Origin of the sequence: Streptomyces sp. LN549, from assembly GCF_043203805.1 — a bacterium.
Taxonomy (GTDB): Bacteria; Actinomycetota; Actinomycetes; order Streptomycetales; family Streptomycetaceae; genus Streptomyces.
Map to the genome: position 1 here is coordinate 3038204 of NZ_JAZHRI010000002.1, position 336797 is coordinate 3375000.

284 protein-coding genes, 6 tRNA genes, 2 rRNA genes, 1 other RNA gene, 6 pseudogenes and 2 riboswitches (1 of these 301 cut by a window edge) are annotated in these 336797 nt (G+C 70.4%); of the genes and pseudogenes, 129 read left to right on the forward strand and 170 right to left on the reverse strand.

Translation table 11 applies throughout. The annotated features are described in order from the left end of the window. The 3 genes from SH922_RS13560 to SH922_RS13570 form a co-directional block, all read right to left on the reverse strand. Positions 1–81 carry the 5' end (the start) of a citrate synthase gene (locus SH922_RS13560; RefSeq protein WP_136325360.1) on the reverse strand. 1218 nt of this gene lie to the left of the window's left edge, so the window shows 81 of its 1299 coding nt (coding positions 1–81); its start codon is at positions 79–81; the stop codon falls past the left edge of the window. A gap of 129 nt (positions 82–210) precedes the next feature. Further along, a complete protein-coding gene (locus SH922_RS13565; protein WP_393058215.1) occupies positions 211–2553 on the reverse strand; it encodes an ATP-dependent RecD-like DNA helicase in 2343 nt (780 codons plus the stop codon). A gap of 92 nt (positions 2554–2645) precedes the next feature. Beyond that, complete coding sequence (locus SH922_RS13570) at positions 2646–3296, reverse strand: NAD(P)-dependent oxidoreductase (protein ID WP_393058216.1); 651 nt, start codon at positions 3294–3296, stop codon at positions 2646–2648. A 126-nt stretch (positions 3297–3422) separates the two neighbouring features. Between SH922_RS13570 and SH922_RS13575 the strand changes: the two genes are divergently transcribed. Then, positions 3423–3800, forward strand: a complete 378-nt coding sequence (locus tag SH922_RS13575) for a winged helix-turn-helix transcriptional regulator (RefSeq protein WP_393063556.1) — start codon at positions 3423–3425, stop codon at positions 3798–3800. 13 nt (positions 3801–3813) lie between these two features. On the opposite strand, the gene SH922_RS13580 is transcribed toward SH922_RS13575, so the two are convergent. Next, positions 3814–5013, reverse strand: a complete 1200-nt coding sequence (locus SH922_RS13580) for an alpha/beta hydrolase family protein (RefSeq protein WP_393058217.1) — start codon at positions 5011–5013, stop codon at positions 3814–3816. A gap of 241 nt (positions 5014–5254) precedes the next feature. On the opposite strand from SH922_RS13580, the gene SH922_RS13585 reads away from it, so the two are divergent. Beyond that, positions 5255–5998, forward strand: coding sequence for a class I SAM-dependent methyltransferase (locus SH922_RS13585; protein ID WP_393058218.1), 744 nt, complete (start codon positions 5255–5257; stop codon positions 5996–5998). Between the two features lie 11 nt (positions 5999–6009). Here SH922_RS13585 and SH922_RS13590 read toward each other — a convergent pair whose 3' ends face one another. The 4 genes from SH922_RS13590 to SH922_RS13605 all read right to left on the reverse strand — a co-directional run bounded on the left by SH922_RS13590 (position 6010) and on the right by SH922_RS13605 (position 9524). Next, positions 6010–6165: a VOC family protein gene (locus SH922_RS13590; protein ID WP_393058219.1), complete on the reverse strand. Its 156-nt coding sequence runs from the start codon at positions 6163–6165 to the stop codon at positions 6010–6012. Positions 6166–6350: 185 nt separating this feature from the next. After that, positions 6351–7193 carry a sugar phosphate isomerase/epimerase family protein gene (locus SH922_RS13595; RefSeq protein WP_393058220.1) on the reverse strand — a complete coding sequence of 281 codons (843 nt, stop codon included), beginning with the start codon at positions 7191–7193 and terminating at the stop codon, positions 6351–6353. After that, positions 7190–8335, reverse strand: a complete 1146-nt coding sequence (locus tag SH922_RS13600) for a dihydrodipicolinate synthase family protein (RefSeq protein ID WP_393058221.1) — start codon at positions 8333–8335, stop codon at positions 7190–7192. The genes SH922_RS13595 and SH922_RS13600 overlap by 4 nt, the downstream gene beginning before the upstream one ends. Before the next feature lie 37 nt (positions 8336–8372). After that, complete coding sequence (locus tag SH922_RS13605) at positions 8373–9524, reverse strand: Gfo/Idh/MocA family protein (RefSeq protein ID WP_393058222.1); 1152 nt, start codon at positions 9522–9524, stop codon at positions 8373–8375. Between the two features lie 150 nt (positions 9525–9674). On the opposite strand from SH922_RS13605, the gene SH922_RS13610 reads away from it, so the two are divergent. Both SH922_RS13610 and SH922_RS13615 read left to right on the forward strand, forming a co-directional pair. Further along, a complete protein-coding gene (locus tag SH922_RS13610) occupies positions 9675–10739 on the forward strand; it encodes a LacI family DNA-binding transcriptional regulator (RefSeq protein WP_393058223.1) in 1065 nt (354 codons plus the stop codon). Between the two features lie 81 nt (positions 10740–10820). Continuing rightward, entirely contained in the window at positions 10821–11609 is a 789-nt protein-coding gene (locus SH922_RS13615) for a sugar phosphate isomerase/epimerase family protein (RefSeq protein WP_393058224.1), read from the forward strand. Here the strand turns inward: SH922_RS13615 and SH922_RS13620 are convergent. Next, entirely contained in the window at positions 11606–12514 is a 909-nt protein-coding gene (locus SH922_RS13620) for an EamA family transporter (RefSeq protein WP_393058225.1), read from the reverse strand. The genes SH922_RS13615 and SH922_RS13620 overlap by 4 nt on opposite strands. A 100-nt stretch (positions 12515–12614) precedes the next feature. Here SH922_RS13620 and SH922_RS13625 point away from each other — a divergent pair, with 100 nt between their 5' ends. Next, entirely contained in the window at positions 12615–13526 is a 912-nt protein-coding gene (locus SH922_RS13625; RefSeq protein WP_393058226.1) for a LysR substrate-binding domain-containing protein, read from the forward strand. A gap of 12 nt (positions 13527–13538) precedes the next feature. Here SH922_RS13625 and SH922_RS13630 read toward each other — a convergent pair whose 3' ends face one another. Next, complete coding sequence (locus SH922_RS13630) at positions 13539–14666, reverse strand: hypothetical protein (protein WP_393058227.1); 1128 nt, start codon at positions 14664–14666, stop codon at positions 13539–13541. Between the two features lie 206 nt (positions 14667–14872). Here SH922_RS13630 and SH922_RS13635 point away from each other — a divergent pair, with 206 nt between their 5' ends. Next, a complete protein-coding gene (locus SH922_RS13635; protein ID WP_393058228.1) occupies positions 14873–16723 on the forward strand; it encodes a glycoside hydrolase family 3 protein in 1851 nt (616 codons plus the stop codon). A gap of 56 nt (positions 16724–16779) precedes the next feature. Here SH922_RS13635 and SH922_RS13640 read toward each other — a convergent pair whose 3' ends face one another. Both SH922_RS13640 and SH922_RS13645 read right to left on the reverse strand, forming a co-directional pair. Next, positions 16780–18255 (reverse strand): S28 family serine protease, encoded by a 1476-nt coding sequence (locus SH922_RS13640; RefSeq protein ID WP_393058229.1) that lies wholly within the window; start codon positions 18253–18255, stop codon positions 16780–16782. A 98-nt stretch (positions 18256–18353) separates the two neighbouring features. After that, the gene (locus SH922_RS13645; RefSeq protein ID WP_393058230.1) at positions 18354–18770 is read right to left on the reverse strand and encodes a hypothetical protein; all 417 of its coding nucleotides are present in this window, start codon (positions 18768–18770) and stop codon (positions 18354–18356) included. 185 nt (positions 18771–18955) lie between these two features. Between SH922_RS13645 and SH922_RS13650 the strand changes: the two genes are divergently transcribed. Beyond that, complete coding sequence (locus SH922_RS13650; RefSeq protein WP_393058231.1) at positions 18956–19450, forward strand: hypothetical protein; 495 nt, start codon at positions 18956–18958, stop codon at positions 19448–19450. Positions 19451–19477: 27 nt separating this feature from the next. On the opposite strand, the gene SH922_RS13655 is transcribed toward SH922_RS13650, so the two are convergent. Together SH922_RS13655 and SH922_RS13660 are read right to left on the reverse strand one after the other, a co-directional pair. Then, a complete protein-coding gene (locus SH922_RS13655) occupies positions 19478–23218 on the reverse strand; it encodes an ABC transporter ATP-binding protein (RefSeq protein ID WP_393058232.1) in 3741 nt (1246 codons plus the stop codon). Positions 23219–23366: 148 nt separating this feature from the next. Further along, a complete protein-coding gene (locus SH922_RS13660) occupies positions 23367–24824 on the reverse strand; it encodes an MFS transporter (RefSeq protein ID WP_393058233.1) in 1458 nt (485 codons plus the stop codon). Between the two features lie 179 nt (positions 24825–25003). Here SH922_RS13660 and SH922_RS13665 point away from each other — a divergent pair, with 179 nt between their 5' ends. After that, positions 25004–25675 carry a TetR/AcrR family transcriptional regulator gene (locus SH922_RS13665; RefSeq protein WP_393063557.1) on the forward strand — a complete coding sequence of 224 codons (672 nt, stop codon included), beginning with the start codon at positions 25004–25006 and terminating at the stop codon, positions 25673–25675. Positions 25676–25856: 181 nt separating this feature from the next. Here the strand turns inward: SH922_RS13665 and SH922_RS13670 are convergent, their stop codons facing one another. Next, positions 25857–27542, reverse strand: a complete 1686-nt coding sequence (locus SH922_RS13670; protein ID WP_393058234.1) for a thiamine pyrophosphate-binding protein — start codon at positions 27540–27542, stop codon at positions 25857–25859. Next, positions 27539–28507 (reverse strand): agmatinase, encoded by a 969-nt coding sequence (speB, locus tag SH922_RS13675; protein ID WP_393058235.1) that lies wholly within the window; start codon positions 28505–28507, stop codon positions 27539–27541. Before speB ends, SH922_RS13670 begins: the two co-directional genes overlap by 4 nt. Positions 28508–28682: 175 nt before the next feature. On the opposite strand from speB, the gene SH922_RS13680 reads away from it, so the two are divergent. Both SH922_RS13680 and SH922_RS13685 read left to right on the forward strand, forming a co-directional pair. Then, entirely contained in the window at positions 28683–30158 is a 1476-nt protein-coding gene (locus tag SH922_RS13680; RefSeq protein WP_393058236.1) for a PucR family transcriptional regulator, read from the forward strand. 74 nt (positions 30159–30232) lie between these two features. Next, a complete protein-coding gene (locus tag SH922_RS13685; protein ID WP_393058237.1) occupies positions 30233–31192 on the forward strand; it encodes an SDR family NAD(P)-dependent oxidoreductase in 960 nt (319 codons plus the stop codon). 378 nt (positions 31193–31570) lie between these two features. Here SH922_RS13685 and SH922_RS13690 read toward each other — a convergent pair whose 3' ends face one another. The 3 genes from SH922_RS13690 to SH922_RS13700 all read right to left on the reverse strand — a co-directional run bounded on the left by SH922_RS13690 (position 31571) and on the right by SH922_RS13700 (position 34374). Further along, positions 31571–31987 carry a hypothetical protein gene (locus SH922_RS13690; protein ID WP_393058238.1) on the reverse strand — a complete coding sequence of 139 codons (417 nt, stop codon included), beginning with the start codon at positions 31985–31987 and terminating at the stop codon, positions 31571–31573. Positions 31988–32235: 248 nt separating this feature from the next. Continuing rightward, positions 32236–33750 (reverse strand): MDR family MFS transporter, encoded by a 1515-nt coding sequence (locus tag SH922_RS13695; protein ID WP_393058239.1) that lies wholly within the window; start codon positions 33748–33750, stop codon positions 32236–32238. Between the two features lie 27 nt (positions 33751–33777). Then, a complete protein-coding gene (locus SH922_RS13700; protein WP_393058240.1) occupies positions 33778–34374 on the reverse strand; it encodes an NADPH-dependent FMN reductase in 597 nt (198 codons plus the stop codon). Between the two features lie 152 nt (positions 34375–34526). Here SH922_RS13700 and SH922_RS13705 point away from each other — a divergent pair, with 152 nt between their 5' ends. From SH922_RS13705 to SH922_RS13720, 4 genes are all read left to right on the forward strand, one after another. Next, positions 34527–35288: a TetR/AcrR family transcriptional regulator gene (locus SH922_RS13705; RefSeq protein WP_393058241.1), complete on the forward strand. Its 762-nt coding sequence runs from the start codon at positions 34527–34529 to the stop codon at positions 35286–35288. 200 nt (positions 35289–35488) lie between these two features. Further along, the gene (locus SH922_RS13710) at positions 35489–36646 is read left to right on the forward strand and encodes an acyl-CoA dehydrogenase family protein (RefSeq protein ID WP_393058242.1); all 1158 of its coding nucleotides are present in this window, start codon (positions 35489–35491) and stop codon (positions 36644–36646) included. Between the two features lie 18 nt (positions 36647–36664). After that, positions 36665–37552 (forward strand): acyl-CoA thioesterase, encoded by an 888-nt coding sequence (locus SH922_RS13715; protein ID WP_393058243.1) that lies wholly within the window; start codon positions 36665–36667, stop codon positions 37550–37552. Positions 37553–37590: 38 nt separating this feature from the next. Beyond that, positions 37591–38637, forward strand: coding sequence for a cation diffusion facilitator family transporter (locus SH922_RS13720; protein WP_393058244.1), 1047 nt, complete (start codon positions 37591–37593; stop codon positions 38635–38637). On the opposite strand, the gene SH922_RS13725 is transcribed toward SH922_RS13720, so the two are convergent. Beyond that, positions 38634–39806, reverse strand: coding sequence for an epoxide hydrolase family protein (locus SH922_RS13725; protein WP_393058245.1), 1173 nt, complete (start codon positions 39804–39806; stop codon positions 38634–38636). The two genes, SH922_RS13720 and SH922_RS13725, sit on opposite strands and share 4 nt — an antisense overlap. A 63-nt stretch (positions 39807–39869) precedes the next feature. Here SH922_RS13725 and SH922_RS13730 point away from each other — a divergent pair, with 63 nt between their 5' ends. Next, on the forward strand, positions 39870–40844 hold the full coding sequence (locus SH922_RS13730) for a helix-turn-helix transcriptional regulator (RefSeq protein ID WP_393058246.1): 975 nt from the start codon (positions 39870–39872) through the stop codon (positions 40842–40844). Between the two features lie 16 nt (positions 40845–40860). On the opposite strand, the gene SH922_RS13735 is transcribed toward SH922_RS13730, so the two are convergent. Then, a complete protein-coding gene (locus SH922_RS13735) occupies positions 40861–41640 on the reverse strand; it encodes a phosphatase (protein ID WP_393058247.1) in 780 nt (259 codons plus the stop codon). Positions 41641–41814: 174 nt separating this feature from the next. Between SH922_RS13735 and SH922_RS13740 the strand changes: the two are divergent. After that, positions 41815–42126 (forward strand): annotated as a pseudogene (locus SH922_RS13740) (acyltransferase); the annotation flags it as partial. 14 nt (positions 42127–42140) lie between these two features. Here SH922_RS13740 and SH922_RS13745 read toward each other — a convergent pair. Beyond that, on the reverse strand, positions 42141–42764 hold the full coding sequence (locus SH922_RS13745; protein ID WP_393058248.1) for a TetR/AcrR family transcriptional regulator: 624 nt from the start codon (positions 42762–42764) through the stop codon (positions 42141–42143). 94 nt (positions 42765–42858) lie between these two features. Here SH922_RS13745 and SH922_RS13750 point away from each other — a divergent pair, with 94 nt between their 5' ends. From SH922_RS13750 to SH922_RS13765, 4 genes are read left to right on the forward strand one after another with little or no spacing between them, the layout of a single operon-like run. Then, positions 42859–44466: a carboxyl transferase domain-containing protein gene (locus SH922_RS13750; protein WP_393058249.1), complete on the forward strand. Its 1608-nt coding sequence runs from the start codon at positions 42859–42861 to the stop codon at positions 44464–44466. Between the two features lie 13 nt (positions 44467–44479). Continuing rightward, positions 44480–46570, forward strand: a complete 2091-nt coding sequence (locus SH922_RS13755; RefSeq protein ID WP_393063558.1) for a biotin carboxylase N-terminal domain-containing protein — start codon at positions 44480–44482, stop codon at positions 46568–46570. Beyond that, a complete protein-coding gene (locus tag SH922_RS13760; protein ID WP_393058250.1) occupies positions 46567–47526 on the forward strand; it encodes a hydroxymethylglutaryl-CoA lyase in 960 nt (319 codons plus the stop codon). The genes SH922_RS13755 and SH922_RS13760 overlap by 4 nt, the downstream gene beginning before the upstream one ends. A gap of 7 nt (positions 47527–47533) precedes the next feature. Next, complete coding sequence (locus tag SH922_RS13765; protein WP_393058251.1) at positions 47534–48700, forward strand: acyl-CoA dehydrogenase family protein; 1167 nt, start codon at positions 47534–47536, stop codon at positions 48698–48700. A 66-nt stretch (positions 48701–48766) separates the two neighbouring features. Here the strand turns inward: SH922_RS13765 and SH922_RS13770 are convergent, their stop codons facing one another. Next, positions 48767–48967 (reverse strand): hypothetical protein, encoded by a 201-nt coding sequence (locus tag SH922_RS13770; protein WP_393058252.1) that lies wholly within the window; start codon positions 48965–48967, stop codon positions 48767–48769. 246 nt (positions 48968–49213) lie between these two features. Here SH922_RS13770 and SH922_RS13775 point away from each other — a divergent pair, with 246 nt between their 5' ends. Further along, entirely contained in the window at positions 49214–49882 is a 669-nt protein-coding gene (locus SH922_RS13775) for a YdcF family protein (RefSeq protein WP_393058253.1), read from the forward strand. A 111-nt stretch (positions 49883–49993) separates the two neighbouring features. On the opposite strand, the gene SH922_RS13780 is transcribed toward SH922_RS13775, so the two are convergent. Continuing rightward, complete coding sequence (locus tag SH922_RS13780) at positions 49994–50722, reverse strand: MerR family transcriptional regulator (protein WP_393058254.1); 729 nt, start codon at positions 50720–50722, stop codon at positions 49994–49996. A 62-nt stretch (positions 50723–50784) separates the two neighbouring features. On the opposite strand from SH922_RS13780, the gene SH922_RS13785 reads away from it, so the two are divergent. From SH922_RS13785 to SH922_RS13810, 6 genes are all read left to right on the forward strand, one after another. Next, the gene (locus tag SH922_RS13785) at positions 50785–51246 is read left to right on the forward strand and encodes a DUF6194 family protein (protein ID WP_393058255.1); all 462 of its coding nucleotides are present in this window, start codon (positions 50785–50787) and stop codon (positions 51244–51246) included. 55 nt (positions 51247–51301) lie between these two features. Beyond that, positions 51302–51865, forward strand: a complete 564-nt coding sequence (locus SH922_RS13790; RefSeq protein ID WP_393058256.1) for a histidine phosphatase family protein — start codon at positions 51302–51304, stop codon at positions 51863–51865. A 111-nt stretch (positions 51866–51976) separates the two neighbouring features. Next, positions 51977–52618 (forward strand): GNAT family N-acetyltransferase, encoded by a 642-nt coding sequence (locus tag SH922_RS13795; RefSeq protein ID WP_393058257.1) that lies wholly within the window; start codon positions 51977–51979, stop codon positions 52616–52618. Next, positions 52615–52974 carry a hypothetical protein gene (locus SH922_RS13800; protein WP_393058258.1) on the forward strand — a complete coding sequence of 120 codons (360 nt, stop codon included), beginning with the start codon at positions 52615–52617 and terminating at the stop codon, positions 52972–52974. The genes SH922_RS13795 and SH922_RS13800 overlap by 4 nt, the downstream gene beginning before the upstream one ends. Positions 52975–53080: 106 nt before the next feature. After that, complete coding sequence (locus SH922_RS13805; RefSeq protein WP_393058259.1) at positions 53081–54112, forward strand: ABC transporter substrate-binding protein; 1032 nt, start codon at positions 53081–53083, stop codon at positions 54110–54112. Positions 54113–54114: 2 nt separating this feature from the next. Beyond that, positions 54115–54975, forward strand: coding sequence for a siderophore-interacting protein (locus tag SH922_RS13810; protein ID WP_393058260.1), 861 nt, complete (start codon positions 54115–54117; stop codon positions 54973–54975). A 92-nt stretch (positions 54976–55067) separates the two neighbouring features. Here SH922_RS13810 and SH922_RS13815 read toward each other — a convergent pair whose 3' ends face one another. After that, positions 55068–56756 (reverse strand): beta-N-acetylhexosaminidase, encoded by a 1689-nt coding sequence (locus tag SH922_RS13815; protein ID WP_393058261.1) that lies wholly within the window; start codon positions 56754–56756, stop codon positions 55068–55070. Between the two features lie 308 nt (positions 56757–57064). Between SH922_RS13815 and SH922_RS13820 the strand changes: the two genes are divergently transcribed. Together SH922_RS13820 and glmS are read left to right on the forward strand one after the other, a co-directional pair. Continuing rightward, on the forward strand, positions 57065–57340 hold the full coding sequence (locus tag SH922_RS13820; RefSeq protein WP_136325395.1) for a hypothetical protein: 276 nt from the start codon (positions 57065–57067) through the stop codon (positions 57338–57340). Positions 57341–57432: 92 nt separating this feature from the next. Beyond that, the gene (gene glmS / locus SH922_RS13825) at positions 57433–59262 is read left to right on the forward strand and encodes a glutamine--fructose-6-phosphate transaminase (isomerizing) (protein ID WP_393058262.1); all 1830 of its coding nucleotides are present in this window, start codon (positions 57433–57435) and stop codon (positions 59260–59262) included. A 112-nt stretch (positions 59263–59374) separates the two neighbouring features. On the opposite strand, the gene SH922_RS13830 is transcribed toward glmS, so the two are convergent. After that, positions 59375–59947 carry an acetate uptake transporter gene (locus tag SH922_RS13830; RefSeq protein WP_393058263.1) on the reverse strand — a complete coding sequence of 191 codons (573 nt, stop codon included), beginning with the start codon at positions 59945–59947 and terminating at the stop codon, positions 59375–59377. A gap of 388 nt (positions 59948–60335) precedes the next feature. Continuing rightward, complete coding sequence (locus SH922_RS13835) at positions 60336–60857, reverse strand: universal stress protein (RefSeq protein ID WP_326736299.1); 522 nt, start codon at positions 60855–60857, stop codon at positions 60336–60338. Between the two features lie 364 nt (positions 60858–61221). Between SH922_RS13835 and SH922_RS13840 the strand changes: the two genes are divergently transcribed. The 4 genes from SH922_RS13840 to SH922_RS13855 all read left to right on the forward strand — a co-directional run bounded on the left by SH922_RS13840 (position 61222) and on the right by SH922_RS13855 (position 63930). After that, the gene (locus SH922_RS13840) at positions 61222–61503 is read left to right on the forward strand and encodes a hypothetical protein (protein WP_393058264.1); all 282 of its coding nucleotides are present in this window, start codon (positions 61222–61224) and stop codon (positions 61501–61503) included. A 391-nt stretch (positions 61504–61894) separates the two neighbouring features. Beyond that, the gene (locus SH922_RS13845; protein ID WP_393058265.1) at positions 61895–63118 is read left to right on the forward strand and encodes a helix-turn-helix domain-containing protein; all 1224 of its coding nucleotides are present in this window, start codon (positions 61895–61897) and stop codon (positions 63116–63118) included. Between the two features lie 10 nt (positions 63119–63128). Then, on the forward strand, positions 63129–63731 hold the full coding sequence (gene orn / locus SH922_RS13850; RefSeq protein ID WP_393058266.1) for an oligoribonuclease: 603 nt from the start codon (positions 63129–63131) through the stop codon (positions 63729–63731). 126 nt (positions 63732–63857) lie between these two features. Beyond that, positions 63858–63930: transfer RNA gene (locus SH922_RS13855), tRNA-His, on the forward strand. Positions 63931–64143: 213 nt separating this feature from the next. On the opposite strand, the gene SH922_RS13860 is transcribed toward SH922_RS13855, so the two are convergent. After that, on the reverse strand, positions 64144–64926 hold the full coding sequence (locus tag SH922_RS13860; protein WP_393058267.1) for an MBL fold metallo-hydrolase: 783 nt from the start codon (positions 64924–64926) through the stop codon (positions 64144–64146). A gap of 209 nt (positions 64927–65135) precedes the next feature. Between SH922_RS13860 and SH922_RS13865 the strand changes: the two genes are divergently transcribed. Then, entirely contained in the window at positions 65136–65372 is a 237-nt protein-coding gene (locus SH922_RS13865; RefSeq protein WP_393058268.1) for a hypothetical protein, read from the forward strand. Positions 65373–65450: 78 nt separating this feature from the next. Then, complete coding sequence (locus tag SH922_RS13870; RefSeq protein ID WP_393058269.1) at positions 65451–65765, forward strand: ATP-binding cassette domain-containing protein; 315 nt, start codon at positions 65451–65453, stop codon at positions 65763–65765. A gap of 43 nt (positions 65766–65808) precedes the next feature. On the opposite strand, the gene SH922_RS13875 is transcribed toward SH922_RS13870, so the two are convergent. The 6 genes from SH922_RS13875 to SH922_RS13900 form a co-directional block, all read right to left on the reverse strand. Then, positions 65809–66840: a LacI family DNA-binding transcriptional regulator gene (locus SH922_RS13875; protein ID WP_393058270.1), complete on the reverse strand. Its 1032-nt coding sequence runs from the start codon at positions 66838–66840 to the stop codon at positions 65809–65811. Positions 66841–67111: 271 nt separating this feature from the next. After that, entirely contained in the window at positions 67112–68572 is a 1461-nt protein-coding gene (locus tag SH922_RS13880) for a GH1 family beta-glucosidase (RefSeq protein WP_393058271.1), read from the reverse strand. A gap of 126 nt (positions 68573–68698) precedes the next feature. After that, the gene (locus SH922_RS13885) at positions 68699–69619 is read right to left on the reverse strand and encodes a carbohydrate ABC transporter permease (protein ID WP_393058272.1); all 921 of its coding nucleotides are present in this window, start codon (positions 69617–69619) and stop codon (positions 68699–68701) included. Positions 69620–69634: 15 nt separating this feature from the next. After that, complete coding sequence (locus SH922_RS13890) at positions 69635–70624, reverse strand: carbohydrate ABC transporter permease (RefSeq protein ID WP_393058273.1); 990 nt, start codon at positions 70622–70624, stop codon at positions 69635–69637. A 229-nt stretch (positions 70625–70853) separates the two neighbouring features. Further along, complete coding sequence (locus SH922_RS13895) at positions 70854–72182, reverse strand: extracellular solute-binding protein (protein ID WP_393058274.1); 1329 nt, start codon at positions 72180–72182, stop codon at positions 70854–70856. Between the two features lie 784 nt (positions 72183–72966). Beyond that, a complete protein-coding gene (locus SH922_RS13900) occupies positions 72967–73659 on the reverse strand; it encodes a FadR/GntR family transcriptional regulator (protein ID WP_393058275.1) in 693 nt (230 codons plus the stop codon). Between the two features lie 175 nt (positions 73660–73834). On the opposite strand from SH922_RS13900, the gene SH922_RS13905 reads away from it, so the two are divergent. After that, on the forward strand, positions 73835–75625 hold the full coding sequence (locus SH922_RS13905; protein WP_393058276.1) for a 2-isopropylmalate synthase: 1791 nt from the start codon (positions 73835–73837) through the stop codon (positions 75623–75625). A 94-nt stretch (positions 75626–75719) separates the two neighbouring features. Here the strand turns inward: SH922_RS13905 and SH922_RS13910 are convergent, their stop codons facing one another. The 3 genes from SH922_RS13910 to SH922_RS13920 form a co-directional block, all read right to left on the reverse strand. Then, on the reverse strand, positions 75720–77210 hold the full coding sequence (locus tag SH922_RS13910) for a cellulose binding domain-containing protein (protein ID WP_393058277.1): 1491 nt from the start codon (positions 77208–77210) through the stop codon (positions 75720–75722). Positions 77211–77339: 129 nt separating this feature from the next. Next, positions 77340–78788 carry a sensor histidine kinase gene (locus SH922_RS13915; RefSeq protein ID WP_393058278.1) on the reverse strand — a complete coding sequence of 483 codons (1449 nt, stop codon included), beginning with the start codon at positions 78786–78788 and terminating at the stop codon, positions 77340–77342. Then, entirely contained in the window at positions 78785–79495 is a 711-nt protein-coding gene (locus tag SH922_RS13920; protein WP_393058279.1) for a response regulator transcription factor, read from the reverse strand. Before SH922_RS13920 ends, SH922_RS13915 begins: the two co-directional genes overlap by 4 nt. Positions 79496–79584: 89 nt before the next feature. Here SH922_RS13920 and SH922_RS13925 point away from each other — a divergent pair, with 89 nt between their 5' ends. Beyond that, positions 79585–80130, forward strand: coding sequence for a hypothetical protein (locus SH922_RS13925; protein ID WP_393058280.1), 546 nt, complete (start codon positions 79585–79587; stop codon positions 80128–80130). A gap of 17 nt (positions 80131–80147) precedes the next feature. Here the strand turns inward: SH922_RS13925 and SH922_RS13930 are convergent, their stop codons facing one another. Together SH922_RS13930 and SH922_RS13935 are read right to left on the reverse strand one after the other, a co-directional pair. Then, positions 80148–81074, reverse strand: a complete 927-nt coding sequence (locus SH922_RS13930) for a spermidine synthase (RefSeq protein ID WP_393058281.1) — start codon at positions 81072–81074, stop codon at positions 80148–80150. 137 nt (positions 81075–81211) lie between these two features. Beyond that, the gene (locus SH922_RS13935; RefSeq protein WP_393063559.1) at positions 81212–81667 is read right to left on the reverse strand and encodes a hypothetical protein; all 456 of its coding nucleotides are present in this window, start codon (positions 81665–81667) and stop codon (positions 81212–81214) included. Between the two features lie 256 nt (positions 81668–81923). Between SH922_RS13935 and SH922_RS13940 the strand changes: the two genes are divergently transcribed. After that, entirely contained in the window at positions 81924–83288 is a 1365-nt protein-coding gene (locus tag SH922_RS13940; RefSeq protein WP_393058282.1) for a tetratricopeptide repeat protein, read from the forward strand. A gap of 308 nt (positions 83289–83596) precedes the next feature. Here the strand turns inward: SH922_RS13940 and SH922_RS13945 are convergent, their stop codons facing one another. Beyond that, positions 83597–84193, reverse strand: coding sequence for a histidine phosphatase family protein (locus tag SH922_RS13945; protein WP_393058283.1), 597 nt, complete (start codon positions 84191–84193; stop codon positions 83597–83599). A 312-nt stretch (positions 84194–84505) separates the two neighbouring features. Here SH922_RS13945 and SH922_RS13950 point away from each other — a divergent pair, with 312 nt between their 5' ends. From SH922_RS13950 to SH922_RS13980, 7 genes are all read left to right on the forward strand, one after another. Beyond that, the gene (locus tag SH922_RS13950; protein ID WP_393058284.1) at positions 84506–85477 is read left to right on the forward strand and encodes a phosphatase PAP2 family protein; all 972 of its coding nucleotides are present in this window, start codon (positions 84506–84508) and stop codon (positions 85475–85477) included. Next, the gene (locus SH922_RS13955; RefSeq protein ID WP_393058285.1) at positions 85383–86549 is read left to right on the forward strand and encodes a hypothetical protein; all 1167 of its coding nucleotides are present in this window, start codon (positions 85383–85385) and stop codon (positions 86547–86549) included. Before SH922_RS13950 ends, SH922_RS13955 begins: the two co-directional genes overlap by 95 nt. Next, positions 86540–88147, forward strand: coding sequence for a hypothetical protein (locus SH922_RS13960; RefSeq protein ID WP_393058286.1), 1608 nt, complete (start codon positions 86540–86542; stop codon positions 88145–88147). Before SH922_RS13955 ends, SH922_RS13960 begins: the two co-directional genes overlap by 10 nt. After that, complete coding sequence (locus SH922_RS13965; protein ID WP_393058287.1) at positions 88144–89478, forward strand: AAA domain-containing protein; 1335 nt, start codon at positions 88144–88146, stop codon at positions 89476–89478. The genes SH922_RS13960 and SH922_RS13965 overlap by 4 nt, the downstream gene beginning before the upstream one ends. A gap of 141 nt (positions 89479–89619) precedes the next feature. Then, positions 89620–89961 carry a hypothetical protein gene (locus SH922_RS13970; RefSeq protein WP_393058288.1) on the forward strand — a complete coding sequence of 114 codons (342 nt, stop codon included), beginning with the start codon at positions 89620–89622 and terminating at the stop codon, positions 89959–89961. Between the two features lie 194 nt (positions 89962–90155). After that, positions 90156–90875 carry a hypothetical protein gene (locus tag SH922_RS13975; protein WP_393058289.1) on the forward strand — a complete coding sequence of 240 codons (720 nt, stop codon included), beginning with the start codon at positions 90156–90158 and terminating at the stop codon, positions 90873–90875. Next, positions 90866–90939, forward strand: a tRNA-Lys gene (locus SH922_RS13980). Before SH922_RS13975 ends, SH922_RS13980 begins: the two co-directional genes overlap by 10 nt. Positions 90940–91023: 84 nt before the next feature. Here the strand turns inward: SH922_RS13980 and SH922_RS13985 are convergent. Continuing rightward, entirely contained in the window at positions 91024–92238 is a 1215-nt protein-coding gene (locus SH922_RS13985; protein WP_393058290.1) for a M6 family metalloprotease domain-containing protein, read from the reverse strand. A 418-nt stretch (positions 92239–92656) separates the two neighbouring features. Between SH922_RS13985 and SH922_RS13990 the strand changes: the two genes are divergently transcribed. Beyond that, positions 92657–94522 carry a putative bifunctional diguanylate cyclase/phosphodiesterase gene (locus SH922_RS13990; protein ID WP_393058291.1) on the forward strand — a complete coding sequence of 622 codons (1866 nt, stop codon included), beginning with the start codon at positions 92657–92659 and terminating at the stop codon, positions 94520–94522. Between the two features lie 50 nt (positions 94523–94572). Here SH922_RS13990 and SH922_RS13995 read toward each other — a convergent pair. From SH922_RS13995 to SH922_RS14005, 3 genes and pseudogenes are all read right to left on the reverse strand, one after another. Further along, positions 94573–95382 (reverse strand): annotated as a pseudogene (locus SH922_RS13995) (LysR family transcriptional regulator); the annotation flags it as partial. Positions 95383–95394: 12 nt separating this feature from the next. Then, a complete protein-coding gene (locus SH922_RS14000; protein WP_393058292.1) occupies positions 95395–96492 on the reverse strand; it encodes an LLM class flavin-dependent oxidoreductase in 1098 nt (365 codons plus the stop codon). Positions 96493–96584: 92 nt separating this feature from the next. Continuing rightward, positions 96585–97364, reverse strand: a complete 780-nt coding sequence (locus SH922_RS14005; protein ID WP_393058293.1) for a decarboxylase — start codon at positions 97362–97364, stop codon at positions 96585–96587. A 229-nt stretch (positions 97365–97593) separates the two neighbouring features. On the opposite strand from SH922_RS14005, the gene SH922_RS14010 reads away from it, so the two are divergent. From SH922_RS14010 to SH922_RS14035, 6 genes are all read left to right on the forward strand, one after another. After that, complete coding sequence (locus SH922_RS14010; protein WP_393058294.1) at positions 97594–98553, forward strand: D-2-hydroxyacid dehydrogenase; 960 nt, start codon at positions 97594–97596, stop codon at positions 98551–98553. Between the two features lie 256 nt (positions 98554–98809). Then, entirely contained in the window at positions 98810–99712 is a 903-nt protein-coding gene (gene ehuB, locus SH922_RS14015) for an ectoine/hydroxyectoine ABC transporter substrate-binding protein EhuB (protein ID WP_393058295.1), read from the forward strand. Between the two features lie 19 nt (positions 99713–99731). Further along, entirely contained in the window at positions 99732–100466 is a 735-nt protein-coding gene (ehuC, locus tag SH922_RS14020) for an ectoine/hydroxyectoine ABC transporter permease subunit EhuC (protein WP_393058296.1), read from the forward strand. Continuing rightward, on the forward strand, positions 100463–101107 hold the full coding sequence (gene ehuD, locus SH922_RS14025) for an ectoine/hydroxyectoine ABC transporter permease subunit EhuD (RefSeq protein ID WP_393058297.1): 645 nt from the start codon (positions 100463–100465) through the stop codon (positions 101105–101107). Before ehuC ends, ehuD begins: the two co-directional genes overlap by 4 nt. Beyond that, positions 101097–101948, forward strand: a complete 852-nt coding sequence (gene ehuA, locus SH922_RS14030; protein WP_393058298.1) for an ectoine/hydroxyectoine ABC transporter ATP-binding protein EhuA — start codon at positions 101097–101099, stop codon at positions 101946–101948. Before ehuD ends, ehuA begins: the two co-directional genes overlap by 11 nt. Positions 101949–102114: 166 nt before the next feature. Beyond that, the gene (locus SH922_RS14035) at positions 102115–102873 is read left to right on the forward strand and encodes an IclR family transcriptional regulator (RefSeq protein WP_393058299.1); all 759 of its coding nucleotides are present in this window, start codon (positions 102115–102117) and stop codon (positions 102871–102873) included. Positions 102874–102916: 43 nt separating this feature from the next. Here SH922_RS14035 and SH922_RS14040 read toward each other — a convergent pair whose 3' ends face one another. Next, positions 102917–103435 (reverse strand): hypothetical protein, encoded by a 519-nt coding sequence (locus tag SH922_RS14040; protein WP_393058300.1) that lies wholly within the window; start codon positions 103433–103435, stop codon positions 102917–102919. Positions 103436–103678: 243 nt separating this feature from the next. On the opposite strand from SH922_RS14040, the gene SH922_RS14045 reads away from it, so the two are divergent. Beyond that, positions 103679–103752: transfer RNA gene (locus SH922_RS14045), tRNA-Lys, on the forward strand. Positions 103753–103882: 130 nt separating this feature from the next. Next, entirely contained in the window at positions 103883–105385 is a 1503-nt protein-coding gene (locus SH922_RS14050; RefSeq protein ID WP_393058301.1) for an MFS transporter, read from the forward strand. On the opposite strand, the gene SH922_RS14055 is transcribed toward SH922_RS14050, so the two are convergent. The 4 genes from SH922_RS14055 to SH922_RS14070 all read right to left on the reverse strand — a co-directional run bounded on the left by SH922_RS14055 (position 105365) and on the right by SH922_RS14070 (position 111540). Next, positions 105365–107041 (reverse strand): AMP-binding protein, encoded by a 1677-nt coding sequence (locus tag SH922_RS14055; protein ID WP_393058302.1) that lies wholly within the window; start codon positions 107039–107041, stop codon positions 105365–105367. The genes SH922_RS14050 and SH922_RS14055 overlap by 21 nt on opposite strands. 26 nt (positions 107042–107067) lie before the next feature. Then, positions 107068–107658 (reverse strand): lytic polysaccharide monooxygenase, encoded by a 591-nt coding sequence (locus SH922_RS14060; protein WP_393058303.1) that lies wholly within the window; start codon positions 107656–107658, stop codon positions 107068–107070. 158 nt (positions 107659–107816) lie between these two features. Then, positions 107817–110147, reverse strand: a complete 2331-nt coding sequence (locus SH922_RS14065) for an SPFH domain-containing protein (protein ID WP_393058304.1) — start codon at positions 110145–110147, stop codon at positions 107817–107819. Positions 110148–110172: 25 nt separating this feature from the next. Then, positions 110173–111540 (reverse strand): peptidoglycan-binding protein, encoded by a 1368-nt coding sequence (locus SH922_RS14070; RefSeq protein WP_393058305.1) that lies wholly within the window; start codon positions 111538–111540, stop codon positions 110173–110175. A 183-nt stretch (positions 111541–111723) separates the two neighbouring features. On the opposite strand from SH922_RS14070, the gene SH922_RS14075 reads away from it, so the two are divergent. The 3 genes from SH922_RS14075 to SH922_RS14085 all read left to right on the forward strand — a co-directional run bounded on the left by SH922_RS14075 (position 111724) and on the right by SH922_RS14085 (position 116190). Then, positions 111724–111797, forward strand: a tRNA-Lys gene (locus SH922_RS14075). A 548-nt stretch (positions 111798–112345) separates the two neighbouring features. After that, the gene (locus SH922_RS14080; protein ID WP_393058306.1) at positions 112346–114259 is read left to right on the forward strand and encodes a glycosyltransferase; all 1914 of its coding nucleotides are present in this window, start codon (positions 112346–112348) and stop codon (positions 114257–114259) included. Next, positions 114256–116190 carry a galactose oxidase-like domain-containing protein gene (locus SH922_RS14085; protein ID WP_393058307.1) on the forward strand — a complete coding sequence of 645 codons (1935 nt, stop codon included), beginning with the start codon at positions 114256–114258 and terminating at the stop codon, positions 116188–116190. Before SH922_RS14080 ends, SH922_RS14085 begins: the two co-directional genes overlap by 4 nt. A gap of 45 nt (positions 116191–116235) precedes the next feature. Here the strand turns inward: SH922_RS14085 and SH922_RS14090 are convergent, their stop codons facing one another. The 7 genes and pseudogenes from SH922_RS14090 to SH922_RS14120 all read right to left on the reverse strand — a co-directional run bounded on the left by SH922_RS14090 (position 116236) and on the right by SH922_RS14120 (position 122741). Next, complete coding sequence (locus tag SH922_RS14090; RefSeq protein ID WP_393063560.1) at positions 116236–117276, reverse strand: glycoside hydrolase family 6 protein; 1041 nt, start codon at positions 117274–117276, stop codon at positions 116236–116238. Positions 117277–117629: 353 nt separating this feature from the next. Then, positions 117630–118385: a class F sortase gene (locus SH922_RS14095; RefSeq protein ID WP_393058308.1), complete on the reverse strand. Its 756-nt coding sequence runs from the start codon at positions 118383–118385 to the stop codon at positions 117630–117632. A gap of 1 nt (position 118386) precedes the next feature. Beyond that, positions 118387–118947, reverse strand: a complete 561-nt coding sequence (locus SH922_RS14100; RefSeq protein ID WP_393058309.1) for a hypothetical protein — start codon at positions 118945–118947, stop codon at positions 118387–118389. A 124-nt stretch (positions 118948–119071) separates the two neighbouring features. After that, positions 119072–119860: an HAD-IIA family hydrolase gene (locus SH922_RS14105; RefSeq protein ID WP_393058310.1), complete on the reverse strand. Its 789-nt coding sequence runs from the start codon at positions 119858–119860 to the stop codon at positions 119072–119074. A gap of 148 nt (positions 119861–120008) precedes the next feature. Continuing rightward, positions 120009–120098: pseudogene (locus SH922_RS14110) on the reverse strand (GntR family transcriptional regulator); the annotation flags it as partial. A gap of 108 nt (positions 120099–120206) precedes the next feature. Then, complete coding sequence (locus tag SH922_RS14115; protein ID WP_393058311.1) at positions 120207–121418, reverse strand: hypothetical protein; 1212 nt, start codon at positions 121416–121418, stop codon at positions 120207–120209. A 159-nt stretch (positions 121419–121577) separates the two neighbouring features. Beyond that, complete coding sequence (locus SH922_RS14120; protein WP_393058312.1) at positions 121578–122741, reverse strand: ROK family protein; 1164 nt, start codon at positions 122739–122741, stop codon at positions 121578–121580. Positions 122742–122797: 56 nt separating this feature from the next. Between SH922_RS14120 and SH922_RS14125 the strand changes: the two genes are divergently transcribed. The 3 genes and pseudogenes from SH922_RS14125 to SH922_RS14135 all read left to right on the forward strand — a co-directional run. Then, positions 122798–123955, forward strand: coding sequence for a Gfo/Idh/MocA family oxidoreductase (locus SH922_RS14125; RefSeq protein ID WP_393058313.1), 1158 nt, complete (start codon positions 122798–122800; stop codon positions 123953–123955). Continuing rightward, a complete protein-coding gene (locus SH922_RS14130; RefSeq protein ID WP_393058314.1) occupies positions 123952–124431 on the forward strand; it encodes a heme-degrading domain-containing protein in 480 nt (159 codons plus the stop codon). The genes SH922_RS14125 and SH922_RS14130 overlap by 4 nt, the downstream gene beginning before the upstream one ends. A gap of 78 nt (positions 124432–124509) precedes the next feature. Then, a pseudogene (locus SH922_RS14135) lies at positions 124510–124786 on the forward strand (site-specific integrase); the annotation flags it as partial. Here SH922_RS14135 and SH922_RS14140 read toward each other — a convergent pair. Next, a complete protein-coding gene (locus SH922_RS14140) occupies positions 124744–125562 on the reverse strand; it encodes a MerR family transcriptional regulator (protein ID WP_393058315.1) in 819 nt (272 codons plus the stop codon). The pseudogene SH922_RS14135 and the gene SH922_RS14140 sit on opposite strands and share 43 nt — an antisense overlap. 296 nt (positions 125563–125858) lie before the next feature. Here SH922_RS14140 and SH922_RS14145 point away from each other — a divergent pair, with 296 nt between their 5' ends. Beyond that, complete coding sequence (locus SH922_RS14145; protein ID WP_393058316.1) at positions 125859–127088, forward strand: serine hydrolase domain-containing protein; 1230 nt, start codon at positions 125859–125861, stop codon at positions 127086–127088. 310 nt (positions 127089–127398) lie between these two features. On the opposite strand, the gene SH922_RS14150 is transcribed toward SH922_RS14145, so the two are convergent. The 4 genes from SH922_RS14150 to SH922_RS14165 all read right to left on the reverse strand — a co-directional run bounded on the left by SH922_RS14150 (position 127399) and on the right by SH922_RS14165 (position 130230). Then, complete coding sequence (locus SH922_RS14150) at positions 127399–128259, reverse strand: fumarylacetoacetate hydrolase family protein (RefSeq protein ID WP_393058317.1); 861 nt, start codon at positions 128257–128259, stop codon at positions 127399–127401. A 136-nt stretch (positions 128260–128395) separates the two neighbouring features. Continuing rightward, positions 128396–129166, reverse strand: a complete 771-nt coding sequence (locus tag SH922_RS14155; RefSeq protein WP_393058318.1) for a YidC/Oxa1 family membrane protein insertase — start codon at positions 129164–129166, stop codon at positions 128396–128398. A gap of 132 nt (positions 129167–129298) precedes the next feature. Then, the gene (locus tag SH922_RS14160; RefSeq protein ID WP_393058319.1) at positions 129299–129637 is read right to left on the reverse strand and encodes a DUF6412 domain-containing protein; all 339 of its coding nucleotides are present in this window, start codon (positions 129635–129637) and stop codon (positions 129299–129301) included. A gap of 62 nt (positions 129638–129699) precedes the next feature. Beyond that, a complete protein-coding gene (locus SH922_RS14165) occupies positions 129700–130230 on the reverse strand; it encodes a winged helix-turn-helix transcriptional regulator (protein ID WP_393058320.1) in 531 nt (176 codons plus the stop codon). A 165-nt stretch (positions 130231–130395) separates the two neighbouring features. Between SH922_RS14165 and SH922_RS14170 the strand changes: the two genes are divergently transcribed. Then, complete coding sequence (locus tag SH922_RS14170; protein ID WP_393058321.1) at positions 130396–131796, forward strand: MFS transporter; 1401 nt, start codon at positions 130396–130398, stop codon at positions 131794–131796. Positions 131797–131806: 10 nt separating this feature from the next. Here the strand turns inward: SH922_RS14170 and SH922_RS14175 are convergent. From SH922_RS14175 to SH922_RS14185, 3 genes and pseudogenes are all read right to left on the reverse strand, one after another. Beyond that, a pseudogene (locus tag SH922_RS14175) lies at positions 131807–133313 on the reverse strand (sodium:solute symporter). After that, positions 133310–133468 (reverse strand): DUF3311 domain-containing protein, encoded by a 159-nt coding sequence (locus tag SH922_RS14180; RefSeq protein ID WP_356321379.1) that lies wholly within the window; start codon positions 133466–133468, stop codon positions 133310–133312. The pseudogene SH922_RS14175 and the gene SH922_RS14180 overlap by 4 nt, the downstream one beginning before the upstream one ends. A 63-nt stretch (positions 133469–133531) precedes the next feature. Beyond that, complete coding sequence (locus SH922_RS14185; RefSeq protein WP_393063561.1) at positions 133532–134329, reverse strand: class E sortase; 798 nt, start codon at positions 134327–134329, stop codon at positions 133532–133534. A gap of 99 nt (positions 134330–134428) precedes the next feature. Here SH922_RS14185 and SH922_RS14190 point away from each other — a divergent pair, with 99 nt between their 5' ends. Both SH922_RS14190 and SH922_RS14195 read left to right on the forward strand, forming a co-directional pair. Continuing rightward, the gene (locus SH922_RS14190; protein WP_393058322.1) at positions 134429–135430 is read left to right on the forward strand and encodes an SEC-C metal-binding domain-containing protein; all 1002 of its coding nucleotides are present in this window, start codon (positions 134429–134431) and stop codon (positions 135428–135430) included. A gap of 251 nt (positions 135431–135681) precedes the next feature. Further along, a complete protein-coding gene (locus SH922_RS14195; RefSeq protein WP_393063562.1) occupies positions 135682–136338 on the forward strand; it encodes a hypothetical protein in 657 nt (218 codons plus the stop codon). Positions 136339–136444: 106 nt separating this feature from the next. On the opposite strand, the gene SH922_RS14200 is transcribed toward SH922_RS14195, so the two are convergent. Further along, complete coding sequence (locus SH922_RS14200) at positions 136445–136984, reverse strand: hypothetical protein (RefSeq protein ID WP_393058323.1); 540 nt, start codon at positions 136982–136984, stop codon at positions 136445–136447. A gap of 200 nt (positions 136985–137184) precedes the next feature. Here SH922_RS14200 and SH922_RS14205 point away from each other — a divergent pair, with 200 nt between their 5' ends. From SH922_RS14205 to SH922_RS14215, 3 genes are all read left to right on the forward strand, one after another. After that, complete coding sequence (locus SH922_RS14205) at positions 137185–137694, forward strand: GNAT family N-acetyltransferase (protein WP_393058324.1); 510 nt, start codon at positions 137185–137187, stop codon at positions 137692–137694. An 88-nt stretch (positions 137695–137782) separates the two neighbouring features. Next, positions 137783–138658 (forward strand): fructosamine kinase family protein, encoded by an 876-nt coding sequence (locus SH922_RS14210; protein ID WP_393058325.1) that lies wholly within the window; start codon positions 137783–137785, stop codon positions 138656–138658. 89 nt (positions 138659–138747) lie between these two features. Next, positions 138748–141894: a DUF3427 domain-containing protein gene (locus SH922_RS14215; RefSeq protein ID WP_393058326.1), complete on the forward strand. Its 3147-nt coding sequence runs from the start codon at positions 138748–138750 to the stop codon at positions 141892–141894. Between the two features lie 8 nt (positions 141895–141902). On the opposite strand, the gene SH922_RS14220 is transcribed toward SH922_RS14215, so the two are convergent. From SH922_RS14220 to SH922_RS14230, 3 genes are all read right to left on the reverse strand, one after another. Next, a complete protein-coding gene (locus SH922_RS14220) occupies positions 141903–142826 on the reverse strand; it encodes a YDG/SRA domain-containing protein (RefSeq protein WP_393058327.1) in 924 nt (307 codons plus the stop codon). A 157-nt stretch (positions 142827–142983) separates the two neighbouring features. Then, entirely contained in the window at positions 142984–144561 is a 1578-nt protein-coding gene (locus SH922_RS14225; protein ID WP_393058328.1) for a serine/threonine-protein kinase, read from the reverse strand. A gap of 207 nt (positions 144562–144768) precedes the next feature. Further along, positions 144769–145500, reverse strand: coding sequence for a DUF5919 domain-containing protein (locus tag SH922_RS14230; RefSeq protein ID WP_393058329.1), 732 nt, complete (start codon positions 145498–145500; stop codon positions 144769–144771). Between the two features lie 2025 nt (positions 145501–147525). Between SH922_RS14230 and SH922_RS14235 the strand changes: the two genes are divergently transcribed. From SH922_RS14235 to SH922_RS14250, 4 genes are all read left to right on the forward strand, one after another. Continuing rightward, a complete protein-coding gene (locus tag SH922_RS14235; protein WP_393058330.1) occupies positions 147526–147963 on the forward strand; it encodes a hypothetical protein in 438 nt (145 codons plus the stop codon). A 104-nt stretch (positions 147964–148067) separates the two neighbouring features. Further along, positions 148068–148337, forward strand: a complete 270-nt coding sequence (locus tag SH922_RS14240) for a hypothetical protein (protein ID WP_393063563.1) — start codon at positions 148068–148070, stop codon at positions 148335–148337. Beyond that, complete coding sequence (locus SH922_RS14245; RefSeq protein ID WP_393058331.1) at positions 148330–148953, forward strand: DUF6879 family protein; 624 nt, start codon at positions 148330–148332, stop codon at positions 148951–148953. Before SH922_RS14240 ends, SH922_RS14245 begins: the two co-directional genes overlap by 8 nt. 230 nt (positions 148954–149183) lie before the next feature. Further along, the gene (locus SH922_RS14250) at positions 149184–149888 is read left to right on the forward strand and encodes a methionyl-tRNA formyltransferase (RefSeq protein ID WP_393058332.1); all 705 of its coding nucleotides are present in this window, start codon (positions 149184–149186) and stop codon (positions 149886–149888) included. Positions 149889–149910: 22 nt separating this feature from the next. On the opposite strand, the gene SH922_RS14255 is transcribed toward SH922_RS14250, so the two are convergent. Next, on the reverse strand, positions 149911–152067 hold the full coding sequence (locus SH922_RS14255) for a tetratricopeptide repeat protein (protein WP_393058333.1): 2157 nt from the start codon (positions 152065–152067) through the stop codon (positions 149911–149913). After that, complete coding sequence (locus SH922_RS14260; protein WP_393058334.1) at positions 152064–152474, reverse strand: hypothetical protein; 411 nt, start codon at positions 152472–152474, stop codon at positions 152064–152066. Before SH922_RS14260 ends, SH922_RS14255 begins: the two co-directional genes overlap by 4 nt. A gap of 264 nt (positions 152475–152738) precedes the next feature. Between SH922_RS14260 and SH922_RS14265 the strand changes: the two genes are divergently transcribed. From SH922_RS14265 to SH922_RS14280, 4 genes are all read left to right on the forward strand, one after another. Next, positions 152739–152975, forward strand: coding sequence for a hypothetical protein (locus SH922_RS14265; protein ID WP_393058335.1), 237 nt, complete (start codon positions 152739–152741; stop codon positions 152973–152975). Between the two features lie 557 nt (positions 152976–153532). After that, on the forward strand, positions 153533–154153 hold the full coding sequence (locus SH922_RS14270; RefSeq protein WP_393058336.1) for a hypothetical protein: 621 nt from the start codon (positions 153533–153535) through the stop codon (positions 154151–154153). Positions 154154–154199: 46 nt separating this feature from the next. Beyond that, a riboswitch (guanidine-III (ykkC-III) riboswitch) is annotated at positions 154200–154266 on the forward strand. Positions 154267–154277: 11 nt separating this feature from the next. Continuing rightward, complete coding sequence (locus SH922_RS14275) at positions 154278–155168, forward strand: MBL fold metallo-hydrolase (protein ID WP_393058337.1); 891 nt, start codon at positions 154278–154280, stop codon at positions 155166–155168. 91 nt (positions 155169–155259) lie between these two features. Beyond that, positions 155260–155823: a DinB family protein gene (locus tag SH922_RS14280; RefSeq protein ID WP_393058338.1), complete on the forward strand. Its 564-nt coding sequence runs from the start codon at positions 155260–155262 to the stop codon at positions 155821–155823. Positions 155824–156004: 181 nt separating this feature from the next. Here the strand turns inward: SH922_RS14280 and SH922_RS14285 are convergent, their stop codons facing one another. The 3 genes from SH922_RS14285 to SH922_RS14295 form a co-directional block, all read right to left on the reverse strand. Beyond that, positions 156005–157333, reverse strand: a complete 1329-nt coding sequence (locus tag SH922_RS14285) for a hypothetical protein (protein ID WP_393058339.1) — start codon at positions 157331–157333, stop codon at positions 156005–156007. Positions 157334–157560: 227 nt separating this feature from the next. Then, positions 157561–157935, reverse strand: a complete 375-nt coding sequence (locus SH922_RS14290; RefSeq protein WP_393058340.1) for a hypothetical protein — start codon at positions 157933–157935, stop codon at positions 157561–157563. Between the two features lie 324 nt (positions 157936–158259). Then, positions 158260–158499, reverse strand: coding sequence for a hypothetical protein (locus tag SH922_RS14295; RefSeq protein WP_393058341.1), 240 nt, complete (start codon positions 158497–158499; stop codon positions 158260–158262). Positions 158500–158560: 61 nt separating this feature from the next. Between SH922_RS14295 and SH922_RS14300 the strand changes: the two genes are divergently transcribed. Next, on the forward strand, positions 158561–158974 hold the full coding sequence (locus SH922_RS14300; RefSeq protein ID WP_393058342.1) for a hypothetical protein: 414 nt from the start codon (positions 158561–158563) through the stop codon (positions 158972–158974). A gap of 428 nt (positions 158975–159402) precedes the next feature. Here SH922_RS14300 and SH922_RS14305 read toward each other — a convergent pair whose 3' ends face one another. The 8 genes from SH922_RS14305 to SH922_RS14340 all read right to left on the reverse strand — a co-directional run bounded on the left by SH922_RS14305 (position 159403) and on the right by SH922_RS14340 (position 166712). Then, on the reverse strand, positions 159403–159597 hold the full coding sequence (locus tag SH922_RS14305) for a hypothetical protein (protein ID WP_393058343.1): 195 nt from the start codon (positions 159595–159597) through the stop codon (positions 159403–159405). A gap of 130 nt (positions 159598–159727) precedes the next feature. Then, the gene (locus tag SH922_RS14310; protein WP_393063564.1) at positions 159728–160366 is read right to left on the reverse strand and encodes an HAD family hydrolase; all 639 of its coding nucleotides are present in this window, start codon (positions 160364–160366) and stop codon (positions 159728–159730) included. 37 nt (positions 160367–160403) lie between these two features. Further along, a complete protein-coding gene (locus SH922_RS14315; protein ID WP_393058344.1) occupies positions 160404–161525 on the reverse strand; it encodes a tetratricopeptide repeat protein in 1122 nt (373 codons plus the stop codon). After that, positions 161522–162787, reverse strand: a complete 1266-nt coding sequence (locus SH922_RS14320; protein ID WP_393058345.1) for an ATP-binding protein — start codon at positions 162785–162787, stop codon at positions 161522–161524. Before SH922_RS14320 ends, SH922_RS14315 begins: the two co-directional genes overlap by 4 nt. A gap of 138 nt (positions 162788–162925) precedes the next feature. Continuing rightward, positions 162926–163894: a MerR family transcriptional regulator gene (locus SH922_RS14325; RefSeq protein WP_393058346.1), complete on the reverse strand. Its 969-nt coding sequence runs from the start codon at positions 163892–163894 to the stop codon at positions 162926–162928. A gap of 203 nt (positions 163895–164097) precedes the next feature. Continuing rightward, positions 164098–164856 carry a MerR family transcriptional regulator gene (locus SH922_RS14330; protein ID WP_393058347.1) on the reverse strand — a complete coding sequence of 253 codons (759 nt, stop codon included), beginning with the start codon at positions 164854–164856 and terminating at the stop codon, positions 164098–164100. Between the two features lie 553 nt (positions 164857–165409). Next, a complete protein-coding gene (locus tag SH922_RS14335; RefSeq protein WP_393058348.1) occupies positions 165410–165598 on the reverse strand; it encodes a hypothetical protein in 189 nt (62 codons plus the stop codon). Positions 165599–165857: 259 nt separating this feature from the next. Beyond that, positions 165858–166712 (reverse strand): hypothetical protein, encoded by an 855-nt coding sequence (locus SH922_RS14340; RefSeq protein ID WP_393058349.1) that lies wholly within the window; start codon positions 166710–166712, stop codon positions 165858–165860. Positions 166713–166988: 276 nt separating this feature from the next. Between SH922_RS14340 and SH922_RS14345 the strand changes: the two genes are divergently transcribed. Beyond that, positions 166989–167594, forward strand: coding sequence for an SMI1/KNR4 family protein (locus tag SH922_RS14345; RefSeq protein WP_393058350.1), 606 nt, complete (start codon positions 166989–166991; stop codon positions 167592–167594). A gap of 18 nt (positions 167595–167612) precedes the next feature. Here the strand turns inward: SH922_RS14345 and SH922_RS14350 are convergent, their stop codons facing one another. Beyond that, on the reverse strand, positions 167613–168095 hold the full coding sequence (locus SH922_RS14350) for a winged helix-turn-helix transcriptional regulator (RefSeq protein ID WP_393058351.1): 483 nt from the start codon (positions 168093–168095) through the stop codon (positions 167613–167615). Positions 168096–168364: 269 nt separating this feature from the next. Here SH922_RS14350 and SH922_RS14355 point away from each other — a divergent pair, with 269 nt between their 5' ends. Continuing rightward, positions 168365–170035, forward strand: coding sequence for a cellulase family glycosylhydrolase (locus SH922_RS14355; RefSeq protein WP_393058352.1), 1671 nt, complete (start codon positions 168365–168367; stop codon positions 170033–170035). 302 nt (positions 170036–170337) lie between these two features. Here SH922_RS14355 and SH922_RS14360 read toward each other — a convergent pair whose 3' ends face one another. After that, positions 170338–170952, reverse strand: coding sequence for a dihydrofolate reductase family protein (locus SH922_RS14360; protein WP_393058353.1), 615 nt, complete (start codon positions 170950–170952; stop codon positions 170338–170340). A 547-nt stretch (positions 170953–171499) separates the two neighbouring features. Between SH922_RS14360 and SH922_RS14365 the strand changes: the two genes are divergently transcribed. Continuing rightward, complete coding sequence (locus SH922_RS14365) at positions 171500–173359, forward strand: protein kinase (protein ID WP_393063565.1); 1860 nt, start codon at positions 171500–171502, stop codon at positions 173357–173359. A 57-nt stretch (positions 173360–173416) separates the two neighbouring features. Here the strand turns inward: SH922_RS14365 and SH922_RS14370 are convergent, their stop codons facing one another. Next, on the reverse strand, positions 173417–174406 hold the full coding sequence (locus SH922_RS14370) for an acetamidase/formamidase family protein (RefSeq protein WP_393058354.1): 990 nt from the start codon (positions 174404–174406) through the stop codon (positions 173417–173419). Positions 174407–174518: 112 nt separating this feature from the next. On the opposite strand from SH922_RS14370, the gene SH922_RS14375 reads away from it, so the two are divergent. Continuing rightward, positions 174519–175001: a GNAT family N-acetyltransferase gene (locus tag SH922_RS14375; RefSeq protein WP_393058355.1), complete on the forward strand. Its 483-nt coding sequence runs from the start codon at positions 174519–174521 to the stop codon at positions 174999–175001. A gap of 102 nt (positions 175002–175103) precedes the next feature. Next, entirely contained in the window at positions 175104–175643 is a 540-nt protein-coding gene (locus SH922_RS14380) for an NADPH-dependent FMN reductase (protein ID WP_393058356.1), read from the forward strand. Between the two features lie 43 nt (positions 175644–175686). On the opposite strand, the gene SH922_RS14385 is transcribed toward SH922_RS14380, so the two are convergent. The 3 genes from SH922_RS14385 to SH922_RS14395 form a co-directional block, all read right to left on the reverse strand. After that, positions 175687–176253: a hypothetical protein gene (locus SH922_RS14385; RefSeq protein WP_393058357.1), complete on the reverse strand. Its 567-nt coding sequence runs from the start codon at positions 176251–176253 to the stop codon at positions 175687–175689. A 62-nt stretch (positions 176254–176315) separates the two neighbouring features. Beyond that, positions 176316–176894: a TetR family transcriptional regulator gene (locus SH922_RS14390; protein WP_393058358.1), complete on the reverse strand. Its 579-nt coding sequence runs from the start codon at positions 176892–176894 to the stop codon at positions 176316–176318. Further along, the gene (locus tag SH922_RS14395; RefSeq protein ID WP_393058359.1) at positions 176891–178402 is read right to left on the reverse strand and encodes an MFS transporter; all 1512 of its coding nucleotides are present in this window, start codon (positions 178400–178402) and stop codon (positions 176891–176893) included. Before SH922_RS14395 ends, SH922_RS14390 begins: the two co-directional genes overlap by 4 nt. Before the next feature lie 171 nt (positions 178403–178573). Here SH922_RS14395 and SH922_RS14400 point away from each other — a divergent pair, with 171 nt between their 5' ends. Continuing rightward, positions 178574–178876 (forward strand): hypothetical protein, encoded by a 303-nt coding sequence (locus SH922_RS14400; protein WP_393058360.1) that lies wholly within the window; start codon positions 178574–178576, stop codon positions 178874–178876. A gap of 238 nt (positions 178877–179114) precedes the next feature. Here SH922_RS14400 and SH922_RS14405 read toward each other — a convergent pair whose 3' ends face one another. Beyond that, positions 179115–180491 (reverse strand): DUF445 domain-containing protein, encoded by a 1377-nt coding sequence (locus tag SH922_RS14405; protein ID WP_393058361.1) that lies wholly within the window; start codon positions 180489–180491, stop codon positions 179115–179117. Positions 180492–180638: 147 nt separating this feature from the next. Here SH922_RS14405 and SH922_RS14410 point away from each other — a divergent pair, with 147 nt between their 5' ends. Beyond that, the gene (locus SH922_RS14410) at positions 180639–181886 is read left to right on the forward strand and encodes an SGNH/GDSL hydrolase family protein (protein WP_393058362.1); all 1248 of its coding nucleotides are present in this window, start codon (positions 180639–180641) and stop codon (positions 181884–181886) included. A gap of 73 nt (positions 181887–181959) precedes the next feature. Here SH922_RS14410 and SH922_RS14415 read toward each other — a convergent pair whose 3' ends face one another. Genes SH922_RS14415 through SH922_RS14430 form a run of 4 tightly spaced genes read right to left on the reverse strand, consistent with a single transcriptional unit; the run spans position 181960 to position 185385 of the window. Continuing rightward, on the reverse strand, positions 181960–182643 hold the full coding sequence (locus SH922_RS14415; protein ID WP_393063566.1) for a DUF1707 domain-containing protein: 684 nt from the start codon (positions 182641–182643) through the stop codon (positions 181960–181962). Positions 182644–182703: 60 nt separating this feature from the next. Then, positions 182704–183684, reverse strand: coding sequence for an ATP-binding cassette domain-containing protein (locus SH922_RS14420; protein ID WP_393058363.1), 981 nt, complete (start codon positions 183682–183684; stop codon positions 182704–182706). Positions 183685–183713: 29 nt separating this feature from the next. Then, positions 183714–184592, reverse strand: a complete 879-nt coding sequence (locus SH922_RS14425; RefSeq protein WP_393058364.1) for an ABC transporter permease — start codon at positions 184590–184592, stop codon at positions 183714–183716. Next, positions 184585–185385, reverse strand: a complete 801-nt coding sequence (locus SH922_RS14430; protein WP_393058365.1) for an ABC transporter permease — start codon at positions 185383–185385, stop codon at positions 184585–184587. The genes SH922_RS14425 and SH922_RS14430 overlap by 8 nt, the downstream gene beginning before the upstream one ends. A gap of 171 nt (positions 185386–185556) precedes the next feature. Here SH922_RS14430 and SH922_RS14435 point away from each other — a divergent pair, with 171 nt between their 5' ends. Further along, positions 185557–188007 carry a transglycosylase domain-containing protein gene (locus SH922_RS14435; protein WP_393058366.1) on the forward strand — a complete coding sequence of 817 codons (2451 nt, stop codon included), beginning with the start codon at positions 185557–185559 and terminating at the stop codon, positions 188005–188007. Here the strand turns inward: SH922_RS14435 and SH922_RS14440 are convergent. The 3 genes from SH922_RS14440 to SH922_RS14450 all read right to left on the reverse strand — a co-directional run bounded on the left by SH922_RS14440 (position 188001) and on the right by SH922_RS14450 (position 189188). Further along, the gene (locus tag SH922_RS14440) at positions 188001–188321 is read right to left on the reverse strand and encodes a DMT family transporter (protein WP_393058367.1); all 321 of its coding nucleotides are present in this window, start codon (positions 188319–188321) and stop codon (positions 188001–188003) included. The two genes, SH922_RS14435 and SH922_RS14440, sit on opposite strands and share 7 nt — an antisense overlap. Positions 188322–188360: 39 nt before the next feature. Then, positions 188361–188426: riboswitch (guanidine-III (ykkC-III) riboswitch) on the reverse strand. A 56-nt stretch (positions 188427–188482) separates the two neighbouring features. Beyond that, positions 188483–188821: a co-chaperone GroES gene (locus SH922_RS14445; RefSeq protein ID WP_266779271.1), complete on the reverse strand. Its 339-nt coding sequence runs from the start codon at positions 188819–188821 to the stop codon at positions 188483–188485. A 46-nt stretch (positions 188822–188867) separates the two neighbouring features. Further along, positions 188868–189188: a DUF3618 domain-containing protein gene (locus SH922_RS14450; RefSeq protein ID WP_393058368.1), complete on the reverse strand. Its 321-nt coding sequence runs from the start codon at positions 189186–189188 to the stop codon at positions 188868–188870. A 127-nt stretch (positions 189189–189315) separates the two neighbouring features. On the opposite strand from SH922_RS14450, the gene bcp reads away from it, so the two are divergent. The 4 genes from bcp (at position 189316) to SH922_RS14470 (ending at position 192449) form a co-directional block, all read left to right on the forward strand. Continuing rightward, positions 189316–189783, forward strand: coding sequence for a thioredoxin-dependent thiol peroxidase (gene bcp, locus SH922_RS14455; protein ID WP_393058369.1), 468 nt, complete (start codon positions 189316–189318; stop codon positions 189781–189783). Between the two features lie 153 nt (positions 189784–189936). After that, positions 189937–191433, forward strand: a complete 1497-nt coding sequence (gene proP, locus SH922_RS14460) for a glycine betaine/L-proline transporter ProP (RefSeq protein ID WP_393058370.1) — start codon at positions 189937–189939, stop codon at positions 191431–191433. 281 nt (positions 191434–191714) lie between these two features. Continuing rightward, positions 191715–192212, forward strand: coding sequence for an HNH endonuclease (locus tag SH922_RS14465; RefSeq protein ID WP_393058371.1), 498 nt, complete (start codon positions 191715–191717; stop codon positions 192210–192212). A gap of 153 nt (positions 192213–192365) precedes the next feature. Continuing rightward, a tRNA-Leu gene (locus tag SH922_RS14470) sits at positions 192366–192449 on the forward strand. A gap of 63 nt (positions 192450–192512) precedes the next feature. Here the strand turns inward: SH922_RS14470 and rdgB are convergent. The 4 genes from rdgB to SH922_RS14490 form a co-directional block, all read right to left on the reverse strand. Beyond that, positions 192513–193115, reverse strand: a complete 603-nt coding sequence (rdgB, locus tag SH922_RS14475; protein WP_393058372.1) for an RdgB/HAM1 family non-canonical purine NTP pyrophosphatase — start codon at positions 193113–193115, stop codon at positions 192513–192515. 32 nt (positions 193116–193147) lie between these two features. Then, entirely contained in the window at positions 193148–193543 is a 396-nt protein-coding gene (locus tag SH922_RS14480) for a hypothetical protein (RefSeq protein WP_393058373.1), read from the reverse strand. 99 nt (positions 193544–193642) lie between these two features. After that, entirely contained in the window at positions 193643–194380 is a 738-nt protein-coding gene (gene rph, locus SH922_RS14485) for a ribonuclease PH (RefSeq protein ID WP_393058374.1), read from the reverse strand. Between the two features lie 132 nt (positions 194381–194512). Beyond that, complete coding sequence (locus SH922_RS14490; RefSeq protein ID WP_018517946.1) at positions 194513–194746, reverse strand: glucose PTS transporter subunit EIIB; 234 nt, start codon at positions 194744–194746, stop codon at positions 194513–194515. Positions 194747–194968: 222 nt separating this feature from the next. On the opposite strand from SH922_RS14490, the gene SH922_RS14495 reads away from it, so the two are divergent. Then, positions 194969–196279, forward strand: coding sequence for a PTS transporter subunit EIIC (locus SH922_RS14495; RefSeq protein ID WP_393058375.1), 1311 nt, complete (start codon positions 194969–194971; stop codon positions 196277–196279). Positions 196280–196544: 265 nt separating this feature from the next. Continuing rightward, positions 196545–197807 (forward strand): PTS transporter subunit EIIC, encoded by a 1263-nt coding sequence (locus SH922_RS14500; RefSeq protein WP_393058376.1) that lies wholly within the window; start codon positions 196545–196547, stop codon positions 197805–197807. A gap of 93 nt (positions 197808–197900) precedes the next feature. On the opposite strand, the gene SH922_RS14505 is transcribed toward SH922_RS14500, so the two are convergent. The 8 genes from SH922_RS14505 to clpS all read right to left on the reverse strand — a co-directional run bounded on the left by SH922_RS14505 (position 197901) and on the right by clpS (position 203816). Beyond that, the gene (locus SH922_RS14505; protein WP_393058377.1) at positions 197901–198653 is read right to left on the reverse strand and encodes an MBL fold metallo-hydrolase; all 753 of its coding nucleotides are present in this window, start codon (positions 198651–198653) and stop codon (positions 197901–197903) included. Between the two features lie 271 nt (positions 198654–198924). Then, positions 198925–199875 (reverse strand): PLP-dependent cysteine synthase family protein, encoded by a 951-nt coding sequence (locus SH922_RS14510; protein ID WP_385278539.1) that lies wholly within the window; start codon positions 199873–199875, stop codon positions 198925–198927. Continuing rightward, positions 199875–200153, reverse strand: coding sequence for a MoaD/ThiS family protein (locus tag SH922_RS14515; RefSeq protein WP_326736416.1), 279 nt, complete (start codon positions 200151–200153; stop codon positions 199875–199877). The genes SH922_RS14510 and SH922_RS14515 overlap by 1 nt, the downstream gene beginning before the upstream one ends. A gap of 123 nt (positions 200154–200276) precedes the next feature. Further along, the gene (locus SH922_RS14520; RefSeq protein WP_261991849.1) at positions 200277–200402 is read right to left on the reverse strand and encodes a putative leader peptide; all 126 of its coding nucleotides are present in this window, start codon (positions 200400–200402) and stop codon (positions 200277–200279) included. 133 nt (positions 200403–200535) lie between these two features. After that, positions 200536–200967 carry a Mov34/MPN/PAD-1 family protein gene (locus SH922_RS14525; RefSeq protein WP_393058378.1) on the reverse strand — a complete coding sequence of 144 codons (432 nt, stop codon included), beginning with the start codon at positions 200965–200967 and terminating at the stop codon, positions 200536–200538. 94 nt (positions 200968–201061) lie between these two features. After that, entirely contained in the window at positions 201062–202501 is a 1440-nt protein-coding gene (locus SH922_RS14530; protein WP_393058379.1) for an amino acid permease, read from the reverse strand. Positions 202502–202819: 318 nt separating this feature from the next. Beyond that, complete coding sequence (locus SH922_RS14535; RefSeq protein WP_393058380.1) at positions 202820–203452, reverse strand: DUF2017 domain-containing protein; 633 nt, start codon at positions 203450–203452, stop codon at positions 202820–202822. A gap of 58 nt (positions 203453–203510) precedes the next feature. Next, positions 203511–203816 carry an ATP-dependent Clp protease adapter ClpS gene (clpS, locus tag SH922_RS14540; RefSeq protein WP_018555894.1) on the reverse strand — a complete coding sequence of 102 codons (306 nt, stop codon included), beginning with the start codon at positions 203814–203816 and terminating at the stop codon, positions 203511–203513. A 111-nt stretch (positions 203817–203927) separates the two neighbouring features. Here clpS and SH922_RS14545 point away from each other — a divergent pair, with 111 nt between their 5' ends. Both SH922_RS14545 and SH922_RS14550 read left to right on the forward strand, forming a co-directional pair. Then, complete coding sequence (locus SH922_RS14545; RefSeq protein WP_393058381.1) at positions 203928–205256, forward strand: nicotinate phosphoribosyltransferase; 1329 nt, start codon at positions 203928–203930, stop codon at positions 205254–205256. Between the two features lie 186 nt (positions 205257–205442). After that, on the forward strand, positions 205443–206027 hold the full coding sequence (locus SH922_RS14550) for an isochorismatase family protein (protein WP_393058382.1): 585 nt from the start codon (positions 205443–205445) through the stop codon (positions 206025–206027). Between the two features lie 24 nt (positions 206028–206051). Here the strand turns inward: SH922_RS14550 and SH922_RS14555 are convergent, their stop codons facing one another. Beyond that, positions 206052–206384 (reverse strand): hypothetical protein, encoded by a 333-nt coding sequence (locus tag SH922_RS14555; protein WP_326736422.1) that lies wholly within the window; start codon positions 206382–206384, stop codon positions 206052–206054. A 124-nt stretch (positions 206385–206508) separates the two neighbouring features. Then, positions 206509–208908 (reverse strand): immune inhibitor A domain-containing protein, encoded by a 2400-nt coding sequence (locus tag SH922_RS14560; RefSeq protein ID WP_393058383.1) that lies wholly within the window; start codon positions 208906–208908, stop codon positions 206509–206511. A gap of 370 nt (positions 208909–209278) precedes the next feature. Between SH922_RS14560 and SH922_RS14565 the strand changes: the two genes are divergently transcribed. Then, the gene (locus tag SH922_RS14565; protein WP_393058384.1) at positions 209279–209620 is read left to right on the forward strand and encodes a hypothetical protein; all 342 of its coding nucleotides are present in this window, start codon (positions 209279–209281) and stop codon (positions 209618–209620) included. Between the two features lie 42 nt (positions 209621–209662). Here the strand turns inward: SH922_RS14565 and SH922_RS14570 are convergent, their stop codons facing one another. Both SH922_RS14570 and SH922_RS14575 read right to left on the reverse strand, forming a co-directional pair. Then, entirely contained in the window at positions 209663–210325 is a 663-nt protein-coding gene (locus SH922_RS14570) for an RDD family protein (RefSeq protein WP_393058385.1), read from the reverse strand. Positions 210326–210461: 136 nt separating this feature from the next. Beyond that, positions 210462–211997 carry an RDD family protein gene (locus tag SH922_RS14575; protein ID WP_393058386.1) on the reverse strand — a complete coding sequence of 512 codons (1536 nt, stop codon included), beginning with the start codon at positions 211995–211997 and terminating at the stop codon, positions 210462–210464. 268 nt (positions 211998–212265) lie between these two features. Between SH922_RS14575 and SH922_RS14580 the strand changes: the two genes are divergently transcribed. Beyond that, positions 212266–212742, forward strand: a complete 477-nt coding sequence (locus tag SH922_RS14580; RefSeq protein WP_393058387.1) for an SsgA family sporulation/cell division regulator — start codon at positions 212266–212268, stop codon at positions 212740–212742. 25 nt (positions 212743–212767) lie between these two features. Here the strand turns inward: SH922_RS14580 and SH922_RS14585 are convergent, their stop codons facing one another. Then, a complete protein-coding gene (locus tag SH922_RS14585) occupies positions 212768–214135 on the reverse strand; it encodes an FAD-binding oxidoreductase (RefSeq protein ID WP_393058388.1) in 1368 nt (455 codons plus the stop codon). Positions 214136–214232: 97 nt separating this feature from the next. Here SH922_RS14585 and SH922_RS14590 point away from each other — a divergent pair, with 97 nt between their 5' ends. After that, positions 214233–215987 (forward strand): tetratricopeptide repeat protein, encoded by a 1755-nt coding sequence (locus tag SH922_RS14590; RefSeq protein ID WP_393058389.1) that lies wholly within the window; start codon positions 214233–214235, stop codon positions 215985–215987. 87 nt (positions 215988–216074) lie between these two features. Here the strand turns inward: SH922_RS14590 and hppD are convergent, their stop codons facing one another. Further along, positions 216075–217220: a 4-hydroxyphenylpyruvate dioxygenase gene (gene hppD, locus SH922_RS14595; RefSeq protein WP_393058390.1), complete on the reverse strand. Its 1146-nt coding sequence runs from the start codon at positions 217218–217220 to the stop codon at positions 216075–216077. 134 nt (positions 217221–217354) lie between these two features. Here hppD and SH922_RS14600 point away from each other — a divergent pair, with 134 nt between their 5' ends. The 7 genes from SH922_RS14600 (at position 217355) to SH922_RS14630 (ending at position 222530) form a co-directional block, all read left to right on the forward strand. Next, entirely contained in the window at positions 217355–217828 is a 474-nt protein-coding gene (locus SH922_RS14600) for an Lrp/AsnC family transcriptional regulator (protein ID WP_250969527.1), read from the forward strand. 15 nt (positions 217829–217843) lie between these two features. Continuing rightward, a complete protein-coding gene (locus SH922_RS14605) occupies positions 217844–218491 on the forward strand; it encodes an ABC transporter permease (RefSeq protein WP_393058391.1) in 648 nt (215 codons plus the stop codon). Continuing rightward, complete coding sequence (locus SH922_RS14610; protein WP_393058392.1) at positions 218484–219746, forward strand: ABC transporter ATP-binding protein; 1263 nt, start codon at positions 218484–218486, stop codon at positions 219744–219746. Before SH922_RS14605 ends, SH922_RS14610 begins: the two co-directional genes overlap by 8 nt. Continuing rightward, positions 219743–220627 (forward strand): ABC transporter permease, encoded by an 885-nt coding sequence (locus SH922_RS14615; protein ID WP_393058393.1) that lies wholly within the window; start codon positions 219743–219745, stop codon positions 220625–220627. The genes SH922_RS14610 and SH922_RS14615 overlap by 4 nt, the downstream gene beginning before the upstream one ends. 11 nt (positions 220628–220638) lie before the next feature. Next, positions 220639–221604 carry a glycine betaine ABC transporter substrate-binding protein gene (locus tag SH922_RS14620; RefSeq protein ID WP_393058394.1) on the forward strand — a complete coding sequence of 322 codons (966 nt, stop codon included), beginning with the start codon at positions 220639–220641 and terminating at the stop codon, positions 221602–221604. Between the two features lie 101 nt (positions 221605–221705). Beyond that, positions 221706–222314: an ArsR/SmtB family transcription factor gene (locus SH922_RS14625; RefSeq protein WP_393058395.1), complete on the forward strand. Its 609-nt coding sequence runs from the start codon at positions 221706–221708 to the stop codon at positions 222312–222314. A 15-nt stretch (positions 222315–222329) separates the two neighbouring features. After that, on the forward strand, positions 222330–222530 hold the full coding sequence (locus tag SH922_RS14630; protein ID WP_393058396.1) for a hypothetical protein: 201 nt from the start codon (positions 222330–222332) through the stop codon (positions 222528–222530). 36 nt (positions 222531–222566) lie between these two features. Here the strand turns inward: SH922_RS14630 and SH922_RS14635 are convergent, their stop codons facing one another. From SH922_RS14635 to SH922_RS14650, 4 genes are all read right to left on the reverse strand, one after another. Next, positions 222567–223355: a PDZ domain-containing protein gene (locus SH922_RS14635; RefSeq protein WP_393058397.1), complete on the reverse strand. Its 789-nt coding sequence runs from the start codon at positions 223353–223355 to the stop codon at positions 222567–222569. 593 nt (positions 223356–223948) lie between these two features. Beyond that, complete coding sequence (locus SH922_RS14640; RefSeq protein ID WP_266779352.1) at positions 223949–224590, reverse strand: IclR family transcriptional regulator; 642 nt, start codon at positions 224588–224590, stop codon at positions 223949–223951. Positions 224591–224926: 336 nt separating this feature from the next. Next, positions 224927–226939 (reverse strand): hypothetical protein, encoded by a 2013-nt coding sequence (locus tag SH922_RS14645; protein WP_393058398.1) that lies wholly within the window; start codon positions 226937–226939, stop codon positions 224927–224929. 150 nt (positions 226940–227089) lie between these two features. Further along, positions 227090–228709, reverse strand: coding sequence for a WxL domain-containing protein (locus tag SH922_RS14650; protein ID WP_393058399.1), 1620 nt, complete (start codon positions 228707–228709; stop codon positions 227090–227092). A gap of 292 nt (positions 228710–229001) precedes the next feature. Here SH922_RS14650 and SH922_RS14655 point away from each other — a divergent pair, with 292 nt between their 5' ends. Continuing rightward, entirely contained in the window at positions 229002–229553 is a 552-nt protein-coding gene (locus SH922_RS14655; protein ID WP_393058401.1) for a hypothetical protein, read from the forward strand. Between the two features lie 78 nt (positions 229554–229631). On the opposite strand, the gene SH922_RS14660 is transcribed toward SH922_RS14655, so the two are convergent. The 3 genes from SH922_RS14660 to SH922_RS14670 all read right to left on the reverse strand — a co-directional run bounded on the left by SH922_RS14660 (position 229632) and on the right by SH922_RS14670 (position 233239). Next, on the reverse strand, positions 229632–231413 hold the full coding sequence (locus SH922_RS14660) for a DEAD/DEAH box helicase (protein ID WP_327710927.1): 1782 nt from the start codon (positions 231411–231413) through the stop codon (positions 229632–229634). A gap of 87 nt (positions 231414–231500) precedes the next feature. Next, positions 231501–231725, reverse strand: a complete 225-nt coding sequence (locus SH922_RS14665) for a hypothetical protein (RefSeq protein ID WP_393058402.1) — start codon at positions 231723–231725, stop codon at positions 231501–231503. Positions 231726–231757: 32 nt separating this feature from the next. After that, on the reverse strand, positions 231758–233239 hold the full coding sequence (locus tag SH922_RS14670) for an MFS transporter (RefSeq protein WP_393058403.1): 1482 nt from the start codon (positions 233237–233239) through the stop codon (positions 231758–231760). A 197-nt stretch (positions 233240–233436) separates the two neighbouring features. Here SH922_RS14670 and SH922_RS14675 point away from each other — a divergent pair. The 4 genes and pseudogenes from SH922_RS14675 to SH922_RS14690 form a co-directional block, all read left to right on the forward strand. Beyond that, positions 233437–233508 (forward strand) — tRNA-Cys (locus tag SH922_RS14675). A 409-nt stretch (positions 233509–233917) separates the two neighbouring features. Beyond that, a complete protein-coding gene (locus SH922_RS14680) occupies positions 233918–234817 on the forward strand; it encodes a serine/threonine protein kinase (protein WP_393058404.1) in 900 nt (299 codons plus the stop codon). A gap of 3 nt (positions 234818–234820) precedes the next feature. Beyond that, positions 234821–237046: a PQQ-binding-like beta-propeller repeat protein gene (locus SH922_RS14685; RefSeq protein ID WP_393058405.1), complete on the forward strand. Its 2226-nt coding sequence runs from the start codon at positions 234821–234823 to the stop codon at positions 237044–237046. Positions 237047–237101: 55 nt separating this feature from the next. Next, positions 237102–238094: pseudogene (locus SH922_RS14690) on the forward strand (serine/threonine-protein kinase); the annotation flags it as partial. Here SH922_RS14690 and SH922_RS14695 read toward each other — a convergent pair. The 10 genes from SH922_RS14695 to SH922_RS14740 all read right to left on the reverse strand — a co-directional run bounded on the left by SH922_RS14695 (position 238093) and on the right by SH922_RS14740 (position 250484). Then, positions 238093–239316, reverse strand: coding sequence for a S8 family serine peptidase (locus SH922_RS14695; protein WP_393058406.1), 1224 nt, complete (start codon positions 239314–239316; stop codon positions 238093–238095). The pseudogene SH922_RS14690 and the gene SH922_RS14695 overlap by 2 nt on opposite strands. A 185-nt stretch (positions 239317–239501) precedes the next feature. Next, positions 239502–241847: a xanthine dehydrogenase family protein molybdopterin-binding subunit gene (locus tag SH922_RS14700; RefSeq protein WP_393058407.1), complete on the reverse strand. Its 2346-nt coding sequence runs from the start codon at positions 241845–241847 to the stop codon at positions 239502–239504. Further along, on the reverse strand, positions 241844–243385 hold the full coding sequence (locus SH922_RS14705; protein WP_393058408.1) for a 2Fe-2S iron-sulfur cluster-binding protein: 1542 nt from the start codon (positions 243383–243385) through the stop codon (positions 241844–241846). Before SH922_RS14705 ends, SH922_RS14700 begins: the two co-directional genes overlap by 4 nt. After that, complete coding sequence (locus SH922_RS14710) at positions 243382–244278, reverse strand: FAD binding domain-containing protein (RefSeq protein ID WP_393058409.1); 897 nt, start codon at positions 244276–244278, stop codon at positions 243382–243384. The genes SH922_RS14705 and SH922_RS14710 overlap by 4 nt, the downstream gene beginning before the upstream one ends. Positions 244279–244599: 321 nt before the next feature. Further along, positions 244600–246234: a beta-N-acetylhexosaminidase gene (locus tag SH922_RS14715; RefSeq protein WP_393058410.1), complete on the reverse strand. Its 1635-nt coding sequence runs from the start codon at positions 246232–246234 to the stop codon at positions 244600–244602. A 4-nt stretch (positions 246235–246238) separates the two neighbouring features. Further along, positions 246239–247087 carry a carbohydrate ABC transporter permease gene (locus SH922_RS14720; RefSeq protein WP_393058411.1) on the reverse strand — a complete coding sequence of 283 codons (849 nt, stop codon included), beginning with the start codon at positions 247085–247087 and terminating at the stop codon, positions 246239–246241. Then, entirely contained in the window at positions 247084–248061 is a 978-nt protein-coding gene (locus tag SH922_RS14725; protein WP_393058412.1) for a carbohydrate ABC transporter permease, read from the reverse strand. Before SH922_RS14725 ends, SH922_RS14720 begins: the two co-directional genes overlap by 4 nt. A gap of 2 nt (positions 248062–248063) precedes the next feature. Beyond that, positions 248064–249371, reverse strand: coding sequence for an extracellular solute-binding protein (locus tag SH922_RS14730; RefSeq protein WP_393058413.1), 1308 nt, complete (start codon positions 249369–249371; stop codon positions 248064–248066). Positions 249372–249600: 229 nt separating this feature from the next. Then, complete coding sequence (locus SH922_RS14735; protein ID WP_148018922.1) at positions 249601–249894, reverse strand: DUF3039 domain-containing protein; 294 nt, start codon at positions 249892–249894, stop codon at positions 249601–249603. A gap of 29 nt (positions 249895–249923) precedes the next feature. Beyond that, the gene (locus SH922_RS14740) at positions 249924–250484 is read right to left on the reverse strand and encodes a YqgE/AlgH family protein (RefSeq protein ID WP_326736457.1); all 561 of its coding nucleotides are present in this window, start codon (positions 250482–250484) and stop codon (positions 249924–249926) included. Between the two features lie 275 nt (positions 250485–250759). On the opposite strand from SH922_RS14740, the gene murA reads away from it, so the two are divergent. Then, positions 250760–252100, forward strand: coding sequence for a UDP-N-acetylglucosamine 1-carboxyvinyltransferase (gene murA / locus SH922_RS14745; RefSeq protein ID WP_030922987.1), 1341 nt, complete (start codon positions 250760–250762; stop codon positions 252098–252100). A gap of 129 nt (positions 252101–252229) precedes the next feature. On the opposite strand, the gene SH922_RS14750 is transcribed toward murA, so the two are convergent. From SH922_RS14750 to SH922_RS14775, 6 genes are all read right to left on the reverse strand, one after another. Next, complete coding sequence (locus SH922_RS14750; RefSeq protein ID WP_003968811.1) at positions 252230–252511, reverse strand: HU family DNA-binding protein; 282 nt, start codon at positions 252509–252511, stop codon at positions 252230–252232. A 365-nt stretch (positions 252512–252876) separates the two neighbouring features. Further along, complete coding sequence (locus SH922_RS14755) at positions 252877–254310, reverse strand: NAD-dependent malic enzyme (protein WP_393058415.1); 1434 nt, start codon at positions 254308–254310, stop codon at positions 252877–252879. Between the two features lie 450 nt (positions 254311–254760). Next, the gene (locus SH922_RS14760; RefSeq protein ID WP_393058416.1) at positions 254761–257139 is read right to left on the reverse strand and encodes a HelD family protein; all 2379 of its coding nucleotides are present in this window, start codon (positions 257137–257139) and stop codon (positions 254761–254763) included. A gap of 129 nt (positions 257140–257268) precedes the next feature. Next, positions 257269–258120, reverse strand: a complete 852-nt coding sequence (locus tag SH922_RS14765; protein ID WP_393058417.1) for an anti-sigma factor family protein — start codon at positions 258118–258120, stop codon at positions 257269–257271. Continuing rightward, positions 258117–258704, reverse strand: coding sequence for a sigma-70 family RNA polymerase sigma factor (locus SH922_RS14770; RefSeq protein ID WP_352126801.1), 588 nt, complete (start codon positions 258702–258704; stop codon positions 258117–258119). Before SH922_RS14770 ends, SH922_RS14765 begins: the two co-directional genes overlap by 4 nt. Positions 258705–258792: 88 nt before the next feature. Further along, positions 258793–259437: a CGNR zinc finger domain-containing protein gene (locus SH922_RS14775; RefSeq protein ID WP_393063567.1), complete on the reverse strand. Its 645-nt coding sequence runs from the start codon at positions 259435–259437 to the stop codon at positions 258793–258795. 113 nt (positions 259438–259550) lie between these two features. On the opposite strand from SH922_RS14775, the gene SH922_RS14780 reads away from it, so the two are divergent. Next, positions 259551–260105: a GNAT family N-acetyltransferase gene (locus SH922_RS14780; protein WP_393058419.1), complete on the forward strand. Its 555-nt coding sequence runs from the start codon at positions 259551–259553 to the stop codon at positions 260103–260105. A 12-nt stretch (positions 260106–260117) separates the two neighbouring features. On the opposite strand, the gene SH922_RS14785 is transcribed toward SH922_RS14780, so the two are convergent. The 11 genes from SH922_RS14785 to ftsE all read right to left on the reverse strand — a co-directional run bounded on the left by SH922_RS14785 (position 260118) and on the right by ftsE (position 272122). Then, the gene (locus SH922_RS14785; RefSeq protein WP_393058421.1) at positions 260118–260702 is read right to left on the reverse strand and encodes a GNAT family N-acetyltransferase; all 585 of its coding nucleotides are present in this window, start codon (positions 260700–260702) and stop codon (positions 260118–260120) included. A 51-nt stretch (positions 260703–260753) separates the two neighbouring features. Beyond that, the gene (locus SH922_RS14790; RefSeq protein WP_393058423.1) at positions 260754–261896 is read right to left on the reverse strand and encodes a uroporphyrinogen-III synthase; all 1143 of its coding nucleotides are present in this window, start codon (positions 261894–261896) and stop codon (positions 260754–260756) included. Positions 261897–262078: 182 nt separating this feature from the next. After that, entirely contained in the window at positions 262079–263410 is a 1332-nt protein-coding gene (locus SH922_RS14795; protein WP_393058425.1) for a nitrate/nitrite transporter, read from the reverse strand. Positions 263411–263553: 143 nt separating this feature from the next. Then, positions 263554–264792 carry an acyltransferase gene (locus tag SH922_RS14800; protein ID WP_393063568.1) on the reverse strand — a complete coding sequence of 413 codons (1239 nt, stop codon included), beginning with the start codon at positions 264790–264792 and terminating at the stop codon, positions 263554–263556. Positions 264793–264971: 179 nt separating this feature from the next. Then, on the reverse strand, positions 264972–267101 hold the full coding sequence (locus tag SH922_RS14805) for a glycosyltransferase (RefSeq protein WP_393063569.1): 2130 nt from the start codon (positions 267099–267101) through the stop codon (positions 264972–264974). A 66-nt stretch (positions 267102–267167) separates the two neighbouring features. After that, entirely contained in the window at positions 267168–267854 is a 687-nt protein-coding gene (locus SH922_RS14810) for a hypothetical protein (RefSeq protein WP_393058427.1), read from the reverse strand. A gap of 365 nt (positions 267855–268219) precedes the next feature. Next, positions 268220–268607, reverse strand: a transfer-messenger RNA (tmRNA) gene (gene ssrA, locus SH922_RS14815). A 120-nt stretch (positions 268608–268727) separates the two neighbouring features. Next, positions 268728–269216, reverse strand: a complete 489-nt coding sequence (gene smpB, locus SH922_RS14820) for an SsrA-binding protein SmpB (RefSeq protein WP_219569826.1) — start codon at positions 269214–269216, stop codon at positions 268728–268730. A gap of 18 nt (positions 269217–269234) precedes the next feature. Continuing rightward, entirely contained in the window at positions 269235–270422 is a 1188-nt protein-coding gene (locus tag SH922_RS14825) for a S41 family peptidase (RefSeq protein ID WP_393058429.1), read from the reverse strand. Between the two features lie 68 nt (positions 270423–270490). Beyond that, complete coding sequence (gene ftsX, locus SH922_RS14830) at positions 270491–271351, reverse strand: permease-like cell division protein FtsX (protein WP_393058432.1); 861 nt, start codon at positions 271349–271351, stop codon at positions 270491–270493. A gap of 81 nt (positions 271352–271432) precedes the next feature. After that, the gene (ftsE, locus tag SH922_RS14835; protein ID WP_024489199.1) at positions 271433–272122 is read right to left on the reverse strand and encodes a cell division ATP-binding protein FtsE; all 690 of its coding nucleotides are present in this window, start codon (positions 272120–272122) and stop codon (positions 271433–271435) included. A 280-nt stretch (positions 272123–272402) separates the two neighbouring features. Between ftsE and SH922_RS14840 the strand changes: the two genes are divergently transcribed. Continuing rightward, complete coding sequence (locus tag SH922_RS14840) at positions 272403–272603, forward strand: hypothetical protein (RefSeq protein ID WP_350996701.1); 201 nt, start codon at positions 272403–272405, stop codon at positions 272601–272603. Between the two features lie 154 nt (positions 272604–272757). On the opposite strand, the gene SH922_RS14845 is transcribed toward SH922_RS14840, so the two are convergent. Next, positions 272758–273681, reverse strand: coding sequence for a hypothetical protein (locus SH922_RS14845; RefSeq protein WP_393058433.1), 924 nt, complete (start codon positions 273679–273681; stop codon positions 272758–272760). Between the two features lie 412 nt (positions 273682–274093). On the opposite strand from SH922_RS14845, the gene SH922_RS14850 reads away from it, so the two are divergent. Beyond that, positions 274094–275443, forward strand: coding sequence for a histidine-type phosphatase (locus SH922_RS14850; protein WP_393058434.1), 1350 nt, complete (start codon positions 274094–274096; stop codon positions 275441–275443). A gap of 80 nt (positions 275444–275523) precedes the next feature. Here the strand turns inward: SH922_RS14850 and prfB are convergent, their stop codons facing one another. After that, on the reverse strand, positions 275524–276630 hold the full coding sequence (gene prfB, locus SH922_RS14855) for a peptide chain release factor 2 (RefSeq protein WP_393058435.1): 1107 nt from the start codon (positions 276628–276630) through the stop codon (positions 275524–275526). A 309-nt stretch (positions 276631–276939) separates the two neighbouring features. Then, entirely contained in the window at positions 276940–279723 is a 2784-nt protein-coding gene (locus tag SH922_RS14860; protein WP_393058436.1) for a hypothetical protein, read from the reverse strand. On the opposite strand from SH922_RS14860, the gene SH922_RS14865 reads away from it, so the two are divergent. Further along, positions 279686–281101, forward strand: a complete 1416-nt coding sequence (locus SH922_RS14865; RefSeq protein ID WP_393058437.1) for a polymorphic toxin-type HINT domain-containing protein — start codon at positions 279686–279688, stop codon at positions 281099–281101. The genes SH922_RS14860 and SH922_RS14865 overlap by 38 nt on opposite strands. A 21-nt stretch (positions 281102–281122) precedes the next feature. Next, positions 281123–281428, forward strand: coding sequence for an Imm53 family immunity protein (locus SH922_RS14870; protein WP_393058438.1), 306 nt, complete (start codon positions 281123–281125; stop codon positions 281426–281428). A 519-nt stretch (positions 281429–281947) separates the two neighbouring features. On the opposite strand, the gene SH922_RS14875 is transcribed toward SH922_RS14870, so the two are convergent. Together SH922_RS14875 and SH922_RS14880 are read right to left on the reverse strand one after the other, a co-directional pair. Continuing rightward, positions 281948–283201: a serine/threonine-protein kinase gene (locus SH922_RS14875; RefSeq protein WP_393058439.1), complete on the reverse strand. Its 1254-nt coding sequence runs from the start codon at positions 283199–283201 to the stop codon at positions 281948–281950. 194 nt (positions 283202–283395) lie between these two features. Then, positions 283396–285078 (reverse strand): protein kinase, encoded by a 1683-nt coding sequence (locus SH922_RS14880; RefSeq protein ID WP_393058440.1) that lies wholly within the window; start codon positions 285076–285078, stop codon positions 283396–283398. A 552-nt stretch (positions 285079–285630) separates the two neighbouring features. On the opposite strand from SH922_RS14880, the gene SH922_RS14885 reads away from it, so the two are divergent. The 5 genes from SH922_RS14885 (at position 285631) to SH922_RS14905 (ending at position 295759) form a co-directional block, all read left to right on the forward strand. Beyond that, positions 285631–289371, forward strand: a complete 3741-nt coding sequence (locus SH922_RS14885) for an FHA domain-containing protein (RefSeq protein ID WP_393058441.1) — start codon at positions 285631–285633, stop codon at positions 289369–289371. Between the two features lie 270 nt (positions 289372–289641). Beyond that, entirely contained in the window at positions 289642–291012 is a 1371-nt protein-coding gene (locus SH922_RS14890; RefSeq protein ID WP_393058442.1) for an ABC transporter substrate-binding protein, read from the forward strand. Positions 291013–291016: 4 nt separating this feature from the next. Continuing rightward, entirely contained in the window at positions 291017–292441 is a 1425-nt protein-coding gene (locus SH922_RS14895; protein WP_393058443.1) for a carbohydrate ABC transporter permease, read from the forward strand. Continuing rightward, positions 292438–293361: a carbohydrate ABC transporter permease gene (locus SH922_RS14900; protein ID WP_393058444.1), complete on the forward strand. Its 924-nt coding sequence runs from the start codon at positions 292438–292440 to the stop codon at positions 293359–293361. The genes SH922_RS14895 and SH922_RS14900 overlap by 4 nt, the downstream gene beginning before the upstream one ends. A 229-nt stretch (positions 293362–293590) precedes the next feature. Beyond that, on the forward strand, positions 293591–295759 hold the full coding sequence (locus SH922_RS14905; RefSeq protein ID WP_393058445.1) for a CDP-glycerol glycerophosphotransferase family protein: 2169 nt from the start codon (positions 293591–293593) through the stop codon (positions 295757–295759). Positions 295760–295824: 65 nt separating this feature from the next. On the opposite strand, the gene SH922_RS14910 is transcribed toward SH922_RS14905, so the two are convergent. The 5 genes from SH922_RS14910 to SH922_RS14930 all read right to left on the reverse strand — a co-directional run bounded on the left by SH922_RS14910 (position 295825) and on the right by SH922_RS14930 (position 303674). Beyond that, the gene (locus SH922_RS14910; RefSeq protein ID WP_326736488.1) at positions 295825–296199 is read right to left on the reverse strand and encodes a hypothetical protein; all 375 of its coding nucleotides are present in this window, start codon (positions 296197–296199) and stop codon (positions 295825–295827) included. Between the two features lie 70 nt (positions 296200–296269). Continuing rightward, positions 296270–297784 carry a methyltransferase domain-containing protein gene (locus tag SH922_RS14915; protein ID WP_393058446.1) on the reverse strand — a complete coding sequence of 505 codons (1515 nt, stop codon included), beginning with the start codon at positions 297782–297784 and terminating at the stop codon, positions 296270–296272. Between the two features lie 81 nt (positions 297785–297865). Beyond that, a complete protein-coding gene (locus SH922_RS14920; RefSeq protein WP_393063570.1) occupies positions 297866–299095 on the reverse strand; it encodes a glycosyltransferase family 39 protein in 1230 nt (409 codons plus the stop codon). 245 nt (positions 299096–299340) lie between these two features. Beyond that, positions 299341–302916, reverse strand: coding sequence for a CDP-glycerol glycerophosphotransferase family protein (locus tag SH922_RS14925; RefSeq protein WP_393058447.1), 3576 nt, complete (start codon positions 302914–302916; stop codon positions 299341–299343). Between the two features lie 152 nt (positions 302917–303068). Further along, positions 303069–303674, reverse strand: a complete 606-nt coding sequence (locus SH922_RS14930) for a TetR/AcrR family transcriptional regulator (RefSeq protein WP_393058448.1) — start codon at positions 303672–303674, stop codon at positions 303069–303071. Between the two features lie 138 nt (positions 303675–303812). On the opposite strand from SH922_RS14930, the gene SH922_RS14935 reads away from it, so the two are divergent. Together SH922_RS14935 and SH922_RS14940 are read left to right on the forward strand one after the other, a co-directional pair. Continuing rightward, the gene (locus tag SH922_RS14935) at positions 303813–304751 is read left to right on the forward strand and encodes an ABC transporter permease (protein WP_393058449.1); all 939 of its coding nucleotides are present in this window, start codon (positions 303813–303815) and stop codon (positions 304749–304751) included. Further along, the gene (locus SH922_RS14940) at positions 304744–305523 is read left to right on the forward strand and encodes an ABC transporter ATP-binding protein (RefSeq protein WP_393058450.1); all 780 of its coding nucleotides are present in this window, start codon (positions 304744–304746) and stop codon (positions 305521–305523) included. The genes SH922_RS14935 and SH922_RS14940 overlap by 8 nt, the downstream gene beginning before the upstream one ends. Positions 305524–305657: 134 nt before the next feature. On the opposite strand, the gene SH922_RS14945 is transcribed toward SH922_RS14940, so the two are convergent. Further along, complete coding sequence (locus SH922_RS14945; RefSeq protein ID WP_393058451.1) at positions 305658–310691, reverse strand: NAD-glutamate dehydrogenase; 5034 nt, start codon at positions 310689–310691, stop codon at positions 305658–305660. Between the two features lie 397 nt (positions 310692–311088). On the opposite strand from SH922_RS14945, the gene SH922_RS14950 reads away from it, so the two are divergent. Next, on the forward strand, positions 311089–311655 hold the full coding sequence (locus SH922_RS14950; RefSeq protein ID WP_393058452.1) for a DJ-1/PfpI family protein: 567 nt from the start codon (positions 311089–311091) through the stop codon (positions 311653–311655). Between the two features lie 62 nt (positions 311656–311717). On the opposite strand, the gene SH922_RS14955 is transcribed toward SH922_RS14950, so the two are convergent. Beyond that, on the reverse strand, positions 311718–312389 hold the full coding sequence (locus SH922_RS14955) for an HAD family hydrolase (protein ID WP_393058453.1): 672 nt from the start codon (positions 312387–312389) through the stop codon (positions 311718–311720). 78 nt (positions 312390–312467) lie between these two features. Next, complete coding sequence (locus tag SH922_RS14960; protein WP_393058454.1) at positions 312468–312974, reverse strand: DUF6912 family protein; 507 nt, start codon at positions 312972–312974, stop codon at positions 312468–312470. Positions 312975–313261: 287 nt separating this feature from the next. On the opposite strand from SH922_RS14960, the gene SH922_RS14965 reads away from it, so the two are divergent. After that, a complete protein-coding gene (locus tag SH922_RS14965) occupies positions 313262–313681 on the forward strand; it encodes an Rv3235 family protein (protein WP_393058455.1) in 420 nt (139 codons plus the stop codon). Between the two features lie 330 nt (positions 313682–314011). On the opposite strand, the gene secA is transcribed toward SH922_RS14965, so the two are convergent. Next, on the reverse strand, positions 314012–316828 hold the full coding sequence (gene secA, locus SH922_RS14970) for a preprotein translocase subunit SecA (protein WP_393058456.1): 2817 nt from the start codon (positions 316826–316828) through the stop codon (positions 314012–314014). 240 nt (positions 316829–317068) lie between these two features. Here secA and SH922_RS14975 point away from each other — a divergent pair, with 240 nt between their 5' ends. Together SH922_RS14975 and SH922_RS14980 are read left to right on the forward strand one after the other, a co-directional pair. Continuing rightward, positions 317069–317656: a GNAT family N-acetyltransferase gene (locus SH922_RS14975; RefSeq protein WP_393058457.1), complete on the forward strand. Its 588-nt coding sequence runs from the start codon at positions 317069–317071 to the stop codon at positions 317654–317656. 49 nt (positions 317657–317705) lie between these two features. Then, positions 317706–318881, forward strand: coding sequence for a winged helix-turn-helix domain-containing protein (locus tag SH922_RS14980; protein WP_393058458.1), 1176 nt, complete (start codon positions 317706–317708; stop codon positions 318879–318881). A gap of 34 nt (positions 318882–318915) precedes the next feature. Here SH922_RS14980 and SH922_RS14985 read toward each other — a convergent pair whose 3' ends face one another. From SH922_RS14985 to mtnA, 7 genes are all read right to left on the reverse strand, one after another. Beyond that, positions 318916–319671, reverse strand: a complete 756-nt coding sequence (locus SH922_RS14985; RefSeq protein WP_393058459.1) for a response regulator — start codon at positions 319669–319671, stop codon at positions 318916–318918. A 186-nt stretch (positions 319672–319857) separates the two neighbouring features. After that, positions 319858–320547 (reverse strand): ribosome hibernation-promoting factor, HPF/YfiA family, encoded by a 690-nt coding sequence (gene hpf, locus SH922_RS14990; RefSeq protein ID WP_393058460.1) that lies wholly within the window; start codon positions 320545–320547, stop codon positions 319858–319860. A gap of 321 nt (positions 320548–320868) precedes the next feature. Continuing rightward, positions 320869–321597: a ComF family protein gene (locus SH922_RS14995; RefSeq protein ID WP_393058461.1), complete on the reverse strand. Its 729-nt coding sequence runs from the start codon at positions 321595–321597 to the stop codon at positions 320869–320871. A gap of 97 nt (positions 321598–321694) precedes the next feature. Then, positions 321695–323467: an LpqB family beta-propeller domain-containing protein gene (locus SH922_RS15000; protein WP_393063571.1), complete on the reverse strand. Its 1773-nt coding sequence runs from the start codon at positions 323465–323467 to the stop codon at positions 321695–321697. Between the two features lie 85 nt (positions 323468–323552). Beyond that, complete coding sequence (gene mtrB, locus SH922_RS15005; protein WP_393058462.1) at positions 323553–325577, reverse strand: MtrAB system histidine kinase MtrB; 2025 nt, start codon at positions 325575–325577, stop codon at positions 323553–323555. A 1-nt stretch (position 325578) separates the two neighbouring features. Further along, positions 325579–326268: a two-component system response regulator MtrA gene (gene mtrA / locus SH922_RS15010; RefSeq protein WP_187740742.1), complete on the reverse strand. Its 690-nt coding sequence runs from the start codon at positions 326266–326268 to the stop codon at positions 325579–325581. A 4-nt stretch (positions 326269–326272) separates the two neighbouring features. Beyond that, a complete protein-coding gene (mtnA, locus tag SH922_RS15015; protein WP_393058463.1) occupies positions 326273–327418 on the reverse strand; it encodes an S-methyl-5-thioribose-1-phosphate isomerase in 1146 nt (381 codons plus the stop codon). A gap of 140 nt (positions 327419–327558) precedes the next feature. On the opposite strand from mtnA, the gene SH922_RS15020 reads away from it, so the two are divergent. The 5 genes from SH922_RS15020 to SH922_RS15040 are packed head-to-tail and all read left to right on the forward strand — an operon-like array spanning position 327559 to position 333027. Continuing rightward, positions 327559–328761, forward strand: coding sequence for a glycerophosphoryl diester phosphodiesterase membrane domain-containing protein (locus SH922_RS15020; RefSeq protein ID WP_393058464.1), 1203 nt, complete (start codon positions 327559–327561; stop codon positions 328759–328761). A 4-nt stretch (positions 328762–328765) separates the two neighbouring features. After that, positions 328766–329461 (forward strand): DUF4129 domain-containing protein, encoded by a 696-nt coding sequence (locus SH922_RS15025; RefSeq protein WP_393058465.1) that lies wholly within the window; start codon positions 328766–328768, stop codon positions 329459–329461. Beyond that, positions 329458–330699 carry a DUF4350 domain-containing protein gene (locus tag SH922_RS15030; RefSeq protein ID WP_393058466.1) on the forward strand — a complete coding sequence of 414 codons (1242 nt, stop codon included), beginning with the start codon at positions 329458–329460 and terminating at the stop codon, positions 330697–330699. Before SH922_RS15025 ends, SH922_RS15030 begins: the two co-directional genes overlap by 4 nt. Then, positions 330696–331706: an AAA family ATPase gene (locus SH922_RS15035; protein WP_393058467.1), complete on the forward strand. Its 1011-nt coding sequence runs from the start codon at positions 330696–330698 to the stop codon at positions 331704–331706. Before SH922_RS15030 ends, SH922_RS15035 begins: the two co-directional genes overlap by 4 nt. 10 nt (positions 331707–331716) lie before the next feature. Continuing rightward, complete coding sequence (locus SH922_RS15040; RefSeq protein WP_393063572.1) at positions 331717–333027, forward strand: DUF58 domain-containing protein; 1311 nt, start codon at positions 331717–331719, stop codon at positions 333025–333027. Positions 333028–333186: 159 nt separating this feature from the next. Here SH922_RS15040 and rrf read toward each other — a convergent pair. After that, positions 333187–333303, reverse strand: a 5S ribosomal RNA gene (rrf, locus tag SH922_RS15045). Positions 333304–333382: 79 nt separating this feature from the next. Beyond that, positions 333383–336507: ribosomal RNA gene (locus SH922_RS15050) — 23S ribosomal RNA — on the reverse strand. Between the last annotated feature and the right edge of the window lie 290 nt (positions 336508–336797).

Here is a 336797-nt window from a genome sequence, read left to right on the forward strand (position 1 = left end):
GACGGTGCTGTCGATCACCGGGTAGGTGTACTCGCCATCGCCGTACCGCAGTACTACAGCGTTGTTGGTGTGCTCGCTCACGTCATCCCTCACCGACGTAGTGCCTCTTCTTCGAGGTTCCCTGACTGTCTCCACCCTCCCCCATTTGGCTCAGGAGAGTGCACTCGGGGTCGTCCATTGGACCTACTCGCGGCACTGAGTGCCGCGAACTTATTCATCCTGCCCCCTTGACTGCGGTTGCGGAAGACCTGCGTGATGTTTCCCACCGATTTGATCGATCATTTTTTCCGAGGATCCTCCTTCGATGCCTCCGCGCAGCCGGTAATCCAGCGCCGTACAGCGTCTGCCTGCGGAAACCGTGCGGACCGCCTGGCCGATCGCCTGCCGGGAGCCGACCAGCACGACGAGCTTCTTGGCCCTCGTCACGGCCGTGTACAGCAGGTTTCGCTGGAGCATCATCCAGGCGCTCTTCGTCACGGGGATGACGACGGCCGGGTACTCGCTGCCCTGGGAGCGATGGATCGTCATGGCGTACGCGTGGGACAGCTCGTCGAGCTCGTCGAAGTCGTAACTGATCTCCTCGTCCTCGTCCGTGAGCACGCTCAGCTTCTGTTCGTCCAGGTCAAGGGCAGTGACGACGCCGACGGTCCCGTTGAAGACGCCGTTCTCCCCCTTGTCGTAGTTGTTGCGGATCTGGGTGACCTTGTCGCCGACGCGGAACACCCGGCCGCCGAACCGCTTCTCGGGCAGATCGGGGCGGCCCGGGGTGATGGCCTGCTGGAGCAGCCCGTTGAGATGGCCGGCCCCGGCCGGGCCGCGGTGCATGGGGGCGAGCACCTGCACGTCCCGGCGCGGGTTCAGTCCGAACTTGGCCGGGATGCGACGGGCCGCCACATCCACCGCGAGCACTCCGGCGTCCTCCGTCTCGTCCTCCACGAAGAGGAAGAAGTCGCTGAGTCCCTGGGTGAGGGGCGGTATGCCGGAGTTGATCCGGTGGGCGTTGGTGACGACGCCGGACTGCTGGGCCTGACGGAAGATGGTGGTCAGCCGGACGGCCGGGACGGGGCTGCCGTCGGCGAGCAGATCCCGCAGCACCTCCCCCGCGCCGACGGAGGGCAGCTGGTCCACGTCGCCGACGAGCAGCAGATGGGCACCTGGTGCCACGGCCTTGACCAGCTTGTTGGCGAGCAGCAGATCGAGCATGGACGCCTCGTCGACGACGACGAGATCGGCGTCCAGCGGACGGTCCCGGTCGTACGCCGCGTCGCCGCCCGGCTTCAGTTCGAGCAGCCGGTGCACGGTGGAGGCCTCGGCCCCGGTCAGCTCGGAGAGCCGCTTCGCCGCCCGCCCGGTGGGCGCGGCCAGCACCACTTTCGCCTTCTTCGCACGGGCCAGCTCCACGATCGACCGGACGGTGAACGACTTCCCGCAGCCGGGTCCCCCGGTCAGCACGGCCACCTTCCGGCTGAGCGCGAGCCGCACGGCGGCCTCCTGCTCGGGCGCCAGCGTCGCGCCGGTACGTCCCGCGAGCCACTTCAGCGCCTTGTCCCAGTCCACGTCGCCGAAGGCGGGCATCCGCTCCTCCGGCGTCCGCAACAGACGCCGCACCTGCGCGGCCAGGGCGATCTCCGCCCGGTGGAAGGGCACCAGATACACGGCCGTGATCGGCTCACCGCCCTCGGGCGAGGGCACCTTCTCCCGTACGACACCCTCCGGCTCCGCGGCGAGTTCGGCCAGGCACTCGATGACCAGCCCGGTGTCGACCTGGAGGAGCTTGACCGCGTCCGCGATGAGCCGCTCCTCGGGCAGGAAGCAGTGCCCCTGATCGCTGGACTGCGACAACGCGTACTGCAGTCCGGCCTTGACCCGCTCCGGGCTGTCGTGCGGGATACCGACGGCCTGGGCGATCCGGTCCGCGGTGAGGAAGCCGATGCCCCAGACGTCGGCGGCCAGCCGGTAGGGCTGGTTCTTCACGACGGAGATCGACGCGTCCTCGTACTTCTTGTAGATACGGACGGCGATGGAGGTCGAGACGCCGACGCTCTGGAGGAAGATCATGACCTCCTTGATCGCCTTCTGCTCCTCCCACGCGGCGGCGATCATCTTCGTCCGCTTCGGCCCGAGCCCGGGGACCTCGACCAGGCGCTTCGGCTGCTGCTCGATGATGTCGAGGGTGTCCACGCCGAAGTGCGTGGTGATCCGGTCGGCCATGACCGGACCGATCCCCTTGATCAGCCCGGAGCCGAGGTAGCGGCGGATGCCCTGGATGGTGGCGGGGAGGATCGTCGTGTAGTTCTCGACCGTGAACTGCTTGCCGTACTGCGAGTGGGAACTCCACCGCCCCTCCATCCGCAGCGACTCACCGGGCTGCGCCCCGAGCAGCGAACCGACGACGGTGAGCAGGTCGTTGCTCCCCCGGCCGGTGTCGACGCGCGCGACCGTGTACCCGTTCTCCTCGTTGGCGTACGTGATGCGCTCGAGTACGCCTTCCAGTACGGCCATGTTCGGCGTGGACGATGTCGTGGAGGACGTCGTGGAGGACCTGGTGGACATGGTCGTGACGGTACCGGGCGGGGCTGACATCGCGAGGGCCACACCTGAGGAGGCGCATCGGGACGAGCCCCCGGGGCCAGAGGCCGGTGCGGTCAGCCTGCCACCGCGGTGAGCGAGCGGTGGTGCTTCGGGGTCTCGATCTCGTCGATCAGGGCGACCGCCAGATCCGCGTACGAGAAGACCGGGGCACCGTCGGCCATCACCTGCTCGCCGCCCGTCCGGTACCGGCCCGTCCGCGGGGCCTCGTCGTCCAGCATCACGGGTGGCGGGGCGATGACGAGCCAGTCGATGTCCGTCTCGGCGGCTCGGAGCGCGTCCAGTTCAGCCGCGTGCCCGAGCGAGAAGGCCCGTGCCTCTTCCGGGAAGCCGGGAGCGTCGTGGACGGCCACGCCCGGCTCGGTCTCCAGCACGGACCCGATCCCGATGAGGACCAGGCGCCCGACCCCGGCACGGGCCAGGCCGTCCAGCAGGGCGTGGGCGGCCCTCACGTAGAACTCGTCCGAAGGCATGTCCAGCCGGCCGGCGGCGCTGATCACCGCGTCATGTCCGGCGGCGACCTCCGCGACGCTGTCCGCCCGGGTGACGTCGCCGACGACCACCCTCACGCGGTCACCGGCCAGATCCCCGTACTTGGCCGGGTCCCGGACGACCGCGGTGACCTGATGGCCGCGCGCGGCCGCCTCGGCGACGGCGCGCCGGCCGGCGCGGCCGCCCGCCCCGAAGACGACGATTCTGCTGCTCATGAGGGCCCCTTCGACAAGGGCCGACGGATCGCCGGCCGGTGCCTCGGAAGCTAGCTCCGCACCCCATGGTTTCCGCAACGATAGTTACGTACGCTCGCCAGGGTGAGCCAACCACTTGATCCCGAAATGTTCACCGGCTGCTCCCACGTCACCTCGCCGTTCCGGATCGGCGGCAAATGGACACCGAAGATCATCAGGTGCCTGGAGGCCGGCCCCCGGCGCTTCTCCGAACTGGAGGTCCCGCTGCGCGGCATCACGCCCAAGGTGCTGACCGAGACGCTGCGGTCGATGGAGCGGGACGGCCTGGTCACCCGTACCGTCGGTGGCGGCATCCCGCCCCGGGTGGACTACGAACTGAGCGCCCTCGGACGCACGTTGCTCGCCCCGATGGCCGCCTGCTGCGCGTGGGCGGCGGAGCATCTGCCGGAGTTGCGGGATGCGCGGGAGGCGTACGAGGGGGACCTCGTCCCCGCGCCCCCGCCGGAGGGAGCCGCCACGCGCTGAACGGGCGGCAGTGCTAATGCAGGGGCCCGCGTCCCGGCTGCTGAAGTGCGACCTCGGGATACGCGGCAGCGGGGCCGTCCAGGAGTGGCTGCGACATGCCTCGCAGGTGAAGGTCGAAGAAGGCTGACACGTAGTCGCGGGTTATGCGCCACCCGCGTTCTCCGGAGAGCGGTACGGCGGGGTCCGACAGGCCCAACTGCCCAGCCAGATACGGCAGATCCGTGAAGGAGAAGTGTTCGGCACCGTCAACGGTCAGCCAGCGCTTCCAGCCGTTCAGGTGGTTCCACGCCTTGGACCAGTCGGTCGTGGGGTTCCCGGGGCTGTGGGTGGACGCGGCGCCGATCATCATGAACGGGCGCCCGCCGAGGCCTGTCGCGGCAGGCTGCAGAAAGAAGTCACCGTCCAGGTCGGCCCCCGCCCGCACGCGACGGTCGGCGGCCATGGTCGCCGCCGCAGCCGCGCCCCCGATGGAATGCCCGCCGATTCCGATCCGGCTCGGATCGATCACCCGGGACAGCGCTCCGGACCCTTGGCCGTGGGTCAACTCACTGATGACGAAGGACATGTCCTTGGCCCGGACGCGCACTGCGGCGGCCTGTTCCTCCCGCGTCCCGACCTGTTCACAGGCCACACAGGTCAGCATCCGACCCCCCGGAAAGGCAGTCCCGACGGATTCGTACGCGTGGTCCACCAAGGCGACGACGTAGCCGCGACTCGCGAGATCGTCCGCGATCGAGGTGAGTGTGGACCGCGGCATCGAGAACCCCGGGGAGAGCAGCACCATGGGGAATCGTCCTGGCGCCGGGCGAGTGCCCAGTTGAGCGTGGGTACGTGCTCCGGCAACCGTTGCGTGGGGCACGACGCCGCCGAGTCCCCTCGCCTCCAGGAGGAGCTGTGCCTCCTCGTCGGTCATGTACGCCGCCGGTGGCCCGCTCGCCGAGCGTGCGGGGTAGGAGACCGTCACCATCAGCTCCCGGTTGCCGGCCGTCGGCACCCACGGGTCGGTGCGGCTCCGGTCGGTCAAGTGCAGGGTGCGGCGGCCCACGGGGTACGGACCGGTGAGCGGCGGCAGTTCCAACCCGCTGCTGTAGGCGACTCGGGGTGCGATCTCCACGGGGCCGACGGGGGCGGCCGACGCGGCACCCGAAAGCGGCACGGACAGGGCCAGGGTGAGCAGAGTGGCCACGGCGGCTCTGCGACGTCTGGGGTTCATGCAGTCGAATCTAGGTTCCGGTTCTCCACAACACGTCCAGCTCCAGGACCAGTTGGCAGTACCCCCGTCGATGGATCCCGTCAGACTCAGGCATCACACAAATGGGGGCGACTCCCCCTTGGGCGCCCCCGCCCCCGTCCCCGTCCGCGTCCCCCGCCCCCATCCGCGTCCGCGTCCGCAAGGCTCTCGCCGGTCCCGAAACCGGTGGTGCCCATGTCCGGGTCCGCATATCTTCGGCCTCATGGCTGACGAGTGCTACGGAGACCCACGGCTTGCCGCGCTCTACGACCCGCTGGACCCGGACCGCAGTGATCTCGACGCCTACCTCCGGATCGCCGAGGAGTTCGGGGCGCGTCGCGTGCTGGACATCGGCTGCGGGACGGGTGTGTTCGCGTTGCTGCTGGCCGGGCGTGGGTTCGAGGTCGTCGGAGTCGATCCCGCCCGTGCCTCCGTCGACGTGGCTCGGGCCAAACCAGGCGGCGGACGGGTCCGGTGGGTCGACGGGGACGCTGCTGCCGCTCTGCCGCTCCAGGTCGATCTCGCGGCCATGACGGCGAACGTGGCTCAGGCCATCGCCGACCCTGAGGCATGGCGGACGACTCTCCGGTCGGCGTACGAAGCCCTGCGGCCCGGTGGCCACCTGGTGTTCGAGACCCGCGTCCCGGCCAGGCGCGCCTGGGAGGAGTGGACCCGTGAGGCCTCGTACAAGGTGACGGAGGTCCCGGGGGTCGGAACGGTCGAGAGCTGGTTCGAGGTCGTCGAGGTGAACGGACCGCTGGTGACGTTCCGCGAGACCTGCGCGTTGACGGCGGACGGGCAGGTGCTCACGTCGGATTCGACGTTGCGGTTCCGCGAGCGGCAGGAGGTCGAGACGGACCTGACCGCACAGGGATTCACGGTGGAGGACGTACGCGACGCACCTGACAGGCCGGGCAGGGAGTTCGTCTTCGTCGCGCGGCGCCCATGGCCGGCGGAAGAAGGCTGAGCGGGCGCTCCCTACGTGTCGTCTCGGCCCAGGCAGAAGGGGTGGCCGGCCGGGTCGGAGAGTACCCGGACGTCTTCCTGCGGCTGGGACTCCGCCACGGCGGCTCCCAGGGCCACTGCTTCGGCGACCGCCGAGTCCAGGTCGCCGGCGGCGGGCTCGCACGGCAACAGCGAAACGGGGCCCGGTCTCTCGACCGGACCCCACTCGCTTTCCCCCTCGGTCAGGGCTTCCCAATCCCCCCGGATCCCTCCCCGGAAGCGTCCGACAACAGATATGACCCGGCAGGGTGCTCAAGGGTTGTACGCCTTGGCAATCTTTCTGCCCGGGAGGCCGCAGCGGCCGATCCACGGGTTCAGCAGGCGTGCTCCAGGTAGCGGGCCGCGACCTCGGCCAGGACCTCGGCGCCGTCGCGTGCCCACAGGGCCTCGTTGAAGATCTCCACCTCGATGGGGCCGTCGAAGCCGGTGGCCTCCACCGCCGTGCGGAAGGCGCGGAAGTCCACGCTGCCGTCGCCCAGCTGGCCGCGGCCCAGCAGGACGCCGGCCGGGAGCGGGGTGATCCAGTCGGCCAGCTGGAACGAGTGGATCCGGCCGCCCGCGCCCGCGCGGGCGATCTGGGCGGGGGCCTGGTCGTCCCACCAGAGGTGGTACGTGTCGACGACCACGCCGACCTGCTCGGCCGGGAAGCGTTCCGCGATGTCGAGGGCCTGGGACAGGGTGGAGACGACGCAGCGGTCCGAGGCGAACATCGGGTGCAGTGGCTCGATGGCCAGGCGTACGCCGCGTTCGGCCGCGTAGGGGGCCAGTTCGGCCAGCGCGTCGGCGATGCGTTCGCGGGCGCCGTACAGGTCCTTGCTGCCCTCCGGAAGGCCGCCGGAGACCAGGACCAGGGTGTCCGTGGACAGGCCCGCCGCCTCGTCGAGCGCCGCGCGGTTGTCGTCCAGGGCGCGGGCCCGCCCGGCCGGGTCGAGGGCGGTGAAGAAGCCGCCGCGGCAGAGGCTGGTGACGGACAGGCCCGCGTCGGAGAGGAGACGGGCCGTGGCCTCGACGCCGTACTCCTGGACGGGGGCCCGCCACAGGCCGACCTTGCCGATGCCCGCCTTCGCGCAGCCCTCCGCGAGCTCGGGCAGCGACCACTGCTTGATGGTCTCCTGGTTGATGGAGAGCCGGGAGAGGTCGGGATGGGTCTCGGTCATCGGGCGCCTCCGTGCACGGTGAGCAGGGCGCGCATCCGGGATTCGGCCAGCTCCGGGTCGGGGAACAGGCCCAGTCGGTCGGCCAGTTCGTAAGCCTTCGCCAGATGCGGCAGGGAGCGGGCCGACTGGAGTCCGCCCACCATCGTGAAGTGGTCCTGGTGCCCGGCCAGCCAGGCGAGGAATACCACGCCCGTCTTGTAGAAGCGGGTCGGCGTCCGGAAGAGGTGGCGGGACAACTCGACGGTCGGGTCGAGGAGTTCGCGGAAGCCCTTCGTGTCGCCGGTGTCCAGGACCCGCACCGCGTGCGCGGCCAGCGGGCCGAGCGGGTCGAAGATGCCGAGCAGTGCGTGGCTGAAGCCGCGGTCGTCGCCGGCGATCAGTTCGGGGTAGTTGAAGTCGTCCCCGGTGTAGCAGCGCACCCCGCCCGGGAGGCGGCGGCGGACGTCGATCTCGCGCTCCGCGTCGAGGAGGGAGATCTTGATGCCGTCGACCTTGTCGGGGTGTTCCGCGATGACCTGGAGGAAGGTCTCGGTGGCCGCGTCCAGGTCGGTGGAGCCCCAGTAGCCGTCCAGCGCCGGGTCGAACATCGGGCCGAGCCAGTGCAGGACGACCGGTTCGGTGGCCTGGCGCAGGAGGTGTGCGTACGTCTCCAGGTAGTCCTGCGGGCTCTTCGCCGCGGCGGCGAGCGCGCGGGAGGCCATCAGGATCGCCTGGGCGCCGCTCTCCTCGACGAGGGCGAGCTGCTCCTCGTAGGCGGAGCGCACCTCGGCGAGCGTGGCCGGTCCGGCGGGGAGCTGGTCGGTGCCGACGCCGCAGGCGATGGCACCGCCGACGGTCTTGGCCTCGGCCGCCGAACGGCGGATCAGCTCGGCCGCGCCGGCCCAGTCCAGGCCCATGCCGCGCTGGGCGGTGTCCATGGCCTCGGCGACGCCCAGGCCGTGCGACCAGAGGTGGCGGCGGAAGGCGAGGGTGGCGTCCCAGTCGACGGCGGCCGGTGAGTCGGGGCTGATGTCGGCGTACGGGTCGGCGACGACATGGGCGGCGGAGAAGACCGTACGGGAGGCCAGGGGCGCGCCGCCCGGGGCGAGGTCGAGCGGGGTGGTGCGGGGCTCGTACGGGCCCTGCGGGAGGTGGATGGTCACGAGATCAACTCCGGTGCGCCCTGCGGGAGGTGGATGGTCACAGGGTCAGCTCCGGGACGTCGTAACGGCGGCCCTCGGCGGAGGACTTGAGGCCGAGCTCGGCGAGCTGGACGCCGCGGGCGCCGGCCATCAGGTCCCAGGTGTAGGGCTCGTCGAGCACGATGTGGCGGAGGAACAGCTCCCACTGGGCCTTGAAGCCGTTGTCGAAGACCGCGTTGTCGGGGACTTCCTGCCACTGGTCGCGGAAGGACTCGGTGACCGGGAGGTCGGGGTTCCAGACCGGCTTGGGGGTGGCCGAGCGGTGCTGGACGCGGCAGTTGCGCAGGCCCGCGACGGCGGAGCCGTGGGTGCCGTCGACCTGGAACTCGACGAGTTCGTCGCGGTTGACGCGGACCGTCCAGGAGGAGTTGATCTGGGCGACGGCGCCGCTCTCCAGCTGGAAGATGCCGTACGCGGCGTCGTCCGCGGTCGCGGCGTACGGCTTGCCGTGCTCGTCCCAGCGCTCGGGGATGTGCGTCTGGACGTGCGCCTGGACGGTGGTGACCCGGCCGAACAGCTCGTGGAGCACGTACTCCCAGTGCGGGAACATGTCGACGACGATGCCACCGCCGTCCTCCGCGCGGTAGTTCCAGGAGGGGCGCTGGGCCTCCTGCCAGTCGCCCTCGAAGACCCAGTAGCCGAACTCGCCGCGCACGGAGAGGATCTCGCCGAAGAAGCCGCCGTCGATGAGGCGCTTCAGCTTCAGCAGGCCGGGCAGGAAGATCTTGTCCTGGACGACGCCGTGCTTGATGCCGGCGTCCCGGGCGAGGCGGGCCAGGTCGAGGGCGCCCTCGACGTCGGTGGCGGTGGGCTTCTCGGTGTAGATGTGCTTGCCCGCCGCGACGGCCTTCTTGATCGCCTCGACGCGGGCCGAGGTGACCTGGGCGTCGAAGTAGATGTCGATGGTGTCGTCGGCGAGGACGGCGTCGAGGTCGGTCGACCACTCGGTCAGGCCGTGGCGCTCGGCGAGTTCCTCCAGCGCGTGGGCGCGGCGGCCGACGAGGACCGGTTCGGGCCACAGCACGTCGCCGTTGCCGAGGTCGAGGCCGCCCTGCTCGCGGATCGCGAGGACCGAGCGCACCAGGTGCTGCCGGTATCCCATGCGACCCGTGACGCCGTTCATGGCGATGCGCACTGTCCTGCGTGTCACGAAAGTTCCTCCATACAGCCGTAGCAAGCGCTTTCTATGCGGTATGACGCTAGCCTGCCGACAGCGGCCTGGACAAGAGGGGGCACGCTGATTGGTTTGGTCCACTCCTGGTTTGGTCCAATCCCCCTCATCACTCCTCGGAGGAATGCGATGACAGTCACCCTGGCGGACGTGGCGGCTCGCGCCCGGGTGTCCCCGGCCACCGTCTCCCGCGTGCTGAACGGCAACTACCCGGTGGCTGCGTCCACCCGGGAGCGGGTCCTGCGTGCGGTGGACGACCTGGACTACGTGCTCAACGGGCCCGCGAGTTCGCTCGCGGCGGCCACGTCCGACCTGATCGGGATCCTGGTCAACGACATCGCCGACCCGTTCTTCGGGATCATGGCGGGCGCGGCCCAGACGGAGATCGGCGGTCCGGGCGACGGATCGGGCCGGGCGGGCGGCGAGAAGCTCGCGATCGTCTGCAACACCGGCGGCACCCCGGAACGCGAACTCACCTACCTGACCCTGCTCCAGCGCCAGCGCGCCGCCGCGGTCGTCCTCACCGGCGGCGCGGTCGAGGACCCGGCCCACCAGGCCGCGATGTCCGCGAAGCTGGCGAAACTCGCGGACGCGGGGACCCGGGTGGTGCTGTGCGGGCGGCCCCCGCTGCCGGACAACGCCTCCGTGGTGGCCGCACTGGCCTTCGACAACCGGGGCGGGGGCCGGCGCCTCACCGAGCATCTCCTCTCGCTGGGCCACCGCGACATCGGCTACGTCGCGGGCCCCGTCGAACGCACCACGACCCGCCACCGGCTGGAGGGCCACCGCGACGCGATGAAGGCCGTGGGGCTCGTCGGCGACGAGGAGCGGCTCACCGTGCACGGCTCCTACGACCGCAGGTCCGGCTACGACGCCACGCTCGAACTCCTGCGCCGCGAACCGGAGATCACGGCCGTCGTCGCGGCGAACGACACCGTCGCCCTGGGCGCAGCAGCGGCGATCCGCGACCGCGGGCTGCGCATCCCCGAGGACATCTCGGTGGCGGGCTTCGACGACCTGCCGTTCTCGGTGGACGTGGTCCCGGCCCTGACGACCGTACGGCTGCCGCTCGTCGAGGCGGGGGCCCGGGCGGGCCGGCTGGCGACCGGCAAGGAGGCCCCGCCGCCGGGCGGCATCGCGACGATCGCCGCGGAGCTGATGGTCCGCGGGTCAACGGCGGCGCCCCGGGGGTGAGTCATCCCGGGACCGGGGTACGCGCCGGATGTGCCCCGGTCCGTACGGTGAGGGGCACGTACCGACGGAAGGGACACGCACGTGAAGCTCGCTTTCTCCACTCTCGGGGTGCCGGGACTGCCGGTATCCGACGTCGTCCGGCTGGCCGCCGAGCACGGCTACCAGGGGGTGGAGCTGCGCGCCCACCTCGAGGAGCCGGTGCATCCCGGGCTCTCGAAGGCCGAACGGGCCGATGTGGCCGATGAGTTCAAGCGGGGCGGGGTCGAGATCCTGACCGTGGCCGGCTATGTACGGGCCGCCGCCGCGGGAGACGACCAGCCGGTGCTGGACGAGCTCGCCGGCCTGATCGAGCTGGCCCATGACCTGGGCGCGCACCATGTCCGGGTCTTCCCGGGCGGCGGCGACCAGGACCCGGCCGTGGCCGACGCGACCGCCGCGCGCCGGCTGGCCGCCGCCGCCCCGTACGCCGCCGACATGGGCGTACGCGTCCTGCTGGAGACCCACGACTCGCACCGCGCGGGGGCCGATGTGGCCCGGGTGGCCGGCACGGTGGGGCACGGGAGCATCGGCGCGTTGTGGGACATCATGCACACCTGGCTGGCGGGCGAGGAGCCGGTGGCGAGCCATGCGGTGCTGGCCCCGCACCTCGGGTACGTACAGGTGAAGGACATCGCCTCGGCCGAGGACACCACGCCGGTGGCCCTGGGGGCGGGGGTGCTGCCGCTGCGGGCATGCCTGGACACGCTGGACGCGGACAGCTGGGTCTGCTGGGAGTACGAGAAGCGCTGGCACCCGCAGGCCGCGGAGCTGCCCGGACTGCTGAGCGCGGGGCGCGAGCACCTGCTGCGGCTGGGTGCGCCGAAGAGTTAGAGCGGCACGGGGGCCGGCTCCGGTGTCTCCGGAGCCGCGGCCCGGGTCCGCCGCGCCCCCGCGAGCGAGGTCAGGGCCACCCCGCCGACCAGCAGCGCCGCCGCACACCACCGCAGCGGGCTCACCGACTCGCCGAGCAGCAGCGCGGCCGACGACATCCCGAAGACCGGCACGAGCAGGGTGAACGGGGCCACGGACGAGGCCTGGTAGCGGCTCAGCAGGAAGCCCCAGGCCCCGAAGCCGAAGATCGTGACGATCCAGGCGACGTAGAGGATGATTCCGGCGCCGCTCCAGTCGAGCGCGGCGAGCGCGTCCCGGTCGCGGTCCCAGCCCTCGAAGAGCAGGGAGAGGCCGAGCAGCGGCAGGACGGGCACGGTCGAGACCCAGACCATGAAGTTGAGTGAGTCGGGCGGGGCGGCCCTGCGGGTCAGGACGTTCGACACACCCCAGCAGGCCGCCGCGGCGATCACCAGGACGAACGCGAGCACGGGCCCGCTCGCCCCCTCGTCGACGGCCGCCACCCCGATACCGGCGAGGGCCACCACCATCCCCAGCACCCGCACTCGCCCCGGCCGTTCACCCAGCACGAGCGCCGCGAGGATCGCGGTGAAGACCGCCTGCACCTGAAGGACCAGGGAGGAGAGTCCGGCACCCATGCCCCGGTCCATGCCGATGAAGAGCAAGCCGAACTTGGCCACGCCAAGCGCCAGCCCCACCCCCACGATCCACTTCCACGCGACCTTCGGCCGGCCGACGAAGAAGACCGCGGGCAGCGCCGCGACCAGGAAGCGCAGGGCGGAGAAGAGCAGCGGGGGGAAGTGGTCGAGCCCGAGCTCGATGACGACGAAGTTGACGCCCCAGAGGGCGGCCACCAGGACGGCCAGGGCGATGTGGAGAGGACGCATGCACCGAGGATCGCGTGCGCGGACCATGTAGCACCAGCGCGGATTTCTTCATGGTGGAATTGAGTATCACTAATGATTCCCGAGGATCCCGGAGGCTCCGGTGCTCGATCTCGCCCGGCTGCGCGCGCTGCACGCCATCTCCGTCCACGGCTCCGTCGCGGGCGCCGCCGCCGCGCTCGGCTACACCCCGTCGGCGGTCTCGCAGCAGATCACCAAGCTGGAGCGGGAGACCCGCACGACCCTGCTGGAGCGCCGCGGCCGCGGGGTCGCACTGACCGAGGAGGCGGTACATCTGGCCTCCGCCGCCCAGGAGTTGCTGGCGATCGTGGAGCGCGCCGAGACCTCGCTGGAGGAGCGCCGGGGGCTGCCGACGGGGCGGCTGTCGATCGGCGCGTTCGCCTCGGCGGCGCGCGGGCTGCTGCCCGGGGTGCTGGCGGAGCTGGACCGTGAGCACCCGAAGCTCGACGTGCGGCTGACCGAGGTCGACCCGCACCTCTCGGTGGACCTGGTGGCCAAGGGCGTGATCGACCTGGCCGTCGCGCACGACTGGGACATCGCCCCGCTGCCCGCTCCGGAGGGCGTGGCGCAGGCGGTGATCGGGGACGACCGGTGCGACCTGCTGGTGCCCGCGGGCCACCGGCTGGCGGGCAGCCGGGACGGGGTGCGGCGCGAGGAGCTGGCGAAGGAGCGGTGGATCTGCCAGCCGCCTGGGACGGTCTGCCACGACTGGCTCGTACGGACGCTGCGCACGGCGGGGTACGAGCCGGACATCCGCCACCAGGCCGAGGAGAACCACACCCAACTCGCCCTGCTCGCCGCAGGTCTCGGAGTGGCGATGATCCCCCGACTGGGCCGCGGACCGCTGCCGGAGGGGGTGGTGGCGGTGCGGATCGATCCCGTACCGGTGCGGCGGCTGTACGCGCTGTGGCGTACGGAGGCGGCGCGCCGTCCGGCGATCACGGCGGCCGTCTCGGCACTTCAGGCGCACGGGGCGGGTGTGGGGCTGCACTGAGGACTGTCCCGCTCAGATCGCGCCCGACTCCCTGAGACGAACCAGCGCGGCCGCGCTGCGCGGGTCGCTGTCCGTGCAGAGGTCCAGGAAGCGCTCGGCGTCCTCGGCGGCGAATCCGCGGAGCACGTACTGCTCCGCAAGGTCCACGGCCCACGGAGCGAGGTCGGTCGGCTCCCGCCTCGCTTCGCAGAGCCAAGAGAACATCCAGCCGGCGAGCCATGCGCCGATTCGGATGGCCCACCGCTCGGCAGAGCCCTCACCATCGGACTCCAGGCCCATGAGTTCAGCCTCACGGCGCACTTCGGCCATGCGCTCCCGGGTGACATTCCGCGGATACGGCATGAGTTCCCGCAACAGGGTCCTCACGTCGATCCAGTCGGGCCTCTCCTCCTCGTCCTCGTCCCCCACTCCCGTCATCTCGGGCGGTGGCTCGGGTACAGCCGGCCGCCGGGCCGGGAGAAGCGCTTCCAGGGCAGCACGGACAGCGGCGGCGTTCTCCGGATTGCACGCGATCACACCCGGCGCATCAGTACCGGCTTTCCAGGCATCGGCCAGGTTGCGTACCGCCGGAGGCAGCAGTGGTGTCTCGCCCCCCTGGGGCTGTCGGCCCAGCGCACTGTGGCGCGGCCTGCGCAGCATCATGAGCCATTCGCGGACAACCTGCCGGTCGGCACGGTCCACCGTGTCATCGACCACGAGACGCAGCAGTGCCGCCTCACCGTGCGGCGCGCCCAGCCCGTACAACAAGCGCACCCCGGCGAACGCGTACAGGTTCATCCGCACCCAACGCTCAGCCAGCGCGGCAGCCGAGGCGGGTTCTCGCAGCCCGGTCTCCTTCAGCCTCCCGCCCAGGGAATCCAGCAGATGCTGCACTGCGGACATCCAGCGTTCCCGCTCACGCCCCTGCGCGAAGAGACGTTCCTGCTCCTGAGTGAGCGGCGCGTGCGGTTCGGGGACCTCCGTGCGCTGGTACTGCTCCCACAGATCGTCCGCCCAGTGGGCCGGTCTGATGCGCAGCACACACTCTTCGGCCTCTGCACGCTCGTACAACTCCCACAGCTCGTCCGTCCATTCGGCCGGCGGTGGCTCGTACGCGTCGAGCACTGCCGCCAAGGCCTTCAGATCCGACTGTTCGTCCATCGCGGGCCCCCTCGCGCAACCTCGGACACTCCCCCGAGGTCGGGTTCGCAGTTCAGGGTGCCACCGCTCGGCACGCCCCCGACACCTCCGGACGCGCTCAAATCGGTCCGCACCCTTGACCGGAAGTTATTTTCTGGATATCCGTGATCCTTGGCAGTTTCTTTCACCACCCCTCGTCACCACCTAGTACGGCCGAAGGAGCTCACGTGCACGACCGCACCTCCAGACGCACCCTCCTCACCGCCACCGCAGCCACCGCTGTCGCGGCGGCTGCGGGCATGGCAGTCGCCCCCGGCGCCGTCGCCGCCCAGAAGCCCGCAAGCAGCAGCCACACCTCCGCCGCCACCACACAGCGGCTGAAGCGGCTCATCTCCCGGATGAGCCTGGAGGAGAAGGTCGGCCAGCTCTTCGTCATGCGGGTCTACGGGCACTCCGCGACCGAGCCCGACCAGGCGGACATCGACGCCAACCTCGCCGAGATCGGGGTGCGCACCGCCGCCGAGATGATCGCCAAGTACCACGTGGGCGGCATCATCTACTTCGCGTGGGCGCACAACACCCGTGACCCGCACCAGATCGCCGATCTCTCCAACGGCATCCAGCGGGCCGGCCTGGCGGGCGCCAATCGCCTGCCGCTCCTCATCTCCACCGACCAGGAGCACGGCATCGTGTGCCGGGTCGGCGAGCCCGCCACGCTGATGCCGGGCGCGATGGCGCTGGGCGCGGGCGGTTCGCGCTCCGACGCGCGACGGGCCGGGCAGATCGCGGGCGCCGAACTGGCCGCGATCGGCATCCGGCAGAACTACGCCCCGGACGCGGACGTCAACGTCAACCCGGCCAACCCGGTGATCGGCGTCCGTTCCTTCGGCTCCGACCCGCAGTCCGTGGCCGGGATGGTCGCCGCCCAGGTGAAGGGGTACCAGAGCGCCGGGATCGCGTCCACGGCCAAGCACTTCCCGGGCCATGGCGACACCAGCACCGACAGCCACACCGGCCTGCCGGTGATCAGCCACACCCGCGAGCAGTGGGCCGAGCTGGACGAGCCGCCGTTCCGGGCGGCGATCGCCGCGGGCATCGACTCGATCATGACGGCGCACATCGTGGTGCCCGCGCTCGACCCGGCCGAGGACCCGGCGACGCTGTCCAAGCCGATCCTCACCGGGATCCTGCGCGAGGAGCTCGGCTACGACGGCGTCGTGGTCACCGACTCCCTCGGCATGGAGGGCGTACGGACGAAGTACGGCGACGAGCGGGTGCCGGTGCTGGCCCTCCAGGCGGGCGTCGACCAGTTGCTCAACCCGCCCAGCCTGGACGTCTCCTGGAACGCCCTCCTGGCGGCCGTGAAGAGCGGCGAGGTCAGCGAGGCCCGCCTCGACGAATCGATCCTGCGCATCCTGCGGCTGAAGACGAAGCTGGGTCTGTTCGACGACCCGTTCGTCAGCCACCAGGGTGTGGACCGTACCGTCGGCACCCGGTCGCACCTCGCCACCGCCGACCGGATCGCGGAGCACACCACCACGCTGCTGGCCAACGACGGTGCGCTGCTGCCGCTGTCGCGCCGCTCGCACAAGAACCTGCTGGTGGTGGGCGCCGATCCGGCCTCACCGTCCGGTACGACGGGGCCGCCGACCACCACCCTGGCCGGAGAGTTCAACGAGCTGGGGTACACGGCGACCGCCCTGTCCACCGGCACCACGCCGACGCGGGCGAACATCGACGCGGCGGTGGCGGCCGCGCAGGGCAAGGACGCGGTGATCGTGGGGACGTACAACGTCACGGCGACGAGTTCACAGCGGACCCTGGTGAGCGAGCTGGCGGCGACCGGCGTCCCGGTGATCACGGTCGCGATCCGCAACCCGTACGACATCGCCCGGCTGGCCGGGACCGGATACGCGGCGAGCCTGGCCTCGTACTCCTGGACCGACGTCGAACTGCGGGCGGCGGCCCGGGTGATCGCGGGCCGGGCAGAGCCGGAGGGGAGGCTCCCGGTGCCGGTGCAGCGCGCGGACGACCCCTCGCAGGTGCTGTACCCGGTGGGCTACGGGCTGACGTACTAGACGGTTCCCGCGCCGGCGGCGGCCCATGAACGGGCCGCCGCCGGCGCGGGGCGCCGTTACGGGCGCCTGGTGCCGAGCCGGTGCTCGGTCGTCAGGTCCTTCTTGTCGAGCCGCGCGTCGAACTTCGCGAGCGGCTTGGCCTTCGCCGGGTCGGCCTGGACGGCGGCCGGGGCGACGCCCGCCCAGCGCAGGATGGCGGCGGTGGCGGTGGCGTTCTCCGCCGAGGCCAGACCGGCGACGTTCGAACCGTGGTTGCCGCCGGGCACCGTGAAGACATAGCTGTCACGGGCGCCCGCACCGAGCCGGAAGCGCTCGGCGCCCCACGGGTCGTTCTGCCCGTACACGTACAGCATGTGGCTGGCGTGGTGCTTCACCCAGGTGTCGACGTCGCGCATCACCGAGGGCTGGAACTTCATCGGGATGGAGCTCGGCACGAAGTTGCGCGGCGGCTGGTAGCCGTAACGGCTGAGCCCGCCGAGCCAGGGCTGCTTGATGTCGGGCGACCCGAGCTGGGTGCCGGCCTGGTAGTAGTACGGCGTGTAGTTCGCCAGGCCCTGGTCCGCGTAGGCGGAGAAGCCGGAGATCGAGTCGATCGAGTCCCAGATCGCCTGGTCGGTCGCGCTCTCGGCGTCGGCCGGGATGGTGTCGCAGTCGGCGAGCAGGCTGTACTGCCAGTACGCCCAGATGTAGTCCATGACGACGGCCTCGTAGGCCTTGTCGAGGCTGCCGACGGTGGTGAAGGTGTAGCCGTTGTCGGCGGCGTACTGCTCGTACTTCTTCTCCAGCGGCTCCCGGCGGACCAGCGCCTCGCGCTGCACGCCCTCCAGCTTGTCGCGGCACTCCTTGGTGCCGACGGTGGCGAAGAACCGGTCGTACGCCGAGTCCTCCTTGTTGACCACGTCGTTGGGAGCGACGTACGCGACGACGCCGTCCATGTCCTTCGGGTAGAAGCGCTCGAAGTAGGTCGCGGTCATACCGCCCTTGGAACCGCCGGTGGTCAGCCAGTTCTTGGAGTAGATCCCCTTCAGCGCGGTGAAGACCCGGTGCTGGTCACTGGCCGCCTGCCAGATGTCGAGCTTGGACCAGTCGGCGGGCGACGGGCGCGACGGGGTGAAGAACCGGTACTCCAGCGAGACCTGGTTGCCGTCGATGATGCGGGTCGGCTCCGAGCGGCTGGGGTTGGTGGAGACGTTGTAGCCGCTGGTGAAGAACACCGTCGGGCGGGAGGTGTCCTTGTGCAGCAGGGTGATGCGCTGCTGGAACGTTCCCTTGGACGGGTGCCGGTGGTCGACCGGCTGCGTGTAGTTGAGTACGAAGTAGCGGTATCCCGCGTACGGCTTCTCCTCGATGAGACTCATTCCCGGGATGGCCAGGATGCGGTCCTTGATGTCCGTGCTCGTGCCACTGTCACTGACGGCGGAACGGACCGCGGCCGGCTCTGCGGCGGTGGCCGCCCCGGCCGAGGCACCCGTCGCACTCACTGTGCCGATGAGCACCGCCAGCGACAGGAACCCTCTGAGCGCCTTACGCATTCACCCTCCCCATGATTCACAACAGACGTCGTGAACCTAGCGGGGCGATACCCGTACCACCAGCCCCTGTTGCCCGGGCATGTGCTCGTGTCACCCGGTCAGCACAGGATCCAGCCCGTCGTCCCGGTCTTCCCCGCGATCGTGCCCGAGGCCCGGACGCAGCGGTTCAGCGCGTGGACGGTCACCGGTCCGGCCTGCTGGGTGAAGGAGCCGCTGTCGACGACGGGCCGGCCGCCGCGGGGCTGGACCTGTACGGACATCCGGCGGCGCTTGCCGGGCTTGGCCGCGACGGCGGTGGCGCAGACGTAGGCGCGGGTCCGGTAGACGCGCAGCTCTCCCGTCGCGAACTTCACCGTCTTCGCGGGCCGTCCGGCACAGACCGAGGCGGCATCGGCACTGCTCGCCTCCACGCCGCCGACGACGAGCCCGAGGGCGGTCGCCAGAGCAAGGGCGAGCAGGCGGAACGGGACCCCGCGTACCGAGCGCCCGCCATGTCCTTCAGTCCCTGTGGTCACCAGCAACCCCATCACCTCATCGAACGCCCGCGCCCCTATCCGACACCTGGACGCGCACACGTGTACGTGCGTACGACGCGGGAGGCCATCCGGAGGTTGCACCCGGCGCGGTCCGCATTCCGCGCAGCCGGATCGGCACACGATGGGCCCAACAGGACAGAGCCGCACGAAAGGCAGGAACCGCTATGACCCCACTCCGCACCGCCGGGCGCCCCCGTGGCCGGCGCGTCATCGGCCGCACGCTGCTCGCCGCCGCCCTCCTGACCGCGGTGGCCGCCGTCCCGGCCGCCGCCGTCACTCGGGGCGCACCGACCGCGGCGACGGCCCGCAGCGCACTCGCGGCCCCGGCGTACCAGCAGGTCGCCGACTTCTACGGCGCGTACATCGACGCGGTCGCCACCGAGGGCGGCGGCGGACTGGCCACCTCGCTGCGGGACTTCTACCTGACGTCCGGCCTGCGCGCCGAGCTGCGCGACTGGGAGGCGGCCAACCACGCCGATGGTGTGCTGCGCGCCCAGAACACCCCGGCGGCCTTCCGGGTCACCGCGGGCGACAGCGGCGCCGGCCACACCTGGTCGACGGTCCGGCTCACCTGGGGGTCGGCGACCGACCCCACGTACACGTATCTGAAGGTGCAGTCGGACCTGACGACCGGAAAGATCTCCGGCATCCGCGAGTAGCACCGAACCCGCCGCAGGGCCTGCGGTTCACACTCCCGCGGGCTCGTCCTCCCCTATGAAGGTGCGCCACAGCACGGCGTAGTGCCCGTCCCGGGCGAGGAGTTCGTCGTGGGTGCCGTCCTCGACGACCCGGCCGTGGTCCATCACCACGACCCGGTCGGCGCGGGCGGCGGTGGTGAGGCGGTGGGCGACGACGAGGGTGGTGCGCCGGCCCGCGAGGCGGTCGGTCGCCTGGTTGACCAGGGCCTCGCTGGCGAGGTCCAGGGACGCGGTGGCCTCGTCGAGCAGCAGGATGTCGGGGTCGACGAGCTCGGCGCGGGCGAGCGCGATCAGCTGGCGCTGGCCGGCCGAGAGGTTGCGGCCCCGTTCGGCGACCTCGTGGAGGTAGCCGCCGTCCAGGGTGGCGATCATGTCGTGCGCGCCGACCGCCCTGGCTGCCGCCTCCACCTCGGCGTCGGTGGCCTCCGGCCGCCCGTACGCGATGGCGTCACGCACCGTACCGGCGAAGAGGTACGCCTCCTGCGGTACGACCCCGAGCCGGTGCCGGTACGCGGTGAGGCCGAGGTCGCGCAGATCGGTGCCGTCCGCGGTGACCCGGCCGCCCGTCGGGTCGTAGAACCGGGCGACGAGCTTGACGAGGGTGGACTTGCCCGCGCCGGTCTCGCCGACGAACGCGACCGTCTGCCCGGCCGGGATGTGCAGGTCGATTCCGGTGAGCGCGGCCTCCTCGCCGCCGTACGCGAAGGACACGTCCTCGAACGCGATCTCGCCGCGCAACGACAGCACGTCCAGCGGTTCGTCCCGGTCGTTGGTGGACGTCGGCTCCTGGAGGAGTTCCTGGATGCGGCCGAGGGAGACGGTGGCCTGCTGGTAGCCGTCGAAGACCTGCGAGAGCTGCTGCACGGGCGCGAAGAACAGGTCGATGTAGAGCAGGTAGGCGACCAGCGCACCGGTGGTGAGCGTGCCGTTGTCGACCCGGCCCGCGCCGACGATCAGTACGGCGGCGGCGGCCACCGCCGACAGCAGCTGCACGAACGGGAAGTACACGGAGATCAGCCACTGGCCGCGGACCCGGGCCTCGCGGTAGTGGTCGCTGCGCGCGGCGAACCGGGCGGCGCCGTCCCGCTCGCGGCGGAAGGCCTGCACGATGCGGAGGCCGGAGACGGACTCCTGGAGGTCGGCGTTGACGACGCTGATGCGCTCACGGGCCAGCTCGTACGCCTTGACGCTCTTGCGGCGGAAGAAGAACGTGCCGACGACGAGGACCGGCAGCGTCGCGAAGACGACCAGGGCCAGCTCCACGTCGAGGACCAGCAGCGCGACCATGATGCCGAAGAACGTGACGACGGAGACGAACGCCGTGACCAGACCGGTCTGGAGGAACGTGGACAGGGCGTCCACGTCGGTCGTCATCCGGGTCATGATCCGGCCGGTCAGTTCGCGCTCGTAGTAGTCCAGGCCGAGGCGCTGGAGCTGCGCGAAGATCTTCAGCCGCAGCGAGTAGAGCACCCGCTCGCCGGTGCGGCCCGTCATCCGGGTCTCGCCGACCTGGGCCGCCCACTGCACGAGCACGACGAGGAGGCCGAACGCGGAGGCGGTCCAGACCGCGCCGAGCGCCAGCTGGGTGACTCCCTCGTCGATGCCGTTCCTGATCAGCACCGGCAGCAGCAGTCCCGCCCCGGCGTCCACGGCCACCAGCGCCAGGCTCACCAGCAGCGGCAGTCCGAAGCCACGCAGCAGCCGGCGGAGTCCGTAGGACTTCTCCGCGTGCACGGCGCGGGCCTCGTCGACATCCGGGGTGTCGGTCGCCGGGGGCAGGGCCTCGACCTGGGCGAGGAGCTCGGGGGTGGCGGGTGTGCCGGCCGCGTCGGTCTCGCGCTCCTCCTCCTTGCGGACCCACAGCTCGGGGGTGATGCCGCGCTCGGCGTCGTATTCCGCGTCGATCTCCTCCTGGAGTGCGCGGTCCCCGGCCCGGTCGGTGGCGGCGCCCCTGGGCAGATGGCCGGGCGAGGTGCCGCCCAGCTCGTCCGGGTCGGTGAGCAGGCGCCGGTAGAGCGCGGAGCGGCGCTCCAGCTCCTCGTGGGTGCCGATGTCGGCGAGCCGTCCGTCCTCCAGGACGGCGATCCGGTCCGCGAGGTTGAGCGTGGAGCGGCGGTGGGCTATCAGCAGGGTCGTGCGGCCGGCCATGACCTGCCGCAGCGCCTCGTGGATCTCGTGCTCGACGCGGGCGTCGACGGCTGAGGTGGCGTCGTCGAGGAGGAGCAGCCGGGGGTCGGTGAGGATGGCGCGGGCGAGTGCGACGCGCTGGCGCTGGCCGCCGGAGAGGGTGAGCCCGTGCTCGCCGACCTTGGTGTCGTAGCCGGCGGGGAGCTCGGCGATGAACCGGTCGGCCTGGGCGGAGCGGGCGGCCTGCTCGATCTGTTCGTCGGTGGCGCCGGGGAGTCCGTAGGCGATGTTGGCGCGGATGGTGTCGGAGAACAGGAAGCTGTCCTCCGGTACGAGTCCGATGGCGGCCCGCAGCGAGTCGAGGGTCAGTTCGCGCACGTCGTGTCCGCCGACGAGGACGGCGCCGTGCGTCACGTCGTAGAACCGGGGCAGCAGCAGCGAGACGGTGGACTTGCCGCTGCCGGACGCGCCGACGACGGCGACGGTCTCGCCGGGCTCGATGGTCAGCGAGAAGCCGTCGAGGACGGGGCGGTCCTCGTCATAGCCGAAGCGCACGTCGTCGAACTCGACGCTGGCCGGGGCGTCGGCGGGGAGCTCCTTGGTGCCGTCCTGCAGGGACGGCTCGGTGTCGATCAGTTCCAGTACGCGCTCCACACCGGCGCGGGCCTGCTGGCCCACGGTGAGGACCATGGCGAGCATCCGGACGGGGCCGACGAGCTGGGCGAGGTAGGTGGAGAACGCGACGAACGTACCGAGGGTGATCTCGCCGCGGGTGGCGAGCCAGCCGCCGAGGGCCAGCATCGCGACCTGGCCGAGCGCGGGGACGGCCTGGAGGGCGGGGGTGTAACGGGAGTTCAGCCGGATGGTGCGCAGCCGGCCGGCGAAGAGTCGGCGCCCGACCTCGCGCAGCTTGCCGGTCTCCTGTTCCTCCTGCCCGAAGCCCTTGACGACGCGGACGCCGGAGACGGCCCCGTCGACGACTCCGGCGACGGCCGCGGCCTGCGACTGGGCGTACCAGGTGGCAGGGAAGAGGCGGGTGCGGGAGCGGCGGGCGATGAACCAGAGGGCGGGGGCGACGGCGACGGCGACGAGGGTCAGCAGCGGCGAGAGCCACGCCATGATCACCAGGGAGATGAGGAAGAGCAGGATGTTCCCGATGGTCATCGGGAGCATGAACAGCAGCCCCTGGATCAGCTGGAGGTCGCTGGTGGCGCGGCCGACGACCTGCCCGGTGGAGAGCTCGTCCTGGCGCCTGCCGTCGAGGCGGGTGATCGTCCCGTACATCTCGGTCCGCAGGTCGTGCTGGACGTCGAGGGCGAGCCGGCCGCCGTAGTAGCGGCGGATGTAGGTGGAGACGTACACGAGCGCGGCCGCGACGATCAGCAGTCCGGTCCAGACGGCCAGGGACCGGGTGTGACCGACGACCACGTCGTCGATGATCACCTTGGTGACCAGCGGGACGAGGGCCATCACCGCCATGCCGCCGAGCGACGAGCCGAGCGCCAGCAGCACGTTGCGCCGGTAGCGCCAGGCGTAACCGCACAGCCTCCGTGCCCAGCCGCCCGGCTGCCCGCCGCTCCCTTGCTCCCCTGCGTCCGACACCCGGTGCCTCCCGATCTTCCTGCTCCGACGCAAGGCACCAACGCGGGGTGCTGCGGATTTCATCCCTCCGCAACAAATACGGGACCTTGGGCGTAGGTCCCCGGCCCCATGCGGGCGCGACGGGGCGGCGCGCGGCGGTCCGGACGTCTCAGTGGGGTTCCTCGGCGACGCGGGAGTCGGTGAGGGTGAGTGCACCGCCGGCCGCGATCAGGCCGACGACGACGGCCAGCACCGCGTAGGTGATCCGCTCGCCGTGGAAGAACGAGGCCACCAGGGCGTCGCTCCAGGTGCCCGCGGGCAGCTGCGTCGTGACCAGCGCGGCGATCAGGGTGCCGACCACGGCGGTGCCGATGCTGCTTCCGACCTCCTGGGCGGTGTCGTTGAGCGCCGTGCCGATCGACGTGCGGTTGGACGGCATCGCGTCGACGAGCGCGATGGCGCAGATCGTCATGACGGTGCGCAGCCCGATCGTCATCACGACCATGCAGACCGCGATGACGCCGTACCCGTGGTCGACCCCCCAGGACAGTCCGGCCAGGGAGCCGGCCAGGCAGGCCGCGCCGACCAGGCAGGCGATGCGGTGGCCGAACCGTGCCGCGAGCCATTCGGACAGGGGGGTCGCGGCGATCATGGTCACGATGAGCGGCAGGTTCGCCAGACCGGCCCGTACGGGGCTCCACCCGTAGGCGTACTGGAAGTGGAGGATCAGGCCGAACATCACGGCGGCCATCGCGATCGCCGTGCCGATCTGCGCGATGGCGGCGCCGCGGACGGTGCCGTCGGAGAAGAGGCGGAGGTCCAGCATGGGCGATGCGCTGCGGCGCTCGTGCCACACGAACGCGATCCCGGCGGCAAGGGCGCCGAGGAGCGAGGCGAGGGTGGTCCCGGAGAGCCAGCCGTGCTCGACGCCACTGGTCAGCGAGTAGCAGGCGAGGCCTATGGTGGCGACGCTCAGGGCGGCGCCCGGCAGGTCGAGCTTGTCGCGGGTCAGGTCCTGCGGCCGGTCGGCCGGGACGCCGCGCCGGACGCCGATGGCCGCGATCAGGGCGATCGGGGCGTTGACGAGCAGGAGCCACTGCCACCGCACGTGGGCCAGGGCGGTGCCGCCGAGCAGTGGGCCGAGGACGAAGCCGGACATGCCGACGATGATCATCAGGGTCATGGCGCGCATCCGCAGCGCCTTGTCGTCGAACAGCCGGAAGACCAGCGAGTTGGTGATGGGGGCCATCGCCGCCGCGGCGATGCCGAGGCCGGCCCGCAGGGTGATGAGCTCCCCCGCGGTGGAGACCGCGGCGACGCCCAGGCTCAACAGGCCGAACACCGCCAGGCCGACCAGCAGCACGCGCCGGCGCCCGAGCCGGTCGGCCATCGATCCCGCCGTCAGCAGCAGGCCGCCGAACGTCAGCGAGTACGCGCCGGTGACCCACTGCAGCGCGGTCGTGCCGCCGCCGAGGTCCCGGCCGATCGTGGGCAGCGCGATCGAGAGCAGCGTGTTGTCGACCATCTCGACGAAGAAGGCCAGACAGAGCGCGGCCAGGGGTATCCATGCGGCGCGCAGGGACGGATAGGTGCGTGGCGCGGTGGGCGCGGTGGCAGTGGTGGTCATGGCGGGCCTCCTTTCGGAACGCCGCCGACTATCGAACGACGTTCTACAATGGAACGTGGTTCGACCATAGAACGTGGTTCGATAAATATGCAAGCTGTGATTGGATGGGCTCCATGACAGGCCCGCGACCACGACCCGCCGATCGCCCTTCCCGGGGACGTCAGCGTGGGTCGCACTCGATCGAGGCCGTACTCACCGCGGCCGTGGCCCTGCTCGACGAAGCGGGCGCACCGGCGCTGACTCTCCGCGCCCTCGCGGCCCGGCTCGGCACCGGCGTCGGCAGCATCTACTGGTACGTCTCGGGCAAGGACGATCTGCTCGACCGCGCCATCGACCACGTGCTCGGCGGGGTGCTGGCCGCAGTCGAGGGGCAGGAGGACAGCGGCGACCCGATCGACGACCTGCGCGTGATGGCCGTCACCCTGTTCGACGCGGTCGTGGACCGGCCGTGGCTGGGTGCGCACTTCATGCGCAACATCGACGTCGAGGGCAACGCGTTGCGGCTCTACGAGGAGCTGGGGCAGCGGACGCTCCGACTCGACCTCACGCCGCGGCAGCGGTTCCACGCCGTGACGGCGATCGTGGGTGTCGTGGTCGCCAACGCCGCCGACCTGGGGCAGGAGCCGCCCCAGGAGGTGGTCGACGGCCTCGTGGACCGCGACGAGTTCCTCGGCCGCTACGCCGCGACATGGCGTGCGCTCGACGCCGGGAGCTATCCGTTCGTGCACGACATCGTCGACGAGTTCGACGGGCACGACGACAAGGAGCAGTTCCTCGCCGTGCTGGAGCTGACCCTGACGGGCCTCCGCCTTCAGGCCGAGGCGGGCCGTCGTCTTCGGGCCGGGTCCTGATACCGGGACGACCGTCCCGGTCCGGAACCGGGCTCCTTGAGCGCGGCGGTGACGTCCTTCGACAGCCGGCCGGCGAGTCCGGCCCCGGCGCACCCTCCGGAGTCGACCCGTGGACGGCCGGAAAGCCGTACGCAAGAGTGCCCGGGCCCTGAGGGTCCCGGGCACTTCCGCGAGACGGCCCTTAGAGGTGCGTCGGCTCGAACATCCGCAGCAGTGCCGGGAGCACGACGACCGAGGGGCCGGGCGCGGCGAGGGACTTGGCCAGGTCGTCGGCGAGCGTCTCGGGGCTCGTACGGACCGCGGGTACGCCGAAGGACTCGGCGAGGGCGACGAAGTCCGGGCGGGACAGTTCCGTCGCGCTGGTCTCGCCGAAGGCGTCGGTCATGTATTCGCGCAGGATGCCGTAGCCGCCGTCGTCGACGATCAGCCAGGTGACCGGGAGGTCGTACTGGCGGGCGGTGGCGAGTTCCGCGATCGAGTACATCGCGCCGCCGTCGCCGGAGACCGCGAGGACCGGCTTCGTCACGTCGGCGGCGGCCGCGCCGATGGCCGCAGGGAAGGCGTAGCCGAGGCCGCCGGAGCCCTGGGCGGAGTGCATGGTGTTGGGGTGGCGGGCGTCGAAGGCGGCCCAGGCCCAGTAGGCGAGGATCGTCATGTCCCAGAAGCTGGGGGACGTGTCGGGCAGGGCGGCCCGGATCCCGGCGACGAGGTGCTGTTCCAGGGTCAGTTCCTGGGCGGCGATCCGGTCCCGTACCCGGCCGAGCACCGCTGTGACGCGCTCGGCGGCGGCCGGGTCCTCGCGCGGGGTGACCGCTTCGAGGAGGTCGGAGAGGGCGTCGCGGGCATCGGCGTGGATGCCGAGGGCCGGGTGGTTGGACTCCAGCTTCCCGGCATCGGCCTCGATCTGCACGACCCGGCCACGCGGGGCGAACGTGTAGTAGTTCGAGGAGAGCTCGCCCAGGCCGGAGCCGACGACGAGCAGGACGTCGGCGTCCTCCAGGAAGTCCGTCGTGTGCCGGTCCTCGATCCAGGACTGGAGCGAGAGCGGGTGCTCCCACGGGAAGGCGCCCTTGCCGCCGTAGGTGGTGACGACCGGCGCGCTGACCTTCTCCGCGAGGGCGCGCAGCTTGCCGGACGCGTCGGAGCGCACGACTCCGCCGCCTGCGATGATCGCCGGACGCTCCGCGTTCGACAGCAGGTGGGCCGCGACCGCGATGAGCTCGGGGCGGGCGTGCACCTCGCGCGGTGTGGCGTCCATCGCCGTGACGACGGGCAGCGTCGTTTCGGCGATGAGCACGTCCTGCGGGATCTCGATCCAGACCGGGCCGTGCGGGGCCGTGAGCGCGGACTCCCAGGCGGCGGCGATCGCGGACGGGATCTGCGAGGCGGTACGGACGGTGTGGACCGACTTCACGATGTCGCGGAACGACGCCTTCTGGTCGCGCAGCTCGTGCAGGTAGCCGTGGCGGCCGCCGCCCAGGCCCGCGGTCGGGATCTGACTGGAGATCGCCAGCACGGGGGCGGACGCGGCCGCCGCCTCCTGGAGGGCGGCGAGCGAGGTGAGCGCGCCGGGGCCTGTGGACAGGAGGAGCGGGGCGACCTCGCCGGTGATGCGCCCGTAGGCGTCGGCGGCGAAGCCCGCGTTGTTCTCGACGCGCAGGCCTACGTACGTGAGGGACGAGCGGCGCAGCGCGTCGAACATGCCCAGGGCGTGCTGCCCGGGCAGGCCGAAGACGGTGGTCGCGCCGAGGCCCTGGAGGGTCTCGACGACGAGGTCGCCGCCGTTGCGTCCGGTCGGGGGGCTCAGGGCGGCGGCGATCTGCCCGGGGGTGAGCTCGGGCCGCTCGTCGTGGTGGTCGTGGCTCACTTCTGGCGGGCCTCCGCGATCTGCCGGGTCATGATCGTCGTCAGCTCGTACGCGGTGTGCGAGGCGGCGACGGAGGTGATCTCGGCGTGATCGTACGCGGGGGCGACCTCGACCAGGTCGGCGGAGACCAGGTTGCAGGAGGACAGCCCGCGCACGATCTCCAGCAGCTCGCGGGAGGTGAGGCCGCCGGCCTCGGGGGTGCCGGTGCCGGGGGCGTGTGCCGGGTCCAGCACGTCGATGTCGATGGAGATGTAGAGCGGCCGGTCGCCGATGCGCTGACGCAGCTGGTCGGCGATCTCGTCGACACCACGCCGCATCACGTCGGCGGAGGTGACGATGCCGAAGCCCATCTTGGCGTCGTCGGTGAGGTCCTGCTTGCCGTACAGCGGGCCGCGGGTGCCGACGTGGGAGAGCGCGGAGGTGTCGAGGATGCCTTCCTCGACGGCCCGGCGGAACGGGGTGCCGTGGGTGTACTCGGCGCCGAAGTAGGTGTCCCACGTGTCGAGGTGTGCGTCGAAGTGGAGGAGTGCGACGGGTCCGTGCTTCTTGGCGACGGAGCGCAGCAGCGGCAGCGCGATGGTGTGGTCGCCGCCGAGCGTCATCAGCCGGGCGCCGGTGCCGAGGAGATCGTCGGCCGCGGCCTCGATCGTCTCGACGGCCTCGTTGATGTTGAAGGGGTTGGCGGCGATGTCCCCGGCGTCGGCGACCTGCGCGAGGGCGAACGGCGAGGCGTCCTGTGCCGGGTTGTACGGGCGGAGCAGCCGCGAGGCCTCCCGGATCGCGTTGCCGCCGAAGCGGGCGCCGGGCCGGTAGGAGACACCCGAGTCGAAGGGCACACCGACGACGGCGACGTCCGTCGTCCCGACCTCGTCGAGGCGGGGCAGCCGGGCGAACGTCGCGGGCCCGGCGTACCGCGGGACGCGGGAGGAGTCGACGGGGCCGCGCGGCGCTTCGTTGCTGCTCATGAGGTGGGGGCCTTTCCTTCGGTTCCTTCGGTGACGCGCTGTTTCGAGTGTGCCGGATCCCTCGCAACGGCACGGAAACAGGCATACGGGTCCGCTGACGACGCTAGGCGGCGGGGCGGCAACCCTGAAGTGTATGTTTCATCCATTCTTGCCTCGCCGAACGGATGAAACATCCATGCCCCACGCCCCCGCGGGACCGCCCACCCCGCCCGACGCCCCCGCGGGACCGCCCACCCCGCCCGTTCCGCTGGCCGGGCTGCTGGCCCTGGAGGAGCTCGGGCTGCGCAGGATCGCGGGGCCGGCCGATGCCGAGCTGCTGTGGGTGCACACCTCGGAGATGGCGGACCCGTACCCGTATCTCCTCGGCGGTGAGCTGCTGCTGAGCGCCGGGGTGCTGCTCACGGACCCGGACACCTATGTGGCCCGGCTGGTGGAGGCGGGGGCGGCGGCGCTCGGTTTCGGGGTGCGGCCGGTGCACGACACGGTGCCACCGGAGCTGGTGGCGGCGTGCGACCGCCATGGGCTGCCGCTGGTGGAGGTGCCGCCCGGGACCCCGTTCACCGCGATCGCGCGGGCGGTCTGGGCGCTGATGGCCGAGGCCCGCCACCGTGAGCTGCGCCGGGTGACCCGTGCCCAGCAGGCGCTGGCGACGGCGGCGGCCCGCCCGGACCCGGTTCCCGCGGTGCTGCACCAGCTGGCGGTCCGGCTGTCGGGGCGGGCCGCCCTGCTGACGGCCGAGGGCGAGGAGCTCCACGCGGCGGGCCGGCCGCCGTCCCCGCAGGTGCGGGCGGCGCTGGCCAGGCTCTCCCGGGTGGTCGCCCCGTCCGTCCGCCCCGCCCCCGCATCGGCCACCGACACCGCGGGCGCCGCCCACCTGTCGGCGTACGCGCTGGGCGGCGGGCAGGGACTCGCCCTGACCCTGGCGACGGACCACCGCGAGCCGGGCGACCACACCATCGCCGGGGTCGCGGTCGTCCTGCTCTCCCTGCTGGCCGCCCCACACCAGGGCGCCGACGAGGCCGGCCGCTCGGCGGCACTGGTCCGGCTGCTCCTGGGCGCGGACCCGGCGGACGTCGCGCCGCTGCTGGGCGGCGACGGGCGGTGGACGGTGGTGCACGCGCGCCGCAGCGGCGGCGAAGCGGTGGACCCGCTCGCGGCGGGCGCACTCGGCGCCGCCCTGGGCTCGGCGCTCGTGGACGCGGGCCGGGGCGCCGAGGCGGTACGGGTCCTGGTCCCCGGCGGTGACCGGATCACCCAGCAGCCGGGCTGGACGCTCGGTGCCTCGGCCCCCGCCCCGGCCGACGCCCTGGACGCCGCCGACACCCAGGCAGCGCGGGCACTCGGCCGGGCGGAGGCGACCCGCACCCCGCTGGCCGTGGACACGCCGGTCACCGGTCTCGCCGCCCTGCTCCCGCCCGGCCCGGCGGCCGCTCACGCCCGTGCTCTCCTCGCCCCGCTCACCGCGCCGCTCGCCGAGACCCTGCGCTGCTGGCTCTCCCTGCACGGCAGCTGGGACCGTACGGCGGTGGCCCTGTCCGTCCACCGCAACACCGTCCGTCAACGCATCGCGCGGTGCGCGGTGTTGCTGGGCGTGGACCTGGACGACATGGACGTACGTACGGAGTTGTGGCTCGCCCTTCGGCAGGAGTGAGCCGCGGCCCGCGCGGCCGCTGGCCGCCAACCGCCCTTGACTTAGAGTGCGTTCCAGCATCTAGCGTCCCCCTCATGACGACACCTCAGCACAAGATCGGATCGGGCTTCGGCGCCCGCAGCACCGCGGAAGACGTCCTGAGCGGGATCGATCTGTCCGGCAGCACCGCGATCGTCACCGGTGGTTACTCGGGGCTCGGCCTGGAGGCAACCCGTGCACTGGCGGCTGCCGGAGCCCGCGTCGTCGTCCCCGCCCGGCGACGGGCGGTCGCTCAGGAGGCGGTCGAGGGCATCGACGGCGTGGAGACCGACGACCTCGACCTGGCCGACCTCGACAGCGTCCGCGGTTTCGCCGAGCGGTTCCTGGCCTCCGGGCGCGACATCGACATCGTGATCAACAACGCCGGGATCATGGCCTGCCCCGAGACACGGGTCGGCCCGGGGTGGGAGGCACAGTTCGCCATTAACCACCTCGGTCACTACGCGCTGATCAACCACCTCTGGCCGGCGATCGCCCGCGGTGGCGCGCGCGTGGTCGCCGTGTCCTCCGGTGCCCACGGCATGGGGATGCGCTGGGACGACGTGCACTTCGAGCGCGGCTACGACAGATGGGCGGCGTACGGGCAGGCGAAGGCGGCCAACGTACTGTTCGCCGTACACCTCGACGCACTCGGCCGCGACGCCGGAGTCCGGGCCTTCGCCGTGCATCCGGGCAGCATCCTCACCCCGCTCCAACGCCACCTCGCGAAGGCGGACATGGTCGACGCGGGCTGGATCGACGAGAACGGCACCCCGACCGATCCCACCTTCAAGACGCCCGGCCAGGGCGCGGCAACGCAGGTCTGGGCGGCGGCCTCTCCCCAACTGGCGGGCATGGGCGGCGTGTACTGCGAGGACTGCGACATCGCCGAGCCGGCCGCCGATGGAACGGAAGGCGGCGTGCACGCCCACTCGACCGACCCCGAACAGGCCGCCCGGCTTTGGGCGTTGTCGGCCGACCTCACGGGCGTCGACGCTTTCGCGGCGGCCCGCTGAGGGCTGCCCTGCTGCGGATGACCGCGCCGCACACGGTCCTGGCGGCCCGGTCACCGACCGGGCCGCCGTCAGGTCAGGCTCAGCACTCGGTGGGGTCCGGAGACCCGGTGGGCCCGTCGGGCCGGCCGCGAGACGTATCCCGCGCCGCCTCCGGGGACGCAGCTCTGCTCAGGGCAGCGCCGAAGGAGTACGGACACTGCACGCTGAGCCGGCGGCCTCTTTGAGCCATTCCTGTTCCGCTTCCCGTTCCGTTTCAGATTCCGCTTCCCGGGACGGCACAACGAGCAGCCGCCACCCGCTACGACGAGGAGCCCGCCCCCGCAGTGAATCCTGCGGCGACGGACTCCCCGGCGAACGGTCAGGCGGAGATGCCGTGGATCAGCACTGAGCGCTCAACGGCAGGTTGCCGCGCTTGTCGCCCGTGAAGTAGATGCCACTGGAGTAGCCCCACTTCTCGGCGGCGTAGTTGTACACCTTGATCCAGATGTTGTGCGTGACGCCCTCGGCGGTCACGGTGTCGCCGTAGGTCCAGCACAGCGCCGCGTGGTTACCCGTCCCCAGGGTCCCGATCAGGGACGATGCCGTGTGCGGACCCGTGCGATGGTTGACTCTCGCCCACACGTTGACCGTGTAGGACGCCGCCGTGGCCGACGGCGCCGCAACTGCCGCCGCCCGGCTCGTACTCACGGCCGTGTCCCCCGACGGCTGCGGAGCCGCGGTCGCGGTCCCCGCAGTCGCCGTCAGCGCCCCGGCCAGCAGCGCTCCGCCCACGATCAGGGCGCGCGGACGTGTCATGACCTTCTTCATGTGATCCCCCGTTGAAGATGCCTGTCCCGCCTCGGGCGGGACCTGTGTGGCCGCCGGTTTCCGTGGCCACCTGACACCAACAGCTTGCGTACCGAGCGGCCGGCTGCCCAGCCCATATGGCCGGATGGACCGATTCCTCCCGGCCGTACGGCTGAATCGCCACCCTTGCCGTATCGGGCACGCGACGCTATCGGATCCCCCTGCGCACGGCCGGGCGGGCGGATCCCCCGGCCTCGTCACTCCCTCCGAAGCGGGACCTCCCGCATCAGCCAGGCCGCCAGGAAGATCACGGCCCCGAGCAGCGCGGCGCCGAGCAGCACCCCGTGCAGGCCCTCGGTGACCGCTGTCCGTACCGCGTCCCGGACCTCGTCCGGCATCCCGCGCACCGCCTCGGGCGTCCAGGCCGTACCGCCTTCGGGCATACCGGCCGAGTGGACCCGGCTCGTGTACACGGCGCCGAGCACCGCGATGCCCAGCGAACTCCCGATCGTGCGGACGAGGGTGGCGGTTCCCGTGGCGGCGCCCATGTCGCGCGGCGTCGCGCTGTTGATGGTGACGAGCAGCGTGCTCTGCATCAGCAGGCCCATGCCTGCGCCCAGCACGAGAGTCAGTGCGGAGGTCGCCGCCGTGGGAGTCGTGGTGCCGGTCGTCAGCAGCGCAAGCGCGCCCACGACCGTCAGTGCACCGCCGAGGATGGGATAGGGGCGGTAGCGGCCGCCGTTGGCGAGGAGCCGCCCGATCAGGAGTTGCGCGCCGAACATCCCCGCCATCAGCGGGAGCAGCAGCATGCCACTGGCCGTCGAGGACGCGCCGCGGACGAACTGCATGTACTGCGGCAGGTAGGCGGACGCCCCGAGCATGGCGGCGCCCGCCAGGAACGTGAGCACCTGGGCGACCGTGAAGTTGCGGTCGGCGAACAGCCGGGGCGGGATGATCGGTTCGGCGGCACGCCGCTCGACCCGGGCGAACCAGGCCAGGGCGACGGCGCCGGTCACGCCTAGGCCGATGATCTGCGGTGACGACCAGGCGTACGTCGTACCGCCCCAGCTGCCCAGCAGGGTGAGGGCCAGGATGGCGGCGCAGAGCAGGCCGGCCCCCGCGTAGTCGATCTGCGCCTTGACCCGCTCGGTGTGCAGGCGCAGGCGCAGCCCGACGACGAGCAGGGCGAGCGCGCCGATCGGGACGTTGACGTAGAAGACCCAGCGCCAGTTCAGCTGGTCGGTGAGGAGGCCGCCGAGCAGCGGCCCGCCGACCAGCGCGACCGGCATCATGGCCCCGATCATCGCCTGCGAGCGGCCCGCCTGGGAGGGCGGCAGCATGACACCGATGATGGAGATCGCGCCGACCATGAGGCCGCCCGCGCCGAGTCCCTGCACGGCCCGGAAGGCGATGAGCTGGCCCATGTCCTGGGCGAGCCCGGAGAGTACGGAGCCCGCGAGGAACACCGTGATCGACCAGATGAAGCTGCCCTTGCGCCCGTACAGGTCGCCGAGCTTGCCCCAGATGGGAGTGGAGAGGGAGGCGGTCAGCAGATAGGCGGTCACCACCCAGGACAGGTGGTCGAGGCCTCCCAGGTCGCCGACGATCGTGGGCAGGGCGGTGCCGACGATCGTGCCGTCGAGCAGGCCGAGCATCAGACCGAGGAGGAGGCCGAACAGGACGAGTTTCGACGGGCCTCCGCTCTCGTCGGCGGGTGGCTCGGTGGCCTCAGGTCCTTGCCGGTCGTGCGTGTCGCTCGTGTGCTGGCTCATGGTCGCCCCGTATCCGGTGATGAGTCGTCAGGCCGCGTACGGGGCTGCGGCCCTGGCGTCCCGCAGCGCGTGCGCCCACCAGGCCAGCTGGTCCAGCAGCGCCTTGGCCGCCGCGTCGACCTGGGCGTCGTCGACGGTGCCGTCCGTACCGAACAGTCCGTAGGCGTTGTGGAAGCTGACCGTGTTGCGGATGGTCGTGGCGTTCAGCTCGGCCATGACGACGCGGAGCTGTTCCACGGCGCGCAGGCCGCCGGAGAGGCCGCCGTAGGAGACGAAGGCGATCGGCTTGGCGTGCCACTGCTCGTTGTGCCAGTCGATGGCGTTCTTCAGCGACGCGGGAAAGCTGTGGTTGTACTCCGGTGTGACGAAGACGAACGCGTCGGCTGCCGCGAGGCGCGGTGACACCAGGGCGAGGGCCTCCTCCGTACCCGGCGCCGGCGGCTGCCCGAACGCGGGCAGGACGGTGGGCAGCGGGGTCTCGGCGAGGTCCACGACATCCGTCGTCATGTCGTCGCGCTGGGACAGGTGTCCCTTCAGCCACTGGATGACGACGGGAGCGAAGCGGCCCTCGCGGGTGCTGCCGACGACGACGGCGACGCGGAGATGCGGGCGGGTGCTGGTCATGGGTCCCCCTGGAAGCAATGAATGAGGAAGCGGCGATCGGAAGCAGTGGATGTGTACTGCGTATCCCGTGGCGTACAACGTACACGTCCATGTGTACGTCGTCTACTGACGGATACGCTGTACGCTGACCGCCTATCGAGAGGAGCCCGTCCATGGCCGGCCAGAAGAAGGACAGCGGCAAGGACGGCCGGACGGGCAGCAGGACGGGGCCGGACACGTCCCTCTGGCAACGCCTGGAGCAGCCGGCGGCCGCACCCCGCGCCTCGCTCACCCTGGAGCGGATCGGGGCCGTCGCCGTGGAGATCGCCGACGCGGAGGGCTTCGCCGCCGTCACCATGCGCAGGCTCGCCACGGAACTGGGCGTCGCCCCCATGGCCGCCTACCGTCACGTCTCCGGCAAGGACGACCTGTGGGCGCTGATGGCCGAGCGGGTGGCCACGGAGATGCGGATCCCCGACGAGGTGACCCAGTGGCGCGAGGTGCTGCGCACGTTCGGGCTGCTGACCCGGGACACGATGCTGCGGCACCCGTGGGTGGGGCAGCTGCCCACCCATCTCTTCGTGCTCACGCCCGGCCGGCTGGCCATCGCCGAACGGCAGCTGGCGGCGCTCGACGGACTCGGCCTCGACGAGGACGCGATGATGGTCGCGTTCCGAACGGTCAGCGCCTTCGCGCACGGTGCGGGTCAGTCGGAGGTGGCCCTGCGGGAGTGGACGGAGTCGGCGGGCTGGTCGTCCGGCGACGAGACCCGGCTGGGCCTGGCGCCGCAGATGATGTACCTGATGGACACCGGCCGCTATCCCACGTACAAGCGCTACGGGCTGCGGGCCACCCGCAAGGACGACGCGACCTGGGCGTTCGAGACGGGCCTGGACTGCGTGCTGGACGGGATCGCCGCCCGGTTCGGCATCTGAGGGGGCCGGCGCCAGGGACCGGGGAGGGGCGGTCGGCACCCTCCCCTTCGGCGTGCTCAGCATCACCTTCGGCGTGCTCAGCATCACCTTCGGCGTGCTCAGCATCACCCTGGACAGCTTCGGTGACCGCCGGGTAACTTTTAACCAAGGCTGAGCAAGCGCTTAGCCAAGCCCAGCGAAGCCGACCAGGGAGGCACCCCGTGCGCCGTACGGTATTCAACGAGGACCACGAGGCGTTCCGGGAGACCATCCGCGCCTTCATCGCGGCCGAGGTCGTGCCCGTGTACGACGACTGGTTCGCGGCCGGCCAGGCCCCGCGCGACTTCTACCTGAAGCTCGGCGAGCTGGGTGTCTTCGGCATCACGGTGGACGAGGAGTACGACGGCGCGGGCATCGACTCGCACAAGTACGAAGCCGTCATATACGAGGAGACCGCCCGCGCGGGTGTGTCCTTCGGCGGCTCCGGCGTGCACACGCTGCTCGGCCTGCCCTACATCAAGATGCTCGCCACCGACGAGCAGAAGAAGCGCTGGCTGCCGAAGTTCACCACCGGCGAGGAGATGTGGGCCCTCGCGATGACCGAGCCGGGCACCGGTTCCGACGTCGCGGGCATGAAGACCACCGCCAAGCTCTCCGAGGACGGCACGCACTACGTCCTCAACGGCTCCAAGACCTTCATCACCGGCGGCGTGCACGCCGACCGTGTGATCGTCTGCGCCCGTACCTCCGCCCCGCGCGAGGACGACCGCCGCTTCGGCATCTCCCTCTTCGCCGTCGACACCAAGTCCGCGGGCTACTCGATCGGCCGCAAGCTCGACAAGCTGGGCCTGCGGGTCTCCGACACCGCCGAGCTGGCGTTCGTCGACGTCAAGGTCCCGGTCGAGGACCTGCTCGGCGAGGAGAACAAGGGCTTCGGCTACCTCGGCACCAACCTGGCCTCCGAGCGCTGGGGCATCGCCTTCGGTGCGTACGCGCAGGCCGCGGCCGCCGTCCGCTTCGCCAAGGAGTACGTGCAGGACCGCACGGTCTTCGGCAAGACCGTCGCCTCGTTCCAGAACACCAAGTTCGAACTGGCCGCCTGCCAGGCCGAGGTGGACGCGGCCCAGGCCGTCGCCGACCGCGCGCTGGAGGCGCTGGACGCCGGTGAGCTGACCGCCGCCGAGGCCGCCTCCGCGAAGCTGTTCTGCACCGAGGTCGCGCACCGCGTGATCGACCGCTGCCTCCAGCTGCACGGCGGCTACGGCTTCATGAACGAGTACCCGATCGCCCGCCTGTACGCGGACAACCGGGTCAACCGCATCTACGGCGGCACCAGCGAGGTCATGAAGTCGATCATCGCCAAGTCCATGGGCCTGTAGAGCGGCTACGTTCCTTCCATGAACGCAGCACCAGACCCACTGCTCGACCTGCTCGATCTGCTCGACCTGGAGCAGATCGAGCAGGACATCTTCCGGGGCACCAGCCGATCAGCGATCGTGCCCCGTGTCTTCGGCGGACAGGTCGCGGCCCAGGCGCTCGTCGCCGCGGGCCGGACCGTCCCCGCGGACCGGCCCGCCCACTCCCTGCACGCGTACTTCCTGCGGGCCGGGGACCCGGGCGCGCCGATCGTCTACAGCGTCGACCGCATCCGGGACGGCCGTTCCTTCACCACCCGGCGGGTCGTCGCCGTCCAGCACGGGCAGCCGATCTTCCACCTCTCGGCGTCCTTCCAGACGTACGAGGAAGGGCTGGAGCACCAGGCCGGCATGCCGGCCGCGCCCGACCCCGAGACACTGCCCACGGCCGCCGAGATGCTGCCGCGGTACGCGGACCGGTTCAGCAGCCCCGATGTCGTGGACCGGCTGATCGAGGCACGGTCCGCTGTCGACCTGCGGTACGTGGACGCCCCGCCGTTCGGCACCGTCGGCGAACCGCGCGAGCCCCGCTCCCAGGTGTGGTTCCGCACCAACGGCAAGCTGGCGGACGACCCGCTGCTCCACGTCTGCATGGCGACGTACGTCTCCGACATGACGCTGCTCGACTCGGTGCTCCTCGCCCACGGGCGCGGCGGCTGGGCGGTCGGCGACGTGGTGGGGGCGAGCCTGGACCACGCGATGTGGTTCCACCGGCCGTTCCGGGCCGACGAATGGCTGCTGTACGACCAGGAGTCACCGTCCGCGTCCGGCGGGCGCGGGCTCGGCCAGGCCCGTATCTACACCCAGGACGGCCGGCTGGCGATCACCGTCATCCAGGAGGGCGTCGTCCGGGTCCCGCGCGGGGACTGAACGGGCCGCACCCCGCCGATTCCGACATACTCCCCACCATGAGCGACGTGAAAGCCGATGCGGCTGATGGTGGGGAGTCCGGTGAGGGGTCCGGGGCGGCGAGCGGTGGCGAGTCCACCTTCACCGTCATCGTCGCGGCCGTCGCCAACCTCGGCATCGCCGTGGCGAAGGCCGTCGCGGGGCTGATCAGCGGATCGAGCGCGATGCTCTCCGAGGCGGCCCACTCGGTCGCCGACACCGTCACCGAGGTGCTGCTGCTCACCGCGCTCAAGCGCAGCGAGAAGCCCGCCGACGAGGAACACCCGCTGGGCTACGGCCCCGAGCGGTACATCTGGGCGATGCTGGCCTCCGTCGCCACGTTCGTCGGCGGCGCAGTCTTCTCCGTCTACGACGGCATCCACACCCTGGTCGCGGGCGAGGAGCTCGGCGACCCTCTCGTCTCGTACATCGTGCTCGCCGTGGCCTTCCTGCTGGAGGGCTACTCCCTGCGCACCGGGCTGCGGCAGGTGCGCGGCGAGGCCGGCCGGCTGGGGACTCCCGCCAAGCGCTACTTCCGGCTCACCCCCGACACCGCGGTCAAGGCCGTCGTGATGGAGGACTCCGCGGCGCTGGTGGGTCTGCTGCTGGCCGCGGGCGGGCTGCTCGGGGGCCAGCTGTCGGGCTCCGGCGTCTGGGACGGGGTCGCGTCGATCCTGATCGGTGCGCTGCTCGTGTACGTGGCCTGGGTGCTCGGCCGGTCCAACGCCCAGCTGCTGATCGGACGGCCGGTTCCGCAGTCGATGCGGGCGGGGGTGCGCGAGGAGCTGCTCTCGGTGCCGCACATCATCGACGTACTGGAACTGACCACACTCATCCAGGGGCCGACCGAGATCCTGATCGCCGCGAAGGTCGACTTCCGGGACGTGGCCAGTGCCGAGCAGGTCGAGTGGGCCTGCGAGGAGGCGGAGCAGCAGCTGCGGGAGCGGTATCCGTCGATCCGGCGGGTGTACCTGGACCCGACGCCGGGTCTGGAGCAGCGGCGCCGGGCCCGGGCCGCCTGGGGAAGTCCGGCGGCCGGGCCCGGCGAGGGTTCCCCCGGGGTCTAACGAAGGCCGGCGAAGAACGCGCGGACGTCCTCGGTCAGCAGCTCGGGCTGTTCCAGCGAGAGGAAGTTGCCGCCGCGGTCGAACTCGGTCCAGCGCACGACGTGGTGGTCGCGCTCGGCGAACCGGCGGATCGCGACGTCGGCCGGCAGGGCGACCGCCACGGCGGTCGGGACGGTGCCGCGGTCCTTCGGCGCCCACGCGGACGGGTCGTGGGCCATCTCGTAGTAGAGGTGCGCGGACGAGCCCGCCGTACCGGTGAACCAGTACACGCTGATGTTGGTCAGCAGGTGGTCGCGGCCGATGGCGTCCTCGGGGAGCTCGCTCGCCGGGTCGGTCCACTCCTTGAACTTCTCGGTGATCCAGGCCAGCTGCCCCACCGGGGAGTCGTGCAGGCCGAAGGCGAGGGTCTCGGGGCGGGTCGACTGGATGGCGTTGAAGCCCATCTTGTCGTCGCGGAAGTCCTGCAGGCGCTCCAGCCGGGTCTGCTCGGACTCCGTGAGGCCGGCGAAGTCCGCCGGGTCGTCCGAGGGGAAGGTGACCAGGCCGTTCACGTGGATGCCGGTGACGGCGTCGGGGGCGAGGCGGCCCATCTCCGCGGCGATCCAGGCGCCGCCGCCGTTGCCCTGCACGCCGTAGTGCGCGTAGCCGAGCCGGTCCATGAGGGTGGTGAACGCCGCGGCGATGCGGCCGGTGTTCCAGCCGGTGGAGGTGAGCGGGCCGGAGAAGCCGACGCCGGGGGTCGAGGTGACGATGACGTCGAAGTCGCGTGAGAGCGGTTCGATGACGTCGGTGAACTGGACGAACGAGCCGGGCCAGTCGTGGATCAGCAGCAGCGCGGGGGCGTCGGCCTTCGCCGAGCGGACCTGGGCGAAGTGGATGTCCTGGCCGTCGATCTCGGTGAGGAACTGCGGGAACTCGTTCAGCCGGGCCTCGGCCGCGCGCCAGTCGAATCCGTCGGCCCAGTACGCGGCCAGGTCCTTCAGGTAGTCGGCGGGCACGCCCCGCGTCCAGCCCTCGACGCCCGGCAGGCCGGTGTTCCAGCGGGTGCGGGCGAGGCGGTGACGCAGGTCGTCGACGTCGGCCTGGGGGATCTCGATCCGGAAGGGGCGGATCTCCGTGGCGGCTGCGTTGTGGGCGGTGCGGGCTGCGGTGGCGCTGCTGTTCTCCATGGACAGAACTCTAGGATGGCATCAGGAAAGGTTCGTTCCTAATGAAGGAGCAGTGTTCGGACCATGCTGGAAACCTCCGCACGCCTGCTCAGACTGCTGTCCCTGCTCCAGTCGCCGCGCGAGTGGCCGGGCACCGAACTCGCCGAACGGCTGGGGGTGAGCGGCCGCACCGTGCGCAACGACATCGAGCGGCTGCGCACCCTCGGCTACCCGGTGGACGCCACCCGGGGATCGGCCGGCGGCTACCGGCTGGCCGCCGGGGCGGCGATGCCGCCGCTGCTGCTGGAGGACGACGAGGCGGTCGCGGTGACGATCGCCGTGCACACGGTCGCGCGGAGCGCGATGCCGGGCATGGAGGAGACCTCGCTCCAGGCGCTGGCCAAGCTGGAGCAGGTGCTGCCGTCGCGGCTGCGCCGCCGGGTGCGGGCGCTGCAGCAGTACACCGTGCCGGTGCCCGCCGACCGGGCCGATCCGGGCATCGACACCGAGCTCCTGATGACGCTGACATCGGCCTGCCGGGACCGCGAACGCCTCCGGCTGGACTACCGGGACCATGCCGGGACGCCGACCCGCCGGCTGGTCGAACCCCAGCGCGTCGTCAACTGGGGGCGCCGCTGGTATCTCGTCGCGTGGGACGTGGACCGCGACGACTGGCGGATGTTCCGGGTGGACCGGATCACGCCGCGCACGCCGTCGGGCCCGCGCTTCGCGCCGCGCGAGGACCCGGAGGGGGACGCCGCCGCCTATGTGGCGGGCAAGGCGTCGGCGGCGGCCTGGCGCCACCGGGCGCGGGTCACGGTGCACGCGCCGGCGGCAGCCGTACTGGAGCGGATCAACCCGGCGGTGGGCGTGGTGGAGGCCGTCGACGAGCACACCTGCGTGCTGGCCACGGGGGCGGACTCGCTGGACAGCCTCGCCGTCCACCTCGGGATGCTCGGTCACGACTTCACCGTGACGGAGCCCGCCGAGCTGGTGGACCACCTGCGCGAACTCGCCGCGCGGTACGCCCGTGCCACCCCCGCGCCTCCCGGGCCCTGAGCCGCCCGCCGCCCCCTCAGAGCAGTCCGGCCGCGTCCAGCAGGTACTCGGTCATCGGGTCGTAGAACCGCGGGTCCAGCACATGGTCGTCCAGCGGGACGGCCACCTGGAGGGTGCCCTCGGACTCCCCCAGGAAGAGTGCCGGGTCGTTGCAGTCCGCGTATCCGATGGCGTCCAGTCCGCGTTGTGCCGCGCACCCGGCCCAGCCGTGGTCGGCGACGACCAGGTCCGGCATGGGGCGCCCCTCCCGCTCCAGGCCGTCCAGGATCGCCGCCATGGGGGCCGGGGAGTGGGTGTGCCAGAGGGTCGCGCCGCGCTCCTGCACGGCGACGTCCGCGAACTGGAAGACCATGCCCTCGTCCGCCGTCAGCCCGCCCGGGATCCGCATGATCTCGCAGCCGGCCGCCCGCAGCGCCGCCGCCGTCTGCCGGTGCACGTCCAGCAGCCCGCCCGGGTGGCCGGTGGCGAACAGCACCCGCTCGGACCCGTCGGCCGCCTTGCGCAGCCGGGCCGCGGCCCGCTCCAGGGCGTCGACGGTGAGCTCGGGATCGATCGTGTCCTGCCCGAAGCGGTGCTCCGGGTCGTCGCTCACCCCGCACCGCTCCGCCATGACCGCCAGGACGTCCTGCTCATCCCGCCACCGGTCGCCGAGTTCGAGTCCCAGCCAGAAGTGGCGGTCGCCGTTGGCCAGCTTGCGGTAGTGGGAGAGGTTGTTGTCCCGTGGGGTCGCGACATCTCCCGCGATGCGGGTGCGGACGAGATGTTCGACGAGGGCGGAGCGGCTGGGTATCGGCATGAACCCATTGTGCCGTGGGATGTGCGCCGTGTGCCGGTCGTATTGAGCGGTGGGCGGTCCGGGCCGTCCGGCGCCGGACCGGTGGTTCCATGAGCGCGGCAGCCGGCCCGGCGGGGCCCCGATCCGGACCTGCCGCGAGACCCCGTCGGAAGTTGGGCGCCCGTTCACCCCCGCCCCCGGCAGGAGTGCTCCGGCTGCCGCGGCGCGTTCCACTCGTACGCCGTGGAGCTCGACACCGCACCCGGCGCCGAGGAGCTGCGCTGGTATCTGGACGGCCGGGTGTACCACCGGGTGAGGGCGTCCGCCATGGACGCGGCCACCTGGGACCGGGCACTGAAGAAGGGCCAGTTCCTGATCCTGAACGTGGCGATGGGCGGCGCGCTGCCGTCGGCCGACGGTGCCACCGCGGGCCCCGCCACCGAGGCCGGTCACCCGATGCGGGTGGCCCGGGTCACCGTGTCGGCCCGGGAGGCGGCCGGCTCCTGACCGGGGGCGCTCGCTCAGGCCTCTTCCCGGGCCCCTGCCGCGGCGAAGGCACCCCGCGCCAGCCGGTGCAGCAGCGCCGCCGTGTCCGTACGGTCGGGCAGGGCCCCGGGGCGGCCGAGGTGCGGGGTGGAGTTCAGCAGGCCGAAGACGGCGTGGACCGCCGCGCGGGCCTCGTGCTCGGGGAGCGCCGGGTAGAGGTCGCGGACGACGGCCACCCACACCTCGACGTACTCGCGCTGGAGCCTGCGCACCCGCTTGCGGTCGGTGTCCCGCAGGCGGTCCAGCTCGCGGTCGTGCAGGGTGATCAGAGGGCGGTCGTCGAGCGCGAAGTCGATGTGACCCTCGATGAGCGCGTCCAGGAGCGCCTCGGGGGAACCGTCGCCGGAGGCGTCCTCGGAGACCCGCTGCTGCCCGCCGGCCAGCAGCCGCTCGCTGATGCCGACGAGCAGCTCGGCGAGCATCGCATCCTTGCCGGGAAAGTGCCGGTAGAGGCCGGGGCCGCTGATGCCGACGGCGGCGCCTATCTCGTCGACGCCGACGCCGTGGAAGCCGCGCTCGGCAAAGAGGCGGGCAGCCTCCTTGAGGATCTGCTCGCGGCGGGTGGGGGCCGCGATGCGGGCGGCGGCATGGGTGCTCATGAGCAACCATTCTAGACAGAGGGGTTAGCGGTCGTTAACCTGAAGGTGTTAACGACCATTAACCACTGCGTTACGGGCAAGGGGGCTCGACAGGATGCAGCAGGCACCGGTGCTGGCGAGCGCGGCCGATCCCGCCTCGGAGGCCTGGCAGGCCAACGAGGCGGCGCATCACGCGCTCACCGACGAGCTGCGCAAGCGGCTCGCCACGGCCAGGCTCGGCGGAGGTGAGAAGGCCCGCGCCCGGCATGTGGCACGCGGAAAGCTGCTGCCCCGGGAGCGGGTGGACACCCTGCTCGATGCGGGCTCGCCCTTCCTGGAGCTGGCCCCGCTGGCGGCCGAGGGGCTCTACGGGGGCGCCGCACCGGCCGCCGGGGTGATCGCCGGGATCGGCCGGGTCAGCGGCCGGGAGTGCGTGATCGTCGCCAACGACGCGACCGTCAAGGGCGGCACGTACTACCCGATGACCGTGAAGAAGCACCTGCGGGCCCAGGAGGTGGCCCTGGAGAACCGACTGCCTTGTCTGTACCTGGTGGACTCGGGCGGCGCCTTCCTGCCGATGCAGGACGAGGTGTTCCCGGACCGCGAGCACTTCGGGCGGATCTTCTACAACCAGGCCCGGATGTCCGGGGCCGGCATCCCGCAGATCGCTGCGGTGCTGGGGTCCTGCACGGCCGGGGGCGCGTACGTCCCCGCGATGAGCGACGAGGCCGTGATCGTCCGCAACCAGGGCACCATCTTCCTGGGCGGGCCGCCGCTGGTGAAGGCCGCGACCGGCGAGGTCGTGACCGCCGAGGAGCTGGGCGGCGGCGAGGTCCACTCCCGTACGTCGGGGGTCACCGACCATCTCGCGGAGGACGACGCGCACGCGCTGCGGATCGTGCGCAACATCGTGGCCACCCTGCCGGACCGGGGCGCGCTGCCGTGGTCCGTGCAGCAGGCCGACGAGCCGAAGGTGGATCCCGCCGGTCTGTACGGCGCCGTCCCGGTCGACTCGCGCACCCCGTACGACGTACGGGAGGTGATCGCCCGGGTCGTCGACGGCTCGCGCTTCGCCGAGTTCAAGGCGGAGTACGGGACGACGCTGATCACCGGCTTCGCGCACATCCACGGCCATCCGGTCGGCATCGTCGCGAACAACGGCATCCTGTTCTCCGAGTCCGCCCAGAAGGGCGCGCACTTCATCGAGCTGTGCGACCAGCGCGGCATTCCGCTGGTCTTCCTGCAGAACATCTCGGGCTTCATGGTCGGCCGCGACTACGAGGCGGGCGGCATCGCCAAGCACGGCGCCAAGATGGTCACCGCCGTCGCCTGCACGCGCGTACCGAAGCTGACCGTGGTGGTCGGCGGTTCCTACGGCGCGGGCAACTACTCGATGTGCGGCCGGGCCTACTCGCCCCGCTTCCTGTGGATGTGGCCCAACGCGAAGATCTCCGTCATGGGCGGCGAGCAGGCCGCGTCCGTCCTCGCCACGGTCAAGCGCGACCAGCTCGGCGACGACTGGAGCGCCGAGGACGAGGAGTCCTTCAAGGCCCCGATCCGCGAGCAGTACGAGACCCAGGGCAACGCGTACTACGCCACCGCCCGGCTCTGGGACGACGGCGTGATCGACCCGATGGAGACCCGGCAGGTGCTGGGGCTCGCCCTGACCGCGTGCGCCAACGCCCCCTTGGGCGATGCCGGCTTCGGCGTCTTCCGGATGTGAGGAACTGATGACGATGTTCGACACGGTTCTCGTCGCCAACCGCGGCGAGATCGCGGTCCGGGTCATCCGGACCCTGCGCGAGCTGGGGGTGCGCTCCGTCGCCGTCTTCAGCGACGCGGACGCGGACGCCCGGCATGTACGGGAAGCCGATACGGCGGTACGGATCGGACCCGCGCCGGCCGCAGAGAGTTATCTGAGCGCGGACCGGCTGCTGGAGGCGGCCCGCCGCACGGGCGCGCAGGCCGTGCACCCGGGCTACGGCTTCCTCGCCGAGAACGCGGGCTTCGCACGGGCGTGCGCGGACGCCGGGCTGGTCTTCATCGGGCCGCCCGCCGCCGCCATCTCGCTGATGGGCGACAAGATCCGGGCCAAGGAGACGGTCGCCACGGCCGGCGTCCCGGTGGTGCCCGGCTCCACGGGCAGCGAGCTGACCGACGGCCAACTGGCGGAGGCCGCCCATGAGATCGGTATGCCGGTCCTGCTGAAGCCCTCCGCGGGCGGCGGCGGCAAGGGTATGCGCCTGGTCCGCGACGCGGCGCTGCTCGGGGACGAGATCGCCGCCGCCCGGCGCGAGGCGCGTGCCTCGTTCGGCGACGACACCCTGCTCGTGGAGCGGTGGATCGACCGGCCGCGCCACATCGAGATCCAGGTACTGGCTGACGGCCACGGCAACGTGGTGCATCTGGGCGAGCGCGAGTGCTCGCTCCAGCGCCGCCACCAGAAGATCATCGAGGAGGCGCCGTCCGTACTCCTCGACGAGAAGACGCGCGCGGCGATGGGCGAGGCGGCCGTCCAGGCGGCCCGCTCCTGCGGGTACGTGGGCGCGGGCACGGTGGAGTTCATCGTCCCGGGCAACGACCCGGCCTCGTACTACTTCATGGAGATGAACACCCGCCTCCAGGTCGAGCACCCGGTGACCGAGCTGATCACCGGCCTCGACCTGGTGGAGTGGCAGCTACGGGTCGCGGCAGGTGAGCAACTCCCCTACGGGCAGGACGACATCACGCTCACCGGGCATGCGGTCGAGGCCCGGATCTGCGCCGAGGACCCGGCCCGCGGCTTTCTGCCCTCGGGCGGCGCCGTGCTGGCCCTGCACGAGCCGCAGGGCGGCGGAGTGCGGACGGACTCGGGGCTCGCCCAGGGCGGCGAGGTCGGCAGCCTGTACGACCCGATGCTGTCGAAGGTGATCGCGTACGGCCCCGACCGGGCCACGGCGCTGCGCCGGCTGCGGGCGGCGCTCGCGGACACGGTCGTCCTCGGCGTCCCCACCAACGCGGGCTTCCTGCGCCGGCTGCTCGGCCACCCGGCCGTGGTGGCGGGCGAGCTGGACACCGGCCTGGTGGAGCGCGAGGTGGACGCCCTGGTCCCGGACGGGGTCCCGGAGGAGGTGTACGCGGCCGCGGCGCTGCTGCGGCAGCACTCCCCCGCCGACACCCGGACCGCAGCCACCGGAGCCTGGGCCGACCCCTTCTCGGCCGGTGACGGCTGGCGCCTCGGCGGCACCCCGGCGCGCACGGTGCGGCACTTCCGGATCCCCGGCCACGACCCGGTCCAGGTCGGCCTGCGGCCGTGCGGCGCGGATGTAGAGCTGACCTTCGGCCACGTCGGTGAGGGCGCGCAGCCGCCGGCCCCCGAATCGGGCACCTGCGGTCCGCTGGGCCCGCTGCCCGGCAGCGCGGAGACGGCCAGGACCCTGTCGGCCGACGGGGGCCGGATCACGCTCGAACTCGCCGGTGTCACCCACACGTTCGCGTACGCCGCCTCCCCGGAAGGCCACTGGCTGGGCCGGGACGGCGACACCTGGCACGTCCGGGACCACGACCCGGTGGAGGCGTCGCTGTCCGGCGCAGCCCGCTCCGGGGCGGACACGCTCGCCGCGCCGATGCCCGGGACCGTGACCGTGGTGAAGGTGGCCGTCGGGGACGAGGTCGCGGCGGGGCAGAGCCTCCTCGTCGTGGAGGCGATGAAGATGGAGCACGTCATCTCCGCCCCGCACGCCGGCACCGTGACCGAGCTCGATGTGACCGCCGGGACCACGGTGGCCATGGACCAGGTACTGGCCGTGGTCGTCCCCGTGGCCTCCACCACCGGGGAGACAGCATGACGGCCACCGACCGCACCCTGCCGATGACCGTGGCCGCACCGGACCTGCCCGCCCGGGTCCGTATCCACGAGGTCGGCGCCCGTGACGGGCTGCAGAACGAGAAGGCGGTCGTGCCGACCGAGGTGAAGGCGGAGTTCATCCGCCGGCTCGCGGTCGCCGGCCTGACCACGATCGAGGCGACGAGCTTCGTCCACCCCAAGTGGGTGCCTCAACTGGCGGACGCGGAACAGCTGTTCCCGATGCTCGGCGACATGGGGGACGTGGGCGACGTGGCGTTGCCGGTCCTCGTGCCGAACGAGCGGGGGCTCGACCGGGCGCTGGCACTCGGGGCGCGCCGGATCGCCGTCTTCGGCTCGGCGACGGAGACGTTCGCGGCCCGCAACCTCAACCGCACGATCGACGAGTCGCTCGCCATGTTCGAGCCCGTCGTCGCCCGCGCCAAGGCGGACAAGGTGCATGTGCGCGGCTATCTGTCGATGTGCTTCGGCGACCCTTGGGAGGGCCAGGTCCCCGTCCACCAGGTCGTCCGGGTCGCGAAGGCGCTGATGGACCTCGGCTGCGACGAGCTCTCGCTCGGCGACACGATCGGGGTCGCGACGCCCGGCCACGTACAGACCCTGCTGTCCCAGCTGAACGAGGAAGGCGTGCACACCGACACGATCGGGGTGCACTTCCACGACACGTACGGACAGGCGCTGTCCAACACCCTCGCCGCGCTCCAGCACGGCGTCTCCACCGTGGACGCCTCCGCGGGCGGCCTCGGCGGCTGCCCGTACGCGAAGAGCGCGACCGGAAATCTCGCCACCGAGGATCTCGTGTGGATGCTCGACGGCCTCGGCATCGAGACCGGGGTCGACCTCGACGAGCTCACCGCCACGAGCGTGTGGCTCGCCGGACATCTGGGCCGACCGAGCCCGTCCCGTACCGTCCGCGCCCTCTCCCACAAGGAGCAGTGATTTCCCGATGTCCCTGGACCACCGGCTGACCGCCGAGCACGAGGAACTGCGACGCACCGTCGAGGAGTTCGCCCACGACGTGGTCGCGCCGAAGATCGGCGACTTCTACGAACGCCACGAGTTCCCGTACGAGATCGTGCGCGAGATGGGACGGATGGGCCTGTTCGGGCTGCCGTTCCCGGAGGAGTACGGCGGGATGGGCGGCGACTACCTCGCCCTCGGTATCGCCCTGGAGGAGCTGGCCCGGGTCGACTCGTCGGTCGCGATCACCCTGGAGGCCGGGGTCTCACTCGGTGCGATGCCGGTGTTCCGCTTCGGTACGGAGGAGCAGAAGCGGCAGTGGCTGCCGAAGCTCTGCTCGGGCGAGGCGCTCGGCGCGTTCGGCCTGACGGAGCCGGACGGTGGTTCGGACGCGGGCGGCACCCGGACGACGGCGGTGCGCGACGAGGCGACCGGCGAGTGGGTGATCAACGGCTCCAAGTGCTTCATCACCAACTCCGGCACGGACATCACCGAGTTGGTGACGGTCACGGCGGTGACCGGTCGCAAGGAGAACGGCGCCCCGCGCATCTCCGCGATCATCGTCCCGTCCGGCACCCCCGGCTTCACGGTCGCCGCCCCGTACTCCAAGGTCGGCTGGAACGCCTCGGACACCCGGGAGCTCTCCTTCTCCGACGTCCGCGTCCCGCTGGAGAACCTGCTGGGCGAGGAGGGCCGCGGCTACGCGCAGTTCCTGCGGATCCTGGACGAGGGCCGGATCGCCATCTCGGCACTGTCGACGGGCCTCGCGCAGGGCTGTGTGGACGAGTCGGTGAAGTACGCCGCCGAGCGCCACGCGTTCGGGAAGCCGATCGGCGCCAACCAGGCGATCCAGTTCAAGATCGCGGACATGGAGATGCGGGCCCACATGGCCCGGATCGGCTGGCGGGACGCGGCATCTCGGCTGCTGGCGGGTGAGCCGTTCAAGAAGGAGGCGGCGATCGCCAAGCTGTACTCCTCGACCGTGGCGGTGGACAACGCCCGCGAGGCGACTCAGATCCACGGCGGCTACGGCTTCATGAACGAGTACCCGGTGGCCCGGATGTGGCGCGACTCCAAGATCCTGGAGATCGGCGAGGGCACGAGCGAGGTGCAGCGGATGCTGATCGCGCGGGAGCTGGGGCTGCCGGCCTGACGGGCTGCGGCGTGCGGGTGGGGCGGGTCCGGGCGCCGGATCCGCCCCACCTGATGCCGCGACCGGTCACCGGGCCAGGCCCTTGTGCTGCTGCTTCCACAGCTCGGTGATCGCCCGCAACTGCCGACGCTCGTACGCCGTGCCGGGCCGCACGGCTGCCGACCGGCTCTGCCAAGTGACACCGGTGGGACGCGACAACGTGACCATCTGGCCGCCGAATGCGTCAACGACGCCGACCATGTCGTGGGCTCGATCGAAGACGACCATCCCGATCCGAATGACCGGAGGACCCGACCGCACCCTCACGCCTCACTCTCCGGAACCATGTAATCGGGGCACAGAGAGTGCCCGCACTCACACGGCGGCCAGCGAAGCGCCGCACCGGGCACGAGGTCGGCGCCCTCCGCCTCGGGGTCGCCCTTCGCCGCGTGGCTTCCGGGCGCGGCCACAACCGCGACGATGGTCGTACGACTTCGAGGTTCCGGACTCGGCTCGTGGCGAAGGAGATCCACGATGATCTCCGACCAGTCGCGGCGGGACGCCCAACTCCTCTGGGACCACCACCTGATGCACCATGACCCGCGCCCCTGCTCGGTGGCGATCGGTCTCGGAAGCCATGACCTCGGGGTCGCCGACGCGGCCGTGAGTCTCTACCGGCGGGGTATGGCTCCCCTCATCGTCTTCACCGGTGCCACCAGCCGCACCACCCTGGCACGCATGCCCCGCGGTGAGGCCGTGCACTATCGGGAGCGGGCACTCGAACTCGGCGTACCCGACAGTGCCGTGCTCACGGAACCGCGCGCTCGCAACACGGGCGAGAACATCCGCTTCTCCCGGGCGCTGCTCGAAGAGGCCGGTGTCGAGGTCTCGTCCGTCCTGCTGATCAGCAAGCCGTACGAAGAACGACGCGCCCACGCCACGGCGCGCAAGCTGTGGCCGGGGGTCGAGTTCGTGAGCGCGTCGGACCCGAGCACGTTCGAGGAGTACCTGGCCTCCCTCCAGGACGACCGCATGGTCATCGACATGCTGGTCGGCGCGTTGCAGCGCCTGATGATCTATCCAGCTCAGGGCTTCCTCGTCGGCGACCCGGTACCCGATGAGGAGACGGCTGCCTACGAGCGCCTGTGTCGAGCGGGCTTCACGAGCCGGCTCCTGGCGGGCGAAGCAGGCACCGCCCGTTGAGGCATCACCACTCCCCGCCTGAGGCACGGTTCCTAGGACGCTCGTCACACGATGGACCAAGACGTGTGGACGGTGCCCATGAATGACCCGACACGCTGCAGTGACCGCTGATCATCCGTCGTGAGCCGCCGCGCTGCCCAGGACGGCACCGAGTGCGACGGTGGCATCGAAGAGGGCCCGGGAGCGGAGAGCGATGTTCGCGTCCCGCGCCGCCAGTGCTGCCCGGACGTCTTCTGGCCGGTGCCCCTGCCGCAGGACCGGCATGAGGGTCCGGAGGGGGTCGATGCGGTATCCGGCTCCGCGTAGCTGATGGACGATCCGGGCGTCCCTGACCTGGGCCGGTGAGTAGCGTCGGGTGCCCCGCGGCGGGACCCGGTCGGGCACGACGAGCCCCTCGGCGTCCCAGTGCCGCAACGTCGAGGGGCGCACGCCGAGCGCGGCGGCGAGTCCGGAGACGCTCATCACGTCCGAGGGGCGAGCGTCTTCGACGGACTCGGCGGAAATCGCCTCGGCCGCCTCCTGGGCGAGCGCGAGGTCCGTACGTTCCCGGTCGAGCCGGGCGTGCGCCGCGTCGAGACGGGCGAGCACCTCCGGGAGCGGACCCCGGTGGGCGGCCCGCAGCGTCCGCTTGGCCTCGACCGGTCCCACCCCGCCCGCGAGGGCCCGGTAGGCGAGCGCGGAGTGCAGGTGGACCTCCCGGTAGACCCGGTAGCCGGCGGCGGTACGCGTCGCAACCGGCAGCACGCCGTCGCGTTCGAGGTTGCGCACCTGCTGGACCGAGCAGCCGGCACGCCTCGCGACATCGACGGTGCGCATGGCCGACGATTTGAGAGTGGACACCCGTTCTCCCTTGCCAATCGGCCCCAGGTCTCCACATGCACCTTAATGAAACGCTTGAGGACATGACCATCGACCAGATCATCGCTTTCATGCAGGACCTCGACGGAGTCCAGGTCCTCAGGCCGGAACCCGGCGACGGCTCGCCCGGGATCAGCTGGGGGGACACCTTCTTCTCCTACTCCCCCGACGCTGCCGCGCCGACAACGGCTCAGCCGTTCGCGACGATCGTGACGAAGAACTACCCGGGCGACGAGAGCTCCCGTCTGGACCGCCCGGACACGTTCCGCGTCAACATCGCCGCCGGCCGGGAAGCCTTCACCGATCGGACCGGCCACGCGCCGAACGAACCGGCCCTAGACGACGCCCCCGACACCACCGATGCTGTGAGGGCGCACCCCGTCTACGGCTCCGCCGGCTGGCTCGCGGTGGTGAATCCGGGCCCGCGGGCGGAAGAAGTCACCTACGAGCTGCTCCGCGGCGCGTACGACCTCGCGCGGGCGCGTCATGAGCGACGTACCGGGTGACGGCAGGGCGCTCTCGCCCGCGCGACCACACGACGGCAGATGTCCAGGAGCCTTGATGACAGTTGAGATCGTCTACGAGACCCACTCCACCACCACGGACAACGAGGCCGGCATCGCCACCGGCTGGCTCCCGGGGGAACTCTCGGACCTGGGCCGCCGCCAGGCCCGTGAACTGGGCGAACGCCGGCCGGGCGACGGCTTCGCGGCCGTGTTCACCTCCGACCTGCGCCGGGCCGTCCAGACTGCCCGGACCGCGTACCCCGGCGGCCGGCCCCCGATCCACCAGGACGTCCGGCTGCGTGAGTGCGACTACGGCGACCTCAACGGAACCCCTCGCCCCCACATCGCCGCCCACCGCCTCCAGCACATCGACGTGCCCTTTCCCGGCGGCCAGAGCTACCGCCAAGTCGTCGCGGCCACCCACGCCTTCCTCCACGACCTGGCCACCGGCTGGGACGGCGGCAGAATCCTGGTGATCGCCCACTCGGCCAACCAATGGGCACTGGAACACCTGCTCACGGGAACGCCGTTGGAGTACCTTCTCCAGGCACCGCCCGCCTGGCGTCCGGGCCGGCAGTACGAGCTGCCCGGTGACTGGCCGCCTGCCGCAGCCGGGTGACCTCGCCCGCGCGTCCACGCCTCCACGACGCAGCCCCGCCCGTGGCGGCCGGGCTCGGGCCGCTGCGCAATTCGTTCGACAGCGGCCGCCCGCTCCCGGCAGAGTCCATCCATGAAGCCGCAGCACTGGCCCCTGTACGGGCTCCGCATCCGCACCCCCCGCCTGGAACTCCGCCTCCCGGACCTGGAGTTGCTGGACGAGCTGGCCTCGGTCGCCGCCGACGGGGTGCACGCCCCGGATGCCATGCCCTTCACCGTCCCCTGGACCGACTGCCCGCCCGCCGAGCGCGGCCGGGCAGTGTTCCAGCATGTGTTGAGCAGCATCGCCAACTGGTCGGTGCGGGACTGGTCGTTGAGCCTCGCTGTCCTGCACGAGGGCAGGGTCGTGGGACGGCAGGACCTGATGGCGGAGAACTTCGCGGTGACCGGGGAGGTCATGACCGGCTCCTGGCTGGGGCTCGCACACCAGGGCCGGGGCATCGGCACCGAGATGCGGGCCGCCGCCCTGCATCTCGCCTTCGCAGGTCTCGGCGCGGGTACGGCCGTCTCGGCCGCGATGACGGACAACCCGCGCTCGCTGGGCGTCTCGCGGCGGCTCGGCTATCTCCCGGACGGACTGACGGTCGCGGCGCTGCGGGGCGAACGGGTCACGCTCCAGCGGCTGCGCCTGGAGCGCGCGCGATGGGAGGAACACCGCTCGGTCGAGGTCACGGTCGAGGGGCTCGACAGCTGCCGGGCGATGTTCGGCGGATGACCCTGCTGGTGCACACCTACGTACGCGGCCGGAGCGGCGAGGACCACTTCCTGGACGATCCCGACCACGGACTGACCCTCTCCGGCTTCGAGAGCAGCCGGACCAAGCTGTGGGGCTCGCAGCCGGTGCGCGACCTCGGGGCCCGGTTCCTCCCGCAGTTGGCCACCGCCAACCTCTGCGTGGATCCGGAGGACATCCCGGCCTTCCTTGCCGAGTGCGAGCTGCTGCGCGGGCACATCGCGGCGCTCGCCGCGCACAGCGGCTATTTCGACGACTACGTGGCGGCGCGGCTGGCCAACATCACGGCGGCCGCCGTGCGCGCCCGGGATGTGGACGGCGGCGTCATCGTCTGGTGAACGGGGGTGGGGCCGTCGGCCGACTGGACAGGACCTGAGGTTAGGCTAACCTTCCCTCGAACTTGTCACCGGCCGGTCTCCGGCTCGTACGAAAGCGGATTCCGTCATGCGCACTGCCCGAGTGTCCCGTCCCACCCGCCGCGGCCTGCTGGCCATGGGCGGCGCCGTTGGTCTGGGCGCCGTGCTGGCGGCCTGTGGTGACAGTGACTCGAAGGACTCCGGTTCCACCGCCGCCAAGGGCGCCGACGCCGGGCCGTGGAGCTTCAAGGACGACCGCGGGCAGACCGCCGAGGCCAAGTCCGTCCCGAAGAACATCGTCGCCTTCACCGGTGTCGCCGCCGCGCTCCACGACTACGGCGTCGAGGTCAAGGCCGTCTTCGGCCCGACGAAGACCACGGACGGCAAGGCCGACGTGCAGGCCGGCGACCTGGACATCAGCAAGGTCGAGATCCTCGGCAACGTCTGGGGCGAGTTCAACGTCGAGAAGTTCGCGGCCCTCGGCCCGGACCTGCTGGTCACCGCGATGTGGGAGAAGGACGCCCTCTGGTACGTGCCGGACGCGTCCAAGGACAAGATCCTGAAGCTCGCCCCGAGCGTCGCTCTGTGGGCCGCCCAGACCACGATCCCCAAGGCGATCCAGCGCCACGAGGACCTCGCAGCCTCGCTCGGCGCCGACGTCAGGACCAAGACGGTCACCGACGCCAAGGCTCGCTTCGAGAAGGCCGCGGCCCGGCTGCGCGCCGCCGCGAAGTCCAAGCCGAACCTCAAGGTCATGATCGGCTCGGCCAGCCAGGACCTCTTCTACGTCTCGCTCGCCAAGACGTCCGCCGACACCCTGTACTTCCAGGAGCTGGGCGTGAAGTTCGTCGAGCCGAAGGTGAACGCGGCAGGCTTCTTCGAGGAGCTGAGCTGGGAGAACGTCGACAAGTACGAGGCCGACATCATCATGATGGACAACCGGTCCTCGGCCCTCCAGCCCGGCGCCCTGACCTCCAAGCCCACCTGGACGCAGCTGCCCGCCGTCAAGGCCGGCCAGGTCATCCCGCGCACCACCGAGCCGATCTACAGCTACGACAAGTGCGCGCCGATCCTCGAAGACCTCGCGAAGGCCATCGAGGACGCCAAGAAGACCGCCTGACCATGAAGACCGCCGCCGCGCCTCCCGCCGATCCCTTCCGGCTCTTCGGTCTGACCGTCCTGCGCACCAGGCGGCTGGGTCCGTCCATGCTCCGGATCACGTTCGGCGGAGCGGGGCTCGAAGGGTTCGCCTCCGGGGGCCGCGATCAGAGCCTGTCGCTGTTCCTTCCGCACCCCGGACAGCCGGAACCAGTCGTTCCGGTCGATATCGAGGGCAACTGGTTCGCCCCCTGGCGTGCACTTCCGGCCGAGGTACGGGCCGTGCTGCGCTCGTACACGGTCCGCGCGCAGCGTCGTACCGCCGGCGGTTCGGCCACCGAGATCGACATCGATTTCGCGCTCCACGAGGACGGCGGTCCGGCCTGCCGCTGGGCCGCCGCGGCCTCCCCCGGCGACGTCCTCAAGGCGCTCGGACCGGCCGTCGAGGACAACACGGCGGTCCGTTTCCGTCCGCCCGAGGACACCGACTGGGTGCTGATCTGGGCCGACGAGACGGCACTGCCGGCCGCGACGGCCGCCCTGGAGTGGCTGCCGGCCCGGCTGCGGGCCCGGGTCTGGTTCGAGGTCCCGCACTCCGGGGACCGCCAGACGGTCGACACCTCGGCCGACGCCCGGATCAGCTGGCTGGTGCGGGACGAGGACGCGCCGGACGCCGCGGAGGCCGTGCGCGCGGCGGAACTGCCCGAGGGGATCCCGTACGTCTGGATCGCGGGCGAGGCGTCGAAGGTGCGCGCGCTGCGGCGGCACCTGGTGCGGGAGCGCGGCTTCGACCGCAAGCGGGTGACGTTCGTGGGCTACTGGCGTCGCGGCCTGAGCGAGGAGCAGTTGCGGGAGGAAGCGGAGGCCGCTTCCTCGGGCGACTGAGCCCGTCCGGCGGAACCGAGCCTCGCCGGCGGAACCGAGTCCATCCGGCGGCCGAGGACATCACGCCCCCGGCTGCCGGACGAACCCACGGCTCACCCCGCCGCAGCGGGCTCCGCCGGCCACGGCACCTGGGGCGAGCGGTAGTAGTCGATCCCCAGCGCGGTGAACCGCGGCCCGAGCGCCGCCAGCCGCAGCTTGTACGTGTCCCAGTCGTGCGTCTCGGCCGGGGACCAGCCGAGCTCCGCCGCGCCGGGCAGCCTCGGGAACGCCATCACGTCGATGTCGTCGCTGTCGGTCAGCGTCTCCGCCCAGATCGGCGCCTCGACGCCGAGCACCGCGTCCGCCGGGGTGTCGGCGAGATACGTCGCCGGGTTCCAGTCGTAACTGCGCTGCACCTCGACCAGACCCGCCCACTTCAGGCCCAGTTCGGTCTGGTCGTTGTACTTCATGTCGAGGTACACCCGGTCCGCCGGCGACAGCACCAGCCTGGTGCCGTTCTTCGCCGCGTCCGCCACCTGCTGCCGGTCCGCGGCGCTCGTCTTGTCGTAGCCCCAGTACTGGGCGACCGCGCCCTCGACCGGCGCGGCCCCGGTGAGCTGGTGCCAGCCCATCACGGTCTTGCCGTACTTCCCGACGACGGCCTGCGCCTTCTCCATGATCTTGGCGTAGTCCTCGTGGCTGGTGGAGTGCGCCTCGTCACCGCCGATGTGGATGTACCTGCCGGGCGTCAGTTCGGCCACTTCACGGATGACGTCGTCGATGAACCGGTACGTGACGTCCTTGGCCGCGCACAGCGAGCTGAACCCGACCTGGGTCCCGGTGTAGAGCGGCGGCGCGACGCCGTCGCAGTTCAGCTCCGCGTACGAGGCGAGGGCGGAGTTGGTGTGGCCGGGCATGTCGATCTCCGGCACCACCTCCAGATAGCGGGAGGCCGCGTAGCGCACGATCTCCTTGTACTGGCTCTTGGTGTAGTGACCGCCGGGTCCGCCGCCGACCTCCGTCGAACCGCCGTACGCGGCCAGCCGCGGCCAGGAGTCGACGGCGATGCGCCAGCCCTGGTCGTCGGAGAGGTGCAGGTGGAACGTGTTCATCTTGTACAGCGCGATCTGGTCGATGTAGCGCTTGACCTCGGCGACCGAGAAGAAGTGGCGCGAGACGTCGAGCATCGCGCCCCGGTAGGCATAGCGCGGCGTGTCGGTGATGCTGCCGCCCGAGACCTTCCACGGCCCCTTCTGGCGGCTGTCGCGCTCCACCTGGGCCGGCAGCAGCTGACGCAGCGTCTGGACGCCGTGGAAGAGCCCTGCGGGCTTGCGGGCGGTGATGGTGACGGCGCCCCGCCCTGCGGTCAGGGTGTAGCCCTCGGCGCCCAGCGCGCTGTCGTGGGAGCCGAGCAGGAGCCGGATGCCGTCGGAGCCGGACCGTTCGGTGACCGGCAGGGAGTATCCGGTGGAGGGGCGCAGCACGCCCGCCAGGTATTCGCCGATCTTCCGGACCTCGCCGGACGAGCCGTCGACCCGGATCCTGGTGGCGCCGGTGATGGAGTACGGGGATCCGCCCGGTCTCACCGAGGCGGGGGCGGGTACGACCTGGCCCAGTGGGCGTGGCTCGGACGCGGCCGGGCCGCCGCTCGCCGCGGACGCCGTGGGGGCCACGCAAGCGGTGGAGATACCGGCCGCCGTGACGAGAAGCAGCGAGCCGAGAAGACGGGGTAGAGCACGGGGAAGAGCACTGCGCTGCGCCGTGTGCAGTCTCACAAGCCGGGTCCCTTTCTGCTGGTCCATACCTGGATCTCCTGACCATTCGAACCGTCACCATGCGTACCGCGTGCCTCACGGATGGTCAAGGTGTAGACCACTTCCCCGCATTGACCGCGCCTGAACGTGGCCGAGCCGTCATGGGCATCTGGCCGAATCGGCCCCACCTCCCCCGCGCCCCTCGGCGCCCGACGACCCCGGAGGGTGCCGCGCATGTCGGCACCGGCGTGCCGAAATCATCCAGAAAACCAAAATGGAGCACCGATCGACTGGATCCCTGCCCGATATCGGGCAGGATTGTTGCGCCGGAGCCTCTTCCGCCGCAATATCGACGAGTGCTCGAACGCCGCTCGTCGTACGACGACCTCATTGACCACCTGGTGCGCAGCACCGCGCTCCCGCGCGGCGAGGCGGCCCGGGTGATCCTCGACGTGCTCGCCTACTTCGACGAGACGACCGACGCCTTCGTCCGCCGGCGCCACCGTGAACTGCAGTCCGGCGGCCTGGTCAACACGGAGATCTTCGAACGGATCTCGGCCGAGCTGCCGCACCGGGCGGTCGCGCCGCCGGAGCTCTCGCTCCGCCAGCTGCGCCGCATCGTCTACGGCTGAGGCCGGCCCGCGGCCGGGCACCCACTCACCTGTTTGTACCTGTATGTCCTTACTCGTTTGCATCTGTACGTCGATGGAGAGGCAGAGACCCTATGTGCGGAATCGTCGGCTATATCGGAAAGCGTGATGTGGCCCCGCTGCTGCTGGAGGGTCTGCAGCGGCTGGAGTACCGGGGTTACGACTCCGCGGGCATCGTCATCACCGGGAAGCCGGCGGCCGGCAAGCCCGCCGCGCTGAAGGTGGTCAAGGCCAAGGGCCGGGTCCGCGAGCTGGAGGCCCGCGTACCCAAGCGCTTCACCGGCACCACCGGCATCGCCCACACCCGCTGGGCCACCCACGGCGCCCCGAGCGACGAGAACGCCCACCCCCACCTGGACGCCGACACCAAGGTCGCCGTCGTCCACAACGGCATCATCGACAACGCCTCCGAGCTCCGCGCGAAGCTCGTCGCCGACGGCATCGTCTTCCTCTCCGAGACCGACACCGAGGTGCTGGTCCACCTGATCGCCCGCTCGCAGGCGGACACCCTGGAGGAGAAGGTCCGCGAGGCGCTGAAGTCCGTCGAGGGCACGTACGGCATCGCCGTCCTGCACGCCGACTTCAACGACCGCATCGTCGTCGCCCGCAACGGCTCCCCGGTCGTGCTCGGCATCGGCGAGAAGGAGATGTTCGTCGCCTCCGACGTCGCGGCCCTGGTCGCGCACACCCGCCAGATCGTCACCCTGGACGACGGCGAGATGGCCACCCTCAAGGCCGACGACTTCCGCACGTACACCACCGAGGGCTCGACCACGACGGCCACGCCCACCACGGTGGAGTGGGAGGCCGAGTCGTACGACATGGGCGGCCACGACACGTACATGCACAAGGAGATCTCCGAGCAGGCCGACGCCGTGGACCGCGTACTGCGGGGCCGCATCGACGACCGCTTCTCCACCGTGCACCTGGGCGGCCTGAACCTGGACGCCCGCGAGGCCCGCGGGGTCCGCCGGATCAAGATCCTGGGCTGCGGCACCTCGTACCACGCGGGCATGATCGGCGCCGGCCTCATCGAGGAGCTGGCCCGCATCCCCGCGGACGCCGAGCCCGCGTCCGAGTTCCGCTACCGCAACCCGGTCGTGGACCCCGACACCCTCTACGTCGCCGTCTCCCAGTCCGGCGAGACGTACGACGTGCTGGCCGCCGTCCAGGAACTCAAGCGCAAGGGCGCCCGTGTCCTCGGCGTCGTGAACGTCGTCGGCTCGGCGATCGCCCGCGAGGCCGACGGCGGCATGTACGTCCACGCGGGACCCGAGGTCTGCGTCGTCTCCACCAAGTGCTTCACCAACACCGTGGTCGCCTTCGCGCTGCTCGCCCTGCACCTGGGCCGCATCCGCGACCTGTCGGTCTCCGACGGCAAGCGGATCATCGAGGGGCTGCGCAGGCTCCCCGAGCAGATCGGTCAGATCCTCGAGTCGGAGGACGAGATCAAGAAGCTGGCCGAGGAGTACGCGGGCGCGCAGTCGATGATGTTCATCGGCCGTGTCCGGGGCTACCCCGTCGCGCTGGAGGCCTCTCTGAAGCTCAAGGAGATCTCGTACATCCACGCCGAGGCCTATCCCGCCTCGGAGCTGAAGCACGGCCCGCTCGCGCTCATCGAGCCGGCGCTCCCCACGGTCGCGATCGTCCCGGACGACGACCTGCTGGAGAAGAACCGCGCGGCCCTGGAGGAGATCAAGGCCCGCAGCGGCCGCATCCTGGCCGTGGCCCACCGCGAGCAGGAGAAGGCCGACCACACGATCCTCGTCCCGAAGAACGAGAACGAGCTGGACCCCATCCTGATGGGCATCCCGCTCCAGCTCTTCGCGTACCACACGGCACTGGCCATGGGCCGGGACATCGACAAGCCGCGCAACCTGGCGAAGTCCGTCACCGTCGAGTAGTCACGCCGCCACGGACGCCGAGAGCGGCCCCGCACCCACTTCTGTCGTGGGTACGGGGCCGCTCTCCCGTGCGGGCCGGTGCCGCCCCCGGACCGGCCCGCGGGCCGCTGCCTCAGCCGGTGGCCGTCACTCCTCGGCCGGCAGCACGCTTCGGCACCGCCGTCGGCCAGTGGGCCAGCGCGGCCGTCGCTCCGTACCAGGCGGCGAGACCGGCGACAGCGGCGACCCAGCCGCCTGCCTTGCCCAGGAAGCCGCTGTCCGCGAACTGCCCGACGCCCAGCAGCAGAAGCCCCACGAACAGCAGTCCGTACGTCCCCTGGCCGAGCAGACCGCGACCGGACGCCCCGAGCGTCAGCGTGAGCGCGAACAGGGCCCAGAGCAGCAGGAACAGCCCTGCCGCATGGTCCGAGACGCGGGCGTCGGCACCGGTGCCCCAGGTGAACCAGAAGGCGCCCAGCCCGGCGAAGGCGGTGCCGGTGAAGCCGTTGCCGCCGCGGAACTCCAGGAGTCCGGCGACGAACAGGGCGATACCGCCGACATACAGCGCGAGCGAGACGGCATCGGCCGCCGTCACCCCGTCCACGGCCCCGGTGTGACCGATCCCGAATGCCAACAGTGTGAGTCCCAGGGCGAGTTGGCCGAGGGTGGAGGTGCTGGTGTTTCCCGCAGAGACGTCATTGTCCACGGCGGGCTCCCTTCACATGCAATCGTGCTGTTTCCAGTGGCGTTTATGTACCCTTCACAAACGCACAATCCACCTCTACGGACCGGTAGCTTCGCCTTTTCCGCTGTTTCCGTAGTCGAGTTGACGCCATGCCCGCTCGGCCGCGACGGAAAGAGACCGGCCGTTGGCCGAAGTCGATCACCCCCCGCGCGGAACCGATCCGGAGCAGACCGCGGGCAGCGTCAGCAGCGATGCGGCGGTGGGGATACCAGCTCACAGGGGCGCCGGGGCGGCTACAGGCGCAGGGGGCACGGGGTACGAGGGCGGCTACCGGAGCGGGCCGCTATCGGAGCAAGCGGCTGCCGGAGCGGGCGACTACCGGAGCGGGCGACTACCGTTCAACGAACAACTACGGGATGACGACGACCGGGCGCTGCGCCCGGCGCGCCAGCCGGCCCGCCACCGAGCCGAAGATCCGGCCGACGATCCCGTGTGTGGAGCCCACGACGATCGCATCGGCCGAGTACTCCCGGCCGACCTCCTCCAGCTCGTGGCAGATGTCCCCGCCGCGCTCGACGAGCACCCACGGCACCTCGGAGAGGTAGTCCGCGCAGGCGAGCTCCAGGCCGAGGACCTCGGTGCGGTGATCGGGGACGTCCACGAAGACGGGCGGCTCGCAGCCCGCCCACACGGTGGTCGGCAGCCGGTTGGCGACATGGACGATGATCAGGCCGGAGCCCGTCCGCCGGGCCATGCCGATGGCGTACGCGAGGGCCCGCTCACTGGAGGTCGAGCCGTCGAAACCGACGACGACACCGTGCCGGAAGGCAGGATCGCAGGAGTGACATGCTTCTTCGGCCGCCTGCTGGTCCGACCGGGGGTCGGCTACCTGCTTGCGGTCCGCGGGTTCGGGGATTTCGTGACCGGCCATCGGTGTCTCGGCGAAGAGAGTCCTCGTGAGGAGAGCGACGTGGAGAAGGTGCGTCAGCGGGCGGTGTAGTGGTGTCCGGGAATCATCTTCCCAACCCCTTACCCCCAAGGGTACGGCGCCACTCCTCCACTGCCAGACCCGCGCAAAGCGCGTGCGACGTTCCACGGAGCATGCCCGAGACCGCCCCGTATGGCAATGCCGGTTGCGCAGTACACCGACGTCGCGGGACCCGGACGGCCGCAATCGGTGACCGGCCGGGGCCCGGCCCGTTAGCCACGTGACCGCGTCCCGCACACCCGCTGCGGCGCCCTCCGCCGCTCCGTACCGACCGGAGCGCCACCCGAGCCGCCCCAGGGAGCCTCCCGTGCCCGCACCCGTCCCGCCCGCCCATCCGGAACCCGCCGCACGGCCGGTGACCGATGTGGTCCGCTGGGGGGTGTTCGGCTGCCTCCTGGTGCCCGCCGTCCTCATCGCCCACGGCGACTCCGCCGGCGGCGCCGCGACCGTCGCGCTGGGCCTGGCCGCCGTCACCGCGGTCTGCCGGGCACTGCTCCGCCGATCCGCCCGTACGGCCGCCCACGCGGGCTCCCGTTCGGCCGAGGGGGCGCACAGGAGTGACCGCACCTCTCGGGTCGTGCGCCGGTAGAACGATTGATTTCCGCACACGCGACCGTATGTTTTCAGCCAACTTCAAGTCTCGGTCGAATCCTTGTCGAATTGGCCGATCAACCCCCTTGCCAGCAGGCAGGAAGAGACCAAGCGGTACGCTTCCACCCCATGGGGACGGGCCATGAACGCCAGGCGCACTTCCCTGCACGACTCACGAGTGAAACGCTTCGTGATCGAATGCTTCCCGCCAGGTTGCCTTGTCGACATAAAGCCGGTTGGTGAACTTGTCACGACGGCACCACGGGACGCAGTAGATTCGATCTTGGGTGTCGAAGGCTGGGGACTCGTGCACGACCGAGGGGACATGTGCAGGTGCGACAGGCCCGTAAGGACCAGAAAGACGCGAACACCGAGGGGGGCTTAGCGTCATGAGCCAGGACTCCGCCACCGCAACGGAGGCTGTACGGAAGCTGAGCGGGCGCCGACGCCGTGAGGTGGTCGCCGTGCTGCTGTTCAGCGGTGGCCCCATCTTCGAGAGCTCCATTCCGCTCTCGGTGTTCGGGATCGACCGCCAGGACGCGGGAGTTCCGCGTTATCGGCTGCTCGTGTGCAGCGGCGAAGAAGGACCGCTTCGCACCACGGGGGGACTCGAACTGACCGCGCCCTACGGGCTGGAGGCGATCAGCAGGGCCGGCACCGTCGTGGTGCCCGCCTGGCGCTCGATCACCTCACCGCCGCCCGTGGAGGCGCTCGACGCGCTGCGCCGCGCCCACGAAGAGGGCGCGCGCATCGTGGGGCTGTGCACGGGGGCGTTCGTGCTCGCCGCGGCCGGGCTGCTGGACGGCCGCCCGGCGACCACGCACTGGATGTACGCACCGACGCTGGCCAAGCGCTATCCGTCGGTGCACGTCGATCCGCGCGAACTCTTCGTCGACGACGGTGATGTGCTCACCTCCGCCGGGACCGCAGCCGGGATCGACCTCTGTCTGCACATAGTCCGCTCGGACCACGGCACGGAAGCCGCCGGGGCACTGGCCCGCCGGCTCGTCGTGCCGCCGCGGCGCAGTGGCGGCCAGGAGCGCTATCTCGACAGGTCTTTACCGGAAGAGATCGGCTCCGACCCGCTCGCCGAGGTCGTGGCCTGGGCGCTGGAGCATCTGCACGAGCAGTTCGACGTGGAGACGCTGGCCGCGCGCGCCTACATGAGCAGGCGGACCTTCGACCGGAGGTTCCGCTCGCTCACCGGCAGCGCACCGCTCCAGTGGCTGATCACCCAGCGGGTGCTGCAGGCGCAGCGACTGCTGGAGACGTCCGACTACTCGGTCGACGAGGTCGCGGGCCGCTGCGGCTTCCGCTCGCCGGTCGCGCTGCGCGGACACTTCCGGCGCCAGCTGGGTTCCTCGCCTGCGGCGTACCGGGCCGCGTACCGGGCCCGTCGTCCGCAGAGCGGTGTTCCGGAGCAGGTCGTCACGGCGACCGAACCGGTGGTGCCCGCCCAGAGCACCTCCGCGAGCCGTCGTGCCCCGGTGCCGGCACCGGCGGGTCCGTCCACGGCCGCTGCGGACGCGGGCCGCGGGGAGCACGGAAAGCCGGGCTCCGAGGCGTACGCCGCGGGCCGCCCGGCCCTGCCGGGACAGCGGAGCGCCCCGTAGGGTGGGGCGTATGAACGACCGCATGGTGTGGATCGACTGCGAGATGACCGGGCTCTCGTTGACGGAAGACGCACTCATCGAGGTGGCCGCACTGGTCACCGACTCGGAGTTGAACGTGCTCGGCGAAGGGGTGGACATCGTGATCCGCCCGCCGGACGCGGCGCTGGAGACCATGCCCGAGGTGGTGCGGCAGATGCACACCGCCTCGGGCCTCCTCGACGAGCTGGCCGGGGGCACCACCCTGGCCGACGCCGAGGAGAAGGTCCTGGCCTATGTCCGCGAGCATGTGAAGGAGCCCGGCAAGGCACCGCTCTGCGGGAACACGGTCGGTACCGACCGTGGCTTCCTGTCGCGGGACATGCCGTCGCTGGAGGGCTACCTCCACTACCGGATCGTCGATGTCTCCTCGATCAAGGAGCTGGCCCGCCGCTGGTTCCCGAGGGCGTACTTCAACAGTCCGGACAAGAACGGCAACCATCGCGCGCTCGCGGACATCCGTGACTCCATCACGGAGCTGCGGTACTACCGCGAGGCCGTCTTCGTCCCGCAGCCGGGTCCGGATTCGGAGCGCGCGAAGTCGATCGCTGCGCGCCTGTCGCAGCCCTCGGCCTAGGTCCTCGGGAAAGTCGCTGGTCACGGCCCTTTCGGGGGCCGGGACCGGCGGCAAAAGAACGGGGGCGCGAGCACCCTCTCGGACCCTGTACACTTTTTCTCGGCCGGTCGGAAACGCCCGGACATGGTGGGTATAGCTCAGACGGTAGAGCACCTGGTTGTGGTCCAGGATGTCGCGGGTTCGAGTCCCGTTACTCACCCTGAATGATCAAGGCCTGACCTGTGAAAACAGGTCAGGCCTTCTTCTTGCCCGAACTTCGGGAACAGGTCCGCGCCGAGGAGAGGGGCGAGCCCCATCCCGACGCTGAGGGAATGTGGCTGCGGCGGCCGGGCGTACCCCAAGAGCATCGTGAACCGCCACGAGCTGCTGTTCCGCATCGTGCAGACCGTGATCGCCCCCGCTGCGCGACCTCTTACGGGAGACTCACGCCCGTCCGGCGGCGCCGGGTGAGTGCCGAGCGGAGCTTGTGGGCCGTTCCCCGGGCCAACAGACGGAGCTGGTCGACCGGGCGGGGCTCGTTGTAGATGACGAAATCGTCGAACCGGTGGATGCCGCGCCGGTTGGCGACGGCCTCGGCGGCATCCCGGACGGCGGCGAGGTCAGCCGCAGTGAGCTGGAGCGCGTGCTCGTCGGGCTGATGGACGGCGCCGATCGGATACTCGCGGCCCGGGTGGCTCGTCATCTCGATGTGACAGCCGAGCACGTGGGCCACCGTGTGCACCTGGGCGAAGTCGACCAGGCGGGCCAGAGTGGCGCGGAACGCGGTGAAGTCGAACGCGTACAACCGGCCCGGCAGAACCGTTTCGCCGGTGAACATGATGCCGGTCCACGGGTCGTGGACGGTGATCGCGCTCTTGTGGTGGCCGGGGGAGCCGAGGACGCCCAGTACCCGCCCGCCGAGGTCGAAGGTGACGGCCCCGGTCGGCCAGCGGTTTCCGAAGCCGAGGAAGGAGCACACGGCCTCCTCCTCGCGGGCGACCACGGTGGTCTCAGGACGGTCGGTGAACTGGGCATCGGCGGCCACGTGGTCGCCATGCCCATGAGTGTGCGCGACCACCAGGCCGTACCGCTCGCGCGGATGCCGGTCGAGCCACTCGGTGATCAGCCGGTCGACGGTCGTGCGCAGCGGGAACAACTCCGGGTCGGCGCTGGCGCCCGTGTCCAGGAGCACGGCGCGTACGTTGCCGAACAGCAAAAAGAGGAAAGGACCAGGCCCGGATCGGCCGTTGCGGCCGAGCGGAGCTCGACGACCTCCTCCCGCGTCAGCCCGTCTACGCCCAGCGACGGGACGTCAGCATCCACCAGGGCGACGACCCCACCCGCCTCGGCCGACGACTCCCGTCCGTCCGCCACAACCCGGGAGAACGCCGCCGACGGGGCCACACCGGCGTGCCCGGACGCCACATGCCGGTCGGCCCCATCGGCCTGCCTGTCGCAGTTCAGGGCCGCCGTGATGTACGCCGCCGGACGGGCCGGCCGCCAGTCGAGGGCGCGTACGTGGTGATCGCCGTCGGCGACTCGATGTCAGCGGCCCGGCAAGACTTCTACGCCCACCCGCCGCAGGCCCCGGACTGCTTGCCCCGCACCCGGCACCGGCTGAGGTTCCGTCAGGTGCTCGACGGCAGCCGCGACCACGGCTGACGGCCCTGACGGTCATCGACAACGTCCTGGCGCCCGTACTGCCCCGCCGGGCCGGCTTCGACGCCCCCGCGCGCGCCCGTGAGCTGCTGGAGGCCGTGGGGCTGGCCGACCGCGAGAAGTTCCCACCCCGCGCAGCTGTCCGGCGGCCAGCAGCAACGCGTCGCCCTGGCCCGCGCCCTGATCGCGACGCCCCGGCTCCTGCTGGCCGACGAGCCCACCGGGGCCCTGGACTCGGCCACCGGAACCGCGGTCATGGACCTGATCGTGCGGCTCGGGCGCGACCACGGGACCACGGTCCTGATCGCCACGCACGAGGAGCAGGCGGCCGGGGCCTGTGACCGGGTGATCGGCCTGCGGAACGGGCGGACGGTCACCGACTCGGCCGGTGGCTGATGGGGGCCGGTGGCTGATCAGGCCGCCGGCCGCGCAGCCGCCCTCACGACGAGTCCCGGACCACCAGTTCGGTCGGGAGCACGATCTGCGGCCGCTCGGTGTTCTCGCCCGCGATCTCCTGGAGGAGCACCCGGGTCATCTCCCGGCCCATCTCCTCGATCGGCTGCCGCACACTCGTCAGCGCGGGGTCCATGTGCCGGGCCACGGACGAGTCGTCGAAGCCGACGAGGGCCACGTCGTCCGGGATGCGCCGGCCGGCCTCGCGCAGCACCTGGCGGGCACCCGCGGCCATCAGGTCGGACGCGGCGAAGACCGCGTCCACGTCGGGACGGCGGGCGAGCAGTTCGCGCATGGCCCGGACGCCGCCTTCCTCGGAGAAGTCCGCGGGGGCGATCAGCCGCTCGTCCGGTTCGAGGCCGGCGTCGGCCAGGGCCCTGCGGTAGCCGTCGAGGCGCCGCTGGGCGGCGTAGACGTCCAGCCGCCCGGTGATGGTGGCGATGGAGCGGCGGCCCCGGGAGACCAGGTGCTCGACAGCGCCGCGGGCGCCCTCGAAGTTGTCCGAGTCGACCGAGGGCAGCGGCTCGGTGGCGGACCTGCGGCCGTTCATGACGGCGGGCATGCCGAGCTGTTCCAGCAGGTCGGGCAGAGGGTCGTCGGCGTGCACGGAGACCAGCAGGACGCCGTCCACGCGGTGCGCGGTCAGGTACTGGGCGAGTCTTCGGCGTTCGCGGTCGCTGCCGACGAGGGTGAGCAGCAGCTGCATCTCGGTGTCGGCGAGGGCGGCGCCCACCCCGCGGACGATGTCGGAGAAGTAGGGCTCCGTGAAGAAGCGGCTCTCGGACTCGGGCACGACGAGCGCGATGGCGTCCGTCCGGTTACCGGCCAGGGCGCGGGCGGCGCGATTGGGTACGTACCCCAGCTCGGCGACGGCCGCCTCCACTGCCTCCCGTGTGTGCGCGCTCACCCGCGGTGAGCCGTTGATGACCCGCGAGGCAGTGCCGCGCCCCACCCCTGCCCGTGCCGCGACCTCTTCGAGCGTGGGCCGGCCCCCGCTCCGTACTCGCGCTGCCGCCATGGCTGCCTCCCGTTCGCGGTCAATTTCTCACAGTCGGATAACCAAACCAAGTCCTGGTGTTGGATCCCTTGACACTCAACGGGCCAGGTCGGCCGCTCCCGACCCGTGACATGGGAGCGCTCCCACTCTACGCGCGTGGTCAAGCTGCCCGCCTCGGCCCGGGGCAGGCGCGGCCGATACGGGCGCGGACACGACTGAGACCCGGCACGGAGCCGGGTCTCAGGGGTGGTGCGGGTACCGCGACCGGCGGTGTCCGCCGGGAGGGGAACCGTCAGGAAAGGCCGCCCTGCGGCAGCGCGTGACGGCGGATCACATCGGAGTACCAGTGGGCGCTCGCCTTGGGGATGCGGCGCTGGGACGCGTAGTCGACGTACACCGTGCCGAAACGCTTCGAATAGCCGTAGGCCCACTCGAAGTTGTCCATCAGCGACCACAGGAAGTAACCGCGGACGTCCGCGCCGTCGGCCACCGCCCGCTGCACGGCGTCGAGGTGGCCGTGCAGGTAGGCGATCCGCTCGGGGTCCTCCACCCGGCCCTCGGGCGACACGTAGTCGTCGAAGGCGGCGCCGTTCTCCGTGACCATCAGCGGCAGGCCGGGGTGGTCGCGGGTGACGTCCATGAGCAGGTTGTAGAGCCCGTCGGGGTCGATCGACCAGTTCATCGCGGTGCGCTCCTTCCCCTCGGCGAGGTGGAAGGCGACGTGCTCGGAGCCGGGCCACGGGGAGAACGCGCTCGCGCCGTGGACATCGTTGCCACTGCCGCTCTCGCCCTTCTCCGGCATGGAGACCAGGGTCGGCGTGTAGTAGTTGACGCCCAGCACGTCGACCGGACGCGAGATGGCGGCCAGATCGCCGTCCTGGACCAGCTTCGACCAGTCCACCAGGTGCGCGGTGTCGGCGAGCAGGTCCTCGGGGTACTCACCGCGCAGCATCGGGCCGGTGAAGATCCGGTTGCCGACCGCGTCGACCCGGCGGGCGGCGTCCGCGTCGGCCGCGCTCGCGGTCAGCGGGCGGACCTGGTGGAGGTTGAGGGTGACCGAGGTCTGCGCACCAGCGGGGAGTTGATCGCGCAGAACCTCGATCGCCCGGCCATGGGCGAGGTTGAGGTGGTGGGCCGCCCGCAGGGCGGAGGCGGGCTCGGTGCGGCCGGGAGCGTGCACACCGGATCCGTATCCGAGGAAGGCCGAGCACCACGGCTCGTTGAAGGTGGTCCAGGTCGCCACCCGGTCGCCGAGCGCGCCCGCCATGATCGCGGCGTAGTCGGCGAACCGGTCGGTGGTGACCCGCTGGGGCCAGCCGCCGGCGTCCTCCAGCTCCTGGGGCAGGTCCCAGTGGTAGAGGGTGGCGACGGGGGCGATGCCCGCTTCGAGCAGCTCGTCGACGAGCTTGCGGTAGAAGTCCAGGCCGCGTTCGACGGCGGGGCCGCGGCCGGTGGGCTGCACCCGGGACCAGGAGACGGAGAAGCGGTACGCCTTCAGCCCCAGCTGCTTCATCAGCGCCACGTCGTCGCGGAAGCGGTGGTAGTGGTCGGCGGCGATGTCACCGGTGTCACCGTTGTGGACCTTGCCAGGGGTGTGGCTGAAGGTGTCCCAGATGGAAGGGGTGCGGCCGTCCTCGGCAGCGGCGCCCTCGACCTGGTAGGCGGCGGTGGCCGCTCCCCAGACGAAGCCCGTCGGGAATTGCGTTGCCTCGGGCGCCTGCTTCGGGGCGATGTCGGGTCGTACGGCAGTCATGCGGGAGCGCTCCCAGGGGTGGACGGACAGGGGCGGGGAAGGGGGTGGAACTCCGGAGCCCGTACGGCCCGCGGTCAGGTACGGGTCGTACGGGAGTTCCGGGAAGAAGAAGTAGCCGGGGGAACGTCAGCCCTTGACGGCGCCGGACATGATCCCGCCGACGATCTGCTTGCCGAAGACGACGAACACCGCGAGCAGCGGCAGCGTGCTGATCAGCGCGCCGGCCATCACGATGCCCTCGTCGGGGGTGTAGGAGGCCTTCAGCAGGCCGAGGGCGACCTGAAGGGTGGGGTTCTCCTGGTTCAGTGCGAGGTAGGGCCAGAAGAAGTCGTTCCACGACTGGACGAAGGTGAGCATGCCCAGCACCATCATCGCGGGGCGGGCCACCGGGAGCACGACGCTGCGCACGATGCGGAAGTTGCTCGCACCGTCGATCTTGGCGGCTTCGATCAGCTCGTACGGCAGTGCCTCGATCAGGTACTGCCGCATGAAGAACACGCCGAACGCGCTGACCAGGGTCGGGAAGATCACCGACTCCAGGCTTCCGCTCCAGCCGAGGTCGGCCATCATCATGAACAGCGGGACGACGCTGAGCTGCGGCGGGATCGTCAGGGTCGCGATGACCCCGGTCATCAGCGCCCCGCGGCCGCGGAAGCGCATCTTGGCGAAGGCGTAGCCGGCCAGGGTGCAGAAGAACAGCGTCGCCACCGTGATGCAGCCGGAGACGATGAAGCTGTTGACGATCGCCTTGCCCAGGTGGGCCTGGTTCCAGGCGGCGTCGAGGTTGTGGAACAGCCGGTCGCCGGGCAGGAACGGCGGGGTGGAGGCCAGTACTTCGTCCTGGGTGTGGGACGCGGCCACCAGGGTCCAGTACAGCGGCAGCAGCGAGCCGATTCCGACGACGGTCAGCGCGATGTAGGCGAAGGGACCGCCCTTCATCTGCTGCCCGGCACCGGGCTTGAAGCGGCTGGGGCGCTTCGGCGCGCGGTGCGCGGTGCGCGCCGGGAGGACGGGGGCCGGGACTTTGGTGGGGCTGGTGATGGTCATGGATATCGCTCCCGGTCAGACCGCGGATTTGCGTACGAAGCGGCCGATGAGCCAGTTGACCGCGGCGATGATCAGCAGGAGGGCGAGCATCGCCCAGGCCACTGCGGCGGCCGGACCGAGATGCCCCAGGTTCCAGCCGTAGTTGAAGAGGTAGACGCTGAGGGTCTCGTACTGGTGTTCATTGCCGCCGATCGCGCCGAGGGTGCCGCCCTCCAGCAGCAGCGGCTCACCGAACAGCTGCATGGAACCGATGGTCGAGATGACGATCGTGAACAGGATCGTGGGCCGCAGCGAGGGGATGGTCACCTTGAGGAACTGTTGCCAGCGCGAGGCGCCGTCGAGCGAGGCGGCCTCGTACAGATCGGACGGCACGGCCTGCATCGCGGCGAGGTAGATCAGGGTGTTGTAGCCGGTCCAGCGCCAGATCACGATGATGGAGATGGCGATCTTGGACGTCCAGGGCCCGTTGGCCCAGTTGGTGTGTCCGAGACCGACGAACTCCAGCGCCCAGTTCAGCAGACCGCCGTCGGCCCGGAAGACCAGGGCGAAGACGAGAGCCGCGGAGGCCACCGAGGTGGCGTACGGGGTGAGGATGACCGTCCGCCAGAAGGAGCTGGCACGGAGCTTGTAGTTCAGCAGGTGCGCCAGACCGAGCGCGACGAGCAGCTGCGGGACCGTCGACATGACACCGATCAGGAAGGTGTTGGTGACGGCCGTCCAGAACTCCGAGTCGTGCAGGATCCTGTCGAAGTTGCCCCAGCCGACCCATTCCATCTGGTCCAGGCCGGTCATCTCGACCCGGTGCAGGGCGATCCAGCCGGTGTAGATCAGCGGATAGAGCCCGAAGGCACCGAAGACGAGGAAGAACGGGGCTATGTAGGCGTACGGCGATGCCTTGTCGTCGAACCGCCAGAGGCGGCTCCGCCACGCCTGCCGACGTGCGTCGACCGGCTTCTTCCGGGGTGGCGGGGCGTATGCGTCCCGGGTGGGAGTCGAGGTGGCCACGGGCGGGAGTCCTTCCCTGGATTGCTTGGATACCCGGGTACGGGGCCGGGCCGGGTGGCCGGGTCGTCGGCGACAAGCGCGTGCGGTGGGCTTGCACGGGGCGGCCGGGAGGTACCCGGTCGCCCCGTGCAAGCCCTCCGCGAGGCTTACCGTTCCTCGGACCCCGGCGCCCCATGGGGTGGGGACACGCAGGTGCGGGCGGCCCGGGGGCCGCCCGCTGCTGCGAACGTCAGCCGATCGCCTTGTCGATCTCCTCGGTCGCCGCGTCCCACGCCTTGTCGGGCTTGGTGCCGCGCTGCTCCATGTTGTTGATCTGGGTGGAGATGCTGTCCTTGATGACGCCGTCCTTCGGGCCGATGATCGCCTCGGGGATGGACTTGGCCTCGTCCGCGTAGATCTCACCGATCGGGGCGTCGTTGAAGTACGCGAGCTTGCCGTTCTTCACGTCGGGCAGGTCGTACGCGCCCTTGTTGGACGGGAAGAGGCCGGTCGCCTTGAAGACCGCGGCCTGCTGCTCGGGCGCGGTCAGCCACTTGACGAGCTCACCGGCCTCCTTGACGTGCTTGCCGGACGTCGGCACACCGAGGAAGGAGCCACCCCAGTTGGCGGCGGTCGAACCGGGCGCGGTGGTGATGTCCCACTTGCCCTTGTTGCCGTCACCGGCGGCGATCGAGATCTGAGCGGCCATCCAGGCGGGGCACGCCACGGTGGCCATGGTGCTCTTGCGCAGGGCGGCCTTCCACGGGTCGCCGAACTGGGCGAGGCCCTGGGTCAGCTTCTTGTCCGCGGCCTCGGCCGCCAGGTCCCAGCCCTGCTTGACGCTGGGGCTGTCCTCGTAGATCGCCTTGCCGCTCTCGTCGTAGTACTGCTTCGCGTTCGAGCTGACGACGGCGTTGAACATCGCGCTGGCGGAGTCCATGAAGTACGTCCCCGCGGGCGCGTTCTTCTTGTACTCCTCACCGAGCTTGAGGTAGTCCTCCCAGCCCCCGGAGATCCTTGCGGCGACCTCCTTGCGGTCGGTCGGCAGACCGGCCTTCTTGAAGAGCTCGGCGTTGTAGCAGAGCGACATCGGGCCGATGTCGGTACCCGCGCCGATCACCTTGCCGTCCTTGGTGGTGGCCTGCTTCTCCTTCCAGGACACCCACTCGTTGACGTCGATGACCTTGCTCAGGTCGGCGAACTGGTCCGCCTTCGTGTCGACGAGCTCCTTGATGCGCCCGACCTCGAGGCCCTGGACGTCAGCCAGACCACTGCCCGAGTTCAGCTGCTGGAGCAGCTTGGGGTAGTAGTTCTTCTCCTCGGCGGTGGTCTCTTCCTTCACCGTGATGTTCGGGTGCAGCTCGTGGTATTTCGCGAAGAGGCCGGCTTCCTTGTAGCCGAACTGCCCGAAGTCCGCGACGGTCAGCGTGATCTTCCCGTTCGCGTCGGAGGACGTGTCGTCCGACGAGTCCGAGTCGCTGCTGCAGCCGGTCAGCAACAAGGCCGTGGCTGTCAGGCCCGTGGTGGCCAGGACCGCGACTCTGCGGCTCCGACCGGCGGCGGTGCGGGTGATACGCATTCCACTACTCCTTGTTCCAGGGTGGGACTGGCTCACTGCGTGGCATACGCGCTGGTGAGTGCGGGTGCCGGATGGTTCAGGGGGGGAGGACACGGGCAGTGCCGTTCGCGCGAGAAATCCTCTTGCGATATGGGAGCGCTCCCATGCGTCGATGTCGGAAGGTTGCTGCCTGGGAGGGGTGGGTGTCAAGAGTTGAAGACGCTTCCGTTGCGCGAGCGTGTCCTGCAAGTCACGAGACCGTGTCCGGCCGAAGGCTTGCCAAAGCGTGCAACCATGCGAAGCGGACTGATTCACTCCTGAATTCCCCCAGGTGAGAGCCCTGTTGAGAGTGGATCTTGCGGTCGGCGCCGACAAGCCGGTCCGATCGCGCCGGATTTCCGTCAGCGTCCGGAAACACTCCTCGCCACCCCCGATTCCTCTCGCAGGGCCCGCCGGAAGGTGAACGGGACGTCGCACCCAAGGGGCACCCAGAGGCACCTCCGCGTTCTTTCCCCGAACTCGAGCGCCGGGCGGTGGCCGAAACAGCGGCCCGGCGGGTGACCGGAACGGCGCCCGCACGGAAGCCGCCGATCCGGACAACCCGGGCCACCGGGAGGGTCCGGAACACCAGGACGAGCCGGGCCAGTTGGACGTCCTGATCAACGGGTCGAACCGGGCCGAGCAGAGAGCTCGGGCGGCCGGGACGACCGCAATCGCCCAGGGCCCGGGGCCCAGGGCCCCCGGGCACGCCGGCTCGCCCGGGGTCCCCCGGCGTCCAGGAGTGCGGCCGGCGGGCTGCGGGCGGTCAGGCCGTGCGCAGGCGGGCCAATGTGTGTTCCAGCTCCGCCTGGGCGGCCCGGCCCGCCGACTCCGCGTCGCCCGCCACGACCGCCCTGACCAGCGCATGGTGCTGCGCCTCACCGTGGTTCGGGTCGTCGCGGCGCAGTCCGAGCAGTTCCACGAGGTCGATCAGCCCCTGCCGCAGCGCGGGGGCGAACTCGCCGAAGAGATCGGTGAGTACGGGGTTGTGGGCGGCCGCCACGACCGCCCGGTGCAGTTCGATGTCGGCGTCCACGAAATCGGGGTCCGGCCCGGCGCCCGCCGCCCGCCGTGCCGCCAGCGCCGCATCGAGCGCGATCAGGTCCTCGTCGGTGCGGCGGCGGGCGGCCAGCCGGGCGGCCTGGACCTCGATGAGCATGCGCACCTCGTAGACGTCGGTGACCGAGGCCCTGCGAAGCCGGACCGGCCACTCCTCCGTCGCGTGGTCGGCGATGACGAAGACCCCGGCGCCCTGGCGGGACCGGAGCAGGCCGAGCGTCGCGAGCGTACGCACCGCCTCGCGCACGGTGGAGCGGCCGACTCCCAGGGTCTTGGCGAGCGTGGTCTCCCCGGGGATCTTCGTGCCGACCGGCCAGTGCCCCTCGGTGATCTGCGCGCGCAGATGGCTCGTGGCCTGTTCGACCAGGGGGCTGGGGCGGAGCGGACCGAGCGAGGACACGGGTTTCACCTGTCAGGTTGTCTGAGGACTTGCTTTCTGGCTACTGTACCGATCATGACGTACCGCGGTCTCCTTCTTCTCGGCTGCCGCGGCGGGGCCTGAAGCGATCGGCACCCCGCCGCGGGGTGCCGTGCTGTGCCGGTCGCATCCGGCGATGCGAGAAGAGACCACGTTCATGTCCGAGCTCACGTCCGAGTTCATCTCCGACGTCCTGTCACCGATGCACAGCTTCCCCACCGTCTGCACCCCGCGGGGGCCCGTCCCCGAGGCCGCGCCGCACTGGAATCCGCAGCGCTCCAGCTCGATGCCCTCGCACCGCTACCGGTCGGCCTTCGACCGGGTGGACATCCCGCTGGCCGGCCGGAGCTGGCCGCAGGCCCGTATCGACCGCGCCCCGCTCTGGGTCCCCGTCGACCTGCGCGACGGCAACCAGGCCCTCTCCGAGCCGATGGACACCCCGCGCAAGCGCCGGATGTTCGATCTGCTCGTCGCGATGGGCTACAAGGAGATCGAGGTCGGCTACCCGTCCGCGAGCCGCACCGACTTCGACTTCGTACGGCATCTGGCGGAGAGCGGGGCCGTACCCGACGACGTGACCGTGGTCGTCTTCACCCCGGCCAAGCCGGAGCTGATCGAGCGGACCTTCGAGTCCGTCGCGGGGATGAGCCGGGTGGTCGTCCACCTCTACATCCCGACCGCGCCCGTCTGGCGTGACGTCGTCCTGGGGCGGAGCCGGGCCGAGGTGCACGGTGTCGTACTGGACGCCGGGCGGCAGATGGACCGGCTGGCGCGGGCCAGGCCGGACGCGGACATCCGCTTCGAGTTCTCGCCCGAGGTCTTCATCCTGACCGAACCCGACTACGTCCTGGAGGTCTGCAACAGCCTCACCGAGCTGTGGGACGCCTCGCCGGACCGGCCGGTCATCCACAACCTCCCGGCCACGGTGGAGATCGCGACACCGAATGTGTACGCGGACCAGATCGAGTACATGCACCGCCATCTGGACCGGCGTGATTCCGTGATCCTCTCCGTCCATCCGCACAACGACCGCGGTACGGGCGTGGCCTGCGCGGAGCTCGCCGTACTGGCGGGGGCGCAGCGGGTGGAGGGCTGCCTGTTCGGCAACGGGGAGCGCACCGGCAACGTCGACCTGGTCAACCTGGCCCTCAATCTGCACGCCCAGGGGGTCGACCCGATGATCGACTTCTCGGACATCGACGAGATCCGCCGCACGGTCGAGCACTGCAACCGGCTGCCGGTGCCGCCCCGCCATCCGTACGGCGGCGACCTGGTGTACACCGCTTTCTCGGGCACCCACCAGGACGCGATCAGCAAGGGGTTCGCACACCGGGCGGGCAGCGACTCCGAGCTGTGGTCGGTGCCGTACCTGCCGATCGACCCGGCGGACGTGGGGCGTACGTACGAGGCGGTCATCCGGGTCAACAGCCAGTCCGGCAAGGGCGGCATCGCCCACCTGCTGCGGAGCAACCACGGGGTGGACCTGCCGGCGAGGATGCGGTCGGACTTCTCCCGCACGGTGCAGGAGGCAACGGACGACAGCGGTCTTGAGGCGACGCCGAAGGACCTGTGGAACCTGTTCGACGCGACGTATCTGGCCCCCGGGCGGGACGGCTCGGTCGCCCTGGCCTCCTGGTCGACGGAGAGCGGCCCGGCCGGTGAGCACCGCTTCGTCTGCACGCTGCGGGTGGACGGGCGCGAGGGCGACTACGAGGGCACGGGCGGTGGCGCGGTGTCGGCGTTCACGCATGCGCTGGAGGGTGCCGGGGTGAAGGTCACGGTCCTCGACTTCGCGGAGCACGGCTCGCAGGGGCCACAGGGGCCGGTGACGGCGTATGCGCGGTGCCGGGTCGGCGATGCGGAGTGCTGGGGCGCGGGCCAGGGCCCTTCGAGCGTGGTGGCGTCGGTGGCGGCGGTGCTGTCGGCGGCGAACCGGGCGCGGGACTGACTGACGCGGCCTGCGCGGGCGAAGGGGCGCGCACCCCGGCCGGTTGTGGGGGGAGTGTGGGGACCGGCCGGGATGCGCGGGCGGGGGTGGTGGCTTACTTGTAGGCGCCGAACGCCTTCGTGAAGGCGAGCGGCTCCTGCGCGATCGAACTGCACGACGCGTCCGCGGAGGGCTTCGCCCCGCCCGCGCACTCCTTGTCCCGCGTGCCCGACCACATCGCGAGCCAGGCAAGGCCCTTCTCCTTGGCGAAGGCCACCAGCTGGGTGGCGTCCTCCACCTTGAAGATCTCGGTGCTGACGTCGTTCACACCGATCATCGGGGTGACGGCGACGGCCTTCCACGCGTCGGCGTCGGAGAGGCCCAGCACGCCCTTGATCTGGGCCTGGGTGGCCGTCGCCGCCTGGATGGCGTACGCGCCCATGTCGCCGCTGTACGAGGCGCCGTAGTCCATCGCCATGACGTTGACCGCGCCGACGTCCACGCCGTTCTTCTTCGCGTCCGCGATCAGGTCCACGCCTGGCTGGGTGAGGCCCTCGGGCATCACCGGCAGGGTGAAGGAGACGTCGAGGCCGGGGTGGGCCTTCTGCAGCTGGGCGATGGCCTGGGAGCGGCGGGAGTTGGCCGCCGTGTCGGGCAGCGCCCCGCCCTCGATGTCGAAGTCGACCTTGGTCAGCTCGTAGGTGTCGACGACCTTGCCGTAGGCCGCGGCCAGATCGGCTGCCGAGGTGCAGTTCAGCGCCAGCTCGGAGCCGGAGGCGCCGCCGAAGGAGACCCGGACGTCGCCGCCGGCCGCGCGCAGGGCGCCGATCTGGGAGGCGACGTGGTCGTCACCGAGCCCGGTGACCCCGCCCCAGAGCGGGGCGCAGCTGCCTCCGGAGGTGATGAAGGCGAGGTTGAACTCCTTCACACCGGTCTTGGCCGCGGTGTCGACCAGGTCGTACGCCGGGTAGAGCGAGGTGTCGACGTACGGGGCGAAGCCCGCACCGCTCGCCGCGGGGCCGCCGTCGGTCTTCGTGGGGGTCGGGGTGGGCGTCGGCGTCGCGGTCTCGGTCGGCTTCTGGGTCGGGGTGGCCGAGGCGGTCGGGGTGGGGATCGCCGTGGGGGTCGCGGTCTCGGTGGGGCGGCCGCTCGGCTCCGGTGTCGCGCCGGTGTCGACGGAGCACTTGGCGTCGTCGATGAGGCAGCCGGTGGGGTCGGCGGCCGTGCCGTCGGAGCTGGTGACGAAGCCGATGGTGACGGACTTGCCGGGTGCGAGTTCCTTGTCCCAGCCGGCCGGCTCGACGGTGACGTGGCTGCCGCTGACGGTGTGCTCGCCGTTCCACAGGGAGCTGAGCCTCGTGCCCGCCGGCAGGTCGAACTCGAGCGTCCAGCCGGACTTGGCCGTGTCGGTTTCGTTGGTGACGACGTACTGCCCGGTGTATCCGCCGGTCCAGCCGCTGGTCCTCGTGTACGCGGCGCCGACTGCCGCCGCCTGGGCCGTGCCGGTGAGGGCGAAGACCGTTCCGCCGATCACGGCCGCGGCGACGACCGCGCCGATCGCCTTGGTCCTGGTGCTCGCCGTTCGCCGGTGCGTGCTGGTGCCCATCGCGTTCCTGCCTCGTCATACGGAAGTGGGGGATGCGGGAGCACGCTAGCGGCACCGGATCCGACAAACAGCGCGATTCGGACCGGAGTTGATGTTCTTAGGGTTGGCTTAAGGAGCCCATCGGCCGGTCTAAAGGTTCGGGCCCGCACCGGAGCGGAATGGGAGCTTTGCGCCGCGGCTGACCCCGCGCCGTTGCCGCCCCACCCGGTGGCCGCGCCCGCGCCGCTGCGGCTGCTGCCCGTCGAGCCCGATCCAGATGCGCACCTCGGTGCCGCCGAGCACCGAGCGCCCGATCCGCACGTCGCCCCCGGTCGACTCGGCGACCCGGCGGACGATGTCGAGGCCCAGCCCGGTCGAGCCCACCGCCCCCTTCGCGCCGCCACGCCCGCTGCTGCCGCGCGCCAGTGCGGCCTTCGGGTCCGCTATGCCGCCGCCCGCGTCCGAGACGAGCACGATCACCGCGTCCCCGCTGTGGTGGACGTCGACGGCGAAGGCGGTGCCCTCCGCGGTGTGCCGGAAGACGTTGCCGAGCAACGCATCCAGTGCCGCGGCCAGTTCGGGACGGGCCACCGGGATCCGTACCGTACGGTCGACTCCCGCGAGGCGCACCTCGCGGCCCTCGTCCTCCGCCAGCGCGGACCAGAAGTCCATCCGCTCACGGATCACCTCGGAGACGTCGCATCCGGCCCCGGGTCCACCGTTCTGCCCCTGGGACTGGGGGCGCTGTTCGCGGGCGGTCCTGATGATCGTGTCGACCTCGCGCTCCAGCTGCTGGACCGCCGCGCGGGTCTGTTCGGCCGCCGGCCCCTCGCCGAGCGAGGCGGCGTTGAGCCGGAGCACCGTGAGCGGGGTACGCAGCCGGTGCGAGAGGTCGGCGGCCAGTTCACGCTCGTTGGCGAGGAGCTGGACGACCTGGTCGGCCATGGAGTTGAACGCGGCTGCGGCGGAACGGAGTTCGGTCGGTCCCTCCTCCGGCACCCGGGTGCCGAGCCGCCCCTCCCCCAGGTCCTGTGCGGCGCCCGCCAGCCGCCGGGCCGGTTCCACCATGCGTACGCCCAGCCGGTCGGCCACCGCGACCGAACCGACGATCAGCGCGATGCCCACCCCCGCCAGCATCAGCCAGGCGGTGGCGACGCCGTTGGAGACCTCGTCCTCCGGCACGAACACCTCGACGACGACGGTGCCCCGCGAACCCAGCGAGGTCGGCTGGAGCAGCGCGGAGCCGCCCGCCACCTCGGTGATGGAGGCCCGCCCCGACTCCCGTACGGTCTCCAGGTCCTTGCGGGTGGCACGCCGGCTGCCGATCTCCACCGCCACGCCGTCGGCCTCGCCGGAGGCGGGTACGTGGACGGCCATCCGGCCCGCGGCTCCGGGTTCGGTGGTGAGGACGGCCGTCTCCAGCTCGGTGCGGTCGGTGGTGATGGAGAGCGTGGGGCCGATCGTCGCGGCCTGCCGTTCGGCGTCGGAGAAGGCACGGTCGCGCGCCATCTCCTTGATGACGAGACCGAGGGGGACGGCGAAGGCGACGACGACCATCGTGGTGACGGCCAGGCAGACCTTGACCAGGGCCCATCTCATGCGGGCTGCTCCGGGGGTGCGGCGGGCGGCTGGAGTTTCACGCCGACGCCGCGCAGGGTGTGCAGATAGCGGGGCCGGGCGGCGGTCTCGCCCAGTTTCCGGCGCAGCCAGGAGAGATGGACGTCGATGGTCTGGTCGTCCCCGTAGGACTGCTGCCAGACCTCCGCGAGGAGTTCCTTGCGCGGGACGACGACACCCGGCCGGCCGGCCAGGAAGGTGAGCAGGTCGAACTCGCGTCGGGTGAGGTCGAGTTCCGTGCCGTCGAGTTCGGCCAGGCGCCGCAGCGGGTCGATGGAGAGCCCGCCGACCTGGATGACGCGCGGCGGCGGGGCCTCGCCGCCGGCCGCCCGCGAGCGGCGCAGTACGGCCGCCATCCGGGCCGAGAGGTGTTCCACGGAGAACGGCTTGGTCAGATAGTCGTCGGCGCCGTCGTTGAGCAGCCGGACGATCTCGCTCTCGTCGTCGCGCGCGGTCGCGATGATGACCGGCACGTCGGTGATGCCTCGCAGCATCTTCAGTGCCTCGGCCCCGTCGAGATCGGGCAGCCCGAGGTCGAGGATGACCACGTCGAACCGGAAGTGGGCGACCTCGCGCAGCGCTTCGAGCGCGGTGCCGACACTCCGTACCGTGTGGGAGGCCTCGGTCAGGTGCCGGATGAGGGCGGATCGTACGAACTGGTCGTCCTCGACCACGAGCACACTTGGCATGGGCGGCACCGTACGCCATCGGGGCCCGCTCGGTCCGCTCGGTGGCGGTGGTGACGACAGGGCCGGGACCGTGGGGCAGGATGTGCCGGATGCAACGAGGTCTCGTACACGCGCTCGCGTGGTCGCTCGCCACCGGCGCCGCGGTCACGCTCTCGTGGTGGGGGGTGCACACCGTGATGGCGGGTACGGCGTACGACCCGCCGCGCGCGGTGCCGATCGCGGCGGGGCCCCGGAGCGACCGGGACAGCGCCGAGACCCTGTCGTCCTCGACCCATCGCCCGGAGCCGTCCCCGTCGAAGACGCCCCGCGCCACACCCCGGACCACCCCGAAGCCGTCCACGACCCCGTCCCGGGCACCGTCGCGCACCCCCGCCGGCACTCCGCGGCCGACGGCCACGGCCACCGCGTCGGGCACGGCGAGGAGTTACGGGACGGACGGCGGCCGGATCGTCTTCGAGCTCGGCACGGACTCGGCGAAACTGGTCTCGGCGACCCCGGAGCAGGGCTGGTCGGTGCAGGTCTGGACGAACACGACCTGGATCCGGGTGAACTTCACCAAGGACGACGGCACGACGGTGTCGGTCTTCTGCACCTGGAACGACCATCCGCCGCAGGTCGAGATCGTGAAGTCGTGACGCCGTCCGCCCCGCGGTCAGTCGAAGGCTGACGCCGGGGGCGCGGGCGAGGGCCGGGCGTCCGCGTCGTGCACCGCGGCCGCGCCGCCGGTGAAGTCGGCGAGCGCCCGCCCGTGTTCGACGCGCCCCGGGTGCGGGTCGGTCGCCACCCTGCGGGTCAGCTCCGCGATCTTCGGCGTCACGTCCGAGGCGAGCAGCACGGCGTTGCCGAAGCGGCGGCCGCGGAACACGGTCGGGTCGGCGGCGAGCGCCAGTTCGGGGAAGACGGTCGCGGCGGTGGCGATCTGGCCGCGCAGATGGGCCAGCGGCGGGCCGTCGGCGAGGTTGGCCACGTAACTCCCGCCGGGTTTCAGGACGCGGCGCACCTCGGCGAGGAACTCGGTGCTGGTGAGATGGGCGGGGGTACGGGCCCCGCTGAAGACATCAGCGATGACGAGGTCGGCCCAGCCGTCCTGGATCCTGCCGAGCCCGGCGCGGGCGTCGGTGGCGCGGACCCGGATCCTGGCCTGCGGGTCCAGCGGCAGCTCCCGGCGCACCAGCTGGACGAGGGCGGCGTCCACCTCGACGATCTGCTGGGTGGAGCGGGGGCGGGTCGCGGCGATGTAGCGGGCGAGGGTGAAGGCCCCGCCGCCCAGATGCACGACGTGCAGCGGCCGGCCGGGGGGCGCGACCAGATCGGCGACGTGGCCGATCCGCCGCTGGTACTCGAACGAGAGGTACGTCGGATCGTCCAGGTCCACGTGGGACTGCGGGGCACCGTCGATCGTCAGGGTCCAGGCGCGCCGGCGTTCCCGGTCGGGTACGAGCTCGGCGAGGCCGCCGTCCACCGGTTCGGTGACGTTGCCCTCGGGGCGCTCGGAGCCGCGTGCCGCCTTGCGGTCGGTCCTGCGGTCCGCGCGCTGCTTGCGGTCACCCGCACCGCCGGCCGCTCCTCGACGTGCCACTGCTACTCGTCCCTGCTCACTGCTCTTCGCGTCCGGGCCGGTCCGGACCGGCCGCGACGGGCTGATCGAGGCACCCGCCGCCCGGCCATTATGGGCGCAGGAAAGAGCTCACGCCGTCGGCCGTCGCGGTGGGGCCGTCAGCGGCAGTTGTCGGCCGCCTCGATCAGACGGGCCGCCTGGTCGAGCGCGGCCCGCAGCACGGCCGGGTCGGTGACCGGGGTGTTGTCGGCGGGCGGCAGCAGCCAGCCGCTGCCCGGGGCCGGCGGCTCGGCGGGGATGCGCAGCCCGCGGCCGTCGGTCTGCGTACAGGCACTGCCCGGTACGTCCCAGGCCTGCGCGGTGCCGGGGGGCACCAGGAAGCCGAGGGTGGCGCAGGCCCCGTCGTGGATGACCGGTCCGACCGCCTTCCGGTCGGCGCCGCGCCGCAGGATGTCGACGGCCTCCAGACCCTGGCGGGCGGGGACGGTCACGAGATCGCAGGGTTCGGGCTCGGGGGGCGCGCCGGGGGCGCCGGGCCCCTCGGCGGATGCCGTGGTGCCCGTCGTCGCCGTGGTGGCCGCCGTCGTCGCGGTCGTTCGCGATCCGGTCGCCATACCGAGGTGCAACAAGGGACCTCTCCTCTCATCGCCGGGCGGAGCCGGACTCCGTCTCCACGTGGACCAACGCGCCGACCGCGTCAAGGGCTACGGTGCAGCACCCCCGCAAAGGGTGGCAGTTCATGGCGGATCGTGGGCGAGATATCCGATTTGTTAGCAAACGCAGCGTGTGCGACTCGTCACAGCAGGTACGTTCTTGCTCCGCCGGGACACCGGAAACAGGCGCCCGGCTCGCACCAGAGAGGGCCCCGCCATGGTGACGACACCGGCAGTTCCCAACGTCGCCTTCCGGCGGCTGCGCGGACAGCGCTCCGCCGGAGAGTTCGCTGCCGCGGTACGCAGGTCCGCTCGCGAGATCGGCGAGCAGGTCGCGTGCGACGCCCGGTACATCGGACGCGTGGAGTCCGGCGAGATCCGCTGTCCCAACTACGCGTACGAGCGGGTCTTCCTGCACATGTTCCCCGGGGCGACCCTGGCGGACCTGGGTTTCTCACCGCGCGAATCGGTACGCGGCCGGGGGGCCCGGTCCGCGGCGGACGCCCCGCCACCCCCGACTTCCCCGCTGCTCGTGCTCGGCAGCGACACCGACGAGGAGAGCGACGTGCTGCGTCGCGCATTCATGACGAGCGGCACCACCGCGGTGGCGGCCGTCTCCCTGGGCCTGGGTCTCGGCCCCCCGGCCGCCGCCTCCGTGCCCGCGCAGCGCCGGGTCGGCGAGGCGGAGGTGAGAGCCGTCGAGAAGGCGGTGCGGCAGATCCGCCTGCTCGACGACCGGCACGGCGGCGACGGTCTCTACCGGCGGGCCTCCCAGCCGCTGCGGGCTGCGTACGCGCTGCTCGACTCCGGCACCGCGACCCGGCGTTCCACGGCGGACCGGCTGCACGCCGGCGCCGGTGAGCTGGCCATCTCGGTGGGCTGGCTGGCCCATGACTCGGGCCGGTTCGACGACGCCCGCTCGCACTACGCGGAGGCGCTGGCCACCGCGCGGGTGGCCGGGGACCCGGCGCTGGAGGCGCACGCGTTCTGCAACGCGTCTTTCCTGGCCCGCGACATGGGCCGGCCGCGCGAGTCCGTACGCGCGGCGGAGGCGGGGCAGCGGGCCGCGCAGCCCCTGGGCTCACCGCGGCTGCTGGCGCTGCTCGCGCTGCGGGAGGCGGGGGGCCGGGCCGGGCTCGGGGACCGTACCGGCTGCGAGCGGGCGCTCGGCCGGGCGCACACCGCGTTCGGCCGGGGACCGTCAGCGGCGGACCCGGAGTGGATGACCTTCTTCCGGGAGGCGGAGCTGGAGATGCTGGAGGCACAGTGCTGGTCGGCGCTGGGCGACTGGTCGCGGGCCGCGCGCCATGCGCGGCGGGCGACACGGCTCCAGGAACCGCACTTCACCCGGAACCTGGCGCTGTACCGCGCGGAGCTGACGACGGACCTGGCCCTGGCCGGCCTCACGGAGGAGGCCGCGGCGACGGGGCACCGGGTGCTGGACCTGCTGGACCAGGTCCAGTCCTCCCGCATCCGGTCGATGCTGGCGGACGCGGTCAAGGTCCTGCGTCCCCGGGGCCGGGGTTCGGTGGACGTCAAGGACTTCCTGGACCGCCACACGATGTCCGCAGCGGGCGGATAGCGGGCAGACAGCCGGGCGCGGCCGCGCAGGGCGGGAAGACCGGCCCGCCCATTCCCGTCCGGCCGCAGGACGGGAACGCCGGCCCGTCCGGCCGCACAGGACGGGAACTCCACCTCGCTCAACCCCGTCCGGCCGCACAGGACGGAAGCGCCGCCCGACTCAAGCCCGTCCGGCGATTGAGGACGGAACCCCCGGCCCGGGCCGGGGCGCACGAACCGGCCCGTCCGGCGATTGAGGACAAGGACCAGCGCCCAGGGACGGGCGCACCGGTTCCGCCCTCAAAACGCCGGACGGGCCGAAGCGAACCGCTAGCCCTCCAGGTGCCCCGTGTCGTTCCAGCGCTCCAGCGCCGGCGCCCCGTACGCCCACCCCAGGACCGACAGCGCCGTCGGCTCCAGCCGCAGGCGTGCCGCGTACGACGCGTCCTCGCCCAGCCACCGCGCCCCCAGCACCCTCAGGATGTGGCCGTGGCCGAAGACCAGGACGTCACGGTCGGCCGAGAGCGCCCACTCGACGATCTCGTCGGCGCGGGCCGACACCTGGGCCAGGGTCTCCCCCTCCGGCACCCCGTCGCGCCAGATGAACCAGTCCGGGCGGGCCGCCTTGATCTCGGCAGGCGTCATCCCCTCGTACGCCCCGTAGTCCCACTCCATCAGCGCGTCCCACGGCTCGGCCCGGTCGCCGAACCCCGCGATTCCGCACGTCTCGGACGCCCGCACGAGCGGACTCGTGCGGACCTCCAGCCCGGGCAGGTCCACCCACGGCCTGCGGTGGAGCCGCTCACCGAGGAGCTTGGCCCCCTCGCGCCCCGAGTCGAGCAACGGAATGTCCGTCCTGCCGGTGTGATTGCCCTTGACGGACCATTCCGTCCGGCCGTGCCGGGCCAGCAGGATGCGCGGTGCCATGTGACAGCTCTCCCTGAAAAACTGGGACCTGAGATGCGGGATCTGAGATCTTGGACATCGATGGGGACGAATCCGTCCGGGATGGAACGGATACAACGGGCGGAGCGGGGAAACGGATCGTCCGGATTTCCATCATCGCGTACCTTCGCGAGAGGCAACCTGTGGGGCCGCATCGGCGTCCCACTGACCACAGATGAATCCGAGCAGCTGAGGGGCGCCGAAAGGGCACCCCCGGGGGAATCGCGGCCGACCTGCACCGTACGGTTGAACGCCCGCCGTCGGCCGCATGAACACATGATGGAGAACTTCCGGATGCCGCATGCCACCACCGCGCCCGTGCCGCGCCCCCGGCCCCGCTGGTGGACCGAGCTCCCGCTCCTGGCCCTGGTGTACGCAGCGTACTCCGGCGGCAGACTCCTGGTCCGGGGGGACGTGTCCACCGCCGTCGACCACGGGCTGCGCATCCTGCATCTGGAACAGGCCCTCTTCCTCAATGCCGAGCACCCGCTCAACCGGCTGTTCACCGCGCACCCCTCCATAGGCATACCCGCCGACTTCGCGTACGCCTCCCTGCACTACCTCGTCACCCCGGCCGTCCTGATATGGATGTTCCGCCGCCACTCGGCCGCCTACCGCCGGGCCAGGACCTGGCTGATGACATCCACGATGCTCGGCCTCATCGGCTTCACGCTGATGCCGACCTGCCCGCCGCGGCTGCTGGCCGCCGGGCACGGCTTCGTCGACACGATGGCCCAGTACAGCTCGTACGGCTGGTGGGGCACCGAGGCGAGCGCACCGCGCGGCATGGGCGGCATGACGAACCAGTACGCGGCGATGCCGAGCCTGCACGTCGGCTGGGCGCTCTGGTGCGGCATCCTCATCTGGCGCCACTGCAGGCACCCCCTCCTGCGGGCCGCCGGCATCGCCTACCCGCTGATCACCGTCATCGTGGTGATGGGCACTGCCAACCACTACTTCCTCGACGCCGTCGCGGGCGCCGCCGTCATGGGCGTCGGGGCACTGCTCGCCAGGCCCGTGTCGCGTCTCGCCGACCGGATCAAGCACGCGGCCCTGACCCGCTTCGCACGGGTGTCCCCCGCCATGAAGTCCCCGGATGTCAGTGCCGGATGCAAGACTTCCGCGGGTGAGCGAATCCCCGGCCAGCGGACCACCTCCGCAGATCCCACCGATGCAGCAGCACCGGCCGGCCCACCTGCCCCGGCCGACGTCCCGGCCTCCGCAGGAAGAGCCGCAGGCGGTGACGCTGCGAAGGCGGCTCGCTGAGCTGAGGGGCCCGGCCGTCGCGCCCCGTCCGCTGGACGCCCGCGCGCTGGCCGCCCTGGCCGCCAACCCCGGCTGCAAGCGGCGCGCCCTGCTCGACGGGGCCGGGGTCGACAAGGGCGCACTCGCCACCGCACTCGGTTCACCGGCCGCCTTCGGCCAGTCCCAGTTCGCCTTCATGCGGGGCAACGCCTTCGAGGCCAGGGTCAAGGCCGACGGGGGTACGGAGCTGATGCGCCTGCTGCACCAGGGGTTCGGCGAGCCCGGCGAACCGCCCGGGGACGTCCCTGTGCCCGATCTGACGGCCGCGGGCCCCGAGGGCCGCGCCGCCCGCACCGCGCTCGCCCTGCGCGAGGCGACCGCGTCCGGGGGCTGGGCGCTGCTCGACCACCCGATGCTGGCCCTGGACGTGGCCGGCTCACCCGCCTATCTGGAACCGGACGCGGTGGTCGTCCACCCCGACGGCACCTGGACCGTCGTCGAGATCAAGTCCTTCCCCATGATCGACGGCTCCGCCGACGCGGCGAAGGTCGGCGCGGCCGCCCGCCAGTCCGCCGTGTACGTCCTGGCGCTGGAGCGGGTCGCCGCGGCGACCGACGGCGCTCAGGTCGGCCACCGGGTGCTGCTGGTCTGCCCCAAGGACTTCTCCAACCTGCCGACCGCGTCCGTCGTCGACGTGCGCAAGCAGCGCGCGGTCACCCGCAGGCAGCTGACCCGGCTCACCCGGATCGAGGACATCGCGGCGGCCCTGCCCGAGGGCACCACCTTCGACCCGGAGTGCTCCCCCCATGAGCTGGACACCGCCGTCGAGTCCGTCACCGCGGCGTACGCACCGGAGTGCCTGGCCGCCTGCGAACTCGCCTTCCACTGCCGGTCCAAGGCCCGCGCCGCCGGTGCGGTCGAGGCACTCGGGCGGAGCGTGCGGGGCGAGCTGGGCGGGCTGACCACGGTCGCGGGGGTACTCGCCGCGGCCGCGGGCAAGGAGGGCGATCCGGCGGACCCGACGGTCGCCGCACTGCTCCGCGCGGCCGCGCTGCGCGCCGAGGCTCTGGAGGGCAGCACCGCATGTCGCTGATCGGCACTCTGGCCCGGCTGGAGGCCGTGGAGAGCGGCCGCGCCCAGCCGATGGCCACCGTCCGCCACCGCCACCTCGGGGACCGCCCGCTCGTGCTGGTGCCGCTCACCACGGCGGGCGAGGCCGGCGCCCCGCTCGGCGCTCTCGTCGGCACGGACCGGGACGCGCCCCGGCTGCTGGCCGTGGCCCAGCCGCGCGACCGGGACCTGCGGTTCGCGTTCCTGGCCGAGCTCGCCGAGACGGTCCTGCCGTACATCGAGTCGTACGCAGATGTGATCGAACCCGCCGAACGGAGCGAGACCGACCCCGGCACCGGCAAGAAGGTCAAGGTCGAGACGGAGCTGTGCACGGACGCGGCGCAGCTGATCGTGCCGAGCCGGGCGGGCATCGAGTTCGTCCGGCTGCTGGGCCGCTCCATGCGGTTCCGGCGCACCGCCGAGGACGACCCCGACACCCCGTATCCGGCGCCCGCCCGTGTCCCGCTGCTGGGCCGCTGGCTGACGCACTACGGCGAGCGGGCCCGGGTGCCCGGCTCCTCGCTGCTGCTGGCAGGCACGGATCTGCTGGGCAGGCACTGGGCGACTGGCCAGTCCTCCCTGGAGGACCAGCACCTGGGCGCCCTGCTCGCGTGGATCGACCCGCCGGCGGGCGAGTCCGGGGCCGAGGCAGCGCTCCGGGCCGAGCTGGCCAGGGACGCCGGGGGCCAGCTGCTGTGCCCGCCGGCCGGACCGGCCACCGACCCCGACTTCGACAACCGGCTGCTGGCCCCCGCGATCGAGAAGTACGACCGGGCGCGCACTTCGCTGGCCGCCTCCGAGGACGGTCTGGCAGCCGATGCCCGGCTTGCGGAACTGACCGCGGCCGAGCGGGAGATCCGAGGACTGCTGGCCGGTGTCCTGAGGCCGACCTGGGACGCGGTGTGGCAGGGCCTGGACCTGCTGCGGGAACTGCCCGAGGGGTCCAGGGCCGAGGACCGCTGGACCCGCGACCGCTGGTCGTTCACCGGCCACCGCGACCGGGTGCGGGCCGGCGAGCCGCCGCAGCCGCGCCGGGACGACGCGGTGACGGCGGCCCGCAAGCTGGCCGCGCGGGAGACGGCGCAGGCCCAGCTGGAGGCCCAGGAGGCGCTGGACGATCCGCTGGTGCTGGCCGGCCGGCGGCTGGCGGGCGAGGCGTTCCTCGGCGAGGTGACCGCGGTGGAGATGGCGTACAGCGAGTCCAAGCGCCCCTCGCCGCGCCCTCTGGTCACGGTCCGCACGGCCGAGCAGCCGCACCTGGGCGAGCGCGTGAAGGTCTACCGCTCGCTGGACGGCAAGCCGCAGACCGCCGAGTTCGCGGGCTACGGTCCGGCGGGGGACGACACGGCACCCGTGCTGGTGCTGCGGATCACCGACCGGATGGGCCGCGGCAAGGAGCCCGCCCCGGGCTCGGTGCCGGAGCCGGGTGACGTCATCGCCTGGACCCTCTTCGAGCACGACCAGCGCGGCGGCCCGCAGCTGCCGGATCCGGAGGAGACCCCGTGGACCCACGGCGGCCCGCCGGGCGGCGCGGCGGCTGCCGAGCGCCCTGACCCCGTGACCACGGAGGACCTGCTGTGACGGCCGTATTCGACCCGGGCGCGGCGGCGGGCCTGGCCACCGCCCGGATCCTGGACGACACGCTGAACGGCTCGGCCCGCGGCATCGTGGTGGACTCCCCGCCGGGTGCGGGCAAGTCGACCCTGGTGGTGCGCGCCGCGCTGGAGCTGGCCGCTGCCGGCCGCCCGCTGATGGTGGTCGCGCAGACGAACGCCCAGGTCGACGACCTGGTGGTGCGGCTCGCGGAGAAGGACCCCGGCCTTCCGGTCGGCCGGTTGCACAGCAACGACTCCGATCCGTACGACAAGGTGCTGGACGGCCTGGCCAACGTACGGAAGTCGGCGAAGGCGGGGGATCTGGCCGGCCTCGACATCGTCATCTCGACGGCGGCGAAGTGGGCCCATGTGAAGAACGTCGAGCCGTGGGGCCACGCGATCGTCGACGAGGCGTACCAGATGCGCTCGGACGCGCTGCTGGCGGTCGCCGGGCTCTTCGAGCGGGCGCTGTTCGTCGGCGATCCGGGCCAGCTGGACCCGTTCTCGATCGTCGGCGCGGACCAGTGGGCGGGCCTGAGTTACGACCCGTCGGCCAGCGCGGTCTCCACGCTGCTCGCGCACAATCCGGAGCTGCCGCAGCACCGGCTGCCGGTCTCCTGGCGGCTGCCGGCCTCGGCGGCGCCGCTGGTGTCGGACGCGTTCTACCCGTACACCCCGTTCCGCAGCGGTACGGACCACGGCGACCGGCTGCTGTCGTTCGGTGTCGCGTCCGACGGCTCGGCGGCGGACCGGGTGCTGGACGAGGCGGCGGAGTCCGGCTGGGGTCTGCTGGAGCTCCCCGCCCGGCACACCCCGCGCACCGACCCGGAAGCGGTACGGGCCGTGGCCCAGGTGGTGCGCCGGCTGCTCGACCGGGGTGGTGCGGCGACCAGCGAGCGCTCCCCGGACCCGGCGCCGGTGACGGCGGAGCGGGTGGCGGTCGGCACGGCCCATCGCGACCAGGCGGCCGCTGTCCGGGCGGCGCTCGCCGAGCTCGGGGTCACGGGGGTGGCGGTGGACACCGCGAACCGGCTCCAGGGCCGTGAGTTCGATGTGACGGTGGTCCTGCACCCGCTGTCAGGCCGCCCGGACGCCACCGCGTTCCACCTGGAGACGGGCCGGCTGTGCGTGCTGGCCTCCCGCCACCGGCACGCCTGCATCGTGGTGTGCCGCGAGGGGGTCTCGGACCTGCTGGACGAGCACCCGTCGACGGAGCCGGTCCAGCTGGGCGTGACGGTCAAGTTTCCGGACGGCTGGGAGGCCAATCACGCGGTGCTGGCGCATCTGGCGGAACACCGGGTGCGCTGGGGACGTTGACGGCGGGGGCGCACGGGGGCACGACGGATCGGAAGCGGGCCGTCGCACGCCCCCGGGACTTCGCGGACAGGACCAGGCGCCCTTGCGCCGGGCTGGACAATGGAGGGTGGCCGTCGGGCCCACCGGAGGAGGAAGAACCACATGGCACAACCCGAGCGGAACGAGCAGCAGCGGCTGCGCCCCGCACCTCTGCTCTTCGAGCCGTCGGCAGCGGTCGCCGATCCTGAGCACTTCTTCGACCTGGAGTCGATGGACGATCCGAAGGAGCTGCTGAGCCGCGCCACCGAGCTGACGCTGGCCTTCCGTGCCGCGACGGACCGGGCGGTCGAGTTCCAGGCGATCGCGGCGGCGCAGCTGGCGGATCCGCGCCGGTTCGACCGGCTGACGACCGCGGACATCGCGCAGCGGGCGGAGTGGACCGAGGACTATGCGGTGAAGATGGTCGAGTTCGGCCGCAGCCTGCTGAACGACCCGAGGTCCTGACTCCGCAACGGCCTTTCCCCGCACCGCATGCTGCGAAGCACCGGCCCCTTGCTGCGAAGCATCGGCCCCGCGGTGACTCCGGGTACAACCGTTGGCATATGCCAGGTGCGCAAGATACTCCTCACCACCCCAGCCTGTCCCGATTTCAGGCAACTCTCGGAATCCGGGTGATCACTCCGGGTAGACCTGTGCATATGACCGCTTGGCTGCCAGACGAAACGACCCTGCATCACGGCGACGGGCCCCGCCACCACGCCGCCGAGGAAGCCGACATCTTCGCCGTCCTGCGCGAACAGGCCGGAAAGCAGACGGCTCAGGTGACCGCGGCCGGCGCCGCCTGGCTGGCCGGAGCCGCGGCGTATCCGCGCAGCACCCTGACCCAGTGGGAGTCGCACCCCTCCTCGCCCGGGGTCCTGCCGTGCGGTTCCGCCTTCGACGTGGTGAACGTGCCGACGCTCTTCGGACGCCGGATGCTGGAGCACCTGTGGGCCGATGGTCCGGGCTCCGGTCCGGTCGCCACGCACCGCGGCCGGATGCTGCTGTTCGCCTCCCCCGGCACCGCCCAGCGGCTGCCGTCGTTGCTGGACTGGGAGGAGTGGGGATCCGGCCCGGGAACCCGGTCCGGGCGGGACCTGGCGGGTCCGGACGACAGCGGCCCGAAGGTGCCCCCGCTGCTCTGCCACGGCGCCGGGGACGCGGTGACCGTCCCGCCCCTGACCTGCGGGACGGCCTCCTCCGGGCCCCGTTGGCTGGTCGCCCCCGACACTCGCAGTCCCTGGCTGCCGGGGCCGGACGTCCTGCTCTGGGCCTGCGTCCGGGTGGCCCGGTCGGCGCACGCTTCGGCGCCCCGAATTTCGATTTTTCCTCCCCCGGATCAGGGTGCTAAGGTCTACGACGTCAGCAGGCGCCGCTAGCTCAGTTGGTTAGAGCAGCTGACTCTTAATCAGCGGGTCCGGGGTTCGAGTCCCTGGCGGCGCACAGACGGGAGAAGCCCCCTCGCGAGAGCGAGGGGGCTTCTTCGTTGTCATCCACCGCTGACATCCACCACCGTCATCCACCGCTTCAGGTTCCCGTGGTGATCCGGACCGTCCACGCGCCCGACGGTGTCCGGTCGGCGACCTCGACCGTGGTGTGTCCGCCGGGGACGGAGTACGTCTCGCCGACCTTCAGCGGGGCGTCCGCGAGCGGTGGGTAGACCGAGCGGTCCCAGCAGGCGTCGGTGCCGGGGTGGGTGTCGAGGACGTCGACCGGTCCACCGCCCGACGGTGTCCCGTTGCGGATCCGGTAGAGCAGCACACCTTCGGTGCACGTCGCACTGTCGTTGCCGGTGGCGCTGCGGGCCTCGACGGCCACCGCACTGCCCTCGCCGGTCCTGATCACGGCGAGCCGGGTCCCGATGGACGCGCCGGGCACGGGCACGGCCGCCATCGGCTCCAGGGTGACGACCCGGTCGCTCTGGATGCAGATCACCTGCCGGTCGTCGAGCCAGCCCAGTTTCCATTTGTGCCAGCCGAAGAGGTCCGGCGCGAGGCCGAACTGGCTGCCCATGACGTCCCAGTCGCCGACATAGGTGTCCCAGTCCCCTTTGCCGTCCGAGGGCCGGTGGTAGAGGTCGGGCAGGTCGAAGACGTGTCCGGTCTCGTGGGCGAGGACGTTGTGGTCGGGCGGGTGCTGTTCGAAGACGGTCACGACACGCCTGATGTCCGTACCGTCGGCGTGCAGCGGCCGGTCGAAGTTGACGACCTTGGTGGCGTCGGAGTCGACGCCCGGGGCGTCCGGGTCGGCGACGAGGTAGACGACGTCGTACTTCGAGAAGTCGACCTCGGGGTCGGCCGCGTCGATCGCGTCGCGCAGGTAGGCGCTGCGCCGGTCGTCGTCCCAGTCGCGCTGTATCCCGTACCAGACCGACGGCTTGGGCATCCGGATCCACTGCCGCAGGGGGTGCGGGCGCAGGTTGAACTTTCCGTACGAGGCGCGCCGGAAGAACTCGGTGGTGGCGGGGAAGTGGTCGGCGGCGAGTTCGGCGGGAGTGGTGACGGGCCGGGCGTCAGGGAACGAGAGGAAGACCATGACCGCGTCGAGGGTGTGGTCGGGGCGCGGGTAGGCGCCGTTCCACTCGTCCAGGCCGAGCGAGTGGTGAGCCTCGGTCCGGGGCAGCGCGCAGGGGGTCGCCTCTCCGGTGACGGCCGCCGCGGGGCCGGCGACGAGAGAGGTGGCGGCGAGCGCCAGGAGCGAGATCAGCCCGGCCGTCACCGCTCGCGGACTCGGTCTCACCATCCCTCCGGGCCCTTGCTGACGCGGCACATCTACCTCCGTTACGGGGTGCGGGCTCCAGGACCCTCCTGACCACCTTCTGGCGTTTCGGGAGGTACGTCCTGTTGAGCTGCCCCAGTCGGGTCAGCGGCCGAACCGCATGCATTCTTCACGGACAGTCACAATCGATCACCGATACAACGGGAGAGAACAGATCCGCACAGAAACAATCAGTCGCGGGCAAACCGGATCACCCCGCGAATGGCTCAAGTGCAGCGGACGCGGGGCCCCCAACGGTCGGGGCGCTGGAACGGCCGAGGTGCCAGCCTCTATGCTTCACCTCGCTTTCCTGCGCGGTTTCCGCCTCTGACGACGGCGCTCCACGCGGCGGGCCAGTCCGACCAGAGGTGTCCGGGACAGAACTGCACGGCGGGAGCGAACGGTGAGCGGAACCTCCGAAGGGCCCAGGCCCGCGGCAGGCACAGCACTCTCTTCCCCACCGCCATCCGTCACGGAACGTGACGAGGCGTGGCCGTCCGCCGGGGACCCCACCGAGACGCACGACTACCGGGCCGCGTTCCGGGCTGCCGCGCTCCCGATGGCCGTCGTCGACCACGAGGGCCTGATCGTCACCGCCAACGAGGCACTGGCCGCACTGACGGGTGTCGGCGCGGCGGCACTGACCGCCCAGTCGGCATCCGATCTGGTCGACCTCGCCGCGGACGGCCGAACCTGGCACGCGTACCGCGAGGTGCTGCACGGCCGGCGCTCCCGCTTCCGCTGCACGCGACGGCTCAAGCACCCCGACGGGCGCTCGCTGTGGGCGGAGATCACCGTCGTGCCGATGGCCGCAGCACCGGAGCAGGGGGACGGGGCCGCACCCGGCCAGGTCCTGCTCTCCGTCGCCGACGTCAGCGACCGGCGCGAGCTCCAGAAACGGCTGCGCCACCTCCAGATGCACGACCCGGTGACCCGGCTGCCCAACCGGACACTGTTCTTCGAGCGGCTCTCGGCGGTCCTGGAGACGGCGCCGTACCAGGACGACAGCATGCCGGGGCGGGGCCGGATCGGGCTCTGCTACCTCGATCTGGACGGCTTCAAGGCCGTCAACGACACCCTGGGACACCGGATCGGTGACCGGCTGCTGGCCGCAGTGGCCGCCCGGCTCACGGACTGCGCCGAGCAGGAGGGCCCGCACCCCACCGGCGCCCATCTCGTGGCGCGCCTGGGCGGGGACGAGTTCGCGATCCTGGTCGAGGAGTCCACCGGTACGCAGCAGCTGACCGAACTCGCCCGCACGGTGCTCGCCGCGTTGCAGCAGCCCTTCGACCTGGCAGGTCAGCGGCTCTCGGTCTCGGCGTCGATCGGCGTGGTGGAGCGGCCCGTCGCGGGTACCTCGGCCACGGGTCTGATGCAGGCGGCGGATACGACGCTGTACTGGGCGAAGGCGGACGGCAAGGCCCGCTGGACCCTCTTCGACCCCGAACGCAATGCCCACCGGATGACCCGCCAGGCCCTGTCGTCCAATCTCCGCCCGGCGGTCGAACGCGGTGAGTTCACCATCGAGTACCAGCCACTGGTCTGCATGGCCGACGGTGTCGTACGAGGTGTGGAGGCGCTGGTGCGCTGGAACCACCCTCAGTTCGGCCTGCTCTCGCCGAATCGGTTCGTCGCGATCGCCGAGGAGGACGGCTCGATCGTGCAGCTCGGCCGGTGGGTGCTGCGGGCGGCCTGCCGGCAGGCCAGGCAGTGGCAGCTCGACCACCCGGACGAGCCGCCGCTGTTCATCAGCGTCAATGTCGCCGTCCGGCAGGTCTGGGACTCCGACCTGGTCACCGATGTCGCGGAGATCCTCGCGGAGACCGGTCTGGACCCGGCGCTGCTGCAACTGGAGCTGACCGAGTCCGCGGTGATGGGGTCGGCGGGCCGGCCGTTGCAGGCCCTGCAGTCGCTCAGCGACATGGGGGTCCGGATCGCCATCGACGACTTCGGTACCGGCTACTCCAACCTCGCCTATCTGAGCCGCCTGCCGGTCTCCGTACTGAAGCTGGACGGCGCCTTCGTCCGCGGTTTCCGGTACGAGGACGGCACGCATCCCAGCCCCGCCGACGAGACCATCGTCGAGGCCATGGTCCAGCTGGCCCACCGGCTGGGCCTGACCGTCACCGCGGAGTGCGTGGAGACGGCCGGCCAGGCGGAACGGCTGCGGCGGATCGGCTGCGACACCGGACAGGGCTGGCTCTACTCCCGCGCGGTCGCGCCGGAAGCCATCGCGGAACTGCTCGGCGCACGGGCGCTGAAGGCCTGAGCGGCCCCGGCCCGCCCGGGCCCCGAAGGCAGGCCCCGCCCGCGCGGCGGTCAGCCCGCCGCCGTGGGACCGGTTCCCGCGCCCGGCCGCAGCTCCACGCAGCCGCGTACGAAGTCCCGCACCGCGTCCGGAACGACCGGGGTACGCGGCCACGCCACTCCCACCCGGGACGGGCTGACGCCGCTGACCGGGCGGTAGACCACGTCGGGGCGCCGGTAGAAGCGGGACGTGGCCTCCGGGGTGAGGCTGACGCCGTAACCGTTGGCGATCGCGTTCAGCCATTCGTCGGGGTTGTGGGCGACGGCTCCCACCGTCACCGGGTGCCCGTCCCGTTCGTCCGAGGCCAGCCAGTACTCGCGCCACCAGCCGGACTCCTCCGGGGTGGCCACGAACGGTTCGTCGAAGAGGTCGGCGAACGCGATCACCTCCTGGCCGGCGAGGCGGTGGCCCGCGGGCAGCGCCACCCAACGGTCCTCGGTGATCAGCACTTCGACGTCCAGCGCCTCCTGTCCCGGGAACGGCAGCCTCAGCAGCGCGGCGTCGGAGTCACCGGCCGCCAGTCCGGCCGTCGGGTCGTCCCAGGCGGTCTGGTGCAGCTGGACCCGCCAGCCCGGCCGGCGCCGGGCGAAGGCGGCGATGATCTGCTGCGTCAGTTCGTCGGCCCCGCTCGCGACGAAGCCGATGCGCAGCACCCGGTCGGCGCGGGCGGCGGCGCCCTTGGCCGTACGCAGGGCGGAGCCCCAGGAATCGAGGACTGCGGGGACCGATCCGGCGAGCGCGGCACCCGCTTCGGTGAGCGTCATACCGGCTCGGGACCGGGTGAACAGCGTGACGCCGAGCAGCGCTTCGAGCTGCTTGAGGCTCGAAGGCCGTCAGGCCCCCGGCAGGCCGTACGCGTCCGCGATGAGGTCGTAGCTGCGCAGGCGGGCTTCGCCGCTGTGGGCGTTGGCGGTGATCATCAGTTCGTCGGCGCCGGTGCGCTTGGCCAGGTCGTCGAGGCCGGTGCGGACCTCGTCCGCGGTGCCGTGGACGATGTTGACGAGCCAGCTGTCGACGAACTCCCGCTCCATCGGGCTGAAGGCGTACGCCTCCGCCTCCTCGGGCGTCGGGACCAGGCCGGGGCGGCCCGAGCGCAGGCGGAGCATCGACAGGGCGCCGGTCAGGACCTGGCGGCGGGCCTCACGCTCGTCGTCGGCGGCCAGGGCGGCGACGCCGATCAGGGCGTACGGGGCGTCCAGCACCGCGGACGGCTTGAAGGACTCCCGGTACAGCTCCAGGGCGGGCACGGTGTTCTGGGCCGAGAAGTGGTGGGCGAACGCGAAGGGCAGGCCGAGCATGCCCGCCAGCCGGGCGCTGAAGCCGGAGGAGCCGAGCAGCCACAGCGGCGGGCGGGCCGGGGACTGGACGCCGCCTTCGGAGGTGGCCTGGACGGGGCCGGGGACCGCGTGGATGCGGGCGTAGGGGTGGCCGTCGGGGAAGTCGTCGTCCAGGAAGCGCGTCAGCTCCATGAGCTGCTGCGGGAAGTCGTCGGCACCCTCGTTGAGCCGTTCGGTGCGGCGCAGGGCGGCAGCCGTGGCGCCGTCCGTGCCGGGGGCGCGGCCGAGGCCGAGGTCGATGCGGCCGGGGGCCATGGCCTCCAGCGTGCCGAACTGTTCGGCGATGACGAGCGGGGCGTGGTTGGGCAGCATGACGCCGCCCGAGCCGAGCCGGATGCGATCGGTACGGGCGGCGGTGTGGGCCAGGATCACGGCCGGTGAGGAGGAGGCGACGCCGGGCATGGAGTGGTGCTCGGCGACCCAGTAGCGGTGGAAGCCGCGGCGCTCGGCAAGCTGTGCGATCTCGACACCGGTACGCAGGGCCTGGGTCGCGGTGCGGCCCTGGCCCACGGTCACGAGATCAAGGACCGAGAGGGGCACGGGTGCCGTCCCCTCCGCCTTGCCACGGATCTCGTCGCCTCGAATCTCGTCCACGTCCTGGCCTCTCCGGTGGTGCTCAGCTGTCCTTCGGTCCGCAGCACACCAACAGGAGGTCGACTCCGCTTATTCCCGGGAGGGGCCCTCCGTCACGACCGGTTGCCGTGCGCGTACGACCGTCCGCTCCCCCACTCCACCGGGGCCGGCGGCGATTCGCGGGCCTCGAAGAGGGTGCCGAGCCGGGGCGCCCAGGCGGGGCGGTCGGCCAGCCGCAGGGCCTCCCGGGCTGCCACCTGGTTCGCGGTGAGGACGGGTTTGCCGAGGAACTCCTCCAGTTCGGCGAGGTGGGCGACGGTGTGCAGGGCCGTGTCCGGCAGCAGGACGGCGTCCGCCTCGGGCCGGTCCGCCGCGGCGGCCAGCTCCTTCACCCGGTCGAACCCCCAGACCGCGGCCTCGGCAGCGCCGGCCACGCCCGCAGCGTGGGTGGCGACCACCTCCATGCCCGCGGCCCGGAGGAACGCGGTGAAGTGCGTGGCGATGTCCTCGGGGTAGGTCGCGGCGACCGCGACCCGGTTGGCGCCCAGCTTCCGTACGGCGTGGACGAAGCCGATGGAGGTGCTGGAGGCGGGGACGCCCGCCGCCCGCGCCACGGCCATGACCTGGTCGCGGGCGCCCTGCGGGCCGTACAGGAAGCTACCGCCGTCGCAGGCCCAGACGACGGACTGGACCCCGGAGCGCTGGAGCTCCTCGACACCGGCGGCGAGCCGGCCCGGGGCGCCGAGCTCGCGCAGGGCGTCCTCGCGGTAGGCGTCGTCGGGGCTCTCGGTGTGCCGGACGACGAGCCTGATGGTGCTGTCGAGCAGGATCTCCATGCGCGGGTAGTCGTCCTCCGCGAAGTGGCCCGGGTAGAGGAATCCGACGGTCGTCATGTCCACCCTTCCTGTACTGATGTCCAGTGCGGCAACCTGTACTGATGTCCAGTGCGGCAACGGTCGCGGCAGGCGACCCGCGACACTGACCCGTTTCCCCGCTTCTCATCCAGTATTCCCCCATCCGCCCCGGTCACCGCTCCGGCCTGTTGACGGGGTGGGGTGCGGCTGCGAGCGTGGTGCGTCCGCAGCCTCAGCCGACCCCAGCCGACGCGGAGGAACCACCCCCATGCCGGAGCCCGTCCTGCTCGTCCTGGACGCCGATCCGCCGCCCCGCCTCGGCGCGCTGACCGGGCGGGTGCGGGTGCGGTACACGGACGGGGCCGGTCTGGCCGGGGCCCTCCCGCACGCCGACGTCCTGCTGGTCTGGGACTTGGCCTCGGACGCGGTACGCGCCGCCTGGCCCGGCGGCGGGCCGCGCCCCCTCTGGGTGCACACGGCGAGTGCGGGCGTGGACCGGCTGCTCTGCCCGGAGCTGGTGGACAGCGACACCGTGGTGACCAACGCGCGGGGCGTCTTCGAGCAGCCGATGTCCGAGTACGTGGCGGGCCTCGTGCTGGCGTTCGCCAAGGACCTTCCGGGCACCCTGGCGCTCCAGGGGCGCCGGCGGTGGCGCCACCGCGACACCGCCCGGGTCGCCGGGTCCCGTGCGGTGGTCGTCGGCGCCGGTCCGGTCGGGCGCGAGATCACCCGCCTGCTGATGGCGCTCGGCGTCGAGGTGGCGCTGGTGGGACGCACGCCCCGGCGCACGATCCACGGGGCCGGCGATCTGGACCGGCTGACCGCCCGGGCCGACTGGGTGATCTGCGCGGCGCCGCTGACCCCGCAGACGCGCGGCATGTTCGACAGCCGGTTCTTCGGGCTGATGCAGCCCTCGGCCCGGTTCATCAACGTGGGGCGCGGCCCGATGGTGGTCGAGGACGATCTCGTCGATGCATTGCGCAAGCGGTGGATCGCGGGGGCGGCGCTCGACGTGTTCGAGCGGGAGCCCCTCGGCCCGGACAGCCCGCTGTGGGACGTGCCCGGCCTGATCGTGTCGCCGCACATGAGCGGGGACGCGGCCGGCTGGCGTGACCGGCTGGGCGAGCAGTTCGTCGCGATGTACGAACGGTGGGCGACCGGGGAGCCGTTGCCGAACGCAGTGGACAAGCGGCTCGGCTACATCCCGGGAACGGACAAGGAAGCGTGACCTCAACCCAGGCCTTCCGCGCCCCACTTCACTGCCCCATGACGGACATCTGCGGATAACACCCCGTCATTCACCGCACCCCGCAACGCGATACGCCGCGCACACGGCCCGTTGCACTCCGCCCGCAGTCGGACACGGGAAGGTCACCCTCCGGCCACCGTTCGGTTACATGCGGCCGCTTCCTGCATAGACGTACGGGATCGGGCAGGCGCCAACCCTGTCCGGACTGTTCGACCCCTTCAGGAGATTGCGAACCATGGCTGACTTCCCGAACCTGTCCCGCCGGGGCTTTCTCAACCGATCGGCAGCCGTGGGCGGTCTGCTCGTCGTCCCCGGCCTGCTGGCCGCGTGCAGCAAGACCGGCGCCGACTCCGCGGACGGCGAGGGGGCGCTCGACAAGCTCCGCAAGCAGGGATTCGTCCGGGTCGCGTACGCCGACGAGGCCCCGTACGGCTACATGGAGGGCAAGGAGCTCAAGGGCGAGGCGCCCGCCCTGCACCGGGAGATCTTCAAGGCGCTCGGCGTGGACGAACTGCGCCCGACGCTCTCCGAATGGGACGGGCTGATCCCGGGCCTGCAGGCCGGCAAGTACGACGTGGTCAGCGCCGGTATGGCGATCACCCCCGAGCGTTGCGCCAACGCCCTCTTCTCGGAGCCGGAGTTCATCTCGCCGACGGCGCTGATGGTGAAGAAGGGCAACCCGAAGAAGGTCACCGACCTGGCGTCCGCGAAGGCCGCCGGGATCACCGTCGGCGTGATGGCGGGCGCGGTCGAGGGCTCGTACGCCGAGGGTGCGGGGATAGCCAAGGGCAGGATCAAGTCGCTGCAGAAGCCGCAGGACGGCGCGGACGCGGTCAAGGGCGGCCGGGTCGACGCGTTCCTGCTGACGGGCATCTCGCTGCGCTGGCTGGCGAAGACCAACCCGGACACCGAGGTGACCGAGGCCTTCCTGCCGGAGCTCGACGGGGTGAAGCAGTACAGCCCCGGCGGCGCCGTCTTCCGCAAGGGCAACGAGGAGCTGCGGGACGCCTTCAACCGCGAGCTGAAGAAGATCGTCTCCGACAGGTCGCGCTATGTGGAGCTGCTGCGGGACTACGGCTTCGGGGCCACCGAGCTCCCGCCGGCCACGCTGAAGACGGCTGATCTGTGCAAGGGCTGACAGGGACGGAACCCACCGCATGAGTGATTTCTTCTCGGCCTTCGCCGACGATCTGCCACAGCTGCGCTCGGGCCTGTGGGTGACCCTGGAGGCCACCGTCCTGGGCGCACTGCTGGCGCTGTTCCTGTCGTTCGTCCTCGGCCTGATGTCGATCAGCCGGCAGCTGGTCTCGCGCGGCGTCTCGCGCGTGGTCGTGGAGTTCTTCCGCGGCACGTCGCTGTACGTCCAGCTGTTCTGGCTCTACTACGCGATGCCACCGCTGACGGGGTACGAGCTGACGCCGCTGCTCTGCGGTGTCGTCGCCTTCGGCCTCAACTACGGCGCATACGGCGCCGAGGTGGTGCGCGGTGCCATCAACTCCGTACCGCGGGCCCAGTACGAGGCGGCGGTCGCGCTGAACATGACGCCTCTGCACCGGATGCGCAAGGTGATCCTTCCGCAGGCGTGGGTGCAGATGATCCCGTCCTTCACCAACCTCTTCATCCAGCTGCTGAAGTGCACGCCGTTGCTGTGGCTGATCTCGGCGGCCGATCTGATGACCACGATCGAGAAGCTGCGCAGCCGTACGGGTGAGACTCTCACCGCGTATGTGACCCTGCTGGCCTGCTACTTCGTGCTGGCCTACGCGCTGACCCTGCTGATGAACCTGCTGGAACGGTCCGCCAAGCGACGGCTCGGCCTGGCGAGCGGCGGGGGAAGCCTGCTCAGGTCCCGCAGTGCCGTGACCGCCCCGGCCGCCGGAGGTGCCCGGTGAACGAAGGATTCGACTGGAACGCGGCCGGCGAGGCGCTGCCCCTGGTCCTCCAGGGCTTCAAGGTCACCCTGCTCGCCACGGTGCTCGGAACGCTCGTCGCCGCGGTGCTCGGGCTGGCGATCGCGGTCGCCGGGCGGGCCCCCACCCGGTTCGTGACCGTGCCGGTGAAGGTGGTGATGGAGTTCATCCGCTCCACCCCGCTGCTGGTCCAGCTGGTGGGCTCGGCCGCGCTGTTCACTTCGGTGGAGCCGCTGACCATCGGCATCGTGGTGCTGGGAATCCACTACGCCACGTACACCTCGGAGGTGTACCGAGCCGGGATCGACGGGGTGCCGAAGGGCCAGTGGGAGGCCTGCCGGGCGCTGTCGCTGCCGGCCCGGCGGACCTGGCAGGCCGTGATCCTGCCGCAGGCGGTGCGCAACGTGCTGCCCGCGCTCGGGAACTACGCGATCTCGATGTTCAAGGAGACCCCGTTCCTCGCCGTGATCACGGTGCAGGAAATGGTCTTCGAAGCCCGTAAGTACGGAGGTGACCACTTCGCGTACACCGAGGTGTTCACGCTCGCCGGACTGGTCTTCCTGGTCGCGAGCTATCCCACGTCACTCCTGATGAGAAAGCTGGAGAAGCGCCTTGGCCACTGAACCTCTCCCCCTGCAGAAGACCGCGGCCACGGCCCCCGAGGACGTCGTCGCGATCCCCGCCCCCCGGAGCACCGGACACCCGCTGGTCCGCTTCGACAAGGTCGTCAAGCGGTACGGCGACCATGTCGTCCTCGACCAGCTGGACTTCGAGGTCGAGCGCGGCGAGCACGTCACCCTGATCGGGCCCAGCGGTTCGGGCAAGACCACGATCCTGCGGCTGCTGATGACGCTGGAGAAGGTCAGCGACGGCGTGATCCGGATCAACGGCGATCCGCTGTCGCACATGCGGGCGCCGGACGGCTCGCTGAAGCCTGCGTCCGAGAAGCATCTGCGCGAGGCGCGGAAGAAGATCGGGATGGTCTTCCAGCAGTTCAACCTCTTCCCGAACATGAAGGTGCTGCAGAACATCACCGAGGCGCCCGTCAACGTCCTCGGCATGGACCGCGACAAGGCGGAGACCCGGGCGCGGGAGCTGCTCGACCTCGTCGGTCTCTCCGGGAAGGTCGACGCGCACCCCTCCCAGCTCTCCGGCGGCCAGCAGCAGCGGGTCGCGATCGCGCGGGCGCTGGCGATGGAGCCGGAGATCCTGCTCCTGGACGAGGTGACGTCCGCGCTCGACCCGGAACTCGTGGCGGGGGTGCTTGAACTGCTGGGCGACATCGCCAGGAACACCGACATCACCATGCTCTGCGTGACCCACGAGATGAATTTCGCCCGGGACGTGTCGGAGAAGGTGCTGATGTTCGATGCCGGGCGGGTCGTGGAGTCGGGTTCGCCGGAAAAAATCTTCTCCGATCCCGAACACGAACGTACTCGCGAATTCCTCAACGCGGTGCTGTGACCTCGGTATCCGTCGATCGCTCTTGACTCTGGCATATGCCGGACGGGTGCGTCCCAGCTTACGGGACCGGGGCGCACCAGCGAGTAGTCAACAGCCGCCCCTGAAAGGCCTCTTGGCGGCTATCGTGGTGGCAGAGCTTGCGGTCACAACCTGGTAGGGGGAAACCGTGGCGTTGAAGCCCGAACCGACCGCGCCGTTCCATTCGGTGCAGTACGCCCTTCGTGTTCTCGAAACGGTCTCCAAGCACGGCAACGGCGTGACGGACACCCAGATCGCCCGGGAGACGGGACTGCCCGTCGGGCATCTCGCCTCCCTGCTGCTGACGCTGCGCCGCGAGGGGTACGTCGAGCAGATCACCGACGGCGCGTACGTCACCGGCGCCTCGCTGCTGCTCCTCGGCTCCGGCGCGGCCCGCAGACAGGCCCTGGAGGCCAAGCTCCAGCAGACGCTGGTCCAGCTGCGGGACTCGGTGGGCGCCGCGGTCTACATCAGCCGGTACGTGGACGGCGAGATCCGGGTCACCCAGTACGCCGACGGCCCGCAAACGCCCGCGGTCAACGAGTGGGTGGACTTCCGCTCGGCGGCGCACGCGTCCGCGATCGGCAAGTGCCTGCTGACCCAGCTCGACCAGAACGGGCGGCGCGACCACATCTCGCGGCACAAGATCGCCCGGCTGACATCGCGGACGATCACGAGCGAGAAGGTCCTCTTCTCCAAGCTGGACAGCCAGCCGGCGACGGTGCCGGTGCTCGACCTCCAGGAGTACGCGGTCGGCACGGTGTGCGCCGCGGTGCCGCTGACGGCGGGGTCGTCGGCGGGATGCCTGGCACTGTCCCTGCCGGTCGAGCACGCACACCGCCTGCGTGCGGCGGCGGACGCGCTGAACCGGCGGGCGGCGCCGGTACTGCTGTCACTGGCCCTCTAGGGTCTCGTAACCGGCAGCCCCCACCCTCCGCCACTCCGGCAGGTCAGGCGGCGCGGCAGAGCTCCGCGGCATCGGCCGGCACCAGGGCGTGGGCCACGACCGCATGCGCGGGACGGGCGGTGGCCGCGGCCACCGAGCGGTTGCGCGCGAAGACGACGAGGCGCAGCACCGCGAACCGCGCGACGCCGGCAAGTGCGGAGGCGGACAGGTAGACGACCTGTTCCAGCACGGCCCCCGGCGACTCCACCAGCTGCGGGAGGGCGAACATCGCCACGCAGGTCACCGCATACGCCGCCGCTGCCGAGCCGGCCGACTGACCATGCTGACGCCAGGTCGCACGCCCGCCCGCGCCGAAGGTGAATCGGGCGTGCAGTTCGGTGGCGAGGAGCGTGGAGACCACGGTGATCAGGGCGTTGGCCAGAGCCCAGGGGATCCAGGAGGCCAAGGCCGCCACGGCGAAGCTGGAGGCGATTCCCACTCCGCCGCCGCAGAGCACGAAGCGGGCGAAGGCGGTGAAGGCGGCAGGTGCCGCCGACTGCCGCTCCTCCTGTACTGCTTCCATGACCTGTCCCCCTCGATCAGCCACCACACGTGACGCGAGCCCTTCGCTCCGCGAGACCGAGGGCTCATTTGTTCGTGGTGCCATAGTGGCACACCCATGGCGCCACGACGAGCCAAATGTGGCACCGCATGCGTCCGCACTGACGCCACGACGTCGCCGGGATCACGAATGCGCAGGTCAGCAGGGTCGTGGACGCGTGTCGTCAGCACCCCCGAGGACCAGGTATTATTTTCGAGTCAGCAGGCGCCGCTAGCTCAGTTGGTTAGAGCAGCTGACTCTTAATCAGCGGGTCCGGGGTTCGAGTCCCTGGCGGCGCACAGACAACACGCGAGGCGGTCTCCGTTCAACGGGGACCGCCTCGCGTGTTTTGTGCTGCCCGCGGTGATGTACAGATGTTTTACACGTCTGTACTAGACAGCTGTTTTAAACACTCGTATATTTCCTGGCATGCCAACTTCGTCGCGCACCACCGCCGCCCCCGGGGATCTCGCCGGCCGTCGGGAGTGGACCGCTTTCGTGGTCCTGCTCCTCCCTCTCCTCCTGGTCTCGATGGACGTGTCCGTCCTCTTCTTCGCGATCCCGTCCATCGACCGGGACCTCGCACCCAGCGCCACGCAGCAGCTCTGGATCTTCGATGTGTACGCCTTCGCGCTGGCCGGCCTCCTCATCACGATGGGCTCGCTCGGCGACCGGATCGGGCGCCGCAAGCTCCTGATGTTCGGCGCGGTCGCCTTCAGCACGGCATCGGTCGGCGCCGCCTACGCCTCCAGCCCCGAGATGCTCATCGCGGCCCGGGCACTGCTCGGGATCGGCGGTGCGACGCTGATGCCGTCGACCATGGGCCTGGTGCGGAACATGTTCAGTGACGAGAAGCAGCGCGGCCGGGCGATCGGCATCTGGTCCGGTGCCATGGCGGGCGGGATCGCGCTCGGCTCGGTGCTCAGCGGCATCATGCTGGAGCACTTCTGGTGGGGTTCGGTCTTCCTGATCAACGTGCCGGCGATGGTGCTGCTGCTGGTCCTGGTGCCGGTGCTGGTGCCGGAGTTCAAGGACCCGGACCCCGGGCGCTTCGACTTCCTGAGCGTGCCCCTGTCCATGGGCTCCGTGCTGCCGGTCGTCTACGGGGTCAAGGAGACCGCCGCCGAGGGGCTGGACCTGCGCAACGGCCTGATCGTCGCCGTCGGGCTCGCCCTCGGCTGGTTCTTCGTCCGGCGCCAGCACAGCCGCACCGACGCGCTGATCAGCAAGGACCTCTTCCGCGACCGGAACTTCGCCGCCGGGATCGGGCTGAACGCGCTGGCCGCGTTCGCCATGATGGGGGCGTCCTTCTTCACCACGCAGTACCTGCAGTCGGTGCTCGGGATGGGCACGATGGAGGCCGCGCTGTGGAGCCTGGCCCCGTCGCTGGCGGTGGGCGCGGCCGCACCGGCGGCCACCGCCATCGCCCAGCGGACCGAGCGGGCCCGGGTGATCTGCGCGGGCTTCGTCATCGCCGCCGCCGGATTCGGTGTCCTCGCCCTGTCGGGTACGGACTCCCTCGCCGTCCTGCTCATCGGCTCGGCCGTGCTGAGCTGCGGGATCGTCACCGTGATGGCGCTCGTCTCGGACCTGGCCATGTCCACCAGCCCGCCGGAGAAGGCGGGTTCGGCTGCCTCCCTGCTGGAGACGGGGCAGGAGTTCGGCGGGGCGATGGGGATGGCGCTGCTGGGTGCGGTGGCGACCGCGGTCTACACCGCGGACATGCCGGGCGCGGCGCCGGAGGTGGCCCGCAAGACGCTGCCGGGTGCGTTGTCCACCGGTGACGGCTCACTGATCGCGGTCGGGCGTGACGCCTTCGTGCACAGCATGCAGTACGCCTCGGTGGCCGGCGGGCTGCTCCTGCTGGTGGGGGCCGTGCTGGCGGTGACGCATCTGCGGCGGGCGGCCGTCTCAGATCCCTCCGCCGTGTGAGGACAGCAGGTCATGGCGCCCGTGCTCCTCGTACTCCCGCATCAGCGACGCGAGTTGTCCGTCACCGAACGGTTCGTACGCCCCGCCGGCACCGTTCCACCACAGCGGTCCCCCGGACCAGAATCCCTCGCGCCGCAGCCCGACCCGGTGCACCTTGTTCGTCGCCGTCACCGGCATCGACCGGACGATGCGCACGAACCGGGGGGCCATCTTCGTCCCCAGGTCGGGCTGGCCCCGGAGGAAGGCGGCGAACGCCTCCGGGTCGAACCGGGCCCCCTCGCTCAGCGCCAGCGCCGCCATGACCTGGTCCCCCGCGACCGGGTCGGGCACCGCGTAGACGGCCACGGCCGCCGCGTCGGTCCAGCGGGCCAGGATGTTCTCGATCATCGCGGCGGCCAGGTTCTCGCTGTCGACCCGCAGCCGGTCCTCCGTACGGCCCGCGAAGTACAGGAAGCCGTCGGCGTCGCGGAAGAAGAGGTCCCCGGTCCAGTACCAGCCGTCGCGCACCCGGGCGGCGTCCGCCGCCTCGTTGCGCCAGTACCCCTCGAAGGGGGTCCGGCCGCGGTTGACCAGCTCGCCTATCGCACGGTCCCCGTTGATGAGCCGGCCGCCCTCACCGAACACCGCGGCCACCCGCTCCCGGCCGCTCGAAGGGTCGACGACCGCGAGGTCGTCGCGGTCCGACGCCCGGCCGATCGCACCCGGCGGGGTGTCAGGCGTCCGCTGGATCGCCGCCCCGCCCTCCGAGGAGCCGTACCCCTCGACCAGGCGCACCCCGAAGCGCTCCCGGAAGCGGGCCGCGTCCGCGGCGCCCGCCTCGGTGCCGAAGCCGAGCCGCAGCGGATGCTCGCGGTCGTCGGGGCGCTCGGGGGTGGCCAGCAGATACTGCACGGCACGGCCGACATAGGTGAAGTACGTGGCGCCGTGCGCGCGTACGTCGGCCAGGAATCCGGACGCGGAGAAGCGGCGGCGCAGCGCGACGGCGGCCCCGGCGGACAGGGCGGGGGCCCAGTCGGCGATCACCGCGTTCCCGTGGAACATCGGCATGCAGATGTAGTGGACGTCCTCGCCCAGGATCCCGAACTGGCCGACGAGGGACCGCCCGGCCGCCGCCAGCCGCCCCTGGGTGCAGACCGCTGCCTTGGGCGCACCGGTGGACCCCGAGGTGAAGTACAGCAGCATCCGGGTCGCGGGCGCGGGCCGGTTCAGGACCGTGTCACCCGGCCGCGCCCCGGCGTAGGGGGCGAGAAGCGCGGCGTACGCGTCGGTGTCGGTGACCAGCACCCGTACGCCCGGCAGGGCGAGGCCGTCGAGCAGCGGCAGATGGGCGCGCTCGGTGATCAGCACCCGGCATTCGGTGTGCAGGATGTCGCGGGCCAGCTCGGCGCCGCGGCGGGTAGGGTTGATGCCCGCGACGGCGGCCCCGGCCAGGGCCGCCGCGCTCAACCACAGCGGGAATTCGGGAGTGTTGTCCAGCAGCACTCCGAGGTGCGGTTCGCTGCCCGTCGGCAGCAGATCCGCCAGGAGCGCGGCCCGTGCGGCAGCACCCGAGGCGACCTGGTGGTGACTGAGGACGGTGCCCTCATGTCTCAACCCGGGCCGGTTGTCGCCCCATTGGCGCTGTACGAGCTCCGCGACGGTGCCTGCGCTCCCCATGGCGCCGCACGGTAACCGACCAGGCGTCAGAACTGAACATCCGAGCACGAGTAGAACGCGTTGGCCGTGTCGGCGATGTTCCAGACGCTCAGGATGATGTGCTTCCCGGTCTTCTGGGTGGGGATGGTGCCCTGCTGGGTCAGGGTCGACGGCGGCTGCTGATTGCCGTACGGCACCGTCATGAAGGGCTGGGACTCCAGGTCGGACCTCTTGAGCGGCTTGGTGGGGTCCCAGCCGTTCTTGGTGATGTAGTAGCGGAAGTCGGTCGTGGCGTGCCGGGCGGTGAACTGCCAGCGGAAGCTGAAGCCCTGGCCCGCGGTGACCTTGGTGGCGGGCCAGTTGCCGCCGCGCGGGTCGTCGAGCTGGGCGAACTCGCCGTGACCGGCGGAGCAGATCGCACCGTCGGCGGGGCCGGCCGCCGGGAAGCCCTTGGGGCCCTCGACGCTCTGCGGCTCCCACTGGATGTTGCCGCAGTTCGTCACCGTGCCGTTGGCGCAGAGCTTCTGACGGCTGATGGGGTTGTCCGTGTAGCCGTGGCTGCTGGCTGTGCTGGTCGCGAACATCGAGACGCCCGCTACCGCAAGGCCGACCAGGGCCGCGCCTGTCTTCTTACGCATTGCTGCCGCTCCTCGGAGACGTGGGGGAGGTTCCATGAGCACTGCTACGCGCGTGTTGTGCGGTCTAGACCAAGTCCTAGATTATTGACGCAGCATGAACATGTCCAGACCAATGAGAGCTGGATTCCGGTTGTCTCCGAGGTGCCGGGCAGGACGTCTCAGGCGCTGTCACCACCACTGCGGCCGGTGTAGAAGGCCACCGTCAAGTCCTTGACCAGGGACTTCCGTTCGTAGTCGTCGAGCTCCACCAGGCCCCGGGCGGTGAGCCGGTTGACAGTGTCGTCCACGGCGTCCACCACCGAAGTCAGCACGCTGTCACGGTGCTTGGCGTCGATCGCGGCGATCCGACGCCGCTGCATGGCCGCCGCCACCTCCGGTGCGTACTCGATTCCGGTCGGCTGCGCCGAGTACACCTCGATGCCGACCGGTTCACAGTCCGCCTTCAGCATCCGGGTCAGGGCGTCGCCGACCGCCTCCGCGTTGCGCAGGGTGTGCGCGTCCTCGTGGAAGGCGTCGGCCGGCAGCTGGGACAGGACCCGCGCCATGGCCGCCTCGACCTGCTCGCGCAGATACTCCTCGTGGTCCTCGACCCCCAACGTCGCCCGCACGGTGTCCTCGACCCGCCACACGACGAGGACGACGACCCGCAGGGCGGTGCCGTTGGCGTCCATCGCGGGCAACGGCTCGCTGCGCCAGTGCCGCAGCCGCACGTCGACCCGGCGCCGCAGCAGCAGCGGGCTGACCCACATCAGCCCGGTCCGCCGCACAGTGCCCCGGTACCGGCCGAAGAGGGTGAGCACCCAGGTGTACCCGACCCGGCCCCGGCTCAGACCGCCGAACGCGAAGAGCACCACGGTCGCCAGCAGCGCGAGCGCCGCCCAGGCACCGGAGCCGAGTCCGTCGAACGGTCGCGGGCCGACCCCGATCCGCGACAGCACCCGGGCCGGCAACGCCCCGGTCCACCACAGGACTCCACCGCCGGCGGCGATCCCGCCGAGTCCGGTGAGCACCGCGACCCAGCCGGGCAGTGCCGGTCCGGGCCGCTCGTGGAGCCGGGGGTCGGCGACCGGCGCGGGCCGGGTCGAGGGCCGCACCTGCGGAGTCCTCGGCACCGGCGGCCGCCGGACACCGGCCGGCTGCTCGCCCCCGGGTGCCTTTCGTACGACGGTGACGGGCAGCGCCGTGGCGTCCTCCCCGGCCTCGGGCTCCTCGCGGAAGAGCAGGTGCACCGGGATGGAGGCGGTGCGCTCGTTGGCGATGACCGCCTGGTGCCGGACGGTGTCCGTACGGGCGTCGGTACGGAACTCGCCGGTGTCCTCGCCGGTGAACTCCGGGAAGAGCGAGGCGGGGGCGAGCCCCGGCCCGGGCACGGCCGCGGTGTCAGGCGCGTCGCCCCGAACGGGAACGGACGCGGAGGCGTCGTGAGTTCCGGAGGTTCCAATGGTTCCGGTGGTTCCGGTGGTTCCGGGGGTTCCGGTGGTTCCGATGGTTCCGGGGGTTCCGGCGGTTCCGGCGGTTCCGGCGGTTCCGGCGGTTCCGGCGGTTCCGGCGGTTCCGGGGGCGGAGGCTCCCGGCCCGTACGTTCCGGATCCGGCCCCCGCCATGACGAGCACACCTGCCTCGGCAGCCGCTGCCCGTGCCACGTCCCGCGGATCGCCGCCGGGCGACGCATCGGCCTCCGGCGCGGGAGCGGGCACCAGGTCCGAGGCGCTCGGCCGGGCGTCGCGCAGCGGCGGCCCACCGGCGTCGGGTCCGTCGGCGGACCGGTGGACGGGGCCAAGGGCGGAAACCGCCGGCACCTCTCGCACCTCTCGCACCTCTCGCACCTGAGGTACCTCAGGCACCTCAGGCACCTCAGGCACTTCCGGCACCTCTCGCACCTCCGGCATCTTCGCCACCGCATCGTTCTCCGCCGTATCCACCGCCGGAACCGGCGCCGGGGCAGGCCACGGACCAGGGACCGGCGCCGGGGCAGGCCACGGATCAGGGACCGGCGCCGGGGCAGGCCACGGATCAGGGACCGGCGTCGGCGCAGGCCACGGACCCGGGTCCGCCGCCGGAACCGACACCGAAGCCGAGGTCGCGCCGAAGGAGGAGCCCGCGCGTTCACCCTCGCCCGGCACCAGGTCGAGCACGAGGTCGACGACGGAGTCCCTGCCCGGCACGGGCGCGTCGGGCGCGGACGCGTCGGGCACCTCGACCGCGCCGGGCGGCACCTCGGCCGGACCGGCAGCGGGCACGCCGGGACCGGCGTCCGGACCCGCGTCCGGACCCGGGCCAGGACCGGCCTGCTCGTCCTCCGCCGCCCAGCCGCCCGACCCGGCCCGCTCCCCCGCCGCGGCCCAGGCGTCCGTCACCCGGCCCGCTCCGTCCGGCCCCACCCATTCCCGTACCGGGACCGCCCCGTACCTCTCCTCCCCGTACTCCGGGTTCTCCCGGTTCTCCAGGTTCTCCGGGTTCCCGGAGCTGTCCGACACCGTGGATCGCATTCCCGCCTCCGTCATGTGCGTCGTGTCACGCGAAGAGTCGCCGCCAGGTCTCCGGACCCGGATAGCCGTCGGCCTCCGTGCCCCGCCAGCCCTGGGCCTTCTGGAAGGCCTCGACATTGCGTCGGTCCGCCTCGGTCCACCGAGAGTCGGGGCCCGACAGGTAGTACTTGCCGTATCCCTTCTTCACCAACTGTCTGCCGAGCCTGTCGACATGGCTGTTGGACTGACCCGGCCTGAAATAGCCCCGCCCGGGGAAAGCCGGGACCTCGGCGGAGCCGCCGTTTCCGGCCGTGCCGCCCGCGGCGGGGATGTCGTGGCCGGTTCCGCTCACCAGCAGGCGCCAGGTGTCGGGGCCGGGGACGCCGTCGGCCTCCCTGCCCTTCCAGCCCTGGGCCTTCTGGAACGCCTGGGTCGCCAGCCGGTCCGCGCTGCCCCAAGCGGGGCCGGGCCCGACCTTGTAGAAGCGCTTGCCGCCCCGGTCGACGAGCATCTTGCCGAGCCGGGTGACGTAGTCGTTCTTCGCGCCCGCGCCGAACTTCCCGGCACCCGGGAACAGCGTCTTCGTCGAGTCGCTGCCGCCGGACCCGGTCGTCAGCCCCTTGTACCGGTAGGCGACGTAGCTGCCCGAGTTGGTCCAGTACGCCATGGGCGTCGTCTGCTTGCGGGTGTGCGGCGTGGTCTGCTCGTACGCCGTGTAATGGGTATGTGTGTAGTCGGTCCAGCCGCCGAAGATCGTGACGTGAGAGCCCTTCCCGGGGTCGGCCGGGTTGTGGAAGAGCAGGATGTCGCCGGGCTGGAGTTCCTCCCGGGCGATGCGCGTCCCGTAGGCGGCGAGGCTGCCGGTCCATTCGTTGCCGGCCAGGTTCCAGGCCATCGACACATAGCCGGAGCAGTCCTGGCGGTACCCGTCCGACCAGTACTTCTCCATGCTGTAGGGGACCTGCGCGGTGACCCACTTCTTCGCGCGGTTGATGATGTCGGCCCGGGTGGCCTTGCGCAGCGCGGGCGTGCCCGCCTGGGACGCCGGTGGTCCCGAGGCTCCCGCACCCTGCAACGGTCCCGGTCCGCCCTGCGGACTGTCCGGCCCCGGTTCGACCGGAACGGCCGCCACGCCGGCGGCCGCCACGTCGGTCGCCGCGGCCGCGTCGGCCGCCTGGCCCGGGTCCGTCACGGGGGCCGGGTCGGCCGCCGCGCCCGCCGCCTCCGCGAGACCGGCACTCAGCACCACTCCGGCAGCGGTGACCAGCACCATCGCCCGCCGCGCGCCGTGCGCGGCGGGATGTCCTCCATAGCGCGTCGGCAGTCCCGCGGCTGCGGTGCGCCGTTGAACGGCGCATCCCGCACAGGTGCAGTCGATGGCAGGTACGTACTCCTCGAAGGCCGGCACAGTCATGCGATTCCCTCCGCACTCGTCAAGATCTTTGGGCGCATCTGTACGGGCGTCAGTGTCTCAACTCTCCTGACATATCGCATTTTGACGGACAGAAGAGAAAAAACGACCATCCGACAGGCCGTGACGGAGGGGAAATGGTCAGGAGCACAGCCGGAGATCGGGTAGAGTTCTCCAGGTCAGCAGGCGCCGCTAGCTCAGTTGGTTAGAGCAGCTGACTCTTAATCAGCGGGTCCGGGGTTCGAGTCCCTGGCGGCGCACGCAGAGTCAAGGCCCCCTCACCACGCGTGAGGGGGCCTTGTTCGTTCTCCGTGCACATCACCGCCCCGCACAGGCGCCACTCGGTGACAATTTGCTCACGCACAGCCCACGCACGCCTGAAAGGCAAGCGCCCACCGGCCGGCCGACGGCGCGACGGCTCCCCGCGCACCCCCTCATACGCCTCCACACCACCTCTCCACAAGAGCCCCACGAATCGCGCATTTGAGCGGGTACTAACCCCTTTCACCCTTGCGATCGCGGCTGGGGTCGGCCAGTCTGTCTTAGGTTCATCGGCGCCAACCACGCCGGTGGGGCCCATAGTTGGGGGAAACGGAGGGCAATATTCCGGTTGTGTCCGATGCGAGGGGAAGGCGTCATGCACAAGCAAACGCCGAGCAGGCATCATGCAACCGGACGGGCGGCCTCGCCTGTCTCAGGCAAGTGACCCGCCACTGAACCGTCGGTCGCGCTCCAGGGGGACGCGCGGCGGACGAGACGAAACAACCGACCGACCACGCAGCCCCGCCTGCGTGCAGGGGGATGACCCATGACGTCGACGCCGCCAGGCGCCCGGCAGGACCACGACCCTTCCCGGACCACACAGCTTCGGATACCCCCGCAGCTGCGGACCGGGGGCCAGCGGCGGCGACAGAAGAAGGCGCTGCCTCGGTACGACTACGAGCACTACAGCCGGCTTGCCGGGCCTCTGACCCAGCCCGACCCCACCAAGCCGTACACCGTGAAGTACCGCTCGCTCCTCTCCCAGGAGCCCCACCGGATCCGGGCGGCACTCCTGCTGGGCGCCGCCCCGCTCGTGTCGCTCGGCCTCTTCGCCTGGCTGATGCAGCCCGAGCACTGGACCCAGCGCGACCCGAACCTCAAGAACGACACGCTGTTGATCCTCGACATCGTGATGCTGGTCTCGATCGGTCTGATCGAGCTCTTCCGCACCCTGAACGTCCTCTCCAACGCGCACGCCACGCTGGTGGCGCGCGATCCGGTCCCCGTCGTGCCGGAGACCGGCACCCGGGTCGCCTTCCTCACCTCCTTCGTCCCGGGCAAGGAGCCCCTGGAGATGGTGACGAAGACCCTGGAGGCCGCCGTCCGCATCCGCCACCGCGGGCTGATGCACGTCTGGCTGCTCGACGAGGGCGACGACCCGGCGGTGAAGGAGGTCTGCCGTCGGCTCGGCGTGCACCACTTCTCCCGCAAGGGCGTGGCGCACTGGAACCAGGCCAAGGGTCCGCACCGGGCGAAGACCAAGCACGGCAACTACAACGCCTGGCTCGACGCCCACGGTGACGCGTACGACTTCTTCGCATCGGTCGACACCGACCACGTCCCGATGCCCAACTACCTGGAGCGGATGCTCGGCTACTTCCGCGACCCGGATGTCGGCTTCGTCATCGGCCCACAGGTCTACGGCAACTACGACACCTTCGTCACCAAGGCCGCCGAGTCCCAGCAGTTCCTCTTCCACGCGCTGATCCAGCGCGCGGGCAACCGCTACGGCGCCCCGATGTTCGTCGGCACCAGCAACGCCGTACGGATCTCGGCCCTCAAACAGATCGGCGGTCTGTACGACTCGATCACCGAGGACATGGCGACCGGCTTCGAGATGCACCGCGCCCGCAATCCGCGCACCGGCCGCAAGTGGCGCTCGGTCTACACCCCGGACGTGCTGGCCGTGGGCGAGGGCCCGACCGCGTGGACGGACTTCTTCACCCAGCAGCTGCGCTGGTCGCGCGGGACGTACGAGACGATCCTCAAGCAGTACTGGAAGGGCTTCTTCTCCCTGCCCGCGGGCAAGCTCTTCAACTACACGATGATGATCATCTTCTACCCGATGTCCGCCATGAACTGGATTCTCGCGGCGCTCAGTTGCGCGCTGTTCCTGGGGATGGGCGCCTCGGGTGTGCAGATCGACCCGACCGTCTGGATGATGCTGTACGGCAACGCCTCGGCGCTCCAGATCGGCCTGTACATCTGGAACCGCCGGCACAACGTCTCGCCGCACGAGCCCGAGGGCTCCGGCGGTCTCGCCGGCATGATGATGTCCGCGCTCTCCGCGCCGGTCTACGCACGCTCCCTGATGGATGCCGTGCTGCGCCGCAAGAGCTCGTTCGTCGTGACGCCCAAGGGCGACTCCTCCAGCCCGGACACCCTCTTCGGGACCTTCCGCATCCACCTCTTCTTCATCCTCGTCTTCGCCGGCTCCATCGTGGCGTCCTTCGTCCTCGGCCACAGCCACCCGGCGATGCTCACCTGGGCCGCCCTGGCCCTGCTGATCACCGCGGCGCCGATCTTCGGCTGGCGGTACACGATGCGGGCCGAGAAGAAGAAGCGCCGCGCGGGCCCGCCGCCGGTGAGCGGACCTCCGGCACGCACCCAGCAGGACGGGCCCCACTGGGCCGGCAACGAACAGACCATGCAGATCGCCCTTGGGGGACGTAGACCATGAAGTACCGTCCGAGCCGCCGTACCCGCCGCATGGCGATCAGTACGGCGGTGGTTCTCGCGCTCGCGGGAGCGAACGGGCCGTGGCTGTACCGCTTCAGCACCGAGCGCTATCACGAGTACAAGATCAACACGTCGGACTACAAGGCGTCCAACGGCCACTGGGACTTCCTGGACGTCCCCTCCGAGTTCCGGATCAACACGATCCACGCGGCGCTGCTGCACACCGGCAAGGTGCTGCTCGTCGCGGGCTCGGGCAACAACCAGAAGAACTTCGACGCGAAGAGCTTCCGGTCGGTGCTGTGGGACCCGGAGACCAACGCCTTCAAGAACATCCCGACGCCCAAGGACATGTTCTGCGCCGGTCACACCCAACTGCCCGACGGCAGACTGCTCATAGCCGGCGGCACCAGGCGGTACGAGAAGCTTCAGGGCGACGTCACCAAGGCCGGCGGCCTGATGATCGTGCACAACGAGGACCCGGACAAGCCGATCACCCTGCCGGCGGGCACCCGGTTCACCGGCAAGGAGAACGGCAAGACCTTCGTCTCCAAGGACCCCGTGCTGGTGGAGAAGGCGACCAAGGTCTTCGACAGGAACACCGGCGCCTTCCTGCGCAACGATCCCGGGCTCGGCCGCATCTACGTCGAGGCGCAGCAGTCCGGTACGGAGCACGAGACGGGCACCGAGGACAACTACCGAATAGCGGGTCTGTCCGGCTCCGACACCCGCAACGTCTACGGGATCGCCCAGAAGCTGGCCCTCGACAAGAAGGACTTCCAGGGCATCCGTGAGGCCTACGAGTTCGACCCGGTGGCGGAGAAGTACATCACCGTCGACCCGATGAACGAGGCCCGCTGGTACCCGACGCTCACCACCCTGAAGGACGGCAAGGTCCTCGCGCTGTCCGGCCTGGACGAGATCGGGCAGATCGTCCCCGGCAAGGACGAGATCTACGACCCGGAGACCAGGAAGTGGGAGTACACCGGCATCGTCCGGAAGTTCCCCACGTATCCGGCGATCTTCCTCCTGAACGACGGCAAGCTCTTCTACTCCGGCTCGAACGCGGGCTACGGCCCCGCCACCGTGGGCCGCGACCCGGGCGTCTGGGACCTGGCGACGAACAGGTTCACCAGGATCCCCGGACTGAGCGACCCGGACAAGATGGAGACCTCGGCGACGGTACGGCTGCCCCCGGCCCAGGACGAGAGGTTCATGGTGATCGGCGGGGGCGGCGTCGGCGAGTCCGACAGGTCGAGCGGGAAGTCCCGGCTGGTCGATCTGAAGGACGCCGCCCCGGAGTTCAAGGACGGCGCCGCGCTCGACGAGGGCACCCGCTACCCCAGCGCGTCCCTGCTGCCCGACGACTCCCTGCTGGTCACCGGCGGCTCGAACGACTACCGCGGCCGCGGCGGCTCCGACGTGCTCCAGGCCCGGCTGTACGACGCGGAGTCGGACACGTACAAGCGGGTCGCCGACCCGGCGGTGGGCCGCAACTACCACTCGGGGTCCGTGCTCCTGCCCGACGGCCGGGTCATGATCTTCGGCTCCGACTCGCTCTACTCCGACAAGGCCAACACCCGGCCGGGCGTCTTCGAGCAGCGCATCGAGATCTACACCCCGCCGTACCTGTACCGCGGCTCCCGGCCCGAGCTGACCGCCGGACCGAAGAGGATCGAGCGCGGCGGCACGGCGGTGTTCACCAGCAACCGGGCCCCGTCCATCAAGTCGGCGAAGCTGATGCGGCCGAGCGCGGTCACCCATGTCACGGACACCGACCAGCGCTCGGTGGCGCTGGACCTGAAGCAGACGGACGGCGGGATCTCGGTGACGGTGCCGAAGAACCGGGCGCTGGTGCCGTCGGGCTGGTACATGCTGTTCGTCACCGACGGCAGGGGCACACCGTCCGAGGGGATGTGGGTGGAGGTGCCGTAGACCTTGTTCCTTCCAGGGGCGGACGCTCCTGGAAGGAACAAGGCGTCAGCTCGTGCGGCGGGCCAGCCCGAGTGCGTATTCGGGCCACCACGCGCCCGCTTTCGGGCCGCCCCGGCAGTCGCCGTCGGACTCGCCCGGCCGCTTGATCCAGAGGTACGCGTCGACCAGCTCGTCGCCCGTGGACGCCGTCGGCGTCTCGCCGAGGGCCCGTCCCGGCGGGTTGCACCAGTTCTCCTCGGGGGAGCCGCCGGTGTACGGGCCGTTGCCGTTGCGGCTGGTGTCGATCACGAAAGGCTTGTCGCCGACCTTCGCCGAAAGCTGCTTGCCGAACTCCCGGCTGACCGCGGTGGTCTGGAAGTTGGAGACGTTGACCGCGAACCCGTCGGCCGCGCCGATGCCCGCCTGCTGCAGGGGCTGGAACAGTGCGTCCGGGGTGTGCCAGCCCGCGTTGCCCGCGTCCAGGTAGACGCGGGTGTCCGGCACCTTCTTGAGCCGCTCCACCGCGCCCTTGAGCAGGTCGTAGCGCTCCTCGTGGAACTCCTGCGGGGTGCACCCGTCGACCAGGTGCAGCACCGCGTCCGGCTCCAGGATCACGGTCGCGCCCCGGTCGCCGATGCCCTTGGCGACACCCTCCAGCCAGGCGCGGTACGCGTCGCCGTCGGCGGCGCCGCCCTTGGAGAACTGCCCGCAGTCGCGGTGCGGGATGTTGTAGAGGACCAGCACCGCCTCGCGGCCGGCCTTCTCGGCCGCCTCCGTGAAGCCCTTCGCCTCGGCCTCCGGATTGTCCGGGCCGATCCACTCGCCGACCGGCTGTCGCGCGATCCGGCGGATCAGGGCGGCGTCCTTCTCGTTGCCGTCCCCGGTGTAGCGGGCGACCTGCCGGGCGGCGTTCCCGTCGGGGTTGACCCAGTACGGATCGCTGCCCTTGGGCTGCTGCCCGATGGCCGCCGGGTTCTTCCCCCCACCGGAGCCGCCCTCGCCGTCGCCGTCGTCGGAAGAGCTGCATCCCGCGAGCAGGAGCGCGGCGCCGGCCGCGGCCGCGCACACCCCCCGCATGCCGAACCGGCCGTTGTGGCTGCCGTACATCCGCTCCCCCTCCGGTGCGACGGCGGTGCACTGTCGCATCGCCGTCCATCCTGGCACAGGGCCCGGTACCGGCCCGGCCTCTCACGACTTCGTCGAGGAGCCGTTACGCCGGGTTCACCACACTCTGACCGGCCCGCCCGCGTGCGGAGGGTGACCGGTTATCGACGTAACGTCAGAAACGCTCTGTGCGCCGGGAGTTCGCGCCCCTACAGTGGGGCGTGCGGCGGACCCGGACGCCACCGACCTCCCGTGTCCGCGCCGGGCCACTCCCGCGGCCCGCGCCCCGCGGTCGAGGACCGGCCCGGCCGGCGCCCGGAGAACCGGGCAGCCGGCCGGGCCGGATACCGAAGAGATCAGCCGCCGCTCGGCGCGTCCGCCTTCCGGCCCGCCGCCCCACGAGCCTGCGGTCCGGCCTGCTCCCGCGCCTCCTCCTGTGCCTTCTCCCGTGACTTCTCGCCCGTCAGGTAGGCAGAGACGACCACGTTCGCCGTGTACGACTTCGACGCACGGTCGTACGTCCCGCCGCAGGTGATCAGCCGGAGTTCGGCCCGGCCGTCCTTGCGGGGCCCGTACGCCTTCCGGGCGTTGAAGCGTTCGCGGGTGAAGACCTGGACGTCGTCGATGGTGAACTCGGCGACGGTGCCGTCGGTCCGGGTCACCTCGACCTTGGCACCGGGGCGGGCCGCGCTGAGCCCGTAGAAGACGGCCGGCTTGGTCTCGGTGTCGACGTGGCCGACGAAGAGGGCCGGACCCTTGGCGCCGGGCTCGGTGCCGCTGCCGTACCAGCCGACCGTCTGGGGCGTGTCGAAGGACGGCGGCTCGATCGCCCCCTCCTTGTCCAGTCCCCGCGAGACGACGGGGGCCCGGATCCCGATCGACGGGACCTCGACGCTCCGCGGCGCGACACCCTCGATCGGGTCGTGGGCCGGGGGCAGTGGCACGCCGAGGGGACGCCCGACCGCGGCGACGTCGCCGGTGGTCGGGGCGGAACTGGCTCCGGAACCACCGGTGATCCCGCGACCCCAGAGCCAGAGGCCCAGCAGCAGCACGGCCCAGGCCACTCCGGTGAGCAGCCTGCCGTGCCCCGCCGAGCGGTCCGAGGCGGACACGTCAGTCGGCGGCCGGGCGGCGGCGCCGCACGCTGCGGAAGGCGACGGCGACGGCCGCGACGGCGGCCAGAGCGAGGCCGACCACCGCGTGGACGGTGCCGGGGCCTTCCTGCTGGGCGGCCTGGTCGGCGAGTACCGCGGTGCCTCCGCCACCCGCGCGGACCGGGGCGACGGGCATGGGCCGGCTGCGGTGGACGACGGTCAGGACGGTGGACGCCTTGGCGTGCTTGTCGCCCTTGCACACCACCTGGACGTCGTAGTCGCCGGGCTCGGCGTCGGAGCGGACCCGGGCCTCCGCGAAGAGCGTCCGGTCGTCACCGGGCGAGAAGCGCGCCTCGGAGACGAAGGCGTCGGAGCTCCCCTTGGCCTCCTTGCCCTTGCAGCCGTCGACCTCGAGGTCGACCTCGCCGCCAGGGGAGACGGAGGACGGGGAGACGGTGAGCGTGACCCGGGACCGTGAGTCCTCGTGGTCGGAGTCGGAATTGGCCAGTGCGACGGAAGCGGGCATCAGGGTCGCCGCGGCCACCGCGGCGGCACAGAACGTGAGGGGTATTGAACGCATCGTGAACCTCCTTATGGCAGGTTCACGCGTGCCGCGGCTTTCCGCATCCGCAGGGGGCCGGACGCTGGGCCGGTGGAGTGCGGGGAAGCGGCCGTACGGGCCCGCTCCCCCGCCGGGAACCGGGTCAGCCCGCCTCGACGAGGTTGACCAGGTCGGCGATGGAGTCGACGACCGTGGACGGCCGGAACGGGTACTTGTCGATGTCCGCCACCGTGGTGAGCCCGGTCAGCACCAGGAAGGTCTGCATGCCCGCCTCCAGACCGGCCAGCACATCGGTGTCCATCCGGTCGCCGATCATGGCGCTGGACTCCGAGTGGGCGCCGATCGCGTTGAGCCCGGTGCGCATCATCAGGGGATTGGGCTTGCCCGCGAAGTACGGGGCCTTGCCGGTCGCCTTGGTGATGAGGGCGGCGACGGAGCCCGTCGCGGGCAGCGGGCCCTCGGCGGACGGGCCGGTCTCGTCCGGGTTGGTGCAGATGAAGCGGGCGCCGCCGTTGATCAGCCGGATCGCCTTGGTGAGCGCCTCGAACGAGTACGTACGCGTCTCGCCGAGGACCACGTAGTCGGGCTCGTGGTCGGTGAGGACGTAGCCGATGTCGTGGAGCGCGGTGGTGAGCCCCGCCTCGCCGATGACGTACGCCGTACCGCCGGGCCGCTGGTCGTCCAGGAACTGGGCGGTGGCGAGCGCGGAGGTCCAGATGTTCTCGACGGGGACGTCGAGGCCCATGCGCTTCAGCCGGGCGTGCAGGTCGCGCGCGGTGTAGATCGAGTTGTTGGTGAGGACCAGGAAGGGGAGCCCCGAGTCCCGCAGCCTCTTGATGAAGGCATCGGCGCCGGGGATCGGCGTCCCCTCGTGGATGAGGACTCCGTCCATGTCGGTGAGCCAGGACGAGATCGGCTTGCGCTCTGCCATGTGGGACTCCAGTTGCCGTACGCCAGGTGCGGGGACGCCGGCGGCACCGCGTTGTGCAGCGCCGACGTCCCCGATTTTAGGCTGTCCGTTCGACCGGAAGGTACTGCCTGATCATGCTCGTGATCGTGGCGGGTCCGCGCAGGACGGGCCTTGCCGCGCAGTACCGGGGGATACGGCCGCGCTCCGGGATGCCGGAGCGGATGGGTGCGCCAGGTGCCTGGTCATGCGGGTGGTCCACGGACCGATGGTGGCAGGCAGACGTGAACACCGGTGTCGCGGCGGTACTCGACGGCCGGAAGCCGGCGGTGCGGGGCGGCTCGCTGCCGACCGGGGGCTCTCGTTCGGATCAGTGCGGGGCTCGGCGCGTCCTGCGCGCCCTGATGACGACGGCTCCGCCGCCGATCAGGAGACCGGAGACGGTGAGGGCGGACAGCGGGACCGGTACGGAGATCCCGGTCCTGGCGAGTTCCGGAACTCCGGCCGGGTCACGGCCGGGTGCGAGCGGGCGCGGGGTGCCGGTGGTTCCGGTGGTGGGGTTGGAGTCGGGCCTGGCGGGGACTCGGCCGTCGCCCTTCGTCTCCTTGCCCACCTCGCCGGCCTCGCGGCCGTCGCCCTTCGTCTCCTTGCCCGCCTCCCCGGTCTCACGGCCGTCGCCCTCCGTCTCCTTGCCCGCCTCCCCGGTCTCACGGCCGTCGCCCTCCGTCTCCTTGCCCACCTCGCCGGTCTCATCGGGTACGTCGCTCGTGCCGTCGTCCGTCCCGGTCCCGCTGCCGTCGTCCTCGACCACGGTGAACGGGTAGTCCGCGGACTCACCGACCCACTCCCCGTCGAGGCTCTTGCTCGCGGCGTCGCTGTCGTCGCGGCTGCTCTCGCTGCGCTGCCGCTGGACGATCGCGGCGTTCGCGGTGATCCGGCCGGGGCTGGTGTCGGAGGTGAACGCCAGCCTGACCTGGACGGTGACGGTCCGGCCGGCCGGCACGGTGAAGCCGGCGAAGGAGTCGTCGCCCTCGCCGCCGAAGACGCCGATGTGCTCGTCGCGGTCGGTCGTCTCCCAGCTGACGCGGTGTTCGACGCCGGGGTGGGCGCGTTCGGAGAACTCCAGTTGGATCTGGTCGGAGGTCAGTGCGCGGTCCTCGTCGGTGAGGACCAGGACCGGGTGGATGGCATTGCAGGGCTCGGCGGTGGTGTTGGTCAGGTCCAGGAACCAGGTGCCGTAGCCACCGCCCGAGGCGTAGGTGTCCGGGCCGCCGTGGATACGGGTGTCGATCGGGAAGTCCGCGGCCCCCGGGTCACCGCAGGCGGGCCTTTGGTCGGCGGTGACGGAGCCCGGTAGGGAGGCGGGGGCGAGGCCGGAGGCCGGGGTGGCTGCCGTGTTGCGTTGCGGGGCTGCGGACGCGGCCGCGGGGCCGCCGAGCACGACGGCGGGCATGACGCTCGCCGCGGCCAGCCCGAGCACGAGACCGTGCCGGGGCCGGCTGCCCGCAGGGGGCGGCGACGGCGGGCGCGCCGGGACGGAGGGTTCGGGGGAAGGGGTCGCCGGGGGCGGTGTGGGGGGCATCGTGGGGCAGCCTTCACTTCTCGACTTCTCGCGGAAACGGACGGCTCGCCCCGGGCCCCGGAGTTCACCGGTTCGATGGGTGACGCTGCCACGCGGGCAGGGGCCGCTCGCCGCAGACATGCCGACGGCCCGCCCGCCCGGCCGCGCCGAATCGCTCGATCAGCCCAGTTCCGTACGGTCGGGGAGCGGTCCGGGGACATCTGCCCGCAGATCGCCGCCTCCCCCGTCCGCGCCGCCGACGCGGCCGAACAGCGGCGCGAGGATCAGCTGCGCCGCCCCTTCGGCGACCGGCCGGTCCCCGCCGCCGGCGGCGACGACCGGTACCGGCATCCCGTCGGACCCGTCGCGCCGGGCCCGTTCGTCGAGCACCGCGCGTACCCCTCGGACGTACGCGTCGGGGTCGGCGGCGACGGTGCGCCCGCCCAGCACCACCCGGTCGATGTCGAGCAGCCCGACCAGGTTGGCGGCGCCCGTCCCGAGCACCCGTGAGGCCTCGGCGATGTCGCCCCGCTCGACGGCGGCCAGGCAGAGCGCCTCGATGCAGCCGCGTCCGCCGCAGCTGCACAGGACCCCGTCCAGCTGGACGGTCTGGTGGCCGAACTCCCCCGCTCCGGTGCGGGCCCCGCGGTGCACCGCCCCGCCGAGCACCAGTCCGGAGCCGAGGCCGGTGCCCAGGTGGAGATAGGCGAAGTCGGCGGGGCCGGGCTCCTGGAGGGCGAGGCCGAGGGCGGCGGCGTTGGTGTCCTTGTCGATGACGACGGGCAGCCCGGTCCGCGCGGCCAGGACCTCCCGGAGCGGGTAGCCGTCCCACTGCGGGAACCCGGTGACGCGGTGCAGGACCCCGCCCCGGTGGTCGAGGGGCCCCGGCACGGCGACCCCCACCCCGAGCACCGGCAGCGCACCGTCGCCCCGCACCGCGGCGACCGCCCCGGCCGCCGCCCCGAGCACCTCGTCCGCCGGGGCGCCGAGGTCGAGCAGGGCCGTACGGCTCGCGGCCACCGAGCCTGCGAGGTCGACGAGCACCACGGTCAGCTCGTCGCGGTCCAGGTGCAGCCCCACCGCGTGACCGGCGTCCGGCACCAGCCGCAGCACGGTCCGCGGCTTGCCGCCCGTCGAGGCGCGGCGGCCCGCCTCGGCGGCCAGGCCCTCGGCCCGCAGCCGGGCGGTGATCTTGCTGACGGCCTGCGGGGTGAGCCCGGTGCGCCCGGCGAGTTCGAGCCGGCTGATGCCGCGCTCGCCCGCCGCCCGCAGCAGGTCCAGCACGAGCGCCGCGTTGTGGCTGCGCAGTGCCGGCAGGTTCGCGCCGCTGTTACTCCTGTTCACGGACCCATTGTCTCCCGCGCTTGCACTTTGGCAACAGCGTTGCCAAAGTGGAACGCATGACTGACCACGCGACTCACGAGACCTCCGGATCGTCCGGGACCCCCCTGCGTGTCGGACTCGTCGGCTACGGCCTGGCGGGTTCCGTCTTCCACGCCCCGCTGATCGCCGCGACCGAGGGCCTCGTCCTGGACACGGTCGTCACGTCGAACGAGGAGCGCCGGGAGCAGGCCCGTGCCGAGTTCCCCGGTGTGCGGTTCGCCGCATCGCCGGAAGAGCTGTGGCAGCGCGCGGACGAGCTCGACCTGATCGTGATCGCGTCGCCGAACAAGACCCACGTCCCGATCGCGACGGCCGCGCTGAAGGCCGGTCTGCCGGTGGTCGTGGACAAGCCGATTGCCGGTACGGCCGCCCAGGCCCGGGAGCTGGCCGCCCTGGCCGAGGAGCGCGGTCTGCTGCTCTCGGTCTTCCAGAACCGTCGCTGGGACAACGACTTCCTCACCCTGCGCTCACTGATCGCGGACGGTGAGCTGGGCGAGGTGCAGCGCTTCGAGTCGCGTTTCGAGCGGTGGCGCCCGCAGCCGAAGGGCGGCTGGCGCGAGTCGGGCGACCCCGAGGAGATCGGCGGGCTCCTGTACGACCTGGGCAGCCATGTCGTCGACCAGGCACTGGCCCTGTTCGGTCCGGCGGTCCAGGTGTACGCGGAGTCGGACGTACGCCGTCCGGGCGCGGCAGCCGACGACGACACCTTCCTGGCGATCACCCATGCGAACGGGGTCCGCTCGCATCTGTACGTCAGCGCGACGACCGCCCAGCTCGGTCCGCGCTTCCGGGTGCTCGGGTCGGCCGCCGGCTATGTGAAGTACGGCCTCGACCCCCAGGAGGCCGCCCTGCGCGAGGGTGCGCGCCCGTCGGCGGACGGTCCGTGGGGCGTGGAGGACGAGGCGCTGTGGGGCCGGCTCGGTTCGGGCGAGTCCCCGCTCACGGGCGGCGGCACCCCGGTCCGTACGCTGCCGGGCGACTACCCCGCGTACTACGCGGCGGTCACCGACGCGCTGCGCGGAAGGGGCGAGAATCCCGTGACCGCCCTCCAGGCCGCAGCCGCGCTGGACGTCCTGGAGGCCGCCCGCCGCTCCGCCCGCGACGGGGTCACGGTCGCCCTGCCCACGGCATCCGCACCCGCCGCCGCTCACGCCACCGAGGAGCAGACCGCATGAACCCCACCGCTCCGACCATTTCCGAGCTGATCGCCCAGGAGCGCCGGCTGACGCTGCCGCACTTCGGCTACGACGACGCGTACGCGCTCGGCGGTCTGCTCGTCACCCTGGCCCGGGAAAGGCACGCCCCGGTCGCGATCGACATCCGGCGCGGGGCCCAGCAGCTGTTCCATGCCGCGCTGCCGGGTTCGAGCGCGGACAACGACGCGTGGATCGACCGCAAGCGCAAGGTCGTCGAGCGGTACGGCGAGAGCTCCTACCTGGTCGGGACGCGGTTCCGGGCCAAGGGGACGACGTTCGACGAGGCCTCGCGCCTGGACCCGGACACGTACGCCGCGCACGGCGGTTCGTTCCCGATCGCGGTCGAGGGCGCGGGCGTCATCGGCTCGGTCACGGTGTCGGGGCTGCCCCAGGCGGAGGACCACGCACTGGTGGTCGAGGCGCTGGAGCAGTTCGCGACGAAGATCAGCGACTGAGCGGGGCGGGCCCTCCGGCTCGCACGGAGGGGTGGGCGCCGCCACCCACCCCTCCCGCCTTGACGCGTCCAGCGCGTGCGCTGCGCGATTCGGGTTGAGGAACATCTGCGGGAGAAGACGCTGTGGCGGATGCTCTAAGAGACCACTGCCCGCGCGAAGGAGATCCTGGGCGTCAGCGTCGAGGAGCTGGACCTCGCCGGGCCCCGGGCCCCGGTGAAGGGCGAGGGCACCCGCTCTCGTACGCGTCGCCGCGGTGCTATCGCGTACGCGTCGCCGCGGTGCTGTCCGCAAGGACTTCGTCCTGGAGACGGTCTACGGGGACGCCGGTACTGGCCGGCTGTTGCCCCGACTGCTCAACTGACGCGGAACGGCGATGCCGGCTGCGCGCAGGTTCGCCTCGACCAGCGTGTTCAACCGGGCGATGGACGGTGACTGGTCTTCCCGGTGGTGGTTGACCATTGCGTACCGGGAGGCGGCGTCGGACTGGTCGTGAAACCCGGTCGGCATCGCCAGCAGCGCGCGGTTGGTCAGCAGTTTGTCGGCCAGCGTGGACGCCAGCTCCTCGATCCGCGGGTCGTCCGGATCCCAGGACCTCGCATCCCAACCACGCTTGGTCAGCTCGACGAACTCGGGATCGTCGAGCGAATGTTCAAGCCGGGTCAGGAAGCTGTCGAAGATCTCCGGGACCAGCGCTCGGGCCAGCACCAGAGCCTCCCGTTGACCGGCCACGTAGTCGGGACTGAAGCCGAGTTCGGCGAGTCGGTCCAAGACCGTGCAGGCTCGGTCGGGCAGCAGGGCCCGGTCGCCGTGGTCGAGACGGTGCAGCCTGTCGCGGCGCGCGATCAGGTCTTCGATCCGTTCGGTGAGCTGGTGATGGACGTCGTCCAGCGTGGCGGCGAACGTCTTGGGATCGGCGTCGAGCAGGTCACCGATCTCGGCCAGCGGCACGCCGGCCGCGGCCAGGGTCCGGACCTGGACCAGCCGGAACAACTCGCCCGATCGGTAACGGCGGTAGCCGGAACCGTCGCGTTCCGGCTCGGCGACCAGGCCGAGCCGGTGATAGTGCCGCACGGTCTTGATCGTGACCCCGACGAACGCCGCCGCCTGACCGATCGTGAGCCCGTCTGCCATCGGCTCGGCGCACCTCCAGCTCGTGGGCGGCTGCGGTCTCGCGAACCGCGTCAGCGACGGCCGGGAAGCCCGGACGATCACAGGGGCGAGGATAGCGCGCACCGGTTCCAGCCCATCCCCCCTGCCACCGAGAAGAACCGGAACACCTGCGGCCGGTGCCGGTCAACCTCCTGACAGCGACAGGGGGTTGACCTTGACCTTGGGTCAAGGACGCAGGCTCTTCACATGGCCGCTCGAAGGGCCAGGCAGCCACCGAGGCCGCCGTGGGAACCAACTCCGTGAACAGGGGATTCATCATGGGAACAAGCAACAGCGGCTTCTCCGAAGCGGGGCTGCGCCGACTGCGCGAGGTGCTGGCCGGGCATGTCGAGTCCAAGAGGATTCCCGGCCTTGTCGCGCTGGTCAGCCGCGGCGGCCAGACACACGTCGAAGCGATCGGGACGATGCGTCATGACGGTGGCTCGCCGATGCGCCGGGACACGATCTTCCGGATGGCGTCCACGTCCAAACCGGTCACGATGGCGGCGGCGATGATCCTGCTTGACGAGTGTCGGCTGCGGCTGGACGACCCGGTGGATCAGTGGCTGCCCGAACTCGCTGACCGGCAGGTGTTGAAGCGGCCCGACGGACCGCTGGACGACACCGTGCCGGCACAGCGGCCGATCACCGTACGGGACCTGCTGACCTCCACGTTCGGGCTCGGAGTGGACTTCGAGTCGATGGCTTCCCCGATCAGGGCCGCGACCTTCGAGCGTCTCGACTACAGCGTGGCATCCGGGCCGGCGCCCGAGCCGGACGAGTGGATGCGCCGCCTCGGCGAGTTGCCGCTGCAGTACCAACCCGGAGTGCGGTGGCAGTACGACCTCAGCAACGAGGTGGTCGGTGTACTTGTCTCCAGGGTCACGGGACAGTCGTTGGAGACGTTCCTGCGGACACGCGTCCTCGATCCGCTGGGGATGAAGGACACCGCCTTCCACGTGCCCGCCGACAAGATCGACCGACTGCCGCCCCTGTACGGGCCCGACCCTCGGACCGGCGAGTTCGTCGTGTGGGACGAGGCGGCGGGGGGAAGGTCCAGCGCGCCTCCCGCGTTCCAGGGCGCCGGAGGCGGGCTGGTCTCCACCGCCGACGACTACCACGCCTACTTCCAGATGCTGCTGAACCACGGGATGCACGGGAGTGAACGGATCTTGTCCCGGGCCGCCGTCGAGCTGATGACCACCAACCGCCTCTCGCCCGGGCAGCTGGCCGCCCGGGATGCCATGTTCAGCAACGTCGCCCACCTGTCGTCCGGCCAGGGGTCGAGCGGAGGCTGGGGCTTCGGGATGGCGGTGCGCACCTATCGCGGCGACTACGCGCCCATCGGCCAGTTCGGCTGGTTCGGCGGTACCGGCACCACCGCCTACGCAGACAGGACCAACCAGCTCACCGGAGTCCTGCTCACCCAGGTCGGACTGTCCACCCCGGATTCGCCGCGTGCCATGAACGACTTCTGGACCACGCTCTACCAGGCCACCACCGACTGACAACGAGCTCGACCGTTACTTCGCGGCTGGGGCCAGAGACAGGAGCCCGTGGCCGGCGCCGGGCGTCCTGAGTGACGGCGGCGTCCCTGCACCTCGTGTCGAAGAGCACCAGCGCGGACGGCCGGTGTCCGTTCCGATGTTCCTCGACCCCCGAATCGAGCTCAGCCAATTCACGAATCAAGCCGGGCCCGGCAAGATCAAGCCCGTCCGGGGCTTGAAGACGTCCTTCCGTCTTCTCAGCCCGTCCGGCACTTGAGGACAAAGCGGCCCCCCCCCGGGCGCACCCGGGACCAAAGGACCGCCCCGCCCCCTACGCCCCCTTCAGCTCCTGGCGCTGCCGGCCCAGGCCCGCGATCTCCAGCTCCACGACATCTCCGGCCCGCAGATACGGCTTCGGCTCGGGCTGCCCCATCGCGACTCCGGCCGGCGTACCGGTGTTGATCACGTCGCCCGGGTAGAGCGTCATGAAGTGGCTCAGGTAGCGCACGACCTCGCCGACGGGGAAGATCTGGTCGGCCGTCGTGCCGTTCTGCTTCAGCTCGCCGTTGACCCAGAGCTTCATCGGCAGGGCCTGCGGGTCGGCGACCTCGTCGGCCGTCACGAGCCAGGGCCCCAGCGGGTTGAACGTCTCGCAGTTCTTGCCCTTGTCCCAGGTGCCGCCGCGCTCGATCTGGAACGCGCGCTCGGAGACGTCGTGCGCCACCGCGTATCCGGCGACGTGCGCGAGCCCTTCCTCCGCGGAGTCCAGGTACCGGGCGGTGCGCCCGATGACGACGGCGAGCTCGACCTCCCAGTCGGTCTTCTCGCTGCCGCGCGGCACGAGCACGGTGTCCTCGGGGCCGACGACCGTGTCCGGCGCCTTGAAGAACAGGATCGGCTCACCCGGGATCTGGGCGCCGGTCTCCGTGGCGTGGTCGTGGTAGTTCAGCCCGATGCACACGATCTTGCCGATCCGGGCGAGCGGCGGACCCACCCGCAGCCCCTCGGCGTCGAGCGCGGGCAGCTCCCCGGGCGCGGCCGCGGCGGCCCGCACCCGGGCGAGCGCGTCCTCGTCGGCGAGCAGCGCGCTGTCGATGTCGGTGACGATCCCCGACAGGTCACGCAGGGTTCCGTCCTCGTCCAGCAGCGCCGGTCGTTCCGCGCCTGCCGTACCCACACGAAGCAGCTTCAACGGTCTTTCTCTCCTTGGTCGGGATCGGGCCCGCCGGATGGGTTGCGGCCATCGCAGGCTTGTCCGATGCTCCAAGACATCCGATCACTCCGCAAGACCCTGTTCACACACTGGACCGGCGCACTCGCGTCCTGGATTACGCCGCCGTGGCCATGGCGGCGCCCGCGGCGGGCATGTCGCGGTACAGGTAGGCCCGCTCGATCGCGGTCCAGGTGGTGCTCGTGACGACGTACAGCGCGGCGGCCAGCGGCACGAAGGCCACGGTGAAGAGCGTGAAGAAGGACATCAGCGGCATCACCTTGGTCATCGCACCCATGCCCGGGACCGGCTGTCCGTCGGGGCCGGCGGCCGGGGTGACGGGGTTGGCGGCCATCTGGCGCTTGGTCCGCCCGTAGTTGAACGTGGCGACGGCGGCGACGATCACGAACAGCCCCACGTACACGAGGCCCTGCGCCCCGAACATCCCGCCGTCCGCGAGTGCGTCGCGCCAGCGCTCGCCGAGCGGGGCGCCGAAGAGCTGGTGGCCGAGGAGTTCGTTGGCCTCGTCGCCGATCTTCGTACTGGAGAAGAGGTGGTAGAGCAGGAAGAAGGCCGGCATCTGCAGGAGGCTCGGCAGACAGCCGGAGAGCGGGGAGACCTTCTCCTCCTTGTGCAGCTCCATGAGCGCCTTCTGCATCCGCTCGGGGTTCTTCTTGTGCTTCTTGCGCAGTTCGGCGATCTGCGGCTGGAGCCGGCGCTGAGCCTTCTGTCCGCGCGCCGCGGCCCGGGACAGGGGGTGCACGGCGAGTCGTACAAGTGCGGTGAACAGGATGATCGCGGCGGCCGTGGACGCGTCCTGGAAGAGCGGGTGGAGCAGGTCGGCGAGGGCGCCGACCAGGCTGGCGAATGCGGACATGAAGGCGGACATGGATGAGCCCTCCGGGGGTCTCGTCGTGCCGGGAAGTGGATCAGCTTCGGCATGACGATCCGCGCGGGGCGCCCTGCGTGCGCGCACATGGCGTACGCACCTGGGCGGCGGGAAAGAGGGAGGGGGCGAGCCCTACGCGGCCGTCAGGAGGACGTGGCCGGGGGCTCGGGGGCGGCGGCGCCCCTTGGCGTCGGGGTCGCGTTGCGGCAGGAACGCGGTGCGTTTCTCCCGGTCGCGCATGGCGGTACGGACCCGGGTGCGGGGTACCGGGGCGGCGCAGCGCGCGCTGATGACCGAGCAGGCGACGAGCGCGGTGCCGGCGGCCGCGGTGGCGGCGAGCGCGACGGCGGCGGAGAGGCTGCCGCCCTCGGCGAGCAGGACCTCGGTGAGGAAGAAGAGCAGGAGTCCGGCGGGCCGAATGACCCGGGCGAGGGCGCCGCGCATGCGGTTCATGGCGCGTGCGTCGTCCATGCTTCCCTCCCCTTCCGCTCTCCTGCGGCCGCGCGGTGGCGCGGCACTTCAACTGTTAACCGTTATACACGATCGGCTTCCAGGGGCATCAGGAGCCGACGGGGCGTGAGCAGTGCGCGGCCGACCGGATTGTCGGTGTCCGTGTCGAGCCCGTCACCGGGCCTCATCTCGACGTCCTCGGGCGGTACGGGGACGGAGCAGGCCGGACATTCGCCGTACGCGCCCAGTTCCGTACCGCAGTCGACGTGGACGAAGACACGCACCGGGAGGGTGCCGGGGAGATGGTCGCGTCCCCACGCCCCGAGGGTGCGGATGACCGGCCAGAGCGCCTTGCCGCTGTCGGTCAGGACGTACTCCTCGCGCGGCGGCGACTCCTGGTAGCGGCGCTTCTGCAGGATCCCGGCCTCGATGAGGGACTGGAGCCGGGTGGCCAGGACGGCACGCGGGATGCCGAGGTGCACGAGGAAGTCGTTGTACCGGCGTACGCCGTAGAAGGCGTCGCGCACCACCAGGAGGGTCCAGCGCTCGCCGACCACTTCGAGTGCGCGGGCGAGGGAGCACTGCTGGTTCGCGTAGTCCTTGCCGAGAGCCATGGGGTCACTTTACTCCTCCAAGGTTCGATGAATGAACCGACCGTGCTAGCGTCGGCATCGTCGACACGAGTTCATTCAACGAACTCACTGCGAGAGGTGCCGCGATCCCCCGCGGACCGGTCGCGCGACGACCGTGCGAACCCCTGCGAGCCCCGGAGCGATGCCATGGCCCAGCCCGTACGTCCCCACCCCGCGCCGGCGACCGTCCCCCCGCCACCGCCCGCTCGCCCGCGCCCCGGGCCGACTCTCGCGATCACCGCCGCCGCCACCGCCGTGGCGCTGATGAACTACACCTCGCCGATGACGACGGTCCCCGGCATCTCGGACGCCCTGGCCACCCCGCCCTCCGGCCAGGCCTGGCTGCTCAACGGCACCCCGCTCGGTCTCGCTGCCGTCCTGCTGGTCGCGGGCAGCCTCGCCGACGACTACGGCCGCCGCAGACTCTTCCTGATCGGCACGCTCGCCCTCGGCCTCACCACCGGACTCGGAGCGCTCGCGACCGACACCCTCACGTTCACGCTGGCCCGGGTCGCCCAGGGGGCGGCGAGCGCCGCGATCCTGGCCACCAGCCTGGGGCTGCTCGTCGGGGCGTTCCCGGCCGGTGCGGCAAGGATCAGGGCGACGGGGGTCTGGGGCGCGTTCGTGAGCGCGGGAATCGCGCTCGGCCCGTTGCTGGCGGGGTCGCTCGGCTCCGTCGACTGGCGGCTGACGTACGTCGTACTGGGCCTCGCCGCCCTCCTCACGGCCGCCTTCGCCTTCCGCGCACTCGACGAGTCCCGGGCCCCACGCGGCGGCCGCCCGGACCTGGCGGGCGCTGCGGTGCTGGGGCTCGCGATGACGGCGCTGCTGACCGCGCTGACGCTCGGCCGGGACGGCTGGCTGCGCACCCCCGTCGGACTGCTGCTGCTCGCCTCGCTCGCGCTGGCCCTCGTGTTCCTCGCGGTGGAGCGCCGGGCGGTGGCCCCGCTGATCGACCCGGCGCTGCTGCGCAGCCGCCCGTTCCTGGCCTCCGCGGCCGGCGGACTGTTCACGGGCCTGTCCGTGATCGGCCTGTTCAGCTATCTGCCGACGCTGCTCCAGCGGGCGCTCGGGCTGTCGGCGCTCGGCTCGGCGTGGCTGTTCCTGCTCTGGTCGGGCACGGCGTTCGTCGTGGCGTTGCAGGCGCGCCGGCTGACGGGCCGGGTGGCGGCCCGTCACCAGCTGGCCGCCGGCTTCGCCCTGCACGCGGTGGGGGTGGTCTCCCTGCTGGGCGCGCTGGACGCCGGCGCGCACCCGGGCGCGGCGGTGTGGCTCCGACTGATCCCGGCCCTGGTCGTGTCGGGCGTCGGCAGCGGTCTGCTGAACGCCGCGCTGCCCCGGCTGGCGATCGAATCGGTGCCGCAGGAACGGGCGGCCATGGGCTCGGGCGCGAACAACACCGCTCGCTACATCGGCTCGTCGGCGGGCGTCGCCGTGACCATCGCCATCGCGACGACGGGCTCGGGCGCGGACGGAGCGCTGCTGCTGTCGGTGGTGCTGGCACTGGTCGCGACGGTCAGCGTGCTGCTGCTGCGGGAACGGACCTGACCGCGCGCCCTCATCCCGCCGGGACGAGCTCCTCCTCGTCCTCGATCTCGTCCCTCGCGAGCACCTCGTCGTCCGGCCGCTCGTCACGCTCGCGCGGCCCCCGCGTACGTCACCACCAGCGCGACGGCCAGATTCGCCCCGAGCGCGACGATGCCGGCGTTCACCCCCCACACCGGATCGTTCTCCGTGAACACGAACCCGCACACCACACCCACCCCGACGACCAGCCCGCTCATCGCCCCGAGCAGGGTCAGCCGCCGCCACATCAGCCCCAGCAGCACCATGGGGAGCAGCTGCGCCATGCCCTCGTACGAGATCAGCGAGAGCCGTACGAGGGTGTTCGGCGCGGTGTACGTGAGCAGCAGCGCCGCACTCCCCGCGACCACGACGACCACCTGGGCCGCGCCCTTCTGCCGCCGTTCCCAGCGCGGCACGAGCGAGAGCACGCTGCGTCCCCACATCGTGCCGATGACCAGCATGAAGACGGCCATCGGCACGATGGAGGAGAGCGCGGCGGCGACGCCGATGATCCCGACCGACCAGGCCGGCAGCGAATCCACGACCAGCTTGAAGAGCGCCAGGTTCGACTCGGCCCCGACGAGCCCGGGGACGACGAAGAGCGCCGCCATGCCGAGCAGCATCGGCACGAACAGCAGGACGTTGTAGGCGGGCAGCCACATCGCGTTGCGCCGCAGCACGTCGGCGTTCTTGGCGCCGAGGTAGCCGGCGACGGTCGTCGGGAAGATCACCACGGTCAGCGAATTGAGGAAGGAGGTCGTGATGAACCAGGCCTGTCCGAGGCCGCTGTCCCCGTGCCCGGGAAAGGTCAGCCACTCGCTCTTCTCGGTGACGAGCCGGTCGAGGAAGGGCCCGTAGCCGTCGAAGTAGTGCAGCGGTACGTAGACGGCGAGGAAGCCGAGCGTGGCGATCACCATCACGTCCTTCAGCACGGACACCCACGCGCTTCCGCGCAGCCCGCTCACCACGACGAAGCCGGTGGTGACGGCGAAGGCGATGAAGTAGGCCCAGTTCAGGCTGATGGCGCCGTAGGAGATGGTCGAGACGACGACGCCCATGCCGGTGATCTGGAGCTGGATGTACGGGAGCAGGAAGACGGTCGCGAGGACGGCGACGAGCGCCCCGAGCCAGGGCCGGCCGAAGCGGTGCGCCACCATGTCGGTGACCCCGACGAGTCCGTGCTTGCGCGCGTACGCCCAGAGCATGGGCCCGACGACATAGCCGACGGCGTATCCGCAGGACATGTACGCGACCACGTACAGAACGGGCGCCCCGTAGTTGTAGCCCCAGCCGGCGGCGCCGAGGTAGCTGAAGCTGGTGTAACCCTCACCGGCCATCAGCACCCAGATGAAGACGGTCCCGAGACTGCGCCCGCCCACCGACCATTCGGCGAGCCCACCGCCCTCTCCCCCGCGCCGGCCGCGCACGGCGAGCAGTCCGAGGGCCACGGTGGCGACCATGAAGACCCCGAAGACCGAGGTCGCGACGGTGGCGTTCACCGGCGGTCACCCCGCCGGGTCAGCCATACGGCGACGGGGGTCAGCAGGGTCGCCCCGAGCAGCCAGAAGAAGAGGAACGGCAGTCCGAGAACGACGGGATCAACCCGGTTCACGAACGGCAGCGCCCCCAGATAGAGCACGTAGGGAACCAGCAACCACAACAACTGCGGACGTCGTCTCAGCACGTCGGAGAACCTTACGACCTCACCCGCACGACCTCACCCCGATGGTCGGCGCTCCCGCACGCCGGTCAGCTTCCCCCACACCACGAGCCGGTACCGGGAGGTGAATTCGGGCGTGCACGTCGTCAGCGTCAGATAGGACCCGGGCGCCCGGTAGCCCACATACGGCTTCACATTGCTGCGCGGCACGGCGGCGACGACACCGCCGTCGCCCGGCTGGGTCCGGGCGAGGGTCTTGTCCACCGTGTACGTGTAGACGGCGTCCCGGGTCTCGACGGTGATCCGGTCGCCGGACCGCAGGCGGTTGATGTAGCGGAAGGGCTCGCCATGGGTGTTGCGGTGCCCGGCGAGCGCGAAGTTCCCGGCGCCTCCGGGCTGCGCGGTGCGCGGGTAGTGGCCGACGTACCCCTTGTCCAGGACACCGCGCTTGCTGATGCCCTGGGCGACGGGCGCGGTCAGCCCGATGCGCGGGATGCGGATGACGGCGTACGCCTGGGACCGTCGGGGAGCGGATGCGGCGGCGGTCCGCTCTTCCCCGCCCCCGCCGTCCTGCTCCCCCACGGCGGGACTGTCGCCGTCCGCCGGCTCCTGCGACGCCTCCGCCACGGGCGGATCCGCCCCCTCCGGCTCCCCCCAGTCCCGCTGAAGGGCCTGCACGGTGTCGGCGGCCTCGGCGCGGGCCTGCCGGTTGGTCCACCACAACTGATGGGCGACGAGCAGCAGCAGGACGACGCCGAAGGTCACCACCAGCTCCGCGCCCGTCCACAGCCCGCGCGCGGCCAGCCGCCTCCCGCGCGCATCGCGCTGCACCACCACCGGTATCCGCTCACGCATCCGCTCACGCACGGCCCGCACGATAGGGCCAGGGCCCGTAACTCTCCAGGGCCGGAACAGGCCTCCGTACAACGCCTCGACGGCAGTACCGTGTGGTTCATGCGCCCCGACACGCCTGCCGACCACACCACCGAAGCCGAGCGCCTGCTGCGCACCGCAGCGCAGTACCCCGAGGACCACGAACCGCTGCTCCTCCAAGCGGCGGCCCATCTGGAACTCGCCGGGGACCGCGCCCGCGCCACCACGCTCTACGACGCCCTGCTCAGCGACCCCGACACCGAACACCCCCACCTGGTGAAGGCGCTCAACGCCGCCAACCTGTGGGAGTACGGCCACGAGGCCGAGGCCCGCGCGATCATCGACGGGATCCGCGCGGCCGGCCCGCTGGAGGCTGCCCCCTGGGAGATCGCGGCCGAGACCCTGGAGGCCCACGACGAGCTGGAGTCGGCCCACGACTTCTTCTCCACGGCCCTCACCCTCCTCATCGCCCCGGGCGAGGAGGTCCCGTACGCCACCCAGTCGCTGCTGACCGGCCGCCACCGGGTACGCCGCCTGATGGGCGTCACGCACGACGCCTGGGACGAGCTGGCCGACGCCCTGCACACGGCGGCCGTCCCGCTGGACGAACTCCACGACCCGAAACGACTGTGGGCGCTGGGCTCCTCGGACCCGGGCGAGCTCCGGGCCGAGATCACCCGCCTCCGCGCCGAACTGGGCACGTACCGCACGGCCCTGTCCCGCCCGTTCCCGGTGGCGGTGCTCCACTGGCCGGAACCCGAACTGCGCGAGCTCCTCACCGCGTACCCGGGCCTCGGCAGCGAGTACGCCTCGCACCCGGACCACCTGGCCCGCCTGGAGGCGGCCCTGCGCGACCTGCATGCGACGGGGACCCCGAACCTCGGCATCGTGACCGGCACGGTCCCGTCGTACGAGGCGTTCGCCGCCTCCGAGGCCGCCTCCCCGTCCGACCCGGACCTGCTCCCCCAGTACGCGACGACCCTGGCAGCCCGCGGCCGCGCGGTCCCGTGGCCGCCGGCGAGGAGCGCGGCGTGCTGGTGCGGCTCGGGGCGGTCGTACCGGGACTGCCACGGGGGCGCGTAACTCCGCGAGAGCTTCCGGACCGGATGGGCGGCCTCACCGCTTCGACCCCGAACTACGGCCTCAGGGCGTCAACCCGGGACGACGATGAGGCCGGCGCATCAGCGATACGCGACGTCTTCCACCCGCTCGCCGAAGGGCTCGGCATCGGTCTTCCGTACGACGACCTGTTCACCGATCCGGGCCTGTGCGGCCGACTGCTGCCGCTGCCGCTGCCCGACGGGGCGCCGGCTCCTTCGCGATACGGTGCTGTCATGTCTCAATCAGCCGAAACGGAATCAGTTCTGTCCCCCGTCACCGCGGACGACGTCGACCTTGCCGTGCGGCTCGCCGTGGGCATCCTTCGGGACGCACCCGCGGAGGGGTGGGGCGGTAAGGCCGGTTCGCTGGAGTGGGACTGCTGGGAGACCGCCGAGCACCTCGCCAACGACCTGCTCTACTACGCCGTACAGCTGGGGCCGCAGAGCCCGCCGCTGGACACCCATGTGCCTTTCGCGTTGAACCGGAAGAGGCCGGACGGCCCCCCGGTCTTCGTCTTCGCGGAACGTGATGCGGGTCCGGCCGGCCTGCTGCAGGTGCTGGAGGCGTGCGGCGCGCTGCTGGTCGCCATGGTGCGTACGACGCCGCCCCGGGTCCGCGCCCACCACGCCGCCGGCGTGTCGGACCCCGAAGGCTTCGCGGCGTTGGCGTTGCAAGAGACGCTGGTACACATGCACGATCTGGCGGAAGGCTTCGGGCTTGCCTGGGCCCCGCCCTCCGCTCTCTGCTCGCGGGTGCTCGCCCGTCTGTTTCCCGAGGCTCCGGGCGGCGCGGATCCCTGGCCCACCCTGCTGTGGGCCACCGGCCGCGGCGAACTGCCGGGGCACCCTCGTCTCACCAAGTGGCGCTCGGACAGCACACCGCGTTCATAGGAGCGGATCGGCTGCAGCCGCGGCCAGGCCGATGGTCGTGCCCCCACCGCGGCGAGAGCGCGCCGGGCCACCCGTCTCCACCGGCAACCCGGCCGAGAAGCAGTGCCTAGTGCTGAGGCGGGCGGGCGGCGCGCCGGGGCAGGCGGCGGTCGAGTATGCCGCGCAGCCGATCGGTGTCGTCCCTGCCCAGGGCACGCTTCGGCAGATAGTGCGCCACAAGCAGGTAGGGCGCGGGCGTCAGCAGGACGAATCCGGCAGCGGTCTCCACATACCCGCCGAGGCTCCGCCAGCCCCGGCGCGTCGCCATGTGCGCGCCCGTGAAGCACACGGCGTCGTCGGAGTCGCCGACGGTCACGGTCCAAGGGCCCATCGTGGCGCCCATCTTGGCGTGCCGCGCGGCCAGGACACCCGTCCTGACGACGAGACCGATCAGGCAGCCGATGAAGGCACATACCGCTACCAAGGGGGTGTCCGAGATCAGCCAGGCCGACGCTGCGAAGAGCACCGGCACCAGCAGCCCCTGCAGCCGCCCTCTGATCCCCCGCACCCTCCCGCGTGCGTGGAAGGCGTCGGACCAGTCCGGCCGCCCCAACTCGTATCGCAACTCCACGACCGTGCACTCCACCGCACTACGCGCCTCTGTCATGGCCCCACCCCTTCCCCAGCGACGAGCCGCGATCGTAGCGGGCGGGCCGCCCTCGGCCCAGTTCGAGGACAAACAGCCCACGCCGCATCCGGTGGGCCGTAACAGCGGCCGCCCGCAGCCGGTCGAGCCCGGGCGACCGGGTCCCCGCGCCCCCACAAAACCCCGAGCCCTCGGCCCGTCCGCCCGCATACCCTGCCGCCATGCCCGAACTCCAGCGCCTGCGCCCCGAACACGCCCCGGCCCTCCTCGCGTTCGAGCAGGAGAACCGCGCCTTCTTCGCGGCCTCGGTGCCGGACCGCGGCGACGACTACTTCACCCACTTCGCCGACCGCCTCGCGGAACGCCTCGCCGAACAGGCAACAGGCGCCTGCCACTTCCACCTGCTGGTGACGGAGGACGGCGGCGAGATCCTGGGCCGGTTCAACGTGGTGGACGTGGCGGACGGCGCGGCCGAACTGGGCTTTCGCCTGGCCGAGAAGGCCACGGGCCGAGGCCTGGCCACGACGACGATCCGGGAGCTCTTCACACTCTGCACCACGGCCTACGGCCTGACGACGCTGCGCGCGGGGGCCACGCTCACGAACACTGCCTCACGGTCGGTCCTGACGCGGACGGGGTTCGTCCCGACGGGAGAGGAACTGCTACTGGGTGGGAAGCGGGGGGTCGGGTACGTGCGGGAGTTGAGGGCGGGGCCGTCCGAGCACGCCTGACACCGTGCTGTGGAGCTCCTTCCACCCTGGCGGTGCGACAGCGGTTGAGGTGACGAAGACACCGGCCCGTGATGTAGCGTCCACGCCCATGTCCACCCCTTCCCTGCTTCTGGACCGGCTGCACCGAGCGGGGCTGAGGGATGCGGTCTCGGTGATCCCGGCCGAGGGCGGCGTGGCCGCCCTCGCGGGTATCGCAACCCGCCGCGAGGGCCCACCCATATTCGTGAAGGCTTTCCACGAAACGCCTGCTGACGGCCTGTTCGCAGCGGAGGCCGAAGGGCTTCGGGCGTTGCGCGAGCTGGGCGGGGCCGCCACCCCGGACGTGGTGCGCGCGGGCCGGGACGTACTGGTGCTCTCTGTCCTGGAGGCTCGTCCGGCCCGGGAGGACTTCTGGGAGCAACTCGCCCACACCCTCGCACGGCTGCATACCACCACCGTGCACGACCGCTTCGGCTGGTCCCGTGACAACTGGCTGGGGCGCTCCCGGCAGGACAACACCTGGAGCACCGACGGACACACCTTCTTCGCCCGGAGCCGACTTCTCCGCTGGTTGCCGGAACCCCGGGTACGGGCGGCGCTGGACGAACGGGACCGGCGGGCGCTGGAATTGTTGTGCGAGCGGCTGCCCGAATTGTTGCCTTCCCGGCCGGCCTGCCTGACCCATGGAGACCTGTGGGCGCACAACATCCTCGCGACCAGGGACGGACAGCCCGCTCTGATCGACCCTGCGGTCTCCTACATGTGGCCCGAAGTGGATCTGGCCCATCTGTGGAGTTCGCCGCACCCGCCCGAGGCGAAGCCGTTCTTCGCGCGGTACGCGGAGCTGACTGGGCTCGACGACGACTGGCCCACCAGGATGCCGATCATCCAGCTGCGGCAGCACTTGGCCGTCATCGCCCAGTACGACCACGACTGGGGCGCGGCGGAGAAGGTCCGTGCCACGCTCAGGCCGTTCCGTTCGTAGTCAACGAATCCGCCCCCGGCTCGGCCAGGGCTTGTCAGTTCCCCTTGATACAACTGCGTACATAGGTATCGCGATGAGGGGGATCGGCCATGCCCAGCCAGGCTTCATCAAAGGAAGCGGCGCCCGTTGCCGGGCTGTACGAGACGCTGATCACCCGACGGCTCGAAGAGCAAATGAAGCAGCTAGCGAGCGCGGGTTGGCACGCGATCGATGGCGCCGTGGGCGTCGAGTCCATGCCTCACGTTCTGTCCCGCCACATCGCGCATAGCGTGCTTCTAACACTCCAAGGCCTCAAGCCAGCGCAACAGGTAGTGGCCGCGAACCACATCCTGGAATCTCTCAGCACCATTGATGGTGCCACTGAGAGGGCCGATGTGGTCGTGGACGGGCCTCGACAGCTTCTCGCCGTCGCAGAGCAGGAGGCACCGGGCGTCTACGCCATCCGACCTGCCACTCCTCTCTCTGAGACCGCGCTCATCACCAACTCGCCCGAGGACCCGAGCCTGGGCTTTGAGCTTCGGGCGGAGCTGGCCACTGCAGACCGCGTGGACCTTCTCTGCGCGTTCGTGAAGTGGCATGGCCTACGGGTGCTTGAGCAGTCACTGACGTCCGCCCGCGATCGCGGCGTTCCCATCAGGGTTCTCACCACTACATATATCGGAGCCACAGAGCGCCGCGCCCTCGACCGACTGGTTCGCGAGTTCGGCGCCGAAGTGAAGGTGAACTACGAGCTCCGCTCGACTCGCCTGCATGCCAAGGCGTGGCTCTTCCGTCGGGACAGTGGCTTCGACACCGCGTACGTCGGCAGCTCCAACCTCTCGAAAGCCGCACTCCTCGATGGCCTCGAATGGAACGTACGGCTGTCATCGATCGCCACTCCGTCGGTACTGCGCAAGTTCGAGGCGACCTTCGACGCCTACTGGAGCGAGCGCTCCTTCGAGTCGTACGACCCCGAGAACGACGCACAGCGTTTGGATGAGGCGCTCTCCCACGCTGGTGGCCCAGCCGGCCAACAGGGCCGCAACGTCATCACGCTCTCCGGGCTGGAAGTCCGCCCCTACCCTCACCAGCGCGACATGCTGGAACGCCTTGAAGTCGAGCGCACCGTTCACGAGCGGAACCGCAATCTACTCGTCGCCGCCACGGGTACAGGGAAGACGGTGATGGCAGCCCTGGACTACAAGCACTTGCGACAGAAGTTTGGCCGAGATCTCCGCTTGCTCTTCGTTGCCCACCGCAAGGAGATCCTGGAACAGTCCCTCCGCGTGTACCAGAATGTGCTGGTCGATGCGAACTTCGGCGAGCTCCTCTATAGCGGCGAAGTGCCCGAGGACTGGAATCACGTCTTCGCGAGTGTTCAATCACTCAACGAACGCGCCTTGGAACGCCTTGCTCCAGATCACTTTGATGTCATCGTGATTGACGAGTTCCATCACGGCACCTCGACGACCTACCGCAGGATCGTGGAGCACTTCGCCCCACAGGAGCTACTCGGGCTCACGGCCACTCCCGAACGAATGGACGGGCTGGACATCCTGGGTGAGTTTTTCGACGGCCGGATCGCAGCCGAGATGCGGCTCTGGGAGGCGCTTGAGAACGAGCTACTGAGCCCGTTCCACTACTTCGGCGTCACCGACAACACTGACCTGAGCGCCCTGACCTGGAAGCGGGGAGCATACGAAACGAGCGCTCTCAGCAATCTGTTCACAGGTAACGATGCCCGGGCCAGGCTCGTAGTCAAAGCTGTGAAGGACAAGGTCACCGACCCTGGAGTAATGCGAGCGCTGGGATTCTGCGTCTCAGTGGCACACGCCCAGTTCATGGCTGACTTCTTCCGCCGCGCCGGGCTCAACGCCGTGGCACTCTCCGGCGAGACACCCAAGCACGAGCGCAAGGCGGCGCTCGACGAGCTCCGCTCGGGGGCGCTACAAGTCATCTTCTCTGTCGACCTGTTCAACGAAGGACTCGACATCCCCGATGTCGACACCCTCCTTCTCCTGCGGCCGACCTCAAGCGCCACGGTGTTCCTTCAGCAACTGGGACGTGGGCTGCGCCGTACCGAGAACAAGGCAGTTCTCACCGTTCTCGACTTCATCGGTCAGCACCGCAAGGAGTTCCGGTTCGAGGAGCAGTTTCGCGCCCTGACTAACCTGACGCGAAACCGTCTCCTCGCCAACATCGAAGACGACTTCCCTCAGTTGCCGTCTGGCTGCCAGATCATCCTTGAGACGAAGGCCAAGGCTCTGATCCTCGATAACATCCGCGACCAGATCAGCGTCAACGTCACTCAGCTCGCTCGCGAGGTCGCGGCGTACGCGGAGCCCCGACTCGCGGACTACCTCAAGGAGAGCGGTCGAGAGCTCAAGGAACTCTATCGAGGCAACGGAAACTCCTGGACGGGCCTCCTTCGCCGCGCCAAGCTCCTCGATCCGACCGCTCCCGACGGTGAGGCCACGCTCCTGAAGCGCGTATCGGCGTTCCTCCATGTCGATGACCCAGCACGCGTCGCGGCCTACACCAAGCTCCTCGTCGACGACGCCCCCGCGTACGACCAACTGCCCGCCCAAGAGCAGGCGTACGCCCGCATGCTCTTCTTCTCTCTCTGGCCCTTGGGCGGCGATTTCACGAGCTACCAAGAGGGCTTCGACACCCTGCGCACGCAGCACGCGTTCCGGGACGAGGTCCGCCAGGTCTTGGGCCACGTTCTCGACTTGGCCGACCATCTACCCCTCCCTCTGCTCGGCGCGCACGCAGATCTACCCTTGGCAGTTCACGCCTCGTACAGCCGTGAAGAAATCCTCCCTGCACTGGGCCAGTCCACCGTGGACGGCTTCATGCCCGGGCACTTCCGCGAGGGCGTGAAGTGGTGCGAGAACATCCAGACGGATGCCCTTCTCATCACCCTAGAAAAGGATGAGAAGGACTTCTCTCCCGAAACCCGGTACAAGGACTACGCCCTGAACGAGTCCGATTTCCATTGGGAGTCCCAGAACCAAACATCAGAGGCGTCCCCAACAGGCCTCCGCTACCAGACACACCGAGAGAAGAACACTCACGTACTCCTCTTCGTCCGGCGTTACAAGAAGACAGACATTGGAGGACCTCAGCCCTGGATGCTGCTTGGCCCAGCCGATTACGTCACGCACAAGGGGAGCAACCCCATGGCAATTACCTGGAAGCTGCACCACGAGATGACAGCAGACGTCTGGACATACTCAGCAATCGCCGCGGGGTAACCCTTGACCTAGAGACCCTGCGACCGGTCCGCCCACCGACTGCGGTGTTGATGCAAGCACGCAGGGTCTACTTCATGCCCAGGTAGCACCTTCAGGTCACCAATCACCTTCAGGGTGAGGGCATCCACGATCTTGAGATCATCAGTGATGAGTCGCGCCCCGCTATCAAAGAGCACGTGGCAGTTCGGGCAGAGGCACAGAATGTTCCTGCGTACGTCACGACCACCATGCGGTCTGCCGAGTGCGTGTATGTGCGCCCCCTCGCTGTACCGCGCGCCGTTTGCGTCGACCACCAACGGAATGTTGCACATCTGGCAGATGTTGCTGTAGAGATCCTTTATGGCACGCGCCTCAGCAGTGTTTCGCACCCGCCGCTGGGTACTCACATACTTCGCAGCCACCTTCTCTAGCGGTGTAAGTGCGGGCACTTCATTCGCTTCGCCTAATTCCCCCGAATCCCAACGCTCACCTACTGAGGACTTCACCAGGCGAAATTGCCACATAATGTGCCCGCGGTCCGTCAGTACACTCCAGTAGTCTTCGACGAGGTAGAGTCCGCGATACTTGTATCCTTTTGTCGCCTTGCCTCTTTTGATTCCCAAGCCGCGCACGTATCGGATGGGCAATCCCTCCCGATAATTGATCAACATCCCTTCATTGACTCCAGCCAACTCCTGGTCTGCCGTAATGCATCCGCGCTCATCAGGATCCCCGCCCTGGGCCGTGTAGACGATCACATCACCCAGATCCTCATCGCCGGCGTAACCACCGCTGGCCACGATGGAGTCGACTCCCTCGTGCGACGTTCCGGAGATGCCTCGGCCCCTAAACCTGTGCACGTCAGCGGCATAGAGAGCATCGTGCGTACGGAACCAATCTCCCTCGCGCGCGTTCGGAGGCGGGCCAAAGTGGATGGACTTCGAGGGCGACATGCGAACATGCTGCCGATTTCTGGTTTCCGATCAACACTTTGTGTGGATCATGACTCAATCCCGACGAAGAGTGCCCTGAACGCACGCCTTGAAAGCCACGCCGAGCCGACAACAAGCGGCCGGGCGAGGGCCGATTCCGCTTGAACCGTTGAAGCATTCATCCAGGTACGTAGGTGCCGATCACCTGGGCCTGGAGCTTTTTCACTGCTTCACGCTGGGACTCCGGGCCCATGACGAGGATCACGTGGAAGTGGCCCGCGACGAGCACGGCCGTGTTGTGGACGTAGACGTCCTCGCCGTCGGCCGTCGTCCATGTGAAGGCGCCCTCGGCAGCAGAATGCCCGGCGACGCGGGTGGTCCGCAGGCCGGAGGAGGTGGCCCACATCGAGTCACGGAACGGCTCCAACTCAAATTCCTTATCCCGTTGGTAGGTCATAGGATCGTCGCTACTCTGGGCTGCCCCGTCCCGCCCACCCGTGACGATGATCTTGAATCTGCCGTTCGTGTACACGTACTGCGCGTTGGAATTCTTCGGCCTCCGCTCGTAGTCCGCGGGGACCCGCAGTTCGAAGTCGGCCTGGCGGACAGGCACGAACCTGGTCGAAGGAGTCGCCGACGGACTGTGCGAACTCTTCGACGGCTGAGTCTGGTTTGGGGGACGGCTGTCGTACCACGACTCCCGTAGGGCAGAGAATCCGAACGGCAGGGCGACAGCCGCCACGACTACCGCCGAACCGGCGACGAGCGCTCCACGACGAATTCGGAACCCTGCAGGCTTCCGGGACCCTGCCACGGCCTCTTCCTCGGTGCGCCCATTCCGCTTCTTCCTGCCCGTAGTTGACGGCTTGTCCTCATCACGGGAGCCGGATGGCCCGCCCGTCGAACGATCCGCCACAGTGCTGGAGTGGGCCTCTGCAGCCGTGACGGCCGCGCTCAGTTCTGCGATTACCTGCTGAAGACCGGGCCGCTCCTCCGGGAGCTGCGCAAGAAGGCTTGTGATCAGCCCGCGCAGGCCGACAGCGTGCTCCAGGGGTGGCGTTCCCTCCACGACAGCGCCGACTGTCGCCATCACTGAATCGCGTGCGAAGGGTGACCAGCCCTCGACCATCTCGAATAGAACGACACCAAGCGACCATAGATCCGAAGACTCCTCGGCCTTCCGGCCGGCCATCCGCTCCGGGGCCGTATAGGGGGCCGATCCGATGAACCCGCCCGAGCGTGTCAGCGATTCCTCGCCCACGATGTAGGCGATCCCAAAGTCGGTGAGCACCACCCGTCCGCCGGGGTCGAGCAAGATGTTGTCCGGCTTCACATCGCGATGGAGCACATGCTGGGCGTGCGCGGCCGCCAAGGCTTCAGCAACCCTGATCGCGATCCGCGCGGCCTCCTGCTCCGGGACGGCCCCTTCGCGCCTTAGGCGGGAGGCCAGCGACTCGCCGTGGACCCGTTCCATGACGATCCACAGCTGCCCGTCTTGCTCCACCACGTCGTACACAGTGACCACCGACGGATGGTTGATCCGCATTGCGGCAGTGGCTTCCCGCCGAACCCGTTCCCCCTGGCCGCGGTGCGCGGCCAGGGCTTCCTTCACGGCCACCGCCCGCCCGTAGAGGACATCACGTCCCGCCCAGACCGCGCCCATACCTCCCGCACCGAGCTGCTCGTAAAGTTCGTACCGGCCGCCGATCAGTCGGTTGCTAGCTCCGGCTTCCTCCGGCGTGCTTCCCCGCGTCATGGAGGCATAATGCCCGAGGGGAGAGCCCCTCTGCCCAGAGTGATGCGCGCTGAGTCGGTCGAGTGGCCGTGACCCCGCGCGATTCGCCAGGCTGTGTCCGCGAAGTCCCTACTTCCGCTTCTGCAAGAGCCGTCGGACAGCCCGTCACCCGCGAGGCGGCGGCGGGCAGTGAGCCACCAGATTAGGTGCACCGCACGTCAGTTGGCTTCAGGCGGACACGGGAACGCCGCGACCCCATAGCTCCTCAGCGTGTTCAGCAAACCGGTCAAACATCCCGCCGTCACCCTGACGTCGGAGGTGGAGCAACGGCGAATCGTGGCCAACAAGCCGTGCAAGGTGCGGAGTGACCAGCGCCTGCTGATCGAATCGGAATACCGACAGAGACACGTGGTTGACAGCGTCCTCATGGCTACTAAATCGGGCCTCCACGCGACTGGCAGCCCCCAGACGCTCCAAGTGTTCCAGGGTGATCCGGACGCGTGTTGAGACGCTCAGGGCGACGTCCTCAACCATCTCGCGCTGGCGGGTTACCTCACAGTCCGGATCCCCCAGGAGGAACCGGACCCGGCACCCCGTGTCGATCTTCCTGCGAAGGGTCTCGACGAAGGCCGGCTGCTCAAGCCACAGGAAGTAGTTCGTGTATCCGGCCAGGTAAATCTGTTCCGTAGCTCCTTCGATCAAATCACCCCACACGGTCGACGGGCACGCGGACCGATAGGGATAGGACTGAACGAGCTCCCGGTCGTGACCCGACTTCACCCGGTCCTGCACAGCCTTTGGCCAGATCATCTGTTCATCCACCTTCAGTGCCTGACAGGCGTCATTACGGTTCCTTGCGTGGGGCACCAACTCGGCGTCCGCCAGCCATCGTTCTACAGTTTTCGGTGCCACCCCGATGCGAGCAGCAAGCCTGCGAGGCGACAAGCGCGCATCCGACATAGCCGATCGTAGTGCGACGTTCAAGACTTCCCCCTGCGACATTTGGGCTTTCTTGGACCGTAGCGATAGCGCGCCTAACTGTCCCTGTACTGCGCGGAGATACGTCCCATAGGGGGGCCCATTCTTGCCACCATGAAGACCCCGACGTCGGCAATCGCCCAGCCCTTCGAACCTCCCGTCCCACCTGCACCGCCGGCACCGTCCACCAACTGCAGCGTCTGCTTCGACTTCGCCGAGCAACGGCAGGCAGCCCGAAGCGTGGGCGACTACTCGCGCGCTACCGACGCTTCCGTAGAGATCCGCAGGCACCCTCACGCGCCCCGAGGGATCCAGTGAACGATGTCGGCCCTTCACAGCGGCGAGACAGCTACGCGGCCGCCCTGGCGGCAAGTGAGGGATTGAGGGGCGCCCTCGCAAGGCTGGGCATCCCGGAGCGCAGCTACCGCAGCATCCGACCGGCGATGCCCTCCACCGGCAGACCGTACGTCTACCTCGGAATCTTGAACGCCGATGCCGTCGAGGCAATCACTGCGGTGCTGCTGCATGAACTTGCCAACCCGTGCCTCTCCGAGGAGCAGGGCGCTGATGCAACTGCCCGGCCCACTAGGCGATCACGACCGGCTGAAGTGACGCTCCCTCTCCACGCAAACGCCCCTGGACGGACGGAAGCCGGCCACGGCCCGCAACCTTCATCGGCGACCGACGCCGCCACCCCTCCCTGTGTTCCGCAGTGCAGTTGCGCACAGAGGGAAGAACGTCCGGAGCCGGTAGAACAGTAGTCCGCCGCGGACCACCTACACGCCCGGAGTGGCGCGACCACGCCCGGGGCGGACTGCAAGCCAAGCCCTGATGGTGCTCTCTCGCCATGCGGGCGAGCGGCCGAACTGAGCGTCGGGGAGAGGGAAGTCCGCCGGCCTGATGCGAAGTTCGTCGGTCGCGCGCTTGCGGGTGCGCTTGAGATACAGGCGGACGGTGGCTGCCGTGATCCCCGCGACCTCCGCGACACCCCCGGTGTCAAGCAGTCGCTCGGGTGGGCTGTCCATGTCTCTCCTTCGCCTCCGCGTCGTGGGGGCAAAGATACCGAGAGGTCGGCGGACGACAGAAGCGTCGCACCTGTCGCGTCTTCCTGATTCGCCACATGTTTGACCCTCTCATGGGATCATTCTTGTGTCTGAAGCCACCCGTGCACCGACCTTGTGCCCTACCTCCCCTCATGCGCCCGGCACTTCTGCCGCGGCCTGCCCTTCCTCCATTCCCTGGACCGTGATGCGTCGTGTTCTCGGCGCGGCCCCGTGCCGCGTCTCCCAGTCATGCCCCGACCCGAACTGGCAACCAGTCCCCCGCCCGTTGCAGGAGGTGTCCGCAACTACGGCCCGGCATGCGCAGCCCCGGGCGTGGTTGCGAGCTGTGGTGTGGCTGGTCGAGGAGGCCGGACTCCATCCAAGGACCGGGGATGCGACGTTACGCATCGCGCGTGACCTGGCCGCGCGGATGGACTACATCAGGGGAACCGTCCTGTACGACCTCGACGGAACGGCCGCCCGCTGCGCTCTGTCGAGGGCGACGGTCAAGCGTCACGTCTCATATCTGCGGGAGCTGGGAGCGCTGGTCTGGGCGCGGCACGGGTCGCGACGCAATCTGCGACTTCCCGGGCGTCCGTACGCGGGTACGGCAACGGTTTACGCGGCCACCATCCCGTACGTCTACGACCGGGCACACGGCAACCGGATCGGCGGTCAGGGGTTCAGGGCGCGAGTGGTCGGGGTGCCCGTGCCGCCTGTGCACACGTCAGCGGCGGAGGGCCCTGACCGTCGGGTGCGTGAGCCCCAATCTCTTGGTGCCCACCCCCGCGTACCTAAGCCTGAGGCAGCGGAGAAGTGTAAGGACACCCCGCGCAGGCGCGCGAGGTCGCGGACCACCTCCCGCCCCGGCAACTCGACGCCGAGGAGCCCGCTACAGGTCGCCGCCGACATCCGGATCGCCGCTCAAGTCCGGCCACACCTCCCATGGGCCCAGGGTGAGGGCTTGCGCCGACTCGCCTACGCACTTCGGCCGTTGATCGACCAGGGGCTCGACGCCCACGACATCGCTGCCGAGCTGACCTCCTGGTGGGTCGGCTGGCGCCCTGCGCGGCCGGCCGCGTACATCACCGCGCAGCTCCGTGACCGGGTGACTGTCGCTCCGCACGAAGTGCTGTCGGCTGATGCCCACCCCTGCATCGCCGGACCCACCGGCAACCCCGCATGGCAGGCGTGGCTTCGGCAGCGCGCCACGGCAACGGAGTTACGCGAACCGCAGCGCACCGACGACGACCGCCGCCACGCCCGCCTCTACGGCTGGGACGGGTGGGCGGAGATCGCCGACCACTACGCCACCGACCCCGACGACGCCCTGGACCTCTACGGCACCCGCCTGTGCGGCTACGCGGTCAAACGCGCTTCGGATGGTTGGCGGAGGCCGTAAAGCGGACGCGTCGTGCCATCACTTCGGGTGGCCGGAAGTCGCTGCCTGACATTATGCAAGGTGTGATCTCGGTTACCTTCGGGGGGACTGAATGGAGAACCGTGATGATTCGGGGCTGGGAAGCCGATCCTTCTTCGCCGCTGGTGCGCCGCCTGGGTAAATCCCCCACCGAGCTCGGGACCACGGGCGGCGAGCAGGGGTGCCCGGACATCTGGGAACTGGAGAACGGGGACATCGCCGTCGTTGGCCGCGACCTCACCGATTCCTACCTGTCGAGCCTTCCCCTGGGGCTTGTTGTCGCTCCGGATGAACGGATCGTCGTCATCCCCCGCAGGACAGCCGCTGCGGCGAAGGCAGACCTTCCTGATGCTTAGCCCACAGGCCGACGGCCCGGGTCAGCGCCTCGGGCTTGACGACTACTCCGAGGACTTCGGCCGCCATTTCTGGCGTTCCGGCTCCGAGGGGTTCTGGAAGCTCGAACGTCAGCAGAGCTTCCAGGAGCCCGGGGTGGAGAGCTGGGAGGCCTTCCGCAAGGGGCACTGGGACGAGTCCCTGGCACTGATCGAGGGACAGCGGAGTCACTACGAGGAGTACCTCCGGCGAATCGCCGGAAGCGGATTCGCCCTCCACCGTGTCCGCTGTGTCGAGGAGCCCATCTCTCCGTACCTCCAGTGGGAGCTTCACCTGCTGAACCTGAAGGCCCAGTGCGGGGAAGATACGAGAGTCCTCGGCGGAGACGGCATTCTCCGGTACGAAGCGCAGCATCCGCTTCCGGAGATCGTGGTCCTCGGCTCCTCGGTGATGTACGAGGTGCTATACGACGACGACGGGAAGCTCGCCGGCGGTATCCGCTTCGACGATCCGTACGTCATCTCCCGGTGGCGGAAAACGATTCAGGAAATGCACCAGGTCGGTGAGTCGTTGGGCGACTTCTTCAGCCGCCGGGTCGCCCAACTGCCTCCGCCGACCGTGACCGAGGAACAGGACTGAATGCCCCTGCCCGGAACTCGACGGAGAGTCCGGAATGGGTGTGAAGTTTCGGTCGAATGCCAGTCGCACCATAAGGGCCACACATGCGCATCGTCTTGATTTCGTACTCTGCACAGGGATTCGCCCTCCTGCACAGCGTGTGCGAGCGGGCCGGGCACACGCCCGTCGCTTACCTCCATGCGCGATCACTGCGACCGGGCGAACCGACGCGACGCGGTGCGGGAGACGTCGTGGGCGAGATCGTCGATGCGCTGCCGAACGGGATGGACCTACTGATTCCGGGCCGGAAGAGCATGCTGCCCCACATCGTCGCGGGGTACCAGGCCGATCTCATCGTCTGCTACGGATTCCCCTGGAAGTTGCCGTCGGCGGTGCTTCGGTCGACGAATTTGGGCGCCATCAACGTGCATACGTCGATGCTGCCGAAATATCGAGGTCCCATTCCGGTGAATTGGGCGATCCGGAACGGCGACAAGGAAATCGGCGTCAGTATCCACTGGATGGAGAGCACATTCGACTCCGGCGGGATCCTGGTTCAGGAGGCAGGGATCGCGTTGAGCGACGATGTCGCCCCCCAGTTGCTGTGGGAAGAGGTCGACCGATACATCGAGCAGCTTCTGCCCCGCGCGCTGTCGCTGGCCGTGGCTGGTTCGCCTGGTACGCCGCAGGACGAAGGGGCGGCCACTTACGCGGGGTGGATGGAACCCGAGTTCTCGCAGATCGACTGGAGCAATGCCAGGGCAGAGATCCACAACCAGGTGCGCGCCATCAGGTTCGGCAGTTCGGGAAGATCCGGCCCGATTGCCACGGTGGCCGACCGTCGTCTGCGGGTTCTACGGACGTCGTTGCGGCCGGCGGACGGAATCAAGGTGATGTGTGGGGATGGGCCCGTGTGGATCACGGAGTCTGTACCGGTAGCAGACGCCGAGTCCTGAACGGGCCCCGAACCGCCGCGTGTCAGTTCGGGTCCGGTGGCGTCGCCTCCGCCAGGGAACGCCGGTACCGCCTGAGCTTGTCCTGGATCCCCTTCGTCCACGGGTGCTCCGGGCCGAGTACCCGCTCGCGCCATTCCCTGACGACTTCCCCCTGTTCGATGGCTTCCCGGTGCTCGCCGACCGTGTGCAGGACGTTGCTGAGCAGGCTTCGTGTCGCCATTGTGATGGGGTAGTCGGCTCCGAACCGGCGTTCGTGTGCCGCCAGCGCACGGCGGGCCGACAGCAGTGCTTCGGTGTGCTTTCCGGTGTTGAGCAGCGCTCCCGCGCAGTTGAGGTCGGCCGACAGCGTGATTGGGTGGTCGGTGCCCAGCTCACGGCGACAGTCGGCGACCACATCCGGTCCTGCCAGTGCCTCACGGTCCAGGTCCGGCCCTGGAGGCAGTTCGAGCAGACACGCCCTCGCCTCCAGCGTCAGCGGGTGCCATGGGCCCAGCAGTGCCGCTCGCCCGGCAACCGCCCGGTGCATCAACTGCACCGCTTCCGTCAGTCGATCGAGCCAGACCAAGGGGCGGGACAGATGGAGGCAGGTGGTCAGGGTGTCCAGCGACTCGGGGCCGCAGACCCGTTCGAGTTCGTCGAGCAGCTCGCGGTGGGAATTCGCTGCCTCATCGAGGCGCCCCAGACGATCGGTCGCCTTCCCGATCCGCTGCCTCAGACGCAGCACCAAGACATGATCGTTTCCCAGTCGTCGTCGCGTGAGAACCGTCGCCTGTTCGGCCGTGGCCAGCGCAGATGCGTAATCGCCGGAACGATGCTGGGCCGTCGCCAGACGCAGGGCGCAGGTGGCAGCGGACTCGGCGGTGCCGTTCGCGGTCTCGGGCCAGGTGATGACACGACGAAGCAGCGCCAGGACATGCGGGGTGAGGACGGCGAGCAGGCTGTCGCGCAAGCCGCGTTCCGGGGACGCGGGCAGAGAGTGCAGAAGAAGTTCCGCCGCGGCGGCAGCGAGTTGGTCGCGTTCACCGGCCGGAGTGACGCGCGCGACGCTGTCGAGCAGCACTCCGTGCGTACGCAGGCAGCGGATATCGCCGGGAACGAGTTCGGTGAGCGAGTGGTCGAGCAGCCCCCGAAGCGCCAGTTCCACCCGGTCGGCGGGCAGGGGCAGGTCTGGCCGGGCGTTGGCCAGCAGCGACAGGGGCAGCGGGTCGTTCGACCAGCAGGCCAGAAGGCGCAGCAGGGTGACGGCCTCGGGCAGGTTCTGCCCGGCCAGGGCGTTCAGCGAGAGCTGCCACGTTCCGCTGACCAGGTGCCGCGAGTCGTTGCCCGCCTCAATGGCTCCCTGGTCGATCAGTTCGATGGGATCCGGACGCTCCTGCAGGCGACGCCCGTATTCCTCCATCGTCCAGGGTGCGATCACCTGGTGGGCCAGAAACCCGCCGGCCAGAGTCAGGGCGAGCGGCAGGCGGCCGAGGCTGTCGGCAATGGCGGCCGCGTCCTCGGCGGAACCCGTTCCGGGGGCGAGGTCGCGCAGGACCTGAGCCGCCTCCTCACGCGGCAGGACATCCACGTACAGCAGCTCGGCAGCGGGCCACCAGTGGCCGGCGGCCTGCCGTGTGGTCACAAGGACGGTTCCGCGAGGGCTGGTGCGCAGCCATCCGCCGTCCCGTAGCACCGCTGGGTCATCGGCGTTGTCCAGCACCAGCAGCCATGGCACGTCGGACCGGTCGAGATGGTCCCAGACCAAGTCCGCTGCCGCGCGTAAGCCGTTGCGCGCGGCCATCAGCTCACCGTCGCCGGCGCCGCGGTCGGCGGCCACAGCAAGCATCCCGGCCCGCAGGGATGCCTGATCGGAGGCGTTGACCCACAGGCCCAGGCGTCCGCGTTCCCGGGTGGCGTGTTCGAAGAGTGCGCACGCCACGGCCGTCTTTCCGCACCCTCCCAGGCCATGCAGGACGAATACGCTGCTTCCGGCGTCCTCGGTTACCGCCTCCTTCAGGCGTCCGATGAGTTCGCCACGATCCCTCAGGATCGCCGGAGCCCGGCCGATGGGCGGATGACGCACCGAGTCCGGGCCGGCCCAGGCGGCGCCGTGATGGTGGTGCTCGGTGATGTGCTGGTCACCGGAAGCCTGGTAGACGCGCCCCTGGTCAGTGGCCCGGCCGTCGTTGCGGCCGGTCACCGCTGGTCGACATTCAGATCGCGGCCGGCCTGGTAGACGCGTGAACTGCCGGATGCGGTCGCACGTTGGGTGACGGTCGGGATGGAGAGTGTGCCGGGGTCGAGTTCGGTCAGCAGGGAGCGCAGTTCCGCCACCAGCTCGGGGTGGGCGACGAGGAGACGGCGAATACGGCCCTGCCACTCCGCCGCGATCTCCCGCTCGGTCTCCTCGTCACCATCGGTCTGCGCGCCCAGGAGGTCCCGGCGCGACGTGTCGAGCTGGGCGGCGACTTGTTCCTCGTGGTCCGGCCGGACACGTCGCCACAGCGTGATCACGCCGTTCCGAACGCCGTTCCAGGTATCGCTCGCCAGCAGCGTCGCGATCGTCGTCCCGGCGGTGCCCGCCAAAAGGGTGATCTCCGCGTCCATCCGTTGCCCTCCCTCGATCCGGCCCGAGTGACAACTCTATGGAGCCGACGCGGTCTCAGTACACCGGACTTTGAGCGACATTTCGCGCCGTCCTCGGCCCCTTGCCACGGACCGGCCGCTCCCGCGATCCACCGCAACCGAAAGCGTCAAGCAAGCCGTAGCGACGAACCCTCGACCGGGTGAATGACGGCCGTTCCGGATCGGCAACGGGTGCTGCGGCTCTACCGTGCGTCCGCACCCTGAACTTCACACAGAGGAATCGCCATGACGACTGCTTCGGATCCGCAGCCTCCGCAGGCAGCAATGCCACCGATCATCATCAACAACAACGTGGTGACTTCGTCCTCCGCTTCGGCTTCGGCAGTCGCCGGCGGCTTCGTTGTCCGGCGGCGGCGCCAAAGCCTGTGGGCCCACTTCTGGCTGCTGATGCTCACCATGGGCATCGGTAACGTCTTCTACGCGGTTCACGTGAGCCGGTGGAACCGGGACCGGGGTCTGTAGAAGGCCGGAACGTCCTGGCCCTTCCCGTGCGCTTCGGGGAGGGCCTCTTGCTGCTCTCGTACACGCGACGACGGCCGGCTTCGCCGCCTGCGGTCGTGGTGTCCTCGCCTCCCGGCAGGCTCCATGACCGAGGAAGTGGGCTATAGTTGATCTTGAAGGTGCGTCCCGTTTCGGCGGTGAGGTTGCCCGTGCGTTGGTCGTCCAAGGAAAGACGCCCCGCTTCCTGCGGGGAGATGCAGGTGCAAGGCCTGCCCAGCGCTCCATGTGAAAGGCCCCGTTCCTGCCACGGCAGGAACGGGGCCTTTCACGTGGGCTGCCGGTCACTGCTCGGGTGGTGGGGTAAGCCGGTCGCGGTCGGCATCCGCTCCACGAACCACGACGGCAGCCTCCTCCGCCGAGGCTCCCCAACCCGCCCGACCAGACACTGTTGCCCCCCGAAGCGGCTCGCCGCATGGTGGGGAGACGCGGATACGGGAGGGCACGTGGAAGAGTCACAGTGGGACCAGCGGCGGATCTCGACCAGCGGCAGGACCCTGCGATGGCCCAGAGCGTTACTCGTGTTCGCGCTGGCCAATCTGGCCTGGGAGATCGTCAAAGCCAATCTGAATGCAGGCGTCCGTGACGACTGGCCGTGGCGGCTCACAGTGTTGGACGCCTCGACATGCGCAGCCGTAGTGGCTCTCCTGGCCGGCATCGTTGTGACCCGGACTCAGCTTTCCCAGACCATGCAGCCCGTGCTGGGTTGGTCCGGAGTCAAGGGGCGCAGTAGCGAGCTGGCCGAATCGCTGAGGACCGTCTCGCTGGTCAACGCGGGCGGGGGCAGAGCTGTGGTTCGCTCCGTCGCCTACCGGATCCAGGCATCCTCGGCATCTTCGGGCAGTGCCGTCATCCCCTCGGGCTGGATGTCCTGGGGCACAGCCGTCGGGTCACTGGCGTCGCTGGGACTCAGCTGGGACGACGACTACTTTATGTTGCACCTCGGTTCGGGTGCGGCCGTGCCGATGACCAACGTCGGCAGGGAAGGCATGGAACTGCTGGCCCTCGGCCCCAAGGCTCTGGAGAATCTCTCCGTGTTGGACATCAGAATCCAGGTCATAGACGTTCTGGGAGACGTCTATGAAAGGGACTTGCAGTGCATTCGACCGAGTTCCGCGGCCGTCCGAGTAAGGGTGGTCTGATCGCTGAGCGGTTGATCAGCCGGTTCTGCGCGTAGTAGGTTCCGCTCGGTTGCGCGTCAGCGCCTGCCCCGGACGAGATGTGCGCCGTACCCGGCCTGCCAAGACGACGCTCTCAGGAGATGTCATGGACCGAAGTACGCAGCTCGTCGATTTCGGGTCCGATGTCCCCGAGCCTCGTGTGCTGGACGTCGACTGGATCCACGGATCGCCGTCGGCGAAGCACAACAACGATCCCGATATCCAGGTCCACGCATACGACGAGCACACGTTCATCCTGCGCCAGAACATGGCGATCAATTATGAGGCGCCGTTCCTGTTCCTGATCTTCGGGAACGCCCGAGCCGTACTCATCGACACCGGGGCCACCGAGTCCGCCGAGTTCTTTCCGCTCCGCCGGGTCGTCGATGAACTGATCGGGCGTTGGCTGGCCGAGCACCCCCGGGACGACTACTCGCTGCTCGTCCTGCACACCCACGCCCACGGCGACCACATCGCGGGCGACGCCCAGTTCGCCGACCGCCCCCGCACCACGGTGGTCCGGGCGGACCTGGACAGTGCCTGGGAGTACTTCGGATTCGACGACGCCCCCGACCGGGTGGCCCGGGTCGACCTCGGCGGCCGAGTGCTGGAGTGCCTCGCCACGCCCGGCCATCATGAGGCGGCCGTCACGTACTACGACCCGCACACCGGAATTCTGCTCACCGGCGACACGGTGTATCCCGGGCGGCTGTACGTAGCGGACTGGGCTGCCTTCGGCAGAACTGTCGACCGCTTGATCGCGTTCGCCGGTACCCGGCCGGTCACCCACATCCTCGGCTGTCACATCGAGATGACCAGCGAGCCCTGCGTGGACTATCCGGTCCTGACCACCTACCAGCCGGACGAGCCACCGCTGCAGATGACCACCAGCCAACTGCGCGACATCCGCGCAGCGATCGACGAGATCGGCAAGGTCGGCGACCGGCCCGGACGGTATCCCTTCCCCGGATTCGTCATCTGCCACCGTGGCGAGTAGGCGGCCCGTCCCTACGGGCATGCCGCGTACCCGGCCGGCGACGGCGTCCGCGAGGTCGCAGCCAAGTCTCCACTGTTTGTAATGTGCGGAAATGACAAGAAGCGAGCGGCTCGCGGAGCAGTTGGATTGGTACTGGCGCAAGAACCTGCGGCCACGGCTGGACGGCCTTACTGACGAGGAGTACTTCTGGGAGCCGGTGTGCGGCTGCTGGAGCCTCCGCCCACGTGGCACGTCGGCCGCACCGATGTTGGAAGGCTCGGGGGAATGGACGATGGACTCCGCGTCCCCTGCCCCGGTGCCGGCACCGGTGACCACGATTGCCTGGCGGCTGGCGCACATCATCGTCTCGTGCCTGGGCTATCGGGTCGGATGGTACTTCGGCGGCAAGGACGTCGACTCCCAGACATTCGCCTACGCGGGGACCGCTGACGGGGCGCTGGAACAGCTCGATGAGATGTATGGGAGATGGAACGCGGGGGTCCGCGAGCTCTCGGACGCCGACCTGGACAATCCACCCACGGTGGGTCCCGAGCGGTTTCCCATGGAGAACAGGGTCCTGCACGTCAACAGGGAGCTGATCCATCACGGCGCCGAGATCTCCCTGCTGCGCGACCTCTACCGCTGGCAGGACGGAGCCGTACCGCGCCGCATATGACTTTCCGGTAACCGGCGGTCGAGCTTCGGAAACCTGCGTGGACTCCGTGGCGCTCCATGGCGCTCCATGGCGCTCCATGGCGCTCCATGGCGCTCCATGGCGCTCCATGGCGCTCCGTTGTACTGCGCTACGCTCCGTGGCCGCGGGCTTCAGTGCAGCTGCGCCCTCTTGAAGTAGCTCGTCAGGTCGACGCACCGATCCCTACGAGACTCGAACCGTCGGCATATACAAGGCAGTTGCTCGTGAGAAAGAACGGCAGCCCGCTGGTGCTGCGCCTCCAGGTGATCTTGCCGTAGACGTCGACGGCGACGATCTCGCCCTTCCGGCCCCTCCCGGGGAGGTACCAGACGCCCTGCCCCAATTGCTTTGCGGTGGGGTCGAGTTCCTTGGGACGGCGTTGAGGGGTACGGGACGGGGCGGGGTTCGGATCGCGGTAGCTGCCGTCCGCGCGATAGGCGACGATGCCGTTGCGGTCGGCGACGGGGTACTCGCCGGGCTTCAGGCGCAGCGGGAACTCTCCGTGGAAGTCGTCCCCGACCAAGGCGCCCGCCACGTCCGGCAGGGTCAGTCGGTAGGCCATGAGGAGCGGGATCGACGGATCCCTGCGGCAGCCTTCGTGGACGGCCGCCTGGGGCTGGTTCCAGGTGAAGGTGCGCTGCCAGACCGGGGTGGGCGACTCGGTCGTGAGGTCGTACGCCGCTGCCTGTGCCCGGCAGCCGGGTCCGTGCGGGGCCGTCGTCACGAGGACTCGGTAGAGGGTGGGGATCACCTGCCCGATGTCACCTCGGGGCAGCTCGACGGGCCTTGAGCGGAGCCGGTCCTCACCGCGCCGCAGGAGCACGAGGCGGCCGTCGGCGACGAAGGCCAGCGGATCGCACGCCCAGCGGCCGGCCACACCGTCCCGCTCCCCCTCCTGGTTGCAGGGGGCGGCGAAGACGGCCGGGCCGTGGGTGCGGTGCTTCCACAGGACCAGGCCGGTGGAGGTGTCCCAGGCGGTCACCGTGCAGGAGGCCCCGGGCAGGCACGTGGCGGCCACCGCCTGCCATGGGTTCGCTGTTGTCGACACGACTGTGACGAACCGCAGCTTCCCGGGGGGACGAGCCGAAGGCGCGGCAAGCATCGTGAGGCTGCCGGTGACGGAATCGAGTGTCGCCAAGGGCGGCAACCGGCCGGATGAAGCTGCGCCGACGAGCGTCATGACACTGGCGGACGGGGTGGCGACGGCATACGCCCGCCCCGCCCGTCCGGTGAGTGCGAACTCAGCCGGCAGCGTCGTACGCCAGAGAACCTTCCCGTCCCCGTCGATCCTCACCGCCACCCTGTCCTGGCCGATGATCCCCAGGCGACGGTTCACCAGCGCCCAACCGCCCGAGGCGTCCGTCGGCACGGGCAACGGCACACGAAAGGCTTCCTCGGGATCCTCGTTCGCCTCGATGCGCGGCGGACTCGGCGCGAAGCAGCCGGCGAGCAACGGAAGAAGTACCAGAAGACCAAGCAGTACGCGTCGCATGAAACCCCTTGCACCACCCTGTACAGGGGCGCCGCTCGCGGAAAGCACGAATGACGACCGATTCGGTCACGGAACGGCGGGCACCCCAGCGCGCCCGAGGACGTACTGTCTGCTCGCCGTGAGGTGGGCCTGACGCGGAGCGCCCTTCCGTCTGCGGGGCCTGCGGGTTCGGCCCAGATGGGTACGGTGCTGACAGCCGCGGTGAGGCGGGGTGAGGCCGCCGACCGCTAGCCGGCCAGGCGGGTCGTGAGCTGTGCTGCCTTGTCCACGTCCAGCGGATACGGAGCCCCGTACAGCATCTCGCCGGTGACCACGGCGGGGCCGGTGACCGGCGGCGAACAGTGCTCGGCTGCGAGTCGGCTCGCGGCGGGGTTGGGCGCACCCGGGTGGGCCCGGCCGGGCGAGATCTCGGCGTACCAGAGGGTCAGGTCGTCACCGAGCTTGGTCGACCGTATGTGCTCGGACCCCAGGAGGCGGCTCACCTCTTGGACAAGGTCCATCCCGTACAGGGAGGTCGGCACGTTCTGCACGTGTCCGTCTTTGATGAGCAGCAGTCTGTGTGTCCCGTTGCTGCTTTCCTTGCGGCGGCTGAAAAGTCCCATCCGGCGACCCTAGTGGCGTGAGCATGCCATTCGGCGAGAGTTGAGCCGGTTGATGCCGGGGCGCCGGAGAAGCCGGAGCGTCTTCACGGAATATCGAGATTGCCTGCACAGGATCATCACAAAAGTCCTAAGCTCTCACCGTTCTGGCGCTCTGGACGGGTCACACCTTCAGGGGCCGGCACCCATCCACGGCGTCGCACGCATGCGCGGGTCGGCGGCAGTGATCAAGAACTATGGGGGTCATATGTCTCTTCGGGGTGCGCCGAGGTCTTCGATATCCAACGGTGCCCGGGGCGTGAGGAGCAGGAGCAGGGCGAGCCGGGCTTACGGAGCTCTGGCGGTCGGGCTCGTGGCCCTCTCCGTCACCATCTCAGGGTGCTCCGGCGGGGACGAGGACACGGCTTCGGCCTCGGCTTCCACTTCCACCTCCGCTTCGGCTTCCGCTTCGGCGAGCACATCGACTTCACCTTCCGCGACGGCTTCGGCCTCCCCCTCCGCCACGGCTTCGAAATCCCCTTCCGCGATCCCCTCGAAGCCGCCCGTCGTCATGGAGACGGTGAGCAACTACACCGGGTGGAACCTCCGGAAGGCCGTAACAGACGCTCGCGGACACCACGTCAAGTCCGTGTCGTACGTCGACGCGAGCGAGCTGAGGCGTTCCGTGGTGCGCACCTCCAACTGGAAGGTGTGCTCGCAGAGTCCTTCGGCCGGCACGTACCGCACGGCAACCAAGCTCGCCTTCAAGATCGTGGGGGTGAACGAGTCGTGTGCGCATCCGCCGCGCCCCTCGTCCGGTGCCACGTCCAGTAGCGGCGGATCGTCCTCGTCCGGCGGCGGCAGTTCCGGCTCGGACGGGAGTACGTCGACGGGCGGCAGCTCCACCACTGCACAGCTCTGCAGTATCCGATCCAACGCGGGCAACTGCTACCACGCCGGACAGTTCTGCCGGAAGGCCGACGTCGGCGCGACGACGACCGACGCGGCCGGACGAAAGATCACGTGCGGCTACGAAGCCGGCGCGAACAGGTGGCATTACTGACTGGGGCCGACCAGGGCTCGGCTGGAGCGGACCGTCCTGACCTCGCTCATCGCTGAGTCCCGTACGCGGTGTCCGATCCCACCGCTCCGTCAAGGCGAGACCGCTTCGGCCGGACGCTCCGCCCGGGCCCGGTCCGCGACGGTCAGCTTGCACTGACCGTCCTCGCAGGTCTGCCGCAGGCGGCCCCGCGAGGACGGTCTGCATCAGGCCGATGGCCCAGCACCTCGGGCAGCCACGCAGTGCGAACAGGCCGACCGGCAGGAGCAGAAGGCTGACCGGGCCGGTGAAGGGAATGAGCGCGACCGAGCCGAGCAGGCCGCCGAAGCCGGCCACGCCTCGCCCGGAGCGCGCGACCGAGTGGCCATGCCGCGAGGGCAATGCCGAGGGCGGCGAGCTCCTCGCGCGGGTCGGGCGGACCGGGCGTGACCCTAGTGGTCCGCCGCCATCACGACGTACAAGCACGCGACCACCGCGGCCACGCCGACAACGGCCAAGGCGACCAGCGCGCAGCCGAGCGCTCCCACCGCGCCGGCGATGGTCGCCCAGCCGAACCGCGTTGCGCGCTCGGCTCGCTGGACTGCGTCGTCGTGCTCGCTGTCGTCGTACCAGTCGCGGTCAGTCATGGTTCCCCCTCGGTTGGAACGCACAGCTCGGTCATCCGGCCCGGACCCGAGGGTGCCTCTCCTCGTGCGCGTAAGGCCCGCCATTCCGGAGGAAGGGAGTTCGGTCCGACCAGCTTCGCGTCGCCCCGCCTCATCCGGCCGGAGCATGCCCTGCAATGCGCGGCCCCGCGTCCACATGTGCCGCGATGCGCGCGATGGTTCGGGCATTGTCCTCGAACAGGTGCGCCTGCATGCCCGCCGCCCGGGCTGCCTCCACGTTGGCTCCGATGTCGTCTATGAAGAGGCAGCTCTCGGGTTCCACCTCCAGCGCGGCGCACGCGGCCTCGAAGGCCCGTGGGTCCGGCTTCTCGATGCCGATCTCGTGCGAGTAGACGATCTGCTCGACCAGTTCGTCGAAGTGGTACGCCGCCGACTCCCGCTCCCGGGCACCGACGAAGCTGTTGCTCAGGATGCCCAGCCTGCACTTTCCCCGGAGCCCTCGCACATAGGCGATGAGCTCCTCGTTGGGCGTGCCCAGGTATTCCGTCCAGAGGTCAGCCATGAAGGCTTCGGCCTGGGGCGCGTCGAGCCGCAAGCGGGCTGCCAGTTGCTCGTGCACCTCGCTTTCGCCGATGCTCCCGAGGCTCCCGGCCTGCCAGACGTCGCGCATCCGCTCGCGCACCGTGCCCGGCGGCAACTCCAGCCGTGCTTCCCACTTTTGCGCCCACCCCGTTTCCGGTGTGAGCTCCAGTACGCCGCCGATATCGAGGATGACGCAGGTCCCGGCCACTGTCGCTTTCACTCCAACTCCCCCTCTTCGTCCCGGCTCAGCGGGTCTTCGGTCGGTCGAACCACATCGTCGCCACCGACGGCACCAGGCCGGCCCAGAAGAGCACCAGCGGAACCGTGCGTTCCGTCCAGGGGAGCTGGGTGATCAGCAGCGCACAGAGCATGGCCCACGCGGCTTGCGCCAGGACGACACGGGACCAGGCGAAACGGCGGATGAGGGAGTGCAGGTTGACCCGGATTCCGGCGCGCAGGCGGCGGTACCGCAGCAGGGCGCCCAGGGCCCAGACGGCTGCCATGGGGACGAGATCCCACAGCCGCTGGCCAAGGACCAGCGGCAGCTCCCGCTGGGTCTCCCCGTCCGTCGCGAACAGGTCGATGCCCGCGGCGGCGAGGGCGAGACAGAGCAGGGCCAGCCAGCGGACGCCGCGCAGCAGGCGGTACGAGGCCACGTCCAGGCCCTGCTGCATCGGCGCGGAGCCGGGGGCGGAGGCCAGCGCGTCGGCGTAGAGGGTGGCGGCCTCCTTCGCCTTGACGCCGGGGGCGGTCGCCGCCTTCTTCGTCCGCCGGGCCAGGGCGAGTTCGTGCTGCGGGTCGAGCCGGAGGATGGCCTCGTCCATCCGGTCGGCGACGCTCCGGTCGGCCGACATGTCGGCGATCAGCCACGCCACCTCGTAGGCGTATACCTCCTCGGGGCCCAGCCGGATGGCCTCCTGGGCGATGAGGTCGGCCTCCCGCAGGGCGGCCTGAAGGGCGTCGCGCTGGATCTCGCCGGTGCCCTGTCCGGACCGGATCGCCCTGATGCGCCACAGCCAGTCGGCGAGCCGTGCGTAGCCGAACCAGTAGTCGGGGGCCAGGCGGATCACCTCGCGCAGCACGCCCTCCGTCTCCGGAAAGCGGCCCCCCACGCGCAGGGCGCGGGCATGCATGAGGAGCGCCCCGATGTCCTCGGCGTTCAGGGCGAGAGCCTGCTCGGTCGCCTCCAGCGCCTTCGCGCCGTCCTCCTTGTCCTCGACATGGCTCCGGGCGAGTTCGACCCAGGCCCGGATGTCGTCGGGGGCCTCCGCGAGCCGCCGGGCCAGCAGCTCCCTTGCCTCCTCGTACCGCTTGAGATCGATGAGCAGGTCGGCCCGCTCCACGGCGGGGTGCAGGGTCGTGGTCACAGCTTGCGCCTCTTCTTCAGGTACGCCACCAGGTCGTCGTACATGCCGCCCTCGTTGGCGAACATCGCCACGTTGCGCGCTGAGGCGAACCATGGTTCGGCGGACGGTGCGACTTCGTTCGCGGCGGCCAGCAGGTCCTTCATGTTGATCATCCGTACGGTTCCGGTGCGCACCGAGTCCAGCAGTGCCCGCTCGGCCGCCGCCTCGCAGACATGGGCCAGGTCCGCGCCGGACAGACCGTCGGTGATCTTGACCAGCTTGCCCAGGTCGACGTTCTCGATGGGCCGGTCCCGCAGGTGGTAGCGGAGGATCGCCTCCCGGGCGGGTCCGTCGGGCGGGAGGACGAGGATCGTCCTGTCCAGGCGGCCGGGACGGCGCAGAGCGTTGTCCACGTCCCAGGGCACGTTGGTGGCGGCCAGCACGAACACGCCCTCGTTCGCCGCCGAGTCGATGCCGTCCAACTCGGTGAGCAGCTGGTTGACCACATTGCGCATGCCGCCGTGCGCGGTGCGGCTGCGCTTGGCGCCGAGGGCGTCCAGCTCGTCCAGGAAGACCACACAGGGCGCCTGCCGGCGAGCTGTCTCGAAGACCTCGTGCATGTTGCGCTCGGAATTGCCGATCCACATGTCGAGCACGTCGTTCACGGACACCGACAGGAACGCGGCACCGAGTTCACCGGCCACCGCCCGCGCGATGAACGTCTTGCCGCAGCCGGGCGGGCCGTACAGCAACAGCCCACCGCGAAGACTCTTGCCGTACAGCTTGCGCAGCTCGGGGTTGCGCAGCGGGGCGAGGAAGGCGGCGTCCATGCGGTCCTTCACGTCCTGCATGCCGCCGACGTCGGCCAGCCGTACGGTGCCGGGCCCCTCCACGTCCCACGCGTCGGCGTCCCCGGAGTCGTCCTGCCCGTCCGCGCGGACCGGCGTCTCGGCGAACCGCGGCGGCACGGCGTCCCCGACCTGGTCCTCGGCCGCCTTCCAGTCGAACCCGGTGCGCGGCCGCGGGGGTTGCTCCGGGGACGGGGGCGGGGACGGTGGCGGTGCGGGGGACAGTGCCGGCGCGCCCATCGCCCGGGCCATCAGGGCGCGGGCCTGGGCGTCGCCCGGCGCGTGCTGAAGGGCCACGGCCGCCTCGGCGACGGCCTCGTCGGAGCGGTCCGCATCCAGCAGGAGCTCGGCCAGGTGGAGCCGCAGGGGTACGTCGGCGGGCGCGGCGGCGACCGCGGTACGCAGGCTCTGTATGAGAGGGGAGTCGTCCGGCATGATCCACACCCTAACGTCGCCGTACGACACCTCAGGAGCCGCTCGGCGTCCGGCTGTCCGGCCGGTCCGGGGCGGCTCATCCGCTCCCTGGAGGCCGTGTTGTCGGTCGCTCCGGGGCATCGTCAAGCCTGTACCCGGTTACGTCGCCGGGTTGTCCCGGAGCCATCCGCGTACCTGGTGGGCGTGCGTGTTCGGCGGGAAGACCGGATAGAAGACGTGCTCGATCACGCCGTCACGAATGACGAGGGTGATGCGCTTGTAGAGGGGCACTCCGCCGGCTTCGAACGTGGGCAGTCCGAGCACGGCGGACAGGCGGAAGTCCGCGTCGGAGAGCATCGGGAACGGCAGTCGCAGCCGGTCCACGACCTCCTTCTGGTAGGCGGTGCCCTGGCTGGACAGGCCGAACACGTGGCTCGCGCCGGCGGCCTCGAGGACGGTGTGATGGTCACGGAAGTCGCATGCCTCGCTGGTGCAGCCTCGGGCTCCGGGGATGTTGTTCCAGCCTTCGGGAAGATCTGTGTCAGGTCGTCCGGTGAGCGGGTAGCAGTAGACGATCGACCGGCCCTCCCCCAGCGCGTGCAGCGAGACGGTGCCCCCTGCGGTGTCGGGCAGCTCGATCTCCGGAACCGCCCGGCCGGGAAGGTGCGCGGCCGCTCCGTCGTCCTCGGGGACGGGGAGGTCCGCCGGAAGATCGGTGAGGTGACTCGCAGCGTTCACGGCGTTCCCTTCGACGCCGGTTCCGTCGGCGCGGCTGTTGCGATGGGCGGCCTCGTGCAGATGCCGGGCCAGTACGGACCGGCGGGCGGTGAGTTCCTCGATCCGCAGGGTCAGATCGTCGATGGCGTCGCGGTAACCGGCCAGGGAGGACGGGCAGTCGTCCGCGTGATCCCGGCCCTTGGTCAGGCAATCGAGGAAGGGGCGCGTTCGCTCGACCGGAATCCCCAGGCGGTTCAGCTCCCGGGCTTCGCGCACCAGGCGGGCGTCGTGTTCGGAGTAGTCCCGGTAGCCGTTGGCGAGCCGGGCCGGGGCTATCAGCCCCAACGACTCGTAGTAGCGAACGGTCTTCGTCGTCACATCCGCGCTCCGCGCGACTTCACTGATCCTCATGGTGTGACGAACGTAAACCTTTCCCCCAGGGGCAACGTCAAGCCCAGTCAGGTGGCCCTGCCGGGTGGGCTCCTCCGACGGCCCACCCGGCGGGTGCCTCCGGCGCGATGCGGACGAGGCTGCCGCCGCGGGTCCGTCCGCGGCGGCAGCCCCACTCCGGCTCCGGCTCCGGCTCCGGCTCCGGCTCCGGCTCCGGCTCCGGCTCAGCCGAGCCTGGATGCGGTGTACGCCTCGATGGCGTCCCGCTGGAAGGCGGCCAGGCCGGGGGCGATGGCCTCGTACGCGGCGCGCCAGACGTCGTTGTCCACGCAGGCGCGCCCGATCGCGCGGTACTCCTCGGTGGAGACGGCGCGCAGCTCAGTCAGCGCCCTGTACTGGGCGTCGATCTCGGCCTGTACGGGGTCGGCGTCGGCCTGGTGGCCGGCGCCCATCAGCTCGGCGAGACGGATCATCTGCGCCGTGCGCTCGCGGTGTCCGGCATCGGCGTCGCCCTGCGTCATCGTGGCGGCCCGCCGGCCGACCTCCTCGGCGAGTCCGGGGAAGTCGCGCATGTTCTCTTCGTACTGGGAGGGCTGCACGCCCTCGAACAGGTTCTCCGGTCGGTTGATGGTCATGGGTTGGCCGTCCTTTCTGGACTGCTCCAGTTCGGCGATCGTGCGGGAGACGGTTCCGGTCAAGGCGTCGAGGCGGTCCCGTTCGGCGAGCAGTCGCCGGTGGTGACCGCGCAGGGCTTCCACCTCGTCGACCTGCTCGGTCAGGATCCGGCCGATCTCGGGCAGCCCGAGGCCCAGCGCCCGCAGTACGAGGATCTGCTGCAGCCGCAGGAGCTCGTACTCGCCGTAGTAGCGGTAGCCACCTGCGCCGATCCGGGCCGGCGAGAGCACGCCGATCTCGTCGTAGTGCCGCAGGGTCCGGGCGGTCACACCCGACATCCGGGCGACTTCCGCGATCGGCCACTCCATAGCCGCTCCCTCACGAACGCGTCACCGGGCCGGTCTTTCCGGCCCTGGTCAGGACGGTAGAAGCTGCCGCAACGGCAACTGCAACCCCGGAATCCAGTCGGGGCCACGGCCGTGGCCCCGACTGAAGAGATGTCCCCAAGCGGGGCAAACCCCATGGTGACGAGCTGGCCCGCGTGATGGCCCTGGCCCGCGTCATGACCTGGCCCGCGTCATGACCTGCTTCCGCCGACTCGCGATCGAACGACTCCGTCAGAGCCCAGCCGTGAAGTCGGACGTGATCCCGCCCGTTCCAGGGGCCCCCGGCTTGCCATTGCCGCGGCGGCGCCTCGAAATCTCGATGCGCACACGCAGGTACAGCGGCCACCGGTACAGGACGCCCCTACGGATCAGTGCAATCAGCACGACCATGAGGGCTACGGCTATCACCACAATCCATGGCGTCATGGCGGCATGATGGCATGAGCCGACACCGCCACCGCTGCCTCGTCCGTCGTGCCGCGCAAGTCCCCCACCGCACGAGGCGGCACCAGCAGCCCATGGCGACGGGTGTCGCCTATCGGCGCTGCCGACGTCCGCCCACGACCGTGAGGACGATGAGGCCTACCCCGACCAAGGCGGTGACGATTCCCGTCAGGAGGAAGCCGGACGACGACGGACCCATCTGGGAAAGCAGAATCATCAGGACACCGAGTATGACCAGCATGGCCATATGCCGGGTATATCGCGACAGTTGGTTGATCACCGACGTGAGTCCTTAACCTTGGGGACAATGCGGCGTGACGGTAGCAGCCGCGGACCAGTCGGTCCGGCTTCGCTCACGCCATGATGCCGAGCCGAGATCCACGTCGGAATTCCGGTGATCGATTCCGGGTGACTTCACGCAGGATTCCGCTTCCCTCCCCGGCACGTCCGAGGCACCCCGCCAGGTTCCACCGCTGTCGGCGGAACCGCTGAACGTGAACACGTGACGTCCGCACGACGGGGCCTGACCGCCGAGCTGATCAGGTCCGTCGGACCGTGAGCCGCCCACCCGGGCAGGCGTCTTGCCAGGCATCCGGATCCTGGAGGGGACGGGTCAGGCAACGGTGCCGCACCAGATCCGATCGCTCGGCCGGAGTCAATCCCCTCGGCTCGCCGAGGATGTCCAGGTCCGAGTCGGGCTCCTCGTCGACGGCGAAGTGGAAGGCGGCGTCGGTGACGTAATCGCGGCGGAAGTCGGTTCTCCACTGCGAGTTGCTGCCCCAGCCCAACGACCCGTCAGAGGTCTCCCGGTAACGGCGCATGAATACGTCGTGGAGCGGCGACAGGTCCGCGATACCCGCGACCAGGTGCTGGGCGCCGGCACGCACCGTCACACCGGTGCGGCTGAACAGCATCTCCCCGAACATCAGGCCCGGCCAGACCGTCCCGGTGATCTCGGCCGGCGCCCCCGGGTGCTCGGTCTGTGCGACATGGACGACCTCGTGGAAGAACGGTTCGAACGCGACGTCACCAATCGGGTTCATGCCGAGCCGGGCGAAGACAGCCAGGTACTGGTCAAGGGGGACATGCGGCCACCGCTCCGGCTCGTGGAGGTCGTGCGCCCAGGGGGCCTCGGAACCCGCCGGCAGCAGCGGCTGGGAGTCGTAGATCAGTGCGTCGCTGACGCGGCTCAGCGCGTACGCCGTCTCCAGGGGATCGCCGAACTCGTACGTGGTCCGTGCCCACCCGCCGAAGGTGGCCAACGGCGCGAGGGCCTCCCGGACGGCATCGGCGTGCTCGTCGAGCCACGGATCGACGACGGCGGGGAAGACGTCCACACCCTGGTACTCCTCCAGCGTGTGGAAGAGCCGGCGGACGCGCAGGGCAGGGATCACCCGGTGCAGCGTAGGCAACTCCGCCCGAGCGGTCGACCGGGTTTCGTCGAGACGGTTTCGGAATGCCTGGTCGGTCAGCCCGGCGTCCTGCTCGTACCTCGCAGCGACTCCGACACCACCCGATCACGTTCAGCAGCTCTACCGGACGTCCCTGGCGACCACCATGCCGTCGCCGCCCGCCCGCCAAGTGGGCCGGGGCGAGCGGGCCATGGCCGAACCGGGAAGAATCGCGACTCTGCCCATCTCTTCGCGTCTGCCTGCCGTACTGGGAGCCCCGTGTCCGATCACCTGACGGCCGTCCTGGCCATGCTCGGCCCGGCGGAGAACCACTATGCGGACCCGGGCGCCTGGGACCGGCTCCATGCGGAGCTCGGGGTCCGGCTGCCTTCCGACTACCGGTTCCTCGTCGATGCGTACGCGCCGATCGAGCTCAACGACGACCTCTACCTGCCCCATCCGGCGACCGGCCGATGGAACCTCGGGGAGTGGATCCAGGAGACGGTCCGCAGCTGGTCCGAGATCCCCTGGGAGCAGCTCCACCTCGAAGCCGACGAGGACCCCCAGCCGCTGGTCGCACCGAGGACGCTGGGCTTCGGCACCGCCGACGGGCTCTGGCCGCTGGCGAGGGCCGACGACGACACACTCTTCCTCGACGCCGGATCCACCACTCCCCGGCTCCTGGTCGAGGACGAGAACCGGATCTGGACCGAGTACCCCATGAGCTTCGCCGAATGGCTCCACCGCTACCTGAACGGCGAGGAGATGACGGGCCCGTGGAGCGCCACACCTGATCCCGGGCCGGTGAAGCTGCGGCGGCTCCCCATGTCCCGCTCCGAGCGGCCCGAGCCGTGGTGGGGTCCCGAACTGCGGGACAGCCCTTAGGCGAAGCCCGTTCGGTGGTCAGGGCGTCGCGTCGTAGCCCGCCCGCGCCGCCAGGACCTCGTCCATGTTCTGTTCAGCCCATGCCTTGATCGTCTGCATCACCGGGACCAGGCTCTTGCCGAGGGGTGTCAGCGCGTAGTCGACGCGCACCGGTACCGACGGGGTGACGGTGCGGGTGACGAGGCCGTCCCGTTCGAGGGCGCGAAGGCTCTGGGTGAGCATCTTCTGGCTGACGCTCACGAGGGTCCGGGACAGATCGGTGTAGCGCTGCGGTCCGTCGGCGAGCGCGTTGACGATCAGGCTGACCCACTTGTTGCTGATCCGGTCCAGCAGGTGCCGCGCGGGGCACTCGGCGAGGTAGGCGGCGTAGGCGGCGTGGGCATCGGACTGCTTACTGCGGGGGCGGCTGGTCCTCGTTCCCTGAACCCGGGGCGGCGTGCGGCCGGGACGGGCCGCACGCCGCCCCCTGAGCCCATCCGCACTCAGCAGACAAGCTGGCAAGCAGGCAGGCAAGCAGGCAAGCGGGCAGGCATCGCGCACCAGGTCTCGGCCCAGGCGGAGGCCCCCGCGCTTGTCGGCCATTGGTTCCGGTAGCTCTTCATGGCGGACAGGGTCCGATCCGGCTCCCCCGCATCGGACCCTGTCCGATGTCTTGACGTGCCCCTGACTGAATGGCTTCATGGGAGCGCGCAAATGTGGGAGCGCTCCCACGCAGCCAAGGAACGTCTGTCGATGCCCAGTTCCTGATCCGTCCACCCCCTGGAGCCGCAGTGAGAACAGCACGGAGCACAGCGAGAAGCGCAAGGCACAAGAGTCCCGTCACCGTCCTCCTGACCGTCCTGGCCACCGTCCTCGGGCTCCTCGCCCTCGGCGGCCTCGCCCCGGCACAGGCGGCCGGCGCCGCCGCGACCGGGCTGCACATCAGCGACGGCCGCCTGGTCGAGGGCAACGGCAACGACTTCGTCATGCGCGGGGTCAACCACGCCCACACCTGGTACCCCGGCGAGACCCAGTCGCTGGCCGACATCAAGGCGACGGGCGCCAACACCGTCCGCGTCGTTCTCTCCGACGGCTTCCGCTGGAGCAAGAACAGCCCCGCCGACGTGGCCGCCGTCATCGCCCAGTGCAGGGCCAACCGGCTCATCTGCGTACTCGAGGTGCACGACACCACGGGATACGGGGAGGACTCAGCCGCCGGCACGCTCGACCACGCCGCCGACTACTGGATCAGCCTGAAGGACGTCCTCGCCGGCCAGGAGGACTACGTCGTCATCAACATCGGCAACGAGCCCTGGGGCAACACCGACCCGGCCGGCTGGACCGCGCCCACGACCGCCGCGATCCAGAAGCTGCGGAGCGCCGGATTCGCGCACACGATCATGGTGGACGCGCCCAACTGGGGCCAGGACTGGCAGGGCGTCATGCGGGACAACGCCCAGGCCGTCTACGACGCCGACTCCACCGGCAACCTGATCTTCTCGATCCACATGTACAGCGTCTACAACACCGCCCAGAAGGTCACCGACTACCTCCACGCCTTCGTGGACGCCGGACTGCCCCTGCTCATCGGCGAGTTCGGTGGTCCGGCCGACCAGTACGGCGACCCGGACGAGGACACCATGATGGCCACCGCCGAGGAGCTGAAGCTCGGCTACATCGCATGGTCCTGGAGCGGCAACACCGACCCGATCCTGGACCTGACGATCGGCTTCGACCCGACGCAGCTCAGTTCGTGGGGTGAGCGCATCTTCCACGGCGCCAACGGCATCGCCCAGACCTCCCGCGAGGCCACCGTCTACGGCGGCGGCACCTCGCAGGACACCGAGGCCCCGACCGCACCCGGCACCCCGACCGCCTCCGCGGTGACCGCCACCTCCGCCTCGCTGACCTGGACCGCGGCCTCCGACAACGTTGCCGTGGCCGGTTACGACGTCGTCCGCGTCAACGGCGGCTCGGAGACGACCGTCGCCGCCTCGGCCGCCAACAGCGTCTCCGTCACCGGTCTCACCGCCGACACCGCGTACACGTTCGCCGTGTACGCCCGCGACGCCGCCGGGAACCGTTCGGCACGCTCGGCGACGGTGAGCGTCACCACGGACGAGGGCGGCACCACGCCGGGCGTCGGCTGCTCGGTCGGCTACCGCGTCGTCAACACGTGGTCGGGCGGCTTCCAGGGTGAGATCACCATCCGCAACACCGGAACCACCACCATCGACGGCTGGACGCTGGGCTTCGCCTTCGCCAACGGCCAGACCGTCACCAACATGTGGGGCGGAACCCCCACGCAGACCGGCGGTTCGGTGAGCGTCGCCCCCGCGTCGTACACCTCCACGATCGCCGCGAACGGCTCGGTCACCGTCGGCTTCACCGGCGGCCAGAGCGGCACGAACGCGGCACCGACCGCGTTCACCCTCAGCGGCGCCACGTGCGCGGCGGCCTGACTCGGCGCCGTGGCGCGGACACTGCCACGCCATAGCGCGCAGCGCCGACCGGCAGGGGCCATCGCCTCGGCCGGTCGGCGTGCGGGTGTGAACGGGGGTACGGGGGTTGGCGTGTACGGGGGTACGGGTGTGCGTCCGCAGGCAGAGAGGTCCGGTCACCCGCAGGGGACCGCCGCCACACACCCCCACTCCGGCCGTCAGCATCCCCGGGACCGGGCACGATCTGCATCTGGAACAGCCCGGGGTGCCGCACGCCCTGATCTCCGGGTCCCTCGACGGGATCGGCGGAGCGGACCGGCCGGTCAGTCGGTGACGGTGCTGGTGGCCGTGGCGCGCTCGTACGTGAGGAACGCCGCCCCGCTGCCGAGGACGGTGTGATCCGTCAGCGTCCAGGCGGTCGGGTCGAACGTGGCCTTGTGGGAGAAGAGCGGGATGCCCGCGCCGATGGTCATCGGGCTGAGCTTCACGATCAGTGTGTCGATCTCCGAGTACAGGGAACCGGCCAGCTCGCCGCCGCCGACCAGCCAGATGTCCTTGCCCTCCTCCTGCTTCAGCTCCCTCACCCGCGCGACCGGATCGGTGGCGACGATCTCCACGGCGGGGTCGGGGCTGTCGCCCAGCGTGCGGGAGAACACGAGGTGACGCAGGTGCGGGTAGGCGTCGGTGAGGCCGGCGTCGAGGCCGATCCCGTAGGACCGCCGGCCTTCGAGGACGGTGTCGAAGTGCGTGCCCTCCGCCGTGATCGAGAGCGCGGCCCGGGCCGGTCCCGGCAGGGTCTCCGGGTACTCGGCGATCATGTGCCCGATGTAGTCCTCCGGGACCGGCCAGAATCCGTCCGGTCCTGTGGGGTCCGCACCGTCCGGCCCGGCGATGAAGCCGTCGAGGCTGGAGGCGATGTAGTACACGAGCTTGCGCACGGAGGGCCTTTCGTCCGTTGACCGGCCGCCGCTGCGTCGGCGGCCGTCGGGTCATGATCAAACAGCCGTTCCCGCCGTGCAACGGGAATCGTCGCTTCCGCGTGGGGAGGCGCTCCCGCGATCCCCTCAGGGCGCCCTGAGATCAGGAGGGCTCGCGCTGCCCTCCCGAGGCGGCGTCCAGCGCCCGGACCGGGGCGCCCTTCCGCAGTTGTACGCGGCGACCGACCCGGGTGCGCGGGGCGGCGAGTTCATCGGACCGGACGGCATGGCGGAACTGCGCGGCGCACCCACGCGGGTGGAGCTGCCCGCAGAGGCGGCCGGCGCCGGGACCGGGCAGCGGCTGTGGGAGCTGTCGGAGGAAGCCACGGGCGTGCGGTTCGCGTTCTCCGCATCGATCTGCACCAATCACCCGCAGCACGGCCGAGGGGTCATCCGTACGACACAGCCGTACGGAACCGGGAACAGCCCTCGTGAGCGGCGGCAGGACGTCTGGACTTGGGTAAGGTGCCCTGTCGACAACAGCGTTCTTCGGGGGAGTTACGAGTTCATGAGCGGTCAGCAGCCACACCGGGGCAGCGCCTCCCCGGTCTTCCAGCCACTCGCGGGCGACGACCCGGCCACCATCGCCGGATACCGTCTCGCCGCCAAACTCGGTGCGGGCGGCATGGGCAAGGTGTACCTGTCGTACACGCCCGGCGGGCGGCCCGTCGCCATCAAGGTGATCCGGCCCGAGTTCGGCGAAGACCCCGAATTCCGGCGGCGGTTCGCGCAGGAGGTGCAGTCCGCGCAGCGTGTGCAGGGGCTGTTCACCGCGCCCGTCATCGACGCCGACACCAATGGTGCGCAGCCGTGGCTCGCCACCGCGTACGTGCCGGGGCCCTCGCTCGCCGACGCGGTCGTCGCGCACGGGGCGCTGCCGGTCGAGGCCGTACTGCTGCTGATCGCCGGGATGGCGGAGGCGCTGCACGTCATTCACGGCGCGGGCATCGTGCACCGCGACCTCAAGCCGTCGAACGTGCTCCTCGCCGCGGACGGGCCGCGCGTCATCGACTTCGGTATCGCGTACGCGGCCGACGCGACCTCGCTCACCGGCAGCGGCGTCACCATCGGCACCCCGTCGTTCATGGCTCCGGAGCAGGCCGCGGGGCGCCGGGTCACTCCGGCCACCGACATCTTCGCGCTCGGCCAGGTCGCGGCGTACGCGGCCACGGGGTCGCCGGCCTTCGGCGAGGGGACCTCGCACGGGGTGCTCTACCGGATCGTCCACGAGGAGCCGGACCTCACCGGTGTCCCGGAGCGGCTGATGGAGCTCGTCGGCCGTTGCCTGGCCAAGGACCCGGAGGCCAGGCCTTCCGTCGCCGAGGTCATCGCGCTCTGCCAGACCGCGAACGCGGAAACGGTGCTGCGGCGCCCCGAGGACTGGCTGCCGAGCCCGGTGGCCGCCGACATCACCGTACGGGCGGCCGCGCCCGCCCCCGCCCAGACCCCGCCGCCGCCGGCCGCCGCCCCGGCCGTCGCCTACTCGCCCACCACTCCGGTGGCGCCGAGCACCCCTCCCCCGGGGTACGGTCCGCCGGTCACTCCGCCGCCCGGCCAGTCGCCGCAGGCCCCGCAGACCCCGTATCCGGTTCAGGGGCAGGCACACACCGCTCCCACCCAGCCCGCGCAGCCCTACCAGCCGGGCCCTGTCCCGCAGGCGCACGCCCCGGGCCAGTACCCCACCGGGTACCCGACGCAGGCGCAGACGTACCCCGGGCATCTCCCGCCCCAGGGACCGGCGGCTCCCCAGCCCGCGAAGCGCCGCGGCGGCCGGGTCGCCGCCATCGTCATCGCCGTCGCGCTCGTCGTCGGCATCGCGGGCGGCGGAACGGCGTACTTCCTCATCAAGGACGACGGGAAGAAGTCGCAGGGCAGCGAGTCACCCAAGGACAACAGCACTCCGCAGCAGGGGGGTTCGCCGTCGGCAACGGAGGAGGGAAGCGGGGACGCCTCGACCGATCCGAAGCCTTCCGCCAAGCCGGACCCCGAGCCCGCTGACTTCCCCGGCATCAACCTCACCGCCGGATACCACCTGACGTTCGGGGACGAGGACATCCGCCCCCAGGACGGCGAGGACGGCGGGTACGAACTGTCCTACGACACCGGCGGATACCTCGACGCCGAGGGAGACGGCGGGCGCCTCGCCCTGCTCGACCCGGGACAGGAGGGGTCGTTGGCGACCTGCCGTTCGGAGACCCGGTTCACCACCAACATCTATGTGGACAAGCTCTCCAAGGGGCGGCAGGTCTGCGTCACCACGGGCACGGGGCACCTGGCGCTCCTGACGTACCAGGGCCACTCCCCCGAGGACTCGCCCAGTGAGTACATGACGATCGACCTGACCGTCTGGCGCAACGCGACCGGCTGACCGGGCGTCTGCGGGACGGCGGGTGGGGTGAACGCCCGCACGCCGTCCCGTCCGCGTCTACCCGCCGGCCAGCAGTGCCCGCTCCACATGGGCCGTGACCACCCAGTTCGGCGCGTCCACCACTTCGGAGATCTTCAGGTCCGCCGCCACGCTCGCCAGCAGGTACGCGTCCTGCGGCGCGAGGCCCGTGCGGGCCGTGATCTCGTCGATCAGCGCGCGGACGGCGTCCTTGGCCGCCTCCATCAGGTCCGGGCCGATGCCCGTCGTCGCCAGGGCCGCGCCGGCGCGGGCGCTCACCGGGTCGGTCTCGATCACGGGGGTGCGGGGCGCCGCGCCCTTGCGGACGTCCACGCGCAGCCGCACCGTCGCCCGGGTCTCGATCCCCGTACCGCAGACCTCGCCGTCGCCCATCGCGGCGTGCGCGTCGCCCGCCGAGAGCAGGGCGCCCGCCACGCCGACGGGCAGGATCAGCCGGGCGCCGGGGCCGATGTGGCGGATGTCCATGTTGCCGCCCCAGCGGCGGGGCGGGATGACCGAGTGCGGTCCGGGCTCCGGCGGGGCGACGCCGATCGTTCCGATCATCGGTACGACGGGGATCCGCAGGCCCGGCAGGAGTTCCGCGTGGCCGTCGCCGATGGCGGAGATCCGCAGGTGCGGATCGGGGAAGTCGTCGGCGAGCAGCCCGAAGCCGGGCAGGCAGGCGGTCCAGCCCCACTCCCCCACCTGTACGTCGAGGATGTCGACGACCAGCGCGTCACCCGGCTCGGCGCCGGCCACGTGCAGCGGTCCGGTGACGGGGTTGAGCGTGCCGAAGTCGAGCGTGGTCAGGTCCGCGGCGGCCGAGGCCCTCCCCAGCTGCCCGCCGCTCGCGTCCTGGAACTCCAGGACCGCCTCGTCGCCGGGGGCGAGCGTGGCGACGGGGGCGATCGTCCGGTCCCAGGCGTGGTGCGCCTGTCCGCTGTGGATACTGAAGTCACTCATGAACGGTCCGGCCTCCAGGGCGAGTTCGGTGCGGTGGCGGGCCGGGCACGGCCGGCCGTACGGCACCGCCGATCCTGGCGCGGTCGTGCGCGTGGCACAACACGGTCCGTCCCGGTGCGGACCCGTCGGAGGTCACTCACTCCGGGTACGGCTCCGGGCCTGAATGTAGGTTGCGGGGATGTCCTCATCGCTCCGGCTCGTGCCGGTCACATCCGACAACGTCGAAGCAGCCTGCGCGCTCGCCGTCCGGCCCGACCAGGACGGACTCGTGAAGCCCGTCGCCTGGTCGCTGGCCCAGGCCTATGCCACCCCGGAGATCGCGTGGCCGCGGCTGATCGCCGACGGCGAGACGCTCGTGGGCTTCGTCATGGCCTTCCTCGACGTGCAGTTCGCCCCCGAGAAGCCCGATGACGCGTTCCGTTCCGGACTCTGGCGGCTGAACATCGCTGCCGCACAACAGGGCAACGGATACGGGCGGTTCGCCGTCGATGCCGTCAACGACGAGCTGCGACGCCGGGGGAAGACCCGGACGACCGTGACCTACGTGCCCGGCGCGCACGGCCCCGAGGAGTTCTACCGCAGGCTCGGCTTCCGTCCGACCGGCGAGCTGAGCGGCGACCAGGTGGTCGCGGAGCTGGAGCTGGGGCCGAAGCGGAAGTAGGTGCCGGGGGCTCACGTCTCCGGGGGCTCACCTCTCCGGGCCGCACCTCGAACCGGCCCGCGCCCCGGGGAATGAGGACCGGGTCCCCGGGGTTGGCCGGACATGTCGACACCACGCGTGATCCTTCTCCTGTCCGGCAGCCTGCGGGTGGGCTCCTCCAACGAGACCGTGCTGCGTACCGCGCAGGCCGTGGCGCCCGAGGGTGTTCGGACCGTGTTGTACGAGGGTCTGGCGGCCCTCCCGCACTTCAACCCCGACGACGACGCCGAGCCGCTGCCGGAGCCGGTGGCCGCTCTGCGCGCGGCGATCGACGCGGCCGACGCGCTGCTGGTCTGTACACCGGAGTACGCCGGGACCTTGCCGGGGGCGTTCAAGAACCTGCTGGACTGGACAGTCGGCGGGACCGAGATCTGCGACAAGCCGGTGGCCTACGTGAGCGCGGCGGCGCCCGGTCGCGGTCAGGGGGCGGAGGCCACGCTGCGGACCGTGCTCGGTTACACAGGTGCGGTGGTCGTCGAGCCGGCCTGTGTGCGGGTCGCGGTGGACCGGCAGCTGGTCGGCGCCGATGGAGTGATCACGGAGGCCGGGGCGCGTGAACGGATCGCGGAGGTGCTGACGGTGCTGGCGTCGTTCGAGCGGTGACCGGCTGCCCGCCCCGCGCGGGGCGGGGCCGCGGGCCGGTCGGTCAGCGGTAGTCCTCCGGGTGGCCCTGCATCCAGACGTTGACGCGGTCGCGCGTGCCGATCAGCTGCTTGCGGTGCTTCTCCAGGTTGGCCGTGGAGGTGTCGCCGGCCAGCGTGGTGCGCAGTGCGCTGATCCAGCCCATCGGCACCTTGAAGTGGTTCGGCCCGTTGTTGTCGGCGTTCATCGACCGGTCCAGGCGGGCCAGTTCGTCGTTGACCCGGCCGAGGAAGTAGGCGCAGTTGCCGTCTCCGGGTGTGCAGCCGTCCTGGTACGTGGCCTGGAGGCCGGCGAAGGAGTCGCGTACGTCCGCGGGCCTTTTCGCGGCCCCGTCGGCCGCCGCCTGCTGCTCGGCGTACGCCTTCTCCGCCTCCGCGGCCTCCGCGTCGGCCTCGTCCCGCTCGATCTCCTTGTTCACCGCCGACGCGTTCGCCGAGGGTGCCACGTACGGGACATCGCCCCCGGGGCCCTGTGACGTGCTCGCCTCGGTGCAGCCGGCCAGGGCGCCCACCAGGGCGGCTGTCATGGCCAGTGCGGCGGTGGACATGCGGATGCGGATGCGAACAGACATGTGAGGCCCCCCTCGTCGGTTGGCCCAGACCATACCGCGCCGCGCCTTTGTTCAGCCCGCGTTCAGCCCGTGATCAGCTTCTGGAGCGCAGGCGCGTAGAGGTCGGCGATGCGTTCCGCGGTGGCGTGGGCGCCCGCGCCCTCGCGGTGGAGGCCGAGCGTCGCGCCGAGGCCCAGGAGGTGGCCGGCCAGGAGTTCGGCGCGCAGGGCGCGGTCGTGGCCGGGGAGCCGGGCGGTCAGGGCGTCGGTGACCTGTTCGTGGAAGCGGTCGCGCAGCAGGGAGCGTTCGTCCTGGTTGCCGAGGGAGAACACGACGCGCAGGAGAGGGTCGGACTTGAGTGCGCGGCGGTGGGTCACCAGCGTGACGACCATGTGGCGTCCCAGCACGTCCAGCGGGGCGTCGAAGAGCTCCGCGGCCGCCGGGCCGAAGTCGGCGACGGTGTTGAAGAGTTCCTCCTTGCGGCCGAAGTGCTTGACCACGAGGGACGGGCTCACGCCGGCATCCGCAGCGATCTGCCGGATCGTCACCTCGGCGTACGGGCGCTGGGTGAACGCCCGTCGCGCGGCGCGCAGGATCGCGTCCCGGCCACTGCCCGTCTCCGCGGGGACGGGGGCCGTCGCGGTGGCCTGGCCGCCGGTCATGCGCCCTCCTGGAATTCCGTGGTCCGCACACCCTCCTTGCGGGTGCCCGGTGCCTTGCGGCTCTCCTCGACCGTACCCGTCCGGGCCGGCTTCCGGCCCGGCAGGAACAGCGTGACGGTCAGGGCCGCGAGTGCCGCGCCCGCCGCGATGACGAAGACCAGCTGGTACGCGTGGAGCGTCGGTGCTGTCCTGCCGCCCGCCCGGAAGGTGATGCCTGCCAGGACGGCGGCGACGGTCGCGCTGCAGAAGGCCTGTCCGATCGACCTCATCAGGGTGTTCAGACCGTTGGCCGCGCCGGTCTCACTGACCGGGACCCCGCGCATCACGAGGGCGGGGAGGGCGGAGTACGCGATGGCCGTGCCCGAGGCGACCACGGTGGCGCCCGCGATGATCAGCCACAGGCTGTGGCTGGTGAAGTACCGCACCCCGTAGCCGACGGCGATGATCCCGGCGGCGAGCGCGAGGCTGACCTTCGGTCCGTGCTTGGCGGATATCCGGGCCGAGACGGGCGACAGGGCCACCATCGCCACTCCGCCCGGCAGCAGGCACAGGCCGCTGACGACGAGCGAGGCGCCGAGCCCGTAACCGGTGGCCTTCGGCTCCTGCACCATCTGGGCGGTGACCAGCGAGTTCGCGTAGAACGCGAAGCCGATCAGCAGCGCGGCGATGTTGGTGAGCAGGACGGCCGGACGCGCCGAGACCCGCAGGTCGACCATGGGCGTCGGCACACGGAGCTCGTACGCGCCCCAGAACAGCGCCACCACCACGGCCGTCACGAGCAGGCCGACCGTCCGCGTCGAGCCCCAGCCCCAGTCGGCGCCCTGGGTGACGGCGAGCAGCAGGCAGACGAGGGCGGCGGTCAGGCCCAGCGCGCCGACCGCGTCGAAACGGCCGCGGCTGCGCAGCGGGGATTCCGGTACGCAGCGCAGCACCAGCACGATGTCGATGAGACCGATCACGCCGGAGACCCAGAACATCGTGTGCCAGTCGAAGTTCTCCACCACGAGCGCCGCGACCGGCAGGCCGATCGCAGCGCCGATCCCGAGCGTCGAGCTCATGAGCGCGACGGCGGACAGGACCCGCTCGGGCGGCAGTTCGTCGCGCAGGATGCTGATGCCCAGCGGCACGACGGCGATCGCGGCGCCCTGCAGGGCGCGGCCGGTGATCAGTACCCCGATGTGGGAGCTGACCGCGCACAGCACGGAGCCCACGACCAGCACCCAGAGCGAGGCCACCAGCACCCGGCGCTTGCCGTACATGTCACCGACCCGGCCGAGAACCGGGGTGAAGACCGCGCCGGTGAGGAGGGTGACGGTGACCAGCCAGCTCGCGGCGGTCGGCGTGGCGCCGGTCAGCTCGGGGATGTGCGGGAGCAGCGGAACAACGATCGTCTGCATGACCGCGACGACGACCCCGCAGAAGGCCAGCACGCCGACGGCGAAGCGGGGGTGCGGGGGCCGGACGTCGGGGGTCGCGGGGGCGGCTGGGACCGGTATGTCCGCGGACATGTGTCTCCGTACGGTGCTCGGCGGCAAGGAAACGAGGGGGTGCACGTCTGTTCACCCCCAGGGTAAACGCTTGTGCACCCCCTCGGCGACGGGATGCCCGAAGACGGCGTTAGCCTCGGAGCCGAGAAGCAGTACCGGACGACGGACGACGAACAGGCGGAGGTGGCTGCGATGGCGAAGGTTCCGGCAGCGGCAGTGGCGGCGGGCGGACTGGTCGGCGGTTACGCCACGGCCCGGTGGACCGGGAAGCGCCCGCTGGGCGGGGTCGCCCTCGCCGCTGCGGGCACGGTCGCGGCGTACCAGTGGAACCGGCAGGCCGGGCCGCGTGCCGCCGTCGGCCTGACCACCGCCTACGTCGCCGCCTTCGCGGGTTCACACCCGCTCGCCAAGAGGATCGGCGCCTGGCCCGCGGTCTTCGCCGTGGCGGGCACGGTGGCCGCCGCGTCCTGGGCGGTCACCCGGCGCGCGGCCTGAGAAAGTTCCTTCCGCCGGGTTGAACGCCGACGGGGCGGGGTGCGTACCCATGGGCACTCCCCCGCGTAACCCGGGTGCGTGTCCGCACCAATCGACAGGACGGACACGCACCCGGCCTCACGCCACCGGCGGACGCTCTACGGTCACGCGGGCGGTGCCGTCCACGTACACGCCACCGTGCGACATCTGCGGGACCGTCGCCGGGTGTCCGATGCGCCGGACGATCCGGGCCGCGTTGTCACGCCCCCAGCGCCCGCGACACCGAATAGATCGCCAGACCCGCCAGCGCACCCACCACCGTGCCGTTGATCCGGATGAACTGCAGGTCACGGCCGATGTGGGCCTCGATCTTCTTCGACGTCTGGTCCGCGTCCCAGCCGGCCACCGTGTCACTGATCAGCGACGTGATCTCCGCCCGGTACGTCGTCACGACGTACACCGCCACGTCCTCCACCCAGCCCTCCAGCTTCGCCTGGAGCCGCCCGTCCGTCGCCAGCCTGGCACCCAGCGCCATCAGCGAGGCGCGGGCCCGCAGCCGCAGCTCGCTCCGCTCGTCCTCCGCAGCCGCGATCACCATCGTGCGGACGGACGACCAGGCCGAGGCGATGACGTCCTGGACCTCGCCGCGCCCCAGGATCTCCGACTTCAGCCGCTCCACCCGGGCCCTGGTCTCCGAATCCGTCTGGAGATCCGCCGCGAAGTCCGTCAGGAACGTGTCGATCGAGCCGCGCGCCGGATGCCCCGGCATGTCACGCATCTCGGTGATGAACCGCAGCAGCTCCTTGTAGACCCGCTCACCCACCCGCTTGTCGACGAACCGCGGGGTCCAGCCCGGCGCACCGCCCTGCACCGCGTCCATCACCGAGTCACCGTGCTGCACCAGCCAGTCGTGCGCCCGCACACAGACCAGGTCCACCACCTTGCGGTGCCCGCCGTCCGCGACGACCTTCTCCAGCATCTTCCCGAGGCCGGGACCGATCTCCGCCGCGTTCGCCCGCCGGGTGATCGCCTCACCGACCACCGCCTGCACATCCGCATCACGAAGCACGGTCAGCGCACCCCGCAACGCGGTCGACAGCTCGGCCGTGACCCGGTCCGCATGCTCCGGCTCCGCGAGCCAGGCACCCAGCCGGCCACCGATGGCGAGCGAGTGGATCCGGTCGCGGACGACCCCGCCCGACAGAAAGTTCTCGCCGACGAAGGAACCGAGCGAGGCCCCCAACTGGTCCTTCTTCGTGGGAATGATGGCGGTGTGCGGAATCGGCAGTCCGAGCGGACGCTTGAAGAGGGCCGTGACGGCGAACCAGTCAGCCAGCGCACCCACCATGCCCGCCTCGGCGGCCGCCGCGACGAAGCCCGGCCAGCCGCCCACCCCCTCCTTCCTCGCCCAGATGGCGAGGACGTACACGAGCGCGACCAGCAGAAGGAGGCCAGTGGCCGTGGTCTTCATACGGCGTACGCCACGACGCTTCTCCTCATCCGCGGCGGTGTACGCGAACGAGGCGAGGGACGCCGACGGACGGGTGCCCGCCCGCCGCTCCGGGCCCTCCCCGGGGCCGCCCGCGCCCGTGGCCTCGTCCGCCGCGTCCTCGGCCGTGCCTTCGATCCGTTCCATCCGCTCCACCCGTCCGCGTAACCGTCGCCCCCGGCGTCCCGTACGCATTGTCCTTACCTGACCTACTCCCGGGCCGCACGTCGAGTTCCCCGCGCCCTGCCGCATCATGGTTACGGCCCCACGAACAAACGAGGAGACACACCGTCCATGCCCAGGCGCCACGAGTACGCCCTGCTCCTAGCCCTAGTGGTGGGCACCGCCGCGCTCGCCGCCGTCGTGGCGTTCGCGGGCTCCCTGCTGTTCTCCGGGCAGCCCCGGGTGAAGCCGGCCGCCGCCCCCGGCCCGCAGGGAGTGGCCCGGGCACCCGCCGCACCGGCCCACTCCACCGGCCTCTGGCTCGCCACCTGGGCCGCGGCCCCCGTACGCGGGGAGATCGACCCGGACCAGGGCACACACCCGGCCCTGCGCACCATCCGTAACGTCGTGCACACCAGCATCGGCGGCGACGCGGCCCGCATCACCCTCTCCAACCTCTTCGGTACGCATCCGCTGCTCGTCGACCGCGTCACCGTGAACGCCCTCCCGGTCACGTTCCACGGCGCGCCCTCCGTGACGGTCGCCACCGGCGGGCAGATCGTCAGCGACCCCGTCGCCGTCCCGGTCGCCGCCGACGCCGATCTCGTCGTCACCCTGCGCACCCCCACCGCCCGGGGCCCGGTCACCATCCACCCCAACAGCCACCAGACGTCCTTCACCGAAGACCCGCAGGGCACCCGGCGCACCACGGACTGGCGCTACCTCACCGGCGTCGACGTACGGGGCAAGGCCGCCGCCGGAACCCTCGTGGCGTTCGGCGACTCGCTCACCGCGGGCACCGGCTCCACCACCGACGCGAACAACCGCTGGCCCGACGTCCTCGCCGACCGGCTGCACGGCCGGTACGCGGTGGTCAACCAGGGCATCGCCGGCAACCGCATCCTGCGCAACGGCATCGGGCCGCGCGCACTCGACCGCTTCGAACGCGACGTCCTGAGCGTCACCGGGGCGAAGACCGTCGTCATCGCCCTCGGCATCAACGACATCCAGGCCTTCCCCCAGGAGACGGACCCCGCACGGATCACGGACGCCCTGCGCGCCCTGACCCAGCGCGCGCACACCCGCGGACTGCGGGTCATCGGCACGACCCTGATGCCGTACGAGGGCTACCGCAACTGGACCCCCGCCCAGAACGCCGTACACGCCCGGGTCAACGAGACGATCCGGGCAGGCGGGATCTTCGACCAGGTGCTCGACTTCGAGAACGCCGTGCGCGACCCCTCGCAACCGGACCGGCTGCTGCCCGCCTACGACTCCGGCGACCACGTCCACCTGAACGACGCCGGCTACCGGCGCCTGGGATCGCTGGCCGACGTGGCCGACCTGCTGCGCACACAGCCGCCTTCGGGCGCACTGTAGGGGACGGCGGGGGCGGCGCGGGGCCCGGCGGGGGATAAGAACGGCCCCGGGGCCTGTCCGGGCGGGACAGCCCTCAGCGGCCGTCGTCGCCCTTCACCAGCCGCGGGCGCTCCGCGTCCCCCAGGCGCTGCCTCTCCGCGTCCCGCGCGCGCTGCTTCTCCGCCTTGCTCCGCTTGTGCTCCACACCGACGCCGCCCATCAGCGCGAAACCGGTGACCCGCACCCGGGGAGCGTCCGGCGCGGGAATCCCGGCGTCCCTCGAGTGCTCCCCGAAACCGCCCATGATGCCGATGCCGCGGACGTCCACGTTCAGGTCCGGGGGAACCGTCACATGGATGCCACCCATGATCGTGAAGCAGCGGATGACCACCTCACGGGCCTCGAAGTTCGCCTCGCGCAGATCGATGGTGCCGCCGCCCCACATCGCGAACGCGGTGAACACCCGGCCGACGGTCCAGTTCCCCTGGCGCCGGAACCCGCCCCAGAGCGCGAAGCCGCCACCGGACGTCGCCGGCTTTCCGATCCGGTCCGGCCAACGGGCCATCGAACCCGTCCGGGGCTGCCCCGCAGCCACCGGCGCCACCGCTCCACCAGGGGCGGGCAGATCACGGACGAGCGGTTCCAGCTCACCATGCGTACGGGCCTTGTAGGCGGCGTCGAGCCGCTGCTCGAACTCCTCCATCCGCAACCGGCCCTCGGCCACCGCCTCACGCAGGATCTCGGCGATCCGTTCACGTTCGGCATCGGAGGCGCGCATATCCGGAAGTTCGCTTGTCATACGCGCAGCCTATTGAACGCGTACGCTCCCGTCACCGATCTACAGGCCGGTAGCCGACGCGTACATCTTCGCGATCACGGCCTCGATGTCCGGTTCCCGCACCGACAGGTCCATCAACGGGTACTCCGCGGCGATCCGCGCCACCAGCGGCGCCGCCGAAGCCGACGCCGGGAACGCCAGCCACTGCCGCACCCCCTCCACCTTCACCGTACGCACCGAAGGCTCCGACTCCAGCCGGATCGGAGGGAGTTCACGCTCCAGGTCCACCACGAGCATCCGCTCGCTCTCGCCCACCTCATGCAGCCCGGCGAGCGCACCGTCATACATCAGGCGACCGTGGTCGATCACCATCACCCGCTTGCACAGCTGCTCGATGTCGGTCAGATCGTGCGTGGTGAGCAGCACCGTCGTACCGCGCTCCGCATTCAAGTCCCGCAGAAAACCACGGACCTTGGCCTTCGACACCACATCGAGGCCGATCGTCGGCTCGTCCAGGTACAACACCTCCGGATCGTGCAGAAGTGCCGCGGCGATGTCACCACGCATCCGCTGACCCAAAGACAACTGACGTACCGGCACATCCAACAGCTCGGCCAGATCGAGGAGTTCGATACAGCGGTCCATGTTGACGCGGAAGCGGTCATCAGGAATCCGGTACATCCGGTGCATCAGCCGGTACGAGTCACGCAACGGCAGGTCCCACCACAGCGTGGTGCGCTGCCCGAAGACCACACCGATCCGCTGCGCCAGCCTCGTACGCTCCCGGGAGGGATCGATGCCCGCCACCCGCAGCGCACCGGCACTCGGGGTGAGAATCCCGGTCAGCATCTTGATCGTCGTCGACTTCCCCGCCCCGTTCGGGCCGATGTAGCCGACCATCTCACCGCGCGCCACGCGGAAGCTGATCCCGTCGACGGCCCGCACCTCACGCCGTTCGCTGCGCAGGAAGCCCGTCCTGCGGCGGACGTCGAAGACCTTCTCGACACCATCGAGCTCGATGAAGTCCGTGTCCGTGTCCATGCCCGTTGCCCCTTCTCGCTCGAACTCCGTCAACTTCCCGTGCTCCGGTACGCCCGCAGCCCCGCCCGCCACGCCAGACCCGCGACCGCCCCGCACGCTGCCGCCACCAGCGGCGGCAGGAACGCCACCCAGTCCGGCAGACCCAGCGGATACTCCCTGCCCAGCACATACAACGACGGCAGCCAGTTCACGAAGGCCAGCGGCACCACGAACGTCACCCCGCGCACCAGGTCCGTCGCGAAGACCGTCGGCGGGTACTGGAGAAGCGTGGCGCCCCCGTACGTAAAGGAGTTCTGCACCTGCGAGGCATCCTGCGCCACGAACTGGAACGCCGCCCCCGCCACGAACACCGCCCCGAAGATCGCCGCCCCGCTCAGCACCATCAGCGGCACCAGCACCACCTTCGCCACCGTCCAGTCGATGTCCAGCGTCACCAGCGCATAGCCGAACACCAGCAGCCCCTGCGTCACCCGCCCCAGCCTGCGCAGCGCGAACCGGTCCGCCGCCACCTGCGCGAGCACCGGAACCGGCCGCACCAGCAGCGTGTCCAGCGTCCCGTCCCGCACCCGGCGGCCCAGCCGGTCCATCGACCCCATCAGCAGATCCGCCAGACCGAACGACGTACCCGCCGCCCCGTACAGCAGGGCGATCTCCGCCAGCGTGTAACCGCCCAGCGCGTCGACGTGCGAGAACATCAGCAGAATCGCGACGAAGTCGAACGCCGTCGCCAGGAAGTTCCCGAACGTCGTCATCACGAACGACGCCCGGTACGCCATCGTCGAGCGCAGCCACATCGCGACAATCAGCCCATACGCCCGGACCCCCTCGGCCACCCGCGACCGCGGGACGAACACCGCCCCGGGCGCCTCCCCCACGGCCACGTCCACCGCGTCCACCACCTCAGCCACCCTGGACCACCACCCTTCGCGTCGCCACCGACTGCAGCAACCGCCCCGCCAGCAGCAACACCAGCGCCCAACCCGCCTGGAACGCGTACACCCGCACCAGACCCCAGCCCGTGTGCTTGCCGAGGAACACATCGGCCGGCACCTGGAGCAGCGCCGACCACGGCAGCGCCCGCGCCACCTCACCCAGCAGCCCCGGGAACAGATTCAGCGGCAGCAGCATCCCCGAGAAGAACATCCCCGCCAGGAACGCCATCTGCGCCGCGCCCGCCCCGTCCATCAGCCAGAACGCCGACAGCGCCACCAGATAGCGGATCGCGAAACTCACCACGACACCCAGCATCACCGCGACCAGGAAGGCCACCCAGGTCCCCGGCGATTCGGGCATCGCCAGGTCGAAGGCCAGCGAGCCGAGAATCATCGGCACGATGCCGCGCCCCAGCAGATGAAACGCCGCCCGGCCCAAGTCGCCGGCCAGCCACCACAGTTGAAGATCGACCGGCCGGTAGAGATCGACCGCGATGTCACCCGTACGGATCCGCTCGATCAGCTCGTCCTCGAAACCCCCGCCCATCATCACGCACGTCATCAGCAGCGCCTGCCCCAGCCACACGTACGTGAGCGCCTGCGACATGTCGTAACCGCCGAGCTGCGGTCGCTCGTCCCACAGCGCCACATACGTGTACGCCAGGATGAACCCGAAGACCGTGTTGGTGAACACCCCCGCGGCCGTCTCGATCCGGTACGTGGCATAGCGCCGGAACCCGCCCGCCGCCACCACCGCATAGAGCCGCACAGCAACCACCCCCCGCGATCGGGTGCCCCGCCGCGCGCGGACACCAAAGCGCAGGAGCCTAGTCCAGTCGGGGCAACCGCCGCGACCGCTTTACGAAGGTCGATCCGATGGATATTCCGCATAAAAGTGCACTATGGGGGAACTGACCGCGGCCGAGGAGTCTGCACCGACATGAGCGACGAGCCACAGCAGCAGAACGGGGACCCGGGCGACCGAGGCTGGAACCCCAGAGACCTGTCTGTCGACGCCGCCGCCCGCGCGGAACAGGACACCCCGGCCACCGCGGGCACCGCCGGCACCGGCGACACCGGCGACACCGGCGACACCGGTACGAAGAAGCAGAAGAAACCCAAGCGCCCCAAACGCACCGGCTGGCGCCGCGCCATCCCCACCTGGCGCATGGTCCTCGGCGGCCTCCTCCTCATCGCACTGGTCCTGATCGGCGGCTTCATCGCCGGCTACCAACTCGTCGACATCCCACCCGCCAACGCCAGCGCCACCGCCCAGTCCAACGTCTACCTCTACAAGGACGGCAGCGTCATCGCCCGCGACGGCGACGTGAACCGGGAGAACATCAAACTCGCCCAGGTCCCCCGCACCGTCCAGCACGCCGTCCTCGCCGCCGAGGACCGCGACTTCTACTCCGAACGCGCCGTCGACATCAAAGCGATGATCCGGGCCGGCTGGAACACCCTCACCGGCAAGGGCAAACAGGGCGGCTCCACCATCACCCAGCAGTACGTCAAGAACTACTACCTGGGCCAGGAACAGACCATCGTCCGCAAGGTCAAGGAATTCTTCATCGCGATCAAGCTCAACCGCGAAGAGTCCAAGGACCAGATCTTCGAGGGCTACCTCAACACCAGCTACTTCGGCCGCAACGCCTACGGCATCCAGGCCGCCGCCCAGGCCTACTACAGCAAGGACATCGGCGACATCACCACCGCCGAAGGCGCCTACCTCGCCTCCCTGCTCAACGCCCCCAGCGCCTACGACGTCGTCACCCACCCCGAGAACGAACCCGCCGCCGTCGCCCGCTGGAACTACGTACTCGACGGCATGGTCAAGGAGGAATGGCTCGACGCCGACGAACGCGCCGCCCTCACCTTCCCCGAACCCGGCCCCGTCAAGCCCGCCAACAGCCTCTCCGGACAACGCGGCTACATCGTCCAGGCCGTCGAGGACTACCTCGTCCAGAACGACATCCTCGACGAGCAGACCCTCGCCACCCGCGGCTACCGCATCACCACCACGCTGGAGAAGGAGAAACAGGACGCCCTCATCAAGGCCGTCGACGACAACGTCATCTCCAAGACCAGCAAGAAGAACAAGACCGACCGCAACGTCCGCGTCGGCGGCACCTCCATCGACCCCGCCACCGGCCGCGTCCTCGCCATGTACGGCGGCATCGACTACACCAAGCAGTACGTCAACAACGCCACCCGCCGCGACTACCAGGTCGGCTCCACCTTCAAACCATTCGTCTTCACCTCCGCCGTCGCCAACCGCTCCACCACCCAGGACGGCCGCCGCATCACCCCCAGCACCATCTACGACGGCACCAACAAACGCATGGTCCAAGGACCCGACGGCCCCACCGGATACGCCCCCGCCAACGAGGACGACATCAGCTACGGCCCCATCACCGTCCGCACCGCCACCGACAAATCCGTCAACGCCGTCTACGCCCAGATGGCCGAGGACGTCGGCCCGGAAAAGGTCCGCCAGACCGCCATCGACCTCGGCATCCCCAAGGACACCCCCGACCTCACCGCCTCCCCCTCCATCGCCCTCGGCCCCGCCACCGCCAGCGTCCTCGACATGACCGAGGCCTACGCCACCCTCGCCAACCACGGCAAGCACGGCGCCCACGTCCTCGTCGACAAGGTCACCAAGGACGGCGAGAGCATCAAACTCCCCGACCGCACCACCGAACAGACCGTCACCCGCGAAGCCGCCGACACCACCACCTCGATCCTGCAGAGCGTCGTCGACGGCGGCACCGGCACCGCGGCCCAGGGCTCCGGCCGCCCCTCCGCCGGAAAGACCGGCACCGCCGAGGAGGACAAGGCCGCCTGGTTCGCCGGCTACACCCCCGACCTCGCCACCGTCATCGCCGTCATGGGCCAGAACCCCGACACCGGCGCCCAGAAATCGCTCTACGGAGCACTCGGCCTCCCCCGCATCAACGGCGGCGGCGCCCCCGCCCAGACCTGGGCCCAGTACACCAGGACCGCCCTGCGCGGCACCCCCGTCGAGAACTTCCACCTCGACCTGGAGAGCGGCACCGACGAGACCGAACTGCCCACCGCCCAGAACACCGCACCCGGCACCACCGGAAAACCCTCCCGGACCCCCTCCAGCACACCCCCCACCACCCCGTCCACCACGCCCCCCACCACCCCGTCCACCCCACAGACCACCCCCGGCACCACCGACACCCCCATCGGCGGCACCGACACCGGCGGAGCAACGGGCGGCGGAAACAACACCGGCGGAGGATTCACCGGCGGAGGGAGCAACGGCGGCGGAAACAACGGCGGCGGCGACAACGGAGGCGGCGGAGGCTTCCTCGAAGGCGCCCGCGGCACCCGAGCCCTCACCGCCACCAGCCGTCAGTGACCCGAAGTCGCCTTCAGCCCCACCACAGCCACCAACAGCAGACACACAAAGAAGATCCGGGCCGCCGTCACCGGCTCATGCAGCACCACCATGCCCAGCACCGCCGCACCCGCAGCACCGATACCGACCCACACCCCGTACGCCGTACCGATCGGCAGAGTCCGCGCCGCATGCGACAGCAACAGCATGCTCGCGACAATCCCCAGCCCCGTGAACACACTCGGCCACAGCCGGGTGAACCCCTCGGTGTACTTCATCCCGATCGACCAGGCCACTTCCACCAGACCCGCGACCACCAACAGAACCCACGCCACGACAGCACCTCCGACGACACAGAACACACGAACAACACGGGTGCGTCGTCTTTGCGGAAGCCCGGTACGGCGCGTCTCGTCGGGGTCACACCACCGTAGCAAAGAACAGGCAAAAGGCCTGGTGACAACGGTCACCAGGCCTCACGCACCACAATCCGGGACTACAGATACAGGCCCGTCGAATCCACCGAACCCTCAAAGCGGTCCGCAGCCACCGCATGCAGATCCCGCTCCCGCATCAGCACATACGCCACGCCCCGCACCTCGACCTCGGCACGGTCCTCGGGGTCGTACAGCACCCGGTCACCCGGCTCCACCGTCCGCACGTTCTGCCCCACCGCAACCACCACGGCCCAACCCAGCCGACGCCCGACCGCAGCCGTCGCCGGAATCAGAATCCCGCCGCCGGAACGCCGCTCGCCCTCAGGCGAATCGGACCGGACCAGCACACGGTCGTGCAGCATCCGGATGGGCAGCTTGTCGTCGGTGTTCTCGCTCACGCCCCGCAACCTACCTGGCCGCAAGGCACACACACGCCCTCGGGGGTCAACGCTTCTTCCGCCCCCTGGACACAGTGAGCAGACCCATCACACCCACCACCAGCAACGCCGCCGGAATCACCCGCTCCAGACGCGGCGCGCCGTCCTCCGACACGAACTGCGCCTTCACATCCGACACCGTCCGGTTCACCGCGACGAACGCTCGCCCGGCCGTCCGGTCCACCACCTCGGCCGCCTTCGCCTTCGCGTCACCGATGATCGTCTTCGGGTGCACCCGCACCCCGATCTCATCGAGCACCACCGCGAGCTGCTCGCGCCTGCTGATGATGTCCGCCTCGATCTGCGCAGGGCTCCTGGCATCCGACACTGCGCCGCCTCCGTGGTCCTCGTCCGGTAAACCTTCATCGACAGTCTGTCAGCTCGACCGCCCCCGCACCCGGCGGCACCCCTATTACGCTCGGTCCCGTACACCCCACGTACCAACGAGGAGAACCATGAGCGAGCGACTCCAGCCCGGCGACACCGCCCCCGCCTTCACCCTCCCCGACGCCGACGGGAACGACGTCTCGCTCGCGGACCACAAGGGCCGCAAGGTCATCGTCTACTTCTACCCGCGCGCCCTCACCCCCGGCTGCACCAAGCAGGCCTGCGACTTCACCGACAACCTCGACCTCCTGACCGCCGCCGGCTACGACGTCATCGGCGTCTCCCCCGACAAGCCGGAGAAGCTCGCGAAGTTCCGCGACGAGGAGAACCTCAAGGTCACCCTGGTCGGCGACCCCGCCAAGGAGACCCTGGAGGCCTACGGCGCCTTCGGCGAGAAGAAGAACTACGGCAAAACGGTGATGGGCGTCATCCGCTCCACGATCGTCGTCGACGAGAACGGCAAGGTCGAACACGCCTTCTACAACGTCAGGGCCACCGGCCACGTCGCCAAGATCATCAAGGACCTCGGCATCTGATTACCTGCCGAACCCGCACGAAACCACCCGGGGACTGGGCCGAACGGCCGAAAACATGTGATGGACATCCCAATCCCCGGGCGAATCGGTTTGCACCAGCCAAGACCGCGCAGAAGCCTTTCCTGGAACACCCACCGAGGAAAGGACCCGGCCATGGCGGCCTCCGACCCCCACCAGGCGGCCGACCCCGAAGCGGTCAAACGCCACCCCGCCCTCTTCCGTGCCATCCGAAAGCGCCAGAACCCCAAGCTGCGCCGGACGGACATCACCATCACGGACGACCAGGCGGTCAAGCGCGCGGTCAAGGCGGCATCCCTCGGTAACGCCATGGAGTGGTTCGACTTCGGCATCTACTCCTACCTGGCCGCCACTCTGGGCCATGTCTTCTTCCCGTCCGGGAACGACACCACCCAGCTCCTCTCGTCCTTCGCCACCTTCGCCGTCGCCTTCCTCGTACGACCCCTCGGTGGCATGTTCTTCGGCCCCATGGGCGACAAGATCGGCCGCAAGAAGGTCCTCGCCCTCACCATGATCCTCATGGCCGTCGGCACCTTCGCCATCGGCCTCATCCCCTCCCACGACACCATCGGCGTCGGGGCCCCCGTCCTCCTCATCCTCTTCCGGATGCTCCAGGGCTTCTCGACCGGCGGCGAATACGGCGGCGCCTCCACCTTCATCGCCGAATACGCCCCCGACAAACGACGCGGCTACTTCGGCAGCTTCCTCGAATTCGGCACCCTCGCCGGCTACGTCGGCGCCGCCGGCCTCGTCACCGCCCTCTACGCCCTCCTCAACGACACCCAGATGGAAGCCTGGGGCTGGCGCATCCCCTTCCTCGTCGCAGGACCCCTCGGCCTCGTCGGCCTCTACCTGCGACTGCGCCTCGACGAGACCCCCGCCTTCCAGAAACTGGAGGGCGGCACCGCCCACGCCACCGAGGCCGCGGACGGCATCGAGACCACCGCCAAGGGCGACCTCGCCAAGATCTTCCGCAACTACTGGCCGACGCTGATCCTCTGCATCTGCCTGGTCGGCGCGTACAACATCACCGACTACATGCTGCTGTCGTACATGCCGACATACCTCTCCGACGAACTCGGCTACAGCGAGACCCACGGCCTGCTGATCCTGCTCGCCGTCATGGTGTTCCTGATGCTGATCATCAGCCAGGTCGGCAAACTCTCCGACCGCTTCGGCCGCAAGCCGCTCCTCATGACGGGCATGGTCGGCTTCCTGGTCCTCTCCCTGCCGGCCTTCCTCCTGATCCGCCAGGGCGGCATCCCGGCGATCACGATCGGCATGCTGATGCTGGGCCTTTCCCTTGTCTGCATGCTCGGCACGATGTCCGCCGCACTCCCGGCCCTGTTCCCGACGAACGTCCGCTACGGGTCCCTGTCGGTGGGCTACAACCTGAGCGCGTCGATCTTCGGCGGTACGACGCCGCTGGTCATCACGGCATTGATCAGCTGGTCGGGCAGCAACCTGATGCCGGCGTACTACGCGATGGCGGCGGCACTGGTCGGCGTGATCGCGGTGGCCTGCATGAAGGAGACCGCCAACAAGCCGCTGGCGGGGTCGCCCCCGTCGGTGGAGACGAGCGCGGAGGCGGAGGAACTGGTCGCGGCCCAGACGCCGGACCCGAAGTTCTGACCCGTCCTGCACGGGGAATGGCCCGTCCCGCTTCGGTTGCCGCCGAAGCGGGGCGGGCCATTCCACATCTTGTCGGATATCGGACGTGACTCTCCGATAAACGGTTCGTTACTCCGTACGAGGCCGCGAACGGGCGGCCGGATGCGGAGGGGAACGTGCCGGGTCGGTACACGCGCGAGTTGCTCGAAGAGGCGGCTCGCGAGACGACGAACGCCAATGATGCTGTGCGGTGGTGCGGGGGTACGCCTACGCCGGGGAGCCGGAGCCATCTGCGGAAGAAGATGGCTGAGTGGGGCATCGACATCTCGCACTTCGCGACAGGCCGGATCCATCACAGCGAGGCTCGGCTTCGCGAGGTGGTCAGCCAGTCCACCAGCCTCAAAGAGGTCCTCCGGCGTCTTGGCATCAGCCCGGTCGGAGGCAATCACACCCACATCAGCCGACGGATCCGTGCGCTGAGCATTGACACGGCACACTTCTCGCCGCCGCCTCGCCGCCCGAAAGGACGGCCTGGGAATCTGCTGGTTCTGAGGACCCCACTGGACGGACGGACGCCCGGGGAACGGCTCCGCCGAGAGCTCATCCGCACGGGCGTAGAAGAACGATGCACGGTGTGTGGCACGGGCACCGTCTGGAACAACCTGCCGCTCCGGCTCGAGGTGGACCACCGGAACGGGGACTGGTGGGACAATCGGCCCGACAATTTGCGCCTGCTGTGTCCCAACTGTCACGCCATTACGGATACTTACCGCGGTCGCAAGCGGCCGTCCACGTCATGATCAAACACCTCTTCCCACGGTTCGATACCTCTGCCCGAATTGCCACGCGCTCACGGAAACCTGGTGCCGGACGAAGACAGTCGACTCCGAGTCTCGGAGCGGCGGCCTGTCTGTGCCACGAACACCCCTGCCCGCTACGATGGATCCACGTATGCGGCCGTAGCCAAACTGGTATCGGCGGGTGTTTTAGGGGCATCTGGGAGAAATCCTGTGTGGGTTCGAATCCCACCGGCCGCACCGCGCAACAGGCCCGGCTCGCTTCCACAGCGAACCGGGCCTGCGGCGTTCACGGAGAGGGCCTTACCCCACCAACTCCCGCACCACCGGCACCAGCGCCCGGAACGCCTTGCCGCGGTGGCTGATCGCGTTCTTCTCCGCCGGGGTCAGCTCCGCGCAGGTGCGGGTCTCGCCCTCCGGCTGGAGGATCGGGTCGTAGCCGAAGCCGCCCGTGCCGGACGGGGTGTGGCGCAGAGTGCCGAGCAGGCGGCCCTCGACCACGCGTTCCGTGCCGTCCGGGAGGGCGAGGGCGGCGGCGCAGGCGAAGTGGGCCGCGCGGTGGGTGTCGTCGATGTCGGAGAGCTGGGCCAGGAGCAGGTCGAGGTTGGCCTGGTCGTTGCCGTGGGTGCCGGACCAGCGGGCGGAGAAGATGCCGGGGGCGCCGCCGAGTACGTCGACGCAGAGGCCGGAGTCGTCGGCGATGGCGGGATGGCCGGTGGCCTGGGCCAGGGCGTGGGCCTTGAGGAGGGCGTTCTCGGCGAAGGTGACGCCGGTTTCCTTGACGTCGGGGATCTCCGGGTACGCGTCCGCGCCGACGAGTTCGTGAGGCAGGCCTGCGTCGGCGAGGATCGCGTGGAGTTCGGTGATCTTCCCGGCGTTGCGGGTGGCGAGGATGAGGCGGGTCATGGGTCCATTGTCGCCGCCGGGGTGACTGCGTCTTACGGGGTGCAGACCTTTCCGATCTCTGTTGCCGCGTCGGTGACGGGGGTGATGTCGGGGGTGGCGTCGCCCTTGTCGATGGAGTCGCGGACGTTGCCGACGCCGGATTGGAGGTCGTCGACGGCTTTGCTGAGGTCTGCGTTGTCGGTCTTGTCGCCGAGGTTGCCGAGTTCCTTCTCGATCTCGTCGAGTGCTTCGGAGGCCTGGGTGGGGTCGCTGGAGGCGTTGGCGACGGCCTGTTGGAGGTTGTCGACGCTGGTGGCGATGGCGTCGGCGGTGCGGACACAGTCGAGTGTCTTGTCGAGGGCGCTGCAGCCGGCTGCGGCGGTGACGGTGATCAGCGCGGCGGTGATGGCCAGTGCGGTGCGGCGGTGACGTCGGTGGCGCGTGGCCATGGTGTGGTCCTCCCGGGTGCGGATACGCGGACGGGCGCACGGTTCGACCCGTGCGCCCGTATTCGTATCGACGCTGTGCGTGGGGACTTGGTTGCTTCTTTACTCGCCGAGGGTGCGGGCGAGGGCGGCGTTCTGGAGGGCGGTGAGGTCGACGCAGCCGGCGGTGGCGAGGTCGAGGAGTGCGTTGAGTTCCTTGCGGTCGAAGGGCTCGGCCTCGGCGGTGCCCTGGACCTCGACGAAGCGGCCGTCGCCGGTGCAGACGACGTTCATGTCGGTTTCGGCGCGGACGTCTTCCTCGTAGCAGAGGTCGAGGAGGGGGGTGCCGTCGACGATGCCGACGCTGATGGCGGAGACGGTGCCGGTCAGCGGCTTGCGGCCGTGCTTGATGATCTTCTTGCCCTGGGCCCAGGTGATGGCGTCGGCGAGGGCGACGTAGGCGCCGGTGATGGCGGCGGTGCGGGTGCCGCCGTCGGCCTGGAGGACGTCGCAGTCCAGGACGATGGTGTTTTCGCCGAGGGCCTTGTAGTCGATGACGGCGCGCAGGGAGCGGCCGATGAGGCGGCTGATCTCGTGGGTGCGGCCGCCGATCTTGCCGCGTACGGATTCGCGGTCGCCGCGGGTGTTGGTGGAGCGGGGCAGCATGGAGTATTCGGCGGTGACCCAGCCTTCGCCGCTGCCCTTGCGCCAGCGGGGGACGCCTTCGGTGACGGAGGCGGTGCAGAAGACTTTGGTGTCGCCGAAGGAGATGAGTACGGATCCTTCGGCGTGCTTGCTCCATCCGCGTTCGATGGTGACGGGGCGGAGCTGGTCGGGGGTGCGGCCGTCGATACGAGACATGGCGTCGACTTTATCGGGTGCGGGGTGTGGGCCGTTCCAGTGCCGTGGGGGGGTGGGTACGCCGCAGGCCCCGTCCTGGTGGGGCGGGGCCTGTGGGGCTCGGGCCGGGGGCCCGAGGAGTTCAGCGGTGGGTCACATCATGTCTTCGATGTCGGCGGCGATGGGGTCCGCGTCGGTGCCGATGACGACCTGGATCGCGGTGCCCATCTTGACGACGCCGTGGGCTCCGGCGGCCTTGAGCGCGGCTTCGTCGACCTTGCTCGGGTCGATGACCTCGGTGCGGAGGCGGGTGATGCAGCCTTCGACCTCTTCGATGTTCTCGATTCCGCCGAGCCCGGCGACGATCTTCTCAGCCTTGCTGGCCATGGCCTTCTCCCTGGTTCTTCACGTACGTGCGACGGCCCACCATGGGTCCGTTTCGTCACGGTAACGCACGGTTGGCCCAACTTCGCGAGCGAGTAGCCGATCCATCACCAAAGATGACGATCACCGGCGCCCTGTCTTCCGGGCGGGCTCCGCACCGTACCGCAACTGGTCTACACCAGTCTGCAACACCCGCCAAACGTGACCTGCTCCGGGAGGACGCCGATGAGCTCAAGCAGCGCAGCGATCCCACAGAAGAAGTGGTGGAACGGCCTCCTCCAGGGCCTCCAGAAGATGGGGCGCAGCCTTCAGCTCCCGATCGCCGTCCTTCCGGCGGCGGGCATTCTCAACCGGCTCGGCCAGCCGGACGTATTCGGCGACGAGGGTCTCGGCTGGGACAATCTCGCCAAGGTGTTCGCGGCCGCCGGTGGTGCGCTGCTGGACTCGGGGCTGGGCCTGCCGCTGTTGTTCTGCGTGGGTGTCGCGATCGGCATGGCGAAGAAGTCGGACGGGTCGACGGCGTTGGCGGCGGTGACGGGCTTCCTCGTCTACTACGCGGTGCTGCACGCGTTCCCGGTGGACTGCGACCCCGGTTCGACGTTCGTCTCCGGCGGCACCTGGTTCGGTACATGTGTGACGAAGGGCGCCGAGGTCACGGCGGCCGAGTACCAGAACCCCGGGGTGTTCGGCGGCATCCTGATGGGCCTGATGTCGGCCTGGCTCTGGCAGCGGTATCACCGGGTGAAGCTGGTGGACTGGCTGGGCTTCTTCAACGGCCGCCGGCTCGTCCCGATCATCATGGCCTTCGTCGGTCTGCTGTTCGCGGCTCTCTGCGCCTGGCTGTGGCAGCCGGTCGGTGACGCCCTGACCAGCTTCTCCGAGTGGCTGGTGGATCTGGACTGGATGGGCTCGGGCATTTTCGGCATCGCCAACCGTGCCCTGCTCGTCTTCGGCCTCCACCAGTTCCTGAACACGTTCGTCTGGTTCCAGTTCGGGGACTTCACGAAGCCCGACGGCACGGTGGTGCACGGTGACATCAACCGGTTCCTGGCGGGTGACCCGACGGCCGGTCAGTTCACGACGGGCTTCTTCCCGATCATGATGTTCGCGCTGCCTGCGGCGGCGCTGGCGATCTATCACTGCGCGAAGCCGCATCGCCGCAAGGCGGTCGGCGGCATGATGATCTCGGTCGGCCTGACGTCGTTCGTGACGGGGATCACGGAGCCGATCGAGTACTCGTTCCTCTTCGTCGCGCCTCTGCTGTACGCGATCCATGCGGTGCTGACCGGTGTGTCGATGGCGGTGACGTGGGCGCTCGGGGTGAAGGACGGTTTCAGCTTCTCCGCGGGTCTGATCGACTACGTCATCAACTGGAGTCTGGCGACGAAACCCTGGCTGATCATTCCGATCGGGCTGGCGTTCGCCGCCGTGTATTACGTGATCTTCCGGTTCGCGATCACCAGGTTCGACCTCCAGACGCCGGGCCGCGAGCCCGACGAGGTGGAGGAGGAGATCGAGAAGAACCTCACGAAGTAGCTGCTCCGACCAGGGCTTATGCCCTGGCCGGCCATGGCCCTCGGACCTCCGGTCCGGGGGCCTTCGGCATGTCACTGTGCGTGCGTGATGGCTGCTGCGAAGTAGTCGGAATTTGCAGGTTCCTTATCTAACCCTCACCGTGCTACAACTGGTCTACACCACTCAGTGGTCCAGACCACGTGACGTTTCGAACGTCGCGTTCCTCGAGTCGTCGCCCACCCAAACACCCTGTCCCTGGCGGCGCCTTGCCTACTGGAGGAAGTTGATGAGTACGGCCACCGCCACGGCGGCCCCCGCGAAGAAGCGGGGCTCCGGCCTGTTCCAGGGCCTGCAGAAGGTGGGACGCAGCCTCCAGCTGCCGATCGCCGTGCTGCCGGCCGCGGGCATTCTGCTCCGTCTCGGCCAGCCCGACGTCTTCGGAGCCGAGGGCCTCGGCTGGGGCAAGGTCGCCACGGTCTTCGCGACCGCCGGTGACGCGGTCTTCGCCAACCTGCCGCTGCTGTTCTGCGTCGGTATCGCGATCGGCTTCGCCAAGAAGGCCGACGGCTCCACCGCGCTCGCGGCCCTCGTCGGCTTCCTGGTCTACAAGAACGTGCTGACCGCGTTCCCGACCTCCGACGCCGTCGTCAACACGACGGCCAACAAGGGCGTCGACGTCGCGGCGACGTACAACGACCCCAAGGTCTTCGGCGGCATCATCATGGGCCTCCTGGCTGCCGTCATATGGCAGCGCTACCACCGCACCAAGCTGGTGGACTGGCTCGGCTTCTTCAACGGCCGCCGCCTCGTCCCGATCATCATGGCCTTCGTCGGCACCATCATGGGCGTCCTCTTCGGCCTGGTCTGGGAGCCGATCGGCGACCTCATCACCAACTTCGGTGAGTGGATGACCGGTCTGGGTGCTGTCGGTGCCGGCATCTTCGGTGTCGTCAACCGCGCCCTGCTGCCGGTCGGTATGCACCAGTTCGTGAACACGGTGGCCTGGCAGGAGATCGGTTCCTTCAAGGACTCCGCGGGCGGCATGTGGCACGGCGACCTGCCGCGCTTCTTCCACGGTGACCCCACCTCCGGTCAGTTCATGTCCGGCTTCTTCCCGATCATGATGTTCGCGCTGCCGGCCGCCGCCCTGGCGATCACGCACTGCGCCCGCCCCGAGCGCCGCAAGGCCGTCGGCGGCATGATGATGTCCCTCGCGCTGACCTCCTTCGTCACCGGCATCACGGAGCCGATCGAGTTCGCGTTCATGTTCATCGCGCCGCTGCTGTACGTGATCCACGCCGTGCTGACTGCCGTCTCGATGGCCGTCACCTGGGGTCTGGGTGTCCACCACGGCTTCAGCTTCTCCGCCGGTGCGATCGACTACTTCTTGAACTGGAACCTGGCGACCAAGCCCTGGATGATCATCCCGATCGGCCTCGTCTTCGCGGCGATCTACTACGTGGTCTTCCGCTTCGCCATCACCAAGTTCAACCTCACCACCCCGGGCCGCGAGCCCGAGGAAGAGGTCGAGGACCTGACCAAGGCGTAAGCCCGGTCCGTGGCACCACAGCTCGAAGCCCTCACCTTCCCGGCGGAAGGTGAGGGCTTCGTCGTGCGTGCGCCCGCCGAAGGGCCGAAGGGCCTAGATCTCGTAGACCGCGCCCGGGACCGCGAGTTCCGTCGGGCCGTCGAAGACCTCGCGGGCGTCGGAGAGGTTGCGGCCGGCGTCGGTCCACGGCGGGATGTGGGTGAGGACCAGGCGGCCCACCTGTGCACGGGAGGCGAGCTCGCCCGCTTCCCGGCCGTTGAGGTGGAGGTCCGGGATGTCCTCCTTGCCGTGGACGAACGACGCCTCGCAGAGGAAGAGGTCGGCGCCCTCCGCCAGCTCGTCCAGGGCCTCGCAGATGCCGGTGTCGCCGGAGTACGTGAGCGAGCTGCCGCCGTGCTCGATGCGGATGCCGAACGTGTCGACGGGGTGGCAGAGCTTCTCCGTACGGACCGAGAAGGGGCCGATCTCGAACGAGCCCGGCTTCAGGGTGTGGAAGTCGAAGACTTCGCTCATCGCGTGGTCGGACGGGGTGTCGGCGTGCGCGGTGGTGAGCCGCTGCTCCGTGCCGTCGGGGCCGTAGACCGGGATGCGGGCCGGGCGTCCGCCGTCGTGCGGGTAGTACCGGACGACGAAGTACGCGCACATGTCGATGCAGTGATCGGCATGGAGGTGGCTGAGGAAGATGGCGTCGAGGTCGTAGAGACCGACGTGGCGCTGCAGCTCGCCGAGGGCGCCGTTGCCCATGTCGAGGAGCAGCCTGAAGCCGTCGGCCTCTACGAGGTAGCTCGAGCATGCCGATCCCGCGGACGGGAACGAGCCGGAGCAGCCGACGACGGTGAGCTTCATGGAGCGTGAACCTCCGAGACGTGGGAACGGGGAGGGTTCGTGCGGTTCGTTGAGCGTAAGGCGCGAAAGAGCCGGTCGCTCCTTCGGAGTGTGTCGTTGTGGGGGAACTCACCTGTGCTGTCACCGGTTCGATGGAAGGGGACGCGAAACAAGCCCCTCCGGTGATCGAGGAGCGGGGGTCCGGGGCGGAGCCCCCGGGAACGGCGAACGCCGGGGGCCCGGACCTGTGTGGTCTGGGCCCCCGGCGTTCGGGAGGCTGAAAGCGTGGGCGCTACGCCCAGAGCTGTCCCTGCAGTGTTTCGATAGCCGCCTCTGTCGTCGGGGCGGTGTAGACGCCCGTCGACAGGTACTTCCAGCCGCCGTCCGCGACGACGAAGACGATGTCGGCGCTCTCGCCGGCCTTGACGGCCTTGTTGCCGACGCCGATCGCCGCGTGGAGTGCGGCGCCGGTGGAGACGCCCGCGAAGATGCCCTCCTGCTGGAGGAGTTCGCGGGTGCGGGTGACTGCGTCGGCGGATCCGACGGAGAAGCGGGTGGTGAGGACGGAGGCGTCGTAGAGCTCGGGGACGAAGCCCTCGTCGAGGTTGCGCAGGCCGTAGACGAGGTCGTCGTAACGCGGTTCGGCGGCGACGATCTTGATGCCGTCGACGTGTTCGCGCAGGTAGCGGCCGACGCCCATGAGCGTGCCGGTGGTGCCGAGGCCGGCCACGAAGTGGGTGATCGACGGGAGGTCGGCGAGGATCTCGGGGCCGGTGGTGGCGTAGTGGGCGCCCGCGTTGTCGGGGTTGCCGTACTGGTAGAGCATCACCCAGTCGGGGTGCTCGGCCGCGAGTTCCTTGGCGACGCGGACGGCGGTGTTGGAGCCGCCCGCCGCCGGGGAGGAGATGATCTCGGCGCCCCACATGGCGAGCAGGTCGCGCCGCTCCTGGGAGGTGTTCTCCGGCATCACGCAGACGATGCGGTAGCCCTTGAGCTTGGCCGCCATGGCGAGGGAGATGCCGGTGTTGCCGCTGGTGGGTTCGAGGATGGTGCAGCCGGGGGTGAGCCGGCCGTCCTTCTCGGCCTGCTCGACCATGTGGAGCGCGGGGCGGTCCTTGATCGAGCCGGTGGGGTTGCGGTCCTCCAGCTTGGCCCAGATGCGGACGTCGTCCGCCGGTGACAGCCGCGGCAGGCGGACGAGCGGGGTGTTGCCCACTGCGGCGAGCGGGCTGTCATAGCGCATCAGTTCATGCCGCCGGCGACGGCCGGGAGGATGGTGATGTTGTCGCCGTCGCTGAGCTTGGTGGAGATGCCGTCGAGGAAGCGGACGTCCTCGTCGTTGAGGTAGACGTTGACGAAGCGGCGGAGCTGTTCGCCGTCGACGATGCGCTCACGGATGCCGGTGTGGCGGCTCTCCAGGTCCGTGAAGAGGTCGGCGAGGGTGTCCCCGTTGCCCTCGACGGCCTTGGCGCCGTCGGTGTAGGTGCGGAGGATGGTCGGGATGCGGACCTCGATGGCCATGGCGTGGGCTCCTGTCGAAGCGGAGTGGTGGCGGTCGGCGTACGGCGCGCGGCTCTGCCCCCGCGCAGGGAGTGGTACGTGAAGGGCGGCGTCCGGTGGGGCGGCGCCGGGCCTCGGCCCGGCTCAGGCCTCGCGGCCGGCGGTCCGGTGGTTCGTACAGATCGCGCTGGCGAGTCGGCACAGGTCGACGTGCAGGCGCGCCACGAGCAGCGTGCCCGGCGTCTTGTCGCTCACGTCATGGGGAACCATGGGCTCATCGTATCGATTCCCGGTCCGGGATCCGGCATGTGATCTCACCTGATGGATGGTTTGTGTTCGACAGGTGGACAGGACCGGATGCGTGGCCCTGTCCGTCTGCCGCGGGAGGGTGCTGGTGCCGAGGTCAGGACGCGGGGTGCGCGGCGACGACCTCGACGTCTTCCTCGGTGATTTCGCCGTCCACGATGCGGTACGAGCGGAACTGGAAGGGCCCCGCCTCGTCGGCGTCGGCGGTCGACACGAGGACATAGTGGGCGCCGGGTTCGTTGGCGTACGTGACGTCGGTGCGGGAGGGGTAGGCCTCGGTCGCGGTGTGGGAGTGGTAGACGATCACCGGTTCCTCGTCCCGGTCGTCCATGTCGCGGTAGAGCTTGAGGAGGTCGGCCGAGTCGAATTCGTAGAACGTGGGCGAGCGGGCCGCGTTGAGCATGGGGATGAAGCGTTCGGGGCGGCCGGTTCCGGCGGGCCCGGCGACCACGCCGCACGCCTCGTCGGGGTGGTCGGCGCGGGAGTGCGCGACGATCTGGTCGTACAGCGCCTGGGTGATGGTCAGCATGGCGCCCAGGATAGGACGACGGGCCCCTGCGTACCGAGGAGTGGTACGAAGGGGCCCGCATCGTGGAATCGGCCCCCCTTCGGGGGCCTGTGGCTCAGCGGCCGGCGAAGGCCTTGTTCTCGGGGTTGCGGGCCTTGAGGACCAGGTAGGAGACGCCGAGGATCAGGGCCCACAGCGGGGCGCAGTAGAGCGAGATCCTGGTGTCCTTGTCGATGCCCATCATGACGATGACCACGCCGATGAACACGAGGGCGAAGACGCTGGTGTACGGGGCTCCGGGGGCCCGGAAGGTGGACTGCGGGAGGGCTCCGCGGTCGGCGAGGCGACGGTAGCGGAGCTGGCTGACGAGGATCATGATCCAGGCCCACATGCCGGAGATGGTGGCGAAGGAGACGACGTAGGTGAAGGCGTCACCGGGCCACTGGTAGTTGATCCAGACGCCGACGAGCATGAGGGCGGCGGAGACGGTGGTGCCGATGAGGGGTGTGCCGCTCTTCGTCAGCCGGGTGAAGAACTTGGGGCCCTGTCCGTTGAGCGCGAGGTCGCGCAGCATGCGGCCGGTGGAGTACATGCCGGAGTTGCAGGACGAGAGTGCGGCGGTCAGGACGACGAAGTTGACGATGCCCGCGCCGAGGCCGAGGCCCATCTTCTTGAAGGCTTCGACGAACGGGGAGACGTCCGGTGAGAACTCGGTCCAGGGGACGACCGAGAGGATCATGATGAGGGCGCCGACGTAGAAGACGGCGATGCGCCACGGCACGGTGTTGATGGCCTTGGGCAGGACGGTCTTGGGGTCCTTGGACTCGCCTGCGGTGACGCCGACGAGTTCGACGGCGAGGAAGGCGAACATCACGATCTGCAGGGTCATCAGGGTGCCCTTGATGCCGTGCGGGAAGAAGCCGCCGTCGGACCACAGGTGGGTGACGGATGCGGTGTCGCCGGCGTCGGAGAAGCCGAGGGTGAGAATTCCTGCGCAGATCAGGATCATGCCGACGATGGCGGTGACCTTGACCATGGAGAACCAGAATTCGAGTTCCCCGAACAGCTTTACGGAGATCAGGTTCACGCCGTACAGGATGATCGTGAAGATCAGTGCGGACACCCATTGCGGAATGTCGAACCAGAACGTCATGTACTGGGCTGCTGCGGTGACTTCGGTGATTCCGGTGACGACCCAGAACAGCCAGTAGGTCCAGCCGGTGACGAAGCCGGCGAAGGGGCCGATGAATTCGCGGGCGTACTCCGAGAAGGAGCCGGAGACCGGGCGGTACATGAGGAGTTCACCCAGTGCCCGCATGATGAAGAAGATCACCAGGCCTGCGATGGCGTACGCCAGGATGAGGCTGGGGCCCGCCTTGGCGATGGCTTTGCCCGCGCCGAGGAAGAGGCCGGTGCCGATGGCTCCGCCGATCGCGATCATCTGGATCTGGCGGGCGCCGAGTGCTCTCTGATAGCCCTCGGCGGAAGTGGTGGCATCCGCGGCTGCGGCGTGCGGGCCTTCTTGTCCCTTGTCGTCGACCTGCGCCGATGTCATGTGGTGCGCCTTTCTCCACGCTGATCCGCGCCTTTCGGCCGCGGATCAGGTCCTGATCCCCCCGGATATGGATGGAGTGCCACCGGCGGTCGCCGGCTCGTAGCGCCTACCCGGGAACAGGGGTGGCGTCCCCGAGTGGTCGTGAAGATTTATCACGGGCACATCGGCGACCCATCGGACATTATGTGGCGCACACCACAGGAAAAAGCGGACAACGGTGTCCTGGTGCTGCAAAAAAGACCGATCAGGTGACTCGATCGTTATTCGGATTTGAGCGTCCGTTGAGCGAACACAGAGCAGTCCCGCAGGTGCGTCGCGTTATGACATCAGCGTTTCGACAAGTGTTTCCTGGAGCGCTCCCAGCCAGAGGTAGGCCATGACCATGGGCTTGCGCGGGTCGCTGTCGGGCAGCCGGTAGAGGGAGCCGTCCTCGCCGCCGTCCTCGTCGGAGACCTCCAGGCGGGTGCCGATGGTGAGCCGGAGGTCGTTGAGGGAGCCCAGCCAGCTGCGGCATTCGTCGGCGGTGAGGGTGAGCACGGCGGCGCCGCCCGCCCGTCGCCCACCACCCTCGCCGGAGTCGCTGCGCGACGCCCCTCCCGGTTGCGGGGTGAGCGCGTCGAGGGTGCGGACGACGACGAGGGCGTCGTCGCGCTTGCGGGTGCGCAGGTCGTTCTCGGTGAAGCGACGGAACTCGGCGGACGCGGCGCGCAGTTCGGTGTCGTCGTCGCCGTAGGCCTCGGGGAAGAGGCGGGCCAGGGCGGGGTCGGTGGGCGGTTCGCTGGGGCCCTCGGCGAAGAGGGCGGCGAGCGGGTCCTCGCCCTCGGCGGGTTCGTCGCCGGGGCCGATGAGTTCGAGCAACTGGACGGCGAGGGAGCGCAGGATCGCGATCTCCACCTCGTCGAGCGCGACGGCCGCGCCGCCGCCGGGGGTGGCCTCGAAGTGGCCGGCCATGGGTTCTCTCCGATGGTGGTCGGGCGGGGCGGGTGTGCTGGACGCTGCGGTGCGGGTGTCAGTTCCGGTCCTGGGTGAGGGTGGCCCACAGTCCGTAGCCGTGCATGGCCTGTACGTCGCGTTCCATCTCTTCGCGGCTGCCGCTGGAGACGACGGCGCGGCCCTTCTGGTGGACGTCGAGCATCAGCTTGTGCGCCTTGTCCTTGGAGTAGCCGAAGTAGGCCTGGAAGACATAGGTCACGTAGCTCATGAGGTTGACCGGGTCGTTGTGGACCAGCGTCACCCAGGGGACGTCGGGCTCGGGGACAACGAGGTTCTCCTCGGCCGATTCGGGACGTTCGATCTCTACGGGGGCGACGCTCACCTACCCCATGCTGCCACTCGGGAGGGTGCATCGCACAAACGGGGCCGGTGGCGCGGCGGGCCCGACACCCCCATCTCGTCACTTTGACGAAATAGGGGTAGCATCCCCGGCATGAACTCAGCGGACCTTGGGCGACGGGTCGGTGTGCCGTCGACCGCGCTCTTCACCGACCAGTACGAGCTCACGATGGTGCAGGCCGCACTGAAGGCCGGCACCGCCGACCGGCGCTCGGTCTTCGAGGCGTTCACCCGCCGGCTGCCCGAGGGGCGGCGCTACGGCGTCGTCGCGGGCATCGGGCGGGTCCTGGACGCGGTGGAGAACTTCCACTTCGACGACGAGATGCTCACCTTCCTGCGCGACCAGAACGTCGTCGACGGGCCCACGCTCGCCTATCTGGCCGATTACCGCTTCAGCGGCGACATCTGGGGCTACCCGGAGGGCGAGGTGTACTTCCCGGGCTCGCCGATCCTGCGGGTCGAGGGCTCCTTCGCCGAGTGCGTGCTGCTGGAGACGGTGATCCTTTCGATCCTCAACCACGACTCGGCGATCGCCGCCGCGGCCTCGCGGATGTCGGCGGCGGCGGGCGGGCGCGGCCTGATCGAGATGGGCGCCCGGCGCACCCACGAGCTCTCGGCGGTGGCCTCGGCCCGTGCCGCGTACATCGGCGGCTTCGACACCACGTCCGACCTGGCCGCGGGCTTCCGCTACAACATCCCGACGGTCGGCACGAGCGCCCACGCCTTCACCCTGCTGCACGACTCCGAGCGCGACGCGTTCCGGGCCCAGGTCGACTCGCTGGGCCGGGACACGACGTTGCTCGTCGACACGTACGACGTCACCGCGGCGGTCCGTACGGCGGTCGAGGTGGCCGGGACGGAGCTGGGTGCGGTCCGGATCGACTCGGGCGACCTGCTGCTGGTCGCGCACCGGGTTCGCCAGCAGCTGGACGAGCTGGGCGCCACCGGGACGAAGATCGTGGTGACGTCGGACCTGGACGAGTACGCCATCGCGTCGCTGGCCGCGGCGCCGGTGGACGCGTACGGGGTGGGCACGCAGCTGGTGACCGGCAGCGGGCACCCCACCTGCTCGATGGTCTACAAGCTGGTGGCCCGCGCCTCCTCGGCCGATCCGGCGGACGAGCTGCGGCCGGTGGCGAAGAAGTCGCTGGGCGCGAAGTCCTCGAAGGGCGGCCGCAAGTGGGCGGCGCGCCGGCTGGACGAGGACGGAGTGGCCGAGGCCGAGGTGATCGGCACCGGTCCGGTCCCGGCGGAGCTGGCCGGCCGGCAGTTGCTGGTGGAACTGGTCAGGGACGGCGAGGTGGTCGCACGCGAGCCGCTGGACGCGGCACGGGAGCGGCACATCGCGGCGCGGGCGGGGCTGCCGATGTCCGCGATGCAGTTGTCGCGGGGCGAGCCGGTGCTGCCCACCGAGTACGTGTGACGGGGCGGTGCGGGGGGCCGGGGCCGCCCGGTGATCGCTTTGTCCTCAATGGCCGGACGGGCTCGCTTTTGCCTGGACGTGCTTGATTTGCGCGGGCACCCCCTCCCTAAGCCGCGCCGGATTCTCTAGGCTCGGTGCCACCCCCGTAACCGCCGCCCCCTCCCCCACCGAAGAAGGACACCCGCCATGCACCGCGCCTTGATCGTCGTGGACGTCCAGAACGACTTCTGCGAGGGCGGGAGCCTCGCGGTGGCCGGGGGCGCCGATGTCGCCGCCGCCATCACCGACCTGATCGGTGAGGCCCAGCCGGGCTACCGGCACGTGGTGGCCACCCGTGACCACCACATCGACCCGGGTGACCACTTCTCGCAGCACCCGGACTTCGAGCACTCCTGGCCCGTGCACTGCGTCGCCGGTACGGAAGGGGTGGGCTTCCACCCCAATTTCGCCCCCGCGGTCGCCTCCGGGGCGATCGACACCGTCTTCGACAAGGGTGCGTACGCCGCCGCGTACAGCGGCTTCGAGGGGCAGGACGAGAACGGTGCCGGGCTGGCCGAGTGGCTGCGCGACCGTGGGGTCACCGAGGTCGACGTGGTCGGAATCGCGACCGACCACTGTGTCCGGGCCACCGCGCTCGACGCCGTCCGTGAGGGCTTCGCCACGCACGTACTGCTGGATCTGACCGCGGGCGTCGCCGAGGCGACGACGGACCGGGCGCTGGCCGAGCTGCGGGACGCGGGCGTGGTGCTCTCCGGCAAGCCGGTGGTCTGAGAAGCGGGTCCGGGGCTCGGCCCGTCAGCTCTGCCGGGCCGGCAGAGCGGGCCTCAGCAGGGCTCGTATCGGGTGCCAGAGCTCCTGGGCCCGCTCGGGTCTCGCGCGCCACAGGAGGCCGTCGGGGTGGTGCAGGACGGCGGTGATCTCGTCCGGGGTGGGCGGCTCCGCGTTGCCGCGGAGGTAGACGGCGCGCAGGCCCAGATTGCGCAGCCGGGTCAGTGCGCGGGCCCGGTTGGCCGCGTGCACCAGGACGCGTACCGGGGTGTCCGGTCCCACGCCTCCCGCCGGACTCGGCAGTGTGATCGCGACGACCACACTGCCGTTCGGCAATTTGCTGAATCCTCCGCCTGCCATGCTCCGCGCTCCCCCGTGAGACGTCGTGTCAATAAGAATCCGAACAAGAGGCACCTAAACACGATCGGCCGCCGCCCGCTAGAGGGCGACGGCCGATCATGCTTTGACCTGCTGTTTTACCGGATTACTTGTGCGAGGGACCCACGCGGACGGTCACCGTGGAGCCGCTGAGCGGCTCGTTGATGATCGAGATCCGGGTGTTGGTGTCAGTTACCTGCACGCTGCCGGTCTCGTTCTCCTCGTACCAGTAGGTGCCCTTGTGGTCGTCGAAGACCGGAACGCCGAGCTGCGGCTTGATCTTCTTGGCCACGTCACCGTTGTGGAGCGTGAAGCCGTCGGTGGGGTACCAGCTGAACGGGGCGTCGAACGGCTGGATCTTGTTGCGGATGACCGTGCCGTCCGCCCACGTCAGCGGCTTGGCGTGCGCGTCGATCGGCAGGATCAGGCCGTGACCCGGGTGGGTCGAGACGTTGTTGTCCTTCTGCGAGCTGTCCCACAGCCAGATGAGCAGGCCGTTCTGGTACGGGTAGTGCTCGACCCAGTCCGGACGGGTCTTGGAGAACCCGAAGTTGTACGGGCCGACCTTGAGGGTCTGGTCGTACGAGACGTACTGGCGGTTCTCCGCGATGTAGCGCTGCGGGTAGTCCTTGGTGAAGGACGAGCCCACCCGGGAGAAGCCCTTGGCGGTCCAGCCGTTGTCGTCGCCCTCGGCGTTGTCCGTGAAGAGCGCGGCACCGTCGGCGTTGACCGCGATGATGTCGGCCGCGAAGCCGACGCCGCCCGCGCCGCCGTCCGTGGTGTAACGGAAGCGGATGTCGATCTTCTTGCCGGCGTAGCCGTCCAGCGAGTACGAGAGCTTCTGGTACTTGCCGGAGACGTCGGTCAGGGCCGGCTTGTCACTGGCGTCGCGCGGGATGGCCTTGCCGTCGGCGGTGCCGTCGAGCGCGGTCCAGCTGGTGCCGCCGTTGTCCGAGACCTCGGTGTAGAGGTAGTCGTAGTCGGCCTCGATGTCCCACCAGCCCGAAAGGTCCAGGGACGCCTTGGACTTGCCGGTCAGGTCGACCGAGCGGGACAGGGTGTTGTTGAGGTTGTCACCCATGTCGCTCCACCACTGCTTGGCGCCCTCGGCGGGCGTCGTGACGGCGGTGGTGACGGCCTTGTCGGGCAGCTCGACGACGAGTGCCTGCTTGTTCTTGGTGTTGTACTCGGACACACCCAGCTTGTGGGTGGACTTCGTCGCGGCCTTGGCCACGTCGTAGTCCAGCCAGCCCAGCTGGAACTTGTCCCAGGCGGTCATGTCGCCGGGCAGGTCACCGATGCTGTTCTTACCGGTGCCGAGCCAGGAACCGGCCGACATCAGCGACCAGAAACCGACCGAGTTCTCGGCGGTGTTGGTCGTGTCGTACAGGTCCGGCAGACCGAGGTCGTGGCCGTACTCGTGGGCGAAGACGCCCAGGCCGCCGTTCTCGGGCTGTGCGGTGTAGTCGCCGACCCAGATGCCGGTGTCACCGATCTGCGTGCCGCCGGCCTTGTTCTCGCCCGGGCCGGTCGCGCCGGCGTTGGTGCCGTAGGCGTACCAGCGGTGCGCCCAGATGGCGTTCTTGCCCTCGGCGCCGCCGCCCGCGGACTCGTCCTCGCCGGCGTGCACGATCTGGAAGTGATCGATGTAGCCGTCGGGCTCGTTGAAGTTGCCGTCGTTGTCGAAGTCGTAACGGTCCCACTGGTCGTACTGGGAGAGATCGGCCTTGATCTGCTCGGGCGTACGGCCCTTGGCCTTCTGGTCGGCGGCCCAGGCGTTCACGCCGTCCTTGATCATGTCCCAGGCGTTGGCGCAGTTGCTCGAACCGCAGTAGTTCGAGCCGTAGCGGGCCTCGTTGTACGGGACCTTGACCCAGTCGGAGACCTCGCCCTCGACCGAGTAGCGCCCGGAGGACGTCTTCTCGTAGTACGTCTTGAGCGAGTTCTTGCCGGCGCCCTCGCCGAAGTACAGGTCCTGGAAGTGGGCCTGGTTGTAATCGGCCTGCCAGGCGGTGCTGTTGTCCTTCGCGGGGTCCGGCTTGGCTATCTTGTTGTGCGCCGGTCCCGGCGTGCCGCCGTACTTCGGGACGGCGGGCTTGGGGCCGTCGCCGTCCGGGTCGAACATGGTCGTGTTGTCGACCTGGTCGCCGAACTCCACCAGGACGGTGAAGATCTTGTCGGTCTTCTCCCGGCCGAGCTCGACGTACTTCTTGTCATCGAGCTTGACGACCTTGGAACCGCCGCGCGTCGACACCGTCTTGTCGCCGGATATGACCTGTTCCAGAGCGGCCTGACGCTGGGCGTCCTGCTGCTTGCTGAACGGGCCGTCCAGATCGTGTGCGTTGCCCTTGGCCGACCCCGGGTCCCGGCGGTCTATGGCGGAGGCGGCAGTGCCTGACGCCTGGTCATCTGCCTGAGCGGTGGCGAAGGCGGATGCGGTGGCGGCGGTCGCGGCCATGGCCACGACAACCGCCCCGGTGCGAAGCGCCCGTCTTTTAATGATCACGTGATGCAGTCCTCCCCGGCGCCCGCGGCTGCGGCCTCGGAGGTGTGAAGGGGCCGCGCGCGGAAACGCGCCACAAGTGACGACATTTGACCGGAGTTACAGAAGAAAAGACAGACCTTGACTTGAACATACCAAGTGCACTATGCAGGAGCGCATTTCCGTTATCCGGACGATCGATCCACCCCCGACCGGCGCGCCAACGCGCCCCATCGGCGCGCGAGATGACTCCGTGCGCCCCCTGTGCAACGGTACCGTGGGTTAGGTGACGCTTACCACCCGTTCCGCTCGGGCATCCACCGTCGTAGAGTCACTCGACAGCGAGACCGTGTCGAGAGACCGCCCATCCGACGTCCCGAGGACGGATACCGCCATGCCGCGTCCCACTGCTGCACAGCTCTCCTACGGTTCGGTGACCGTCGTCTTCTCGACCCTCGCCATGCTGCTGCTGTCCCGGACCGAATCGGGCATCGGCATCGCCGTCATCGGTACGGCCGCGCTCGCGCTCGGTCTGCTGGTGGCCGTCACCGTTCCCCGGCCGGCACGCCCGAACACGGCGAAAGCGGCGAGGACGGGTGCCACGGTGTCCGCACACCGTGACACCGTCCCCGCCGCCGCCGAACCCGAGGGCCGCACCCCCGGCCCCGTACAGAGCAGGATCCCGGCCGCACGCGCCGCATCGGAGCGGGTGGGCGAGCACTCGCTGCGGCGCTGACCGTCGCCGCCGGGAGGGTGCCGACGCCCTCCCGGCGATCTGTCAGTTGGTGACCACCACCACCGTCTTGGGCGCCTTGTCCTGGAGACCCTGCTTGTACGGCTTGTCCGTGAACATCAGCACGATGTTGATCAGCCACCACAGGCACGGGCAGCACAGCAGCGCCGGCACCCACAGCACCACGGCCCGCAGGAACGCACTGCCGGTGTCCGGCACCCTGCCGTCGTTCAGCATCGCGACGCGCAGCTTCAGCAGCCGCTTGCCCAGGGTGCGGCCGTCCTTGTGCGTGAAGTACGTGTCGTACGCGACGTAGGCCACCAGGGCGATCAGCGACCAGAGCAACTGATGCCCGCTGTAGGTCTGGGCGAAGACGTCACTGACGTTGTCGTCGTCGTTGTTGTCCGACATCTCGACCGCGCCGCCCCAGGGCAGCGAGATCAGGTACAGCGGGATCGAGATGATCAGGAAGTCGATCAGCCGGGCCAGGATCCGCTTGCCGGGCTCGGCGAGCGGTGGCATGCCGGCCAGCGGATCCGTTCCGCCGTACTGGCCGCCGCCGTACGGACCGGGGTCGTAAGGCGGTGGGGGCGGCGGCGCGCTGCCGTAGGGCGAGCCCGATGACGGCGGCGGCTGGGACCCGTGCGGCTTCTTGGAGAACGGGTCGTCCTCGGGCGGCTGACCGGACGTCGGCTGATCGTTGCTCATGCGGGCAGTGCACCTCGCCCCACGGGCGCCCGCAACGGCTCAGGTGCGTTCGGGGGAACGGATTCCGTCCGACGGCCCTCACCCGAAGGGCCGTCAGCCGTACGGGTCGCTCCCCGGTCCGCTTCGGTACGCCACCTCAGCCCGCGACGAAGGTGCGGGCCGCCTTGTCGTGCCAGCACTGGCGCCACGGCCGGTCGATCAGGCACCAGAGCACATTGACCACGCCGATGGCCAGCAGGCCCAGCACCCCGTAGACCAGCCAGCGGCGCAGGGCGGCACCGAAGCCGGGCGCGTCGTGGGACTCGATGTCCCGTACGTCGAGTCCGCAGAGCTTCTTGCCGAGCGTACGACCCCACTTCGCGGTCGGCAGCACTTCCAGGAGGACGCCCAGCACCAGGAAGAGGCCGAGAACCGTACCGGCCAGCGAGGCCGTGGTGGAGTCCAGCAGCCAGACGGTGACGGTCTCGCCGGACAGCTTGGCCGCGTCGATCTTCTCGTTGACGTGGTCCGTCGCCCGGGCCGCGAGCGGCACGGCGGCAGCGCCGACGAACGCGCCGAGCACGACCGTGTCGATGAGCCGGGCGGCGAACCGCTTGCCGAGCGCCGCCGGGCGGGCCGCCGTCCGGGCCGCGGCGAGCTGCTGGAAGTGGTCGTCGACCGGGGGCTTCCAGGGCACGACGGGCTGGTCGGGCTGCGGTGCCTGCTGGGACTGCTGCGGGAACGCGGGCCGTTGTTGCTGTGCGGGCGCCTGCGGCTGCGGCCGGGCGTTCTGTTCGGGCCGGGCCAGCTGATGCGCCTGCTGCGCCCAGGAGGTGGAGCCGCCGCCGGGGCCGGGCGTGAGCGGGCTGTTGAGCGCCGCGGGGGCCGGGGCGGGCGCGGGGGCCTGCGCGGCGGGCTGCGGGGCGGCGGGCGCGGCCGGTGCGGTGCCCGGGGTGATCGCACGGATCGTCAGCGTGCCGTCCTCGGGCGGCTGCTGCGCATCACGGGGGCCCGGCGCCCTGCCGCCCGGTCCCACGGCGCGGATCGTGACGGTGCCGTCGGCGGGAGGGCGCGACGCGTCACCGGTTCCGCCGCCGGAGCGGGCGGAGCGGCCCGGACGGTCGACCCGGATGGCGACGGTGTTCTCGGGGGGCTGGCCGCTGCCGTCGCGCATGCCCGGCAGTGCGCCGCGGGTGGGGTCCGCGGGTGCGGGACGGCGCGGGTCGGCGGGGGCCCGGCCCGCAGGTCCGGCACCGCCGGGGGCGCCGGCGTCCGGCGTACCGCCCGCGGGCGTCCGCGGACCGGCCTCCGCCGGCCCGTCCTGGGGTGCGGGTGCGGGCGCGCCGCCCCAGGAGACCCGCCGGTCGCGTTCGCCGCCGAAGCCGGTCTGCCGGGAGGCGTCGGCCTGCCAGGCGGTGGCGGGTTCGGGGCGGTTCCCCTCGTACGGCCCCTCGTCGAAGAAGACCGGGCCGGTCTCGTCCACCGCGGCGGTTCCGGGCGCGGCGGCGTACGGCGCGGCCTCCTCCCCGGCGGGTGCCGTGGGCAGGGGCTCGCCCTGCTGCGGGGCGGGCCGGCTGGTGCCGGGCACCCACGAAGCGCCGTTCCAGTACCGGACGTATCCGGGAATGGACGGGTCGGGGTAGTACCCCTCGCGGGGGCTGTCGTCACCGGGTGCCGGGGTTGGGGCGCTCATCACCGTGGTCCCGTATCTCTTCGAGGCCTTGGACCGGCCGGCGGTCGGGGGCGGCGTCGCCCACCCCCCAATTGCCGGTCGGTCCCAATACAAGGGTCCACATCTATCAGACGCCCGCCCGCCACCGGGCCGGTCCTGGTGTTTGGGCCACTTTCCGGTCCCTCCGAAATATCTTTCCCGAAGTCGCGTAATGGATGGCGGGGAGGGCGCTCTCTCCCTGTGCGGGCGGTCGTGCGACCGGCCCACAGGCATCGAAAGGACGCACCTCATGAACACCGTCGTGGAACGAGAGCTGGAGCTCAAGCTGGTCCTGTCGCCCGAGCGCAGCATTCCCGTGCCCGCCCGGCTGACGTATCGCACCGAGGATCCCTACGCCGTGCACATCACCTTCCACATCGGTTCGGACGCCCCCGTTCACTGGACGTTCGCCCGCGATCTGCTGGTCGAGGGGGTGTTCCGGCCGTGCGGGCACGGGGACGTGCGGATCTGGCCCACCAAGGTCGACGGGCGCAGCGTCATCTGCGTGGCACTGACCTCGCCCGACGGCAACGCCCTGCTGGAGGTGCCGTCGGCCGCGGTGGCCACCTGGGTGGAACGGACTCTGGGCGTCGTTCCGCCGGGTACGGAGTCCGGGCGGCTCGGCATCGACGAGGCGCTGGCCGAGCTGCTCGCGCCGCTGCCGGCCGACGACCTGTGGATGAGCGACCCGTGGCCGTCGGACGAGTCGCAGGACGGGGAGAGTTGAGAGGGCGAGGGCCTGTCCGGGGGCGTCAGAAGACCTTGCCCGGGTTGAGGAGGCCCAGCGGGTCGAAGGCCTGTTTGATACCCCGGTGCAGTTCCACGCTCACCTCGCCGAGTTCCCGGGCGAGCCACTCCTTCTTGAGTACGCCCACGCCGTGTTCGCCGGTGATGGTGCCGCCGAGTTCGAGGCCGAGCGCCATGATCTCGTCGAAGGACTCGCGCGCCCGCCGGGACTCGTCGGCGTCGGTGTGGTCGAAGCAGACGACGGGGTGGGTGTTGCCGTCGCCCGCGTGTGCGCAGACGCCGATGGTGAGGTCGTACTTCTCGGCGACGGCAGCCGTGCCTTCGAGCATGGCGCCGAGCTGGGAGCGCGGTACGCAGACGTCGTCGATCATGGTCGCCGACTTGACGGTCTCCAGCGCGGTGAGCGACATCCGCCGGGCCTGGAGCAGCATTTCGGACTCGGCGGCGTCCTCGGCGGGGACGACTTCGGTGGCTCCGGCGGCGGTGCAGAGTCCGGCGACGGCTGCGAGGTCGGCGGAGGGGTCCGGGGTGTCGAAGGCGGCGAGCAGGAGTGCCTCGGTGGTGTCGGGGAGCCCCATGTTCGCCATCTTGTTGACCGCACGGACTGTTGTACGGTCCATCAGTTCGAGGAGTGACGGAGTGTGGCCGCGCTCCATGATCCGGCAGACGGCGTCGCACGCGCTCGCCGCGCTGGGGAACTCGGCGGCCAGGACGAGCTGCTGCGGCGGCTGCGGCTTGAGCGCGAGCACGGCCTTGACGACGATGCCGAGGCTGCCCTCGGAGCCGACGAAGAGCCGGGTGAGGTCGTATCCGGCGACGCCCTTGGCGGTGCGGCGGCCGGTGGTGAGCAGGCGTCCGTCCGCGAGGACGACTTCGAGGCCCAGGACGTATTCGGCGGTGACCCCGTACTTCACGCAGCACAGGCCGCCGGACGCGGTGCCGATGTTGCCGCCGATGGTGCACATCTCCCAGCTGGAGGGGTCCGGCGGGTAGTACAGCCCGTGTTCGTTGACCGCCCGGGAGAGGACTGCGTTGATGACGCCCGGCTCGACGACGGCGATGCGGTCGACGGGGCTGATCTCCAGGATCCGGTCCATCTTCACCAGGGAGAGCACGATGCAGCCGTCCGAGGCGTTGGCCGCGCCGGACAGGCCCGTGCGGGCGCCCTGGGGGACGACCGGGACGCGCAGCGCGGTGGCGGTGCGCATGATGTGCTGGACCTGCTCGACGGTGCGGGGGAGCGTGACGACGGCTGGGGTCCCCGCGTCGCAGAAGCTCGCCATGTCGTTGGCGTAGGCGGCGGTGATGTCGGGATCGGTGATCAGGGCCTCGGCCGGCAGACCCGCACGCAGTAGTTCGAGAAGATCGTCCATGATCCAAGACTGGCACCCGGGCCCATTGGTGTGAACCCGTCTGCGGCAGCCTTCGCAAGGCGCGGTGTGATCTTCGTACTGACGCAGAGTGATCGGCATGGACGTCACGCCACAGCAGACCCCGACGGCCCACGGGCCGGACCACGACCTCGAGACTCCCTCCACCGCGCCCTACGAGTCCCCGCCCGACCTCGCGTCCCTGGCCGAGCCGCCGCCCGCCTCCCTGCGCACGACCCTGCGCAGGGCCGCGTTCGGCGTCGTGGCGGGGGCGGTGCTGGTGACGGGGGCGGTGGTCGCGGTGCCCGACGACGACCAGGACGCGGCGCCGCCCCTGCCGGGGCCGGTCTCGCGGGCGATGAGCGCGACGGCCGCGGGCTCCCCCGCCTCGCTCTCCGATCTGACGGCGCTCATCGGGGACCGGCAGAAGTGGGTGGGGACGCATCCTTCGGACGCGCAGTCGTGGGCGGTGCTCGGGTCGGCGTACGTGGAATGGGGGCAGCGGGCCTCGGACGCGGCGTACTACGCCCGGGCCGAGCAGGCGCTGAAGCGGTCCCTGGACGTGCAGCCGGGAGAGCGCGGGAACGAGGCGGCCTGGGTGGGTCTCGCCTCGCTCGCCAACGCCCGGCACGACTACGTGACGGCGAAGAAGTGGGGCGAGACGGTACGGTCCCGGCAGCCCAAGCAGTGGACCGTGTACCCGGAGCTGGTCGACGCGTACAACGGCCTCGGTGACTACACGTCGGCGACCAAGGCCGTGGAGAAGTACGCCGCACTGCGGTCCGGTGTCCCGTCGCTGGGGCTGACGGCGCAGATGTACCGGGACCGGGGCTGGCGGGAAGACGCGCTGGCCACCGCGCAGGACGCCGCGAACCGGGCGAAGACGCCCGCCGAGAAGGCCGCCTGCCTGTCCCGGCTGGGCGAGCTGGCCTGGGAGCGGGGTGAGCCGGAGGAGGCGGTGGCCCAGTACGGGGCCGCTCTGCGCACCGATCCCGCCCATCACCCGGCCCTCGCCGGCCGGGCGCGCGCACTGGCGGCCCTCGGGCGCACCGACGAGGCCCAGCGCGACTACCAGGCGGCGCTGACGAAGTCGCCGCGCCCGGCCTACATGCTGGAGCTGGGCGAGCTGTACGAGTCGCTCGGCCTGGACGGCGATTCGGTGAACCAGTACACGCAGCTGCGCAGGGCGCTGGCCCGGACGAAGGCGCGGGGCGTGGACGACTCCCTGCTCCTGGGCCGGTTCGAGGCCGCCCACGGCGACGCGGCCGAGGCGGTGGAGCTGCTGCGGGCGGAGTGGGGCCGCGGCCACCACAGCGCGGCGGTGGCCGATGCGCTGGGCTGGGCGCTGCACCGCTCGGGCGATCCGGACTCGGCGCTGGAGTACGCGGAGCGGGCGGTCGACTCGGGGGGTCAGAACGCCTCGTACGCGTATCACCTGGGCATGGTCCAGCGGGCGTTGAAGGACTTCGGGCCGGCCCGCCGCCATCTGGAGGAGGCCCTGCGCACCAACCCGCAGTTCTCGCCGCTGGACGCGCCCCGGGCCCAGGAGGCGCTGGACACGCTGGGGCTGCCCCTGGCGGGCGGTCCGCAGGACATGCAGCCGGCTGCGCCGCCGGCCCCGGAGCCGTCGCAGGAGCCGTCGCCGGCTGCCGAGCCGGAGTCCGGTCCGGTGGAACCCGCGGCGCCCCCCGGGGAGCCCGCTCAGGCTCCCGGCGAGGCCGCTCCGGCACCGGCGGCGGGCCCGCCGGGGAAGAAGGCCAAGCCGGGCGCGCCGAAGGCCGCTGCCGGGGGCGCGGGCGGTGCCGCACACACTCCGGCGAAGCCGTCGGCCGCGCAGTCACCGGCGGGCCGCTGACGCGGGGAGCCGGCACGTGCCGCGACGGGCGGGCCGGATGTCCGGCCCGCCCGTCGCGGTGCTCCTCCGCTGTGGATCAACGACGGATCAGAGGTTGCCGCGCTTCTCCTGCTCGCGCTCGATCGCCTCGAACAGGGCCTTGAAGTTGCCCTTTCCGAAGCCCATCGAGCCGTGGCGCTCGATCATCTCGAAGAAGACCGTCGGCCGGTCCTGGACCGGCTTGGTGAAGATCTGCAGCAGGTAGCCGTCCTCGTCGCGGTCGACGAGGATCTTCAGCTCGCGCAGGGTCTCGACCGGCACCCGGGTCTCGCCCGCCCACTCGCCCAGGGTGTCGTAGTACGAGTCCGGGGTGTCGAGGAACTGGACGCCGGCCGCGCGCATCGCCTGCACGGAGGCGACGATGTCGTTGGTGGCGAGCGCGATGTGCTGGACGCCCGCGCCGCCGTAGAACTCCAGGTACTCGTCGATCTGGGACTTCTTCTTGGCGACGGCCGGCTCGTTGATCGGGAACTTGACCTTGAGCGTGCCGTCGGCGACGACCTTGGACATGAGCGCGGAGTACTCGGTGGCGATGTCGTCGCCCACGAACTCCTTCATGTTGGTGAAGCCCATGACCTTGTTGTAGAAGCCGACCCACTCGTTCATCCGGCCGAGCTCGACGTTGCCGACGCAGTGGTCGACGGCCTGGAAGGTGCGCTTGGCCGGCGGCTCGACGATCGGGGCGGCGGCGGCGAAGCCGGGGAGGTAGGGGCCGTCGTAGCCGCTGCGCTCGACGAGGGTGTGGCGGGTCTTGCCGTACGTGGCGATGGCGGCCAGGACGACGGTGCCGTGCTCGTCCTTCACCTCGTGCGGCTCGGCGAGGCCGAGGGCGCCGTGCTCGACGGCGTAGGCATACGCGGCCCGGGCGTCGGGGACCTCGATGGCCAGGTCGACGACGCCGTCGCCGTGCTCGGCCACGTGGTCGGCGAGGAAGCGGCCGTGGTCCGTGGACGCCTTGATGACGGAGGTGAACACGAAGCGGGCGGAGCCGTTGGTGAGGACGTAACTGGCGGTCTCGCGGCTGCCGTTCTCCGGTCCGGAGTAGGCGACCAGCTTCATGCCGAAGGCCGTCGAGTAGTAGTGCGCGGCCTGCTTGGCGTTGCCGACGGCGAAGACGACGGCGTCCATTCCCTTGACCGGGAAGGGATCGGCCTGCCGGGCGGTGTCGGGGGTGCTGTGCATCGTCTCAGTCATGTCCGAAGGGTCCCGCCGCTTCGCAAGGTGCGCAACAGTTCGTGAATTCGCTGGTCAATCTGCCCAGCACTTCGCGATGATGGGCGGGCTATCTGTACATGATGACCATCACAGTGACCCCCCGGAGGCCGGCCGTGGCGATCGATCATCTGGACGGGCGGCTCATCGTGCTGCTGGCACGTGAGCCCCGGATCGGCGTCCTGGAGGCCTCGCGCCGGCTCGGCGTGGCGCGCGGGACGGTGCAGGCGCGCCTCGACCGCCTTCAGTCGAATGGCGTCATCCGCGGCTTCGGTCCGGACGTCGACCCGGCCGCCCTCGGCTATCCCGTCACCGCCTTCGCAACACTGGAGATCAAGCAGGGCCAAGGCGCCGACGTGCGGGCCCACTTGGGCGGCGTACCGGAGGTGTTGGAGCTGCACACCACCACCGGACAGGGCGACATGTTCTGCCGGCTGGTGGCCCGTTCGAACGCCGATCTCCAGCGGGTGATCGACCGGGTTGTCGGATTTGATGGCATTGTCCGGGCCTCCACGGCCATCGTCATGGAGAACCCCGTACCCCTGCGCATCATCCCGCTCGTCGAGCAGGCGGCGCAGGACACCGACTGAGCCGAGGAGTGACGTGTGAGCTTCTGGGAGTACCTGGGGAATCGGCACCAGCAGTTGCTCACCGACGCGTTCCAGCACGTCAGCGCCGTCTTTCAGTGCATGGTCATCGCGACCGTGCTCGGCGTCCTGATCGGGGTGGTCAGCTATCGCAGCGGCTGGGGTTCCTCGGTGGCGATCACCTCGACGGCGACCGTCCTGACCATTCCGTCCCTCGCCGCGATCGGTCTGCTGATCCCGCTGGTCGGGCTCGGGGTGGCGCCGACGGTGATCACCCTGACGCTGTACGGGCTGCTGCCCATCGTCCGTAACGCCATCGTCGGGCTGCGCGGCGTGGATCCCTCGCTCGTGGACGCGGCGAAGGGCATCGGGATGTCGCGGATCAGCCGGCTCTGCAAGGTGGAACTGCCGCTCGCCTGGCCGCCGATCCTCACCGGCATCCGGGTCTCCACCCAGATGCTGATGGGGATCGCCGCCATCGCCGCGTACGCCTCCGGGCCCGGTCTCGGCAACGAGATCTTCCGCGGTATCGCCTCGCTGGGCAGTGCCAACGCGATCAATTCGGTACTCGCGGGCACGCTCGGCATCGTCGTCCTCGCCCTGCTCTTCGACGCCGCCTACGTCCTGCTGGGGCGGCTCACCATCCCGAGGGGGATCCGTGTCTGAGACCGCGGCCGAGGCCGAACCGAAGCCGGCCGTCAACGCCACCTCCGGCGCCACCATCCAGCTGGAGGACCTGACCAAGCACTATCCGGGGAACCCGAGCCCGGCCGTGGACAACGTGTCGATGGACATCAAGGCCGGCGAGACCGTCATCTTCGTGGGCCCGTCCGGCTGCGGGAAGTCGACGACCCTGAAGATGATCAACCGGCTGATCGAGCCGTCCTCCGGACGGATCAGGATCGGCGACGAGGACGTCACCGACATCGACCCGGTGAAACTGCGCCGGAAGATCGGTTACGCGATCCAGTCGTCCGGGCTGTTCCCGCACATGACGGTCGCCGAGAACATCGCCCTGGTACCGAAGATGGTGGGCTGGTCGAAGTCGAAGGTGAAGGACCGGGTCGAGGAGATGCTCGACCTGGTCGGTCTTGACCCGCGCGAGTTCCACGACCGCTATCCGCGCGGGCTCTCCGGCGGTCAGCAGCAACGCGTGGGCGTGGCACGGGCACTGGCCGCGGATCCGCCGGTGCTGCTGATGGACGAACCGTTCGGCGCGGTCGACCCGATCACCCGCGACCACCTCCAGGACGAACTGATCCGGCTCCAGCACGAGCTCCACAAGACGATCGTCTTCGTCACGCACGACTTCGACGAGGCGATCAAGCTGGGCGACCGGATCGCGGTGCTGCGCGAGCACTCCCACATCGCCCAGTTCGACACCCCGGAGGCCATCCTCACCAACCCGACGGACGACTTCGTCTCCGGGTTCGTCGGGGCCGGTGCGGCACTGAAGCGGCTCAACCTCACCCGGGTCCGGGAGGTGGAGATCGCCGAGTTCCCGACGGTGACGGTCGACGACCCGCTCCAGTCGATCTTCAACAAGCTGCGCAGCGGGCCGCACAACGAGCTGCTGATGCTGGACCGCAGGAACCGCCCGTACAAGTGGCTGCGGCGCGGCGACCTGATGCGGGCCCGCGGTTCGCTGGCGCGGGCCGGGCAGTTGGTGCACGACACGGTGACCAGGGACGCCACGCTGCACGACGCGCTGGAGGCGGTGCTGACCGACAGCGGCGGGCGGGTCGCGGTGACCGGGCGGCGCGGGGAGTTCATCGGCGTCGTGGACATGCACACCCTGATGAACTCCGTGCACGAGCTCCTGGAGGCCGACCGGCTCACCGCCATCGAGCACCAGCACGACCTGGAGGAGCTGCGCACCCACCAGACCGTCCAGGAGCTGGAGGGGGGCGCGGGCGCATGAGCAGCGACTCCCCGTCCGGCCCCCACTCCCCCAGGAAGGCCCCCGCGTCCGACCGGGACCGCCCGCCGGGCGAGCACGACGTCAAGGGGCTCGCCTTCCATGACGAGGAGGAGGAACCGGCCCCGCCACCGGCCGGGCCCCCGCGCCGCCTCACCTGGCGCAAGCTGGTGGTCGTCCCCGCGGCGCTCGCGGTGGTGCTGGTCATCACGTACGTATGGATCACCAACGTCGACCTCGACTCGATCGCGGAGAACTCCCTGGCGGGCGACACGGTCCAGCTGCGGTGGTGGCAGCACGTCCGGCTGACGGCCATCTCGACGTTCTGGGTGCTGATCATCGCCATTCCGCTGGGCATCGCACTGACCCGGCGCGGTCTGAGCAAGGCCGCACCGCTGGTCACCGCGATCGCCAACATCGGGCAGGCGACCCCGGCGATCGGTCTGCTGGCGCTGCTGGTGATCTGGCTGGGCATCGGCCCGTCGACGGCGATCACCGGCATGGTGATCTACGCGGTGCTGCCGGTGCTCTCCAACACGGTGGCCGGGCTGAAGGCGATCGAGCCGACGCTGGTGGAGGCCTCGCGCGGGATCGGCATGTCGGCCATGGGGACGCTCCGGAAGGTCGAACTCCCGCTCGCCGTCCCACTGATCCTGGCCGGAGTACGGACCGCGCTGGTGCTCAACGTGGGTACGGCGACCCTGGCGACGTTCGGCGGGGGCGGCGGCCTCGGTGACCTGATCACCTCCGGCATCCAGACGCAGCGCATGCCGGTGCTGGTGCTCGGTTCCGTCCTGACGGTGGTGCTGGCGCTGCTGGTGGACTGGCTGGCCTCGCTGGTCGAGGTGGCGCTGACGCCGCGCGGACTGGAGGTGGGGCAGTGAGGACGCGACGCGTGCGTACGGTCCTGGCGGGCGTGGCCGCTCTGGCCCTCGCGCTGGCGGGATGCGGGCTGAAGAGCGGCTCCCCGATGGTGGACGACGTGGTGCCGGGGTCGGCCGGGCTCAGGCACCCGCTGGACGGCGCCTCGCTGACCGTCACCTCGAAGAACTTCAGCGAGAACATCATCCTGGGCCAGATGATCGGTCTGATCTTCAAGGCCGCCGGGGCCGAGGTGCTGGACCGGACGAACCTGCCCGGCTCCATCAGCGCCCGCGAGGCGATCATCCAGGGCGACGCCGACGCGATGTACGAGTACACGGGCACCGGCTGGATCACGTATCTGGGCCACTCCAAGCCCATCACCGACCCGCTGGATCAGTGGAAGGCGGTGCGCGACGCGGACCGGAAGAACGGGGTGACGTGGCTGCCGCAGTCCACCCTGAACAACACCTACGCACTCGCCATCAGCAAGAAGAACAACGCGAAGTACCACCTGAAGACGCTCTCCGACGTCGCCGCGCTGTCGAAGAAGAACCCCTCGGCGGTGACGGTCTGCGTGGAGAACGAGTTCGCCTCGCGCAACGACGGACTGCCCGGGATGGAGAAGGCGTACGGGATGTCGATCCCGGCCGGCAACATCAAGAAGATGGACGCGGGAATCATCTACACCCAGGTGTCGAAGTCCGACTCCTGCCTGCTGGGCGAGGTGTTCACCACGGACGGCCGCATCAAGGCGATGGACCTGGACGTGCTGGCGGACAACAAGCACTTCTTCCCCAACTACAACGCGGCGCCCGTCATCCACACCGCGACCTTCGACAAGTACCCGGTGATCGCCGAACTGTTGGACCCGCTCAGCGCACGGCTGACCACGGAGGTCGCACAGGTGCTGAACGCCAAGGTGGACGTCGACGGGGAGGACCCGCACGAGGTGGCGAAGGAGTGGCTGATCGAGGAGGGGTTCATCAAGGCGGGGTGACGGGAGAGCCGGTTCCGGGGGCACGGGGGTTGCCCAGAGTTACAAAGAGAATGTTGCAAAGACCCGTTGCAAAGCTCTCTTTGTAACTCTATGGTTGAGGCATGCCAACGACGGAGCCCGAAGACAGGGCCGGAACCGCAGCGGACCCCAAGGTCCTCAGCATCGACGCCCGCACCCTGCGCGGACTCGCCCACCCCTTGCGCATCAGGCTGCTCAACGCCCTGCGGGAGTTCGGGCCCGCCACCGCCTCCGGTCTCGCCGAGCGGCTCGGCGAGTCCAGCGGCGCCACCAGCTACCACCTGCGACAGCTCGCCACGTACGGCTTCGTCGAGGACGACCCGACGCGCGGCAAGGGACGCGAGCGCTGGTGGCGGGCCGTGCACGCCGGCGCCTCCTTCGACCCCGAGTTCCTGCACGATCCCGACCCCGAGGTGCGCGGCGCCATGGGTGTCGTACTCCACGAGGTCGCGTCGACGCACACGCAGGAGCTGAACACCTGGCTCGGCACGATGCACGAGTGGCCCCAGGAGTGGTACGCGGCCTCGAACCTGAGCGACTTCAAGGTGCGGCTCACCCCGGAGCTCTCCCAGGAGCTCTCCGAGAAGATCCACGAACTGATCAACAGCTACCGCGGCCGCGTCCCCGAGGGCACCGAGGGATCCGCCGTCGTCCGCACCCATCTGCACGTCTTCCCGCGCCCGACCGACTGAAGGGACCACCACGCCATGCATCCCGAGACGCACCTTGAGCTGCACCGCATCCGCTCCACCGAACTGCGCGGCCAGGCACACGACTTCCGCCTCGCCCGCCGCCGCGCCCCGCGCAAGGACCTGCGGACCCGGCTGGGCTGGACCATGGTCGAAGTGGGTCTGCGCGTCCTCCCGCAACCGACCGTCATGACGCCGCGCGCACCGCGACCGGCGTAGCCGGAAGCGATCCGGGCGGCCCTGCTGCGGACCCGGTCAGCAGCTCGGGATCTTCCCCCCGTGATCCAGCGCCCTCAGCGAGGACACCGCACCCTTCAGAGTCGTGACCGGAATCAGCCGAAGCCCCTTCGGCAGTTCGGACTTCGCCTCCTTGCACTCGGCCTTCGGTACGAGGAAGACGGTCGCCCCGTCCCGCCGGGCCGCCTGCGTCTTGAGCGAGACACCACCGACCGCGCCGACCTCACCGTCCGTCTGGATGGTGCCCGTACCGGCGATGGTGCGGCCGCCGGTGAGATCGCCGCCTGAGCCGTCGCCGTCGAGTTTGTCGACGATGCCGAGCGCGAAGAACAGGCCGGCACTGGGGCCGCCCACGTCGGCGAGGTGGAGGGTCACGTCGACCGAGCCCGGCTTCTTGCCGAGGTAGTTCAGAGCGGCGTCGACCGCGGAGTCCTGCGACTTCGCCATGTCGTCGAGGTTGTGCTTCTCGATCTCCTTCTCGGAGCCGCCGGACGGGTAGACGGAGTCGCGCGGCATGACCGCCCGGTCCGTACGGAACCAGCTGTCGACCACGTCACCGATCCCGACATCGGCTTCGGGCCCGGTGGCCACGATCGTCGTCATCCGCAGCTGGCCCTTGGTGGGCCGGGTGGGAGTGCCCTCGATGCTGATCACGGGGGTGCCGTGGTCGTCGCCGAGCACATTCGCCGTCGTACCCGGCTGCGCCAGCGTGAACGGCAGCGGCGCGAAGGCGGCGACGCCGAAGAGGGCGAGGACCGGGAGGGCACACAGGGCGAGGGTGCGGGGGCGCGAGCGACGTGTGAACACCCGCCCAATCTAACCGGCCGGCCCCGGTGGAGCTCGGGTGGCTCCGCGAGGTGTGCCCGGTCCGGGGCGGGGGGTTCCGTCCTCGATCGCCGGACGGGCTGGGGTGCGGCTTGCCCCGCGGGGGTGCGCCACGTCCGGTGGGTGGGGGTGGGGCCCCTCCGGGGTGTCTCCTCGGAAATGGCGTGTGCACCCGGTGACGCGGGGGACCCGGGTCGTACGCCATTTCCTGCGGGGACTCCCCTGCACGGCCCCACCCGGTCCCGCCCGCGTGTGCACGTCGGCGGTACTGCTGCCGCAGACGCGAGGCGGCCGGGTCCGGGGCCGTGCAGGGGAGCCCCCGCAGGACGACGAACAGACACCCGGGCCCGCTTCACGTACCCGCGGAACGTTCGTCGTCCGAGGAGACGCCCCGGAGGGGGACCGGACCCCCACCACGAGGGACCGCGCCACCCCGCGGGCAACCCGCACAAACAAGCCCGTCGAGGGGGTCCCCCCATGCCCTTGAGGCTATGGGGGAGATTGAGGACGAAACCCTCCGCCCCGGACCGGGGCAAGGACCAGGCCCCCGCTGCCGCCCGCCCAAGGGCCCCGCGCTAGCGAAGTGCGTCCGCGACCTCGCGTGCGGCGTCCACCACCCGGGGCCCCACCCGCTCCGGGACGGCGTCCGCGAGCATCACCACACCGACGCTGCCCTCGACCCCCGTCACCCCCATCAGTGCGGCCGCGGCCCCGCTGGCCCCCGCTTCGAGCTCTCCGTGGGTGAGGGTGAAGGCCGTCTCGCCCACCGGCTTCTGCCGTGCGGCGAGGATCGCCCGGCCCGCGGCGCCCCGGTCGAGGGGGTGGCGGAAGCCGGCCCGGTAGGCCACGTGGTAGTCCGTCCAGGTCGGTTCGACGACCGCGACCGCAAGCGCGTCCGAGCCGTCGACCAGCGTGAGGTGGGCCGTGGCCCCGATGTCCTCGGCCAGGGAACGCAGCGCGGGCAGCGCGGCCTCCCGTACGAGCGGATGCACCTGGCGGCCCAGCCGCAGCACGCCCAGGCCGACTCTCGCCCGGCCGCCCAAGTCTCTTCGGATCAGGGTGTGTTGTTCCAGGGTGGCGAGCAGACGGTAGACCACGGTGCGGTTGACGCCGAGTTTGTTGGACAACTCGGTGACCGTCAGGCCGTGATCGGTGTCGGCGAGCAGTTTGAGGACGCGCAGTCCTCGGTCGAGCGTCTGGGAGGTCTCCGCGGTCACGACGCCCTCTCCCTCTTTGGTGAGCGGCGGCGGCTGTTCCCACGGACTGTGCGTCACCGGTCCCAGCGGCGACGCACGGAGAGGCCGCCGGCCTGGCCAGGCACCGGCTGCGCTCCGCGGCGGCGTTGCCACGGGGCGTTCACATTTTTGGGACAGTAGCGAGCCAGTCCGCTCAGCGGAAGACCTCGTCCAGAATCCGGGCGCTCACGGAAACGCGGTTGTGCCCGAAAGACATAAGCGCCGGTCAGCGGGGCGCCGGCCGACCGACGCACATCTACGCGCGTCCATGTCGGCCGACTCCCTCGCGACGCTCCGTACACCAGAGGTGAACCGGCGTTAACTCACTGTGAACAATTGCTGGACAGTTTTTCCGTTCACGAGTACCTCGCAGGCCCTGATCGCCTTCGTCGCCGGGTCCCGGACGGTGAAGTTGAGCGCGAAGGTGCCGTCGAGTCCGATGATCCGGGTGACGTAGGAATCGGCGGTCTGCCTGCCGTCAGCGGTGCGTCCGGTGACGGAGACCGTGGCGACGGGTGCGAAGCCCCGGCCGGTCACCTGGACGACCGTGCCGGGCGGCCCTTCGGGCGGCGAGAGCGCGAAGGAGGCCCCGACGGGGACGGTGCCGTCCTGGACGGTGAAGGCGGCCGTCTCGGTGCGCGGGTTGACGAGGACCTCGCGAACCCTGAGGGCGACGGTGTCGGCCGCGTTGACGGTGAAGGTCTGCGAGAACGCCCCGTCGAGGCCGACCACCTTGGTGCGCACCGGGTCGGAGGTCTGCGAGCCGTTCGCCCGCAGCCCGACGATCGACACGGTCGCCACCTTCGCGAAGCCCTGTCCGAGAACGGTGACCGCGGTGCCCTTCGGTCCGGCGGCCGGGGTGAGGACGACGAAGGTCGGGGCGACGGTCAGCTGGGTGAGGGCCTGCGCGCTGCCGGCGGTGACCTGGAGGGCGTAGACACCGCGGGCGGTGGATCCGGCGGCGGTGACCGTACCGGTGAGTGTGCCGTCGGCGGTGATCCTCAGGGTGGAGCCGCTGATCCCGGCCGTGGCGCAGCCGCTGCCGTCGGCGGCGCACAGGGCGGCGGCGGGGGTGACGCCCGAGGGCCATCCGCTACCGGACACGCTGATCGTGCCGCCCGGCTTGACCTTGGCCGCGCCTGCGGAGAGCGTCGCGGTGGCCTCGGTCACGGTGAACGGCGTGGTCAGTACGGTGGCCGGATCGTTGCCCTCGTCGACCTGGATCGAGGCGATCGCCGGGTCCGAGACGGTGAAGTCCACCGCGAACGTGCCGTCGGGGCGGCTCTTCACGTAGACGGCCGTGTCGTCGAGCGTCGTTCCGGTCGCGTCGAGGCCGACGGTGTTGATCCACCGGTCCTGGTAGTAGTCGCTGCCGCTGACGGTGACGACGCTGCCGACCGGTCCGCTGCCGCGGGACAGGGCGATCGCGCGGGGCCCATCGGGGACGAAGGCCTGGACCGTCAGGGGTGCGGTCGCCTCCTTCGTACCGTCGCCGACCTTCACGAGGTACGAGCCGTCCGGCACCGTGCCGGCCGCGGCGAGCACGGCGCTGCCGGTCAGCTGTCCGGAGCCGTTGATCGCGAGGGAACTGCTCGCGAACTTCCCGGCGTCGCAGCCGCCGCCGTCCGTCGCGCAGAGCGACGGCACAGGGGTGGCACCCACGGTCCAGCGGCTGCCCGACAGGGCGACCGACGTGGACGGCCGGGCCGGTGCGGTGGGGGCGACGAGGGTGGCCGGCTGGCCGGCGCTGCCCTCCGCGGTCACGGTGCCGATGGAGCCGCCGCCCGCGGTGACCTCGCAGGTCGTCGTGTAGGTGGAGCCGAGCACCTTCGTGCGGGTCACGTTGCGCAGCGGGGTGAAGGTGATCGGGCCGCTCGCGGTGGCGGGGACGAGGAAGTCCCCTTCGTACGGCGGGATCTCGATCGGCTGCCCGGACGGGACGTCGAGGGAGACCTCGGGCCCGGTGACGGTGACCGTGCCGGTGGCGCCGCCGGACATGGCGAGGTCGACGCTCGGGGTGGTGGGCACGTCGTTGAGGCTGAGTCCGCTGGTGGCGGGCGACGGGCCGAGCGTCACCTTCGCGTGGACCTTGCCACCCGGGTCGACGACATCGGGCGTCAGCTCGATGCTGAACTCCTGCGGCCCGGTCGCCTCGCCCTGACCGGCGGGCAGGGTGCAGTGGACGGTCGGGGTGATGGTCCCTGCGTGGGCGAGGGGGGCGAGTGCGACGGTCCCCCCGGTCCACGCGAGTACGGCTCCGGCGCCGAGGGCGACGGCGCGGCGCCATGCCGGGCGGCCCTGTTTTCCGGTGAGTCTGCGATGCGCGAACATGCGGCTCCTCCAAAGGAAACGGAATGCGACTGATCCGAATGCGGAATGCACGACGCCCGCCTGCTCCATTGCCTTACGGAACAGACGGGCGTCGTCGGTGCTTTCCCTGAGGCCCTGGTGGCCTTGATGACTCCGATGACCTTTACGAACTCACAGCAGGGTCAGGGTCAGGATGGCGCCGTAATCTCCGGGCCGGGTGAATTCGGGAACCGTGAGGGCGAGCCCCGCCTCGGCGTCGAACTTCCCGCCGGTGAACGGACGTGATCCGTCCGGATTCATCCGGCAGAGGCTCGCCGCCTCGCCCCCGAGCACGGTGGGCGATCCGGCGACCGGCGCCCCCACGCTCCCGTCCTGTGCCGTGCAGGCCGGCGCCCACCGCACCGCACCGGCCGGGATGGTGCTCCCGTCGGCGCTCGTGAAGTCGGTGAGGGTGGCCGTCAGGGACCAGCCGCTGTTGACGCCGCGGGCGTCCTGCACCTCCACCCGGTTCAGGTGGGTCCTCTGCACACCGCTGTCCGCGCCCAGGACCGTCGTCCCGAAGTCGACGGTGTCACCGTCCTGGGTCATGGAGAGCGTTCCCGCCCTGACCTGGGTGCTCAGCTGCTGCTCGGCCGTGCTTCCGCCCCCGCCGCCACCGGTGGTGACGGTGAACGGGGCGGTGCGCACGGTCGCCGGGTCGTTGCCCTCGTCCGCCTGGACGGCGGCGACGGCGTCGGAGATGACGGTGAACTCGACGGCGAAGGTGCCGTCCGCGCCGCTCTTCACGTAGACCGCGCTGTCGTCGAGCGTGGTGCCCGAGGCGTCGAGGCCGATGACGTTGATCCAGCGGTCCGGGTTGTAGTTCCGGCCGCTGACGGTGATCACGCTGCCGACCGGGCCGCTGTCCGACGACAGCTCTATCTCCCGGTTGCCGGCCGCGACGGCTTCGACGGTGAGGGGGGCGGTGGCCTCCTTCGTGCCGTCGTTGACCTTCACCTCGTAGCTGCCGTCGGGCACGGCTCCGGCCTCACCGAGGGTCGCGGTGCCGGTGAGTGTGCCGTAGGAGTCGATCCTCAGGGTGTGGGCGGTGAACTTCAGCGGGTCGCAGCCACCACCGCCCACCGCGCACAGCGACGGCACGGGGGCCGCGTCCGGGGTCCATCCCGAACCGCCCAGCGTCACCGCGGTGTTCGGGCGCACCGGGTCGGCGGGAGCGGTCAGCGTGGCGGGTTCGGACGCGGAGCCCTCCGCGGTGACGGTGCCGATGGAACCGCCGCCGTCGACGATGTCGCAGGGTGTCTCGAAGACCGATCCGAACACCTTGGTCTGCGTCAGCGTACGGATCGGGGCGAACGAGATCTCACCCGAGGCGTCCGCCGGAACCAGGAAGTCGCCTTCGTACGTCGGAATCTCGATGGACGTCCCGGCCGGGACGTCCATCGAGAACTCGGCGCCCCGCACGGTGACGGTCCCGGTGGCCCCGCCGGACATCGCGAGGTCGAGACTGGGGATCGTCGGCACGTCCTCCAGCGCGATGGCGCTGGTGGCCGGGGACGGGCCCAGCGTCACCGTCGCGTGCACCTTTCCGCCCGGTTCGACGACGGCCGGCGACAGATCGACGGTCATCTCCTGCGGACCGGTCGCCTCTCCCTGACCCGCGGGCAGGACGCAGTGCACGGTCGGGGTCACCGTCCCGGCCGCGGCCGCCGGACCGGCGGACGGGGACGGTGCGGCCGTCGCCCCGACGCAGCCCAGTGACAGTACGAAGCAGGCCGCGAGCAGACCGGTCACACCGGGTCTTCGTCGTCGGATCACCTGACACCCTTTCATGGACCATTGATTGCGCACATTGAGGAGGTCACGTGCAGAGAAGTCAAGAGAGAGCCGATTGATCCTTTTCTGAAATGCCCCAAAGGGATTTTGGCTGACGTTTTTCACATACCTGTTGACTTCTTCGAAGATCACCGTTTCACTGCACCCGACATGCCGGGCCCGGCACGCAGATCCGTACGTACAGCGAATGCACCGAGTGCAGCGAGACGGCGGATCCGCGGAATTCAAACCGGAAGGAGTTCCACCCGTCATGTCGATCTCTTCAACCCACGCGTCCGGCCGAAGACGCCTGCCGCTGATCCTGGCGGCGGCGTGTTCGACAGCCGGACTGCTCGCCCTCTCGGCCCCGACGGCCTCCGCGGTGACCCCGCTCATCGCGACGGCCACCTACAACTGCGGCACCTGGGGCAGCGGTCTCGCCACCCTGACCGCCGCTGACAACGGCACGACGAAGACCATCAAGATCACGTCCTCGGCGATCACGATGCCGGCGGGCACCAGTGCCGACCCGAACAGCATCACGACGACGCTCAAGCTCACCAAGACCGTGGGCGGCGTCACCAGTCAGGTCCAGTTCTCCGCCAAGACCAACCCCGGCATGAGCGGCGGCAACCCGATCACACTGGGCCCGCTGAAGCTCACCTCCGGCACGCTCGCGGCGGGCAACAGCACCAACTCCGTGGTACTGCCCACTCCCCCGAGCTCCACCAACTGGTCACTGCAGATCGTGGCCTCGTCCCCGACGTCCGCCACAGTGCCGTGCGTGGCGACGTCCGTTCAGTCCGCATCGCACGTCTGGTAGCGGCCCGCGCATGACGCCGGCCCGGGGCAGGAACCGCTGTTCCCGCCCCGGGCCGGTGCGTCGTACGCCCCCGTCGACTCACGTCATGCGGGTGGCCCACTCCTGGACCTTCTTGATCCGCTGCTCGATCTGCCCGGCCGTGGCCTCCGCGCTCGGCGGCCCGCCGCACACCCGCCGCAGCTCGGTGTGGATGACGCCGTGCGGCTTGCCGCTCTGGTGCGTGTAGGCGGACACCATGGTGTTCAGCTGCTTGCGCAGTCCCAGCAGCTGCTTGTGCGTGACCACCGGCCGGTCCTCGGCGGGCTTCTCCAGCAGGTCCGCCTCCGAGGCCGGCTTCTGCCGGCTGTGCGCGATCTGCCGGGTCTGCCGCTTCTGGAGCAGCAACTGCACCTGGTCGGGTTCGAGCAGCCCCGGAATGCCGAGGTAGTCCTGCTCCTCCTCGCTGCCCGGGTGTGCCTGCATGCCGAACTCGGCACCGTCGTACAGCACCCGGTCGAAGACCGCGTCGGACTCCAGCGCCTCGAACGGCAGCTGCTCCTCGGTCTCCTCGTCCTCCAGCTTCTCGGCGTCGGCGAGGAGCTTGTCCTCCTCGGAGAACGGGTTCTCCTCGTCGCTGCCCTTCTTGGGCTTGTCGAGGACGTGGTCCCGTTCGACCTCCATCTCGTTGGCGAAGTCGAGGAGCATCGGGATCGTCGGTACGAAGACGGAGGCGGTCTCGCCGCGCCTGCGGGAGCGCACGAAGCGGCCGACGGCCTGGGCGAAGAAGAGCGGCGTCGAGATGGTGGTCGCGTACACGCCGACGGCCAGGCGCGGCACGTCGACGCCCTCCGACACCATGCGGACGGCGACCATCCAGCGCGATCCGTCCTCGGTGAACGAGTCGATCTTCTTCGACGCGGCCTTCTCGTCGGAGAGGACGACGGTGGGCTTCTCGCCGGTCACCTTCTTGAGGATCTTGGCGTACTCGCGCGCCGACTCCTGGTCGGTGGCGATGACGAGCCCGCCCGCGTCCGGGATGCCCTTGCGGACCTCGGTGAGCCGCTTGTCGGCGGCGCTGAGGACGTTGGGGATCCAGTCGCCGGTGGGCGACAGCGCGGTGCGCCAGGCCTGCCCGATGGCGTCCTTGGTCATCGGCTCGCCGAGCCGGGCGGCGATCTCGTCACCGGCCTTGGTGCGCCAGCGCATGTTGCCGCTGTAGCTGAGGAAGATCACGGGGCGGACGACGCCGTCGGCGAGCGCGTTGCCGTAGCCGTAGGTGTAGTCCGCCGAGGACCGGCGGATGCCGTCGTTGCCCTCCTCGTACGCGACGAACGGGATCGGGTTGGTGTCGGAGCGGAACGGCGTGCCGGTCAGGGCGAGCCGGCGGGTCGCCGGGTCGAACGCCTCCTGGCAGGCCTCGCCCCAGGACTTCGAGTCACCGGCGTGGTGGATCTCGTCGAGGATCACCAGGGTCTTGCGCTGCTCGCACCGGTTGCGGTGCAGCATGGGGCGGACGCCGACGCCCGCGTACGTGACCGCGACCCCGTGGTACTCCTTGCTCACGGGGCCCGCGCTGTACTCGGGGTCGAGCTTGATCCCTATCCGGGCGGCCGCCTCGGCCCACTGCTTCTTCAGGTGCTCGGTGGGCGCGACGACGGTGATCTGCTGCACGACGTGGTGGTGGAGCAGCCATGAGGCGAGGGTCAGCGCGAAGGTGGTCTTTCCGGCGCCGGGGGTCGCGACCGCGAGGAAGTCGCGCGGCTGCTCCTGGATGTACCTCTCGAGGGCGCCCTGCTGCCAGGCCCGCAGCTTCCCGGCCGTGCCCCAGGGGGCGCGGCCGGGAAAGGCGGGTGAGAGGTGGTGGGAGGCGGTAGTAGTCACGGTCTCCGGTTCGGGTCTCTCGGGTACGTGTGGTGCTGTCCGCACGGACCGGGACGGGCCCGTACGCGATACGACAACCGGGCCACCTTACCGGGGGGCGGGGCCGAACCCCGTACGAACCAGCCGTGGTCCGGCACCGCTGAGACCCGCTTCACAGGGCGACGTCCACTTGGCGAACCCGGACAGCTGCTCCGCGATCCTGGGCATGTCCAGTGCTCCCTGGCAGACGTCGAGGACGAACCGCTCGGCCTCGTCCACGTCGAAGCGGGCGTCCAGCTCCTCTTCGGTGATCCGCAGATTCAGACCAGCCAAGAGCGGAAGGTACCGCTTGGTACCACGCGGTGCTACGCGTTCGTCCGCACCCGCGTAGCCACCCACGCCCCCACCAGTGCCACCCCCGCCATCGGCAGGAACACCACCGCGAACGCCCCCGGGTGCGAGCCCGACGCGCCTGCCTCCACCGCCTCGTGCACCGCCCCCACCGCTCCCCCGCCGAGCGCCGCGAACGCAGCGCCGCCCGCGGCGAGCAGCAGGACGTTCGAGAGGCCGTCGGAGATCTGCAGGGCCGCGGAGTTCGCCCCCGCCTCCTCGGGCGCGGACAGCTTCAGCAGCAGCACGCTGGTCGAGGCGATCACCATGCCCATGCCGAAGCAGCCGAAGGTCCAGGCCACCGCCACCGTCCAGACCGGCACCCCGTCGATCAGCACGGCCGGCGCGGCCGCGATCGCCGCGGCGACCAGCACCATGCCGCCCACCATCAGCCGCTCGCGGTGCGGTTCCGCGCGAGGCCGGGACTGTACGTACGAGCCCAGCGCCCATGTCCCGCCGCCGGCGGCGAGCGAGAGTCCGGCCATCGTCGGGGACATCCCGCGCTGGGTGACCAGCATCAGCGGTACGAAGGACTCGGCGGCGATGAACGATCCGGCCGCCACCCCGCGCAGCAGCACCACCGCGGGCAGCCCGCGTGCCGCGCGGCCGGTGCCCGGGGGCAGCAGGCCGCGGATCGCGGGGACGAGCAGGGCCACACCGGCGGCGGCCGGCAGCAGGGAGAACCAGTTCCGCTCCTGTCCGGCGTACTGGAGCAGACCGGCGCCCAGCGAGATGCCCAGCGCGAGCGCGATGCGCCGGCGGTCGTACGGCTCGACGGGCGCCGCCGGGTCCGCGGGGCCGGACGCCATCCGCCGGATCGCGGGCAGCGCGAGCACGAGCGGGAAGACGACCAGCACGGGGATGCCGACGAAGACCCAGCGCCAGCCCAGGTGCTCGGTCACACTCCCGGAGGCCAGTGGCCCCACGACGGACGGGATCACCCAGCTCGCGGCGAACGCGGCCAGGATCGCCGGCCGCAGATGCTCCGGGTAGGCCCGGCTGATCACCACGTACAGCGCGACGATCACCAGCCCGCCGCCGAGCCCCTGCACCGCCCGGCCCGCGATGAACATCCACATGGTGCCCGCGGTCCCGGACAGCAGCAGCCCGGCGCCGAAGGCGCTGATGCCGGTGGCGAGCGGTGCGAGCGGCCCGCGCCGGTCGGCCCACTGCCCGGACAGCACCATGGCGAAGAGGCTGGTGGTGAAGTACGCGGAGAACGCGAACGCGTACAGCGGAATGCCGTGCAGCTCACGGGCGGCGACCGGCATCGCGGTCCCCACGGCGGTCGCCTCGAAGGCGATCAGGAACACGACGGAGACGATGCCGATGCTGAGCGCCCGGTAGGTCCGTCCGAGGACACCGTCCGGCGCTGCGGCCTCCGCTGCCCCAAGGGTGGCGTCGGCGTCTTCGGTGCGGGGCGAGACATCGGCGTCGCGCGGTTCCAGGGCGGTCATGAGCCCAAGAGTAAGGGGCGAATTCCTGCTTGAACCCTGTCGCGAGTCGCTCCGGATCTCGTCCCTTGGTCGTAGGACCGGAGCGCGTGAGCCCTCGCCGATCGTGAACGCCGTATGGCAGTCGCGTTGCACGGCGGCCCGCACTCTTGTACGCCGCGCCGCCCCAGGCCTACGGTCGGGACGTCGCAACAACGCACGACCGTGTGCCCGAGAGGCTCAGGGGCTCGACTGCAACTCGAGTTACACCGGTTCGAATCCGGTCACGGTCTCCGCACACCACCGCCCGCCCCTCACACGGAAGCGCAGAGGGGCGGGCGGTGGCATGTCCGGACGGACCGCGGTCAGGAGGCGACCGGCGCCGCCGCGTCCTCGTGCAGCGCTTGCCGTCGCTCGCGCGCCGCTCGACGACGACCACGTCCTCCAGCTCGACGAGGTGCTCGCGGTTCAGGGACAGCAGCTTGTCGCGGACCTGGTCGGCGGTGGCGAGGTCCTCGTAGGCGATGACGAACAGAGCGCTCATACAGCTGACTCCTCATCTAAGGCCATTACGGCACTCAGTACAGGAATATATGATTTTTCGGACGCTCGAACGGCTCCGTGCCTCGCCCACGAAGTTCCCGACCCTGATCGCTGAGTAGGCTGCTCCTGTTCTGATGACGTCCGGGGGGATATCCGTTCATGCAGTTGCCGCACCTTGCTCCGTCCCGGCAGATCGGCCCCTACCTCGTCATCGCACGGCTGGACCCGACGGGCCCCGGCGCCGCCGCCGTTCCCGAGCGGCGGTTCATCGCCCGCACCCCGGACGGCGAGCGGACCGTGCTGGTGAGCATGCCGCTCGACGGCACCGATCCGGCCAGGTTCCTCACCGAGGCACAGGCCGCCCGGTTCCTGCTCGGTCCGTGGGCCGCCCCCGTCACCGAGCACGCGGAGCCCGGAGCGGCCGTGTGGTGCGCGCGCCCGTACGTTCCCGCACTCCCCCTGCCCACGGCCCTGGCCGTCAACGGCGGGCCGCTGCCCGAGGAGACCCTGCGCATCCTGGGCCGTTGCCTCGCCGAGAGTCTGGCCACCGCCCACGCGGCCGGGGTGACCCATGCCGGGGTGTCGCCCGCCGCCGTGCTGCTGGCCGGGGACGGCCCGCGGCTCACCTGCTTCGGAGCGGCGCGCGCCGCCGCCGAGGACGGCACCGCCCGTTCGGGACTCCCCGGCCTCGACCCGGGCAGCCTCCCGCCCGAGCAGGCCGCCGGCGGACGCCCGCGGCCGCCCGGCGACGTCTACGCACTGGGCGCGGTCCTGGCGTACGCGGCCACCGGTCACACCGTCCCCGACCGCGACGAGCTCCCCCTCCTGCTGCGCCCGCTCGTCACCGCCTGCCTCTCCCGCGACCCCGCCGCCCGCCCCCGGGCGACCGACGTCCTCGAAGCCCTCGCGCCGACGGCGACCGCCGCCCCGGTCGCCACCGTCCTGGAACCCGCCTCCGGGGCGGGCGCGCTGCGGCTGCCCGGCCGGGTGGTCGCGGCCATCGCCCGGCAGTCCGCGGAGATCCTTGCAGCCGACGTACGCCCGTCCCTCGGAGCCTGACCGATGATCAAACCCCTGCTCCACGAAGACCCCTCGCACATCGGCGGCTACCGGCTGGCCGCCCGGCTCGGCAGTGGCGGCATGGGCACCGTCTACCTGGCCCGTACACCCGGCGGCGCGACCGTCGCCCTCAAGACGGTGCACGCGCACATCGCGGCCGACACCGCGTTCCGCACCCGCTTCCGGCTGGAGGCCGACGCGGCCCGCGTGATCGGCGGCCTCCACGGCGCCCAGGTCGTCGACGCCGATCCGCTCTCCGAGGTGCCCTGGCTGGCGACGGAGTACGTCCTCGGCCCGCCCCTGGACGACGCGGTCGCCGTGAGCGGCCCCCTTCCCGAGGCCGCGGTACGGGCCGTGGGCGCGGCGCTGTGCGGTGCGCTCGGGCAGCTCCACCGCTCCGACGTGGTGCACCGCGACCTGAAGCCGTCCAACGTCATGATCACCGCGTACGGACCGAAGGTCATCGACTTCGGCATCGCCCGCGCCCTCGGCGACGACCGCCTCACCCGCGTGGGCGTGGCCGCCGGCACCCCCGCGTTCATGTCCCCGGAGCAGGCCACCGGACAGGAGCACACCCCGGCCGGTGACGTCTTCGCACTCGCCGGTGTCCTCGTCTTCGCCGCCACCGGCCGCGGCCCCTTCGGCAGCGGACAGCCCGCCGATCTGCTCTACCGCGTCCGGTACGCCGAACCGGACCTGACCGGTGTACCGGCGGCGCTGGCCGCGGTGCTCGCCCGGTGCCTGGCGAAGGACCCGGCGCTGCGACCGGCCACCGGCGCGCTGGCCGCCGCGCTCCACGACGGGCACGGCGAGTTCGCCGACCACCTTCCCCACCCCCTCCTGTCGGAGATCTCCCGTCGCGCGGCGGAGGTCTGGCAGGCGTCCCCGGAACGGCTCCCGGCGCCGGAGGAGCCGCTCGTCACCGCCACCGCCGCACCCGCGCCCCGGCGCGCGGGGCCGTCCCGCCGCGGCCTCCTGGTCCTGGCCGGCACGGCGGCGGCCGGGGCGGTCGTGGGCGGCGGGCTGTGGCTGCGGTCCGGCAGATCCGACGCAGAGGGCACAGCGAAGGGCACAGCGAAGAACTCGCCGACGCCGGCCGTATCCGGTACGGGCACGGCCGCCTCTCCGCCGGGGCCGTGGGACCTGCTGTGGACCAGCGGCCGGGGGAAGGCCGACGACGCGATGCCGCCCCTGTTCGTGGGCAAGGGCATCGTCGTGACGACGGGCGGCCAGCTGCGCGGCATCGACCCGGCGGACGGCAGCGAACTCTGGATGTTCTTCCCGACGTTGTTCGAGGGCCGGGCCGTCACGGACGGCTCCCTGCTCTACTGGACAGTCGGCGTGACCACCGACGACTACTCGGTCGTCACGGTCGACACGGACACCGGCCGGCAGGACCGTACGGTGACCACACTGTCGGCCCTGAAGCTGCCGAAGGGTGCGAGCGCCGAACTCCTCTGCGCCACCCCCGACACCGTGTACCTGACGGCCGGGGACGACAGCGCGAAGACGTTCGACCGGCATCTGTACGCGGTGAACGCCCGCACGGGAAAGCTCCGCTGGCGCACCCCCCTCAAGGAGTGGAAGAAGGGCAGCGGCTACAGCGGGGCGTTCGGCAAGGTCGTCGGGGACCGGATCGTGGTCGGACAGACCTCCTACGACCTCATACTCAGCGCGTACGACACCGGCTCGGGCAAGGAGCTGTGGCGCACGTCCCTGGAGGCGGCGGCCGACAGCTTCTCCACCCTGGTGAGCAGCGGGGCGCAGCTCGCGGACGACGGCAAGCACCTCTACATCGGGTCGACCGTGCTCCAGTCGATCGGCCTGTCCAACGGCGCGGTGGTGTGGGAGTTCGGCCGCGACCGCGACTTCGGCGGCGTGACGAACGGCGATGACCACTACGGGCCGCCGACCGTGCGGGACGGTGTCGTGTACGCGGCCGAGGGCGGCCGGGGCATCGTCGCCCTGGAGACGAAACGCGGCGAACTCCTCTGGGACGCCGCCGTTCCCGAGGGCAGCGCGACCACCGCGGTGGCGCCGCCCGTCGTCTCGGGCAAGCACCTCTACTACGCGGACCAGTCGGGGCTGGGGGCGATCGAGCTGAGCGGCCACACGTACGTACGCTCGTTGGAGAGCTCGATCCGCAACTTCGCGCTCATGCCCGGCAAGGACACACTCGTCGGCAACGGCACCTGGCGTGAGGTGGACGCCCTGCGCCTGGGCGGCTGACCCCGCCGCCGCACGCCCACGCACCCGTTCCCGGCCTCCCTGAGAAGGACCCGTCATGAAACCGCTCGGCCCAGGAGACCCGCTCCGGCTCGGCCCGTACCGTCTGCTCGGTGTGCTCGGCGAGGGCGGGATGGGCAAGGTCTACTTCGGCCAGGACAGCCACGGCCACCGGGCCGCGGTGAAGTCGCTGCGGCCCGAACTCGCCCACGACGAGCAGCTGGTGCAGCGCTTCGTGCGCGAGGCGCACACCGCACGGTCCGTCACCGGCACAGGCGTGGCCCGGGTGCTGGACGCGCAGGTCGAGGGCGGGCGGCCCTGGATCGCGGCCGAGTTCCTGGCCGGCCCCGACCTGGAGCAGGCCGTCGCCGTCCACGGCCCGCTCGACGCCGCGACGGTGCACGTCCTGGCCTCGGCCCTGGCCCACGCCCTGCACGAGATCCACGGCGCCGGTCTCGTGCACCGCGACCTCAAGCCCGCGAACATCGTGCTGACGTCGGACGGGCCCCGCATCATCGACTTCGGCATCGCCCGCCCGGAGCACGGGCTGACCCTCACGACCACGGGGCAGATCCCCGTCACACCCGGCTACGGTGCGCCCGAGCAGGTGCTCGGCCACCGGGTGGGTCCGGCCGCCGACGTCTTCTCCCTGGGCGCGGTGCTGGTGTACGCGGCGGGCGGGCAACGCGCCTTCACGGGCGGCCACGTTGCCGCGGTGCAGTACGAAGTCGTGCACGGGCAGCCGCAGTTGGCGCAGGTACCCGAGCCGTTGCGGGCCCTCATCGCCCCCTGCCTCGCCAAGGAGCCGGGAGTGCGTCCCGGCCCGGAGCAGATCGCCCGCGCGTTCGCGACGCCGCGGCGTTCGGAGAAGGTCTGGCGGCAGGGCGCCCTGGCGGCGCTGATCGGCCGGTACGAGTCGGAGGCGGCCCGGCTCGTCCCGGCCGGCCCCGGCGCCGCACCGATGGATCAGGGGCGGCGCAGGTTCCTGACCGCGCTCGCCACCGGCGGGGCCGTGCTCGCCGTGGGCGGTGGCACGGCCGCGTGGCGGCTCAAGGACGACTGAGAGCGGCCGTCTGCCGGGAACGCCGCCGCCGGTCGGCCAGCAGCGGCGGAGCCGCGAAGCCGACACAGAGGAGTCCGGCCGCGCACAGGGCGAGCGCGAGCCAGAAGGCACCGCTGTGACCGCCGCTCTCCGGACCGGTGGCGGGTGCACCCGCCTCGGCCGGTCCGGAGGGCTCCTGCGACACCGGCGCGCCCGCCGCCGGCGATGCGGAGGCCGAAGGCCTGGGGGTGGGCGACGCGGTGCGGTAGTCGGGGATGGGGTCCCGGTCGGCCGCTCCCGGGTCACCCGGGGTCTTCAGCGCGATACGGGGACGCACGATCCCGTACCCGATGTAGTCGTTGCGCACGGCCCCGCTGGTCGGGCCGCCGGCCGTGTCGATCATGACGCGCAGGACCTGGTTGGCCGTCCACGCAGGGTGCTCGGCCCAGATCAGCGCGGCGGAGGCGGAGGCGAGTGCGGTGGCCACCGCGGTGCCCTTGGTCCTGCACAGCCCCGTGCTGCCCGCGCAGGCACTGATGATGTCCTCGCCGGGCGCGCTGAGGTCCACGGCGAGGCCCGCGCCCGCCTTCTTGAGGCCCTTCAGGTCCTTGCCGACGGCGCTGACGCCGACGACCCCCGGCGTCGCCGCCGGGTATCCGACCAGCGGGGAGTCGATCACGGACTCCCCGACGGCCGCGAAGATCAGCTTGCCCTTGCTCCGGGCGTAGTCCACGGCCGACCGCACCGCTTCGTCGTCGGCGGACGCGGAGAGCGACACGCTGATGATCTTCGCGTCGGAGTCGGCCGCGTAGCGGAGGGCCGGGGCGATTCCGGCGTTGATCGCTTCGTCCTGCGCGGCCAGGTTGCCGGTGCCCTGGCCTGCGGAGACCTCCAGCGGGAGCACCTTCGCCCCGGGGGCGAGCCCGTACGCGCTGTCCCGGCCGCCGGCCCCCTTGCCCGTACCGGCGATCACGGAGGCGGCGGTGGTGCCGAGGTCGTCGCGCTCACCGGCGGCACCGTTCCGGAAGTCCTTGCCGGGCAGCAGCCGGCCGGAGAGCTCGGGGACCGCGCGCACCCGGGTGTCGATGAGCGCGACCGTGACGCCCTTCCCGGTGCTGGTCCGCCACATCTCCTGGGCCTTCATCCGGGTGAGGTGCCACTGGTCGGAGAGCACCGTGTCCGCGTGCGCGGGCGTCGTGCCCGCCCCGAGCGCCAGCAGGGCCAGAGCCATCGGAAGTACCGTCCGGATCGAGCCCGTTCGTGCGCGGGCGGATGTCGCCGGTCTCCTTGCATCCGGATCGCACGGCAGCACAGCAATCTCCCCCTCGAAGCTTCGGAGATCACCTTAGTCAGCGGCGAGGATCCGGCGCCCTCCGGGTTGCGGGAGCAACCCGGAGGGCAACGGCTGCCCGGACTTCAGGACTTGGGGGTGGCGACGGCCGCCTGGGGCCTGATCGGTAGGCGGTTGACCGGGCGGCCGGTGGCCGAGCGCACTGCCGCGGCCACGGCGGCCGGCGAGGTCACGACCGGGATCGCCGAGGCGGGCTTGGCGCCGAAGGGGGCCACCACGTCGCGTTCCTCGACGAGCTTGACGATGCGGATGTCCGGTGCGTCCAGTGCCGTCGGCAGGGCGTAGCCCGTCAGGTCGGGGTGGCGGATGAGACCGCGGGCGGTGCGGAGGTTCTCCGTCAGGGCGGTGCCGACGCCCTGGGTGATGCCCGCCTCGATCCGGGTCGCCAGCTGGGACGGGTTCAGGACCCGGCCGACGTCCTGGGCGATCGCCATCTCCACGACACGGATCGAGCCGAGCTCGATGTCGACGTCCACCACCGCGCGGATCGCGCAGAACGCGAGGCCGACGAAGGCGTCGCCCTGACCGGACTCGTCGAGCGGCTCGGTGGGATGGGGGCGGCACTGGGCGGTGGCCCAGAGCTCCTTGCCGTCCATCGCCTCCGCGACGGTCGTGGAGAGCACCCCGTCGTACGAGGTGATCTTTCCGTCGGCGATCTGGAGCAGCTCGGTGGACATCCCGAACTTGTGGGCCAGCGGCTGGAGCAGCTGGGTGCGGACCATCTTCGCCGCGCGTTCGACCGCTCCTGCGGAGACCCAGGTGTGGCGGCCGTGCGTCGCCGGACCCGCCGGAGGCTGGTCGGTGTCGACCGACGCGACGTGCACCTCTTCGATGCCCAGCGTCTCCTGCACGACCTGACGGGCCAGCGTCGAGAAGCCCTGCCCCGTCTCGACCGCGGCGCAGATGACGGTGGCGACGCCGTCGTGGACCCGGACCGTGGCCGTGGAGACCTCGTCGGCGCCCTCGGCGCCGAGCATGTGGACCATGCCGAGCGCGTACCCGACCCCGCGCCGCACGGCGCCGGGTTCACCCGCACCCTCGGGGCCGCCGGGCAGCAGCCAGTCGTCCTCCGGGGAGTCCTTGGGCAGCGAGGGCAGCGGGTAGTCCCGTACGGCGCGCAGGAGCTCCGCGACCGGGGCGGGACAGGTCACCGTCTGGCCGGTGGGCAGGATGTCGCCGGTGGACAGGGCGTTGCGCAGCCGCAGTTCCGCCGGTTCGATGCCGAGCTTGGCCGCCAGCTTGTCCATCTGGCCCTCGTACGCGGCACAGACCTGCATCGCGCCCTCGCCCCGGACATGCCCGGACGGCGGGTTGTTCGTACGGACCGCCCAGCCCTCGATGAAGGCGTGCGGGACGACGTACGGGCCGCAGGCGAAGGCGACGGCGGCGGCCAGGGACTCGGACGAGGAGTCGGCGTACGCACCCGCGTCCAGGAGGATCTGGGCCTCGACCTTGACCAGGCGGCCCTCGGCGTCCGCGTGGTGGCGGTAGCGGAGCAGCGTGGGGTGGCGGTGGGCGTGGCCGAGGAAGGACTCCTCGCGGGTGGCGGCCAGTTTGACCGGGCAGCCGGTACGCAGAGCGAGCAGGCCGAGCGGGAGCTGGAAGCCGGGGTCCTCGCGGTCTCCGGTGGCGCCGGGCACGCCGGTGACGACGAGCTTCACCCGGTCGGGTTCGAGGCCGAAGCAGGCGGCGGCGAGGTCCCGGTCGGTGTGCGGGTCGGTGGACGCGGTGTAGATCTCCACGCCGCCGTCGGGGCGGGGCACGGCGAGTCCGGCCTCGGCGCCGATCGGGGCCGGGTCCTGACGGCCGATGCGGTAGAGGCCCTCGACGACGACCTCGCCGACGATCTCCGGGTCGCCGTAACGCAGCGGGATGTGGCGGATCAGATTGCCGTCGGGGTGCAGCGGCTCGGCGGCGAACGCCTTCTCCGGGTCGGTGACCGGTTCCAGCACCTCGTACTCGACGGCGATCGCGGCAGCGGCCAGCCGGGCGGTGTCCGGGTGGTCGGCGGCGACCGCGGCGATCGGCTCGCCGTGGTGGCGGACCAGGTCGGACGCGAAGACGGGGCGGTCGACGACGCGGCGGCCGTAGGCGCTCTCGCCGGGGACGTCCTCGTGGGTGACGACCGCGCGGACGCCCGGCATCTCGGCGGCGGCCGAGGTGTCGATGGACAGGATGCGGGCATGCGGGTGCGGGGAGCGGAGCACGGCCGCCCAGAGCAGTCCCTCGGCCCACAGGTCGGCGGCGTACGGGAAGGTGCCCTCGGTCTTCGCGCGGGCGTCGGCCGGCGGCAGGGAGGCGCCGAGGCCGAGCAGCGGCTGCTCGGTGTCGGGGCCGCCCGGGCCGTCCAGTGACGGGATGCTGATCGCCGTGTGGGTCGCGCCCGCAGCGGTGGCCGCGTCGTTGCTCACGCCATGCCTCCGTCCTGCAGATGGGCCTGCACACTACCCGCGCCCGGGGGCGCCTGGTGCGGGATGCGGGCCTCGTCCGGCTCCGCGGATTCCTGCGCGGGTGCCGAGGCCGCCTCGGAGGCGGCCTCGCGGCCCGCGACGACCTCGTTCACGGCGTCGAGCACGCCGCGGTAGCCGGAACAGCGGCAGAGGTTGCCGCAGAGCGCCTGACGGGTCTCCAGCTCGCTGGGGGCGTGATTGCCCTCCAGCAGGTCGTGGATGGTCATCGCCATGCCGGGGATGCAGAAGCCGCACTGGACGGCACCGCAGTCCGCGAGGGCCCGCTGGACGTCGGACGGCTCGCCGTCGACGGCCAGGCCCTCGACGGTACGGACCTCGCTGCCCGCCGCCGTGGCCGCGGGGACCAGGCAGGAGGCGACGAGACGGCCGTCCACCTGGACGTTGCAGGCACCGCACTCGCCCTGCGAGCAGCCGTCCTTGGCGCCGGCGAGCCCGAGGCGCTCGCGCAGCACGTAGAGCAGCGACTCGCCGATCCAGGCATCGGTGACGGGCCGGTCGGCGCCGTTCACATGGAGCACGTAGGAGGCGGCGGGATGCTCGCTGGGCAGGTCGAGGGGGGCGGGGGCGTCCGGGGCCGCCTCGTCCTGCACCGCCGCGTCCGGCACCGCGTCGTCCTGGGCCGCCGCGTCGGGCTGTTCCGGGACGGGCTGCTGCGCGTCCTCGGGGGTGGTGTCCGGCTCGGCCTCGTCCACCGGGGTCCGGTGCGCGGCGTCCTCGGGCGTGCCCGGCTCGGCTTCCGCCACGGCGTCGGCGACCGGGTCCGTGCCGGGCTCGTCCGCGGGGACGTCGGCCGGCCCGTCGGAGGCGGGCTCCGGCAGGTGGCCCAGGTCCGTCCCCAGCACCGGGGTGTCCCTGGCACCGGGCTGCGGCTCCTGCGTCGCCCACGGCGCGGGCGCACCGCCCGGCAGCGTGGCCGGCGGGGTGCGGTTCGCGTACAGGCCTGCGGCCAGCGCGGAGGCCGAGAACTCGCCGGACTCCTCCGGGAGCTCACCGTCGGCGACGGGGATCGTCCACTGTCCGGTGTGGCCGGCCGCCTCGGCGGGGTCACCGGACTCGGCGAAGTTCCACTGGCCGGTTGCGGCCGGGTCCCCGGGGTACCGGTCCGGGTACTCCTGGGACGCCTGCGGACCGGGCTGCGGGTATCCGTACGCCGTCTGCTGCTGGTTGGGGTCCGGCCAGTGCACCGCGGCGGGCGCGGACTCCGCACCGGGGTCCTGCGGGTCGGGCCGGCCGTGCTGGTCCTGCTGGTCCGGCGTCTGGACGAGCCAGCTGCCGGTGGCCGCCGGGTCGAGTCCGGCCGCTGGGGTCAGCGGAAGGATCATCGGCGGCACGTATCCCTGGCCGGGCGCGGCCAGCGGGATGTTCGCCAGGTCCTCCGGCGGCAGGTGGACGAAGGCGGTCGCCTCCGCGTCGTACTCGCCGCTCTGCGGGGTGGGCTCCCAGCCCCCGTGCTGATCGGTGTGGTCCTCGTTGCTCACGACAGTGCCCTCCCCAGCGCGCGTCGGGCCAGCGCGGCGACGGTGCGCCGCAGGTGCAGTACGGCGGGGGGCAGCGGTGGCGCCTCTCCCCCGTCGGCCGGTGGTACGTGGTCCGGGATGCAGGCCGCGGCGACGTACTCGCCGAAGGCGGCCAGCGCGTCGGGGGCCAGGCCTCGTTCGCCGTCCCAGTCGATCAGTGAGGCGATCCAGCGCTCGGCCTCCAGCGGCCGCAGCGGCATCGGCGCGATGGCGCCGACCGCGCAGCGCACCCCGCGGCGGGCCGGGTCGAGCACGATCGCGACGGAGGCGGTGGCACGGCCGGGGCCGGTGCGTCCGGTCGCCTTGAGGAAGACCTGCGGGGCGTGCAGCAGGGGGACGCGGACGAAGCCGATCAGCTCGGCGGGCTCCAGCATCTCGCGGCCTGCCAGCAGGTGGGAGACCGGGATCTCGCGGCGCGCGCCACCGGGGCCCGCGATGACGAGCTCGGCCTCCAGGGCGGCGAGCACCGGCAGGGCGTCACCGGTCGGTGCGGCGGTGGCGATGTTGCCGCCGAGCGTTCCTGCGTTGCGGATCTGGGGCGGGCCGGCCGCGCGTGCGGACGCGGCGAGCGCGGGGATGAGGGCGGCGAAGTCGGGCCGCCCCATGCGTGCGTGGGTGAGACCGGCGCCCAGCAGGGCGTGGCCGTCCTGGTAGTGCCAGCCGCGGAGCTCGCTGATCCGGCCGAGGCCGACCAGCCCGGAGGGGCGCAGGAGCCCCTTGTTGACGGCCGCCATCAGGTCCGTGCCGCCTGCCACGGGGACGGCGGCAGGCATGGCGCCGAGTGCCGCCACGGCCTCGTCCAGCGAGGCAGGCAGCGTGACGGACTGCGTCGCCTGCGGTGCGTGCGTGGTCAACCCAGCTGCCCCTTCCCGGTGTCCCGGCTGTCCCGCCTGTTTCGCCGTACGGTACGTGCTCAAGGCCCGGACGTGGCAACTCTGGCACATCTTCGGACCGGCCCGACGCGAGGGTCCACGAAGGGAGTATCCGTCCCCGACCAGGGGAATGATCCCGTTTCGCACCTCTTCGGCACAGAGTGCGAATTGCCGTGCTTACACGCGCTTGTACGACATATCCGTTCCGGTGGGCGAGGGCTCCCCGGCGGGCTCGCGGGCCCGAACGGCACCGCCACCACGGTCCCGGGGACCGTGGTGGCGGCAACCGGACCGAGTCCGGACTCACACGTTCGGGGGTGTTCCCTCGATCGGGCGTCCAAGGACGCCGGGGCGCTGCTGCCACGGCAACGGGCCGCCCGGCGGACGGTAGTCGACACCGAGCGCGTCAAGTCGTGCGTAATGCGTGGACATTCGGCGCTCGAAGTCCGCGAAGTCCCGGTCAGCGGGGGCGGGCAGGGCCGACCAGACGACCTCGGCGAAGGCCGCGAGGCGGGGGAAGACCTGGTAGTCGACGCGGGACCGGTTCTGCATGACCTCGGTCCAGACGTTGGCCTGGGCACCGAGGACGTGCCGGGCCGCCTCCTCGGAGAGCGCGGGCGGTACGGGTTCGAAGCGGTACACGTCCTCCAGCGTGCGGACGTATCCGATGGGCATCGGCTCGTCGGGGCCGCCGTGCTGACGGTGGTCCAGATACACCTGCTGCTCCGGGCACATCACGACGTCGTGCCCGGCCTCGGCGGCCGCGATGCCGCCCGCGTACCCGCGCCACGAGGAGACGGCCGCGCCCTCGGCCAGCCCGCCCTCCAGGATCTCGTCCCAGCCGATGAGCCGGCGGCCGCGCGCGGTGAGCCAGGTGTCGAAGTGACGGATGAACCAGGACTGCAGCTCGTCCTCACCCGCGAGGCCGAGTTCCTCGATGCGGGCCTGCGCGGCCGGCGACTGCTTCCACTGGTCCTTGGGGCACTCGTCGCCGCCGACGTGGATGAACGGCGAGGTGGCCGCGGGGAAGAGCTCCAGCAGCTCCTCGAAGACGCCCTCGAAGAAGCGCAGGGTGTGGTCGGAGGGGGCGAGCACGTTCGGGTTGACGCCCCAGTTGTCCCAGACGGACAGCGCGGCGGTGTCGACGACGTCGGTGTTGCCCAGCTCCGGATAGGCGCTGATGGCGGCCTGCGAGTGGCCCGGGATGTCGATCTCGGGGACGACCCGGATGTGCCGCTCGGCGGCGTACGCCACGATCTCGCGAATGTCGTCCTGCGTGTAGTAACCGCCGTGCGGGGTCTCGTCCCAGAGCTCGGACGCCCGGTGGCCGTACTTCGTGCGCGAACGCCACGCGCCCACCTCGGTCAGGCGCGGGTAGCGCTTGATCTCGACGCGCCAGCCCTGGTCGTCGGTGAGATGGAAGTGGAAGACGTTCAGCTTGTGGGCGGCGAGGAGGTCGAGGTAGCGCAGGACGTCGTCCTTCGGCAGGAAGTGCCGTGACACGTCGAGCATCAGACCGCGCCAGCCGAGGCGGGGGCGGTCCTCGATGTCCGTGAACGCGAGGGCGGTCTCGGTGCGGCCGTCGACGGGCGCCCGGCGGAAGGCCTCCGGCCCCAGCAGCTGACGCAGCGTCTGGGCGCCCCAGAAGACTCCGGCGGCGCTGCCGCCCGTGATCACGACGCTCTCGTCGGGCTGGGTGGTCAGCCGGTAGCCCTCGGATGCCAACGACGGGTCGATGCGCAGCCGGATGGCGCGCGCGACCCCCTCGCCGCCCGGTGCGAGCGGCAGACCGAAGGCGGCGCCGAGCGTGGCGCGCAGCCACCGTTCGGTGCCCTCGGTGCCGGGCGCAGCGGCGACGGTGGTGGACGGGTCCAGGACGAATCCGCACCGCCCTTGGTCACCGACGCTCACGGGCGCCGGGATCAGTTCCATGTCCATGTCGTCAGTCCTTAACCGCTCCGCCCAGTCCCGAGACCAGGCGTCGCTGTACGAGTACGAAGAAGACCAGCACGGGCACGGTCATCACCGTCGAGGCTGCCATGATCCCTCCCCAGTCGTTTTCGTCGGGTTTGAAGAAGACCAGCAGCGCCATCGGGAGCGTCGACTGGGAGGTGTCGCTGATGAGGAAGGACTTCGCGAAGAGGAAGTCGTTCCAGGTGGAGATGAAGGAGAAGACGCTGGTCGCGACCAGTCCCGGGAAGACCAGTGGGAAGAGGATCTGCCACAGGAAGCGGGTACGGCTCGCCCCGTCGATGTACGCCGCCTCCTCCAGGGCATCGGGGACCGCCTTGACGAAGCCGCGCAGCATCCAGATCGCGAACGGCAGGGAGAAGGCCAGGTGCGGCAGGATCAGCGAGCCGAGCGTGTTCAGCTGGCCGAAGTCCCGCATCAGGAAGAACAGCGGGATCGTCAGGGCCTCGACCGGCACCATCTGCGCGACCAGGAACATGATCAGCAGAGTGGTCCGGAAGCGGAACCGGAACCGGGTCACCGCCGTGGCCGCCAGGAAGGCGATCAGCGCGGAGACCACGACGACCGTGCCGGCGACGAGCAGGCTGTTCAGGAAGTACCGCCCGAAGTCCTGCTGCTGGAAGACCCGGCGGAAGGAGTCCAGGGACGGCGACAGCGTCCAGGGCCGTGGGTGCGCGGACTGGACCTCACCCGCCGGCTTGAGGGCGGAGAGCACCATCCAGTACAGCGGAAAGGCGACGACCGCGGCGATCACCAGGGCCGCGGCCTCGGCGGCGAGCCGGCCGGGCCGGCGGACGCGCGACAGGGACGGCAGGCTCACAGTTCCTCCCCCTGGCGCCGCACCAGGCGCAGATAGATCAGCGTGACGGCCAGCAGGATCACCAGCATCACGACGCCGATCGCCGAACCGAGGCTGTACTGCGAGGACGCGAACGCCTTCTGGTATGCGTACACGTTGAGCACCAGGTTCTGGCCGGCGATGCCTCCGCCGTTGGTCATGACGTAGATCTGGGTGAAGACCTTGAAGTCCCAGATGACCGACTGGATGGTGACGACGACCAGGATCGGCCGCAGCATCGGCGCCATGACCGACCGCCAGATCCGCCACTGCGAGGCCCCGTCCAGCGCGGCCGCCTCCAGCACCTCGGTGGGGATCGCCCGGATGCCCGCGTACACGGTCACCATCACGAACGGGAACGAGCACCACAGGACTTCGAGGAGCACCAGCGCGAAGGCGCTGTAGCGCCCGTACGTCCAGGAGTGGTCGCCGAGCCCCAGCACCCGGTTGACCGGCCCGAAGTCGGCGTCGAAGAGGAAGACCCAGACGGTCGAGCCGGTGATCGCCGGGGTGGCCCAGGCACCGAGCGCGGCCATCATCAGCGCGAGCCTGGGCACGGCCCGCACCCGGGTCAGCAGGACGGCCAGCGCGCAGCCGGTCAGCAGGGTGGCCAGGACGCAGGCCGCGGCGAAGACCACGGTGGCCAGGAGCACCTGCCGGAACTGGCTGTCCCGGAAGAGCGTCGCGTAGTTGCCGAAGCCCTGGAAGGTGGCCGGTTCACCGCCGCTGACCTGGGCCTGGGTGTACTCCAGGAAGGAGATCAGGCCCAGTTGGTAGATCGGGTAGACCAGCAGCCCGCCGATCATGACGAGTGCGGGCAGCAGGTAGAGCCAGGGGGTCCAGCCCGGCCGCCGGGCGGGTGAGGCCGGGCGGCCGCGGCGCCGGAGCGGGCGGGGAGGGGGACCGTCCGTTCCGGGTACGGGGGGCGCTTTGTACGCCGTACTGTTCGCCGTCATCGTCAGCCCGCGTCGGCGAACGCCGCGTCCATCTTCTTCGCCGCGTCGTCCGAGGCCTTCGCCACGTCCTTACGGCCGCTGACGATCTCCTGGAACATCGTCGGCAGGATCAGCGAGGAGTCGATCTGGCCCCAGGCCGGTGAGACGGGGACGAACCTGGTGCCCGCGCCGAGCGTCCTGACGAACGGTTCGACGAAAGGCTCCCGCTTCGCGGCATCGGCCCGCACGTCCGTGTACGTCGGCAGGAAGCCCATCGCGTCGAACATCCTGGCCTGGGTCCCCTTGCCGGTCAGCGCCTTCATCAGGTCGACGGCCAGCGTGCGGTGCGCGGTGCTCTTCAGTACGCCGATGTTGTTGCCGCCCGCGAACGCCGGGGCGACGGAGCCCTCGGCCAGGCCGGGCAGCGGCACGACCGCGTACTTGCCCTTCACCGTGCCCGCCTCGACGGCGGCGTGGCTGAAGTCGCCGCCGATGGCCATGGCGGCCTTGCCGGCGGCGAAGGCGGTGACGGTCGCGTTGCCGCCCATCGCGGCGCACTTGGCGGCCGGGCAGTTGGCGTCGCCGAAGAGCGAGGTGTAGGCCTCGATGCCCTTGCGCGCCTTGTCGCTGTTGATGGCCGCCTTGTACGAGGAACCGCTCCCGTCGGCCAGTTCGCCGCCGTTGGCCCAGATGAACGGCATCGCGCCGTAGGTGTACGCGCCGCCGACCGCGAGCCCGTACAGGTCCGGCTTCTTCTTGTGGATCTTCCTCGCGGTGGAGATCAGTTCGGCCTGGGACTTGGGGGCCTCGATCCCCAGCTCCGCGAAGACGTCGGTGCGGTAGTACAGCGCCCGTACGCCGACGAAGAGCGGCGCCCCATAGACCTTGCCGCCGACCGTCACCGACTGCCTGGCGGTCGCGTCGGTGTCCTTGGCCTCGTCCCAGGCCGCGAACTCCGCGCTCACGTCGGCCAGTCCGCCGTCCTTGACGTAGCCGGCGGTGTCCGTGTTGCCGTACTCGATGAGGTCCGGGGCGCTCTCGGGGTCGTTGAACGCGGCCTTGACGCGCTGGGCGCGGGTCTCCACCGGGATGTACTCGATCTCGACCTTCGCGTCCTTGTGGGCCTTCGTGAAGCCGGCGACCGCGGCGTCGACGACCTTCTCCTTGGGCTTGTTGCCGACCTCCTGGAACAGCCAGACACGCAGCGTGCCGGTCTTCTCGTCCCCCTTGGCGCCGGTGTCGGAGGTCTGCGGCGCACCGCAGGCGGTGGCGGTCAGGCCGGCCAGCACAAGCGCCGCGGCCGGGGCGGCAATTCGGGCAGAAAGCTTCATCCGGGAACCCCTACCGGTAGGCGTTGCAACATATGCAACGCACGTTTCGTTCTGCACAACTTGCAGGAGGGTAGGTCCGGACCAGGGCGCCGACAAGTGGTCTCCACCACTCTGTGACCGTCGGAAGCAGCCCGTGCAACGCCGCCGGGCCCGCACGACGAAAAGCCCCCGGGGCACGCGACTGCGTGCCCCGGGGGCTCTCCCGGGCTGTCCGGTGGTGCGGGTGGGACTACTTCTTGTCCTTGCCGCCCTTGCCCTTGTCCTTGTCGCCGCCGGCGCCCATGGACTCGTAGATCTCCTTGCACATGGGGCAGACCGGGTACTTCTTGGGGTCGCGCCCCGGTACCCAGACCTTGCCGCACAGTGCGACCACGGGGGTGCCCTCCAGGGCACTCGCCATGATCTTGTCCTTCTGAACGTAATGGGCGTAGCGCTCGTGGTCGCCGTCGCCGTTCGACACCTGTGGTGTCGGCTCCACGAGGGTTCCGGTGCCTGACCCGCGCTCGGGCTCAAGAGTGCTCATAACCGCCAAGCGTACTGAAAGACCGGGCATCAGTTCAGCGAAGGGTCGTCCGGATACGTGGCGATCATGGCCAGTTCGCTGCGCTGGCGGCGCAGGACCGCCCGCCAGAGGCTCTCCGGACGGGGCGAGGAGACGTCGCCGGGTTCCGACTCGACGACGTACCAGGCGCCCTCGGACAGTTCCGTCTCCAGCTGGCCGGGGCCCCAGCCCGCGTAACCGGCGAAGATCCGCAGCGAGCCGAGGGCCGCGGCCAGCAGCTCCGGGGGCGTCTCCAGGTCCACCAGGCCGATCGCCCCGTACACCCGGCGCCAGCCCAGGGGGCCCTCGTCGCCGGGGATCACCGCCACGCCGAGCGCCGAGTCCAGGGAGACGGGGCCGCCCTGGAAGACGACGTCCGGCTCACCGGTCAGCTCCGCCCAGGACGCGAGGATGTCGCCGACGCCGACCGGGGTCGGGCGGTTCAGGACCACACCGAGCGAGCCCTCCTCGTCGTGGTCGAGGAGCAGCACCACCGCGCGGTCGAAATTCGGGTCGGCGAGGGCGGGTGTGGCCACGAGCAGTCGCCCTGTGAGCGAGGACACCTCCGTCATGGCAGAAATGATCCCGCATCTTCGGCGTTCGCGGGGGGTCAAGTGACCCGCTCGTCCCGCAGGGTGCCCGAGCGCAGCTCAGGGCGCACGGGTGCACAAGGAGCGCACGGCCGGCCGCCCATCCGGACGGTAACCCTCCGCAAGATCCGGGGAGCACAGTGTGTTGTGGCCGGTTCATGACGTTCGCCCACCCCCCGCTCTCTTAGGGAAGGGGGGTGCCGGGCCATTACCCTTTCGGTTGGCCCCCTGCCCGACCACTCCGGAACGCGAGATTCATGACCGGCACAGACGATGTCCTGCTTGTCCACGGCGGAACCCCGCTGGAGGGCGAGATCCGCGTCCGAGGCGCCAAGAACCTGGTGCCGAAGGCAATGGTCGCCGCGCTGCTCGGCAGCGGGCCCAGCCGACTGCGCAACGTGCCCGACATCCGCGACGTGCGGGTGGTGCGCGGGCTGCTGCAGCTGCACGGCGTGACGGTCCGTCCGGGTGACGAACCGGGTGAGCTGATCCTCGACCCCACACACGTCGAGAGTGCGAACGTCGCCGACATCGATGCCCACGCGGGCTCGTCGCGCATCCCGATCCTCTTCTGCGGCCCGCTGCTGCACCGGCTGGGCCACGCGTTCATCCCGGGGCTCGGCGGCTGCGACATCGGCGGCCGGCCCATCGACTTCCACTTCGACGTGCTGCGCCAGTTCGGCGCGACGATCGAGAAGCGTGCGGACGGCCAGTACCTGGAGGCCCCGCAGCGGCTGCGCGGCACCAAGATCCGTCTGCCGTACCCGTCGGTCGGCTCCACCGAGCAGGTGCTGCTGACCGCGGTGCTCGCCGAGGGTGTCACCGAGCTGTCCAACGCGGCCGTGGAGCCGGAGATCGAGGACCTCATCTGCGTACTGCAGAAGATGGGCGCGATCATCTCCATGGACACCGACCGGACCATCCGGATCACCGGTGTCGACCGGCTCGACGGTTACACGCACCGGGCGATCCCGGACCGCCTGGAGGCCGCCTCCTGGGCGTCCGCGGCGCTGGCGACCGAGGGCAACATCTACGTCCGCGGCGCCCAGCAGCGGTCGATGATGACGTTCCTGAACACCTTCCGCCGGGTCGGCGGTGCCTTCGAGATCGACGACGAGGGCATCCGCTTCTGGCACCCGGGCGGCGCTCTCAACGCCATCGCGCTGGAGACGGACGTGCACCCCGGCTTCCAGACCGACTGGCAGCAGCCGCTGGTCGTGGCGCTGACGCAGGCCGCCGGTCTGTCGATCGTGCACGAGACGGTGTACGAGTCCCGGCTCGGCTTCACCTCGGCGCTCAACCAGATGGGCGCGCACATCCAGCTCTACCGCGAGTGCCTGGGCGGTTCCGACTGCCGCTTCGGCCAGCGCAACTTCCTGCACTCCGCGGTCGTCTCCGGGCCGACGAAGCTGCAGGGCGCGGATCTGGTCATCCCGGACCTGCGTGGTGGTTTCTCGTACCTGATCGCCGCCCTGGCGGCCCAGGGGACGTCCCGTGTGCACGGGATCGACCTGATCAACCGCGGCTACGAGAACTTCATGGACAAGCTGGAGAAGCTCGGCGCGAAGGTGGAGCTGCCGGGCGGTTCGCTGGTCTGAGGACGCGTCCCGGGGGCCCGCGCCCCCGGGACTGCGCCTCTGGAGGGCCCGGAACGGCGTTCTGCGGCCCGTACGACGAAGGGCGGCCACCCCGGTTGGGGTGACCGCCCTTCGTCGTGCCCAGGGGTGTTACTTGCCCTTGGCGGCTTCCTTGAGCTTCGAGCCCGCGGAGACCTTCACGCTGTAGCCGGCCGGGATGTTGATCGGGTCGCCGGTCTGCGGGTTACGAGCGGTGCGAGCGGCACGGTGGGTGCGCTCGAAGGTCAGGAAACCGGGGATGGTGACCTTCTCGTCGCCCTTGGCGACGATCTCACCGACGGTCTCGGCGAGCGCGGCCAGCACGGCGTCGGCGTCCTTGCGAGTCACCTCGGCGCGGTCGGCCAGGGCGGCCACCAGCTCACTGCGGTTCATGTTGTTACTCCCGTGTTCTTCTTGCCTGTGAGGCGTGAGATCGAAGCCGATGCTGCCAGGGCCCTCGGACAGTTCCCGGACCCGGGTCTGTCCTAAGAGGGATCCGGCAACCGGACCCTCTTAACCTCGCGCCCTGTGGGGTCTCCCCTGGACGTAGTCCTGAGGAAGCATCCTGCCCCCACCTGCGGCGGGAAAGCCAATCCGGCACCCTCCGGAGTCACACGAAAAGCACCACTGCCTCGTCGTGGTGACGTTCCGTCGACTCCCCGAAAGCGGTCCGCAGCGGGTGCGGGGCTCTGCGGGACGCGTCGCCCGCCCACCCTAAAGGGGCGTTTGGGGCGCCGCGACCCGCGACGCGCCGGATGTCAGACGGACGTGGGGCCCGTCACAGCCGCACCGGCCGCCTTCGCGGCCTCCCGGACAGCTCCCGCGACCGCTCCGGCGACCTTGTCGTTGAAGACCGACGGGATGATGTAGTTCGCGTTCACCTCATCCTCGGCGACGACGTCGGCGAGGGCGCGCGCAGCGGCGAGCATCATCTCCGTGTTGACGGTGCGGGACTGGGCGTCCAGCAGGCCGCGGAAGACGCCGGGGAAGACCAGGACGTTGTTGATCTGGTTGGGGAAGTCCGAGCGGCCGGTGGCCACAACCGCCGCCGTCTGACGTGCGATTGCCGGGTCGACCTCGGGGTCCGGGTTCGCAAGCGCGAACACGATCGCACCGTCGGCCATGGCCGCGACGTCGTCGCCGTCCAGCACGTTCGGGGCCGAGACGCCGATGAAGACGTCGGCGCCCGCGACGGCCTGCTTGAGGGTGCCGGTGACGGACTCGGGGTTGGTGTTGTCGGCGATCCAGCGCAGCGGCGAGTCGGCGTCGGCGGAGACCAGGTCCTCGCGGCCGGCGTGCACCACACCGTGGATGTCGGCGACGACCGCGTGCTTGACGCCCGCGGCGATGAGCAGCTTCAGAATGGCCGTACCGGCCGCTCCGGCGCCGGACATGACGACCCGTACGTCCCCGATCCCCTTGCCCACCACGCGCAGGGCGTTGGTCAGGGCGGCCAGGACGACGATGGCGGTGCCGTGCTGGTCGTCGTGGAAGACGGGGATGTCGAGGGCCTCGCGCAGCCGGGCCTCGATCTCGAAGCAGCGCGGCGCGGAGATGTCCTCCAGGTTGATGCCCGCGAAGCCGGGGGCGATCGCCTTGACGATCTCGACGATCGCGTCGGTGTCCTGGGTGTCCAGGCAGATCGGCCAGGCGTCGATGCCGGCGAAGCGCTTGAAGAGGGCCGCCTTGCCCTCCATCACGGGCAGGGCGGCCATCGGACCGATGTTGCCGAGGCCGAGCACCGCGGAGCCGTCCGTCACGACTGCGACGGAGTTGCGCTTGATGGTGAGGCGCCGGGCGTCCTCGGGGTTCTCGGCGATCGCCATGCAGACCCGGGCCACACCCGGGGTGTAGATCATCGAGAGGTCGTCACGGTTGCGGATGGGGTGCTTCGACGCCATCTCGATCTTGCCGCCGAGGTGCATCAGGAACGTACGGTCGGACACCTTGCCGAGGATGACGCCCTCGATGTCGCGCAGGCCTTCGACGATCTCGTCGGCGTGCGACGTGGAGGAGGCGGCGATCGTGACGTCGATCCGCAGCTTGTCGTGGCCGGAAGCGGTCACGTCGAGGCCGGTGACCGAGCCGCCGGAGGACTCCACGGCCGTGGTGAGCTGGGAGACCGCTGTGCCGCTCGCGGGCACCTCCAGCCTGACCGTCATCGAGTACGAGACGCTGGGCGCCGTTGCCATGGCCGAGTCCTTCGCTTTCCTTAGCTTCATTGCTATACGTGGCCGGATCTGTCGCCGCCGGACACGCCTTCCGATATTCGCACCTACCGACGAGTAGCCGGTAATGACTGCCGCTCTTCGGAAAGTGTTTTCCACCATACGAGATATGAGGGGTTCGGCGGAACCCCGTCGGGCCCGTGAACCGGGCCCGTAAACAGAAACAGACCCGCGTCACCGGAGGGTGACGCGGGTCTGTCTTCTTCAGTTGAGCGGCACCGACCCGCCATGCTCGCCTCGCGGCAAGTGGTCGCTCGAAGCGACTAAGGTTGGGCCCGGGGGCTTGGATCGAGCCGGTGCCGACTCCAGGCTAACAAACACCCTGGGGAAGTGATTCCCCCAGCGCAGGTTGACCGAAAAAAGGCTCCCGCACCCCGCTTCCCGGAGCCTGATCGGTCCCTGAGCGGGGGCCTGTCAGTCCCTGAGCAGGTCCGGCACCCCGTCCTCGTCGGGCAGGTCCCGCTCCCCCGAGACGACGGTGAGCTGCTGGGTCGCCCGTGTCAGCGCCACGTACAGCACCCGCAGCCCCGCCGGGGACTCGTCCGCGATCTCCGCGGGCGAGACGACCACCGTCGCGTCGTACTCCAGGCCCTTCGCCTCCAGGCTGCCGAGCGCCACCACGCGCTCGCCGAGCTCCGCGAGCCACCCACGGGCCTGCGCCCGCCGGTTCATCGCGACGACGACACCGACCGTGCCGTCCACCTCGCCGAGCAGCCGCCGCGCCTCCTCGCGCACCGTGCCGGCCAGATCGCCGTCCCGCACGGTCTCGAAGCGCGGCTTCACGCCCGTGGAGCGGACCGCGGCCGGGGACTCCATGCCCGGCATCGCGAGCGCCAGGACCTTGGCAGCGAGTTCGGCGATCTCCGCCGGGTTCCGGTAGTTGACGGTCAGCGTGAAGTTCCGGCGCGGCCGGCTGCCCAGCGCCTCGTCACGGGCCGCCGACGCCTCGTCCGGATCGGACCAGGAGGACTGCGCCGGGTCCCCGACGATCGTCCAGGTGGCGTGCCGGCCGCGGCGGCCGACCATCCGCCACTGCATGGGCGTGAGGTCCTGCGCCTCGTCGACGATGACGTGCGCGTACTCCGTGCGCTCCGCCGCGAGCCGCTCGGCCCGCTCCCACTGGGTCTCCTCGCGCTGCGGCATCAGCTCCTCCAGACCCGTGAGCTGGTCCAGCGGGTCGAACTCGCGCTTGCGCTTGGGCCGGTTCGGGGTGCCGAGCAGTGTCTGGAGCTCGTCGAGGATGGCCACGTCGTGGACGGAGAGCGGCCCGCGGCCCTCCGCGTCCAGCCGCTTCAGGGAGCGCGCGAGCCGGCGCACCTCGCCCTGGTTGAGGGTGCGGCGCGCCCACCGGCCGAGCCGCTTCTCGTCCGCCATCGCCGCGAGCACCCCGCGCGGGGTGAGCTCGGGCCACCAGGCGTTCAGGAACTCGATGAACGGCGTCTCGGTGGAGACGTCCTCGTCGAACGACGAGCGCAGTTCGGCCGCGAGCTCCTGATCGGTGTAGCGGCCCCGTCCCGACGACCTGTTCCACAGCGCGTCGAGCAGCAGTTTGCGGGCGCGCGGGCGCAGCAGGTTGACCGGCGCGGTGCCGCTGAGCACGTTGTTGCGGATGCGCCGGAGCTCGTCCTCGTGCAGCTCGACGCGGGCGCCGAAGGCCACCACCCTGAGCCGGGTGGGGGTACCGGCCTCCTGAGGGGCCGCCTCGGCCTCTCCGAACGCCAGCTGGCCCTCCTGGGCCGCAGGGCGCGGCACGGGCTGTTCCAGCGCCCCGCGGGCCGCCTTGCGCAGCACGTGGAGCATCCGGGACGAGCCCTTGATCCGCGCGACGGCCGGTTCGTCGTAGGTGGTGGCGCCCTCGGTGCCGGCCGCCTCGTCGGACAGCGAGCCGACCGCGCGGATCGCGACCTGGCCCTCCTCGCCGAGCGAGGGCAGCACGCCTTCGGTGTACGCGACCAGCAGCGGCGTCGGCGAGACGACGAGGATGCCGCCCGCGTACCGCCGCCGGTCCTGGTAGAGCAGGTACGCGGCACGGTGCAGGGCGACCGCGGTCTTGCCGGTGCCGGGGCCGCCGGAGACCTCGGTGACCGAGGCGGCGGGGGCCCGGATCACCAGGTCCTGCTCGGCCTGGATCGAGGAGACGATGTCCCGCATGGTGTGGCTGCGGGCCTGCCCCAGCGCCGCCATCAGCGCGCCGTCACCGATGACGGGGAGCTTTTCGCCGCCCAGGTAAGCGGTCAGCTCGGGACGCATGAGGTCGTCCTCGACCCCGAGGACCCGGCGGCCCTTGGAGCGGATGACCCGGCGGCGTACCACCCGGCCCGGTTCCTTCGGCGTCGAGCGGTAGAACGGTGCGGCCGCCGGGGCCCGCCAGTCGATGACCAGCGGCGCGTAGTCGGAGTCGAGGACCCCGATCCGGCCGATGTGCAGCGTCTCGGCGATATCGGCGGTGCTGTCCTCCCGCACGACGTCGTCGGCGGGTTCGACGGAGGTGAACGCGCCGTCCGGGCCGCGCTCACCGTCCTTGCCGAGCAGCAGGTCGATCCTTCCGAAGAGGAAGTCCTCGAACTCGCTGTTCAGCCGGTTGAGGTGGATTCCGGCGCGGAACACCTGGGCGTCACGTTCGGCGAGCGCTCCCGGTGTACCCACCTGGCCGCGCTTGACGGCGTCATTCATGAGAAATTCCGCCTCGTGGATCTTCTCCTCGAGGCGGTGGTAAACACGGTCGAGATGTTCCTGCTCGACACCGATTTCCCGGTCCCGCAACGAATCGACAGCGGCATCCTGCGCGGCCACCGAGGCCCCTTTCTGACGTGCATTGGGCAGCCGTCAACCCTATGCGAAGGGGGGCCGTCGCGCACCTGCCGCGGGCATCGATCTTGCGCTCCGGGATATCGATTGCGTGTCGGGGATCGCGCCGGGCCCTCAGACGCCGACGCTCACCAGCCGTTCGCCGTCGAACGTACGGACCTCGAAGTGGTCGATGTCCGCCCGCGCCATGGCGGCCCCGCCGTGCACGTAGAGCGGGTACCTGGCGGTGGGGTGGGTGGAGTCCGCGATGCCGTAGCCCCACTTCGGTACGGACCAGGAGGTGACGACCTCCTCCTCGCCGGTCTTCGAGACGGCGATCAGCCTGCACTTCTGCGGGCCCTTCACGTTCTTCAGCTCCAGCACGGTGTGCGTGCCCCAGGCCTTCGGCTCCATGCCGACCGTGGCGTCGACCGCGGTGACGGGGTCGGTCGCCTCCGCCTTCTCCTTCATGTGGTGGAAGAAGGCGTCCTCGGCGGGGCTGGTGGGGTGCGGATCGGCCGCCTCCACGCTGCTCGTGCCACCGCCGGTGGCCATCACCGCGACCACCGGGCCGCCGATGACCAGCGCCGCTGCCGCCGCCACCAGATACCTCACCCGCCGGGTGCGCCGGGCGCGCTTGGCCGCCACCTCGTCGATCAGGGTGTCGAGCAACCGGGGCGCGGGCGGCGTGGGAACGTGCGGGACCGGGCGGGCACCCGGTACGGAGGCCGGGGACTCGGCGAGCATCGCGAACATCGGCTCCAGGCCGGCGAACTCGTCGAGGTGGGCGGCGCAGCGGGCGCAGCCGGCCAGGTGTGCCTCGAAGGCGGCGGCCTCGGCCGGGTCCAGGATGCCCAGGACGTAGGCGCCCGCCGCGTCGTGTCCTGCCTCGTCCACGGGGCCGCCGGGAGCGGCGGCAAAGAGGTCGGGGGGACCGGAGGGACCGGCCGGCCGGGGCCCGAAGGGCTCCCATTCCTGGTCGCTCATGCCGTGATCCCCCTCTCTTCGAGTGCGAGCTTCATCGAGCGCAGTGCGTAGAAGACCCGTGAGCGCACCGTGCCACTGGGGATACCGAGCACCTCGGCCGCCTCGTTGACCGTACGGCCCTTGAAGTAGGTCTCGACCAATGCTTCCCGGTGGGCCGGGGTCAAATCGTCGAGCGCGTCCGAGAGCGTCATCAGCCACAGCGCCTTGTCGATCTCGTCCTCCGCGGGAATGACCTCCAGTGGCGACGGGTCGACCTCGTGCGGCCGGGCCTGCCGGCTGCGGTGGCCATCGATGACGATGCGCCGGGCGACCGTCACCAGCCAGGGCCGGACGGAACCGGTGGCCCTGTTGAGCGAACCGGCGTTCTTCCAGGCACGGATGAGCGTTTCCTGCACCACGTCCTCGGCGCGCTGTCGGTCGCCGGCGACGAGGCGGAGCACATACGCGAGCAGAGGTCCGGCGTGTTCGCGGTAGAGCGCCCGCATCAGCTCCTCGTCGGGGACGGCGGAGGGTGACGGGGGCGGCGCACTGCGATGCCGGGCCCTGTGCGGACGGTCATCGGCCACGGCCGCATCCTTGCGCACACGAACCTCCCGGTCGAGACCCTGTCGAGCTCCTTGGCCATCGATACGGGGATGCGGGGCGATCCATTCAATGCGCGTCCAAGATTCTTTACGGCTCCGGGCTGCCCCGGTGCTCCGGACTCCCCCCGTGTTCCGGGGACGCGCCGGCCGGGTCCGTGTGGCGCCGACGGTGCCGGGCGACCCGTTCGCGGTTGCCGCAGACCTCGCTGGAGCACCATCGCCGGCGCCGGCCGCGTGAGGTGTCCAGGTAGACGCGGCGGCAGTGGTCCCCCTCGCAGCGGCGCAGCCCGGCCAGGGCGACCGGGTCGGTGAGGAGGTCCACGGCGTCCCGCGCCACGGCGGCCAGCAGCGCCCCGCAGCCGGGCTCGGTGCTCAGGCCGCGTACCAGCGCGCCGTTCCCGGCGCGCACGGCGCACAGGCCGGGCGGGGCGGCCGCCGCGAGCGCGTTGACGCGCTCCAGGGCGCCGTCCGCCGCCCGCCCGCCGAGCTGCGCGGTCAGCAGCCGGTCCATGGCGCTCCTCAGCTGGCGGAACCGCACGAGCCAGTGGTCGTCCACGTGGTCGAGCCGGGTGCCCCGCGGTACGGCCCCGGCGGCCACCAGCCAGTCGGCGAGCCCCTCGGACCGGTCCAGCGGGTCGGCGGTGCCCGGGCTCCCGGCCGCCGTCGCGACCAGGTCCAGGCAGAGCCGCCCGGAGTCGAACCGCCGGTCGTACGAGCCCTTGCGCGCCGCCATGCGCATGCCACCGCCTCGGGTCCGGTCGCCGTCCCCACCAGAGTGCCCCGCGCGGCCCCCGGCCGTAACCCCTGTCGCGCGGGCCGCGACAACTCCCCTCGTACGATGACCTGATGGACGATCATCTGCGCAACGGCCCCCTCCGGGCCGGCTCCCTGGTGCTTCGCCCCTGGCTTCCGGGCGACCTCACGGTCCTGCTCGACGCGTACCGCGACCCGGCGGTACAGGCAGGGTCGCGCGCCCCGGTGGAGGACGAGGAGGCGGCGGCACGCTGGCTGCGCGACCAGGACGAGGGCCGGGCGTCCGGGCTGCGCCACAGTTTCGCCGTGGTGGACACGGCACTCGGGGACGGGCCGGCCGGAAACGTCGTCCTCGCGTACCCCGCGCCAGGGTCGGGTTCGGCCGAGGTCGGCTACTGGACGGCGGCGCACGCCCGCGGCCGCGGCATCGCCCCGCAGGCCCTCGAAGCGCTCACCGACTGGGCGTTCACGGCGTTCGCCGGGGACGGACTCGTACGGCTCGACCTGCTGCACGAGGTGGACAACGAGGCATCGTGCCGGGTGGCGGAGAAGGCCGGATACGGCTTCGCCGAGGTGCTGCCCGCACGCCCGCCATGGCCGCGGGAGGGCCACCGCCACGTGCGCCGGGCAGCCGGGCACGGCGGTTGATCCGGGGCGGCTTCAGGCTCCGGACACCGCCTCCGCCCCGGTCACCGGGCCGTCGTGCAGGACGCGCTGGAAGAGCCGGTGGTCGCGCCACTCGCCGTTGATGTGGAGATAGCCCGGGGCCAGGCCGATCTGCTCGAAGCCGCACTTGGCGAGCACCCGCTGCGATGCCTCGTTGTACGGCAGCGTGGCGGCCTCGATCCGGTGCAACCGCAGCTCGTCCCGGGCCAGTTCGCAGATGAGCCGCACCACGGCGGTGGCCAGCCCCCGCCCCGCGAAGTCCACGTCCACCCAGTAGCCGAGGGCGGCGCTGCGGAACGGCCCGAGCACCACGCCGTTGAGCGTGAACGTGCCGATCGCCCGGTCCTGCGCGTCGCAGAGCACCCAGGGCATCACACGCCCCGCGTCGCGGTCCGCCAGCACACCCGCCAGCCGCTCGCGCTGCCCCTCCTCGGTGTAGAAGGCGTCGGGCCGCACGGGCTCCCAGGGCTGCATGTACGCACGGCTGCGGGTCAGCGATTCGGCGAGGGGTCCTGCGTCGGCAAGGGTCACGGGCCGCAGCCGCACGCCGGCGTCGAGGCGATGGGTGTCACTACTCATCCGTCCACCGTAACCGCAGGTCGCAATGGTGCACCGATGGTTTCGCAGCGCTCAGGAGTCGGCGTACTTGGCGTCCGATGCCGGGTCCAGGGCCAGCCGGTAGCCGCGTTTGACCACTGTCTGGATCAGCCGGGGCACCCCGAGCGCGGTGCGCAGCCGGGCCATCGCCGTCTCCACCGCGTGCTCGTCCGTACCGCTGCCGGGCAGGGCGCGCAGCAGATCGGCGCGGGCCACCACCCAGCCCGGCCTGCGGGCCAGGGTGTGCAGCAGGGCCATGCCGGCGGGCGGCACCGCGCGCAGTTCGTCGTCGACCAGGACTGCGTGGCCGCGGATCTCGACGCGGTGCCCGGCGACCGGCAGGGTCCGGGCCCGGGAGGGCAGTTCGCGGCAGATCAGCTGAACGAGCGGGCCGAGCCGGAAGCGCTCCGGCTGGGCGGTGTCGACGCCGCGGTCCTGCAACGGGAGGGCGGTGACCGGTCCGACGCAGGCCGAGAGGACGTCGCCCTGCAGGGCGCCCATCAGGTCGGTCAGCAGCCCGCGTTGCTCGGCCCGGCGCAGCAGGGAGACCGCCGCCGGGGCGCTGGTGAAGGTGAGTGCGTCCAGACCGCGGGCGATGGTGATGTCGATCAGCCGGTCGAGGGGGGCGATGTCCTCGGGCGGCATCCAGCGGTAGACGGGAACGCCGATGACCTCGCCGCCGGCCGCGCGCAGCGACTCCACGAAGCCGGGGAGGGGTTCGCCGTGCAGCTGGAGGGCGATGCGGCGGCCCTCGACGCCCTCCTCCAGGAGCCGTTCCAGCACCTCCGCCATGGATTCGGACGCCGGTGACCAGGTCTCGGTCAGCCCGGCGGCGCGTACCGCGCCCTTGACCTTGGGGCCGCGGGCCAGCAGTTCGACCCCGCGCAGGGTGTCCAGCAGCCGTTCCCCGATGCCCCAGCCGTCGGCGGCCTCGATCCAGCCGCGGAAGCCGATCGCCGTGGTCGCGAGGACCACATCGGGGACGACGTCGATGAGTTCCTTGGTGGCGGCGAGCAGTTCGCTGTCGTCGGCGAGCGGCACGATCCGCAGGGCGGGTGCGTGCACCACGGTGGCGCCCCGCCGCCGCAGCAGCGTGCCGAGCTCGTCCGCCCGGCGCGCGGCGGTGACACCGACCGTGAAGCCCGCGAGGGGCCCGTGCTGTTCGTCGTCGTGCATATGGTCTACCCGGCTCTCGTCCCGCTGCTGCTCAATGGTGCGGAGGGCCGAGCCTGCCAACGAAGCGTGACAGGCTCGGTTCCCCCGTATTTCCCGCCCGTTACGTCACCCGACATCGATAGGCCCTTTCGTCCGGACCCCGCGAGCCCGGCATGATCCAAACGAGAGGTCCTGGGCCATCATCACACTTCGGCGTAGTTGAGCTGGGGCTTCGCAGGGACCGCCGCGGTGCGGCGAAGGTATACCGCCCAAGTGAGCGCGAAACACACCCCGTAGAAGGCGAGGAAGGACCAGAAGGCCGCCGTTCCGGTGCCCGAGGTCTGGAAGGACTGCCGGAAGGCGAGGTTGATGGCGAGGCCGCCGAGCGCCCCGACCGCGCCGATGAGCCCCATCGCCGCCCCGGACAGCCGCCGCCCCTGGGCCGCCGCCTCCTCGCCGCGCAGCCCCTGGGCGATCGCCTTGGCGTGGAAGATGCCCGGGATCATCTTGAACGTCGATCCGTTGCCGAGCCCCGTGAGGACGAACAGGGCGGTGAAGCCGATCAGGAACACGGTGAGCGATTCGATGCCGGAGGCGTAGACGACGACACCGGTCGCGACGGCCATGGCGGCGTAGTTCGCCAGGGTGATCCGGGCGCCGCCGTACCGGTCGGCCAGCCAGCCGCCGGCCGGCCTGATGAGCGAGCCCAGCAGCGGGCCGACGAACGTGAGCGAGGCGGCCTGCAGCGGGGTCCGGCCGAACTGGGTCTGCAGGACGAGTCCGAAGGCGAAGCTGTAGCCGATGAAGGAGCCGAAGGTGCCGATGTAGAGCACCGCCATGATCCAGGTGTGCGGGTCGCGCACGGCGTCCTTCGCGGCCCCGGTGTCGTTCTGCACGGGCGCCAGGTTGTCCATGAACTTCGCGGCGCACAGCCCGGCGACGACGATCAGCGGGATGTACACGCCGAGCACGATCCGCGGGTGCATGGCGCCCGCGGTCCCGATCACCAGCAGCCCGACGAGCTGCACGACGGGCACCCCGATGTTGCCGCCGCCCGCGTTCAGTCCGAGCGCCCAGCCCTTCTTGCGCAGCGGGAAGAAGGCGTTGATGTTTGTCATCGAAGAGGCGAAGTTGCCGCCGCCGATACCGGTCAGCGCGGCAACGGCCACGAAGGTGGTGTACGAGGTCCCCGGCTCCATCACCATGAAGGCGGCGACGGTCGGCACCAGCAGGGTGAACGCGCTGAACACGGTCCAGTTCCGGCCGCCGAACCGGGCGACGGCGAAGGTGTACGGCACCCGCACGAGGGCCCCGACCAGTGTCGCGGTGGAGATCAGGAAGAACTTCCCGGCCGGGTCCACCCCGTACTCCGGGCCCATGAACAGGACCATCACCGACCACAGGGTCCAGATCGAGAACCCGATGTGCTCGGAGAGTACGGAGAACCAGAGGTTCCGGCGGGCGATCCGCTCGCCCTTCTCCTGCCAGAACGTCTCGTCCTCCGGCTCCCAATGCTCGATCCAACGGCCAGCCATCACGCGCCTCCACGGGTGGTCGGGGTGTTGTCCCCGACGCTAGAGAGCGTGCGTTTCGGTGTGGTGCCGCGAGGTGACCGGTGCGCAACCTTGCTCTCACCGGGCCGGGGGCGGCCCGGTGAGACGGTGGTCAGCGGCCGCGTTCAGCGGCCGTGGGCCGACTGCCGCTCGGGCCGGTTCCGTGCCGTGCCCGGCCGCCGGATCCTCTTCGGGGCGCCGTTCGGCCACAGTTGCGGCCGGCGCTTCGCCGCCACGTCCTCGGTCCAGCCGAACGCCAGGATGCACACCGCGATCAGCGCCCAGGCGAAGATCAGGACCGGTACCCAGCTCTCCAGCAGCCAGGGCACGTTGTCGCCGAGGAAGTCGACGGCCCACAGCCGGTCGTACATCGTCGCGGCGACGAGGATGCAGACGTTGTGCCAGAGGTAGATCGTGACCGCGCGTGAGTTGAGCAGCGTGATCGTGGTGTCCCAGGCCTGCAGGCGCTTGGGCCACTGGGTCCAGGACGGGCTGTAGTGCAGCAGGAGCAGGACGCAGCCGAACGACCACAGGGCCTGCGCCAACGGAATGGAGTCCAGGTCGAAACCGGCCCGGAACCCCTCGTGCGAGGCCCACCACAGCCCCAGCGCCGCGACGACCGGGGCGAGGGACGGCACGAGGTAGGACGGCAGCCGCTTCAGGATCCCCTCCTGGTGGGCCATCCCGAGCACCCAGCAGGCACCGAACGTACTGAAGTCGGTGATCGCCGAGTCGATGCGCTCCGGGGTGGAGATCATCTCCCTGGACATGATGAAGGCCAGCACCAGGGGGGCGAGCAGGGTCGGCCAGGGCATCTTGCGCAGGCCCCGCAGGATCAGCGGCGACATCAGGACGTACCAGAGGTACGCGCGGATGTACCAGAGCGGTCCGGCGAGGTCGCTTCCCCAGGTCTCGCCCAGGAAGCCGTGGATGCCCGGCAGTTCCTCGGCGAACGGCGGATCGCTGAGCGGAAGGATCCAGAACAGCAGATGGGTCCACCACCAGCCGGGGTGCCCGTCGGCGTCCGGCGCCCAGCCCTGGAGCACCATGCCGGTGACCCCGATCGCGCCGAGCAGCCAGAGCGGCGGCAGCAGACGGCGGACGCGGCTGCGGATCACCTGTGCGGCGGGCCGTTTCAGCGAGCGGGCCATGAGGTTGCCGGCCAGGGCGAACATGACGCCCATCGACGGGAAGACGATCGGCAGCCACGCCCAGCCGGTGAGGTGGTAGAGGACGACGCGGAACAGCGCGAGAGCCCTGAGCAGGTCGAAGTAGCGGTCCCGGCCGGGCTTCTTCGGCCCCGGCACGGGTTCCGCCCCCGGTGTGGAGACCGGTGCGTCCGGGGTCCGCGGCGGCACGACCAGGGCCGGCGGTACCTGCTGCGGCAACGGCTGAGTCCGCGGGCTGTAGGGGTCGTAGCCGCTATTCGGCCTGTACGCGGCGTACGGCTCGTACGCGTTGTACGGCTCGGACGCGTTGTACGGCTCGTACGGCTCGTGGTTCTCGCGCGGGCCCGATTCGGGCGGGGTGGGGCTGGGGTACGTCACGCGACGGGCCTCCGGTCGGTGCTGCGTCCGGTCCCCTGGCTCGGCATGGAACGCGGCGCTTCCACGACCCCCGTGCGGCGCAGCTTCTGCCAGCGGAGCCGGCCGCCGGTGAGAGCGGTGATCCAGGACTGGAGCAGCACCACGTACATGAGCTGCCGGTAGAGGATCTGCTGGAGGGGCAGCGAAAGCAGATGGGTCATGCGCTCCCGGTCGAGCCGGAAGGCGTACGCGGCGCAGACGGCCTGCACAGCGAGGACGCCGAGCCAGGCGACGACCGTCTGCTCGGTGGGGCCGAAGACGAGCCCGTACAGCAGGAAGACGTCGATGAGCGGGGCGAGCAGTGGGGCGACGACCATGAACAGGGCGACGAACGGCAGCCCGACGCGTCCGAAGCGGCCGGACGGGCCGCGCTCGATCACCGCGCGGCGGTGCTTCCAGATGGCCTGCATCGTGCCGTACGACCACCGGTAGCGCTGCGACCAGAGCTGCTGCACGGACTCCGGTGCCTCGGTCCAGGCGCGGGCGTTCTCCGCGTACACGACGCGCCAGCCGTCCCGGTGCAGGGCCATCGTGACGTCGGTGTCCTCGGCGAGGGTGTCCTCGCTCATGCCGCCGATCCGCTTCAGCGCCTCGCGGCGGAACGCCCCGACCGCGCCGGGGATGGTGGGCATGCAGCGCAGCATGTCGTACATGCGACGGTCGAGGTTGAAGCCCATCACGTACTCGATGTGCTGCCAGGCGCCGATCAGGGAGTCGCGGTTGCCGACCTTGGCGTTGCCCGCGACGGCCCCGACCCGCGGGTCGGCGAAGGGCTGCACGAGCTCACGGACGGTGGACGGCTCGAAGACCGTGTCACCGTCCATCATCACGATGATGTCGTGACGGGCGTGCGCGATGCCGTTGTTCAGGGCGGCGGGCTTCCCGGCGTTGCGCTGGCGCACCACCCGGACGTGGCGCAGCCGCATCCGGTCGACCAGGTCCGCGGTGCCGTCCGTGGAACCGTCGTCGATGACGATGACCTCGAGCGGATAGTCACTCGCCACCAGCGAGCGGACCGTGTTGGCGATGCACTTGCTCTCGTTGTACGCGGGCACCAGGACGGACACCGGGCGGGTGAGCGGCTCGCCCCAGCTGAAGTCCCGTTTGCGGACCCGTCGGGCGTGCGCGAAGGACAGCAGCAGCATCAGGCCGAAGCGGGCCAGGACCAGCACCCCGATGACGGCGAGACCCACCACCATCACATCGGTGATGTGCTCCGAGACCACCACGGCGGAGACGAACGCCTTGCCCTTCCAGAGCGCGTACCCGGTGACCGGGGTGTGTGCGCTGGGGGCGCCGAGGGCGTCGGTGAGGTTGGTGAACTCGTAGCCGCGCTCCTGCATCTTCGGCAGGAACCTCCCCAGGGCGGTGACGGTCTGGGACCGGTCGCCCCCGGAGTCGTGCATGAGGATGACGGCGCCCTCGCCGTGTTCGGGGGTGGCCCGGTCGATGATCGCCTCGACGCCTGGCCGCTTCCAGTCCTCGCTGTCGGTGTTGTTGACGACAGTGAGGTAGCCGCGGCTGCCGACGTACTGGGTGACCGGCCAGGACTTGTCGTCCATGGCGTCGGCGAACGAGGAGTACGGCGGCCGGAACAGGGAGGTACGGATGCCGGCCGCGCCCGCCAGCGCCAGTTGGTTCTGGGACAGCTCGTAGTCGATGCGGCCGGTGGACTGGTAGGAGAGGTCGGGGTGGTTGAAGGTGTGCAGCCCGACCTCATGCCCCTCCTCGACCATGCGCTCGACCAGGTCGGGGTAGCGCGAGGCCATGGTGCCGGTGACGAAGAAGACGCCGTGTGCGTGGTACTTCTTCAGCTCGTCCAGCACCCGGGGGGTCCACACCGGGTCGGGGCCGTCGTCGAAGGTCAGCACGATCCGGCGGTCGGGGATCCGCAGCGTCTCGGCGGGCTCGGTGGCGCTGCGCGCGTCGATGACCGGGCCGCCCCCCAGAACCTGCTCGGGCACCCGGTCGGTGGCCGCCGGTGGCTGGATCCGGTGGTCGGCGAGGATCCCGCTGTGCACGTAACCGCGCAGCATCAACATGGCGAGCAGGGCAACGAGGAACAGGAACGGCAGCATGTAGCGCATGGGGAGTCTGCGCCGCCGGGTCTGCTTCTTACGGTGGTGCCTGACCCGCGGGGCGGGGGTGGTCATCTAGCTGGCGCCTTCTTGCTCTTGCACAGGAGGATCCGGTGTGGTGGCCGGCGGGGTCACGGGGCCCGGGGATGTGGTCGCCGGACCGGCGCTCGGCGTCCCGGAGCCGGAGGCCGGCGCGGAGGCGGACGTCTCGCCGGCCGGCTCGCCGGCACCGGTGCTCGATGCCGCGCCGGTGTGCTGCGCGGACGGTGCGACGCGGGCCGGGGCGGAGGATCCGGTCCCCGTGGCCGAGGAGCTTCCGGCACCGACGACGCCGCCGGTGCCGGCCGCGCTCCCTCCGGTCTCCGGGGTGGCGGACGGCAGGACGTCCTGGGTCGCCCCGGGCGAGGCCTGGGCACCCGGGCTCTCCCCGAGCGTGGCCGGCGTCCGTACCTCTTCCGCCTTCTGCTGCTCCTCCTGGCCGGAAAGCGGCAGGAAGGGCGCGGTGGAGTTGCCTCCGAGCAGGGCGACGACGAGCGTCACCGCGTAACCGACACAGATCGCGGCCAGGACCCAGCCGAGCCGTCGGAGCGTCTTGCTGCGCCGGCCGCTCTCGTCGACGAAGACCGGACCGTCGGAGCCTTCCGGAGCGCTGGGTTCCGGGATCAGCTCGGAGAGCTGCCGTCCCAGTCCGTCGAGCTGGATGGTGACTTCGTTCGGCTCGTGGGTGTGCCCCGTACGGGCACCTTCACGCCAAGTTTCCACAGTTGTACGCACTTCCCCCACTCAGGACCGGGTGCGCGCAACTGACCGGATATGTGCCGCCGGACGGGGCCCCCACCCCGTCCACGTGCGCCCCCTACCACAGTGCACCCGGGCCATGAATGTAGCGCACGCCGACGCCACTCCGGCCCGCGGAGAGGTGTTGTTCCTCATGAGAGATACATCTGTTTTCGAACCGTGGTGCGGGCACTGCCCCGAGCGGGTCGGCCGTGGGAGCACGACGCGGGAGCGCACGCCGGGGCGCACGCCCCTGCGCGCCGGTCGTGGCCGTTGGCGCCGCGGTGCCGCAGCGACAAAAAACGAGGACCCCGCTGCCGGTGGCAGCGGGGTCCTCGTTCACATGGGAATTGTGGAGATGGCGGGAATCGAACCCGCGTCCAACGGTGCGGAACCAGGGCTTCTCCGAGTGCAGTTCGCTACGCTTTTCTCGGCCCCGGAGGTCACGCGAACAAGCCTCCGACAGGCCCAGTCACTGTTTGATTTCCTTCTAGGCCCCGTGACCGGGCTTAGAAGTTTAGATCCCTAATTGATGCCAGGATCCGGGTCGGGATCAACCCCGGGCTGACACTCCGCAGAGTCTTCGCTTAGCTGCTAATTAGGCAGCGAGGGCGAAGGCGGAGGAATCGCGCTTTGAAGTGGCGATTATTGTTTGCGACATATGGTTTACGAGATCATTGTCGCTTCCTCGACTCGCTTCCCCTGCCTCGACATCCGCTGTCGAAACCGATCATCCCCATGTTGATTTTTCAAAGGTGGTACACACCCCGTGGGGTGCAGTGCCATCGTACGTGACCAACGCACGACGATGCCAGCGTATTCCTGCCGCACCGGCCGGCAGTCACTGGCGCGGTGCGCTCAGGCGCTCCGCTGGCGGCGGCGGGCCGCCGAGATCGCCCGGTTCGTCTCCCTCGTGTCCTGCTTCTCGCGCAGCGTCTGCCGCTTGTCGTACTCCTTCTTGCCCTTCGCCAGCGCGATCTCGACCTTGACCCGGCCGTTGGTGAAGTACAGGGCGAGCGGCACGATCGTGTGCCCGGTCTCCTGCGACTTCGACTCCAGCTTGTCGATCTCGGCCCGGTGCATCAGCAGCTTGCGCTTCCGCTTGGCGGAGTGGTTGGTCCAGGTCCCCTGGACGTACTCGGGGACGTGGATGTTGTGCAGCCACGCCTCGCCGCCGTCGATCTGCACGAAGCCGTCCACCAGGGAGGCCCGGCCCATGCGCAGAGATTTGACCTCGGTGCCCATGAGCACGAGGCCGCACTCGTAGGTGTCGAGGATGGTGTAGTCGTGGCGCGCCTTCTTGTTCTGCGCGACCATCTTGCGCCCGGTGTCTTTTTCCTTAGCCATAGTGCGGCCATTTTCGCACTACGACCCACCCCCGAGGCCACTCAATACCGTCTCGGCCCGCTGCTGGGCCCGCACGCTGGCCGCGAGGTCCGGGGTGATGCCGTGGCCGTCGACGCTGCGGCCCGCCGGAGTGCGGTAGTGCCCCACGGTCAGCTCGGCCACGGAGCCTCCCGCGAGCCTGCTAGGCATCTGGACCGACCCCTTGCCGAAGGTCCGCGAACCGACCGTGACCGCCCGGCCCCGGTCCTGCAGCGCGCCGGTCAGGAGCTCGGCCGCGCTCATGGTCCCGCCGTCGACGAGGACGACGACGGGCCGCTCGGTGTCTCCGCCCGCCTCGGCGTACAGGGCACGCTGCTCGCCGTGCACGTCGTACGTGGCGACCAGGCCGCCGTCCAGGAACGCGGAGGCGGCGGTGACGGCCTCGGTGACGAGTCCGCCGGAGTTGCCGCGCAGATCCAGCAGCACGCCGGCGCCCGCAGGCGCCCCCAGGACCGCGTCGCGGACCGCGTCGCCGGATCCCTTGGTGAACGAGTCGACCTCGATCAGTACAGCTGCGGAGGAATCGGAACGGCCCGGTCCGAGCTGCTGCACGGAGACGGCCTCGGTGGCGAGACGGGCCCGCCGCAGCGTCTCGGTCCGGGTGACGGAGCCCCGCTGGACGCCCAGCACGACGGTGGTCCCGGCGGCCGCGCCGGTGCGGTCACCCCGCAGCAGCGCCACGACGTCGGAGACCGGGCGCCGGTCGACCCGGCTGCCGTCGACCGTACGCAGCACGTCGCCCGCACGGATTCCGGCCCGTTCGGCGGGGCTGCCCGGCTGGACCCGGGCGACCGCGACCAGCCCGTCGGCGGAGCGCCTGGCGGCGATCCCGACGCCCGTGTACGAGCCGTCGAGGGCCTGCTCGAACTCCTGGTACTCCCGCTCGTCGTAGACCGCGCCCCAGCGGTCCCCGCTGCGGCTGACGACCTCCTCGGCCGCCTCCGTACCCGACTTGCCGTCGGCCACGGCCTCGGCTGCGGCGTCGGCCACCGCGTCGCGGTCGGCGGAAGCTGCGACGGACCGGGCCTCCACCTCGGTGCCCCGCCCGTCCCCGTGCGGCAGCGAGCCGGTCGCGGCGGCCGTGGCGAGCACACTCGCGAAGACCAATGTCAGGGCCGCCCCGCGGCGAAGACCGCGGGGCCCGACACGACACTCGGGGCCCGGCATGGCGCCGAGTCTAGGACAACGCCCTGTGGGCGCACGGCCCGTTGACCGCGCGCCGCACAGGGCGCTTGTCACACCTTGAGGTACTTGCGCAGTGCGAAGAGAGCGGCAACTGCGGGCATCAGCAGCCCGATCGCCAGGACCAGCGGGAGCTTGGTGAGGACGGCCTCCCAGCCGATGAAGTCGATCAGGTTCAGCTTGTCCTGGAGGGCGAGACCCCCGTCGATCAGGAAGTAGCGCCCGGCCAACAGCATGACGCAGGCCAGCACGCCGCCGATCAGGCCGGCGAACGCGGCCTCCATGATGAACGGCATCTGGATGTAGAACCCTGAGGCACCGACGAGCCGCATGATGCCCGTCTCCCGCCGTCGGCTGAACGCGGACACCCGGACGGTGTTCACGATCAGCATCAGGGCGATGACGAGCATCAGCGCCATCACGAAGAGCGCAGCGACGTTCATGCCGTTCATCAGACCGAAGAGGTTGTCCAGGATGCTTCTCTGGTCCTGGACGGACTGCACCCCGTCACGCCCGGCGAAGGCGGTGGCGACGACCTTGTACTTCGTGGGGTCGTGCAGCTTGACGCGGTACGACTCCGGCATCTGGTCCGGCGTGATGTTGCCGGCCATCGGGGAGTCGCCGAACTCCTCCTGGTAGTGCTTGTACGCCTCGTCGGACGACTCGTAGATCACCGTGTCGACGACGTCCATCTTGTTCAGATCGCTCTCGATCTGCTTCTTCTGCGGATCGGTGACCGCACCCTTGGCGCACTGGACCACCGTCTCCGCATCCCCCTTGCCACAGAGGTAGATGGAGACGTTGACCTTGTCGTACCAGTAGTCCTTCATCGTGCTGACCTGCTCGCGCATGAGCAGCGCGCCGCCGAACAGGGCAAGCGAGAGGGCGACGGAGACGACGACGGCGAAGGTCATCGTGAGGTTGCGACGGAGGCCGACGCCGATCTCCGACAGGACGAACTGGGGCGCGCATGGCGTCCTTTCAGTGCTGGGTGCTCAGTGCTGGTAGCCGTAGACGCCGCGCGCCTGGTCGCGTACGAGACGGCCCTGCTCGAGCTCGATGACGCGTTTGCGCATCTGGTCGACGATGTTCTGGTCGTGGGTCGCCATGATCACGGTGGTCCCGGTCCGGTTGATCCGGTCCAGCAGCTTCATGATCCCGACCGAGGTCTGCGGGTCGAGGTTGCCGGTCGGCTCGTCCGCGATCAGCAGCATGGGCCGGTTGACGAAGGCCCGCGCGATCGCCACGCGCTGCTGCTCACCACCGGAGAGCTCACCGGGCATCCGGTCCTCCTTGCCGCCGAGACCGACGAGGTCGAGGACCTGCGGGACCGCCTTGCGGATCTCACCGCGCGGCTTGCCGATCACTTCCTGGGCGAACGCCACGTTCTCCGCGACGGTCTTGTTGGGAAGGAGGCGGAAGTCCTGGAACACCGTGCCCAGCTGGCGGCGCATGTGCGGCACCTTCCAGTTGGACATGCGCGCGAGGTCCTTGCCGAGGACGTGGACCATGCCCTGGCTGGCGCGCTCCTCGCGGAGGATGAGACGCATGAAGGTGGACTTGCCGGAGCCGGAGGAGCCCACCAGGAAGACGAACTCGCCCTTCTCGATATCGAGAGACACATCCCGTAGAGCGGGACGGCTCTGCTTCGGGTAGGTCTTGGAGACGTTGTCGAATCGGATCACGGATGCACCACGGTCGGCCGGGAGTAGGTGTGCGTGACCATACGCGAACCGGGCTCACGCGTGCAGGCGCACGTACCGGGATGGGTGATTTACGGTGAAACGGCAGGCGGTCGGGCTCGGCCGGAACAGGAACGGACCGGGATCGGACCGGGAGGTATCCGGCGGGCCGCGCCGAAAGCCTTGCGAGCTGGCACAGTGGTAGGGGGAACGGTCGCGTTCCCGTGAGCGTTGTGCGGAGAGAAGGCTTGTGCGGCTCCGCCGCGCGGGAGGAGGAAAGCGCATGACCTACGACCGACTGGTGTGCGCGAACTGCGCGGCGCCCGTGAACGAGGGGCGCTGTCCCGTATGCCGGGCGAGCCGCGCGCGACTGCAGCAGGAACAGGAGCAGGGACCGTTCGCGGGGCTCAGCCCGGCGATGCTGATCGCCCTGATGGTGGTGCTGCTGGCCGCGCTGGCGCTGCTGGCGCACCAGACCGTGTAGCGCACCCGCCAGCCTGTCCGCCCGCGCTTCTGCCTTTTGCCGGGCCGGCAAAACGTTCATCCTCGTACGCGCCGATACACGCACAGGGGCCCCGGATACCGATCGGTATCCGGGGCCCCTGCTTGCGTACGTGTACGCGTACCGCTGCTGCCCGTCAGGCGGCGGTGCGGCCGTTCACCAGGCGCGGGAGGATCCGGAAGCCGATGCCTCCGGCGATCATCGTCGCGGCGCCGACCAGCAGGAACGTGGTCTCGGCGGCACCGGTCTCGGCGAGCTCGTCCTTACCCTTGCCCTGCTCGACCGGCTGGTTGCCGACCGAGTCGGTGTCGGTGTTGTCGGAGTCCACGCACTCGGCACCGTCGAGGGAGACGGTGCAGGTGTCGGCGTCACCGGTGGTGGAGCCGGTGTCACCGCCGGTCACACCGCCGTCGGTCGTGCCCGCGGAGGCCGAACCGTTGGAGGCGCTGCCCTCAGAGGTGCCACCCTTCGAGTCGCCACCCTCCGACGCATTGCCCTCAGAGGTGCCACCCTTCGAGTCGCCACCCTCCGACGCATTGCCCTCAGAGGTGCCACCCTTCGAGTCGCCACCCTCCGACGCATTGCCCTCAGAGGTGCCACCCTTCGAGTCGCCACCCTCCGACGCATTGCCCTCGGAGGTGCCACCCTTCGAGTCGCCACCCTCCGACGCATTGCCCTCGGAGTCGCCACCCTCAGACGCATTGCCCTCGGAGTCGCCACCCTTCGAGTCGCCACCCTCGGACGCCGAACCCTCGATCGTGTTGCCCTCGGAGTCGCCACCCTCGGACGCCGAACCCTCGAGCGTGTTGCCCTCGGAGTCGCCACCCTCGGACGCCGAACCCTCGAGCGTGTTGCCCTCGGAGTCGCCACCCTCGGACGCCGAACCCTCGAGCGTGTTGCCCTCGGAGTCGCCCTCGCCCGTCAGGCTCCCGATAATGGTGGTGTCGGATTCACCGGTGCCGACGGCCTGCGCCGCGCCCGCGACGGTGAGTGCGGCGCCGGCGGCGATGACCGCACCCGCGGCTATCCGCGCGACGCGGACTCGCGTCTTCTTCGTCATGTGCTGCTACCCCCAGTAGCTGTTCTCGTCAATGGAGCAGCCATATGCGGGGCATGGCCCAACGGGGTTTGCTCCGAACGCCGGCCTACGTCGTGCCGTGGCCATGCCGCCCGCCCCCGATCACACCCGTCCCAGACATACGCATGCTGCCCTAGCACCCTGTCCAGAGTTAAGGATTACGTCAAGGCCGTTCTGTGCAATGTGCACCGCTTTGATCAGAGTTGACCCTCATTCAGGGCCGCGACTGTGACGCACTCACCACGCCGCCTGCGCAACTCGCCACGCCAACTCCCCTTCGCTCCGGGCTCGTTTCGTACGCCTGCCGGTCGCCCTGAGGCCATGCCCGGTTCACCCGAAAGGATCATGATCTGGGTATCCGACCGAACCGACCCGTCCCGAACCCGGTGAACCCATGCAGAAGCGAACCGCCGCACTCTCCCTGACGCTCGCTGTCTCCGCCCTGATACCGGCGGCGCTGCCGGCGCAGGCCCAGTCGGACTCCTCCGGCTACTACGCCACCAAGACCCCGTACGCACCGCAGGAGAACCCGCGGTCGTACCAGCACGCCCCCAAGGGCTTCGTCCCCGTGTTCACCGAGAACGTCTCCCGCCACGGCTCCCGCGCAGCCTCCGACAGCGAGGACGGCGACCTGATCCTTGCGCTGTGGGACACGGCGCGGAGCGAGGGGCAACTCACTCGCACCGGGGAGCAGTTCGGTGGGGAGACGAAGGCACTGCTCGCCGCCATGGACAAGATCGGCTACGGGCAGCTCAGCGGACGGGGCGTGCGCGAGATCCAGGACACCGCCGCGCGACTGGAGAAGAGGCTTCCCGGCCTCTTCAAACAGATCGCCGCGGACTCCGAGCAGATCAACGTCACCAATTCCGGCAAGGACCGTGCCGTCGACAGCGGGAACCTGTTCGCGGAGGCCCTCGCCGAGAACGACCCGGCCCTGGCGCCGCTCATCACTCCTGCCAGGACCGATGCCGACCTGCTCTACTTCCACAAGTCGGCCGGCGGCGCGGAGTACCGGGACTACGTGGACAACGACGAGCGGCTCGCCGCCACCCTCGACGGGATCACCGACCAGCCGGCCTCGCACACCGCGGCCCGTAACGTACTGAAGAAGATCTTCAAGCCGGCTTTCGTCAGGCGGATCTCGGCGGGCGAGTTCGACTCGATCGGCACCGAGGTGGAGGCCGCCCAGGCGGTCTACGCCCTCTACAGCATCGCTCCGGCCATGGCCGACGAGGGCGACTGGAACATGAAGCGCTACATCGCCCCCCGTGACGCGAAGTGGTTCGCGTACCTCAGCGACGCCGAGGACTTCTACGAGAAGGGGCCGGGCTTCAACGACAGCGACATCACGTACAAGATGGCGAACGTCCTGCTCGACGACTTCTTCACGAAGATCGACGCCAAGCGGAACGGAACCAGCAACGCCGGCGCGGAGCTGCGCTTCACTCACGCGGAGGAGATCATCCCGCTGGCCGCGCTCATGGGCCTGCCGGGCAGCACGAAGCCCGTGTCGGAGGCCAAGCCGTACACGTACGCCGACAACCCGTGGCGTGGTGAGTCGGTGGCGTCCATGGCCACGAACATCCAGTGGGACCTGTTCCGGAAGGGGAACAAGTACCTCGTGCGGATGCTCTACAACGAGAAGCAGACCGCGTTCAAGAAGGGCTGCGCGCCGGTGGCGAAGGGCAGCTACTTCTACGAGGTCGACGAACTGAAGCAGTGCCTCGGCCGCACCGCTTCCTGACCACTCCGTCGCGTACACGAAGGCGGGCGCGGGAGCCGAGGCTCCCGCGCCCGCCTTCGTGTACGTCCCGGCTTAGGGGACTACTTCTCGCTCTGCTTGCGCCAGCGGATGCCCGCCTCGATGAAGCCGTCGATCTCGCCGTTGAAGACCGCTTCCGGGTTGCCCATCTCGAACTCCGTACGCAGGTCCTTGACCATCTGGTACGGGTGCAGGACGTACGAACGCATCTGGTTGCCCCAGGAGTTGCCGCCGTCGCCCTTGAGCGCGTTCATCTTCGCCTGCTCCTCCTGGCGGCGGCGCTCGAGGAGCTTCGCCTGGAGGACGTTCATCGCGGACGCCTTGTTCTGGATCTGCGAGCGCTCGTTCTGGCAGGAGACGACGATGCCGGTCGCCAGGTGGGTCAGGCGCACCGCGGAGTCCGTGGTGTTGACGCCCTGACCGCCGGGGCCCGAGGAGCGGTACACGTCGACGCGGAGCTCGGACTCGTCGATCTCGATGTGGTCGGTCTGCTCGACCACGGGCAGCACCTCGACGCCGGCGAAGGACGTCTGGCGGCGGCCCTGGTTGTCGAACGGGGAGATCCGGACGAGCCGGTGCGTGCCCTGCTCGACGGAGAGCGTGCCGTAGGCGTACGGGACCTCGACGGTGAAGGTGGTCGACTTGATGCCGGCCTCTTCGGCGTACGCCGTCTCGTAGACCTCGGTCTTGTAGTTGTGCCGCTCGGCCCAGCGGAGGTACATGCGCTGGAGCTTCTCGGCGAAGTCCGCGGCGTCGACGCCACCGGCCTCGGCGCGGATGGTGACGAGGGCCTCGCGCGCGTCGTACTCACCGGAGAGGAGCGTGCGGACCTCCATCTCGTCCAGCGCCTTGCGGACGGACTCCAGCTCGGACTCGGCCTCGGCGAGCGCATCGGCGTCGCCCTCGTCCTCGGCGAGCTCGAAGAGCACTTCGAGGTCGTCGATCCGGCCGCGCAGGGTCTCGGTCTTGCGGACCTCCGCCTGGAGGTGCGAAAGCTTGCTGGTGATCTTCTGCGCCGCCTCCGGGTCGTCCCACAGGGACGGAGCGGCAGCCTGCTCCTCGAGCACGGCGATGTCACCCCTCAGCGCATCCAGGTCCAGGACGGCCTCGATCGACCCCATGGTCGAGGAGAGGGACTTCAGCTCTTCGGAAATATCGACGACTGCCACGGGTCCAGCGTAACGGCTGTCGGCGCGGGCGTTCCTCGGACGGCATGATCACGATCGCGTACGGCGGGCAGCAGACCTCCCGGACCCCGTCGAAGGGGGCCCGGGAGGGACGGGACAGCGGCTTCAGGACGAGCGCCCCTCCCGGCCCTAGGGTTTTTCGTTTGGATCAGGCCGGATCAGGGAGCGGGCTCCGGCGCCGTGCATCGCAAGGCGGAGGAGGGAGTCATGGCGGAGCCATGCCGACTGACGACAACGCCGCGAGGTGCGGCGCCGGAGCCCGCGAGCCCGGCATGATCCAAACGAGAGGCCCTAGCCGCCCGGGAGAACGTCCGGGACCAGGACCGAAGGCCCGAAGGCGTCCGCCGCCGCGATGTATCCGTTTCGGGTGAGGTTCACATGATCACCGGCGTCGAAGTCGGCCGGTGCTGCGCCGTTGCCGAGGAGCAGAGGAGGCGGATCCAGAGTGCTCGTGGCATCCGGCACCGCGAGTGCCGCTTCCATATCCACGGTGTCGACGTACGGGGCGGTGAAGTCCTGCTGCTCCGAGATCCAGCCGTTGACGTTCACACGGTTGGCGTCCGCGGCTGTCGTGCACGGGGCGTACCCGCTACAGGGAGTCAGCGTGGCGAACACGGTCTTGATCCCCCGCGCCCTCAATATGTCCCGCACCGTGGCGTAAGCGCTCGTGACCGTTGCGTCATCGGATCCGCCCGCGATGTCTTGAAGCCCTTGCGCAATGACCACGGTCTTGAGGCCTGGAACGGTCAGCACGTCTCGATCGATCCGGGAGAGAAGGGCGACGCCCCCTCGGTACTGGTCCGTGGTCAGCCGATTGTCTTCGACCGGTGTCCCTACGACGCCGATACCCGCGGTGGCAGAGTTCCGTTGCAGACGGTCCCAGATCCACTCGGCAAAGCGGGGCATCACAGTATTTGCCGCGGTTCCGGCCCCGACGGGGGCCACCAGACCGTCTCCGACCACGGCCACAGTGGGCTGCCCATCGTGAGCGAGAACATCCATACCTGCGACCACGTTGGTGAACCGCCCAGTGACGACACCGTCCCCGACGAAGGCTGCATCATCCGCATCGGCGGTGTGATCCCCGGATCCCACGCGGGCGACGTAGATGACACTGTGATTGGATGCCCAGCTGTGCTGCGGGAGATAGGTGACTGCGTTCGCCAGATGGAAGCTGAGGAGCACGCTCTTCCCTGCGGCGATCGGGGTGGCGATCATGTCAGTGGTGACCGTGCCCCCCACAGGAACGGTGACCCCTCGATTCCCGCCCCCGAAGGTCAGGTCGACCGGCGGGCCGTCGGGCTTGGCCCCATTGCCTGACGTCTGCAGTGCGAACGTCACGTGGTCGATGACCAGAGGACTTACGCCTCGCTCATTGGAGAGCCGGAACCGTGCACCGGTTCCATTCGCCGACGGGTAGACGAGCGTCCGGATCGTCTGATCGCTGTAGTCGACTCCGTTGTTGTAGTTGTAGCTCCCCTCCACCGGCGCGCTCCACGCCCCCTTCCACGCCGCTCCGGCCGCCGCCCCCGCCGGTGCGGCTGCCGTGTCGCGTACCGCCATCGCGAAGATGTGGAGCCCCGGGATGCCCGTGACCGCCTTGTCGCTGATGTCGGGCAGCGTCACCGAGTCGACCGTCGATCCGTGGCGCAGCGGGATCGCGAAGGTGTAGATCTTGAGCGGGGACGACGTCTGCGTGCCTGTCTTGTTGGTGTGCGGCAGGCTGACGGTCGCCAGGCCGTTGGGCCCGGTCGACCAGTCCGGTGCCGACAGGAAGTACGGCTCCGGAGCGGTCTCCCCCGTGTAGCTCACGGCTCCGGTCGCCGCCTCGCAGTCCGTCGGTGTGCCGTTCGCGAGGCTGCAGTTCGTGCCGGCGACGGGGGTGCCGTCCTGGATCACCGGGCTGCTCGTGTCGGCGGCGTTACGGTCGGCCTCCGTACGGGCGCCGGTCGAGGTGGCCAGGAAAACGAGCGCGTCACCGGCCGCGGCGTTCATCCGGATCGTCTGGTTCGCGGCCAGGACGTTGTCGGCCGCACCTGCCCCGAAGACGGGGAGCGTGAAGTCCGCACCGTTCACCGTGATCTTCTCGCCCGACTTCCACCCCGCGACTGCGAGATCCTGCGCCGAGAAGCTGTGCCCGGCCCCGTCCGCGTTCGCCGCTCCCGGGTTCGTGTCGGCGGAGATCGCGGTGTTGTTGAACGCGTCCTTCAGCGTCGCGTACGTGCGCGGCGCGTGCCCCTGGGCGATGAACTCGTACGCGGCCATTTCCGAGGCGTTGCCCGCCGCGTCCAGCGCGTAGGCCCACAGGATGTGCGTGCCGGGGGCGGACGGGGTGACGGAGTAGGACGCACTATTGTTGACGGCCGTCTTGACCTGGGCGGCGGGCGGGTTGCTCGTCGGCGGCTTCACGTCGAGACCGAACACGAACTTGGACGCCGTGTTGTTCGACGAGCCCGGCGCCACGCTCGCCGTGAACGTACCCGCCGTCCCGGCCGCCGCGCCCGGGGACTCCTCCGGGAAGACGCCGCCGTCCGACTTGACCACCGGCATCACCGGAGCCCGCTGGTCCACCGTGAAGTGGCAGACCGAGCTGTTGGACCTGGTGTCCTTGCCGTCGGTCGTGGAGACCTGCCAGTCGACGGTGCTGCCGTCCTTGAGGCCGGTGATGAAGGAGGCGGGCAGCCTGACCGGGGCCTTCTGGCCGCTGGCCACGTTCGCCGAGGTCAGGGTCTTCTTGGTGCTGGTGCCGTCCACCCAGTACGTGTACGTGGCCGCGAGGGCGTCCTTGTCGGCGTCGCTCACCGTCGAGGTGAGGGCGGGCGGCGTCGTCGCGACGGTCTTACCGATCACCGGGTACGGGGCCGTGACGTCACAGCCGTAGGACGAGGAGTTGACCGTGGCCGCCAGGGCGCTGGGCGTGGCCGGCACGTGGTTGTACGTGATGGTCATCGACGGGTTGGCCGCGAACCGCTTGAACAGAACGCGGTCGGACTCGCTGTTGTTCAGCAGGGCGAACGTCCAGCTGCCCTGCTTCGCCGTGGCGGCCTTGGGGAACGCGTACGCGTACGCCAACAACAGCCCCGTCACCCTGAGCGACCCGTCCGGCCTGTGCCCGGCGGACCTGTGCGGCATCGGCACACCGTACGGCGACGGCTCCGGCCGGATCATCAAGGACGGTCCGGTCGACCCGGGCGGCCCCAACCGCACGACCTGCCACAAGGGCCGGTGCTCCGACGGCCTCGCGGTCGACGACGACAACGGCGGCCGGGGCCACATCGGCAACACGACGCAGAACGTGCAGGCGGAGGCGGCCAAGGCGGCCCAGGAGGTGAAGACGGCGAGCGCCGTCGCCGCGGCGGCCAAAAAGCAGCGGGAGGGCCTGACCCAGAAGGTCATCAGCCTGGTCGCGGACGTCATCGGCCTCACGGACGCGGTGAACTGTTTCACCAAGGGCGACGTGATGGGCTGCGTCAACACGGCCTTGAACGCCGTGCCCTGGGGCAAGATCGCGAAGGCGATCAAGGCCGGCTGGAAGGCGTTCAAGATCTGGCGGGCCCTGAAGAAGGCCGACAAGCTGGTCAAGGAGGCCGAGGACCTGGTCCGGGCCGCCGAGGCCTCGGCGAAGGCGGCCAGCTCCCAGGTCAAGGCCATGGAATCGGCTGCGGCCGCCTGCACGAAGCACAGCTTCAGGGGCGATACGCCCGTCCTGCTGGCGGACGGCACGACAAAACCCATCGCGGACCTGAGACCGGGCGACGAGGTCACTTCCACGGACCCGCAGACGGAGGTCACGGCTGCCGAGAAGGTCGAACGCCACATCGTCACGAAGGACGACAAGGAGTTCACGGACCTCCTCCTGACCCCTGAACCGGCCGCCTCACACGCAGTCGGGCCGGTCGCGGCTCCCGCTGCGGGCGCCACCACCCCTCGCCCCGTCAAGCTCACGACCACGTGGCACCACCCGTTCTGGGACGCCACCCACCACCGCTGGACCGATGCCAGAAACCTGAAGCCGGGCACGGAACTCCACCGTCCGGGCGGGGCGACGGTGGTGGTGTCGGCGGTGCGGAATTACCGGGCGTCGGGGGTCACTTACGACCTGACGGTCGGGGTTGTGCATACGTACTATGTGTTGGCGGGGGCCACGCCGGTCCTCGTTCACAATTGCGCAGCTGGTGGGCGTCCTAAAGGCTTGCGGCCGGATCCAAATGCCGAAGGCCCCCATGTGACTTTCCGGAGGGACGCATCAACTGGAAAGGTGAATCACTACGCCGAATGGGCCGAGCAGTCGAACCCCCGCAACCCCGCCCCCTGGGAGATGGTAAAGCGTGTCGACATGCAAGGGCTCGCTCACTATGACAAGGCCACTGGTGAAGTAATACCGACGCCCCACGTGAACCTTCCCAATGGAACTGCTAGAGCAACAGAACCATGGGAGGAGACGGCGCGGTGATTGGGAAGGAGGCCGGTCGAAATGAACGACCTGAATCTGCTGGCCAGGCTCGAAGACTGGTATGCAAGCCACTGCAATGGGGAGTGGGAGCATAGTTCTGGCATCAAAATCGAGACAATTGACAATCCGGGCTGGCTAGTCAGTTTCGACCTTTCGGGAACAACTGCCGAAGGTTGCGTGCTGGATCGAGTGGTGGTGGAAACATCCCAGGACTGCTGGCTGCATTACTGGTCTGACGGCTCTGTTCTTCATGCAGCAAGCGGACCTAGGTTCCTGCAGGAAGCGCTTAGGGTCCTCATCGATCAACTCGCGAGCTGGGAGCGTTGATCGTGAGTGGTTGAGAGGTCTTGGGGGAGAGAGGGGTTGGACCCTTATAAGGAATCCCCCTCTCTCCAGCCAGGGGTCCGCGGATGGGTGGGTAGGTTCGCGCCGGTCAGAAATCCGCCCGTGGACACCTCCGCCCCCTGCGTAAGGCTTGACGGTGATGGCAACAAGCCGTGGCCTTGATGAATTCGCGACAGTAAATTGAAGCCCCGCCAGGGACGTTCTGGCGGGGCTTTACGAGGAGAGGATCGGCCAGGAACTATGCCCCATCGGCTATTCGGCTAAGGGCTGTCCCATACATGGCGCCGGATGGGGCCACATACAGCGGGCATGATCAGTTTCTTGCCGAAGTAGCCGGTGATGGCTACCACGCGCTTCAAGCCAACGAGCGGAGAGCGAAACTGTCTCCGATCTGAGCTGCTCAGAAACACCACGGACAACCATGCGCCTCACCGAAGAGACGCTTGCGCCGTCAGGGCGCGGGCGCCGGTTGCCCCGTTCCGCTCCTCGCCTCCCACCCCGCTACGGCGCCGCCGGTGCCGAGTTCTTCGTGTCCTGGGGGGACTGAGACCCCGCGTCGTCCCCGCTCAGGGCCACGTAGCCGCCCACCCCCACCGCCGCGACCAGCACCAGGGCCGCTGCGCTCAGGGTGAGGCGGCGTTTGCGGATGGCCGCCGACTTGTTGCGGGCCGAGCCGGGGCGGGGTTTGCCCGGGGCGCGGGGGGCGCGGGCGGTGCCGCGGGGGCCGCCGGAGAGTTCGTCGGGGGCCGGGACGCGCATGCTCGTGTGGGTGTCCCGGTTGGAGTCGGGGGACGATCCGGGGACCAGCGGGACCGCGCCGCGGCGGCGGGGTTCCTCGGGTGCCGGGGTGTACTGCTGCTCGTCGTAGGTCTGGCCGTGCGGCTCGGACTCGGATTCGTCGTCCGGCTCGTCCACGTCCAGCGGCGGTATGCCGGCCAGGTGCGGGAGCTGCTCGCGCAGCCGGGCCGCCAGCTCGGAGGCGCGCAGCCGGGAGGCCGGGGCCTTGGCGAGGCACTGGACCAGCAGCTGCCAGAGCTCGTCGGGGATGCCGGGCAGCGGGACGACGGTCTCGGTGACGTGGCGGCGCAGGACGGCGCCGGGGTGGCCGCCGCCGAAGGGTGTGAAGCCCGCGAGGAGCTCGTACAGCACGGTCGCCAGGGCGTAGATGTCGACGGCGGCGCGCGGCGGGAGGCCCTCCACGATCTCGGGGGCCAGATAGTCCGGCGTACCGATGATCTTGGTGGCCTTGGTGCGGCGCGGGGTGTCGATCAGCTTGGCCACACCGAAGTCGGTGAGCAGCGCGGGGTGGGAGTTGCCGGGGCCGAGCGGGCCCTCCATGTCGAGCAGGATGTTCTCCGGCTTGACGTCGCGGTGGACCACCCCGGCGGCGTGCGCCGCCGCGAGGCCGTCGGCGACGTCGGCGACGATCGCGACGGCGGCCTCGGGGGCCAGCCGGCGCTCGCGGTCGAGCCGGGTGCGCAGATCCGTGCCGCGGACCAGGTTCATCACCAGGGCCAGGTCGTTGCCGTCCACCACGAGGTCGCGGACCGCGACGACGTGCGGATGGTCGAGCCCGAGCAGGGCGGTGCGCTCCTGGACGAAGCGGCCCACGAGTTCCTGGTCGGACGCGAGGTCCTCGCGGAGCAGCTTGATGGCGACGGGCCCCTCGGGGCCGTCGCCGAGCCACACCGTGCCGGCGCTGCCGCGCCCCAGAATCTGGTGGGCGGTGTACCGGCTGCCGATATTCCGTGCCAAGACTGCTCCCTCAGCGGCTGGCGATGGACCGTCGCACAACAACCCCCGGTCGACAAAGTTACGCGGCGATCGGGGGGTTGCGTGCCCTGGATGGCGCCAACCTTCACTTCTGCGGGCGAATTGCCTCGGAATTGGTCCGCAGAAGTCGATATAGCTACAGAGTCCGGTCGGGTGCCCGGTTGTCCGGGGGCCCGTCAGGTTCCGCTGCCGCCGCTGTCGCCACTGTCGCCGCCGAGCTTCGAGATCCAGCCGGTGACGGTGTCGAAGGCGTCGGTGATCGCGTGCCAGTAGCTCTGCCCCTGGCCGATCCAGTCCTTCAGCGGGGTGAGCTCCCAGATCAGCCAGCTCGCGACGAAGAGCAGCACCAGCGTGAACAGGCAGCCCTTCAGGCAGCCGAGGCCGGGGATCTTCATCGGGTTGGCGTTGCGCTGCCTCGGCTCGCGGGGCGCGCGCTGGGCCGGCTGCTGGGGCTGTTGGGGCTGCTGCGGCGGCGCGTACTGCTGGCGCTGTTGCTGCGCCTGGTACTGCTGCTGCTGTGGCTGGTACTGCTGTTGGGGCTGCTGCCGGTACTGCTGCGGCTGCTGTTGTTGCTGGGGGTACTGCTGTTGGCGGCGCGGCTGCTGTTGTTGCTGCGGCTGCTGCTGCTGGCGCTGGGGGCGGCGGCGCAGTGGGTCCTGGCTCGGGTCGAGGTACTGGACCTGCGTCTGCTCGTTGCGGTCGCGGGCGGCCTGGAGCTGGGACTGCCACGGGTGCGGTCCGTCGGGCTGGGGTGCGTCCTCGGGGCGCGGCGGGACGGGCGGCATGACCGCGGTCGGGTCGGCGTGACCGCCGCCCGGCCCGGCGTTCTGCTGCATGACGCTGGTGGCCGCGTTGGGGTCGTACGCGTTCGGGTCGTACGAGCCTGCGTTGCTCGGCAGCACCTGCGTGGGGTCGGCCGCTCCCGGTGTCTCCGGGACGGCGGTGGGCGCCGGGTCGGGCGCGAGCAGGGCGCCCACACCGTCGGCGGCCGCGATCTGCGCGGAGTTCGCGTGCACGCCGATGCCGGCGGCGACGGTACGCAGCGCACGGGCGAGGTTCTCGGCGCTGGGCCGGCGGTCCGGGTCCTTGCTCAGGCAGCGCTCTATCACCGTCCACAGCGGGGCGGGGACGGTGCTGGGGCGGCGGGGTTCCTCACTGAGGTGCCGGTGCAGGACCTCGAGCGCGGTGCCTCCGGCGAACGGCGGACGGCCGGTGAGCAGCTCGTACAGCAGGATTCCGGCGCCGTAGATGTCGACGGCGGAGGTCTGCGGGCGGCCCTCGGCCGACTCGGGCGCCACATAGGCCGGCGTCCCGACGAACTCGTGGGTCCTGGTCAGCCCCGGGGAGTCGGCGAGACGGGCGATGCCGAAGTCGGTGAGCATCGGATGCATCTGGCCGTCGCGCTCGTCGAGCAGCACGTTGGCGGGCTTCAGGTCGCGGTGGACGACGCCGTCGGCATGGCTGGCGGCGAGCGCGTCCGCGATCTGCGCGGTGAGCAGCGAGGCGGCGACCGGGGTGAGCGGGCCGTTGTCGCGGAGGTAGTGGTGCAGGTCGGGGCCGTCGACCAGGTCCATGACGAGGGCGAGGAGATCGCCCTCCACGACCAGGTCGCGGGTGCGCACGATGTTCTCGTGCCTCAGCCGCAGCAGGACGGAGCGCTCGCGCAGGAACCGCATCACGACATCCGCGTCGTTGGCGAGCTCCTCCTTGAGGACCTTGATCGCCACGGTCTCGCCGGGCTGGCCGGCGACGGCCGCCTCGGCGCCTGCGGTCTCTCGCTGGCGGGCGCGCCAGACGGTGCCCGTGGCGCCGCGTCCCAGCGGCTCCTCGAGCAGGTACTTGCTGCCTACCGGCCGCACGTCATGCGCTCCCTGCTGATCGTGGTGCTTGCGGTCCCCCGGATCCGTCCCGAGTTCCGGCCCACTCTAGTGGGGCGGCCGGAGTGAGCGGCCGGGTCGGGCAGGTTACCTTTTTGACCGCATTTCTCGTAATTCTCCATAATTTCCCGGAGGCATGCGGTCCGCCCGCCGCCCTGCCGCACCGACTGCGGAGGAAGACGCGCCTCCGGGGCGGATGGTTGCCGCGCGGAGATCCGGCGGAACGGCTCCAAACCACGGTCCGGAGCACGGCCCGGGTCACGCCGAGTGCTGCCCGGGCCTCTTGCGAGTGCCCGGGGAACCGGCCAAGCAGGCACTTTTGGGCGCACAGCCGACGTTTCAAGATCACTTAGCGGTGACCCCCGGGCGTGTTGTCAGTGGCAGGTGCGAGGATGCCTCCAGCACGGAACTGTGGGGTCGGGAGCCCTGCGGTACGTGACGAACCTGTACCGGACGACGCGTCCGTGCCGGGTGGGGGGAATCACAGGGCGTCTCCCCTGCCGGACACCCGCGCAGAAGGGACCGCTGACGGCGATGCAGATCCGGCTGACCGTCCTCGCGCCGCGCAGCGGCCAGACCCCGGCGCGCGCCTGCGACGTGCTGGTCACCGCCCCTGCGGGGACGGCGCTGGCCACCGTGGCATCCAACCTGGCCGCGTCCGTCTCCGGACCCGACGGCTCCCTCGGCAGCGGTGCGGTGGTGCTGTTCGCCGGGCGCGAGCGGCTCGACGCGCAGCGGTGCGCGCTCGGTGAGCCGCCCCTGGTCGACGGGGCGGTGCTCTCGCTCCAGGTCCCGGGCGAGGAGGAGACGCCGGACGACGCCGTCCCGGCCCAGCTGCACGTGGTCGCGGGGCCGGACGCGGGCGGGGTCCACCTGCTGCACGGCGGGCAGATCCGGATCGGCCGCTCGGCCGACGCGGACGTCCCGCTCGACGACCCCGATGTGTCCCGGCTGCACTGCGCGGTGACGGTCTCCGCGGACGGCCGGGTCTCCGTCGCCGACCTCGGTTCCACCAACGGCACCTCGCTGGACGGCACGGACGTCCGCGACCGTCCGGTCCGGCTGAACCCCGGCGCGCTGCTCCGGCTCGGCGAATCGACGCTCCGGCTCACCTCCGGTGCACGGACACCGACGCTGGGGACGGCGCCGGACGGCGAGGGTCATCTGCGGGTGGCCGCGGCGCCGGCCGCCGCCCTCGCGCCCCCGGACCACGGCTACGAGCCGGCGTACGGCGGGCCGGAGGAACACGACGGCCCGGACGCCGCCCACGAACACGAGCGCTCGGCCGGCCCCGACGGGCGGTCCCCGGCACGGCCGCGCTCCGGCTCCGCGCGTACCGGCCGGGTGCCGGACGAGGGGGCGCCCCGGCGCGGCGGCATAGGCGCCTGGGCCCGCCGGCTCGCGGGCGGCAAGGGCGATCCGGTGCACGAGAGCGTGCCCGACGAGGCCGGGCCCCCGGCTCCCCCCGCGACGTTCACCGCACGGCCGACCGCCCCCGAGGGCACCTGGCCGGATCCGGCCTCCGTCCTGCTGACCGCGCTCGGCCCGGGCCCCCGGCTGTGGGAGCGCGACGCCGCGCACCCGGAGGCGCTGGTGGTCCGGCTGGGCACGACGGAGCGGGCCGACCTGCCCGCCGTGCCGGTGACGGTGGGGCTGCGGGAGGCCGGTTCGCTGGGGCTCGCCGGGCCGCGGGAGCGGCTGGCGGGGCTCGCCCGCTCCGCCGTGGCCCAGCTGGCCGCGCTGCACTCCCCCGCCGATCTGGAGATCGTGCTGATCAGCACGGACCGGGCACGCGGTACGGACGAGCGGCGGCGGGAGTGGGCCTGGCTCGGCTGGCTGCCGCATCTGCGGCCGATGCACGGCCAGGACTGCCGGCTGCTGCTGGCGTACGACCGTGAGCAGGCGGACGCCCGGATGACGGAGCTGGTGCGCCGCCTGGACGAGGGCCCGCTCGGCCCCGGCTGGGCGAGCCTCGATCCCGGTACGGTCGCCGAGGCCGCCCGGCACTACGAGGGCCCGTTCACCGTGGTGATCGTCGACGGCGACCCCGGTTCCGCGGTGCTGCGCGAGAACACCGCCCGGCTGGCCGCGGCGGGTGCGGCGGCGGGCATCCATCTGATCTGTCTGGCGGAGACCCCGTCCGCCACGCCCACCTCGCCGGTCGCCGCGACGTACGAGGCGGCCTGCCATGCCTCGATCGCCTTCCGCGAGTGCGGGGCCGTAGCCATGCTCAGCGGTGATGTGGCGACGGCCATACGGTTGCTGCGCACCGCGGGCGGCCGGGCGGCCGGCCACGGCACGATGGCCGCGGTGGACGCGGTGTCGGCGCATTGGGCCGAGCGGTTCGCGCGGGCACTGGCCCCGCTGCGCGCCGAGGGTTCGACCGCGCTGCCGGGCCACCGCGCGGCGGTGGCGCTCCCGCCGTCCGCCCGCCTCCTGGACGAGCTGGGCCTGGCCCGCGCCACTCCGGCCTCCCTGATGGCCCGGTGGGCCTCGGCGGCGGACGACCAGCCCGGGGCGACGGTCCGCGGCGCGGGCAGCTGGACGGGCGGTACGGGAGCGGCGGCCGACGACAACCACGGCTCGGCCCGCACTGCCCACCCGAAGGCCGCGGGCCCCCGCGTGGGCGCCCAGCGCACCCCCACCGACCCGCCGCACGCGAGCGCACCACGGGGCGCGGACGACGAAGGCCGCACCCCGGGCTCCGGCCGCACGCCGTACCCGACCACGACGGACGACCGCGGCTCCGGCCGCACGCCGTACCCGAAACCCACCGGTTCGGGCCGCACCCCGTACCCGCGCAACAACGACACCCACGTGGGCGTGCCGCGCCACGCCTCCCCCCATGGCGACGCGTACGACGGCCCAGGCTCCGGCCGCACCCCGTACCCCGACAGCGCCGGCGCGGGGCGCACGCCCTACCCCGGCGCCACGGACGCCCCCGGAACCGGCCGCACCCCTCATCCCCGCGTGGGTGCGCAGCGTCACGAGGGGGGGCCCGGGGACACACCGAGTTCCCGCACCCTGCCGGGCTCCGACACCCGCTCCTGGGGCGGGGCGGGAGATGTGACGGGCGCCGACAGCCTGCGTACCGCCGGATCGGGGCGCTCCTCGAACCGGGTCAGCGGGCCGCGCCAGGGTGACGCGCCCCAGGTCGCCGCGCGCGGTGCCGAGTCCGGGCGGGTGCCCGCACCCGACCCCCGGCCCGCCTCCGCCTCTGCGGGCGTCCCGGCCGGGGCGGCCGGGCGGCCCGTCGTGGTGCTCGGGGCCGGGCCCCGGGGCCCGGTGAGTGTGGATCTCTCCGAGGAGGGGCCGCACCTGCTCATCGAGGGGCCCGGCGGCAGTGGGCGTACCGAACTGCTGAGGGCGGTGGCCGCTTCGCTGTCCGCCGCCGACCGGCCCGACCGGCTCGGCATCCTGCTGGTCGACGGGGCGGGTGGAGAGCGCGGCGAGAGTCTGCGCCCCTGCACCGAACTCCCGCACGCGTTCACGCACTTGGTTGCCTCCGATCCGGTCCGGATGCGGGAGTTCGCCCAGGCGCTCGGCGGTGAGCTGAAGCGGCGGGCCGAGATTCTCGGCGGGCTCGACTTCGCCGACTGGCACAGCCGGCACGAGATGGTGCAGCGCATGGCCGGGCAGCGGACCTCCGGCCCGTCCGAGCAGCGCGGTGACGTCGAGTCCGCGGTGAGCGGCACCTTGCGGCTGCGGCCCGCCGCGGCACGGGCGAAGGACCCGGGGCCCTCGCCGCTGCCCAGGCTCGTCGTGCTCGTGGACGACTTCGACGCGCTGATCGCCCCGGCACTGGGCAGCCCGGGCCGGCCGGCCGCGGGTTCGGTCGTACGGGCGCTGGAGGCGGTGGCCAGGGACGGCGGCCGGCTCGGCATCCACCTGGTCGCCACCTCCGCCCGCCCGGACCGCACGGAGGACACCGAACTGGCCCGCGGGGCGCGGCTGCGCGTGGTGCTCGATCCGCCCGCGGTACCGCCGTCGCCGGACGAGCCGGCGCCGGGCCGTGGGCGGCTGGGCCATCCCGACGGGCGGGTGACGCCGTTCCAGGGCGGCCGGGTGACCGGCCGTATCCCGCGCACGGCGACGCTGCGGCCCACGGTCGTACCGCTGGAGTGGGAGCGGATGGGCGATCCGCCCACCCGTCGCCCGGTCCGCGAGCTGGGCAACGGGCCGACGGACCTGGCGCTGCTGGCCAGTGCGCTGGAGCGGGCGGCCCGTTCGGTGAACGCCGAGCCCCTGCCACCGCTACCGCCCGCACACTCCTGAACGACCGTCCCTGCCACCACTACCGCCCGAGCACGCATGGACGACGGCTGGACCCCCCGGGTGGTCCAGCCGTCCGCAATAGCCTCATACCTGCCCTGACCTCACGTCACGAGCCCATCACGATCACAGAGTTGGGCCCACTGACGGTATTGCGGCGCCCGGATACCGGGCGTAGGACTGTGCGCACAGGACGATGTGATGAATGACCGGCACCATCGGAAGACCGATGGGCGCCGGTCCGTGCACGCGCACAGAAGAGACGGGGCAGGGATGCGCACAACGCTTCGGATTCGCAGGGCCGCCATGGTGTTCACCGCCATCGGCGCGCTGGCCCTCACCGGTTGCGGCGACGACGGTGACGGCGGAAAAGACACGACGGGCGGGGACGGCTCGTCCAAGGGCGCGGAAAGCCCGTCGAGCGTCGTTTTACCGAAACTGGACGGCGAGAAGATCTCGGTCGCCGCGGTCTGGACCGGGCCCGAGCAGGCCAACTTCGTCAAGGTCCTCAAGGAGTTCGAGAAGCGCACGGGCGCGACGGTGACCTTCGTCCCGGCGCAGGACCCGATCGTGAACTTCCTCGGTACGAAGATCGCGGGCGGTCAGCCGCCGGATGTCGCGATGATCCCGCAGGTCGGCGCCATCAAGCAGGCCGCCGAGAAGAAGTGGGCCAAGCCGGTCGGGGCCGAGGCCAAGGCCCAGCTCGCCAAGAACTACTCGCAGGTCTGGCAGGACCTGGGCGCGGTCGACGGCACCCAGTACGGCGTGTACTTCAAGGCCGCCAACAAGTCCCTGATCTGGTACAACGCCAAGGTGTTCGAGAACGCGGGAGCGTCCGAGGCGAAGACCTGGAAGGACTTCCTGGCGACCGCCGAAACGGTGTCGGCCTCAGGTGTCACCCCGGTCTCGGTCGCCGGCGCGGACGGCTGGACGCTCACCGACTGGTTCGAGAACATCTACCTCTCCCAGGCGGGCCCGGAGAAGTACGACCAGCTGGCCCAGCACAAGATCAAGTGGACGGATCCGTCCGTCAAGGACGCGCTGACCGCCCTGGCCCAGCTCTTCGGCAAGCCCTCCCTGATCGCGGGCGGCGCCGACGGCGCGCTGCAGACGGAGTTCCCGGCCTCGGTCACCCAGACCTTCACCGGCGGTGACCAGCCCAAGGGCGCCATGGTCTTCGAGGGTGACTTCGTCGGCATCAACATCTCGCAGACGAAGGCCAAGATCGGTACGGACGCCAAGGTGTTCCCGTTCCCCGCGGTCGGCGCCGAGTCGCCCGTGGTGACCGGCGGGGACGCGGCGGTGGCGCTGAAGGACACCAAGGGCGCCCAGGCCCTGCTGACCTGGCTGGCCTCCACCGACGCGGCGAAGATCTGGGCCGAGCAGGGCGGGTTCATCTCGCCGAACAAGGCCCTGGACTCCGCCGCGTACCCCAACGAGGTGCAGCGCACGATGGCGAAGGCGCTGATCGCGGCCGGTGACGGCGTCCGGTTCGACATGTCCGACCAGGCCCCGCAGTCGTTCGGCGGGACGCCCGGAAAGGGCGAGTGGAAGACCCTCCAGGACTTCCTGAAGAACCCGAAGGACATCGCGGGGACCCAGGCGAAACTGGAGTCCGACGCGGCCAAGGCGTACAAGAGCTGACGCGATGACGACAGCCGCAGCGGGGGGCGCCGACGAGGCGCCCCCCGCCGACAAGCAACCGCCCGGCGGGACCTCGGTACCCGCCCCCAGGAAGCCCGCACCCGGGGAGCCGCCCCGCCGCAAGGCGCCCAGCCGCAGGAGCGTGACCGGCACCCGCAGGACCATCGCGGCGCTCTTCCTGCTGCCCGCGCTGGTGCTGCTCGGCGCGCTCGTGGTGTATCCGATCGTGTACTCCGTCTACCGGTCGTTCTTCGACCAGGCGGGCACCGGATTCGCCGGGTTCGACAACTACAAGGCGCTGTTCACGGACGACACCATCCGTACGGCGGTCAAGAACAACGCGATCTGGGTGGTCTTCGCCCCGACCGTCGCCACCGTACTCGGACTGATCTTCGCGGTGCTGACGGAACGGATCCGCTGGGGCACGGCGTTCAAGCTGATCGTCTTCATGCCGATGGCGATCTCGATGCTCGCCGCCGGCATCATCTTCCGGCTGGTGTACGACCAGGCACCGGAACGCGGGGTCGCCAACGCCGTATGGGTGGGCGTGCACGACACGTTCTCCGAGTCGGCGGGCTTCCCCAAGGCCCACCCGCTGCCCGTCCATCCGCTGAAGGCGGAGGGCGGCGGTTCCTTCGTGACGAAGGTGCCGGTACGGGCCGGGGAGCCGGTCCAGCTGCCGCTGGTCGGGGTGCTGCCCGCGAAGATGCCCACCGACGCGAAACCGGCCCGCGCCCCGCAGACGGGCGGGGACGGGAAGATCACCGGCACCGCATGGCTGGACTTCACCAAGGGCGGCGGGGGCAAACCCAACGTCATCGACGCCAAGGAGCTCGGGCTCAAGGGCATCAAGGTGGAGGCCGTCAAGGACGGCAAGGTGGTCGCCTCCGCCACGGCGGGTGCCGACGGGGTGTTCACCCTGCCCGCCTCCGCGGACGGGGCCGAACTCCGGCTGCCGGCCTCGAACTTCAAGGAGCCGTACAACGGGGTGGACTGGCTCGGACCGTCGTTCGTGACGCCCGGCATCATCGGGAGTTACGTCTGGATGTGGGCGGGCTTCGCCATGGTGCTGATCGCGGCCGGCCTGGCGGGCCTGCCGCGCGAACTCCTGGAGGCGGCCCGGGTGGACGGGGCCAACGAGTGGCAGGTGTTCCGCCGGATCACCGTGCCGATGCTCGCCCCGGTCCTCGCGGTGGTGCTGGTGACGCTGATGATCAACGTCCTGAAGGTCTTCGACCTGGTCTTCATCATCGCGCCGGGCTCCTCTCAGGACGACGCGAACGTGCTGGCGCTCCAGCTCTACCGGTCGTCGTTCGGCACGGACGCGGATCTGGGGATCGGCAGCGCCATCGCCGTACTTCTCCTGCTGCTGGTCGTCCCGGTGATGCTGTTCAACATCAGGCGGATACGGAAGGAGGGGCGCCGATGACGACACCCTCGACCACGGCCGCGCCCGCCGGAACGGGCGACGCCCCGGACACCGGCACGGCGAAGGCCGGGCGGCCCCTCGGCGCACGGATCGCGACCCTGGCCGGCGGCGGTGTGATGCGGGTCGTCCTGATCCTGGTGGCCCTGTTCTGGCTGATGCCGACCGTCGGACTGTTCCTGTCCTCGCTGCGCAGCGCGGACAGGATCGCGGCGACCGGATGGTGGAAGATCTTCACCGTCCCGTCCGAGCTGACCTTCGACAACTACTCCCGGCTGCTGGACAATTCGACGTTCACCGATTCGCTGCTCAGCACGGTCCTGATCACCGTCCCGTCGACGGTGCTGGTCGTGGTGATCGGCTCGCTCGCCGGATACGCGTTCGCCTGGATGGAGTTCCCGGGCCGCGACTGGTGGTTCCTGGTGGTCGTGGGGCTGCTGGTGGTCCCGGTGCAGGTCGCCCTGATTCCGGTCTCCAAGCTCTTCGGCGCGGTCGGGATCTTCGAGACGACCTTCGGCGTGATCATCTTCCACACGGCCTTCGGTCTGCCCTTCGCGATCTTCCTGCTGCGCAACTTCTTCGCGGAGATCCCGCGGGAGCTGCTGGAGGCGGCGCGGCTCGACGGAGCGGGCGAGATCCGGCTCTTCACCCGGGTCGTGATGCCGCTGGGCGGACCGGCGATCGCCTCGCTCGGGATCTTCCAGTTCCTCTGGGTGTGGAACGACATGCTGGTCGCGCTGATCTTCGCGGACTCCGGTTCCCCGCCGATCACCGTGGCGCTCCAGCAGCAGGTACGGCAGTTCGGCAACAACATCGACGTGCTGGCGCCCGGCGCCTTCATGTCGATGGTGATCCCGCTCGCGGTGTTCTTCGCCTTCCAGCGACAGTTCGTGACCGGCGTGATGGCGGGCGCCGTCAAGTAGCCGCACCACCGCGCGAGTCGCACATACGCACGTCAGTCAGGGGCAGTCCTGCTTACTCCAACAGGGCTGCCCCTGACTGGCGTTTCGCGAGGCCGCAGGGGCCCGGCGTAACCCTGTCACTCCATCGGGCGTTTACGCAGTACCCGTCCTCACTGTCGGCGCGCGCATCTGGATGCGGAGCGCCCCGATCCCTGCTGCTCCGCCCGCCCGTGTCCGAGAAAGAGTCCGTATGCCCCGCCTTAGTGTCATCGTCCCCGTCCGCCGCGCCCGGGGAAGTCTGCGCGAATGCCTGGAGTCGGTGCTCTCCCAGCCGTTCACGGACATCGAGGTGATCGGCGTCGACGACGGGGCGCCGGACGGTTCGGGGCTGCTGCTCGACGAGTTCGCCGCCCGGGACAGCAGGGTGCAGGCCATCCACCTTCCGGACGGCGCGGGTCCGGACGGGTGCCGCAACGCCGGGGCCGAGCGGGCCGTCGGGGACTATCTGATGTTCCTGGAGGCCCACTTCGTCCTCCTGCCGGACGCGCTGCGGGCCGTCACCGACCGGCTCGGGACGGCCGGCGACCCCGATCTGCTGCTGTTCGGGCATCACAAGAGGCCGTTCCGCGGGCGCCCCCGGCCCAGCAGGTCGCTGGAACTGCTGGGCGGCCTCTCCGATGGCCCGCTGGCCACGCCGGGACAGTCCGCGCTGCTCGACATCGCCCCGGTGTCCTGGAACCGGGCGGTGCGCCGCACCCTCCACGAGGGCGAGAAGCTGTCCTTCGGGCCGGGACGGCACGGGGAGCGGATGTACGCCCTCCAGACGCTCGCCGCGGCCGATTCCGTGGCCGTCCTGCCCACCGCCTGCGTGGAGCACCGCCAGCAGCGCTACCTGCCGGGCCTCGACGACGAGGCGACGCCGGACGCGGCCCCCGCCGAGCTCGTGGACGCGTACGCCGGGCTGATGGAGTTCGTCCGCGAGCGCCCCCGGCTGCTCGCGGTGCAGCCGTTGCTCTTCGAACGGGCCGTCCAGGAGCTGCTGTCCGGCTATCCCGCGGTGACGCGCCGGCGCAGGCGCTACGTACGTTCCGTCGCCGCCTTCCACCGCGCGTACCGGCCCGACGGGCACCGCTTCCCGGGCGGCGCGCGCGGGCTGCGTCCCCGGCTGATCGGCGGTGGCCGGTACGCCGCGCTACGCGCCCTCGACGCTGGCCTGGCCCTGCGCCGCGGGCTCCGGGCCGCGCCGGACGCGGTGCGGGACCGGGCCAAGCGCAGTCTGAGCAAGCGCTACTACTGGTGGCAGCGCAAACTCCCGCTGGACCGCGGGCTCGCCGTCTACGCCGCGTACTGGAACCGCGGGGTCAGCTGCAATCCGGAGGCCGTCTTCCGCAAGGCCCGGGAGCTTGCGCCGGGGGTGCGCGGGGTCTGGGTGGTCTCCAGGAACCAGGTGGAGTCCCTGCCGGAGGGCATCGACCACGTGGTGCCCGGCACCCGCCGCTACTGGGCGACCGTGGCCCGCGCCACGTACTTCTTCAACAACGTCAACTTCCCCGACCACGTGGTCAAGCGCGCCGGCCAGGTCCATGTGATGACGCATCACGGCACCCCCCTGAAGATCATGGGCCTGGACCAGCAGGACTATCCGGCGGCGGCCCAGGGGCTGAACTTCGACCGGCTGCTCAAGCGTGTCGACCGGTGGGACTGGAGCGTCTCGGCCAATCCGTACTCCACCGAGGTGTGGGCCCGCGCCTTCCCGGGCGCCGCGCGGAGCCTGGAGACGGGATACCCGCGCAACGACGTCCTCTCGTCGGCGACCGCCGAACAGGTCCGGGAGGTCCGCGAGGGCCTCGGCATCCGGCCCGGGCAGCGCGCCCTGCTGTACGCACCCACCCATCGCGACTACGAGGCCGCCTTCACCAGCCGCCTGGACCTGGAACGGTTCTGCGCCGCGGTCGGCCCGGACACCGTGGTCATGGTGCGTGCGCACTATTTCTACGAGGGCGCTGGGCTGCCCGAGAACCCGTCGGTCATCGACGTCAGCGACCATCCGCGGATCGAGGACCTCTGTCTGGCGGCGGACGCGCTGATCACCGACTACTCCTCGGTGATGTTCGACTACGCACACCTGAACCGCCCGATCGTGGTGCACGCCCCGGACTGGGAGACGTACCGCACGGTCCGCGGCGTCGTCTTCGACCTGCTGTCCGGCAAGCCCGGCGAGACCCCGGGGGCCGTGGCCACGACCACGGACGAGCTGGCGCGGCTCTTCAACGACGGCAGCTGGGACGGTCCGGCGAGCAGGGCACTGCTGACGGCCTTCCGTGCCCGCTTCTGCCCGTACGACGACGGCCGCGCCGCCGAGCGTGTGGTGCGCCGGGTGCTGCTGGGCGAGGAGCCCGCCCCGTCCACGACGGTCTGACCGAGCCGGACACGCCGAAGGGACCGCCACCGGGTGGCGGTCCCTTCGGCGTGTCCGGCTCGGTCTCAGCGTTGCTGGCCCGCCATGACCGTGGCGAGGCCCACCACCACGAGCAGCGAACCGCCCCAGGTCCACATCGAGGTCCGCTCGTGCAGCACCGTGGCCCCGGCCCCCACGATCAGCAGGTAGCCGAGGGCGTTGAAGGGATAGGCGATGGAGAGCGGCACCTTGGCCAGCGTCGACATCCAGGCGAGTGCGGACACCGCGAAGACGACCAGACCGAGCACGACCCACGGGCTGGTGGCGGCGCGCAGCGCGACCGAGCCGCCGTCCCGCCCGGCGGTGGCGACGGCGCCCTTCATCCCGTGTTTGAGCATGATCTGGCCACCCGCCGACGAGAACACGGCGAACAGCAGCAGGATGAGACTGGGGAGGGTCAAGGCCTTGCTCCTGACTGCGGTGGCCCGGGACTCGGATGCCGGGGCGGGGGTGGGTTCGGGGATCGTCGCCTCAGACGCCGACCCGGTCGGCGGGGACGTACTGTCGGTTGAGGATGTCCTGTACATCGACGTGCTCTCCAGCGATGATCGTCTCGGCCGCATGCGGGGTGAGCAGTGCGACGTGCTGATAGCCGAACAAGGTCGGCCGGATCCTGGTCAGCAGCCTCGACGCCCCGCCGAGTACGGCGGCGAGCGGCCCGCGGCCCAGGAGCGACCAGAACGGCGCCCCGGTCGAGGCGATGTCCAGGACGTCGTAGCCCGCGGCCCGTACGGTGCGGCGCAGGCTGGACCGGGTGAAGAAGCGCAGATGCGTTTCGTCGAGGATGCCGCGGCGGTCGTAGTCGAAGGCCCCGACCGCGACCCGCAGCCGGGAGTACCAGTGGCTGAAGTTCGGCACGGAGAGCAGCACCTCGCCGCCGGGCCGCAGCACGGTGGCGACCTCGGCGAGCACCCGTTCGGGGCGGGAGAGGTGCTCGATGACGTCCCCGGCCACCACGTAGTCGAAGCCGGTGCCGATCCCGTCAGGCAACCCCTCCTCAAGGTTGGCGAGATGGAAGTGGGTGCACTTCTCGCGCACCCCGGGCACCTCGACGTAGTCCACCCCGGTCACCTCGTGACCGAGCGCTTCGAGGCGCTGTGCGAACAGCCCGCCGGAACAGCCGAGGTCCAGGACCCGGCCGGGCGGCATCTTCCGCATCTTCTCCAGGATGACCGCGTGCGAGGAGCCGTCGCCTTCCTTGAAGGCGTACTCGACGGGCTTGGGGATCCAGGCACAGGTGCCGAACCCCTTGACGGCCAGGCGGTATTCGAGGACGTCCTTGACGACGTCCTTCGCGTACTTCATGCCGTTGACGTAGCAGATCTCGTCGCCGTAGTACGTGGGAACCGGGATCTCCTTGATCCGCATTCCCGCGTTCAGCAGCTGGACGATGATCTGGGTGTCGAAGTCGAAGGCGTCCGTGTTCCGGTCGACGGGCAGCTTCTTCAGCGCCTCGACGCTGTAGGCGCGGTATCCGGAGTGGAATTCGGTGAGCTTCGAGCCGAGCAGTCCGTTCTCCAGCCGAGTGAGAATGCGGTTGCCCAGCCACTTGTACATCGGCATTCCGCCCTTGAGGGCGCCGCCTGATTTCATCATCCGCGATCCGAACACGGCTTCGCATTCGCCGCGTTCGATCGGGGCGACCATTTCGGGGAGCAGTTCGGGGGCGTACTGTCCGTCGCCGTGCAGCAGCACGATGATGTCGAGTCCGTGCGCGGCCGCCAGCGCGTATCCGGCTTTCTGATTCCCCCCGTAACCGAGGTTCTTGGTGTGCCGCATCACCACCGTCCGCGGCATTCCCTCGGCCAGCGACCAGCGGCAGCCGGCGGTGAAGGTCGCGTCATGACTCGCGTCGTCAAGAATGAGGATCTCGTCGACCCGGGACCGGAAGTCCTCCGGAATCCGGTCGAGGGTCTTCTCCAGCGTGGTCTCCGCGTTGTACGCGACCACCAGGATGCCGATCCTGGGACTCGGGCTTTCCTTCACGGGGCGTTTCTCCAGTTGCGCTCGGTGCTCGTGACTGTGGTCAGGGAGGGGACGGTGACGGGCGCCGCTCCGGCGTGGCGGTCAGGTGACGGCGGAGCCGGAGGGCTGGGAGGTACGGGGAGCGGAGACCTCGTCGCGGCCGGAACGGCCGGCCGGGTCCACGCCCGGCCGCGCGGTGAGGAGGCGGTGGACGCCGGTGGCCAGCCCGGCCGCGAGGACGATCCAGCCGGCGGCGCCCAGGTACAGCACCGGCTCGCCCCAGCGCACGGCGGAGCGTCCGCTGTAGCCGAGGACGGCCGTCAGACCGAGCACACAGCTGTACGCGACCCCCTCCCAGAACCCGAGGGCGAACATTCCGGCCGCCGCCCAGGTCAGGTACTGCAGGCCGGAGGCGGTGGACAGAAGAAGCAGCAAGCCGAGCGTGACGGCGACGGCACCCGGCAGCTGCGCGGGCCGCAGCCACGCGAGCCGGACGCCGGCGGCCACGCACAGCAGGACGAGGAGGAAATGGCCGCCGCCCTGCATGAAGGTGATGACGGACTCCGGCAGGCCGAACACGTCGGCGAACCGGACCAGCCCCCAGAAGCGGTAGCCGCCGCCCGCGTACTCCAGCACGTTCCTCAGGAGGTCCTGTGGCACGGTCGCGAGGACCGGCCCCCACACGAGCGCGGACACGGCGGTGAACCCGGCGGCGAAGCGGACCAGCACCGGCCGGCCGGCCCGCAGCGCGGCGACGAGCAGCACCGGGATCGCCACGACCGGGACGAACTTGACGCTGATCGAGAGCGCCGCGGCCACCCCCGCAGCGAGTGGGGACTTGCGGTCGGCCAGCAGGTGGGCGGCGGCCAGGGCGAACATGACGGCGACCGCGTCGGTGTTGCCGTGGTAGCCGGAGGTGGCGATCAGCACCGGGCTGAGGGCCACTCCGGTCGCGCACAGCACCGCGGTACGCAGCGCGGCACGCCTGCGGACAATTTCGAACACGAGCAGGACACAGAGGAAATCGGCGATCGAGGCAGGCCACCTGATCAGCGTGGCGAACGAAATTCCGAATTCCGAAAGGCTGTTCAGTCCGAGCAGCATCCAGCCGGCCAGCGGCGGGTGGTTGTAGACGGGCAGTCCGGGCAGCGACTGCTCATAGATTCGAATGGGTCCGTGTACGGCGATGGCCTTGGCGAAGCCCTGAAAGAAGCGCACATCGGCGGGCCCGGGAGAATTCGCCGCGATGACCGTGCGAGCGAGAAGGCCGACCGCCGCAGCAACAAGTACAGCAGCTCTGGCCCGTCGCACATCCAAGGTTTCGCACCACATTCGGATACCCATGAAAACAGAACGTAGCAACCCGAGGACGCCGCGCAACGCACCGATGAACATACTTGTCCGGACGACGGCTCGGATTCCCTGCGCATCCGTGCAAACGCCACATTCTCCGAATCACTCGAACGGTTCACGCAGTTCGGACAGTCCGTGCGTCAATTCACGTTCACCACCGCATCACCCCGCAGTTCACCCCGCTTCCGCACCGGTCCGGGTGCGGTGCGGCACAGGGGTGCGGACTACAGCATCCGGTCGGCCACCCGGGCGGCCGCCCGGCCGTCGTCGAGGTCGCAGAAGTCCCGCCGGAACGCCTCGTACGCCCCCGCGTGTCCCGCGGTCGCCCGGACCGGGTCACGGAGCGCCTCGACGAGATCCCCGGAGTCCGGGATCAGGGGGCCGGGGGCCCGCGACTCGAAGTCGAAGGCGAACCCGCGCAGCGTGTCGCGGTAGTGCTCCAGGTCGTAGGTGTGGAAGAGCATCGGGCGGCCGGTCTGCGCGAAGTCGAACATCAGCGAGGAGTAGTCCGTCACCAGCGCGTCGCTGATCAGCATCAGCTCTCCGACCTCCGGGTAGCGCGAGACGTCGCGGACGAATCCCGTACCGCTGTCCGGCAGCCGGTCGGCGACCAGGTAGTGACGGCGCACCAGAAGAACGGTGTCCGCGCCCAGTTCGCGCTCTGCGGCGGCGAGGTCGAGCCGCAGGTCCATGGTGTAGCGGCCGCGGTTCTTCGGCTGGTCGTCGCGCCAGGTCGGCGCATGGAGCACGACCCGTTTGCCGTCGGGGATCTGGAGGGTCTCGCGTACCGCGGCGGCGATCTTGGTCCGGTCCGGGGCGTGGAAGAGGTCGTTGCGGGGATAGCCGCACTCCAGGACCTCGCCCTCGAAGCCGAAGGAGCGGCGCAGCACGGGGGTGGAGTACGTGTTCGGGGAGACCAGGAAGCTCCACTGCCGGGCACGCTGTTCGAGGGTGGCGATGTAGGCGGGGTTCGCCTGGGCGGTGCCGGCGAGGTCGAGGCCGATGCGCTTGAGCGGGGTTCCGTGCCAGGTCTGGACGACGGTCTGGCCCTCGCGCCGCTCGAACCACTCGGGCAGCTGGGTGTTGGTGACGATGTGCCGGCTGCGGGCCAGGGCCTCGTGCCAGGCCGCCGAACCGTGCTCCACGGCGGTGGCCCCGGCCGGGGTGCGCGCCTGCCCGTCGCTCACCACCCACAGATGCTCCAGACCGGTCCCCCGCCGGGTCAGCTCCTCGTGGACGGCGCGCGGTGAATCGGAGTACTGACGGCCGTCGAAGCTGCTGAACAGCACCGTCTCGCGCAGCGCCGCGGTCCGCTGTGCCGCGTAGGCCCTGGTGAGCAGCCGCCTGGCGCGGAGGCCGCGCTCCGCGACGCCGAGCGGGGGTGCGCAGCTCAGCAGCAGCTGGTCGTGGAAGCGCCGCTCGATGACGTACGAACGGCCCGCCAGGGTGCGGGCCGCGGGCAGGGTGTGATGGACGGCGGCCGGGAGGCGCAGGGCGGCTTCGCGGGCCTCGTCGGCGGCGCCCTTCTCACGGAGGAAGAAGTACCAGTTGCCCTCCCCCAGCGGCAGCTCTCCGCCCCCGCACATCTCGACGGCGTCCGGCCGCAGCTCGGCGGTGAACCGCCGCTCGTCCTGCGGCCCGGTGAACGCGACGGGGAAGACCGCCTCCTCGTGATGGCCGCTGTGCCGGGCCACGAGCTCGACGGGGCGCCCGGGGTCGTCCGGGAAACCGCCCTCCAGGAGCAGCTTGCCGTCCTGTGTCCAGGCGGCGAGTTCGACGGTGGGCTGCACGGGGCGGTCGCTGATCAGCAGATTGCCGCGCGCACTCACGGTGAGGGCAAGTTCGCGGGGCTCGTCGGCGACCGGCGCGAGCGGATAGCGGCCCGTCGGGACGGGACCCGGCACATCGATGGGGGTCCGGCGGCCGCCGGGGCCGATGAGATGAACGCTGTACGGGATGCCCGTCTGCTCCCCGGTGGATGCCGGCCTGGCGTCGAGGAGTGCGGTGAGCGGAATCCCGGCGGTGAAGCGCCGCCAGCCCGCCGCCGAGGGCGCGGTGTCCTCGTGCACCGTCACCGGGCACTCGAAGGTTGTGCCGGAGGGGCGGTGGGTGAGGCCCAGTCGCAGGTCCTGGCCGCCGAGCCGGTCCCGGAGCATGCCCTCGACGACGACCGTGGCCGTCCCGTCGCCCGGCTCGCCCGCGCGGTGCGTCCCGTCGCCCGGCTCGCCCTCGCGGTGCGTCTCGAAACGTGCGTCGATCCGCTCGGCGTGCAGGACCAGCCGGTCGGCGTCGAAGACCGGCACGATCCGGTGATCGCCGTCCGGGCGGTACACGGGCGGGGTCACGGGGGCCTCCGCGGTGCTGGGTGCGGAACGCCGCAGCATCCCGTTCCTCGCGACGCCGATCTCCAGGCGCCAGGTGACGTGGTCGGCCGGGCCGTCCGCAGCGATGCGGAGCCTGGCGGGGTCGAGAACCGTCTCGAAGCCGGACCGGTCGTAGTCGTGCAGGCTCTGCCGGGAGCGCGCGGTGGCCTCCGGCTCGCCGGTCCGGCGCAGCCGCAGCGGGACCACCTGCCGCCCGCCTGCCCGCAGCCAGCCGGCCCGGAATTCGGAGGGCCCCGAGGCCACGGGCAGGTTGCGGATGTACGCGTATCCCTTCAGGTGCAGCTTGCCGTCCTGCCAGCGCACGTCTCGCAGCCGGGCGACCAGTGGCAGATCGGCGTCGCCGACGCGCAGCACCCGGCCCGGCACCGGACGGGTCAGCGGTGGGTAGGCGGCCCGCCGGCGCCGCAGGCCCCGTACGGCGAACGCGCCGGGCTCCCGCTTGTCGAAGGCGAGCAGGGCCAGCAGTTCCTCCGTGCGGCGCTCCCGCACCAGGTGCCACATCAGCCGCAGCCGCAACGGGAGCCCGTCGAGCACCGCCGGTTCGACCTGGTCGATGAAGGCGTTGGTGTGCGTCAGGAAGGCGTCGCGGTACTCGTCGTCGCCTTCGGGCAGGACCTCCATGAAGTACCAGAGGTCGTTGGCGAGGGCATGCGCCTCGTAGTGGCTCTTGTCGGCGGCCGTGCGGTTCTCCTCCAGGAAGGCGCAGACGCCCTGTACGTGCGCTACCCGGTCGCGGATGCCGCGGACGACGGCCCGGCCGGCGGTGATCGAGCCGGGACGGTCCCGCCAGTGGTAGACGGGGTCCTTCACGATGTCGACGGAGCCGGCCAGGAAGTGCGCGGGCAGCACGACGGGGATGTCCTCGTAGAGCGCGTCGACGGGGAAGGCGAACGCGTGCTCGTCCCAGAAGGAGCGGCGGAAGACCTTGTTGCAGGCGATCCGGTCCCCGGCGAGCTGCCGGTCACGGGAGATGTGGGTGCGCAGCCGCGTGGTCGCCATGGGCTTGCGGAACATCGGCGACTGCTGGAGCCGGCCGTCGGCCCGCAGCCGCAGCACGTTGCCGGACGCCAGGTCCGAGCCGGTCTGCTCCAGGGCGCCGAGCAGCAGTTCGTACGCGTGCGGCGGGACGACGTCGTCACTGTCGGCGAAGGCGAGGTAGCGGCCGGCGGGGTCGCAGTTGCGCACGCCGGTGTTACGGGCGTGCCCCAGCCCGCCGTTCTCCTGGCTGACCAGCCGGAAGCGGTCGTCCTGTGCGGCGAACTCTGCGGCCAGGGCCGCGCTGCCGTCCGTGGACCCGTCGTCGACCATCACCACTTCGAGGTCGGTGACGGTCTGCTCCGCGAGGGACTTCAGGCAGTCGGTCAGGAAGGGTTCCACGTTGTAGACGGGGACAACGACACTGAGCCGTGGCGGCATGGTGAGCACGTCCGTTCATCGGGGGCCTGGCTATCCGTATGGCTCAACCCCGTGAACGGCCGGGGGTCACCGGTTACGGTCCCCAACGAGTGATGTCGCGGTCGTCGTGCTGACGCCGGGCGCCGGCGCCGCGGCCCTGCCCCGCCCCGCGGTCAGCGGGTGAGCGCGGCCACGGCCGAGGCCGCCAGGTCGTCCAGATAGCCCGCGGGCAGTTCGCCCCTGACGACCGCGAGCCGCCAGTAGAGGGGCCCGACGATCAGGTCGAGGGCGCGGTCCGGATCGCTGTCCCGCGGCAGTTCCCCGCGCGCGACGGCGTCCCGCACGACCACGGCGGCGATGCCCTGCTGCGGGTCGAGCAGGGCGGCCTTGATGGTGTCGGAGATCTCCGGGCTGCGGGCCGCCTCGACGAGCAGGTCCGGGATGACCTGGGAGGCGAGCGGGTGGCGCAGTGCGTACGCGGCCAGTTCGAGCACGGCGCGGACGTCCCCGTACAGCGAACCGGTGGCCGGGGCCGGCATGCCCTGCACCGCGACGGCGGAGACCAGGTCCAGGACCAGGTGCAGTTTGGACTTCCAGCGGCGGTAGACCGCGGTCTTGCCGACGCCGGCCCGTCGCGCGATGCCCTCGATCGACATCCGGGCGAAGCCGACCGCGGCCAGCTCCTCGAAGACCGCGGTGCGGATCGCATCGGTCACGTCCTCGCGCAGCACGGCGGCTCCGGCGGGGGCACGGCGGCGGCTTCCCGGGTCGGTGGTCATGGCCGAATCATAGTCCGCGACGACGAAACGGTTGCGTAGCGACGTCAGTGCGTCCTACCCTCGGCGTTACGACGATACGGTTCCGTTCCGTCGAATCGGTTCGATTCCCGCCTTCCCGCCTTCCCGTCGAAAGCGATCGTGGTGAGCCAGACAACAGCCCAGGCCCCGGTGGACGCCCAGCCGTCCGCCTCCCCGCCCGTGTACGCCCCGGGCGAGCTCGCCGCCCTGGCGGCCCGCCACGGACTGACCGTGAGCGGAGCCCGCCCGACCCTGCCGGTCTACATCCGGCAACTGTGGGGGCGGCGGCACTTCATCACCGCGTTCGCCACCGCCAAGCTCACCGCCCAGTACAGCCAGGCGAAGCTCGGCCAGATCTGGCAGATCATGACCCCGCTGCTCAACGCGACGGTCTACTACTTCATCTTCGGCGTCCTGATGAAGACGAAGCACGGCGTTCCGGACTATGTCCCGTTCCTCGTCACCGGCGTCTTCATCTGGACCTTCACCAGCAGCTCGATCACCGCGGGCACCCGTGCGATCAGCGGCAACATCGGGCTCGTACGGGCCCTGCACTTCCCGCGCGCCTCGCTGCCGATCGCGCTGGCCCTGCAACAGCTCCAGCAGCTGCTCTTCTCGCTGGGCGCGCTGGTCCTGATCCTGCTGGTCTTCGGCCAGTACCCGCAGCCCGCCTGGCTGCTGGCGGTGCCGGCCCTGGCCCTGCAGGCCATGTTCAACACCGGCATCTCGATGGTCATGGCCCGGCTGGCCGCACGGACTCCGGACATCGCCCAGCTGACGCCGTTCATCCTGCGCACCTGGATGTACGCGTCGGGCGTGATGTGGAGCGTCAGCACCATGCTCCAGGGCGATCGGGTCCCGCACCTCGTCAAACTGGCGCTGGAGGTCAATCCGGCCGCCGTCTTCATCAACCTGATGCGGTTCGCCCTCATCGACAGCTTCGGGAACGAACAGCTGCCCCCGCATGTGTGGGCCATCGCCGCCGGCTGGGCGCTGGTGTGCGGCGTGGGCGGATTCATCTACTTCTGGAAGGCCGAGGAGAGTTACGGACGTGGCTGACCGCACAGACCTCCGGGTCCCGACCGTCGTCGTCGACGACGTCCACATCACGTACAAGGTCAACGGCGCCCGCACCGGCAAGGGCAGCGCCACCTCGGCCCTCAGTCGGCTCGCCTCCCGCCGGCAGTCCCCCGGGGTGCGCGAGGTGCACGCCGTGAAGGGCGTCAGCTTCGCCGCGTACAAGGGGGAGGCGATCGGCCTGATCGGCTCCAACGGCTCAGGCAAGTCGACGCTGCTGAAGGCGATCGCCGGACTGCTGCCCGCCACGAAGGGCCGCGTCCACACCCAGGGCCAGCCCTCGCTGCTCGGCGTGAACGCCGCGCTGATGAGCGATCTGACCGGCGAGCGCAACGTCGTGCTCGGCGCGCTCGCGATGGGCATGAGCCGCGAGCAGATCCGCGAACGCTACGACGGCATCGTCGACTTCTCCGGCATCAACGAGAAGGGCGACTTCATCACCCTGCCGATGCGCACGTACTCCTCCGGCATGGGCGCCCGGCTGCGTTTCTCCATCGCCGCCGCCAAGGACCACGACGTGCTGCTGATCGACGAGGCGCTGTCCACCGGCGACGCGAAGTTCCAGCGGCGCAGCAAGGAACGGATCATCGAACTGCGCAAGCAGGCCGGCACGGTCTTCCTTGTCAGCCACCACAACAAGTCGATCACCGAGACCTGCGACCGGGCGATCTGGCTGGAGGCGGGGACTCTGCGGATGGACGGCCCGGCCAAGGAAGTCGTCGCGGCGTACGAGAAGTTCACCGGCAAGAAATAGCCCACCCCCGACGCCGCCCCGCCAGGCGGCTCCGGGCGGCCCACCACCCCGGCTCAGCCCGCCCGGCACCTCGGGACACGGCGAAGGCGGCCACCGGGACCCACCCGGCAGCCGCCTCGCCCACCCGTCAATCCCTACGCGTGCGTACGCAACAGCGTCCGCATCGTCCGCATCGCCACCGACAGGTTCGCCAGGTCGAACGCGTCCGACCCCTGGATCTCCTCCAGCGTGGACCGCGACCGCGACAGGATCGCCGCGTTCTTCTCCTCCCACGCCTCGAACCGCTCCTGCGGCGAGGAGGAGCCGTTGCCCACGCTCAGCACGTCGCCCGTGAGCGCCGCGTGCGCGGCGTACAGGTCCTCGCGGATGGAGGCACGGGCCATCGACTGCCAGCGGTCGGCCCTCGGCAGCTCGATGATCCGGTCCATCAGCTGGGTGATGCCCAGCCGGTCCGCGAGGTCGTAGTAGACCTCGGCGACGGCCAGCGGGTCCTTGCCCGTGCGGTCGGCGATCGCCACGATGTCGAGCGCCGGGAAGGCCGACGAGAATCCGGCGACGCGCTGCGCCAGCGTGTCCGGAACACCCGCCTCGGTGAGCTCGTCCAGGATTCCCTGGTACCACTCCTGGTCGGCGCCCATCAGCATCTTGGGCAGCTCGGCCCAGACCTGCTCGACACCGTCACGGAAGAAGTCGATCGTCGCGGCGATCTCCAGCGGCTGCGGCCGGTTGCCGAGCAGCCAGCGCGAGCCGCGCTCCACGAGCCGGCGCGAGTGCAACCGGATCCGGGTCTGCACATCGGCGGGGACCTTGTTGTCGAGCGCCTCGACGGCGTCCCACACCTCACCGAGGCCGAAGATCTCCCGGGCCGCGAACTGCGCCCGCACGATCTCCCCGGTCGAGGCACCGGTCTCTTCCCGCAGGCGGTGCAGGAAGGTCGAACCACCGGTGTTCACCGTGTCGTTCACCAGGACCGTGGTGATGATCTCGCGCCGCAGCGCGTGCCCGTCGACCGCGTCCGGGTACCGCTCGCGCAGCTGCTGCGGGAAGTAGGCGTGCAGCAGCTTCTGGAGATGCGGGTCGTCCGGCAGGCTCGTCCCGATCAGCTCCTGCGCCGCCGTGATCTTCGTGTAGGCGAGCAGCACGGCCAGCTCGGGCTGGCTGAGTCCCTTGCCGGCGCTCAGCAGTTCGCGGATCTGCCGGTCGGTGGGCAGGAACTCCAGGGCCCGGTCGAGGTACCCCTCGCGGCCGAGACGCCGCATGAAGCGCTGCTGGGCGTGGAGCAGGGAGGGCGCCTGGGCGACCGAGTTGGCGAGTGCGGTGTTCTGCGCGTAGTTGTTGCGCAGCACCAGGTGGCCGATCTCCTCGGTCATCTCGGCGAGCAGCTTGTTGCGCTGCTTGACGGTCATGTCGCCGTCCCGCACCAGCCCGTTGAGCAGGATCTTGATGTTCACCTCGTGGTCGGAGGTGTCCACACCGGCGCTGTTGTCGATCGCGTCGGTGTTGATCCGGCCGCCGGTACGGGCGAACTCGATGCGGCCGAGCTGGGTGGCGCCGAGGTTGCCGCCCTCGCCGACGACCTTGGCCCGCAGGTCCTCGCCGTTGACGCGGATCGCGTCGTTGGCCTTGTCCCCGACGTCCGCGTTCGACTCGGCGGAGGACTTGATGTACGTACCGATGCCGCCGTTCCACGCCAGGTCGACGGGGGCCTTGAGGATGGTCTGCATCAGGTCGGCGGGCGTCATCTTGGTGACCCCGGCCTCGATGCCGAGCGCCTCGCGCATGTGCGCGTTGACCGGGATCGACTTGGCGCTGCGCGGGTGGATGCCACCGCCCGCGGAGAGCAGCTCCTTGTCGTAGTCGGCCCAGGAACTGCGTGGCAGGTCGAAGAGGCGGCGCCGCTCGGCGTACGAGGTCGCGGCGTCCGGCTTCGGGTCGATGAAGATGTGCCGGTGGTCGAAGGCGGCGACGAGCCGGATGTGCTCGGAGAGCAGCATCCCGTTGCCGAACACGTCTCCCGACATGTCACCGACGCCGACGACGGTGAAGTCCTCGGTCTGCGTGTCGTGGCCGAGCTCCCGGAAGTGCCGCTTGACGGACTCCCAGGCGCCGCGGGCGGTGATGCCCATGCCCTTGTGGTCGTAGCCGGCCGAACCGCCGGAGGCGAACGCGTCACCGAGCCAGAAGCCGTACGCGACGGCCACCTCGTTGGCGATGTCGGAGAACTTCGCGGTGCCCTTGTCGGCGGCGACGACGAGGTAGGTGTCGTCCTCGTCGTGCCGGACGACGTCCTTGGGCGGCACGACCTCGCCGGCGACCATGTTGTCGGTGATGTCGAGCAGCGCCGAGATGAAGGTGCGGTACGAGGCGATGCCCTCGGCCATCCAGGCGTCACGGTCGACGGCCGGGTCGGGAAGCTGCTTGGCGACGAAGCCGCCCTTGGCGCCGACCGGCACGATGACGGTGTTCTTCACCATCTGCGCCTTGACCAGGCCGAGGATCTCCGTACGGAAGTCCTCGCGCCGGTCGGACCAGCGCAGACCGCCACGGGCGACCTTGCCGAAGCGCAGGTGGACACCCTCGACACGCGGCGAGTAGACCCAGATCTCGAACGCCGGGCGGGGCGCCGGGAGATCCGGGATGGACTGCGGGTCGAACTTCATCGACACGTAGGTGTGCGGCTTGCCGTCGTCCGCGCGCTGGAAGAAGTTGGTGCGCAGAGTGGCCTTGATGACGGTGAGGAAGGACCGCAGGATCCGGTCCTCGTCGAGTGAGGCGACCTGGTCCAGGGCGCCGTCGAGCTCTTCGAGGAGCCCGTCGGTCAGCTCCGTACCGGCGCTCTGGCGCTCCGGCGACATCCGGGCCTCGAAGAGCGAGACCAGCAGCCGGGTCGTGTGGACGTTGTTCTGGAGAGTGCTCTCCATGTAGTCCTGGCTGAACGTGGATCCGGCCTGGCGCAGGTACTTGGCGTAGGCGCGCAGCACCATGGCCTGCCGCCAGTTCAGACCGGCGCTCAGCACCAGCCCGTTGAAGCCGTCGTTCTCCGCCTCGCCGGTCCACACGGCGGCGAAGGCCTCCTGGAACCGTTCGCGGGCGTCGTCGGCCAGGTAGCCGCCGTTGGCCGTGGCCTGCGGCATCCGCAGCCCGAAGTCGTAGATCCAGGCGTGCGTACGGTCAGCGCAGCGCAGCTCGTACGGACGCTCGTCGACGACCTCGACACCGAGCCGCTGGAGCGCCGGGAGGACGGCGGACAGGGAGACCTGCTCACCGGTCCGGTAGATCTTGAACCGGCGCTCACCGGGCGCGGCGCCGACCGGCTCGTACAGGCTGAGGGCGAAGTCCTTGTCGTTCTCCTTGAGGGCTTCGAGGTGGACCAGGTCGGCCACGGCGGAGCGCGGCGAGTGGTCGGCCTTGTAGCCCTCGGGGAACGAGTGCCCGTAGTGACGCAGCAGTTCGGCGGCGCGTTCCTCACCGCACTCCGCGCCCAGCGCTTCCTGGAAGCCGTCGGCCCAGGAGCGGGCCGCCTCGACGAGCCGGGCCTCGATGCGGTCGGCCTCGGCGTCGGTGAGGCTGGGCAGTTCGCTGCCCGGGGCCACCCGGACGACGAAGTGCAGCCGGGAGAGGATCGACTCGGTGTTCCAGGCGGTGAAGTCGACGCTGGTGCCGTTCAGCTCCTCCTTGAGGATGTCGATCAGCCGCAGGCGCACACCGGTGGTGTAGCGGTCGCGCGGCAGGTAGACGATCGCGGAGTAGTAACGCCCGTACTCGTCCTGGCGCAGGTAGAGCCGGAGCCGGCGCCGCTCCTGGAGGTAGAGCACCGAGGTGACGATGGAGCGCAGTTGGTCGGGCGGCGTCTGGAACAGCTCGTCGCGGGGGTACGTCTCCAGGATCTGCAGCAGGTCGCGGCCGTCGTGGCTGTTGTACGAGAAGCCCGCGCCCTCCAGCACCTCGGCGACCTTGCGGCGGATGACGGGCACCCGGCGCACGGACTCGGTGTAGGCGGCGGACGAGAACAGTCCCAGGAAGCGGCGCTCACCGGTGACGTTGCCGTCGGCGTCGAACTTCTTCACGCCGACGTAGTCGAGGTAGCTGGGGCGGTGCACGGTCGCCCGGCTGTTGGCCTTGGTCAGGATGAGGAGCTTGTGCTCGCGGGCCTTGGCCCGGGCGTCGGCGGGCAGCCGGTCGAAGGAGGGGCTGACCGGGTGCGCCTCGTCCTCGCTGTGGTGCGGGTCGGAGCGCAGGATGCCGAGGCCGGTGCCGGGCACGGCGGCCAGCGCGTCGGTGTCCGTCAGTTCGTACTCGCGGTAGCCGAGGAAGGTGAAGTGGTCGGCGGCGAGCCAGCGCAGCAGCTCCCTGGCCTCGTTCACCTCGTCGTCGGCGAGGTCGTCGAGCGGCTCGCCGGGCAGGTCGTCGGCGATGCGCAGCGCGGCGTCGCGCATCTTCTCCCAGTCCTCGACGGTCTCCCGTACGTCGGACAGGACGCGCAGCAGGTCGGCCTGGATCTGCTTGAGGTCGGCGCGGTCGGTCTCGCGGTCGATCTCGACGTGGATCCAGGACTCGACGAGTGCGTCGTGGGGCAGCTCGGCCTTGGTGTCCTTCGCCCCCTTGGCGTTCTTGCGGCCGGCCTGGGGGTCCGTCGAGATGCCGACGCCCTCGGTGAGGACCTCGATCAGCTTGCCGGTCACATCGCGGCGGACGATGACCTGCGGGTGGATCACGACATGGATGCCGCGGCCCTGACGGGACAGCTCGTTGGTGACGGAGTCGACCAGGAACGGCATGTCGTCGGTGACGACCTCGACGACGGAGTGGCTGCAGGTCCAGCCGTTCTCCTCGACGGTCGGGGTGTGCACCCGGACGTTGGCCGTGCCCTGCGGGCGGTTCTCGGCGAGCCGGTAGTGCGAGGAGGCGGCCCCGAAGACGTCGACCGGGTCCCGGCCGGCGAGGTCCTCCGGAGCGGTGTGGAGGTAGTAGCGCTGGAGATAGGCGAGCAGCACGTCCTGACGGGGACGCTCCTGCCCGGCCCCGGTGCCGTCGTCGGCCCCGGTGGCCGCGACATGCACCCGGGGGGTACCGCCCGGGCCACCGACACCACCGCCCGGGCTGTTGTCAGCTACCTTGGCGGCCCGTGCGAGCAGCTCGGCCTTGGCTTCGTCCAGCTTGGTCTGCATGTCCTCTGGCTCCTGTCGCGCGCCGTTGCGTGACGTAGGTGAAAAAGACGACGTACCGCCACGACACGGGGTTTCCGGTCTGAGTCGACGCTATGCCGCTATGAGAGACGCCCGGGACCTTATTGGCCATTTTTGGCAGTCGGGCCGGGCTGAGGGGATCAGTCATGGCCCGGGTGCTGTGGCACTCCGGGCGCAGGCCGGGGGCTTCGCTGCCCCCGAGGCGTATCGCGCTGATCACGGGGTCCAGGCTATCTCGCCCGCCCCCGTAACCGTCACGAGCCGCATGTGTACAAAAGAAAGCCCCGGACTTTGACACTCTGGACAGCGCGCGGGCCGTCGCTGCCGCACTCTGGTACCGGTAAGCGGAACAGGCCGACGCACCTTGGGGAGCCCTGCCATGGCACCGAAGATCCTGATCGTCACCGGCGACGCCGCCGAGTCCCTCGAAGTCCTCTACCCGTACCAGCGGTTGCGCGAGGAGGGTTACGAGGTCCACATCGCCGCCCCCTCGCGCAAGACGCTCCGCTTCGTGGTCCACGACTTCGAGCCCGGCTTCGACACCTACACCGAGAAGCCCGGCTACACCTGGCCCGCCGATCTGGCCTTCTCCGAGGTCGACCCGGACGACTACGTGGCCCTCGTCGTCCCGGGCGGGCGCGCTCCCGAGTACCTGCGCAACGACGCGGACCTGCGCACGATCCTCTCGGCGTTCTTCGACACGGACCGCCCGGTGGCCCAGATCTGCCACGGCCCGCTGATGACGGCAGCGGTCGGCGCGCTGAAGAACCGCCGGGTCACGGCCTATCCCGCGCTGGAGCCGGACATGGCGACGGCCGGAGCCACCTTCGAGGACGCCGAGGCCGTGGTGGACGGCACCCTGGTCTCGTCCCGCGCCTGGCCGGACCACTCGGCCTGGATGCGTGAGTTCCTGACCGTGCTCCGTACCAAGGCCCCGGTCGCCTGACGTACGCCGTCCCGCGGACCGGTCACCGGAGTCCTCCAGCTGCCGGCTACTCGCCGGCCCGGCTACTCGCCCAGCTGCTGGGCGAGGGCCGCAGCCTCGGCCAGGGTGTCCACGACGGGCACCCCGGCCGCCTCCAGGCTGGTCCGGCTGTGCGAACCACCGGTGAAGAGCACCGCTTTCGCTCCGACATGGGCCGCGGCCACCGCGTCGTCCACGGCGTCACCGATGACCACCGTGTACTCGGGGGATATCCCGTCCAACGCCGCGAAGTGCCGCTCCATGTGCTGCGCCTTGCTGCCGCCGGACGGCCCGGTCCGCCCGTCGACGCGCACGAAATGCCGCTCGATGCCGTATCCCCGCACGACGGGGACCAGGTGCTCGTGCCCGTACATGCTCAGCAGGGACTGGCTCCGGCCGGCCAGCTGCCACTGCGCGAGCAGCTCGGCGGCCCCCTCGGTCAGCCCGCAGGCCTCGCGCTGCTCGGTGTAAGTGCGGTGGAAGACCCCGTCCATTCGCTCCCACTCGGCATCCGTGGGCAGCCGGCCCATCAGGCGCTCGTAGAACCGGGGAATCGGGATGCAGTACATCTCCCGGTACTGCTCCAGCGTGATCGGCGCCAGGCCGACCTCACCGAACGCGGCGTTCGTCGCGCCGACGACCGCGGTGTTGTCGTCGAGCAGAGTGCCGTTCCAGTCCCAGACCAGATGTGTGCGGTGCTTCCCGTGCGTCCCCATGCAAGAAAAATACCCGCTGCCACTGACAGCCGGACGAACAGTTCGGTGAAGCGCCACCGACGGGCCCTCCACCACCGCTCACCCGATCAGATTCGGGATCTCCTGAATACCGAACCACAGCAGCTCGTGGTCCTCGGCGCCGTCGACGGTGAACTGGGCGTCGTCGTCACCGAGGTCCGCCGCTCCCAGGGCCGCCGCGGCCGCCGTGACGTCCTTGTCGGCCTCGTCCGAGTCGACGTGCACGGCGGCGGCCTTGGCCAGCGCGACCGCGGAGGCGATGGTGACCTCGCCGAGCGAGGAGGCGTCCAGGATGTGGTCCGGGTCGGCGACCGCGTCACCGTCCGGCACGTCGACGGCGACGACGACGCGGCGGCGGGCGGCCGCGGGGTCCCCTGCGACCAGCCGCAGCGAAGCGGACGCGGCCCGGTTGAGCGCCGCGTACTCCAGCTCCTCGATGTCGTCGGAGACGTACCACTCCCGCAGCGCGGGGGTCACCGCGTAGGCGGTCAGCGGGCCGGGGCCGACTTCGCCGGCCCGGTGCGCCGCTGCGAGCCCGGAGAGGGTCAGGGGGACGTACACGCGCATGGCTGTCGCTTTCGTAGTCGGAACGCCCTCAGGATACGTGGGGCGTCCCCCTTTGGGGTTACGTGTCCGGGCCCCGCCCCGTCCACCCGGCAACCGGTCCTCACCCTGCCCGGCCCGCCCCGGGCCCCCTCACCGGACCGGCCCCGCCACCCGGATAGGTGAACCCCGGGCGCTCCACCCCCGGCCTACCGACGCTTGCGGCCGCCTCCGTCGTCCCCGTAGAAGATCACCAGCAGAAGTTACCGCCCGGTACTGATCCGGGCCTCTGAAGCACGGGGGCGACAGCGATGAGCACGAACAGGACCCGGCCTGCCGGACGGCACGACGCACGCAGGCCCGAAGCCGTACCCGCACAACGCCGCCGGATGCCCCAGCGGATCCGGCCCCACCAGTGGTTCGCGGAACGCCTCCTGGCGGTACTCAGCGGCCAGCGCCCCGTCCACTGGATGCTCGGGCACACGATCGGCGACGCCTACGACCAGCTCGCCGAACTGGCCCCCACCACCCCGCTCGGGAGCCGCGGCGCCCGCCCGGTCATCCGCATGTGCCGAGGCGCCCAGCCGGCTCCTGGCGTCGTGGAGGCCTGCGCGAGCATCGCGGCGGGCGAACAGGTCCGCGCCATGGCCTTCCGCCTGGAACAGGGCCCCGACCTCCGCTGGCGCTGCGCCGCAGTGGAACTGGGCAACACTCCGGTACGCCACCCCTGACCCACCCACACGAGCACGCACCCACCCCCGGTCCCGCCGGCACTTGAGGCGGGGCCTGGGGCCGGGAGCCTGGCAGGCCTCCCACCCCCAGCCCCTCCGGCGTTTGAGGAGCGGGGTCCGGGGCCTGGGCAGACCCCTCACCCCCAGCCCCTCCGGCGTTTGAGGAGCGGGGTCCGGGGCGGAGCCCCGGTTACGGGAAGGGGCGGGTAGGGGACAAGGCCCGCCGCAGGCGCCCCACCCCCGCACCCAGCAAGCGCAGCACCCGCACAACGGCCGGGGCCGGACACCCAACGGTGCCCGGCCCCGGCCGACGACGACAATCAGCGCACGCTACTTCTTGCGGCGCCGCCCACCACCGCCACCGCTCTTCTGCGCCTTGCGCCGCTCCGCCCGGGTGAGGCCGTCCGACTCCGCCCCGGCACCACCGTCGCCGTTGGAGAAGTCGCCCTCGACGACACCGCCCTCCCCGTCCACCGTGGGAGCGGAGAAGTGCAGCCGGTCCGGACGCTGCGGAGCGTCGAGCCCCTTGGCCCGGATCTCCGGACGCGCCGCCGGAACGGCGTCCTCCTTGGACAGCGACGTCGCCGCGTCCTGCACAGGAACCTCCTCGACCTGCTGCTCCACCTGGACCTCCAGGTTGAACAGGTAGCCGACGGACTCCTCCTTGATGCCCTCCATCATGGCGTTGAACATGTCGAAGCCCTCGCGCTGGTACTCGACCAGCGGGTCCTTCTGCGCCATGGCCCGCAGGCCGATGCCCTCCTGGAGGTAGTCCATCTCGTAGAGGTGCTCACGCCACTTGCGGTCCAGGACGGACAGCACCACACGCCGCTCCAGCTCACGCATGATGTCGGAGCCGAGCGTCTTCTCACGCTCGTCGTACTGCTCGTGGATGTCGCCCTTGACCGACTCGGCGATGAACTCGGCCGTGACACCGGCGAGATCCCCGGCGGCGTCCTCCAGCTCGGCGACCGTGACCTTCACCGGGTAGAGCTGCTTGAACGCGCCCCACAGCCGGTCCAGGTCCCACTCCTCGGCGAACCCCTCCGCCGTCTCCTGGCGGATGTAGTCGTCGATCGTGTCGTCCATGAAGTGGCGGATCTGGTCCTGCAGGTCCTCACCTTCCAGGACCCGGCGCCGCTCACCGTAGATGACCTCGCGCTGCCGGTTGAGCACCTCGTCGTACTTCAGGACGTTCTTACGCGTCTCGAAGTTCTGCTGCTCCACCTGCGACTGCGCCGACGCGATCGCCCGCGTCACCATCTTGTTCTCGATCGGCACGTCGTCGGGCACGTTGGCCATCGACATGACGCGCTCGACCATCTGCGCCTTGAACAGACGCATCAGGTCATCGCCGAGGGAGAGGTAGAAACGGGACTCGCCCGGGTCGCCCTGACGGCCGGAACGGCCACGCAGCTGGTTGTCGATACGACGCGACTCGTGCCGCTCGGTACCGAGGACGTACAGCCCGCCGAGGTCCTTGACCTCGTCGTGCTCGGCCTTCACGGCCTGTTCGGCCTTCTCCAGCGCCGCGGGCAGCGCGGCCGCCCACTCCTCGACGTGCTCGACCGGGTCCAGTCCGCGCTGGCGCAGGTCCGCCTCGGCCAGGTCGTCGGGGTTGCCGCCCAGCTTGATGTCCGTACCGCGGCCCGCCATGTTCGTCGCGACCGTGACGGCGCCCTTGCGGCCGGCCTGCGCGATGATCGGCGCCTCCCGGTCGTGCTGCTTGGCGTTGAGGACCTCGTGCTGCACACCGCGCTTGGAAAGCTGCTGCGAGAGGTACTCGGACTTCTCGACCGAGGTGGTGCCGACCAGGATCGGCTGGCCCTTCTCGTGCTTCTCGGCGATGTCGTCGACGACGGCGGCGAACTTCGCGACCTCGGTGCGGTAGATCAGGTCCGACTGGTCGGCCCGGACCATCGGCCGGTTGGTCGGGATCGGCACCACGCCGAGCTTGTAGATCTGGTGGAACTCGGCGGCCTCGGTCATCGCCGTACCGGTCATGCCCGAGAGCTTGCCGTAGAGGCGGAAGAAGTTCTGCAGGGTGATCGTGGCGAGCGTCTGGTTCTCGTCCTTGATGTCCACCCCTTCCTTCGCCTCGATCGCCTGGTGCATGCCCTCGTTGTAGCGGCGGCCGGCGAGGATACGGCCGGTGTGCTCGTCGACGATCATGACTTCGCCGTCGATGACGACGTAGTCCTTGTCCTTCTTGAAGAGTTCCTTGGCCTTGATGGCGTTGTTGAGGTACCCGACGAGGGGGGTGTTCACCGACTCGTAGAGGTTCTCGATGCCGAGCCAGTCCTCGACCTTCGCGACACCGGACTCGTGGATCGCGACGGTCCGCTTCTTCTCGTCGACCTCGTAGTCGCCGGTCTCCTCGATGCCCTTGAGCGGGTTGCCCGCCTCGCCCTTGGCCAGGCGCGTGACCAGCTTGGCGAAGTCGCCGTACCACTTGGTGGCCTGGTCGGCCGGGCCGGAGATGATCAGCGGCGTACGGGCCTCGTCGACCAGGATCGAGTCGACCTCGTCGACGATCGCGAAGTTGTGGCCGCGCTGGACGAGCTCGTCCTGCGCCCAGGCCATGTTGTCGCGGAGGTAGTCGAAACCGAACTCGTTGTTCGTTCCGTACGTGATGTCGCAGCCGTACTGCTCGCGGCGCTGGGCCGGAGTCATGTTGGCGATGATGCAGCCGACACTCAGGCCGAGGAACTTGTGGACCCGGCCCATCATCTCCGAGTCACGCTCGGCCAGGTAGTCGTTGACCGTGATCAGGTGCACACCCTTGCCCGAGAGCGCGTTCAGATACGCGGGCAGGGTGCCGACGAGGGTCTTGCCCTCGCCGGTCTTCATCTCGGCCACATAACCGAGGTGCAGGGCTGCGCCGCCCATCATCTGGACGTCGTAGTGGCGCTGTCCGAGAACCCGCTTTGCGGCCTCACGGACGGTCGCGAATGCCTCGGGAAGCAGGTCGTCCAGGCTCTCGCCGTCCGCGTACCGTTCCTTGTACTCGTCGGTGAGCGCCCGCAGCTCGGCGTCGGAGAGGTTGACGAAGTCCTCTTCGATGGAGCTGACCTGGTCCGCGATGCGGTGCAGTTTGCGCAGGATCTTGCCTTCGCCTGCACGCATGAGCTTGTTGAAGACGGACACTGAGGCTGGTCTCCTTGCCGGTCGGGCCTGGCACTGGGTCGTGTTATGGACTCTGGCGCGGGCACGGCAGGTGGGCCCCACCGCAACGGCCATCGTAAGCGAGGACCCCGCCGCGCCGGGAGGGCTGCCACTGCGTTGACCCCGCAGCGCCCTTCCAAGTCAACGGCCGAAGGGCGCCGAAGGTGCCGGGAAGTCCGAAAAGTACTCGCCCAGCGGCCGCTCGCTCAGCAGAATCCGTACATGGAGCCGATCACTCTCACCACCGACCGCCTGCTGCTGCGCCCCTTCGTCCCGGGCGACGCGGAGGATCTGCACGCGGCCTGTCAGGACCCCGACATCCAGCGCTGGACGGTCGTCCCCTCGCCGTACGGCCGCGCAGACGCGGAGTTCTTCGCCCGGCAGCTCTCGCCCGGGGGCTGGCAGGACGACTCCATGTACAACTTCGCCGTGGTGGTGCGCGACGGCGGCGCCCTGGCCGGTGCGCTCGGCATCAACCGACGCACCGGGCCGGGCACGTACGAGGTCGGTTTCTGGACCGCCAGGGAGCACCGCGGTCTCGGCTATACGACGGAGGCGGTCCTCTGCGCCGCCCGCTGGACCTTCACCTCGCTCGGCGGGGACCGGCTGGAGTGGCGGGCCGAGACCGGCAACCTTGCATCGCGGGCCGTCGCACTGCGTGCCGGATTCCGGATGGAGGGCGACCAGCGCTCCGGGGTGCTCAACAAGGGTGTGCGCCGCGATGCGTGGATCGGCGGCCTGCTCCCGTCCGACCTCGGCCTGCCCGGCACCGATGCGTACCTCCCGGCCGACGCCCCCGCCCGCCCTTGAGGGGGCGGTCCCGGCCCGGATGTCAGTGCCGCCCTCTAGGGTGCGGGGCATGACGACTGTGCAGCCTCCCGCAGCCGAACTCTCCGCCGACCAGGCCCGCAGGATCGCACTGCGCGCCCAGGGTTTCCTCGGCGCCCCGGACCGCCGGGCCGGGGTGCCCGGGGTCCTGCGGCACCTCGGTGCCGTACAGCTCGACACGATCTCGGTGCTCGCGCGGTCGCACGAACTGATTCCGTACGCGCGCCTGGGCGCGGTCGGCCGGCGCACGATCGAGGAGGCGTACTGGTCGGGTGGCCGCGCCTTCGAGTACTGGTCGCACGCGGCCTGCATCCTGCCGGTCGAGGAATGGCCGCACTTCGCCTTCCGCCGCCGCGCCTACCGCGCGCGGCCGCAGTGGCATCACGACCTGCCGGACGGCGCCTACGACACCGTCATCAAGCAGCTGCGCGCCGAGGGCCCCCTGACGGCGACGGAACTGGGCGGCGCGAAGAACGGCGGGGAGTGGTGGGACTGGTCCGCCTCGAAGGTGGCCGTCGAGCGGGCCCTGATGTACGGCGAGGTGGTGTGCACCGAGCGGCGCGGCTGGAAGCGGGTCTACGACCTCGCGGAGCGCGCCCTGCCCGATGCCGTGCTCCACGACGATCTGGACGATGCCGAGTGCCTGCGCCGGCTGGTGGCACTCGCGGGGCAGTCACTGGGCGTCGGCACCCGCGCGGACATCGCCGACTACCACCGTCTCAAGGGCGAACAGTTCGACGCCGTGGTGGCGGACTCCGGTCTGGTCCCGGTCACGGTGCAGGGCTGGGCGAAGCCGGCCTGGGCGGATCCGGCCGCTCTGGCCGCCGAGCCGCGCGGACGCCACCGAACGACGCTGCTCTCGCCGTTCGACTCGCTGGTCTGGGAGCGCGCGCGGACTGAGCGGATCTTCGGTTTCACCCACCGCCTGGAGGCCTACGTCCCCAAGCCCAAGCGGATCCACGGCTACTTCGCGATGCCGCTGCTGGCGGGCGGCAGGCTGCAGGGCAGGGTCGACCCGGCCCGCGAGGGCACGACTCTGGTCGCCCGGCAGGTGTCCCTGGCGGACGCGAAGGCCGTGGCGCCGATGGCGCAGGCGCTGGTGGAAGCCGCTTCCTGGGTCGGTTGCACGGAGGTCCGGGTGGAACGGATCGACGCGCCGGAGCTGCGCGGGCCGCTCACCCGGGAAATCGCCCGCGTCCTGGCGTGACCGCACATTCCCGGGGCTTTACCCCGGGCCCCGGTCACCTGATCTCGAGGATCTTCTCCCGCATGGCATAGACCACCGCTTCCATCCGCGAGTGCAGCTGGAGCTTCTCCAGAATGTTGCGGACGTGGTTCTTCACGGTGTTCTCGGAAATGAAGAGTTCCTTGGCGATATCCCGGTTGTTCATGCCCGTAGCAACGAGTTTGAGCACTTCGAGCTCACGTTCGGTGAGCCGGGGCGCCGGAACCAGCCGGCGCTCGTCGGTCCGCTGGATCATCGACTTGAACTCGGTGAGCAGTTTGGACGCCATGGAGGGGCTGATCTGGGACTGCCCGTCGGCGACCGCGCGAATCGCGGTGGCGACCTCGTCCGTGGAGATCTCCTTGAGGAGATAGCCGGTGGCACCCGCCTTGATGGCGTCGTAGAGATCCGCTTCCTCGTCGCTGATCGTCAACATGATGATCTTCGCGCTGGGGGCCACCTCCTTGATGGAGGTGCAGGCCTCGATGCCACCCCGCTTGGGCATGCGTACGTCCATCAGGACGATGTCGGGCAGCAGGTCGGCCGCCTTGTCGACCGCCTCCGCCCCGTCACCCGCCTCGCCGACGACCTGGATGTCCTCCTCCTGCGCGAGGACGATCTCCAGGCCTCTGCGGAACAGGGCGTGGTCGTCGACCACAAGGACTCGGATCGGCTCCTTGCGGGAACCGCTGTCGTCGTCCGCGCCGGTATGGGCACCGGCAGCGCCGTCGGCATCATTCGCATCGCGCACGGGCCCGAAGGTGTCCGCCATCGTTCCTCCCCCTGAAGGCCACGGCCTGAAGTTCACAAACTGTCCGCCAACGGCAGTTCACAGAGCACCGATTGGCTTGGGACGGCCATGATTTCATGCCTGGACGTCAGAGCGGTGATCCTGTGGTCGCACGCGGGTGCCCCTGGGGGCGCACAGGCACTCCAGGGGCACCACAAAGTGGTGGCGTCAGCCGCCGAGCGCACCGCCCGCGCCGCCCGCCTCATCGGCGGCCAGCGGGTCGGTCCTCAAGTGGATGACACCGTAGTCGTAGGCATGCCGCCGGTAGACGACACTGGGTTCCTTCGTTTCGGAGTCGACGAACAGATAGAAGTCGTGACCGACCAGCTCCATCTCGTAGAGCGCCTGGTCGAGCGACATGGGTGCCGCGACGTGCGTCTTCTCGCGCATCACCAGCGGTCCTTCGCCCTGTACCTCGAGCGAGCCGATCCTGGTGGTGGGTACGGGCTTTGCCGCTTCGTCGGCGACCAGTTCGCCGTCGCCGTTGAACGACGCCGCGTCCGGCACCATTTCACCGACCTCTGCAGCGGGGATACGACCTGTGCCGCGGCGGCTGTAGCGCTTGTCGTGCTGCTTGCGCAGCCGTGCCTCCAGCTTGCCTGTGGCCAGGTCCAGCGCTGCGTACGGGTCGCCTGCGGCCGCTTCTGCCCTGATGACCGGTCCACGCGAGCGGAGCGTGATCTCCACCCGGTCGGAGCGGTCTGCCTGACGAGGATTCGGCTCCTTGGACACCTCCACGTCGAGGCTGATCACCTTGCCGTCGAACTTCTGGATCTTGTCCAGCTTCAGCTTCTCGGCCACGTGCTTGCGGAACCGCTCGGGCACCTCGGTCTTGCGGCCCTTGACGACGATGTCCACGCAGAACTCCGTTCCCGGATCGCTCCGCTCAGCGGCGGAGCATCTCCCTTTTGCACCAGGCCCCGGTGATGGCCGGAGCCGCGGACTCGGTGACTTCCACCTCCTCCTCCCCCGTCGGCGAGGTCTCCACCCCACCGAATTCCCGGTTTCCGAACTTCGGTGGGTCGCCTGCCCGAAACCTGGTGATGCATTCGTCGAGGCCTGGCATTCACCATTCCTCACAACCGAACATAGCCTGCCCGGGCGGATGTCGGCACCCGCTACTCGCACGTACCTCCGTTCAGGTCTTTTTACCCACTCACTACCTGCAACGATGCAAGTTCAGTTCCAGTTCCGGTTTATTTCGAAGGCGGACGGAGATGCTGCGACAACGGCCGCGTGACGCACTCCCGAACCAGCGCTCCGCCACCCGTTGGCCCCCTCGATCGCCCGCGCCGCCTCGGCCAGTGAGGCACCCGTCGTCAACAGGTCGTCCACCAGCACCACCCGACCGGCGGCAAGCAGACGCTCACCCCCGGCCACGACCCCCAGTGCGCCCGCCAGATTCGCCCGGCGCTCCCGGGCCGTGAGCCCCGACTGGTCGGCCACCGGACGACGCTGCCGCAACACCCCGGCCACCCGCGCGGACGTGCCCGCGCGCCGCAGTTCCGCCGCGGCCGCCAGCGCGATCCGACGGGCAGGATCATGCCCGCGCGCGGCGACCGCCCGCCGCGCCGACGGTACGGGCACGAGTAGCAGCGGCCCCACGTCGGCCGACGACCCCGCCCCGGCCCTCACGGCACCCGCCAACGCCCTGCCGACGGCTCCCGCGAGGCCAAGCACACCCCGCTCCTTGTGGGCCAGCAGCACCGCCCGTACCGCGTTCTCGTACCCGGCGGCCGCATGCACTACGGGCAGGCCTGCGGGCTCCGGATCAGGCCTCACCCGGCGCGGCACCCCGCCGTACAACTGCGCGCGACACTCCTCGCACAGCTCGGTCCGCGGCCTGCCACAGCCACCGCAGTCCACCGGCAGGACCAGTCCGGTGATCTCCCGCCACCACCCGCGCATGACTCCACTGTGCACGCGCCGAGGCAGCCCGGCCACCCCTGTGGACAACGGCCCGGCCGCCGCCGGGACAACGCCCGGCCACCATCCCCTGCGGGCCTCAGCCCGGGTAGACGAGTGCCGAACCTGCCTTCAGGACGGTCTGCCAGTTGTCCCCGGGCAGCAGTTTCACTATCCCGTCGCCGACCGTGTCCGCCATCAGCGGCAGCTGTTCGTCGTCCGCCGCCGCGATGGCCCGCACCTGGTTGACTCCGGGCAGCACACCCGAGGAGGGTGTCGACCCGTCCGCCTGCACATAGCGGACCTGCTGCACCCCTCCCTGCTCCTTGCCGACCACCACGAGGCGACTGCCGCCCGACCACGACATCGCGGTCACATCAGCCAGCTGTGGCGCGGCCTGCCGCAGATCCACCACGGAGACCTGCTCCTGGCTCTGCGGGCCCGTCCTCTCGATCCGGCCGATCTTCAGCGTCGTCGTCCCGTCGTCCCGCGTCAGCAGCAGCGCGATGCGCACCCCGTCCGAGGACAGGCGCAGTGCCGTGATCCGGCCGCCGTCCAGGCTCGGCACGGCGACCTCCTGGGGCTTGCCCGTGCCGTCGGCCAGCCGCAGCAGCCGTGAGTCGCGCGGGTCGCGGTCGGCGACCCAGAGGTCGCCCCGGCCGTCCCAGCTTGGCGCCGTCAGGCGGTCCTCCGCATTGCCGGCCCTGCTCTTCACCGCCGCGGGCGGAAGCTCACCGTCCGCGGCAATGGAGGAGACGTAGAGCGCTTCCCCGTGCTGCGAGAGGGCTGCCGCTGTCTGCTCGTCCCGGGCCACGCCGACCGCGCTCACCCGCAGCGAGCCGCTGCCGAACGGGCCGGCCACCGGCTCCGGCTCACCGCTGCCCCGGGTGCTCCCCGGAATGCGCTCCACGTGTCCCTTGCCATTGACGAAGTACTGGCTGTCGGGCCCGCCCGACGAGCCGTCGGGGGCGTACTCCTCGGCCTGGTCCGCACCCAGCACACAGAGCGCCGACCCGTCGGAACGCTGCAGCTCCACCTGCTCGACGCGTGCGGAGGTCAGGTCCCGGAGAGTGAAGAGCACCTGTGAGGCCATCATCCGGCAGCGGCGCTGCCCGGCCCCGTCGGCCTTCTTGTCGAGCGGGACCTTCAACACGTTGCGGTCGTCGGGCGTCAGGGACGTGACACCCTTCCGCAGCCCGGTTCCAGCGGGAAAGCGGGATGCGACCACGGGCCGCAGCCAGTCGGTGGGCCCCCTCAGGAGGCTGCGGACGGCCTGCGTCACCGTGTCCATGCCGGTGGCCGGATCGGTCCGGTTACGTATGTAGACGGGGTCGGCGACCAGGGTGGACTGTGCCTCGGTCCGCCCGGTGGCGAAGTAGAACTTGTTGACGGAACGGTAGAGCCGCTTGAAGTCGGACTGCCCGAGAACCAGGCCGTCCGGCACGCTGCCGATGCGCCATTCGTTGCCTTCCGGACCCTTCTGCCGCACCAGGTGAAGGGTGCGGGAGTAGTCAGACGGCGCGAGCGGCTGATAGGCGTTCTGGCCGTCGACCGTCGCCACCATCTCGCCAGTCAGGGTGTAGGTGACCTCGTTGGTACTGCGGTCGCTCTCGTGGACCGGCCGATCGCTCCGGTTCGGCGCCTGGGCCAGGACCGTCGTGAGCGCGCTCGGCTTCCATTCGCTCGACGCCTTCTTCGTGAGGTACTGACGCGTGGTCCTGAAGTCGGAGTCGTCGCTGGTCATCGACTCCAGGAAGCCGTCGACCACCTCGTTCGGAGTGGCGCCGTCACGCGGGGCGACCGCGTACACCTGCACCTGGGAGTCACCGGGCTGCGAGGCGTCCACCGCCTTGACGTCCCCGTTGACGGGCATCGAGCCGCATGCGGACAGCAGCACGGCGCCGCAACCGAGCAGCACGGTCGCCCCCACCGCACGTCCACGGCCGCTCTGACGACGGTCAGTGACCACGAGTCGTGTCCTCCCGCCCCGGATCCTGCCCCGGAGAGTCGTTGTGACGGCCCGGCCGCGCCTCGGCGGGGCGCGGCACCACACGCGCGCCGTTGCCCGGCAGGGCTGCCGGATGCACCGAAGCCGGTGCGGTCCTGGCCGGCATGGGTGCGCGGGCCGGTACGGGCAGTGCTGCCCGGTCCGTACCGCCCGGCTGCGAGGGCACAGCCACCAGCCGGTGGTCGCTGCCCTGGGCGGGAGCCGCCGCGGCCCGCTCCCGGTTCTCACGGTTGCGCCGCGAGTCCTCGGGCTCCAGCGGTATCGGCGAACCACGCAGAGGTTCGTCAGCCGTACGCGGCAGGGTCAGCCGGAACTGCGAACCCCCACCGGGCTCGCCCCAGGCCTGCAGCCAGCCGCCGTGCAGCCGCGCGTCCTCGACGGCGATGGACAGCCCGAGTCCGGTGCCGCCCGTCGTCCGGGCACGGGCCGGGTCGGCCCGCCAGAAGCGGTTGAACACCCGGGTCGCCTCGCCCGGCTTCAGTCCCACGCCGTAGTCACGGACGGCCACGGCGACCGCTCCGCCCGCCACTCCCATCCGCACCACGACATCGCGTCCCTCGCCGTGCTCGACGGCGTTGACGACCAGGTTGCGCAGGACCCTTTCGACCCGTCGCGCGTCGGCCTCGGCGATTACCGGCTGCTCGTCGCCGACCACCCGGATCCGGGTGCCCTTGCGCTCGGCCAGCGGCTCGGCGCCACCGATCACCCGTCGCACGACCTGCCGCAGATCTATCGGCTCCGCCTCCAGAGCCGCGGCACCCGCGTCGAACCGGCTGATCTCCAGCAGATCGGACAGCAGTGACTCGAACCGGTCGAGCTGGTCCCCGAGCAGCTCCGCGGAACGCGCCGTGATCGGGTCGAAGTCGACGCGTGCCTCGTGAATCACATCGGCTGCCATCCGCACAGTCGTCAGTGGCGTCCGCAGCTCGTGCGAGACGTCCGAGACGAAGCGCCGCTGCATCCGGGAGAGCTCCTCCAGCTGCTGGATCTTCAGCTGAAGGTTCTGCGCCATCTTGTTGAAGGCCTCGCCGAGCCGGGCGATGTCGTCCTCGCCGGTGACCTTCATCCGCTCCTGGAGCCGGCCCGCCGAGAGCCGCTCGGCGATCCCCGCGGCCATGCGTACGGGGGTGACGACCTGGCGCACCACGAACCACGCGATGGCCCCGAGCAGCACGACCACGAACAGCCCCGCAGTCGCCAGCGTGCCCTTGACCAGCGTCAGGGACTTCTCCTCCTGCGTCAGCGGGAAGACGTAGTACAGCTGGTACGGATTGCGGTCGATGTCGTAGAGCCGCTTGCCCACGACCAGACCGGGCTGCGATTCCTGCCCGTTCGCGTACTTGATCTGCGAGTACGTCTGAAAGGCTCCCGGGCCCTTGTTCACCGAGTCGCGCAGCTTCTGCGGAATGCTCGCGGCCTCGACACTGCCCGAGCCGCGCGGCGCGCGGGACCCTTCGTCGGCGCTGAGCGCCACCACGTTGAACGCGTTCTTCCCACCACTGGCGAGCTGATCGACGAGCTCGGTCCGCCAGGAGTTGTTGGCCGTCGTGCCATCCGCGGCGTCACCGCCCCGCCCACCGGGGGTGAGCGGAGCGTTCGCCTTCTCCTGGGCGGCCGCGAACCCACCGGCGGCCTGTGTCTGGGCAGCCTTGCCCTTCGCGTCCAGCAGGCCGTTGCGCACCTGCCCGATCACGACGAGGCCGAGCAGCAGCACCACACCGAGCGACATCAGCAGTGTGCCGGCGACGACCCGCAGCTGGAGATTGCGCCGCCACAGCCGTACGGCGGGCAGCAGCGGACCCCGCACCCACCGCATCAGCAACCGCGGCACCGGCCCGCCGGGCGCCCGGTCATGGAACAACCGGCCGCCCTGCAGGAAACGACCGACCGCAGATGACGTGTGCCCTGAACCGGCAGCCCGCTCCGCACGGACTCCCGGCTCCCCGGGCTTCGGAGCAGTGCTACCCAGGGACATGTCAGCTCGGTCCGGCCTTGTAACCGACACCTCGGACGGTCACGACGATCTCCGGCCGCTCCGGGTCCTTCTCGACCTTGGAGCGGAGCCGCTGCACGTGCACATTCACCAGACGGGTGTCAGCGGCGTGACGGTATCCCCAGACCTGCTCGAGGAGTACCTCACGGGTGAAGACCTGCCACGGCTTGCGAGCGAGCGCGACCAGCAGGTCGAACTCCAGCGGGGTCAGGGCAATGGACTGTCCGTCCCGCTTCACCGAGTGCCCGGCCACATCTATGACCAGGTCCCCGATGGTCAGCTGCTCGGGTGCCGGCTCCTCGGACCTACGCAAACGTGCCCTGATCCGGGCAACCAACTCCTTAGGTTTGAACGGCTTGACGATGTAGTCGTCGGCCCCGGACTCCAGGCCCACCACCACGTCAACCGTGTCGCTCTTGGCAGTGAGCATGACGATCGGCACACCGGACTCGGCCCTGATCAACCTGCAGACCTCGATGCCGTCCCTACCGGGCAGCATGAGATCCAGCAGAACCAGGTCCGGCTTTGCCTCACGAAATGCAGCAAGTGCCTTGTCGCCGTCCGCTACGAACGACGGCTCGAACCCCTCACCACGCAGCACAATCCCGAGCATCTCGGCCAGTGCGGTGTCGTCGTCGACGACAAGGACGCGTCCCTTCATAATCGACATCATCCCATTAGCTAATCGTTACCTGCGATGACCTGGCACACAGCTCTGCCAGTCCGACCCCTGTGACCGGGGAGATTACGCCCTCCTCCGTGACGATCGCCGTGACCAGCTCCGGCGGTGTGATGTCGAACGCGGGGTTGTACGCCGGGGTTCCCACCGGGGCCACGAGCACTCCGCCGGTTCCTCTCCCGTCGACCCCCGACTGCGGAAATGTGAGCTCCGTCACTTCCCTCGCCGGCCGCTGCTCCACCGTGATGGATGCACCGTCCGTGGTGTGCAGATCCACGGTCGTGGTCGGTGCCACCACGATGAACGGTACGTGGTGATACTTCGCGAGCACCGCGAGCGGATAGCTCCCCACCTTGTTGGCCACCGATCCGTCCGCAGAGATACGGTCCGCCCCGATCAGTACGGCGTCCACCTCTCCCGCGGCAAACAGCGACCCCGCGGCGTTGTCCGTGAGCAGGCTGTACGGCATGCCGTTGCGCGCCGCCTCGTACGCGGTCAGCCGGGCGCCCTGCAGCAGCGGGCGGGTCTCGTCCACCCACAGCCGCCTGAGCCGGCCCGCCCGGTGCGCCCCGAGCGCGACCGCGAAAGCAGTTCCCTCGCCCCCGGAGACCAGAGCCCCGGTGTTGCAGTGGGTCAGCAGCCGGTGACCGCCGCCGGGAAGCAGCTCGTTCAGGAGAGCTAGCCCGAACCGGGCCATGTGCCCGCTGGCCACAGCGTCCTCCCGGTGCAGCGCCCTGGCCTCGTCCAGCGCCACCGCCGCCGCCAGCTCCGCACCGGCCCCCTTGTCGACGGCCGCCCAGTACGCCGCGGCGGCACGCCGGACGCCGTACCCGAGGTTCACCGCGGTGGGCCGCGCCTGCTCCAGCAGGCCCGCGGCCTCCGCCACGTCGTATCCCCGCACGGCGGCGAGAGCCACCCCGTAGGCCCCTGCGATGCCCAGCAGCGGCGCACCGCGCACCGCCAGTGTCCGGATCGCCTCCACCAGCGCGGGAACGTCGGTACACGCCAGTTCAGCCTCCTCTGCCGGCAGCCTCGTCTGGTCGAGAAGCACCAGCACAGGGCCTTCCGGAGGCTCGTCCCAGCGAAGTACGGGAAGCGCGGCGGGCTCAAAGCCCACCGGCGATTGCGCGTCCTGATCAGCCATCTGTCCAGTCTGCCCCTAGAGCCGCCCTCGCATGAAGGAACGGAGGAGATACAGCGCCAGGCCCGGACGGGGCCAACGCGTGGCACGATGGCTGCCAACCTGACGCCCCGATGCGCGGACAGGACCGTGAAGGAGCGAGAATGAACGACACTCCGGGCTGGGCCTCGCCCGGATCTGCCCCCTCCGACGGCCAGGAGGCAGGCGTCCCCCGCCCTTCCGAGCCCGTCGACGGCAGCGGGTCTGCGGGAATCTGGTCTTCCACGCAGCCGCCCGCAGGGCAGTGGTCCCCGCCGAGCAATTCCGGAACCGGCCCCGGCACGCCGCCTCCCCACCCTGGTTGGGGCGTTCCCCCGCAGGGCCCCGGGTGGGGACGCCCACCGGCTGCGGCCAAGCCCGGCGTCATCCCCCTCCGGCCGCTGGGCGTCGGCGAGATCCTGGACGGCGCCGTATCCACCATGCGTGCGCACTGGCGCACGGTGCTCGGCATCGCTCTCGCCGTCTCCGTGATCGCCCAGCTCGCCGACCTGCTCGTGCAGCGGTACCTGTTGCCTGAACCCCCGTCGATCGACCGGAACGCCACGGGCTCGGAGGCGCTGCGCCAGGCCACCGACTCGCTCCGCTCCAGCTTGCTCAACACCGCCCCGTCCCTGCTCATCTCGATGCTCGCCACGATTTTCACCACCGCGGTACTGACCGTGGTGATCAGCCGCTCGGTGCTGGGCCGCCCCGTCACGCTCTCCGACGCCTGGGCCGAGGCCCGACCCCGGCTGTTCCCGCTCCTGGGCCTGACCCTCCTGCTGACCCTCATGGCCGCGGCCATCATGACGGCGGGAATCCTCCCGGGCTTCCTGATCGGCGACACGGCAGGGGTCGGCCTCGCCTTCATCGGACTGCTCGCCGCAGGCGGTGTGCTCCTGTGGCTTCTCGTCCGTTTCTGCCTCGCCTCCCCGGCACTGATGCTGGAACGGCAATCGATCACCGCTTCCATGCGGCGTTCCGCCAAACTGGTCCGCGGCGCCTGGTGGCGGACGTTCGGCATTCTCGCGCTCACCTCGCTGCTGACGGTCATCGTGACGCTGGTGATCGGCATCCCGTTCGGCCTCATCGCGATGGCCGTGGACGACGGCGGCCTGAGCTCCCTCCTCACCGAAGGAGCCACCAGTTTCGGCTGGCCGTTCCTGATCGTCTCCGCCATCGGCGACGTGGTCGTCGCAACGATCATCTATCCGCTGTCCGCCGGAGTCACGGCCCTTCTCTACGTGGACCAGCGCATCCGACGCGAAGCACTCGACCTCGACCTCGCCCGGGCAGCAGGTCTGCCGGGCTACGACAACAGGAGCTGACACCGTGTCGGGGGCGGGTGGCACAACGGCAGCGTCGGCCGAGCTGCTGATCCGGGCGAGCGGCGACATACCCGTGGACATCCCACGGGCTCCCGCCCGCGAGGCCGCACGGCACGAACTGTCCAAGCCCATGTACCACGAGAACGATCCGAACCCGCTCCAGCGCGCTCTGGACCATCTGTGGAGCTGGATCGGCGACCTCGTCTCGTCCGCCTCCGACGTCGCCCCGGGCGGGCCTGCGGGACTGGTCGTACTCGTACTGATCGTCATCGCTCTGATCGCCGGGCTCCTGTGGCGTCTGGGCACCCCGCAGAGCAGCCTGCGCGTCGCGGACGCCCTCTTCGAGAGCGGCCCCCGCAGCGCGCCGGAACACCGCGCCACCGCCGAGGCCCACGCCGCCGCCGGCCGGTGGAGCCAAGCCGTCCAGGAGCGGATGCGCGCCATCGTCCGTTCCCTGGAGGACCGCACCCTGCTCGATGCCCGCCCGGGGCGCACCGCCGACGAAGCCGCCGCCGAAGCCGGCCGCATGCTTCCTGCACACGCCGCACGACTCCGAGCGGCAGCCCAGGCATTCGACGACGTCACGTACGGCGGGCGTTCCGCCGACCGGCAGGCGTATCTGGCCGTGCTCGCCCTGGACCTCGACCTCGAGACCGCCACACCGCAACTGTCCGGCACGCTCCCGGGGGCTGCCGGATGACCACGGCCACCACCCGCCCCACGTCCATCTCTCCCACTCCGCGCCAGGTCTGGACCCGCACTCGCGGCCTGCTTCTCGCCCTCCTCGTTCTCGTCGCCGCGGGAATCGCCCTGGCGGCCGCCCGCTCCGGAGACCAGCACGGCCGGCTCGACCCCCGCTCCGCAGACCGATACGGGGGCAGGGCCGTAGCCGAACTCCTCAAGGACCGTGGGGTTTCCGTCCGCGTCGTCACCACGCTCCAGGCCGCCACGTCCGCGGCCGGCCCCGACGCCACGCTGCTCGTTACCGCCCCCAATCTTCTGACGCCATCTCAGCAGAGCGTGCTCCACGCGATGACCAGCGATACGGGCGGCCGGACAGTGCTCCTCGCTGCGGGCCCGCCATCGGTCGGCGCATTGGCCCCCGGCGTTCGCGTCAATTCCTCCGTCCCGGTCTCCACACGGGCCCCGCAGTGTTCCCTGGCCGCCGCACGCCAGGCCGGCGACGCAGAGACAGGGGGCTTCCGCTACACGTCGAACGGCCTTGGAGCCATTGCCTGTTACCCGGCCGACGGCCTTGCTTCCCTGCTCGTGCTGGAGCAACCGGCATCGGGTGACACCGTCCTGCTCGGAGCCCCCGACCTCCTCTACAACGACCGTCTGGACGAGGCGGGCAACGCCTCTCTGGCCCTTCAACTCCTCGGTTCGCGCCCGCATCTGGTCTGGTACCTCCCCTCGCTCAGCGATCCCTCCGCCGCGGACAGCGACGCAGGCAAGGACAACAGCACGGACCGCGACAACACGGACCGCGGCAGCACGGAAGACGAAAGCAGCTTCATCGATCTCATCCCGTCGGGCTGGCTTTGGGCGACCCTGCAACTCGCCCTCGCCGCCGTACTTGCCGCCATCTGGCGGGCGCGGCGCCTGGGCCCCGTGGTCGCCGAACGGCTGCCCGTGGCCATCCGCGCCTCCGAATCCACCGAGGGCCGTGCCCGCCTCCAGCGCAAAGCCAACGCCCGCGACCGGGCCGCCGACGCGCTCCGCAACGCCACTCGCACCCGCATCGCTCCTCTTGTCGGTGTCTCCCCGCGCGACGCGCACTCCCCTGCGACGCTCCTCCCCGCCGTGTCCGCACGCCGCGACCCTGGCGAAACCGGCCTCCACCAACTGCTCTTCGGCTCGGCCCCCTCCGACGACACTGCTCTCGTCCTTCTGGCAGACCAACTCGACACCCTCGAAAGAGAGGTCCGTACCTCATGAGCGCCCCGCCCCCCATTCCCACCGGGACAACCGGGACAACCGGGACCGTCAGCAGCGACGCCGCGGCCCGTGCCTCCCTGGAAGCGCTGCGCTCCGAGATCGCCAAGGCCGTGGTCGGCCAGGACGCTGCGGTCACCGGTCTCGTCGTCGCACTGCTCTGCCGCGGCCATGTCCTGCTCGAAGGCGTCCCTGGCGTGGCCAAGACCCTCCTGGTCAGGGCGCTCGCAGCATCGCTCGAACTCGACACCAAACGTGTCCAGTTCACCCCCGACCTGATGCCCAGTGATGTCACCGGCTCACTCGTCTACGACGCCCGCACCGCCGAGTTCTCCTTCCAGCCGGGGCCGGTCTTCACCAACCTCCTGCTCGCCGACGAGATCAACCGGACTCCTCCCAAGACGCAGTCCTCCCTGCTGGAGGCCATGGAAGAACGCCAGGTCACCGTCGACGGAATCCCGCGCCCCCTGCCGGACCCCTTCCTCGTTGCAGCCACCCAGAACCCGGTGGAGTACGAGGGCACATATCCCCTCCCTGAAGCCCAGTTGGACCGGTTCCTTCTCAAGCTGACGGTCCCGCTGCCGACCCGCGACGACGAGATCAACGTCCTGACCCGGCATGCCGACGGCTTCAACCCCCGCAACCTGCAGGCGGCCGGCATACGCCCGGTCGCCGGGCCGGCCGACCTGGAGGCGGCACGCACCGCAGTCGCCCAAACCACCGTCTCCCCTGAGATCGCTGGCTATGTTGTAGATATCTGTCGTGCCACGCGCGAATCCCCCTCACTCGCCCTCGGTGTCTCGCCCCGAGGCGCCACAGCTCTCCTGTCCACTGCCCGAGCCTGGGCCTGGCTGACCGGCCGCGACTACGTCACCCCCGATGACGTCAAAGCCCTCGCGCTCCCCACGCTCCGGCACCGCATCCAGCTGCGGCCTGAGGCGGAGATGGAGGGAGTCACCCCGGACTCCGTCATCACCGCGGTTCTCGCCCACGTCCCCGTACCCCGTTGAGGCGGTAATGGTGGCCCTTACCGGACGCACTGCTCTGCTCGCCGCTCTGGGGTCACTCCCTGTAGGGATCCTGGCCCCGAGCTGGACGGGCATGCTCGCGGTCAACGCCCCGCTCTCTCTAGCTATTCTGTGCGACTACGCGCTGGCAGCACCAGTGCGTCCGCTTCAGTTCACCCGATCCGGCGATACAACCGTTCGCCTCGGTGACGGCGCCGAGGTGCAACTCACCGTAGTCAATCCTTCCCGCCGTCGCCTGCGGGCACACCTCCGCGACGCGTGGCCTCCCAGCAGCTGGCTTCCTGGCACGGATCAGACCGCGTCTCGTCACAAACTGGACGTCCCGCCCGGTGAGCGTCGTCGTGTCACCACGCTTCTGCGCCCCACCCGCCGCGGCGACCGCCTGGCCGAGCAGATCACCATCCGGTCCTATGGCCCGCTTGGGCTCGCAGCACGCCAGGGCAGTCATCATGCTCCGTGGAGAGTGCGTGTCCTGCCGCCCTTCACGAGTCGCAAACACCTGCCGTCCCGCCTCGCCAGACTGCGCGAACTCGATGGCCGCACGAGTGTCCTCACCAGGGGCGAGGGCACGGAATTCGACAGCCTGCGCCCCTACGTTCCCGGTGATGACACCCGCTCGATCGACTGGCGGGCCACCGCACGCCAGTCAGCGGTGGCTGTACGGACCTGGCGCCCCGAGCGCGACCGTCACCTCCTCATCGCCCTCGATACCGGCCGAACGTCGGCGGGCCGGGTCGGCGATGTCCCCCGTCTCGACGCGTCGATGGACGCGGCGCTGCTCCTCACCGCCCTCGCCACCCGCGCCGGCGATCGTGTGGATCTCCTCGCCTACGACCGCCGTGTACGCGCCCAGGTCCGGGGCCGGGCAGCCGGGGACATCCTGTCGGCGATGGTCGACGCTCTGGCGCCGCTGGAACCGGAACTTGTGGAAACCGACGCACGCGGGTTGAGCGCCGCCGCGCTGGCCAACGCTCCCCGGCGCTCTTTGATCGTGCTGCTGACCAGCCTTGACGCAGCGCCTGTCGAAGAGGGCCTGCTGCGCGTACTCCCACGTCTCACCCAGCGGCACACCGTGCTGCTGGCGGCTGTAAGAGACCCTCACGTCGAGGAGATGGCAGGCGCGAGAGGAACAGTGGACGCTATCTATGAGGCAGCTGCCGGAGCACAGGCTCAGGCTCGTCGGCGCCGGACTGCGGATCAGCTCCAGCGTCATGGTGTGGTCGTCGTGGACGCCACCCCGGACAGCCTCGCGCCGGCCCTCGCTGATGCCTACTTGGCTCTCAAGGCAGCGGGGCGACTGTAGCGTCACCGGCAGGCCGGTCCACGCAACGAATCAGCGGGCACACCAAGATGTACAGGTCGTGCCCGCTGACATCTGTCCCGGGGCCCGGGTCCGGTCCGTTCTGGTCGGGAACGCAGAAAAGCCCCGTGCCACAAGGGCACGGGGCTTTTCATAAAAGGAGTTCGGCGGCGTCCTACTCTCCCACAGGGTCCCCCCTGCAGTACCATCGGCGCTGAAAGGCTTAGCTTCCGGGTTCGGAATGTAACCGGGCGTTTCCCTAACGCAATGACCACCGAAACACTATGAAATTAACCAACACCGGAACAAAACACGGCCGTTCGTTATTTCAGAACTAACACAGTGGACGCGAGCAACTGAGGACAAGCCCTCGGCCTATTAGTACCAGTCAGCTCCACCCGTTACCGGGCTTCCACATCTGGCCTATCAACCCAGTCGTCTACTGGGAGCCTTAACCCTTCAAGAGGGTGGGAATACTCATCTCGAAGCAGGCTTCCCGCTTAGATGCTTTCAGCGGTTATCCTTTCCGAACGTAGCCAACCAGCCATGCCCTTGGCAGGACAACTGGCACACCAGAGGTTCGTCCGTCCCGGTCCTCTCGTACTAGGGACAGCCCTTCTCAATATTCCTACGCGCACAGCGGATAGGGACCGAACTGTCTCACGACGTTCTAAACCCAGCTCGCGTACCGCTTTAATGGGCGAACAGCCCAACCCTTGGGACCGACTCCAGCCCCAGGATGCGACGAGCCGACATCGAGGTGCCAAACCATCCCGTCGATATGGACTCTTGGGGAAGATCAGCCTGTTATCCCCGGGGTACCTTTTATCCGTTGAGCGACAGCGCTTCCACAAGCCACTGCCGGATCACTAGTCCCGACTTTCGTCCCTGCTCGACCCGTCGGTCTCACAGTCAAGCTCCCTTGTGCACTTACACTCAACACCTGATTGCCAACCAGGCTGAGGGAACCTTTGGGCGCCTCCGTTACTCTTTAGGAGGCAACCGCCCCAGTTAAACTACCCATCAGACACTGTCCCTGATCCGGATCACGGACCCAGGTTAGACATCCAGCACGACCAGAGTGGTATTTCAACGACGACTCCACAACCACTGGCGTGGCCGCTTCAAAGTCTCCCACCTATCCTACACAAGCCGAACCGAACACCAATATCAAACTATAGTAAAGGTCCCGGGGTCTTTCCGTCCTGCTGCGCGAAACGAGCATCTTTACTCGTAGTGCAATTTCACCGGGCCTATGGTTGAGACAGTCGAGAAGTCGTTACGCCATTCGTGCAGGTCGGAACTTACCCGACAAGGAATTTCGCTACCTTAGGATGGTTATAGTTACCACCGCCGTTTACTGGCGCTTAAGTTCTCAGCTTCGCCGACCCGAAAGTCAGCTAACCGGTCCCCTTAACGTTCCAGCACCGGGCAGGCGTCAGTCCGTATACATCGCCTTACGGCTTCGCACGGACCTGTGTTTTTAGTAAACAGTCGCTTCTCGCTGGTCTCTGCGGCCACCCCCAGCTCACCGAGTAAATCGGATCACCAGTGATGGCCCCCCTTCTCCCGAAGTTACGGGGGCATTTTGCCGAGTTCCTTAACCATAGTTCACCCGAACGCCTCGGTATTCTCTACCTGACCACCTGAGTCGGTTTAGGGTACGGGCCGCCATGAAACTCGCTAGAGGCTTTTCTCGACAGCATAGGATCATCCACTTCACCACAATCGGCTCGGCATCAGGTCTCAGCCTTAATGTGTGACGGATTTACCTACCACACGGCCTACACCCTTACCCCGGGACTACCACCGCCCGGGCTGGACTACCTTCCTGCGTCACCCCATCGCTTACCTAGTACAAGTCTGGTTCGTCGGCTCCACCACTACCCTCAACTCCGAAGAGATCGGGCCGGCTTCACGGACTTAGCATCGCCTGATTCAGTATTGGGCGTTTCAAAGCGGGTACCGGAATATCAACCGGTTGTCCATCGACTACGCCTGTCGGCCTCGCCTTAGGTCCCGACTTACCCTGGGCAGATCAGCTTGACCCAGGAACCCTTAGTCAATCGGCGCACACGTTTCTCACGTGTGTATCGCTACTCATGCCTGCATTCTCACTCGTGAACCGTCCACAACTCGCTTCCGCGGCTGCTTCACCCGGCACACGACGCTCCCCTACCCATCCCAGCCCCCGTTGGGGGTATGTGCTGGAATGACACGACTTCGGCGGTACGCTTGAGCCCCGCTACATTGTCGGCGCGGAATCACTTGACCAGTGAGCTATTACGCACTCTTTCAAGGGTGGCTGCTTCTAAGCCAACCTCCTGGTTGTCTCTGCGACTCCACATCCTTTCCCACTTAGCGTACGCTTAGGGGCCTTAGTCGATGCTCTGGGCTGTTTCCCTCTCGACCATGGAGCTTATCCCCCACAGTCTCACTGCCGTGCTCTCACTTACCGGCATTCGGAGTTTGGCTAAGGTCAGTAACCCGGTAGGGCCCATCGCCTATCCAGTGCTCTACCTCCGGCAAGAAACACACGACGCTGCACCTAAATGCATTTCGGGGAGAACCAGCTATCACGGAGTTTGATTGGCCTTTCACCCCTAACCACAGGTCATCCCCCAGGTTTTCAACCCTGGTGGGTTCGGTCCTCCACGAAGTCTTACCTCCGCTTCAACCTGCCCATGGCTAGATCACTCCGCTTCGGGTCTTGAGCGCGCTACTAAATCGCCCTATTCGGACTCGCTTTCGCTACGGCTTCCCCACACGGGTTAACCTCGCAACACACCGCAAACTCGCAGGCTCATTCTTCAAAAGGCACGCAGTCACGACGCACCGAGCAAGCTCGATGCGCGACGCTCCCACGGCTTGTAGGCACACGGTTTCAGGTACTATTTCACTCCGCTCCCGCGGTACTTTTCACCATTCCCTCACGGTACTATCCGCTATCGGTCACCAGGGAATATTTAGGCTTAACGGGTGGTCCCGCCAGATTCACACGGGATTTCTCGGGCCCCGTGCTACTTGGGTGTCTCTTAAACGAGCCGTTAATGTTTCAGCTACGGGGGTCTTACCCTCTACGCCGGACCTTTCGCATGTCCTTCGCCTACATCAACGGTTTCTGACTCGTCTCACAGCCGGCAGACCGTGAAAAAGAGATCCCACAACCCCGCATGCGCAACCCCTGCCGGGTATCACACGCATACGGTTTGGCCTGATCCAGTTTCGCTCGCCACTACTCCCGGAATCACGGTTGTTTTCTCTTCCTGAGGGTACTGAGATGTTTCACTTCCCCTCGTTCCCTCCACACTGCCTATGTGTTCAGCAGTGGGTGACAGCCCATGACGACTGCCGGGTTTCCCCATTCGGACACCCCCGGATCAAAGCTTGGTTGACAGCTCCCCGGGGCCTATCGTGGCCTCCCACGTCCTTCATCGGTTCCTGGTGCCAAGGCATCCACCGTGCGCCCTTAAAAACTTGGCCACAGATGCTCGCGTCCACTGTGCAGTTCTCAAACAACGACCAGCCACCCATCACCCCACCCTTACAGGCGAGTTCACTGGGGCCGGCAACCGAAGGACGACCTTTACGGCCGTACCTTCAGATACCCAACAGCGTGCCCGACCCGACCGATCACCCTCACGTTCCACGCCGAAGCAGTACTAGTGAAAACAACCTGTCGTGCCGAATAGTCAACGTTCCACCCATGAGCTAACCACCGCCGAACATTCGCCGGTGTACTGGCCTCTGACCAAACCGAAGCCTGGTAAGAA

Bases quoted from the DNA above. Each gene is read 5' to 3' on its own strand.
- SH922_RS13885 (WP_393058272.1), bottom strand. From the start codon at position 69,619: ATGACCATCACCAGCCCCACCAAAGTCCCGGCCCCCGTCCTCCCGGCG.
- ehuB (WP_393058295.1), top strand. From the start codon at position 98,810: ATGGCTGACTTCCCGAACCTGTCCCGCCGGGGCTTTCTCAACCGATCG.
- SH922_RS14170 (WP_393058321.1), top strand. From the start codon at position 130,396: ATGGCCCAGCCCGTACGTCCCCACCCCGCGCCGGCGACCGTCCCCCCG.
- SH922_RS14130 (WP_393058314.1), top strand. From the start codon at position 123,952: ATGAACCCCACCGCTCCGACCATTTCCGAGCTGATCGCCCAGGAGCGC.
- SH922_RS14780 (WP_393058419.1), top strand. From the start codon at position 259,551: ATGGACGATCATCTGCGCAACGGCCCCCTCCGGGCCGGCTCCCTGGTG.
- SH922_RS14535 (WP_393058380.1), bottom strand. From the start codon at position 203,452: ATGGCCGGCCACTTCGAGGCCACCCCCGGCGGCGGCGCGGCCGTCGCG.
- SH922_RS13790 (WP_393058256.1), top strand. From the start codon at position 51,302: ATGACAGTTGAGATCGTCTACGAGACCCACTCCACCACCACGGACAAC.
- SH922_RS13935 (WP_393063559.1), bottom strand. From the start codon at position 81,667: ATGGCGACCGGATCGCGAACGACCGCGACGACGGCGGCCACCACGGCG.
- SH922_RS14220 (WP_393058327.1), bottom strand. From the start codon at position 142,826: ATGTCGCCCTCGAAGTCCATCCACTTTGGCCCGCCTCCGAACGCGCGC.
- SH922_RS14495 (WP_393058375.1), top strand. From the start codon at position 194,969: ATGAGCTCAAGCAGCGCAGCGATCCCACAGAAGAAGTGGTGGAACGGC.
- SH922_RS14050 (WP_393058301.1), top strand. From the start codon at position 103,883: ATGCCAACTTCGTCGCGCACCACCGCCGCCCCCGGGGATCTCGCCGGC.
- SH922_RS14625 (WP_393058395.1), top strand. From the start codon at position 221,706: ATGCCAACGACGGAGCCCGAAGACAGGGCCGGAACCGCAGCGGACCCC.
- SH922_RS14405 (WP_393058361.1), bottom strand. From the start codon at position 180,491: ATGGAACGGATCGAAGGCACGGCCGAGGACGCGGCGGACGAGGCCACG.
- SH922_RS14755 (WP_393058415.1), bottom strand. From the start codon at position 254,310: ATGGCAACGGCGCCCAGCGTCTCGTACTCGATGACGGTCAGGCTGGAG.
- SH922_RS14925 (WP_393058447.1), bottom strand. From the start codon at position 302,916: ATGCCGCCACGGCTCAGTGTCGTTGTCCCCGTCTACAACGTGGAACCC.
- SH922_RS14575 (WP_393058386.1), bottom strand. From the start codon at position 211,997: ATGAGCGCCCCAACCCCGGCACCCGGTGACGACAGCCCCCGCGAGGGG.
- SH922_RS14685 (WP_393058405.1), top strand. From the start codon at position 234,821: ATGATCAAACCCCTGCTCCACGAAGACCCCTCGCACATCGGCGGCTAC.
- SH922_RS13895 (WP_393058274.1), bottom strand. From the start codon at position 72,182: ATGCGTATCACCCGCACCGCCGCCGGTCGGAGCCGCAGAGTCGCGGTC.
- SH922_RS14375 (WP_393058355.1), top strand. From the start codon at position 174,519: ATGTCCTCATCGCTCCGGCTCGTGCCGGTCACATCCGACAACGTCGAA.
- SH922_RS14795 (WP_393058425.1), bottom strand. From the start codon at position 263,410: ATGGCTGGCCGTTGGATCGAGCATTGGGAGCCGGAGGACGAGACGTTC.
- SH922_RS15035 (WP_393058467.1), top strand. From the start codon at position 330,696: ATGAGCGCCCCGCCCCCCATTCCCACCGGGACAACCGGGACAACCGGG.
- SH922_RS13695 (WP_393058239.1), bottom strand. From the start codon at position 33,750: ATGAGCCAGCACACGAGCGACACGCACGACCGGCAAGGACCTGAGGCC.
- ftsX (WP_393058432.1), bottom strand. From the start codon at position 271,351: ATGACCTTCGCCGTCGTCGTCTCCGTCGCCCTCTCGCTTGCCCTGTTC.
- SH922_RS13650 (WP_393058231.1), top strand. From the start codon at position 18,956: ATGACCCCACTCCGCACCGCCGGGCGCCCCCGTGGCCGGCGCGTCATC.
- SH922_RS14980 (WP_393058458.1), top strand. From the start codon at position 317,706: ATGACGACTGTGCAGCCTCCCGCAGCCGAACTCTCCGCCGACCAGGCC.
- SH922_RS14325 (WP_393058346.1), bottom strand. From the start codon at position 163,894: ATGAGGATCAGTGAAGTCGCGCGGAGCGCGGATGTGACGACGAAGACC.
- SH922_RS14420 (WP_393058363.1), bottom strand. From the start codon at position 183,684: ATGGACACGGACACGGACTTCATCGAGCTCGATGGTGTCGAGAAGGTC.
- SH922_RS13720 (WP_393058244.1), top strand. From the start codon at position 37,591: ATGAGCGACGTGAAAGCCGATGCGGCTGATGGTGGGGAGTCCGGTGAG.
- SH922_RS14065 (WP_393058304.1), bottom strand. From the start codon at position 110,147: ATGCGATCCACGGTGTCGGACAGCTCCGGGAACCCGGAGAACCTGGAG.
- SH922_RS14985 (WP_393058459.1), bottom strand. From the start codon at position 319,671: ATGGCGGACACCTTCGGGCCCGTGCGCGATGCGAATGATGCCGACGGC.
- SH922_RS13970 (WP_393058288.1), top strand. From the start codon at position 89,620: ATGGCACAACCCGAGCGGAACGAGCAGCAGCGGCTGCGCCCCGCACCT.
- SH922_RS13960 (WP_393058286.1), top strand. From the start codon at position 86,540: ATGTCGCTGATCGGCACTCTGGCCCGGCTGGAGGCCGTGGAGAGCGGC.
- SH922_RS13620 (WP_393058225.1), bottom strand. From the start codon at position 12,514: ATGCGTCCTCTCCACATCGCCCTGGCCGTCCTGGTGGCCGCCCTCTGG.
- SH922_RS14260 (WP_393058334.1), bottom strand. From the start codon at position 152,474: ATGGACGCGGAGATCACCCTTTTGGCGGGCACCGCCGGGACGACGATC.
- SH922_RS14190 (WP_393058322.1), top strand. From the start codon at position 134,429: ATGCGCCCCGACACGCCTGCCGACCACACCACCGAAGCCGAGCGCCTG.
- SH922_RS13700 (WP_393058240.1), bottom strand. From the start codon at position 34,374: ATGACCAGCACCCGCCCGCATCTCCGCGTCGCCGTCGTCGTCGGCAGC.
- SH922_RS13905 (WP_393058276.1), top strand. From the start codon at position 73,835: ATGTCCGAGCTCACGTCCGAGTTCATCTCCGACGTCCTGTCACCGATG.
- SH922_RS13660 (WP_393058233.1), bottom strand. From the start codon at position 24,824: ATGACCACCACTGCCACCGCGCCCACCGCGCCACGCACCTATCCGTCC.
- SH922_RS13940 (WP_393058282.1), top strand. From the start codon at position 81,924: ATGGTGACGACACCGGCAGTTCCCAACGTCGCCTTCCGGCGGCTGCGC.
- SH922_RS14205 (WP_393058324.1), top strand. From the start codon at position 137,185: ATGCCCGAACTCCAGCGCCTGCGCCCCGAACACGCCCCGGCCCTCCTC.
- SH922_RS14145 (WP_393058316.1), top strand. From the start codon at position 125,859: ATGGGAACAAGCAACAGCGGCTTCTCCGAAGCGGGGCTGCGCCGACTG.
- SH922_RS14950 (WP_393058452.1), top strand. From the start codon at position 311,089: ATGGCACCGAAGATCCTGATCGTCACCGGCGACGCCGCCGAGTCCCTC.
- SH922_RS14775 (WP_393063567.1), bottom strand. From the start codon at position 259,437: ATGGCGGCGCGCAAGGGCTCGTACGACCGGCGGTTCGACTCCGGGCGG.
- SH922_RS13800 (WP_393058258.1), top strand. From the start codon at position 52,615: ATGACCCTGCTGGTGCACACCTACGTACGCGGCCGGAGCGGCGAGGAC.
- glmS (WP_393058262.1), top strand. From the start codon at position 57,433: ATGTGCGGAATCGTCGGCTATATCGGAAAGCGTGATGTGGCCCCGCTG.
- SH922_RS14225 (WP_393058328.1), bottom strand. From the start codon at position 144,561: ATGACGCGGGGAAGCACGCCGGAGGAAGCCGGAGCTAGCAACCGACTG.
- SH922_RS14365 (WP_393063565.1), top strand. From the start codon at position 171,500: ATGAGCGGTCAGCAGCCACACCGGGGCAGCGCCTCCCCGGTCTTCCAG.
- SH922_RS14070 (WP_393058305.1), bottom strand. From the start codon at position 111,540: ATGACTGTGCCGGCCTTCGAGGAGTACGTACCTGCCATCGACTGCACC.
- SH922_RS14975 (WP_393058457.1), top strand. From the start codon at position 317,069: ATGGAGCCGATCACTCTCACCACCGACCGCCTGCTGCTGCGCCCCTTC.
- SH922_RS14545 (WP_393058381.1), top strand. From the start codon at position 203,928: ATGAACTCAGCGGACCTTGGGCGACGGGTCGGTGTGCCGTCGACCGCG.
- SH922_RS14085 (WP_393058307.1), top strand. From the start codon at position 114,256: ATGAAGTACCGTCCGAGCCGCCGTACCCGCCGCATGGCGATCAGTACG.
- SH922_RS14480 (WP_393058373.1), bottom strand. From the start codon at position 193,543: ATGGCCACGCGCCACCGACGTCACCGCCGCACCGCACTGGCCATCACC.
- SH922_RS14715 (WP_393058410.1), bottom strand. From the start codon at position 246,234: ATGGACATGGAACTGATCCCGGCGCCCGTGAGCGTCGGTGACCAAGGG.
- SH922_RS13810 (WP_393058260.1), top strand. From the start codon at position 54,115: ATGAAGACCGCCGCCGCGCCTCCCGCCGATCCCTTCCGGCTCTTCGGT.
- SH922_RS14415 (WP_393063566.1), bottom strand. From the start codon at position 182,643: ATGCGCGCCTCCGATGCCGAACGTGAACGGATCGCCGAGATCCTGCGT.
- SH922_RS14965 (WP_393058455.1), top strand. From the start codon at position 313,262: ATGAGCACGAACAGGACCCGGCCTGCCGGACGGCACGACGCACGCAGG.
- SH922_RS14570 (WP_393058385.1), bottom strand. From the start codon at position 210,325: ATGAGCAACGATCAGCCGACGTCCGGTCAGCCGCCCGAGGACGACCCG.
- SH922_RS14330 (WP_393058347.1), bottom strand. From the start codon at position 164,856: ATGGAGTGGCCGATCGCGGAAGTCGCCCGGATGTCGGGTGTGACCGCC.
- rph (WP_393058374.1), bottom strand. From the start codon at position 194,380: ATGTCTCGTATCGACGGCCGCACCCCCGACCAGCTCCGCCCCGTCACC.
- SH922_RS14280 (WP_393058338.1), top strand. From the start codon at position 155,260: ATGACAAGAAGCGAGCGGCTCGCGGAGCAGTTGGATTGGTACTGGCGC.
- SH922_RS13640 (WP_393058229.1), bottom strand. From the start codon at position 18,255: ATGCGTAAGGCGCTCAGAGGGTTCCTGTCGCTGGCGGTGCTCATCGGC.
- ehuC (WP_393058296.1), top strand. From the start codon at position 99,732: ATGAGTGATTTCTTCTCGGCCTTCGCCGACGATCTGCCACAGCTGCGC.
- SH922_RS14090 (WP_393063560.1), bottom strand. From the start codon at position 117,276: ATGTACGGCAGCCACAACGGCCGGTTCGGCATGCGGGGGGTGTGCGCG.
- SH922_RS14125 (WP_393058313.1), top strand. From the start codon at position 122,798: ATGACTGACCACGCGACTCACGAGACCTCCGGATCGTCCGGGACCCCC.
- SH922_RS13750 (WP_393058249.1), top strand. From the start codon at position 42,859: ATGCAGCAGGCACCGGTGCTGGCGAGCGCGGCCGATCCCGCCTCGGAG.
- SH922_RS14630 (WP_393058396.1), top strand. From the start codon at position 222,330: ATGCATCCCGAGACGCACCTTGAGCTGCACCGCATCCGCTCCACCGAA.
- SH922_RS13785 (WP_393058255.1), top strand. From the start codon at position 50,785: ATGACCATCGACCAGATCATCGCTTTCATGCAGGACCTCGACGGAGTC.
- SH922_RS14080 (WP_393058306.1), top strand. From the start codon at position 112,346: ATGACGTCGACGCCGCCAGGCGCCCGGCAGGACCACGACCCTTCCCGG.
- SH922_RS14520 (WP_261991849.1), bottom strand. From the start codon at position 200,402: ATGGTTCCCCATGACGTGAGCGACAAGACGCCGGGCACGCTGCTCGTG.
- SH922_RS13925 (WP_393058280.1), top strand. From the start codon at position 79,585: ATGCAACGAGGTCTCGTACACGCGCTCGCGTGGTCGCTCGCCACCGGC.
- SH922_RS14730 (WP_393058413.1), bottom strand. From the start codon at position 249,371: ATGAAGCTTTCTGCCCGAATTGCCGCCCCGGCCGCGGCGCTTGTGCTG.
- SH922_RS14960 (WP_393058454.1), bottom strand. From the start codon at position 312,974: ATGCGCGTGTACGTCCCCCTGACCCTCTCCGGGCTCGCAGCGGCGCAC.
- SH922_RS14185 (WP_393063561.1), bottom strand. From the start codon at position 134,329: ATGCGTGAGCGGATACCGGTGGTGGTGCAGCGCGATGCGCGCGGGAGG.
- SH922_RS14765 (WP_393058417.1), bottom strand. From the start codon at position 258,120: ATGAGCGACCAGGAATGGGAGCCCTTCGGGCCCCGGCCGGCCGGTCCC.
- smpB (WP_219569826.1), bottom strand. From the start codon at position 269,216: ATGGCTAAGGAAAAAGACACCGGGCGCAAGATGGTCGCGCAGAACAAG.
- SH922_RS14885 (WP_393058441.1), top strand. From the start codon at position 285,631: ATGCAGATCCGGCTGACCGTCCTCGCGCCGCGCAGCGGCCAGACCCCG.
- SH922_RS13755 (WP_393063558.1), top strand. From the start codon at position 44,480: ATGTTCGACACGGTTCTCGTCGCCAACCGCGGCGAGATCGCGGTCCGG.
- SH922_RS14435 (WP_393058366.1), top strand. From the start codon at position 185,557: ATGAGCGACGAGCCACAGCAGCAGAACGGGGACCCGGGCGACCGAGGC.
- SH922_RS14390 (WP_393058358.1), bottom strand. From the start codon at position 176,894: ATGACCGGCGGCCAGGCCACCGCGACGGCCCCCGTCCCCGCGGAGACG.
- speB (WP_393058235.1), bottom strand. From the start codon at position 28,507: ATGAGCAGCAACGAAGCGCCGCGCGGCCCCGTCGACTCCTCCCGCGTC.
- SH922_RS13565 (WP_393058215.1), bottom strand. From the start codon at position 2,553: ATGTCCACCAGGTCCTCCACGACGTCCTCCACGACATCGTCCACGCCG.
- SH922_RS14615 (WP_393058393.1), top strand. From the start codon at position 219,743: ATGAGCAGCGACTCCCCGTCCGGCCCCCACTCCCCCAGGAAGGCCCCC.
- SH922_RS14285 (WP_393058339.1), bottom strand. From the start codon at position 157,333: ATGCGACGCGTACTGCTTGGTCTTCTGGTACTTCTTCCGTTGCTCGCC.
- SH922_RS14905 (WP_393058445.1), top strand. From the start codon at position 293,591: ATGCCCCGCCTTAGTGTCATCGTCCCCGTCCGCCGCGCCCGGGGAAGT.
- SH922_RS13795 (WP_393058257.1), top strand. From the start codon at position 51,977: ATGAAGCCGCAGCACTGGCCCCTGTACGGGCTCCGCATCCGCACCCCC.
- SH922_RS15030 (WP_393058466.1), top strand. From the start codon at position 329,458: ATGACCACGGCCACCACCCGCCCCACGTCCATCTCTCCCACTCCGCGC.
- SH922_RS14900 (WP_393058444.1), top strand. From the start codon at position 292,438: ATGACGACACCCTCGACCACGGCCGCGCCCGCCGGAACGGGCGACGCC.
- SH922_RS13910 (WP_393058277.1), bottom strand. From the start codon at position 77,210: ATGGGCACCAGCACGCACCGGCGAACGGCGAGCACCAGGACCAAGGCG.
- SH922_RS13920 (WP_393058279.1), bottom strand. From the start codon at position 79,495: ATGCCAAGTGTGCTCGTGGTCGAGGACGACCAGTTCGTACGATCCGCC.
- SH922_RS14550 (WP_393058382.1), top strand. From the start codon at position 205,443: ATGCACCGCGCCTTGATCGTCGTGGACGTCCAGAACGACTTCTGCGAG.
- SH922_RS14400 (WP_393058360.1), top strand. From the start codon at position 178,574: ATGGCGAAGGTTCCGGCAGCGGCAGTGGCGGCGGGCGGACTGGTCGGC.
- SH922_RS14505 (WP_393058377.1), bottom strand. From the start codon at position 198,653: ATGAAGCTCACCGTCGTCGGCTGCTCCGGCTCGTTCCCGTCCGCGGGA.
- SH922_RS13770 (WP_393058252.1), bottom strand. From the start codon at position 48,967: ATGGTCGTCTTCGATCGAGCCCACGACATGGTCGGCGTCGTTGACGCA.
- SH922_RS14195 (WP_393063562.1), top strand. From the start codon at position 135,682: ATGTCTCAATCAGCCGAAACGGAATCAGTTCTGTCCCCCGTCACCGCG.
- SH922_RS14895 (WP_393058443.1), top strand. From the start codon at position 291,017: ATGACGACAGCCGCAGCGGGGGGCGCCGACGAGGCGCCCCCCGCCGAC.
- SH922_RS13955 (WP_393058285.1), top strand. From the start codon at position 85,383: ATGCAGCAGCACCGGCCGGCCCACCTGCCCCGGCCGACGTCCCGGCCT.
- SH922_RS13865 (WP_393058268.1), top strand. From the start codon at position 65,136: ATGCCGGTCGGCCCCATCGGCCTGCCTGTCGCAGTTCAGGGCCGCCGT.
- SH922_RS13690 (WP_393058238.1), bottom strand. From the start codon at position 31,987: ATGACACGTCCGCGCGCCCTGATCGTGGGCGGAGCGCTGCTGGCCGGG.
- SH922_RS14735 (WP_148018922.1), bottom strand. From the start codon at position 249,894: ATGAGCACTCTTGAGCCCGAGCGCGGGTCAGGCACCGGAACCCTCGTG.
- SH922_RS14490 (WP_018517946.1), bottom strand. From the start codon at position 194,746: ATGGCCAGCAAGGCTGAGAAGATCGTCGCCGGGCTCGGCGGAATCGAG.
- SH922_RS14995 (WP_393058461.1), bottom strand. From the start codon at position 321,597: ATGCGCGGGTGGTGGCGGGAGATCACCGGACTGGTCCTGCCGGTGGAC.
- SH922_RS14670 (WP_393058403.1), bottom strand. From the start codon at position 233,239: ATGACCGCCCTGGAACCGCGCGACGCCGATGTCTCGCCCCGCACCGAA.
- SH922_RS14785 (WP_393058421.1), bottom strand. From the start codon at position 260,702: ATGAGTAGTGACACCCATCGCCTCGACGCCGGCGTGCGGCTGCGGCCC.
- SH922_RS14590 (WP_393058389.1), top strand. From the start codon at position 214,233: ATGGACGTCACGCCACAGCAGACCCCGACGGCCCACGGGCCGGACCAC.
- SH922_RS14840 (WP_350996701.1), top strand. From the start codon at position 272,403: ATGACCTACGACCGACTGGTGTGCGCGAACTGCGCGGCGCCCGTGAAC.
- SH922_RS14525 (WP_393058378.1), bottom strand. From the start codon at position 200,967: ATGCTGACCATCACCCAGGCGCTGTACGACCAGATCGTCGCGCACTCC.
- SH922_RS14580 (WP_393058387.1), top strand. From the start codon at position 212,266: ATGAACACCGTCGTGGAACGAGAGCTGGAGCTCAAGCTGGTCCTGTCG.
- SH922_RS14060 (WP_393058303.1), bottom strand. From the start codon at position 107,658: ATGCGTAAGAAGACAGGCGCGGCCCTGGTCGGCCTTGCGGTAGCGGGC.
- SH922_RS14395 (WP_393058359.1), bottom strand. From the start codon at position 178,402: ATGTCCGCGGACATACCGGTCCCAGCCGCCCCCGCGACCCCCGACGTC.
- SH922_RS13745 (WP_393058248.1), bottom strand. From the start codon at position 42,764: ATGAGCACCCATGCCGCCGCCCGCATCGCGGCCCCCACCCGCCGCGAG.
- SH922_RS14680 (WP_393058404.1), top strand. From the start codon at position 233,918: ATGCAGTTGCCGCACCTTGCTCCGTCCCGGCAGATCGGCCCCTACCTC.
- SH922_RS13610 (WP_393058223.1), top strand. From the start codon at position 9,675: ATGACAGTCACCCTGGCGGACGTGGCGGCTCGCGCCCGGGTGTCCCCG.
- SH922_RS13805 (WP_393058259.1), top strand. From the start codon at position 53,081: ATGCGCACTGCCCGAGTGTCCCGTCCCACCCGCCGCGGCCTGCTGGCC.
- SH922_RS14100 (WP_393058309.1), bottom strand. From the start codon at position 118,947: ATGCGTTCAATACCCCTCACGTTCTGTGCCGCCGCGGTGGCCGCGGCG.
- SH922_RS14655 (WP_393058401.1), top strand. From the start codon at position 229,002: ATGTCGATCTCTTCAACCCACGCGTCCGGCCGAAGACGCCTGCCGCTG.
- SH922_RS13705 (WP_393058241.1), top strand. From the start codon at position 34,527: ATGGCCGGCCAGAAGAAGGACAGCGGCAAGGACGGCCGGACGGGCAGC.
- SH922_RS14290 (WP_393058340.1), bottom strand. From the start codon at position 157,935: ATGGGACTTTTCAGCCGCCGCAAGGAAAGCAGCAACGGGACACACAGA.
- bcp (WP_393058369.1), top strand. From the start codon at position 189,316: ATGAGCGAGCGACTCCAGCCCGGCGACACCGCCCCCGCCTTCACCCTC.
- SH922_RS14585 (WP_393058388.1), bottom strand. From the start codon at position 214,135: ATGGACGATCTTCTCGAACTACTGCGTGCGGGTCTGCCGGCCGAGGCC.
- SH922_RS13730 (WP_393058246.1), top strand. From the start codon at position 39,870: ATGCTGGAAACCTCCGCACGCCTGCTCAGACTGCTGTCCCTGCTCCAG.
- SH922_RS14275 (WP_393058337.1), top strand. From the start codon at position 154,278: ATGGACCGAAGTACGCAGCTCGTCGATTTCGGGTCCGATGTCCCCGAG.
- SH922_RS14380 (WP_393058356.1), top strand. From the start codon at position 175,104: ATGTCGACACCACGCGTGATCCTTCTCCTGTCCGGCAGCCTGCGGGTG.
- proP (WP_393058370.1), top strand. From the start codon at position 189,937: ATGGCGGCCTCCGACCCCCACCAGGCGGCCGACCCCGAAGCGGTCAAA.
- SH922_RS14305 (WP_393058343.1), bottom strand. From the start codon at position 159,597: ATGACTGACCGCGACTGGTACGACGACAGCGAGCACGACGACGCAGTC.
- SH922_RS14805 (WP_393063569.1), bottom strand. From the start codon at position 267,101: ATGCGCTACATGCTGCCGTTCCTGTTCCTCGTTGCCCTGCTCGCCATG.
- SH922_RS13685 (WP_393058237.1), top strand. From the start codon at position 30,233: ATGACGACACCTCAGCACAAGATCGGATCGGGCTTCGGCGCCCGCAGC.
- SH922_RS14320 (WP_393058345.1), bottom strand. From the start codon at position 162,787: ATGCCGGACGACTCCCCTCTCATACAGAGCCTGCGTACCGCGGTCGCC.
- SH922_RS14155 (WP_393058318.1), bottom strand. From the start codon at position 129,166: ATGTCCGCCTTCATGTCCGCATTCGCCAGCCTGGTCGGCGCCCTCGCC.
- SH922_RS14265 (WP_393058335.1), top strand. From the start codon at position 152,739: ATGACGACTGCTTCGGATCCGCAGCCTCCGCAGGCAGCAATGCCACCG.
- SH922_RS14930 (WP_393058448.1), bottom strand. From the start codon at position 303,674: ATGACCACCGACCCGGGAAGCCGCCGCCGTGCCCCCGCCGGAGCCGCC.
- SH922_RS13765 (WP_393058251.1), top strand. From the start codon at position 47,534: ATGTCCCTGGACCACCGGCTGACCGCCGAGCACGAGGAACTGCGACGC.
- SH922_RS14165 (WP_393058320.1), bottom strand. From the start codon at position 130,230: ATGGCTCTCGGCAAGGACTACGCGAACCAGCAGTGCTCCCTCGCCCGC.
- rdgB (WP_393058372.1), bottom strand. From the start codon at position 193,115: ATGACCCGCCTCATCCTCGCCACCCGCAACGCCGGGAAGATCACCGAA.
- SH922_RS13725 (WP_393058245.1), bottom strand. From the start codon at position 39,806: ATGGAGAACAGCAGCGCCACCGCAGCCCGCACCGCCCACAACGCAGCC.
- SH922_RS14515 (WP_326736416.1), bottom strand. From the start codon at position 200,153: ATGGCCATCGAGGTCCGCATCCCGACCATCCTCCGCACCTACACCGAC.
- SH922_RS14210 (WP_393058325.1), top strand. From the start codon at position 137,783: ATGTCCACCCCTTCCCTGCTTCTGGACCGGCTGCACCGAGCGGGGCTG.
- SH922_RS13735 (WP_393058247.1), bottom strand. From the start codon at position 41,640: ATGCCGATACCCAGCCGCTCCGCCCTCGTCGAACATCTCGTCCGCACC.
- SH922_RS13845 (WP_393058265.1), top strand. From the start codon at position 61,895: ATGAGCCAGGACTCCGCCACCGCAACGGAGGCTGTACGGAAGCTGAGC.
- SH922_RS14645 (WP_393058398.1), bottom strand. From the start codon at position 226,939: ATGTTCGCGCATCGCAGACTCACCGGAAAACAGGGCCGCCCGGCATGG.
- murA (WP_030922987.1), top strand. From the start codon at position 250,760: ATGACCGGCACAGACGATGTCCTGCTTGTCCACGGCGGAACCCCGCTG.
- SH922_RS13585 (WP_393058218.1), top strand. From the start codon at position 5,255: ATGGCTGACGAGTGCTACGGAGACCCACGGCTTGCCGCGCTCTACGAC.
- SH922_RS14140 (WP_393058315.1), bottom strand. From the start codon at position 125,562: ATGGCAGACGGGCTCACGATCGGTCAGGCGGCGGCGTTCGTCGGGGTC.
- SH922_RS14790 (WP_393058423.1), bottom strand. From the start codon at position 261,896: ATGCACGACGACGAACAGCACGGGCCCCTCGCGGGCTTCACGGTCGGT.
- SH922_RS14890 (WP_393058442.1), top strand. From the start codon at position 289,642: ATGCGCACAACGCTTCGGATTCGCAGGGCCGCCATGGTGTTCACCGCC.
- SH922_RS14825 (WP_393058429.1), bottom strand. From the start codon at position 270,422: ATGCCGGGCCCCGAGTGTCGTGTCGGGCCCCGCGGTCTTCGCCGCGGG.
- SH922_RS15020 (WP_393058464.1), top strand. From the start codon at position 327,559: ATGAACGACACTCCGGGCTGGGCCTCGCCCGGATCTGCCCCCTCCGAC.
- SH922_RS14040 (WP_393058300.1), bottom strand. From the start codon at position 103,435: ATGGAAGCAGTACAGGAGGAGCGGCAGTCGGCGGCACCTGCCGCCTTC.
- hppD (WP_393058390.1), bottom strand. From the start codon at position 217,220: ATGACTGAGACGATGCACAGCACCCCCGACACCGCCCGGCAGGCCGAT.
- SH922_RS14105 (WP_393058310.1), bottom strand. From the start codon at position 119,860: ATGGCAGAGCGCAAGCCGATCTCGTCCTGGCTCACCGACATGGACGGA.
- SH922_RS14115 (WP_393058311.1), bottom strand. From the start codon at position 121,418: ATGCCCCCCACACCGCCCCCGGCGACCCCTTCCCCCGAACCCTCCGTC.
- SH922_RS13975 (WP_393058289.1), top strand. From the start codon at position 90,156: ATGACCGCTTGGCTGCCAGACGAAACGACCCTGCATCACGGCGACGGG.
- mtrA (WP_187740742.1), bottom strand. From the start codon at position 326,268: ATGATGTCGATTATGAAGGGACGCGTCCTTGTCGTCGACGACGACACC.
- orn (WP_393058266.1), top strand. From the start codon at position 63,129: ATGAACGACCGCATGGTGTGGATCGACTGCGAGATGACCGGGCTCTCG.
- SH922_RS14750 (WP_003968811.1), bottom strand. From the start codon at position 252,511: ATGAACCGCAGTGAGCTGGTGGCCGCCCTGGCCGACCGCGCCGAGGTG.
- mtnA (WP_393058463.1), bottom strand. From the start codon at position 327,418: ATGGCTGATCAGGACGCGCAATCGCCGGTGGGCTTTGAGCCCGCCGCG.
- SH922_RS14530 (WP_393058379.1), bottom strand. From the start codon at position 202,501: ATGACATCGGCGCAGGTCGACGACAAGGGACAAGAAGGCCCGCACGCC.
- SH922_RS14565 (WP_393058384.1), top strand. From the start codon at position 209,279: ATGCCGCGTCCCACTGCTGCACAGCTCTCCTACGGTTCGGTGACCGTC.
- SH922_RS14010 (WP_393058294.1), top strand. From the start codon at position 97,594: ATGCCGGAGCCCGTCCTGCTCGTCCTGGACGCCGATCCGCCGCCCCGC.
- SH922_RS14465 (WP_393058371.1), top strand. From the start codon at position 191,715: ATGGCTGAGTGGGGCATCGACATCTCGCACTTCGCGACAGGCCGGATC.
- SH922_RS14005 (WP_393058293.1), bottom strand. From the start codon at position 97,364: ATGACGACCGTCGGATTCCTCTACCCGGGCCACTTCGCGGAGGACGAC.
- SH922_RS15000 (WP_393063571.1), bottom strand. From the start codon at position 323,467: ATGCCCGTCAACGGGGACGTCAAGGCGGTGGACGCCTCGCAGCCCGGT.
- SH922_RS13575 (WP_393063556.1), top strand. From the start codon at position 3,423: ATGTTCACCGGCTGCTCCCACGTCACCTCGCCGTTCCGGATCGGCGGC.
- SH922_RS13835 (WP_326736299.1), bottom strand. From the start codon at position 60,857: ATGGCCGGTCACGAAATCCCCGAACCCGCGGACCGCAAGCAGGTAGCC.
- SH922_RS13570 (WP_393058216.1), bottom strand. From the start codon at position 3,296: ATGAGCAGCAGAATCGTCGTCTTCGGGGCGGGCGGCCGCGCCGGCCGG.
- SH922_RS13945 (WP_393058283.1), bottom strand. From the start codon at position 84,193: ATGGCACCGCGCATCCTGCTGGCCCGGCACGGCCGGACGGAATGGTCC.
- SH922_RS14385 (WP_393058357.1), bottom strand. From the start codon at position 176,253: ATGTCTGTTCGCATCCGCATCCGCATGTCCACCGCCGCACTGGCCATG.
- SH922_RS14725 (WP_393058412.1), bottom strand. From the start codon at position 248,061: ATGACGGCGAACAGTACGGCGTACAAAGCGCCCCCCGTACCCGGAACG.
- SH922_RS13680 (WP_393058236.1), top strand. From the start codon at position 28,683: ATGCCCCACGCCCCCGCGGGACCGCCCACCCCGCCCGACGCCCCCGCG.
- SH922_RS14215 (WP_393058326.1), top strand. From the start codon at position 138,748: ATGCCCAGCCAGGCTTCATCAAAGGAAGCGGCGCCCGTTGCCGGGCTG.
- SH922_RS14245 (WP_393058331.1), top strand. From the start codon at position 148,330: ATGCTTAGCCCACAGGCCGACGGCCCGGGTCAGCGCCTCGGGCTTGAC.
- SH922_RS14240 (WP_393063563.1), top strand. From the start codon at position 148,068: ATGATTCGGGGCTGGGAAGCCGATCCTTCTTCGCCGCTGGTGCGCCGC.
- SH922_RS13915 (WP_393058278.1), bottom strand. From the start codon at position 78,788: ATGAGATGGGCCCTGGTCAAGGTCTGCCTGGCCGTCACCACGATGGTC.
- SH922_RS14500 (WP_393058376.1), top strand. From the start codon at position 196,545: ATGAGTACGGCCACCGCCACGGCGGCCCCCGCGAAGAAGCGGGGCTCC.
- SH922_RS14850 (WP_393058434.1), top strand. From the start codon at position 274,094: ATGCAGAAGCGAACCGCCGCACTCTCCCTGACGCTCGCTGTCTCCGCC.
- SH922_RS14160 (WP_393058319.1), bottom strand. From the start codon at position 129,637: ATGGACGACGCACGCGCCATGAACCGCATGCGCGGCGCCCTCGCCCGG.
- mtrB (WP_393058462.1), bottom strand. From the start codon at position 325,577: ATGTCCCTGGGTAGCACTGCTCCGAAGCCCGGGGAGCCGGGAGTCCGT.
- SH922_RS14740 (WP_326736457.1), bottom strand. From the start codon at position 250,484: ATGACGGAGGTGTCCTCGCTCACAGGGCGACTGCTCGTGGCCACACCC.
- SH922_RS13760 (WP_393058250.1), top strand. From the start codon at position 46,567: ATGACGGCCACCGACCGCACCCTGCCGATGACCGTGGCCGCACCGGAC.
- SH922_RS14510 (WP_385278539.1), bottom strand. From the start codon at position 199,875: ATGCGCTATGACAGCCCGCTCGCCGCAGTGGGCAACACCCCGCTCGTC.
- SH922_RS14920 (WP_393063570.1), bottom strand. From the start codon at position 299,095: ATGTGGTGCGAAACCTTGGATGTGCGACGGGCCAGAGCTGCTGTACTT.
- SH922_RS14200 (WP_393058323.1), bottom strand. From the start codon at position 136,984: ATGACAGAGGCGCGTAGTGCGGTGGAGTGCACGGTCGTGGAGTTGCGA.
- SH922_RS13715 (WP_393058243.1), top strand. From the start codon at position 36,665: ATGAACGCAGCACCAGACCCACTGCTCGACCTGCTCGATCTGCTCGAC.
- SH922_RS14945 (WP_393058451.1), bottom strand. From the start codon at position 310,691: ATGCAGACCAAGCTGGACGAAGCCAAGGCCGAGCTGCTCGCACGGGCC.
- SH922_RS13580 (WP_393058217.1), bottom strand. From the start codon at position 5,013: ATGAACCCCAGACGTCGCAGAGCCGCCGTGGCCACTCTGCTCACCCTG.
- SH922_RS14555 (WP_326736422.1), bottom strand. From the start codon at position 206,384: ATGGCAGGCGGAGGATTCAGCAAATTGCCGAACGGCAGTGTGGTCGTC.
- SH922_RS14695 (WP_393058406.1), bottom strand. From the start codon at position 239,316: ATGGCTCTGGCCCTGCTGGCGCTCGGGGCGGGCACGACGCCCGCGCAC.
- SH922_RS14955 (WP_393058453.1), bottom strand. From the start codon at position 312,389: ATGGGGACGCACGGGAAGCACCGCACACATCTGGTCTGGGACTGGAAC.
- SH922_RS13880 (WP_393058271.1), bottom strand. From the start codon at position 68,572: ATGACTGCCGTACGACCCGACATCGCCCCGAAGCAGGCGCCCGAGGCA.
- SH922_RS13875 (WP_393058270.1), bottom strand. From the start codon at position 66,840: ATGGCGGCAGCGCGAGTACGGAGCGGGGGCCGGCCCACGCTCGAAGAG.
- SH922_RS13985 (WP_393058290.1), bottom strand. From the start codon at position 92,238: ATGGTGAGACCGAGTCCGCGAGCGGTGACGGCCGGGCTGATCTCGCTC.
- SH922_RS14055 (WP_393058302.1), bottom strand. From the start codon at position 107,041: ATGGGGAGCGCAGGCACCGTCGCGGAGCTCGTACAGCGCCAATGGGGC.
- SH922_RS13815 (WP_393058261.1), bottom strand. From the start codon at position 56,756: ATGGACCAGCAGAAAGGGACCCGGCTTGTGAGACTGCACACGGCGCAG.
- SH922_RS14845 (WP_393058433.1), bottom strand. From the start codon at position 273,681: ATGACGAAGAAGACGCGAGTCCGCGTCGCGCGGATAGCCGCGGGTGCG.
- SH922_RS14870 (WP_393058438.1), top strand. From the start codon at position 281,123: ATGAACGACCTGAATCTGCTGGCCAGGCTCGAAGACTGGTATGCAAGC.
- SH922_RS13595 (WP_393058220.1), bottom strand. From the start codon at position 7,193: ATGACCGAGACCCATCCCGACCTCTCCCGGCTCTCCATCAACCAGGAG.
- SH922_RS13950 (WP_393058284.1), top strand. From the start codon at position 84,506: ATGCCGCATGCCACCACCGCGCCCGTGCCGCGCCCCCGGCCCCGCTGG.
- SH922_RS13630 (WP_393058227.1), bottom strand. From the start codon at position 14,666: ATGGACGAACAGTCGGATCTGAAGGCCTTGGCGGCAGTGCTCGACGCG.
- SH922_RS14410 (WP_393058362.1), top strand. From the start codon at position 180,639: ATGCCCAGGCGCCACGAGTACGCCCTGCTCCTAGCCCTAGTGGTGGGC.
- SH922_RS13775 (WP_393058253.1), top strand. From the start codon at position 49,214: ATGATCTCCGACCAGTCGCGGCGGGACGCCCAACTCCTCTGGGACCAC.
- SH922_RS14230 (WP_393058329.1), bottom strand. From the start codon at position 145,500: ATGTCGGATGCGCGCTTGTCGCCTCGCAGGCTTGCTGCTCGCATCGGG.